The organism is Aquamicrobium terrae (assembly GCF_040545735.1).
Lineage (GTDB): Bacteria > Pseudomonadota > Alphaproteobacteria > Rhizobiales > Rhizobiaceae > Mesorhizobium > Mesorhizobium terrae_A.
In genome coordinates, this window is record NZ_JBEPML010000002.1 from 114,111 (window position 1) to 498,534 (window position 384,424).

The 384,424-nt window shown below is 64.2% G+C and carries 410 protein-coding genes, 5 tRNA genes, 5 pseudogenes and 1 riboswitch; of the genes and pseudogenes, 181 read left to right on the forward strand and 239 right to left on the reverse strand.

From position 1 onward, the window contains the following. Nucleotides 1-26 precede the first annotated feature (26 nt). Entirely contained in the window at nucleotides 27-1,064 is a 1,038-nt protein-coding gene (locus tag ABID37_RS03070; RefSeq protein ID WP_354192580.1) for an LLM class flavin-dependent oxidoreductase, read from the forward strand. A gap of 22 nt (nucleotides 1,065-1,086) precedes the next feature. Here the strand turns inward: ABID37_RS03070 and ABID37_RS03075 are convergent, their stop codons facing one another. Beyond that, the gene (locus tag ABID37_RS03075) at nucleotides 1,087-1,533 is read right to left on the reverse strand and encodes an iron-sulfur cluster assembly scaffold protein (protein ID WP_354192581.1); all 447 of its coding nucleotides are present in this window, start codon (nucleotides 1,531-1,533) and stop codon (nucleotides 1,087-1,089) included. A gap of 231 nt (nucleotides 1,534-1,764) precedes the next feature. Here ABID37_RS03075 and folE point away from each other — a divergent pair, with 231 nt between their 5' ends. From folE to ABID37_RS03090, 3 genes are all read left to right on the forward strand, one after another. Continuing rightward, nucleotides 1,765-2,403: a GTP cyclohydrolase I FolE gene (gene folE, locus ABID37_RS03080; protein ID WP_354192582.1), complete on the forward strand. Its 639-nt coding sequence runs from the start codon at nucleotides 1,765-1,767 to the stop codon at nucleotides 2,401-2,403. A 46-nt stretch (nucleotides 2,404-2,449) separates the two neighbouring features. Continuing rightward, nucleotides 2,450-2,911, forward strand: a complete 462-nt coding sequence (gene hisI, locus ABID37_RS03085) for a phosphoribosyl-AMP cyclohydrolase (RefSeq protein WP_354192583.1) — start codon at nucleotides 2,450-2,452, stop codon at nucleotides 2,909-2,911. 84 nt (nucleotides 2,912-2,995) lie between these two features. Next, complete coding sequence (locus ABID37_RS03090; protein ID WP_354192584.1) at nucleotides 2,996-3,976, forward strand: patatin family protein; 981 nt, start codon at nucleotides 2,996-2,998, stop codon at nucleotides 3,974-3,976. 2 nt (nucleotides 3,977-3,978) lie between these two features. Here the strand turns inward: ABID37_RS03090 and ABID37_RS03095 are convergent, their stop codons facing one another. Beyond that, complete coding sequence (locus tag ABID37_RS03095; protein WP_354192585.1) at nucleotides 3,979-4,512, reverse strand: hypothetical protein; 534 nt, start codon at nucleotides 4,510-4,512, stop codon at nucleotides 3,979-3,981. A gap of 378 nt (nucleotides 4,513-4,890) precedes the next feature. Between ABID37_RS03095 and ABID37_RS03100 the strand changes: the two genes are divergently transcribed. Continuing rightward, nucleotides 4,891-5,793 carry a helix-turn-helix transcriptional regulator gene (locus ABID37_RS03100; protein WP_354192586.1) on the forward strand — a complete coding sequence of 301 codons (903 nt, stop codon included), beginning with the start codon at nucleotides 4,891-4,893 and terminating at the stop codon, nucleotides 5,791-5,793. Here ABID37_RS03100 and recJ read toward each other — a convergent pair. From recJ to ABID37_RS03125, 5 genes are all read right to left on the reverse strand, one after another. Further along, nucleotides 5,790-7,571 carry a single-stranded-DNA-specific exonuclease RecJ gene (recJ, locus tag ABID37_RS03105; RefSeq protein ID WP_354192587.1) on the reverse strand — a complete coding sequence of 594 codons (1,782 nt, stop codon included), beginning with the start codon at nucleotides 7,569-7,571 and terminating at the stop codon, nucleotides 5,790-5,792. The genes ABID37_RS03100 and recJ overlap by 4 nt on opposite strands. Nucleotides 7,572-7,629: 58 nt before the next feature. Further along, the gene (gene glpX, locus ABID37_RS03110) at nucleotides 7,630-8,613 is read right to left on the reverse strand and encodes a class II fructose-bisphosphatase (protein ID WP_354193039.1); all 984 of its coding nucleotides are present in this window, start codon (nucleotides 8,611-8,613) and stop codon (nucleotides 7,630-7,632) included. 231 nt (nucleotides 8,614-8,844) lie between these two features. Then, complete coding sequence (locus ABID37_RS03115; protein WP_354192588.1) at nucleotides 8,845-10,158, reverse strand: homoserine dehydrogenase; 1,314 nt, start codon at nucleotides 10,156-10,158, stop codon at nucleotides 8,845-8,847. A gap of 47 nt (nucleotides 10,159-10,205) precedes the next feature. After that, nucleotides 10,206-11,423 (reverse strand): LL-diaminopimelate aminotransferase, encoded by a 1,218-nt coding sequence (locus ABID37_RS03120; protein ID WP_354192589.1) that lies wholly within the window; start codon nucleotides 11,421-11,423, stop codon nucleotides 10,206-10,208. A 50-nt stretch (nucleotides 11,424-11,473) separates the two neighbouring features. Further along, entirely contained in the window at nucleotides 11,474-11,887 is a 414-nt protein-coding gene (locus tag ABID37_RS03125; protein ID WP_354192590.1) for a hypothetical protein, read from the reverse strand. A 97-nt stretch (nucleotides 11,888-11,984) separates the two neighbouring features. Here ABID37_RS03125 and ABID37_RS03130 point away from each other — a divergent pair, with 97 nt between their 5' ends. The 6 genes and pseudogenes from ABID37_RS03130 to ABID37_RS03155 all read left to right on the forward strand — a co-directional run bounded on the left by ABID37_RS03130 (nucleotide 11,985) and on the right by ABID37_RS03155 (nucleotide 16,667). Then, nucleotides 11,985-13,826, forward strand: coding sequence for a PHA/PHB synthase family protein (locus tag ABID37_RS03130; protein ID WP_354192591.1), 1,842 nt, complete (start codon nucleotides 11,985-11,987; stop codon nucleotides 13,824-13,826). 221 nt (nucleotides 13,827-14,047) lie between these two features. Further along, nucleotides 14,048-15,253, forward strand: a complete 1,206-nt coding sequence (locus ABID37_RS03135; RefSeq protein WP_354192592.1) for a YcbK family protein — start codon at nucleotides 14,048-14,050, stop codon at nucleotides 15,251-15,253. 139 nt (nucleotides 15,254-15,392) lie between these two features. Beyond that, nucleotides 15,393-15,467: transfer RNA gene (locus ABID37_RS03140), tRNA-Glu, on the forward strand. 290 nt (nucleotides 15,468-15,757) lie between these two features. After that, nucleotides 15,758-16,000, forward strand: a pseudogene (locus ABID37_RS03145) (helix-turn-helix domain-containing protein); the annotation flags it as partial. 143 nt (nucleotides 16,001-16,143) lie between these two features. Next, nucleotides 16,144-16,365, forward strand: coding sequence for an alkylphosphonate utilization protein (locus ABID37_RS03150; protein ID WP_354192594.1), 222 nt, complete (start codon nucleotides 16,144-16,146; stop codon nucleotides 16,363-16,365). A 113-nt stretch (nucleotides 16,366-16,478) separates the two neighbouring features. Continuing rightward, on the forward strand, nucleotides 16,479-16,667 hold the full coding sequence (locus ABID37_RS03155; RefSeq protein WP_354192595.1) for a hypothetical protein: 189 nt from the start codon (nucleotides 16,479-16,481) through the stop codon (nucleotides 16,665-16,667). A gap of 114 nt (nucleotides 16,668-16,781) precedes the next feature. Here the strand turns inward: ABID37_RS03155 and ABID37_RS03160 are convergent, their stop codons facing one another. Next, nucleotides 16,782-17,033, reverse strand: coding sequence for a DUF6074 family protein (locus tag ABID37_RS03160; RefSeq protein WP_354192596.1), 252 nt, complete (start codon nucleotides 17,031-17,033; stop codon nucleotides 16,782-16,784). Between the two features lie 184 nt (nucleotides 17,034-17,217). Here ABID37_RS03160 and ABID37_RS03165 point away from each other — a divergent pair, with 184 nt between their 5' ends. Next, nucleotides 17,218-17,520: a DUF982 domain-containing protein gene (locus ABID37_RS03165; protein ID WP_354192597.1), complete on the forward strand. Its 303-nt coding sequence runs from the start codon at nucleotides 17,218-17,220 to the stop codon at nucleotides 17,518-17,520. A 39-nt stretch (nucleotides 17,521-17,559) separates the two neighbouring features. Here ABID37_RS03165 and ABID37_RS03170 read toward each other — a convergent pair whose 3' ends face one another. After that, complete coding sequence (locus tag ABID37_RS03170) at nucleotides 17,560-17,874, reverse strand: BrnA antitoxin family protein (protein WP_354192598.1); 315 nt, start codon at nucleotides 17,872-17,874, stop codon at nucleotides 17,560-17,562. Nucleotides 17,875-18,040: 166 nt separating this feature from the next. Next, nucleotides 18,041-18,310, reverse strand: a complete 270-nt coding sequence (locus ABID37_RS03175) for a DUF982 domain-containing protein (RefSeq protein ID WP_435521526.1) — start codon at nucleotides 18,308-18,310, stop codon at nucleotides 18,041-18,043. Nucleotides 18,311-18,601: 291 nt separating this feature from the next. Here ABID37_RS03175 and map point away from each other — a divergent pair, with 291 nt between their 5' ends. Both map and radC read left to right on the forward strand, forming a co-directional pair. Next, nucleotides 18,602-19,429 carry a type I methionyl aminopeptidase gene (map, locus tag ABID37_RS03180; protein ID WP_354192600.1) on the forward strand — a complete coding sequence of 276 codons (828 nt, stop codon included), beginning with the start codon at nucleotides 18,602-18,604 and terminating at the stop codon, nucleotides 19,427-19,429. A gap of 60 nt (nucleotides 19,430-19,489) precedes the next feature. Further along, nucleotides 19,490-20,245: a RadC family protein gene (radC, locus tag ABID37_RS03185; RefSeq protein ID WP_354192601.1), complete on the forward strand. Its 756-nt coding sequence runs from the start codon at nucleotides 19,490-19,492 to the stop codon at nucleotides 20,243-20,245. Between the two features lie 18 nt (nucleotides 20,246-20,263). Here the strand turns inward: radC and ABID37_RS03190 are convergent, their stop codons facing one another. After that, nucleotides 20,264-20,707 (reverse strand): DUF2155 domain-containing protein, encoded by a 444-nt coding sequence (locus ABID37_RS03190; RefSeq protein ID WP_354192602.1) that lies wholly within the window; start codon nucleotides 20,705-20,707, stop codon nucleotides 20,264-20,266. A gap of 115 nt (nucleotides 20,708-20,822) precedes the next feature. After that, on the reverse strand, nucleotides 20,823-21,221 hold the full coding sequence (locus tag ABID37_RS03195; protein ID WP_354192603.1) for an NADH:ubiquinone oxidoreductase subunit NDUFA12: 399 nt from the start codon (nucleotides 21,219-21,221) through the stop codon (nucleotides 20,823-20,825). A gap of 180 nt (nucleotides 21,222-21,401) precedes the next feature. On the opposite strand from ABID37_RS03195, the gene panB reads away from it, so the two are divergent. Next, a complete protein-coding gene (gene panB, locus ABID37_RS03200; protein WP_354192605.1) occupies nucleotides 21,402-22,235 on the forward strand; it encodes a 3-methyl-2-oxobutanoate hydroxymethyltransferase in 834 nt (277 codons plus the stop codon). Between the two features lies 1 nt (nucleotide 22,236). Further along, the gene (gene panC, locus ABID37_RS03205; RefSeq protein ID WP_354192607.1) at nucleotides 22,237-23,091 is read left to right on the forward strand and encodes a pantoate--beta-alanine ligase; all 855 of its coding nucleotides are present in this window, start codon (nucleotides 22,237-22,239) and stop codon (nucleotides 23,089-23,091) included. Nucleotides 23,092-23,106: 15 nt separating this feature from the next. On the opposite strand, the gene ABID37_RS03210 is transcribed toward panC, so the two are convergent. Beyond that, nucleotides 23,107-23,586, reverse strand: a complete 480-nt coding sequence (locus ABID37_RS03210) for a GNAT family N-acetyltransferase (protein WP_354192608.1) — start codon at nucleotides 23,584-23,586, stop codon at nucleotides 23,107-23,109. Between the two features lies 1 nt (nucleotide 23,587). Next, nucleotides 23,588-25,087, reverse strand: coding sequence for an Asp-tRNA(Asn)/Glu-tRNA(Gln) amidotransferase subunit GatB (gatB, locus tag ABID37_RS03215; RefSeq protein WP_354192609.1), 1,500 nt, complete (start codon nucleotides 25,085-25,087; stop codon nucleotides 23,588-23,590). A gap of 320 nt (nucleotides 25,088-25,407) precedes the next feature. Between gatB and ABID37_RS03220 the strand changes: the two genes are divergently transcribed. Further along, the gene (locus ABID37_RS03220; protein ID WP_354192610.1) at nucleotides 25,408-25,665 is read left to right on the forward strand and encodes a YjhX family toxin; all 258 of its coding nucleotides are present in this window, start codon (nucleotides 25,408-25,410) and stop codon (nucleotides 25,663-25,665) included. Between the two features lie 44 nt (nucleotides 25,666-25,709). On the opposite strand, the gene ABID37_RS03225 is transcribed toward ABID37_RS03220, so the two are convergent. Both ABID37_RS03225 and ABID37_RS03230 read right to left on the reverse strand, forming a co-directional pair. Next, entirely contained in the window at nucleotides 25,710-26,141 is a 432-nt protein-coding gene (locus ABID37_RS03225) for a CBS domain-containing protein (protein WP_354192611.1), read from the reverse strand. A gap of 103 nt (nucleotides 26,142-26,244) precedes the next feature. Continuing rightward, a complete protein-coding gene (locus tag ABID37_RS03230) occupies nucleotides 26,245-26,979 on the reverse strand; it encodes a rhomboid family intramembrane serine protease (protein ID WP_354192612.1) in 735 nt (244 codons plus the stop codon). A gap of 414 nt (nucleotides 26,980-27,393) precedes the next feature. Here ABID37_RS03230 and ABID37_RS03235 point away from each other — a divergent pair, with 414 nt between their 5' ends. From ABID37_RS03235 to ABID37_RS03245, 3 genes are all read left to right on the forward strand, one after another. Further along, complete coding sequence (locus ABID37_RS03235; RefSeq protein ID WP_354192613.1) at nucleotides 27,394-28,035, forward strand: PAS domain-containing protein; 642 nt, start codon at nucleotides 27,394-27,396, stop codon at nucleotides 28,033-28,035. A 112-nt stretch (nucleotides 28,036-28,147) separates the two neighbouring features. Further along, nucleotides 28,148-28,765 (forward strand): PilZ domain-containing protein, encoded by a 618-nt coding sequence (locus ABID37_RS03240; RefSeq protein WP_354192614.1) that lies wholly within the window; start codon nucleotides 28,148-28,150, stop codon nucleotides 28,763-28,765. A gap of 304 nt (nucleotides 28,766-29,069) precedes the next feature. Then, a complete protein-coding gene (locus tag ABID37_RS03245; RefSeq protein ID WP_354192616.1) occupies nucleotides 29,070-29,675 on the forward strand; it encodes a transglutaminase-like cysteine peptidase in 606 nt (201 codons plus the stop codon). Between the two features lie 118 nt (nucleotides 29,676-29,793). On the opposite strand, the gene ABID37_RS03250 is transcribed toward ABID37_RS03245, so the two are convergent. Next, entirely contained in the window at nucleotides 29,794-30,327 is a 534-nt protein-coding gene (locus ABID37_RS03250; protein ID WP_354192617.1) for a gamma carbonic anhydrase family protein, read from the reverse strand. Nucleotides 30,328-30,452: 125 nt separating this feature from the next. On the opposite strand from ABID37_RS03250, the gene ABID37_RS03255 reads away from it, so the two are divergent. Then, on the forward strand, nucleotides 30,453-31,190 hold the full coding sequence (locus tag ABID37_RS03255; protein ID WP_435521535.1) for a hypothetical protein: 738 nt from the start codon (nucleotides 30,453-30,455) through the stop codon (nucleotides 31,188-31,190). Nucleotides 31,191-31,210: 20 nt separating this feature from the next. Here ABID37_RS03255 and ABID37_RS03260 read toward each other — a convergent pair whose 3' ends face one another. Beyond that, on the reverse strand, nucleotides 31,211-31,414 hold the full coding sequence (locus tag ABID37_RS03260; protein ID WP_183829203.1) for a DUF3126 family protein: 204 nt from the start codon (nucleotides 31,412-31,414) through the stop codon (nucleotides 31,211-31,213). Between the two features lie 132 nt (nucleotides 31,415-31,546). Further along, nucleotides 31,547-32,392: a serine O-acetyltransferase gene (gene cysE, locus ABID37_RS03265; protein ID WP_354192620.1), complete on the reverse strand. Its 846-nt coding sequence runs from the start codon at nucleotides 32,390-32,392 to the stop codon at nucleotides 31,547-31,549. A gap of 782 nt (nucleotides 32,393-33,174) precedes the next feature. Here cysE and ABID37_RS03270 point away from each other — a divergent pair. Further along, nucleotides 33,175-36,954 (forward strand): vitamin B12-dependent ribonucleotide reductase, encoded by a 3,780-nt coding sequence (locus tag ABID37_RS03270; protein ID WP_354192621.1) that lies wholly within the window; start codon nucleotides 33,175-33,177, stop codon nucleotides 36,952-36,954. A 76-nt stretch (nucleotides 36,955-37,030) separates the two neighbouring features. Here the strand turns inward: ABID37_RS03270 and ABID37_RS03275 are convergent, their stop codons facing one another. The 4 genes from ABID37_RS03275 to ABID37_RS03290 all read right to left on the reverse strand — a co-directional run bounded on the left by ABID37_RS03275 (nucleotide 37,031) and on the right by ABID37_RS03290 (nucleotide 39,391). Next, entirely contained in the window at nucleotides 37,031-38,056 is a 1,026-nt protein-coding gene (locus ABID37_RS03275) for a glycoside hydrolase family 25 protein (protein ID WP_354192623.1), read from the reverse strand. A gap of 167 nt (nucleotides 38,057-38,223) precedes the next feature. Further along, on the reverse strand, nucleotides 38,224-38,418 hold the full coding sequence (locus ABID37_RS03280; RefSeq protein ID WP_354192624.1) for a hypothetical protein: 195 nt from the start codon (nucleotides 38,416-38,418) through the stop codon (nucleotides 38,224-38,226). A 160-nt stretch (nucleotides 38,419-38,578) separates the two neighbouring features. Continuing rightward, nucleotides 38,579-38,827 (reverse strand): ParB N-terminal domain-containing protein, encoded by a 249-nt coding sequence (locus ABID37_RS03285; protein WP_354192625.1) that lies wholly within the window; start codon nucleotides 38,825-38,827, stop codon nucleotides 38,579-38,581. A gap of 96 nt (nucleotides 38,828-38,923) precedes the next feature. Beyond that, nucleotides 38,924-39,391, reverse strand: coding sequence for a hypothetical protein (locus ABID37_RS03290; RefSeq protein ID WP_354192626.1), 468 nt, complete (start codon nucleotides 39,389-39,391; stop codon nucleotides 38,924-38,926). A gap of 467 nt (nucleotides 39,392-39,858) precedes the next feature. Here ABID37_RS03290 and ABID37_RS03295 point away from each other — a divergent pair, with 467 nt between their 5' ends. After that, nucleotides 39,859-40,920, forward strand: coding sequence for a DUF1176 domain-containing protein (locus ABID37_RS03295; RefSeq protein ID WP_354192627.1), 1,062 nt, complete (start codon nucleotides 39,859-39,861; stop codon nucleotides 40,918-40,920). Nucleotides 40,921-40,929: 9 nt separating this feature from the next. On the opposite strand, the gene ABID37_RS03300 is transcribed toward ABID37_RS03295, so the two are convergent. The 7 genes from ABID37_RS03300 to ABID37_RS03330 all read right to left on the reverse strand — a co-directional run bounded on the left by ABID37_RS03300 (nucleotide 40,930) and on the right by ABID37_RS03330 (nucleotide 47,240). Continuing rightward, a complete protein-coding gene (locus ABID37_RS03300) occupies nucleotides 40,930-41,805 on the reverse strand; it encodes an alpha/beta hydrolase family protein (protein ID WP_354193040.1) in 876 nt (291 codons plus the stop codon). A 64-nt stretch (nucleotides 41,806-41,869) separates the two neighbouring features. Continuing rightward, entirely contained in the window at nucleotides 41,870-43,483 is a 1,614-nt protein-coding gene (locus ABID37_RS03305) for an NTP transferase domain-containing protein (protein ID WP_354192628.1), read from the reverse strand. Further along, nucleotides 43,480-44,184: an XdhC family protein gene (locus ABID37_RS03310; RefSeq protein WP_354192630.1), complete on the reverse strand. Its 705-nt coding sequence runs from the start codon at nucleotides 44,182-44,184 to the stop codon at nucleotides 43,480-43,482. The genes ABID37_RS03305 and ABID37_RS03310 overlap by 4 nt, the downstream gene beginning before the upstream one ends. Before the next feature lie 24 nt (nucleotides 44,185-44,208). Further along, a complete protein-coding gene (locus ABID37_RS03315) occupies nucleotides 44,209-44,547 on the reverse strand; it encodes an XdhC family protein (protein ID WP_354192631.1) in 339 nt (112 codons plus the stop codon). A gap of 20 nt (nucleotides 44,548-44,567) precedes the next feature. Next, nucleotides 44,568-45,788 (reverse strand): vWA domain-containing protein, encoded by a 1,221-nt coding sequence (locus ABID37_RS03320; protein WP_354192632.1) that lies wholly within the window; start codon nucleotides 45,786-45,788, stop codon nucleotides 44,568-44,570. Nucleotide 45,789: 1 nt separating this feature from the next. After that, nucleotides 45,790-46,719 (reverse strand): AAA family ATPase, encoded by a 930-nt coding sequence (locus ABID37_RS03325; RefSeq protein ID WP_354192634.1) that lies wholly within the window; start codon nucleotides 46,717-46,719, stop codon nucleotides 45,790-45,792. A 23-nt stretch (nucleotides 46,720-46,742) separates the two neighbouring features. Continuing rightward, nucleotides 46,743-47,240, reverse strand: a complete 498-nt coding sequence (locus ABID37_RS03330; protein ID WP_354192635.1) for a flavin reductase — start codon at nucleotides 47,238-47,240, stop codon at nucleotides 46,743-46,745. A gap of 343 nt (nucleotides 47,241-47,583) precedes the next feature. Between ABID37_RS03330 and ABID37_RS03335 the strand changes: the two genes are divergently transcribed. Together ABID37_RS03335 and ABID37_RS03340 are read left to right on the forward strand one after the other, a co-directional pair. Further along, the gene (locus tag ABID37_RS03335; RefSeq protein ID WP_354192636.1) at nucleotides 47,584-48,654 is read left to right on the forward strand and encodes a branched-chain amino acid ABC transporter substrate-binding protein; all 1,071 of its coding nucleotides are present in this window, start codon (nucleotides 47,584-47,586) and stop codon (nucleotides 48,652-48,654) included. Next, nucleotides 48,654-49,655 carry a P1 family peptidase gene (locus ABID37_RS03340; RefSeq protein ID WP_354193042.1) on the forward strand — a complete coding sequence of 334 codons (1,002 nt, stop codon included), beginning with the start codon at nucleotides 48,654-48,656 and terminating at the stop codon, nucleotides 49,653-49,655. Before ABID37_RS03335 ends, ABID37_RS03340 begins: the two co-directional genes overlap by 1 nt. A 10-nt stretch (nucleotides 49,656-49,665) precedes the next feature. On the opposite strand, the gene ABID37_RS03345 is transcribed toward ABID37_RS03340, so the two are convergent. Continuing rightward, entirely contained in the window at nucleotides 49,666-49,923 is a 258-nt protein-coding gene (locus ABID37_RS03345) for a DUF2171 domain-containing protein (protein ID WP_354192638.1), read from the reverse strand. A gap of 79 nt (nucleotides 49,924-50,002) precedes the next feature. Between ABID37_RS03345 and ABID37_RS03350 the strand changes: the two genes are divergently transcribed. Together ABID37_RS03350 and purB are read left to right on the forward strand one after the other, a co-directional pair. Further along, nucleotides 50,003-50,743, forward strand: coding sequence for a DUF2259 domain-containing protein (locus ABID37_RS03350; protein ID WP_354192639.1), 741 nt, complete (start codon nucleotides 50,003-50,005; stop codon nucleotides 50,741-50,743). A gap of 107 nt (nucleotides 50,744-50,850) precedes the next feature. Then, a complete protein-coding gene (gene purB, locus ABID37_RS03355) occupies nucleotides 50,851-52,158 on the forward strand; it encodes an adenylosuccinate lyase (RefSeq protein ID WP_354192640.1) in 1,308 nt (435 codons plus the stop codon). A gap of 25 nt (nucleotides 52,159-52,183) precedes the next feature. Here the strand turns inward: purB and ABID37_RS03360 are convergent, their stop codons facing one another. Continuing rightward, nucleotides 52,184-52,504 (reverse strand): putative quinol monooxygenase, encoded by a 321-nt coding sequence (locus ABID37_RS03360; protein WP_354192642.1) that lies wholly within the window; start codon nucleotides 52,502-52,504, stop codon nucleotides 52,184-52,186. A 304-nt stretch (nucleotides 52,505-52,808) separates the two neighbouring features. On the opposite strand from ABID37_RS03360, the gene ABID37_RS03365 reads away from it, so the two are divergent. Next, nucleotides 52,809-53,516: a DNA helicase gene (locus ABID37_RS03365; RefSeq protein ID WP_354192643.1), complete on the forward strand. Its 708-nt coding sequence runs from the start codon at nucleotides 52,809-52,811 to the stop codon at nucleotides 53,514-53,516. A gap of 67 nt (nucleotides 53,517-53,583) precedes the next feature. Then, entirely contained in the window at nucleotides 53,584-54,216 is a 633-nt protein-coding gene (locus tag ABID37_RS03370) for a LysE family translocator (RefSeq protein ID WP_354192644.1), read from the forward strand. A gap of 51 nt (nucleotides 54,217-54,267) precedes the next feature. Here the strand turns inward: ABID37_RS03370 and ABID37_RS03375 are convergent, their stop codons facing one another. Beyond that, nucleotides 54,268-55,083 carry a VOC family protein gene (locus ABID37_RS03375; protein WP_354192645.1) on the reverse strand — a complete coding sequence of 272 codons (816 nt, stop codon included), beginning with the start codon at nucleotides 55,081-55,083 and terminating at the stop codon, nucleotides 54,268-54,270. A gap of 241 nt (nucleotides 55,084-55,324) precedes the next feature. Between ABID37_RS03375 and ABID37_RS03380 the strand changes: the two genes are divergently transcribed. Beyond that, nucleotides 55,325-55,873: an RBBP9/YdeN family alpha/beta hydrolase gene (locus ABID37_RS03380; protein WP_354192646.1), complete on the forward strand. Its 549-nt coding sequence runs from the start codon at nucleotides 55,325-55,327 to the stop codon at nucleotides 55,871-55,873. A 13-nt stretch (nucleotides 55,874-55,886) separates the two neighbouring features. On the opposite strand, the gene ABID37_RS03385 is transcribed toward ABID37_RS03380, so the two are convergent. Both ABID37_RS03385 and ABID37_RS03390 read right to left on the reverse strand, forming a co-directional pair. Beyond that, the gene (locus ABID37_RS03385) at nucleotides 55,887-56,663 is read right to left on the reverse strand and encodes an HpcH/HpaI aldolase family protein (RefSeq protein ID WP_354192647.1); all 777 of its coding nucleotides are present in this window, start codon (nucleotides 56,661-56,663) and stop codon (nucleotides 55,887-55,889) included. 253 nt (nucleotides 56,664-56,916) lie between these two features. Next, nucleotides 56,917-57,237 (reverse strand): DUF1476 domain-containing protein, encoded by a 321-nt coding sequence (locus ABID37_RS03390; RefSeq protein ID WP_354192649.1) that lies wholly within the window; start codon nucleotides 57,235-57,237, stop codon nucleotides 56,917-56,919. Nucleotides 57,238-57,515: 278 nt separating this feature from the next. Between ABID37_RS03390 and purC the strand changes: the two genes are divergently transcribed. The 7 genes from purC (at nucleotide 57,516) to ABID37_RS03425 (ending at nucleotide 62,938) form a co-directional block, all read left to right on the forward strand. Further along, complete coding sequence (gene purC, locus ABID37_RS03395; protein WP_354192650.1) at nucleotides 57,516-58,310, forward strand: phosphoribosylaminoimidazolesuccinocarboxamide synthase; 795 nt, start codon at nucleotides 57,516-57,518, stop codon at nucleotides 58,308-58,310. A 25-nt stretch (nucleotides 58,311-58,335) separates the two neighbouring features. Further along, nucleotides 58,336-58,578 (forward strand): phosphoribosylformylglycinamidine synthase subunit PurS, encoded by a 243-nt coding sequence (purS, locus tag ABID37_RS03400; RefSeq protein ID WP_354192652.1) that lies wholly within the window; start codon nucleotides 58,336-58,338, stop codon nucleotides 58,576-58,578. Nucleotide 58,579: 1 nt separating this feature from the next. Further along, the gene (gene purQ / locus ABID37_RS03405) at nucleotides 58,580-59,248 is read left to right on the forward strand and encodes a phosphoribosylformylglycinamidine synthase subunit PurQ (RefSeq protein WP_354192654.1); all 669 of its coding nucleotides are present in this window, start codon (nucleotides 58,580-58,582) and stop codon (nucleotides 59,246-59,248) included. A gap of 87 nt (nucleotides 59,249-59,335) precedes the next feature. After that, nucleotides 59,336-59,737 carry a hypothetical protein gene (locus ABID37_RS03410; protein ID WP_354192656.1) on the forward strand — a complete coding sequence of 134 codons (402 nt, stop codon included), beginning with the start codon at nucleotides 59,336-59,338 and terminating at the stop codon, nucleotides 59,735-59,737. 65 nt (nucleotides 59,738-59,802) lie between these two features. Further along, nucleotides 59,803-60,384, forward strand: coding sequence for a hypothetical protein (locus ABID37_RS03415; RefSeq protein ID WP_354192657.1), 582 nt, complete (start codon nucleotides 59,803-59,805; stop codon nucleotides 60,382-60,384). A gap of 84 nt (nucleotides 60,385-60,468) precedes the next feature. After that, nucleotides 60,469-62,691, forward strand: coding sequence for a phosphoribosylformylglycinamidine synthase subunit PurL (gene purL / locus ABID37_RS03420; RefSeq protein ID WP_354192658.1), 2,223 nt, complete (start codon nucleotides 60,469-60,471; stop codon nucleotides 62,689-62,691). Nucleotides 62,692-62,704: 13 nt separating this feature from the next. After that, entirely contained in the window at nucleotides 62,705-62,938 is a 234-nt protein-coding gene (locus tag ABID37_RS03425) for a BolA family protein (RefSeq protein WP_354192660.1), read from the forward strand. Nucleotides 62,939-62,941: 3 nt separating this feature from the next. On the opposite strand, the gene ABID37_RS03430 is transcribed toward ABID37_RS03425, so the two are convergent. Further along, nucleotides 62,942-63,643, reverse strand: a complete 702-nt coding sequence (locus ABID37_RS03430; protein WP_354192661.1) for a phosphodiester glycosidase family protein — start codon at nucleotides 63,641-63,643, stop codon at nucleotides 62,942-62,944. A 240-nt stretch (nucleotides 63,644-63,883) separates the two neighbouring features. On the opposite strand from ABID37_RS03430, the gene grxD reads away from it, so the two are divergent. Next, nucleotides 63,884-64,219 (forward strand): Grx4 family monothiol glutaredoxin, encoded by a 336-nt coding sequence (gene grxD, locus ABID37_RS03435; RefSeq protein WP_354192662.1) that lies wholly within the window; start codon nucleotides 63,884-63,886, stop codon nucleotides 64,217-64,219. 255 nt (nucleotides 64,220-64,474) lie between these two features. After that, nucleotides 64,475-65,674: a multidrug effflux MFS transporter gene (locus ABID37_RS03440; RefSeq protein ID WP_354193043.1), complete on the forward strand. Its 1,200-nt coding sequence runs from the start codon at nucleotides 64,475-64,477 to the stop codon at nucleotides 65,672-65,674. Between the two features lie 8 nt (nucleotides 65,675-65,682). Here the strand turns inward: ABID37_RS03440 and ttcA are convergent, their stop codons facing one another. The 3 genes from ttcA to ABID37_RS03455 form a co-directional block, all read right to left on the reverse strand. Next, nucleotides 65,683-66,540 (reverse strand): tRNA 2-thiocytidine(32) synthetase TtcA, encoded by an 858-nt coding sequence (gene ttcA, locus ABID37_RS03445; RefSeq protein ID WP_435521527.1) that lies wholly within the window; start codon nucleotides 66,538-66,540, stop codon nucleotides 65,683-65,685. Nucleotides 66,541-66,693: 153 nt separating this feature from the next. Continuing rightward, nucleotides 66,694-67,311 carry a 30S ribosomal protein S4 gene (rpsD, locus tag ABID37_RS03450; protein ID WP_354192664.1) on the reverse strand — a complete coding sequence of 206 codons (618 nt, stop codon included), beginning with the start codon at nucleotides 67,309-67,311 and terminating at the stop codon, nucleotides 66,694-66,696. 230 nt (nucleotides 67,312-67,541) lie between these two features. After that, the gene (locus ABID37_RS03455; RefSeq protein ID WP_354192665.1) at nucleotides 67,542-67,991 is read right to left on the reverse strand and encodes a winged helix-turn-helix transcriptional regulator; all 450 of its coding nucleotides are present in this window, start codon (nucleotides 67,989-67,991) and stop codon (nucleotides 67,542-67,544) included. 143 nt (nucleotides 67,992-68,134) lie between these two features. Here ABID37_RS03455 and ABID37_RS03460 point away from each other — a divergent pair, with 143 nt between their 5' ends. Next, nucleotides 68,135-68,773 carry an NAD(P)-dependent oxidoreductase gene (locus ABID37_RS03460; RefSeq protein WP_354192667.1) on the forward strand — a complete coding sequence of 213 codons (639 nt, stop codon included), beginning with the start codon at nucleotides 68,135-68,137 and terminating at the stop codon, nucleotides 68,771-68,773. A 3-nt stretch (nucleotides 68,774-68,776) separates the two neighbouring features. Here the strand turns inward: ABID37_RS03460 and ABID37_RS03465 are convergent, their stop codons facing one another. Genes ABID37_RS03465 through ABID37_RS03475 form a run of 3 tightly spaced genes read right to left on the reverse strand, consistent with a single transcriptional unit; the run spans nucleotide 68,777 to nucleotide 70,684 of the window. Next, nucleotides 68,777-68,965 (reverse strand): DUF3008 family protein, encoded by a 189-nt coding sequence (locus ABID37_RS03465; RefSeq protein ID WP_354192668.1) that lies wholly within the window; start codon nucleotides 68,963-68,965, stop codon nucleotides 68,777-68,779. Nucleotides 68,966-69,012: 47 nt separating this feature from the next. Beyond that, entirely contained in the window at nucleotides 69,013-69,813 is an 801-nt protein-coding gene (murI, locus tag ABID37_RS03470; protein WP_354192669.1) for a glutamate racemase, read from the reverse strand. Further along, a complete protein-coding gene (locus ABID37_RS03475) occupies nucleotides 69,806-70,684 on the reverse strand; it encodes an RNA methyltransferase (protein WP_354192671.1) in 879 nt (292 codons plus the stop codon). The genes murI and ABID37_RS03475 overlap by 8 nt, the downstream gene beginning before the upstream one ends. 150 nt (nucleotides 70,685-70,834) lie before the next feature. Here ABID37_RS03475 and ABID37_RS03480 point away from each other — a divergent pair, with 150 nt between their 5' ends. From ABID37_RS03480 to ABID37_RS03495, 4 genes are all read left to right on the forward strand, one after another. Beyond that, on the forward strand, nucleotides 70,835-71,371 hold the full coding sequence (locus tag ABID37_RS03480) for an AAA family ATPase (RefSeq protein WP_354193044.1): 537 nt from the start codon (nucleotides 70,835-70,837) through the stop codon (nucleotides 71,369-71,371). Nucleotides 71,372-71,518: 147 nt separating this feature from the next. Next, nucleotides 71,519-72,730, forward strand: a complete 1,212-nt coding sequence (locus ABID37_RS03485) for an NADP-dependent isocitrate dehydrogenase (RefSeq protein ID WP_354192672.1) — start codon at nucleotides 71,519-71,521, stop codon at nucleotides 72,728-72,730. Nucleotides 72,731-73,051: 321 nt separating this feature from the next. Beyond that, nucleotides 73,052-73,738, forward strand: a complete 687-nt coding sequence (gene aqpZ, locus ABID37_RS03490; RefSeq protein ID WP_354192673.1) for an aquaporin Z — start codon at nucleotides 73,052-73,054, stop codon at nucleotides 73,736-73,738. A gap of 193 nt (nucleotides 73,739-73,931) precedes the next feature. Beyond that, entirely contained in the window at nucleotides 73,932-74,660 is a 729-nt protein-coding gene (locus ABID37_RS03495) for a class I SAM-dependent methyltransferase (protein ID WP_354192675.1), read from the forward strand. A 327-nt stretch (nucleotides 74,661-74,987) separates the two neighbouring features. Here ABID37_RS03495 and alaS read toward each other — a convergent pair whose 3' ends face one another. The 10 genes from alaS to ABID37_RS03545 all read right to left on the reverse strand — a co-directional run bounded on the left by alaS (nucleotide 74,988) and on the right by ABID37_RS03545 (nucleotide 86,876). After that, complete coding sequence (gene alaS, locus ABID37_RS03500; protein ID WP_354192676.1) at nucleotides 74,988-77,654, reverse strand: alanine--tRNA ligase; 2,667 nt, start codon at nucleotides 77,652-77,654, stop codon at nucleotides 74,988-74,990. 261 nt (nucleotides 77,655-77,915) lie between these two features. Beyond that, nucleotides 77,916-78,992 carry a recombinase RecA gene (gene recA / locus ABID37_RS03505; RefSeq protein ID WP_354192678.1) on the reverse strand — a complete coding sequence of 359 codons (1,077 nt, stop codon included), beginning with the start codon at nucleotides 78,990-78,992 and terminating at the stop codon, nucleotides 77,916-77,918. Nucleotides 78,993-79,210: 218 nt separating this feature from the next. Continuing rightward, nucleotides 79,211-79,555 (reverse strand): TfoX/Sxy family protein, encoded by a 345-nt coding sequence (locus ABID37_RS03510; protein WP_354192679.1) that lies wholly within the window; start codon nucleotides 79,553-79,555, stop codon nucleotides 79,211-79,213. A 12-nt stretch (nucleotides 79,556-79,567) separates the two neighbouring features. Further along, the gene (sufA, locus tag ABID37_RS03515; RefSeq protein ID WP_354192680.1) at nucleotides 79,568-79,954 is read right to left on the reverse strand and encodes a Fe-S cluster assembly scaffold SufA; all 387 of its coding nucleotides are present in this window, start codon (nucleotides 79,952-79,954) and stop codon (nucleotides 79,568-79,570) included. Between the two features lie 98 nt (nucleotides 79,955-80,052). Then, entirely contained in the window at nucleotides 80,053-80,442 is a 390-nt protein-coding gene (locus ABID37_RS03520) for an SUF system Fe-S cluster assembly protein (RefSeq protein WP_354192682.1), read from the reverse strand. Nucleotides 80,443-80,447: 5 nt separating this feature from the next. Continuing rightward, nucleotides 80,448-81,689 carry a cysteine desulfurase gene (locus ABID37_RS03525; RefSeq protein ID WP_354192683.1) on the reverse strand — a complete coding sequence of 414 codons (1,242 nt, stop codon included), beginning with the start codon at nucleotides 81,687-81,689 and terminating at the stop codon, nucleotides 80,448-80,450. Nucleotides 81,690-81,863: 174 nt separating this feature from the next. After that, nucleotides 81,864-83,132, reverse strand: a complete 1,269-nt coding sequence (gene sufD / locus ABID37_RS03530; protein WP_354192684.1) for a Fe-S cluster assembly protein SufD — start codon at nucleotides 83,130-83,132, stop codon at nucleotides 81,864-81,866. 23 nt (nucleotides 83,133-83,155) lie between these two features. Continuing rightward, nucleotides 83,156-83,911 carry a Fe-S cluster assembly ATPase SufC gene (sufC, locus tag ABID37_RS03535; protein WP_354192685.1) on the reverse strand — a complete coding sequence of 252 codons (756 nt, stop codon included), beginning with the start codon at nucleotides 83,909-83,911 and terminating at the stop codon, nucleotides 83,156-83,158. Between the two features lie 132 nt (nucleotides 83,912-84,043). Then, nucleotides 84,044-85,558 (reverse strand): Fe-S cluster assembly protein SufB, encoded by a 1,515-nt coding sequence (gene sufB, locus ABID37_RS03540; RefSeq protein WP_354192686.1) that lies wholly within the window; start codon nucleotides 85,556-85,558, stop codon nucleotides 84,044-84,046. Between the two features lie 154 nt (nucleotides 85,559-85,712). After that, a complete protein-coding gene (locus ABID37_RS03545; protein WP_354192687.1) occupies nucleotides 85,713-86,876 on the reverse strand; it encodes a cysteine desulfurase family protein in 1,164 nt (387 codons plus the stop codon). 239 nt (nucleotides 86,877-87,115) lie between these two features. Here ABID37_RS03545 and ABID37_RS03550 point away from each other — a divergent pair, with 239 nt between their 5' ends. Continuing rightward, nucleotides 87,116-87,790 (forward strand): alpha/beta hydrolase, encoded by a 675-nt coding sequence (locus ABID37_RS03550; RefSeq protein WP_354192688.1) that lies wholly within the window; start codon nucleotides 87,116-87,118, stop codon nucleotides 87,788-87,790. On the opposite strand, the gene ABID37_RS03555 is transcribed toward ABID37_RS03550, so the two are convergent. Further along, a complete protein-coding gene (locus ABID37_RS03555) occupies nucleotides 87,782-88,912 on the reverse strand; it encodes an anhydro-N-acetylmuramic acid kinase (protein WP_354192689.1) in 1,131 nt (376 codons plus the stop codon). The two genes, ABID37_RS03550 and ABID37_RS03555, sit on opposite strands and share 9 nt — an antisense overlap. Nucleotides 88,913-89,013: 101 nt before the next feature. Between ABID37_RS03555 and tyrS the strand changes: the two genes are divergently transcribed. Together tyrS and ABID37_RS03565 are read left to right on the forward strand one after the other, a co-directional pair. Beyond that, a complete protein-coding gene (gene tyrS / locus ABID37_RS03560; protein WP_354192690.1) occupies nucleotides 89,014-90,267 on the forward strand; it encodes a tyrosine--tRNA ligase in 1,254 nt (417 codons plus the stop codon). Nucleotides 90,268-90,518: 251 nt separating this feature from the next. Beyond that, a complete protein-coding gene (locus ABID37_RS03565; protein ID WP_354192691.1) occupies nucleotides 90,519-90,959 on the forward strand; it encodes a glyoxalase superfamily protein in 441 nt (146 codons plus the stop codon). 48 nt (nucleotides 90,960-91,007) lie between these two features. Here ABID37_RS03565 and ABID37_RS03570 read toward each other — a convergent pair whose 3' ends face one another. Next, entirely contained in the window at nucleotides 91,008-94,409 is a 3,402-nt protein-coding gene (locus ABID37_RS03570) for a YhdP family protein (protein WP_354192692.1), read from the reverse strand. 191 nt (nucleotides 94,410-94,600) lie between these two features. Here ABID37_RS03570 and bcp point away from each other — a divergent pair, with 191 nt between their 5' ends. Together bcp and ABID37_RS03580 are read left to right on the forward strand one after the other, a co-directional pair. Next, nucleotides 94,601-95,083 carry a thioredoxin-dependent thiol peroxidase gene (gene bcp, locus ABID37_RS03575; RefSeq protein WP_354192693.1) on the forward strand — a complete coding sequence of 161 codons (483 nt, stop codon included), beginning with the start codon at nucleotides 94,601-94,603 and terminating at the stop codon, nucleotides 95,081-95,083. A 318-nt stretch (nucleotides 95,084-95,401) separates the two neighbouring features. After that, the gene (locus ABID37_RS03580) at nucleotides 95,402-96,727 is read left to right on the forward strand and encodes a M23 family metallopeptidase (protein ID WP_354193045.1); all 1,326 of its coding nucleotides are present in this window, start codon (nucleotides 95,402-95,404) and stop codon (nucleotides 96,725-96,727) included. Between the two features lie 6 nt (nucleotides 96,728-96,733). Here ABID37_RS03580 and ggt read toward each other — a convergent pair whose 3' ends face one another. The 3 genes from ggt to ABID37_RS03595 all read right to left on the reverse strand — a co-directional run bounded on the left by ggt (nucleotide 96,734) and on the right by ABID37_RS03595 (nucleotide 99,253). Further along, the gene (ggt, locus tag ABID37_RS03585) at nucleotides 96,734-98,476 is read right to left on the reverse strand and encodes a gamma-glutamyltransferase (RefSeq protein WP_354192694.1); all 1,743 of its coding nucleotides are present in this window, start codon (nucleotides 98,474-98,476) and stop codon (nucleotides 96,734-96,736) included. Nucleotides 98,477-98,640: 164 nt separating this feature from the next. Further along, nucleotides 98,641-99,048: a hypothetical protein gene (locus tag ABID37_RS03590; RefSeq protein WP_354192695.1), complete on the reverse strand. Its 408-nt coding sequence runs from the start codon at nucleotides 99,046-99,048 to the stop codon at nucleotides 98,641-98,643. Between the two features lie 129 nt (nucleotides 99,049-99,177). Then, nucleotides 99,178-99,253 (reverse strand) — tRNA-Val (locus ABID37_RS03595). A gap of 215 nt (nucleotides 99,254-99,468) precedes the next feature. Here ABID37_RS03595 and ABID37_RS03600 point away from each other — a divergent pair. Both ABID37_RS03600 and ABID37_RS03605 read left to right on the forward strand, forming a co-directional pair. Beyond that, a tRNA-Asp gene (locus ABID37_RS03600) sits at nucleotides 99,469-99,545 on the forward strand. A gap of 184 nt (nucleotides 99,546-99,729) precedes the next feature. Next, nucleotides 99,730-99,972: a hypothetical protein gene (locus tag ABID37_RS03605; RefSeq protein WP_354192696.1), complete on the forward strand. Its 243-nt coding sequence runs from the start codon at nucleotides 99,730-99,732 to the stop codon at nucleotides 99,970-99,972. A gap of 311 nt (nucleotides 99,973-100,283) precedes the next feature. On the opposite strand, the gene hupB is transcribed toward ABID37_RS03605, so the two are convergent. The 8 genes from hupB to ABID37_RS03645 all read right to left on the reverse strand — a co-directional run bounded on the left by hupB (nucleotide 100,284) and on the right by ABID37_RS03645 (nucleotide 109,753). Continuing rightward, the gene (hupB, locus tag ABID37_RS03610; protein WP_354192697.1) at nucleotides 100,284-100,556 is read right to left on the reverse strand and encodes a DNA-binding protein HupB; all 273 of its coding nucleotides are present in this window, start codon (nucleotides 100,554-100,556) and stop codon (nucleotides 100,284-100,286) included. Between the two features lie 197 nt (nucleotides 100,557-100,753). Beyond that, complete coding sequence (gene lon, locus ABID37_RS03615) at nucleotides 100,754-103,165, reverse strand: endopeptidase La (RefSeq protein WP_354192698.1); 2,412 nt, start codon at nucleotides 103,163-103,165, stop codon at nucleotides 100,754-100,756. A gap of 338 nt (nucleotides 103,166-103,503) precedes the next feature. Further along, entirely contained in the window at nucleotides 103,504-104,778 is a 1,275-nt protein-coding gene (clpX, locus tag ABID37_RS03620) for an ATP-dependent Clp protease ATP-binding subunit ClpX (RefSeq protein ID WP_354192699.1), read from the reverse strand. Between the two features lie 288 nt (nucleotides 104,779-105,066). Then, nucleotides 105,067-105,702: an ATP-dependent Clp protease proteolytic subunit gene (locus ABID37_RS03625; RefSeq protein ID WP_354192700.1), complete on the reverse strand. Its 636-nt coding sequence runs from the start codon at nucleotides 105,700-105,702 to the stop codon at nucleotides 105,067-105,069. Between the two features lie 155 nt (nucleotides 105,703-105,857). Next, on the reverse strand, nucleotides 105,858-106,961 hold the full coding sequence (locus ABID37_RS03630) for an NAD(P)/FAD-dependent oxidoreductase (RefSeq protein WP_354192701.1): 1,104 nt from the start codon (nucleotides 106,959-106,961) through the stop codon (nucleotides 105,858-105,860). 81 nt (nucleotides 106,962-107,042) lie between these two features. After that, nucleotides 107,043-107,969 carry a metallophosphoesterase gene (locus tag ABID37_RS03635; protein ID WP_354192702.1) on the reverse strand — a complete coding sequence of 309 codons (927 nt, stop codon included), beginning with the start codon at nucleotides 107,967-107,969 and terminating at the stop codon, nucleotides 107,043-107,045. A gap of 79 nt (nucleotides 107,970-108,048) precedes the next feature. After that, entirely contained in the window at nucleotides 108,049-108,399 is a 351-nt protein-coding gene (locus tag ABID37_RS03640) for a cupin domain-containing protein (RefSeq protein ID WP_354192703.1), read from the reverse strand. A 70-nt stretch (nucleotides 108,400-108,469) separates the two neighbouring features. Continuing rightward, entirely contained in the window at nucleotides 108,470-109,753 is a 1,284-nt protein-coding gene (locus ABID37_RS03645) for an O-acetylhomoserine aminocarboxypropyltransferase (protein WP_354192704.1), read from the reverse strand. A 245-nt stretch (nucleotides 109,754-109,998) separates the two neighbouring features. Here ABID37_RS03645 and ABID37_RS03650 point away from each other — a divergent pair, with 245 nt between their 5' ends. From ABID37_RS03650 to rpsI, 4 genes are all read left to right on the forward strand, one after another. Beyond that, complete coding sequence (locus ABID37_RS03650; protein WP_354192705.1) at nucleotides 109,999-110,460, forward strand: PaaI family thioesterase; 462 nt, start codon at nucleotides 109,999-110,001, stop codon at nucleotides 110,458-110,460. A gap of 17 nt (nucleotides 110,461-110,477) precedes the next feature. Further along, nucleotides 110,478-110,999 (forward strand): SHOCT domain-containing protein, encoded by a 522-nt coding sequence (locus ABID37_RS03655; protein WP_354192707.1) that lies wholly within the window; start codon nucleotides 110,478-110,480, stop codon nucleotides 110,997-110,999. Nucleotides 111,000-111,221: 222 nt separating this feature from the next. Then, nucleotides 111,222-111,686 carry a 50S ribosomal protein L13 gene (gene rplM / locus ABID37_RS03660; RefSeq protein WP_354192708.1) on the forward strand — a complete coding sequence of 155 codons (465 nt, stop codon included), beginning with the start codon at nucleotides 111,222-111,224 and terminating at the stop codon, nucleotides 111,684-111,686. Beyond that, nucleotides 111,686-112,165 carry a 30S ribosomal protein S9 gene (rpsI, locus tag ABID37_RS03665; protein ID WP_354192709.1) on the forward strand — a complete coding sequence of 160 codons (480 nt, stop codon included), beginning with the start codon at nucleotides 111,686-111,688 and terminating at the stop codon, nucleotides 112,163-112,165. The genes rplM and rpsI overlap by 1 nt, the downstream gene beginning before the upstream one ends. Before the next feature lie 75 nt (nucleotides 112,166-112,240). Here the strand turns inward: rpsI and ABID37_RS03670 are convergent, their stop codons facing one another. Further along, the gene (locus ABID37_RS03670) at nucleotides 112,241-113,296 is read right to left on the reverse strand and encodes a glycerophosphodiester phosphodiesterase family protein (protein WP_354192710.1); all 1,056 of its coding nucleotides are present in this window, start codon (nucleotides 113,294-113,296) and stop codon (nucleotides 112,241-112,243) included. Between the two features lie 141 nt (nucleotides 113,297-113,437). Further along, nucleotides 113,438-114,058, reverse strand: a complete 621-nt coding sequence (locus ABID37_RS03675; protein ID WP_354193046.1) for an invasion associated locus B family protein — start codon at nucleotides 114,056-114,058, stop codon at nucleotides 113,438-113,440. Nucleotides 114,059-114,283: 225 nt separating this feature from the next. Here ABID37_RS03675 and ABID37_RS03680 point away from each other — a divergent pair, with 225 nt between their 5' ends. Genes ABID37_RS03680 through ABID37_RS03690 form a run of 3 tightly spaced genes read left to right on the forward strand, consistent with a single transcriptional unit; the run spans nucleotide 114,284 to nucleotide 117,184 of the window. Continuing rightward, entirely contained in the window at nucleotides 114,284-116,119 is a 1,836-nt protein-coding gene (locus tag ABID37_RS03680; protein ID WP_354192712.1) for an extracellular solute-binding protein, read from the forward strand. A 22-nt stretch (nucleotides 116,120-116,141) separates the two neighbouring features. Further along, nucleotides 116,142-116,822, forward strand: coding sequence for a DsbA family oxidoreductase (locus ABID37_RS03685; protein WP_354192713.1), 681 nt, complete (start codon nucleotides 116,142-116,144; stop codon nucleotides 116,820-116,822). A 53-nt stretch (nucleotides 116,823-116,875) separates the two neighbouring features. Next, entirely contained in the window at nucleotides 116,876-117,184 is a 309-nt protein-coding gene (locus tag ABID37_RS03690) for an endonuclease domain-containing protein (protein ID WP_354192714.1), read from the forward strand. Here the strand turns inward: ABID37_RS03690 and ABID37_RS03695 are convergent. The 3 genes from ABID37_RS03695 to ABID37_RS03705 form a co-directional block, all read right to left on the reverse strand. Further along, nucleotides 117,172-117,915 (reverse strand): hypothetical protein, encoded by a 744-nt coding sequence (locus tag ABID37_RS03695; protein ID WP_354192715.1) that lies wholly within the window; start codon nucleotides 117,913-117,915, stop codon nucleotides 117,172-117,174. The genes ABID37_RS03690 and ABID37_RS03695 overlap by 13 nt on opposite strands. 84 nt (nucleotides 117,916-117,999) lie before the next feature. Further along, complete coding sequence (gene mfd, locus ABID37_RS03700; protein ID WP_354192716.1) at nucleotides 118,000-121,491, reverse strand: transcription-repair coupling factor; 3,492 nt, start codon at nucleotides 121,489-121,491, stop codon at nucleotides 118,000-118,002. A gap of 53 nt (nucleotides 121,492-121,544) precedes the next feature. Next, entirely contained in the window at nucleotides 121,545-121,841 is a 297-nt protein-coding gene (locus ABID37_RS03705; RefSeq protein WP_354192717.1) for an FAD assembly factor SdhE, read from the reverse strand. Between the two features lie 89 nt (nucleotides 121,842-121,930). Here ABID37_RS03705 and recG point away from each other — a divergent pair, with 89 nt between their 5' ends. Beyond that, complete coding sequence (recG, locus tag ABID37_RS03710) at nucleotides 121,931-124,039, forward strand: ATP-dependent DNA helicase RecG (protein WP_354192718.1); 2,109 nt, start codon at nucleotides 121,931-121,933, stop codon at nucleotides 124,037-124,039. Here the strand turns inward: recG and ABID37_RS03715 are convergent. The 5 genes from ABID37_RS03715 to ABID37_RS03735 all read right to left on the reverse strand — a co-directional run bounded on the left by ABID37_RS03715 (nucleotide 123,991) and on the right by ABID37_RS03735 (nucleotide 129,627). Continuing rightward, nucleotides 123,991-124,737 carry a DUF502 domain-containing protein gene (locus ABID37_RS03715; protein ID WP_354192719.1) on the reverse strand — a complete coding sequence of 249 codons (747 nt, stop codon included), beginning with the start codon at nucleotides 124,735-124,737 and terminating at the stop codon, nucleotides 123,991-123,993. The two genes, recG and ABID37_RS03715, sit on opposite strands and share 49 nt — an antisense overlap. 119 nt (nucleotides 124,738-124,856) lie before the next feature. Next, nucleotides 124,857-126,683 (reverse strand): glutamine--fructose-6-phosphate transaminase (isomerizing), encoded by a 1,827-nt coding sequence (gene glmS, locus ABID37_RS03720; protein ID WP_354192720.1) that lies wholly within the window; start codon nucleotides 126,681-126,683, stop codon nucleotides 124,857-124,859. 107 nt (nucleotides 126,684-126,790) lie between these two features. Continuing rightward, nucleotides 126,791-128,143, reverse strand: coding sequence for a bifunctional UDP-N-acetylglucosamine diphosphorylase/glucosamine-1-phosphate N-acetyltransferase GlmU (glmU, locus tag ABID37_RS03725; RefSeq protein ID WP_354192722.1), 1,353 nt, complete (start codon nucleotides 128,141-128,143; stop codon nucleotides 126,791-126,793). Between the two features lie 96 nt (nucleotides 128,144-128,239). Beyond that, nucleotides 128,240-128,986 (reverse strand): cytochrome c biogenesis CcdA family protein, encoded by a 747-nt coding sequence (locus tag ABID37_RS03730; RefSeq protein ID WP_354192723.1) that lies wholly within the window; start codon nucleotides 128,984-128,986, stop codon nucleotides 128,240-128,242. Nucleotides 128,987-129,417: 431 nt separating this feature from the next. Further along, on the reverse strand, nucleotides 129,418-129,627 hold the full coding sequence (locus tag ABID37_RS03735) for a hypothetical protein (RefSeq protein ID WP_354192724.1): 210 nt from the start codon (nucleotides 129,625-129,627) through the stop codon (nucleotides 129,418-129,420). A gap of 281 nt (nucleotides 129,628-129,908) precedes the next feature. Between ABID37_RS03735 and topA the strand changes: the two genes are divergently transcribed. From topA to ABID37_RS03830, 19 genes are all read left to right on the forward strand, one after another. Further along, on the forward strand, nucleotides 129,909-132,545 hold the full coding sequence (topA, locus tag ABID37_RS03740) for a type I DNA topoisomerase (RefSeq protein WP_354192725.1): 2,637 nt from the start codon (nucleotides 129,909-129,911) through the stop codon (nucleotides 132,543-132,545). 4 nt (nucleotides 132,546-132,549) lie between these two features. After that, complete coding sequence (gene rnr / locus ABID37_RS03745) at nucleotides 132,550-134,850, forward strand: ribonuclease R (RefSeq protein WP_354192726.1); 2,301 nt, start codon at nucleotides 132,550-132,552, stop codon at nucleotides 134,848-134,850. Between the two features lies 1 nt (nucleotide 134,851). Then, nucleotides 134,852-135,301 (forward strand): DUF983 domain-containing protein, encoded by a 450-nt coding sequence (locus tag ABID37_RS03750; protein WP_354192727.1) that lies wholly within the window; start codon nucleotides 134,852-134,854, stop codon nucleotides 135,299-135,301. An 89-nt stretch (nucleotides 135,302-135,390) separates the two neighbouring features. Further along, nucleotides 135,391-136,131, forward strand: a complete 741-nt coding sequence (locus ABID37_RS03755; RefSeq protein WP_354192728.1) for an NUDIX hydrolase — start codon at nucleotides 135,391-135,393, stop codon at nucleotides 136,129-136,131. Between the two features lie 82 nt (nucleotides 136,132-136,213). Next, on the forward strand, nucleotides 136,214-137,395 hold the full coding sequence (locus tag ABID37_RS03760; RefSeq protein ID WP_354193048.1) for an MFS transporter: 1,182 nt from the start codon (nucleotides 136,214-136,216) through the stop codon (nucleotides 137,393-137,395). Then, nucleotides 137,392-138,006: a nucleotidyltransferase domain-containing protein gene (locus ABID37_RS03765; protein WP_354192730.1), complete on the forward strand. Its 615-nt coding sequence runs from the start codon at nucleotides 137,392-137,394 to the stop codon at nucleotides 138,004-138,006. Before ABID37_RS03760 ends, ABID37_RS03765 begins: the two co-directional genes overlap by 4 nt. A gap of 278 nt (nucleotides 138,007-138,284) precedes the next feature. Then, complete coding sequence (gene rpsF / locus ABID37_RS03770) at nucleotides 138,285-138,737, forward strand: 30S ribosomal protein S6 (RefSeq protein WP_354192731.1); 453 nt, start codon at nucleotides 138,285-138,287, stop codon at nucleotides 138,735-138,737. A 3-nt stretch (nucleotides 138,738-138,740) separates the two neighbouring features. Next, complete coding sequence (rpsR, locus tag ABID37_RS03775) at nucleotides 138,741-138,989, forward strand: 30S ribosomal protein S18 (protein WP_035025637.1); 249 nt, start codon at nucleotides 138,741-138,743, stop codon at nucleotides 138,987-138,989. 273 nt (nucleotides 138,990-139,262) lie between these two features. Continuing rightward, nucleotides 139,263-139,847, forward strand: a complete 585-nt coding sequence (gene rplI / locus ABID37_RS03780) for a 50S ribosomal protein L9 (RefSeq protein WP_354192732.1) — start codon at nucleotides 139,263-139,265, stop codon at nucleotides 139,845-139,847. 227 nt (nucleotides 139,848-140,074) lie between these two features. Further along, complete coding sequence (locus tag ABID37_RS03785; RefSeq protein ID WP_354192734.1) at nucleotides 140,075-141,385, forward strand: cyclopropane fatty acid synthase; 1,311 nt, start codon at nucleotides 140,075-140,077, stop codon at nucleotides 141,383-141,385. A gap of 309 nt (nucleotides 141,386-141,694) precedes the next feature. Continuing rightward, nucleotides 141,695-142,018: a YnfA family protein gene (locus ABID37_RS03790; protein WP_354192735.1), complete on the forward strand. Its 324-nt coding sequence runs from the start codon at nucleotides 141,695-141,697 to the stop codon at nucleotides 142,016-142,018. 2 nt (nucleotides 142,019-142,020) lie between these two features. Next, nucleotides 142,021-142,986, forward strand: a complete 966-nt coding sequence (locus tag ABID37_RS03795) for a small ribosomal subunit Rsm22 family protein (protein WP_354192736.1) — start codon at nucleotides 142,021-142,023, stop codon at nucleotides 142,984-142,986. Between the two features lie 219 nt (nucleotides 142,987-143,205). Continuing rightward, complete coding sequence (locus ABID37_RS03800) at nucleotides 143,206-144,696, forward strand: replicative DNA helicase (protein WP_354192738.1); 1,491 nt, start codon at nucleotides 143,206-143,208, stop codon at nucleotides 144,694-144,696. Between the two features lie 228 nt (nucleotides 144,697-144,924). Further along, entirely contained in the window at nucleotides 144,925-146,343 is a 1,419-nt protein-coding gene (gene radA / locus ABID37_RS03805) for a DNA repair protein RadA (RefSeq protein ID WP_354192739.1), read from the forward strand. Between the two features lie 27 nt (nucleotides 146,344-146,370). Beyond that, entirely contained in the window at nucleotides 146,371-146,994 is a 624-nt protein-coding gene (locus ABID37_RS03810; RefSeq protein ID WP_354192740.1) for a CvpA family protein, read from the forward strand. 87 nt (nucleotides 146,995-147,081) lie between these two features. Then, nucleotides 147,082-148,566 (forward strand): amidophosphoribosyltransferase, encoded by a 1,485-nt coding sequence (purF, locus tag ABID37_RS03815; RefSeq protein ID WP_354192742.1) that lies wholly within the window; start codon nucleotides 147,082-147,084, stop codon nucleotides 148,564-148,566. A gap of 55 nt (nucleotides 148,567-148,621) precedes the next feature. Beyond that, complete coding sequence (locus tag ABID37_RS03820) at nucleotides 148,622-149,377, forward strand: SDR family NAD(P)-dependent oxidoreductase (RefSeq protein WP_354192743.1); 756 nt, start codon at nucleotides 148,622-148,624, stop codon at nucleotides 149,375-149,377. A gap of 96 nt (nucleotides 149,378-149,473) precedes the next feature. Further along, nucleotides 149,474-150,100: a hypothetical protein gene (locus ABID37_RS03825; RefSeq protein ID WP_354192744.1), complete on the forward strand. Its 627-nt coding sequence runs from the start codon at nucleotides 149,474-149,476 to the stop codon at nucleotides 150,098-150,100. A gap of 215 nt (nucleotides 150,101-150,315) precedes the next feature. Beyond that, nucleotides 150,316-152,544, forward strand: a complete 2,229-nt coding sequence (locus tag ABID37_RS03830; RefSeq protein ID WP_354192745.1) for an AMP-binding protein — start codon at nucleotides 150,316-150,318, stop codon at nucleotides 152,542-152,544. Here the strand turns inward: ABID37_RS03830 and pssA are convergent, their stop codons facing one another. The 5 genes from pssA to ABID37_RS03855 all read right to left on the reverse strand — a co-directional run bounded on the left by pssA (nucleotide 152,545) and on the right by ABID37_RS03855 (nucleotide 157,906). Next, complete coding sequence (pssA, locus tag ABID37_RS03835; protein WP_354192746.1) at nucleotides 152,545-153,369, reverse strand: CDP-diacylglycerol--serine O-phosphatidyltransferase; 825 nt, start codon at nucleotides 153,367-153,369, stop codon at nucleotides 152,545-152,547. A gap of 12 nt (nucleotides 153,370-153,381) precedes the next feature. Then, complete coding sequence (locus ABID37_RS03840) at nucleotides 153,382-154,143, reverse strand: phosphatidylserine decarboxylase (protein WP_354192747.1); 762 nt, start codon at nucleotides 154,141-154,143, stop codon at nucleotides 153,382-153,384. Between the two features lie 47 nt (nucleotides 154,144-154,190). Further along, nucleotides 154,191-156,077, reverse strand: a complete 1,887-nt coding sequence (locus tag ABID37_RS03845) for an ABCB family ABC transporter ATP-binding protein/permease (RefSeq protein ID WP_354192748.1) — start codon at nucleotides 156,075-156,077, stop codon at nucleotides 154,191-154,193. A gap of 52 nt (nucleotides 156,078-156,129) precedes the next feature. Further along, a complete protein-coding gene (locus ABID37_RS03850; RefSeq protein ID WP_354192749.1) occupies nucleotides 156,130-156,456 on the reverse strand; it encodes an ArsR/SmtB family transcription factor in 327 nt (108 codons plus the stop codon). A gap of 103 nt (nucleotides 156,457-156,559) precedes the next feature. After that, nucleotides 156,560-157,906 (reverse strand): Ig-like domain-containing protein, encoded by a 1,347-nt coding sequence (locus ABID37_RS03855; protein ID WP_354192751.1) that lies wholly within the window; start codon nucleotides 157,904-157,906, stop codon nucleotides 156,560-156,562. 212 nt (nucleotides 157,907-158,118) lie between these two features. On the opposite strand from ABID37_RS03855, the gene ABID37_RS03860 reads away from it, so the two are divergent. Next, complete coding sequence (locus ABID37_RS03860) at nucleotides 158,119-158,730, forward strand: LOG family protein (protein WP_354192752.1); 612 nt, start codon at nucleotides 158,119-158,121, stop codon at nucleotides 158,728-158,730. A gap of 77 nt (nucleotides 158,731-158,807) precedes the next feature. Here the strand turns inward: ABID37_RS03860 and rarD are convergent, their stop codons facing one another. The 6 genes from rarD to cysS all read right to left on the reverse strand — a co-directional run bounded on the left by rarD (nucleotide 158,808) and on the right by cysS (nucleotide 164,810). After that, complete coding sequence (rarD, locus tag ABID37_RS03865) at nucleotides 158,808-159,713, reverse strand: EamA family transporter RarD (RefSeq protein WP_354193049.1); 906 nt, start codon at nucleotides 159,711-159,713, stop codon at nucleotides 158,808-158,810. Between the two features lie 112 nt (nucleotides 159,714-159,825). Next, nucleotides 159,826-161,451, reverse strand: a complete 1,626-nt coding sequence (cimA, locus tag ABID37_RS03870) for a citramalate synthase (protein WP_354192753.1) — start codon at nucleotides 161,449-161,451, stop codon at nucleotides 159,826-159,828. 49 nt (nucleotides 161,452-161,500) lie between these two features. Further along, a complete protein-coding gene (pip, locus tag ABID37_RS03875; RefSeq protein WP_354192754.1) occupies nucleotides 161,501-162,460 on the reverse strand; it encodes a prolyl aminopeptidase in 960 nt (319 codons plus the stop codon). Continuing rightward, nucleotides 162,457-162,951 (reverse strand): GFA family protein, encoded by a 495-nt coding sequence (locus ABID37_RS03880; RefSeq protein ID WP_354192755.1) that lies wholly within the window; start codon nucleotides 162,949-162,951, stop codon nucleotides 162,457-162,459. The genes pip and ABID37_RS03880 overlap by 4 nt, the downstream gene beginning before the upstream one ends. Nucleotides 162,952-162,957: 6 nt before the next feature. Continuing rightward, nucleotides 162,958-163,341, reverse strand: coding sequence for a VOC family protein (locus ABID37_RS03885; RefSeq protein ID WP_354192756.1), 384 nt, complete (start codon nucleotides 163,339-163,341; stop codon nucleotides 162,958-162,960). After that, on the reverse strand, nucleotides 163,338-164,810 hold the full coding sequence (gene cysS / locus ABID37_RS03890; RefSeq protein ID WP_354192757.1) for a cysteine--tRNA ligase: 1,473 nt from the start codon (nucleotides 164,808-164,810) through the stop codon (nucleotides 163,338-163,340). Before cysS ends, ABID37_RS03885 begins: the two co-directional genes overlap by 4 nt. A 380-nt stretch (nucleotides 164,811-165,190) precedes the next feature. Between cysS and ABID37_RS03895 the strand changes: the two genes are divergently transcribed. Beyond that, nucleotides 165,191-165,343, forward strand: coding sequence for a hypothetical protein (locus tag ABID37_RS03895; RefSeq protein ID WP_354192758.1), 153 nt, complete (start codon nucleotides 165,191-165,193; stop codon nucleotides 165,341-165,343). Between the two features lie 71 nt (nucleotides 165,344-165,414). Here the strand turns inward: ABID37_RS03895 and ABID37_RS03900 are convergent, their stop codons facing one another. Then, the gene (locus tag ABID37_RS03900) at nucleotides 165,415-166,176 is read right to left on the reverse strand and encodes an SOS response-associated peptidase (RefSeq protein WP_354192760.1); all 762 of its coding nucleotides are present in this window, start codon (nucleotides 166,174-166,176) and stop codon (nucleotides 165,415-165,417) included. A gap of 105 nt (nucleotides 166,177-166,281) precedes the next feature. On the opposite strand from ABID37_RS03900, the gene ABID37_RS03905 reads away from it, so the two are divergent. The 6 genes from ABID37_RS03905 to ABID37_RS03930 all read left to right on the forward strand — a co-directional run bounded on the left by ABID37_RS03905 (nucleotide 166,282) and on the right by ABID37_RS03930 (nucleotide 170,095). Next, the gene (locus tag ABID37_RS03905) at nucleotides 166,282-166,731 is read left to right on the forward strand and encodes an NUDIX hydrolase (protein ID WP_354192761.1); all 450 of its coding nucleotides are present in this window, start codon (nucleotides 166,282-166,284) and stop codon (nucleotides 166,729-166,731) included. After that, nucleotides 166,728-167,099 carry a TIGR02301 family protein gene (locus ABID37_RS03910; RefSeq protein WP_435521528.1) on the forward strand — a complete coding sequence of 124 codons (372 nt, stop codon included), beginning with the start codon at nucleotides 166,728-166,730 and terminating at the stop codon, nucleotides 167,097-167,099. Before ABID37_RS03905 ends, ABID37_RS03910 begins: the two co-directional genes overlap by 4 nt. A 139-nt stretch (nucleotides 167,100-167,238) precedes the next feature. Continuing rightward, nucleotides 167,239-167,496: a hypothetical protein gene (locus ABID37_RS03915; protein ID WP_354192762.1), complete on the forward strand. Its 258-nt coding sequence runs from the start codon at nucleotides 167,239-167,241 to the stop codon at nucleotides 167,494-167,496. 88 nt (nucleotides 167,497-167,584) lie between these two features. Continuing rightward, nucleotides 167,585-168,397: a hypothetical protein gene (locus ABID37_RS03920; RefSeq protein ID WP_435521529.1), complete on the forward strand. Its 813-nt coding sequence runs from the start codon at nucleotides 167,585-167,587 to the stop codon at nucleotides 168,395-168,397. Between the two features lie 202 nt (nucleotides 168,398-168,599). Then, nucleotides 168,600-169,460: a CAF17-like 4Fe-4S cluster assembly/insertion protein YgfZ gene (gene ygfZ / locus ABID37_RS03925; RefSeq protein ID WP_354192765.1), complete on the forward strand. Its 861-nt coding sequence runs from the start codon at nucleotides 168,600-168,602 to the stop codon at nucleotides 169,458-169,460. After that, the gene (locus ABID37_RS03930; protein WP_354193051.1) at nucleotides 169,457-170,095 is read left to right on the forward strand and encodes an HD domain-containing protein; all 639 of its coding nucleotides are present in this window, start codon (nucleotides 169,457-169,459) and stop codon (nucleotides 170,093-170,095) included. The genes ygfZ and ABID37_RS03930 overlap by 4 nt, the downstream gene beginning before the upstream one ends. Here the strand turns inward: ABID37_RS03930 and ABID37_RS03935 are convergent. Together ABID37_RS03935 and ABID37_RS03940 are read right to left on the reverse strand one after the other, a co-directional pair. Then, on the reverse strand, nucleotides 170,072-170,731 hold the full coding sequence (locus ABID37_RS03935; protein ID WP_354192766.1) for a glutathione S-transferase family protein: 660 nt from the start codon (nucleotides 170,729-170,731) through the stop codon (nucleotides 170,072-170,074). The two genes, ABID37_RS03930 and ABID37_RS03935, sit on opposite strands and share 24 nt — an antisense overlap. Before the next feature lie 2 nt (nucleotides 170,732-170,733). Then, nucleotides 170,734-171,309, reverse strand: coding sequence for a dihydrofolate reductase family protein (locus ABID37_RS03940; RefSeq protein ID WP_354192767.1), 576 nt, complete (start codon nucleotides 171,307-171,309; stop codon nucleotides 170,734-170,736). A gap of 108 nt (nucleotides 171,310-171,417) precedes the next feature. On the opposite strand from ABID37_RS03940, the gene ABID37_RS03945 reads away from it, so the two are divergent. Together ABID37_RS03945 and ABID37_RS03950 are read left to right on the forward strand one after the other, a co-directional pair. Next, nucleotides 171,418-171,909 (forward strand): winged helix-turn-helix transcriptional regulator, encoded by a 492-nt coding sequence (locus ABID37_RS03945; protein WP_354192768.1) that lies wholly within the window; start codon nucleotides 171,418-171,420, stop codon nucleotides 171,907-171,909. Between the two features lie 149 nt (nucleotides 171,910-172,058). Continuing rightward, complete coding sequence (locus ABID37_RS03950) at nucleotides 172,059-172,676, forward strand: hypothetical protein (RefSeq protein WP_354192770.1); 618 nt, start codon at nucleotides 172,059-172,061, stop codon at nucleotides 172,674-172,676. A gap of 12 nt (nucleotides 172,677-172,688) precedes the next feature. Here the strand turns inward: ABID37_RS03950 and ABID37_RS03955 are convergent, their stop codons facing one another. The 10 genes from ABID37_RS03955 to rpoZ form a co-directional block, all read right to left on the reverse strand. Continuing rightward, the gene (locus ABID37_RS03955) at nucleotides 172,689-175,385 is read right to left on the reverse strand and encodes a DUF2339 domain-containing protein (RefSeq protein WP_354192771.1); all 2,697 of its coding nucleotides are present in this window, start codon (nucleotides 175,383-175,385) and stop codon (nucleotides 172,689-172,691) included. 46 nt (nucleotides 175,386-175,431) lie between these two features. Further along, nucleotides 175,432-176,193, reverse strand: coding sequence for a DNA repair protein RecO (gene recO, locus ABID37_RS03960; RefSeq protein WP_354192772.1), 762 nt, complete (start codon nucleotides 176,191-176,193; stop codon nucleotides 175,432-175,434). A gap of 48 nt (nucleotides 176,194-176,241) precedes the next feature. Next, nucleotides 176,242-176,853: a carboxymuconolactone decarboxylase family protein gene (locus ABID37_RS03965; protein WP_354192773.1), complete on the reverse strand. Its 612-nt coding sequence runs from the start codon at nucleotides 176,851-176,853 to the stop codon at nucleotides 176,242-176,244. A 90-nt stretch (nucleotides 176,854-176,943) separates the two neighbouring features. Then, the gene (era, locus tag ABID37_RS03970) at nucleotides 176,944-177,858 is read right to left on the reverse strand and encodes a GTPase Era (RefSeq protein WP_354192774.1); all 915 of its coding nucleotides are present in this window, start codon (nucleotides 177,856-177,858) and stop codon (nucleotides 176,944-176,946) included. After that, nucleotides 177,855-178,580 (reverse strand): ribonuclease III, encoded by a 726-nt coding sequence (gene rnc / locus ABID37_RS03975; RefSeq protein WP_354192775.1) that lies wholly within the window; start codon nucleotides 178,578-178,580, stop codon nucleotides 177,855-177,857. Before rnc ends, era begins: the two co-directional genes overlap by 4 nt. A 4-nt stretch (nucleotides 178,581-178,584) precedes the next feature. Continuing rightward, complete coding sequence (gene lepB, locus ABID37_RS03980) at nucleotides 178,585-179,334, reverse strand: signal peptidase I (protein WP_354193052.1); 750 nt, start codon at nucleotides 179,332-179,334, stop codon at nucleotides 178,585-178,587. Nucleotides 179,335-179,463: 129 nt separating this feature from the next. Then, nucleotides 179,464-179,874 (reverse strand): holo-ACP synthase, encoded by a 411-nt coding sequence (gene acpS, locus ABID37_RS03985; protein ID WP_354192776.1) that lies wholly within the window; start codon nucleotides 179,872-179,874, stop codon nucleotides 179,464-179,466. 7 nt (nucleotides 179,875-179,881) lie between these two features. Continuing rightward, complete coding sequence (pyrE, locus tag ABID37_RS03990; RefSeq protein WP_354192778.1) at nucleotides 179,882-180,460, reverse strand: orotate phosphoribosyltransferase; 579 nt, start codon at nucleotides 180,458-180,460, stop codon at nucleotides 179,882-179,884. A gap of 35 nt (nucleotides 180,461-180,495) precedes the next feature. After that, complete coding sequence (locus ABID37_RS03995) at nucleotides 180,496-182,721, reverse strand: RelA/SpoT family protein (RefSeq protein WP_354192779.1); 2,226 nt, start codon at nucleotides 182,719-182,721, stop codon at nucleotides 180,496-180,498. Between the two features lie 108 nt (nucleotides 182,722-182,829). Continuing rightward, nucleotides 182,830-183,222: a DNA-directed RNA polymerase subunit omega gene (gene rpoZ, locus ABID37_RS04000; RefSeq protein ID WP_354192780.1), complete on the reverse strand. Its 393-nt coding sequence runs from the start codon at nucleotides 183,220-183,222 to the stop codon at nucleotides 182,830-182,832. A 310-nt stretch (nucleotides 183,223-183,532) separates the two neighbouring features. Here rpoZ and ABID37_RS04005 point away from each other — a divergent pair, with 310 nt between their 5' ends. Both ABID37_RS04005 and ABID37_RS04010 read left to right on the forward strand, forming a co-directional pair. Next, complete coding sequence (locus ABID37_RS04005; protein ID WP_354192781.1) at nucleotides 183,533-184,114, forward strand: LabA-like NYN domain-containing protein; 582 nt, start codon at nucleotides 183,533-183,535, stop codon at nucleotides 184,112-184,114. Between the two features lie 11 nt (nucleotides 184,115-184,125). Then, on the forward strand, nucleotides 184,126-184,779 hold the full coding sequence (locus ABID37_RS04010; RefSeq protein WP_354192782.1) for a uracil-DNA glycosylase: 654 nt from the start codon (nucleotides 184,126-184,128) through the stop codon (nucleotides 184,777-184,779). A 171-nt stretch (nucleotides 184,780-184,950) separates the two neighbouring features. On the opposite strand, the gene smpB is transcribed toward ABID37_RS04010, so the two are convergent. After that, nucleotides 184,951-185,430: an SsrA-binding protein SmpB gene (smpB, locus tag ABID37_RS04015; protein ID WP_354192783.1), complete on the reverse strand. Its 480-nt coding sequence runs from the start codon at nucleotides 185,428-185,430 to the stop codon at nucleotides 184,951-184,953. 25 nt (nucleotides 185,431-185,455) lie between these two features. After that, complete coding sequence (gene dapA / locus ABID37_RS04020) at nucleotides 185,456-186,337, reverse strand: 4-hydroxy-tetrahydrodipicolinate synthase (protein ID WP_354192784.1); 882 nt, start codon at nucleotides 186,335-186,337, stop codon at nucleotides 185,456-185,458. 253 nt (nucleotides 186,338-186,590) lie between these two features. On the opposite strand from dapA, the gene ABID37_RS04025 reads away from it, so the two are divergent. Together ABID37_RS04025 and ABID37_RS04030 are read left to right on the forward strand one after the other, a co-directional pair. Beyond that, the gene (locus tag ABID37_RS04025) at nucleotides 186,591-187,583 is read left to right on the forward strand and encodes a diaminopimelate dehydrogenase (protein ID WP_435521530.1); all 993 of its coding nucleotides are present in this window, start codon (nucleotides 186,591-186,593) and stop codon (nucleotides 187,581-187,583) included. A 110-nt stretch (nucleotides 187,584-187,693) separates the two neighbouring features. Then, entirely contained in the window at nucleotides 187,694-188,137 is a 444-nt protein-coding gene (locus ABID37_RS04030) for an SRPBCC family protein (RefSeq protein WP_354192785.1), read from the forward strand. A gap of 130 nt (nucleotides 188,138-188,267) precedes the next feature. Here the strand turns inward: ABID37_RS04030 and ABID37_RS04035 are convergent, their stop codons facing one another. Further along, the gene (locus tag ABID37_RS04035; protein ID WP_354192786.1) at nucleotides 188,268-188,624 is read right to left on the reverse strand and encodes a hypothetical protein; all 357 of its coding nucleotides are present in this window, start codon (nucleotides 188,622-188,624) and stop codon (nucleotides 188,268-188,270) included. Between the two features lie 285 nt (nucleotides 188,625-188,909). Between ABID37_RS04035 and ABID37_RS04040 the strand changes: the two genes are divergently transcribed. After that, nucleotides 188,910-189,347: a CBS domain-containing protein gene (locus tag ABID37_RS04040; protein WP_354192787.1), complete on the forward strand. Its 438-nt coding sequence runs from the start codon at nucleotides 188,910-188,912 to the stop codon at nucleotides 189,345-189,347. Between the two features lie 150 nt (nucleotides 189,348-189,497). Here the strand turns inward: ABID37_RS04040 and ABID37_RS04045 are convergent, their stop codons facing one another. Then, a complete protein-coding gene (locus tag ABID37_RS04045) occupies nucleotides 189,498-189,683 on the reverse strand; it encodes a hypothetical protein (protein WP_354192788.1) in 186 nt (61 codons plus the stop codon). A gap of 222 nt (nucleotides 189,684-189,905) precedes the next feature. On the opposite strand from ABID37_RS04045, the gene ABID37_RS04050 reads away from it, so the two are divergent. After that, nucleotides 189,906-190,868, forward strand: coding sequence for a Dyp-type peroxidase (locus tag ABID37_RS04050; protein ID WP_354192789.1), 963 nt, complete (start codon nucleotides 189,906-189,908; stop codon nucleotides 190,866-190,868). 216 nt (nucleotides 190,869-191,084) lie between these two features. Here ABID37_RS04050 and ABID37_RS04055 read toward each other — a convergent pair whose 3' ends face one another. From ABID37_RS04055 to ABID37_RS04070, 4 genes are read right to left on the reverse strand one after another with little or no spacing between them, the layout of a single operon-like run. After that, entirely contained in the window at nucleotides 191,085-196,556 is a 5,472-nt protein-coding gene (locus ABID37_RS04055) for a sacsin N-terminal ATP-binding-like domain-containing protein (protein ID WP_354192790.1), read from the reverse strand. A 59-nt stretch (nucleotides 196,557-196,615) separates the two neighbouring features. Then, nucleotides 196,616-196,945, reverse strand: coding sequence for a DUF4357 domain-containing protein (locus ABID37_RS04060; protein ID WP_354192791.1), 330 nt, complete (start codon nucleotides 196,943-196,945; stop codon nucleotides 196,616-196,618). Next, nucleotides 196,942-197,457, reverse strand: coding sequence for an AAA domain-containing protein (locus ABID37_RS04065; RefSeq protein ID WP_354192792.1), 516 nt, complete (start codon nucleotides 197,455-197,457; stop codon nucleotides 196,942-196,944). Before ABID37_RS04065 ends, ABID37_RS04060 begins: the two co-directional genes overlap by 4 nt. Before the next feature lie 3 nt (nucleotides 197,458-197,460). Then, nucleotides 197,461-200,232 (reverse strand): TM0106 family RecB-like putative nuclease, encoded by a 2,772-nt coding sequence (locus tag ABID37_RS04070; protein ID WP_354192794.1) that lies wholly within the window; start codon nucleotides 200,230-200,232, stop codon nucleotides 197,461-197,463. A gap of 148 nt (nucleotides 200,233-200,380) precedes the next feature. On the opposite strand from ABID37_RS04070, the gene ABID37_RS04075 reads away from it, so the two are divergent. Together ABID37_RS04075 and ABID37_RS04080 are read left to right on the forward strand one after the other, a co-directional pair. After that, entirely contained in the window at nucleotides 200,381-201,322 is a 942-nt protein-coding gene (locus ABID37_RS04075) for a helix-turn-helix transcriptional regulator (protein ID WP_354192795.1), read from the forward strand. Between the two features lie 25 nt (nucleotides 201,323-201,347). Next, on the forward strand, nucleotides 201,348-202,013 hold the full coding sequence (locus ABID37_RS04080) for a hypothetical protein (RefSeq protein WP_354192796.1): 666 nt from the start codon (nucleotides 201,348-201,350) through the stop codon (nucleotides 202,011-202,013). Nucleotides 202,014-202,050: 37 nt separating this feature from the next. Here ABID37_RS04080 and ABID37_RS04085 read toward each other — a convergent pair whose 3' ends face one another. The 19 genes and pseudogenes from ABID37_RS04085 to ABID37_RS04175 form a co-directional block, all read right to left on the reverse strand. Then, a complete protein-coding gene (locus ABID37_RS04085) occupies nucleotides 202,051-202,422 on the reverse strand; it encodes a hypothetical protein (protein WP_354192797.1) in 372 nt (123 codons plus the stop codon). A gap of 47 nt (nucleotides 202,423-202,469) precedes the next feature. After that, the gene (locus ABID37_RS04090) at nucleotides 202,470-203,444 is read right to left on the reverse strand and encodes a DUF2793 domain-containing protein (RefSeq protein WP_435521536.1); all 975 of its coding nucleotides are present in this window, start codon (nucleotides 203,442-203,444) and stop codon (nucleotides 202,470-202,472) included. Continuing rightward, nucleotides 203,383-207,525 (reverse strand): baseplate multidomain protein megatron, encoded by a 4,143-nt coding sequence (locus tag ABID37_RS26230; protein ID WP_435521531.1) that lies wholly within the window; start codon nucleotides 207,523-207,525, stop codon nucleotides 203,383-203,385. The genes ABID37_RS04090 and ABID37_RS26230 overlap by 62 nt, the downstream gene beginning before the upstream one ends. Nucleotides 207,526-207,528: 3 nt before the next feature. After that, nucleotides 207,529-208,017: an NlpC/P60 family protein gene (locus ABID37_RS04100; RefSeq protein ID WP_354192799.1), complete on the reverse strand. Its 489-nt coding sequence runs from the start codon at nucleotides 208,015-208,017 to the stop codon at nucleotides 207,529-207,531. Beyond that, nucleotides 208,014-208,898, reverse strand: coding sequence for a phage/gene transfer agent baseplate hub protein (locus ABID37_RS04105; RefSeq protein ID WP_354192800.1), 885 nt, complete (start codon nucleotides 208,896-208,898; stop codon nucleotides 208,014-208,016). Before ABID37_RS04105 ends, ABID37_RS04100 begins: the two co-directional genes overlap by 4 nt. Further along, a complete protein-coding gene (locus ABID37_RS04110) occupies nucleotides 208,895-209,104 on the reverse strand; it encodes a hypothetical protein (protein ID WP_113450927.1) in 210 nt (69 codons plus the stop codon). Before ABID37_RS04110 ends, ABID37_RS04105 begins: the two co-directional genes overlap by 4 nt. After that, a complete protein-coding gene (locus tag ABID37_RS04115; RefSeq protein ID WP_354192801.1) occupies nucleotides 209,101-209,769 on the reverse strand; it encodes a lysozyme in 669 nt (222 codons plus the stop codon). Before ABID37_RS04115 ends, ABID37_RS04110 begins: the two co-directional genes overlap by 4 nt. A 4-nt stretch (nucleotides 209,770-209,773) precedes the next feature. Then, a complete protein-coding gene (locus tag ABID37_RS04120) occupies nucleotides 209,774-209,905 on the reverse strand; it encodes a hypothetical protein (protein WP_354192803.1) in 132 nt (43 codons plus the stop codon). Then, complete coding sequence (locus ABID37_RS04125) at nucleotides 209,898-210,245, reverse strand: hypothetical protein (RefSeq protein WP_354192804.1); 348 nt, start codon at nucleotides 210,243-210,245, stop codon at nucleotides 209,898-209,900. Before ABID37_RS04125 ends, ABID37_RS04120 begins: the two co-directional genes overlap by 8 nt. Next, nucleotides 210,242-210,868, reverse strand: coding sequence for a phage distal tail protein, Rcc01695 family (locus tag ABID37_RS04130; protein ID WP_354192805.1), 627 nt, complete (start codon nucleotides 210,866-210,868; stop codon nucleotides 210,242-210,244). Before ABID37_RS04130 ends, ABID37_RS04125 begins: the two co-directional genes overlap by 4 nt. A 9-nt stretch (nucleotides 210,869-210,877) precedes the next feature. After that, entirely contained in the window at nucleotides 210,878-213,028 is a 2,151-nt protein-coding gene (locus ABID37_RS04135; protein WP_354192807.1) for a tape measure protein, read from the reverse strand. A 44-nt stretch (nucleotides 213,029-213,072) separates the two neighbouring features. Further along, on the reverse strand, nucleotides 213,073-213,240 hold the full coding sequence (locus tag ABID37_RS04140) for a DUF7697 family protein (RefSeq protein WP_354192809.1): 168 nt from the start codon (nucleotides 213,238-213,240) through the stop codon (nucleotides 213,073-213,075). A 92-nt stretch (nucleotides 213,241-213,332) separates the two neighbouring features. Continuing rightward, nucleotides 213,333-213,770, reverse strand: a complete 438-nt coding sequence (locus tag ABID37_RS04145; RefSeq protein WP_354192810.1) for a phage-derived protein YdaY family protein — start codon at nucleotides 213,768-213,770, stop codon at nucleotides 213,333-213,335. Between the two features lie 2 nt (nucleotides 213,771-213,772). Next, nucleotides 213,773-214,717, reverse strand: coding sequence for a phage tail tube protein (locus ABID37_RS04150; RefSeq protein ID WP_354192811.1), 945 nt, complete (start codon nucleotides 214,715-214,717; stop codon nucleotides 213,773-213,775). 106 nt (nucleotides 214,718-214,823) lie between these two features. Further along, nucleotides 214,824-215,240: a hypothetical protein gene (locus ABID37_RS04155; protein ID WP_354192813.1), complete on the reverse strand. Its 417-nt coding sequence runs from the start codon at nucleotides 215,238-215,240 to the stop codon at nucleotides 214,824-214,826. Between the two features lie 31 nt (nucleotides 215,241-215,271). Continuing rightward, entirely contained in the window at nucleotides 215,272-215,616 is a 345-nt protein-coding gene (locus tag ABID37_RS04160) for a type II toxin-antitoxin system RelE/ParE family toxin (protein ID WP_354192814.1), read from the reverse strand. Then, entirely contained in the window at nucleotides 215,616-215,873 is a 258-nt protein-coding gene (locus ABID37_RS04165; RefSeq protein ID WP_354193054.1) for a type II toxin-antitoxin system ParD family antitoxin, read from the reverse strand. Before ABID37_RS04165 ends, ABID37_RS04160 begins: the two co-directional genes overlap by 1 nt. A 108-nt stretch (nucleotides 215,874-215,981) precedes the next feature. Further along, nucleotides 215,982-216,140 (reverse strand): annotated as a pseudogene (locus tag ABID37_RS04170) (DUF6441 family protein); the annotation flags it as partial. Nucleotides 216,141-216,215: 75 nt separating this feature from the next. Continuing rightward, nucleotides 216,216-216,306 (reverse strand) — tRNA-Ser (locus tag ABID37_RS04175). A gap of 642 nt (nucleotides 216,307-216,948) precedes the next feature. Between ABID37_RS04175 and ABID37_RS04180 the strand changes: the two genes are divergently transcribed. The 3 genes from ABID37_RS04180 to ABID37_RS04190 are packed head-to-tail and all read left to right on the forward strand — an operon-like array spanning nucleotide 216,949 to nucleotide 218,124. Beyond that, nucleotides 216,949-217,629, forward strand: a complete 681-nt coding sequence (locus ABID37_RS04180; RefSeq protein WP_354192816.1) for an SOS response-associated peptidase — start codon at nucleotides 216,949-216,951, stop codon at nucleotides 217,627-217,629. Nucleotides 217,630-217,654: 25 nt separating this feature from the next. After that, on the forward strand, nucleotides 217,655-217,927 hold the full coding sequence (locus tag ABID37_RS04185) for a hypothetical protein (protein WP_354192818.1): 273 nt from the start codon (nucleotides 217,655-217,657) through the stop codon (nucleotides 217,925-217,927). Next, nucleotides 217,924-218,124 carry a hypothetical protein gene (locus ABID37_RS04190; RefSeq protein ID WP_354192819.1) on the forward strand — a complete coding sequence of 67 codons (201 nt, stop codon included), beginning with the start codon at nucleotides 217,924-217,926 and terminating at the stop codon, nucleotides 218,122-218,124. The genes ABID37_RS04185 and ABID37_RS04190 overlap by 4 nt, the downstream gene beginning before the upstream one ends. Before the next feature lie 1,000 nt (nucleotides 218,125-219,124). On the opposite strand, the gene ABID37_RS04195 is transcribed toward ABID37_RS04190, so the two are convergent. From ABID37_RS04195 to ABID37_RS04210, 4 genes are all read right to left on the reverse strand, one after another. Next, on the reverse strand, nucleotides 219,125-219,487 hold the full coding sequence (locus ABID37_RS04195) for a hypothetical protein (RefSeq protein WP_354192820.1): 363 nt from the start codon (nucleotides 219,485-219,487) through the stop codon (nucleotides 219,125-219,127). A gap of 179 nt (nucleotides 219,488-219,666) precedes the next feature. Continuing rightward, nucleotides 219,667-219,933 (reverse strand): hypothetical protein, encoded by a 267-nt coding sequence (locus tag ABID37_RS04200; RefSeq protein ID WP_354192822.1) that lies wholly within the window; start codon nucleotides 219,931-219,933, stop codon nucleotides 219,667-219,669. After that, nucleotides 219,930-220,130: a Pam3-gp28 family putative phage holin gene (locus ABID37_RS04205; protein WP_354192823.1), complete on the reverse strand. Its 201-nt coding sequence runs from the start codon at nucleotides 220,128-220,130 to the stop codon at nucleotides 219,930-219,932. The genes ABID37_RS04200 and ABID37_RS04205 overlap by 4 nt, the downstream gene beginning before the upstream one ends. A 1-nt stretch (nucleotide 220,131) precedes the next feature. Continuing rightward, nucleotides 220,132-220,794, reverse strand: coding sequence for a glycoside hydrolase family 19 protein (locus ABID37_RS04210; RefSeq protein WP_354192824.1), 663 nt, complete (start codon nucleotides 220,792-220,794; stop codon nucleotides 220,132-220,134). Between the two features lie 167 nt (nucleotides 220,795-220,961). Between ABID37_RS04210 and ABID37_RS04215 the strand changes: the two genes are divergently transcribed. Together ABID37_RS04215 and ABID37_RS04220 are read left to right on the forward strand one after the other, a co-directional pair. Beyond that, nucleotides 220,962-221,162, forward strand: coding sequence for a hypothetical protein (locus tag ABID37_RS04215; RefSeq protein ID WP_354192825.1), 201 nt, complete (start codon nucleotides 220,962-220,964; stop codon nucleotides 221,160-221,162). A gap of 24 nt (nucleotides 221,163-221,186) precedes the next feature. Next, complete coding sequence (locus ABID37_RS04220) at nucleotides 221,187-221,540, forward strand: hypothetical protein (protein WP_354192826.1); 354 nt, start codon at nucleotides 221,187-221,189, stop codon at nucleotides 221,538-221,540. Here the strand turns inward: ABID37_RS04220 and ABID37_RS04225 are convergent, their stop codons facing one another. The 21 genes from ABID37_RS04225 to ABID37_RS04325 all read right to left on the reverse strand — a co-directional run bounded on the left by ABID37_RS04225 (nucleotide 221,541) and on the right by ABID37_RS04325 (nucleotide 240,714). Then, entirely contained in the window at nucleotides 221,541-223,448 is a 1,908-nt protein-coding gene (locus ABID37_RS04225; RefSeq protein ID WP_354192827.1) for an SGNH/GDSL hydrolase family protein, read from the reverse strand. A 62-nt stretch (nucleotides 223,449-223,510) separates the two neighbouring features. Further along, a complete protein-coding gene (locus tag ABID37_RS04230; RefSeq protein WP_354192828.1) occupies nucleotides 223,511-225,670 on the reverse strand; it encodes a phage tail protein in 2,160 nt (719 codons plus the stop codon). Next, a complete protein-coding gene (locus ABID37_RS04235) occupies nucleotides 225,663-226,070 on the reverse strand; it encodes a DUF6950 family protein (protein ID WP_354192829.1) in 408 nt (135 codons plus the stop codon). The genes ABID37_RS04230 and ABID37_RS04235 overlap by 8 nt, the downstream gene beginning before the upstream one ends. Nucleotides 226,071-226,082: 12 nt before the next feature. Further along, nucleotides 226,083-226,697, reverse strand: a complete 615-nt coding sequence (locus ABID37_RS04240) for a hypothetical protein (protein WP_354192830.1) — start codon at nucleotides 226,695-226,697, stop codon at nucleotides 226,083-226,085. Continuing rightward, on the reverse strand, nucleotides 226,679-227,368 hold the full coding sequence (locus ABID37_RS04245; RefSeq protein ID WP_354192832.1) for a hypothetical protein: 690 nt from the start codon (nucleotides 227,366-227,368) through the stop codon (nucleotides 226,679-226,681). The genes ABID37_RS04240 and ABID37_RS04245 overlap by 19 nt, the downstream gene beginning before the upstream one ends. After that, nucleotides 227,368-229,413 carry a phage tail tape measure protein gene (locus ABID37_RS04250; protein WP_354192833.1) on the reverse strand — a complete coding sequence of 682 codons (2,046 nt, stop codon included), beginning with the start codon at nucleotides 229,411-229,413 and terminating at the stop codon, nucleotides 227,368-227,370. The genes ABID37_RS04245 and ABID37_RS04250 overlap by 1 nt, the downstream gene beginning before the upstream one ends. After that, nucleotides 229,406-229,891 carry a phage tail assembly chaperone gene (locus ABID37_RS26235; protein ID WP_435521537.1) on the reverse strand — a complete coding sequence of 162 codons (486 nt, stop codon included), beginning with the start codon at nucleotides 229,889-229,891 and terminating at the stop codon, nucleotides 229,406-229,408. The genes ABID37_RS04250 and ABID37_RS26235 overlap by 8 nt, the downstream gene beginning before the upstream one ends. Continuing rightward, a complete protein-coding gene (locus tag ABID37_RS04260) occupies nucleotides 229,774-230,280 on the reverse strand; it encodes a branched-chain amino acid ABC transporter (RefSeq protein ID WP_354192835.1) in 507 nt (168 codons plus the stop codon). Before ABID37_RS04260 ends, ABID37_RS26235 begins: the two co-directional genes overlap by 118 nt. 84 nt (nucleotides 230,281-230,364) lie before the next feature. After that, a complete protein-coding gene (locus ABID37_RS04265; protein WP_354192836.1) occupies nucleotides 230,365-231,135 on the reverse strand; it encodes a hypothetical protein in 771 nt (256 codons plus the stop codon). 77 nt (nucleotides 231,136-231,212) lie between these two features. Continuing rightward, nucleotides 231,213-231,662, reverse strand: coding sequence for a phage tail terminator-like protein (locus tag ABID37_RS04270; RefSeq protein WP_354192838.1), 450 nt, complete (start codon nucleotides 231,660-231,662; stop codon nucleotides 231,213-231,215). 7 nt (nucleotides 231,663-231,669) lie between these two features. Further along, nucleotides 231,670-232,122 carry an HK97 gp10 family phage protein gene (locus tag ABID37_RS04275; RefSeq protein ID WP_354192839.1) on the reverse strand — a complete coding sequence of 151 codons (453 nt, stop codon included), beginning with the start codon at nucleotides 232,120-232,122 and terminating at the stop codon, nucleotides 231,670-231,672. Next, the gene (locus ABID37_RS04280) at nucleotides 232,115-233,182 is read right to left on the reverse strand and encodes a head morphogenesis protein (RefSeq protein ID WP_354192840.1); all 1,068 of its coding nucleotides are present in this window, start codon (nucleotides 233,180-233,182) and stop codon (nucleotides 232,115-232,117) included. The genes ABID37_RS04275 and ABID37_RS04280 overlap by 8 nt, the downstream gene beginning before the upstream one ends. A 3-nt stretch (nucleotides 233,183-233,185) precedes the next feature. Then, a complete protein-coding gene (locus tag ABID37_RS04285) occupies nucleotides 233,186-233,632 on the reverse strand; it encodes a hypothetical protein (RefSeq protein WP_354192842.1) in 447 nt (148 codons plus the stop codon). Next, nucleotides 233,629-234,138 carry a DnaT-like ssDNA-binding protein gene (locus ABID37_RS04290; RefSeq protein WP_354192844.1) on the reverse strand — a complete coding sequence of 170 codons (510 nt, stop codon included), beginning with the start codon at nucleotides 234,136-234,138 and terminating at the stop codon, nucleotides 233,629-233,631. Before ABID37_RS04290 ends, ABID37_RS04285 begins: the two co-directional genes overlap by 4 nt. A gap of 5 nt (nucleotides 234,139-234,143) precedes the next feature. Then, nucleotides 234,144-234,488 (reverse strand): hypothetical protein, encoded by a 345-nt coding sequence (locus ABID37_RS04295; protein ID WP_354192845.1) that lies wholly within the window; start codon nucleotides 234,486-234,488, stop codon nucleotides 234,144-234,146. A gap of 88 nt (nucleotides 234,489-234,576) precedes the next feature. Further along, nucleotides 234,577-235,647, reverse strand: a complete 1,071-nt coding sequence (locus ABID37_RS04300) for a major capsid protein (RefSeq protein ID WP_354192847.1) — start codon at nucleotides 235,645-235,647, stop codon at nucleotides 234,577-234,579. Between the two features lie 12 nt (nucleotides 235,648-235,659). Then, nucleotides 235,660-236,121 carry a hypothetical protein gene (locus ABID37_RS04305; protein ID WP_354192848.1) on the reverse strand — a complete coding sequence of 154 codons (462 nt, stop codon included), beginning with the start codon at nucleotides 236,119-236,121 and terminating at the stop codon, nucleotides 235,660-235,662. Nucleotides 236,122-236,125: 4 nt separating this feature from the next. Next, complete coding sequence (locus ABID37_RS04310) at nucleotides 236,126-237,283, reverse strand: hypothetical protein (RefSeq protein WP_354192849.1); 1,158 nt, start codon at nucleotides 237,281-237,283, stop codon at nucleotides 236,126-236,128. A gap of 5 nt (nucleotides 237,284-237,288) precedes the next feature. Then, a complete protein-coding gene (locus ABID37_RS04315; RefSeq protein WP_354192850.1) occupies nucleotides 237,289-238,656 on the reverse strand; it encodes an anti-CBASS protein Acb1 family protein in 1,368 nt (455 codons plus the stop codon). Then, nucleotides 238,653-240,287, reverse strand: a complete 1,635-nt coding sequence (locus tag ABID37_RS04320) for a hypothetical protein (RefSeq protein WP_354192851.1) — start codon at nucleotides 240,285-240,287, stop codon at nucleotides 238,653-238,655. The genes ABID37_RS04315 and ABID37_RS04320 overlap by 4 nt, the downstream gene beginning before the upstream one ends. Then, nucleotides 240,241-240,714, reverse strand: coding sequence for a terminase small subunit (locus ABID37_RS04325; protein ID WP_354192852.1), 474 nt, complete (start codon nucleotides 240,712-240,714; stop codon nucleotides 240,241-240,243). Before ABID37_RS04325 ends, ABID37_RS04320 begins: the two co-directional genes overlap by 47 nt. Here ABID37_RS04325 and ABID37_RS04330 point away from each other — a divergent pair. After that, nucleotides 240,713-240,994 (forward strand): hypothetical protein, encoded by a 282-nt coding sequence (locus ABID37_RS04330; protein WP_354192853.1) that lies wholly within the window; start codon nucleotides 240,713-240,715, stop codon nucleotides 240,992-240,994. The genes ABID37_RS04325 and ABID37_RS04330 overlap by 2 nt on opposite strands. Before the next feature lie 38 nt (nucleotides 240,995-241,032). Here the strand turns inward: ABID37_RS04330 and ABID37_RS04335 are convergent, their stop codons facing one another. The 19 genes from ABID37_RS04335 to ABID37_RS04420 all read right to left on the reverse strand — a co-directional run bounded on the left by ABID37_RS04335 (nucleotide 241,033) and on the right by ABID37_RS04420 (nucleotide 251,532). Beyond that, on the reverse strand, nucleotides 241,033-241,734 hold the full coding sequence (locus ABID37_RS04335; RefSeq protein WP_354192854.1) for a hypothetical protein: 702 nt from the start codon (nucleotides 241,732-241,734) through the stop codon (nucleotides 241,033-241,035). Further along, nucleotides 241,731-242,183 carry a hypothetical protein gene (locus tag ABID37_RS04340; RefSeq protein ID WP_354192855.1) on the reverse strand — a complete coding sequence of 151 codons (453 nt, stop codon included), beginning with the start codon at nucleotides 242,181-242,183 and terminating at the stop codon, nucleotides 241,731-241,733. Before ABID37_RS04340 ends, ABID37_RS04335 begins: the two co-directional genes overlap by 4 nt. After that, nucleotides 242,180-242,356, reverse strand: coding sequence for an NrdR family transcriptional regulator (locus tag ABID37_RS26240; protein ID WP_435521532.1), 177 nt, complete (start codon nucleotides 242,354-242,356; stop codon nucleotides 242,180-242,182). Before ABID37_RS26240 ends, ABID37_RS04340 begins: the two co-directional genes overlap by 4 nt. After that, nucleotides 242,353-242,985 carry a hypothetical protein gene (locus ABID37_RS04345; RefSeq protein WP_354192856.1) on the reverse strand — a complete coding sequence of 211 codons (633 nt, stop codon included), beginning with the start codon at nucleotides 242,983-242,985 and terminating at the stop codon, nucleotides 242,353-242,355. The genes ABID37_RS26240 and ABID37_RS04345 overlap by 4 nt, the downstream gene beginning before the upstream one ends. Next, nucleotides 242,982-243,374 carry a hypothetical protein gene (locus ABID37_RS04350; RefSeq protein WP_354192857.1) on the reverse strand — a complete coding sequence of 131 codons (393 nt, stop codon included), beginning with the start codon at nucleotides 243,372-243,374 and terminating at the stop codon, nucleotides 242,982-242,984. Before ABID37_RS04350 ends, ABID37_RS04345 begins: the two co-directional genes overlap by 4 nt. After that, entirely contained in the window at nucleotides 243,371-243,697 is a 327-nt protein-coding gene (locus ABID37_RS04355; RefSeq protein ID WP_354192858.1) for a hypothetical protein, read from the reverse strand. The genes ABID37_RS04350 and ABID37_RS04355 overlap by 4 nt, the downstream gene beginning before the upstream one ends. Beyond that, nucleotides 243,694-244,047 carry a hypothetical protein gene (locus ABID37_RS04360; protein ID WP_354192859.1) on the reverse strand — a complete coding sequence of 118 codons (354 nt, stop codon included), beginning with the start codon at nucleotides 244,045-244,047 and terminating at the stop codon, nucleotides 243,694-243,696. Before ABID37_RS04360 ends, ABID37_RS04355 begins: the two co-directional genes overlap by 4 nt. Then, nucleotides 244,047-245,537, reverse strand: coding sequence for a replicative DNA helicase (locus ABID37_RS04365; RefSeq protein WP_354192860.1), 1,491 nt, complete (start codon nucleotides 245,535-245,537; stop codon nucleotides 244,047-244,049). Before ABID37_RS04365 ends, ABID37_RS04360 begins: the two co-directional genes overlap by 1 nt. Then, on the reverse strand, nucleotides 245,534-246,172 hold the full coding sequence (locus tag ABID37_RS04370; RefSeq protein WP_354192861.1) for a hypothetical protein: 639 nt from the start codon (nucleotides 246,170-246,172) through the stop codon (nucleotides 245,534-245,536). Before ABID37_RS04370 ends, ABID37_RS04365 begins: the two co-directional genes overlap by 4 nt. Next, on the reverse strand, nucleotides 246,172-246,840 hold the full coding sequence (locus ABID37_RS04375) for a hypothetical protein (RefSeq protein ID WP_354192862.1): 669 nt from the start codon (nucleotides 246,838-246,840) through the stop codon (nucleotides 246,172-246,174). Before ABID37_RS04375 ends, ABID37_RS04370 begins: the two co-directional genes overlap by 1 nt. Beyond that, nucleotides 246,840-248,195 (reverse strand): DNA-methyltransferase, encoded by a 1,356-nt coding sequence (locus ABID37_RS04380; RefSeq protein WP_354192863.1) that lies wholly within the window; start codon nucleotides 248,193-248,195, stop codon nucleotides 246,840-246,842. The genes ABID37_RS04375 and ABID37_RS04380 overlap by 1 nt, the downstream gene beginning before the upstream one ends. Before the next feature lie 103 nt (nucleotides 248,196-248,298). Further along, nucleotides 248,299-248,853, reverse strand: a complete 555-nt coding sequence (locus tag ABID37_RS04385) for a hypothetical protein (RefSeq protein WP_354192864.1) — start codon at nucleotides 248,851-248,853, stop codon at nucleotides 248,299-248,301. A gap of 11 nt (nucleotides 248,854-248,864) precedes the next feature. After that, nucleotides 248,865-249,086, reverse strand: coding sequence for a hypothetical protein (locus ABID37_RS04390; protein ID WP_354192865.1), 222 nt, complete (start codon nucleotides 249,084-249,086; stop codon nucleotides 248,865-248,867). A gap of 15 nt (nucleotides 249,087-249,101) precedes the next feature. Further along, on the reverse strand, nucleotides 249,102-249,227 hold the full coding sequence (locus tag ABID37_RS04395) for a hypothetical protein (RefSeq protein ID WP_354192866.1): 126 nt from the start codon (nucleotides 249,225-249,227) through the stop codon (nucleotides 249,102-249,104). A gap of 19 nt (nucleotides 249,228-249,246) precedes the next feature. Then, nucleotides 249,247-249,672: a hypothetical protein gene (locus ABID37_RS04400; protein WP_354192867.1), complete on the reverse strand. Its 426-nt coding sequence runs from the start codon at nucleotides 249,670-249,672 to the stop codon at nucleotides 249,247-249,249. Nucleotides 249,673-249,864: 192 nt separating this feature from the next. Continuing rightward, nucleotides 249,865-250,065 (reverse strand): hypothetical protein, encoded by a 201-nt coding sequence (locus tag ABID37_RS04405; RefSeq protein WP_354192868.1) that lies wholly within the window; start codon nucleotides 250,063-250,065, stop codon nucleotides 249,865-249,867. Continuing rightward, nucleotides 250,062-250,268: a hypothetical protein gene (locus ABID37_RS04410; protein ID WP_354192870.1), complete on the reverse strand. Its 207-nt coding sequence runs from the start codon at nucleotides 250,266-250,268 to the stop codon at nucleotides 250,062-250,064. Before ABID37_RS04410 ends, ABID37_RS04405 begins: the two co-directional genes overlap by 4 nt. Next, nucleotides 250,265-251,314 carry a hypothetical protein gene (locus tag ABID37_RS04415; RefSeq protein ID WP_354192871.1) on the reverse strand — a complete coding sequence of 350 codons (1,050 nt, stop codon included), beginning with the start codon at nucleotides 251,312-251,314 and terminating at the stop codon, nucleotides 250,265-250,267. The genes ABID37_RS04410 and ABID37_RS04415 overlap by 4 nt, the downstream gene beginning before the upstream one ends. After that, nucleotides 251,311-251,532 (reverse strand): helix-turn-helix domain-containing protein, encoded by a 222-nt coding sequence (locus ABID37_RS04420; protein WP_354192872.1) that lies wholly within the window; start codon nucleotides 251,530-251,532, stop codon nucleotides 251,311-251,313. Before ABID37_RS04420 ends, ABID37_RS04415 begins: the two co-directional genes overlap by 4 nt. A 96-nt stretch (nucleotides 251,533-251,628) precedes the next feature. On the opposite strand from ABID37_RS04420, the gene ABID37_RS04425 reads away from it, so the two are divergent. The 6 genes from ABID37_RS04425 (at nucleotide 251,629) to ABID37_RS04450 (ending at nucleotide 254,019) form a co-directional block, all read left to right on the forward strand. Continuing rightward, on the forward strand, nucleotides 251,629-252,279 hold the full coding sequence (locus tag ABID37_RS04425; protein ID WP_354192873.1) for an XRE family transcriptional regulator: 651 nt from the start codon (nucleotides 251,629-251,631) through the stop codon (nucleotides 252,277-252,279). Between the two features lie 13 nt (nucleotides 252,280-252,292). Next, entirely contained in the window at nucleotides 252,293-252,676 is a 384-nt protein-coding gene (locus tag ABID37_RS04430; protein WP_354192874.1) for a hypothetical protein, read from the forward strand. A 17-nt stretch (nucleotides 252,677-252,693) separates the two neighbouring features. Next, nucleotides 252,694-252,918, forward strand: coding sequence for a hypothetical protein (locus ABID37_RS04435; protein WP_354192875.1), 225 nt, complete (start codon nucleotides 252,694-252,696; stop codon nucleotides 252,916-252,918). Beyond that, nucleotides 252,915-253,097, forward strand: a complete 183-nt coding sequence (locus ABID37_RS04440) for a hypothetical protein (protein ID WP_354192876.1) — start codon at nucleotides 252,915-252,917, stop codon at nucleotides 253,095-253,097. Before ABID37_RS04435 ends, ABID37_RS04440 begins: the two co-directional genes overlap by 4 nt. 99 nt (nucleotides 253,098-253,196) lie before the next feature. Next, on the forward strand, nucleotides 253,197-253,568 hold the full coding sequence (locus ABID37_RS04445; RefSeq protein WP_354192877.1) for a DUF4258 domain-containing protein: 372 nt from the start codon (nucleotides 253,197-253,199) through the stop codon (nucleotides 253,566-253,568). A 28-nt stretch (nucleotides 253,569-253,596) separates the two neighbouring features. Further along, nucleotides 253,597-254,019, forward strand: coding sequence for a helix-turn-helix domain-containing protein (locus ABID37_RS04450; protein ID WP_354192878.1), 423 nt, complete (start codon nucleotides 253,597-253,599; stop codon nucleotides 254,017-254,019). A 442-nt stretch (nucleotides 254,020-254,461) separates the two neighbouring features. On the opposite strand, the gene ABID37_RS04455 is transcribed toward ABID37_RS04450, so the two are convergent. Then, the gene (locus ABID37_RS04455) at nucleotides 254,462-254,809 is read right to left on the reverse strand and encodes a hypothetical protein (RefSeq protein ID WP_354192879.1); all 348 of its coding nucleotides are present in this window, start codon (nucleotides 254,807-254,809) and stop codon (nucleotides 254,462-254,464) included. A 214-nt stretch (nucleotides 254,810-255,023) separates the two neighbouring features. Here ABID37_RS04455 and ABID37_RS04460 point away from each other — a divergent pair, with 214 nt between their 5' ends. The 19 genes from ABID37_RS04460 (at nucleotide 255,024) to ABID37_RS04550 (ending at nucleotide 265,760) form a co-directional block, all read left to right on the forward strand. Beyond that, nucleotides 255,024-255,953, forward strand: a complete 930-nt coding sequence (locus ABID37_RS04460; RefSeq protein ID WP_354192880.1) for a hypothetical protein — start codon at nucleotides 255,024-255,026, stop codon at nucleotides 255,951-255,953. A 15-nt stretch (nucleotides 255,954-255,968) separates the two neighbouring features. Next, entirely contained in the window at nucleotides 255,969-256,373 is a 405-nt protein-coding gene (locus ABID37_RS04465; protein WP_354192881.1) for a hypothetical protein, read from the forward strand. Further along, nucleotides 256,373-256,630, forward strand: coding sequence for a hypothetical protein (locus tag ABID37_RS04470; protein WP_354192882.1), 258 nt, complete (start codon nucleotides 256,373-256,375; stop codon nucleotides 256,628-256,630). Before ABID37_RS04465 ends, ABID37_RS04470 begins: the two co-directional genes overlap by 1 nt. Further along, nucleotides 256,627-256,881 carry a hypothetical protein gene (locus ABID37_RS04475; protein ID WP_354192884.1) on the forward strand — a complete coding sequence of 85 codons (255 nt, stop codon included), beginning with the start codon at nucleotides 256,627-256,629 and terminating at the stop codon, nucleotides 256,879-256,881. The genes ABID37_RS04470 and ABID37_RS04475 overlap by 4 nt, the downstream gene beginning before the upstream one ends. Next, nucleotides 256,878-257,300, forward strand: coding sequence for a hypothetical protein (locus tag ABID37_RS04480; RefSeq protein WP_354192885.1), 423 nt, complete (start codon nucleotides 256,878-256,880; stop codon nucleotides 257,298-257,300). The genes ABID37_RS04475 and ABID37_RS04480 overlap by 4 nt, the downstream gene beginning before the upstream one ends. 12 nt (nucleotides 257,301-257,312) lie before the next feature. Beyond that, nucleotides 257,313-257,639 carry a hypothetical protein gene (locus ABID37_RS04485; protein WP_354192887.1) on the forward strand — a complete coding sequence of 109 codons (327 nt, stop codon included), beginning with the start codon at nucleotides 257,313-257,315 and terminating at the stop codon, nucleotides 257,637-257,639. Next, nucleotides 257,639-257,827: a hypothetical protein gene (locus ABID37_RS04490; RefSeq protein WP_354192888.1), complete on the forward strand. Its 189-nt coding sequence runs from the start codon at nucleotides 257,639-257,641 to the stop codon at nucleotides 257,825-257,827. The genes ABID37_RS04485 and ABID37_RS04490 overlap by 1 nt, the downstream gene beginning before the upstream one ends. Continuing rightward, nucleotides 257,828-258,832, forward strand: a complete 1,005-nt coding sequence (locus tag ABID37_RS04495; RefSeq protein WP_354192889.1) for a PD-(D/E)XK nuclease-like domain-containing protein — start codon at nucleotides 257,828-257,830, stop codon at nucleotides 258,830-258,832. Further along, nucleotides 258,829-259,071 carry a hypothetical protein gene (locus tag ABID37_RS04500; protein WP_354192890.1) on the forward strand — a complete coding sequence of 81 codons (243 nt, stop codon included), beginning with the start codon at nucleotides 258,829-258,831 and terminating at the stop codon, nucleotides 259,069-259,071. The genes ABID37_RS04495 and ABID37_RS04500 overlap by 4 nt, the downstream gene beginning before the upstream one ends. Next, a complete protein-coding gene (locus ABID37_RS04505; protein WP_354192891.1) occupies nucleotides 259,068-259,757 on the forward strand; it encodes an exonuclease domain-containing protein in 690 nt (229 codons plus the stop codon). The genes ABID37_RS04500 and ABID37_RS04505 overlap by 4 nt, the downstream gene beginning before the upstream one ends. A 142-nt stretch (nucleotides 259,758-259,899) precedes the next feature. Further along, complete coding sequence (locus ABID37_RS04510) at nucleotides 259,900-260,937, forward strand: recombinase RecT (RefSeq protein WP_354192892.1); 1,038 nt, start codon at nucleotides 259,900-259,902, stop codon at nucleotides 260,935-260,937. Then, nucleotides 260,937-261,608 carry a hypothetical protein gene (locus ABID37_RS04515; protein ID WP_354192893.1) on the forward strand — a complete coding sequence of 224 codons (672 nt, stop codon included), beginning with the start codon at nucleotides 260,937-260,939 and terminating at the stop codon, nucleotides 261,606-261,608. The genes ABID37_RS04510 and ABID37_RS04515 overlap by 1 nt, the downstream gene beginning before the upstream one ends. Next, a complete protein-coding gene (locus ABID37_RS04520; RefSeq protein ID WP_354192894.1) occupies nucleotides 261,605-262,030 on the forward strand; it encodes an HNH endonuclease in 426 nt (141 codons plus the stop codon). Before ABID37_RS04515 ends, ABID37_RS04520 begins: the two co-directional genes overlap by 4 nt. Continuing rightward, entirely contained in the window at nucleotides 262,020-262,607 is a 588-nt protein-coding gene (locus tag ABID37_RS04525) for a hypothetical protein (RefSeq protein ID WP_354192896.1), read from the forward strand. The genes ABID37_RS04520 and ABID37_RS04525 overlap by 11 nt, the downstream gene beginning before the upstream one ends. Beyond that, nucleotides 262,604-263,152 (forward strand): hypothetical protein, encoded by a 549-nt coding sequence (locus tag ABID37_RS04530; RefSeq protein WP_354192898.1) that lies wholly within the window; start codon nucleotides 262,604-262,606, stop codon nucleotides 263,150-263,152. Before ABID37_RS04525 ends, ABID37_RS04530 begins: the two co-directional genes overlap by 4 nt. Next, the gene (locus ABID37_RS04535) at nucleotides 263,149-263,475 is read left to right on the forward strand and encodes a hypothetical protein (protein ID WP_354192899.1); all 327 of its coding nucleotides are present in this window, start codon (nucleotides 263,149-263,151) and stop codon (nucleotides 263,473-263,475) included. The genes ABID37_RS04530 and ABID37_RS04535 overlap by 4 nt, the downstream gene beginning before the upstream one ends. After that, complete coding sequence (locus ABID37_RS04540) at nucleotides 263,468-264,307, forward strand: hypothetical protein (RefSeq protein WP_354192901.1); 840 nt, start codon at nucleotides 263,468-263,470, stop codon at nucleotides 264,305-264,307. Before ABID37_RS04535 ends, ABID37_RS04540 begins: the two co-directional genes overlap by 8 nt. Nucleotides 264,308-264,680: 373 nt before the next feature. Further along, nucleotides 264,681-264,992: a hypothetical protein gene (locus tag ABID37_RS04545; RefSeq protein WP_354192902.1), complete on the forward strand. Its 312-nt coding sequence runs from the start codon at nucleotides 264,681-264,683 to the stop codon at nucleotides 264,990-264,992. Nucleotides 264,993-265,214: 222 nt separating this feature from the next. Beyond that, nucleotides 265,215-265,760 (forward strand): HNH endonuclease, encoded by a 546-nt coding sequence (locus tag ABID37_RS04550; RefSeq protein ID WP_354192903.1) that lies wholly within the window; start codon nucleotides 265,215-265,217, stop codon nucleotides 265,758-265,760. A 7-nt stretch (nucleotides 265,761-265,767) separates the two neighbouring features. On the opposite strand, the gene ABID37_RS04555 is transcribed toward ABID37_RS04550, so the two are convergent. Further along, nucleotides 265,768-266,022 (reverse strand): DUF982 domain-containing protein, encoded by a 255-nt coding sequence (locus tag ABID37_RS04555; RefSeq protein WP_354192905.1) that lies wholly within the window; start codon nucleotides 266,020-266,022, stop codon nucleotides 265,768-265,770. 255 nt (nucleotides 266,023-266,277) lie between these two features. Here ABID37_RS04555 and ABID37_RS04560 point away from each other — a divergent pair, with 255 nt between their 5' ends. From ABID37_RS04560 to ABID37_RS04575, 4 genes and pseudogenes are all read left to right on the forward strand, one after another. Further along, nucleotides 266,278-267,321, forward strand: a complete 1,044-nt coding sequence (locus tag ABID37_RS04560) for a tyrosine-type recombinase/integrase (protein WP_354192906.1) — start codon at nucleotides 266,278-266,280, stop codon at nucleotides 267,319-267,321. A gap of 15 nt (nucleotides 267,322-267,336) precedes the next feature. Then, the gene (locus ABID37_RS04565) at nucleotides 267,337-267,858 is read left to right on the forward strand and encodes an NUMOD4 domain-containing protein (protein WP_354192908.1); all 522 of its coding nucleotides are present in this window, start codon (nucleotides 267,337-267,339) and stop codon (nucleotides 267,856-267,858) included. 256 nt (nucleotides 267,859-268,114) lie between these two features. Further along, nucleotides 268,115-268,254: pseudogene (locus ABID37_RS04570) on the forward strand (OmpW family outer membrane protein); the annotation flags it as partial. A gap of 281 nt (nucleotides 268,255-268,535) precedes the next feature. Beyond that, the gene (locus tag ABID37_RS04575) at nucleotides 268,536-269,648 is read left to right on the forward strand and encodes a pyridoxal phosphate-dependent aminotransferase (RefSeq protein ID WP_354192909.1); all 1,113 of its coding nucleotides are present in this window, start codon (nucleotides 268,536-268,538) and stop codon (nucleotides 269,646-269,648) included. A 6-nt stretch (nucleotides 269,649-269,654) separates the two neighbouring features. Here ABID37_RS04575 and ABID37_RS04580 read toward each other — a convergent pair whose 3' ends face one another. After that, a complete protein-coding gene (locus ABID37_RS04580) occupies nucleotides 269,655-270,206 on the reverse strand; it encodes a histidine phosphatase family protein (protein ID WP_354192910.1) in 552 nt (183 codons plus the stop codon). Between the two features lie 59 nt (nucleotides 270,207-270,265). Continuing rightward, nucleotides 270,266-270,346: riboswitch (adenosylcobalamin (AdoCbl) riboswitch) on the forward strand. 47 nt (nucleotides 270,347-270,393) lie between these two features. Here ABID37_RS04580 and ABID37_RS04585 point away from each other — a divergent pair. The 5 genes from ABID37_RS04585 (at nucleotide 270,394) to ABID37_RS04605 (ending at nucleotide 273,848) form a co-directional block, all read left to right on the forward strand. After that, entirely contained in the window at nucleotides 270,394-270,597 is a 204-nt protein-coding gene (locus ABID37_RS04585) for a CbtB domain-containing protein (protein ID WP_354192912.1), read from the forward strand. 12 nt (nucleotides 270,598-270,609) lie between these two features. Continuing rightward, nucleotides 270,610-271,341, forward strand: coding sequence for a CbtA family protein (locus tag ABID37_RS04590; protein ID WP_354192913.1), 732 nt, complete (start codon nucleotides 270,610-270,612; stop codon nucleotides 271,339-271,341). Between the two features lie 8 nt (nucleotides 271,342-271,349). Next, entirely contained in the window at nucleotides 271,350-271,982 is a 633-nt protein-coding gene (locus ABID37_RS04595; protein ID WP_354192914.1) for a hypothetical protein, read from the forward strand. Between the two features lie 92 nt (nucleotides 271,983-272,074). Continuing rightward, complete coding sequence (locus ABID37_RS04600; RefSeq protein ID WP_354192916.1) at nucleotides 272,075-272,716, forward strand: TetR/AcrR family transcriptional regulator; 642 nt, start codon at nucleotides 272,075-272,077, stop codon at nucleotides 272,714-272,716. Further along, on the forward strand, nucleotides 272,685-273,848 hold the full coding sequence (locus tag ABID37_RS04605; protein ID WP_354192917.1) for an isovaleryl-CoA dehydrogenase: 1,164 nt from the start codon (nucleotides 272,685-272,687) through the stop codon (nucleotides 273,846-273,848). The genes ABID37_RS04600 and ABID37_RS04605 overlap by 32 nt, the downstream gene beginning before the upstream one ends. On the opposite strand, the gene ABID37_RS04610 is transcribed toward ABID37_RS04605, so the two are convergent. Beyond that, complete coding sequence (locus tag ABID37_RS04610; protein ID WP_354192918.1) at nucleotides 273,845-274,213, reverse strand: type II toxin-antitoxin system HicB family antitoxin; 369 nt, start codon at nucleotides 274,211-274,213, stop codon at nucleotides 273,845-273,847. The two genes, ABID37_RS04605 and ABID37_RS04610, sit on opposite strands and share 4 nt — an antisense overlap. Further along, nucleotides 274,213-274,464, reverse strand: coding sequence for a type II toxin-antitoxin system HicA family toxin (locus ABID37_RS04615; protein ID WP_354192919.1), 252 nt, complete (start codon nucleotides 274,462-274,464; stop codon nucleotides 274,213-274,215). The genes ABID37_RS04610 and ABID37_RS04615 overlap by 1 nt, the downstream gene beginning before the upstream one ends. A gap of 112 nt (nucleotides 274,465-274,576) precedes the next feature. On the opposite strand from ABID37_RS04615, the gene ABID37_RS04620 reads away from it, so the two are divergent. Together ABID37_RS04620 and ABID37_RS04625 are read left to right on the forward strand one after the other, a co-directional pair. After that, nucleotides 274,577-276,184, forward strand: a complete 1,608-nt coding sequence (locus ABID37_RS04620; RefSeq protein WP_354192920.1) for a carboxyl transferase domain-containing protein — start codon at nucleotides 274,577-274,579, stop codon at nucleotides 276,182-276,184. 652 nt (nucleotides 276,185-276,836) lie between these two features. Then, entirely contained in the window at nucleotides 276,837-278,888 is a 2,052-nt protein-coding gene (locus tag ABID37_RS04625) for an ATP-binding protein (protein ID WP_354192921.1), read from the forward strand. A 334-nt stretch (nucleotides 278,889-279,222) separates the two neighbouring features. Here the strand turns inward: ABID37_RS04625 and ABID37_RS04630 are convergent, their stop codons facing one another. Then, nucleotides 279,223-279,489, reverse strand: a complete 267-nt coding sequence (locus ABID37_RS04630; RefSeq protein ID WP_354192922.1) for an SEL1-like repeat protein — start codon at nucleotides 279,487-279,489, stop codon at nucleotides 279,223-279,225. A gap of 402 nt (nucleotides 279,490-279,891) precedes the next feature. On the opposite strand from ABID37_RS04630, the gene ABID37_RS04635 reads away from it, so the two are divergent. Continuing rightward, complete coding sequence (locus ABID37_RS04635; RefSeq protein ID WP_354192923.1) at nucleotides 279,892-280,233, forward strand: DUF2147 domain-containing protein; 342 nt, start codon at nucleotides 279,892-279,894, stop codon at nucleotides 280,231-280,233. A gap of 52 nt (nucleotides 280,234-280,285) precedes the next feature. Here ABID37_RS04635 and ABID37_RS04640 read toward each other — a convergent pair whose 3' ends face one another. Further along, nucleotides 280,286-281,008, reverse strand: coding sequence for a glutathione S-transferase family protein (locus tag ABID37_RS04640; protein ID WP_354192924.1), 723 nt, complete (start codon nucleotides 281,006-281,008; stop codon nucleotides 280,286-280,288). Between the two features lie 174 nt (nucleotides 281,009-281,182). Here ABID37_RS04640 and ABID37_RS04645 point away from each other — a divergent pair, with 174 nt between their 5' ends. From ABID37_RS04645 to ABID37_RS04655, 3 genes are all read left to right on the forward strand, one after another. Then, a complete protein-coding gene (locus ABID37_RS04645) occupies nucleotides 281,183-281,341 on the forward strand; it encodes a hypothetical protein (RefSeq protein WP_354192925.1) in 159 nt (52 codons plus the stop codon). 23 nt (nucleotides 281,342-281,364) lie between these two features. Beyond that, complete coding sequence (locus tag ABID37_RS04650) at nucleotides 281,365-281,559, forward strand: hypothetical protein (protein WP_354192926.1); 195 nt, start codon at nucleotides 281,365-281,367, stop codon at nucleotides 281,557-281,559. Between the two features lie 65 nt (nucleotides 281,560-281,624). Continuing rightward, nucleotides 281,625-283,124 carry an AMP nucleosidase gene (locus tag ABID37_RS04655; RefSeq protein ID WP_354192927.1) on the forward strand — a complete coding sequence of 500 codons (1,500 nt, stop codon included), beginning with the start codon at nucleotides 281,625-281,627 and terminating at the stop codon, nucleotides 283,122-283,124. Nucleotides 283,125-283,190: 66 nt separating this feature from the next. Here ABID37_RS04655 and ABID37_RS04660 read toward each other — a convergent pair whose 3' ends face one another. After that, entirely contained in the window at nucleotides 283,191-283,793 is a 603-nt protein-coding gene (locus tag ABID37_RS04660; protein WP_354192928.1) for a DUF922 domain-containing Zn-dependent protease, read from the reverse strand. A gap of 99 nt (nucleotides 283,794-283,892) precedes the next feature. Between ABID37_RS04660 and ABID37_RS04665 the strand changes: the two genes are divergently transcribed. Then, the gene (locus ABID37_RS04665; protein WP_354192929.1) at nucleotides 283,893-284,909 is read left to right on the forward strand and encodes an endonuclease/exonuclease/phosphatase family protein; all 1,017 of its coding nucleotides are present in this window, start codon (nucleotides 283,893-283,895) and stop codon (nucleotides 284,907-284,909) included. A gap of 218 nt (nucleotides 284,910-285,127) precedes the next feature. Here the strand turns inward: ABID37_RS04665 and ABID37_RS04670 are convergent, their stop codons facing one another. Continuing rightward, nucleotides 285,128-286,807 (reverse strand): electron transfer flavoprotein-ubiquinone oxidoreductase, encoded by a 1,680-nt coding sequence (locus ABID37_RS04670; protein WP_354192930.1) that lies wholly within the window; start codon nucleotides 286,805-286,807, stop codon nucleotides 285,128-285,130. A gap of 429 nt (nucleotides 286,808-287,236) precedes the next feature. On the opposite strand from ABID37_RS04670, the gene ABID37_RS04675 reads away from it, so the two are divergent. Both ABID37_RS04675 and ABID37_RS04680 read left to right on the forward strand, forming a co-directional pair. Next, complete coding sequence (locus tag ABID37_RS04675) at nucleotides 287,237-287,749, forward strand: hypothetical protein (protein WP_354192931.1); 513 nt, start codon at nucleotides 287,237-287,239, stop codon at nucleotides 287,747-287,749. Nucleotides 287,750-287,785: 36 nt separating this feature from the next. Further along, nucleotides 287,786-288,646, forward strand: a complete 861-nt coding sequence (locus tag ABID37_RS04680) for a uracil-DNA glycosylase (RefSeq protein WP_354192932.1) — start codon at nucleotides 287,786-287,788, stop codon at nucleotides 288,644-288,646. Nucleotides 288,647-288,659: 13 nt separating this feature from the next. Here the strand turns inward: ABID37_RS04680 and ABID37_RS04685 are convergent, their stop codons facing one another. Next, entirely contained in the window at nucleotides 288,660-289,610 is a 951-nt protein-coding gene (locus ABID37_RS04685; RefSeq protein WP_354192933.1) for a DMT family transporter, read from the reverse strand. Nucleotides 289,611-289,857: 247 nt separating this feature from the next. Between ABID37_RS04685 and pepN the strand changes: the two genes are divergently transcribed. Then, nucleotides 289,858-292,491: an aminopeptidase N gene (gene pepN, locus ABID37_RS04690; protein ID WP_354192934.1), complete on the forward strand. Its 2,634-nt coding sequence runs from the start codon at nucleotides 289,858-289,860 to the stop codon at nucleotides 292,489-292,491. A gap of 135 nt (nucleotides 292,492-292,626) precedes the next feature. After that, complete coding sequence (locus ABID37_RS04695; protein ID WP_354192935.1) at nucleotides 292,627-294,936, forward strand: PAS domain-containing sensor histidine kinase; 2,310 nt, start codon at nucleotides 292,627-292,629, stop codon at nucleotides 294,934-294,936. Here the strand turns inward: ABID37_RS04695 and ABID37_RS04700 are convergent, their stop codons facing one another. The 31 genes from ABID37_RS04700 to ABID37_RS04850 form a co-directional block, all read right to left on the reverse strand. Next, nucleotides 294,937-297,900 (reverse strand): bifunctional [glutamine synthetase] adenylyltransferase/[glutamine synthetase]-adenylyl-L-tyrosine phosphorylase, encoded by a 2,964-nt coding sequence (locus ABID37_RS04700; RefSeq protein WP_354192936.1) that lies wholly within the window; start codon nucleotides 297,898-297,900, stop codon nucleotides 294,937-294,939. A gap of 3 nt (nucleotides 297,901-297,903) precedes the next feature. Next, on the reverse strand, nucleotides 297,904-299,370 hold the full coding sequence (locus ABID37_RS04705) for a sensor histidine kinase (RefSeq protein WP_354192937.1): 1,467 nt from the start codon (nucleotides 299,368-299,370) through the stop codon (nucleotides 297,904-297,906). A 6-nt stretch (nucleotides 299,371-299,376) separates the two neighbouring features. Further along, complete coding sequence (locus tag ABID37_RS04710; RefSeq protein WP_354192938.1) at nucleotides 299,377-300,051, reverse strand: response regulator transcription factor; 675 nt, start codon at nucleotides 300,049-300,051, stop codon at nucleotides 299,377-299,379. Nucleotides 300,052-300,149: 98 nt separating this feature from the next. After that, complete coding sequence (locus ABID37_RS04715; RefSeq protein WP_354192940.1) at nucleotides 300,150-301,682, reverse strand: Do family serine endopeptidase; 1,533 nt, start codon at nucleotides 301,680-301,682, stop codon at nucleotides 300,150-300,152. Between the two features lie 100 nt (nucleotides 301,683-301,782). Then, a complete protein-coding gene (locus ABID37_RS04720) occupies nucleotides 301,783-302,256 on the reverse strand; it encodes a cytochrome c-type biogenesis protein (protein ID WP_354193055.1) in 474 nt (157 codons plus the stop codon). Continuing rightward, complete coding sequence (locus ABID37_RS04725) at nucleotides 302,256-304,244, reverse strand: heme lyase CcmF/NrfE family subunit (protein ID WP_354192941.1); 1,989 nt, start codon at nucleotides 304,242-304,244, stop codon at nucleotides 302,256-302,258. Before ABID37_RS04725 ends, ABID37_RS04720 begins: the two co-directional genes overlap by 1 nt. A gap of 8 nt (nucleotides 304,245-304,252) precedes the next feature. Continuing rightward, nucleotides 304,253-304,696 carry a cytochrome c maturation protein CcmE gene (gene ccmE / locus ABID37_RS04730; protein WP_354192943.1) on the reverse strand — a complete coding sequence of 148 codons (444 nt, stop codon included), beginning with the start codon at nucleotides 304,694-304,696 and terminating at the stop codon, nucleotides 304,253-304,255. A gap of 5 nt (nucleotides 304,697-304,701) precedes the next feature. Then, entirely contained in the window at nucleotides 304,702-305,826 is a 1,125-nt protein-coding gene (gene ccmI / locus ABID37_RS04735; protein WP_354192944.1) for a c-type cytochrome biogenesis protein CcmI, read from the reverse strand. A gap of 91 nt (nucleotides 305,827-305,917) precedes the next feature. Further along, entirely contained in the window at nucleotides 305,918-306,346 is a 429-nt protein-coding gene (locus tag ABID37_RS04740) for an RT0821/Lpp0805 family surface protein (RefSeq protein ID WP_354192945.1), read from the reverse strand. A 93-nt stretch (nucleotides 306,347-306,439) separates the two neighbouring features. Beyond that, nucleotides 306,440-307,816 carry an ATP-binding protein gene (locus tag ABID37_RS04745; RefSeq protein ID WP_435521538.1) on the reverse strand — a complete coding sequence of 459 codons (1,377 nt, stop codon included), beginning with the start codon at nucleotides 307,814-307,816 and terminating at the stop codon, nucleotides 306,440-306,442. 65 nt (nucleotides 307,817-307,881) lie between these two features. Then, on the reverse strand, nucleotides 307,882-308,547 hold the full coding sequence (locus tag ABID37_RS04750; protein WP_354192946.1) for a response regulator transcription factor: 666 nt from the start codon (nucleotides 308,545-308,547) through the stop codon (nucleotides 307,882-307,884). Between the two features lie 85 nt (nucleotides 308,548-308,632). Further along, nucleotides 308,633-308,884, reverse strand: coding sequence for a hypothetical protein (locus ABID37_RS04755; protein WP_354192947.1), 252 nt, complete (start codon nucleotides 308,882-308,884; stop codon nucleotides 308,633-308,635). Between the two features lie 122 nt (nucleotides 308,885-309,006). Further along, a complete protein-coding gene (locus ABID37_RS04760) occupies nucleotides 309,007-309,213 on the reverse strand; it encodes a hypothetical protein (RefSeq protein WP_354192948.1) in 207 nt (68 codons plus the stop codon). A gap of 25 nt (nucleotides 309,214-309,238) precedes the next feature. After that, nucleotides 309,239-313,132 carry a baseplate multidomain protein megatron gene (locus tag ABID37_RS04765; RefSeq protein ID WP_354192949.1) on the reverse strand — a complete coding sequence of 1,298 codons (3,894 nt, stop codon included), beginning with the start codon at nucleotides 313,130-313,132 and terminating at the stop codon, nucleotides 309,239-309,241. Between the two features lie 18 nt (nucleotides 313,133-313,150). Then, nucleotides 313,151-313,576, reverse strand: coding sequence for an NlpC/P60 family protein (locus ABID37_RS04770; protein ID WP_354192951.1), 426 nt, complete (start codon nucleotides 313,574-313,576; stop codon nucleotides 313,151-313,153). Then, nucleotides 313,576-314,466 carry a phage/gene transfer agent baseplate hub protein gene (locus ABID37_RS04775; RefSeq protein WP_354192952.1) on the reverse strand — a complete coding sequence of 297 codons (891 nt, stop codon included), beginning with the start codon at nucleotides 314,464-314,466 and terminating at the stop codon, nucleotides 313,576-313,578. The genes ABID37_RS04770 and ABID37_RS04775 overlap by 1 nt, the downstream gene beginning before the upstream one ends. Further along, the gene (locus ABID37_RS04780) at nucleotides 314,463-315,110 is read right to left on the reverse strand and encodes a phage distal tail protein, Rcc01695 family (RefSeq protein ID WP_354192953.1); all 648 of its coding nucleotides are present in this window, start codon (nucleotides 315,108-315,110) and stop codon (nucleotides 314,463-314,465) included. The genes ABID37_RS04775 and ABID37_RS04780 overlap by 4 nt, the downstream gene beginning before the upstream one ends. Nucleotides 315,111-315,118: 8 nt before the next feature. Continuing rightward, a complete protein-coding gene (locus ABID37_RS04785; RefSeq protein WP_354192954.1) occupies nucleotides 315,119-315,682 on the reverse strand; it encodes a phage tail tape measure protein in 564 nt (187 codons plus the stop codon). Then, nucleotides 315,667-315,906, reverse strand: a complete 240-nt coding sequence (locus ABID37_RS04790; protein WP_354192955.1) for a phage tail assembly chaperone — start codon at nucleotides 315,904-315,906, stop codon at nucleotides 315,667-315,669. Before ABID37_RS04790 ends, ABID37_RS04785 begins: the two co-directional genes overlap by 16 nt. Continuing rightward, the gene (locus tag ABID37_RS04795; protein ID WP_354192956.1) at nucleotides 315,903-316,244 is read right to left on the reverse strand and encodes a gene transfer agent family protein; all 342 of its coding nucleotides are present in this window, start codon (nucleotides 316,242-316,244) and stop codon (nucleotides 315,903-315,905) included. Before ABID37_RS04795 ends, ABID37_RS04790 begins: the two co-directional genes overlap by 4 nt. Next, nucleotides 316,241-316,657 (reverse strand): phage major tail protein, TP901-1 family, encoded by a 417-nt coding sequence (locus ABID37_RS04800; RefSeq protein ID WP_354192958.1) that lies wholly within the window; start codon nucleotides 316,655-316,657, stop codon nucleotides 316,241-316,243. Before ABID37_RS04800 ends, ABID37_RS04795 begins: the two co-directional genes overlap by 4 nt. Nucleotides 316,658-316,690: 33 nt before the next feature. After that, complete coding sequence (locus ABID37_RS04805; protein WP_354192959.1) at nucleotides 316,691-317,098, reverse strand: DUF3168 domain-containing protein; 408 nt, start codon at nucleotides 317,096-317,098, stop codon at nucleotides 316,691-316,693. Beyond that, the gene (locus ABID37_RS04810; protein ID WP_354192961.1) at nucleotides 317,079-317,240 is read right to left on the reverse strand and encodes a hypothetical protein; all 162 of its coding nucleotides are present in this window, start codon (nucleotides 317,238-317,240) and stop codon (nucleotides 317,079-317,081) included. The genes ABID37_RS04805 and ABID37_RS04810 overlap by 20 nt, the downstream gene beginning before the upstream one ends. Beyond that, the gene (locus ABID37_RS04815) at nucleotides 317,237-317,572 is read right to left on the reverse strand and encodes a phage head closure protein (RefSeq protein WP_354192962.1); all 336 of its coding nucleotides are present in this window, start codon (nucleotides 317,570-317,572) and stop codon (nucleotides 317,237-317,239) included. Before ABID37_RS04815 ends, ABID37_RS04810 begins: the two co-directional genes overlap by 4 nt. Next, the gene (locus ABID37_RS04820) at nucleotides 317,573-318,142 is read right to left on the reverse strand and encodes a head-tail connector protein (RefSeq protein WP_354192963.1); all 570 of its coding nucleotides are present in this window, start codon (nucleotides 318,140-318,142) and stop codon (nucleotides 317,573-317,575) included. It abuts the gene before it with no gap. 85 nt (nucleotides 318,143-318,227) lie between these two features. Further along, the gene (locus tag ABID37_RS04825) at nucleotides 318,228-319,484 is read right to left on the reverse strand and encodes a phage major capsid protein (protein ID WP_354192964.1); all 1,257 of its coding nucleotides are present in this window, start codon (nucleotides 319,482-319,484) and stop codon (nucleotides 318,228-318,230) included. Then, entirely contained in the window at nucleotides 319,481-320,068 is a 588-nt protein-coding gene (locus ABID37_RS04830) for an HK97 family phage prohead protease (RefSeq protein WP_354192965.1), read from the reverse strand. The genes ABID37_RS04825 and ABID37_RS04830 overlap by 4 nt, the downstream gene beginning before the upstream one ends. Continuing rightward, on the reverse strand, nucleotides 320,058-320,411 hold the full coding sequence (locus ABID37_RS04835; protein WP_354192966.1) for a DUF6107 family protein: 354 nt from the start codon (nucleotides 320,409-320,411) through the stop codon (nucleotides 320,058-320,060). Before ABID37_RS04835 ends, ABID37_RS04830 begins: the two co-directional genes overlap by 11 nt. 18 nt (nucleotides 320,412-320,429) lie before the next feature. Continuing rightward, nucleotides 320,430-321,599 carry a phage portal protein gene (locus ABID37_RS04840; protein ID WP_354192968.1) on the reverse strand — a complete coding sequence of 390 codons (1,170 nt, stop codon included), beginning with the start codon at nucleotides 321,597-321,599 and terminating at the stop codon, nucleotides 320,430-320,432. A gap of 15 nt (nucleotides 321,600-321,614) precedes the next feature. Next, nucleotides 321,615-322,889, reverse strand: coding sequence for a DNA-packaging protein (locus ABID37_RS04845; protein WP_354192969.1), 1,275 nt, complete (start codon nucleotides 322,887-322,889; stop codon nucleotides 321,615-321,617). Beyond that, nucleotides 322,843-323,355, reverse strand: coding sequence for a hypothetical protein (locus tag ABID37_RS04850; RefSeq protein WP_354192970.1), 513 nt, complete (start codon nucleotides 323,353-323,355; stop codon nucleotides 322,843-322,845). Before ABID37_RS04850 ends, ABID37_RS04845 begins: the two co-directional genes overlap by 47 nt. A gap of 272 nt (nucleotides 323,356-323,627) precedes the next feature. Between ABID37_RS04850 and ABID37_RS04855 the strand changes: the two genes are divergently transcribed. The 4 genes from ABID37_RS04855 to ABID37_RS04870 all read left to right on the forward strand — a co-directional run bounded on the left by ABID37_RS04855 (nucleotide 323,628) and on the right by ABID37_RS04870 (nucleotide 328,244). Beyond that, complete coding sequence (locus ABID37_RS04855; RefSeq protein WP_354192971.1) at nucleotides 323,628-325,787, forward strand: transglycosylase domain-containing protein; 2,160 nt, start codon at nucleotides 323,628-323,630, stop codon at nucleotides 325,785-325,787. Between the two features lie 70 nt (nucleotides 325,788-325,857). Continuing rightward, nucleotides 325,858-326,442 (forward strand): DUF1214 domain-containing protein, encoded by a 585-nt coding sequence (locus ABID37_RS04860; RefSeq protein ID WP_354192972.1) that lies wholly within the window; start codon nucleotides 325,858-325,860, stop codon nucleotides 326,440-326,442. After that, nucleotides 326,435-326,983, forward strand: a complete 549-nt coding sequence (locus ABID37_RS04865) for a DUF1254 domain-containing protein (RefSeq protein WP_354192973.1) — start codon at nucleotides 326,435-326,437, stop codon at nucleotides 326,981-326,983. Before ABID37_RS04860 ends, ABID37_RS04865 begins: the two co-directional genes overlap by 8 nt. Before the next feature lie 367 nt (nucleotides 326,984-327,350). Then, entirely contained in the window at nucleotides 327,351-328,244 is an 894-nt protein-coding gene (locus tag ABID37_RS04870; protein WP_354192974.1) for a hypothetical protein, read from the forward strand. A 3-nt stretch (nucleotides 328,245-328,247) separates the two neighbouring features. Here the strand turns inward: ABID37_RS04870 and ABID37_RS04875 are convergent, their stop codons facing one another. From ABID37_RS04875 to ABID37_RS04885, 3 genes are all read right to left on the reverse strand, one after another. Then, nucleotides 328,248-328,592 (reverse strand): DUF1491 family protein, encoded by a 345-nt coding sequence (locus ABID37_RS04875; protein ID WP_354192975.1) that lies wholly within the window; start codon nucleotides 328,590-328,592, stop codon nucleotides 328,248-328,250. Between the two features lie 78 nt (nucleotides 328,593-328,670). Then, entirely contained in the window at nucleotides 328,671-329,429 is a 759-nt protein-coding gene (locus ABID37_RS04880; RefSeq protein ID WP_354192976.1) for a peptidoglycan-binding domain-containing protein, read from the reverse strand. Continuing rightward, nucleotides 329,404-331,170, reverse strand: coding sequence for a sensor histidine kinase (locus tag ABID37_RS04885; RefSeq protein ID WP_354192978.1), 1,767 nt, complete (start codon nucleotides 331,168-331,170; stop codon nucleotides 329,404-329,406). The genes ABID37_RS04880 and ABID37_RS04885 overlap by 26 nt, the downstream gene beginning before the upstream one ends. Before the next feature lie 461 nt (nucleotides 331,171-331,631). Here ABID37_RS04885 and ABID37_RS04890 point away from each other — a divergent pair, with 461 nt between their 5' ends. Next, the gene (locus tag ABID37_RS04890) at nucleotides 331,632-331,958 is read left to right on the forward strand and encodes a DUF5330 domain-containing protein (protein ID WP_354192979.1); all 327 of its coding nucleotides are present in this window, start codon (nucleotides 331,632-331,634) and stop codon (nucleotides 331,956-331,958) included. 83 nt (nucleotides 331,959-332,041) lie between these two features. Then, a complete protein-coding gene (locus tag ABID37_RS04895) occupies nucleotides 332,042-332,467 on the forward strand; it encodes a SufE family protein (protein WP_354192980.1) in 426 nt (141 codons plus the stop codon). Nucleotides 332,468-332,499: 32 nt separating this feature from the next. Here the strand turns inward: ABID37_RS04895 and ABID37_RS04900 are convergent, their stop codons facing one another. Next, on the reverse strand, nucleotides 332,500-333,309 hold the full coding sequence (locus ABID37_RS04900) for a DUF6456 domain-containing protein (protein WP_354192982.1): 810 nt from the start codon (nucleotides 333,307-333,309) through the stop codon (nucleotides 332,500-332,502). A gap of 5 nt (nucleotides 333,310-333,314) precedes the next feature. Further along, on the reverse strand, nucleotides 333,315-333,734 hold the full coding sequence (locus ABID37_RS04905) for a helix-turn-helix domain-containing protein (protein WP_354192983.1): 420 nt from the start codon (nucleotides 333,732-333,734) through the stop codon (nucleotides 333,315-333,317). 205 nt (nucleotides 333,735-333,939) lie between these two features. Between ABID37_RS04905 and ABID37_RS04910 the strand changes: the two genes are divergently transcribed. Beyond that, on the forward strand, nucleotides 333,940-334,239 hold the full coding sequence (locus ABID37_RS04910; RefSeq protein ID WP_354192984.1) for a cytoplasmic protein: 300 nt from the start codon (nucleotides 333,940-333,942) through the stop codon (nucleotides 334,237-334,239). A 58-nt stretch (nucleotides 334,240-334,297) separates the two neighbouring features. On the opposite strand, the gene ABID37_RS04915 is transcribed toward ABID37_RS04910, so the two are convergent. Further along, on the reverse strand, nucleotides 334,298-334,729 hold the full coding sequence (locus tag ABID37_RS04915) for a Ros/MucR family transcriptional regulator (protein ID WP_354192986.1): 432 nt from the start codon (nucleotides 334,727-334,729) through the stop codon (nucleotides 334,298-334,300). A gap of 353 nt (nucleotides 334,730-335,082) precedes the next feature. Between ABID37_RS04915 and ABID37_RS04920 the strand changes: the two genes are divergently transcribed. Further along, the gene (locus tag ABID37_RS04920) at nucleotides 335,083-337,188 is read left to right on the forward strand and encodes a S9 family peptidase (RefSeq protein ID WP_354192987.1); all 2,106 of its coding nucleotides are present in this window, start codon (nucleotides 335,083-335,085) and stop codon (nucleotides 337,186-337,188) included. Nucleotides 337,189-337,348: 160 nt separating this feature from the next. Here ABID37_RS04920 and ABID37_RS04925 read toward each other — a convergent pair whose 3' ends face one another. The 4 genes from ABID37_RS04925 to ABID37_RS04940 form a co-directional block, all read right to left on the reverse strand. After that, nucleotides 337,349-338,305 carry a cytochrome c gene (locus tag ABID37_RS04925; protein ID WP_354192988.1) on the reverse strand — a complete coding sequence of 319 codons (957 nt, stop codon included), beginning with the start codon at nucleotides 338,303-338,305 and terminating at the stop codon, nucleotides 337,349-337,351. Nucleotides 338,306-338,314: 9 nt separating this feature from the next. After that, on the reverse strand, nucleotides 338,315-338,752 hold the full coding sequence (locus ABID37_RS04930) for a c-type cytochrome (protein ID WP_354192989.1): 438 nt from the start codon (nucleotides 338,750-338,752) through the stop codon (nucleotides 338,315-338,317). Between the two features lie 155 nt (nucleotides 338,753-338,907). After that, the gene (locus tag ABID37_RS04935; RefSeq protein WP_354192990.1) at nucleotides 338,908-339,510 is read right to left on the reverse strand and encodes a superoxide dismutase; all 603 of its coding nucleotides are present in this window, start codon (nucleotides 339,508-339,510) and stop codon (nucleotides 338,908-338,910) included. 103 nt (nucleotides 339,511-339,613) lie between these two features. After that, nucleotides 339,614-340,492 carry a branched-chain amino acid aminotransferase gene (locus ABID37_RS04940; protein ID WP_354192992.1) on the reverse strand — a complete coding sequence of 293 codons (879 nt, stop codon included), beginning with the start codon at nucleotides 340,490-340,492 and terminating at the stop codon, nucleotides 339,614-339,616. A 308-nt stretch (nucleotides 340,493-340,800) separates the two neighbouring features. Here ABID37_RS04940 and ABID37_RS04945 point away from each other — a divergent pair, with 308 nt between their 5' ends. Then, entirely contained in the window at nucleotides 340,801-341,607 is an 807-nt protein-coding gene (locus tag ABID37_RS04945) for a L,D-transpeptidase (protein ID WP_354192993.1), read from the forward strand. A 77-nt stretch (nucleotides 341,608-341,684) separates the two neighbouring features. Here ABID37_RS04945 and ABID37_RS04950 read toward each other — a convergent pair whose 3' ends face one another. Next, on the reverse strand, nucleotides 341,685-343,229 hold the full coding sequence (locus ABID37_RS04950; RefSeq protein WP_354193058.1) for a helicase HerA-like C-terminal domain-containing protein: 1,545 nt from the start codon (nucleotides 343,227-343,229) through the stop codon (nucleotides 341,685-341,687). 198 nt (nucleotides 343,230-343,427) lie between these two features. Between ABID37_RS04950 and ABID37_RS04955 the strand changes: the two genes are divergently transcribed. The 3 genes from ABID37_RS04955 (at nucleotide 343,428) to ABID37_RS04965 (ending at nucleotide 345,414) form a co-directional block, all read left to right on the forward strand. Beyond that, nucleotides 343,428-344,732, forward strand: a complete 1,305-nt coding sequence (locus tag ABID37_RS04955; protein ID WP_354192994.1) for a methylmalonyl-CoA mutase family protein — start codon at nucleotides 343,428-343,430, stop codon at nucleotides 344,730-344,732. 74 nt (nucleotides 344,733-344,806) lie between these two features. After that, entirely contained in the window at nucleotides 344,807-345,028 is a 222-nt protein-coding gene (locus ABID37_RS04960) for an AbrB/MazE/SpoVT family DNA-binding domain-containing protein (protein WP_354192995.1), read from the forward strand. Next, the gene (locus ABID37_RS04965) at nucleotides 345,025-345,414 is read left to right on the forward strand and encodes a type II toxin-antitoxin system death-on-curing family toxin (protein WP_354192996.1); all 390 of its coding nucleotides are present in this window, start codon (nucleotides 345,025-345,027) and stop codon (nucleotides 345,412-345,414) included. The genes ABID37_RS04960 and ABID37_RS04965 overlap by 4 nt, the downstream gene beginning before the upstream one ends. 5 nt (nucleotides 345,415-345,419) lie before the next feature. Here ABID37_RS04965 and greA read toward each other — a convergent pair. The 3 genes and pseudogenes from greA to ABID37_RS04980 all read right to left on the reverse strand — a co-directional run bounded on the left by greA (nucleotide 345,420) and on the right by ABID37_RS04980 (nucleotide 348,092). After that, nucleotides 345,420-345,895, reverse strand: a pseudogene (greA, locus tag ABID37_RS04970) (transcription elongation factor GreA). 7 nt (nucleotides 345,896-345,902) lie between these two features. Further along, complete coding sequence (locus tag ABID37_RS04975) at nucleotides 345,903-346,907, reverse strand: asparaginase (protein WP_354192997.1); 1,005 nt, start codon at nucleotides 346,905-346,907, stop codon at nucleotides 345,903-345,905. Between the two features lie 21 nt (nucleotides 346,908-346,928). Further along, nucleotides 346,929-348,092, reverse strand: a complete 1,164-nt coding sequence (locus ABID37_RS04980) for an acetyl-CoA acetyltransferase (RefSeq protein ID WP_354192999.1) — start codon at nucleotides 348,090-348,092, stop codon at nucleotides 346,929-346,931. On the opposite strand from ABID37_RS04980, the gene ABID37_RS04985 reads away from it, so the two are divergent. The 6 genes from ABID37_RS04985 to betB are packed head-to-tail and all read left to right on the forward strand — an operon-like array spanning nucleotide 348,091 to nucleotide 354,189. After that, on the forward strand, nucleotides 348,091-348,222 hold the full coding sequence (locus tag ABID37_RS04985) for a hypothetical protein (protein ID WP_354193000.1): 132 nt from the start codon (nucleotides 348,091-348,093) through the stop codon (nucleotides 348,220-348,222). The genes ABID37_RS04980 and ABID37_RS04985 overlap by 2 nt on opposite strands. A gap of 43 nt (nucleotides 348,223-348,265) precedes the next feature. After that, nucleotides 348,266-348,859, forward strand: coding sequence for a choline-binding transcriptional repressor BetI (betI, locus tag ABID37_RS04990; protein ID WP_354193001.1), 594 nt, complete (start codon nucleotides 348,266-348,268; stop codon nucleotides 348,857-348,859). Further along, nucleotides 348,856-350,382, forward strand: coding sequence for a choline-sulfatase (gene betC, locus ABID37_RS04995; protein WP_354193002.1), 1,527 nt, complete (start codon nucleotides 348,856-348,858; stop codon nucleotides 350,380-350,382). The genes betI and betC overlap by 4 nt, the downstream gene beginning before the upstream one ends. 1 nt (nucleotide 350,383) lies before the next feature. After that, nucleotides 350,384-351,022, forward strand: coding sequence for a glutathione S-transferase family protein (locus ABID37_RS05000; RefSeq protein WP_354193003.1), 639 nt, complete (start codon nucleotides 350,384-350,386; stop codon nucleotides 351,020-351,022). Continuing rightward, on the forward strand, nucleotides 351,019-352,680 hold the full coding sequence (betA, locus tag ABID37_RS05005; protein WP_354193004.1) for a choline dehydrogenase: 1,662 nt from the start codon (nucleotides 351,019-351,021) through the stop codon (nucleotides 352,678-352,680). The genes ABID37_RS05000 and betA overlap by 4 nt, the downstream gene beginning before the upstream one ends. A gap of 45 nt (nucleotides 352,681-352,725) precedes the next feature. Further along, on the forward strand, nucleotides 352,726-354,189 hold the full coding sequence (gene betB / locus ABID37_RS05010) for a betaine-aldehyde dehydrogenase (RefSeq protein WP_354193005.1): 1,464 nt from the start codon (nucleotides 352,726-352,728) through the stop codon (nucleotides 354,187-354,189). Between the two features lie 27 nt (nucleotides 354,190-354,216). On the opposite strand, the gene ABID37_RS05015 is transcribed toward betB, so the two are convergent. After that, on the reverse strand, nucleotides 354,217-356,460 hold the full coding sequence (locus ABID37_RS05015; protein ID WP_354193006.1) for a mannose-1-phosphate guanylyltransferase/mannose-6-phosphate isomerase: 2,244 nt from the start codon (nucleotides 356,458-356,460) through the stop codon (nucleotides 354,217-354,219). Nucleotides 356,461-356,468: 8 nt separating this feature from the next. Next, nucleotides 356,469-357,989 carry a phosphomannomutase/phosphoglucomutase gene (locus tag ABID37_RS05020; protein WP_354193007.1) on the reverse strand — a complete coding sequence of 507 codons (1,521 nt, stop codon included), beginning with the start codon at nucleotides 357,987-357,989 and terminating at the stop codon, nucleotides 356,469-356,471. Nucleotides 357,990-358,174: 185 nt separating this feature from the next. Here ABID37_RS05020 and ABID37_RS05025 point away from each other — a divergent pair. The 10 genes from ABID37_RS05025 (at nucleotide 358,175) to ABID37_RS05070 (ending at nucleotide 364,095) form a co-directional block, all read left to right on the forward strand. After that, nucleotides 358,175-358,251 (forward strand) — tRNA-Pro (locus ABID37_RS05025). Between the two features lie 370 nt (nucleotides 358,252-358,621). Further along, nucleotides 358,622-358,828, forward strand: coding sequence for a hypothetical protein (locus ABID37_RS05030; RefSeq protein ID WP_354193060.1), 207 nt, complete (start codon nucleotides 358,622-358,624; stop codon nucleotides 358,826-358,828). Nucleotides 358,829-358,880: 52 nt separating this feature from the next. Beyond that, nucleotides 358,881-359,321 (forward strand): host attachment family protein, encoded by a 441-nt coding sequence (locus tag ABID37_RS05035; RefSeq protein WP_354193061.1) that lies wholly within the window; start codon nucleotides 358,881-358,883, stop codon nucleotides 359,319-359,321. Nucleotides 359,322-359,361: 40 nt separating this feature from the next. After that, nucleotides 359,362-359,772 (forward strand): PaaI family thioesterase, encoded by a 411-nt coding sequence (locus ABID37_RS05040; protein ID WP_354193008.1) that lies wholly within the window; start codon nucleotides 359,362-359,364, stop codon nucleotides 359,770-359,772. Between the two features lie 134 nt (nucleotides 359,773-359,906). After that, the gene (locus tag ABID37_RS05045; RefSeq protein ID WP_354193009.1) at nucleotides 359,907-360,236 is read left to right on the forward strand and encodes a DUF1236 domain-containing protein; all 330 of its coding nucleotides are present in this window, start codon (nucleotides 359,907-359,909) and stop codon (nucleotides 360,234-360,236) included. 211 nt (nucleotides 360,237-360,447) lie between these two features. Continuing rightward, nucleotides 360,448-361,014: a TetR/AcrR family transcriptional regulator gene (locus ABID37_RS05050; RefSeq protein ID WP_354193010.1), complete on the forward strand. Its 567-nt coding sequence runs from the start codon at nucleotides 360,448-360,450 to the stop codon at nucleotides 361,012-361,014. 45 nt (nucleotides 361,015-361,059) lie between these two features. Next, nucleotides 361,060-361,281 (forward strand): DUF3311 domain-containing protein, encoded by a 222-nt coding sequence (locus ABID37_RS05055; protein ID WP_354193011.1) that lies wholly within the window; start codon nucleotides 361,060-361,062, stop codon nucleotides 361,279-361,281. Beyond that, nucleotides 361,278-362,696: a sodium:solute symporter family protein gene (locus ABID37_RS05060; RefSeq protein WP_354193012.1), complete on the forward strand. Its 1,419-nt coding sequence runs from the start codon at nucleotides 361,278-361,280 to the stop codon at nucleotides 362,694-362,696. The genes ABID37_RS05055 and ABID37_RS05060 overlap by 4 nt, the downstream gene beginning before the upstream one ends. Nucleotides 362,697-362,707: 11 nt before the next feature. Continuing rightward, nucleotides 362,708-363,760 (forward strand): adenosine deaminase, encoded by a 1,053-nt coding sequence (gene add, locus ABID37_RS05065; RefSeq protein ID WP_354193013.1) that lies wholly within the window; start codon nucleotides 362,708-362,710, stop codon nucleotides 363,758-363,760. Between the two features lie 140 nt (nucleotides 363,761-363,900). After that, nucleotides 363,901-364,095, forward strand: coding sequence for a hypothetical protein (locus ABID37_RS05070; RefSeq protein ID WP_354193014.1), 195 nt, complete (start codon nucleotides 363,901-363,903; stop codon nucleotides 364,093-364,095). Nucleotides 364,096-364,214: 119 nt separating this feature from the next. On the opposite strand, the gene ABID37_RS05075 is transcribed toward ABID37_RS05070, so the two are convergent. From ABID37_RS05075 to ABID37_RS05085, 3 genes are read right to left on the reverse strand one after another with little or no spacing between them, the layout of a single operon-like run. Further along, nucleotides 364,215-365,771, reverse strand: coding sequence for a DHA2 family efflux MFS transporter permease subunit (locus tag ABID37_RS05075; protein ID WP_354193015.1), 1,557 nt, complete (start codon nucleotides 365,769-365,771; stop codon nucleotides 364,215-364,217). Further along, nucleotides 365,758-366,930 (reverse strand): HlyD family secretion protein, encoded by a 1,173-nt coding sequence (locus ABID37_RS05080; RefSeq protein ID WP_354193016.1) that lies wholly within the window; start codon nucleotides 366,928-366,930, stop codon nucleotides 365,758-365,760. The genes ABID37_RS05075 and ABID37_RS05080 overlap by 14 nt, the downstream gene beginning before the upstream one ends. Before the next feature lie 4 nt (nucleotides 366,931-366,934). Further along, nucleotides 366,935-367,369 carry a MarR family transcriptional regulator gene (locus ABID37_RS05085; RefSeq protein WP_354193017.1) on the reverse strand — a complete coding sequence of 145 codons (435 nt, stop codon included), beginning with the start codon at nucleotides 367,367-367,369 and terminating at the stop codon, nucleotides 366,935-366,937. Between the two features lie 231 nt (nucleotides 367,370-367,600). On the opposite strand from ABID37_RS05085, the gene ABID37_RS05090 reads away from it, so the two are divergent. Then, entirely contained in the window at nucleotides 367,601-369,811 is a 2,211-nt protein-coding gene (locus ABID37_RS05090; protein WP_354193019.1) for a TonB-dependent receptor plug domain-containing protein, read from the forward strand. A gap of 63 nt (nucleotides 369,812-369,874) precedes the next feature. Here the strand turns inward: ABID37_RS05090 and tsaA are convergent, their stop codons facing one another. From tsaA to ABID37_RS05115, 4 genes and pseudogenes are all read right to left on the reverse strand, one after another. Next, nucleotides 369,875-370,366, reverse strand: coding sequence for a tRNA (N6-threonylcarbamoyladenosine(37)-N6)-methyltransferase TrmO (gene tsaA, locus ABID37_RS05095; protein ID WP_354193020.1), 492 nt, complete (start codon nucleotides 370,364-370,366; stop codon nucleotides 369,875-369,877). A gap of 4 nt (nucleotides 370,367-370,370) precedes the next feature. After that, nucleotides 370,371-371,162 (reverse strand): ABC transporter ATP-binding protein, encoded by a 792-nt coding sequence (locus ABID37_RS05100; RefSeq protein ID WP_354193021.1) that lies wholly within the window; start codon nucleotides 371,160-371,162, stop codon nucleotides 370,371-370,373. Further along, nucleotides 371,159-372,202, reverse strand: coding sequence for a FecCD family ABC transporter permease (locus tag ABID37_RS05105; protein ID WP_354193022.1), 1,044 nt, complete (start codon nucleotides 372,200-372,202; stop codon nucleotides 371,159-371,161). The genes ABID37_RS05100 and ABID37_RS05105 overlap by 4 nt, the downstream gene beginning before the upstream one ends. A gap of 2 nt (nucleotides 372,203-372,204) precedes the next feature. Further along, a pseudogene (locus tag ABID37_RS05115) lies at nucleotides 372,205-373,247 on the reverse strand (iron ABC transporter substrate-binding protein). Between the two features lie 170 nt (nucleotides 373,248-373,417). Here ABID37_RS05115 and ABID37_RS05120 point away from each other — a divergent pair. Beyond that, nucleotides 373,418-373,864: a TadE/TadG family type IV pilus assembly protein gene (locus tag ABID37_RS05120; RefSeq protein WP_354193025.1), complete on the forward strand. Its 447-nt coding sequence runs from the start codon at nucleotides 373,418-373,420 to the stop codon at nucleotides 373,862-373,864. Then, nucleotides 373,864-375,633: a TadG family pilus assembly protein gene (locus tag ABID37_RS05125; protein WP_354193026.1), complete on the forward strand. Its 1,770-nt coding sequence runs from the start codon at nucleotides 373,864-373,866 to the stop codon at nucleotides 375,631-375,633. Before ABID37_RS05120 ends, ABID37_RS05125 begins: the two co-directional genes overlap by 1 nt. Nucleotides 375,634-375,638: 5 nt before the next feature. On the opposite strand, the gene ABID37_RS05130 is transcribed toward ABID37_RS05125, so the two are convergent. The 4 genes from ABID37_RS05130 to ABID37_RS05145 form a co-directional block, all read right to left on the reverse strand. Next, nucleotides 375,639-377,267, reverse strand: coding sequence for an alpha-D-glucose phosphate-specific phosphoglucomutase (locus ABID37_RS05130; protein WP_354193027.1), 1,629 nt, complete (start codon nucleotides 377,265-377,267; stop codon nucleotides 375,639-375,641). A 115-nt stretch (nucleotides 377,268-377,382) separates the two neighbouring features. Further along, entirely contained in the window at nucleotides 377,383-378,165 is a 783-nt protein-coding gene (locus ABID37_RS05135) for an ATP-binding cassette domain-containing protein (RefSeq protein ID WP_354193028.1), read from the reverse strand. Then, nucleotides 378,165-379,247, reverse strand: a complete 1,083-nt coding sequence (locus tag ABID37_RS05140) for an ABC transporter permease (protein ID WP_354193029.1) — start codon at nucleotides 379,245-379,247, stop codon at nucleotides 378,165-378,167. The genes ABID37_RS05135 and ABID37_RS05140 overlap by 1 nt, the downstream gene beginning before the upstream one ends. An 85-nt stretch (nucleotides 379,248-379,332) precedes the next feature. Then, nucleotides 379,333-380,364: a sugar ABC transporter substrate-binding protein gene (locus ABID37_RS05145; protein ID WP_354193030.1), complete on the reverse strand. Its 1,032-nt coding sequence runs from the start codon at nucleotides 380,362-380,364 to the stop codon at nucleotides 379,333-379,335. Nucleotides 380,365-380,573: 209 nt separating this feature from the next. On the opposite strand from ABID37_RS05145, the gene ABID37_RS05150 reads away from it, so the two are divergent. The 3 genes from ABID37_RS05150 to ABID37_RS05160 all read left to right on the forward strand — a co-directional run bounded on the left by ABID37_RS05150 (nucleotide 380,574) and on the right by ABID37_RS05160 (nucleotide 384,051). Then, nucleotides 380,574-381,800, forward strand: coding sequence for an ROK family transcriptional regulator (locus tag ABID37_RS05150; RefSeq protein ID WP_354193062.1), 1,227 nt, complete (start codon nucleotides 380,574-380,576; stop codon nucleotides 381,798-381,800). A gap of 45 nt (nucleotides 381,801-381,845) precedes the next feature. Continuing rightward, a complete protein-coding gene (locus ABID37_RS05155) occupies nucleotides 381,846-382,769 on the forward strand; it encodes a carbohydrate kinase family protein (protein WP_354193031.1) in 924 nt (307 codons plus the stop codon). 142 nt (nucleotides 382,770-382,911) lie between these two features. After that, nucleotides 382,912-384,051 carry a DegT/DnrJ/EryC1/StrS family aminotransferase gene (locus tag ABID37_RS05160; protein WP_354193032.1) on the forward strand — a complete coding sequence of 380 codons (1,140 nt, stop codon included), beginning with the start codon at nucleotides 382,912-382,914 and terminating at the stop codon, nucleotides 384,049-384,051. A gap of 31 nt (nucleotides 384,052-384,082) precedes the next feature. On the opposite strand, the gene ABID37_RS05165 is transcribed toward ABID37_RS05160, so the two are convergent. After that, nucleotides 384,083-384,424, reverse strand: a 342-nt coding sequence (locus ABID37_RS05165) for a transposase (protein WP_354193033.1), incomplete at its 5' end; no start/stop codon positions are given.

A 384,424-nucleotide genomic window follows, 5' to 3' on the forward strand; every position in this document is an offset into this window, starting at 1 on the left:
GGTGCGTTGCCGGACAGGAGGCTGACATGCCCGACACCATCGAACTTGGACTGGACACCTTCGGCGACGTCACGCTCGGCCCGGACGGCAAGTTGCTGCCGCAGGCGCAGGTGGTCCGCAACCTCATCGACCAGGCCGTGCTGGCGGACCAGGTAAGCGTGGATTTCATCGGCGTCGGCGAGCACCATCGCGACGATTTCGCCGTTTCGGCGCCGGAAGTGGTGCTGGCGGGCATTGCCGCGCGCACGGAGCGCATCAAGCTGGGCTCCGCCGTCACGGTGCTGAGTTCGGACGACCCGATCCGCGTGTTCCAGCGTTTCTCGACCGTCGATGCGATCTCGAACGGCCGGGCCGAGGTCATCCTCGGGCGCGGATCGTTCACCGAGTCCTTCCCGCTGTTCGGATTCAAGCTCTCCGACTACGAGACCCTGTTCACCGAAAAGCTCGACCTGTTTGCCGCCCTGCTGAAAAATGGCCCGGTGACCTGGCAGGGGTCGGTGCGCCCGCCGCTTGCCGACCAGCGCGTCTATCCGCCGATCGAGAACGGCACGCTCAAGACCTGGATCGGCGTCGGCGGCAGCCCGGAATCGGTGATCCGCGCGGCGCGCTATCACCTGCCGCTGATGCTCGCCATCATCGGCGGCGACCCTAAGCGCTTCAAGCCTTATGCGGATCTCTACCGCGACGCGCTGGCGCAACTGGGGGCTCCCACCCTGCCGATCGGCGTGCATTCGCCCGGCCATATCGCGGAGACCGACGAGCAGGCGCGCGAGGAGCTTTGGCCGAGCTACAAGAAGATGCACGACCGCATCGGCGGCGAGCGCGGCTGGGGTCCCGTCTCGATCACGGCCTTCAATTCCGAGGCGGACATGGGCTCGCTCTATGTCGGCTCGCCGGAAACCGTGGCGAAGAAGATCGCCGCCACGGTGAAGGCGCTTGATGCTGCGCGCTTCGACCTGAAATACTCGTCGGGGCCGATGGAGCATGGGAAGATGATGCGCTCGATCGAGCTCTACGGCACCCGCGTCATTCCCATGGTGCGCGACCTGCTGGCGGACAGTTGAGGGGTCTTTACGGCCGGGCCGATCACGCGGCTTTTTCGGCCTTGGTCTTCTCGATCTGGTCGATGCAATCGACCACCGCGTCGAACACCAGCATGGTTGAGGCGTGGCGGGCCTTGTAGTCGCGCACCGGCTCCAGATATTTCAGGTCGTCGAACCTGCCCTGTGGCGGCGCGCCGTTTTCCTTCAGCATCTTCAGCATGGTCTCGCGCACGTCCCGCAGTTCCTGCGCGCTGGCGCCGACGACGTGCTGCGCCATGATCGACGACGAGGCCTGCCCAAGCGCACAGGCCTTCACGTCCTGCGCGTAATCAGTGACGATACCGTCCTGCATGGCGAGATCGACGGTGACGGTGGAGCCGCACAGCTTCGAATGCGCCTTGGCGCTCGCATCGGGCTTGTCCAGCCGGCCGATCCGCTCGATATTTCCCGCGAAGGCCAGAATTTTCCTGTTGTAGACGTCGTCGATCATAATTTTCCGGTCCGTCGCCGTCTGGCGAACAGCGATTGCCGCTTCCGCACTTTCAATCGCAGCGCCCGACCAATATATAATGGTGATGTTTCGGGAACGGCAAGGCACCATTGCGCGTCTATGTCGCCGGAACCCCAGTCACGCCGCATTCGGGCCGTTTCGCGATCCCGTAATAGGCAGTGGTCCGTTCAACTCGTTCCTCCATCGAGGGGAACTACGGGAGACGCCTTTATGGACGCCGTCATCAAGAAGATCATGCCCGCCTCCGCGTATATGGAAAAGCCCGTCACCGACCGGCCGAGCCAGCAGGAGGTGGAAACCGCCGTGCGCACGCTGTTGCGCTGGACCGGCGACAATCCGGATCGCGAAGGCCTGGTCGACACGCCGAAGCGCGTCGCCAAGGCGTTCCTCGAAATGTTCAACGGCTACGACATGTGCCCGGCCGAGGAACTTGGCCGCACTTTCGAGGAAGTCGCCGGCTATGACGATCTCGTGCTGGTGCGCGACATCCAGTTCCACTCACATTGCGAGCACCACATGGTGCCGATCATCGGCAAGGCCCATGTCGGCTACCTGCCGGACGGCAAGGTCGTCGGCCTGTCCAAGATCGCCCGCGTCGTCGACATCTTCGCCCACCGCCTGCAGACGCAGGAGGCCATGACGGCGCAGATCGCCAACGTCATCCAGGACGTGCTCAATCCGCGCGGCGTGGCGGTGCTGATCGAGGCCGAGCATATGTGCATGGCCATGCGCGGCATTCGCAAGCAGGGCTCGACCACGCTGACCTCGACCTTCACAGGCACCTTCAGCGACAATGCGGACGAGCAGATCCGTTTCATGACCATGGTACGCGGCGGCCTGGTGCGCTGAGCGCGCCCCGCCGCCTTCACCGGTCCAATACCCAAGGAGAGCAGCCGTGACGGCGCTGACCTTCGCCCCTGCCCCTGCCGACAAGCAGGCCCTCGAACAGGAAGGCGCCGCCTTCACGCCACGTTTCGATGCCAATGGCCTTGTCACGGCGGTGGTCACCGATGCCGCCGACGGCATGCTTTTGATGGTGGCGCATATGAACGAGGAGGCGCTGGCGCTGACGCTCGAAACCGGCATCGCACACTACTGGTCACGCTCGCGCAAGGCGCTGTGGAAGAAGGGCGAAACCTCCGGCAACATGCAGCACGTCGTCGAACTGCGCACGGACTGCGACCAGGATGCGGTGTGGCTGCGCGTTAAGGTCGCAGGCCATGATGCAACCTGCCACACAGGCAGGCGTTCCTGTTTTTATCGAATGGTGGAGCTTCGCGACGGGAAGGCCATCCTTTCCGGTGATGGAAGTACCCCGCTGTTCGATGCAAAGGCCATCTATCTAAAGTCTGACTAACCCACTCGGAAACTTGCCCTTAAACTGATTCACCTTTTCGATACGGGACGGCTCTAGACTGAAACTGGGACAAGGGAGATCGTGATGCTCGAATGGGCGTCATTGCGCGGCAGGCCAGATGTCCGGGAAGCAAACGGGCTTTCTTCGGCAACCAGCACGGTCGAGCCCGCCCCTGCCCCGAACAAGGGCATTGCGCTTGCACTGGGCGGCGGCTGCGCCCGCGGCTGGGCTCATATCGGCGTGCTGCGCGCGCTGGACGAGGCCGGCGTCGAGATTTCCATGATCGCGGGCACCTCCATCGGGGCGCTGGTCGGCGGCTGCTATCTGGCCGGCAAGCTCGACGAGCTCGAGGATTTCGCCCGCAGCCTGACGCGGCGGCGTATCTTCGGCCTGCTCGACATCACCCTGCGCGGCAGCGGCCTGTTCGGCGGCCTCAAGCTCGATGCGCGGCTGCGCGAGCATCTCGATGGCACCCGTTTCGAGGACCTGCCCAAGCCCTTCGTCAGCGTCGCCTCCGAAATCCATACCGGGCATGAGATATGGCTCACCAAGGGCTCGCTGATCACCGCCATGCGCGCCTCCTATGCGCTGCCGGGCGTGTTCGAGCCGGTCAACTGCAACGGGCGCATGCTGGTCGACGGCGCGCTGGTCAATCCGGTTCCGGTTTCGGTATGCCGGGCGCAGGAACAGCCGGCGGTGGTCGCCGTCAATCTCAGCTCCGACAATTTCGGCCGGGCCGCCGTCATCCGCCACAGTGCGGGCGAGTCCGGGGACGATAGGTTGCAGGGCGAACAGGCCATGCTTCCTGTCCTGTCCAGGCAGCACTCGGCGCACGACGCCCGGCTCGGCATCACCGGCGTGATGGTGGAAGCGTTCAACATCATTCAGGACCGCATTTCGCGGGCGCGGCTGGCCGGCGATCCTCCGGATTTTTCGCTGCACCCCAAGCTCGGCCACATCGGCCTTACCGAATTCCACCGCGCCGGAGAGGCGATCCATCTCGGCTACGAGACCACCCTGGCCCATGCGGCGGAGCTGAAGCGGCTGCAAAGCGTGCTTGTCTGAAATCACCCGCCAAAAGGCGGAGGATTGCCGGACCCTCCGGCATTCTCACAGCCGGGATTGAAGCTGCTGATCTCGCATATGCACTTCTGGATCTGCAAACGCTCGGCTTCAGACAATTCCGAGCATTGAACATCCGTTAGGGATTTTTTTCCGTCCACATTGACGGTGGTCCTGGAACGTGACGCATAGCTGATAAGGCCGGCGGTTATTCCCGTGGCCGTACCGTTCGCGATCGCGCCGCCGACGACCGCAGTCATGCCCGGCGACGAGCCGGTGGCCTGCGACACGAGCCGACTGTCCCGGTTCTTCCCATTGCCCAGACGGAAAGTCTTGATGTCGGTGACCACCGGGCTGGCCCCCGATTTATCCGCACCGATCGTCACCACATCCTGATATCGCGAGCCGTCCGCAAGCTGATAGGGGTCGAGCACCTTGGTTTCGGGCGCAGCGCATCCGGCCGCCAGCGAGCAAACCCCGAACAAAACTATCCGCAAACGCATCAGCCCCCGCATCATGTGCTTTGACGGACGCGACATGAGCCCCCTGCCCACGACGTCCAGATGCGGCGCAATCTAGAAACGGGTGGAAAGCCCGCAACCCCCAATTGGGGACCCCAGCCGCAGGTGCGGTTTCGCGCACGGCTGCGGAGAAGGCGGTAGCATCTTCAAAATCCGCAAGAAGCGTGTAACGGTAGGCGGCGCGGAATCATCGTTCAGGGGAAAACGATGGGGGCAGATCACCAGGAGGCTCTCGGGTCGCTGCTTGAGGCGGTGCAGGCTCCGGGACAATGGTCGCAGGCCTTGCGATCTGTCGCATCCAGCTTCCGCGCCGACCATGTGTTCGCCTATCTGGTCAGCCCCGACAACACACAGCCCTATACGTCCTCCGGAAGCAGGGAAATCCTGGAAAAGGTCGTGGCCGACAACTGGCACGAGCGCAACCCACGCATGCTTCGCGGCCTGCATCACGCGCGATCCGGCCAGGTCGGCATACTGACCGACTGGCGCCTTTTTTCGCCGGATGAGATCGCGCGCGAGCCGTTCGAGCAGGAATTCGCAATCAGGTTCGACTGCGTTCACTACGCCGGTTCGTTCATTCCCATCGACAGAGATTCGTTCCTCGTTCTCAGCATGGAGCGGAGCAAACGCCGCGGAGCCTTTCTGGGAGCCGAACTCGATGACGTTGCGCGCTTCATCGAAATGACGAACACGGCCCTCAGCTATGCCATTCGCGCGCAAAAGGCGGTGACGACCGGCCTGGTGGATTCGCTGAGCACCGAGAAAACCGCCTGGGCCTGGCTCGACGGCCATGCGCGGCCTTGCCACTACTCGGCCAGTTTCAATGCCATGGTCGGCCGCTTCTTCGGCAGCAGGAACGGACGTCTTGCGCCTCTTTGCGGAGATACCGACGGGTTCGGCTTTCTGGTTGCCATGGCCGCCGTGGGTGAGCAGATCAATATGAGTCTGACCGTTGCCAATCCGGCGAACCCGGCAGACACGGCTACGGTCAGGATCGTCCCGCTTCGAACCATCGCCCGCGACATGGCCTCCCGGGGCGACGTCCTTCTCTCGATCGAGGTCAACCCGATACAGAGGCCGTCGATAGAAGACATCTTGACCCGCGATTACGGACTGACGAAAGCGGAAGTCCGGCTTGCCTTGCTGATCTGGGAAGGAAACAAACTGCGATCCGCGGCGGAAACGGAACGGATCACCTACGAGACGGCGCGGTCGCGGCTGAAGATAATCTTCAACAAGCTTTCGGTCGGCAGGCAGGCCGATCTCATCCTGAAGATGAGCGAACTTCTTAAAGGCTAGGCCGGAGCGGCGTCCACGATCCTGAACTGGGCGCTGCGATTGCCGTTCCAATAATTCGATGACAGCGAACCGGCCGCGTGGATCGTCGCGCCACGGCTCTTGAACAGGAAGTCGCCGAGCGCGGTGTCGGCCGCCCGGAAGGCGATGCCCTGGATGCGGCCGCCACTTTCCGAGCGCAGTTCGGCCCTGATGTGATTGGCCCCGACCAGACGCGCATCGACCAGGCGATGGCGCGGCAGGGCGAAGACCGGCGCGACATGGCCGGTTCCGTAGGGCCCGGCCTTCTCAAGCGTATCCAGCAGTTGCAGCGACACGCCCTCAGCTGCGAGCGCGCCGTCGATGAGCAGGCTTTCCTGATCCTGCAGACGGAACACATCGGCGGCCGCGCGCTCCTCGAAGAAGGCCCGCAGCGCGCCGAGCTTCCCCTGTTCCACGGTGATGCCGGCCGCCATGGCGTGGCCGCCGCCCTTGACCAGCAAACCTGCCTCCACCGCCTCGCGCACCATGCGGCCGAGATCGAAACCCGGAACGGAACGCCCGGAACCGCTGCCGATGCCGTTCGCGTTGAAGGCAATGGCGAAGGCCGGCCGCCGCGCATGGTCCTTCAGCCGCGAGGCGAGAAGGCCGACAATGCCCGGATGCCAGGCCGGATTGGCGGTGACCAGCACCGCCGGCCCGTTGCCGCCGGCAAGCTCGGCGTCGGCCTCGGCGCGCGCCTCGGCCAGCATCACGGTTTCCATGGCCTGCCGTTCCTGGTTGAGGCGATCGAGCGTCTCGGCGATCGCCTGCGCCTCGACCGGATCGTCGGTCGCCAGCAACCGGCTGCCCAGCGCGGCATCGCCGATGCGCCCGCCGGCATTGATGCGTGGGCCGATGAGGAAGGCGAGATGGAAGGCGTTGATCGGCTCGCCGATGCGCGCGGCCTGCGCCAGCGCGGCGAGCCCGGCATTCGACTGCCGGCGCATGACCTGCAATCCCTTCACCACGAAGGCGCGGTTGACGCCGACGAGCGGCACCACATCGCAGACCGTGGCCAGCGCCACCAGATCGAGCAAGCCGAGCAGGTCCGGCTGGCTGCTTCCCGGCATGCGGGCGCGCAACAGTTTCGCGGTCTGCACCAGCGTCAGGAACACAACGCCGGCGGCACACAGATGCCCCTGTCCCGACAGGTCGTCCTCGCGGTTCGGGTTGACGACCGCCGTGTCCGGCGGCAGCGCTCCGCCCACCTGATGATGGTCGAGCACCACCACCTCCGCGCCCGCCTCCCTCGCCGCCTCGATGGATGAGGCGGAATTGGTGCCGCAGTCCACCGTCACGATCAGCGAGGCACCGCGCGACACCAGTTCCCGCATGGCGTCGGGGTTGGGGCCGTAGCCTTCAAAAATGCGGTCGGGAATGTAGATTTCGGACTCGACCCCGAAATGGGCGAGGAAGCGCTTGAGCAGGGCCGAGGAAGCGGCGCCGTCGACATCGTAGTCGCCGAAGATCGCCACCTTCTCCTTGCGCGTGACGGCGTCGGCCATGCGGCTCGCCGCCCGCTCCATGTCGGTCAGCGAAGCCGGGTCGGGCAGCAGGTCGCGGATGGTGGGATCGAGAAAGCGCGCCGCATCCGCCGTCTGCACGCCGCGCCCGGCCAGCACGCGCGCCACGATATCGGGCACGCCGTGGCCCTGCGCGATCGCCAGCGCAATCATGTCCTGGCGATCGGTGAGCCTGTGCTCCCAGAAGATGCCAGTCGCCGAGCGCCGGACATCGAGGAAGAGACGCTTGTCGGCCATTATCGCTCGCACCCCTTGCGGGTCACGAAACCATAGGCCGACAGCTTCAGCACCGGGCTCAGAACTTGTCCAGGTCCTGATGGCGCGCCTTGATCTCGCGCACGGTACGCGAGGACGAACGCAGCACGATGGTATGCGTGGTGATGAAGTTGCGGCCGAACTTCACGCCCGACAGCATGTTGCCGTCGGTGACGCCGGTGGCGGCGAACAGCACGTCGCCGCGCGCCATCTCGTCTGCGCGATAGGCCTTGTTCGGATCGCTGACACCCATGCGCGCCGCGCGCTCGATCTTCTCCGGCGTATCGAGGATGAGGCGACCCTGCATCTGGCCGCCGGTGCAGCGCAGTGCCGCCGCCGCCAGCACGCCCTCGGGCGCGCCGCCGATGCCCATATAGATGTCGATGCCGGTTTCCTCCGGATCGGTGGTGTGGATGACGCCGGCCACGTCGCCGTCGCCGATGAGGCGGATGGCGGCGCCCGTGCCGCGCACGGCCTCGATCAGCCTGGCATGGCGCGGGCGGTCGAGGATACAGGCGGTCACCTCGCCGACCGGCACACCCTTGGCCTTGGCAAGGCGGGCGATATTCTCGGCCGGCGGCGCATCGATGTCGATGACGTCGGCGGCATAGCCGGGACCGATGGCGATTTTGTCCATGTAGACGTCCGGCGCGTTGAGCAGGCTGCCCTTCTCGGCCAGCGCCACCACGGCCAGCGCATTGGGCAGGTTCTTGGCGCAGATGGTGGTGCCTTCCAGCGGATCAAGCGCGATGTCCACCGCCGGCCCCTTGCCGGTGCCGACCTCCTCGCCGATGTACAGCATCGGCGCCTCGTCGCGCTCGCCCTCACCGATCACCACCGTGCCCTTGATGGCGAGGCGGTTCAGTTCGGTGCGCATGGCATCGACGGCGACCTGATCGGCGGCCTTCTCGTCACCGCGTCCACGCAGGCGGGCGGCTGCCACCGCCGCGCGCTCGGTAACGCGCACCAGTTCCATGGTCAGAACCCGGTCGAGGCCCGCGCTGATCTTGTCTGCCGCATTCATGATCTTGCTCAATCCCTTTTGCCGTGCTCCATCCCGGAGCGTCATCCTCTTTTGTCAAAGGCGCATGGCAACGGCAAGCCCCGCCGCGGCCCTCGACAAAAAATCAACAATATCAATCGATTGAAAGTAGATCAGAGTATTTCCGCTTTTCTTCGAATCGCGAAGACACTCTAACTATCCATTTTGACGCAATTCCGGACGCAACCGCGCCGCACATGTGCCGGAATTGCCCTATTCGGCTCGTTCGATCCGGATGACCTGCGGCTTGTCGACCAGATGGCCATCCTGCGTGATGCCTTCGACCGCCTTGCGGACCGCCGCTTCCGAGGTCTCGTGGGTCACGAGGATCACGGTCTTCTGGGTTTCAGGGTTGGCGCCATTGGCGTGCTGGACGATGGATTCCAGCGAAATCTCGCTCTCGGCCATGCGCCTGGCGACGGCGGCGAACACGCCAACGCGGTCGTGGACCGTGAGGCGGATGAAGTAGCCGCCGGCGTGGGAGCGCATGCGCGCCTTCTTGTAGGGCTGCAATTCCTTCGCCGGCCGACCGAAGACCGGCCCGTGCTGGAAACCGGGGCGGCTCTTGGCGATATCGGCGATGTCGCCGACAACCGCGGAGGCCGTCGCGTTGCCGCCGGCCCCGGGGCCGGACAGCAGCAATTCACCCAGAATGTCGGTCTCGATGGCAACCGCGTTCGTCACGCCATGCACCTGCGCGATGACGGAAGCCGTCGGCACCATCGTCGGGTGCACGCGCTGCTCGATGCCGCTTTCGGTGCGCAAGGCGACGCCCAGCAGCTTGATGCGGTAGCCCAGCTCGCTGGCGGCGCGGATGTCGGCCTGGGTGATGTTCGATATGCCTTCCAGATAGATGTCGTCGGGAGCGATGCGGCTGCCGAAGGCAAGGCTGGTAAGGATGGAGAGCTTGTGCGCCGTATCGTTGCCTTCGATGTCGAAGGTCGGGTCGGCCTCGGCATAGCCCAGCCGCTGCGCATCCTTCAGGCAGTCCTCGAAGGACAGGCCCTCGGCCTCCATGCGGGTGAGGATGTAGTTGCAGGTGCCGTTGAGGATGCCGAACACGCGGCTGATCGTATTGCCGGCCATAGCCTCGCGCATGGTCTTGATGACCGGGATGCCGCCGGCCACCGCCGCCTCGTAGTTGAGCAGGATGCCCTTCTCTTCCGCGATCTCCGCCAGCGCCACGCCATGGCGGGAAAGCAGCGCCTTGTTGGCGGTGACCACATGGCGGCCGGCTTCCAGCGCGGCGATCACGCTGGCCCGGGCCGGGCCATCCTCGCCGCCGATCAGCTCGACGAACACGTCGATGTCGGCGCTGCGCGCCAGTTCCACCGGATCGTCGAACCATTTGGCGGCGGAAAGATCGATGCCCCGGTCGCGGGTCGCATCGCGCGCCGAAACGGCGGTCACGGTAATTTCACGGCCGCACTGGCGGGTGAGTTCGGCGGCCTTTTCCGCCAGAACCCGTGCGACCGAGGCACCCACGGTGCCAAGGCCGGCTATTCCAACGCGCAATGCTTCAGCCATGAGAGGCTCAGTCCCTTCTTCAAAAAATGTAAAATGCGGCGGGGCTGTCAGCGGTTGGCCGAAAGCGGAACCACATTGTGGAGTTGCGCCGCATCCGTGGAGAGGAAGCGCTTGATGTTGCGCGCCGCCTGGCGGATGCGATGCTCGTTCTCGACCAGCGCGATGCGCACATAGTCGTCGCCATGCTCGCCGAAGCCGACGCCGGGCGCGACGGCCACGTCGGCATGCTCGATCAGCAGCTTGGAAAATTCCAGCGAGCCGAGATGGCGGAACTGCTCCGGGATCGGCGCCCAGGCGAACATGGTGGCCGCCGGGGCCGGCACGGTCCAGCCGGCGCGGGTGAAGGAATCCACCATCACGTCGCGGCGCTTGCGGTAGACCTCGCGCACTTCGGCGATGTCGGCGCCATCGCCGTTCAGCGCCGCCGTCGCCGCGACCTGGATCGGGGTGAAGGCACCATAGTCGAGATAGGACTTCACCCGCGTCAGCGCCGCGATCAGCCTCTCGTTGCCGACCGCGAAGCCCATGCGCCAGCCGGGCATGGAGAAGGTCTTCGACATGGAGGTGAACTCGACCGCGCAATCCATCGCGCCCGGCACTTCCAGCACCGAAGGCGGCGGGTTGCCGTCGAAATAGATCTCCGAATAGGCGAGGTCGGAAAGGATGATGATGTCGTTCTTCTTCGCGAAGGCGACCACGTCCTTGTAGAAGTCGAGCGAGGCGACCAGCGCCGTCGGGTTCGACGGATAGTTGAGGATCAGCGCCAGCGGCTTGGGGATCGAGTGGCGCACGCCCCGCTCCAGCGCCGGGATGAAACCGTCATCGGGCTCCACCTGCATGGAGCGGATGACGCCGCCGGACATGATGAAGCCGAAGGCGTGAATCGGATAGGTCGGATCCGGGCACAGCACCACGTCGCCGGGCGCGGTGATGGCCTGCGCCATGTTGGCGAAGCCTTCCTTGGAGCCGAGCGTGGCGACCACCTGGGTGTCGGGATCGAGCTTCACGCCGAAGCGGCGCGCATAATAATTGGCCTGTGCCCGGCGCAGGCCGGGAATGCCGCGCGAGGAGGAATAGCGATGGGTGCGCGGGTCGCGCACCACTTCGCACAGCTTGTCGACGATCGCCTTCGGCGTCGGCAGGTCCGGATTGCCCATGCCAAGGTCGACGATGTCGGCGCCACGCGCCCGGGCGGCGGCCTTCAGACGGTTGACCTGCTCGAACACGTAAGGCGGAAGGCGGCGAACCTTGTGAAACTCTTCCATGGCAATTCCAGCGATCGCAAACCGTAAAATTCAGGTGGCGCGGTATAACCCTATTTGCAGGTCGGGTCGAGGGCGGGATCGCACTTGCCTTCGATCTCCCTGAGAGCGTCCTTGGCGTGGGTGGCGCCAAGCTTGCGCAGGGCCGCGCTGTCGTTTCGAGCACCCGCCGTGCGTCCCGGATTCTGGGCTGTCCTGCGGTCGGCCTCGAGCGCCGCGAGCTTGGCTTTCGCCTCGCTATCGGTGAATTGCGGCGCCGCCTGTCCCGGCTTGATATTGAGGTTGGGGAAGGTCCCGGTATCGCGCGGACCGACCACATTGCCGGCGGCGACGGAAGACGCGGACGACTGGCTGTCGACGGCCGGCCCGCCGGCGCAGGCCGAAAGCGCCAGCAGCATCGCGGCGGCGGCCATCGTGAAGGAGAATTTTGCGCTCAAATCCGCCGCTTTTTCGATACCAGTTGTCATCTTGAATCCGTGAAATCCGGAATAGACCGTGTTGGACCCTATCCGCTCACTCATGATAGCATGTCAACCGTAAGGGCCAGGGAGGAATTGCGCGACCATGTCCGAAAAAGCGGGCCAAGGCAAAGGCGAAAGTGACGCCCACTCCTCCATCGACCAATATCTGGTGAAGGACCCGGAGCTTTTCGCCATAAATCTGGCCCGCATGATCGAGCAGGCCGGCAAGGCCGCATCCGCCTGGGTGGAGCCGCGCGAAAAAGGCGAGTTGCGCGATCATATCGCCGAGCCGATGGCCGACATGGTGAAGACCTTCTCGCGGCTCGCCGAATACTGGCTGTCCGAGCCGCAACGGGCGCTGGAAGCGCAAACGCGGCTGTTCGCCGCCTATATGAATGTGTGGACCCGAGCCATCCAGCGTCTAAACACGGCACCCGACGCCGCGCCGGTTGAAGATGCCGTGAAGCCCGAGCGCGGCGACAAGCGCTTCCAGGATCCCGAGTGGGGCCGCAACGCCTTCTTCGACTTCCTCAAGCAGACCTATCTGGTGACCTCGAAATGGGCCTCGGACCTGGTGGAGCAGACCGAGGGGCTGGACGAGCACACGAGGCAGAAGGCCAATTTCTACGTGAAGCAGGTGTCGGCGGCGATGTCGCCGTCGAATTTCCTGTTCACCAATCCCGAGCTGTTCCGCGAAACCATGGCCTCCCACGGCGAAAACCTGGTGCGGGGCATGAAGATGCTGGCCGAGGACATCGCCGCCGGCAAGGGCGAGCTGAAGCTCCGGCAGTCCGACTATACCCGCTTCTCGATCGGCGAGAACATCGCCGTGACCCCCGGCAAGGTGGTGGGCCGCAGCGACGTGGCCGAGATCATCCAGTATTCGCCCACGACGGAGAAAGTGCTGAAGCGGCCCCTGCTGATCTGCCCGCCATGGATCAACAAGTTCTACATCCTCGACCTCAACCCGGAGAAATCCTTCATCCGCTGGGCGATCGAGCAGGGTCACACCGTGTTCGTCATCTCCTGGGTGAACCCCGACGAGCGCCACGGCGCCAAGAGCTGGGAAGCCTATATCCGCGAGGGCCTGCAATACGGGCTCGACACGGTCGAGAAGGCGACGGGGGAGCGCGAGGTCAATGCCATCGGCTATTGCGTGGGCGGCACGCTGCTGGCGGCCGCGCTCGCGCTGCTGGCGCAGGAGGGCGACGATCGCGTGCGCTCGGTCACCTTCTTCACCACGCAGGTCGACTTCACCTATGCGGGCGACCTCAAGGTGTTCGTCGACGAGGACCAGGTCAGCGCGCTGGAGCGCGCCATGCGGGAAAAGGGCTATCTGGACGGCACGCGCATGGCGACGGCCTTCAACATGCTGCGCTCCAGCGACCTCATCTGGCCCTATGTCGTCAACAACTATATGCGCGGCAAGGATCCCCTGCCCTTCGACCTGCTCTACTGGAACGCCGACTCCACGCGCATGACGGCGGCCAACCACTCCTTCTATCTGCGCAACTGCTATCTGGAGAACACGCTCTCGGCCGGACGCATGGAGCTTTCGGGGCGGACAATCTCGCTCTCCGACATCACCATTCCCATCTACAATCTGGCCGCCAAGGAAGACCACATCGCCCCGGCGCGCTCGGTATTCCTGGGCTGCAGGTTCTTCGGCAGCGACGTGGAATATGTGATGGCCGGGTCCGGCCATATCGCCGGCGTGATCAACCCGCCGCATCTCAACAAGTACCAGTACTGGACCGGGGGCAAGCCGCAAGGCGAATTCGACGCCTGGTTCGCCAAGGCCAAGGAAACGCCGGGCTCTTGGTGGCCGCACTGGCAAAAATGGATCGAAAGACAGGACGGCAAGCGCGTTGCCGCCCGCGTTCCGGGAGAGCAGATTCAGCCTCTGGGTGAGGCGCCGGGTACATACGTACGGGTGCGTGTGTAACATTCTGTAATGTCTGGTGAGTTGACGACCGGCGCGAAGCGGGTGAAATGGCTCCGTCAACTCTCTGGTAATCTTATTCTGTCGATAGTCGCTGAATTCTCAGCAAGGTTGCCGATTTGACACAGGTCCCGTTTGCGAACCGGGGGACACGATCAAGTCGACGCTGACGCCACAACGCCTGCGTCGATGCGATATCGGACGGAAAGCAAGGGAGTTTTGTTTTGAAATCAGCAGGATCGCGCCTCGCAAAAGGTGAATGCCGTCTCATAACGGCTGCCCTCCTGTCCGTCCTCCTTGCTTCCTGCTCCTCGACCGGCGACCCGGCACTCTCCGTCGGCATGCCCGGCTACAATGCCGCTGAGCTTTCGTCTGCCTCGACCTCGACGCCGTCCTTCGCCGCCGATTCGGATGCTGCGGTTTCCACCGAGCCTCAGCAGCTCATGAGCGCGGAGGGCGACACCGAATTGCCCGATCAGGTGGCCTTCATGCCGGCCGCCAAGCCCGGCGCTTCCCTCACCGCGCTCGCGGCGGTGGATGAAGAGGCCCAGAACACGCTGCAGGCACAGGCCACGGCGCTGGGGCAACCGGCCCCCGCGGACGAAAGCCAGCAGGCGGCCGCCCGTGCTCCGGAAACCAAGCCTGAGGCGCCGGCCGTGCAGACGGCTTCCGCACAGGCGGACAAGCAGCAGCCGGCGGAATTCTTCGTGACCGCGACCGATCCCGCACCCCAGGCGGAAGCGCCCAAGAAGAAGGGCTTCCTGGCCTCGTTCTTCGGAGCCTCTTCGGCCTCAGCCGCGCCGGCCGCGAAGGCAAAGCCGACCGCGCAGCAGGCCAAGCCCGCCGCCAAGCCGGTGGTGACGCTCGCCTCGGCAGAGCCGGCAAAGCCGATCATCGCCTCGGCGAATGTCGACCGCAGCAAGTTTTCGGAAGATTCGCTTCCCGGCGTCCGCCAGAACGCCCTGTTCGAGATCAAGCGCAAATCCGGTGTCGACGACGACAGCGACATCGACCTCAACGAGGACGAAGGCTTCGGCTCCTATCAGGTCGCATCGGCCGCCGGCCTCGCGCGCCTCGCCCCCAACGGCCTCCTGAAGCAGACCGAAAGCGTGGACGTGGCCTGTCTCAAGCCCTCGCTGGTGCGGGTGCTCAAGACCATCGAGAACCATTACGGCAAGAAGCTGGTCGTCACCTCCGGCTATCGCGACCCGAACCGCAACAAGCGTGCGCGCGGCGCCAAGAACTCGCTGCACATGTATTGCGCGGCCGCCGATATCCAGATGCCGGGCGTCAGCAAGTGGGAACTGGCCAACTATCTGCGCTCCATGCCGGGCCGCGGCGGCGTCGGCACCTATTGTCACACCGATTCAGTGCATGTGGATGTCGGCCCCGAGCGGGACTGGAACTGGCGCTGCCGCCGGCGCAAATAGGCCCCTGTTCCGCGGTTTCCGGGGCCGAATTGACCGATCCGGTCCCCCTCGAAATCATTTCGAGAAAAAAGTTGTCGCAAGGCAGGTTGATGGGTTGCCCGTTTCGCACAACCCAACTATATACCGCCCTCATCTGAGCGCGCCCATCGTCTAGCGGTCAGGACGCCGCCCTTTCACGGCGGAAACAGGGGTTCGATTCCCCTTGGGCGTACCAGCATTTTCAGGCAGTTCTACACAATTCCTGAAGTCCGGCATCAGCATCGCTGCGTGCCCGACAATTGGCCTGCGTAACACGCTTTTGCAATTCGTCATTGGCACCCCGGCACCGGCGATGCGATTTAGTGGGGAGCGGCGAACCTTCGGGCGAGCTTGCGGGGGCGGTATCAGGCAATGCTCCTTCGGGAGCGCCGCCCTTTCATACCCCTTCCCCAAAGCGCATCGATTGATCCGGCAGGCACCCGTGCTATGGTGGCACCGGCGGGTTCCGAAAGACGGGTTGCAGAATTGAGCGGAGCGGATCAGGTCAGCGGTCGGCAGATCGCAGCCGGCAGGGTTCTGGCAGGCGTGGGGCAGGAGAAGCTCGCGAAGCTGGCCAGCATTTCCGTCACCACGCTGCGGCGCATGGAATCCAGCGAAGGGCCGGCCAGCGGCCTTCCCAACAATGTGCGGGCGGTCAGAAGCGCGCTGGAGAAGCTGGGCATCCGCTTCATTCCCGAAAACGGCGGCGGCGCGGGCGTGCGCCTGAAATTCAATTCGTCCGAGGTCCGGCGGATCGCCACGCTGGAAAGCGAAGGCGGCATCGTCGGCGAAGACGACTTCTGAGCCATCCCGACATTTTCCCCTCGCGCCGGGCATCCCCGGCTGCCATGGATATTGCAGAAGGAACAGGCATGACCGACACCGTGGTTCGCGACAGCAACGGCAATCAGCTCAACGAAGGCGACAGCGTGACCCTGATCAAGGACCTCAAGGTCAAGGGCACTTCGGAGACGATCAAGCGCGGCACTTTGGTGAAGAACATCCGCCTGAACGGCAACGCCGGGGAGATCGAGGCCAACACCAGACAGGTCAAGGGCCTGGTGCTGAAGACCGAGTTCGTCAGGAAGGCCTGACCGCGCCCGCAGCCCGACGGGAGCGGCCGGCCACTTTGTGGAACTTGTGCAAGAAGCCCGGCGACAGCCCCGGATTAACCGAACTTTGACTCTCCTGTCCCATATCGGGAAGCATGAGCCAGAGTGACGAAAAACAGGTTCCCCGCCGCTGGGAAACGCTTATCTGCCTTGCGCGCGTGGGTGTGCTTTTCGCCCCCGCCTTCGTCGGCCTGCTGGCGCTGGCCATTCTCTCGGCCCGGGAGCCTGCGAAAACCGTTCCGCATGGCATAGACCCCTTCATGACGGGCTCGACCCGCCGCTAGGGCACAAGCATTCTAACGAACGCGGCCGGCTGCTCCAACTTGGTTTCCTTGGCCGCATTTGTGCAACGCCAGACGATTCCGTCTGGCTGCAAATGCTCGAGGCCCTTCGCGGCTTCAAGCGGTGCCGTCTCGCTGGCACATGTAGCTGCCCTGAAGCTCGGCCTGGACGGCATCCTGAAGGCCGAGGATCTCGGTGCGGATCGCATCGTCGCCCAGCCCGGATCGCCGCAGTTCGGCAACGATGCCGGCGATGCGCTCGCGCCAGAACAGATTTGCAGCCGGGCCGTGCACGACCTTGAGGTCGTCCACCATGGAACGGATGAGCCGGGTGCGGGAATGAAGCGGGAAAGGAATCAAGTCAGCCATGGCGGCATGCTTGAACTGTCATGGTTTACAGTTGGTGAACGCGATGCGTTTCTTTGTCTTCAGGATCGAAACACCCGCCAATCTTGAAAGCGTCACATAGGGTTAACATATCTGTTGTAGGCGGGTGCTGCTTGGTGCCTGCCTTTTTCTTCAACCGAAAGCTCTTTGGATTCAGGAGGACCTGATGAGCACAAGGACGTTCGACAGTCCCGTTTTCGTGAAGAATGGCGACCGCCTCGTGCAGGAAATCGCATGCCTCGAGGATGCGCTCGAATTCCTGTACGACTGGCCCAGGAACAGGCGCGGACCGATCCATGCCACGGCCCTGAGGGCCTGCCAGAAGGCATTCGAGACCGACTATCCGCTCAGCGCGGCGCGCAGCGCCTTCGTCGGATTCGCCAAGTCCTGCCGTATCCTGGAGGATATCAGCACGGTCATGCCATGGGTGCATACCGCGAGTTCCTCGTCCGGCGGCATTCGCACCTGACGAGGCGACGGTTCCCCGGCCCTGCCGAATCCCGAATGATCAGAGCTTGGCGGCGCGCAGCACCTGGTTGATGCGAGACTGCCAGCCGGGGCCGGTGGCCTTGAACTTGGCGATCACTTCGGGATCGAGCAGATTTTCCATGCGTATCCCCTCGGGCGGCGGTGGCGGGCGACGCCAGCGCCGCCTTTCGTCGATGGCGTTCAGCACGTCGCTGGCCGAGCGCGCCTCGCTTTCCGAAAGGCTGCACAGCACCCTGTCGCCGAACACGGCCGGCGTTTCGTCTTCGCCATCCCACACGGTCCACAGGTTGGTGGGGTCAATGACGATACTGAATCGTTTCTCGCGAATCGACATCTTGCTGCTTCCGGTATGCGCCCCGACAGCAGGTTGTTTTCGATTCCTATCGCTGGAAGATTAATATGAACAGCGAGATTGTATTCAAATAAATATCTGTTTTTATTAAATTTTTATGCGTTCAGCCGAACCTCGGACGGATGCTTTCCGCGCGGGCTTTTCCCGCTCAGTTGAAGCGCGGCAAAGCCTCGGCCGCGCTCGTTCCCGGCATGGCCGCATCCCGGGCGAGAAGGCCGCTGACCCGGCAGAACGCCGTCAAGGCCCGGCACGCCTCCTCGGTCGGCACGACATCGACGCTGGCGCCGAAGCAGGCGTCGAACGCCGCCTGGAAAAGCGGCCCCTGCCGGCCCACCGGCCAGTTCTGAAGAAAGTCCAGCGCCTGCTCGATGCCGTAGATTTCCTCGACCGGAGCACCAGCCGACGGCGAAATGCGCACCGGTACCGCGAATTGCAGCCTGTCCATTGCATGCCTCATCGGAATAGGGCGACTGCGGAACGGTCTTCGTGCCAATGGCCGGCCCACGGGCCGCCGCAATTGCCCTGCCTTGCACTTCGATTGTGTCACCAATGCGATTCGCCGCCGGGAGGTTCCGCAAAGCGGCCCGATTTCCGCGCACGGGTTGAAGCCAAGTGAAATCGGTGCCACATGATGGTCAACCAATCTCGAAGCCAATCGTCCGAACCCAGTCGCCCCAAAACCAGTCGCCCCAAACCAGTCGCCAAAGCCATGACAACCTATCTCGACGCAGACACTGCACCGCTGCGCAATACCGGCCAGATCCGTCTTTACAACGAGGAAGGCTTTGCCGGCATGCGCAAGGCCTGCAATCTGACGGCCCAGTGCCTCGATGCGCTGGCCGACATCGTCCAGCCCGGCGTGACGACCAACACGATCGACCGCTTCGTGTTCGAGTTCGGCATGGATAACGGCGCGCTGCCCGCGACCCTCAACTATCGCGGCTACACCAAGTCGACCTGCACGTCCATCAACCATGTCGTCTGCCACGGCATCCCGGACGACAAGCCGCTGCGCGACGGCGACATCGTCAATATCGACGTTACCTACATCGTCGACGGCTGGCATGGCGACGCCAGCCGCATGTACCCCGTGGGCAACATCAAGCGCGCGGCGGAACGGCTGCTCGAAGTGACCTATGAGTGCCTGCTGCGCGGCATCGCGGCCGTGAAGCCCGGCGTGCGCACCGGCGCCATCGGCGCCGCGATCCAGAGCTACGCCGAGGGCGAGCGCTGCTCCGTGGTGCGCGATTTCTGCGGCCACGGCGTCGGGCGGCTGTTCCACGACGCGCCGAACATCCTGCACTACGGCAATGTCAGCGACGGCGTGGAGATGCGCCCCGGCATGATCTTCACCATCGAGCCGATGATCAATCTCGGCCGGCCGCATGTGAAGGTGCTGTCCGACGGCTGGACCGCGGTCACCCGCGACCGCTCCCTTTCAGCCCAGTACGAGCACACCGTCGGCGTGACCGAGAACGGCTGCGAGGTGTTCACCCTGTCACCCAGGGGGCTCGACCGGCCGGGCCTGCCAGCCTAACATCGATAGTATCGGCAGCATTGCCGGCATGCGCGATGCGTTGGGGGGCTTGGCGGGCGTATGAGCAAGAACAGCGACGAATTGCGCGGGTATCTGGCCGAGCAACCCATGCCGCCACCCCGCAAGGAAAGTGTGGCGGTGGAAAAGCCGCACTACCTCGGCCATCGCGACCGGTTGCGCGAGCGTTTCCAGTCCGCCGGCCATGGCGCCCTGCCCGACTATGAACTGCTGGAACTGCTTCTGTTCCGCCTCATCCCGCGCGCCGACACCAAGCCTGTCGCCAAGGCGCTGCTTGCCCGCTTCGGCACGCTGGCCGAGGTGCTGGGTGCGCCGACGAACCTGTTGCAGGAGGTCAAGGGCATCGGCCCGGCCGTGGCGCTCGACCTGAAAGTGATTGCCGCCGCCGCACAGCGCATGGTGCTGGGCGAGATCAAGGAACGCGAGGTGCTGACCTCGTGGACGCAGGTGCTCGACTATTGCAAGGCGGCGATGGCCTTCGAGCAGCGCGAACAGTTCCGCATCCTGTTCCTCGACAAGAAAAACGGCCTCATCGCCGACGAGGTGCAGCAGACCGGCACCGTCGACCACACGCCGGTCTATCCGCGCGAAGTGGTGAAGCGGGCGCTGGAACTGTCGGCCACCGCCATCGTGCTCGTGCACAACCATCCCTCGGGCGATCCGACGCCCTCGCGGGCCGATATCGACATGACGAAGGAGATCGTGGAGACCGGCAAGCGGCTCGGCATCATCGTCCACGACCACATCATCATCGGCAAGAAGGGCTACGCCTCGATGAAGGGGCTGCTGCTGATCTGAGGGAAGGCGGCGGCTGTTTCAGTTCGTCTTGGCCGAATCGGGCGCGGGCACGTCCGACTTCTGCTTGCAGCCCTTCAGCCACACGTCATAGACGGCATGCTCGACGGCATTGAGGCCGGGGCTTTCGGCGAACATCCAGCCGGTGAAGATGCGCCTGATCTTGCGGTCCAGCGTGATCTCGTCGACCTCGACGAAGGAATCGGTCTTCGGCGCCTCCGCGCCGGGACGCGCATAGCAGACGCGCGGCGTCACCTGCAGGGCGCCGAACTGGACGGTCTCATCGATATAGACGTCGAAGGAGATGATGCGGCCGGTGATCTTGTCGAGCCCGGCGAACTCGGCCACGGCGTTGGAGACGCGCTCGCCGGCGGCCTTGTCCTGCGCATAGGACGCGCCGGAAAGCCCACCGATCACGGCCAGAGCGGCCGCCGCGCAGGTCCAGTTACGGCCGATTACCCTCATGCAGAAACACCGATTGTTGCGCCAGCAATGATTCGAAAGGCTAGCGGGCGTTGCGGATGAGGCAACCAGCTAAACGCCAAATGTGGCAAGAAATGCCTCAGGAAGCCGGATTCGTTCAGGAACCCGGCGTCCAGGCGTCGTAGTCGCCGGTCACCTGCGGGCGATGGCCGGTGCCCAGGATCGACCCCTTGGGGCGATAGGCGGTCGGTGTGCCGGTGAGATTCGGCTGGTACGGCTTCTGCCATTCGCGCGGCTTGTAGTCTTCCCTGGTCGGCGGCACGTCGACGCGATGGTGGATCCAGCCATTCCAGCCCGGCGGAATGGCCGAGGCTTCCGAATAGCCGTTATAGATCACCCAGCGGCGCGTACGGCCTTCGGAATCGACGCCGCCCTCGTAATAGACGTTGCCGAACTCGTCCTCGCCGACCCGCGTGCCCGCACGCCAGGTGTAGAAACGCGTGTTCAGGTTCTGGCCGTTCCACCAGGTGAAAACCTGCAGGAGAAACTTCTTCATCCAATCCTCGCCGGGCAAAAACCGCCTGCCCGCTGCTTATGACCCCGCCATATGGCAATGACAAGCGTTTTGGGCAAGCCTTTTGCTAGTGCAGTGCACAATGCGCCTTGCCAAGCCGCTGTCATATTTCTAATGCTGCCTGCCGATCGGGGCCATGCGGCAAAATACCGGAGGGAGAGAATGGCACCTGTCTTGTCGGCCGAATCTCACGCCAGAACCGAAGCCATCCGTGCCCGCAAGGGCGGCGAGCCGGTCGTGTGCCTCACCGCCTACACCTATCCCATCGCCAGGCTGCTCGAACCGCATGTCGACCTGCTGCTGGTCGGCGACAGCGTCGCCATGGTGCTGCACGGGCATGACACCACGCTCGGCGCGACCATGGAGATGATGATCCTGCACGGAAAGGCCGTCATGCGCGGGGCGCGCAATGCCTGCGTGGTGGTCGACATGCCGGCCGGCAGCTACGAGGATTCGCCCCGGCAGGCGCTGGCCTCGGCCCGGCGGCTGTTCGAGGAAACCGGCTGCCACGCGGTCAAGCTGGAAGGCGGCACCGACATGGCCGACCGCATCGCGGCGATCGTCGAAGCCGGCATTCCGGTGATGGCCCATATCGGCCTCCAGCCGCAGTCGGTGGAGAAGGAAGGCGGCTACAAGATCAAGGGCAAGACCGACGAAAGTGTCGCCAAGCTGCTGGAGGATGCCCGCGCGGTGGAGCAGGCCGGCGCTTTTTCGGTGGTGATCGAGGGCACCATGGAGCCGGTCGCCGCCGAAATTACCCGCATCCTGTCGATCCCGACCATCGGCATCGGGGCAAGTGCGGCCTGCGACGGGCAGGTGCTGGTCATCGATGACGCGGTCGGGCTCACCGTCGACCGCGTGCCGAAATTCGTCAAGGAATACGCCGACCTGCGCAACGAGGTCGCCAAGGCGGCGATGAGCTACGCCGCAGAGGTTCGCGCCCGCGCCTTTCCGACGCCGGACCATGTGTTCAGCAAGCAGGACGAAAAGGGCTGACATGGGCGGACCGCATATTTCCCGCACCGTCGCCGACCTGCGTGCCCAGGTGAAGGACTGGCGCCGGCAGGGCCTCGGCATCGCCATGGTTCCGACCATGGGCGCGCTTCACGAAGGCCATCTTTCGCTGATGCGCGAGGCGCTGTCGCGCGCCGACCGCTGCATCGTCTCCATATTCGTGAACCCGACGCAATTCGCGCCGACCGAAGACCTCGACAAATACCCGCGCCAGTTGGAGCGCGATCTGGAACGCCTGGCGGAAGTCGGCGTGCAACTCGCCTTCACGCCCGCGCCGGAGGAGGTCTATCCGAAAGGCTTTGCCACCAAGGTGGTCGTCGGCGGTCCGTCCGCGGGGCTGGAAACCGACTTTCGCCCGCATTTCTTCGAAGGCGTGGCCACCGTCGTCACCAAGCTGTTTCTGCAAGCCGCGCCCGATTGCGCCGTGTTCGGCGAAAAGGACTACCAGCAGCTTTGCGTGGTGCGGCAACTGTGCCGCGACCTCGATATTCCGGTCGAGATCGTCGGCGCGCCAACCGTGCGCGATGGGCATGGCCTCGCCATGTCGTCGCGCAATGCCTATCTGGACGAGACCGGGCTCGCGGTGGCAAGGCAGTTGAACAAGGTGCTGCGCAACGCATCCGCCGCCATCGCCGGCGGGGCCGACCCCGAAACGGAGACAGCCAAGGCACGCGAGGCGCTGCTGCAAGCTGGCTTCAGGAGCGTCGACTATGTGGCGGCGCGCGAAAGCGGAACGCTCGCGCCATGGCGCGAGGAGACCGAAGGGCGGTTGCTGGCGGCCGCGTGGCTCGGCACCACCCGCCTCATCGACAATGTGGAGATCGCGGCACGGACGTGATCGGCCGGCAGGCGTTCAGGAGAGCGGCTTTTCCATCACCACAATGGAAACCTCGTCCTGCACCGCCGGGGTATCGGCGACGGCAAAACCCCTTGCCCGATAGAAGCCTGTTGCCGGGGCGTTTTCCTGCTCGATCTCGAGCTTGAGCATGCGGGCCTCGGGAAAGCACTGTTCCACCTCGTCCAGCAGCATGGTGCCGATGCCCGCGCCCTGCCTTTCCGGCAGCACATAGAGCTGGCGCAGCCACACCACCTTGCCGTCATCGGTGGCGGCGGCGAAGGCCATGCCGGCAATCGCCTTGCCGTCGTCGGCAACGAGAAATTCCGAATGCGGATGCGTCAGCCGCGCCCGGAGCGAGGCCATGGAATGCCATTCGGCGGTGATCTCGTCCACCCGTCGCGGGCCGTAGATCGCATCGTAGGTCGCGTGCCAGGTCGCGGCGAGCAGGGCCTTGATCGCTTCAAGGTCATGCTCGCCGGCCGTGCGCACGAACATGCTATTCGATGCCCAGCTTGGCCTTGACCAGATCGTTGACCGCCTGCGGGTTGGCCTTGCCGCCGGTCGCCTTCATCACCTGCCCGACGAACCAGCCGGCCAGCGTGGGCTTGGCCCGGGCCTGCTCGACCTTGTCCGGGTTGGCGGCGATCACCTCGTCCACCGCCTTCTCGATGGCACCGGTGTCGGTGACCTGCTTCATGCCGCGCTTTTCCACGATCTCGCGCGGATCGCCGCCCTCGTTCCAGACGATCTCGAACAGGTCCTTGGCGAGCTTGCCGGAGATGGTGCCTTCCTTGATGAGGTCGAGGATGGCGCCGAGCTGATCGGGCGAAACCGGAGTCTCTTCAATGTCCTTGCCGGCTTTGTTCAAGGCTCCCAGCAAGTCGTTGATAACCCAGTTGGCGGCCAGCTTGCCGTCGCGGCCCGCCGTCACCTGCTCGAAATAGTCGGCAATCGCCTTTTCCGAAACCAGGATGGAGGCGTCGTAGGCCGACAGGCCGAGCTTTTCCACGAACCGCGTCTTCTTGTCGTCCGGCAGCTCGGTCAGGTCGGCGGCCAGCGCATCGACATAGGCCTGGTCGAACTCAAGCGGCAAAAGGTCCGGGTCGGGGAAGTAGCGATAGTCATGCGCCTCTTCCTTGGAGCGCATGGAGCGCGTCTCGCCCTTGTTGGCGTCGAACAGGCGGGTTTCCTGATCGATGCTGCCGCCGTCCTCCAGAATGGCGATCTGGCGGCGCGCCTCATATTCGATGGCCTGGCCGACGAAGCGGATGGAGTTGACGTTCTTGATCTCGCAGCGCGTGCCGAAGCCCTCGCCTGGCCGGCGCACCGACACGTTGACGTCGGCGCGCATGGAGCCCTCGTCCATGTTGCCGTCGCAGGTGCCGAGATAGCGCACGATGGTGCGCAGCTTGGTGAGATAGGCCTTCGCCTCGTCCGACGAGCGCATGTCCGGCTTGGACACGATCTCCATCAGCGCCACGCCGGAGCGGTTGAGGTCGACATAGGACATGGTCGGATGCTGGTCGTGCATGGACTTGCCGGCGTCCTGCTCCAGATGCAGGCGCTCGATGCCGATCTCGATGTCCTCGAACTCGCCCTTTTTGTCGGGACCGACCGAGACGATGATCTTGCCCTCGCCCACGATGGGCTGCTTGAACTGCGAGATCTGATAGCCCTGCGGAAGGTCCGGATAGAAATAGTTCTTGCGGTCGAACACCGACTTCAGGTTGATCTGGGCCTTCAGGCCGAGACCGGTGCGGATCGCCTGCTTCACGCACTCCTCGTTGATGACCGGCAGCATGCCGGGCATGGCCGCATCGACCAGCGACACATTTGCGTTGGGCGCCGCGCCGAAGGCCGTCGAGGCCCCCGAAAACAGCTTCGACTGCGAGGTCACCTGGGCATGGACTTCCATGCCTATGACGATCTCCCAGTCTCCGGTCGCGCCGGAAATGAGGCGCTTGGGGTCGGGCGTGCGGGTATCTACGATGGTCATGTGCGGCCTGTCGTCTTTTCGGATGGACCGGAATACGTCTGCGTATCCGGCCGGTATAGAGCGTATCGCTTCGCTAGTCCAAACCGGACGTCCAAACAAGCGCAAAGCCGGCATAAAGCCGGCTCTGGCGGTTTTCATCCGCTTTGGCTATATGTGCGCCATCCGCAGGAGCCTTGATGTCTACGTCTTCTCAGTCCCGGTGAAGCCCTGACCTTCCAACCGAAGGCAGGGCGCGAAAACCACGAAGAGCCTCGCGCCGCATAGCTTGCGGCCGCGATTTTTGTGTTGGCCGAAAGGCCAGGTTTTCCCGGAATTGAAAGATGAACATACCGCGCAACGAACAGCGCATCCTGCACCTGCTCGCGCAAGGCGGGCGTATCGAACTCGAAAAAGACGAGAACAAACGGATCGAGGACCTGTGGTGTCTCACCCGCGACGGGTGGGTCTACCCGGACTTTACGCTTGAACTGTTCCGCAGCCTCAAACGCAAGAAGGCCATAGCCTCCGCCAATGGCGGCCCCTATCGCATCACGCGGCGGGGGCTCGAACTGGTGCGGTCCCGGCCGGACAACAGGTGAAATGCAGCCGCTCCGCCCATGCCGACCGGCGGAGCGGCTTTCCTTCAGGCGGTTGCGATATAGGCCTTGATCTGCTCGGCCTCGCGTTCGACATCCTCGATCCGGCGCTTCACCACGTCGCCGATCGAGATGATGCCGTGCAGCTTGCCGTCCTTCTCCACCGGCAGATGGCGGAAGCGCCCGGCCGTCATGATCTCCATGATCTCGTTGACCGTATGGTTCTCGTTGCAGATCTTGACCTTGGGCGTCATCGAATCGCGAACCGCCATGTCGAGGGCCGCCGCGCCATGCGAGGCCATCACGCGCACGATGTCGCGCTCGGAAATGATGCCGACGATCTTGCCCTCGGTATTGGTCACCACCAGTGCGCCCACCCGATGTTCGGCAAGCAGGCGGATCGCCTCGCCAAGTTTCTCGTTGGGGCCGAGCGTGAAAACGCCATAGCCCTTTTCCGCGAGAATGGCCTTAACCGTCATTGCGTCCTCCTCTGCGTTTGGCCGGCCTCGTACCGGCCATCACGTTCGCAGAGCCATGGTGCGCTCTAGCTGTCGGCTTTTCAAGCGCCGCGGCGCCGCAGATTCAGGGGCGGCGCGCCATGCCGGCCTCGAACAGACGCAGGCCGAAGAAGCCGGCGAGGAAGCCTCCGATATGGGCCTCCCAGGCGATCTGGGCTTCCTCGCCCGGCACGATGCCGACAAGGCCGGTGACAAGGTTGATCACCATCCACACGGCCAGGAAGGTGATGACCGCGCGCGAGCGCACGATCTCGCGCATGGGCAGGGGATCGCCGGCAAAGGCGCCCTTCCCGTCCGAGCGGTCGATGCGGAAGGCGAAACGCGCCGCCGCCCCCATCATGCCGGAGATGGAACCGGACGCACCGACCAGCGGCGCCTGCCCGAGCGGATGGATAAGGTAGAAGAACAATGCCGCCGCCAGGCCGGTGACCGCAAAGAAAACCGCGAAGCGCAGAGCGCCGAGGCGATTGGCAAGCGGCGAGCCGAACGCGGCCATCCACACCATGTTCACGGCAAGATGCGCGAAGCTGCCGTGCAGCAAGGCGTAGGTGAAGGGGCTGGTGAAGGCGTAGACATCCAGCACATATTCGCCGGAGTAGCGGATCGGCACGAAAGCGGTGCGGATGATGAGTTCGAAATCCTGATCCGGCGACAGCATGTAGGTCCGCACCAGATGGATGCCGATGCACAATGCCAGAAGAAGCAGCACGATGCCCGGCAGGTTGAACACCGGCTCGCGGCGCGGCACCGCTCGTCCAAGCGTGTCGTAGCGGTCGGCCGCGCGGTCAGGTTCGCTCATCGGGGATCATCCTGTTCGAAGGCTGCCATGTAGGCGAGGTCCGGCCGTTTTCCAAACGGTGAATCGCCATTGTGCGCCGAATCAGGGCGCGGAAAAGGGCGAATCGAATCAAAAAAAAGAGGCCGTTCAGGATCTTCCCCGAACGGCCGGTCGAGCCTCCCCGGCTCCTGACACTTTTGACTGAAAGACCGGCACCCTGGGCAGGCAGACCGCTTTCTGGAATGATTTCAACGTCTCACAGGAACGCGGCCGCCGCAATCTAAACCCTTTGTTAACCTTAACGGCCTCGATCCGTGCACAAGCCGCCGCAAGGCTGGCACGGTTCCTGCTCCGCACCGCATGTAGGTCGACGGAAATGTCCTCCTGTTCATCGTTGGGACAATCAGACTTCAGATTGCACGGAGCGGAGCGAACATGAAACTGGCGGGATCCATCGCACTGTTCCATTATTGGAATCGGCTGCGCGACGGACGCTCTGCGCCGAAACGCACGGAAATCGAGCCGGCCGATATCAAGAAGCTGCTGGCCGACACGTTCATCCTCGAAAAAGACACGCGGGGCGAGGCCGTCTTCCGGCTGGCCGGCACGCGGCTGTGCGCCGCCTACGGGCGCGAGCTGAAAGGGTTCAGCTTCCCTTCCCTCTGGCGCCCGAAGGACCAGCAACTCATCTCCCGCCTGCTCGACAGCGTGTTCCACAAGCATTCGGTGGCGCTCATCGCCTATGAGGCGATCAGCAGGACAGGCCGCTCCGTTCCCTTCGAATTGCTGGCCCTGCCCCTCGAGGGCGGCCCGGAAAGCCTGCGCTGCCTCGGCGTCGCCGCCCCCGCCCACAGGCCGTTCTGGCTGGGCGCCGACCCGATCGGCGATGCGGTGATCGACGCGCTGCGCACCGTCGACCCCAACGCAAAGAAGGCCGCGCCACCCGAACGGCCGGCCATCGGCGCCCCCGAACTTGCCCCGATCGAACTCGATGCCGCCAGCACGCTGGCCGGCTACGGCAGGGCCCGCAGGATCCGTCACCTTCTGGTGCTGGATGGCGGCCGCGACGAGGAATAGGCCGCCACCTTCCCCTACGTCCCCATTTGCGGCTTGTTAACCTTCCCCGGTTAACACTTGTGGCAAGAATCCGCCCGATACAGGCGGGACGGCCAACGGGGTGTAGGCGGTTATGAATTCAGCGGCGAAGATCCAGGCGCCGTCCCACGTCGAAAGACGTGCGTTCCAGCGTGTCCGGGTCAAGGTCTACGGACGCTTCATGCTGGAGGACCGCTCGGAACATCCCTGCCAGGTCATCGAAATGTCTCCCGGCAACATGGCCCTGCGCGCCGATCGCGTCGGGCAGCCCGGCGAACGGATCATCGCCTATATCGACCATATCGGCCGCATCGAGGGCGTGGTGACGCGCACCTTCCAGAACGGCTTCGCCATGACGGTGATGGCCTCCGAACGCAAACGCGAGAAACTGGCGGCGCAGTTGACCTGGCTTGCCAACAAGCACGAACTCGACCTGCCGGAAGATCGCCGCCACGAGCGCGTGACGCCGCGCAATCCCGTCACCGTCCTGCATCTGGTGGATGGGCGCCAGTATCCGTGCCGCATCATCGACCTGTCGCTTTCGGGCGCGGCCGTCGAGATCGCGGTGAAGCCCGCCGTCGGCGTGCAGATCACGCTCGGAACCATGCGCGGCCAGGTGGTGCGCCATTTCGAGGACGGCGTGGCCATCGAGTTCGCTGTCCTCCAGCGCGCCGATTCACTGGACGCCGAATTCAACCGGCCTCGCAACTAGCACGTTACGCCAGCCAAAACCTTGGTCCCGCCCTGCCGCATTCCTGCGGCAACGGGTGATACCATCTGGCTGCGCTATCCCGGTTTCCACCATCGATGATATCCGGCAGCAAAATCGCCGCTTGGCGAGCCATTGCCCGGCAATGCCGACGGCTGGAAAAAGATAAAATTTGAATCAAATTTGTATTTTATTTTATTCTTGTTTTATATTAAAACGATCTAGGTTTTACTCAATATCTTCTTCGCGATTTTGCGTCAAATAAATCCGGACCTGTCATTGTCTCCTCAAACGGGGAGACTTCATAATGACCACCAATTGGGGCGCACCGCTTTTCGCGGCTCTGACACTGCTGATCGCATCGCTGGGAAGCGCCAATGCCGGAGGCAGCTATATGCAGACCGGTGCCCGCACCACGCAACCGGTCGGCCACTACGAATTCTGCCAGGGCCAGCCGCAGGAATGCCGCCAGAAGACGAACCGGAAGTCGCCTGTCGAACTGACCCGCAAGCTGTGGGCCACCCTGATTGCCGTCAACAACGACGTCAACGCCAGCGTTCTGCCGCGCACCGACATGGAAATCTGGGGCCGTGAGGAAGTGTGGTCCTATCCGGTCAATGGCGAGGGCGATTGCGAGGACTATGTGCTGGAAAAGCGCCGCCGCCTGATGCAAGCCGGCGTGCCGGCCGGCAACCTGCTGATCACCGTGGTGCGCCAGCCCAACGGCGAAGGCCACGCGGTGCTGACCGTGCACACCAGCATGGGCGATTTCATCCTCGACAATCTGGAAGGCAAGGTCCTGCCGTGGTCGGACACCGACTATACCTACCTGAAGCGCCAGTCGGTGCAGAACTCGGGCGTGTGGATGTCGATCAATGACGGGCGCGCCGACGCCGTGGCCAGCGTGCGCTGAAGCAGGCATCCGGGCTCACAGGAAAACCCGGTCGAGTCCCCCCACTCCCCGTCCCAAGACCGGGTTTCAGGAGCCGGCCCCTCCCCGGGCCGGCTCCCACTTTTCAACGGAAGGCCGGTCAATCCGCCAGAAGCTTGAGGCCGGCCTTGAAGCGCCTGGCGTTCTCCACATAGTGGGCTGCCGACTGCCGCAGTTTCTCCACCGCCGCCTCGTCCAGCGTGCGCACGACCTTGGCGGGGGAGCCGACGATCAGAGAATTGTCGGGAAATTCCTTGCCTTCGGTCACGAGGGCACCGGCGCCTACCAGCGAGTTCCTGCCGATCCTCGCGCCGTTGAGCACCACCGCGCCCATGCCGATCAGGCTGTTGTCGCCGACGGTGCAGCCATGCAAAAGCGCGCGATGACCGATGGTGCACCCCTTGCCGATAGTGACCGGAAAACCGGGATCGGTGTGCATGACCGTGTGTTCCTGCACGTTGGAATCCTCACCGATGGTGATCGGTTCGTTGTCGCCCCGGATAACCGTGGCGAACCAGATACCGACATTGCGGCCGAGCGAGACATTGCCGATCAGGGTTGCGTCGGGCGCCAGCCAGTTGGTGTCCCTGTCGTCGAAATGCGGCTCCACTCCGTCGATTGCATAGGTCGGCATCTTGTCTCCTGAAACTGTCCTTGCGGCGCGAGCGCCTTTTACGCTCCCTTTACCATAAATCTCCACAGTCGCATGCGGCAGGCAGAAAAATGCCTCGGCCATAACGGGACCTGTCACGAAGCATGATGAAAGAGGCTGCGGCTCCACGACAATTCAGGATGGCCGATCCGCGGCTGATGACCAGGGTCTTCAAGGGCCTCGTCGTGCTGGCGCTGCTTTCGCTCGCCGTCACCGTCGCCGGAAGATGGTTCGGCGAACGCATCGCCATGGGCGGCCACACGGACGACACCGCCATCCAGGCCGTGGTCATCGGCGACAACCTGCTGGCGGTTCCGGCCAACATGATCCGGTTCGAGCAGGCAAGGCGCAGCGGCGATGCCGACCGGCTCGATCTCTATGTCCGCTATCCGCAGATGGAAGGCTACACGAACGCCAGCCGCGATGCGTTCAACCACGCCACCGGCAGTTCACCCATCCTGTTCCTCGGTTTTTCCGAACAGATGATGTCACGCGACATGAGCGGCCGCTTCGGGCCGATCTACAGTTCGCTGATCGCAAGGCCCGGCCAGCCCGGCCCCGGCGGCATCACATTCCACGAGTTTTCCGAGAAGTCGGGCTATCTGGGCGAGAAGCTCGCCGTCGGAGAGCGGCCCGGCCGCGACCCGTTCGTGGCGCGCTGCCTGACCGGCGCGGCAGCCGAAAAATCGCTCGCCCCTTGCGAGCGCGACATCCTGGTGGGCCAGCGCCTCAGCCTCACCTATCGCTTTCCGCAGCGCCTTCTCGGCGACTGGCAGGCGCTCGATGCGGCGGTCGAGGCGCTCGCCGCATCCATGCTCGGAGACACCCCCGCGCAGGCACGGTGAGGTTCCCTTCTTTCGGCAGATCAGCCGAGATCGATGTCGAGGATCGCCATCGAGAAATTGTAGTCGCCGTCGTCCTCGTCCTTGAACACGATGCCGAGGAATTCGTCGCCGACATAGACTTCAGCCGAGTCGTCCTTGCGCGGACGGGCCTTCACTTCAAGGCGCGGATTCTGGAAGACGCGCTTGAAATAGGCGTCGAGCTTTCGGATTTCGTCGGGTTTCAAGGATTCTCTCCGCTGACGGATTGCATGTGAGACGCGCTTCTTGCACGCGCTCATGGCGCTGTAAAGGCAAGGTTTCCGGCAGGGACGGCGCATGCCGCCCCCGCAGGAAACCTTCGACGGCCAGCGCCGGCCTCAGATATCGAAGCTGATCACGTGGTCCATCGCCTGCGAAGGCAGAAGCTGGTCCATCTCATGCGACGGCTGGTCGTCGCAGCTCGTTTCGCCGACGATGCGGGCCGGCACGCCGGCCACCGTCTTGTTGTGCGGCACAGGCGACAGCACCACCGAGCCGGCCGCCACCTTGGAGCAATGGCCGACCTCGATATTGCCGAGGATCTTGGCCCCTGCCCCGATCAGGACGCCGCGCCGTATCTTGGGGTGGCGGTCGCCGCCGGCCTTGCCGGTGCCGCCCAGCGTCACATTGTGCAGGATCGAGACGTCGTCCTCGATCACCGCCGTCTGGCCGACCACGAGGCCGGTTGCGTGGTCGAGGAAGACGCCCCTGCCGATGCGTGCGGCCGGGTTGATATCGGTCTGGAACACCGAGGACGACCGGCTCTGGAGATAGAGCGCGAAATCCTTGCGGCCGCGGTTCCACAGCCAGTGCGCCAGCCGGTGCGTCTGGATGGCGTGGAAGCCCTTGAAATAAAGCACGGGTTCGAGGAAGCGCTCGCAGGCCGGATCGCGGTCGTAATAGGCCTGGATGTCGACACGCACCACCGTCGACCAGTTGGCGTCATCCTCGCGCATGGCATCGAAGGTCTGGCGGATCAGGTCGGCGCCGACATCCTGGTGGGCAAGCCGCTCGGCCAGCCGGTGGATGACGGCATCCTCGAGGCTCGCCTGGTTGAGGATGGTGGAATAGAGGAATGCCGCCAGCAACGGGTCGCGGTTGACCGCCGCCATCGCCTCGTCGCGGATGGAACGCCAGATCGGATCGACGGGCTGCAGCACATTCTGGCGCAATAGGGTGTTCATCGGTTTCTCTCCGCCGCCCTGGCCTGCCGGCACCGGGCGAGTGACTGATATGGCCGGCGCATGAAGCGCCGCCGCAAACCACGACAGGCCGGAACGCCGCCCAGCCTCGTTGGAAAAAGATATAAAGCAGTTCCGGCGGGCGGTGAACTCAATTTTCCTGACAGGAGATTCAATTGGATTGCCTTGCCCCAAAGCCGGCCCGGCGGCGAAAAACCGTGCCGCCGGGCGCCTTCGCCACTGGCAAGGGGTGACATCGCTTCTCCCCGATATCCACATTTGCGACATACAAGATGTTGGGGTCATAAAACTTGCAGAAACGAACTCTTGACGACCCCCTACGAGTCGCCTTTTATTGGCCATGCGCTCCTGTTGTGGGCGCGGCCGGAAAGTTTCGAGCCCGGTCTTTTTCCCGGATAAAGCGCGTTTCGCCTGCATGTCGCCGTTCAGAACGGAAGATTGCGGATCGCATTTTTGTGCCTTGGAAACAGACAAAAGGGTCGAAATTTTTGTCGTTTAATACTATATTTAGTGTTTGCGATCACTCTTTCGGCTAGATAGTGTGATGCACTCCTCAGGCGAGGAATTGCAGCGGTTTTGGTTCCGGCAGGCGGTCGGGCTTCGGCGATCCCGCCATTGCTGGTGAAGTCGGTTTCCGGTTGCGTCGGGAAAGCGGACACAGGCCGCGTCTTCTGCCGCCATGCCGGGACAGGACGCTGCTTTTCGGGAAGCAAGTTGGGCGGACGACCCGAAAAGCGCTATATGTAGACAAAGGGACAAGCGAGATGCGCATCGAAAGGCACTTCACCAAGGCGGGCCAGTCTCCCTATGCGGAGATCGAGTTCCGCAAGGCGCTGTCGGAGATCAAGAACCCTGACGGGTCGATCGTGTTCCGGCTCGACAATATCGATGTGCCGGCGCAGTTCTCCCAGGTCGCGGCCGACATTCTCGCCCAGAAATATTTCCGCAAGGCCGGTGTGCCCGCGCGCCTGAAGAAGATCGAGGAAAACGACGTTCCTTCCTTCCTTTGGCGGTCCGTGCCCGACGAGGCGGCCCTTGCCGAACTGCCCGAGAACGAGCGCTACGGCTCCGAAACCGATGCGCGCCAGGTGTTCGACCGTCTCGCCGGCACCTGGACCTACTGGGGCTGGAAGGGCAAGTATTTCGACACGGAAGAAGACGCCCACGCCTTCAAGGACGAATTGTCCTACATGCTCGCCACCCAGCGCGTGGCGCCGAACTCGCCGCAATGGTTCAACACCGGCCTGCACTGGGCTTATGGCATCGACGGCCCCGGCCAGGGCCACTTCTATGTCGATCCCTTCACCGGCAAGATGACCCGCTCGAAGTCGGCCTACGAGCATCCGCAGCCGCATGCCTGCTTCATCCAGTCCGTGGGCGACGACCTCGTCAACGAGGGCGGCATCATGGACCTGTGGGTGCGCGAGGCGCGCCTGTTCAAATACGGCTCGGGCACCGGCTCCAACTTCTCGCATCTGCGCGGCGAAGGCGAAAAGCTTTCCGGCGGCGGCAAGTCGTCGGGCCTGATGAGCTTCCTCAAGATCGGCGACCGCGCCGCCGGCGCCATCAAGTCGGGCGGCACCACCCGCCGCGCGGCCAAGATGGTGATCGTCGATGCCGATCACCCCGACATCGAGGCATTCATCGACTGGAAGGTGAAGGAGGAGCAGAAGGTCGCCGCCCTCGTCACCGGCTCCAAGATCGTGCGCAAGCATCTCGACGCGATCATGAAGGCCTGCGTCAACTGCGAGGGCCAGGACGACGACTGCTTCGATCCCTCGATCAACACCGCGCTCAAGCGCGAGATCAAGGCGGCGAAGAAGAACGCCGTGCCGGAGAACTACATCCAGCGCGTCATCCAGTTCGCGCGGCAGGGCTATACCTCCATCGAGTTCAAGACCTACGACACCGACTGGGATTCGGAGGCCTACCTCACCGTTTCCGGCCAGAACTCGAACAACTCGGTCTCGCTGAAGGACGATTTTCTGCGCGCGGTCGAGAAGGACGGCGAGTGGAACCTGATCCGCCGCATCGATGGCAAGGTGGCGAAGACCCTCAAGGCCCGCGACCTGTGGGAGAAGATCGGCTACGCCGCCTGGGCCTCGGCGGATCCCGGCCTGCACTTCAACACCACCATGAACGACTGGCACACCTGCCCGGCCGCCGGTCCGATCCGGGCCTCCAACCCGTGCTCGGAATACATGTTCCTGGACGATACGGCCTGCAACCTCGCCTCGGTCAACCTGCTGCCCTACCGCAACGCCGACGGCACCATCGACATCGCCGCCTATGAGCACACGGTGCGGCTGTGGACCATGGTGCTGGAAGTCTCCGTCATGATGGCCCAGTTCCCATCGCGCGAGATCGCGGAGCTGTCCTACAAGTACCGCACGCTCGGCCTCGGCTACGCCAATATCGGCGGCCTGCTGATGACCGCCGGCATTCCCTACGATTCCGACGAGGGCCGCGCGCTGTGCGGCGTGCTGACCGCGCTGATGACCGGCGTCTCCTACGCCACCTCGGCCGAGATGGCGGGCGAGCTGGGCGCCTTCGCGGATTATCCGCGCAACGCCGACAACATGCTGCGGGTGATGCGCAACCATCGCCGCGCCGCCTATGGGGAGAAGGACGGCTATGAGAAGCTGGCCGTCAACCCGGTTCCGCTCGAGGCCGAACATGTGTGGCAGAAGGAACTGGTCGAGCACGCCCGTGCCGCCTGGGACCGCGCCATCGAGCTTGGCGAGGAACATGGTTACCGCAACGCGCAGGCGACCGTGATCGCGCCGACCGGCACCATCGGCCTGGTGATGGATTGCGACACCACCGGCATCGAGCCCGACTTCGCGCTGGTGAAGTTCAAGAAGCTGGCCGGCGGCGGCTATTTCAAGATCATCAACCGCGCCGTGCCGGAAGCGTTGCGCACGCTGGGCTACTCCGAAAGCCAGATCGCCGAGATCGAGGCTTACGCAGTCGGTCACGGCAACTTGAACCAGGCACCGGGCATCAACCCGTCCACGCTCAAGGCGAAGGGCTTCACCGACGAGAAGATCGAGGCGCTGAACGGCGCGCTGAAGTCGGCCTTCGACATCAAGTTCGTCTTCAACCAGTGGACGCTGGGTGCCGACTGGCTGAAGGAAACCTTCGGCTTCACCGACGAGCAGATCAACGACTTCTCCTTCGAGATGCTGCCGGCCCTCGGCTTCTCGCGCAAGGAGATCGAAGCCGCCAACATCCATGTCTGCGGTGCGATGACGCTGGAAGGGGCACCCTTCCTCAAGGACGAGCACCTGCCGGTGTTCGACTGCGCCAATCCGTGCGGCAAGATCGGCAAGCGCTACCTGTCCGTCGAAAGCCACATCCGCATGATGGCGGCGGCGCAGCCCTTCATCTCGGGCGCCATTTCCAAGACCATCAACATGCCCAACGAGGCGACGGTTGAGGACGCCAAGAACGCCTACATGCTGTCGTGGAAGCTGGCGCTGAAGGCCAACGCGCTCTACCGCGACGGCTCCAAGCTGTCGCAGCCGCTCAACGCCTCGCTGATCTCCGACGAGGAGGATGACGAGGACGACGCGGTCGAGGCGCTGGTCGCCGCCCCCGCCGCCGCAAGGGCGGTCGAGGTGACGGAAAAGATCATCGAGCGCGTCATCGAAAAGGTGGTGCGCGACCGCGAGAAGCTGCCGAACCGCCGCAAGGGCTACACCCAGAAGGCGGTCGTCGGCGGGCACAAGGTCTACCTGCGCACCGGCGAGTTCGACGACGGTCGCCTTGGCGAGATCTTCATCGACATGCACAAGGAAGGCGCCGCCTTCCGCGCCATGATGAACAATTTCGCCATCGCCATCTCGCTCGGCCTGCAATATGGCGTGCCGCTGGAGGAATATGTCGAGGCCTTCACCTTCGTGAAGTTCGAGCCGGCCGGCATGGTGCAGGGCAACGACGCCATCAAGAGCGCCACGTCGATCATCGACTATGTGTTCCGCGAACTGGCGATCTCCTATCTCGGCCGCAACGACCTCGCCCATGTCGACACCGACTTCTCCAACACCTCGCTCGGCAAGGGCATCACCGAAGGCAAGGCCCTGCCCTTCTCCAAGGGCCTGACGCGCGGCGCCTCGCCGGTGAAGCTGGTCACCGCCACCGGCGAGCCCAAGGGCATGGCCGGCGGTTCTCCGGACAAGGCCGCGCCGCAGCGTTCCACGCCCACGGCCTATGCCTCCAACGTGCATCCGATCTCGGCCGGCGCCACGGCGCTGAAGACCGAGCCGGCAACCGAGGGCGCAATCGCCTTCAAGCGCGACTATGAGGAGCGGGCCAAGGAAGTGCCGGAAGAAGTTGCGGAAACCGCTGCCGAAGCGCTGTTCACCGACGCCGCGGCCAAGGAAGCGGCCGAGGCCAAGAAGCTTGCCGCCGCCCGGCGCCAGCAGTCCCTGATGCAGGGCTACACCGGCAACGAGTGCTCGGAGTGCCACAACTTCACCATGGTGCGGAACGGCACCTGCGAGAAGTGCGACACCTGCGGCGCGACCAGCGGCTGCAGCTGAGAAAACCTCAGATCAAAAAATGGCCCGGTCAAGTGACCGGGCCATTTGCATTTCCATAGGGCTGCAGCAGGATTTCCTAATCCGCCTCGGCGACCAGTTGCCTTCCGCCCACCCAGTTGCGCCATTGGGCTTCGGTGCCGTTGAAGACGTTGAGGTCGATATTGCCTTTCACGCCGTGCGACAGGCCCGAGCCCGAATATTGCCAGAACACCCATTTGCGGCCCGGATAGACCTTGGACGGATGCTGGGCCACGGCACGCAGCCAGAATGGATAGCCTTCAAAGGCACCCTTGAGGTTGTCGGCATAGAAATCGGGTGCGGTGTAGATGATCGGGCGCTGGCCGTAATGGCGCTCCAGCCGGTCCATGAAGACCTGCATCTTCTCGCGCACCTGTGCCGGCGACGGGCGTTTGCGGCAGCGCGATTCGCCGTTCCACTCCACGTCGATCACCGGCGGCAGCGCGCCGGCTACCCTCGGCACGTTGCGGATGAACCAGTCGGCCTGCTGGCTGGCCGGGCGGCACCAGTAGAAGAAATGATAGGCGCCGCGCCGGATGCCGGCCGCCGCCGCGCCGTTCCAGTTCTTCATGAACATCGGGTCGAGATGGTCGCCGCCGTCGGTGGCCTTGATGAAGGCGAAGTTGGCGCCCTGGCTGCGCAGTTTCATCCAGTCGATTTCGCCCTGCCAGCGCGAGACGTCCACGCCATGCACCGCATAATGCTTCGGCGCGACCTTGCCGAAATTGATCGGCTTGGCATCGCGGAAGCGCTGCGGATGGATGACCGCGTCGATCGCCTTGGCGGACCGCGTCGCCGGGCGCGGGGTCGGCACCAGCGCGACCGTTTCCAGCGATGGCATGCGGAAACCGGAATCGGTCTCGGTTTCGGTCAGCGCGGCGAGTTCCTCGGGCAGGTCCTGCTGTGCCGCTTCGGCGGCGACCGGCGCGCCGGCCCCCACCTTGGCCGGGGGCGTCACCGGCCGGGCAATCGAGCTGGTCATTTCCTGCGAGGGGCGCGGCACGATATCCTCGATGCCGACGCGGGAACAGCCGGACGCCGCGAAACCAAGGACGAAAAGAGCCATGAAAGCTGAAGAACGCATCCGGGACCTGTACGCAAAACACATCGGCCGGCCCGGCAATCTGACGCCACTCCGGAACCCGGGGGCAATTATGAAGGATGAATTACCAAGAAAGTTTGAATCGAATTTTTAACACTTGCCGCGAATCACCCCACCCGGCTGGGCCGGGCGGGGCGGAACCTACGGCATCAGGCGCAAATGCCCTTCTCACGGCACTCACGCGCCACCATATAGGCAGGAGGCAGCGAAGGATCGTCGATACGGGCACGGGCACGTTCGAGCATCCAGCGCAGACCTTTGGGATTCACCTGGTCGCGTTGCATGACGAGCTGGACCATCGGGTCTTCCAGCAATTCGTCTAGTCTGCTCTTTTCCTGGCTCATAGCGTGCCTCTTTCGTCGGCCCCCGCCGATGCACCCTAAGATAGGTACCCAATCTTGACGCGCCAATGGCACTGAGGCGACTAACCTATGGCAAATGCGTGATATTTCGCATCACCTATCCGATGTGGTATTATGGTACCAATACCGGCGAGCGGGCCGATCAGTGCTTCCTTGCCTGCACCAGATAGGCGTCGATCGCCTGCTCGCCCAGCCATTTCGCGGCCTCCAGCCGGTGCAGCCCCTCGACCAGCACATAGCGCTTGCCGTCATGGCGCACCTGGATCGGCGTTTTCATGCCGTTGTCGACAATATCCTCTGCCAGATGACGCACCGTCTCGGGATGAAGCGTCTTGCGGCGGGCCGCCGGCACGTAGATGTCGTCGACAGGGACTCTCTGCACTTTCAGCATATCGGCCAGCCTTGTTCCCGAGCTGCGATACGCGGCCCTCCGCCACCTTAATGCGTTTTTCCGGCACAGTCCCCGGCAATCGCCCCGGCTTGCGTGTCAGCGCTTCTTTCTGGCGCGGCTGGCCTCGTCGATCAGCATGTTGGCGATCTGCATGCGGATCATGGCGCGCTTGCGCAGATGCGGCGGCATCCGGTCGGGGTGGTTCGACAGGGCGAAACGGCGGCGCACTTCGCGCGGATCGACGCCCGGCTGCCCGAGGCCAAGCTCGGCCGCGATCGCCTCGGCATCGATAGACGGCAATTCCTCCGGAGCGGGCTCCGGCGCAGCGTTGCCTTGGTTGAGGGCAACCCGTGCCTGGTCGAGCAAGGCGGAGAATTCCGCGCCGAGATCGGCGCCGCTGTCGCGATATTGCGCGGCCAGGGCCTCTTCCGAGACCTTGATGCGCCCCGAATGCAGCTCGTCCACCACGGAAAGATAGTCGAAGGGAATCGCCGGGCTTGCAGCGGCCGGCGTCTCCTCGCCGGAGGGAGCGAAGAGATCGTCCAGCAGGGACGCGAAATCCATTTTTGCGCCGCTGGCTATGTCAGCCTCCCCGCATCGAACCGGAAGCAAATGCTAGCGGCCGTTCGTTAAGATTGGATAGCCCAAACCCGGCGCACTTTAATTTCCCGAAGGCATGGCAGCCATGCGAATGTTGCACCGCACAATCGTCATGAAAGGTGTATAAATGGAAGTCGGGAGGACATTGCAGGAGCCCCGTCATGGGTTTTGTCACCGAACTGTTCGCCCGCCCCCGTCCGTAGGAAGAAGTGCACTATAGAGCCGCTCTGGCGCTGCTCAATGCCATGAGCAAGGCCGACCGTGCCGATATCGGCATCAAGCCGGCCGATTTCCCCCGCATCGCCCGCGAGATGTCGCTGCGCTAGAGTCTTTGGGCAGCGGTGGCGAATCGCCAGCCGATTGCATAGGCTCCTCCTCCACAGCGCCGCATTCATGCGCTACCCGGCCGGCATGGCAGGAGAGACAGCCCGATGAAAGATGTACGCGCACCCATCCTCGCAACGATCCTCGCCGGTTGCCTGATCGCGCCGGCGCTTTCCCAGAACGCTCCGGCCGGCACGGACGCGGCCTATATCGACGACCGTTCCGACCCGGCGGCGCTGATCCGTTCGCTCTACAGCGCCATCAACCGCCACGAATTTGCGCGGGCCTGGGACTATTTCGGCGACACCAAGCCGGCTGCGGATTTCGAAAGCTTCGCCAAGGGCTATGAGGGCACGACCTCGGTCGATGTCGAAACCGGCGGCGTGTCCGAAGAAGGGGCCGCCGGCAGCATCTACTACACCATCCCGGTGGCGATCCGCGCAAAGCAGCAGGACGGCGGCGAGCAAGTGTTTGCCGGCTGCTACACGCTGCGCCAGCTCAGCGCCCAGACGCAGGAACCACCGTTCAAGCCGCTGCATATCGAAAAAGGCGAGCTGGAGCCGAGCACATCGGCCTTCGAGCAGGCGCTGCCGGCAAGCTGCGGCGACGGGCCGATGCCGCCCCAGCGCGACACGGTTCTCGAAGCGGCCAGGGCGGTATTTGCCGCGAGCCATGGCGAGCGCTGCGATGCCGCCGCTGCAGCCGAGGCCGACGACGCGGCGGAACCTGCCGACTACACGATCCGCTACCGCACCAAGGCGGACGACGCCGAGAAGGAGGCGCGGCTGTTCCGTTTCCTGTGCATGCGCGGCGCCTACAACACGACCTTCGCCTTCTTCATGACCGATGACGGGGGCGGCGTGCGGCCACTCCAGTTCGCCACGCCCGAACTCGACATCCACTACGTGAACAACGACCCGGAGGCCGGGGTCGAAGCCGTCAACGTCATCGGCTTCAACAGTGTCGATGAGCTGGTCGACGCCGACTATGACGAAGCCAACCACACGATCGTTTCCCACGCCAAATGGCGCGGGGTGGGCGATGCGTCCTCGACGGGTACATGGCTGTTCAGGAACGGGCTGTTCTCACTGGTCCAGTACGACGTCGACGCCTCCTATGACGGCGAGGTCAATCCGGAAACGGTTCTGGACTACAACATCGCGCCGTGAGACGTGGCCTCAGGGGGCTGCCGAGAGCATCCAGTTGAGCGTCTCGCGCCAGTCGGTCATGCGGATGGGCGTGCCGTGCGTGCCGGTCTCGAAGCGCACGAAGCGCGCCGGATAGCCCTTCGACTTCGCCAATATGGCGCGGAAGAAGGCTTCCTGCTTCTCGACAGGGAACACCGGGTCCTTGCTGCCCTGCCCGAAAAAGACGGGAACGCGGCGCTTGAAGGCCGGGCTTGCCAGGAACCCCTCGTCCCACAGGGAGCCGAGCAGCAAGAGGCCATCGATCTCGGCACTGGTGTCCTTGCGCGCGGCCAGCTTCCAGCACAGCGCGCCGCCCATCGAACCGCAGGCGACGAAGATCCTCGCTCCGGGCGACCGCTGGACATAATGGTTTATCAGCGCCGCGATTTCGGATGCGCCCCTGTCGCCGAAATCGGAGAAGTCCGGCGACAAATAGAGCCCGCCATTGGATGCCATCAGGTTCTTGAGGCGGTTGAAGTTGCCGCCGAAGGTGAAATCGTCCATGCCCTGCCGGCGGCTGCCGCCCTGCCCGTGCAGATAGAGCACGATGATGCCGGCGCCTTCGGTGCGCCCGACGGCGAAATGCCGGACGGCACCGGCATCGGTGTTCAGCACCAGGTCCTTCTGCACCTTGCGCACGCCGGTGGACACATAGGCGCCGCGAACCCGGCGCTCGGGAATCTGGTCACGCTCGTTGATGTCGCGCATCTCGCGATAGTCCACGACGCGGTAAGCGCCGCCGGGCTCGCCGGACAGCAGGCCGGGATAGGCGAACAGGTCGTCCTTGTAGGGCTTCAGCGTGAGGGATTGCGCGCCGGCGGGCGCGGCCAGCAGCAGGATCGACAGGAACAGGGCGAGATGGCGCATCGCCTGGGCTTTCGCCGGAGCACGGGCGCTTGTCAACGTCATCTCGCCAGCCGGGTGCGCATTGTCACGTCCGCGGCACGCCGCCGGCATTGGCCAGCGCCTCGGGCGTATCGACATCGACGGCGGCACCGGGACCGATGTCGACATCGATGACGTCGACATCGCCCGCTTCGACCAGATGGCGCGCACCGGTGTCGCCGTGAAGGTCGGCGACCGCCGCGAACAGCGAGCGCGGCAGGATGACCGGATTGCCCCGCTTGCCGTCATAGGCGGCGCGCACGATGGAAGCCCCGCCGCTGGCACGGAACACGCCGATCAGGCGGTCGATATCGTCGCTGGTGACGCCGGGCATGTCGCCCAGCACGACAAGGACGCCGTCGGCCGATACGGGCACGGCGGCGATCCCCGCCTTGAGCGAGGTGGACAGGCCCTCCGCGAAGTCGGGGTTGTGAACCAGCACCAGGTCGAGGCCTTGCAGGGCCTCCTCCACCAATTCGCGCTGGTAGCCGGTGACGAGAACGGTGCCGGCCGTCCTGGCGGCCAGCACGCGCGCGGCGGTGCGACGCACCAGCGGCTCGCCGTCGAAAAGGGCAAGCAGCTTGTTGGAGCCGCCCATGCGGCTGGAGCGGCCGGCGGCCAGCAGCACCGCCTGCACCTGCGGATGCGGCGGCGCCGGCATGGGCTCGCGCGGCTGCGGCCTGGACGGGATTTCCATCAAAAGACCTCCCACACCCATCGCGGCGATGTCGCCGGACGTGACCCCGATGCCGGCGAAGATGCGGTCCAGCACCCAGTCGAAACCGTTGGGGCGCGGGCTGCGGGCACAACCCGGCGCGCCGAGCACCGGCTTGCCCTCGCGCTCGCCCAGCACGAACAGATTGCCGGGGTCGACCGGCATGCCGGAGCGCAGCACCTTGCCGCCGGATGCGCGGATCGCGGCGGGAATCACGTCGTCCTCGGGATCGCTCATGGCCGAGGCGCCGAAGACCAGCACCATGTCGCTGCGGCCGGCAAGATCGTCGATGGCATCGGCCACGGCGCCCGTCTCATGCGGAGTGCGCAGCTCGCCCGAAATGCTGCTGCCGGAGCGCAGCAAGCGGTCCTCGGTGACGCGCGTGGTCTTGTCCAGGACGCTGCCCTTCACCCCCGGAAGCACGGTCTGCACGATGCCCACCCGGTGGGGCCGGAAGGCATGCACGGCAAAGGCCGTCCGACCTGCGGCCAGCCGCACGATGGCCTCCACCGCCTCCGAACGCATGGCGAAGGGGATGATCTTGACGGTCGCGACCATCTGGTCGGCGGCGACGTGAACATGGGACGCCAGCGTGGCCACGGTGGCGTCGGGATCGACAGCGTTGACCGCATCGATCAGCGCCTTGTCCACCGTGAACAGGCCTTCGCGCCCGGCAAAGATGTTGACGCGGCCGGTGGCGGCGGGCTTGGCGACCGCCCCGTCGAACCCGAGCGCCGCGGCGATGCGGGTCGCGGCCTCGTTCTCCTCGACATCGTCGGCCTCCAGCATCGCCACGATGACCTCGGCGATGCCCGCGGCACGGAATGTCTCGACATCCTCGGCGGTCAGCACATGCGCCTTGCGCAGACGCTTGCCGCCCACCGCGATCGAATGCGCCAGCATGGTGCCTTCGGCTTGCCCGACGGGAACCGGACCGAACTTCATGCCGCATGCTCCTTCGTCTCGATGCCGCGCGTGCGGAACGTGCGTATGATTTCGGCCAGCACCGCAACGGCAATTTCCGGCGGGCTCGCCGCCGCGATGTCGAGGCCGATGGGCGAGTGGATGCGCGCGACCTGCCCGCTGCTCAAGCCGGCGGCCAGAAGCCGCTCGACCCGCTTTGCATGGGTCTTTCGGCTGCCCAGCGCCCCGACATAGAAGCAGCCGGCCGCAAGTGCTGCCTCTAGCGGCATGTCGTCGATCTTGGGATCATGGGTGAGCGCGGCAAGCGCCGTGTAGCCGTCCAGCGGCGTCTCGGCCAGAACGTCCTGGGGCCAGCGCGCCTGCAGGTGCACATCGGGGAAGCGCTCGGGGGTCGCAAAGGCCGTGCGCGGATCGATGATCTCGACCGGATAGCCGGCGATACGGGCCATCGGCGCCAGCGCCTGGCTGATATGCACCGCGCCGATGATGACAAGACGCGGCTGCGGCACATGGGCATTGAGGAACAGCGTGCGGCCTTCGACCTCGACGCTGCGAGACTTGCCGGTGCGGAACGCCTCCGCCACCGCCTCGCCCAGCGCGCCCTCCACCGCGTCTCCCTGCCGCAGCAGACGGCTTGCGCCGTCGCCCAGATCGGTGACGACGATGGCGGCCCGGCGCGCACGGCGCTCTTCATTCAGCGCTTCAAGGATATCGAGTTTCACCGGCTGCCTCCCCCGGGACCAATTCTAGCCGAGCTTCTCGACATATACACGAATGCGCCCGCCGCAGGACAGGCCGACCTGCCAGGCGGTTTCGTCGGCAACGCCGAATTCGAGCATTCTGGCCGTGCCGGAGCCGATCACGTCGAGCGCTTCGGCCACCACCGCGCCTTCCACACAACCGCCCGACACCGAGCCCTGGAAATTGCCCTCCGCATCGATGACCAGATGGCTGCCGGCCGGACGGGGGGCCGACCCCCAGGTCTCGACCACGGTGGCGAGCGCCACGTCGCGCCCCTGCCGCACCCAATTTTCCGCGATGGTGAGCGGATCGCGGGCTTCGTCAATGGCTACGGTCGCTTCCATTTTCTCCTCCTTGCCGGCCCTCACGCCGCCTCGCCGTCCACGCGCCATCGGCGCGGGTCGGCCGATGCCGGGGACCGTTCATCCAGCGAAGCGCACAAATCGGCCAGCGCATCCAGATTATGCACCGCACGGAATTCGTCCACATGCGGCAGCATCGCCCGTACGCCGCGCGCCTTCGCCTCGAAGCCCTCGAACCGCAGCAGGGGATTCAGCCAGATCAGCCGGCGGCAGGATTTGCGCAGCCGCTCCATCTCGGCCGACAGGCGATCGACCGCGTCGCGTTCCAGCCCATCGGTGATGAGCAGGACGATGGCCCCCTGCCCCAGCACGCGCCGCGACCACAGCCGGTTGAATTCGGTCAGCGCCTCGCCGATGCGGGTGCCGCCCGACCAGTCCTTGACCGCCGCCGAGCACAGCGCCAGCGCCGCATCGGGATCGCGATGGCGCAGTTGCCGGGTCAAATTGGTGAGCCGCGTGCCGAAGGCGAAGGCATGCACGCGCCGCCGCTTTTCGGAGAGCGCATGCAGGAAATGGAGGAAGATGCGGCTGTATTGGCTCATCGAGCCGGAAATATCGGCCAGCACCACCAGCGGCGGCTGAGTTTCGCGCGGCGCGCGGAATTTCGGCAGCATCAGCCGCCCGCCGGTCCGTGCGGCCGAACGCATCATGGCGCGCGGATCGACGCGGCCGCGCGAGGAAGGCCGGAAGCGGCGGGTGCGCATGCGGTCCGCAGGCAGGCGCATTTCGGCGATGGCGCGGCGCGCGGCCGCCAGTTCCGTGGCGCTCATCTGGGCGAAATCCTTGGCCCGCAGCACCTCGTCGCCGGAGCCGGTGAAGCGCGCATCGACCTCGATCTCCGGCGTCTCGCGTGCCGGCTGGCGCCTGGCATGCCCCTCGAACAGCGCATCGGCGACACGGCCTTGCGCGGCGCGCGGCCTTTCCCGCTCGCGCGTGTCCGGCGCGACCGGCGAGAACATGGCCAGCATCTTCTCGATCAGTTCGCGCGACTTCCAGAACAGCCGGAACGCCTCGTCGAATGTCTCGTGATCCTCGCGGCGCGAGACGAGAACGGCATGCAGCGTCCAGTAGAAGTCGTCGCGCGAGCCGATGCCGGCCGCCAGAACCGCCTCGATGGCATCCTTGACCGAGGCCGGCCCCACCCGCAACCCGGCCTTGCGCAGGGTACGGGCGAAATAGACGATGTTGTCGGCGATCCGGCCGTCGATGGCAGACGTGCTCATGTCACTCCGCCGCCGCCAGTTCGGCCTTCACCTCATCGAGGATACGCCGGCCCTCGCCGCTGCCGATGCGGGCGATGTCGTCCTGATACTTCAGCAAAACGCCGATGGTGTCGGACACGGTTTCGGGGTCGAGCGCCACTTTGTCCAGTTCGGTCAGCGCGCCGGCCCAGTCGATGGTCTCGGCCACGCCCGGCGCCTTGAAAAGATCGATCTGGCGCAGCTTCTGCACGAAAACCACCACTTCGGCCGACAGCCGGCTGTTGGCCTGCGGCACCTTGCGGCGCACGATCTCCAGTTCGCGTTCGGCGCTCGGATAATCCACCCAGTGGTAGAGACAGCGGCGCTTCAGGGCGTCGTGAATCTCGCGCGTGCGATTGGTGGTGATGATGACCAGCGGCGGCTCCTCGGCACGGATGGTGCCCAACTCGGGCACCGTGACCTGGAAATCCGACAGGATTTCGAGCAGGAAAGCCTCGAAGGCCTCGTCGGCGCGGTCGAGTTCGTCGATCAGGAAGACCGGCGCCGCGCCCTTGGTGCCGGTCAGCGCCTCCAGAACCGGGCGGCGGATGAGGTATTTCTCGGAAAAGACATTGCGCTCCATGTCGGAGCGGTCGACCTTGCCGGCCGCCTCCTCCATGCGGATCTCGATCATCTGGGCGGCGTAGTTCCACTCATAGACGGCGGACGCCACGTCGAGCCCCTCATAGCACTGCAGGCGGATGAGGCGGCGTCCCAGCGTCCCGGCCAGCACCTTGGCGATCTCGGTCTTGCCGACGCCCGCCTCTCCTTCCAGGAACAGCGGCCGCTTCATGCGCAGGCTGAGGAACAGCACCGTGGCCAGTGCACGGTCGGCCACATAATCGGCGCCATTGAGCAGTTCGAGCGTTTCGTCGATGGTTTGCGGCGCGGGGCGCGGGGTCGATCGTGTCATTTCGCCTCCCTGCCGTCTGCCGGTCAAAGCACCGTGTAATTGCGGTCGTAATACATCAGCGGTTCGAGGTTATCGCCGATACGCAGGCCTGTCACGCGGCCGAACAGCACCCGGTGCGTGGCGATATCCTTGGTGTCGATGAGTTCGCAATCGAACACCGCCATCGCGTCGGTAAGGGTCGGCGCACCGGTGGCGATGGTGTCCCATTCGCCGGCCTTGAACCGCTCCGCCATGGTCGGCAAACCGGTCTGGCCCGAAATGGCGGCGGCGAGCGGCTGGTGACGGGCGCCCAGCGTGTTGAGCGCGAAATTGCCGTTGACCAGGAAGACGTCGTTCTTGGGGTTCTCGCGGTTGAGGCAGACCAGTACGACAGGCGGCGTATCCGACACCGAACAGGAGGCGGTGACGGTGGCGCCACGCAACCCGCCGGGTCCGTTGGTGGTCACGATCTGGACGTGGCCGGCAAATTTGGCCATCGCATCGCGATAAGCCTGTGGTCCGATATCGTTTTTCTTGAGCACCGGCGGCAATCCAGTTGAATTCCATCGTTATATAAGGCGGTCGCCAAAAGGCCACAAGCAAAGCCGGCCCGCAAGGACAGAGGCCTGGCCAAGGAGGCCTGCATGTTGCGCAAGGCGCTCCCAGCCTCTACAGCAGGGGCGAACTGGTGGTTCGCTTCCAACATTTGCATCCCATCTGTATTGGGCGCGAGGCAAATGTTGGAAACAAAAGAATCACTGGCAAGTTTATGATTCTAGTGGAATTTTTGAATTTGACATTCGATCTGGAGGCCGACATCAAGCGGATATCGAATGTCAAATTCATTCCACTAGCACAAAAGCTGAAGGACGCGTTCAGGCACCGATGCGCACCGCCCAGGCCATAGCAACTGCCCTCACCGGCCTCTTGCTCGCCTTCGGGGCCCGCGCGGAGCCGTTGGCGATCGGCGTTGCCACACCGCTTTCCGGCCCCTCCGAATTGCTGGGCCGGCAGGTCGAAACCGGCGCCAAGCTTGCCGCAATCGCCGCCGGCACCGAACTCAGGATCGCTGACGATGCCTGCACCGCCGAGGGGGGCGCGGCGGCCGCTGCCGGCTTCGTGGAAGCCGGCGTCAAGGCTGCCATCGGCTTTCTGTGCACCGAATCGATCGAGGCGGCAGCGCCGATTCTTAAAGACGCCGGCATCCCTATCCTGACGGTGGGCGTGCGCACCGAAAATCTGACCGAGCAGCGCGCCCGGACCGGATGGCCGGTGTTCCGGTTCGGGCCGCGGGGCGACGACGAGCGCAATGCCGCCGCCGCCATACTGACCCGCCTGTGGAAGGACGAGCTTTTCGCCATCGTCGACGACGGCACCATATATGGGCGCGAACTCGCCGAGACGCTGCGGGCACAGGCCGAGCAGGCTGCGCTGAAACCGGTGTTCGTCGATACTTTCCGTCCCGGGCTCGACAACCAGATCGCACTGGTCGGCCGGCTGCGCCGGGCCGGCGCGACGCATGTGTTCGTCGGCGGCGATGCCGAGGATGTCGCCGTCATGGGCCGCGACGCGGACGAGATGGGGGCCGACATCGTGTTTGCCGGCGGCGAGGCGCTGCTCGCGGCCACGGATGTGCCGCTTGCCACAGGAACGCTGATGATCTCCCTGCCGGAATGGGCGGAAGCGGCCGACCGGCCGGTGCTGGACGCATTCCAGGCGGCCGGCGCGCTGGCGGAAGGTTATGCCCTGCCCGCCTATGCCGCGGTTCAGGTCGTAGAGACGGCGGCGGCCGAGGCCGACCGGACCGGCAAGACGCTTGGCGAGGTGTTGCCGGCACAGGAATTCTCCACCGCCATCGGCCCGATCCGTTTCGACGAAAAGGGTGACCTGACGCAAAACCCCTATCGCGCATGGCGCTTCCACGGCCAGCGCTTCGTGCCCATGGAGGGGCAATGATGTTCCGCACAGGCCCCCGCAACCTCATCACCGATGTTGCCGGCCTGCGGGTCGGCAACGCCGCCGACGCGCGCATCAGGTCCGGCGTCACCGCCGTGCTGTGCGAGGAACCGACGGTCGCGGCCGTACAGGTGCTGGGCGGTGCGCCCGGCACCCGGGAGACCGATCTTCTGGAGCCGCACAACACTGTCGAGGCCGTCAATGCCGTGGTGCTTTCCGGCGGTTCCGCCTTCGGGCTCGACGCCGCAGCCGGCACGCAGGCGTGGCTGCGCGAACAGGGCATCGGCTTTGCCGTCCAGGATCAGGTGGTGCCGATCGTGCCAGCAGCGATCCTGTTCGACCTCGCCAATGGCGGCGACAAGGACTGGGGCCGCTATCCGCCCTATCGCGAACTGGGCTACGAGGCGGCGAGTGCGGCCGCGACGGATTTCGCCATCGGCAGCGCGGGGGCAGGCACCGGCGCGCTGACCGCCGGCCTGAAGGGCGGCCTCGGCTCGGCCTCGACGGTGCTGAATAGCGGCATCACGCTCGGGGCGCTGGTGGCCGTCAATCCGCTGGGCTCGGTCACCGTGGGGCGCAGCCGGCATTTCTGGGCCGCGCCCTTCGAGATCGGCGACGAGTTCGGCGGCCTCGGCCTGCCGCATCCCCTGCCCCCGGAAGCCCGCGAGGTGATCCTGAAATTCAACGAAAAGCCGCAGGGGGCAAGCACCACCATCGCCGTCATCGCCACCGACGCGGTGCTGACCAAGGCCTCGGCCAAACGGCTGGCCATCGCCGCCCATGATGGCTTCACCCGCGCCATCTGGCCGAGCCACACCCCCTTCGACGGCGACCTCGTATTCGCGCTGGCCACCGGGCGCAGCGGCATCACGATTTCGCCCGAGCAGGCGATCGAACTGGGCGCGACCGCCGGCGCGGCCATGGCGCGGGCCATCGCGCGCGGGGTACATGCCGCCACGCCGGTGGAAGGCGATCCGTTTCCGGCATGGTCGGCGCGCTGACCGGGGCCGGTCAGGTCGGATCGTTCTTTTCTTCCTCGAACAGCTCGGCTGCGACATCGGCGTTCGCCGACAGCCAAACCTTGTCGCTGTCGACTTCCGCGATCAGACTGGTGGGAATGTAGTGGTGATGCCCCCTGTGCGAGCCCTGGCCGCTATCCTTCCTGGTGAGCTTGATGCGGTCGCCTTCGATGCGGTCGACGGTGCCGATATGCACGCCGTCGGCGCCGACCAATTCCATGTGCTCGCGAATCTTCGATGTATCGGCCATGATCGTTCTCCGTTGATTTCCGTGCCACAACGGTTGAACTGGTAATTGGATGCATCGGATTGAAGGGATAGCCACCATCATGACCCCGGCCAAAAACAGAAGCTTTCTCTTCCTTGCCGCGTTCACGGTTTTGACGGCGGCCAGCGGCGCGGCAAAGGCCGGCGACGTGGCGGAACTGGACATACTCGGCTTCAGCCAGGACGGCGGCATTTTCGCCTTCGAGGAATTCGGCGTCCAGGACGGGTCGGGCTTTCCCTACGCCAACCGCTATTACGTCGACACGGCGACCGACAGCTATGTGCAGGGCACGCCGATCCGCGTGCGTATCGATGACGAGGCCGCCGGTTTGCAGGCCGCCCGCGACAAGGCCCGCGAACAGGGCGAAGCCATCGTCAAGCAATCGGAACTCGCCGCCAATCGCGGCTACACCGCCGGCAGCAACGCGGTGACGGAGCTTTCGGCCGATCCGCTGCGCATGGCGGTCAACCCGCGCCCGGTTTTCCCGGCCATCGACAAGCCGCTCGAGTTCCGGCTGGAAATCCTGCCTTTCGGCGAGGCGGAACAATGCCACGGCATGGGTGAAGCCAGCGGCTTCCGGCTGCTGCGCATCGACGCCACCGACGGCGGCATGACGCAACTCGTGCATGAGGACAAATCCGTGCCGCAAAGCCGCGGCTGCCCGACCGGCTATTCGATCGGCGCCATCCAGACCTTTTCCAGCCAAGGCAGCCCCAGCCACTATGCCGTGCTGATCGCCGTTCGGAAGGTCGGCTTCGAGGGGCCGGACCATCGCTGGATGGCGGTGACCGGCAAATTCTGAACCCGGCCACGCAGAGGGACACATCAAAGGCCGCATCGCGCGTTGAGGATTCACGCTTGCTCTGTTAGGAGGCAGGCGACTTCCCCGATAAAGCTGAGGGCTTCAAGATGATCCCGCGTTATTCCCGGCCGGAAATGGTCGCCATCTGGTCTCCGGAGACCCGCTTCCGCATCTGGTTCGAGATCGAGGCCTATGCCTGCGACGCGCTGGCCGAACTGGGCGTGATCCCCAAGGAAGCTGCGAAAACGATCTGGGAAAAGGGCGGCGCGGCGAAGTTCGACGTCGAGCGCATCGACGAGATCGAGCGCGTCACCAAGCATGACGTCATCGCCTTCCTCACCCATCTGGCCGAGTTCGTCGGCCCGGATTCGCGCTTCATCCATCAGGGCATGACCTCCTCGGACGTGCTGGACACCTGCCTTGCCGTCCAGCTCACCCGCGCTTCCGATATCCTTCTGGCCGACATCGACGCGCTGCTGGCAGCCCTCAAGCGCCGCGCCTTCGAGCACAAGGACACCGTCACCATCGGCCGCAGCCACGGCATCCATGCCGAGCCCACCACCTTCGGCGTCAAGCTGGCCGAGGCCTACGCCGAGTTCAGCCGCTGCCGCGAGCGACTGGTGCATGCGCGCGAGGACATCGCCACCTGCGCCATTTCCGGCGCGGTCGGCACCTTCGCCAACATCGACCCCTATGTGGAAGAGCATGTGGCCAAGAAGCTCGGCCTCAAGCCCGAGCCGGTGTCCACGCAGGTCATCCCGCGCGACCGCCACGCCATGTTCTTCGCCACGCTGGCCGTCATCGCCTCCTCGATAGAGCGCCTCTCGATCGAGATCCGCCACCTTCAGCGCACGGAAGTGCTGGAGGCGGAGGAATATTTCTCGCCGGGCCAGAAGGGCTCGTCGGCCATGCCGCACAAGCGCAACCCGGTGCTGACCGAGAACCTCACCGGCCTTGCCCGCATGGTGCGTTCCTACGCCTTCCCGGCCATGGAGAACGTGGCGCTGTGGCACGAGCGCGACATCTCGCACTCCTCGGTGGAGCGCATGATCGGCCCCGACGCCACCGTGACGCTCGACTTCGCGCTGGCGCGGCTCACCGGCGTCATCGACAAGCTGCTCGTCTATCCCGAGAACATGGAGAAGAACCTCAACAAGTTCCGCGGGCTGGTGCATTCGCAGCGCGTGCTTCTGGCGCTGACGCAGGCCGGCGTGTCGCGCGAGGACGCCTACCGCCTCGTGCAGCGCAACGCCATGAAGGTGTGGGAACAGGGCAAGGACTTCCTCGAGGAGCTGCTGGCCGACCCGGAAGTGACGGCCGCCCTTTCCGAAGCCGAAATCCGCGAGAAATTCGACCTCGGCTACCACACCAAGCATGTGGACACGATCTTCAAGCGGGTGTTCGGCGAAAGCTGAGACAGGGCCGCCTCCGCCGGCAGGCTCACTCCCGGGCGGGAGTTCCCCGCTCGGCATCATGCGTGAAGGGGTCCATCAGGATAACGGTCCCCTTCCTGCGCTGGTGACGATTGATAAGAGGCACCAGGCGGGTGAAATGCCCGGTTCGGCAATGCGCATCGAGTGCGGCGCGATCCGGCCATTCTTCGATGAACACGAAGTGGCCGAGATCCTTCCGGTCTGTAAACAGATCGTAGGCGATGCACTGCGGCTCCTGCCGTGTCTTTTCCACCAGTTCCGCATAAAGCGGCATGACGATGCCGATGCATTCGGGCTTGATGAAGTCCTCGGCGATGACCTTGAGCATGGCGCAACCCCCTGCATGGAAACGGACCCGAACCTGAGTGTTCGATTCCATCCCATCTAGCAAATGCCACGTTCAGGATATGTCAGGAGTGTCGGCATCCGGCGGCACGAATTCGCCCGCATCCGCCAATGCGCTTGTCACGACTCGCCGCTGCAGCTAGTTTCCACGGAATAGGCTTGGCCCGCGCCTCCCCCCTCCAATCGGGGAAGTATCGTACATACGGGGTGACCAGATCATCGAACCATCTGTTCGGGCGTTCGCATAAGGAGGGATTGCGTTTCAGGCTCGCAATGGAGGTTCCTCGATGAGACTTTCGGCCCCTGTCCATCAACTGAAACGTCGTGCCAGGCTGGCGGCACGGAACGAGAAAATCGCCCTGCACGCGGCGTTGGACCGCATCGCGCGCGGCGAAGGCTTCGCAAGCTGGAGCCTGCTCGCCTCTCAATCCGCCGTGAACTCGCCGTCGAAAGCGGTGTTGTCGGGACTTGCCGACGGAGAGCTGTTCCTGCTGGGCGCCCGCCCCGGCCATGGCAAGACCTTGCTGGGGCTCCAGCTTCTGCTCGATGCGGCGCGGGAAGGCAGAAAAGCGGTATTCTTCACCCTGGAATATACCGAGCCGGAAACCCTGGCCCGCATCCGCTCGCTGGACGCAAACAGCCACGCCGACAAGCTGGAAATCGTGGCTTCCGACGAAATCAGCGCCGATTACGTGATCCGATATCTTTCCGGTTCGGCGCGGGGAACGGTCGCCATCGTCGACTATCTGCAAATCCTCGACCAGCAGCGAAGCAAGCCGGCGCTTGACGACCAGTTGCTCGCCCTTCGGGATTTTGCACGCGCAACCGGCGTGGTGCTGGGGTTCATCGCGCAGATCGACCGGTCGTTCGACCCGGAAGACAGGTCCGTGCCGGACCTGCGGGACATTCGCCTGCCCAATCCCGTCGATCTACGGTTCTTCACCAGAGCCTGCTTCCTGCACAATGGCGAGGTCCGGCTGCAAGATGTGGCGTGATCTATCCGCCTGCCGGAATGTGCGGTAAGCATTTCGGCAGGCACCATTCCGATGCCGGAGAACCCCGATGCCCGATCTGAACAACCTTCTGGCGTTCGCGCTGATCGCGCTCGGCATGGTACTGACGCCGGGGCCGAACATGGTCTATCTCGTGTCGCGCTCGATCTGCCAGGGGCGCGTGGCCGGGCTCATCTCGCTCGGCGGCGTGGCGCTCGGCTTCGTGTTCTACATGCTGTGCGCGGCGTTCGGCATCACCGCGCTGCTGATGGCCGTGCCCTTTGCCTATGACGCGATCCGGCTTGCCGGGGCCGTCTATCTTCTGTGGCTTGCCTGGCAAGCCGTCCGCCCCGGAGGCCGGTCTGCGTTCCAGGTCAGGGACCTGCCGCAGGACAGCCCCCGCAAGCTCTTCCTCATGGGGTTCGTGACCAACCTTCTCAATCCCAAGATCGCGGTCATGTATCTGTCGCTGCTGCCGCAGTTCATCGATCCGTCGCACGGAAACGTGCTTGCGCAGGCTCTCGTCCTCGGCACGACGCAGATCGCCATCAGCGTTTTCGTCAACGCCCTGATTGCCATATCGGCCGGGACGATCGCTCTCTTCCTCGTCCGCCGCCCATCCTTTGCCGTTCTCCAGCGCTGGGTCATGGGAACGGTGCTGGCAACGCTCGCCGTAAGGATGGCGACCGAAGCGCGGCGCTGACCTAGCTTGCGATCGCGAAGGGCCAAGCCTCGCGGCCACAAATTCTCGTGACTATGCCGCCTTGCCGGGCACGGTCCGGATGACCGTGCCCCAGGGGTCCTCGCGGCTGGTCTCGGCGGAAGCCTCGGCCGAGCGCATCTCCACCCAGGACAGGCCGCTGCGGCCGGGGTCGCGCCGGCCGGCACCGGGGCTCTGCCAGATATTGCCGGCGATGTGGTGGTGATAGCCGCCGGACGACAGGAAGACGGCCTTGTCGCCATATCGGGCAACCGTGTCGAAACCGAATTCCCGGTGCCACCAGTCTTCCGCCTGCGCCGGATCGCCGACGCGCAGATGCACATGGCCGACCACCGTGTTCTCCGGCATGCCCTGCCATCCGGCATCGCCCGCCGGCACGGAGCCGACAACGCTCTCGATGTCCATGCGCGCGGTCGCCATCTCCACCTCGCCGTCGTGCCACTTCCAGCCGTCGTGCGGGCGGTCGGCATAGATTTCGATGCCGTTGCCTTCCGGATCGGTGAGGTAGAGCGCTTCCGAAACGATGTGGTCGGACGCGCCGTCGATCCTGATCCTGTCGGCGACGGCATGGGTGATCCAGCAGCCGAGATCGGCCCGCGCCGGCAGGAGGAAGGCCGTGTGGAACAGGCCGGCCGAGCGCGGATCGTCCGGCTTGGCGGCCTTGTCCGATTCGATCACCAGCAGCGGCCGGCTGCCGGCGCCGAGCGTGATGGTTTCGCCGTCGCGCGACAATTCGGTCAGGCCGACGATGCTGCGGTAGTAGCCGGCGAGCGCCTCGGCATCGCGGGCGCGCAGACCGACGCGCGCCACGCTGGTCGGCGTCGTCGCGGCAAAGGGCAGTCCACTCATCCTGGTCTCCGTTGTGGACGTCTGCGCCCAGCCGGTGCCTGCCGCAAACGGCAGGACGCAGGCGGCGCCGACAAGGTTGCGTCGTGTTAGCTTCAAGCGAACCTCCGGCACGATCGTTCCCTGCAAATATCGGCCAATGTCTTTGTTCATACAATATTACAAACAAAGAACATATCGTTCATCAATATAAAACAATGGCCAGGCTGTTGCAGGACCGGGTCCCGCTCGCTACATGCGGGCCATGAAGGTCAAGGACGCAGACATACTCATCGTGCCCGGCTACACCAATTCGGGCCCGGATCACTGGCAGAGCCGCTGGCAGGCCAAGCTTTCGACCGCGCGCCGCGTCGAACAGGCGGAATGGTCGAAGCCGGTGCGCGAGGACTGGATCGCCACGGTCGCCAAGGCGGTGAACGAGGCGGAAAGGCCGGTCGTCATCATCGCCCATTCGCTCGGCGTGCCGAGCGTCGTGCAGGCGCTGCCGCATTTCCAGCGGCCGGTTGCCGGTGCGTTCTTCGTGGCCGCGCCGGATGTGGCCAATCCGGATATCAGGCCGAAGCACCTGATGACCTTCGGCCCCTACCCGCGCGATCCCCTGCCCTTCCCGTCGATCACGGTGGCGAGCCGCAACGACCCGTACTGCGCCTTCGAAGTGGCCGAGGACATCGCTTCGGCCTGGGGCTCGCTGTTCGTCGATGCTGGCGAATCCGGCCACATCAATTCCGAATCCGGCCACGGGCCGTGGCCGGAAGGCTCCTTCACCTTCGCCCATTTCATGAGCCGCCTGTAGGGTCGCCGGAAGCCTATTCGGCGCCGATCGAAGCCTTGAGGCTCGACACCAGTCCGGCAGCGCCCGATGCGATAAGCTGGTGCTCGGACCCGGTGGCGAGCAGCCGGTAGCCCATGCCCACGAAACGGCCTGCAATGGCGGGATCGGTGACGTAGATGCCGGCATGCTTGCCCGCCGCCCGCGCCCGCTTGGCGATCGAGGCGACAGTCTCCATCATCGCCTCCAGCGTCGAATCGACCTGCTGCCCTTCGGTCCAGGCAATCGAGAAGTCGCCCGGCCCGAGGAAAATGGCGTCGATGCCCGGCACGGCCAGGATGTCGTCAAGCGTCTCCAGGGCGGCGCGGGTCTCGATCATGGCGAAGGCCAAGGTGCGTTCGTTGCTGGTGCGCAGCCATTCCTGATGGTCGCCCTTGCCACGGCGGGGGAAGGCGTAGGTCGGACCCCATGAGCGCTGGCCGACTGGCGGATATTTCATCGCCACGGCAAAGGCCTGCGCCTCGGCCCCAGAATTGATCATCGGCGCGATGACCGCCTCGGCCCCGAAATCCAGCGCCCGGCTGGCCATGTCGAAGCGCCCGACCGGCACGCGCACCAGCGCCGGCTTGCCCCTCGCCAGCACCGGCGCGAGGCAGCGCAGGACACTGTCCTCATTGTGGCCGCCATGCTGCATGTCGAGCGTGACGGCATCGAAGCCCTGTGCCGCCAGGATCTCGACGGTGAGCGCCTCCGGCACGCCGGACCAGCACGTAAGCACCACCTCGTCAGCGGCGAGACGTTCCCTGAGCGACATGAGGCCTCCTCATCATTCGATTCCGGCAAGGACAGGAACCGATTGTATTGAAAACAAAAAAAACCGCCCGGCATTGCCGGGCGGCCGATACGGTTTCAGGCAAGTTGGCCAAGTGCGGCGACATGCTGTGCCTCGCCCATGCCGTCCGCCGCTAGAGCATTTCCACTTTTCTCCGAACCGCGGAAACGCTCTAGCTTTTTGTTTTGACGCAGTTCCGAACCCAAAACCGCTTCGCACTTTTGCTGCAATTGCTTTAGCCGTTCTTGACCTGCTCGGCGGCGGTGGCCAGCAGTTCTTCCATGGTGCGGCGGATCTGATGGTCGGACTGCTCGACGCCGGCCGTATCGAAATCCTTGCGCACCTTGCGGAACACGTCGTGGTCGCCTGCTTCCTCGAAGTCGGACTTCACCACTTCCTGGGCATAGGCTTCGGCGTCAGCCCCGCTCTTGCCGAGCTTTTCGGCGGCCCAGAGGCCGAGCAGCTTGTTGCGGCGGACAATCGCCTTGAACCTCTGTTCCTCGTCCAGCGCGAATTTGCGCTCGAAGCTCTCCTGCCGGTCCTTCATGTTGGTCATGGCGTTACCCTCCGGGTGCAAGCGATTCGAATTGCCCATGAATATGGAATGCGAACGCACAAACCAAAAGGGCAGGACACGGTCAATATGTGTTGTTGCGTGCCGCAACGACATATCGCACTCCGCAACATCCACCGAAAGCGGTGCATGGCGGCGATTCCAATTGAGGAAACGGTTCGTTTGCGCTAGAGACCCGGCTGAGCCCATGGTTGCCGCGACGAGCGGCCTGAAAAGGGACGGCCGACGGGCCTGTCCTTCGAACCAGAGAAAACACCGATATGAAGTCACGCCGCCGCATCTATGAAGGCAAGGCCAAGATCCTCTATGAAGGACCCGAGCCGGGCACCCTGATCCAGTTCTTCAAGGATGACGCCACCGCCTTCAACAAGAAGAAGCACGAAGTGGTGGACGGCAAGGGCGTGCTCAACAACCGCATTTCCGAGCACATCTTCACCCATCTCAACCGGATGGGCATTCCGACCCATTTCATCCGCCGTCTGAACATGCGCGAGCAGCTCATAAAGGAAGTGGAGATCATCCCGCTCGAGGTGGTGGTGCGCAACGTCGCCGCCGGCTCGCTGGCCAAGCGCCTCGGCATAGAGGAAGGCACCGTGCTGCCGCGCTCGATCATCGAATTCTACTACAAGGCCGACGCGCTGGACGACCCGATGGTGTCGGAAGAGCACATCACCGCCTTCGGCTGGGCGAGCCCGCAGGAAATCGACGACATCATGGCGCTGGCCATCCGCGTCAACGACTTCCTCTCCGGCCTGTTCCTCGGCGTCGGCATCCAGCTCGTCGACTTCAAGATGGAGTGCGGCCGCCTGTTCGAGGGCGACATGATGCGCATCGTCGTCGCCGACGAGATCTCACCGGACTCCTGCCGCCTGTGGGATGTCGCCACGCAGGACAAGCTCGACAAGGACCGGTTCCGCCGCGACATGGGCGGCCTCGTCGAGGCCTATCAGGAAGTGGCGCGCCGCCTCGGCATCATGAACGAGAACGAGCCGCCCCGCCCCACCGGGCCGGTGCTCGTCGCCTCCGGCCTGCCCAAGGGCTCCAAGCCGCATTGACCTTTCCCGACAGGAGCGACCCAGCGTGATCAAGGCCCGCGTTACCGTAACCCTCAAGAACGGCGTGCTCGACCCGCAGGGCAAGGCCATCGAACATGCGCTCGGCGGACTCGGCTTCGACGGCGTCGGCCAGGTGCGGCAGGGCAAGGTGTTCGACATCGAACTGGCCCATGGCGACAAGGCCAGGGCGGAAGCCGACCTCAAGGCCATGTGCGACAAGCTTCTGGCCAACACGGTGATCGAGAACTACGCAGTGGAGATCGCCTGAGGTGAAATCGGCAGTCGTCCTCCTTCCCGGCCTCAATCGCGACCGCGACATGATCGCGGCGCTGACCAAGATCTCCGGCACGCCGCCGGTGACCGTGTGGGAAACCGACACGACGATCCCCGATGTCGACCTCATCGTCATTCCCGGCGGTTTCTCCTATGGCGACTATCTGCGCTGCGGGGCCATTGCGGCGCGCATGCCCGCCCTTCGCGCCGTGGCCGAGAAGGCGGCGCAGGGCGTCATGGTCATCGGCGTGTGCAACGGCTTCCAGATCCTCGTCGAAACCGGCATGCTGCCGGGTGCCCTGATGCGCAACACCTCGCTGAAGTTCGTCTGCCGCGAGGTGAAGCTGGAGGTGGCCAACGCCAACACCGCCTTCACCCGCAACTACCGTCCCGGACAGATCATCCGCTGCCCGGTCGCGCACCACGACGGCAATTACTTCGCCGACGCCGAGACGCTGGCGCGGCTGGAGGGACAGGGCCAGGTCGTGTTCCGCTACGCCGAGGGCACCAACCCCAACGGCTCGATCAACGACATCGCCGGCATCATCAACGACAAGGGCAATGTGCTGGGCCTGATGCCGCACCCGGAAAACCTCATCGAGGCGGCCCATGGCGGCACGGACGGGCGCGCCCTGTTCGAGAGCGCGCTCGGCATAGCCGCATGATGCCAGACCGTCCCGCCCTTGCCCGGCGGGATATCCACTGACAGAGTTTGCAGCTTCGAGACAGGCAGGCGAATGACAGCTATCTCCATGAGCTTCAGGTTTGCGGCCCTTGCGGTTGCCGGTCTTGCCCTCGCCTCCTGCCAGTCCGGCTCCAAGGGCACCTCGCAGCCGGCCGGGAAAAGTGCCGCGCTGCGCACCATGGAGCAGGTGGCGGCCGCCGCGCACAAATGCTGGATCGCCAGTAAGGACCCGGCTTTCCGGCCTTACCAAATGGCCAATGAGCTGAACAATTTCGGCGGCACGCCGCGCTTCCTGCTGGTTCCGGCCAGGCACTATGGCGGCAAGCCGCTGCTGGTGGTTCAGGCAACCGGCAATTCCAGCCGCGTCGACGTGTTCGGGCCGCTGATGGGCGAGGCGCTGGGCGCGCGCATCAGTGCCGACATCACGCGCTGGCAAGGCGGCAATTCGTCCTGTGCCGCCGCGGCATAGCCGACAGGCATTTTTCGCAACGGCCCGGCAGATTTGCCGGCCCCAGAATACCGGCAGGAAGTACAGTGCAGCAGACCATCCGCTATCCCCACCCGCCAACATGGATCGGCTGGGGGATTGCCCTGTCGATCCTTGCGGCAGTGGCGGGATACTGGGCGGAATTCCATACCGATATGGATGGGTTCCTGTTCGTCGAAAACGGCCCGGTGGAGGGCAGCCAGACCGTGGTGCTTTGCCTCGTGGCCCTGGTGTTTGCCGCGCGGGCATGGCGCAGCCGGGGTCCGGTGGCTTTCATCTGCATACCGGTCGCCTATATCCTCCTGCATGCCGCGATGCGCGAGACGCCGCGCTGCGACAGTCCCTTCTATCCCGGCGGCGTGTGCATGACCGCTCCGGCCAAATATACGCTTTCCGCCATCATGACCGCGATCATGGCGGTGCTGCTGTTCATCCGGCGCAAGGACTTCATGGATGCGCTGAAGCCGCGCTGGAGCTTCGTGTTCTGGCCGCTCGGCGTGGCCTTCGTCATCATACTGGTGGCCGAGTTCGCCGAGCACCGGCGCTATGAAGGCATCGAGGAAATGCTGGAAATGCTGGCCTATTGCTACTCGCTTGCCTGTTCGATCTGGATTTACCGACGCACCTGACTTACTGCGGTGCCAATGCTTAACTGAATGCCTCGATCGCTGCCGCGCAGGCGATCCCAGCCCCGAAGCCGAGCCCAGGAACCGATGACCATTCCCAACACCGTGCAGATCACTCCCGAGCTTGTCGCCGCGCATGGGCTGAAGCCGGACGAATATCAGCGCATCCTCGACCTCATCGGGCGCGAGCCGACCTTCACCGAGCTCGGCATCTTCTCGGCCATGTGGAACGAGCATTGCTCCTACAAGTCCTCGAAGAAATGGCTGCGCACCCTGCCGACCAAGGGCGATGTCGTCATCCAGGGGCCCGGCGAGAATGCCGGCGTGGTCGACATCGGCGACGGCGATTGCGTGGTCTTCAAGATGGAGAGCCACAACCACCCCTCCTATATCGAGCCCTATCAGGGCGCGGCGACCGGAGTCGGCGGCATCTTGCGCGACGTGTTCACCATGGGCGCGCGGCCGATCGCGGCCATGAACGCGCTGCGCTTCGGGGAGCCAGACCATCCCAAGACCCGACATCTGGTGGCCGGCGTGGTCTCCGGCGTCGGCGGCTACGGCAATTCCTTCGGCGTGCCAACCGTCGGCGGCGAGGTGAATTTCGACGCCCGCTACAACGGCAACATCCTTGTCAACGCCTTCGCCGCCGGCCTCGCCAGGACGGACGGCATCTTCCTCTCCGAGGCGAAGGGCGTCGGCCTGCCGGTCGTCTATCTCGGTGCCAAGACCGGCCGCGACGGCGTCGGCGGCGCCACCATGGCCTCGGCCGAGTTCGACGATTCCATCGAGGAGAAGCGCCCCACCGTACAGGTGGGCGATCCCTTCACGGAAAAGTGTCTGCTGGAAGCCTGCCTCGAGCTGATGGCGTCGGGGGCGGTCATCGCCATCCAGGATATGGGAGCGGCCGGCCTTACCTGCTCCGCCGTCGAGATGGGCGCCAAGGGCGACCTCGGCATCGAGCTCGACCTCGACAAGGTGCCGGTGCGCGAGGAGCGTATGAGCGCCTATGAGATGATGCTGTCGGAAAGCCAGGAGCGCATGCTCATGGTGCTGCGCCCCGAAAAGGAGAAGGAAGCCGAGGCGATCTTCATCAAATGGGGGCTCGACTTCGCCATCGTCGGCCACACCACGGACGACCTGCGCTTCCGCGTCCTCCATCAGGGTGAGGAAGTCGCCAACCTGCCGATCAAGGATCTGGGCGACCAGGCGCCCGAATATGACCGCCCCTGGGTGGAGCCGGCCAAGCCAGCGCCGCTCGCCGCCAACGACGTGCCGCAGGTCGATATTGGCGACGCTCTGCTGAAGATGCTCGGCGGGCCGGACCTGTCGTCGCGCCGCTGGGTGTGGGAACAGTACGACACCATGATCCAGGGCAATTCGCTGCAACGGCCGGGCGGCGATGCCGGCGTGGTGCGCGTGGAAGGCCATGAGAGCAAGGCGCTCGCCTTCTCCTCGGACGTCACGCCGCGCTATTGCGAGGCCGACCCGTATGAAGGCGGCAAGCAGGCCGTGGCCGAATGCTGGCGCAACCTGACCGCCACCGGCGCGCTGCCGCTGGCGGCCACCGACAACCTCAATTTCGGCAATCCCGAGCGGCCGGAAATCATGGGCCAGCTCGTTCATGCCATCAAGGGCATCGGCGAGGCCTGCCGCGAACTCAACTTCCCCATCGTTTCGGGCAACGTCTCGCTCTACAACGAGACCAACGGCCAGGGCATCCTGCCCACCCCCACAATCGGCGGCGTCGGCCTGCTCGGCGACTGGCAGAAGATGGCGCGCATCGGCTTCGCGGCCGAAGGCCAGCCCATCCTGCTCATCGGCGCACCGGAGAACTGGGGCACGCATCTGGGCCAATCGATCTATCTGCGCGACGTGCATGGCCGCACCGACGGTCCGCCGCCGCCGGTCGACCTCGCCCATGAAAAGCGCGTCGGCGACCATGTGCGCGATCTGATCGCATCCGGCGTCGTCACCGCCTGCCACGACCTTTCCGACGGCGGCCTTGCCGTGGGCCTGGCCGAAATGGCGATGGCTTGCGGCATCGGCGCGACCGTGTCCGCCCCTGCCGGCGACCCGGTCCCGGCCTTCTTCGGCGAGGATCAGGGCCGCTATCTCGTCACCCTCGCGATCCAGCCCGACAGCGCCGAATGGCAGGCGCTGGCCGCCGAACAGGAAAAGCTCGGCATCGCCGTTCACCTCCTCGGCACGACCGGCGGCGCCGAATTGAAACTTGGGCAGGCGCATGCCATATCGGTTGAAGAACTGGTGGCCACGCACGAATCGTGGTTCCCGCGCTTCATGGGTACCTGACAGGGAAAACGACATGGCAATGGATGCACGCGAGATCGAGAGGCTGATCAAGGAAGGCATTCCTGACGCCCAGGTCACGATCCGCGATCTCGCCGGCGACGGCGACCACTATGCAGCCGAGGTGGTCGCCGAGAGCTTCCGTGGCAAGAGCCGCGTCCAGCAGCACCAGATGGTCTACGATGCCCTGAAGGGCAACATGGGCGGCGTGCTGCACGCGCTGGCCCTGCAGACCAGCGCGCCGGACTGAGACTTACTGCTTTCTCTCGAAGACGGTCAGAATCGGCCCGGCCGGATGCTTGCCGCCGATGACGACCTTGCCGTTGCCGGTCAGCGTCGATATGGCGCCGTCGAGGAACAGCGCGTTGCGGCATCCCAGTTCGTCGCGAAACAGCCGGGCGAAACTGCCGAGGCTGACCGGTTTGCGCGAAACGGCAAGCACGGTGCGGCCTTTGCCGTCGATGCCGACACCGTTGCGGATGTGGCGCGATGCGCCATCCGGTTCGAAACGCGGGTGGATTTCACCGTCGATGACCAGCATGGGGCCGGACTGCGTGGCATAGAGCGCGTCCTGCGCCGCCCGCTCATAGGCCGAAGCTTCCATCACGGTGCCGCGCCCGTCCCGGCCGATCATGAACACGCCGTTGGGCTTCATGAAGAAATTGCCCTCGCCGTCCTCGAGGTTGAGAGGAACCTTCTCGCGCCCGTCCTCCACCAGCAGCCCGACCGGTGTAAGGTCCTTATGGTACATGCCGCCATTCATGGACAGCAGCGTCTGACCGCCCTCCCCGGCCATCGCCGCATCGAAAGCCGCGACCCAGCCGAAGGGCCTGCCGCGCGCATCCGCGTAGGCAACACGCACCTCGTAGGCGGCCGGATCGAGCACGCACACGATATGCACCACACCCTCGAAAGCCACATCGCCGCAAGGGGCCGGCAGGGGAACGGAAGCCACCGGAGGAGGCGCCGGCGGCCTTGCCGGCCGCAACCACCACGCGACCCCCAGGCCAATGGCAAGCAAAGCGACGGTCGCTGCCGCGAGTGACATTTTTCTCATGCTTTCATCGTGTTTTCGGAGATAAGTCCTTCCGCTTCCCGACAAGGCCGGCCGAAGCGGTCTTGTTTCGAAACTCACTCGGGGCTATTTGAATAGCAGGTTTGCGGCCTGACTTCCCCAGGCCCGAAAGGAATGGCCATGAGCGGAATCAGCGATTACATCGACAACGAAGTCAAGAACAGCGACGTAGTCCTGTTCATGAAGGGCACGCCGGGCTTCCCGCAGTGCGGCTTTTCCGGGCAAGTGGTGCAGATTCTCGACTATGTCGGCGTCGACTACAAGGGCATCAACGTGCTCGATTCCAGCGAGCTGCGCCAGGGCATCAAGGACTACTCCAACTGGCCCACTATTCCCCAGCTCTACGTCAAGGGCGAGTTCGTGGGCGGCTGCGACATCGTGCGCGAGATGTTCCAGGCCGGCGAGTTGCAATCCTTCTTCGACGAGAAAGGCATCAAGGTCAAAGGCGCCGCCTGACCTGATTCTTCCTGCGCTGCCACGGTAGCGCCGCATATATCGGACAAAGGCGCTGGTGCCCCCAGCGCCTTTGCTGCTCTTTGAAGTCCCGCGATTCCGGGTGGAGATTGCTCCGTGTTATGCCGGAATCGCCCTGTTTGAAACCATGCGGTTCCCGGCGCGAAGCCACACTGCCGGCTTGCCGGAATCGCCCGTTCTTTTAAAGGTAACCCTATGGACGCCACCGTTAAAACGGTACCGCCCAGGCTGATGGGCATGGGCAAGATGGAGTTCATCGCCATGATGGCGATGCTGATGGCGCTCAATGCGCTCGCCATCGACATCATGCTGCCGGGCTTGCAGGAAATCGGTGCCAGCCTCGGTGTGGAAAGCGAAAACCACCGCCAGTATGTCATTTCCGCCTACCTGCTGGGCTTTGCCATTGCCCAGCTCGCCTACGGCCCCCTTGCCGACCGCTTCGGCCGCCGCGGCCCGATGCTGGTGGGACTGGGCATCTATATCGCGGCGGCCTTTGCCGGGGCGATCGCGCCGACATTCGCCAGCCTGCTGGCGATGCGCGTCCTGCACGGCATCGGCTCGGCAGCCACCCGCGTCATCACCGTATCCATCATCCGCGACGTGTTCGGCGGGCGGCAGATGGCGGAAGCCATGTCCCTGGTGATGATGGTGTTCATGATCGTTCCGGTCATCGCGCCGGGCACCGGACAGGTCATCATGCTGTTCGGCGAATGGCACCTGATCTTCGTGTTCATGGCGTTCGCCGGCATTGCCGTGACGGCGTGGATGGCGCTGCGCCTGCCCGAGACCCTCGATCCTGCCGACAAGCGCCCGTTCAACCTGCGCTCGATCGGCCAGGCTTTCGGCATCGTGCTCGGCAACCGGGTGGCGCTTTGCTACACGCTGGCCAGCACCTTCATCTTCGGTTCGCTGTTCGGCTTCATCAACTCGGCGCAGCAGGTCTATGTCGGCATCTACGGCCTCGGCACCATGTTCCCGGTGGCCTTCGCCGCCGTGGCGGCTTTCATGGCGCTGTCGTCCTACCTGAACTCACGTCTCGTCGGCCGCTTCGGCATGCGCCGGCTCTCGCACACCGCGCTGATCGGCTTCATGACGGTCAGCGGCATCTGGTTCGTCCTGTCGCTGTTCGGCACCATCCCGTTCCCGCTGTTCCTGCTGCTGTTCGCGCTGGCCATGTTCCAATTCGGCCTCATCGGCTCGAACTTCAACGCGCTGGCCATGGAACCGCTCGGTCACGTCGCGGGCACGGCGTCCTCGGTGCTGGGCTTCATGGGCACCGCCGGAGGCGGCACCATCGGCGCCCTGATCGGCCAGGCCTTCAACGGCACCACGACGCCGCTTGCCGCCGGCTTCGTCAGCGTCGCGGCCATGGGCCTGGTGTTCGTTCTGATCGCCGAGCGCGGCAAGCTGTTCCAGCCGCACAACAAGCCGGTCTGATCGCGGGCTTAATGCGGGGCTGAACCGCCGAGGTTCAGCCCCGCAAAGTCGAACAGGCTGCGGTCGAGCAGATGCGAGGGGCGCACATTGGCCAGTGCCCGGATCATCGTGTCCTTGCGGCCGGGCATCTTCTTCTCGACATCGTCGAGCATCGCCTTCATCAGGCTGCGCTGGAGACCGTCCTGACTGCCGCACAGGTCGCAGGGGATGATGGGGAAGCGCATGGCGGCGGCGAATTTCGCCAGATCGGCCTCCGCGCAGAAGCTCAGCGGCCGCAGCACCATCACGTCGCCCTCATCGTTGAGCAGCTTGGGCGGCATGGCGGCAAGGCGGCCGCCATGGAACAGGTTCATGAAGAAGGTCTCCAGGATATCCTCGCGGTGATGGCCCAGCACCAGCGCCGAACAGCCCTCCTCCCGCGCGATGCGGTACAGATGGCCGCGCCGCAGCCGTGAGCAAAGCGAGCAGTAGGTGCTGGTTTCCGGCAGCTTGTCGGTGACGATCGAATAGGTGTCCTGGTATTCGATGCGGTGGGCAATGCCGTTGGCATTGAGGTAATCGGGCAGGATGTGCTTGGGGAAATTCGGCTGCCCCTGGTCGAGATTGCAGGCCAGCAGATCCACCGGCAGCAGGCCGCGCCATTTCAGGTCGAGCAGCAGCGCCAGAAGCCCGTAGGAATCCTTGCCGCCCGACAGCGCCACCAGCCAGCGTTCGCCCGGCTTCACCATGGCGAAATCGTCGATTGCCTGCCGGGCCTGGCGCAGCAGGCGCTTGCGCAGCTTGTTGAACTCCACCGAGGACGGCACCGACGCGAACAGCGGATGGCAGCCGGAACCGGTTTCTGTGTCTTCGGTAAGCGTCGGCATATCCATTGGCCAGCGTGCCTTAAAGTTTTGCGGATGCCCGGATTAGACCATCGGGCGGCCAAGTGAAATCAGGTTTCCGATCCACTTCAAGATTCTTCGCAAAAGAAAAGGCCGCCTCGACGGCGGCCTTTGCATTTCGAAATCGCAGCCGGATCAGCGCGAATAGAACTCGACCACCAGGTTCGGTTCCATCTGCACCGCATAGGGCACGTCCGAGAGGCTCGGAACGCGGGCATAGGTGGCGACCATCTTGTTGTGATCGACTTCGATGTAGTCCGGCACGTCGCGCTCGGCGAGGCCGGCAGCTTCCAGGACGATGGTGAGCTGTTTGGACTTCTCGCGCACCTCGATGACGTCGCCGGCCTTGCAGCGATAGGAGCCGATGTTCACGCGGCGGCCGTTGACGTTGACATGGCCGTGGTTGACGAACTGGCGGGCGGCGAAAATCGTCGGCACGAACTTGGCGCGGTAGACGATGGCGTCGAGGCGCGACTCCAGCAGGCCGATCAGGTTCTCGGAGGTGTCGCCCTTGCGGCGGTTGGCCTCCTCGTAGGTCTTGCGGAACTGCTTCTCGGAAATGTCGCCGTAGTGGCCCTTCAGCTTCTGCTTGGCGCGGAGCTGCAGACCGAAGTCGGACAGCTTGCCCTTGCGGCGCTGGCCGTGCTGGCCGGGGCCGTATTCGCGACGGTTGACCGGGGACTTCGGGCGGCCCCAGATGTTTTCGCCAAGACGGCGGTCAATCTTGTACTTAGCGGATTCGCGCTTGCTCATCGCATTCCCTTTCAAACAAAATACCCGCGGCCCCATGGCCGTGGGGAAGGAAACGCGCCCTCCTCTGGCCTCCGTTTTCGAGACCTGACAGGATCGCCCGCGCAAAGCGGCGGACCATCCACGGGACACGTCAAACGAAACAACCGGGCTTGCGGCCCGGTGCTTCGCGGCTTCCACTAGAGGGATCGGCGCGCCCTGTCAAGCAAAAGCACCCCTTCGCCATGGCATGGTCATTTTCCGGCAGCCGGCTGGCCCCCGTCGAAAGCCGCGCGCGCCGCCCGCAGCGCGGCCCTGTTTTCGGCGGCCCAATCGCCCAGCGCGCCGATCGGCACGGCGATCGAGCGGCCGAGGGCGGTCAGCGCATATTCCACTTCCGGCGGCGTGGTCGGGCGTACGGTGCGGCTCACCAGCCCGTCGCGCTCCAGCGAACGCAGCGTCACCGTCAGCATGCGCTGCGATATGCCCTCGATGGAGCGGCGCAGCGCATTGAAGCGCATCGGGCGCGGCTGGAGATTGATGATGACCAGCAGGCTCCAGGTGTCGCCCACCCGGTCCAGAACCTCGCGGATCGGGCAGCCGCCGCCCTCCTCGGCCTCGAAGCCGGGCGAAGCCTGAAGCAGCGACGCCGGCGCCCCGCCTTCGCTATCAGATGTCGCGGCCTTACCGGCAAGGGCGTTCATGCGGTTCCTCCGAGGTAACCTGCGCACAAAATCATGCGCTCTTTTCCCGATCCTGTATTCGGGCTATCTGGTTACTTATCATAACCTGATTATCAAAAATACCTATTTCGGATTTCCGACCGGCACAGCCAGGGAGACTACTCATGAAAATCGCAATCATCGGCGCGTCCGGTTACGTCGGCAGCGCCGTGCTCAAGGAAGCGGCCTCGCGCGGGCACACGATCACCGCCATCGCCCGCAACGCGGGCAAGATCGCCAGCCAGTCCGGCGTCACGGCCGTCGCCGCGGATGCCACCGACCCCGGCAAGCTGGCCTCGCTGCTTGCCGGCCATGACGTCGCCATATCCACCTTCAACGGCGGTTGGGGCGATCCCGACATCTACGCGAAGCACCTTGCCGGCTCGAAGGCGATCGCCGATGCCGCCAAGGCCGCCGGCGTGCGTCTGATCGTGGTCGGCGGCGCGGGCAGCCTGCTGGCGCCGGACGGCAGCCAGCTCGTGGATTCGCCGCAGTTTCCGGCCGAATACAAAGAGGGCGCATTGGCCGCGCGCGACACGCTGGAAGCGCTTCGAAAGGAAACCGGCCTGCAATGGTCATTCGTGTCGCCGGCCATCAACCTCGTGCCCGGCGAGCGCACCGCCAGGTTCCGGCTCGGAGACGACCATCCTGTGGTGGACGACAAGGGTGAGAGCCGCATTTCGGTGGAGGACCTGGCCGTGGCGCTGCTCGACGAGGCGGAAACGCCGAAGCACACCGGCAAGCGCTTCACGCTGGGATATTGAAGGCTAGTCCTTCGATTTCTTTTCAGGCAGGCCTTTGCGATCGGTCTCGGCGAATTCCTCGAGCTGCTTCTCGCTCATGGATTCGTACATCTCCTTCGAGGCGCCCCGGAGCTTGCTCTTGGGCGTCTCGCCGCGCTTGGCCGAAAGGGCGGCACCGGCGGCCTTCTGCTGGGCTTTGGATTTGGCGGGCATGGGTCTTCTCCTTTGCGGAGAAACGGCCGGCAGGCCCGCATGTTCCGTCAAACCGCGACGGTGAGCCCGAAACCCTGCATCAGCCGGCGCGCGGCAAAGTCCGGCTTTCCCGAGGTGAACACCGCAATGTCCGGCTCGCCACCGTTTGCGGACTCCAACGGGCGCGGGCGGCCATCGACCAGCGACAGCGCCCGCCGTGCGATCGCCTCGGCCGGATCGAGCCAGTCCACCGGCCAGGGCGCGGTCTTGCGCATGCGGTTGGCCAGGAAGGGATAATGGGTGCAGGCCAGCACCACGATGTCGGTGCGCCTGCCCTCCTGCTCCACGAAGCACGGGGCGATCTCGGCCCTCACCTCCTCCTCGTCGACGAAGCCGTCGCGCATATAGACCTCCGCGAGCGAGGCCAGCCGCTCGGACCCGACAAGCCGCACATGGCACTTGCTGGCCCACTGACGAATGAGATCGCGCGTATACTGCCGCTTCACCGTTCCCGGCGTCGCCAGCACCGAAACCAGCCCCGAGCGGGTGCGCTCGGCGGCGGGCTTGATCGCCGGCACGGTGCCGACAAAGGGGTGACCGGGAAAGCGCCGGCGCAAATCGTCGATCACCAGCGTGGAGGCCGTGTTGCAGGCGATGACCGAGATTTCCGGCCGGTAACGCTCCAGAAGGACGGCGAACAGGTCGAGCATATGGGCCCGCAGCGCCGGCTCCTCCCATGCCCCGTAGGGAAAGGCGGCGTCGTCGGCCACATAGACGAAGCGGCGGTCCGGCATCAGCACCCGCGCCTCGCGCAGCACGGTGAGCCCGCCGACCCCGGAATCGAACATCAGGATCGGCTGTTCAGCCATCGTCGGGCTCCTTGCGCTCCTGCCCCGTCCCGGCCTCGTCGTCGCTCGCCGCATGCAGGTCGCGGTCGGCGCGCGCCTTGCGCTCGGGATAGCCGACGCCGCGCGGTTCCTTCGGCGAGAAATAGTCCAGCGAGGCGATCACCCCGCGCAGCACGCGCAGTTCCGGCGCGGCAAAGCCGGCGCGGGTGAGAACCGAGCGCAGATTGTCGACCATCTTCGGCTTCTTTTGCGCCGGACGGAAATAGCCCCGCGCCTCCAGCGCCGCCTCCAGATGGGAGAACAGGCCGAACAGCTCCGCCTTGGTGGCAGGCGGCATGTCCGGACCGGAAAAATTGGTCCGGGTTTCGTCCTCGAGGCCGGACTTCATCCACTCATAGGACATCAGAAGCACGGCCTGCGCGATGTTGAGCGAGGCGAAGCCGGGATCGACCGGGAAGGTCACGATCTCGTCGGCCATGCCCACCTCGTCATTGTTGAGGCCGAAACGTTCGCGCCCGAACAGGATGCCCGTGCGCTGGCCGGCTGCGCAGCGCGCCCGCAGCGCCCTGCCCGCCTCCACCGGCCCCGCCACCTTCTTGAAGCCGTCGCGCGCCCGCGCCGTGGTGGCGAAGACGAAATTGAGGTCGGCGATCGCGGCCGGCAGGTCGTCGAACACCCGCACCGCATCGATGACATGGTCCGCCTTGCTGGCCGCGGCCCGCGCCTTCTCGCTCGGCCAGCCGTCACGCGGATTGACCAGCCGCAATTCGCTGAGGCCGAAATTGGCCATGGCACGCGCCACCATGCCGATATTCTCGCCAAGTTGCGGCTCGACGAGGACGATGACCGGACCGACGACAGGGGAATTGGAAAGGTGCTCTGGGGACGGCATGGGCTTCAATGCATTTCGCTTTGCGGCTTTTTGCTGTCCCTGACACATCCGGCCGCGAAATTGAAGCTCCCCCATGGCCCGGCGACGGGAGATGGCGTCGCTCGGGGCGCGCTTGACCTCCTGCGGAGGCGAGGCGATCATTCCCTCATGATCGATCTTTCCGGACAGCTCCTCATCCTCACCGGCACGCCCGGCGCGGGAAAGACGACGACCGCGCGCAGCCTCGTCGAAAGCTGCGGCCAGCCGGCGGTGCATCTCCATGCCGACGATTTCTGGCACTTCATAAGAAACGGGTCCGTCCCGCCCTACCTGCCGGAAGCACACCGGCAGAACGAAGTGGTGATGAACGCCCTTTGCGCGGCTGCCGAAAGCTATGCCGATGGCGGCTATTTCGTGGTGATCGACGGCATCATAGGCCCATGGTTCCTGCCCGCATTCAACGCCGCCCGCCATCCCCTCCACTATATCGTGCTGCGTCCCGACCTCGACGAGGCGATCAGGCGCTGCCAGTTGCGCGGCGGCGAGACGCTGACCGACCCCATGCCGATCAGCGCCCTGCACAGCCAGTTCTCGCAACTGGACAGGCTGGACAGCCACCGGATCGACACCGCCGGGCTTGGCAGGCAGGAGATCCTGGAAGCCGTACGCAGGGCGCTCACGAGCGGTGAGTTTCGTCTCAATCCATAGAGCGCGGAAAGAGCGCACGCACCGAAAATCAGGCCCCATCAGGAACGCTGTGTTCGTTTGCGCACCTTCGCTTGCTTTGGTATAGGGGCGCATCCCCAACGCCCTACCGTTCCGGCAAGGCATTTTTTTCCAAGACGAGGCAGTTTCATGGCGAAGATCAAGGTGGCGAACCCGGTCGTCGAACTCGACGGCGACGAGATGACCCGCATCATCTGGCAGTTCATCAAAGACAAGCTGATCCACCCCTATCTCGACCTCGACCTCGAATATTACGATCTCGGCATCGAGCACCGCGACGCCACCAACGACCAGGTGACCATCGACGCCGCCAACGCCATCAAGAAGCACGGCGTGGGCGTGAAATGCGCCACCATCACGCCGGATGAGGCGCGCGTCGAGGAATTCAAGCTCAAGAAGATGTGGAAGTCGCCGAACGGCACGATCCGCAACATCCTCGGCGGCACCATCTTCCGCGAGCCGATCATCATGAAGAACGTGCCGCGCCTGGTGCCCGGCTGGACCCAGCCGATCGTCGTCGGCCGCCATGCCTTCGGCGACCAGTATCGCGCCACCGACTTCCGCTTCCCGGGCAAGGGCAAGCTGACCATCAAGTTCGTCGGCGAAGACGGCCAGACCATCGAGCACGAAGTGTTCGACGCGCCCGGCTCCGGCGTCGCCATGGCCATGTACAACCTCGACGAATCGATCCGCGAATTCGCCCGCGCCTCGCTGAACTACGGCCTGCTGCGCAACTATCCGGTCTATCTGTCCACCAAGAACACCATCCTCAAGGCCTATGACGGCCGCTTCAAGGACATCTTCCAGGAGGTCTACGAGCAGGAGTTCGAGGCGCAGTTCAAGGAACGCAAGATCTGGTACGAGCACCGCCTGATCGACGACATGGTCGCCTCCTCGCTTAAGTGGTCCGGCGGCTATGTATGGGCGTGCAAGAACTATGACGGCGACGTGCAGTCCGACACGGTGGCGCAGGGCTTCGGCTCGCTCGGCCTGATGACCTCGGTGCTGATGACGCCGGACGGCAAGACGGTGGAGGCGGAAGCCGCGCACGGCACGGTGACCCGCCACTACCGCCAGCACCAGAAGGGCGAGCAGACTTCGACCAACTCCATCGCCTCCATCTTCGCCTGGACGCGTGGCCTCGCCCACCGCGCCAAGCTGGACGACAACGCCGAACTGAAGCGCTTCGCCGAGACGCTGGAGCGCGTCTGCATCCAGACCGTCGAGAGCGGCTTCATGACCAAGGACCTGTCGCTGCTGATCGGTCCCGACCAGCCGTGGCTGTCGACCACCGGTTTCCTCGACAAGGTCGACGAGAACCTGCAAAAGGCGATGGCCTGACGCCATTTCCGGCCGTCCGTTCCCATGGCACGATGGCCGGCCGATAAATTTTGAGGGCAGCGGCAGCCGCCGCTCGAAAACAGTCAGGGCGGTTTTCCGATACGGAAACCGCCCTTTCTTTTTTGCTGCTCGGCAGTCCCGCGCCCACTCGCAGGGCCCGCTTTCGCCCGGGCACGACTCACGGTAGTCTAAACTCGGCCAGGTTGTGATGCGGGGGACAGCGCACGCAGCCTTGTCTTTTTCGGTGTTCGTTCGAGTATCGGTTTCCAGGTACTCGAAGAACCACCTGTGGCCGATGCTCCCAATTCATGGAGAGGGACCATGCCACAGAAATTGGCAGCCGAATTCTTCGGTACATTCTGGTTGGTGTTTTGCGGGTGCGGATCGGCTGTGATTGCCGCGGCATTTCCCGAAGTCGGCATCGGCCTGCTCGGCGTCGCGCTCGCCTTCGGCCTCACCGTCGTGACCATGGCCTATGCCGTCGGCCGCTTTTCCGGCGGCCACTTCAACCCGGCCGTTTCCGTCGGCATGGCGGTCGGCGGACGGATGCCGGCCAGCGACCTGATCGGCTACATCATCGCGCAGGTGGTCGGCGCCATCGTGGCGGGGGCGGTCCTCTACGTGATCGCCTCGGGCCAGCCGGGCTTTGCCGCGGGCGGCTTCGCCTCCAACGGCTATGGCGAGCTTTCGCCCGGAAAATATCCGCTGCTGTCGGCACTGGTGATCGAAGTGGTGCTCACCGCCTTCTTCATCTTCATCATTCTTGCCACCACCACGGCCAAAGCCTCCCCCGGCTTCGCGCCGCTGGCCATCGGCCTGACGTTGACGCTGATCCATCTGGTGTCGATCCCCGTCACCAACACCTCGGTCAATCCCGCCCGCTCGACCGGCGTTGCCCTGTTCGCCGAAACCGGCGCGCTCGGCCAGCTCTGGCTGTTCTGGGCGGCGCCGATCATCGGCGGCGCCATCGGCGCTGTGATCTGGAAGGCCATCTACGCCGACGAGTAGAAGAAGCGCTCAACGGAACAGGCGGCAGCGCGGCTGCCTGTTCCGGCCTGCACGCCACAACCGGCACCGCTCATATTGCTGATATGCCCGCACCCCCGCAAGCCGGGGATGCGGGCAATTGTGTTATACCTGCCATCAGCCGGGACAGGATCAAGCGTATCCGGATGTTTCGGGAAACCCCATGGAGAGCGGATTGGCACAAAACGTCTACGACAAGCCGGAATTCTTCAAGGGCTATAGCGGGCTGGCGCGCTCCGTCCACGGCCTCGACGGCGCGCCGGAATGGCCCGCCATCCGTGGGTTGCTTCCCGGCCTTGCCGGCAGGCATGTCGTCGATCTGGGGTGTGGCTTCGGCTGGTTCGCGCGCTGGGCGAAAGCACAGGGCGCGGCCTCGGTTCTCGGCATCGACCTGTCCGAAAACATGCTGGCCAGGGCGAGGACCGAGACGACGGACCCGGCAATCCGCTACCAGCGGGCCGATCTGGAAACACTGGACCTGCCGCACGAAGCCTTCGATCTCGCCTATTCCTCGCTGGCGTTCCACTATGTCGAGGATTTCGGGCGGCTGGCCGGGACGATCTTCCGCTCGCTGCGGCCGCAAGCGGGTTTCGTCTTCACCATCGAGCATCCGATCTACATGGCCTCCACCCGGCCGGGATGGCTCTCCGCGCCGGATGGCGGCCGCACCTGGCCGGTCGACCACTACGCCGTGGAAGGCGAGCGGCGCACCGACTGGTTTGCGAAGGACGTGCTGAAATATCACCGCAGGCTGGCGACGACCGTGAACACGCTGATCGACGCCGGCTTCGCGATCCAGCGGCTCGTCGAATGGTCGCCGACGCCAGAGGAACTGGAGAGGCAACCCGACCTTGCCGATGAGATCGAACGGCCGATGATGCTGATCGTCTCCGCCGGAAAATGACCTGAGGCTGGGGTGTTTGGTGCGCGTTGGAGACGGCCGGCAGGCTGTGCCGAATCCCATGGAACTGCGATCGAACGGAAACCGCGCCAGCCACAGAAATTCAGATTGAGATAGTCTTGCCCCTCATCTCCCTGTCGAGGCTCTTTTTCCGCAAGCAGGGTAAGGGTGAGGGCCGCTTTCGGGACTATGACAGACGTAAAGACAACGACTTCAGGCGCAAGCGGCGAACCTGAAAGATCGCGACCCGCGTAGGCCGGATGCGCCAATCTGTTCTGCCTTGCGGTGCGGCAGTTGCAAAACCGCACCGCCCGGCGAAACGCCCCGCGATCAGGCCGAGGCGAGGGCCTGCGACACAGCCTGCAATGCCGCTTCGGCCTTGGCACCGTCCGGGCCGCCGGCCTGCGCCATGTCGGGACGGCCGCCGCCACCCTGCCCGCCGAGCGCGGCAGAAGCCTTGCGCACCAGATCGACGGCAGAGAACCGGGCCGTGAGGTCGTCGGTGACCGCGACCACGACGCTGGCCTTGCTGTCCTCGCCGACCCCGACGAAGGTGACCACGCCGGAACCCACGGACTTCTTGCCGTCATCGGCCAGCGACTTGAGATCGCGCGGCGACACGCCCTCGACCACCTTGCCGAGGAACTTCGTTCCGTCGATCTCCTTGATCTCCGAACCCGCACCGGCGGCGCTGCCGCCACCGAGCGCCAGCTTGCGGCGCGCCTCGGCAAGCTCGCGCTCCAGCTTGCGGCGCTCCTCGACCAGCGCCTCGACGCGGGCCGGCACCTCGGCGGGCGAGACCTTGAGCACCGACGCGGCCGACTTCAGCCGCCGCTCCTGCTCGTCCAGATACTGGCGCGCGGCTTCCCCGGTCAGCGCCTCGATACGGCGCACGCCGGCGGCAACCGGGCTGTCCGACACGATGCGCACCAGGCCGATATCGCCGGTGGCGTTGACATGGGTGCCGCCGCACAGTTCGATCGAATAGGGCCGGTTGGCCTTTTCGCCATGCAGTGCCGTCCCCATCGAAACGACGCGCACCTCGTCGCCATATTTCTCGCCGAACAGCGCCATGGCGCCCTCGGCGCGGGCGTCGTCGACCGACATCAGCCGGGTCGTCACCGGCCCGTTCTGGACGACGATCTCATTGGCCATGCGCTCGACCTCTTCCAACTCCTCGGGCGAGATCCCCTTGTTGTGGGAAAAGTCGAAGCGCAGCCGGTCCGGCGCCACCAGCGAGCCCTTCTGGGCGACATGGGTGCCCAGCACCTCGCGCAGCGCCTCATGGATGAGGTGCGTGGCGGAATGGTTGGAGCGCAGCTTGCTGCGGCGCACATGATCGACCTTCAGCTCGACCGCCGCACCGGTCTTCACCGTGCCCTTCACGACCTTGCCGACATGCACGAAAAGGCCCTCGCCCTTCTTCAGGGTGTCCTCGACCTCGATGGAGAAACCTTCGCCGGAAATGGTGCCTGTGTCCCCCATCTGGCCGCCGGATTCGCCGTAGAAAGGCGTCTGGTTGACGACCACGGCCACCTGCTGCCCTGCCGCCGCCGCTTCGACTTCTTTGCCCTCCTGCACCAGCGCCTGGACGATGCCTTCGGCCTGCTCGGTGTCGTAGCCGAGGAATTCGGTGGCGCCGGCCTTCTCGCGGACGCCGAACCATACCGCCTCGGTCGCCGCCTCGCCGGACCCGGACCAATTGGCGCGGGCCTCGGCCTTCTGGCGCTCCATCGCCGCGTTGAAGCCGTCGAGATCGACGGCGATGTTGCGCTGGCGCAGCGCGTCCTGCGTCAGGTCGAGCGGGAAGCCATAGGTGTCATAGAGCTTGAACGCCGTCTCGCCATCCAGCCTGCCGCCGCTGCCGAGGCTTTCGGTCGCGTCGTTGAGCAGGGTAAGGCCGCGCGCCAGCGTCTTGCGGAAACGGGTTTCCTCAAGCTTGAGCGTCTCGGCGATCAGCTTTTCGCCCCGCACCAGTTCGGGATAGGCCTGCCCCATCTCGCGCACCAGCGCCGGAACGAGCCGCCACATCAACGGCTCCTTCGCGCCCAGAAGCTGCGCATGACGCATGGCGCGGCGCATGATGCGGCGCAGCACATAGCCACGGCCCTCGTTGGAGGGCAGCACGCCATCGGCGATCAGGAAGGACGAGGCGCGCAGGTGGTCGGCAATGACGCGATGGCTGGCGCGGTTCGCACCCGTGGCCGGCACGCCCGTCGCCTCCTCGGAAGCACGGATCAGCGCCTTGAACAGGTCGATATCGTAATTGTCGTGCACGCCCTGCAGCACGGCGGCGATGCGCTCCAGGCCCATGCCGGTGTCGATGGACGGACGCGGCAGATCGATGCGCTCCTCCTTCGTCACCTGCTCATACTGCATGAAGACGAGGTTCCAGATCTCGATGAAGCGGTCGCCGTCCTCGTCCGGGCTGCCGGGAGGGCCGCCGGGGATGTGATCGCCATGGTCGTAGAAGATTTCGGAGCACGGGCCGCAGGGCCCGGTATCGCCCATCGCCCAGAAATTGTCGCTGGTCGGGATGCGGATGATCTTCTCGTCCGGCAGGCCGGCGATCTTCTTCCAGAAATCCGCGGCCGCGTCATCGGTGTGGTAGACGGTGACCAGAAGACGGTCCCTGGCCAGTCCGAATTCGCGGGTGATCAGGTTCCAGGCAAGCTCGATGGCGCGCTCCTTGAAGTAGTCGCCAAAGGAGAAATTGCCCAGCATCTCGAAGAAGGTGTGGTGGCGGGCGGTGTAGCCGACATTGTCGAGGTCGTTGTGCTTGCCGCCGGCGCGCACGCATTTCTGGGAGGTGGCGGCGCGGTTGTAGGGGCGCGTCTCCAGCCCGGTAAAGACATTCTTGAACTGCACCATGCCGGCATTGGTGAACATCAGCGTCGGATCGTTGCGCGGCACCAGCGGGCTGGAGGCAACGACCTCGTGGCCCTCCTTGCGGAAGTAGTCGAGGAATGCCGACCGGATCTCGTTCACGCCACTCATGAAAGATGCCTTTGTTCAGAAAACGCCGGCGACGCCAGCGTGGAAAACACCGCCTTTTAGCGGTCGGCCAGCACCCTGTCCAGAATGAGGGACGCGCCCGATGCCTGGACGGCGGCATTGACGCCGGATCGACCCAAGACAGCACGACCGTGCCCTCAAACCGGCCCGAAAAGCAGGATCGCCGGCCCACAAGGAGCCAGCGATCCATCTTTAGCACGACTGCCTGCCGGAAGGACCGGCTTTCCCGTCAACTTCCGAAGGTCAGCCTTCGCCGGCTTCCGCCTCGAAGCCGCCATTCTCGAGGAACTTCTCCGCGATCAGGCCGGCATTCTGGCGAAGCGCCATCTCGATCTCCCGCGCCGTATCGGGATTGTCGCGCAGGAACTGCTTGGCGTTCTCGCGACCCTGGCCGAGGCGCTGGGAGTTGTAGGAGAACCACGCCCCGGACTTCTCGACCACGCCGGCCTTGACGCCGAGGTCGATCAGTTCGCCGGTCTTCGACACGCCCTCGCCATACATAATGTCGAACTCGATCACCTTGAAGGGCGGGGCAAGCTTGTTCTTGACCACCTTGACGCGGGTCTGGTTGCCGACCACCTCGTCGCGGTCCTTGACCGAGCCGATGCGACGGATGTCGAGGCGCACCGAGGCGTAGAACTTGAGCGCATTGCCGCCGGTCGTGGTTTCGGGCGAGCCGAACATGACGCCGATCTTCATGCGGATCTGGTTGATGAAGATGACCATGGTGTTGGAGCGCGAGATCGAGGCCGTCAGCTTGCGCAGCGCCTGGCTCATCAGGCGGGCCTGGAGGCCGGGCAGGGAATCGCCCATCTCCCCCTCGATTTCGGCGCGCGGCGTGAGCGCGGCGACCGAGTCCACCACCAGCACGTCGATCGCGCCGGACCGCACCAGCGTGTCGCAGATCTCCAGCGCCTGCTCGCCGGTGTCGGGCTGCGAGATCAGCAGATTCTCCAGATCGACCCCGAGCTTGCGGGCATAGACCGGATCAAGCGCGTGCTCGGCATCGACAAAGGCGCAGATGCCGCCCTTCTTCTGGGCTTCCGCCACCGTGTGAAGCGCCAGCGTCGTCTTGCCCGAGCTTTCGGGGCCGTAGACCTCGACGATGCGGCCGCGCGGCAGGCCGCCGACACCAAGTGCGATGTCGAGGCCGAGCGAGCCGGTCGATACCGTTTCGATCTCGACCGCCTGCTCGTTTGCGCCCAGGCGCATGATCGAGCCCTTGCCGAAGGCGCGCTCGATCTGCGACAGGGCAGCGTCCAGAGCCTTTGATTTGTCCACCGAATTGTCCTCTACAAGCCGTAATGAATTCTGAGCCATGATACAGCACCCTTTAGTCGTCAATGATAGACGGACAATTCGTTGACCGCTCACATTTTTGTACCTCTTTTGTTCCAATTTGGCAAGAGAGGTTAATATACTGATTTTATTCGCCTATATTATATGTGTTCTATTTTTGTCTCATACCCATGCCGACATGATGATGCGCGGCCGTGGAGCATGAGCGGGAGCTGCGGCGCGAATCGGCGCTGTGAGGTTCAGGGTGATGCCTCGCCGTCGCGCGCCGCGGCACGCAGACCGGCTTCATAGGCCTTGCGCGCCCACCCGGTCATCTCGTCGGGATCGTCGAGCGCGGCTTCCGGCACGGTCCAGTAGGGCATGGCCACCTCCCTGCCCTTCCCCCGGCCGCGATAGGTCCATTGCCGGGCACCGGCAGCCGCGAAATCGGGGGCGCTTGCCGCATCGGCCTTGAGCATCAACTCGCCGCGCAGCACGATGGCGACGATCACGCCGCGATGGTAGATGCCCTTGCCGCCGAACAGGCGGCGCACGCTGACCGGCCCGAGCCCCTCGAAGAGTTCTTCTATGCGCTCGTCATCCATGCAGGAAGCGTTTCAGGCCCCGGCGGCGGCACGGGCCTCGGCCAGCGCCTTGAGGTCGGCCGGCTTCAGTTCCACCGATTCGCCGCAGCCGCAGGCGGAAGACTGGTTCGGATTGCGGAACACGAAGCCGGTGCGCAGCTTGGTGACCTCGAAATCCATCTCGGTGCCGAGCAGGAACAGCGCCGCTTCGGGGGCAACGTAGACATTTGCCCCGCCATGCTCGACATGGTCGTCCGTCGGGCTCGGCTCCCTGACCAGGTCGACGGTGTATTCCATGCCCGCGCAGCCGCCCTTCTTGACGCCGACGCGGACGCCGTGTGCGCCTTCGCGCGTGGCAACGATCTCGCGAACGCGCTCCGCGGCCCTGTCTGTCACCGAAATGACGGCAAAGCGTGCCATGCTACTTTCTCCAAGCCATGCAGGTTAAAGGCCTGCCGGATGATTCCAACATTAAGATGGTGGAGTTTCGCCGCCGCCGCAAGGGCCGCGCCGGGGGCTCAATACCAACCGACGGCGATCTGCGCCTCTTCCGACATACGATCCGGCGTCCATGGCGGATCGAAGGTCATGTTGACCTCGACGCCCGAAACGCCCTCCACCGCGCTCACTGCGTTCTGCACCCAGCCCGGCATTTCGCCCGCCACCGGGCAGCCCGGCGCGGTCAGCGTCATGTCGATCTTGACGGTGCGGTCGTCCTCGATGTCGATGCGGTAGACCAGCCCCAGCTCGTAGATGTCGGCGGGGATTTCCGGGTCGTAGACGGTCTTCAGCGCCGAAATGATGTCGTCGGTCAGCCGTGCCAGCTCGTCGTCCGAAATGGAGGAGGGGCTTGCAGGGGTTTCGACCTGCCCTTGCCCACCGGTTTCAATCGCGGTCGTATCGTCCATATCCATCACCCGAAGAATTTCCGCGCCTTCTCCAGCGCCTCGGCCAGGACGTCGATTTCGGCCCTGGTGTTGTACATGCCGAACGATGCCCTGCATGTGGAGGTGACGCCGAAGCGTTTCAACAGCGGCTGGGCGCAATGCGTGCCGGCGCGCACGGCAACGCCCTGGCGGTCGATGACCATCGACACGTCATGCGCATGGATGCCCTGCAACTCGAAGGAGACGATGGCGCCCTTGCCCGGCGCCTCGCCGAAAAAGCGCAGCGAATTGATGCCCCGCAGCCGTTCATGGGCATAGGCGGTCAGTTCGGCCTCATGGGCGGCGATACGCTCGCGCCCGATGCCGTCCATGTAGTCGAGCGCCGCACCCAGCCCGATCGCCTGCACGATGGGCGGCGTGCCCGCTTCGAAGCGGTGCGGGGGAGCGTTGTAGGTGACCATATCCTCGGTCACCTCCTCGATCATCTCGCCGCCGCCCATGAAGGGGCGCATCGCCTCCAGCCGCTCCTTCTTGCCGTAGAGGACGCCGATGCCGGAAGGGCCATAGACCTTGTGGCCGGTGAAGACGAAGAAGTCGCAATCGAGCTCCTGCACGTCGATGGGCATATGGACCGCGCTCTGGCTGCCGTCCACCAGAACCGGAATGCCGCGCGCATGCGCAATGCGGCAGATTTCCCTGATCGGCGTGACCGTGCCGAGCGCATTGGACATGTGGGTGATGGCGACCAGCTTCGTGCGGTCGGTCAGGCTTTTCTCGAAATCTTCCAGATGCAGCGCGCCGAGATCGTCGACCGGCACCCACACCAGCCTGGCGCCCTGCCGCTCGCGGATGAAGTGCCAGGGCACGATGTTGGAGTGATGCTCGAGGATCGACAGCACGATCTCGTCGCCCTCGCCTATGTTCGGCATGCCGAAGCCATAGGCCACGGTGTTGATGGCGGCGGTCGAGTTCGAGGTGAAGACGATGTTGTCGGTGGACGGCGCGTTGAGGAAGCGGCGAACGCTCTCGCGCGCCTTCTCATAGGCATCGGTCGCCGCGTTGGAAAGGAAATGCAGGCCACGATGCACATTGGCGTATTCGTGGGAATAGGCGTGCTGGATGACGTCCAGCACCGCCTGCGGCTTCTGTGCCGATGCCCCGTTGTCCAGATAGACCAGCGGCTTGCCATGCACCTGCCGGGCAAGGATCGGGAAGTCGCGGCGGATCGCCTCGACGTCATAGGGCTTGTCGGCGACTGTCTGGTCCATGGTCAAAGTCTCGCACTCAATCGCGAAGGCCTCCCCCTCGTCATCGCGAGGGGGAAATCCAGCATGTACGGTTCCTGGAGCAGCGGAAGTTCTGACGAACGCGAGCCGCTGCTCCAGCTTGGTTTTCCAGCCGCATTATGCACGCCAGACGATTCCGTCTGGCTGCAAAATGCTCTAGCCGTGCGTGGCGAACCAGTGGTCGAGCCGGGTTTCGAGCGCCTCGACGATCTGATCGTCCTCCAGTTCCTCGATGACCTCGGCCACGAACGCCTTCACCAGCAGGCCGCGCGCCGACTTCTCGTCGATGCCGCGCGACATCAGGTAGAAGAGATGGTCGCCGTGGATCTCGGTCACCGTGGCGCCATGGCCGCAGGCCACGTCGTCGGCGAAGATCTCCAGTTCCGGCTTGGTCGAGAACTCGCCGTCGTCGGACAGCAGCAGCGTGTTGCAGGCCATGCGGGCATCGGTCTTCTGCGCATATTGATGCACATTGATGCGGCCCTGGAACACGCCATGCGCCTTGCCGGTCACCACATTGCGCACGACTTCCACCGAGCCGGTATGCGGCACGGCATGGTCGAGCACCATGGTCACGTCGGTGTGGCTGTCGCCGGCGAGCAGGTTGACGCCGCGCAACTGGAAATCCGAGCCTTCGCCCGCCACCTTGACCAGCACTTCCTGGCGCACCAGCTTGCCGCCCGCGTTCATGACGAACAGGGTGAGCTTGGCGTCCTTGCCGATGACGGCCTTGAACTGGGCCAGATACTGCGCGGTCTCGGGCTGCTCCTGTACGATCAGCCACGTGACCTCGGCGCCGTCGCCGACATCGAGCTGGCTGACCGAGGTGGCAAGCCCGGCACCCTCGCCCGACTGGCGCTCCACGATCACCGCACGGGAACCCGCGCCGACATTGACCGCCAGGCGCACATGGCTCTGGCCGCCGGCCTGCAGATTCTGCAGCTCGATGGCCTTTTCCAGCTCGGTGCCCTCGGCGATGTCGAGCGAAATGCCGTCGGCCACGAAGGCGGCATTGATCGCGCCGATGGCGTCGTCCCTGCCGTAGGTTTCCAGCGAGGCGGCGAAGGAGCCGTCAGCCAGTTGCTCGGCAAGCGGCGTGAAGGACACGCCCTCGGCCAGCGCGGGCGCGCCCGCGACCTTGCCGTCGACCAGCGTGACCAGCCCGGAACCTTTCAGGATCGGCTCAAGCGCCTTCAGGGCCGTTTGCGCCTCGAAAGCCGGGACCGAGCTCAGCAGGCGGCGCAGGTCGGTGTAGTGCCAGGTCTCGACGCGGCGGGTCGGAAGCCCGGCCTTGATCGCCTCGATGGCGTTGTCGCGCCGCACCATAACCTCGCCGTCGCCCGGCAGAAGGCCGAGCCGTTCGCCGAACGCCTCGATCAGGGCCGTCTCGGCCGGCGTGCGCTGTGGGGTTGCATGTACGTTCATTGCATTCACCTCACCTTCGCGCCTCAGGCGGCTTCGCCGATTATGCCGGCATAACCGTTGGCTTCGAGATCGAGCGCCAGCGACTTGTCGCCGGATTTCACCACCTGGCCCTTGTAGAGCACATGCACGCTGTCGGGCACGATGTGCTCCAGCAGGCGCTGGTAGTGGGTGATGACGACGAAGGCGCGGTCGGGCGAACGCAGCGAATTCACCCCATCGGCCACAATCTTCAGCGCATCGATGTCGAGGCCGGAATCGGTCTCGTCGAGCACGCACAGCTTCGGCTGCAACAGCTTCATCTGCAGGATTTCGGCGCGCTTCTTCTCGCCGCCGGAGAAGCCGACGTTGAGCGGGCGCTTCAGCATGCTCATGTCCATGTTGAGCGTGCCGGCAGCCTCCTTCACGCGGGCCAGGAATTCCGGAATCTTCAGCGGCTCCTCGCCGCGCGCCTTGCGCTGCGCGTTCATTGCCACCTTCAGGAATTCCATGGTGGCGACGCCCGGTATCTCCATCGGATACTGGAAGGCGAGGAAGATGCCGGAGGCGGCGCGCTCGGCCGGGTCCATCTCGAGGATGGATTCGCCGTTGTAGAGGATGTCGCCCTCGGTCACCTCATAGTCCTCGCGCCCGGCGAGGATGTAGGACAGCGTCGACTTGCCGGAGCCGTTCGGGCCCATGATGGCGGCGACCTCGCCGGCCTTCACCGTCAGGTTCAGCCCGCGGATGATCTCGGTGCCATCCTCGGCGATGCGGGCATGCAGGTTCTTGATCTCAAGCATTTGTTCTTCCTGAATTTCTTCCAAAGCCCGTTGCGGTCTCCGAAACCGCCTTGCGTGCTTTCAGTCCTTGTTCTTTCGCATGTCGTTGTCCCGAAACCGGTCTCCACTTTCGGGCGACATGCTTTTCGACGGTCAGCCGACCGAACCTTCAAGCGAGATGCCGATGAGCTTCTGCGCCTCGACGGCGAACTCCATCGGCAGTTCCTGGATGACGTCCTTGACGAAGCCGTTGACGATGAGCGCGATGGCTTCCTCTTCGGGAATGCCGCGCTGCATGACGTAGAACTTCTGGTCCTCGGAAATCTTCGAGGTCGTGGCTTCGTGCTCGAACTGGGCGGTCGCGTTCTTGGCTTCCATGTAGGGCACGGTGTGTGCGCCGCACTGGTCGCCGATCAGCAGCGAGTCGCAGTTGGTGAAGTTGCGCGCATTGGTGGCCTTACGGTGGGCCGAGACCTGGCCGCGATAGGTGTTCTGCGAGAAGCCGGCGGCGATGCCCTTGGAGATGATGCGGCTCCTGGTGTTCTTGCCGAGGTGGATCATCTTGGTGCCGCTGTCGATCTGCTGATAGCCGTTGGAAACGGCGATCGAGTAGAACTCGCCCTGGCTGTCGTCGCCGCGCAGGATGCAGGACGGATATTTCCAGGTGATGGCCGAGCCCGTCTCCACCTGCGTCCACGAGATCTTGGATCGCGCGCCGCGGCAATCGCCGCGCTTGGTGACGAAGTTGTAGATGCCACCCTTGCCTTCGACGTCGCCCGGATACCAGTTCTGGACGGTCGAATACTTTATCTCGGCATCGTCGAGTGCGATCAGTTCGACCACCGCCGCGTGAAGCTGGTTCTCATCGCGCTGAGGTGCGGTGCAGCCCTCGAGATAGGACACATAGGCGCCCTCCTCGGCGATGATCAGCGTGCGCTCGAACTGGCCGGTGTTCTTCTCGTTGATGCGGAAATAGGTCGACAGCTCCATCGGGCAGCGCACACCCTTGGGCACGTAGACGAACGACCCGTCGGTGAAGACGGCCGAGTTCAGCGTCGCATAGAAATTGTCGCTCACCGGCACGACGGAAGCGAGATATTTGCGCACCAGTTCCGGATGCTCGCGGATCGCTTCCGAGATCGAGCAGAAGATGACGCCGGCCTTGGCCAGCTCTTCCTTGAAGGTGGTGACGACGGAGACGGAATCGAACACCGCATCGACCGCGACGCGGCCCGAGGCATAGACATTGTCGCTCGCCTCGTCATTGTCGGCGACGGGCTTCTGCACGCCGGCGAGGATTTCCTGCTCCCGCAGCGGAATGCCGAGCTTCTCGTATGTGCGCAGCAGTTCCGGGTCCACCTCGTCGAGCGACTTCGGGCCCGCCTGATTCTTCGGCGCGGCGTAGTAGTGGATATCCTGGAAGTCGATCTTCGGATAGGAAACGCGGGCCCAGCTGGGCTCCTCCATGGTCAGCCAGCGGCGAAACGCCTCCAGCCGCCATTCGAGCATCCACTCCGGCTCCTGCTTCTTCTCCGAGATCAGACGGATGATGTCCTCGTTAAGGCCCTTGGGTGCCTTATCGGTCTCAATTTCCGTCTCGAATCCATATTTATACTGATCGACGTCGATCTCGCGGACTTGATCGATCGTCTCCTGCACTGCAGGCATAGGCGTTCTCCATCCTTATCGGGGGCAAGGCCCGACAGTTTTCAAACTATGGCATCGCCCAAGCGGGCGACGTACGTCCCATATAGTGCGTTCCGGCCGCGATTACACCCAGCCATCATGCACCGTTTGACCGGGCCAAGGCCCGCGGCCGCCCTCAGGCAGCCCTGCTTCCACCGGAACGGCGGGACGCGATGCCCGCCAGCGCCGAACGGAACAGTTCAAGGTCGTGCGTGTCCGTCGCCTGCCCGATGGACACACGCAGCGCACCCTGGATTTCATCGAAGCCCATCGCCGTAAGCACATGGCTCGCACCAACCTTGCCCGACGAGCAGGCGGAGCCGGCCGACAGCGCCACGCCGGCGAGGTCGAAGGCGATCTGGGCCGTCTCGGCCTTAAGGCCGGGAATGGCAAAGAAACTGGTATTCGCCAGACGCGGCGCGGCGCGTCCGAAGATGAGGGCATCGGGAACCAGTTCCAGCACCACGGCCTCGAACCGGTCGCGCAGGGCTCGCACGCCGGCGATGGAAGCGAGACCTTCGAGTGCCGCGGCTGCGGCCGCCCCAAGCCCAGCGATGCCGGCAAGGTTCTCGGTGCCGCCGCGATGGCCCTTCTCCTGCCCGCCCCCGGTGACCAGCGGCCTCGGCATCATCAGGTCGGCGGCCGCGACGATCGCGCCGACGCCCTTGGGGCCACCCATCTTGTGTGCGGAGAGAATCAGATAATCCGCGCAAGGCTTTGACATATCGAGCGGAATGCGTCCGGCCGCCTGCACGGCATCCAGCACCAGGACGCCGCCCGCGGCCTTCACCACGGACGCGATCTCCTCCAGCGGCTGGACCACGCCGGTTTCATTGTTGGCGGCGTGAACGGCCACAAGCGCCAGACCGGCGCCCTTGTCATGAGCGGCAAGCGCAACCGCCAGTTCGTCCAGATCCAGCAGGCCGTCACGGTCGACGCCGATGCGGACGACCTGATCGGCTGGGAAACGCCCTCCGCCCAGCAGGCAGGGGTGATCGGCCGTTGAGACATAAAGTCGCCCCATGCGCAGGGGGGCCTTGCCCATCTGCCAGTCCGGCACGAGCAGCGTCGTCGCGGCTTCGGTGGCGCCGGAGGTGAAGACAACATGCTGCGGCTGGGCATTGACCAGCGCTGCCACCTGCCGGCGCGCATCCTCGATGACCCGGCGGGCCGCGCGCCCTTCGCCATGCACGGACGAGGGATTGGCCGCAACGTCCAGCGCTGCGACCACGGCCTCGCGCGCGGCGGCGAGCAGCGGCGCGCTGGCATTGTAGTCGAGATAGGCGCGGACAGCGGCCATTTCCCTGTCAAATTCTCCCTGCATGAAGCCACGCCACAAGCTGCGGCGTTATTTCCTTGAAATGTTAAGGCCAGCCGTCCTATCTACGCATCTGCGGCGTGGGTGGGCCAACCACTCAGTTTTGAACAATTCTAATCTAGCTTCTAAGAAGGCGTTTGGCCCACGTCAAGGTCAAATCTTGTGGGAAGCGTTCAAGAATTGTTCGGCCAGCGCCGGTCAGTTTGCAGTCGGAGTTTTTGATGCCTGAGGTCATTTTCACGGGTCCGGCCGGTCGGCTGGAAGGTCGCTACCAGCCTTCCAAGGAGAAGAACGCGCCGATCGCGATCGTCCTGCACCCGCATCCGCAGTTCGGCGGGACGATGAACAACAAGATCGTCTACGACCTCTTCTATATGTTCCAGAAGCGTGGCTTCACCACGCTGCGCTTCAATTTCCGCGGCATCGGCCGCAGCCAGGGCGCCTTCGACCACGGCACCGGCGAGCTTTCCGACGCCGCCGCCGCGCTCGACTGGGTGCAGTCGCTGCATCCAGATTCCAAGAGCTGCTGGGTTGCCGGCTATTCGTTCGGCGCATGGATCGGCATGCAATTGCTGATGCGGCGGCCGGAGATCGAGGGCTTCATGTCGATCGCGCCCCAACCCAACACCTACGATTTCTCGTTCCTGGCACCGTGTCCCTCCTCCGGCCTCATCATCCATGGCGATGCCGACAAGGTGGCTCCGGCCAAGGACGTGCAAGGGCTGGTGGACAAGCTGCACACGCAAAAGGGCATCACCATCACCCAGAAGACGCTGCCCGGCGCCAACCACTTCTTCTCGAACGAGTCCGAGCTTCTGATCGAGGAATGCGCCGACTATCTCGACCGCAGGCTTGCCGGCGAACTGGCCGATCCGCGCCCCAAGCGGCTAAGGTAACGGCTTCGCCAGAACCCCGCCGCTCACCGGCTTTTCGCATCCTGTCGTGGTCGGAAAGGTGAGCGGCAGCTTTTTCAGCGAACGAACCGCCAGATAGGCCCAGGCTTCCGCCTCGGTCGCGTCGCCGTCGAGCCCGGCCTCCTCGGCGGGTATCGCTTCCGCGCCCGCCGCTGCGGCGCCCGCCTTGAGGTCGTGCATGATGTGCGGGTTCTTGCGTCCGCCTCCGCACACGATCCACAGCGTCGGCTTGTGCGGCAGATGCTCCACCGATTTCAGGATAGCGGCGGCGGAAACGGCGGCCAGCGTGCGCGCGCCATCGGCAAGCTCCAGTTCATCGGCCTCGGCCAGCGTGAAATTGCCACGGTCGAGCGATTTCGGTCCCCGCCTGTCGAAGAACGGCTTTTCCAGATAGCGGGCGACAACTTCCGCCGCCACGCCGCCCTCGCTGGCGATGGCGCCATCGGCATCGAACGGAATACCCGCCTCGCGCGCCACCCACTGGTCGATCAAGGCATTGCCGGGCCCGGTGTCGAACGCCACCGGATCGCCCTCCTGCGGCACGAAGGTGATGTTGGAAATGCCGCCTATGTTGACGAACACCACCGGAAACCGCCCGGCATGGACCTGCCGCAGCGAACGCGCCAGCGCCGCGTGATAGGCCGGCACCAGCGGGGCGCCCTGCCCGCCATGGCGCATGTCCTCGGCGCGCATGTCGAACACCACCGGCAGGCCGGTGAGGTCGGCAAGCCGCTGCCCGTCGCCAAGCTGCACGGTGAGCGCCTGCTGTGGCCGGTGCAGCACCGTCTGGCCGTGGAAGCCGACGAGTTCCGGCTTGCCCCACGACTTCGCCTCGCCGTCGAGGAAAATCTTCACCGCCTCGGCATGACGGCGGGTGATTTCCTGTTCGAGCGCGGCGAGATCGCCGGGGCGCTCGCCGCGCTGCGCAATCTCTTTCGCCGTTTCCAGTCCCTGCTCGATCCGCCGCCTGAAATCGGCCTCGTAGGGTACGAACAGGCCCGGCCCCCGCTCGACGATATCGACGCCATCGGTGCGCAGCATGGCAAGGTCGATGCCGTCCATCGACGTGCCGCTCATCAGACCGATTGCACAGATTGTCGCCATTTGGCTCGCCGTCCTTGTGATTCCTCGCCCGCAGATGCTAAACGCGCGCGGTCACACTTGCCACGCCGGCACAGCCTGCCGGTGCTTTCGGGAAAAGAAAAATGACCGCCTTCAAATCCGACTTCCTGCGCATCATGAGCGAGCGCGGTTTCATCCACCAGATTTCGGACGAAACCGGCCTCGACCAGCTCTTCGCCACGGAAACGGTGACGGCGTATATCGGCTTCGACCCGACGGCGCCCAGCCTGCACGCGGGCGGCCTGATCCAGATCATGATGCTCTACTGGATGCAGCAGACCGGCCATCGGCCCATCGCCCTGATGGGCGGCGGCACCGGCATGGTCGGCGATCCCTCGTTCAAGGACGAGGCGCGCAAGCTGATGACGCCGGAGACCATCCAGGCCAACATGGACGGCATCAAAAAGGTGTTTTCCAACTACCTGACCTTCGGGGACGGCCCGCGCGATGCGGTGATGGTCAACAATGCCGACTGGCTGCTGCCGCTGAACTATCTCGAATTCCTGCGCGATGTCGGCCGGCACTTCTCGGTCAACCGCATGCTGTCGTTCGATTCGGTGAAGCTGAGGCTCGACCGCGACCAGTCGCTGTCGTTCCTCGAATTCAACTACATGATCCTTCAGGCCTACGACTATGTCGAGCTGAACAAGCGCTACGGCGTGCGCCTGCAAATGGGCGGCTCGGACCAGTGGGGCAACATCGTCAACGGCATCGACCTCGGCCACCGCATGGGCACGCCGCAGCTCTACGCGCTGACCACGCCGCTGCTCACCACCGCCTCGGGTGCCAAGATGGGCAAGTCGCTGGGCGGCGCCATCTGGCTCAACCCGGACATGCTCAGCCCCTATGATTTCTGGCAGTACTGGCGCAACACCGAGGACGCCGACGTGGAGCGCTTCCTGAAGCTCTACACCACGCTGCCGCTGGACGAGGTGGCGAAGCTGGCGGCACTCGGCGGTGCCGAGATCAACGAGGCGAAGAAGGTGCTGGCCACGGAAATCACTTCGCTGCTGCATGGCCGCGAGGCGGCCGAGCAGGCGGCCGAGACGGCACGCAAGACCTTCGAGGAAGGCGCGCTGGCCGAAACCCTGCCGACAGTCGAGGTGGCACGGGATGCGCTTGAAGGCGGCATCGGCATCCTGTCGCTGCTGGTGAACGCCGGCCTTGCCTCCTCCAACGGCGAGGCCCGCCGGCATGTGCAGGGCGGCGCCGTACGCCTCAACGACCAGCCGGTGTCGGACGACAGGCGCATGGTGACGGTTGAGGATCTGAATCCGGAAAACGTCGCAAAGCTTTCTCTCGGCAAGAAAAAGCATATTCTGGTTCGTCCGGCCTGACCGGACGAAGGCATTTCCTTGTTCCAGGTGGGTGTGGCGAGCCGCACCCACCCGGCCGGCTCGCTCTTGACTTGTCACCACAGAGAGCCCATCTGGTGGATCGGTTGCTGGCGCCTGCCGCCCGCGGATCGCATGATCCATGGTGAAGTCCAGCCTTATCGATGATGCTTCGGTTGTTTTCTCCCAAGGCGCATCATGGCAATGCGGGCTCCCATGCAGGAAGTCGCCTCCATTTTTTGGAGAGACCCGACATGTCTTTATTCCTCGATACACCCTCTTCACAGTCGCTGAAGGCAGAGGCAAAAAACCTTCGAGAGCATCGTGTCCGCGCCGGTCAGCCGATGACCCACAGCGCAGCTCTGGAAGAAGTAGCCCGCTCCCACGGCTACCGGGACTGGAACACCGCCCGCGCAACCTTGCCGGATCGTACCGCCGTGCCTTTCCAAATCGGCATGCGCGTGCGTGGCTTCTATCTCGAACAGCCTTTTTCCGGCTTGCTGATCGGCGCGCAGCTTGTCTCCGGCATGCAGCACCTAACGGTCACCGTGCAGTTCGATGAGCCGGTCAACGTTACGCCCAACCTCATGTTCGCCGCCCACCGGAAGCGTGTCACCGCCACAGTCGATGCACGCGGGATTTCCCCGGCTCTGCGCGGCAACGGCCGGCCGCAGATGCGGCTCATGAAGGAATAGAAACTCCCTGCCCCTCCTTGCCGAAGGCGGGGCAGCCTCAATCCGGCACTATCTGTACTCGAAGATCGAACGAAAAATGCCCGGAGCTATCACCGATAGCGGGTTGATCTCCAGTTCCGGCTTCTTGACGTTGCCGCGCAGGCGGTAGGTCACGCCGATCAGGCCGCGGTCTCGGCCATTGCCGAGGATCGCGCCGACCAGCGGCAGTTCGCCGAAAATGCGGTTGAGGCCATAGGCCGGCATGAAGGTGCCGGTCATGTCCATATTGTCGTTCTGGTCGTAGAGAATGCCCTGGAAAGTGGTGCCGATCAGCGGCCCGCGCAGCACACCATTTGCGAGCCTTACATAGCCGGTGCCCTTTTCCACCTCGGTGAAGCCGCGCTCGAACTGAACGCGGGAGGCGTCGATATTGCCGCGCACCGCCTGGTTGAGGCTGCGGCTGTCACCCGCCGGCGTGGTCGAGACGATCGACGCCAGCTTGGGCTCGTTGACGACGAGGAAGTCGCGCGCGTCGACCTTGCCGCGCAGCGGGCCGTCGCCCGTGCCTTGCAGGGCGATCGAGATGCCGCCTCCCCGCACATGCCGGTAGATATCAAGGAATCGCAGGATGGCGCCAGCATCGGCGGACCGCATCGATAAGGACCGCTGCCCGCCGCTGGCGCTGCCTTGCGCCGTGACGGTCGCGCCGCTGCTCGTCGCAGCACTTGCCTCGAGGCCGTCGATGCGCGAGCCGACCGCGTCATAGCTGAGTTTCAGGCCTTTCAACACCTCGTCATGGAAGCCGGTGATCGTGCCGATGTCGGCGCTCAGCGAAATCGCATCGGTCTTGCCGCTCGCCTTGCCGGAAGCGCCGGCATCGGCGGAAAACTGCTTGATCAGCGCGCGGGCATCCAGCGATGCCCCCGACACGTCGACCTTGTAGCCCGAACCCGAGCGGCGGACGGAAACGGCGATGTCGTCCTCCCGGTTGAGCCTTATCCTGTCGAACGTCGCCGAGGAAAAGGCACCGCCCGAAAGCACCACGTCGCCTCGCGCCGAAAAGCTCTTGCCGTCGAGATAGAAGTCGGAAAGCCGGGTGGTGCCACCTTCGGTTTTCATCTGGAACGAGGCTTCGGCGGATATGCCCGTCCCCTTGCTCCATCCCGCCCATGGAATGGTGAGTTTGGCGGCGGTCAGGTCGGTGCTGACGGCGCGCGCGCCGTCAGGACGGTTTTCCAGCGCCACCTTGATCGTGCCTGCCAGCAGGCTGGACAGGCCGGGCATGAACTTCTCGCGCAGCTTGTCGTCGAGAATCAGCGCCACCTTGCGGCTGCGCTCCACGCCCGACGACTGCAACGGCTCGACCAGATTGACCTCTGCCGGAATGCCGTTGAGGCTGGCGGTCGCGGCGATGGTCGCCTTGCGCGGATCGACGACGATCGAGCCATCGGCATCGGCCACGCTCTGGCCGTCGAATTCGCGCGCCAGCGCCAGATCCTTGTAGTCGAGCGCCACCAGCCAGTTGAGCTTGCTGGTGTCGGTGCCGGCCTGAAGTGGAATATCGGCCTTGACGTTGCCGGTCACCCGGCCGGAGAAATCCTCCGGCTTCATGCCGACATAGCGCATGGCGTTGATCGGCTCGTAGGATGCGAGCTCCACGATGGCGTCGGCATCGCCCTCGACGTCGATATCCAGCTTGCCGATGACCGGGCGCACATTGGCATCGTCCACGACCAACGTGCCGTTGCTGGCTGCGGCGATGCGGCCGCTCGGCATGTACACGGTTCCGGATTCGAGCGAGATGCGCACTTGCGTGCCCTCGAACTCGACCCTGCCCACCGCATCGCGCACCGGTGGAATGCGCCCCGCCGTGTCGAAGCGGGAGCCCTCGACATCGAACCTGCCGGACACTTCCTCCGCCGTCAGCGGCAGGCCGCTGCCCAGCCGCCCCGGCGCCACGTCATAGCGCAGGCTGGCTTGCGGAACCCGGCCGCCGAACAGGTTCTTCAGCACCCATTGGCGGGCGCTGCCGGCAGCCATCCACGGCCACAATTGCTTGACGTGGGAAACCGGCATGTCGTGGACGTTGAGCGCCAGGAACAGGCCCGGCGTCGTCCCCTCCGCGAATTCGACCGTCGCCATCCCCACGGCCTCGCTGCCGGAGCCGGAACCGGAACGGACAGCGATCGTATCGGCAATGAGCTTGCGGCTCTCCACTTCGTAGACGCCCGCGATGCGGCTGAGGAAGCGCAGCGCCGGCTCCGAGGAATCGTCGGGCGCCAGCATCGAGCCGTCGCTGACGAAGTCATAGCGGTAGGCCGGCCGCTCGCCCGCCGAAGTCTCGGGCGGGCGCGGGCCGATCGAGCCCTGGAAGGCGAAGCTGGAACGCCCCGTCCTGACCAACATCCGGCCGATATCGACCTTGTTGGAGCCAGCCTCGAGCGTCGCCTGCATGGCAATGTCGGCTGCCAGCAGCCCCCGGGTGCCGAGATCGAGCGCGGTGCCTTCCATGTTCAGCGAAGCCTGCAGGCGCGAAGGGGTGTCGCCGGTACCTTCCGAACCTGTCAGGCGCAGCGTGCCGGCGCCGGGTTCATGCCCGGCGCCCGGCCAGAACGGTTCGAGCTTCGGCCCGGACAATTCGATGGTGGCGTCGAGATCGACGATCCGCAGCGTTTGCGGATCGCGCGCGGCAAGGCCGGCCAGCGTCACCGTCCGGCCATCGACCGTCGCCGTGGTGGAGAGTTCCATGCGGTCGGCGCCGGCCTGCCGCACGACGGCTTCGGCGATCTTCACCGAACGCACGCCCGCATCGGCAGGCAGCACCAGCTCGACATTGACCAGGCGGATGTTGCGCACCGATTCCAGCTTCACCGCATCAAGCGCCTCGCGCACGGCATCGAAAACCGCCACGATCACCTTGTCGGGATCGATCAGCCCCTGCCCGTTGCGCAAGGCGGCCGTCCAGTCTCCCTTGCCGGCGGGCAGCGTGGCAAGGTCGATGCGGGCATCGGAAATCCTGGCGCTGGTAAGGCGCACCTCGCCCGTCACCAGGGGCAGGGCGCGCATGCCGAAACGCACCGCGCCCGCCTGCACCATGGGCTTGCCCTCGGCCGTCGTCAGGCTGACATCCTTGACCTGAAGGGCGAGGAAGCTCGATCCGTCCAGCGTGATGCCGGCCGCGCCGCCCGTCACCCTGACGTCGGTTTCGGCGAGCCTGCGAATGGCGTTCTCCGCTTCCTGCTGGAGGCGTGCCGTTCCGACGCCCGAGGCACCGATGGCGTAGATCCCCGCAACTGCCAGCAGGACGAGCGCCAGCAGCGCCAGAGCGCCGCGTTTCAGCCAGCGGAACCTGCGCCTGAACGCCGCGCGCCCCAGCGGCGGGGCGCAGCCGGCCGAAGGCATGGCGCTCAGATCGGTGATCTCGGCACGCCGGAACCTGATCTTCTCGTGCTGTGGCAGCTCCTGATCCAAACCAAATCCCAACGCCGGGAGGCCGGAGCGCGGCGCGATCTTTCCGATTCGCATGCCGCGCCTGAGGCCCTTGCCTTCATGCACGCCTGTCCGAAAGCGGCTCTCACCCCCGCGGATACGCTCTAGAGCGAATCCCGATAGAACCTTATATCGGTGAACCCTGCCGCGTAACCTCAAACAAGGGCATTGCTATGACCGCCACCAAGGAAATCGAACTCAAGATCGGCGACGAGGCTCCGCAGTTCTCGCTGCCCAAAGACGGTGGCGATGTGATCCGGCTCGCGGACTTCACCGGCCGGCCGGTCGTCGTCTATTTCTACCCGAAGGACGACACGGCAGGCTGCACCAGCGAGGCCATCGACTTTTCGCGGCTGAAGCCGGAATTCGACAAGGCGGGCGCGGCGGTGATCGGCATCTCGCCGGACAGCGCCAGGAAGCACGACAAGTTCAAGGCGAAGCACGAGCTGAGCATCGCGCTCGCCGCCGACGAGGAGCGCAAGGCCATCGAGGCCTATGGCGTGTGGGTGGAAAAGCAGATGTACGGGCGCAGCTACATGGGCGTCGAGCGCGCCACCTTCCTGGTCGGCCGCGACGGACGCATCGCCGCCATCTGGCGCAAGGTGCGGGTCAAGGGCCATGCCGAGGTCGTGCTGGAAGCGGTCCGCTCGCTCTGACAGGAACCTTCCTCCCCCGGGCGCGTTGGGATGGCAACCAACCAAGGAGGAAATATATGCGCAGCATTCTGCTTTGGGCGATTGGCGTGCCGATCCCGATCATCATCCTGTGGTGGATATTCGGGTGACCTGAATTCGCGGCAACCAAACCTCCAGACAACCTTTGCCCACCCGCTGCCCAGCAGCGGGTTTTTCTTTGCCCAAACCGCAATCCATTCAGCGGTTTTCCCGGGGCAAGGCATCTGCGATGCCCTGCGGACAAAGCTTTGTTAACCCTAACGCCGCATAAATCGGAGGTCGGCATGGTTAACGGGGCGTATCGTGACAGCAGGTCAGTCAGCGGTATTCGGCAAGCGCAGTGAACCCCATACGGTCATCATCGCCCGCGGCGACGAGATCCGGCACTTCACCGTGCGCCCCTGGCTTGCCGCCCTGCTCGGCTCCACGGTGATCGCCATCTCGCTCGGCTATCTCGCCGCCACCTCCTATCTCGTGCTGCGCGACAACATCATCAGCGCCTCGGCAGCCCATCAAGCCCGCCTGCAGCAGGCCTATGAGGATCGCATCTCGGCGTTGCGCGCGCAGGTGGACCGGATCACCAGCCGGCAGTTGCTCGACCAGCAGCTCATGGAAACCAAGGTCACGGAACTGATCGAGCGCCAGAGCCGCCTCAGCGACCGCCACGGCCGTCTGGGTCCGCTTCTCGACCGTGCCGGACGCGAGATCGCCGGGCAATTGCCGGCAACCGCCCCCCTGCCCGCCCGGCGTGAAAAGCCGGAAATCACCGGCTCGATCGAGCCCGCCGACAAGCCCGTCAGGGCCGCGGCGGCGGATGCATCACCCTTCGCAAGCTGGGCGCCGCGCACCGGCGAAGCCGAGCCGCTTCCGGCGATGGCCTATGCCGCCGCCGAGCCGCCCGCTTCGAAAGCCGACCGTTCAGACAAGCTTTTCGTCACCATCAACCGCTCGCTCAAGGCCATCGAGGACGACCAGCTTGCGCAAATCAGCCAGTTGGCCGATGCCGCCTCGGAAAGCGCGGACGCCATTTCCAATGCGCTGGAGACGGCGGGACTGCCGGTCGACCTCGACCTGCCGCAGGACGGGACCGCCAAAAGCGATGTCGGCGGCCCGCTGATCCCCCTGGACGACACCACCATTTTCGACGCCAAGCTCAAGGAGCTGGACGAAGCCCTGCAGGTGCTGAGCTACGTCAAGCAGGAAGCACGGCGCCTGCCGCTGGCCAATCCGGCGCCCGGGCACACGGTGACCAGCACCTTCGGCGTACGCCGCGACCCGCTGATCGGCTCCGCCGCCTTCCACTCGGGCATGGATTTCCGGGCCGCCGTCGGCATGGAAGCCAGGGTCACCGCGCCCGGCACCGTGGTCAAGGCCGGCTGGAACGGCGGCTATGGGCGCATGGTCGAGGTGGACCACGGCCGTGGCCTGTCGACCCGCTATGCGCATCTCAGCGGCATCTCGGTCAAGGTCGGCCAGAAGGTCGAGACCGGAGATGTCGTCGGCCGCACCGGCAACACGGGCCGGTCCACCGGCCCGCATCTCCACTATGAGGTGCGCCACAACGGCACGGCGCTCAACCCGCTCCGCTTCCTCAAGACCGGCAAGGCCATCGCCCGGTACCTGTAGGACGGCTCAGTAGCCCTTCGCTGCTCCAGCCGTGGCGCGGCTGTCGATGGCGCCGTAATAGCGCGCGCCATCGCCCGCCTCGATCTGCTTCAGGTTCCTGCCGCCGACGAGAATGCCGGCCGCCTCGCCCCAGATCGTCCAATCGGGATCGATGCCGACGTCATAGCCCATGCCAGCGAGAATCCGCATCGTGTCGGGCGACAGCGCATAGGGCTCGACATAGACCTTGTCCGGCAGCCACTGGTGATGGATGCGCGGCGCGTCGATGGCCTCCTGCAGGTCCATGCCATGGTCGATCACATTCATGATCGCCTCGAGCGTGATGGTGATGATGCGCGAGCCGCCGGGGCTGCCGATGACCATGAATGGATTGCCGTCCCGGGACACGATGGTCGGGCTCATCGACGACAGCGGCGACTTGCGCGGCTCGATGGCGTTGGCCTCGCCCTGCACCAGCCCGTAGAGGTTCGGCACGCCCGGCTTGACGGTGAAGTCGTCCATCTCGTTGTTGAGCAGGATGCCGGTGCCTTCCGCCACCTTGCCGGTGCCGAAGGAGCCGTTGAGCGTATAGGTGACGGCGACCGCATTGCCGTCCATGTCGATGATCGAATAATGCGTCGTCTCGGTCGATTCGCCGAAGCCCGCCGGCTTCAGCGCCTCGCTGACGCCGGCCCGGTACGGGTCGATGCGGGCGCGGATCTCCTCCGCATAGGCCTTGCTGGTCAGTTTCTCGACCGGGTTCTCGACGAAATCCGGATCGCCAAGCGCCGTGTTGCGGTCGACGAAGGCGTGGCGCATGGCCTCCACCATCAGCCGGGTGGTCTCGGCCGAGCCGTAACCCAGATAGGAGATCGGGTAGCCTTCGAGCACGTTGAGGATTTCGCAGATCACCAGCCCGCCCGAGGAGGGCGGCGGCGAGGAGACGATGTCATAGCCGCGATAGCTACACTTCACCGGCTCCAGCTCGCGGACCTTGTACTGCTCGAAATCCTCCTTGGCCAGGATGCCGCCATTGACTTGGCTCGCCTTGACGATCAGGTCGGCGGTTTCGCCCTTGTAGAAGGCGTCGGTGCCACCTTTCGAGATGGCGGCCAGCGATTTGGCAAGGTCGGCCTGCACCAGCGTCGCGCCGAGTTCGTATGGCTTGCCGTCCTTGAGGAAGATCTTCGCCGCCGCCTCGTCCTTCGCCAGCATGTCGTTGCCGTCGGCGAAGGAGGCGATGTCGCCGGGCTCCAGCACGAAGCCGTCGCTGGCCAGCTTGAGCGCCGGGGCCAGAAGCTCCTCGCGCGGCTTGGTGCCGTATTTCTCACGCGCCATCTCGAACCCGGCCACGGAACCGGGAACGCCGACCGCCAGATAGGTATCGGTGCTGGCGCCGGGAACCGGATTGCCGTCGGTGTCGAGATACATGGTCTTGGTCGCGGCCAGCGGCGCGCGCTCGCGGAAATCGAGGAAGGTCGGAGTGCCGTCCTTGAGGCGGATCGTCATGAAGCCGCCGCCGCCCAGATTGCCGGCAGTCGGATAGACGACAGCCAGCGCATAACCGACGGCGACGGCAGCATCGACCGCGTTGCCGCCATTCTTGAGCACCTCGATGCCGACATCGGTCGCCAGATGCTGGGCCGTCACCACCATGCCGTTGTCGCCCTCGGCCGGCGCGGGCGAAGCCGCGTAGACCGGCACCACCCATGCGGCGCCCAGCGAGAGCGCCACGGCAAAGGAAAGCCGCTTCAATTGTATCGGCCGCATGTCCACCTCTCCTTCTGGTTGTCCCAAAACCGGAAAGGCCGATTGGAAAACAGTGCGGCAGGCTTGTCGAGCAACCAGACGCTGCAAAGTGGAAGGCCAGCACGTTATGCTGGCAACTCACTCAAGCGCCGGAGGCCGAGATATCGCAGCCGCATCGGAGCGGCTCAACGTTTGGTGCATTTTTCTGTCGCAGCAAGCATTGCGTCGCGGAATTTTGAATGATCGAACACGACGCGTCGCAGTTCCCGGTCGCAGCTATTGCCGTCCGGCCCCATTGCGGCACAAAGACGAAGGATATCGGCGCTGAGCGAAAGCACCGCCGAGGCTTCATCCACCTGGTCGTAGGCATCCAGACAATCCAGCGAGGCGGCTTGCGTGACCTTGTCCGCGGTCGGTCTGAGCACAACCAGCAATTCCTGCGCGCCGGTAGCGCCGGACAACAGCACGTAGCCGACCAGGGAGCAGGTGAACACGTTTGCCTGTAGCATGTCGTTCGTGCTCGAATATGCGATTGGGCAGAGTTTATTTTCAATCCGGGGCAGCGAACAGCGGAAGGAATTGATGAAGCCCATCGACCGATGGGAGTAATCCGTTGGATTTCGACGACTTAGTTCCGAATGTCGAAGCGCAGCATGGAGACCTGCCCCACAGGCAGCCGCCGGGTTGCCGACATGCTCTGCCAAAAAATGCCTGGGGGAAAATGGTGGGCGATGACGGGCTCGAACCGCCGACATCTTCGGTGTAAACGAAGCGCTCTACCAACTGAGCTAATCGCCCTTAGCGGGCCGGACCATTAAGCAGTTCCGGCCGGCTTCGCAAGTCCCCAGACGCGATTCAGCGGCTTGCCGGTGGTGATGAGGAAAGCCGAAATCGGGCTTTCCAGAAAAACATTCAATCTTTTCACACAACCGCCACCGGAGCGCTTGACACCTGCCAGGGAACCCCTTATCCACCCGCCCAACGACGAACACATCAACGGTGTCCGTCCAAGCGCGGGTGTAGCTCAGTCGGTTAGAGTGCCGGCCTGTCACGCCGGAGGTCGCGGGTTCGAGCCCCGTCACTCGCGCCATTTTTCAATAATTTACCAGAATTGGTTCAAGAAACTTCGAAAGCCGGAACGGCGTTCGAAGTTGCGGTGATGTCGGCCCCTCTCGCCTGAAAATAGCCGATACTTGAGCTCGCTCCACCGGCAAGCCAGGTTGCGCCCAAGCCAGTTGCGTCGATGACGGCGACGGACGACATCCTGCGGCCCCTTGCCCTACCGCGTGATCGGATGGGCCGGCGCGTGGCTGTGGGCCACGCATATGCTGGGGCCGTTCGAGGGGGACACATGGCAGGTCCTCGCCGCGCTGCTCGTTTTCATAGGCAGCCCCAGCGAACTCAGTGGCGGCATCCTGCTCGACGCCATCCGCATTGCGCCGCTGGCCGGCGTGCTGGAACACGCCGTTTCAAGCGAGGCGCAGGGAGCGACCCCGGCCCGCGCTACGGCGACCTGAACCGCAAGCCCTGAGCAGCACGACGATGACGATGACGGCGAAGGAAACGAGAGCGGCAGCCACGCCGCCAACGCTGGCGACGACAAAGGCAAGCAAGCGATACCGCATCGACGATCGCCGATCGCTGGTCAAAGGCTCCTCCTCAGCCTCGCCCCCGCCGAGCCGGAAGATAACTGAAATCCGCCACGACGACCGCCCGAGGCCCTCACATTCGGCCACAGCGTGAAACAAAGAAAAACCCCGTCGGCAACCCGACGGGGTTTTGCAATTCACGAACGAGGCAGACCCTGCCCCGATACAGCGGCAGCGGCTTAGTTGACCGCGTCCTTGAGGCCCTTGCCGGCGGTGAACTTCGGCACCGTGCGGGCCGGGATCTTCACCTCGGCACCGGTCTGCGGGTTGCGGCCGGTCGACGCGGCGCGCTTCGACACCGAGAAATTACCGAAACCGACAAGCCGGACGTCCCCACCGTTCTTCAGTTCGCCGGTGATGGCGGAGAACACCGCATCGACCGCCGACTGTGCATCAGCCTTGGACAGTTTCGCAGCATCGGCGACAGCGGACACCAGTTCGTTCTTGTTCATAAAATTTCCCTTCCATGAGAAAACCAGGACGAAAGACTCATCCGGCAGGAGCCGAACTTTAAAAAGAAGCGCGACCGCAACCAAGCGAAATTCCGGCTTCGGGGGCTGAGAATCCCCTGTTTTCCGGGCTTTTCAAGTAAAAAAGCCGGGCACAGGGCCCGGCTCCTTCGATTGATGCAGTGCAACGTGAGCGAGCGCTAATGCGCCAGCGCCTTTCCGGCGTCGTCGGTGGTGTCGACGGCAGCCGGCGTTTCGGCAGGTTCCACCCACTCGATCGGCTCCGGCATGCGCACCAGCGCATGGCGCAGAACCTCCCCGACGCGGCTGACCGGAACGATCTCCAGGCCGTTCTTCACGTTGTCCGGTATCTCGGCCAGATCCTTGGCGTTCTCTTCCGGGATCAGCACCTTCTTGATACCGCCGCGAAGCGCGGCCAGCAGCTTCTCCTTCAACCCGCCGATCGGCAGCACCCTGCCGCGCAGCGTGATCTCGCCGGTCATCGCCACATCGGCCTTCACCGGAATGCCGGTGAGCACCGAGACGATGGCGGTGGCCATGGCCACGCCGGCCGAGGGACCATCCTTCGGCGTCGCGCCTTCCGGCACGTGGACGTGGATGTCGCGCTTGTCGAAGAGCGGCGGCTCCACGCCGAAATCGATGGCCCGCGAGCGGACATAGGATGCCGCCGCCGAGATCGATTCCTTCATCACGTCCTTCAGGTTGCCGGTGACGGTCATGCGGCCCTTGCCGGGCATCATGACACCCTCGATCGTCAGCAACTCGCCGCCGACCTCGGTCCACGCCAGCCCGGTGACGACACCGACCTGATCGTCCGTCTCGGCCATGCCGAAGCGGTAGCGCTGCACACCGAGATAATCAGCCAGGTTGTCGGCGGTGATCTTCACCGACTTCTTCTTGGTTTTCAGGATCTCGGTCACGGCCTTGCGCCCAAGCTTCATCAGCTCGCGCTCAAGGCTTCGTACGCCTGCCTCGCGGGTATAGGTCTGGATGATGCCGCGAATGGCATCCTCGCTGACCGAAAACTCCTTCGGCTGCAGGGCGTGGTCACGAACCACCTTCGACATCAGGTGCCGCTTGGCGATCTCGACCTTTTCATCCTCGGTGTAGCCCGCGATACGGATGATCTCCATGCGGTCCATCAGCGGGCCCGGAATGTTCAGCGTGTTCGCCGTCGTCACGAACATCACGCTCGACAGGTCGTATTCGACCTCGAGGTAATGGTCCATGAAGGTCGCGTTCTGCTCCGGATCCAGCACCTCGAGCAGCGCCGAGGACGGATCGCCGCGGAAGTCCTGGCCCATCTTGTCGATCTCGTCGAGCAGGAAGAGCGGGTTGGACTTCTTGGCCTTCTTCATCGACTGGATGACCTTGCCGGGCATCGAGCCGATATAGGTGCGCCGGTGACCGCGGATCTCGGCCTCGTCACGCACGCCGCCGAGCGCCATGCGCACGAACTCGCGCCCCGTGGCCTTGGCGATCGACTTGCCGAGCGAGGTCTTGCCGACGCCGGGAGGGCCGACGAGGCACAGGATCGGACCCTTGAGCTTCTTCTGGCGGCTCTGCACGGCCAGATACTCGACGATGCGCTCCTTGACCTTGTCGAGGCCGTAGTGATCGGCATCGAGCACGTCCTGCGAGAAGTTGAGGTCCTGCTTGACCTTGGAGTTGCGGCCCCACGGAATGGACAGCAGCCAATCGAGATAGTTGCGCACGACCGTGGCTTCCGCCGACATCGGCGACATGGTGCGCAGCTTCTTCAGCTCGGCTTCCGCCTTTTCGCGGGCCTCCTTGGAGAGCTTGGTCTTCTTGATGCGCGCTTCCAGCTCGGCGGCCTCGTCGCGGCCGTCCTCGCCCTCGCCGAGCTCCTTCTGGATCGCCTTCATCTGCTCGTTGAGGTAGTATTCGCGCTGCGTCTTCTCCATCTGGCGCTTGACGCGCGAGCGGATGCGCTTCTCCACCTGGAGCACGGAAATCTCCGCCTCCATGAAGCCCATGGCGCGCTCCAGACGCTCCTTCACCGAAAGGGTGGAGAGCATCTCCTGCTTCTCGGGAATCTTGATGGCCAGATGCGAGGCGACCGTATCGGCGAGCTTGGAATAGTCTTCGATCTGGCTGGCCGCGCCAACCACCTCGGGCGAGATCTTCTTGTTGAGCTTTACATAGTTCTCGAAGTCCGAGACCACGGAACGGGCCAGGGCCTCGATCTCGACCTCGTCCTCCTCCGGCTCCTCGAGCGTCACTGCGCGGGCCTCGTGGAAGTCGGCGCGGTCGGTGAAGCTTTCGATGCGCGCACGCGCGGTGCCTTCGACCAGCACCTTGACGGTGCCGTCGGGCAACTTGAGAAGCTGCAGCACATTGGCGAGCGTGCCAACCTCATAGATGGCGTCGGCTTCGGGATCGTCGTCGGCGGCATTCATCTGGGTGGCGAGCAGGATCTGCTTTTCCTGACCCATCACCTCTTCCAGGGCCTTGATCGACTTTTCACGGCCGACAAAGAGCGGCACGATCATGTGCGGAAAGACCACGATGTCGCGCAGGGGAAGGACTGCGAACACACCGTTGCCTGCGGACCGGGCTGTTTTGGCCATTGTCTAACCTTTCCTTCGCGCACGCCTTTGGCCGAACGCGAATCCTATATTAACGACCGGGGATCGTTCCGCCTACCACCGTTTGCGACGGAGGCTTTGCAGCGCGGATATCAGCCCCGAACTCATCCGTTAGGTGGATGCCGGCAAAGCAAAGATCAAGTGGCGATGTGCGCCATGAACCGGACGGAGGTCTAAAAGCGGTTTCCGGCGCGCTTCACTCAAGCCCGTTTGGGCCCGATCCACGCCTGCTTGTCCGGCCTGTCTGCCTTGCGGATGAGCCCGTCATCTGCCTGCCAAACATGCCCGGAGCCGCCGCGCGGCTCCGGGGCACGCCATTGTCAGGCGCTGACGTTACCCTTCTTTTCCTTGGCGTCGGAATAGATGTAGAGCGGACGCGCATTGCCGGACACCACCTCCTCGGAGATGACGACCTCGCGCACGCCTTCCAGCGCCGGCAACTCGAACATGGAGTCCAGCAGGATCGCTTCCATGATGGAACGCAGGCCGCGCGCGCCGGTCTTGCGCTCGATGGCGCGGCGGGCGATGGCGGTGAGCGCGTTCTCGTGAAAGGTCAGCTCCACATTCTCCATCTCGAACAGGCGCTGATACTGCTTCACCAGCGCGTTCTTCGGCTCGGTCAGGATCTGCACCAGAGCGGCCTCGTCGAGGTCCTCCAGCGTCGCCAGTACCGGCAGGCGGCCGACGAATTCCGGAATCAGGCCGAACTTGAGCAGGTCCTCCGGCTCGACCTGACGGAACAGTTCACCGGTGCGGCGCTCCTCGGGCGAGGCGACGCTGGCGCCGAAGCCGATCGAGGTCTTGCGGCCGCGGTCGGAGATGATCTTGTCGAGCCCCGCGAAGGCACCGCCGCAGATGAACAGGATGTTGGCGGTGTCGACCTGCAGGAACTCCTGCTGCGGATGCTTGCGGCCGCCCTGCGGCGGCACGGAGGCGACGGTGCCCTCCATGATCTTCAGGAGCGCCTGCTGCACGCCCTCGCCCGACACGTCGCGGGTGATCGAGGGATTGTCGGACTTGCGCGAAATCTTGTCGATCTCGTCGATGTAGACGATGCCGCGCTGGGCGCGCTCGACATTGTAGTCGGCCGCCTGCAGCAGCTTCAGGATGATGTTCTCGACATCCTCGCCGACATAGCCCGCCTCGGTGAGCGTCGTGGCGTCGGCCATGGTGAAGGGAACGTCGATGATGCGGGCGAGCGTCTGGGCCAGCAGGGTCTTGCCGCAGCCGGTCGGGCCGATCAGCAGGATGTTGGACTTCGACAGCTCGACGTCGTTGCCCTTGCCGGCGTGAGCAAGGCGCTTGTAGTGGTTGTGGACGGCGACCGACAGCACGCGCTTGGCGTAGGGCTGGCCGATCACATAGTCGTCGAGAACCTTGATGATCTCCTGCGGCGTGGGCACGCCCTCGCGCGACTTCACCATCGAGGTCTTGTTCTCCTCGCGGATGATGTCCATGCACAGTTCGACGCACTCGTCGCAAATGAAGACGGTGGGCCCGGCGATCAGCTTGCGAACTTCGTGCTGGCTCTTGCCGCAGAACGAGCAATAGAGCGTGTTCTTGGAGTCACCGCCGCCGTTGCTGACCTTGCTCATCTTCCAGTCCTTTCATGACCGTCCGCCGGTGGCCTGGCCGGCGGGACGCACTCCCGGTGCTCCGAGGAAATTCGCCGCTGCCGGCTCCCCGGCTTCCCGCAACGCATTCCGTACGAAACACCAATCAGAAAACGTGGCAATGATTCCCGCAGCCCCATTTCGAAGCTAAGCCGTCGAAAATCAACATTGCCTTAACGTAGGCAATCGCGTGGGCTGTGGGAACAGCAAATTGTGGCCGAAATGCCGCAAACCTTCTCAAAAGCGTGTCATTTCCGCGCCTGGCACATATCAGGCCGAAGCAGTGTCCGCCTCGGCCGCCTCACGCGTGGAATGCACCTTGTCGATCAGCCCGAATGCCAGCGCCTCTTCCGCAGTCATGAAATGGTCGCGGTCGAGCGTTTTTTCAATGGTCTCGTAGTCCTTGCCGGTGTGCTTGACATAGACCTCGTTGAGACGGCGCTTGAGCTTGATGATGTCCTGCGCGTGGCGCTCGATGTCCGACGCCTGCCCCTGGAACCCCCCCGAAGGCTGGTGAACCATGATGCGCGCATTGGGCGTGGCGAAGCGCATGCCCGGCGCGCCGGCGCACAGGAGCAGCGAGCCCATCGAGGCGGCCTGGCCGATGCACAGCGTCGAAACGGCCGGCTTGATGAACTGCATGGTGTCGTAGATGGCCATGCCGCTCGTCACCACGCCGCCCGGCGAGTTGATGTAGAGCGAGATTTCCTTCTTCGGGTTCTCGGCCTCAAGGAACAGAAGCTGCGCGCAGACCAGCGTCGCCATGCCGTCCTCGACCGGACCGGTGATGAAAATGATGCGCTCCTTCAGGAGGCGCGAGAAGATGTCATAGGCCCGCTCGCCGCGATTGGTCTGCTCGACCACCATCGGAACGAGGTTCATGTAGGTTTCGATCGGGTCTTTCATGGATTGTCCTTGTCGAGAGGGGGACCGGGGCAAGGCCGGGATTGAATCGTTCTTCTTACTCATCCCGTAAATAGGATGGCGGCTCGCCCTTGCGCAAGGGCGAGACTGCGCCACAAGCCCGTTAAGGTTGCCGCTTAACGGGTCGGGCCGGCCAATCACCCCGCTTCGGCACGCAGCCAGCGATTCAGGCCGTCGGTATCGCCGGTTTCCACCGCGCCCGCCACGCTTCGGCCGACGGCCGCGCCGAACTTGTAGCCATGGCCCGAACATGCCGACACGATCAGGCACCGGCCCTTTTCATGGGCATAGAAGGTTTCGTCCCCGGTGAAGGTGTAGGCGCAGGTCACGACATCGGTGACGCGGTATGCGCCGATCCGGGCGATGGGCGGGGAAAACAGGCTGAGGATCGCCTCGCCCTCCCCCTCGACAGGCTCACGGTTCCAGTCGGCGTCGCTGGTTTCGACCTTGTGCAGGCCGGAGCCGAATTTCAGGCCGGCCCCGCCCGTGGGCGGGACCATGTAGCCGTCGGTGTTGCCGCCGACATCGAGGATTACCGGGGCGGCGTCCCAGGCGGCCTTGAGATCGGCGGGCGGCTCGGCATAGGCGACCGCCGTGCGGTAGGTCGTCAGGTCCGCGCCCAGTTCGGGAAACAGTTTCAGCACCCAGGCGCCGGCGGCCACGACGACGCGGTCGGCCTGCATGACGGACCCGTCCGCCAGCGTCACGCGGCCGGCATCGGCCTCCACTTCGGTCACCTTGCTGTGCTCGTAGACATTGGCGCCCTTGCGGCGCAGCCAGGCCAGCAGGTCCGCCGCGATGCGGCGGCAATGCAGCGCGCCGCCCTCCTCGGAGAAGAAGGCGAAGCGGAACGTTCCGGCCCCCAGAAACGGCCAGCGCTCGACGGCGGCGCCGGGCTGGAGCAATTCGACCGGCCAGCCGCCCTGCCTCATCCCTTCGAGATAATCGTCGGCCTCGTCGCCCGGCTCGCGCGAGACGCACAGGAAACCGCGCGGATCGAGATGGCTGCGGCCGAGATCGGCCCACATCCCGTCCCACGCATCATAGGCTTCGGAAATCAGCCGCCCGTAGCCGGACTGGCTGCCATAGGCGCGGCGGATGATGCGGTGATGATCGCCGGAAGCGGCAAGCGGATTGGGAATGGGCCCCTGCTCGATCAGGGTCACGGCATGGCCGGCCTTGACCAGCGACCAGGCGCTCGACAGGCCCGCTATGCCCGCCCCGATGACAATGACCTGCATGTGCTTACCCTTCCAACGAAACCGGCCCGCATGCCAGAACATACGGGCCGGCGTCGCTGCGGCAAGGGCGCAGGCGCGGGCTCAGATCTTCAGCGTGCGGTTTTCCTCGCGGCCGACCCCACGGACCTCGATGCGGTCGGCATATACCTCGACCACCGCATAGGCGGTGGTGTCGGGCGTATCGACCATGCCCTTGAAGTTGAGGAAATGCTTGCCGCCGGTCTCGCCGTAGTTGCCGGCATGGTTGTGGCCGTTGAAATAGGCGACGAAATTATCGTAGCCGGTCAGCATCTCCACGATGCGCTCGGAATCCCACTGATTGTGCTCATTGGCCGGGTAGACCGGATAGTGGTTGAGCACGATCACCTTCTCGCCGGCGGCCTGCGCCTTCTTCATGGTCTCCTCGGCCCAGGCGAACTGCTCGTCGCTCAGCGAACCGTTCCAGGGCTGGGCATTGTCCGCCTCCCTGGCCTTCAGCTCTTCCAGCCTTTTCGCGGCCACTTCCCGGCGCGGGTCGCCTTCCGGCGGCGCGAAGGTGCTGACGTCGTTGCCGTCCAGCACGAGGAAGCGGTAGCCGCCGCCGGTGAAGTCATAATAGGCCTTTTCCATGCCCACGGTCCGGGTGACCGAGGTCAGGTATTCCTTGGCAATGTCATAGTCGTGGTTGCCGAGCACGAAGAAATGCTCGTGCCTGAGCTTGTCGTAAAGCGGCAGGATATGGTTGAAGCTTTCCCAGTGGCGGTCGATGATGTCGCCCAGCGTGGCCACGAACTGGAGGTCTTCCTTGTTGAACGCCTCGATGGCGTCGGAGAGCTTCCAAAGGCTGTTGGAATAGTAGCGGTTCATCTTCAGGTTCGGGACGACCGGCGCATATTGCGGGTCGGCGACGATGCCGAAGCGGAACAGCGGCGCCTCCTGCGCGACGGCGCGGGTGACGGTGAAGCCCGCGAAAGGCGTGAACAACGCGGCGGCAGCGCCGGCCTTGATGAGATTTCGACGAGTGACCATGACGGCCTCCTTGGCTTGTTGGAAGGACAAGCCGGAGCTAACCGCTGGCCATGACAGGCAGGTGACGCCGCCCGCCGTTTCAGAGGCGGATCACATATTCCTTGCGAGTCGTTTCAAGGACTTCCCAGCTTCCCTTGAAGCCGGGCCTGAGGACGAAGGAATCGCCGGCGCGCACGGTGCGCGCCTCGCCGCCCTCCTCGGTGATCACCGAGACGCCGGACAGGATATGGCAGAACTCCCACTCGTCATAGGCGATGCGCCATTTGCCGGGCGTCGATTCCCAGATGCCGGCATAGAGGCCGCCATCGCGTTCCTCCACATTCCAGCTCCGGAATTGCGGATCGCCGGAAATGAGACGGTCCGGCGCGGGTGCGCCGGCCTCCGCCTCGATGCCGGCGATGTCGAGGGACAGGAACTTCGGCTCGCTCATGCCGACCGGGCTCCGGATTGCTGCGGAGCCCTGCCTGCATTTGGGCCTGTCCCTGGGCCTGCCATGAAGGTCAGGCCTTGGCCAGCGCCTGTTCGAGATCGGCGATGATGTCCTTGACGTCCTCGATGCCGACCGACAGGCGCACGACTTCGGGGCCGGCGCCGGCCGCCACCTTCTGCTCGTCGGAAAGCTGGCGGTGCGTGGTCGAGGCCGGATGGATGACCAGAGACTTGGTGTCGCCGATATTGGCCAGATGCGAGAACATCTCCAGCCCCTCGACGAATTTGACGCCGGATTCGTAGCCGCCCTTGAGGCCGAAGGTGAACACCGAGCCGGCGCCCTTGGGCGAATATCGCTGCTGAAGGGCGTGGTTCTTGTCGTCAGGCAGGCCCGGATAGGACACCCAGTCAATCTTCGGATGCTTCGACAGCCATTCCGCGACGGCCTGCGCATTGTCGCAATGCCGCTGCATGCGCAGCGGCAGCGTCTCCAGGCCGGTCAGGATCAGGAAGGCGTTGAACGGCGAGATCGCCGGGCCGAGATCGCGCAGGCCGAGCACGCGCGCGGCGATGGCGAAGGCGAAATTGCCGAAGGTCTGGTGCACGACGATGCCGCCATATTCGGGCCGCGGCTCCGACAACAGCGGATATTTGCCCGACTTCGACCAGTCGAAAGTGCCGCCGTCGACGATGATGCCGCCGATGGCGTTGCCATGGCCACCGATGAACTTGGTCAGCGAATGGACGACGATGTCGGCGCCATGCTCCAGCGGCCGCACCAGATAGGGCGAGGCCAATGTGTTGTCAACGATCAGCGGCAGGCCATGCTTGTGCGCGATATCGGCGATCGCCTGGATATCGACGAACTCGCCGCCGGGATTGGCAAGGCTCTCGATGTGGATCGCCTTGGTGCGCTCGTCGATCAGTTTCTCGAAGCTCGCCGGGTCATCGACATCCGCCCAGCGCACGTCCCAGCCGAAGCTCTGGAAGGAGGCGCCGAACTGGTTGATGGTGCCGCCGTAAAGCTTGCGGGCGGCGACGAAATTGTCACCCGATTGCAGCAGCGTGTGGAAGACGAGCAGGTGCGCGGCCTGGCCGGATGCCGTGGCAAGCGCGGCGGTGCCGCCTTCCAGCGCCGCGACGCGTTCCTCCAGAACCGCCTGGGTGGGGTTCATGATGCGAGTGTAGATGTTTCCGAACGCCTGCAAGCCGAACAGCGAGGCGGCATGGTCGGTGTTCTCGAAGACGAAAGAGGTGGTCTGGTAGATCGGAACGGCGCGCGCGCCGGTGGTCGGATCCGGCTTGGCGCCCGCATGGACGGCGAGCGTGTTGAAACCGGGGGCATTCTGCGACATTTCATTCCTCCAAGGCGGGCATATCGGAAACTCTTTGCTATCATTGTGAGCGGCAAGGCAAGTTGCAAAGCGCAAAACACCATACCCCCGAGCGCTTTGGAACGATAATCCCGATTTTCCGGAAAGTGTCGGAATAATATTCTTCATCCAGACACGGACGGGCCGATCCAGGCGTTACACGCCAGCGTTGAAAGTCCTTGCCCGAATGTGCTTCTCATAGGCGCCCATTCGAACGGAGCCGTGCCATGCCTGCCCAGACCACGCATCAACCGAGCCTGACCACGCAAGAAGCCAATGAGTTGCTGGGCTCCGTCTACCCGCAGCTCAACGAGGGCGGGCGCACATATGAGGTGCTCGATGTGTTCAGCGGCGGCTGCACGGTGCGGCTCAATGCCGACGAGCGTCATTTGCGGCCGGGCGGCACGGTGTCCGGCCCGACCCTGTTCACGCTGGCCGATATCGGCGGCTATGTGCTGGCGCTGACGCATGCCGGCGCCGACCCGCTGTCCGTCACCGTCAATCTCAACATCAACTTCATGCGCAAGGCCGGAATCGGGCCGATCGACGGCCACTGCCGCATCCTCAAGCTCGGCAGGAGCCTGATGGTGTTCGACATCGATATCGTGGCCGGTGCGGACGGACACAGCGTCTCCCATGCCACCGGCACCTATTCGATTCCGCCCAGCCGCAAAAACAACCCAGCATGAGCCGAGGCTGAACCGCCATGATATTCGACGTTCTGAACCTGATCGCCACGACCGTGCTGGCGGTCGCCGCTGTGTTCATAGCCCGCAACGCCAATTCCATTTCGCAGAACGCGAACGAGCTTGCCGACCATGCCAACGAGATTTCACGGCAGGCCGTAAAGCTGGAGGCCGACAAGCAACTCATCGAATGGGGCCAGCGCGTCTTGTGCTGCGCCTCCTCGCTCGTGGCGCTGCGGACCCTGAAAAAGGGCGAGATCGACAATGACGAATTCATCCAGAAGCGGCGGGAATTGCGGGCCACGCTGTTCGCGCTCAAGGAAGAGGGCCAGCTTTTCTTCCGCGTTTCCGGTGCGGTGGACGGCGCAGATATCCCGCCGGCCCTGAAAGCCGTCCACGAATTGACCGAACTGACGAACGGCAAGGTCTTCAGGCTCCCGTCCCAGGATTACGACGCCGACAGCGTCAGGGAACTGCGCACCGAGGTGCGGACGGTTATCGGGGACATCCAATCGCGCGTATCGGATCATTGGGTGAGGTAAAATAATACCTTAATTTCAACATACTGTTTTTGTTATAGTTTTTAAAATGGAAGGCAGTTTCGGTGGCTTGACGCCACCCTGCCCCTTCCCTATAAGCACGATGTAGACAGCGGCCTCGATCGGCCGCCGTTTTGTTATTGGCGGCCGCAGGCTTCCAATCCAAGCAACAAGAAACGCCGTGCAGGCCGCAAGGCAGGCAGGGTCCCAACTGGAAACAGAACCATGACAACCTTTTCGCAGAAGCCTGCGGACGTGGTGAAGAAGTGGGTGCTGATCGACGCCGAAGGTCTCGTCGTCGGCCGCCTCGCCTCTCTCGTCGCCAACCGTCTGCGCGGCAAGCACAAGCCCACCTTCACCCCCCATGTCGATGACGGCGACAACGTCATCATCATCAATGCCGACAAGGTGGTGTTCACGGGCAAGAAGTACACCGACAAGAAGTACTACTGGCACACCGGCCACCCCGGCGGCATCAAGGAGCGCACCGCGCGCCAGATCATCGAGGGCCGCTTCCCCGAGCGCGTCGTCGAGAAGGCTGTCGAGCGCATGATCCCGCGCGGCCCGCTCGGCCGTCGCCAGATGAAGAACCTGCGCGTCTATGCAGGCACCGAACACCCCCACACGGCCCAGCAGCCCGAGACGCTCGACGTCGGCGCGCTGAACGCCAAGAACAAGAAGGTCAAGTAATGGCTGAGCAGCTTTCCTCGCTCGCGGAACTGGGCTCCGTCGCCCAGACCTCGCAGCCCGCCGCGCCGGTCCATGTCCAGAAGCTCGACAAGTCGGGCCGCGCCTATGCCACCGGCAAGCGCAAGGACGCCATCGCCCGCGTCTGGGTCAAGCCCGGCTCCGGCAAGGTCGTCATCAACGGCAAGGAGTACGACAAGTACTTCGCGCGTCCGGTCCTGCAGATGATCCTGAACCAGCCGATCGTCGCGGCCAACCGCGTCGGCCAGTACGACGTCATCGCCACCGTTGCCGGCGGCGGCCTGTCCGGCCAGGCGGGCGCCGTGCGCCACGGCATTTCCAAGGCTCTGACCTATTACGAGCCGGAACTGCGCGGCGTGCTCAAGAAGGGCGGCTTCCTGACCCGCGACAGCCGCGTGGTCGAGCGCAAGAAGTACGGCAAGGCCAAGGCCCGTCGTTCCTTCCAGTTCTCGAAGCGCTAAGCGGCACGCTTTTCACTTCATCGAAAAGGCCGCCTTTCGGGCGGCCTTTTTGCTTTGGCGGCTCAAGCCACGCGCTCAGTTGATGCTCGCCGTTCGCCCGGCCATCTCGATGTCGCTTCCCTCATAGGGAACGCGGTAGCCGTTGGCGGCCAGCCAGTTTATGGCGGCACCCGGCTCGTCGGTCTGGATGATGGTGGCGCCCCGCTCCGCCCAGAACCCCCAGCTTTCCGCCGGCAGGCTGGCCAGCGTCGCAAGCTCGTCACCGCGCCCGCCGGCCAGGAAGCCGCCCGGCTTGTTGACGATGGCGTAGGTGTTGGCCCAGATATGCCAGTTGCCACGCACCGCGGCGGCGCGCATGCGGGTGGAAAACAGCGGCCCGCCGGTCTTCGTCAGGAACTCGGCGCCATCGCGCCAGTTGATCAGTTCCATGGCGCGCGAAGGCAAGGCGGACTGCAGGGTCTCGACGAAACCGACATCGCGCACCGCATCGTCGGCGATGATGGGCATGAAATGCACGCCATCGCCCGCCGTGCGCAGCATGTCGCGTGCGCCGGCAAGGCGCTGCTCGTTCCACAGATTCTCCTTGATGACGACCTGCCTTACCATGCCGAGATTGCGCGCGACGGCGATCATGGCGGGAAACTCATCCCTGCCGAGCTTGTTGTCGATGTTGACGAGGATGCGCCCCTTGGCGGCGGACAGGAACTCCGCCAGCGTGGGCACGAACTCGCCGGTGGCAACGCCGGTGCCTTCGACAAGGAGGCGGCATTCCTTCAGTTCCGCCAGCGTCCGGGGCGCCACCTCACCCTTGCAGGTGGTGGTGCGGTCGAGCCAGCTATCGTGCATCACCACGAGGACGCCATCGGCGCTGCGGCGCACGTCCACCTCGACCATTTCCGCGCCGTCGGCGATCGAGGCCCGCAGCGCGGCCAGCGAATTCTCGGGATAGAGCGTCTTTCCGGCCCGCAGGCCGCCTGCCCTGTGCGCGACGATCATGACGTGATCGCGCCAGCGATTGGCCTGCTCGAACCGTTCCAGTATCTGGTCGACGCGATTCTCGCCGGCCATTGCCGCGCCGCCGGGCAGCAGGCAGATACAGGCAAGCAGCAGGCGCATCCAGGACATTCGCATCAGAATCACTCCGCCGGACGTGTCGGGGTGTGATCTATGGGCTGGCCATGACGGGCGCGTGAACGAAGCCGGCTTATGCGGATATGAAAAAGGCCCCGTCGAGCGGGGCCTTCTTGCAAAATTCCGGGAATGAAACCGGGATCAGTTTCCGGCCTTGGCCTTTTCCTGCTCTTCCTTGAGCTTCTTGGCGAAGTCCTCGTTGTTCTTGGAAACGAACTCCTGGAGCTTCTTCTGGCGATCTTCCAGGTCCGACGCCTGCAGCGCCGGGCCTTCGAAGGCGCCGGTGAAGCCCTCGAGCGAAATCTTGATCGGGTTCGGCTGATTCTGGAAGTTGATCGAGGTCAGCTGAATCTCGGAGCCCTTCTTGAACGAGGCGACGAGCTGGTCGGTCATCGGCACCTCAGCCACGCAACGGTCCGGGAAGCAGATGACATAGTCGAGCTTCTGGGCCTTGCCGCCGTCAACCTGGAGGGCGATGCCCGGAGGCACGAGGCGGCCGCTGGGCACGGTGACCTGGAAGACCTTGCGATTGACCTTGCCGCGCAGGTCGATCATGCTCACGCCGGTGACGAGCTGGCCATTGCCGGCGGTGACGATGTTCTGCACATTGCAGATATCGACGTCCTCCTGCTTCGAACAGGCCTTGAACCAGCCCTGCGGAATCTGCTGGGCCGAAGCCTGCGGCAACCCGGTTGCGAGGAACCCGGCCACGCCAGCGGCCATGACCGACAGACGGTACGCTTTGGATTTCAGGCTGGACATAAGGTGCGCTTCCTCTCGACTTTGTGCCCGCGGCGCAAGCCCGACGCCGCACCGCAACGCTACCTGTTGCGTAAATGAGGCAACAGGATGGCTCGCGCGGCGTGTTACACTGCAAGCGTCGGCGAATCCAGCCCGCGGGGTGCATTTCTTGACTGTGACCACCGCATTTGCGCGCCACGTGGTAACTTCGCCACCGAATCACCACGCCGTGCACCGGAACCCGTCATGAGCCGAACCGCTTTCTGGCTGACCGCCGCCCTTTCGCTGCTGTCCATCGCACCCCAGAATGCCGCGGCGGAACCCCGCCACGCCCTCGCCATGCAGGGCGAGCCGGCGCTTTCGGCCGGTTTCACCCATTTCGGCTACGCCAACCCCGACGCACCCAAGGGGGGCGAGGTCACCTATTGCGTGGTCGGCACCTTCGACAATCTCAATCCCTTCATCCTGAAAAGCCTGCGCACCACCGCGCGCGGCGTCATCGACACGATCTTCGGCAATCTCGTCTTCGAGCCGCTCATGCAGCGCAACATGGACGAGGCCTTCAGCCTCTACGGGCTGCTGGCCGAAAGCGTGGAGATGGACGAGGACCGCAAATGGATCGAATTCCATCTCGACCCGAATGCGAAATGGTCCGACGGGCAGCCGGTGACGCCGGAAGACGTGCTGTTCACCTACGACGTCTATACCGAGAAGGGCCGCCCCCCCTATTCCGACCGCATGAAGCGGGTGGAGAAGCTGGAGAAGACCGGCGAGCACAGCGTGCGCTTCACCTTCAACGAGCATGCCGACCGCGAATTTCCGCTCATCATCGCCGCAACGCCCATCGTGCCGAAGCATTTCTTCGACAAGGAGACCTTCGACCGCGGCACACTGAAGCCGGTTATCGGCTCCGGACCCTACATCATCGACCAGGTGGTGCCGGGGCAGCGCATCGTGTTTCGCCGCAACGCCGACTACTGGGGCAAGGACATCCCCACCAAGCGCGGCTTCGACAATTTCGACAAGATCACCATCGAATATTTCCTGAACGCCACCGCCCAGTTCGAAGCGTTCAAGAAAGGCATCTGCACCGCCTATGCCGGCCCGCTCTACACCGGCATGGGGCCGTTGCAGGTGGAGCGCGAGTTCGACTTTCCCGCCGCCAAGGACGGGCGGGTCATCGTCAAGGCCTACGACCTCGGCATTCCGCCGGTGGTGACGGGTTTCCTGTTCAACACGCGGCTGTACAAATTCGCCGACCCGACCGTGCGGCGCGCGCTGGGCATGCTCTACGACTTCGAATGGGCCAACAAGAACATGTTCGGCGGCAAGCTCGCCCGCACCATGAGCTACTGGCAGGGCTCGGAGCTTTCCGCCCTCGGCCATCCGGCCAGCGAGAAGGAAAAGGCGCTGCTCGCTCCCTTTCCCGGCCGCGTGCCGCCGGATGTGATGGACGGCACCTGGCGCCCGCCGGTGAACGACGGATCGGGGCAGGATCGCGCCGCGCTGAAAGCCGCGCTCGACCTCCTCAAGAGCGTCGGCTTCAGGATCGAGAAGGGCGTGATGCTCGATCCGGACGGGCAGCCCTTCGGCTTCGAGATCCTCACCGCCTCGCAGGACGAGGAGCGGCTGGCGGCCCTCTACCAGCGCACGCTGGCCAAGCTCGGCATCGCCGTGACGATCCGGGCGCTCGACGGCGACCAGATCCAGTCGCGCAAGCAGCGCTTCGATTTCGAACTGCTGATCGGGTCGAGCGGCTTCAACAATTCACTCTCGCCCGGCATCGAGCAGATCGGACGCTGGGGATCGGAGGCCGCCGATATCGAGGGCTCGTTCAACCTCGCCGGGGTTGCCGATCCGGCCGTGGACGCCGCCATCGAGGCGATGCTCAACGCGCGCGCCAAGGACGATTTCGTCGCGGCCGTGCGGGTGCTCGACCGGCTGCTGATCTCCGGCAATTACATGGTGCCGATGCAGCACAACCCGCAGCAGTTGATCGCCTACTGGAACAAGCTGGAGCATCCGGGCAAGGACCCGCTGTTCGGTTTCCAGTTGCCGACATGGTGGGTGAAATCGAACTGACATCCCGCGAAAGGAGCAGGCCATGACAGCATCCCCTACCGTCAGCATCGACGTGGTGTCCGATGTCGTGTGCCCGTGGTGCTTCATCGGCCAGAAGCGGCTCGACAAGGCGATTGCCGCGGCCGAGGGCATAGAAGTCGAAGTCAACTGGAGGCCGTTCCAGCTCGATCCGACCATACCGGCTGGGGGGTTGGACAGGCAGGACTATATGCTGGGCAAGTTCGGCAGCGAGGATCGCATCCGCGAAATCCACGCCCGCATCGAGCCGCTGGGCGCCGCCGAAGGTATCGCCTTCGACTTCGACGCCATCAAGGTTTCGCCCAACACGCTCGACGCCCATCGTGTCATCCGCTGGGCCGGCGCGACGAGCCGGGAGGTGCAGGGCAAGCTGGTGCGGCGCCTGTTCAGCCTGTATTTCGAGCAGGGCGGGAATGTCGGCGATCCGGCGGTGCTGGTCGCCGCCGCACGGGAAGCGGGCATGGATGCCACGGTCGTGGAAGCGCTGCTGTCCACCGACGCGGATGCCGACGCCGTGCGGGCCGAAATCGCCACCGCCTCGCGCATGGGCGTCACCGGCGTGCCGTGCTTCCTGCTCGAAGGGCGCTACGCCGTGATGGGCGCGCAGGAGGCCGAAACCCTCGCCGACGCCATAAGGCAGGTCGCGACGGCAAAAGCGCGCGGGGAACTGGACAGCGCCGGGTAGTTACCCCTCCACAGATCCAGCTATCATGATCCCATGCCGCGTCGGCGCGCTCGATGCGGAAGGAGCCGACAGAGGCGGAGCACAAGCTCTGGCAGGAGCTTCGGGATCGACGGCTGGACAAGATGAAGTTCCGTCGACAGGTGCCGATCGGAAATTACATCGTCGATTTCCTGTGTCTTGAAGCAAAGCTCATTGTCGAAATCGACGGCAGCCAGCATGCGGATTCGGACTATGACCGCAAGCGCGACATCATGTTGAACCAACGCGGCTTTCGCGTGCTCCGCTTCTGGAATGATGACATCATCGCTTATGCGCGCGATCCCGGCGCTGAAACCTTGGCGGTGAATTTTCACGAGCGGTGACTGGAGCCGGGCGTATCGTCGACGCTGCCCATTCCAAGCCCCCCGCCCATGCCGCCGCCTCCCATTCCCATGCCTCCGCCCATTCCGCCGCCGCCGCGTCCGCCGGACCCCTGCCCCTGCCTGCCCTCACCCTTGCCGCGCCCGCCAGAGCCGGAGGGCCGCGTCGGGCCTTGCATGGGGATCGACAGATCGGCGGGGATCGGTCCGATGTCGAGCGCCTCGCGGATGAAATCGCGCAACGAGACGACAAGCTCATGCGTATGCACCGGGTGGCCGGCGACCAGTTCGCGCGCGGCGCGTTCGGCCAGCCTCACCTGCTGCTCGGTGCCGAGCAGGATGATATCGGAAAGTGCTGCCTCCACCGCGTCGCGGATGCGCCGGGGACGGTCGGAGCCCGGTTCGGCATTCGGAACGACGACGCCGACCGTTTCCGCCGCCTCCCCTTCCTCATCCGGTACGGGTTCGGCGGCGGGTTGCTCCCGCCTGTGCAGGTCGCGCAGATGACGGGGATCGACCGTCAGGTCGCCGGTGAAGGAACCGCCCAGCACCTTGTAGGCGGCGATCAGCGTGCGCAGGCGCTCATTGATCTGGCGGTTCATCCGCTCCCGGCGCTGCTGGATGGTGAACATCATGATGAGCCGGATGCCCATGCTAATGAGCGTGAACAGCGCCAGCCCGACCACCGTGAACAGGATGCTCTGCCAGGAGCTGAAATCGAAATTGCGCAGCATCTGCCCTCCGCCCCCGAACTGCGCCGCATAAATCGGCGTCGGTTGCAAGAACTAGGGCAATTGCGCCTGCCGATCCAGCGCCCCTCAGGCGGCTGCGAGTTTCGCCAGTTGCGTCATCACCACCGCCGAGCCGGAAAGACGCTTGTCGGCATTCGGCCAGTCGCGGATGAAGACGACGCTCTGGTCCGGCCTGATCTTGGCCAGGATGCCCTGCTCGCCGATGAATCTGACCAGCCCGGCCGGGTTGGCAAAAGTCTTGTTGCGGAACTGGATGACGACGCCCTTCGGCCCCGCATCCAGCTTCTCGACATTGGCCTTGCGGCACAGCGCCTTGATGAAGACGATCTTGAGCAGGTGCTTGACCTCGTCCGGCAGCGGGCCGAAGCGGTCGATAAGCTCGGCCCCGAAGGCGTCGATCTCCTCCGGCGTCTCCAGGTCGCCGAGGCGGCGATAGAGCGCCAGCCGCAATTGCAGGTCGGGCACATAGCTTTCGGGGATCATCACCGCCGTGCCGATGGCGATCTGCGGCGACCAGCCGGTGTCGGTCGCCTCGCCGGAGTCCTTCACCTCGGCCACCGCCTCTTCCAGCATCTGCTGGTAGAGCTCGAAGCCGACCTCCTTGATGTGGCCCGACTGCTCCTCGCCCAGAAGATTGCCGGCACCGCGGATGTCGAGGTCGTGACTGGCGAGCTGGAAGCCGGCGCCCAGCGAATCCAGCGATTGCAGGACCTTGAGGCGGCGGTCGGCGGTGTCGGTCAGCTTCTTCTTGGCCGGCAGCGTGAACAGCGCATAGGCGCGCACCTTGGAGCGGCCGACGCGGCCCCGAAGCTGGTAGAGCTGGGCGAGGCCGAACATGTCGGCGCGATGGACGATCATGGTGTTGGCGGTCGGGATGTCGAGGCCGGATTCCACGATGGTGGTGGAGAGCAGCACATCGTACTGGCCTTCGTAGAAGGCGTTCATGATGTCGTCCAGCCGGCCGGGGGGCATCTGGCCGTGGGCTATGGCCACCTTCAGCTCCGGCACGGATTCCTTAAGGAAATCCTCGATTTCCGAAAGATCGCTGATACGCGGCACGACGTAAAAGCTCTGGCCGCCGCGATAGCGCTCGCGCAGCAGCGTCTCGCGGATGACCAGCGGATCGAAGGGCGAGATGAAGGTGCGCACCGCCATGCGGTCCACCGGCGGGGTGGCGATCAGCGACAGTTCGCGCACGCCCGTCAGCGCCAGTTGCAGCGTGCGCGGGATCGGCGTCGCCGACAGCGTCAGCACATGCACGTCGGTCTTCAGCTCCTTCAGCCGCTCCTTGTGCTTGACGCCGAAATGCTGCTCCTCGTCGATGATGAGCAGGCCGAGGTTCCTGAACTTTATGGAAGAGCCGAGCAGCGCATGGGTGCCGACGACGATGTCGATGGTGCCTTCCTCCAGCCCCTTCCTGGTTTCGGCCAGCTCCTTGGCGCCGACCAGCCGCGAGGCCTGCCGCACCTTGACCGGAAGCCCGGCGAAGCGCTGCGAGAAGGTCTTGAAATGCTGGCGTGACAGAAGCGTGGTCGGCACCACCACCGCCACCTGGAAACCTTCCAGAGCGGCGATGAAGGCCGCGCGCAACGCCACTTCCGTCTTGCCGAAACCGACGTCGCCGCACACCAGCCGGTCCATCGGCCGGCCGGCGGAAAGGTCTTCCATCACCGCGTCGATGGCCGTCTGCTGGTCGTCGGTTTCCTCGTAGGGGAAGCGGGCAGAGAACTCGCCGTAGATGCCTTCGGCCGGGATCATGGTTGGGGCGGCGCGCATCTGGCGCTCGGCCGCGATGCGGATGAGGTCGCCCGCCATGTCGAGCAGGCGTTTCTTCAGCCTTGCCTTTCGGGCCTGCCATGCGCCGCCGCCGAGCTTGTCCAGCGTGGCCTCGGCCGAATCCGAGCCATAGCGCGACAGAAGCTCGATATTCTCCACCGGCAAGAACAGCCGGTCGTCGCCGGCATAGCGGATTTCGAGGCAGTCATGCGGCGCGCCGGCGGCCTGAATGGTCTTCAGGCCGACGAAACGGCCGATGCCGTGATCGGCATGGACGACAATGTCGCCGGCCGACAGCGAGGCGGCTTCGGAGATGAAATCGGCGGCGCGCTTGCGCTTCTTCGAGCGGCGCACCAGCCGGTCGCCCAGAATGTCCTGCTCGGCAACGACGACCATGCCGTCGGTCTCGAAGCCGGTTTCGAGTTGCAGCACGGCCAGCGCCGCCTGCCCTTTCTCCAGCTTCTCGGTTTCGGAGAGCGTGGCGACGCGCTTGAGATTGCCGAGATGATGCTCGGCCAGGATCTGCCCCAGCCGGTCGAGCGAGCCTTCCGTCCAGCCGGCGATGACGACGCGGCGGCCGGCGGCGCGCTGGTCGGAAATGTGATTCACCGCCTCGGTGAAGACATTGGCGTTGGGGTCGGCGCGCTCCTCGGCAAAGCTGCGGCCGGCGCGCGCGCCGGCGTGGAAAACCTTCCGGTCGCCCGCATCGGGTGCCGCGAAAGGCGTGAACTCGATAGCCTCGCGCCCGGCGGTCGCGGCGTTAATCTCGTCCGGCGAAAGATACATGAGCTGCGGCGCGACCGGCTTGTAGGGCACGGCATCCTTCAGCGCGCCGTCGGCCTGCTGCTTGCGCGCCTCGTAATGGTCGAGGATGAGCGCGTGGCGCTCGGAAAGCGCCTCATGCGCCAGATGGTCGAACACCACCGGCACATCCGGCAGGTAGTCGAAAATCGCCTCCAGCCGCTCGTAGAAGAAGGGCAGCCAATGCTCCATGCCGGCAAAACGGCGGCCTTCGCTCACCGCCGCATAGAGCGCATCGTCGCGCGAGGGTGCGCCGAAGGCCTCGATATAGGCGCGGCGGAAGCGGCTGATGCTGTCGGCGGTCAGAGCCACCTCGCTCATCGCCTGCATCACCAGTTCGGCCCGCTGGCCGGTGGTGCGCTGACTGGCGACATCGAAGGCGCGGATCGATTCCAGCGTGTCCCCGAAGAAATCGAGGCGCAGGGCTTCCTCCGCGCCGGGCGCAAAGAGGTCGAGGATGCCGCCGCGCACGGCGAACTCGCCCACCTCTCGTACGGTCGGCACGCGCTCGAAGCCGGAATTCTCCAGCCGCTTGACGAGCAGGTCCATGTCGACCTGATTGCCCGGCTTCGCCCGGAAGGTCTGCGCCTCGATCAGTTCAGCCGGCGGCACCCGCTGCAACAGCGCATTGGCGGTGGTGAGCACCACGGCGCGATGCGGTTTGGCGCGCAAGGCGACGATGGCGGCCAGCGCATCGAGGCGGCGCGCGGCCGCATCCGAGCCCGGGGAGACGCGATCGTAAGGCAGGCAGTCCCACGCCGGCAGTTCCAGAACCGGCAGGCCGGGATCGGCGAAAGCCAGCGCCTCGACGATGGCCGGCAGGCGCTGCCCGTCACGGGCCACGAAGACAAGCGGACGGTCCGGCGCGATCTCGCGCGCGGTTTCCGCCAGCGCGAAGGCCTCGTAGCCGTCGGCCACGCCATCAATGACGAAGGAGCCGGTGCCGCCCTTCGGCAGGCCGATTTTCGGAATGAGGCTCATGAAGCGTATTTCTTCGGAACGTGGCGGTTTCGGTAGGCCAGACTTCAGATAGTTCAGACGGTGGCGGACGCAACCTTGCCGCGCCATTCCAGAACGCGATGCAGGATCGGCAGGCCGAGGCCGGCGGGAACCGGGTTCTGGCCGGTGATCCACGGCAGCAGTTCGGTGTCGTTGATCTCCAGCAGCCGCTCATACTGATCGAGGTCGTCGGCGCTCATGGTTTCGATCTCCGCATCCGCGAAGCTGCCAAGGATCAGGTCCATCTCGCGCATGCCGCGATGCCAGGAGCGAAACAGAAGCTTGCGGCGGCGCGCGTCCAGTCCTTCGCTTGTTCTCGACGTTCCGGTCATGGCAGCTCCTTTTCGCTCGCCGCGCATATAGCGTGGATAGAGGGCGGTGTCAGCCTTGCAACAGCCGGCGCAGCACCTAATCTGCCGCCATGCGTCCTTCCCTGCTCGATCCTCTGTTTGCGCCAATCACCTCGCTGGCCGGGGTCGGTCCCAAGGTGGCGGCGCTGATCGAGCGCGTGCTGCCGGTCGATCTCGGCGACCGCGAGGCGCGCGCCGCCGATCTCCTGTTCGTGCTGCCGAATTCCGTGATCGACCGGCGCAGCCGGCCGGGCATCGCCAATGCGGCTCCCGGCGCCATCGTCACGCTCGACCTCACCATCGACCGTCACCAGCCCCCGCCGCGCGGCAACCGTTCGGTGCCCTATCGCATCTTCGCCCATGACGACACCGACGACATCACGCTGACCTTTTTCCACGCCCACGCCGCCTATCTGGAAAAGCAGCTTCCAGAAGGCGCGCAGGTGGTCGTCTCCGGCCGCATGGAGTGGTTCAACGGCCGGCCCTCGATGGTGCATCCGGACCATATCGCGCTGGCCGAGGAGGCGGCAAACCTGCCACTGGTAGAACCGGTCTATCCGCTCACCGCCGGCCTGTCGGGCAAGGTGCTGCGCCGCGCCATCGGGCAGGCGCTGGCGCGCGTGCCGGAACTGCCGGAATGGCAGGACGCCGCCTTCATGCGCCGCCAGTCCTTCCCCGCATTCAACGCCGCGCTGGAGCGCATCCACAACCCCGAAACGCCGATGGACGCAGCGCCGGACAGCGCCGCATGGCGCCGGCTCGCCTATGACGAGTTTCTTGCCGGGCAGGTTTCGCTGGCGCTGGTGCGGGCTCGTGTGCGCCGGCTGTCCGGCCGGCCACTGACGGGTGACGGCCGGCTTGTCGAAGCGTTGCGCGCCGCCCTTCCCTATGCGCTGACCGGCTCGCAGGAAACGGCGCTCGCCGAAATCCATGCCGACCTCGCCGAACCGGAGCGCATGCTGCGCCTCCTGCAAGGCGACGTGGGCTCGGGCAAGACGGTAGTGGCGCTGCTTGCCATGGCGCGGGCGGTCGAAGCCGGCGGACAGGCGGCGCTGATGGCGCCGACCGAAATCCTTGCCCGCCAGCATTTTGCCACCATCGCACCGCTGGCCGCACGCGTGGGGCTCAAGGCCGCGGTGCTCACTGGCCGCGAAAAGGGGCGCGAACGCAGGGAGGTATTGGAAGGGCTTGCCGACGGGTCGATCCATATCGTCATCGGCACGCACGCGCTGTTTCAGGAGAGCGTGGCCTTCCGCAACCTCGTGCTGGCGGTGGTCGACGAGCAGCACCGCTTCGGCGTGCACCAGCGGCTGGCGATGACCGCCAAGGGCGACGCGCCCGACATGCTGGTGATGACCGCAACCCCCATTCCCCGCACGCTGGTGCTGACCGCCTTCGGCGACATGGACGTTTCGCGGCTCACCGAAAAACCGGCCGGCCGCCAGCCGATCCGCACCGTGACCCTGCCGCTGGAACGCTTGCCGGAACTGGTCGGGCGCATTCGCGACGCGGTGGCGGAAGGCCAGAAAGTGTACTGGATCTGCCCGCTGGTCGAGGAATCCGAAGAGGTCAAGCTGATGTCGGCGGAAGACCGTTTCGCTTCGCTGCAGCCCGTGTTCGGCGACCGGATCGGCCTCGTCCACGGCCGCATGAAGGGCGCCGAAAAGGACGAGGCCATGCGCGCCTTCAAGGACGGCGAGACGCGGGTTCTGATCGCCACCACGGTGATCGAGGTGGGCGTCGACGTGCCGGATGCCACCATCATCGTCATCGAGCATGCCGAGCGCTTCGGCCTTGCCCAGCTTCATCAGTTGCGCGGGCGGGTGGGGCGCGGCTCCAAGCCCTCCTCCTGCGTGCTGCTCTACAAGGACCCGCTGGGCGAGACGGCCAAGCGCAGGCTTTCGGTGATGCGCGAGACGGAGGACGGCTTCCTGATCGCCGAGGAGGATTTGAAACTGCGTGGCGAGGGCGAACTGCTCGGCACCCGCCAGTCCGGCACGCCGGGCTTCCAGATTGCCCGCATCGACACCCATGCCGACCTGCTGGAAGCCGCGCGTGACGACGCAAGGCTGATACTGGCCACCGATCCGGACCTGCAAGGCGCCCGCGGCGAGGCGCTGCGGCTCCTGCTCTACTTGTTCGGCAAGGACGAGGCCGTGCGCTTGCTGCGCGCCGGCTGAAGCTCTTCCAGTTTCGGGTTGGAGATGGTGACGGCCTCCGCATCCGGGCCGCGCCTGTGCTTCACCTTGGGCGCCACGAGGCCGGCCGAGACGATGAGGCGCGCGCCCTCCTCAATGCTCATGTCGAGCAGGACGATCTCGGACTTGCGCACATACATCAGGAAGCCGGTGGTCGGGTTGGGCGTGCAGGGCATGAAGACGCCGATCAGCGGGTCGCCGCCCCGGTCCAGCTTCTGGTTGATCTCGGTCTCCTTCTCGCCCGCGAGGAAGACCAGCGACCACACGTCCTTGCGCGGATACTCGACCATGCCGACCTGCTTGAACATGTCGCCCTTGTTGGACAGCACGGTCTCGAAGATCTGCTTGAGCGAGCGGTAGATGCCCCGCACCAGCGGCATGCGGCCGAGCAGGCGCTCGCTGAAATTGACGATGGCCCGACCGACGATATTGGCCGTGAGGAAGCCGATCAGCGTGATGAGCACCAGCGCCACGATGAGGCCGAATCCCGGAACCGCGAAGGGCAGATAGGTGTCGGGGCTGTAGCGGATCGGAATATAGGGCTTCACCCAGGAATCGACCCAGCCCACGAACGACCATGTCAGGTAGGCGGTGATCGCCAGCGGCGCACAGACGATGAATCCGGTCAGGAAATAGTTCCTGAGCCGTGTCATTGCCGAGGTCTTGATGATGTCCGACATGCTCGCCCGCTTCGTTGCGCCGCAACATTAAGCGAGTGGCCGGCGCTTTGGAACACCGAAGTTGCCAGCTTGCACCGCCGCTGTCGTCTTCCATGTCGCGACGACAGAAACCGGAAGCCCTACTCCACCGTCACCGACTTGGCCAAGTTGCGCGGCTGGTCGACGTCGGTGCCCATGAACACCGCCGTGTAGTAGGCCAGAAGCTGGATCGGCAGCGCGTAGACGATGGGCGAGATGATTTCCGGCACGTCCGGCAGGATGATGGTGTCCATCGTCTCGACCGTGGCGTTGGCCGCGCCCTTCTCGTCGGTGATCAGGATGATCCTGCCGCCGCGCGCTGCCACTTCCTGCATGTTGGAGACGGTCTTTTCGAAGATGCGGTCGTGCGGGGCGATGACGATCACCGGCATGGTCTCGTCGATCAGCGCGATCGGGCCGTGCTTCAGCTCGCCCGCCGCATAGCCTTCGGCGTGGATGTAGGAGATTTCCTTGAGCTTCAGCGCCCCTTCCATGGCCAGCGGATAGTTGGTGTCGCGGCCGAGATAGAGCACGTGCTTGTAGTGCGACAGCTCGCGCGCCAGCTTCTCGATCTGGCGTTCCACCTTCTGAAGAACCTGGTTGGTGTAGCGCGGCGTTTCCGAAAGGGCACGCACCAGCGCCTTCTCCTCCTCGGCGGAAACCGTGCCGCGCGCCGAGGCGGCACGCACGGCCAGCGACGCCAGAACCGAAAGCTGGCAGGTGAAGGCCTTGGTGGAGGCGACGCCGATTTCCGGGCCCGCCAGTGTCGGCAGCACCACGTCCGACTCGCGGGCAATGGTCGATTCGCGCACATTGACGACCGCGCCGATGGTCATGCCGGCCTTGCGGCAATAGCGCAGCGAAGCCAGCGTGTCGGCCGTCTCGCCCGACTGCGAGATGAACAGCGCGGCGTCTCGCGGCGACAGCGGCATCTCGCGATAGCGGAATTCGGAAGCGATATCGATGTCCACCGGCAGGCGGGCATAGCGCTCGAACCAGTATTTACCGATCAGGCCGGCAAGATAGGCCGTGCCGCAAGCCGAGATGGCGAGGCGGTCGATGGCGGCGAAATCGAACGGCATGTCGAGCTTCTTGGTCGCGCCGCCGGCGAAGTCGAGATAGTGGGCGAGCGTGTGCGAGATGACCTCCGGCTGCTCATGGATCTCCTTCTCCATGAAGTGGCGGTGGTTGCCCTTGTCGACCAGATAGGAGGTGCCGAGCGACTGCTGGCGGCGACGCTCGACCGCATTGCCGTCGATGTCGAAGATCGACACGCCGCCATGGCGCACCACGGCCCAGTCGCCGTCCTCCAGATAGGTGATGGAGTTGGTGAAGGGGGCCAGCGCAATGGCGTCGGAGCCGAGGAACATCTCGCCCTCGCCATGGCCGACGGCCAGCGGCGGGCCGTTGCGGGCGCCGACGATCAGGCCCTCCTCATCCTTGAACATGACCGCCAGCGCAAAGGCGCCCTGCAGGCGCTTCAGCGCGGCATGGGCGGCCTCGATGGGCGCGGCGCCACGCGCCAGTTCGCGCGCGACCAGATGGGCAACCACTTCGGTGTCGGTCTGCGAGGTGAATTCATAGCCGTCGGCGGCAAGTTCGTCGCGCAGCTCGGCGAAATTCTCGATGATGCCGTTGTGGACCACGGCCACGCCGCCGGAGAAATGCGGATGGGCGTTGGTTTCGTTCGGCACGCCATGGGTGGCCCAGCGGGTGTGGCCGATGCCGATGGTGCCCGACAGCGGCTCGTGCTTCAGGCGGCTTTCCAGGTTGACCAGCTTGCCCTCGGCACGGCGACGGGCCAGCTTGCCATCCTCGATGGTGGCGACGCCGGCCGAATCATAGCCGCGATATTCCAGCCGCTTCAGCGCGTCGACGATGAGCGGCGCGACCGGCGTCCGGCCCACGATTGCCACGATTCCACACATGCCTGCCTTACCCTTGTCCTGGACGATCCCAGCCGCTGCCTAGATAGAGCGACCGCAAACCGAAAATCAAATTGCGTTTCGCCGCGTAGCACGCCGTCGGTCAACCCCTACTTCTTGCCGGCGGCGTCGGCTCGCAATGCCCGCAGCGCGCGTGCCCTTTCCGGCAGCGTCTTCTGGCGAGCCCGGCCGAAGGCCAGCGCATCGTCCGGCACGTTTTCGGTGATGACCGAGCCGGAGGCGACATAGGCGCCGTTGCCGATGGAGATCGGCGCGACCAGCGCCGAGTTGGACCCGATGAAGGCGCCCTCGCCGATTTCGGTGAGGAATTTCGAGTAGCCGTCATAGTTGCAGGTGATGGTGCCGGCACCGATATTGGCTCCGGCGCCGATATGAGCGTCGCCGATATAGGTCAGGTGATTGACCTTGGCGCCCTTCTCCACCACCGCCTTCTTCACCTCGCAGAAATTGCCGACCTTGGCCTTCTCCTTGAGGTCCGTGCCCGGCCGCAGCCGGGCGAAGGGGCCGACCTCCGCACCGCAAGCCACTTTCGCGCCTTCCAGATGGCTGAAGGCGCGGATGGTCGCGCCGGAAGCCACATGGACGCCTGGCCCGAACCAGACGTTGGGCTCGACCAGCGCATCGGCCTCGATCAAGGTGTCATGGGAGAAGAACACGGTGTCGGGCGCAATCAGCGTCACGCCGGCCATCATGAAATCGCGGCGGCGGCGCTTCTGCCAGATGGCCTCGGCTTCGGCCAGTTCGGCGCGGTTGTTGATGCCCAGCGCGTTCTCGAAGCTCGCCTCGGTGGCGACGACATCGAGCCCCTTCCTGCCGGCAATCTCGACGATGTCGGTAAGGTAGTATTCGCCCTTGGCATTGGCGTTGCCGACGGCCTCCAGCAGTTCCAGCGCATACTTGCCGGAAATCGCCATCAGGCCGCTGTTACAGAAGGTGATGCGGCGCTCCTCCTCGCTGGCATCCTTGTCCTCGCGAATGGCGACCAGCCGGCCGTCCCTTTCGATGAGGCGGCCATAGCCGGTGGGATTGTCGGTGCGGAAGCCGAGCACGACGACCGCAGCCCCTTCCGCCAGCCGGATGCGGGCCATGGTCAGCGCATCGGCATCGATCAAAGGGGTGTCGCCGAACATGACGAGCACGTCGTCATGGCCGCGCTCGATGGCCGGGCGCGCGGCCAGCACCGCATGGGCGGTGCCGAGGCGTTCCTTCTGTTCAAAGATTTCGGCCTCCGGCGCAAAGCCCTCGGCGGCGGCGCGCAGCTTTTCGCCGCCATGGCCGACCACCAGCGCCAGATCGCCGGCGCCGGCTCCCTGGGCGGCGCGCGCGACATGGGCCACCAGCGGCAGGCCGGCAATTTTGTGGAGCACTTTGGGCAGGGCGCTTTTCATCCGCGTGCCTTCGCCGGCAGCAAGGATGATCGAAAGACAGGTTCGCTGGCTCATCAAGGATATAACCACATGCTGGGTTGCAAAGGACGAGGCTATGTAGCACCGCCCTCTTGCTGAACCAATGCGGTTAAATTCAGGTATGGGCAGGAATTATCCCAGTCGCCCGAGGACCGGGAACGTCTCCAGCAGCCAGAACGCCACGGTCTGGACGCCGCCGGTGAGGAAGAAGACGCCGGCGATGACGAGCAGCCCTCCGATCACCTTTTCCACCCGGCCGAGATGCACCCGGAAACGGCCGAGAAAGCGCATGAAGGCGCCCGAAAACAGCGCCGCGATCAGGAACGGAATGCCGAGGCCGAGCGAATAGGCCCCCAGAAGCAGAGCCCCCTCGCCCACGGTCTCGCGCCCGCCGGCAAGGGTGAGGATCGGCCCCAGCACCGGGCCGATGCATGGCGTCCAGCCGAAGGCGAAGGCCAGCCCCATGACGTATGCGGCGACTGCGCTGGCCGGCTTGCCCTGGCTCTGGAAGCGCGCCTCGCGCGACAAGAGCGGGATGCGGATCAGGCCGAGGAAGTTCAGGCCCATGATGATGATGAGGATGCCGGCGGCGAAGGCCAGCGGCTCCTGCCAGACCCGGAGCAGGCGGCCGATGGTGGAAGCGCCCGCGCCGAGCGCCACGAACACGGTGGAGAAGCCCAGCACGAAGGCAAGCGACGCCGCCACCAGAGGCGCCCGCGCGCCAGTCTTGGCGGTGGCAGCGGCCTCGCCGCGAAAATCGTCGACCGACACGCCTGCCATGTAGCAGAGATAAGGCGGCACCAGCGGCAGCACGCAGGGCGACAGGAACGACAGTGCCCCTGCCCCGACCGCGCTTACATATCCGATGTCCAGTGCCATGCCTGCTTCCCTGTCCGGTGCCGCGCCTATAGCCCCCAAGGGGCAGGCCCACCAATCACCATTTCGTGGCTGGCCGCCTTGGCCGGCCGGGGACAGTCTACACACGCACGGACAAAGAAGGGTGCGACCCGATTTCGCAGGCCTAGAGCATTTCAGGTTATGCCGGAATAGCCGCTCACCCTTAACCTCTCCCCGCAAGCGGGGAGAGGGAGAACATCGGCGTTGCGGCCATATTCCTTCTCCCCGTTCACGGGAAGAAGGTCCCGACAGGGGGATGAGGGGCGATTCAGCCCGAACCTGAACGACGCTATCCTTCCGGACTTCGTTTCGGCCGATTCCGAATTCAGGATCGATTTGCCTTAAGGCCCTTCGAGAGGGCCGGCTTGCGATTCCAGCGACCTCGCCGCGTCACCCCGCGATAAGGGGGCCAGTCAGCCGTGCCGGAGATCCTTGTGCTTGGGCTGATGCGAGGTTGCCGGGCGATCACCGCGAATTATGTCGCTGACCTCCACATAGGCCATTTCGATGAGGTAGGTGAGCATGTCGCACCGCTCCGCCTCCGCCATGGCGCGCAACTGGCCGAGCATGGACTGAAGATAATCAAGGGTTTCGGTTCGACGCTTGTTGTATGTATGGCGCATCGACATTCATCCTCCCCCAGCGAGCGAGTAAATCCACAGCGCTCGCTTGCCTGCGGATTCATCGAAAATCCTGCCAGGTTGCCGAGAACCATTCTAAGCCAACTCTATTATAAAGTGCAACATTGATTTTCAATCATCTCTAGGTTGCATGAAGCCGAGGCCGCCTGTTCGCGCTGCCTCTTGACCCGGCGCGAAAGCACGGCCATTTGACGGTACCTGAAGATTTTTCGTCGCGGCCGAGAAACACCTCTCCCGCCGCAGACCCAGCATACACGGTAAATATGGACGTCGTCGTCGTCGAATCGCCTGCCAAGGCGAAGACAATCAACAAATACCTGGGGCGCAACTACAAGGTTCTGGCCTCGTTCGGCCATGTCCGCGACCTGCCGGCCAAGGACGGCTCGGTGCGTCCCGACGAGGACTTCGCCATGTCGTGGTCGGTCGACGGCGCTTCCGCCAAGCGCCTCGCCGACATCGCCAACGCCGTGAAGGACGCCGACGGGCTGATCCTCGCAACCGACCCGGATCGCGAGGGCGAAGCCATTTCCTGGCACGTGCTGGAGGTTCTGCGCGCCAAGCGGGCGCTGAAGGACAAGCCGGTCAGCCGCGTCGTCTTCAACGCCATCACCAAGCAATCGGTGCTGGACGCGATGGCCAATCCGCGCCAGATCGACGCACCGCTGGTCGACGCCTATCTGGCGCGCCGCGCGCTCGACTATCTGGTCGGCTTCACGCTGTCGCCGGTGCTGTGGCGCAAGCTGCCGGGCGCCCGCTCGGCGGGGCGCGTGCAATCGGTGGCGCTGCGCCTCGTCTGCGATCGCGAGGCCGAGATCGAGCGCTTCGTGCGCGAGGAATACTGGAACATCGCCGCCCTCCTCGGCACCCCGCGCAAGGACAGCTTCGAAGCGCGGCTGACCGCCTATGAGGGCAAGAAGCTCCAGAAGCTCGACATCAAGAACAAGGAACAGGCCGACGGCATCAGGGCGATGCTGGAAGGGGCGAGCTTCCGCGCGCTTTCGGTGGAAGCCAAGCCGACCAGGCGCAATCCGGCTCCCCCCTTCACCACCTCGACCTTGCAGCAGGCCGCCTCCTCGCGGCTCGGCTTCTCGGCCAACCGCACCATGCAGGTCGCCCAGCGCCTCTATGAGGGCATGGACATAGGCGGCGAGACGGCCGGCCTCATCACCTATATGCGAACCGACGGCGTGCAGATGGCGCCGGAAGCGATCTCGGCCGCCCGCGCCGCCATCGGCAAGGAATTCGGCGACAAGTACCTGCCGGAGAAGCCGCGCTACTACACCACCAAGGCCAAGAACGCGCAGGAAGCCCACGAGGCGATCCGCCCGACCGACTTCTTCCGCACGCCGGCCTCGGTGCGGCAATATCTGGATGCGGACCAGGCACGTCTCTACGAGCTGGTCTGGAAGCGCGCCATCGCCAGCCAGATGAACGCCGCCGAGATCGAGCGCACCACGGTGGAGATCGAGGCAGTGAACGGGGCAAGGACGGCCGGCCTGCGCGCGGTGGGTTCCGTCATCCGCTTCGACGGCTTCATCGCCGCCTATACGGACCAGAAGGAGGAAGACTCCGAGGACGAGGACAACCGCCGCCTGCCCGAAATCCGCGAGGGCGAGCAGCTTGCGCGCGAAGCCATCCAGGCCACGCAGCACACGACCGAGCCGCCGCCGCGCTATTCGGAAGCCTCGCTGATCAAGAAGCTGGAAGAACTCGGCATCGGCCGTCCCTCGACCTATGCGGCGACGCTGAAGACGCTGGAAGACCGCGAATATGTCGCCATCGACAAGCGCCGGCTGATCCCGCAGGCCAAGGGCCGGCTGGTGACGGCCTTCCTCGAAAGCTTCTTCGAGAAATATGTCGAATACGACTTCACCGCCTCGCTGGAAGAGAAGCTGGACGAGATTTCAGACGGCAAGCTCGCCTGGAAGGATGTGCTGCGTGACTTCTGGAAGGATTTTTCCGCCTCGGTCGACGACATCAAGGAGTTGCGCGTTTCCGACGTGCTCGATGCGCTGAACGAGGAACTGGCACCGCTGGTGTTCCCGGCCCGCGAGGACGGTTCCGATCCGCGTGCCTGCCCCAAATGCGGCAGCGGCCAGTTGTCGCTCAAGCTGGGCAAATACGGCGCCTTCGTCGGCTGCTCGAACTATCCCGAATGCGGCTATACGCGCCAGCTCGGCGAGAACGGCAATGGCGAGGCGGACGCCGGCGGCCTCGAGAACGGCACCAGGGTGCTGGGCAAGGACCCGTATACGGAAGAGGAAATCACCCTGCGCACCGGGCGCTTCGGCCCTTATGTGCAGCGCGGCGACGGCAAGGAGGCCAAGCGCTCCAGCCTGCCGAAGGGCTGGTCGGCGGCGTCCGTCGACCACAAAAAGGCGCTGGCGCTGCTGGCGCTGCCCCGCGATGTCGGCAAGCATCCCGAAACGGGCAAGATGATCTCCGCCGGGCTCGGCCGCTACGGGCCGTTCGTGCTGCATGACGGCACCTATGCCAATGTGGAATCCATCGAGGACGTGTTCTCCATCGGCCTCAACCGCGCCGTGACGGTGCTGGCGGAAAAACAGTCCAAGGGCCGTGGCGCACGGGGCGGCGGCACGCCGGCCGCGCTCAAGGAACTGGGCGATCATCCAGACGGCGGCGGCAAGGTCACGGTGCGCGACGGGCGCTACGGGCCCTATGTCAATTTCGGCAAGGTCAACGCCACCCTGCCCAAGGGCAAGGATCCCCAGTCGGTCACGATGGAAGAGGCGCTGGCCCTGATCGCCGAACGGGAAGCGAAGGGCGGCGGCGCCAAGAAGCCGGCTCGCAAGGCGGCGGCGAAGAAAACCACCACGGCAAAGAAAACCGCTGGCACGAAGAAAACCCCGGCGAAGAAAACCGCCGCAAAGAAGGAATAGGCCCTTGGCGCGCGGGATCTCCGGACGGCACCACGGCGATCCCCGCGCTGGCAATACGAGGCGCGGGGCGAAAGACCAGTATCGGCCCTCGCGCGACGAAATCCTGCGCTACATCGCCGAAAACCCGGATCGCTCCGGCAAGCGCGAGATCGCCAGGGCCTTTGCGCTGCGCGGCGAAGATCGCGCCTGGCTGAAGGACATGCTGCGCGACCTGCAGGACGAGGGCCTGCTGGAAAAGAAGCGCAAGAGATTGCAGCGCCCCGGCAACCTGCCGACCATCGCCGTTCTCGACATATTCGGCCGTGACGACGATGGCGGGCTGCTGGCCCGCCCGGCCGAACAGGGCGACAACGGCACGCCGCCGACCGTGGTCATCCGCGCGCCGCGCGGCGGCCCCGTGCCCGGCATCGGCGACCGTGTGTTGGCCAAGACCTTCGCCACCGGCAATGACGAGGGTCCGGCCTATACGGCTCGCGTGATCAAGATATTCGAGAAGCGCTCGCAGGCGGTGCTCGGCATCTTCCGCACGCTCTCCGACGGCACCTTCCGCATCGAGCCGGTCGAGCGGCGCCAGCCGGAACTGATCGTCGACAAGGAATTCCGCAACGGCGCCAACAATGGCGACCTGGTCGAGGTCGAGCCGTCGCGCACGCCGCGCTACGGCCTGCCCAAGGCCAAGGTGATCACGGTTCTCGGCTCGCCGCTCAACGAGAAGGCGATCTCCATGATCGCCATCCACGCCCACGACATCCCCCACATCTTCCCGCCGGAGGTGCTGGCCGAGACGCAGGCGCTCAAGCCGGTTACCCTGGAAGGGCGCGAGGACTGGCGCGACCTGCCGCTGATCACCATCGATCCGGCCGACGCCAAGGACCATGACGACGCCGTCTATGCCGAACCGGATACGGACGAGAAGAATCCCGGCGGCATGATCGTCACGGTCGCCATCGCCGACGTCGCTTCCTATGTGCGGCCGGGCACGGCGCTCGACCGCGAGGCGCTGAAGCGCGGCAATTCGGTCTATTTCCCGGACCGGGTGGTGCCGATGCTGCCGGAACGCATCTCCAACGACCTGTGCTCGCTGCGCGAAGGCGAGGACCGGCCGGCCATGGCGGTGCGCATGACGTTCTCGGTCGAGGGCCGCAAGATCCGCCACGCCTTCCACCGGGTGATGATGAAATCCGCGGCGAAGCTGGCCTATCCCCAGGCGCAGGCAGCCATCGACGGCATGCCGGACGAGAAGACCGCGCCGCTGCTCGACACGGTGTTGAAGCCGCTGTGGCAAGCCTATGCCGTGCTGAAGCGCGGCCGCGACTCGCGCCAGCCGCTGGAACTCGACCTGCCGGAACGCAAGATCCTGCTCAAGGACGACGGCACCGTCGACCGCGTCATCGTGCCGGACCGCCTCGACGCCCACAAGCTGATCGAGGAGTTCATGATCCAGGCCAATGTGGCCGCCGCCGAGACGTTGGAAGGCAGGAAACAGCCGCTGATCTACCGGCTCCACGACGGCCCGACGCTCGCCAAGCAGGAGACGCTGCGCGAATTCCTGCACAGCATCGGCCTGTCGCTGGCGCGCGGCGCGCAGATGCGGCCCTCGCAATTCAACGGCATATTGGCGCAGGTGCGCGACACCGACAGCGAAGCGCTCGTCAACGAAGTGGTTCTGCGCACCCAGAGCCAGGCCGAGTACGGGCCGGACAACATCGGCCATTTCGGCCTCAACCTGAAACGTTATGCGCATTTCACCTCGCCGATCCGGCGCTATGCCGACCTTACCGTGCACCGCGCCCTGATCGCGGCGCTCGGGCTGGGGCCGGGCGGCCTGACCCGCGACGAGGAGTCGCGGCTGGCCGAAACGGCGGCGCTCATCTCCACCGCCGAGCGGCGTGCCATGGCGGCGGAACGCGAAACCGTGGACCGGCTGATTGCTGCGCATCTGGCGGAACATATCGGCGACAGTTTCCAGGCCCGCATATCCGGTGTGGTGAAGGCGGGACTTTTTGTCCAATTGCCGCAATACGGCGCAGATGGTTTCATCCCGGTGTCATCCTTGGGTGGCGATTACTATATATATGACGAAACGGCACGATCGCTGTTTGGAGAACGAAGCGGGAAAGGCTACCAGCTCGCGGACAGCGTCGAGGTCCGTCTCGTCGAAGTGGCCCCGATGGCCGGTGCCATGCGCTTCGAAATGCTGAGCGAGCCCAAACCCCTGCCCGGTTCCACGCGGTCGTATCACAAGGCGAAAGGCCGCAACCGCGCCTTGAAGAATCGACCAGGCCCGCGTGGCAGGAGACGATGACATGACCACAGGCACCACCGAGCAACACGTATTCGGCGGCGAGCAGCAGGCGCGCCGGCCCGCCCGGCCCCTGGGCGAGGCGATCAAGCGCGGCCTGCTTGGGCGCTGCCCGAACTGTGGCGAGGGCAAGCTGTTCCGTGCCTATGTGAAATCCGTCGATGCCTGCTCCGTCTGCGGCGAGAAACTGAACCATCACCGCGCCGACGATCTGCCCGCCTATCTCGACATCGTGGTGGTGGGCCATATCGTCATCGCCGGCTTCATGGCGGTGGAAATGCGCTATGTGTGGCCGATGTGGCTCCACTTCGCCGTCTGGGTCCCCCTGACCCTCATTCTGGCCCTCATCATGCTCCAGCCGATCAAGGGCGCGGTGATCGGGCTGCAATGGGCGCTCTACATGCACGGTTTCGGCGGCGAACCCGACCATTTCGAACCGCATCCGGAGCTGTAACTCAAGCATCGCCGGAACCGCCGGTGGCGCAATGCCAAATCCGAAAACGGCCCTTCCGTCATGCGCGGCTTTCGGCTAGGTCGGTTGCCATGCAAGGGATGACCAAAGCAGAAGTCGACAAGGTCGAAGGCGCCGAGATGGAAACGAAGGCGCCGCCGCTGCGCCCCCGCGACGCGGCGACGCTTCTTCTGCTCGATCGGCAGGGCGACGAATTCCGGGTCCTTATGGGCCGGCGCCATTCCAGCCACGTGTTCATGCCGGGGAAATTCGTCTTTCCCGGCGGCCGTACCGACCCCAGCGACGGCCGCATCCCGGTGGCCGACGGCCTGCTGCCCGAGGAAGAGGCCAAGCTCACCTTGCGGGCCAGCCGCGCGACGCCGACCCGTGCCCGGGCCATCGCGCTGTCGGCGATCCGCGAGACTTATGAGGAAGCCGGCCTGCTGATCGGAAACAGGGGCGCCTTCGCCACCTCGAGGCCGGATTGGCAGGGCTTTGCCGAAAACGGCGTCATGCCCTCGCTCCGGGGCCTGCGCTTCGTGGCCCGCGCCATTACGCCGCCCGGCCGGGTGCGGCGCTTCGACACCCGCTTCCTGGCCGCGTGGCGCGACGACGTCGCCGTGGAACTGCCGCAGGGCGGGCCGACCAACGAACTGGAGGAACTGGTCTGGCTGCCGCTCGAAGAAGCCCGGCAGGCCGATGTGCCGGCCATCACGCGCACCATTTTGGGGGAGGTGCAGGAGCGTCTGGCCGACGATCCGGGGCTGCATCCCGGCGGGCCCGTGCCCTTCTATCGCATGCTCAACCACCGCTTCGTGCGCGATCTCCTCTGACCGGACCTACTGCGTTGCCACTCAACCGTTTCCTTCCGTCGACCATCCGCCGGACATTCACGTCATGCCGGACAACCGCACGATGACCGCAGAGGCGGAGGCCCGCGACGACGGGCACGTGCAATGGCTGCCGATGATCGCGGCAATCGCGGCGATCAGTGTCGTCGGCATCGCCATCGGGCTCGGCATGCCGCTGCTTTCCATAATCCTGGAAACCCGGGGCCATTCCGCGTCGATGATCGGCCTCAACACGGCCATCGCCGGCATCGCTTCCATCGTCGCCGCGCCGCTGGCCACGCCGCTCGCCACCCGCTTCGGCGTGGCATTGACGATGCTCGCCATGATCGCGATCGGGGCCCTGGCCTTTGTCGGCTTCTACTTCGCGCCGTTCTTCTGGATGTGGTTTCCGTTGCGCGCCCTGCTGCATCTGTCGCTGACGGTGTTGTTCATCCTGTCGGAGTTCTGGATCAGCACCTCGGCGCCGCCGCATCGGCGGGGCCTGGTTCTGGGCATCTACGCCACCGTGCTGTCGCTCGGGTTCGCGGCCGGCCCCTGGCTGTTCTCCAAGCTTGGAAGCGGCGGCTTTCTGCCATTCGGCACCACCGTCGCCCTGGTCGCACTCGCGGCCATCCCGATCATCGCCGCGCGCCGCGAAAGTCCGCCGATCCATGTCGACGGAGAAACCAAAACCGGCTTCCTGCGCTACATCTGGCTGGTGCCGACGGCAACCGCGGCGGTTCTGGTGTTCGGCGCGGTGGAGACGGGCGGCTTCGCGCTGTTTCCGGTCTACGGCAACCGCATCGGCTATTCGGAAGCCGACGCCGCCCTGCTGCTCACCATGATCGGCCTCGGCAACGTGCTCATGCAGATTCCGATCGGCATGATCAGCGACAAGGTTTCGGACCGCCGCTACCTGCTGCTGCTGTGCGCCAGCGTCGGCCTCGTCGGCACCGCCTTCATGCCGCTGTTCGCCCAGAACTGGCACCTGATGGCCGGCCTCCTGTTCCTGTGGGGCGGCGTGGTGGCGGCCCTCTACACCGTCGGCCTTGCCCATCTCGGCTCGCAACTGTCCGGCCATGAGCTGGCCTCGGCCAATGCCGCCTTCGTGCTGTGCTACGGCATCGGCATGGTGCTCGGCCCCCAGGCCATCGGCATCGGCATGGACCTGTTCGGCCCGCCCGGTTTCGGCTGGTCGCTGGCCCTGTTCTTCGGCGCCTATATGACGCTCGCCATCGGGCGCATGCTGCTGCGATCGCGCAGGTGACGAAGACCTTCACACTGCCGGCTGACGACGCATGGCGGCCATGGCATCCATTTGAACTCGGCCGGCATCTGCAAGATGTGCAGGAACCCTGGTGCATAGTCGGCGGTTGGGCGCTCGACCTGTGGCATGGCCGGCAAACGCGCGATCACGACGATATCGAGTTCTCCATCCTGCGCGGCGACGTGAATATCTTTCGCGACGCCCTCTCCCCTTTGCAGTTCTGCACGGCCGGGAGCGGAATGGTCGAGCACCTGCCGCCACATCAGCAACCACAGCCGCAGATCTTCCAGATATGGTGTCTGGACGCCGTCGAACGCTGCTGGCGCGCCGACATGATGCTCGAGCCGGGCGACGCTGAACTATGGGTGTACAGGCGTGACGAGCGTATCCGCCGTCCCCGTCGGGACGTCGTTGCGACCACGACGGACGGCCTGCACTATCTGAAGCCGGAAGTCGTCCTGTTGTTCAAGGCAAAGCATATGCGGGCGAAGGACGAGGCAGACTTTGCAAGCGCCCTGCCCCGGATGGAGACTTCCGAGCGGATATGGCTGAAGCAATGCCTCGACCTCGTTCATCCCGGCCATCCTTGGGCCGGAGCCCTGTCGTGCTGAATGGAGAAGGCAGCGCCCCCAATGATGGCCGTCGGGGGTTGCGTTCCGGCCGTTTTCCTATATAGACGCCCCCAATCTGCCGGTCCCGATTGGGGGCTGAACGGAGGGCCGTGGGCTTTTTGCAAGCCTTCGACAGGAAGCCTGAAGTGCTTCTGCCTCCCGTGTCTCCGCTCTCGACCGTCTCGTCCATGCTCCTTTCTTCCCCGTTTCCGGGTCAAGAGAAGTTGCAGAGGCTCTAGCCGTCGGGAACCGGGAGAGAAACGAAGAAAGGCAAGACAATGGCTCTTTACGAACATGTGTTTCTTGCCCGGCAGGATCTGTCGCAGCAGCAGGTCGATGAGCTCGTTGAACGTTTCAAGGGCATCATCTCCGAAGGCGGCGGCTCGGTTGGCCGGGTCGAGAACTGGGGACTGAAGTCCCTCACCTACCGGATCAAGAAGAACCGGAAGGCTTACTACACGCTGATGGACCTCACCTGCCCGCCCGCGGCTCTCAACGAGCTGGAGCGCCAGATGGGCCTGTCGGAAGACATCCTGCGCTTCATGACCATCAAGGTCGAGCAGCACGAGGAAGGCGCGTCGGCCATGATGCAGAAGCGCGAGGAGCGCTCCGAGCGTGGCAATTTCGGCGACCGTCCGCGCTTCGGCGACCGTGATCGTGGCGATCGCGGCGGCGACCGCGACCGTGGTGATCGGGGCCCGCGCCGTCCGCGCGAAGGCGAAGGAGAGTAATCGATGGTCGATATCAACCAGATCCCGACCCGGCGTCCGTTCCATCGCCGCCGCAAGACCTGCCCGTTCTCCGGCGCCAACGCCCCGAAGATCGACTACAAGGACGTGCGTCTGCTGCAGCGCTACATTTCCGAGCGCGGCAAGATCGTGCCTTCGCGCATCACCGCCGTCAGCCAGAAGAAGCAGCGTGAGCTCGCCAAGGCGATCAAGCGCGCCCGCTTCCTCGGCCTGCTGCCCTATCTGGTGCGCTAAAAATTTCCGGAGCGGGCGGCTTGCCGTCCGCTCCGCCCAGCCGTGACGGGCACGGTTGAGGCCACATGCAAATCCCGGGTTGGGGCCGCCTCGTCGTCCCCTAACTGCCTCGGACAGGCAGGACAGCGAACAGGGCGCACCGCGCCATCGACCTTTCCTGACTGTCCCTTTCGAATCGGCCCCATGGCCGACTGTTTGTTTTAGCCGCATTTATGCGACACCAAATGTTTCCATTTGGCTGCAAAATGCTCAAGGGTCTGAAAGGACAAGAACATGGAAGTCATCCTTCTCGAACGCATCGCGCGCCTCGGCCAGATGGGCGACACCGTCAAGGTCAAGGACGGTTTCGCGCGCAATTTCCTGCTGCCGAAGGGCAAGGCCCTGCGCGCCAACGAGGGCAACAAGAAGAAGTTCGAAGCCCAGCGCGCCCAGCTCGAGGCCCGCAACTTGGAGCGCAAGTCCGAAGCCCAGGCGATCGCCGAGAAGCTCGACGGCACCAGCTTCATCGTCGTGCGCTCCGCCGGCGAGACCGGCCAGCTCTACGGTTCGGTGTCGACCCGCGACATCGCCGACTTCCTGGCGGCCGAAGGCTTCAACGTCGCCCGCAACCAGGTCGAGCTGAACCACCCGATCAAGACCATCGGCCTCACCAACATCGCCATCGCGCTGCACCCGGAAGTCGAGGTCACCATCACCCTCAACATCGCTCGTTCGACCGACGAGGCCGAGCGTCAGGCCCGCGGCGAGACGCTGACCACCGCCGAGGCGATCTATGGCGAGGACATCAACGAGAACGCCCGTCCGGACAATTTCTTCGATCCGAACGCCGAGATCGAGGAAGGCGAGGAAGAGGCGTAAGCCTCGGCCTCAGCCTTTTCTGGACCAAGAACCCGGGCCTTGCCCGGGTTTTTTTATGCCAGATGAGAACTTTTCAAACCGGCCGCAATTTTGCAAGATTGCACTCCAGTGCTGTCTTGGACCGTTTCACCGTTCCACGGAAGCGATGAAGCCGTCCAACTCTTTGGCAAAGGACAATCCCGGATTCGCCCTCCCGGCATCCGGAATTGCGCAGGAAGAGGCTGGCGATGAACATTCTGCTGCAACGGATAATCGACAAGGTCGTCCACACCGGGAACCTGACGGTGACCGGTCCGGGCGGCGCGACACGAACCTTTGGCGACGGCACCGGCGACAAGGTGCATATCGTCATCCACACCAGACGGGCCGAACGCGCCATCGCATTGCATCCGTCGCTGGCGATTCCCGAGGCCTTCATGGAACAGGAACTCGACTTCGTCGAAGGCGACGTGCTGAGCTTCCTCTATCTCGTCTATCGCAATGTCGGCATAACCTGGACCGATTCGAACTGGGGCAAGCTGCTCAACACCGCGCGCCTCGCCTTCCGGCCCCTGCAGCAGCTCAACACCCACCGCCGGTCGAAGCGGAATGTCGAGCATCACTACGATCTGTCGGGCGAGCTCTACAAGCTCTTCCTCGACGACGACATGCAGTATTCCTGCGCCTATTTCGAACGGCCGGACATGTCGCTCGACGAGGCGCAACTGGCCAAGAAGCGGCACATCGCCGCCAAGCTGCGCATCAAGCCGGGCCAGACCGTGCTCGACATCGGCTGCGGCTGGGGCGGCCTTGGCCTCTATATCGCCAAGACCTTCGAGGCCGACGTGCTCGGCGTCACCCTCTCCAGCGAGCAGCATCAGGTGGCCACCGAGCGCGCGCAGGCCGAAGGGCTCGACAGTCACGTCCATTTCGAGATCCGCGATTATCGCGACCTGTCGGAGCGCTTCGACCGCATCGTGTCGGTCGGCATGTTCGAGCATGTCGGCATCACCCAGTACCAGACATTCTTCGACAAATGCGCCACGCTCCTGAAGCCGGACGGCGTGATGCTTTTGCACACGATCGGCCGCACCGCGCCGCCGACCACCACCAACGCCTTCATCCGCAAGCATATTTTCCCCGGCGGCTACATACCCGCCCTGTCGGAGATCATGCCGGCCATCGAGAAATCCGGGCTCGCAATCACCGATGTCGAGATCCTGCGGCTGCACTATGCCGAGACGCTCAAGCACTGGCGCGAGCGCTTCCTCGCCAACCGCGACAAGGTCAAGGCGATCTATGACGAGCGCTTCTGCCGCATGTGGGAGTTCTACCTGTCGGGCTCGGAGGCCTCGTTCCGCTGGCAGGACCTGGTGAATTTCCAGATCCAGCTCACCCGCAAGAACGACGCGCTGCCGATCACCCGCGACTACATCTCTAAATGCGAGAAGGCGCTGGAAATGCACGAAAGGGCGCATGGCAAGGAGATCGCGGCCGACAAGCCGGCGCAGAAGAAAGCTGCTCCGTCACGCAACAGGAAGATCACCGGGAAGTCGTAAGGCACCTCCGCACCGTTCGCTTCTTGGCATGGGACGGTGGCCTTTCCGGGCCCGTGAACAGGTCACGGCATGGATTCCCGACACTTTGCGCTCCCTGCGGTCGCTTCAAGGTGGGGAATGACGGATGCGCTTATACTTTTCCGTCATTCCCAGCCTTGCAATGAGCGAAGCGAATGGAGAGTGTCGGGAATCCATGCCGGAGCATGGGCAAATCTCTCGACGGTTCCAGACTGCGCCATCGGCAGATCGGACTTGCCAACCTTCCTGCAGACGGTGAATAAGGCTGCGCCCCGCCAGCAGGAACCGGATATGGCCTATGTGATCTACGCCGCTGCCGCGCTTGCCGAGATTGCCGGTTGCTTCGCCTTCTGGGCCTGGTGGCGGCTCGGCAAATCGGTGCTGTGGCTGGCGCCGGGCGTGGTCTCGCTCATCCTGTTCGCCTGGCTTCTGGCGCAGGTGGACAGCGCCGCGGCCGGGCGCACCTATGCGGCCTATGGCGGCATCTATATCGCGGCATCGCTGGGCTGGCTGTGGCTCGCCGAAGGCCTGCGGCCCGACAAGTGGGACATCACGGGCGCGCTCATCTGCCTTGCCGGCGCCTCGCTCATCCTGCTCGGCCCGCGCGGGGCCTGACGGTGCAACTGCCCCCGCCCCTGCGAACGGCCGTCGATGCGCTGCTGGAGCAGACGCCTGTTTCCGCCCTGAAACAGGCCGCACGCACGCTTTCCGACCGCTACCGGGCGGAAGTGCGCGACGGGCGCCTGCATATGAGCGAAGAGCTTGCGGTGAAAGCCTATCTCGCCACCCGCCTGCCGGCCACCTATACGGCCGTACGCGCCAGCCTCGAGGCGCTGGCCGAGGCGAGGCCGGACTGGTCGCCCCGAACCCTGCTCGACGTGGGAGCCGGCCCGGGCACCGTCCTGTGGGCGGCGGCCGATGCGTGGCCCGAGCTTGCGGAAGCCACCCTCGTGGAAGCCAGCGAGCCGGCGCGCCGTGCCGGACAGCATCTGGCCGCGCAGCTTTCCCTGCCAAGCCACTGGAAAGACGGCGACGCGACCCGGGACCTTGCCGGCCTTGCGCCGGCCGATCTCGTCACCTGCGCGTATGTGCTGGACGAACTGGAGCCGGCAGCGCTTTCCGCGCTGGTCGATCGACTATGGGCATTGGCCGCCGATACGCTCCTCTTCGTCGAGCCCGGCACGCCGGCCGGCTGGCGGCGCATCCTTGCCTGCCGCGCCCGACTGATCGAAGCCGGCGCGCATGTGATGGCGCCCTGCCCCCATGCCGCGCCCTGCCCGCTCGTCGAGCCGGACTGGTGCCATTTCTCGCGCCGTGTCGCCCGCTCGCGTCTGCATCGTCTCGCCAAGGACGCCGATGTGCCGTGGGAGGACGAGAAATTCGCCTATCTTGCCGTTTCGCGTCACCCGGTTCCCCAGTCCGCCATGCGCGTACTTGCCCCGCCAAGGGCCGGGTCCGGCAAGGTCGAGCTGAAGCTGTGCCGGCCCGATGGCAGCGCCGGCACGCGGCTGTTCACCAAGCGCGACGGCGAGGTTTTCAAGCAAGCGAAACGCGCCGGCTGGGGCGATCCGCTGTCCCAATAGTCGCCGATGTTCTTGATATGTTCGATGGCTGGTGCTAGAGTTCGGCCTTCGTTTTCGAGTCAACCCGGTCCTGCCAGAAATCGACCGCCTGCCGGCATCCTTCTGTGGATGGAGCGCATTGGCTGTGGATCATGGGCGTAGGAGGTAGATTGTCGGAGATGGGGCGACTCAGGCAACCCTTCGTCTGCTAACCACAGGCTCCTGAAATCCGAGGGAATCATGGCAGAGGCAGCACGCAAACTGGCGACGGCGGAAACGCCGCTCTACCGCGAGGCACCGAACAACATCGAGGCCGAGCAGGCGCTGCTGGGCGCCATGCTCGTCAACAACGATTCCTTCTACCGGGTCTCCGACTTCCTCAAGGCCAACCATTTCTACGAGCCCCTGCACCGCAAGATCTTCGAGGTCGCGGCGGAACTCATCCGCATGGGCAAGATGGCCAACCCGGTGACGATGAAGACCTTCCTGCCCGCCGACGAGAAGGTGGGCGACATGACGGTCGTTCAGTACCTCGCCCGGCTGGCGGCGGAGGCGGTCACCGTCATCAATGCCGCCGACTATGGCCGCGCCATCTACGACCTCGCCACGCGCCGGGCGCTGATCACGGTCGGCGAGGACATGGTCAACATCGCCTATGACGCGCCCGTCGACATGTCGCCGGCCGAGCAGATCGAGGACGCCGAGCGGCGGCTGTTCGAGCTGGCCGAGACCGGCCGCTACGACGGCGGCTTCGAGAGCTTCTCCGACGCCATCAAGACCGCCGTCGACATGGCCAACGCCGCCTATATGCGCGACGGCGGCCTTTCCGGCATCGCCACCGGGCTGCGCGACCTCGACAAGCGCATGGGCGGCCTGCAGGCATCGGACCTGATCGTGCTGGCGGGGCGTCCCGGCATGGGCAAGACCTCGCTCGCCACCAACATCGCCTTCAACATCGCCGAGGCCTACCAGCCGGCCCAGCAGGCGGACGGCTCGTTCAAGGCCGCAAACGGCGGCGTGGTCGGCTTCTTCTCGCTCGAAATGTCGTCCGAGCAGCTCGCCACCCGTATCATTTCCGAGCAGACGGAAATCTCCTCCTCCAAGATCCGGCGTGGCGAGATTTCGGAGATGGACTTCGAGAAGCTGGTGGCCTGCTCGCAGACCATGCAGAAGATACCGCTGTTCATCGACCAGACCGGCGGCATCTCCATCGCCCAGCTCGCGGCGCGCGCACGGCGGCTGAAGCGCCAGCGCGGCCTCGACGTCATCGTCATCGACTATATCCAGCTCATGCAGGGCTCTTCCGCCAAGGCCAGCCAGGGCCGCGTGCAGGAGGTGACCGAGATCACCACCGGCCTCAAGGCGCTGGCCAAGGAACTCGGCGTGCCGATCATCGCGCTGTCCCAGCTCTCGCGTCAGGTGGAAAGCCGCGACGACAAGCGCCCGCAGCTTTCGGACCTGCGCGAATCGGGCTCCATCGAGCAGGACGCCGACGTGGTGCTGTTCGTCTATCGCGAGGAATATTACCTCAAGAACAAGGAGCCCAAGCTCGGCACCGAGGACCACATCAAGTGGGAAAACGAGATGAACGAGGCGCGCGGCAAGGCCGAGGTGATCGTCGCCAAGCAGCGCCACGGACCCACGGGCACGGTGCAGCTCGGCTTCCAGGGCGAGTTCACGCGCTTCTTCGACCTGGCCGAGGACAGCCACCTGCCGGAAAGGTTCGAGTAAGGCTTTTGCTTTTCCCGCAAACTACCCCTCTCTGGCCTGCCGGCCATCTCCCCCACAAGCGGGGAGAGACGCTGTCGCCATGGCTTTCGCCAATCTCCATGGCTGCGAAGGAGAGCGGGAGGCTGAAGCTGCCGGTCTCCCCCCTTGTGGGGGAGATGGCCGGCAAGCCAGAGAGGGGTATGCTGGCGCGGCACTTCCGCACCTCCCCATCATCTCCCGCGTGCCGCCATGGCTAAAGCGCCGCGCACCCAGTTCATCTGCCAGAATTGCGGCGCCGTGCATCAGCGCTGGGCCGGCAAATGCGATTCCTGCGGCGAGTGGAACACGCTGATCGAGGAAGGCACGGCCGGCGGCATCGGCGCCGGCCCCGCATCGCTGCGCAGCGTGCGCAAGGGCCGCGCCGTCGCGCTCACCTCGCTGGACGGCGACATCGAGGACGCGCCGCGCATCATCTCCGGCATCGGCGAACTCGACCGCGCCACCGGCGGCGGATTCGTTCGCGGTTCCGCCCTGCTGGTCGGCGGCGATCCCGGCATCGGCAAGTCCACGCTGCTGACGCAGGCCGCCGCCGCGCTTGCGAAACAGGGCCACCGCATCGTCTACGTCTCGGGCGAAGAGGCGGTGGCGCAGATCAGGCTGCGCGCGCAGCGGCTGGGCGTGGCGCATACGCCCGTCGAACTCGCCGCCGAAACAAATGTCGAGGACATCCTCGCCACCATCGCCGACGGCAAGCGGCCGGACCTCGTCATCCTCGATTCGATCCAGACATTGTGGACGGACCTTGCCGATTCCGCGCCCGGCACGGTCACGCAGGTGCGCGCCTCGGCCCAGGCGCTGATCCGCTATGCCAAATCCACGGGCGCAGCCGTGGTCATGGTCGGCCACGTCACCAAGGAAGGCCAGATCGCCGGCCCGCGCGTGGTCGAGCACATGGTCGACGGCGTGCTCTATTTCGAGGGCGAAGGCGGCCACCATTACCGCATATTGCGCACGGTGAAGAACCGATTCGGACCGACCGACGAGATCGGCGTTTTCGAGATGTCCGACAAGGGTTTGCGCGAGGTTGCGAACCCCTCCGAACTGTTCCTCGGCGAACGCCACGCTAAGTCGCCGGGTGCTGCCGTGTTCGCCGGCATGGAAGGCACGCGGCCGGTTCTGGTCGAGATACAGGCGCTCGTCGCCCCCTCCCCGCTCGGTACGCCGCGCCGCGCCGTGGTCGGCTGGGACAATGCCCGTCTTTCGATGGTTCTGGCCGTTCTGGAGGCGCATTGCGGCGTCCGCTTTTCACAGCATGACGTCTATCTCAACGTCGCCGGCGGCTATCGCATTTCGGAGCCGGCGGCCGACCTTGCCGTCGCAGCCGCCCTGGTTTCCTCCCTTACCGGTCTTGCCCTGCCGGCCGATTGCGTCTATTTCGGCGAAATCAGCCTTTCGGGCGCCATCAGGCCGGTTGCGCATGCGCAGCAGCGCCTGAAGGAGGCCGAAAAGCTGGGGTTTGCGAGAGCGGTTCTGCCGCTGGCAGGGTCCAGAGGTGGTGAGGAAGTTTCCGGCGGGATGGGGGCCGGGTCTTTCCGGCCCGCCGAGCTTGCCGACCTTGTGGCACGCATAGCCGGCTCGCGCCGCAGCCGTGCCCCGGACGACGAATGATGCGGCTCATGAAGTGGGGCGAAGACCATGCCGATTACGCTGCTTGACGGAATCCTCGTCGGCTTCACCCTCGTATCCGCGATGCTCGCCATGGTGCGCGGCTTCTCGCGCGAGGTGCTGTCCATCGCCTCCTGGGCTGCCTCGGCGGCAGCGGCCTATTTCTTCTACAAGCCGGTCCTGCCCTATGTGCAGCCCTATATCGAGAACGAAAAGATCGCCATGGCGGCGGCGGCGGCCATCGTGTTCGTCATCGCGCTGATCGTGGTCACGGTCATCACCATGAAGATCGCGGATTTCATCATCGATTCCCGCATCGGCGCGCTCGATCGCACGCTGGGCTTCCTTTACGGCGCGGCCCGCGGCATCCTCGTGGTGGCCGTCGGCCTGCTGTTCTTCAACTGGCTGGCCGGGGATCGGGCACCGGCATGGGTGGCCGACGCCAAGTCGCGGCCGCTGCTGGAATCGGTCGGCGCAAAGCTCGAAAGCTTGCTGCCCGAAGACCCGGAGAACGCCATATTGAAGCGCCTCAACCGCGACGGCCAGGTGCCCGAAGGGGGGGCCGGAGCGCCGCCCGCACCGGAAGCGCCCGTTGCGCCGGAAGCCGGCCAGGACGACGGCGCAGGCGCGCCGCCCGCCGAAGACGCCAACTAACCATGTGATCCGGAAACTGCGACGAACTTCTGCGTTGCCCCGGACCGGCCGAGGTTCTATATACCGGCTTTAGCGGAGCTTGAGCTTATGGCGAATGAACTTGGCGCGCTCGCGGCTGAAGCCGACGATAAGTTGCATGAAGAATGCGGCGTGTTCGGCATTCTCGGCCATGAGGACGCCGCCGCGCTGACCGCGCTCGGCTTGCACGCCCTCCAGCATCGCGGACAGGAAGCGGCGGGCATCGTTTCCTACCACGACCGGCGCTTTCACTCCGAGCGGCATATGGGCCTCGTCGGCGACCATTTCACCGACGCCGCCACGCTGCACCGGCTGCCCGGCAACCGCGCCATCGGCCATGTGCGCTATTCCACCACGGGCGAGACGATCCTGCGCAACGTGCAGCCGCTGTTCGCGGAACTGGAAGTGGGTGGCATCGCCATCGCCCACAACGGCAATTTCACCAACGGCATCACGCTGCGCAAACAGTTGATCGCCTCGGGCGCCATCTTTCAGGCGACTTCCGACACCGAAGTCGTGCTGCACATGATCGCGCGTTCGCGCCACTCCTCCTCCTCCGACCGCTTCGTGGACGCCATCCGGCAGGTCGAAGGCGGCTACGCCATGCTGGCCCTGACGCGCACCAAGCTCATTGCCGCGCGCGATCCGATCGGCATCCGCCCGCTGGTGATGGGCGAACTCGACGGAAAGCCGATCTTCTGCTCGGAGACCTGCGCGCTCGACATCATCGGCGCGAAATATATCCGCGACGTGGAAAACGGCGAAATCGTCATCTGCGAGATCCAGAAGGACGGTTCCATCACCACCCAGGCGATCAAGCCGGAAAAGCCCCAGCCCGAGCGGCTGTGCCTGTTCGAATATGTCTATTTCGCGCGGCCGGATTCGGTGGTCGGCGGCCGCAGCGTCTATGTGGCGCGCAAGAACATGGGCATGAACCTGGCCGGGGAAGCGCCGGTCGAAGCCGACGTGGTGGTGCCGGTTCCGGACGGCGGCACGCCGGCGGCGCTCGGCTTCGCGCAGGCGAGCGGCATTCCTTTCGAATACGGCATCATCCGCAACCATTATGTCGGCCGTACCTTCATCGAGCCGACGCAGCAGATTCGCGCGCTCGGCGTGAAGCTGAAACATTCGGCCAACCGGGCGATGATCGAGGGCAAGCGTGTGGTGCTGGTGGACGATTCCATCGTGCGCGGCACGACCTCGGTCAAGATCGTGCAGATGATCCGCGACGCCGGCGCGACGGAAGTGCATCTGCGCGTGGCAAGCCCGATGATCTACCACCCGGATTTCTACGGCATCGACACGCCGCACGCCGACAAGCTGCTCGCCAACCAGCATAAGGACCTCGACTCCATGTGCCGCTATATCGGCGCGGATTCGCTGGCGTTCATTTCCATCGATGGACTTTACAAGGCGGTCGGCGGCGAGCCTCGCGACCCGCAAGCTCCCGCTTTCACCGATCATTATTTCACGGGCGAGTACCCGACCCGCCTCGTCGATCAGGATGGCGAGAGCAATGTGCATACGCTGTCGCTGCTGGCCAGCAACGGCTGACCGCTTGCGGACATTTCGGGGCGGACATTTCGGGGCAGGCAATTAGAGGACAGGCATGAGCATCGACCTTACCGGCCGGACGGCCGTGGTCACCGGCGCTTCGCGCGGCATCGGCTATTTCATCGCGAGGGACCTGGCCGCGGCGGGGGCGCATGTCGTCGCCGTGGCGCGCACGGTGGGCGGACTCGAGGAACTCGACGACGAGATCAAGGCCGAGAAAGCGCGCACCGGCAAGGGCGAAGCCACGCTGGTGCCGCTCGACCTGGCCGACATGGAGGGCATCGACCGGCTCGGCGGCGCCATCCATGAGCGCTGGGGCAAGCTCGACATACTGGTCGCCAATGCCGGCGTGCTCGGCGTCATCGCCCCGCTCGGCCATGTCGAGGCCAAGGTGTTCGAGAAGGTGATGGCCATCAACGTCACCTCCACATGGCGGCTGATCCGTTCGGTCGATCCGCTGCTGCGCCAGTCGGACGCGGGACGTGCCATCGTGCTGTCCTCGGGTGCGGCGCATTCGGCCCGCGCCTTCTGGGGACCTTACGCCGCGTCCAAGGCCGCCGTGGAGGCCATGGTGCGGTCATGGGCGGACGAGACGCGCAACTATCCGCTGCGCGTCAACGCGGTGGACCCCGGCGCGACCCGCACCGCCATGCGCGCGCTGGCCGTGCCCGGAGAGGACCCGAACACGCTGCCGCACCCTTCCGAGATCGCCGCCCGCATCGTGGGCCTGGCCAGCCCGGACCTGACCCGCACCGGCGAGATCTATCAGGCCAAGCACGATCGCTGGGTGTCCTACCGGATGCCTGAATAGCCCGTTTCCCCACACGAAGTCGTGACTGGCCGACCCTGTGGCGGCCTCATATCGTTTTCCGGCACCAATCCCGTCATCAAGCCGGAGGACACCTTCATGCGTAAATTCCTGATTGTGGCCGCCCTGACGCTCGCCGCCGGCGGCACGGCGCTGGCCCAGGACAATTCGATGAGCTTCTTCGTCACCAGCCAGGGCTCCGGCAAGGGCGCCGACCTGGGCGGCCTCGACGGAGCCGACGCGCATTGCGCCGCGCTCGCCGAAGCGGCCGGCGTCAGCGGCAAGACGTGGCGCGCCTATCTCTCGTCGGCCGACACGGATGCACGCGACCGCATCGGCGCAGGCCCATGGGTCAACGCCAAGGGCGAGAAGATCGCCGACGATGTCGCCTCCCTGCATGGCGACAGCAACAACATCACCAAGCAGACGGCGCTGAACGAGAAGGGCGAGATCATCAACGGTCGCGGCGACAGCCCCAACCGCCATGACATCCTTACCGGCTCCAATCCGGACGGCACCAGGGCCGAGGGCAAGACCTGCGGCGACTGGACGATGAGCGGGGCCGAAGGCGAGGCCATCGTCGGCCACTCCGACCGCATGGGGCTCGACGACTCGGATGCGGCGAAGTCGTGGAACTCCTCGCATGCCTCGCGCGGCGGCTGCAGCCAGGAAGCCTTGCAGGGAACCGGCGGTGACGGCCTGTTCTACTGCTTCGCGGCCAACTGAGCAGAAACCTCACCACGGGGCATGGCGGCCGCAGGCAAGGACTTCAGCCCCGCCCCCACTTTCGAAAGCCGGCGCCAGGGCCGGCTTTTTTCTTTCCCGGCCGCTTTATTCTCTTCGTGGAAACCCGACAAGCGCTGTTGACGGACACGGGCGTTCGGTTAACTTCCGGGCGTAATCGGCGCGAACCTTTGCTGAAACAAGCGGGAGCAAACCGCATGGTCCTGACCCTCGCGCTACTGGCCGCCATAGCCCTTGTCTGGTGCCTGACCGCCATAGTCGAGAAAATCCGGCACGGATTGAGCACGGCGCAAGCGGTGCTGTATGCGCCGTTCAAGCTTGCCTATCGCATCTCGGATGCCCGAATCGGCATCGCGCGGGGTGCGCAGGCGCCCGTCATCTATGTCGTCAGCCATCAGTCGCGCCTCGATCCGGCATTGACGCTCTCGCTGCTGCCGGACGACACCTTGCATATTCTGGACCCGGTTTCGGCGAAATCGGTATGGCTGGAGCCGTGGCGGGAGCTGGCCCGCACCATCGCCTTCAACGCCGAGCATGTCTTCGTCTCGCGCCGGCTGGTGCGGGTGCTGAAAGGACGCGGGCGGCTGGCCGTCTACATTCCCGAAGCGGTCGAACCGGACATCCGCTCCTTCAGGCTCTATCGGGCCGTGATCCGCATTGCCATGCAGGCGGATGCCCGCATCGTGCCGATCTTCATCGGCGGCGCACAGGCCCTGCCCTTCCAGATGGACGGCAAGGCACCGGCGCCGCGCCGCTGGTTCCCGCGATTGTCGGTCTCGGTTCTGGAGCCGATGACGGCTCCGGAACTGGTCGCGCGCAACGGCAGCCCGGCCGCCAGCAACGCCAATGCGCTGTTCGACCGCATGGCCGAGGCGCGCCTCGCCACGACCGAGCCCGACCTCACCCTGTTCCAGGCCGTCCGCGACGCAGCCGAGCTTTTCGGGCCCGGCCGTGTCGTGGTGGAGGACGCCACGGGAAGCCGGCTGAGCTACCGCACCTTGCTTGCCGGTGCGCGCATCCTCGGCACCCGCTTTGCAAAGCTCGCCAAGCCTGGCGAGGCCGTCGGCGTGATGCTGCCCAACACCAGCGGGGCCGTGCTCTCCCTGCTCGGGCTTGCCTCGGCCGGACAGGTGGCGGCGCTGGTCAACTACACATCCGGCCCGGCCAACGTCACCGCAGCCTTGCGCACAGCGGCAATCCACACCGTGATCTCGTCACGCGTCTTCGTGGAGAAGGCAGGGCTTGCAGACGTCGTGCAGGCCGTGGAGGCCGCAGGCGCGAAGCTTCTGTGGCTGGAGGACCTGCAAGCCGGCATCAGCGGGCTGGACAAGGCGGCCGCCGCGCTGTTGTGGCGATACCCCCTGCATCGGCAGAAGGCAGAAAAGCCGGCCGTCATCCTGTTCACCTCGGGTTCGGAGGGGGCACCGAAGGCGGCGGTGCTGTCGCATCGCAACCTGATCGCCAACGCCATGCAGGCCGAGGCGCGCGTCACCATCACCACCAGCGACATCGCGCTCAACGTGCTGCCGATGTTCCACTCCTTCGGCCTCACCGCCGGCACCATCCTGCCGCTGGTCACCGGCATGCGGCTGTTCCTCTACCCGTCGCCCCTGCACTACAAGCTCATTCCCGAAGTCGCCCGACGCCTCAAGCCGACGGTGATGTTCGGCACCGACACCTTCCTGGCGCAATATGCCCGCACCGCCTCCGACGGCGATTTTTCCAGCCTGCGCTTCGTTGTTGCGGGCGCCGAAGCAGTGAAGCCGGAAACGCGCCGGGTCTGGCGCGAGCGCTTCCACACCGCCATCATCGAGGGCTACGGGCTTACCGAGGCGGCGCCGGTGGCGGCGGTCAACACCGCCATCCATAACCGCGAGGGCACCGTGGGCCGGCTGCTGCCCGGCATGCGCATGCGCATCGAGCCTGTCGAGGGCGTCGCCGAGGGCGGGCGGCTGTTTCTCTCCGGCCCCAATGTCATGCTGGGCTACATGACGGCCGAGCGGCCCGGCGAGCTTCAGCCGCTGGCCGATGGCTGGCAGGACACGGGCGACATCGTGAAGGTCGACCGCGAGGGCTTCATCACCATCACCGGACGCGCGGCCCGCTTCGCCAAGATCGCCGGCGAGATGGTTTCGCTGGGCGCGATCGAGATGCTGGTGCAATCGCTGTGGCCGGAGGAGCGGCATGCCGTCGTCGCCGTTCCCGACCGCCGGCGCGGCGAACGCATCGTGCTCGTCACCACGGCGACGCAGGCCGATGCGACAAGCCTGCGCAGGCTTGGCAAGCAGGCCGGCATAGCCGAGCTTGCGGTGCCGGGCGATATCGTCAAGGTCGCGGAAATCCCGGTGCTCGGCTCCGGCAAGACCGACTATGTGGCGACCCGCGATCTCGCCGTCGAGCGCCTGAACGCCGGCAGCGCTGCCTGATCAGTCCCCGGGCCTTGCGTCCACATCCGGCGGCAGTTGGGCCTCGCCCTCGCGCTTGGCGCGGCGCGAATAGGCCAGCACGGAGAGCGGCAGGAAGATCAGATAGGCCACGACCGAAGCGGTAAGCGTGTACCAGGGGTAGCTCACCAGCAGCAGGAAGAAGAGCACGATGGCCAGGATGACCAGCAGCATGCGGTCGCCCGGTATCTTGAGGCTCTTGCCCGAATAGACCGGCAGGCGGCTGACCAGAAGGAAGGCCACCACCACGGTGAAGCCGGTGGCGAGGAAGGCGCCGTAGCGCGTCGGCTCGACGCCGATGAAGGACAGATAAAGCGGCAGCATCACCACCGCCGCCCCGGCCGGGGCCGGCACGCCGACGAAATACTCGGCCTGCCATGCCGGCCTGTCGTGGACTTCCTCGAGCACGTTGAAACGGGCCAGCCGCATGCCGCAGGCAATGGTAAACAAAAGCGCCGCGATCCAGCCGGGAGACCCGGCCCGGTCGAGCAGGAAAGCATAGAGCACGAGGGCGGGCGCGACACCGAAATTGACGATATCGGCGATGGAATCCATCTGGGCGCCGAATTTGGAGGTCGCCTTGAGCAGGCGCGCCACGCGTCCGTCGAGCCCGTCGAGGAAGGCGGCGATCAACACCATCACCACCGCCGTCTCGAAACGCCCCTCGAAGGCGAAGCGGATGCCCGACAGGCCGGCGCAGATGGCCAGCACCGTCAGCAGGTTCGGGAAAACCATGCGCAGCGGGATTTCGCGAATGCGAGGCCCCCCGGAACCGTGCGCCTCGAACTTCTTGAAGGACGGGTTCATCGGGCCGGACTTCTAGGAGACGCGGACCACGGGCGCGCTCGCCCGTCCGCCGAACTCTGCCAGCACCGTCTCGCCGCCCACCGCCGTCTGGCCGATCGCCACACGCGGCACCGCGCCTTCCGGCAGGTAGACATCGACGCGCGAGCCGAAGCGGATCAGGCCGAAGCGCTCGCCGGCGGCGATATCGGAGCCGGTCTCGGCCCAGCACAGGATGCGGCGGGCCACCAGTCCGGCGATCTGCACCGCCGCGATGGTGCCGTGCGGGCTGTCGATGACCACGCCGTTGCGCTCGTTCTCGCTGCTCGCCTTGTCCAGTTCGGCATTGAGGAACTGGCCCGGGCGATGCTCGATACGGGTGATGCGGCCACGCACCGGAGAGCGGTTCACGTGGCAGGAAAAGACGTTCATGAACACCGAGATGCGGGTCATCTCGGCGCCGCCGAAGCCCAGTTCCTGCGGCGGCACGGCCGGACCCACGGCGGTGACCACGCCATCGGCGGGGCTGATCACCAGGCTGTCGTCAACCGGCGTGACGCGTTCGGGATCGCGGAAGAAATAGATGCACCAGGCGGTGAGGATCGCGCCCACCCACAGCAGGAAGCTGGAGAAGTAGCCGACCGCCAGCGTCACCACCGCGAAGATGGCGATGAAGGGATAGCCCTCGCGATGGATCGGCACGAACGCCTTCCTGATCGTGTCGATGAGTTGCATCGTTGCTGGACGGGCTCCGTTTTCAGTGGGTGCCTCTCTAGCGGAAACCCACCCGAGCCGCAATGCAACAATGCGTCAGCGTCCCGGATGAGCCGACGCGGAACGCACCGTCAAATGACCTCCGGCGTGCGCTGCCGCACGACAACGCCCATCTCGTCCGTCTCGCGGGCGATGCGCAGCCGCTCCTCGGCCTCGGTCGCCTCGCGCTGGCGATCCCACATCGAGGCATAGAGGCCACCCCTGCGCAACAGGGCCGAATGCGTGCCGCGCTCCTCGATCCGGCCGTCCTTCAGCACGATGATCTCGTCGGCGGTGATGACGGTGGAAAGCCGGTGGGCGATGACGATGGTGGTACGGTCGCGGCTGACCAGATCGAGCGCCGACTGGATTTCCTGCTCGGTATGGCTGTCGAGCGCCGAGGTCGCCTCGTCGAGAATGAGGATCGGCGGGGCCTTCAGGATGGTGCGGGCAATCGCCACGCGCTGCTTCTCGCCGCCGGAGAGCTTCAGGCCGCGCTCGCCGACCATGGTCTTGTAGCCGTCCGGCAGACCCTCGATGAAGGGGCCGATCTGGGCCAACTCGGCGGCGCGGCGCACTTCCTCCTCGGAAGCATCGATGCGGCCATAGCGAATGTTGTAGGCGATGGTGTCGTTGAACAGAACCGTGTCCTGCGGCACCATGCCGATGGCCGCGCGCAGGCTTTCCTGAGAGACGTCGCGCACATCCTGCCCGTCGATCAGGATCGCGCCGGACTGCACGTCATAGAAGCGGAACAGCAGGCGCGAGATGGTGGACTTGCCGGCGCCGGAAGGGCCGACGATGGCCACCGTCTTGCCGGCCGGCACCTCGAAGCTGACCCCTTTCAGGATCTGGCGGTTCGGCTCGTAGGAAAACTGGACGTCGCGGAACTCGACCTTGCCGGACCCCACCGCCAGCGGCACGGCATCCGGCCGGTCGACCACTTCCGCCTGCACATCCAGCAGGTCGAACATCTGCTCGATATCGGTCAGCCCCTGCCTTATCTCGCGGTAGATGAAGCCGATGAAGTTGAGCGGCACGGAAAGCTGCATCAGCATGGCGTTGACGAAGACGAAATCGCCCACCGTCTGGGTACCGGCCTGCACCTCCAGCGCCGACATGGCCATGACCACCGTCATGCCGATGCCGAAGATCACGCCCTGGCCGAAGTTCAGCCAGCCGAGCGAGGTCCAGATGCGGGTGGCGGCGGCTTCGTAGCGCGCCATCGAGCGGTCGAAGCGCTCGGCCTCCATCCTCTCATTGCCGAAATATTTCACCGTCTCGAAGTTGAGCAGCGAATCGATCGCCTTGGTGTTGGCGTCGGTGTCGCTGTCGTTCATGTCGCGGCGGATGTCGATGCGCCAGTCGCTCGCCTTTACCGTGAACCAGGTGTAGAGCCACACGGTGATCGCCACCACGGCCACATATTTCCAGCCATAGGCGACCGCGAAGATGATCGCCGTCAGGGCGAACTCCAGCACGGTCGGCACACTGTTCAGCACCGTGAAGCGCACGATGGTCTCGATGCCCTTGGTGCCACGCTCGATGATGCGCGACAGGCCGCCGGTGCGCCGCTCCAGATGGAAGCGCAGCGACAGGCGGTGCATGTGCACGAAGGTGCGATAGGCGAGCTGGCGCACGGCGTACTGGCCGACGCGGGCGAACAGCGCGTCGCGCAACTGGTTGAAGCCGACCTGAATGACGCGGATGACGTTATAGGCGACCACCAGCATGACGGGCGCGGCAAGAACCGCCGGCAATGGCGGCGGGGTATGCGCATCGCCGGCCAGCGCATCGGTCGCCCATTTGAAGAAATAGGGAACGGCAATCAGCGTCAGCTTGGCCGCGACCAGAAGCACCGTCGCCCAAACGACGCGGGCCTTGAGATCGGCGCGGTCCGACGGCCACATATAGGGCCACAGGTTGACCAGCGTGTTGAAGGTGGAGCCGGAATCGGCAGAAACGGTTTTTTCAGTCACAAATTCAATGCCTTGTAAAAGACGGCTGCAATGCTTCGCAAGGAGTCTCGGTTCAGCAATCGGTACAGGAGGAGGCGAAACAGGCCAGTTCCGCCGCCACTGCCTTGAGCGCGGGACGGTCTATGGCGTATCGGGAGCGCTGGCCATCGGCCTCGAAACGCACGAGCCCGGCCGAGACCAGTATCTTGAGATGCTGGGAAACCGTCGATTGCGCCAGGTCTAGGCGTCCCACCACATCGCCGCAGCAGCAGGAGTTCGCCCCGGCAAGATGGCGCAGGATCTCGATGCGAGCCGGATGCGAAAGCGCGGCCAGACGCGCGGCAAGCTCGGCGTCGGCCAGCCTTTCGCGGTTGTCCTTGCAGTGCGGGGAAGATTTCATCGTATATCGACGATAAACGATGACAACGGTTCACGCAACCGCCCAAGGAAAGAAAGCGGTTCCATGACACCGCTTTCGTGGAAGGCCTGGCCTAGATGTCGGGCTATTGCGGCGGCACGGTGATGCGGTCGCCCATCGCACCGAAATCGGCCTCTTCGCCCTGCTCCGACTTTTCAGGCACCTTGAACACCTGTCCCGGCCAGATGCGGTCCGGATCGCTGATCTGCTCCTGATTGGCCAGGTAGATGGTCGAATAGCGCACGCCCTGGCCATAGACACGGCGGGAGATGTGCCACAGCGTATCGCCACGGCGGATGATGACGGAGCCGTCCGCATGTTCGAGCTTGGGCGCCACGGTGGTGGCCGGCTGACCCGGCTCCGCCTCCGTACCGCCCGCGGCGGGCGAACCGGAAGGCGCGACCGCCGCGACCGTTTCGCCCGGCTCGCGCTGGAAGGGCACCGTCGCGCGCGCCACGACCTTGTCGCCATCCGCCGCATCGAGGCCATCGACTCGGATGGTGTATTCGCCGACCGGGAGATCGCGACTGGCCTCGACGAGGAAATGGCCGTCCGGCGAAGTCAGGGCTTCGCCAAGCAGGATTTCATTGGCATAGGCGCGCACCTTGCGGCCGGCATCGGCCCGGCCGGCGACGAACACCTTGCCGCCATCGATCTCGACAGCCTCGACCACGACAGCCGGGCCGCCGGCAATATCCGCAGCCGGCGCCTTCTCATCCGCTGTCGGGGTTTCGGCGGCAGATTCGCCCGATTGCGGCGCGGCCGTGTTCGCAGCGCCCTCTGCGGCCGGCGGCGTCAGGGGCTTCGGCACGGTCAGCAATTGCGCGGCCTTGCCCGGCTCCTCGACCATGGCCAGCACCTGCCCGTCCGGCTTCTCGGGAACCGACACGACAGCGGTCTGCGTGGACATGGCCACATTGCTGTCCGGCTCGGTGGCGCGCAGCACGATCTGGTGGTCGCCGGCGTCCAGCGGGTCGTCGAGCACGATGGCGAAGGCGCCGTCCGCCCCGGCGACAGCCTTGCCGAGCACTGTCGATCCGTCGACAAGCTCGATCGTCGAGCCGGGAGCGGCCTTGCCGGCCACGACCGTGGAGCCGTCGCCCTCAACGCGCAGCAGGTCGAAGGTCGGAACCGTCACGCCCTCGGGCGCGGGCTGCGTGGCGGATGCCTCGTCGGTGCCTGCGCCGGAAGGCGTCTGCGCGCCCGTATCGGCCTGGGCGGGTTCGTTGCCGGCGGCCGGTTCCGCCTGTGGACCGGCAGCAGGCGCCGGCGTCTCGCCACCTGCCGGAGCAATGGCGGCCTGCGGCTGGGTGACCTCGGCGGGCGCCCGGCCAAGATAGGGATCGAGGGCACCTGAAAGATAGCCGACGAAACCCGCGACGACGACAGCCGCAGCGGCAAACAGAAATGCCTTCAACCCGTTGCTCTTCATTGCCCTGCCTGCCCCTCACTGCCCCAGCGTGACGAATTTCCGCGAAAATGTCATCACGCATTATCTCATTGTTGGAACATGATCTTTTCCGGACAGCGGATTCCGTTTCCGAGCACCATGTTCCCGCGCGATCTATCCTGTTTTATGGCAACGGACAAGAAAAACACCGGAGCAGGCTTGACCGCCGCCGCAACCGCTAGCACCAATCCGATATGAACACGATTCGATCCGTCTGCGTCTATTGCGGTTCTTCCCCGGGCCACGACAAGACCTATGTCGAGGCCGGGCGCACGCTCGGCCGCGCGCTTGCCCATTCGGGCCTGCGGCTCGTCTATGGCGGCGGCACGAAAGGCATCATGGGAGCCGTTTCCGAAGGCGCCATGCGCGCCGGCGGCAAGGTGCTCGGCATCATCCCGCGCTTCCTGATGAACAAGGAAGCGACCGAAAGCGGGCTGGACCGGCTGGACGAGGTCGTCATCACCGACAACATGCATGAGCGCAAGCAGCGCATGTTCGAGGAATCCGACGCCTTCGTCGCTCTGCCCGGCGGCATCGGCACGGTGGAGGAAATCGTCGAGATGATGACCTGGGCGCAGCTCGGCCATCACCGCAAGCCGATGGTGTTCGCCAATATCGGCGGTTTCTGGAATCCGATGCTGACCCTGCTGGACCACATGCGGGGCGAGGGTTTCATCCATACGGCCCACCAGGTGCAGCCGCTGGTGGTGGACGAGGTGGGGTCGATCGTGCCCGCCATCCTGTCCGCCGCCTCGGCGACGGGTACGCCGACGGAGGGCGTTCCCTCCATCATCGAGAAGATGTAGGGCTCTAAAACGCTTCAAGCTGTTGCTTTAAGCGTGTCGCTATCCCGAAACCGGTTGCCACTTTCGGGCGACATGCCTTATTTTCCGCGCAGGGTCGACCAGGTGTAGATCGCCAGCGCAGTCCATATGAGCCCGAAGGCCACGAGTTGAGCCGTCCCGAAAGGCTCGTTGAACACGAACACGGCAATCAGGAACACCATGGTCGGCGCGATGTATTGCATCAGGCCGAGCGTGGAGAGCCGCAACGCCTTGGCGCCGAAGGCGAACATAAGCAGCGGCACCGCCGTGACCGGCCCGCAGCCGAGCAGCACCGCCGTGTCGAACCCGGTGCTGGACACCAGATGGTCCGTGCCGTTGGCGATCAGCCAGACGATGTAGGCACCCGCCGGGACAGCCAGGATCATGACTTCCAGCAGGAAGCCCTGGCTCGGGCCGATGGGCAGGGTCTTGCGGAAGAAGCCGTAGGCGGCGAAGGTGACGGCCAGAGCCAGCGACACCCAAGGCAGCGTGCCGTTCTCATAGGTCAGAATGGCGACGGCTATGGCCGCCAGGGCTACCGCCGCGGTCTGGACACGGTTCAGCCGCTCACCCAGCAGCAGGGCGCCGATCATGACGTTGACCAGCGGGTTGATGTAATAGCCGAGCGCCGTCTCGATGGTGCGGTCGACGGCGATCGCCCACACATACAGGCTCCAGTTCATGGTGATGATGCAGGCCGTCAGCCCGGCCATCGCCAGCATGCGCGGCGAACGCAGCGCCGCCTTGAAATCCGCCGTGCGCCCCAGCCAGACCAGCACTATGGCGGCAAGCGGCACCGACCACAGGATACGATTGGCGATCACTTCCATCAGCGGCAGGTGGGCGACCAGCTTCATGTAGAGCGGCAGTATGCCCCACAGCAGATAGGCGCCGAATCCCAACGCGAAACCCCGCCGAACCGCAGCCTCGGTTTCTCCCGGCTTGTCGATCACACCTGTCGTCATCTCGCCCATATGGACCGGCCCGACGCGGAGAACCATTTCAAACTTCTCATGGTTCAATCGTCTTTCGTTGATGGATCAACCGCAACGGGTGCCGGTGAGGGCCGGGCGTCGCCTATTCGGCAGCGACCTGTCCCGCCAGCTCGCGGTTCTTCATCAGCTTGAAGACGATGGAATCCATCAGCGCCTGGAACGATGCGTCGATGACGTTGTCGGACACGCCGACCGTCCACCAGCGGGCGCCGCTGGCGTCCTGCGATTCGATCAGCACGCGGGTGATGGCCTCGGTGCCGCCGTTCAGGATACGCACCTTGTAATCGACCAGCTCCAGATCCTCGATCTCGCTCTGGTAGCGGCCGAGATCCTTGCGCAGCGCGATGTCGAGCGCGTTGACCGGGCCATGGCCCTCGGCCACCGACATGCGCGTCTCGCCTTCCACCACCACCTTGACGATGGCTTCCGAGACGGTCTTGATCTGGCCATTGGCGTCAAAGCGGCGCTCGACCATGCAGCGGAAGCTTTCGACGCTGAAGAAATCCGGCACGGTGCCCAGTGTGCGGCGGGCCAGAAGCTCGAAGCTGGCGTCCGCCCCTTCATAGGCATAGCCTTCGGCCTCGCGCTCCTTGACCATGGCAACGAGCGTGTCCAGTCGCGGATCGTCGCGCGAGACCTCGATGCCGCGCCGCTTCAGTTCGACAAGGAAGTTGGCCTTGCCGCCCTGGTCCGAAACCATGACCTTGCGGCGGTTGCCGACGCTTTCGGGCTCGACATGCTCGTAGGTGCTGGGCTCCTTGGCCAGCGCCGAGGCATGGATGCCGGCCTTGGTGGCGAAAGCGGACGCGCCGACATAGGGCGCCTGCGCATTGGGGGCGCGGTTCAGCAACTCGTCGAAGCCGCGCGACAGGTGCGCGATGGTGGCCAGCCGCTCCGGCGCGATGCCCGTCTCGAAGCGATCCGCATAGGTCTTCTTCAGGGCAAGCGTCGGGATCAGGGTGACGAGGTTGGCGTTGCCGCAGCGTTCGCCGATGCCGTTCAGCGTGCCCTGGATCTGGCGGGCGCCCGCCTCCACCGCCGCCAGCGAGTTGGCCACGGCCTGCCCTGTGTCGTCATGGGCGTGGATGCCGAGATGGCTGCCGGGAATGCCGGCCGCGATCGCCTTGCGCACGATCTCGCGAATCTCGGCCGGCTGGGTGCCGCCATTGGTGTCGCACAGCACCACCCAGCGCGCGCCGGCCTCATAGGCGGTGCGGGCGCAGGCCAGCGTGTAGTCCGCATTGGCCTTGAAACCGTCGAAGAAATGCTCGCAATCGACCATCGCCTCCTTGCCGGCGGTGATGGCCGCCTCGACGGACGCGCGAATGGCCTCGAGGTTTTCTTCATCGGTGCAGCCCAGCGCCACACGCACCTGATATTGCGAGCTTTTGGCGACATAGCACACGACATCCGAGCGCGACTGAAGAAGCAGCGCCAGGCCGGGATCGTTCGAGGCCGAGACGCCAACGCGCTTGGTCATGCCGAAGGCGGCGAAGCGCGAGCGCTGGGTGCGCTTCTCGGAAAAGAACGCCGTGTCGGTGGGGTTGGCGCCCGGATAGCCGCCTTCCACATAATCGACGCCGAACTCGTCCAGCATGCCGGCAATGGCGATCTTGTCCTCGACCGAGAAATCGATGCCGGGCGTCTGCTGGCCGTCCCGCAGCGTCGTGTCGTAGAGATAGATGCGCTCTTTCATTGCCTTGTCCATTGCCTGCTTCCGGCCCTGAAGAACCGGAAGTTGGTAAGAAATTCCGGTGTCAGGCCTTGCCTGCATACTGGTCGGTGGCGCGGATCAGCCGGTCGAGGATACCAGGTTCGGAATAGGCGTGCCCCGCCCCCTCGATCAGGTGGAACTCGGCCTTCGGCCATGCCTTGTGCAGCGCCCAGGCATAGTGCGCCGGGCACGGCATGTCGTAGCGGCCATGGACGATGGTGCCGGGAATGTCCTTCAGCCGGCCGGCATCGCGCAGCAACTGGCCTTCCTCCAGCCAGCCGGCATGGACGAAGTAATGGTTCTCGATGCGGGCGAAGGCGATCGCATAGTCATCCGCGCCGAACGGATCGCTGGTTTCGGGCTCGGGAAGCAGCGTGATCGTCTCGCCTTCCCAGATGCTCCACGCCCTGGCGGCCTCGATCCGGGCCTTGCGGTCATCGCCCACCAGCCGCTTGCGGTAGGCGGCGATCATGTCGCCGCGCTCCTCCTGCGGGATGGGAGCCACGAAGCGCTCCCACTTGTCGGGGAACATCTGCGAGACGCCGAACTGGTAGTACCATTCCAGTTCGGCACGGGTGAGCGTGTAGATGCCGCGCACCACCAGTTCGCTGACCCGCTCGGGATGAGTCTCGGCATAGGCAAGCGCCAGCGTCGAGCCCCACGAACCGCCGAACACCAGCCACTTTTCGAAGCCGCACATTTCGCGCAGGCGCTCGATGTCGGCGACCAGATGCCATGTGGTGTTGGCCTCCAGAGACGCGTTCGGCGTGGATTTGCCGCAGCCGCGCTGGTCGAACAGGATGACGTCGTAAAGCGCCGGATCGAACAGGCGCCGGTGCCTGGGCGAGATGGTGCCGCCCGGCCCGCCATGCAGGAACACGGCCGGCTTGGTGCCCTTCGTGCCGACCCGCTCCCAATAGATCGTGTGGCCGTCGCCGACATCGAGCATGCCGCTCTCGAACGGTTCGATCTCCGGGTACAGGCCGCGCAGTTCGGCATTCATTGTGTGCGGCCCTCCGGCGGCCAGGTGTCGGTATCGTGGTCGGGGTGCTGGTAGGAAACGAGTTGCGCCAGAAAGGCCGCCGCTTCCTCGTCCCCCATGGTGTCCTTGCCCGGAAGGGTGTGGATGGCGTCGACATAGGGCAGCTTGCCCTCGATGCCCCACTGGATGACGGGAGCGATTTCGGCCGGGCTGTCGAAGGCGCCGATGGCAAGGGCGACGCCGTCCGGAGCCTCATAGGTGAGCGGCGTGCCGCATTCGGCGCAGAAACCGCGCTGGACCAGGTTGGAGGACTGGAAGGTCTGGCGCTCACCACGCGTCCATTCGAGCTTTGCATCGCGCACCGACACAAGCGGCGCATAGAAGGCGCCGAACGCCTTCTGGCACATGCGGCAATGGCACACCGAGGCATGCCCCAGAGCGCCCTCGACACGGAACCGCACCGCACCGCACTGGCAGCCGCCGGAATAGACCGGCCTGTTGTCGAGGCTCATGGCGCTTCACTCCGGCTGATGACAGACGGCTTCGATATTGTTGCCGTCCGGATCGAGAACGAAGGCACCGTAGTAGTTCGGGTGGTAGTGGGGCCGCAGGCCCGGTGCGCCATTGTCCTTGCCGCCCGCGGCCATCGCCGCCTCGTAGAAGGCATCGACCTCGGCACGCTTGTCGGCGGTGAAGGCATAGTGGCGGCCGGGGCCAGCCTCCTTCACCTCGTGCAGCCAGAACTGCGGGCGGTCATAGCCATAACCGCCGACCTTCACCCCGCCGGTGTGTTCCTCCGGCACCATCATCACCAGCGTGGCGCCCAGCGGCGCCAGCGCCGCATCGTAGAACTTTCGTGACGCCTCGAAATCGGTCACTTCTATTCCGGTATGGTCGATCATCGCTTCACCTCCCATGTCGTGATGCGTTCGCCACTGGCGGGGTCCTTGCCGTCCTTCAATTGCACGCCCCTGGCCAGCAATTCGTCGCGAATGCGGTCGGCCTCGCCCCAGTTTTTATCCCGGATGAAGGCAAGGCGAGCGGCAATCGCTTCATCCACTGCCGCCTTGTCCACTTCGGCGCTGACGTCGAAGCCGAGGAATTCGAGCGCACCACGCAGCGAGGCGGCAGCCGCCTTGTCGCCCTCCAGCGCCTCGCCGGCGAGCTGCGTCAGCACCTGAAAGGCGGAATAGGTCGAAAGATCGTCGCACAGTTCCGCGATCACCTCGTCCGGCACAGCGGCGGAGCCTTCGGCGAGGTCGGCGGCACGCTTCCACTTGCGCAGCGTGTTCTCCGCTTCCTCCAGCTTGCGCACGGCGAAATCGATGGGCTCGCGGTAATGCGTCATCAGCATGGCCAGCCGCAGCACCTCGCCCGACCATTCGCGACCGCCGAAATTCTCCGTCTCCAGCAGCTCGTGGATGGTGAAGAAGTTACCGAGGCTTTTCGACATCTTCTGGCCTTCCACCTGCAGGAAGCCGTTGTGCAGCCAGTAATTGGCCATCACCGAGGTGCCATGGGCGCAACGGGACTGGGCGATCTCGTTCTCGTGATGCGGGAAGATGAGGTCGAGCCCGCCGCCATGGATATCGAAGACCTCACCCAGATAGGCCGCCGACATGGCCGAGCACTCGATGTGCCAGCCCGGCCGACCCTTTGGCTTCCCCGTCCAGCCTGCGGCTGTCCACGCCTCTTGGCCCCAAGGGCTGTCCCAGCCTGGCTCCTCCGGCGAGGATAGCTTCCACAGCACGAAATCCTGCGGGTTCTTCTTATGCGTGTCGACAGCGACACGGGCGCCGGCCTGCTGCTCGTCCAGCGGGCGCTTGGAGAGCTGCCCATAGTCCGGCATCGAGGCGGTGTCGAACAGGACTTCCCCTGCCGCTTCATAGGCATGGCCGCGTTCGATGAGAGATTGAATCAACGAAACCATATCCGTCTTGCCATCCGGCCGCGCGAGCACGAACTCCGTCGCGCGCGGCTCGAAGGTCGGCGGCAGGCAGCCCAGCGCCTTCACATCCTTGTGGAACTGGTCGGCGGTCTTTTCCGTCACCCGGCGGATCGCCTCGTTGAGCGTGAGCTTGCCGGCGGCGATGTCATCGCCGAAATCGCGCAGGGCGCGCGCGTTGATCTTGTCGTCGACGTCGGTGATGTTGCGCACATAGGTGACGTGGTCCGCGCCATAGAGATGACGCAGCAGCCGGTAGAGCACGTCGAAGACAATGACCGGGCGCGCATTGCCGATATGGGCGAAGTCGTAGACGGTCGGCCCGCACACATACATGCGCACGTTCGACGCATCGATGGGGAAGAAATCCTCCTTCGCGCGGGTGAGCGTGTTGGTGAGGCGCAGGCCCTTGGTTTCCCTGGTCATTCATCCCCTTCCCGGCATTGCCGGTTCAAACAGATACAGTTGCCCTTCAGCCTGCTGGCCGGGTCGTTTGTCCGATCTGGAAGGAAGATGGGCGAAAACGTCCGGGCCAGCGCGAGGCTAGCCGATAATCGAAATGCCACAAATGGCGAAGGACATCTTCATGGCCGGCTTTATCGCCTTCGCCGCTGTTGCCGTCAAGCCGCTATCGCGGCGGAAAAGATCGCCTTGGCGGCCACGGCCTCACAAAAAGAAAGATTTTATTAAACATGTATGTAGAGCGTGAAGGATATCAAAAATACTCCACCTTCGCGTCACGATTTCGACGGAATCGAATACCACTTACTGGGGTAATAAGTTGATCTGGACTCTGGGGAAGAACAATGACCAGAAAGAAACAGGAAAAGCGACCTGAAAAGCCAGTATTGGCCAACCAGTATCGCGCCATCGGGCCGGCGGCAGTGGCTGCTGCACTCATGCACATGACCAAGAAGAAGAAGCCGGTCCAGAAATTCATCTCGCCCCGCCCGGCATAAGCTGGCAAGGCGCGGCCCGACATCTTGTCGCCACCGGAACCGGGCGGTGGGCAATTGTCGCGCGGCCTCGCTCAGAACAGGGACATCTGCGTGTCTTCGGGCGTCGTCGTGGAAGGCGCCTTTTGTTTCGGCTCCGGCGGCGCCTCGAACCTTTCCTGTACTTCCGGCCCCGTATTCGCCACCTTGTTGACGAGGCTGGACACCGGGATCGCCTCGAAGAAATCCGGCTGGGCCGGTTTCAACAGGTCCGCCACGTCGCGCGGTTCCTGGCGGCGGCAATCGAGCCAACGGCCAAAATCCTTCTCCTCGATCACCACCGGCATGCGGTGGTGGATATGGGCAATCGCCGGATTGGCCGCGGTGGTGAGCAGCGCACCGGTGTCCATCTCCGATCCGCCGGGTTCGGCGTAGGTTTCCATCAGGGCGGCGAAGGCGACCAGCCCGCCATGGCGCGGCCGGATCCAGTACGCCTGCCCCTTGGCCGCGCCGCTCTGCTGCCATTCATAGAAGCCGGAGGCCGGCACCAGCGCGCGCCGATGGCGCATGGCGGTGCGGAAGGAGGCCTTGCCGGCCGCTTCCTCGGAGCGGGCGTTGAACAGCAGCGGAAAACCGCGCGTCTCCTTCACCCAGGCGGGGATCAGTCCCCAGCGCACCAGCAGCGCCTCGCGGTCCGGCAGGTTGGAGCCGGGCGGGCGCGGCGGCGCGGCCAGCGCCATCAGGATCGGCTGGGTGGGCGCGATGTTGTAGCGCGCCGGAAAGTCCTGCAATTCGCCGACGCCGAGAAAGGCGGCGGTCTGATCCGCCGTGGCCGTGAGCGCGAAACGCCCGCACATGGATACGATCCTTTTTCTGCTGCCGGACAAAGGTGGGCATGGAACAGGGCGCATGCAACCGCTAAAGCTACCCTGACCGCTCCATCCACAACCGGTCAGGAAAGCATGACGACATTGCCGGAAATCCCCGCCGTTTCGGTCGCGCTGGTGCGCGGCGACAGGGTGCTTTTGGTCGAGCGCGGCCGTGCGCCCTCGCAAGGGCTCTATGCCTTCCCCGGCGGCAAGGTGGAGCCTGGAGAGACGCTGGAGGAAGCCGCGCGGCGCGAACTGGCCGAGGAAACCACGCTTGGGGGGCGCGCCTACCGGCCGGTACGCACCCTTCTCATCGAAGGCGCGCGCACTCACTATCCCGTCGATTACAGGCTGACCGTGTTCGCGGCCGAATATACCGGGGGCGAGGCGGTGGCCGGCGACGACGCGGCGAATGCAGCCTTCTATTCGCTTGCCGAGATGCGCGGCATGGAACTGGCCGATTCGGTGCTGGAAGTGGCCGAGGAACTGCTGGGCGCCGGCGACCTTGCACGCGACAAATTGTCCGGGGAGAAGGCACCGTGAGACGCATCCTGCTTGCCGTCGCGCTTGTCCTGTCCACCGCGCTCGCCTCTGGCCCCGCCCGTTCGGCCGAGGCGCCTTTCGAGGCCGGGCTGATGCGGCTTGCCGAAATCCTGGGGTCGCTGCACTTCCTGCGCAACCTGTGCGGCGAGAACGGCGCCGAGTGGCGCGGCCAGATGGAAAAGCTGCTCGAATCGGAGAATCCCGATCCCGACCGGCGGGCCCGTTTCATCGCCTCCTTCAACAGGGGATACCGCTCCTTCGGGGAGACCTACAAAAGCTGTACCCCCTCGGCTGTCGCGGCCATCAATCGGTATATGAAGGAAGGTGAGGCGTTGACCCGGGATATCGCTTCGCGTTACGGCAATTAAGAGCCTGTTAACTTTTCCGGCAAAGCGCGCGCACAAAGCCCGCGCAGGCATGGTAGAGTCTTAATGGGACATTAAAGGGACACGTCGACTTTGATCCGCATTTTATGGATCGATGTTTGAATACGGGTGAGTGTTGCGTATGGAACACAGTATCAGCGACATCGACGCCATGGTCAGGGAAGAAAAGCGCCTGACTGCCGTCGAAAGCCACAACGAAGCCTGGGCCGAAGGCCTTTCGGCCGGGATCGAGCCCGAGATCATCGCTGAAGCCGCGCTGGAAACCGCGTTCTGCGAGATGCTGCGCACCAATGGCGAGACGGCGGCGCTGGCCCTGCTCGACCGCATGCGCGAAAAGGTGGTCGGCGGCGCATTCGAACCGCACCGACTGCGCCACTAGAACAGCGTCCGGCCGGCCCGGTCCCAACCTTGGCTTTGACGCCGCCATCCCCGTGGGGCATGATCCCGGCGCGATGGAGATGCGGACATTGAACTTTCGAAATTCCGGTGGAGCCGGCTCGCTTCGGCTCGGCGTGTGCGTGCTTGCCCTTTCAATTGCGACAGCCACGGCCCTGACGGGCATGACCGCGCCTGCGGCGGCGCTCAGCGAAATCAAGCGCGAGGAACTGCCCTCGCCCTCCACGCCCCCGGCCGCTTCCACCGACGACGTATCCCCCGGCGCCGTGCCGCTGCCGGATCCGATCCACACCTCACAGCCGCCTTCCGGCGAGACCGAATCGCCGGAGGACGAGCAGCCGCCGGAGCAGGTCGATCCCGACACCACCCCTGACGGCGATTCGACGGCGCGCCCGCACGTCTCGCCCGATGCCCCGCTGCCCGAGATCATCTACGACCTCGACAAGCTGCCGGAACCCGTGCGGCGCATGCACGGGCTGATCCTCGAAGCCTCCAAGAGCGGCGACATCAACCGGCTTAAGCCTCTCGTCGGTGCCGGCGACAGCGGCACCCAGCTTTCCCTGACAGAGATCGACGGCGATCCGATCGAGTTCCTCAAGGGGCTTTCGGGCGACACCGAAGGACAGGAAATCCTCGCCATCATGGAAGAGGTGCTGAGCGCCGGCTTCGTCCACCTCGATGCCGGAACCCCACAGGAACTCTATGTCTGGCCCTATTTCTTCGCCGTGCCGCTCGACAAGCTCGACGCGCGCCAGCGGGTGGAGCTGTTCAAGATCGTGACCGCCGGCGACTATGAGGACATGCAGCAGTTCGGCGCCTACATCTTCTACCGCCTCGGCATCACGCCGGAGGGGCGCTGGGCGTTCTTCGTGGCGGGAGACTGAACCGCCGGGATTGGCAGCAGGGATGACCTGTTCCGCTTGCGAGGGCGCAGCGGGCGGACTACCTAGAGCATGGTCCCGAAAAGTCGCAGACCTTTCGGGCAGGTTCATGTGTCAAAAGCAGAACCTGGAGCCAGATGGCGGTTCACGGAAAAGCCATCCGTTCCAGGACGCATCATTTGCAGATTCAGGCTCGCTCCCGCCCATGCCTTTCGCCCATCTCGAAGACCGCGCCATCATTCTCGTGTCCGGCCCCGAGGCCGAGCACTTCCTGCAGAACATCCTGACAGTCGACCTCGATACACTCGAGGATGGCGAGGTGAAACCCGGCGCGCTGCTTGCGCCGCAGGGCAAGATACTGTTCGATTTCCTGATCTCGCGGGCCGGGCCGGAAACGTTCCGGCTCGAATGCCGGGCAGATGTGGCGGCAGATTTCCACCGCCGCCTCCTGCTCTACAAGCTGCGCGCCAAAGCCGAGATTACCAAGCCGGAACAGGTGGTTGTGACCGTCGCCTGGCAGGCTGATTCAGCCGGTTCAGATAATGATTCAACGGCGCTGCGCGATATGCGTTTCGCGGCGGGCAACGTCACGCGTGATTATGGCGCGGCAGGCGAAGGCGGCGACATCGAGGCGTGGCAGGCCTTCCGCATCGCCCATGGCGTCGCCGAAAGCGGCCTCGACTACCAGCTCGGCGATGCGTTCCCGCATGACGTGCTTCTCGACCAGGTTGGCGGCGTCGGCTTTGCCAAGGGCTGCTATGTCGGCCAGGAAGTGGTGTCGCGCATGCAGCATCGCGGCACGGCGCGGCGGCGCGTGCTGATCGCCACCGCCGACAGCCCCCTGCCCGCGCCCGGCACGGAGCTCACCGTCGAAGGACGCGCGGTCGGCACGCTGGGCTCGGTCAGCGGCAGCCATGGCCTCGCCATCGCCCGCATCGACCGGGTGAAGAGCGCGATCGATGCGGACAAGTCCATCCTCGCGGGCGATGTCCCAGTCACCCTTGCCATTCCCGGCTGGGCGAAATTCACCTTCCCGGAGGACGCGACGTCTTCGGAGGGCGCCTGATGGCCGACCGCCCCGGCGCACCGCCGCGCGCCTGGCAGCGCATGCTGTCCGGCCGCCGGCTCGACCTGCTCGACCCCTCGCCCCTCGATATCGAGATTTCCGACATCGCCCATGGCCTTGCCCGCGTGGCGCGGTGGAACGGCCAGACCGTCGGCCCGCATGCCTTTTCCGTCGCCCAGCATTCGCTTCTGGTGGAAGCCATCTTCTGCGCACAAGCCAAGGCAGCCTCACCCGAAGCGCGGATGGCGGCGCTTCTGCACGACGCGCCGGAATATGTGATCGGCGACATGATCTCGCCGTTCAAGTCGGTGGTCGGCGGCGGCTACAAGGAATGCGAGAAGCGCCTGCAGCGGGCGATCCATCTGCGCTTCTCGCTGCCGGCCGAGCTTCCGGCCGGCCTCGTCAAGGACATCAAGCGGGCCGACCAGGTCGCCGCCTATTTCGAAGCGACGCTGCTGGCCGGCTTTTCCACGGCCGAAGCCGCCCAGTTCTTCGGCCGGCCGCGCGGCATCAGTCCCGACAGGTTCGACGTGACGCCACGCTCGGTGACGGTAGCGCAGGACGCCTTCCTCAAGCGCTTCGCCGCGCTGGAAAAGCTGCGCGGCAACGGCTCAATCGCGGTCCGGCGCGCCTAGCGGAAAAAATGCACGGTAAGGCCGCGCCTCGTCGATGGCGCGGGCGAAGGACGGGCGGCCGTTCAGGCGGCTGCGATAGGCGCGCGCATTGGCGAATTTTTCCGGTATTGGGTGCGACCAGTCGGCATAGAAAAGCGCCGGGCCTGCCGCACAATCAGCAAGACTGAAACTATCGCCGGCCGCCCATTCGCGGCCCGCCAGATGGGCATCCAGCCAGCCATAGGCTTTTTCCAGCATCCGCTTCGCATCTTCCACGCCCTTCGGATCGCGATCTTCGGGCTTGCGCAGCACGTCGAAGACAAGCTTCTGCTGCGGCGTGGAAACATAGTTGTCGAAGAAGCGGTCCATGAAACGCACCTCGACCGCGAGCTTCGGATCGTCCGGGATCAGGCGCACCTCCCCCGGATGGAAAGCCTGCAGATGCTCGATGATGATGGTGGCTTCATGAACGGGCCTCCCCTCATCCATAAGCATCGGAAACTTCGCCATCGGCCACAGCGATTGCAGCTTTTCCATCGCCGACGGATTTTCAGGCGACAGCATGACGTAGTCGAAGGGCGTGTCGTTCTCATAGAGGGCGATCAACGCCTTCTGGCAAAAGGACGAAAACGGATGCGCATAAAGCTCCAGTGCCATGGTCAGGCCTCTCCTTGACGACGATAGCGTAACAGAACCGCCCCGGTATCAAATGCCCGCGTCTCGACAAGATCGAGATCGATGGAGCGCGAGCCGTTTTCGAACAGGCGCATGCCCTTGCCTTGCAGCGCAGGCCGCACCAAAAGGCGATATTCGTCGATCAGGTCCAGCTCGACGAAACTGCGCGCCAACCTGCCGCCGCCGAACAGGAACAGGTCCTTCTCGTTCGACGCCTTCAGGCGCGCGACGGCGCCGGGCAGATCATCCTTCACCAAGGTGGTGTTCCAGCCGGGATCGCCCGACAGCGTGCGGGAAAACACGGTCTTCGGCTTGGCGTTCATCTGGCCCGCATAGGCGATGCCGGCGGCCGGGCTCTCGGGGTCGGTATCGGCCGTTTCCCAGAAGGCCTTGTTGAATTCGAAATTGACGCGGCCGTAGAGGAAATGGCCGGATTGTTCCATCGCCTCCAGCGCCCAGGCCTCCATGTCGTCGGACCATTGCGGCGGGATGAACGTCCCGTCTTCCCCGGCGAAGTAACCGTCCAGCGTCATGAACATGGACAGGACCACTTTCGACATCGTCCTTCTCCCATCATTTGATTGTGATTGCACTTCGCAACCGGTTGCTCAATAGCAAGACCAATCCTATTTTGCAATCAGTTTTGGCAAAAGGGAAATCCGGACAAAATGCAAAGCGCCCACCGATCGGGCTGTCCGATCAATCTGACATTGGAAATGCTGGGCGACCGCTGGAGCCTGATCGTCATTCGCGACATCATGTTCGGCAACCGGCGCCATTTCCGCGAGTTGCTGAACAATTCGGAGGAAGGCATCGCTTCCAACATCCTGGCCGACCGCCTGAAGCGGCTGGTGGCCAACGGGCTGCTGTGGAAACGCGCCGACCCCAGCCACAGCCAGAAAAGCATCTACAGCCTCACCGAACCGGCCATCCAGCTTGTGCCGGTGTTCGCCGCCATGGGCGCATGGGGCCGCCGGCACACGCCGGTGTCGCGGCAGCTTTCCGTGCGGGCGGAACTGCTGGAAAAAGGTGGGCCCGACCTGTGGGAGGCCTTCATGGCCGAATTGCGCAGCCTCCACCTCGACGCGCCGCAACCGGCGCGCTCGGTGTTTGCGGAACTGCAGGCGGCCTACCTGGAAGCGATGGAAAAACCCGCCTGAGCCTTCCAGCCCCTGTCCTATTGGCGTTCCTCCAAATCTGCGCAAAGATGCCGATGGGGAACGGAGTGGGGGTATCGATGTTTGAAACGGGCATCATGCTCGGAGCAATCGTGTGGTTGCTTTCGGGATTGTGGTTTGTCGTTTCAATTATGCGCCTTTTCAGGAAGCGGTGGCGCAAAAGCGCTCTCCTGCATCTGAAGCTGGCCGCCGGCCTGTTCGTCCTGTCCCTCGCCGCCGTCATCTGGTGCAACCAGTTCGTCTATCTCGACTATGGCCTCGCTTCCCGGGAAGAGCTGGAACAGGCACGGGCCGAACGCAAGGCCGCCGCACAGGCAGAACGCGCGGCAGCGGCGGCCAGAGCCGAAGCGGAAAAAGCGGCGGCGGCAAAGCTGAAAGCGGAGCGCGAGGCCGAGCAGGCAGTGCTCGATGCCAGGAAGAAAGCGGAACAGCAGGCCGCCGAGGCTGCCAGAAAGGCGGAGAAGGAAGCCGCCGAACTGGCCAGGAAATGCGGTGACACGACGATGGCCTTCGTCATGTCGCAGGAGTTCGTGACCCGCAATCTGAAGGCGCCTTCAACCGCGAAGTTTCCCTGGTACACCGACAATCAGGTCTCGGTGACGCAGAAACCCGGATGCGCTTTCCGCGTCGTCGCGTGGGTGGACGCGCAGAACGGCTTCGGAGCACAGATCCGCTCGCGCTATGTCGTCGACCTCAAATATCTTGCGGCGTCGGGCGAGTGGCTGCTGACCGACATCGAAATCCGCTGACAGTCCTGCCCCTCACTCCGCCCTGCCTGCGACGGCCGCACTGGTCAGGAGGCGCTGGTAGAACAGGCCGATGCCGATCAGCACCGCGCCGAGCCCGATGAAGGACAGCGCGCGCAGCACCCCTTCCAGCTCCGACATGTCGAACAGGAAAACCTTGAGCACGGCGATGGCGATCAGCGCGGCGGAGGCCACGCGCAGCACCTGCGAGCCGAAGCGCACACCGGCGACCAGCAAGGCCACACCCATGGCCAGCCACAACGCCGAATAGCTGTAGGTCTCCACCTGCTCCATGCCGCTCCACCAGGCGATGTATTCGCCCTTGAACAGCCGGCGCACCGACAGCGTGGCATAGGCGAAGGCCAGGAGCGCGCCCATCAGCGCCAGCATCGAGGAATACCATTTCGGCCGCTTGCCGCGCGCGTACCAGGCCAGCGCGAAGGCGGCGACGGCCGGCAACAGATAGGCGAGGAACAGGAGGTTGAAGACCGGGATGCTGCCGGTCGATTCGTCAGTGACCAGCGGGTTCAGGGCAAGGAAATGCTGGCCGCAGATGAAGAGTGCGGAAACCACGCCCGCCGCCAGCGAGCCGATGCGCAGCACCGGGCTCGGAGAACGCATGTCGAGGGCGACAAGGATGCCGCCCGCGCCGAGTGCAAGCAATGTATAGATCGCCTGTTCGGCAAGCGTCGGCGCACCGGAATCGATAACCCCGCCATGCATGGCATGGCGCACCAGCATCGCCACCGCCAGCAGCGCGAACAGCGCCGCACCGGCCTCCATGATGAGGCGCGGGCGCCCGTTGGTGGTGCGGGCGAGTTGCCAGGCGGCGAAGCCGAAGGCGAGCGCCGGAATGCCGTAGCCGGGCAACAGCCAGTTGAACACCGGCGTGCGCGACAGGAACTCGGCCCCGACGATGGTGGGGTCGAAGGCGACACGCGCAAGCACCGCCACCACCGCCGCCGCCGAGAGCCAGCCGAGCGCCGGCCAGGCGCGACGGCGCGTGGCGAGCGCCGGCACGACGGCGGAAGCGCCGAGCAGGACAGTGGTCATGCCGGAGCCGAAGGCCATGTGCAGGAAGAGCAGCCACGCCGTGGCCGCGCCGGCCAGTGCGCAGGAAACGGCCGCGCCTCCCTTCTGCGGCGGCTGTTCGGCGCGCGCCAGCCCTTCCGCGGCAACCATGAAGCCGGCGCAAAGCAGAACCGCCACCACGGCATGAACGGGATCGCGGTCGATATTGCCGAAGGTCACCCAAGACGTCAGCAGGATGACGAGGGGCACCGCCGCCGCCCAGAACGTCCACATGGCAGCCAGCCATGGGGAGGCATTCAGATGGCGGCGGGCAGACCACAGACCTGCGCCGATAAACAGCAGCGCCAGCACAAGGCCGACAGGGACGATGCTGGAACGGCTGACGGCAAACGCCATGCCGTCCAGGATCATGGTGCCCGACGACAATTCCGCATGCAGATCGAGGATCGGCATCATCTGGAGATAGGCCAGCGCCGTCACGATGCCGGCGGCATGCAGCACGGCTTGCGCGGCCGGGCGCCAGACGGCAGCGGCCACCATCATGGCGACGATGATCGCCGCCCGCGCCGGGCCGCCACTGATGGCAATGTCGGGGATGACGAACAGCGCCAGCGCTGTGGCGCCGACGAAGAAGGCGGGAACGATGGCGACGAAATCCACCCTTGGTTTCTCCGCCGCGCCGGACAGCCATACGAAGACGAGCACCGCCAGCGTGACGGCGCTGAACACCAGCAGGACCGCGAAATCCGGAAGGGTCACCCCGGCCATGTAGACCAGCGTCCACAGGCCGGTGCCGACGAAACTCGCTCCCATCAGGAAGTGCCAGCGGCGCATGCCGGCGATGACGCCGGCAGCGGCCAGCATGACGGCGAGATATCCGAACAGGCCCCATGCGCTCGGCGCCTGGCTCGCGACCAGTGCCGGCGTCGCCAGCGCGCCCAAAAGGCCGATGCCGGCGAGCGCCTGCCCATGGACGAGTGCTGCGACGATGGTGGCGATCGCGATCAGCCCCAGCAGGAAGAAGGCCGCTCCCGCGCCGATGAAGCTATAGACGCCATGCGCGGCATAGACCGCACCGAACAGGGTGAAGGCGCCGGCCGCCGTCAGGATGGCGGGAATGTAGGCGCCAGCCGCGCCCGCCACCGGCGTGCGCCAGCCAGTGCGCCGCACGAACTCCCCGGCGCCGGCGAGCAGCAGGCCGAACAGCCCCGCCATGGTCAGGCGCACGCCGGGACCGAATATGCCGGCCTCGATGGTGTAGCGCACCAGGAACAGCCCGCCGAGCGCCAGCGCGATACCGCCCACCCATACCGCCCAGCGGGTGCCGAGCGCGGTCTCGATGTCGCGCTTGCCGGGCTTCGTCCCGGGCTGGGCCGGTTTCGCCTCGGGCTCGCCCGAAACCGCGTCCTCTGGGGTAACGCTTGCGGCCGCCACCTTGCCCCACGGCCCCGGGGCGTCCTCGACCTCGTCGGCCGCGTCCGGTTCGCTTTCCGCTTGCGCGAGGGAGGCGGGCGCCTGCTCTCCGGCCTCCGCCACCTCGGCGCCTGCAACGGGAACGATGCCGCCCGCAGTCACCTTGCGGAGCGCGCCCAGTTCCGTCTCGACGCGGTTCAGCCGCTTCTGCTGCTTCGTGACGATGACGAAGAGCACGATGATGGCAATGATGGCGATCTCGTACATGAGGCCCCTCAGGATTGGCGGCTACAGGCGACGGGCCGTGTAACCTTCATGCGGCTGTGCCACCCTCCAGCGCCTGCCCGGCGGCGAAATGCCGGCGCAGCGCCAGCAGGAAGCCTGCGCGCGCATCGGGGGGCTCGATTCCACGCGGCTCATAGACATGGCGGTTGAGGAAATAAAACGAAAGGCGAAAAGCGTCTTCGAGCGCCGGCGCATCGGCGCGGCAGCCGGCGCCCCGCTCCAGAAAGGCCGGCAGGGCCAGCATCCTGTCCCGCCACGGCTCGCCCGCCATCCGCGATACGGCCCGCCCGGATTTCGGCGAGACATAGACGAGGTCGGTGCGCTGGCCGGTGGCGGCGCATTCGCCGAGGTCGAGACCGAAACCCAGTTCCTCCAGCACCATCAGCTCGAAGCGCGCCACCAGTTCGCCGGCGGCGGCGGGATCGTCCAGGTGCTCCAGCATCACCAAAAGCGTCCCGTAGAGCCCGGCATGGGCATCCCGTTCCGGCAGCAGGCGCAGATGCGCGGCCAGAAGCTGGAGCCCGTAGACGGCAACCGCGCTGTCCATCAGCCGCGCCGCATTCATCTCCAGCGCCTCGGCCTGGAAGGTGCCCAGATGCTCGTCGAGGCGCGCGCGCCAGATCAGGTCGACCCGGTTGCCGGCCTGAAGCACCGGCTGGAGCTTGCGCGAGCGGCCGCCGCGCACAAGGCCGAGATGCCGGCCATGGGTGCGCGTCATCACCTCGAGGATGGCGCTGGTTTCGCCATGCCTGCGGGTTCCAAGAATGATTCCCTCGTCTCGCCACTCCATGGCGCGACCTTGTCACCGCTTCCGTGCCGAAATCAAGCGCAACCGGCCTCAGGCGGATTGGGACAGGTCGTAGCCCGCATCGATGTCGCGGCCGACGATCAGCGCCTTCTTCAGCTTCGGATCGATCTCGTGATAGGCGCCGTCCGGCTGCACGCCGAGGGCGTCCAGCGTCTTGCTGAAGAAGCAGCGCACCGCCGCCGCGGCGACGATGTCGAAGATCTCGCCCTCGGAAAGGCCATGACGGCGCAGGCCGTCGATGTCGTCCGCATCGACCGAGGTGGCATCGCGCACCACCTTGGCGGCGAAGCGCATGATGGCGCGGTCCGCCTCGTTGAGCGGCGAGGCATCGCTGTCCTCGATGATGGCCTGAAGCTCGGCCGGGGTGAAATGGCCGTGCAGCAGCACGTTGCCATGGGCTAGCATGCAGTAGGAGCTGCGCAGTTCCCTGGCCGCCGCCAGCGTCACCAGTTCATAGCGGCGCAGATCCATGCCCTTCTTGATGCTGGCAAGCAGGCCGTTCCATGCCTCCATGACCTCCGGGCGATGGCTGAAGGCCTTCACCATATTGGGCAGGTATCCATAACCTGCCTGCGCCTTGGCGAACATCTGCGCCGTTCTGGACGCAGGATCGTTGTCGGTCACGGTACTGATGTAGGACATCGCGCGTCTCCCGAGCTGAGGGCCAAGTGTAGCGCAAATGCGCCGGCCGCGAAATCGCGGAGATCGCGAATCCTGTCCTGCGAGCCGCAATCAGGTCGGGAAATCGAGCCCCATTTCGCGGTAGCGCTCGGGGTCGTCACCCCAGTTCTCGCGCACCTTCACGAACAGGAAGAGATGCACCTTCTGTTCGAGGATAGCGCCGATTTCCTTGCGCGAAGCCTCGCCGATGGCGCGGATGGTTTCGCCCTTGTGACCGAGCACGATCTTCTTCTGGCTGTCGCGCTCGACATAGATGACCTGCTCGATGCGCACCGAGCCGTCCTTCTTCTCCTCCCACTTCTCGGTCTCGACATGGGAGGAATAGGGAAGCTCCTGATGCAGGCGCAGATAGAGCTTTTCGCGGGTGATCTCGGCGGCGAGCTGGCGCATCGGCAGGTCCGAAATCTGGTCCTCGGGATAATACCAGGGGCCGGCAGGCAGCATCTGCGCCAGATAGTCGAGCAGGTCCTCGCAGCCGGAGCCGGTGAGCGCGGAAACCATGAAGGTGCGCTCGAAGGCGACGCGTTCGTTGGCGGCGGAAGCCAAGGCCAGCAGATTCTCGCGCTTGACGCGATCGACCTTGTTGAGCACCAGCACCTTGGGCTGGCGCACATCGGCGAGCCGTTCGAGGATGGTGTCGGCGTCGCCCTTGATGCCGCGCTCGGCGTCGATCAGCACCAGCACGATATCGGCATCCCTGGCCCCGCCCCAGGCGGTGGTGACCATGGCCGTATCCAGCCGCCGGCGCGGCTTGAAGATGCCCGGCGTGTCGACGAACACGATCTGCGTCTGGCCATGGGTGGCGATGCCGCGCACCAGCGCGCGCGTCGTCTGCACCTTGTGGGTGACGATGGAAACCTTGGTTCCCACGAGCTGGTTGACCAGCGTGGACTTGCCGGCATTGGGCGCGCCGATCAGCGCCACGAAGCCGGAACGGGTGGCAGGCGTGGTTTCAGCTTCGCTCATGGCGCATTCCCTTCCTCGGCCCATACGCCTTCGCGCACCAGCATGGCGGTGGCGGCAGCCTGTTCGGCCTCGCGCTTGGAGCGCCCCCTGCCCTGCGCGGCGGCCAGCGCGCCCACCTGGACGCTGACGGTGAACACCGGATCATGATCCGGTCCCTCGCGCCCGTCCACCTTGTAGGCGGGCGTGGCGGCAGCCGCCTGATGCGCCCATTCCTGCAATTCGGTCTTGGGATCGCGCTTCGCCTTGGCCATGGCTTGCGAACGCGGCAGCCAGTAGCGGTGGATAAAGGCGCGCGCCGCCTCCAGCCCGCCGTCGAGATAGAGCACGGCGATCAGCGATTCCAGCGCGTCGGCGCGCAGGTTGACGCGTTTGCGGGCGGCAAGGTTGCGCACGTCGGAACCGGCGCGGATCAGGTCCGCCAGCCCGATCTCCTCGGCGATCCCGGACAGCGCCTCGGCATTGACCAGCGCGTTCAGGCGCAGCGAAAGCTCGCCTTCCACCGCATCGGGATAGGCGGCAAGCAGCATGTCGGCCACTACGAGCCCCAGCACCCGGTCGCCAAGGAACTCGAAGCGCTCGTAGTCGAGGCCGGCCTGGGCGCTGCGCGCACTGGCATGGGTCAGCGCGCGCTGCAAGCGCTGCTTGTCGCGGAACTCATGCCCCGTGCGCTCCCGCAACGCCTCGGCAAGCTGCTCGGCGGTCAATCGCTTTGGCGCGACCATGGGCCTAACGAATGAAGTCGAACAGACGGCCGAAGCGCACGTCGCTCGGCCATTTCCAGACCTCCAGAGGGCTGGCGCCGCCGGCAATGGAGAAGAAGATGATGTTGGCGCGGCCGACCAGATTGTCATAGGGCACGAAACCGACGCTGAAGCGGCTGTCGGCCGAATTGTCGCGGTTGTCGCCCATCATGAAATAATGGCCTTCCGGCACGATGAACTCGCGCGTGTCGTCGCCGATGCCGTTCGGGGTCAGGTCGAGCGTATCGTAGCTGACGCCGTTGGGCAGCGTCTCGCGATAGACATCGACGGGACGCGCCACCTCGGTGATGTCGGGATTGTCGATCTGGCCGATCTTTTCGCGCGGGATCGCCACATCGTTGATGAAGAGCTGGCCGCCGCGCATCTGTATCTTGTCGCCGGGCAGGCCCACGACGCGCTTGATGTAGTCGATGGACGGGTTCGGCGGGAACTTGAACACCACGACGTCGCCGCGTTCCGGCTCGCCGCCCCAGATGCGGCCCGAGAACAGGTTGGGCGAGAACGGCAGCGAATAGCGCGAGTAGCCATAAGCCCATTTGGTGACGAACAGATAGTCGCCTTCCAGAAGCGTCGGCCGCATGGACCCGGAGGGAATCGAAAAGGGCTGGAACAGCAGGGTCCGGATGACGAGAGCCAGAAGAAGCGCCTGGACGATGACACTGAAGGTTTCCCCAAGTCCGCCTGATTTCTTCCGGGATTTGTCGGCCACGCTCATGTCGTCCTCATTCATGCGTTGGTTCTATAAGGGCTGAACGCGCCGGGAGCAACGCCCGGAAACACCACAGACCGGCGGTGAGGCACGATCAATGTGGCGTTATGGCGGCGAAATTCCTGCGTCGCCGCCTCACGGCTCCTGCCTCACGGCCAGCGCCTCGATGATGACGAAGGCCTGGGCCAGCGGAAAATCGTCGGTGATGGTGAGATGGATCGCGGCCTCATGGCCGGGCGGCAGCATCTTCGCCAGCCGCGCGGCCGCCCCGCCGGTCAGCGCCATGGTCGGCTTGCCGCCGGGCAGGTTCACCACGCCCATGTCGCGCCAGAACACCCCGTAGGAAATGCCGGTGCCGAGCGCCTTGGCGCAGGCTTCCTTGGCGGCGAAGCGCTTGGCATAGGAGGCTGCCCGCTCGCGCCGGGCCTCGGAGCGCGCGCGCTCGATATCGGTATAGACACGGCTGATGAAGCGCTCCCCGAAGCGCTCCAGCGACTTTTCCACGCGGCGGATGTCGATCAGGTCGCTGCCGATACCGATAATCATGGCAAGTTCAGATGTTGCGGCTGCCGGGCTTCACCGCGGGGATCGCGGCAAGCTCGGGCGGCAGCGCGTCCGCCGGATAGGCCGGCACCTCATATTCGGCCAGCGCGATCAGCGGCACGCCGACATCGGTCTTGCCGGCCGAACGGTCGATGATGCAGGCGGCGGCCACGACCTCGGCCCCAAGGTCGCGCAGGCAGGCGATCGTTTCGCGGATCGACAGGCCGGTGGTGACGATGTCCTCCACGATGACGACGCGCGCGCCCTTCTCCAGCTCGAAGCGGCGCAGCCTGAACACGCCCTGCTCGCGCTCCACCCAGACCGCCGGCACGCCGAGATGGCGCGAGGTCTCGTAGGCGGGAATGAGCCCGCCGATGGCCGGGCCCACGACATAGTCGATCGGGCCGTCCACCTCGGCGCGGATCTTCGCTGCCAGCGCCCTGCACAGCTTCTCTGTCTTGTCGGCATGCATGAAGACACGCGCCTTCTGCAGGAAAACCGGGCTCCGGAGGCCGGAGGTGAGAATGAAATGCCCCTCCAGCACGGCGCCGGCGGAGCGGAAGACATCGAGCACTTCGGCAGTATTCATCGTTTCGCAAATTCCATTTCGACAGACGGCTGAAGTCAGCCGTTGACCCGCCGTGCGGTGCTCACGGAGGGATGTTCCTTGAGCTGCGACAGCAGCCGGTTCAGATGCTTCACGTCCCACACTTCGATGTCGATGAGCATTTCCGTGAAGTCGGGCGCGGTGCGCACCATCGACAGGGTATGGATGTTGGCGTCGTTGGATGCAACCACCTGTGCGATATCGGCCAGCGAACCGGGCGCATTGATGGCCGTCACCGAGATGCGGGCGGGGAAGCGCTCGCGGTTGTTCTCGTCGATGTCCCAGCGCACGTCGATCCAGCGTTCGGGCTGATCGTCGAAGGCGGTCAGCGACGGCGACTGGATCGGATAGATGGTGATGCCGGAGCCGGGCTGGACGATGCCGACGATGCGGTCGCCCGGCACCGCCCCTTCCGGCGCGAAGGTCACCGGCAGGTCACCACGCACGCCGCGAATGGGCAGGGCGCCGTCCTTCGGCTGGCTCTTGCCCTTGCGCGACGAGCGGCCCGGAAGCTGGAACAGCATGCCGGCCGCATTGCGGATACGCGACCAGCCTTCCTCGCGCTGCTTCGGCACCGGCGCGGTGACGCGCTCGTCCTTGTAGTCGGGGAACACGGCCTTGATGACGTCTGCCGACGACAGTTCGCCGCGCCCGACCGCCGCCAGCACGTCCTCGACATCCTTGCGCGCCAGCCGCGGCAGCACGGGCTTGAGGCTGTCCTTGGAGAAGGGCTTGCCGGTTCGCTCGAAGGCACGTTCGAGGATGCGCATGCCGAGGCCGGAATATTGCTTGCGAATGGCGTTCTTGGTCGCCCGGCGGATGGCGGAACGGGCCTTGCCGGTGACGACGATCGATTCCCACGCCGCCGGCGGCACCTGCGCCTTGGAGCGGATGATCTCGACCTCGTCGCCATTCTTCAGCTCGGTCATCAGCGGCATGATGCGGCCGTTGACCTTGGCGCCGACGCAACTGTCGCCGACATCGGTGTGCACGGCATAGGCGAAATCGATGGGCGTTGCGCCGCGCGGCAGGGCGATCACCATGCCCTTGGGCGTGAAGCAGAACACCTGGTCCTGGAACAGCTCCAGCTTGGTGTTCTCCAGAAAGTCTTCCGGATTGTCGCCCTCGGAAAGCTGCTCGATGGTGCGCCGCAGCCAGGCATAGGCGCTGGTCTCGTTGGAAAGATCGCGCCCGCCGCCGTTCTTGGAAACGCCGTCCTTGTAGATGGAATGCGCGGCGACGCCGTATTCGGCCACCTCGTTCATCTCGCGGGTGCGGATCTGCAATTCGACACGCTGGCGCGAGGGGCCGACGATGGTGGTGTGAATCGACTGGTAGCCGTTCTGCTTCGGGGTCGAGATGTAGTCCTTGAACCGGCCGGGCACCATGGACCAGGTGGTGTGGATGGCGCCGAGCGCCTGGTAGCAACCCTCCACGGTATCGACCACGACGCGGAAGCCGAAGATGTCGGAAAGCTGCTCGAAGGACAGCGCCTTGGTCTCCATCTTGCGGAACACTGACCAGGGCTTCTTCTGGCGGCTGGTGACCTCGGCGTGGATCTCGTATTTCACGAACAGCGCCGACAGCGCCTTCTCGATGTCGTTGAGTACATCCCTGGCACGCTCGGAGATTTCGGCCAGCCGCTGCGTCACCATGCGGTGCGCTTCGGGGTTGATGTAGCGGAAGGCCAGTTCCTCGAGCTCCTCGCGCATGCCCTGCATGCCCATGCGCCCGGCCAGCGGCGCATAGATTTCCATCGTCTCCTCGGCGATGCGCAGCCGCTTGTCCTCGCGCATATGGCCGAGGGTGCGCATGTTGTGCAGCCGGTCCGCCAGCTTGACCAGCAGGACGCGCACATCCTCGGAGATGGCGAGCAGCAGCTTGCGCAGGTTTTCGGCCTGCTCCGCCTTCTTGGACACCAGGTCGAGCTTCTTGAGCTTGGTCAGCCCCTCCACCAGCCTGCCCATTTCCGAGCCGAACAGTTCGTCGATCTCGGCGCGCGTGGCGGTGGTGTCCTCGATGGTGTCGTGCAGCAGCGCTACGGCGATGGTCGCCTCGTCGAGCCGCATGTCGGTGAGGATGGCCGCGACTTCGAGCGGATGCGAGAAATAGGGATCGCCCGAAGCCCGCTTCTGGTGGCCATGCTTCTGCATGGCATAGACATAGGCCTTGTTGAGCAGCGCCTCGTTGACGTCCGGCTTGTAGCGCTGGACGCGCTCGACAAGCTCATACTGACGCATCATGGGCGGGCTCTCGCAGCAGAAAACAAAACATGCGCCACTGCTTAGCGGCGCATGTCATAGATAACTGCGATTGAGTTCCGGCGGAAGAGCCGGAACTTCCCTTAAAGGTCAGAAATCGTCGCTTTTTTCCGGCGGCACGAGGCCTTCGATGCCGGCCAGAAGGTCCTCTTCCGACATGCGGTCGAACGTGATGTTCTCTTCCGGCTCGTCGACGTCGTCGGCGGCAGCGGCGCCCGGCTGGGCGGCGATGGCCTCGGCTTCCGGCTCATCGACCTCGACATGCTTCTGCAGCGAGTGGATCAGATCTTCCTTGAGATCGCCCGGCGACAGGGTCTCGTCGGCGATCTCGCGCAGCGCCACGACCGGGTTCTTGTCGTTGTCGCGCGGCACGGTGATCTGGGCGCCCTGGCTGATCAGGCGGGCGCGATGGCCGGCCAAAAGGACCAGCTCGAAGCGGTTCTCGACCTTGTCGATGCAATCTTCAACGGTGACGCGGGCCATTGGATGCCCCTTTCATGCGAAGGATTTGATGGAAAACAGACGCGCTCCATAACCCGGATGCCGGAAAAACACAAGCGACAGGCTTCGCCTCCCATCGCAACCCCCAAGCGGAAAATGAAATCCGGTTTCCGGGAGAATCCGCGGCATGATCGGCCCGACAAAATATGCAAAGGCGGGATTGGCCTGCCACGAAGCTGACGCTATTTGGGGGAATAGCTCGATTTCGGCGGGAGGGGTCCGGTCATTTCCAGGCCACGTACCGTCGCAGGTTATTTCACTGCCACGTTATACTTGCCAAGGGATATTTCCGATGTTCGACCCCCGGGAGAAGATTGCTCTCTTCATCGACGGTGCCAATCTTTATGCCACCTCGCGCTCACTCGGCTTCGACATAGACTATCGCAAGCTGCTCGCCAGCTTCCAGAAGCGCGGTTATCTTCTGCGCGCCTACTATTACACGGCGCTGGTCGAGGATCAGGAATACTCCTCCATCCGCCCGCTGATCGACTGGCTGGACTACAACGGCTACAAGGTGGTGACCAAGCCGGCCAAGGAGTTCACCGACGCGACGGGGCGCCGCAAGATCAAGGGCAACATGGACATCGAACTCACCGTCGATGCCCTCGAACTGGCCGATGTCGTCGACCACTATGTGATCTTTTCCGGCGACGGCGATTTCCGCACTCTTGTGGAGGCGCTGCAACGGCGCGGCCGCAAGGTCTCCATCGTCTCGACCATGGCCTCGCAGCCCTCCATGATCTCCGACGAACTGCGCCGCCAGGCCGATCATTTCATCGACCTCATGACGCTGAAGAACGAGGTCGGGCGCGAGCAGGCCGCGCGGCGCCCGGAACCTGCCCATAGCGGGGAGGACGAGGAGGACGACGACTGAGGGGGACGACGATGCTGCTGGCTCCGACCGATCCGGACCGTAACTGTCCCCTCTGCCCCCGGCTTCACGATTTCATCGCCGAATGGCGGGCGAAGGAGCCCGGCTGGTTCAACGCGCCCGTTCCGCCGTTCCTGCCGCCGCAGGGGCGCGAGGCGGTGCGCCTGCTCATCGTCGGGCTGGCGCCCGGCCTGCGCGGGGCCAACCGCACCGGCCGGCCCTTCACCGGCGACTATGCCGGCGACCTGCTCTATTCGACGCTGACCCGTTTCAATCTGGCGCGCGGGCGCTTCGAGGCCCGCCCGGACGACAGCCTCGAACTGATCGACACGGCCATCGTCAATGCGGTGCGTTGCGTGCCGCCGCAGAACAAGCCGACCGGCGTGGAAATTACGACCTGCCGGTCCTTCCTCATCCCGACCATCGAAAGCTTCCCGAACCTCACCGCCGTGCTGGCGCTGGGCGCCATCGCCCACCAGTCCATGGTGCGGACGCTGGGCGGGCGGGTGGCGGCGCATCCGTTCAAGCATGGCGGCCGCCACGACATCGCCGGCCTCACGCTTTTCTCCAGCTATCACTGCTCGCGCTACAACACGAACACGGGCGTGCTGACGGAGGAGATGTTCGTCAGCGTGTTCAGGGAGATAGCGGGGTTTTTAGGGCAGTAGGGCAGTAGGGCAGTAGGGCAGTAGGGCACAGTAGGGCACAGTAGGGCACAGTAGGGCACAGTAGGGCACAGTAGGGCACAGTAGGGAAAAATATCAGGGCTGTCAGACAACGAACAGCGTGATTTTCTAAAAACATACTGCCTTACTGCCCTACTGCCTTACTCCCCTGACCTAACCTCTTTCCTTAAGCAGCCGCCCCTTCTCCCGGTTCCAGTCGCGCTGCTTCTCTGTCTCGCGCTTGTCGTGCAGCTTCTTGCCGCGGGCCACGGCGAGCAGAAGCTTGGCGCGGCCGCGATCGTTGAAATAGATCTTCAGCGGCACCAGCGTCATGCCTTCGCGGTCGACGCCTTGCGCCAGCCGCGCCAGTTCGCGCTTCGAGACCAGCAGCTTGCGGCGGCGGCGCGGCTCATGGTTGAAGCGGTTGGCCTGCAGATATTCCGGCAGATAGGAGTTGATGAGCCACAGCTCGCCGCCTTCCACGGAAGCGTAGGATTCCTGGATGTTGGCCTGGCCGCCGCGCAGCGACTTCACCTCCGTTCCGGTCAGTACCAGCCCGGTCTCGAGCGTGTCGAGAACCTCATAGGAGAAGCGCGCCTTGCGGTTTTCCGCGGCGACCTTGTTGTTGGGATCGGCTTTCCGGTTCTGGCTCATGATGCGCACAGATGGCGCATCGGCCTCAGTTTATCAAGCCGGCGCTTTTCATCGCCGCGTCGATCTTCGCTTCCGTTTCCGGCTCCGCGGTGACCAGCGGGGAGCGGACGACGTTCGCGATCCGGCCAAGCCGCGACAGCGCATATTTGGCTCCGGCGACGCCGGTGTCGGTGAAGATCGCCTTGTGCAGCGGCAAAAGCCGGTCCTGCAATTCCAGCGCGCGGGCGCTGTCGCCCGACAGCGTCGCCTGCTGGAATTCGGCGCACAGGCGCGGCGCGACATTGGCAGTGACGGAAATGCAGCCGACGCCGCCATGGGCGTTGAAGCCGAGCGCCGAGGCATCCTCGCCCGAAAGCTGGATGAAATCCTTGCCGCAGGTGGCGCGCTGCTCCGAAACGCGTTCGACCTTGCCGGTCGCGTCCTTCACGCCGGCGATGTTCCTGAAGTCGTGCGCCAGGCGGCCCATCGTGTCCGGCGTCATGTCGATCACCGAACGCGGCGGAATGTTGTAGATGATGATCGGCAGCGTGGTGGCCTGGGCGACGGCGGCGAAATGCTCGTAAAGGCCGCGCTGGGTGGGCTTGTTGTAATAGGGCGTCACCACCAGCACGGCATCGGCGCCCACGCTTTCGGCGTGCTTGACCAACCCGATCGCTTCCTTGGTGTTGTTGGAACCGGCCCCGGCCACCACCGGAGCCCTGCCCTTCGCCACCTCGACGCAAACCTCGACCACCCGGCGGTGCTCCTCATGCGAGAGCGTGGGCGACTCGCCCGTGGTGCCGACCGGAACCAGCCCGGTGGTGCCTTCCTCGATCTGCCACTCGACCAGGGCGCGAAAGGCTTTCTCGTCGAAACGCCCGTCTTGGTCGAACGGCGTTACGAGCGCGGTGAGCGAGCCTCTCAGCATTATGTCCAACTCCTTGGAGCCCTGTTTGAGCGAAATGCCGGCTTCTAGCGCAAAGCCGGGCGCCGCACCATAGGACAAGTTCAGGAATTTGATGACCGCGCCCGAAATCCGTACCGGGTCTGATCGCCTGTTTCCCCAGGCGGGGACTGCCGTGGGACTTGCCTTGATATGGGCAGGCGATCTGCTATCCCCTCCCCGTCTTTCGGTTCCCCGGTGCTTCGAGGGACCATTCCCCAGCATCAGGAACACGATCATGAACATGACCGAACCCATTCGCGTTGCCATTGCCGGCCATGGAAACCTCGGGCGCGGCGTCGAGGCGGCCATGGGCCACAATCCCGACATGCAGCTCGTCGGCATCTACACGCGCCGTCCGCCCGAACAGCTTCGCCCCCGCCAGCCCGGCACGCCGGTGTTCGCCATGGAAACCCAGCCCGGACATGCCGGCCGGATCGACGTGCTGATCCTGTGTGGCGGTTCCCGGGAAGACCTCCCCCGGCAAGGGCCGGAATATGCAGCCCTCTTCAACACGGTCGACAGTTTCGACACGCATGCCCGCATTCCGGAATATTTTACCGCGGTGGACGCCCCGGCAAAGGCCAATCGCCGCACCGCGCTGATCTCGGCCGGCTGGGACCCCGGCATGTTCTCGATCAACCGCATATTGGGCGAGGCCCTGCTGCCGGACGGCGAAACCTACACCTTCTGGGGCGACGGGCTGAGCCAGGGCCATTCGGACGCCGTGCGCCGCATTCCCGGCGTGGCGGGCGCGGTGCAATATACACGCCCCGTCCCGGCTGCCATGGAGCGGGCCCGCAACGGATCGCGGCCGGCGCTGGCAACCCGCGAAAAGCACCGGCGCGAATGCTTCGTGGTGCTCCAGGACGGCGTCGAACCGGGACCGGTGCGCGAGGCGATCGTCACCATGGAGCACTATTTCGCCGACTACGACACCACCGTGAATTTCATCAGCGCTGAAGAGCTTGCCCGCAATCACGCGGCGATGATGCATGGCGGCTTCGTCATCCGCAGCGGCAAAACCTCGGCGAACACCACGCAGACGATCGAATACAGCCTCAAGCTCGACAGCAATCCGGAGTTCACGGCCAGCGTGCTGGTGGCCTATGCGCGGGCCGTGCATCGCCTGCACGCCATGGGCCAGTTCGGCGCCAAGACGGTGTTCGATGTTCCTCCCGGCCTGCTTTCCCCGAGGAGCGCGGAACAGTTGCGGGCCGGACAATTGTAGCCCGCTCCGCACCGCAGCTGCAAAAAAATCCGGGCCAATTTGTCGGATTGGCGAAACCGTGCTCGTCCTAGGAGCGTTGATCGCCAATCCAATCAGAAGGGACACATGTCATGCCCAGTACCGTCCGCCTGCATCGCGTTCTGGCAACGAGCCCGGAGAAGGTCTACCGCGCCTTCATAGAGGCCGATGCACTCGCGAAATGGCTGCCGCCCAACGGGTTCGCCTGCACCGTGCATCACCTTGAGCCGAAAACCGGAGGCACCTTCCGCATGTCGTTCCGCAACTTCACGACGGACCAAAGCCATGCCTTCGGCGGCGAATATACCGAACTCGTCCCGGGCGAGCGGGTGAGCTACACGGACAAGTTCGACGATCCCAACCTGCCCGGCGAGATGAAGGTGATCGTGACCCTGACGAAGGTCTCGGTCGGCACGGAACTGAACATCGAACAGGCAGGCATCCCCGACCTCATTCCAGCCGAGGCCTGCTATCTCGGCTGGCAGGATTCACTCCGGAACCTGGCAAGGCTAGTGGAGCCGGACATCCAGGAATAGGACAAGAAGCCGAACCGGATAGTCGCGGCCGGCGAGGAAACTTGCCGCCTGCCGAAACCAAGAACCCCGGCCGAAGCCGGGGTCATGGTCTTTAAAGCACGGCGTAACTCGTCGTAGTCGGCCACCAGCTTCAGCTGTTCTTCTTCGTGATCAGCGTCAGCGTGCCATCCGCGCCCATGCTTGTGGCCACGACCTGAGTGGACTTGGCACCCTTTTCATCGAGGGCCGACTTCGCCTCGGGCGAGGCTTCGACCATGCTGTGCAATTGCTGCATGCTCTCGCTGCTGGTTTCTTCCACGATCTTGTTGACCTGCGCCTGCGTCTCCTGTGGCAGTTCGCTCACATCGATGACGTTGACGCGCTGGATGGCCGGAGCCGTCACGGGCGGATTGGCCGGCTGCTGAGAGGGAGATGCCTCCTGCGCGAGGACAGCGCCGGCAGTTCCGAACAAGGTGACGCTGGCGAGGATCATTACTGTTTTGCGCATGGATTTGCCTTTTCCGATTGGCCCCACCGCACGCACGCGCAACTGACATGATCATTGCGACGAGAAACTGCCGCCGATGTGGCCATTTCGTGACGAATTGCCTTCTGGAACGGGCTGTTTGACCGGGGTCGCGAACCTTATGCGGTGCCCAGGACGGCTTTCGCCACGACAGGCCGCGGCCGCCGTCTCTCATTCCGTCAAGATTTGTTGGAACGATTCTCCCCGCCCCTCATTGGCCTCACTCACCCGGGGCAGCGTGGGGTGAGGAACACAGGGAGAAATCCGTTGAGAGTAAGCGAATGCATGACCAGGGACGTCCGGTTTGCCGGCCCCGAGGCAAAGCTCAGGGATGTCGCCCGGGCAATGGCAAGCCTCGATATCGGCCTGCTTCCGGTCGCCGACGACAACAGGCTCGTCGGGATGATCACCGATCGCGATATCGCCGTTCGCGGCGTGGCTTCGGGAATGGGACCGGACACGCCCGTCAAAGATGTCATGTCGACCGACGTCAAATATTGCTTCGAGGACGAGGAGGTTGCCAGCGTCCTGGACAATATGGGCGACATACAGGTGCGGCGGCTGCCGGTGCTCAACCGGGAAAAGCGGCTGGTGGGCATCGTCTCGCTGGGAGACCTCGCCACCAACGGCGACGCCACCAATGCCGGAAGGGCCCTCGGCGGCATATCGAAGCCGGGCGGCGAACATTCGCAGACCGCCCATTGAGTTCCGGCCGTCTGCGCCTGACTGAAACAAAGGCCCGCCCGGCCTCAGCCGGGCGGGTTTCCGTCTCGATCTTCGTTTCGAGGAGCTTTCCTCGGGCCTGTCGAAACAATGCCTCGATTGGTGGAGCACGACCGGCCGATGAGGTGCGGATCACATGGTGCCGGAAGGGGCGGGCGCGACCGTGTCGCTGGGTGCCATGACGCCGGCACCAGGCGGAGGAGGAGCTTCCGTCGCGCCGGGAGGCGGGACCGAACTGGTCGTCTCCGTCTGGCTGCAGGCGGTGACGGCGATCAATGTCAGGCCCAATGCGGCGAGAAGCTGGATCTTGCGGGTCATTCATGGTCCCTTCTTGTTGTCCCCGCCGGGCGCGCATCATGAAGTCCATGACCGTGAGGTCAATGCCACTGCGGTCAAAGCTTCTTTCACTCCGTAACGAGGCCGGACCGGGGAATGCGGCTTTCGGCTGAAGCGGGCGGGTTGGAAATAGCGCGCTTTCCGATATAGAAATGTTTTCGAGCGGACGGCATGTGAGCGCCGCGTCACAACGCCGGAGCGGCCATGGCGGGACATACCTGGGATCGGGTGCCAATCGACGCCCAGAGCATCGAAGCTCCGCTTTCGCGCAGTGCCATCTTCCTGGTCGTCGAAACCATGGACGGCAATGACGCGATTGCCAGCGTCCGCGCGACACTCGGCGGGCTGGACGACCTCATCAAAACCGTTGGCTTTCGCGACCTGGACGGCAAATTGTCCTGCATCGCGGCGATCGGGTCCGCCCTGTGGGACCGGCTCTCTCCTTCCAGCCGGCCGGCTGAACTCAAGCCGTTCTCTCCGATCGATGGCCCTGTTCACAAGGCCCCGTCGACGCCGGGCGACCTGCTGTTCCACATACGGGCCGAGCGCGCCGACCTGTGTTTCGAATTCGCCAGGCTGCTGCTTGACACACTCGGTGACGCGGTGCGGATCGTCGATGAGACCTGGGGCTTCCGTTATTTCGACGCGCGGGATCTTCTTGGTTTTGTCGACGGAACCGCGAACCCGGTGGGACAGGACATTCCGGAATCGGCGCTGGTCGGGGAAGAGGATCGCGAATTCGCCGGGGGAAGCTATGTGGTGACCCAGAAATACCTGCACGACCTGTCCGCATGGAAGGCGATCGGCGCCGACCGACAGGAGAAGATCATCGGCCGCACCAAGGTGGACAACATCGAGCTCGACGATCAGGCAGCAAACCAGAAATCGCACAAGAGCCTGGCCACCATCGTCGACCCGCAGGGCGTGGAGCATGATATCCTGCGGGACAATATGCCGTTCGGCAGCCCGGGGCGGCGTGAGTTCGGAACCTATTTCATAGGCTATACCCGCCGGCTTTGGGTGATCGAAAAGATGCTGCAGCGCATGTTCATCGGTGAACCGAAAGGCGCATACGACCGGCTTCTGGACTTTTCCACAGCCCGGACAGGCACCACCTTCTTCGCCCCCTCGCGGTCGACATTGGCAAAGCTGGCAAACGCGGAGTAGCCTACCCCAGAAGCCTGCGGGCGATCATTATCAGCACCCCTTCGGCCCCTGCTACCCATCGCCGCTTGTGGCCCAACACCCCGCCCAGGATCCGCACGCCCGTTGGAACGCGGCGCCGGCGGCAACATCGGATGACAGAGGGCAATCGACAGCGATGGCGGAGGGGATGGGCCTGATATCCAACCTTCTCCAGGACGAGAAGTGGTGTGCCGCCCCTCATGATTTGCTGCGACGAAAGCCGTATCGAATGCCCTCGCCGCGGAGTTCTAAGACACGCGCCCCGTCTTCAGACATAGGGTTTGGAAGCATTTCGATCATCGCTCGCGCGGGTTCAGAGACGTAGCTGACGTAGGCAATCTTATACTGGACGCCGCTTCGTGGTCGTGCTGCGGCTCGTGCAGCTGCTACCTCAGTTTCGCCCATCTCAAACGACTGAGGATCGTCAAGACTAGCTTTTACTTCGATCTGCCAGATCTGGTTGCGGTAGCTTACCTCGAAATCGTATCCCAACCCGTCTCGACCCTTGCGGCCAGTGATCAGTTCGCCGTTTTCTGAGCGCCACGCCGCATCAATATCTTGATTGGGTAGAATTTTCTTAAGCCAATGGTAGATCGTCACTTCGCCAAGCCGACCGATGAGTTCCGTTTTCTCTTCCGGAACTCGCGGTCTGCGGCCTTTGGGGGAGCGGTCGCCTGCTTCTTTTGGCTTGGATGTCGGGGACCCGTCGGGTTCTGCAAGATCGGTTATTGTTCCGAGCGACCTCCCCAACACTTTTGTCGAAAGAGTCCGACCAAGTTCTTCTGATATCTGAAACAGGTCGGCGCCGATTGGGTCGATAAAACGACCGTTGAAAGGGACGGAGCGCGCTTCTCTCTTCCGCTCCTCATTGGCCTCGCGAGCTCGTACGCTCTCCGTCGACAGGTCTCCCTCAGAGAGTCCCAGCCCCTCGAGATCGAGTGCGAGCGGCATCGCCGTTGGCCAAAGTTCAAGCACACGGAGCCATCTCAACAGCGCATTCTGGTCCAACGGCTGGAAATCTAGGACACCAACGTCGTCGAGGCGCTTGCGAACATGATTACCTTCATCATCCGCAAGCAAAGCGGATGTAGACCCGTCCGGCTCGTTCTTCGCGCACCATGCACGCACGATAGGCGCAGCCTCTAGTATAAATTCTCGAACAAACTTGTGATTGTGCGTGCGTACTTCGGACAGAGGAGAAAGGTTCTTGGCAGCATGACCAAGTGGCGGCGCCTCATGTTCCGCAAGCCATGAGTTCACAAGTGCTGCGAGAGCATGTTGCGGCGGCTCTTCGAACTCCAGCAGCCATTTAGGATCCGGCACCAAGTTTCTAAAGCTCCCCCGGAGTTCGCCATAGGTCTCTGCTGGTTGCATACTTTTCAGACGCATCGCAGTAGTCGTTCGAAGACAATTCGTTATCTCTACCTCCTTCACACGGATGAAGTTTTCGAGGCGCGATCTGTGGGTGTCAGGGTACGCTTCTGGTTCCATTCCGAGCGCTATCAAGCTCGAATTGAAGTCAGCAAAATCGAGCCGGAGCCCCTCGCGGAAATCCTTAGGGCCAAGTGCGGTCCGGGCCACTTCTACGACCTTGTCAGCAGTGATAGCCATTTCATTCAGCAGTTTCGAGAGCGCGAGTTCGAGAGCAAGTGCATCCTTAAGGACATCGGCACCCTCTTCGTCGAATTCTTGAAGTGCTTGTGGTCCTGCCACCAGGTGCAGCACTGCTCTTATCCAGGGTGCCACGCGCTCCAATCCAGCACTTATTGTGGCACGCGCGGCCTCCGCTGCAGTATGAGACAGCTGCAAGACACTCGCGAAACGCTTCAGATCATCGAACGGCGCCGACACCGCTTCTCGAAGGGTTCCTAGGTTCCGGACATGCGCCACCAACAACCTCATGTGTGGCGCGAGAGATCGATAACCTACTGCCTCGGCTATCGCAGGCATGCAGCGATCCAAGACATCCCAGGACCAGTCACCTCCAGCTCCAACCACAACCACCGATTCACCACTTGAAAGCCGGAAGTGGAAAGCGCTTGTGTCTTCGTCAGCAGACACGTCAATGCCGTCGATGTTGAAGCTTAGCTTGCCGGCTTTTTTGGCCAGCAGTCTCTCAAGTCGTGCCAGAACAAGGGTGCGGTCAGACGGAAGACGCTGTGCCTCTGTGCCGTTTAGCGCCTCCATCGCGATCGCCAGCATCGCTCGCAGCTGAGGGCATATAGTTAGGAGAGGCGTTACATCGCTAAGTTCAATATCGCGGCCGTCTGCGAGGAGCGAATATTCTACGTTCGAAAGCCGCCTCACCGCATTACCATAGAGCGCTTCCAACAGCTGGCCTATGCGTTTGGGCTCTCCTTCTTTCAGATCGAAAAATAGCCTTCCACTGGCTTCGAGCAGGCTGACATCCCCCTCACGCTCAGTATCACAAACATAAACGACTTCACCCTCTTCACCGGCCTGCTGAGGCATCGTGACAAGGTGTAGAACTTGCCCTCTTTTCGCCAGGATACGCGATGGAGCTGCCTTCCGATCGAGATCGGTGGCTTCGTTGGCAAGTAGCAACCAACTCCGATTGTATAAATTGATGAGATGGCGTTCAAAAAATCTGTCAAATCCCTCGCCAACATATTGCTGTGCAAGGAACTCCAACTGGGCCGGCAGGACCGCAGGATCATTGAAGATGCGCAGCCCTGCGTGGACTTTGAGATTTTGGATTAGCCGTTCGGATGCCCGTTCCAGTTGACGTCGGATGGAAACGACTGGTCGTCGAAGAAATGGCACAAAGCGTTCGCTGCCACCATCGAACATCCATACCTCGGATGGTCGCACAACGACTGGCTCTGCGCCAGAAGGCCCTGGATCCTCGATTGGAAACCATTTCGCTGAGACTAGAAATGCCATTGCTGGTGACGGCCAATCCCTCCGATCTGCCCATCTGGTAAAGTGGTGGTGAACCTCAACCTCTGACGGAAAATTAGAAGTCTCAGAAAGCCATCTTAGGACAAGCATTGCGTAACAAGCTGCGCACTTCGGCGAAAAGGCATCAACATCCGCTTGGCCCGGGAGCCAAGACAGGTCTCCATTAATCACGTAAGTCGTGCCGGACGGAAGATGAAGAAGCGACGGGTTCAGCGACGCAATCGCTTCGCTCCACTGACTTCCGAATTCTTTTGGGATACCGTAGTTTTCTAAAAAGGAAAAATTTGAAACTTCGTATGCGGGAAAGTTTGTTTTCTTGGCACTTCTGATTTCCGGTTTTAAGCCGGAGGCAACACCAAGCTCCGCCAAAAACTGAACCCAGTCGTCGATCCAACGTCCTCGAAATGCAGGATGGTCAGGCGCAGCCAATCGGCGATGTGCCAATCTTTCAATATCGGGAAGCCCCTGCGGGGCAGTGTCCAAGAATGACTGTAATAGCTCACCCGCAGTTTCTTTTGGCCAGCCGGCAGAGAAGATCGCCTCCCCTGCTGGGATATAATTTCCATCCAATGTTGGCACACTGAAACGATGCTGAGATTGCATCCGAAAGGCACGGCCGTAAGCCCGTGGTTGCCTCCAGAGTTGAAATGCCCATCTCAGGCCGCCTTTAAGTACCTCCTTATTTCGCTCACGCTGGAGAGTTCGGGAGAGGTGCGCCAGGATCGCGTCGCGATCAAATTCCTCGACGAGTCTGTGCTGCTCTAGATAGCTACGCGCAGGGGCCAGCTCTCCGTGCCATGGCAATGTCGGTGAGAGAAACGCGAAACGTCGCGAAAGTTTCTTGGGCGGCTCAACATCTAGGTCATCCTCACCATCGACCCTACGCGGATCGGGCGGCGAAAATACCGCTGTTTGGGGTGTGCGGCGACGGCGAGTTGTCTGGTCGCTAGCAGCTTGACGGGGTTCGCTCGCCATTGCTGCGTGGAGATCACCATCGTCACCCAAGAGTACCGGCGACCCTGCCAAGTGCCTGCCGTCCTTGCCCATGAAAGTGGGGAGTTCAGAATAGTATTGCAGCCACTTGGACTTTGTCGGCTTGCGCTCAGAGCTGATAGTCTTTGCAACGATGCTCACAAGACGCACGCGCTCATCAGCTTTGGGGAGCCCTGGGTAGCTGTGAGCATGTTCCGCAAGGAATCTGTCAAGCTGCTCCAGCCGGTCAGCCAGTTGATCCCATATCGGTCGAAACTTGATGCGGTCCGCAGCTTCCGCGGCGACCTCTGCCGAGAATACCGCGTGTCCTTCCGGCCATCGACGTGCAGATGTTGGTGGTTGCCACGTCAGCAGATGCGCTTCCGTCCTAGGTGCCAGACAAGGCACGAGAGGAGCGTCCTGGAAGTCATCAACACCAAAAAGCACGGTGAGACGGTCGGCCACTTTTGCTGGAAGGTCCTCATCAGTTTCCAGGCTTCCTACCTGAGCCCAGCACAGCAGATCGACAACTGCGGTCGCGCGCTCCTTACTTGTCAGCCACTCGGCTGTCTTGCCTGAAGGAAAATTGACTAAATGGTCAATCGCCTCAGCGGCAAGAGATGCAGCCTCCGTCAGCAAAAGGGCGTTTAGCTCGATGCGGGCGTTCAGATGCTTTCGGTTGGACGAGGGGAAGAAGCTGCCATGAAGATGGCCAGCGAACGGGGCGTTAGCTTGTTCGCCCATTGGCAAAAAGGTGTAAAGCCGTGGTGTCTGGACGACGGCGTCGAGACGAACTGCGACCGCTACTTCTCCATCGCCTGCCCACCTCTCCCAATGCTCGTTCAATTCCTTGCGGGCGATCCCCTTCTCGATGGCGTCCTTCATCTTGGACTCGGCTACAAGCCGCCGCGCCATGAAGAACGTTCCCGCGCCTCCCAAGTCAACGCGCGCAAGTTGCAAGCCTGCCAAGTTGTCAACGTCTTCCGATCGGGTAAAAGCCAATTCGGTCTCTATTTGCCCGGCCTCGGCCACGATGCGAACGGCTAGCGAAGACGCGCGCTCCAGGAAGAGCAACATCGGAACCTTTTGGTCATGCAGATCAATGATTTGCCGCCGTACCGACTCCGTGGCCACTGCATCGCGCAACGGTAACTGAATGACGGTGGAGAAGCCTTCTTCGGCAAAGTCACGAATCGATCGAGTTTGCTCGTCGATCCAGATGGGGATGTGGAATATCGGAAGATCGCGACTAGCGAGTTGAAGATGTCTGCGATTGTCAATCAGCTCCGCATAGTCGTCAGGCCCCGCAAACCTGAAACAGAACCCTGAAAAATGGTTCTCTGACGCTGTCGCTACAGACTGTGAATAGACGGAGGGTGCGTCCGTGATCTGCACCACACTGCGGAAACCGAGGCCCTTATTGCCGATTGACTCGCCCAAGGGCTTCCGCGAAAGCCCAATGTCACAGAGGTCTTTAACATTCTCTTCGGCGAAGGGCCGCCCCTTGTTTGCGACAAAGAGGGTGCCAAACTCGCCTTCTCGCATATCGAGAATGACTTTTATCTGACCATCCCGGGTTCCCACTGGATGGGCGTCGTAGGCATTCTGGATCAGCTCGATGAGAAACCGGTCACGGTAGTCGGAAGCAATATTCGCGGTGAGCCTCGCGTTGCTTTGGTATACCTCGTCAAGATATTCACCCCGTTCATCAATTGTCCCCCTGAAACCGCGGATTTTCCGCGCCGCAAGCGACTTGACGTATTCGATCTCGGCCACGCTGCCTACAACTACATCTGATTTAGAACCCGAGTCTCTGGTGTTGGTTCCGACGTTACTCACCCTAGGACGTCCTTGATCGTCTTGCCATCACTGGGCCTGCGCCAGCTTTGCGGGCCGCTGCAATTGCCGTCCTTGACGATGCCCCCAGCCACACTGGAGCTGCTGAAGAGGTGATCGCGCGAGAAACGGTACAATTCCGGGTCACTATCCGGTACGAGGACCCCTTGCCGAACCAAGCGGTCACGCTCCTCGCGATCCCGCTTCACACGAGGGGAGCCTTCCCGCATCGCCGTCGAGCCCTTGCGAACAAGGAAGCCACCAGCCTCGGGGCGGCCATAGGCCTGAGCCTTCTGCGGACGCATTACAAACCACTCGTTCTCGCTCATGCACTTCCTCTTTCGTTCTGTTTGAATACTGGCAGAGCACAGAGCGTGTTCACCAGCCGCATCTGCTCGACAGTCTCGCATTTCGCTTCGCGCAGACGCGGCGCGCCGAAGACCAGCGCCAGCCCCTTGGCGCGCGAGACAGCCACGTTGATCCGGTTGAGGGAGAACAGGAAGTCCATGCCCCGCGGCGTCTCTTCGGCCGATGACGCTGTCATCGAGACTAGGCAGACAGGCGCTTCCTGACCTTGGAACTTGTCCACGGTGCCGACGCGAATGCCGTCGGGCAGCGCGTCGCGCAGACCGTTCACTTGTGCGTTGTAGGGCGCGACCACGATGATGTCGGACTGGCGCATGGAACGCGTCGTGCCGTCCTTCTCTGTCCAGGTACCCGTCAGCAGTTGGTGGACGGCAGCCTGGATGGCCGCGACTTCCTCTGGCGCGATCTGGGCATTGCCCTCATGCGGAACCGACACCCAGAACGCACCCGCCGGGGGAAACGCGGTCCCAGCCACGACCTAGCGCGCAGTGTCAGGGTAACTGGTCAGCCGCCCCTCGTAGACTTGGTCGGAAATGAACCGGCAGACGTCCGGATGCATCCGCCGTGAAACAGGCAGGAAAATGCCGCGGTCCGGCGGCACCGTCGCATGATCGCCCAGCATCCAGTCGAGGCAGGAGAGGTTCGCCGGTTCAGGATGCGCGCCCTGTATGACCTGCGGCAACTGGCGCGGGTCGCCGACCAACACGATGTTGCGTGCCGCCCGGCCCATGGCGACCATGTTGGCCAGTCCGACCTGACCGGCCTCGTCCACAAAGAGCCAGTCGAAGGCCTGCACATTCTCATCGCGGGAGAAGAACCACGCAGTCGCTCCAACAACCTGCCGGCCACCAGCGGCCTCGGCATTGTCGGTCGTGCGACGGACGGGGCAATCATCGGGATAGCTGTCCTCGTCTCCCGAAGTCTTATGGACGAGGTCGAGAGTGATCGGCAGGTCCACATCTTCCAGAGCGGCAAGGCAACCCATCAGCACGTTGCGGATGGCCTCATGGCTGTTCGATGTCACGCCGACACGTGCGCCTTGCCGCACGAGCGACAGGATCGCCCGGGCGGTGACATAGGTTTTGCCTGTGCCTGGCGGCCCCTGGATAGGCAGGACGGTTTCATCCATGGCGCCCACGGCGGCAATGGTGCCCGCAACCGGATCGGTGACAGGTTCCAGCGTGCCGGTCGTCAGGCGGGGCGCCGTGCGGGACAGAAGGTCATCGACCGCCCGGTAGGCGCGGGAGCCACACTGATCAGCGATCACATCGTGCAGGGCGGTGGCGATGACGTCGGTATTCAGCGGCCAGTCCGGGTGCAGGGTCAGACGGTCCGTCAGAAGATGCGCCTTCGCCGCCCCGGCCTTGAGGGTGATCTCGCGCGAAGTCCGATCAAGATCGATGATGCTGATTGTGGCAGGCGGCCCGTCAAGGACCGGCACGGTCGCGTTTCTACCGCCCCGCAACTTCGTCTCCTGCTGTGGGAAGCGATAGGTGCGTGCCATCGAGCGTTTCACGGGCTCAGCCGCGCCCACAGCCTCGAGCCCGGCAAGCGCGTCGAGATCGTCGATCAGATCATCCTCATCCTTGCCAACGCTGTCGAACACCGCCCATTGCGCGGGCTTCGCCTCGCGCTTGTGGAAGAGGCCGAGGTTGAACAGCATCTCCTTCCGGTCGTCGGACAGGTCAGAGGCCGCCAGGGCCGAACGCAGCTCTTGCGTGTCGGCGTCCTCCTCCGCCTCCTTCATGCCCGCATCCTGACCGAGCGACGGCCAGGGGCTGCTGGGGCGAATGCCGACCAGCCAATCCCTCAGCTCCTCGGTCGAAATGCAGTCGACGCGGTTGTAATCCTCGATCTCGTCGAGGATCTGCTGCTCGCCAGTCTCGCGCCAGCGTTCATAGGCCACGACCGAACCGCCCGCCGTCTTCACCTCACCATCGCGCTTGCGGCCGTAGAAGGCCTCCATAGACTTGATGGAATAGTTGGCTTCGGACCCGATCAACGCGCCGCGCACGACGGCGAACAGATCCACGAACCGCCGCTCCCGCAGTAGCCGATCGAGGAAAGCCTCGCCGGTCCCATATTTCGTGGTCAATCGCCGAAGTGCCGTGATCTCATAGGGCGCGTAGTGATAGATGCGCGCGTCCGGATAAGCCGTGAGTCGCGCACGGAAGAACTCCAGCAGTTCAGCGAGAGCGCGTGCCTCGGCCGCATGATCGTGCGCCCAGAACGCACGGAACTGGCCGTCGAACCAGACGCCGTGCAGGTACTCGAGGCCGCCCTCAAAATGTGGATCGCCTTCGATGTCGTAGAACAGATCACCGGCCTGCGGTTCGGGCAAAAGGTCAAACCCCTTGCCAGGCTCCGGGGCGCGCAGTTCGAACGCTGGCGCGCCGGTCTTGCGGGCGTGTTGCAAGCGGGCCTGCGTCATCAGGCGAAGACGCGTGTTTCCCGCCATGCCGCGGATCGGATGATCGAGTTTGGCGAGGGCTTCCATAGTCCGGATGCCCGCAGCTTCCAACTTCTTCACCTGTCCACGGCTGATGTTGGCGACATTGAACAGGCTGTCCTCGGCCTGCCAGACATCGGCGCAATGGTCGCCCCAGCGGCAAAGACCACAGTCGGCACGCGGCGTAGGACGGGTCGGCTGCGGGTCGGCCACAAAGGCTTCAAGGCGCTGTCGCGCCATGCGGGCATAGGCTGCGTAGTCCGAAAGCCGGAGGGTTGCGCGAGTGCCGTCCCCCAATTCGACATGGGCGAACTCGGGCGCCACGCCCTGAACCTCGGTCAGCAAATCAGAATAGAGCACCAGTTGCAGCACATGTTTCGGGTGCGGGCGGCGTTTGAGCTTGGTGTCGGTCACCTCATAGCTGAAATCCCCAAGCGCCGAGGGACGCTCCACCCGTTCCAGGAAATCCGACCAGCCGCCCCAGTTGCCTGACAGGAAAGCGCCCTGGAAAACGACCTCCGGCCCGGCCGCCAGCGCCGCGCGCGTGGTTTCGGCGTCGGTCGCAAGGTTGCCTCGCACAATCTCCACGACACCACGACCCGCCGCGCCCAGCTTTGCCAGATGCGCGGCCTCGTGGGCGTCGCCCTGCTTCTGCAGCAGTGCAACGTCCTCGCTGTCTTCTCGCGGCTCCGGGCCGGTGCCGCGCATATGCGCCAGATCGAGGGTCGTCGCGTGCGAACATCCCATGAAGCGCATGAGGTCTGAGGCGGACAGAAGGATTTGGCTGTCGAGGTCCCTCATTACTGCTCCAATACTTGCGAGACTCGATCCCCGAGGGAATCGCCTCGACAGACCGCAAGTCCATCAATAGCTTATAATGGTGTCAATTCCTGACATAGAGGTCAAATGTCTTTCGCCAAGGCTCAGGATCTGCTCCGGCTCGCCCAGAATGGCCGCTTCCCGGCGTGGCGGCGTCAGCCTTGAGGACATCTGCGCCGAGTTCGGGGTCTCGCACCGCACGGCGCAACGGATGACCGAGGCGCTGGACACCGCATTCGCCAATGTCACGACCGTGGATGACGAAGATCGCCGACGGTATTGGCGGCTGGAAACACCGCCGCCCGAACGTCTGCAACCACGACAGGAAACGACCATTGAGGCATTGGAGATCGCTGCCCGCGACGCCCGGGCTCAGGGGCGATTTCACCACGCCCGCGCGCTCGAGGATCTGCGTGATGGGCTGCTGGCGCGGTTGAGCCCGCGCGATGCAACGCGGTCCGAAGCCGATGCCGAGGCGGTGCTGGCAGGTCTGGGTCAGGTCATGCGTCCCGGTCCGACCGTCACCCTGCACCCTGCAGTAACTGACGCCATGATCGAGGCGCTGCGAGGGCCGTTTCGCCTGCGCGTCACCTATGGATCAGCTGACGCCGCGCCCCGGGTAATCGAACCACACGGGTTGCTGTTGGGTCACCGCAGCTATCTTGTGGCCCGCCAGCCATCACGCAGCGGGACCATCCTCAACTTCCGCATGGATCGGATCCATGCCGCCGAAGTGCTGGAGGAAAGCTTTGCCTTCGCACCGGGGTTCACCCTTGAGGACTACGCCGCCAAGGCATTCGGCGTCTATCAGGATCCCGCACAGTATGGCGAGGTGGTCTGGCGTTTCGCACCCGAGGCCGCCGAGCGCGCTGCCGAATTCCGTTTTCACCCGACACAGGTGCTCGAGCCACAGGACGACGGCAGACTGATTGTCCGCTTCACGGCGGCGGGGTGGCTGGAAATGGCCTGGCATCTCTATCAATGGGGCGACAAGGTCGAGGTGCTTGCGCCAGACGGGCTGCGGGCCTTGGTCGATGGATATCGGCGGCCGGATTTCGACGCCTTGCCGTGACCGGATTTTCAGAGGGGGATTGTGAATGACGGATATTCTCGACCACGCGGCGCTGAAAACCAAGCAGCGCGCCATCCGCGATGGCTTTCCTGAAACCATGGGTCTGCGTGCCCATCGTGCCATCAGCTGGATCGGACGCGCGGAAGCCTGCGGCGAAGACGACGACGCCCGCTTCATCTTCCTCTGGATCGCGTTCAATGCCGCCTATGCGGACGAGCGGGAGTTCCAGTCGGTTGCACCCGGCGAACGGGCTGCCTTCGTCGATTATTTCGGCAGGCTGGTGGCGCGCGACGGGGGACGACGGATCTACAAGGCGTTGTGGCAGCGGTTCTCGGGTCCGGTGCGAATGCTCATGGAAAACCGCTACGTCTTCAATCCGTTCTGGCAGCACCACAACGGGATCGACGGCTTTGAGGATTGGGAGGAGAGGTTCAAGGCGTCATCCCGCAGCTTCGCGCAGGCATTCCAGGCTGGCGACAGCATCCGCGTGCTGAGCTTCGTCTTCGACCGGCTCTATGTCCTGCGCAACCAGCTGGTCCATGGCGGATCGACCTGGAACAGCGGGGTGAACAGGGCGCAGGTGCGCGACGGCGCCGCAATCCTTGCCTTCTTGATGCCGGTCTTCGTGGACCTGATGATGGATAATCCGCACGAGGATTGGGGGCGGCCGTTCTATCCGGTGGTCGCCTGAGATGCTGAGTTGCCCGCCGAGAATGCCACGCCGAAGTTCAGCTTTCGTAATTCGTGCGTCTGATCATTTGCGGATCGATTTCAGGCTCGTCCCACTTCCCCGCGGCGGCCATCCACTTTTCAATCTCGGCCTGCAGCTTTGGGTCGTCCGCGCAGAGGTGGAACGTGTAGAGCCGGTTCACGATCTGCCTCATCAGCTCACGCATGTCCTCGTCGGTGATATGCGACACCTCCGTCCACGGGATGCGCCTGCCATCGGCATCGACCACGATGACATCGCTCCAGTCCCCGGTATGGGTTACGGGCGTGAGGCCCGCATGGATGTTCTCGATATGGGTGTTGCGCACGCAAAGCATCGCCATAATTTTGGCGAGCTTGGCCGCGATCCGTTTTTCGGCGTCCGTGTTCATTGGACGAGCCTATCCCGCGCCATCCCGTCTGGTCACTACCTTCCGTGTCACCCGACCTTGCAGCCCCAGAAAGACGTATGATCGGCGGCAAAATACCCATCCGCCACGCGGAACGTGCCTTGCAACTCGACAGTGTCGCCCACACTGAGCACCATCATCGTCTGCAGCCAGAGCGCGGTTGCCTCGGAGACATGATCGCCCGAGATTTCACCGCGTGATCCCCGGATTTCGGTCGAGCCGTTCAGCACGAGCCGCCCGCGCATGCGCGCCGTGGTGCTGGAATTGACCTTGTAAAGCAGCGTGGCGCCGAAGAGGTAGGTGCCGGCGACCGGCGCGACGAAGCGGTTGTTGGCGGCCTCAAAGGCGCTCTGGTCATTGTAGTCGGTGTTGTTGATGGCGATCTTCGTCCAGATGTCAACGGCGACATAGTTGTCGTAGTTGGTGTAGCCCTTGAAGCGTGGCAGCCGGGGCTGGTCGACGATGCCGGTGGCGTTGTCGACGATCAGCCCGTCGAAGAAGGTGCTGCCGTCGGCGGAGACCGCCAGCCGGAACCTGTCCGAACCGAAGAGGCCAATCAGCGCCTTGGTGACATAGGCGGTCTGGAGGGTGAGCCCGAGGTCGCGACCGGCGGCCTCCTTGTTCATGGTGTAGAACAGATCGCCAGTGCCGCCTTCGGCGATGGCCTTCGCGGTCCAGAGCGCGGCATTGAGTTTTGCGGAGAACGGGTTGGACGCATCCGCCGTGGTGCCCAGGCCCAGCAGGGCAAGGTTCTGCAGTGCCGCCGGTGTGGTGCCAATCCAGCCCGCGCCGTTGTAGACCAGCAGCAGAGCCTCGTCCTCGATCCATGCAAGCCATCCGGCCCGCGGCGGTAGACGCAACCAGGCGCCATCGGTCAAGAGCGCGACGTTCAGGTCCCAGCCAGCCCAGTCGCCGGTGGCGCCGGAGCCGACGATGTAGCGATCACCGTCTGTGGGGCTTCCCGGCGGCGCGGTCAGGTCGCGATCCTTGACGGACAACTGCACGATGCCGTCGAGGATCCGCAACGCCTCGTTGTGGGTGACATGCTTCTGGGCTTGTGCGGCCATGATGAAGGGCAGCGCCAGGTGCGCCGTGGTGTCGGACATGGATGTCTCCGATGGTCAGAACCAGGGTGGTGGTGAGCGCAGCGCCGGCGCCGAGGAACTGCCCGATCTGGGCGATGCGGATGGTGAGCGCATCGCCGGGCTCGAGCGGCGCACCCCAATCGGCGGCCTGGTCGGCGCCAGTGTAGACGGCGCTGGTGGCAGCAGTGGTCAAGGATCGCTTGACCACTGAACCGTCGAGAATGTCGACGACATACATTTCGGATGCCTCGCTCATCGGCACTTCGGCGGCGTTCCAGCTGTCGGCGACAAGCGAGCGGTCACAGCGCGTCCAGCGAATGGTGAGATCGCCGGGCACACGCGCCCGGCGCCATGGCTGCTCGACATGGGTCGGCGCGAACGGCCGGAGCCCCTTGCCTTCGGGCGTGAAGCTCGCGGCAACATAGGTCTCGTCGCTGACCGGGCGGCTTGCCGGACCGATACGCCAGTTCCAGGGAAGCCCGAGATCGGCTTCGGCGATCGGCAGTGACGCCAGCGCAGCGTCCAGCACCACGAGCCGCGCCCCGGCCGGGACCGGATTGCTCATGGCGCCCTCGGTTCCGCGCTGCCCGCGCAGGAGTCGGGTGAGACGATAGCGCCCCGGTGCGATCAGTTCGGCCGCCCCCGCCTGCACGATTTCCCAGATGCCTGGTGCGCTCTCGACGGCGAGTGCGTTGGCGCCGCCGAACAGCGCCAGATCGGTCACGCTCTCCAGCGTGCCCGACAGCAGATCGACCACCAGCACGTTGCCGAGATCGAAGCGCGCGGTCGGTCCCGACCAGAAATCCGAAACCAGGACGCCGATCCTCGCCCGACCGCCGAAGGTGGTCAGCAGTTCGAAGCCATCGGACGAGCCGCTGCGAAACACCGCCATCTCGCCGGGCCATGGAACGGCATGGGCTGCGACGAAGGGACGATGAGCAGGCTGATCCTCGGTCAGTTGCGGCAGGTCCATCAATATCGCGTCGGGCGCACCGAACACGACCGGGCGCGTCAGCGAGGCCGCACGCGGATCGCCGGGCGGCAGATCGTAGGTCACGCGGTCCTGGCGGATCGCCTCCACTCCGCGCGCCTCGGCATCTGCGACGGAGACGAGACGGAACTCGATCTCCCGCCCGTCATGGGCGAGCCGGATCACGTCGGCGGGATCGAGCGCCAGCCGCGAGGGCGGAAGGCGGAAGGCCGCGCTCTCGCGCCCGGTCCAGGCTTCGAGCAGCGCACGACGGCAGCGGCGTTCCGCCTCTTCCGGCGGAACCGCCGTCGGGAAACTCTCCGATGCGATCCGCGCCGTGTCGACCGTGATGCGCCGTGCCTCGACGAGCGCGGCGTCGTAGTCCTCGTCGGCGCGGGCCAGTTGCCACTTCAGCGCCTGCGGCAGTTCGGTCTCCTGGCCCCGCGTCAGCTCCAGCACGTCACCCTCGCGGGTGGCCACCATCTCGTCGGGCGCGATGGTGGCGACGGAGGCCCGGCCGCGCATGATGAAACGAATGACCCCCTCGGTCTCCACCGCGTCGAAGCCGAAATGCCGCGACAGCGTGGTGATCGAGGCGCGTGGGCTTTCCAGCGCGCCGATCGCGTATCCCTCGACCGCGCCCCAGAGCCCGGTGACATCGATCCGGTCATCGGGCATCCCTGCGCGCAGGCAGAGGTGCCGGACGAGTGCTGCGAGCGACACCGCGCCGAGCCGACCGGTCAGCCAGTGTCCGAGCCGCCAGTTCGGCCCGTCGGTCCAGACGCCGGTCAGTTCCGGGAAGAAAGGATAGGGCCGTGCATCCCAGGTCCAGGCGGCGCATTCCGGGACATGGACCATCCGGCCGCCATAGACGACGGAGACCGGGTTGTTCGCGGCTTCACCCCACCAGAGATAGCTCGCCTCGAGATAGGCGCGCTGGATCGCATCGTCGCGCCAGCCCCGCGAGAAATACGGCGTGAAGCTCTCGGACGACTTCGGATCGAAGAAGACGTTGGGCTGGTTGGTGCCCCGGTCGATGGCGGGACAGCCGAGCTCGGTGAACCGGATCGGTTTCGACTGCGGCGCCCATGCCGTCGGCGTCGCGCTCTCCACCCCGCCCGGGCGGTTGTAATGCGGGTTCGACCACCAGGCGCGCAGATCCTTGTAGCGGAAGACCCACGGCTTGCCAGCGGCGCCATCGGCGATCGGAGTCCGCAGCTGCGCGGACCGATCGGCGGCCGAGGCATAGAACCAGTCGAAGCCTTCGCCGCCCGCGATGTTCGCCTGAAGATAGGCCCGGTCGTAGATCGCAGGCCAGCCTGCGGTAGCGTCGGCATGCTCGAACCCGTCCCGCCAGTCCGACAGGGGCATATAGTTGTCGATGCCGATGAAATCGATCTCCGGATCGGCCCAGAGCGGATCGAGGTGGAAGAACACGTCGCCGCTGCCGTCGCCCGGCTGATGCCCGAAATATTCCGACCAGTCGGCAGCGTAGCCGATCTTCGTTCCGGCCCCGAGAATGGACCGGACATCAGAGGCCAGATTCCGATAGGCCTGCACGGCCGGATAGGTGGATGCGCCCGAGCGGATGGTGGTGAGGCCCGGCATCTCGGTGCCGATCAGGAAGGCGTCTACCCCACCTGCGGCCGCGCAGAGATGGGCATAGTGCAGGACCATGCGGCGCAGGCCCCAGTCGCCCGATGGGCCGGTCCAGACGACCGACTGGCCCGAGACGTTGAAATTCGCTGGCGTGGCCGCGCCGAACAGCGCCGCGACCTGGCTTGCCACCGTGGCGGTCTTGTCCACGGTCCCGGCGAACCCCACTGCAGGCGAACAGGTGATCCGCCCCCGCCAGGGGAAGGCGGGCTGGCCCATCTCGGCAGCGTTGTCGGAATACGGGTTCGGCAGCGTGTTGCCGGGCGGCACGTCCATCAGGATGAAAGGATAGAAGGTCACGCGCAGCCCGCGCGCCTTCATCTCCTGGATCGCCTGCACCACGGCGAAGTCGGACGGCGTGCCGCCATAGACCGGGCGGTCCTGGTCGTCGCGGCTGACCAGGAAGGCGCTTGCGCGGCTGACGCCATTCACCGACCAGCTGGCGGGCGTGGTCGACTTGGCCGACACCTCGACGCCCGGCCGCACCTTGCACGATCCCGCCCGCAGGTCGTCGCCGAACCAGGCCACGACGAGGCTGACGCTCTCGACCGCGGGCGCCATCGCCTGCAGCCGGTCCAGCGACTCCACCATGTCGGTGGAGTCGGCCAGCGCGTTCAGGTTCTCCGCCTTTGTCGTCCCGCCATCGGTCTTGCGGATGGCCTGCGTCGCGTAGGTGAACTCCCCCGAGGTCGGGATCATGGTGACCACACGGGTCAGCCCCTCGGCGGTGTCGGGATCGGCGAGCGGCCGGAACACCTCGAAGGACAGCTGCGGCAGGCGGTTGCCGTAGGTCGAGAGCGCCAGTTCCTCGAAGACGACATAGGCCGTGCCGCGATAGGCGGGCGTGTTCGCCGCGCCCATCCTGGCCGCGATGAACGGATCGGCCGTCTGCGCCTCGTCGCCCGGATACCAGCGCCAGGTGACGCCGGAGAGGTCCATCGGCTTGCCGTCGGCCCAGATGCGGCCGATGCCGGTGATCGGCCCCTCGCAGAGCGCCACGGCGAAGCTGGCGTAGTAGAGATACTCGGTCGTCTTGACCTTGCCGCCCCCGCCGCCCTTGCCGCCGCCCTGCGTGCTGGTCTTCGTCTCCTCGCGGAAATCCGTTGCCCAGATGATGTTGCCGCCCATCCGCATCCGGCCGTAGAGCCGGGGGATCACGGCCCCTTCGGTGGACGCAGTGACTCGCAGCGTGTCGAGCCGCACGCCCTCGATGCGCTGCGTCGGCGCCAGCGACGAGATGATCCAGCTGTCGACAACCGAGCCGATGCTGGAGCCGATGAAGCCACCGATGGTGGCGGCGCTGACGCCGAGGATCGCGCCGCCGATACTGCCGCCAATGGCGGCACCAGCGACACCGAGAACGAGTGTGGCCACAGGTCAGGACTTTCTTCTGCGCCGAGCCTTCTTGCACTCGGATGCGGCCGGGCGGGGAAACAGGAAGGCGAAGGCGATGCGGCGACGCCATGTCGGCGTCAGCGCTTCTTCGATCACGCCGAGCCGCTCATAGGCGTGGATGAAGCTGTCGGGGCCGGTGAGGATCCCGACATGCTTGGCGATGGCGCGGGGCTTCATCCGGAAGAGGACCAGCGCGCTGGGACAGGCCTCGGACGGGGCGATCTCGGGCATCATGCGCCGCGCGCCCTCGGCCAGCACCTCGCGCGGGCCGGTCTCGCCCCAGTCGCGGCTGTAGGCTGGGATCGGGAACGGCTCGGGGCCGACGATCTCGCGCCAGACCCCGCGGGCGAGGCCGAGGCAGTCGCAGCCCACGCCGCGCAGGCTGGCCTGGTCGTGGTAGGGCGTGCCGAGCCATGACCGCGCGATGGCGATGACGCGCGCGGGGTCGGCCAATGCGAGGGGTTGCGTCACAGCACGCCTCCCTCGTGACCGCCGTCCTTCGTGGCGTAGCGGAGGACGGCATCCTGGCCGGGGATGTGCAGGAAGCCTCGGAAGTTGGCAGTGTTGGCGAACTTTGCGCCGCAGGTCTCCATGCGCTTGTCGCAGCCCGCGCGGATGGTGAAACCGTCACCCTCGGCGATGGAGCGCACCGGCGCTTCGAGCAGCGTCAGCACGGCGATGCCGTCGGTCAGGTCATGCGCGATGATCTCTGCCCGCCGTCCGGCATTGGCACCGCTGGTCCATTCGACCGTGCCGAAGGTGAACCAGCCGGCGGCAAACGCGCCGAGGCCGGAAGCCGTGAACGTTCGGTCACGCAGGAGATCAATGACGACGCCCGTTCCCCTGAAGGCCGATGCGTCCAGATCGACGCCGCAGCGCCCGTCCCCGAGCGCCGCGTCGCAAGTGGCCTGGAACGTCCGGCCGACCGTCTGTCCGAGGACATGTGCAAGCGAACGGACCTCTGCCACGAAGGCGAGCCGTCCCCGCCGGATCTGGCCGATCGCCCCGCGGCGCATCAGCACGCGCTGCGCCGGATCGCTCCAATTCACCCGCCAGACCTCGACCTCTGCATTGTCCCAGCGACCGTCGAGGATGTCGGTCTCGGTGATCCGGTCGGAGGTCAGCACGCCTTCGGCGTCCTGCGCGTCGACGGAGAGATCGGAACCGGAGCGGACCTCCGACGCGGTCAGCCCGCTCTCGGGCTCGAAACCGGTGCCGTCGAAGGTGAGCGTCCCGTCATGGTCGGTGAACCCGAAGGTTGTGCCATCGGCGCGCGCGATCCGCCAGCACCAGGCCAGTGTGGTCGTGCCTTCGTCGAGATGGGCCTGGAAAGCAGGCGAGAGGGACTTCACTTCCGCCCCCAGCCGCGCAGAAGCGCCACGGAAGCCAGAAGCGAAGACACCACGCCTCCGCCCGCGCCGGTCAGGGCATAGAGATTGAAGGGCCGGATATCGAGGGTGCCGGTGGCGAGGTCGAAATCCGCCAGCCCGGCCATGGCGAGGCCGGATGCGGCAAGACAGGCCAGATAGACGAGGCCGCGGGCAAGGTTCCAGTTCATGGACGTCCTCCGATCAGGGTGGTGAGGAATGCGATGAGGCGAGACAGCAGCGTGGGCGCAGCGGGCACCATCGGTATGGGGTCGCCGGCCGTCGGAGCCGGAGCCACCTTCGGGCGCAGTAGCGCGAGCGCCTCGTTCTCGGTCAGCCGCCGGATTGGTCGCGAGAAATCGACCCGGCCATTGCGGTCGACCGCCCAGACCGGGATGGTCCCGGTGGGGTAACGGCCATGGCGGAACAGATCGCGCTCGGCCTCGCGCCGGGGCCGGATCGCGGCGGGTTTGAGCCAACCCATGAAGGCCTCGGCCGCCGCCGCGCGGTTGCCTGCGTTCAGAGCCTTCGTCAGTGCGGCTCGCGCGATGCCGCCGGTGTTATAGTGAAAGCTGACCAGGGCATCGAATTCGTGCGGCTCGAGCGGCACGGTCACCGCGCGTCGCACCGCCGCCTCGTAGGCGGCCAGATCGGTTCTGAAGACCCTGAACGCCTCACGGATACCGGCATCGAGATCGGCGGGCATGCCACGGGGCATCCTGGCCGGATCGGGCGACCCAGCCGAGGCCGTGTGGCCGATGCCGAAGGTCCAGACCTGTTTCACATCGAGATAGGGTCCGGGCACGAGTCCTTCGTGCCGGACGAGGGCCAGAAGGCCCCGGTCGGTCATGTGCATGGCGTTATCCGAAAGTGGAAATCAGGAAGATCAGCGCGGCGATGGCGAGGCCGATGCGCAGGCGGTGGGCGAAAGCCTGGCGTGGGGCGGTGGGTTCGCAGCGAATGAAGCGCGCAAGTCGGAGAAGCTCATTCATCGTCCCCTCCCTTCGCGCCGCGCAGGCGGGCGAGGACGAGTTCGATGAAGGCCGGGCCGAAGACGCCGACGAGATAGGCCGCGGACCCTGCTGCCCCGCCAGCTGGGATCGCCTCAGGCGGCAAGCCGAGCCACCTGGTGACGAGTGCCATGGAAAGGCTGCCCATCCCGGCCGCGATCAACCCGCCGAGCAGGATGTGCCGCAGTGCATCGCGCAGGCGCATCCTCGTGGTCAGCGCATTGGTCGCGCCGCCGAGCGCGCCCCAGGCGGCAAGGATCACCGCTGTGGAGGCGAGAAGATCGCGCAGGACCGCAGCGATGAATCCGGGCTCGTCGTTCATCTGCGGATCTCCAGCAGCGGGATGGAAGTGATCGAACCGAGCCGTTCGAGATCGAGGGTGACGTCGATTGCATCGGTGTCGAAGCGGACGGGCACGTCGAAGGCGAAGCCCGCCGTGACGGCGATGACCGCACCGGGTGCCGTGCCGAAGGTGACGAGGCCGGTCGATGTGGTTGCCGACCAACCGGAAGCCTGAGCCGTGCCGTTCAGGGCGATGGTCACGGTCCCGGCGACAGGCTTGGTGATGGTCCGTGTCCAGGACTGCGCGCCGGAGGTGTAGCGCTTCACCAGCTGGAACTGCGTTGTCGAACCGTCGCCGGTGCCGATCACCTGGTCGGTTGCGCCCGGCACCTGCGACGGCAGGCAGGACTTGAAGTCCGCCCAGTCCTTGAAGCGGAAGCCGTGAAGGCGGCCATTTCGCGCCTCGAAGAAGGCGACCACTGCCGCGAGATCATCGGTACGACGGATGCCATAGGCCACGTCATAGCGGCGGCGCGAGTTTGCCCAGCTGGCGTTGCGCTCCTCGTCGCCCGAGGCGAGTTCGACAATCTGGGTGCGTCGCTCCGGTCCGCCGCGTGCACTACGGCTGATATCGCCCGGAAACCGGACCTCGTGGAAAGCCATGACGATGCCTCACATACCCCTTCGGCCGAGCGAGACCGCGCGGGCGATATCGGCCGCCACCTGTGTGCGGGATTGCCGGAAGCTCTCGGCGTCGCGGGCATTGATCGTGACATTGACGGTCTGGCCGGCGGTGGCGCCGTAGCCCGCTGCCTCGCGGCGCGAGAGCACGCGCTCACCGCGTTGCAGGATCGCGGGCACCTCGTCGGGCCTGAGGCCAGCCCAGCCCCCGGAATGCATGCGTGGCGCCCCGGCGAAGGCCATGGCGGGCACTATGCGGCCCGGTCCCGGCGCGCCGACCATGCCGCCTGCGTGCAGGATGTTGGCGAAGATTCCGCCGCCGAGATTGCCCAGAACGCCCGAAAGCACACCTGCGAGCGGGCCAAGGATGAAACGCCGCGCGGCGAGCTTCGCCAGATCGGCGATCAGCGAGGTGACCAGATCACTGATCTTCAGCTTGCCGGTCTTCACGAATTCGCCGATCGCGTTCTCGGCGCTGCGGAACGCCCCGACCAAGGCATTGCCGATGTCGCCGCCGATGTCGCGCGCCTTCGTTGCATAGTCGGCCAGGGTCTGGCTCACCGCCGCCCAACCGGTTGCGGCGGCCTCGGCCCCGGCGCGCGTCTGCTCGCCAGCATTGCGCCCGGCCGCGCCGGCACGACCGGCAGCGGCCGTGGTATCGTTCAGAGCCGCCGTCACTCGACCTGCCGAAGCAGCGGCATCGTCCAGCGCGCCTTCGCTGTCATCGCCACTCAGCGCATCACGCAGCGCCTGCATCGCCGCGCCCACGCCGTCGAAAGCTCCCGCCCGGGTCTCGGCCGCCCGCTGGCGATAGCGGTCGGCCATCGCGCCGGCGTTGCTGGCGGCATGGTCGAGCATCGAGGCATAGGATTGCGCCCCGAACCAGTCGATCCGCGCGTCCGCACCGATCGTGTCGGCGACCGCGTTGAAGGTCGGTCCGATGGTGCCGAGAAAGTCGGCCCATTTGTTCGACAAGAAGGCCATCAGCCGCAGCCAGATCGCCTCGATATCCGCGCGCATGGCCCGGAAGTCATCCACGAAGGAGCCGAGGGTGGTCTTGATCCCGTCCCAGACGGCGCGCGCCACGTTGCCCATCAGCTCGAGCGCCGAACCGAAGCCGCCCGCGCCCTTCACGAGCTGGCCGAACCAGTAGATCAGCTCGCCCGCGCCGACGATCAATGCGCCGATCCCGGTGCGGATGATGGCGCCGCGCAGCAGCGTCAGCGCGCCCGACAGCGTGAGCGTCGCGACGCGGGCGGCAATGAGCCCCGCGACCCAACGCCCGGCCATGAAGGCCGCGAAGGCGATGCCGATGGCCGCAAGCCTCTCCAGATTGTCGGCCAGCAGGATCAGCGCCTCGGACACCGTCGAGGAGGCGCCCGCCATCTGATCCCAGGTCCCGACCAGCTGCAGGGCGGCATTGCCGATCAGCGTGAAGGCGTCGCCGATGGTCGCCGGCATGCTGTCGGCTTCCTCACGCAGCAGCTCGAGATTGCCGATCAGCGCCGTGCGGATGACATCGCCGGTGATCGCGCCCTGCTGACCGAGGGTGCGCAGGCCCGAGACGGTGGTGCCGAGCTTGGACGCCAGCAGTTCCGCGAGCCGCCCGCCGCTCTGGATCACGGTGTTGAGGTTGTCTCCGCTGAGCCTGCCGAGGGCCATGGCCTTCGAGAGCGCGTTCTGCACCGAGGCCGCGCGCTCGGCCCGCGCACCCGAGACGACCATGGCGTTGTTCAGCGCCTCGGTGAAATCCAGCGATTCCGCCGTCGTCAGTCCCAGTTCGCGCAGGGCCGTGGCATTGGCGAGCCAGGACTCTGTGGTCTGCCCCAGGCTCGAATAGGTCCGGCGCGCCATCGACGCGAGCCGGTCCATGACGGCCGCACCAGCTTCCTGCGAGCCGGTGGCGAGATCGACACGCGAGCGCAGGTCGGTCCACTGGTCGGCATAGGCGACGAGCTGGCGCGTGCTGATCGCTGCGCCGAGGACGCCCATGACCCGGCGCACCACCGCTCCGGTGATGTCGGCCTGCCGCTCGATCCGCCTGAAATTGTTCTCGCCTGCGTCGCCGATCCCCTGAAACTCAGTCTTCACCTGCCGGCCGCCTTCAGCGACGAGGCGGACGGAGACGCGTTTCTGGGCCATGGGTCATTATTCCTGACGAACGGGACGACGCTTGCGGACCAGATTCATTGCTCCGGCCCCGGCGACCGCCGGTCACTGGACACCATCTGTTCGTTGAGCTTGCGCACCATCACCGCCTCGATCTCGGGCAGGCATTCGGCAGCGACCAGCAGATCGAGCCCGAGCGCCCGCGCCATCGCGAGCGCCGCCGTCATGTCCCAGCCGAGCACCATGGTCCCGCCCATGCCGGTCGCGATGCGAAGCTGCCCGGTAAGGCGCTGTGCCAGATCCCAGACCTGCCAACCTTCCGGAGTTTCCGGACGGTTCAGCCGCGCCGGGCAGTCCGGGCACGAGCCTTCGCAGGCCGCGCAGTAGCTTTCGCCCCCGCCGAAGTGCCAGTCTGCGAGGGCGCGGAGCCGTTTTTTTCCGCATCCAGCATCAGATGCGGCGCGAGGCAGCGGGTCTGGAAGGCCTCGAACACCGGCCAGATGTCCAGAAGCGCGTCGATCCCTTCCGGTGTGACGGGAACGGGATTGCCGTCGGCATCGCCGACACCTTCCCAGCCGGTGACCACGCGGCGGGCGACCGCCTTCGCCATCACCAACGCCTGTTCCTCCTTGCTCGCCCCCTCGGGTAGCGCTTCCACCGCCGGATCATTGCGTGCGGCGACCATGATCGCGGTGGTGACGGGCAGGACGTGCAGGCGCAGGCCAGAGCCGAGATCGAGCCATTTCGGCTCGCTGGAAAGGTCGAGACGGATCATGGTCAGTAGCTTTCGATGTCGTTGACGAGAACGGCGGTGCACATCCGTCCCAGCGCAGCGTCGCGCGCGGCCTGCCAGTCGAAGCTGGCCTGCACGCCCTGCGGTCCGGAAATCTCGATCCGCGGGCGCGGCAGATAGACCGCGTGCGCCATGAGGGTCAGGCTTTCGCCGGAGAGCAGCGTGTAGGAGAACTCGAGCTCGCAAGGCGTGCCGTTGATCGCCTGGCTGACGAGCGTGCTGTCGGCGAAACGCACCTCGGTGCGGCCGGTGAGTGCGGCGATCGAGGGATCGGCGCCATCGATCATGCCGTCGGCGCGGATGGTCTCGATCCGATCGAGATTGTTGGCATAGGTGATCTCGGTCGAGATCACGTTACCCAAGGCGGTGCCGTTGCGTTTGATCGAGCCGTTGAAATGCCCGAAACGGATCAGGTCGAGCTCCGCCGGTGTTCCCGCGCCGCTGGTCGTGGCGACCGTCTCGCCCTGTGCCACCAGCCGAGCGGTGTCGGTGAGCAGACCCGAGCGCTGCATCTGCCAGCTGAGCTGGTCCAGCACCACGCCGGAATACATGGCGTAGCGCGGCACCTCGGGCATGGCGGTCTCGATCGCCATGCTAGGCAGGGTCCAACTGCCGGACTGAAACGTATGGGTATATGGACCAGGCGAGCTTCCGGTGGTGGTCGGCGTGCCGAAGGCCGCCTTCAGCCAGAAGCCGAAGGCCTCGGCATCAATCGGCACCACCACATCGCCATCGGCGGTCACCGCGTCCTTGATGGGCGCGAGAGGATCGCGACCGTAGCCCAGAAGCTCCGAGTTCAGGAGCGGCTGTTCCGCCCCGAGCGTGGCGCTGGCAAAGGGCATCCTCGTGTAACCGCTGCCGGGCGGGGTGCCATAGGTCGTCTCGAACGCGAGCGCCATCCGCGCTCGCGCCCCTTGGGCGCGTGCCATGTCGGTCTCCTTGTCGAAGGGGTTCAGCCGAGCGGGTCGGCCGTGGAGTGAGGCGGATCAGGCGACAGTCCGGTGGACTGTCACCCCGCCGAACGCAGCACCCGCATCAGCCAAGCGGGTCCGAAGCGGAGTGTAGAATGACAGGAATGACGGCCGCCTTCAGGCTGGCCGCGCCGTCCACCGGCAGGTCGACCAGCTGCGGCGCTTCCGCCTCGACCCAGTCGCAGAGGCCGCCCAGCATGCGGTCGGCGGCGAACGCCGCGCCGATGCTGGCGCAGAGCGTGTCGAAGGCCGTGTCACGGGCGGCTCCCTGCACGACCGCCTCGACCTCGGCGCGGTGCTGGTAGTGGTAGCGCAAGGGCGAGAGCGTCACCTCGGGCTCCCCCGGCTCGCCGTCGCGCAGGATCAGCAATCCTTCGGCGGGGACGCGCTCGGGCAGCACCTCACCGCGCAGGGCGGTGGCGGGCAGCGCCGAAAGCCGCGCGTGCAGCGCGGCGAGGATGGTTTCGCGAGTGGAGGGCATGGCGATCCCGTTGTCCGGGACCCGCCCGGCTTCAGTGGTCCCTGTCGGGTTTCGGTTCCGTGATGGCAGCGAGCCGTCGCGGCAGGTCCGAGCGGGCGTGGAGGAAATCGACGATGATCACCTGCTCGGCATCCTCGACGAAGATGACGAAATGCTGGCCCGCGCGCGTGAACCGCAGATCCTCGGGCAAGTCCGGGTCGATGATCCGGCGGCAGTCCTGCGACATGGCCGTACCGGCTGCGATCTCCGCGCAGCGGGCGATCAGGTCGTCCTCATAGGCTGCGGCCTGTCGCGGGCCGAAGGTCTCGACCGTCCAGTTCGCACTGTCGACGAGCGATGCTTCGGCCTGCCGGGTCAGGCGCCACGGCTTGAGCATCAGGTTCTGGCGCGCGCACGAGCAAAGGCACGCCGGACAGCCTCCTCGCCGCTGCCCTCGGCCAGATCACCACGCCGGGCCTGCTCCAGCCCGGTCGCCAGCCGGTCACGCAACGCGCCAAGCTCGGTTTCCTCGCGTTCGAGCAGTCGCAGCCCGGCCCGCAAGGCTTCCGAGGCATTCTGATAGCGCCCGGAAGCGACCAGCCGGTCGACCAGGTCGGATTGGGTGTCGGTCAGAACGACGTTTCGCGTGGCCATGCGCGCCTCCATGCAGGTGATTGGCAATATATGCCAATCGACCCTGAATGTCGACCTCCCGTTGTTACGACCGAGGCTCCACCCATTCGCCACGATCAGCCCCGGCACCGCATCGCGCACCCGCTCGGCATCCCGCGCGAGGTCCAGCCGCTTCGGCAACCTGACCTGCGGGACCAGCAGGAAGATCGGCACGGTGGTCAATCCCCGGCCGGTCTTCGACCGTGATGCCACGGCACGGCCCTTCTTGTTCAGTCGTCCCTCCGCCACCAGCAGGCTTGATTAGCAGGCCGCTAACCGCCTAGCCGCAAACACTTTGAAAATAATGGATTTTTCAGTTGACAATGGCGGAGAGGATGGGATTCGAACCCACGAGAAGCTTTTGACCTCTACTCCCTTAGCAGGGGAGCGCCTTCGACCACTCGGCCACCTCTCCACAGCGCGCTTTCTAAGGGTTTCCGTCAGTTTGGCAAGGCTCAATCTTGCAGATAGATGCGGGAACTTGCAGAACGATGCAGGAACTTGCAGGGGGAAGTGGGGGAAAATCGGGGGAATAGGTTCATGGGCTGTTCCTCTATCCACACATTTCGCTCGCTGTGGACAATAGGGCGGCAACCCTCACCCTAAACCTGGCGCGTCGCCTCCCTTCTTCAACGTCTGGTTCGGCTCTCCTCCTCCCCCACAATGCGCTCCTCCTCCACCCATGACCTCCTGCGCTGAGAGAACGAGTACCTCGGATAGCTCGCGCATAGCTCGTTGAAGGCCGCCCGCGCGACAATCGAATTGCTAGCGAATGCCACCACCTCCTCGATGTCGCCTTTGGCATCGAGTTTGTAGATGGCACTGCCCTGCGCATGAACGTCGATCCAGGAGCGACCCCGAGGCTGGCGCGGTGATTCGAGCATGAGCGCGATGAGTCTCGCGGTTTCCGGAGAAAGGACAGTGGTGCGCTTTTCGTCGGCCCTTGTTCGTAGGGCCGCCGCGAGTTCTGCTACGCTGTTCCATTTTCTCGACATGAGAACAGAAGTGGAACAAGAACCCATTGCGGTCAAGATAAGTCGATGGCAGAATCGATCACATGTGCGGACGCTTCACCCGCTGCCATACCTGGCGCGAAATCCATGCGATGTACCGGCTGACCGTCTCGGAGGCCGGGCGGAACACCGAGGCGCGCTACAACATCGCGCCGACACAGGACGTCCTCTTCGTCACCGCCGGCGACGACGGTTACCAGCGGGTCCGCGAGGGTCGCTGGTGGCTCGTGCCGGGATGGGCCAAGGAGGTCCCAAAATATGCGATGTTCAATGCCCGCTCGGAAGAAGCGGCAGAAAAGCCAGCTTTTCGGGACAGCTTTCGGTCGAAGCGCTGCCTGATCCCTGCCGATGGTTTCTACGAATGGACCAAGGCCGATGATAGCGGGAAAGACCCGTGGTTTATCCATCTGCCGGATCAAAAGCCTTTCAGCTTCGCCGGTCTCTGGGCGTACAATCCGGCGCTGGACATCACGAGTTGCACGATCCTGACGGCAGCCGCGCAAGAGCCCATGTGCCAACTCCACAGCCGGCAACCGATCATCCTCGATCCTGCCGCCTACGATGCGTGGCTCGATCCGGCCACATCAGTCACCAACGCCAAGGATTTATTGACACAGGACCTCGACGGCGATCTGCAATTTTATCGCGTCGGACGCGAGGTTAACTCGACGAGCAAAGGCGGCGCCGACCATCCTGGCCTGATCGGCCCGCTCAACCCGCTATGAGTGACGAGATGCGAGGCACATCGCCATGACCCGACCGACAGCCGAAGAGGAATTCTTGACCGCGGATGTCGTCTACCCGATCAACGACGACGCCAAAGCGCAATGGATGATCGCCGCCAAGGATGCCAACGACGAATATGCGCACATCCGCTGGCGCAGGTGGCCCGACTCGGACGACCCTACCCCGGAGCAGCATGAGGAGTATTGGGCGCTGATGTCCACCGACGAACTCTTTGAGCCGATCGCCTGGGTTCCGACCCGCTACACCTATGACGACATGGTCAGGGTATACGGATGAGCGACGATCCGATCCGCCTCCCGGGTGAGGCACCAACAGCGCCGGCCGGCATCTATGAGCACTGGTGCGAGCATCCCGGCTGCTCGAAATGGGGCGGCTGGGGCTACAGCATCAACAAGCACACCCAGCCCCACTGGTACTGCTGGGAGCACCGGGACGATGGCGAGGCCCTGCTCAGCGGGTTTACTCGCCAGTAGCGTCCGAAACGTGAAAGCCCCGCCACCCTTTAGATGGCAGGCCTGTTGCCAAACTTGCTACCTCCCAAATCGTCAGGCGCGATGGGCGACTGGCGATTTGCCGCAGGCGCGGCTATAAGCAGAACGGAATAGCGATATCGGTCGGGGGAAATGGCTTTTCAACTTTTTTGGGGCGATGAGACATCTATCCAGTTTGAACATGCGTACAACGGAACGGAAGGGGTCGTTACGGCGCAATTGGGTTACGATGACATAACAGACGACACATATTCCCTAATGGTTTCACTCTCTCCGCCAGGAGGCGCATCTCCTGGCGAGTTTGAAATTGTTTTCTGCATCATCCAATATGACCATGGGGAAGAGTGTTCATATCAGCTATGGGATGGGCAACAGACGAAAAATCATTTCCCAAATACGGAGCACCGTGCGGCCTGCTTATGGGGAATTTGCGAATGTGTAAAAATCCTAATCGACCAACATTCGCCACAGATTGTTACTATGCATGCCTACGCGCCGAACCTCCCTATGAGGGCCTTGCGGAAATATCACGCCGTCGCTAGTGTGTTTTCGGAGGCTGGATTTACGGTCGGTCAACCGGACCCGTTTCATGGTAGGCAAATGTGGCTGATGGAACGTGTGTCATGATACCGCGTTGATAACCGATCGTCGGCATATTAAATGCAATCCAGAAACTGGGGCTTAGATTGAGATGAGACAACCAGTTAACAGAGATCGCCAGATTGAGCTGGCCACCGGATTTGAGGAACGTGTTCAAAAGCACGTGGATAAGCTTTTGCGCGTCCCAGTAATTCGCGAAACGATTTCGCGCCCGAACCCGAAGCAGGGAGAGCGGAAAGCCTTTGTCGTGCAATCCGTGCGAGCTATTCGCTGCGCATAAATCGATTCCCCCGCCCCTCCCACTCATCAAGCCGCCTTCGGGCGGCTTTTTCGTTTTTCTCAGACGAGTGCAAACTATCAACCTTAGCTCGGTCGATGTGCATTAAGGTGGCGGCCTGCCCGTCATCGCGTACCAGGCCGAAGCAGCGCCGGCCGCCGCAGCGAGGATCATTTTTCCAATCGTCCAAAGCCCCTGACCAAGCCTTCCGGCGAAGATGACGCGGTCCCGCACCCGCTCCAGTTCGACCGTGGTCGGTTTGATCCCCTCGACCGAGCGCTCAAGCCCATCGAGCCGGTGCTTCATATTGATGATCTCGATCCGTGTTTCCTCCTGCGCCTGGTAGCCACGGCGCCGACTTTCCGCTGCCTCCTTGCCTTGGTCGACGAGGGTCGCAATGGCAGCCACCAGCGCCTTGATCTGCTCTTCCAACCGCACTTGGCGCTCGGCAATTGTTTCCCTGGTCAAAGCGGCCTCCGAACAACGGCGACGAGGATTAAAGCCAGCAGGATCACGCCGGCGCACAGGACGGCATCAGCTATTTCCGGCACCACACATCCCTCGCAGCATTCGCCTGTCGAACCTCTTGCACCGTCTGGGCGGTATCCTTGCTGGCCGAATAGGTGACGACCGGCCAGACGGCGCATTCAGCGCGTGTTGTCGCGATTGTTGGGGTCTGACTGCATCCCGCCATCGTCAGGCCGCACAGCACGGCCAGCAGCGGCAGCGCGCTCGATATCCTTGATATGTTCAGCATAGCTGTCCCTTTCACTCGCTGCCTGCCTGTCACGTTCCCGCAGCGCGCCGGATGCACGGCCGCGGAGGTAGGTCGCGATGATGGTGAGGATGCCGATGCCGGCCGCGATCAGATAGCCGCCGGCATCGGATATGAGCGCGGTGAGCAGACCGGTCATGTACGCCACCCCAACCGCTTGGCGAGCAGGTAAAAGCCCTCGGTGCCCACCCACACGATGCCGCCTGCAATGATCTCGAATGCGGCATCACTGGCTGGATCGTTGAACACCTGGTCAACAGTATCGAGGCTGACCCAGCCACGGCCGATCAGGACACCCGCGGCTACACGGGCGACGATGCGAAGAAGCGGCCCCATGTCAGGCTCCTTTGCCGAAAAGCTTGGTGATGATTGCGAGGATGACGGCCCAAAAGCCGCGCGCTGGCGCCGGCTGGCGCGCGGATGCCTGCGGCGCGGGCTCGGCCGGAGGGGATTGACGATCCACGCCATACCCTTCCGCCAGCAGAAGCGCGTTGAAGGCCTTGGCGTAGCCAGCAATGAGATCGGCCCGATCCGTACCGTTCACGATCCGGCGCGCCCACGTGTAATCGCTCCTGGTCAGGGTGATGTAGTCGGACAGCTTCTTGCCGGTGAACCAGCCGTCGCGCATGCCCAGCACAAGGATTTCGGCGGCAATGGCCGGCTCCAGTGCCTTCGACGGGTTGCCGACCAGATCGATGCCCAGCTTCTGCCCTGCCTTCCGGTAATTCTCCTCATGGGTAAGCTGGACATATCCCCGGCCGAAGAACCCGCCGGACCAGTAGTTGCGCGTCACCCACTTCATCTTTCCGGCCTTCCACGCCTTGGTGAGCAGTTCCTTGGCTTTGGCGTCGGAACTCGCCAGCGTCTCGCGCACCGGTTTCATGGTGCCGGCCGTCTCGTGATAGGCCGTGGCCAGCACGTAGGCGCACTGGTTGCGCAGCAGGCCATGTTTCGTGCAGACGGCAATAATCAGCCGCCCGTCGCCGTGCGACAGGTCCATGTCAGTTCCTTTCAGATTGTCAGATGAGAGCGATCAGGATAGATGGCCGGGCGGCTTCAACCCCAGGAGCCGCCGGGTCGGCGCGCTATCCGACAGGATCGAGACGGCTCGCCAGCCCGCGCCAGCTATGCTATTCGTCAGATCTAAAACCCGCAGCGGGGCACGAGATGATCAAGCGCATCCAAATCGCTCTACACCGAGCGATCTGCTTCCTTTACGGACAATCGCCAAACGATTGGCATGAGATTCGCTCATCCAAGAACGGACCCGTCATGCGGCGGATTTCCAGAGATGGCCTCGACTGGGAATACCGCCCCATGACGGAAGAAGAAACGCGGGACTTCCTGACGGACTGGGCCATTAAATAGTTGATGGGAAGAAGGTCCTCACACATGATGCGCGTCGAGGTGACTTATCGGGGATATTGCGGAGTAGCAAATCACGACGCTGAGAGCGGCCGGATACTCATAGAAGACACTCAAGACATCGACGACCTGTCCTGCTCCGGCGCGAATTACGAAGAAGCCTTCGCTCGCTTTTGTGAGCGTGTTGATAAGTGGTACGATGCCGGCGTCCCATCATCAGATTGGGTGCCGCGCTTTGCATGGCTACCCAAACCCCTTTCAGACGGAGGCTATGCTTTTCTCGAAAAATACTGGGAGATAAAGACGGAAGCGGGTATTGCTCGACGCATTTTTCAAAGCAGGCACGACGCATACACCCACTATACCGAATCCCCAATGTGACTACGCGCCTTCGATCGCCCGGATGACGTTTTCGGCGATCATGCTGTGCCCCAAGTCGTTCGGGTGTAGACCGTCAGTGGTGTACTCCTCGAAATCCATCCCGCGAAAGATCGCATAGTTGTCGATGACGTCCACGTCCCGCTCCCGTCCGACCTGATAGATCACGTTGCGCACCTCCTGCTGGGTAAAGCTGTAGGTTGCGGGATCTTCGTTTTCGACCGGGTTGGATATCATGAGGATGACCTCCTTGCTGTCGAGGGCAGCGTTATCGAGCAGCGCGTTCAGGTTCTCATAGAATTGATTGACCCCGTTCGGCCGAACTCCCCGCCCACGGTCATTGACGCCAAGCTGGATGAACACAAAGCGGTCGCTGGCGGGGACAGCCACCCCATGGCCGTTCGGGTTCCCTGCCATGTTGTTGGCCAGATAGGAGACAGTCGTTGCACCGTTGATGCCTTGATTTCGAACGGACAGTCGACGCGGGATGCGCAGGGCGGTGACATTTAGGTATCGGTTTCCAGACAGGCCGTTCCGCTTTGTCCTGATCTTCACGACGCCATCATGGACCATCGCCGGTAGCGTGATCGGGATTTGCTGGTCGAAGTTCCCCGCATCGACGACGAGGCCGTTGTTGCCCTCCTGCGCGTTGACCGTCTGCACCACCACGTCATTGACCAGCACGTCGAAAAACATCGAGAGGTCGGCCTGAGTGATCCGAACCGAAAGAGTGAACATCGACCCGGTGAAGGGGAAGGCAATCTGGTGTCCGTAGTCCTGCCCTGGAATGTTGTGCGGCAACCCCAGCACCATGTAAGTGGGCGAGCGGGAATCCTGCTGGTTGGAAATTGGCGCGGTCGCTCCGAGATTGGAGACGGTGAATTTGCCATATCGTGGATAGACGGCGCTGATCTTCTGGTAGAGCGCATCACTTTGACCGCTCGGGGATGCCGGCCAGTTTCCGATGCTCTCGGATGAGCCCGGTCCGCTCCGATACGTCTCTTGAAGATATCTCTTGAGGAGATTTACAAAGTTCGGAGAGTCATAATTGGCTCGAGGGTCAGCCAGTGTGCCGTCACGAGGCGTTGAGGTTCCGGGATTTGACGCGCCAGATCCCCATGTGATGCTATCACCGATGGCCACGATACCCACATATTGGGTAAGCGGATCAGAGACAGCCTCCTTGAGCCTGCGCAGGGCGCGACCGGGTATCGCAACCTCTATTCCGGAGGCCAATGTCTGTGTGCCGCGCCGGGCGGTCTCGATTTCATCCGTGCTTGCCGTGACGGCATCTTCAAGGTCGGAAACCGCCCCGGCGAGCCCTTCCGGGTCACCACTCGTTTGCACAAACAACAAGTCGGTAGTTCCCACCACAATCGGCTCTTTCGTGGCCAGCCCGAAGGCAAGCCCCCCATTCACGGCGCCGCCGGTCACATAGACCATTGCCCCCAGCAACTCGGCCTCGGTGTCGGCATCCGTTGCGCGCGTCCATGCGCCCGACGAGTTGGTGACATAGATGCCGTTCTGCGCAGCGTTCGTCTGGTTCATAACCAGCCCGCGCTGGCCGTTTCCCGTACCGACGCCATCGATGGTCTGCGAGCCGCTAAGTGTGATGTTGCCGGTCGTGGCAAAGGTGACAGGCTCTTTCCGCTGCGCCCCCTGGACTGCATCTATCCGGGCCGAAAGCGCAGCATCGGCGGCCTCCAGATCGGAAACGGCCTGCTCGCGCGCCTCCCGCTCCGCTTCAACCTTGGCATCGACGTTGCCCGTACCGTCCCCGATGGCCTGCTCGATCATCTGGCCAATCGGTCGGATTTCCGATTTCGCGGGATTATTCTTCCCGCTGGCCGGCACGCCATCGGTGACGAAATCCCGGAATGCGTGCCGGAAGGCATCAGCTATCTGCCCCATGCTGTTCTCCATGCGTAATCGCCCCCCCAAGGCAGGGGCTGAATGTCAGGTTGTCGGATTGGTCAGGTGACGATGATGGAGCCGGTCGGAACGGCGCTAGCAGGCACGCCGCTCTGGTTCGCCGCAACCAGCCAGTAGTAGTAGGTGCCAGCCGAAAGGCCGCTGTCTTGCCAACTGTCCGCGGCGCTTGGCGCGCCGTACTCGGTAACCACCAACGCAGCCGACCCAAGGTCATTGACCGTGTTGCGATAGATGATGGTGGCGAAATAGTTCGGGCTGTTGGGCGCGGTCCAATCGATATCAACCACGCCGGCGCCGCCAACAGCATTGACGCCAGTGACCACGCCCGGCGGCACCGGATCGACACGAGCGGTTACGGCAATGGGCGGTTCAGGCCGCCACTCCGATGCCTTGCCGGAATTGGTCATCGCCCGGGCCTGGACATGGTAGGTCTGATTATCGAGCAAGCCGAGGATGTTTTGGTGGCTCTGGCCCACCGGAGCGTTGAGCGTGGTCCATTCACCCGGCGGCGAAGCAACACGATAGCGCACCTGATGCAGCAGGCTGTCACGGGGTGGCGCTGCCCATTCGACACGGATCGCGACAGATCCTGCATAAGGCTGGCTGACCGCCGTCACACCGGTTGGAACCGGAACCTCCGATGAGATCTCGATCGAGGTCCGCTTCGGCTTTTCTGGTTCTTCCGCGGCCGAATTGAACGCGAAGTCTGAAGCCTGCACCGAATGCGCCTCGATCGACCAGGTGATGCCGTCCTCGTTGCGCTTCAACTTGTCGACTTCAAAAACCTGATCGAGGTTACCGAACTCGGCATGACGTAGGCGGAAGAAGCGCTTACCGATCAGGCGAATGCCGTGATATTTGAGCGTGGCGCTGATCTTGTACTTGGCGCGGGAGACCAGAAGCAGGCGCTTAGAAACCCGAACAGCCTGATTGTGGTTCGGCGTCCAGTAGACGCGAAGGCTGTCTTCCTCGTAGGGTTCGTCCGGAACTTCGAGCACGTAAGGTGCACTTGCCGCCTCACGGTAGCCGATCTCGGGTTCCGTGTATTCGACCGAGAACGCATTGGCGATGTCAGTGCCGGCCTGCCCTTCCGTGTATTGGATCGACAAAATATCATCATCTGTGATCTCGACATCGGGCTGAATAAAGCGGCCGACATTGAAGCCGACAATGCCGTTGGTGTCCTCGTAGAAGAAGGCATCGCAGGCAACGCCCATCGACGCGCGCACTGTGTCACGGTCATCTGCTGATGAATACACGCCGGAAAGCTGCCATCGGGGGACAGGATTGCCGTTGCGATCAATGATAATCTCGTCCGATACATCCGCCTCAATGGCGACCTGATTCCAGTCGACCTCCCGGTCGAGGCCATCTTTCGAGGTGATCCAGTCCGCGATGATCAGCGCGGCATTGGTGGTCCATTTCGTCTGCTGGTCGCGCGGATCATAGCATAGATACCCCTCGACAACGGGCGCGATGACCGGTTCGCGACCACCGGGATAGACTTTTGAGAAGTCTTCAGCCTTAACCGTTTCCGCCACGGCAACGACATGGGCCAGCCCCGCCATGTCATGGGCTGCGGTCCACTGCGGGAAATTATCTGCCAGGAGGGCCGGAGCGATCTGTCCCGCCGCACCGAGAAAGGCAGCAACCCGCAACCTTGACCGGCCGTCAGATTGGAACCGCGCCTGCTGTGCGAGACCATTACCGTCGACAGTGAATTCCGTCTCGTCGGCAAACCACTGCCTGATCCCGTTGATCTGTCGGGCAGCCAGGATCACGTCATAGTAGCGTTTGCCGTCCTTGGCCTGCCAGAAATTGACCGGGCCTCCTTTCCTGACCAGCCCATAGGCATGTTCGAAAAAGCTGATCGGCTGGCGCATATTGACCATGCGCGCACCCGGATTGGGCGGCGCATCAGGCCGCGGTCGCAGCAATGTCGCAAGAGCCGAAATACCGACAGACAAGGCAGCATTGAGCAGCAAGCCACCCAATGCCGAGCCCGCGAATGCCCAACCGGCCGCGAATGCTCCGGCTGAAAATCCACCGAAGGCGCCCGCAATAGCACCACCAATGGCCGGAGCGCCCAACGCCGTGATGATGCCACCGATAAATCCGACGACTGGCGGCATGGCATACGCCGGCGACGGATAGAGTGCCGTCGTGCCGAGCAGGAAGGCGGCGTAGAGCGTCTTACGCACGGTCGACCTTCCACGCTGCTAGGATTTCGAGTGGCTTGCAAATGACCACGGTGTACTCGCCTTTGAGCGCCCAATTTTTGCCGAGGCAGACCGCGCCCATAAGTTTGATGCCGTCCTGGTCGCGGATGCGCACCACGCCGACATCGCCGCGGTCGGGATCGTCGGTTTTGGGGAGGCCCACGGACGCAGCTGCCTCGCCCATCACGCCGACCGGGTTTTGCAGAAACCCGCTGACGCGCTGACAGGAGAGCGCGCTGTCATACTGACTACGCCATTTGGCGGCAGCATCGGGAAAGCCGAGCGCAATGAGGTAGTCAGCCAGCACAAGCATGCAGTCCGATTTTCCCCACACGAAAGGCTCCGCCATCCACCGGTGAAGATGGGCGTAGAGGATGTCCATGATGCTGTTTGCCTAGAGTCCGAACAGACTTTGCTCGTCCACACCGTGGACCGGCATGTATTCCAACGACGGGTTTATAACGCCGGAAGGCAGCCCCAGCCGCCGCGAATGATCCGCCGTATTATAGCGGCCGCCGACCGGCTTCGCGCGCAGATTGAACGGCCCTTCCACCTGCAGCGATATCCGCCTGATCTGCGGGCCCTCGAACGAATAGCCGAGGTTCACCATCTTCCGTTTCGTCAGAAGCTGCGGCTGGTAGACGGGACGGAAGAACTCGCTGGTCGCTTCCAGGTACTGGATAAGGAACCGGGCTTCCCGATCCTTGATGACGTCATTCCCAAGCGCCCGGACCTCGGAGATTAGATCAGGTTCGTCAGGATCCTGAATGAAGGTCAGCCCCAGCTCGATGCCCGGCGCCGATCCATTGATGGAGAACTCGACCTCAGAGCAGCTTATCAGGCGCGAACCGACCCAAACGTTTCCGGACAGATCCTTGAACCAGCCGTCATCGCCCAGCAGGAACCGAAAAACGCCGACGGTGGTGTCCAGTTCGATCAGGTTGATGATGCCGACGTTCTCCGATCGAAAATCGTACTCGGACGGCATCGTCATGGTCGAGACGTCCATTCGAGCAGTTTCACGGAAGCCGTGATGAGCCGGCCTCGCTCCAACGGCATCCGGCCCTCCAGATCGGTTTCAAACACCATGAGCGCGGTTGCTTGAAGCGTGATCTCGTGTCCCTGCTGAATGTCACGGCGCAAGGGCGGTTCAAAAGCAAAGGTCGTTGCCCCACCCTCACCTTCCCACATGCCGGTGACCCGATAGGGCCAGTCGTCGTGCGAGAACCACATGCCCGGCTCCAGCACATGATTCACCGACGAGGTATCCACGGTCATTTCCTCGGCACCCGCTTCTAGGAGCGACGGCATCACGACGGTCGGCTCCTGCGCATAGTAGGTGCCATCAGAAAACGGGCTTTGATCGCTGTGCGGGATATGGCTCATCGACCATTCATCGAGACCTGGAATGCCCAGATCGACGGGGCACAGATCAATGAGGGGCACGCGCAGCACATTGATCCGGCCGCGCATGCTGCTCTGGATTGCGCTCCATGTCCGAAGTCCTTCGCATCCTATGGCCGCAAGATCGATGGTCGTTTCCCACCTGGGTTGCGCGCCGTAGGCCACCTGGCCGGTGCCGGTAACACCGTCCCCGGCAGACTTGCCACGGACGTTGATGATCCAGTCGTTCGTGATCTGGCCAAACGAACGCGGGAGATCGATGATTTTTCGCTTCATCAGATCGTCCCGCGCTTTTGGTAGTAGCCGCTGGCCCCCGGCAATCCCTTGCGGCTCATGCTGGTGCTCTGCTTGACGGACACCTGAAGCATCGGCCCAGATGCCAGTTCGATTTGCTGGTCCGCGATTTCCGCCATACGCCCACTGTCATCGCGCAGGACGATCTCGATTACCTCGCGCCCCTGCGCTACGGCGGCATTGCCATGATACTGAGGGGCCGACGCGACGTAACCGCCGACATCGTAGCCGCGAAGATTGCTGTTGGCTGGGGAATGCATTCGGGAAACGAACCCGCCCGCCATGTAGCCTTTCGCCGCCCTGTGAACCTGATCGAGGTAATTCACCCCGATCCGGTCAACCGCCTTCTTGGAAAACACGTATTCCCCGGCATGAACGACACCGGCAGGCTGAGAGGCGGAGCCTGGGCCGGTATACCCGCCCTTGGCGAACCCAAACAGTTTGCCGATCCCACCAAGCAGGGAACCTAGGAAACTACCGCCGCCACCGCCGATACCGGTCGATGCGTTGTTGACCTGGAAAATCGCGTCGAGAACGTCATTCATGAGCTTATCGGCGATCTTGTTCAGCACATTGATCGCCGCATCTCCGAACGCACGCCAGAAGCTCTTTCCCTGCTCGAGACCGGACCGAAGATCAGAAACAAAGCCTCCAACGAGATCGCGAGCAAACTTCATCGCCGCTTCGGCTGATTTGTCGACGGTCTCTCTCAGACCTTTCCACTGATCCGTAGCGCCCTTTGCCGCATCGTTGGCGGCCCTCCCCGCCTTCCCCGACGCATCCTCGACCTTGCCAAAACTCCCGGCGAGTTCACGGACCTTGTCGGCGGCAGCGGAAGCGCCTTTCGCGACGGCGTCATAGGTGGCGCCGACATAGTCGGTGCCCATTGCCGAGCCGAACGCTCCCTTTGCCGTATCGACTGCCGCGCTTGCGGCCCCGGCATAGGGGTTTCCAAGACGGCCCAGTGAAAACTCACCGATCGTCCCGATATTGATATTGTCGCCCATCCCGAAGGGCAGCGACTTCATCGCGGAATTGACCTTCCCGATGAATCCGTCGATCAGGCCGGCAACCTTGTTGATCATGCCTTCAACGCCGCCGATCACCGCATTTGCGGTGGATATGACGAGATCGCCAAGGGCAGCGGGCAAAGCTGACCAGGTGGCTTTGATGGCGTTGAAGCCTCCGACGAATGCACCGATTACCCAGTTCACCGCATTCTTGGCATCGGCGACAATATCCCGGCCGAAAATCTGTGTGAGTTCGTCCCTGAAGATGTTTGCAGCCACGATCGCCGCCGTGATGCCGAGGACAAAAGCGGCGGCCGGGTTCGCGGCTGCAAAGGCGATGGCTGCAGCGCCCAACGCCCTCACGACGCCCCATATGCCAACGGCAAGCGCGCCGACCCCTGCCAGAATTGCAGGAGCGTAGATCAGAGCGAGAGCGGCGGCGGCGCCAACCGCATATGGCGCGATGACCTCCATGGCATCAGCCAGGCCATGGAGGGCTGTAACGGCGAGAGCGCCCCAGTCGACCATCTTCGCCAATTCGGCGAGGAGAATGCCGATGCCGACCGAGATGGCATTCAAGACGATGCCGGCCAGCGCCTGTTTCACTTTCCCCAGCGCGAGCGCGAAACCTTGCGAGGCAAGAGAGGCACGTTCGGACTTGCGTCCCGCCTGATCTACGGCATTGCCGTGATTAGTGACCTTCTGTGCGGCGTCATTCGCAGCCGCGCCCTGATTGGAAATGCTCTTTGCCGCCTGATCCGCTGCCTTGGCGGAATCCTTGATTTTTATCCCAAGACGGGCCGCCGTTTCTTCGGCGGTTTCCCACTGTATCCTGGCCTTGCCAGTCGCAGTAGTGATGTTCGCCGTTGCCTTGGCGGCTTTGTCCGACGCGCCGGCAATGCCGGCTGTCGCGTCTTCCGCCTTCTTGGCCGCCGCGGTCATTCTTGTGAGCGCAACAGTCGCCTTGTCGGCATCCTGATAATCGACGGCCAAGCCGAGATGGGCAATGTCAGTCATCAGCTATTCTCCTGACACCCTGCTTGCTGGCCCGGCCCAGTCCGTCTTTCATCGCCTGTTGCCTGTCACGCTCATTCGCCTGTTCTGCCATCTTGGACAGGTAGAGGTCGTCGATGTCCTCGATGAGCTGGACATCGCCAGGATCGAGCCGCAGGCCTGTGCGGCGGATGAAGGCGTCAATCGCCTCGATTGTGATGGGACTCGGCCCATTGACCCCTGCCGGCGTCCGACGGCGTAGTCTCACCCACGCCTGCCAGAGATAGGAAAGAGCCATAGGGAACGGCGGGCATTCCAACTCCGCTTGAAGCTGCTCGGCGATGTCCTGCCGGTTCTTGCGGATGGCCCGCTCCAGGCGCGATGTCAGGCGGTCCCGGCGGGTGCGGCCTTCTTCGTTCCGGTCGAGCTCGAATGATCGCTCGGCGAAGGCTCGGAGGTTGTCGCCGAGCGCCCGGAAAAAGCCACCTCGTCTCCAAGGAATTCGAGCGCCTGAATGAGGAGATGTCCCTTACGCCGATCTTTCAGAATCAGATTGGCATTCTCGACCGAGTACGGAAACGGCGTGCCATTCAGGTTGATCGGCGACCAGCCAAGAAGCCGGTCAGTCACAAGCTTGACGTTCCGATCGAGGGCTTCGTCCGGCGTCTCATCCTCAGCCTTCCACTTTTTGCCATTCACCACGGCCTGTTCCTGCGCCTTCTCCCGGCGGAGCCGCTCCTTGGCAAGGCGGTTGGATTGCTCGACGGTCTTCGGGTGGCCGGGACCAGCGAATGTCCAGGTCCACGTCGTTTCCGTGCCATCCTTCGTCTTCACCGTCATGACGTCTTCATCGACGGTATCGAAATCGGAAAGGTCGAGTTCTTCGCTCATAGTTTCACCTATCGGGATATGTCGGGTGTCGGGGTTGGCCCGCCCTGCCCCGACGACAGGGCGGGCCGCTCTGCGCAGAAAGGATCAGGCAGGCACTTCGGCGGTCGGCGCGCTTTCGGCGGTCGCGGCGCCGGCACTATTCGTCCCCGTCACAGCAACGGAGATGGACTTGCCGACGTCTCCGGCTTGGATCGTGTAGGTCTTGGCGGTGGCGCCGGGAATATTCGCGCCATCGGCCTTCCACTGGTAGGTAAACGTCGGGCTTCCGGTCCACACGCCGTCGATGGCGGTCAGAACCTCGCCTTCATCCAGCACGCCTGCAATCGACGGCTCCAGCGTATTCGTGGGCGCAGCCAGTTCCTCGCTGGAAACCTCAAAGATCGCGGTATTGATGCCGACGGTGAAGGTGCGGCGCACCACGTTGGACACGTTGCCCAGATTGGTCGGGGCGCCCTGGACCATGCCAGCATAATAAAGCACGGAGTTGCTGTGTCCGGCCGTTCGCGCATCCGCCAATTCGATCTTGATCGGGAAATCAAACTTGGTCCGCTCGGCAGCGATAAACGCCTCCTGTCCATCATCCAGAGGATCACGGCCAACGACGATCGTCTGCGTGCCGGCGTCTCTCGGACCCTTCAGCTTCCGGACGCGGGCGTTGTTAAGCGCCGTGAATGTAATCGCTTCCGAGGTGTCTCCCAGTTCTCCGAGGTCTTCCAGCTCCTCGACCTCGACCCAGTCGTTGATACCCTCGAAGAACGCGACCGCAGAGGCGTCGTTCATCGCGTTGATCGTGTCGACGTTCACGGAAGTCGGGGAAATGAACAGCTTGCTGTCCGCATTGGTATGGATCGCCATCGCGGTTGCTCCTTTTCAATGGCATGAAAAAAGCTCCCGCGAAGGGAGCCGGGGTTACCCGGATGGCCGGGAATGGGTTAGGCGAAGGCCTGGTAGCTCACGCGCACCTGCGTTCTGAGATAGGCATCATCGCGATATGCCCCGAGGACGTCCGGGGCTTTCGTAACGCGCACTCGGACGCCGTCGAAGTCCATCGGCTGGTCGACCGGGAAGTGCGCGCCGATCTGGCCGGCGTATTCGCGGATCGCGTCCCGGTGCGTCTTGCCGGATCCTGACCCGACCTTCGATAGCGGCCAGCAGAGTGTCAGCAGCAGGAGGCCCGGCCGCTGGTGTGGATCGCTCGATCCGATGAAGTGACGGACCGTCCGGTTCGGTTCATCATGCGCCACGATGTATGGCTCTGGCTGGCCGCCTGATGCCGGTAGCGCTGCCGGCGCATCATCGGTCCACAGAACCACGAACGGTATTGGCAGGCTCGCCACGCGGGCCTGTATGGCCTGCGCGATCTTCGTCTCGACTGTCGGCATGGCGCTCCTATAGCCCGAAGCGGGCTTTCACTTCCGCGGCCTTCTGCGCCACAATCTGCTGCCACCGCTGTGCAACGAGGTCGACCCAAGGACGGGGTGCCATTTTGGAGGTGCCACGCGCGACCATCGCTCCGTATTTCGCGGTGTAGCCCAAGAAGATTGTCTGGCCCAGCTCGGCGCCGGCGATGACGAGGATCACGTCGCCGGCATCCGCATTGACCGTCACGCCCGGGTTATCGCGGATCAACTGCGGCATCGCCTCGGTCGAGGCCATCAATGAAGCTCGCAGGAAGCCGGTGCGCTTGTAGCCGGGGCTTTCTGGCGTGTCGTAGATCATCTCCGTGACCTGGTCGTTGAGCTGCTTCACCAGCTCTTGTGCTGCCTCTTTAAAGACTGCTTCCTCGGCCTCCTTCACGCGCCGGGTCCAACCCTCGATCACCGCCGAGAAGGTGTTAGCCACCGGTGCGCTCCCGATACCTGCGCAACGCCTGCCCCGTGAAGTCGATGGAAATGTCCAAAGAGCACTTGCAGCCCACGACATGCCTTGCCGGCAGGCTGGGATCATGCGGCCCGTCGCACTGGATGCCATCGGGCAGCGTGAACTTCGCGCTGAACGGGATGGCGGGCTGGGAGGCCATCGCCAGATGCTCCATCCGCGGTTCACGGCTGACCGTCCGGCGCCACTTCTTCGTCACGAGGTCAGCGTCAAGCTTGCCCTCGCTGATCTGCTGCTGGTAAGCATCGCGCTTTGAACGCGCCAGCGCCGAATGCGTCTCCAGAATGGAGATGGTATCCGCCCGGAACTTCAGTGCCTTGTTGGCATAGAGACGCGTGACCCGCTCGACTTCTTCGGGAGCAAGGCCCCTGCCCTCACGGATCGCCTTCATAACCGTGCGGTCGAGCCGCTTGTCGCGGTTGGCGAAGGTCAGGTAGTCCCTCATGTAGGCCATGTCGCCCTCGCGCATGGCGCGCTGGATTTTGGCGACGGTCTCCATCTGTGGACGAGAAAGGCCGACAAGACCGCCCTCGCGCCGGCCAGTGACGCGGTTCACGCGACCGGCGATCAGCCTGCCGGCATCATATGGCGACTGCCCGCGCGCAAGGTTCTCGGTCAGGATTGCTGCAATGCCGTCCCGCGCCTCGGTGACGATACCGGTGACCAACCGAGCGGCATGATCGCGCATGGCCTGTTCGGCAGGGAGGTTGCGGACACCCCACGAGAATACGACGCGGTTGCCCGACGGATGGCGCAGCGCAGGCATGGTGTCCACCGTCGCGATACCGCCGGCATGGTAGGCCTGCACCAGTGCCTGCTCGAACTTGGCAAAAGCCCCGTCGTCGATGCCGAGATCAGCAACCACGCCAGCCACGTCTCCGCGCTCCAGCTTCTCCACGATGCGCTTCAGGACGATGTTCGACCGGATGCGATCAATCGCCTCGATCCAGGCAAGCCGAACCTGCGGCTCGAAGTCGGCTGCGACCTGCTCGAGCAATTCACGGGCTGTCAGCCTCTTGAGCATCGGTCAGCCTCGAATAATGAATTTGTGCGCTGCCTTCACACCCGCGCCAGGTATCGGAACCCGCTGGAGCGTGGTGAACGGCAGCCCATCGATATTCACGACCTCCGGCACAACGAGATCGAACGGGACCTCCACGTTCGAAGCGACTGGATCGTCATCGCCGGTCCGCGTCGATATCAGCGCCATCCAGTCGGCGCAGATCAGCATCTGGTCGGACGCTAGGACGTTGGTGCCGTCGACCAGTTCTTTGCTCACACCAGAAACTGCGCCGCGCAGGAGATAGGTCTTGATGGTAATGGCGCCTTCCCACGGCTCCCATGTGGGCCAGTCGGACGGCATCGGCTCTTGCTCAATGCGCACCACCGTGATGGCGCCCTGCCCGAGACCTCCGGCACTCTCTGGCGCCAGCAGCTCACGGGCCATGTCGGCCATTTCACCGTAGAAGCTCATGGCCCGATCGACCAGATGCCGATGCCGATCCCGTCCATCTCAGGACAGAGGAACGGCGTGACCATGCCGGCGATACCCGCATCGACGTTACCAACGACGCCAGTGACGCCACCTTCGGCCGCCGCTGCGCTGTCGAAGAACTCGCGCTCGATTGTATCGACCTTCTGGCGCTTCACGCGACGGTTCGGATCGATTGAGCCCGAAGCCCATCCGGGATTGGTCGCCTCAAGCCAGGCAGCGCGATACGACGCGCGCACCCACGCCGTTGGGATCACGTCATCGGCAATCGTCTGACCGCTGACCCGGTGTCCAGTGCGGGGCCATGCCCGTTCCTGATCGAACCCGCCCGTAGGCGAACTGCATGTGAGCATCGGCCCGTAGGTGGCATCCACATAGTCGCTACCGCGCTGGCGCAGGGCGGCGACGGCCGGCGCGTCAGCGGGAAGAGAAAGCCCCTGCCCGCTTAGCCACACCTCGAACTCCCCATCGCTCCCATAGCCAGCCATCGCAATTAGCCCTGCTTGCTGGCTTCGACGTAGGCGCGGCGATCATCCTCGCTCATCTGGTTGAAAGCGTCGGCATCGGCCTTGGACAGGCCGGTCAGATGCACCGTCTCGCCCTCAGTGACGTTGAACCGGCCACCGCCATGATGCTCAGCCTTCAGGCTGGTATCGGCCTCCTTGCCCTTGCCCTTGGCCGGGTTGGTCACGGCCTCCTTGCCCTTGGCTTCGCCTCCGGAGATGACGCGATAGCGCCCGGCCCAGCCCTTCGGGGCTTCCTTGACCGTCAGTTCGGTCCCGACCGGGATTTCGCCCTTGGCACCGAAGATGCCGCCTGCGGTGATTTCGATCTTCATGTCAGTGTTCCTTTGCTCTCTGGCCATGACCTCACCGAACGGGCCGACACTGGGCCGGCCCGTCTCAAAGGCCATCTTCAGGGAATGATCAGTTCACCACCACCGAGTAAAACACACCCGATTTCCCGTTCCAGTCGGAGCGGATGTCGAGGCCCATCGCGCCCATGACAAGGAAGTTGTAGTCATCGACCGGGTTGGTGCGGACCATCGCCGTGGTGTTCACAGCCATCCCGATCAGCGGGCGGATGAAGTTCGCGTTCGGCACGAAGCCGAAGAACTCATTGCCGCTGAGCTTCCACGTGACGACGATCTTGTTGATGCGCCGGTTCGTAAGGACGAAGTCCATGATCCGACCGCCCTTGAACCCAGCCGATCCGGAATACTGGCGGTCCCAGTTCCGGGCGATCTCCGGCGAGATGTAGAGGTTCACCGGGCTGGTGATCAGGTTCGCGTCCAGCATGGCGCCGAACGGCCCGGTGAAGAACTCGTCGATCTCGTCGGCGGTGGTGGTCGGATCAGCCAGATCGATGTTTGCCCCACCAGCGGCGCTGCCGAGGTTGATCGACTTCGACGCAGGATGGTTGCGGATACCGTAGCCAACCGCACCCTCGAAGGTGATCGAGGTGTCCCCGTCCAGTGCATAATCCGCCATGTCCTCTCGAATCGCGGCGGTATGGTTCTCCTGATCGTCCGACAGGGCGTCGAAGTTCTCAGACTGGAAGGTGTTCCACTCGCGCCAGGACCGGCCGTAGCCAGTGTTGAATATCGGCACGAGCGTGCGGCGGTAGTCGTATTCGGTCTTGCCCATGACCTCGGGCACCTGACCGGACAGCGACCGGCGGACCGTCCCGGCATCGCTCGAAACGCGATATCCGAAGGCGATCTTGCCGATATGGACCGGGCGGGCCAGCGCCATGAGGTCGGCCATGTAGGCCTGCCCCTCGTCGTCGCGCATGACACGGCGGGTGATATCGTCCATCTCCAGCCACGCGTCACGTGGCAGGATGGCAGCCGTGTTGGTCACGAGGCCCGTACCGGACGCGAGTTCCGCCATGCTGTTTTCAACAACATGGAAGCTCTCACGCTGGGTCGAGACCTCGGCCCACCACTGAGCGTGGGGGCGGGAGTTCGCGACCAGCTGTTCATCAAAGTAGCGCATGTCGCTTTCTCCTTATGCGCCGGCCGACAGGTAGCTCTGCGATCCGGCGGGCCGGATACGGATGAGCTGGTCGGTGCCAGTGTTGTTGTTGAAGACCTCGTCGGCATAGGCGACGACAAGATCGGAGGTGGCGGCGATCCCGAGCATGCCGTTGGCCGCCGGCGTCAGCGCAGTGCCCACGGCCGGGATGTTCACGCCGGTGGCGATGCGAGCCGCATAGATGACATCGTCCTGCATCTCGATGCCCAGAACGCGGTCATCGGTGTCATAGGCAGTATCGACACCCTGCATGGAGAGGTAATTCTCCTGCGCGAGCCAGACCTTGCCGACCGTCGCGGCACCGGCGAGTGCAAATTTGCCGGCGGTCACCACGACGAGACAGCCAGGCTTGGTGGATGCTGCAGCCGGGAATTCGAGCACCTGCGGATCGTTCTTCCGCGCCGGCCCGAGGATGATCTTGGAATAGCGGCCCATCTGATCAGCCCTCCGCCTTCGGCAGCTTGAAGCCGCCCTTGTCGCCGCCAGTGGGCTTGAATGCGCCGTTCAGCGCAGCCGCCTTGCCGGGTTCGGCCTTCTTGGCGAGAGCGCGGGCCGCGTTGAGCGTAAGCTCCTTGGCCGCATCCTCATCCAGAAGGTTGGACTTCACGATCTTCTCGCGAAGTTCGGTCAGTTCGGCCTCATCTTTGGCCTTCTGGTTGGCGATGACCTCGTTCTGGGCATCGACCAGCGGCTTGATGGCGTTCGCGACGGCGGCGCCGACGGTCTCACCGATCTTGCCGAGGCTTTCCGAGAGGGCGTCAACCTTCTGGGAAAGCTCATTGAGCTCTTTCTCGCTCATGGCATCTTCCTTTTCATTGGTGGAGGTTTCCCGCTCGGAGCCGAACAGATCGACTATTGCGGTCTTCATTCGCTCGATGAACGACGCTCGCTCGCGGCGCTCCAGAGCACGGGCGATGGAATCCACCGCCCATCCAAGCTCCCGATCCGCATCGTCTTCGATGACGGAGTTGATCACCTGGATTTCCTTGCCGTCGCGGACGGCCTTGTTCACAAGCATGCCGACGCCCTGATCGGGCGTGGCGGCACCCGCCTCGCCCAAGAGGATGGCGTCATGGTCGAACTCGATGTCGGAGGCGATGAAATCGGCCTCATCATCATTGTTCGTCGCGGTCATGATTGCGTAGAGACCGGTCGACGTGTGGATCGGCTCACCCTTCTCGATGGCGTTGAGCACCGCCTTACCGCCTTCAAGCTGCATGGCGGTGGCGACGTCGATCACCTTGTCGAGGAAGACGCGGCCATTCTCACGCCGGACATTCCGGTTCCATGCGCCGATCCAGCCGCGCGCGAGCCCTTCAGGATCCTTGGCCGAAACGAACTGCCCCTCGATGTCGGGATGGCCAAGCGGTGCCGGCGTGTTTTCCAGCGAGGCAAAGCCCTTCTCGATCTCCTCGGCGGGATAGCGCACCCTGTTCATGACGATATTGTCGGGCAGCGTGGCGCTGGGCACGATGATGTAGTCGCGGCCGTTGCGGCGCTCCCTGCGGATCGACGCCGCGTTGACGGAGGTGTGCACGTTGACGCGCACCGGGTCGCCGGCAGCGTTTCCGCTCCGGTTGGCAAGCAGTTTCGGCATGTCGACTATTCCTCGGTTGGCTCTCGCGCAGGCGGCGTGATCACGTCCCGATCTTCGTCTTCGTCGCGATACTTGTCTGCGTCGCTCAGCGGCTCGTAGTCGGCGGCCGCGCGGATTTCCTCGGGCGTGAAGACGAACTCCCCACTGTCCTTCATCTTCTGGTTCACGTCCGCCATTTTGACGGTGCGCTCGATTTTCTCGCCCATCGAGGTTTCGGTCAGGTCGGTCCAGTCAAGATGCCAATCACGCTCGGGCAGGATGCCGAAGCGCTCCAGCCGGTTCACTAAGGTCATGATGTTTGGGATCACCTGCCCGGTGCGGCGTGACATGTTCGTCTGCGCCCACTCCTGCGCGTCTTCCGTGCTGGCACGCTCGCCGGTCTGCATGCCGATAAGGATCTTGATCGGGATGCGCATCGAGGCCGCGAAGGACTGAAGCGGCGCCGCCCAGAAGTGCTCCGGGCTGGGCAGCGTCACACCGAGGGTCTTAGCTTGCATGCCCTGCAGCATGAGAAGCTGGTCGAACCCCTTCTGCCAATCCGCGACCTGTTCGTTCATGCGGTCGGCGATCTCGGTCTCCGGCACGCCCATGACCTTCGCCATGTCCCGGATATTCGCCTCCTTGTCGACCTCGAGCACTGGAGCCGACTTGGCGTTCTTCCAGAAACCCTCGCCGCCCGCGCCCTTGATCTTCTCCATATCGATCAGGTCGTTGTAGCCGGGCTCCAAACTGGATCGGCCGTGAATGGTCCCGTCTCGTGACCAGATGATGACGCGATCAGGATGGACGTTGAACGCACGAGGGTTCGTCGTCTTCCCGACCGCCGCCTCGTTGAACTGGTACATCTTCGGCTGGCCATAAGCCTCAGATGTTTCGTCATTGTCCCATTCGGAAACCTGAAGTTGCCCCTCCCAGACCGGGACAAGCTCGACAACACCATCGATACCGCCCGGCACCGTGTCGACTGGCTCGGAAAACCGCTTGCCGTCTGCCAGCCGTAGGATCACGCCTGCGTAACGGCCCACCATAGAGCGGCGATCAGCTTCCGACAGGTGCATCCAGACGCGCAGATCATCGAATCGCAGCCGGATTTCCTTCTCCAGCTTCGTTTCCTTCTCGATTGTCCCTTGGCTGCCGTCCCGTTCCGCCTCCTGCAGGAATGGCTTGTCCTGCCAGGTCTTGTCGATCGTCTTCTCGACCGCAGCGTGGGCAACACCGTTGCGCAGGTAGATGCGGTAGAGATCATCGAACTTCAGGTCGGTCGGATAGCCGAAATCCCGATAATGATCATGCTTCGGCGCGTTGAAAAACGCCGGAAACATCCGGTCGAGACGGCGCTGAAACTCGTTGGTGACGAGGCGCAAAACAGTCATGATCTGTGCCTCTTCATCAGGAACATGGCGACCGATGGCGCCGCTGGCGGGTCAACGAATGTGAGCATCAGGGCGTCCGCGTGATCCGGGCTGGCAATTCCGCGCTTGGCTAGGGCTTCCTTGCGCTCGATCACGATCTTGCCCTTGTCGTTTCGGCCCCACTTCACCAGCGATAGTTGCAGGCATAGCTGGTCGCTCTCCCGGTCACCGCTGGGCAGTGCCAGAAGATCGGTCAGCGGATGCTCGCGCCCGTTCTCCTTGCCCTCGATCCACAGCACATGCTCGTGCGTACGCTGTAGGGCGGTTCGACAGAGCCACCAGATCTCAGCCTTTAGGTTGCCGAACATCTCCTCGGATGTGCGACCGTCCGGCCAAAGCCGCTCGGATGGCGAAATACCAGTATTGACAGGGACCACGGCCAGGTGAGCGAAGCGCTTTGCCCGTTCGGCATCGGCGGCAGTCTCATTGTCGTCGCGGTGCATCAGCGTGGACGAGACGCCGGCGCCAACGCCAGGCGCATCGAAGTTCAACGCGTCGCAGCCTGTCTCGACGGCCGTTTCCAGTCCCCACCATGCCGTGCCGGTCGTATCCGGGTGGCCGCGGACCTTGGGCGGAAGGACAATCGGACCCTTGCGCGGGATCGCCACAGACTTCGCTTTACCCGCGCCTACGTCGAGGCCGACGACACCAGCATTCGATGGCTTGAGCCTCGGTTCCATCGCGGCGAGCCGCTTCGCGCTCTCCACCCACAGCGCCGGGATGCAGATGCCCTCGACCGACGCGGTGTAATCGATGTCGTATTCCGACGCCCACGTCGTGGGGTCCGAGAAACTGGCCTGCTTGGCCGCAGCCCATTCTTCGGTCTTGCGCGGGTCATCGCGCCAGTGCAGGCGCATGATCTGATGCGGCTTCATGATGGAATGGCGCTTGCGGGCAAACAGGTTGCCCATGCCATTGACCGACGACACCCACATCACGCAATCAGTGTTACCCGACAGCGCCTTCTCGACCGCATCAGCGTTCGGCACGAAGGCCGCCTCGTCCACCACATAGAGCGACGAGCGGCCGCCACGGCCCATGTCCTCGCCGCCCTCGCCCGAGATCACGGATCCGGTCGCGGGGTTGACCAGGCGCATGTAATTGTCGTGCTGCGCCCAGTTGAAGCCCTCAGGCATCAGTTCGGGCGGCTGGCGGCGCGCCATGATCCGAAGCTTAGCGAAGATGCTGTCCGGGTTGTCCTTCTTGTCGACATAGTCGACCTTGCGGGAGCCGAATGTCGTCTTGAAGCCCGGCACGAAAAGCCAGCGGTGTAGCGCAAAGCCGGCCGTGAGGTATGTGGCGCCGGTGTCACGGCTCTTTTCGATCAAGCCCTCTTCGCCGGCATCTACCAATTCGCCGATCTGGAGGAGGATTTCCCGCTGCTTCGGCCAGAGGCGGAAAGGCACATACGGGCTCTTCCGCGTGCCATCCGGGTTCCGCTCGCGCGTCAGGCGCGGGTCGTATGTCCAGACGTGTCGGTCGAACCAGTAAAGAATATCGGCCGCGCACTTCTTGCGTTCGATTGCCCATCCACCGGCCTGGCGCTCAACCTCCCGCTTCGCCTTCTGCTGCTGGATCGCCGACCAGTCCAAGCTTCCGGAGAACCGGATAGGCTCTTTCAAGGAGCGCAAGTTCATCATCACTGAGTGAATCCAGCTTCTCGGCCGTGATGGTCACCTGCACCGAACCGCTCAGCCTGCGGTTCTCGACGCCGAGGCCGAACAGCTTGGCCTTGCCCATGGTGGCTTGCACCGCGGCGCTCGACTGCTTTTCCTGCAGGGCAATCGCGCGGGCCTCCTCGAGCTCTCCGGCGAGGCTCTCGACGGTCACCTCGACCTTCTTGGCGACCTTCTGCTGAAGCTCGGCGACGCGGGCGGCGATGTTACCCTTTGCTACCAGCCGCGAAGCATGGGAGCGGTTAGGCTTATACCCAGCGTCGGCATATGCCTCGGTTGCCGTCTTGCCCTTTGCAAGGGCTTGGGCAAATGCTTCATGCCTTGGGTTCGGGAGGACGGGCATGAACCGAAATCACCTTCGCAAACGAATACTGCATCAAGTTGCGCTGCTTCGGGCGATGGCAGATCGGCTTAGCGACATTGCCGAATATCTGGAGAAGACAGCGAAAACCCTATCCCAGAAGCCGATGAGAATAAGTCGAAGCGAAGTCGACAATGAGTCTGATTCTGTAGCCGCACTAGATCCAGCGGCGATCGCAACATCCCTCGCTGCGATCGCCAAGGACATGACCCCAAACATGGATCAGATTACAAATTCCAAATACAACCGGAACTACGATTGACCTGATACGCAGGACAGGGTCCGCCTGCGATCGGATGGTTATGCCGCCTCTTTCTTCCGCTTGGCAGCGAGCCGGGCAGCCTCTTCGGCCTTCCTCAGCGCTGCCTGTCGTTGCCGCTCCGCTTCCTCGCGGCGCTGCTTGTTCACCTTCTCGATGTGTTTGGCGATTTCGGCTTCCGAGCCGTGAATATGGACCGGGATAGCGTCATCCGCGCGGTGGTAAGGCGTACGCTTCACCTGTGCGCGGCTATCCGAGGCTACCTCGGTTGACACGCGTTCTGACTGATTTTGCGACACGTCGTCAACTGGCATCGTCAACCGAGTTGCATGGTTTCGGTTGAGATTGTCCGCAATCTGTTGACAGCAGCGGTTTACAGCGCGTTCGAAAGTTCGCTTTACCCAGCCGTTTCGGTCGCACCACTTGGCCAACGTAAGGCCTTTGCGGGTGGTGATGAAGCCATAATCGTAGACCAGCTTGCGGTCTTTCTCGCATAGCCAAGCGTTGATCCATGTCCATGTCTCTTCCATTCGGGAAAGAGCACCGGGCGCGGGGACACGCTTGATCCGGGTCGGCTCACCGCGGCGGTAGTCATCCAGATACTCTTCGAACAGCTCGGACATGCTGCCGAGCATCCGGGGACCAAGGGCAGCGGGCGACATCAGAAGCGTTTCGGCCGCCTCGACTATGCGGGCGCGCACGGCGTCGTACGTCCATGCCTGATATGTGACGTGAATGGTCATGCCGCTCGCCTCCAGTCGTCGGGGAACATGTCACCCTGGTCCTCGCTGTAGAAATGGTCGGCCAGAAGGTTCAGCATCGCCTCCCAGACCTGCTGATGCCGGCCCTTGACCTTCTTTGCCCTTCTCCGGAGAGCGCCGAGGTCGATCCGGTCGAACTCATCGAAGAGATCCAACCCGCGCTCGATCAGCCACGGCATTGTCAGAAGCAGTTCGGATATGGCGGTGATCGTTGCGGCCCATAGCTCGGTCGCATTGCCTTTGGTTTCTACGATAAGCCTCAGAACCATGGTCAGGTGCCCCTCTCCGTGCCGTACCACCTTCTGGAGCGTCGGCATGCAGAAACAATGCTTCGGTCGCACGGAAGTCGGGCTATGACGGCTGGCATCGAGCACCTTGACGCCAAGCGCCCGTGTAACCTTGTAGACGTTGTGGCCGCCGGATTTGCTCATTGGTGATCCTTCCGCCGCCGTGGCCGGCCCACAATCTTCTCGATGGTGGTCATTTTCTCCCCGCACGACGCGCAAATCCTGGTTCTGCGCTGGGCCTCGTGGATGGGTCGGCTATCCAACGTCCGGAGCATCCGCTTCCCGCAGGCGATGCAATGAAGGCCGACCGGCTTCACGATGACCTCCCGCCGAATGCGCGCTCAATATTCCATCCGCGATTGAGCCGTGCTTGTGCTGTATTGTAGTTGACGCCAGACATCTCGCAGGCTTCCGCGACAGTCACATCTCGGCCATTAAGGCAAACAATGCGGTTGTCCCTGCGGTTTCTATTTTGTTGGCGACCTGTGGCCCATCGGACATTTCCGGGTTCGTAGCCGCGATTATTGTCGATCCTGTCGATCGAATGCCTTTTTGATGGTCGATCGGGAATATCAGCGATGAAGCATTCGAGGCCGGACAGCTCGCTTTCGCCGATTTCCCACCTGGGGCAAACAGTAATGCCCCTCCCGCCGTATCGGTAGTAGTCCTTGTTTTCTGGATTGATGCAACGCTGCACCATACCGTACCAAGTGCGATAAAGCTCGTGCTGATGCAGGCCATGAGTGGCGGTTCTGTCGTATCTCAGACATCCGCACGATTGAATGCGACCGACGCGCAGATAGATGCCCGCGACAGTCGTATTGGTGCCACAATCGCAACGACAGAGCCAAAGCGCCTGCTTTGTCGCATTGTACCCACACATGGACACCGCCACGAGGCGCCCATATCGGTTTCCCTTCTCGTCCTTGTATCGCAGCTTGCTCATCCCGCCATCTCCCTTCCGAGTGCGCTGCGCTCAGGGATAGGATCGCCCATGATTATTCCGGTCAGGGAACGCCGATCAGGGAACCTGTCCCATATCCGGCGCCGCTCGATATGCTCGGGAGGAATGCTCACGGTACGGTCCATGCCGACCAAGGCCATGTTTTCCACGGCCTCGCGGATCATTTCCCGCAATTCGCGCGACCTTCTGCGGGCGCGCTCCGGATCCGGCTTCCGCTTCTGCTTGATCGCTTCGGCATTTCCGTCACGGTAGCGGGTATCGTATTCGAGCCTTTTCCTGCGACGGTTCTCAGCGCTGCAGGCAGGGCCACAGGTAATGGCACGGGGCTTGGCCTCGAACTCGGCGTCGCAGATCACGCATCGCTTGGTCATGACGGCTCCTCCTCCATTGCTGGAGAGAGCAGTGCCGTGAAGATGCTGATGTCGGTCTTGCGCGTCTGAATCTTCCGGAATCCAGAGTGGTGATGCCAAACCTTTCCGTGCTCGACATCAACACATCCGACAAATATGCTCGGGCCTTTATGCCTTCCCTTCGCGAACCGTTTTCGGATGCACATATCGAGGATCGCGTATTCCTCCCCTATCGCGAGGAAAGGAACGCGGTTGAGACGCTTCTTGCCACTGAAAGCCCCTATCTTTTCGGGGTATCCGACAAAGATGACGCGATCACCGATTTTCCAGTCGAGATAACTCACGACGCTCTCCCCGACATCACGATCAGCTTCTTCCGCCCCGGCCGATAAACCGTCTCGGCCTGTTTCACGTCTTCCCGCTTGGACTTCAGCCAGCTTTCCGCGTCAGCCAGCATCTTGGCCTCCATGCGGGCCTCTGCCTTCTCGGGGTCGATCTGGATCGTTGCCCTGATTGTTGGGTTCAAACGCGCCAGATAGGCGTTCTCCGCCGCGTCCACCGCCATTGACCGGCTCGGGAATATGATCGGCTCACCACCTGATTTGACGATGCGCCACGTTCTTTGCCCCGGTGGCAGGAATTCGGCCGAGTAGCCGCCTCGGAACTGCTTCGCGCGCCAAGGTTTGATGTCCATCAGAAAAACCCCAGAGGATTGTCGACAGCGGGCACAAGCTCGGGCTCGTTCTCGCTGCCTGTTTCGTAGAATGTGGTGGTGGCGCCGTCCCATCCGCAGTCGGATTCGCGGGGCCAATGGCTTTCGCGGGAAAGTGCGAGAACGATCTTGGCCTTCCGCTCCTGATCCGAGACCATCGATTCCCATTTCAGGTGAAGGTCGGAGTGCTGCGGCGGCTCGTGCTCTTTCAGGAATACCGATGGACGGAACGGGATAATGACGTGATCTGCGTCGCGCTCCATGGCGCCGATAAGGTCGGTATATCTGGGACGACGGGCGACGATCTGGTCAAGGAACTTCTCATTCAGCGGACCACGCTCTGCAAATGTGTTCTTCTTTAACTGGGCGCATCCGATCACCGGGCATTCGATCTCCCGCGCAAGCTGCTTCAGGTTCATGGTGACTTCCTGCCCGAACTCCCATTCCGACATGGCCTTTTGGCCGCGGCCGCGCTCGACCAGGCCGATATGATCAATGACGATGAGGCCCGGCCCCTTCTTGCGCACGAACAGCTTTGCCCGCTCGACAATCGCGTCGACCGTCAATCGCTTGGGCTGGATGAAGATCGGAAGGTGGATGTGGTCGGTACGAAACTGGACCAGCCGTTCAAAGTCCGCCTCGACCACCTTGCCGCGCTTCTGGCGGCTCACGGAAACCTTGGTCTCGCGACTGCTTTCGCGCATCGCCAGTTCGGCAGGAGACATTTCCCCGGAATAGAACCAGACCGGGCTCCCCTTCTCTGCTGCGCCCATTGCAAGCTGGCCTGCCAGAGCGGACTTCCCCTGCTTGGTGGCACCGCCGAGGATGATCAACTGCCCCGGTGAAAGCGGGCCGATCAGCTTTTCAAGCGGTGAGAAGCCATAGGAAATGCCCGACGTCTTTCTACCGGAGAATGCCGAGTTGGTGATTTCCAAGGCATCATCGAGGGCGTCTGCGAATGACACCGCACCGTAGATCGCATCGTCTCCGGCCATGGCGTCGGAAAGATCGACAATCGCCTTCTCCGCCAAATCGTTCGGATCGCAGTCGACCTCGATGTTCCTAGCCGACGAAAGCATTTCCTCTGCGATCGACACGAGCCGTCGGCGCTTTGCCATGTCTCTGATGAGGCCGGCATCCGTGATCAGGGATGAAGGATTTGCTGCTGTCGCTATCCGGGCCAGATAGGCTGCCACGGTAGCGGGCTGCCCCTCAATACGAAGGTTCTTGTAAGTCTCGGGCAGGAAGGTTTTCACGGTGATCGGATTTGCCACCTTCCCCGACCGCACCATGTCGGAGATCACCTCATAAACGTCCCGGTGCATGGGCTCGAAGAAGTGCTCCGGCAGGAGATAGTCCTTAATGTGAAGCAAGGCGTCATTCGCGAGGAACAGTGTTCCCAGAAGGCTTTGCTCGACCTCGATGTTGCAGATTTCGGTGGGCGCTTGAAATTCGCGTGAATAAGCGTTCATGCCGTGGCCCTCTCGAAAAGGTCACTTTGCAATGGTAATTCGCCCCACTGATCGGCCATCGCCTCTGCAATGCCGGGGAAGAACCTAGAGCGTTCTTTCCAGCGGTCAGGACCGGGCGACATATGATGGACGCGCGGTTCTCTGCCCTCGACTATATTTGTCGGGACGAGCGGCGGCAGGTTCTTGAGCCACAGGCACGTGCGCTTTGTTTCGCCATGGCCGAACTGCCACGGCTGCACCGACTGCACCGGCTCCTGATAATTGCGGATGCGAGCCTTGGCATGCTTGTGCATCACCGGGTTTTCGACTGCGATCCGTTCGACTGGCGCATTCCAGAGGTCCGAGAACAGCGCGGCGCCGGCATCGAGGTCGGCCCACATTTCATCGAGGGTGCGGCCGGCCGGCGGCGCCGAAAGCCAGCGGACACCGGAATTGCAAAGCCGGGTACACGGCGGGTGCGCCACGATCAGCATATCCCAGCCATCGTCGAGGATGCCGCGGACATCGCCGGTGATGTGCTTGTTCGACCGATCTTCCGCTGGAAGAAGGTCGCAGGACCACGCATCGTGTCCGCGGGCCGCAAATGCCCGCCTGACAATGCCGGAAAACTCACAGGCTACGAGAATGCGTCCCATTAAGCTGCCACCTGCAGGTCAAGCTTCTTCTGGGCACGCTTGGCTGCGGCCTTGGCCTTTTTCTCGTTCCGACGGCGCTCCTGCTCCTCTTTGCCACCTCGGATAAGCCAGAACATCATTCCGAGGGCATCGGCCTCGTTGTCATTCTTGGGGCGCAAGCCGCGCTTCGCGCACTCGGCCATGACAGTTCGCTTCAACCATTTGCGACGCTCTTCGAAACGTTGCGCATCGGGAAGCCCGGCACCAACTTCTTTCGGAGCTTTGGTGCAGCCGATATATGCCAAGCGCCAGTTATCCGGCGGGCAGGTTCGGGGATATGGAAGGCCCTTGCGTTCGCACATCATTTCCAGAACCGCGAGCCAGAGCGCCGCGGTGCGCCGGCCGGCCTCGCTCTTCTGGGATCCGTAGGATTCGCCTTCGAGAATGATCTCGACGTCTTCGCCTTCGATTCCATGCTTCCGCATCAGGGCATTGAAACAATGCCAGAGGTTCCAGGCATATTGGCCGCGGCGGCTGCACTTCTTACCGTCCTCATCGCGGGTAAGGTCCCATGTGCCGTAGAACAGCCGCTGGCCCACCTGCCGGCGTTCTTCCTCCGGCTTGTTGCTGTCGTCGACCAGAAGGCACCAGCCGAACTGCGTTGCAGGGTCGAGGGTGAGTTTGTGCATCACGCGGCCTCCCCGCCGAAGAGCGGCCCGAAATCTGCAGCCTTGGGCTTCTGTGGCACCCGCCACTCGGTTTCGATGCGACGCTGCGCCATCTCGGCATATTCTGGATTGAGTTCGATCAGTGCAGCGCGTCGACCGTGCCGTAGGGCGACGAGGGCGGTCGTTCCGGCGCCCCCGAATGGATCGAGAACCAGACCGCCCTTGGGACAGCCGGCGCGAATACACCGCTCGGCTAGTTCAGGCGGGAACGTGGCGAAATGAGCATCAGAGAATGCCTGCGTTGCCATAGGCCAGACAGAGAGCGGGGCCGGCTCGAAATTCCGCAGCAGCCGACCATTGGCCTGCTGTTCGGCTTTCTCCATTTGGTCCCACCGATCGTTGAAGCCCGCATGTCGGCGGGAATGACCGCGCTGCTTATCAATGGTCTTCCCCGCCTCGCGACCGTTGCGGTGGTGCGATCCATGCCCACCAGGACCAGTGTCCCAGCCGTCGGGCATCTTGATCCGCTTGTTGCCCGTTACAACGCGCGGCCCCGGCACACCCCCAACATACGATCCGCCCCTAAAGGTTGCGGCGTCCTCGTCGGACGTTCTTCCCTGCCGAACCGCCTCCGCATCATAGTAAGAACCGATACGAATCCAGCGGGCACCATCGCGTTCTGGGTCAGTTATGAGTGGGCAACGCTCCGAAAGGTCGGGGAAGAAGCTAATCTCGCCGGTATCGCGGGCGCGGTAGACTTCGCCGTCGTCCGATTTGGTCAGCAGGAAAATCTTCTCGTGCGCCGTCGATGGCCGTTGAGCGCCAGAACTATCCGGCATCGGGTTGGTCTTGCCCCAGACGATTTCGGATCGAACCCACCATCCTGCGTCCTGCAACGCTATGGCAAGCCTATTCGGGATCATGCAGAGGTCTTTTGCCTTGAGAACCCCTCCACGCCTATCGAAGTGCTGTCCTTCCCCGCCATTGCTACGAGATTGGATCGGTCCGACAGTCGAGAACGGCTTGTCGCGGAATGTCCGATCGTCATTGCCTTCCGCCTTATAGGCTGCAGCGCACCTGCCGTTCGGCGTCGTCGCATAGCAATCGCCGTAGTTGAGCCAGAGCGTGCCGGTCGGTTTCAGAACGCGCTTCACGGCCTCGAACACACGCACCATGACGTCGAGATGCTCACCCAGAGTCGGCTCCAAGCCGATCTGGCCGTCGACACCGTAGTCGCGCAGCCCCCAATATGGCGGCGATGTCACGACGCAATCCACGCTATCAGGCTCCATCGCAGCCAGAGCCTCGAAGCAGTCTGTAACCCATAGGATCACTCGCCCATCTAGGAACTGCCGATAATCGGGATGGACGCTCATCTCACCACCGTCATGAAAATCACGAAGGCATAGGCCGAGGTCACGGCCAGCCCCCAGATGCAGTTGATGAAGAACAGGCGACGGGTCTGCGGAGACACAGGACTTACTCCGCGGCTTCGGCAAAGGGGTCGTCGGCATCGTGGCCGGAGATCAGTTCGTCGCCGTCTTGCTCGGAATTCCGCTTTTCCATGGCCAAGGCGAGATCAGACAGCATCTGCTCCTGCGCCTTCTTCCATGACGCGGACCATGCCCGGCCCATAGGGCTGTTGGCATCGTATGGAGGCTCGCAGTCCTTGCCGGCAAAGCCTGCTGCCTCGCCTTCTCGCGCTGCACGATCCTCGCCGGGTTCGCGGTCCACATCACCGAACAATTCCGGCTGAGCACCGATCGGCAGAGCAAACCACTGCGCAATTTCGGCTTCCCGCTTGATGCGATCGGTCAGGATTTCCGGGTCTTCGATCTCCGCGCACTTCATCATGAAGTCGATGTCGCTGAGAACGATTCCGTCGGCCTTCGCCAGCCTGCGCAGGCGCTTGTACTCGGCCTGCTGCTCGGCAACCTTGACCTGCTGCGCGCTGATCGCCGCGAAGTGATGGAATTTGAGCGCCTTCCATTCGGCCGGCGTCAGTTCCGAGTTGTGGCCTGCTTCTGCGTTCATGTCGGGGCTCCTCAGAATGGGATTTCGTCGTCAAGGTCGCCGGGCCGCAGATCGATGAACTGGACATCGACCTTCTCAACGGCACCGACGGTTTCGAGAATGAAGAAGCGGACACCGGGGACCATTCGCGCCAGCCGCTCCGCTTCTGTACGCGCACTGTCGAAAGACTTGTGTCTGGCCGTGGGAGCACCCTGCCCCGCGCCGTAGACCATCCAGAACCGCTCGTTGTTCATGCTGATCACCTCTCGTCACCACGCCGTGGCGCGCTGGATGGATGGGCTGGGTTCACTTCCGAACTGGACCGAGGCATTGGCGATGAGCACCAGCCCGACCACGACCGCGACCGCGGCGGCGAATGCGAGGACCGGGCGCAACCGAATTCGCTCGCCAGCCTCAGCCTTGAAAATCAGCGTCGCGCCGAGCCCCTGTATCCTGCCGCCGGTCCACAAGAGGGAACGACCGGCCATAACCAGGATCGATCTGCTCAAGCCGACGCCTGAGTGCTTCTGCTTCGGTCTGGGCGATGAAGAGTTCGTGTTTTGCACGGCTCAGGGTTTCCTCGTTGTGCTTTGCCAAGGCTTCGCGGATCGCGTCGGCAAGATCGGCCGGAACGCGCTTGATCTTCCGCCAGCGAAGGCGCTCGATTGTCGTGTGAGGCAGGCGCGCCGCGCGTGCTGCCCGTGTGATCTGCTCTTTGGCAGAGCCGTCACCACCAAGGACGCGGACGGCTGACGCCATCTCTTCCTGGATTGCTTCAACTCGATACATTTCCGCCTCGCGCCGTGGATTTTCCGGTTCGCGCCGTGAGATTTCCGTCATTGAGAAGTGCTCCACGCCTAGATTGATCGGCGTGGGGGTCGGGCCTGAACGGCTCGATCTCGAAGGGAAGAAAGGGAATGATGAATGCGCTCTTTTCCGAACCGCCAAGAACAGACGAGAGCGACGCAACTGGTACTGCCGTTCCCCGATTGGGGACGGCGAAGGGCTGACAATGACGATGACCCATTCGCATCAGCGCCGAACCTCCCAGTCACGGGTGAACTCGCACTGCTCAAGATCGACATGGCTCCGAAGCTCGGCAGCAAGATCGCGCCGGGCAGCCTCACGCTTGATGATCTCGTGGCGCGCTGCGGCCCTGCCGAGCAGATAGCCAGCAAAACCGGTGACGACCGGCGATAGGGCCACGAACAGATCGAGCCAGGTCGAGATCATGACGCTCGCCTTTCCGTCTCGACCGGAAGGGCCTTTTCACGGCAGCGCTGGCAATAGACGCGCCGGGAAGCAACGGCTTCCGAAACGCCAAGTCGTTCAGCAATCTCGACCGTATCGAGGCCCATGAGAAACAGGGCATATGCCGACGGTTTGCTGCGTGGGCGCTGATCATCGCCGGCGAATTGAACGAGGGCCTGGGTCATGCTGCCCTCGCCTTCATTGCCGCATTGGAGCAGGCAGAGCACGAGGCTTGCGAATGAGCCCACTTGCACGTTTCCGGCTTCTGGCAACGCGGGTTGAGGAAATTATCGACCGCACCGGCATGGGCGGGGGGCTTGGGGGATGCCGGTGCGGCCTCGGCTGGGGTAGCCGATGGGGTGTCGGACGGCGACGGTTCAACGCCAGCGGCGTTCGCCAGTCGGGCCATGCCCTTCACTGCAACGAATGCGTTGCCGTCCGATTGGGAATTGGTGGTGACGGACGCTGCTCCACCAAAGGCTTCAACATCCCGTCCGTCACCTTCGCCGGTATTCGTCGCCGGCGTCGACCTACTCACCTCTCCCGCCATGCTGTCGGCTCGCCTCATCGTGGCCTTGCCGGTCGCACCGTTGTCCTCGGAGGCTTTCGCTTGGAATTGGAGATTGTTTCGGGCCAGGAAGAGCGCCCTGCCCTCATCGCCGGCGCGGTCAAATGGCGACTGAATGGCGTCGGCATCGCGCTCAGGGGCCGCGCGGGTGTCGACGGCCTGCGCAGCGGCATGACGTTCACCGGTTTTCAGGAGGTTGACCGATACGCGCTCGTTCTCACGCTCGACTCGCTCACGCCAGTCCGAAACAATTTCAGTGAACTCGGCTTCGGGGATCGCTGCCAGTTTACGAGCGCGGTCGGCGAGATGCTTATCGATGCCGGCATCAGCCAATGTCGGGCGATCATCCCGCGGGTCCGTTTGCGACCCACGGCGAAGCGAGCCGGTGTTGAGGCCGACAGTAGCCCTTTGATCGGCGATCATTTCGCCCAGCCGGCGCTCAGCCCTGATCCTGATCTCGGCCGCGTCGACCTCAAGCTGCTTGTTCTTCGCCTGCCTCGCGTAGGCCCGCATCGCTTCCGAGCGGTCGCGGATATCCTTCACATCATCGACGGACTTAGCTTCGGCAAGCGCACGGCAGGCGGCATCATATCGAACCAGCGACGGCTCGTTTGCCGCAGGCGGCGCAGCCTCTCCAGACTTTATGTCGCCGTAGGAGATCATGCGGCTTCTCCGGTGGCCGGGGCCTCGAAGAACCAAGCATCGTTCCAGTCGATCGACCGATCGGCGGCAGCACGGCGGATCGCCTGCATTTCGTCGAGAGACGGCGCAACACCGGCTTCCCAACGAGACACGCTCGCCTGGGTCACACCTGCCAAAGCCGCAAATTCGGCCTGTGTTACCTTGAAAATTTCTCGACGGATGTATCGGATCGCGCTCATGGCTACGCATATTATGCGCAAACGGATAGTTTGCAAGCGCAAAATTATGCGCAAGCGGATTTTCCTTTATCCGCCCTACATGGCAGCGTCCTTTTCATGACGATCGAGCAGAAAATCCGCGCCATCATGAAGGCTACTGGCTGGAAGCAGCAGAAGCTTGCTGAGCATTTCGAGGTATCGCAATCGACAGTGAACCGCTGGCTGTCCGGATCTGAACCGGAAGGCCACCGCCGCGATGCGATTAACGAAACCTATGAACGGCTGGTAGACCACGGTCCGAAAGATGGCGACGGCTCAGAGGTTCCCCTTATGGGATTTCTAGGAGCTGGCGCGGAAGTCGAGCCGGACTATGAGCAGGTCCCACCAGAAGGGCTTGACCAGATCCATATCCCTTTTCCGGTCCCAGACGATATGATTGCGTTTTCTGTCAGCGGGATCTCGATGATGCCGGTCTTCAAACCCGGCACGATTATCGTGGTTTACCGCGAACAGAAGAAGCCGATCGAATCTTTCTATGGGATGGAGGCTGCCGTTCGGACAGCGGAAGGCCGGCGCTTCATCAAGACGATCACCAAGGGCAGCAAACCCGGAACGGTCACCCTCACGTCGTGGAACGACCCCATGCCGATTGAGGATCAGAAACTGGAATGGATAGGCGAGATATTCGCGGTGCTGCCGCCGGCCGCATTGAGGAAGGTCGAAAAGCAGGGTGGCATCCAAGGTCATCTTGGTTTGAAGACAGCATAGCTCTGGAGGCTTGATGATGACAGTCGATCGCGGGGAACCCGATCTTTACGTCAAACTTCCAGAACGCCCCGATCTGGTCGGCACGATGATGCGCGGCCATACAATGGGCGCGATCAAGGATGGCTGGATCGTCTACTACTACGATTTGCGGCGCCGGCCCTCAGATGATCTCGTGGGGGAATTGTGCATTGTCATGACGGAAGGCGGGCGGAAGCTCATTCGCTATCTCCGCCGCGGCCACCTACCGGGAACGTGGGATCTTGTGACCGATTCCGGGAACCACATCCTCGACGTCGTTCTCCAGTGGGCAGAAAAGGTAGTTCTGATACAGCCCTATGTGCCCAATGGGGAAGAGTTGGCGAAGTTGGCCAAGCACAACTCGGTTAGCACCGAATAAGCGCGGAAGGGCTTGGAATGACCCCAGACCAGCTCGACGCCGCCCTGCACGACATACGCTGGACGCCCGACATCCTGGCCCGGGCGCTGGGATGCGACGTCTCGCTTGTCCATGCCTGGCTCGACGGAAACGCCGAAATCCCCATGAAGGTCGGCGTCTGGATCAAGGTCGTTGCCGACCACCACCAAGCTTTCGAGCAGACCAAGCCGGCCGGCGTGAAGGGCAAGAAGTATCTGGAATGAAAATCACCCTCACCCTCTTGACCGACGAGCGAATTGCCTTGCGTCGGTTTGCCAATGCGACGGGTAAAAGCCTGGATGACGCGGCACATCTGGCACTCCGGGAATATCTGATCAGCACCGGAGATTTGGAGATGCTGCACGAGTTAGGCGAGGATACGGAGACGGCCGGAGAGGCGTAACGCGTCATCCGCGGCATATTGTCAGTTGACGTTAACGAACTATATAGGTATCACCATGATACATAGTTCAAGCGGGAAAGCTCGCTTGCAGGGGGAGCTATGACTGCAACTCAGCCGTGGGAGCCGGGCCGTGCTACCATTGAGATTAGATCGATCGCACGCAGCAAAAAACTTAATATTAGCTACAAGCTGCATGCGCGGGACCGATTGGCCGAACGCAGCCTAATCGTCTCGGATGTTTTGCACGCGCTGAAATACGGCAACGTTTATCAGGCCCCCATACCGGCAACCAGGGCCGGCCACTACCGCTATCGAATTGAATGCCGAACGCCAAATAGCGGAAGCAGGACAATCGGGGTCGTCGTTATCCCGTCGAAAAGTGGGTGCTTGATAAAAGTTGTATCGGTCATGTGGATCGATGAGTTCGAGCGGAATGCAGGCTCGATAATTGGAGTACCAGAAGATGAATAGCTCACATCATTACACCGAATGCGGCCTCATGAATGTCTACATCGATGGCATCGCCGTGGAGATGGATGATGACGGCGATGAAATCATCACCATTCCCGCCGTGAACGAGTTGCACCACATCATTGCGCTCGGCATTGTCCAGCACGAAAAGGGCATGAGCGGCGACGAGCTAAGGTTTCTCCGGACCGAAATGGGGTTGACACAGGCTGAATTGGCGAACCTTGTCCATCGCGACAAGCAATCGATCGGCCGGTGGGAACGGGATGAGATTGACATTGATAGCACATCGGAGGCGATCATTCGTCGCATGGCTATCGAGAAACTTAAGCTTCCGGTCGAGGCAGGGATTGATGAACTGTCTCGCCGAAGTGTTCCTACTGTCGATGAGCAGCCGATCAAGATCCAAAAGGTCGATAATGACCATCGAACTTACGAGTTGCTCGCAGCATAGTCTAGACCCCGGCTCCGGCCGGGGTTTTCGTTTCAGGCGATCAATGGTGGGCAACCGAGGTGCCCCTCTACCGCCAGCTTCTCGCGTCTCGATCACGCTGATCTAGCAAGTGCTTCATCGCTTCATTCCGGCTACATCGATATTTTCTGGCCGCCCCCGCGATCAATTCCTCCTGCCGCTTAACTCCCATCATCGCGAAGACGTTGCGGAATCGTAGCTCGGTCGCGGACACAGGACGGCGCCAGATTCGGCTTATCTTTCGCCCAGAGACAACCAGCGCCAGTAGGGAAAGGGCCACAAAGGCTACCGCGGCCAGGGCGACCGTTACAACGTTGGCCCGAACTAGTTCTATGATTTCTTCAAGCCCCATGGCTTTGATGATGGCTCGAACAGATTACCGAATGGGAAATGGCTGATCGCTGGTTGGTCAGCGCCATCCTTTCTACGTTTCAGCCCGTGTCTTTTCGGCCAGATACGCGGCCGGATCGATGTGACGGACCTCCGATGCCGCGCCGAACGTGCCGAGAATGAATGGCTCGCGGCCGACCGGAGCCTTGCCGCCTTGTGCGTTCGGACAGAGCGAACGCTGGAGTTTCACCATGTACGGGAAAAGCGGCTTGGACCGATCGTTGGTGAACTTGGTTTTTTGCCGGCCGAGCGTACGCGCCATCCAGTACGCCTGCCGCTCGCTTTTTAGAGCATCGACGTCGACACCCTTGCGCCGAAGCCAATCGCGAAGCGGATAGAGTGCTTCTGGCCAGTCGTATGTCGTAATCGGACGTTTGCTCATGTGGTTTCCTTCCTGATCCCATAGGCTTCCAAAAGGAGCGTCCTTCACACATCGAAGGCCGTCCTTTCCCGTCGGCTCGAAGACCGACCAAGCATCCGTGAAACCGATATACGCCCAGCCTGGCATTTGATTTGGCAGTGCCCACCTGCCCTTCACCGGCATCCTCCCGCCTGTCCAGCGGTGCGAACGGAACGCGCCGATACGAAACTCAACTATGGCGTGTGATAAGTTGGCTGGGATTATTCCTCGCGCAGCAAGCGTTGTTCGAGGACGGGCGCTCCAAACCCCGTCGGCTTCGTCCGATGATTCCGCCACCGGCAGCGGTTGGGAAATTCATGCACCGGATGATCGGCGCGACGGGGCAAAATCCCCTGAAGACCGTCGCCTCATGCGCTTGAACCGCTACGTCTTGCCGGGAACCTCCGAGCAGACACAAGATGTTGCGACTTTCGCGCCGCGCAGGCCCGTTTGTTGTTGTCGATCCGGTCATGTTCTGATACATAAGCCGTCAGTTATCTTTGTGCTGCGCGCCCCGGTCGGATCATCCCGCCGGGGCTTTTCTTTTATCCGCGACTATCCGCCTTCGCAATTAATTTTATCCGTTTGCGCATTTTCTTTCTTGACGTTTATCCGTTTGCGCATATTATCCGCTCATACCCACCACGAAGAAGCCCCGGCCGATCTGGTGGATTTGAGAGGAAACGGAACGATGGCAGCCGATACGAAGACGATTGACCGGATCAAGTCACTGCGCCGCGAGGCTGCAGCAATTGCCGGTTTTCATGCGCTCTATTCCGAGAAGTATTCGCCCGACAGTCATTGCGACAAGAAGGGATACGGCTTCGGTGGTGACGACCGTTTTGCAGCGTTCACCATCAACTCCAAGTTCGAGAGCCATGCCGGATACTACGGCAATTCGTCCTGCTCTCGCATCCTCAATGTCTACGACCGCGAGATTGTCGAGAAGGCTTTCGTCAAGGCTCTCAACATTCACCAGAAAGAGCTTTTCGCGACCGCAGCCCGCCTCATGCGTGAGGAGGCCGCGAGCCTGACCGATCAGGCTGCGAAGGAAATCGAAGCGCTCAAATCGCTGCTCGACACGGCGCTTGCAGATGTTGCCGAAGCGCAATCCGAAGCGGCGTGACGGGAGGCCAGTCTCATGAACATCCACTCGCAGGACTACCTTGCCGATACGCCGATGAAGGTGCGCCGGGACTTGCTGGCGGCGGTCGAACTTTATCGGAACGAAGACACGATCATGCTGGAGCAGGCCATCGAGGCCATAGCTTCGGGCCGGGCCGTGTACTGGACCGCCTCGGGCTATTCCAACGCCCGCGCCTCGGACCTGCCCTACGAACTTAACCGGGGCAAGCCGATCCTTGAGGCGATCGACGCGGCATATGCGGGCCGTGAGTTCCTGCGCCAGCAAGCTCTCGACACCATTGTTCCGATCAACCGCAAGGCCGCGAATGCCCTTGTTCTGGCTTATGCCAAGTTCGGGTCTTGGGTGGACGAGGACGAGCTTTTGGAGCGCCGGGTGCGTGATGTGCGGAGGGCTGCGTGATGTCCTACGCAAGCGAGCAAGGCGTTCTGAATGCGCAATGGAATGCGGCTGAGATGGCCTTTCAGGCCGAGAGAGCAAAATGCTCTCCGCATGTCCTGATGCGCCCCAGATCGTTCCCTGACGGGAACATGTGGTGCGCCCTCTATGGGGAAAATTTGCAGGAGGGCGTAGCTGGCTTTGGCAAAACTCCAGAGCGTGCCGTCGCTGACTTCGACAAGAACTGGCGCGAACAGACTTTGGCGGGTGGGACGACATGACCCGCGCCCGCCACGAACGCCAGATCAAGCTGACGAGCTACACCCACAACGGACGCAACACGTTCGAGGCCGCGCTTTTCGAGGTCCTGTATCGACGCGGCGCACTCGACCTTTCCTGGCTCTCCGACGATCTGATCGCGGAAGTCCGACACCGCATGATTTCAAAGGAATGGTCCCGCCACAAGTTCCGCCGCGAGCAGCGGAAGCAAGCGCAAGCCATCCTCGCAAAGCAGAAGGAAGAAGCGGCATGAGCGCGCTCGGATACGCAGAAGGCGAAATGTGCAACCGGGGTGGCTGCGTTGGCGTCATCGAATTGCACCGTAGCGAAAACTGCTCGTGCCACATCACCCCACCGTGCCTTTCCTGCACATCGCCGCGTGGCTATTGCCCCGCCTGCGACTGGCAAGAGGCCGATGACCCGCTCGTCGTGATGGAAGTCACCACGATCCACCTGCCGACCGGCTTCATCGAGCGCAGGAAGCGCGTCCTCGACCCGTCGAAGATCGACTACCGCATCGAGGCGCATAGCAACTCGTCGCAAAAAGTCATCGGCGTCTACCCGGAAGGAACGGCGCGGGCAGAGGTAGAGCAGCGCGTCAAGGGCACCTTTGGTGGTCGCTTTGAGCGCTTCGGCTCCGGCCATTTCACCTACATCGCGTCCACAGACTAGGAGGCCGCATAGATGCCCGCCGATACAGTGAAGCATACGCCGGGGCCGTGGCACATCGTTGACACCTTCGACGGTAAATACACCATCGCGGCGGGAGACAGCATCGTTGCGCGCGTCGATGGCAACGAAATGGGAGCCGCGTTCTCACCCAAGCAGAACAAGGCCAACGCCGACCTGGTTGCGTTCACCAGCACCGCTTTCAGCCGAGAACGTCTCGAACCCATTCTCATCGACCTCGTCACGAAGGGCATTGAGGGATGGAAGAAGAACGACGAGGCTTTGATTGATCTGGCAATCTCAGATGCCATTGCAACCATCGCCAAAACGGAGGGCTGCTGATGTCCCCCGCCCCCGAATTCATCACCATCGAACTGGCCCGCCTTACCCGCGCTGAGGGTCAGTGGGCCCGCCGGTTTCGAGATTACGAACTGCTCCTGACCGCCGGCCTGTCCTGCGAGGAAGCGGCGCAGATCGTCACCGATCTGGCGCGAGAGGCTGAATCCCAACGCGAATTGGAGGCTGTGTAGATGGAACGCATTGAGCCCGATCGTTTCGAATCCGTCGGCGCCGTGGTCGGAAATCTGGTCAACGGCCTCTCTGGCGAACATGTCTACCGCGGCGGCCAGATCTCCGAGCCTGGCGTTTATTCCGGCGTCGATATCGAGCGCTACCACCACGATCCCAACTTGTTCGACGGCTTCTCGATTTCATCCAGCGGCGTCCGTTCCGTTCTGCGCCGGCCGCTCGAATACTGGTGGACCAGCCCGTACAATCCCAACCGGGAAGAACCGGAGAGCAAGCCTTCCCTCGACTTCGGCAAGGCAGCGCACATGCTTCTTCTGGGCGAAGATGGCTTTGCCGAGCGATATGCGCTGCGTCCGGCCAAATACGAGGACGACAAGGGCGTCTGGAAGCCGTGGAACGCCAATTCCAACCTCTGTAAGGAATGGCTGGCCAAGACCGCCGAGGCCGGCAAGACGGTAATCACCGAAATCGAAATCGGCCATATCCGCCACATGGCAGCCGCACTCCAATCCAAGGAAGCGGTTCGGCTCGGCATCCTGAACGGCAGGATCGAGCGGTCGATCTTCACCAAGCGCAACGGCATCTGGCTCAAGAGCCGGCCCGACGTAATTCCCAACTCATCGGGCGATTTCGTTGATCTGAAAACCGCTGCGTCTGTCGATGACGAAAGCCTGTCGCGGGCGATTTTCGCCCATGGCTATCACGTGCAGGCAGGGTTCACCCGCATGGTCGTTCGCGACGTGCTCGGGCCTGACGCCTTCACGTCCTTCACCTTCGCCTTTGTCGAGAAGCAGCCGCCCTACGACGTGCGGATCATGCAGTTGAAGGACAGCGACATCGACCTTGGCGAGCGTCAGGCGATGCGCGGGCTGGCAATCCTGGCTGAGTGCATCACGCGCGGAGAGTGGCCCGGCTTCGATGGGCACGACCAGCACATTTCATTCGTGGAAATGCCTGCATGGGCGCGGACGCGGATCGACACTGAATTGAATGCGGTGGCGGCATGATCATCGATCCCGACTTCCGCGAGGTCGATGAGCCGGTTGTCACGCTTCAGATGAGCCTCAGCCAAGCCGAAGCCCTCTCAAGTGGCATGTCCGACCTGCTGTGCTGGGCCAACGGTTTCATGGCCGCGAAGGGCGAGGACTTCCGCTTCGACCCCATGGGCACCCACCAAATCCGAGAACTGAACATCGCCCTGAAAAGCGCAATGGCGCGGGCCGAGAAAGAGGAAACGAGCGAATGAAGGTCCGCGTCATTGATTTTGAGACAACCGGCCTGCCCGAGGATCAAACCAAGGGCATCTGCGAAATCGGCTGGACCGACGTCACCGACGACTGGCAGGTTCATGGGCCATATTCGATACTGGTCAATCCCGGTCATTCGATCCCACCAGTCACCCGAGCCATCCATCATATTTCCGATGCTGACGTTGCCGGGGCGATCTCGCCCGACGTTGGCTGCGCCAAACTGATGGCCGGCATGGAGCCGGGAGACGTTTTCGCCGCGCACAATGCCAAGTTCGAGCGGGCATTCTTTGGCGGCGGTCAGCATGACTGGATTTGCACGCTTCAGTGCGCCCGGCATCTGTTTCCCGATGCTCCCGGTCATTCGAACCAAGTCCTTCGCTACCATCTTGGCATCGACGAAGAAGACGATTTCGACTCGGAAGCCTCCATGCCGCCGCACCGTGCCGGCCCCGATACGTTGGTCACGGCCTTCATTCTGCGCCGCCTGATCTTCGCGTCGAGCCTGGCCAAGCTGGTTGAACTGACCACCGCGCCCGTCGTCCTCCAGACCATCACCTTCGGCAAGCACCGCGGCACCAAATGGGCCGACCTGCCGCGCGATTATCTCCAATGGATCGCGTTCAAGTCCGAACTCGGCGCGGATGAGAAGCACACCGCACGTCACATTCTGGGAGCCAACTGATATGAACCAGATCGCCACTCAATCCGACAGCCGCATGTTGGCCATCGAGGAAAAGATCAATCGCGACGTGTCATCTGCAATCACCGTCGGCGTCGGCGGCATCACCTTCCAGAATGCCGGCGAGGTCATGGAGTACGCCAAGATGATGGCCGTCTCCGGTTCGGCCGTGCCAAAGCATCTTCGCGGCCAGCCCGGCGCCTGCCTCGGCATCATCGACGATGCGATCCGGTTTCGGACCAGCCCGTATGCGCTGGCCCGCAAGAGCTACTTCGTCAACGACAACCTGGCTTACGAGGCTCAGGTCATCGCCGGCGTCATTAATGCCTTTGCGCCTTTGAAGCAGCGCCCCGATATTAAATGGGAAGGCGAAGGGCCGGATCGCGTCTGCATCGTGATTGCCGAGTTCAAGGACGGCGCGGTGCGCGAGGTCAAGAGCCCGAAGCTCAAGGACATCCATCCCAAGAATTCGCCGCTGTGGAAGTCTGACCCGGATCAGCAGCAATCCTACTATACCCTGCGGTCCTTCGCCCGCCGGTGGTGCCCGGAAATCATTCTCGGCATCTACGACGTGGAGGAAATGCGCTTTGCCGAGATGCGTGACGTCTCGCCCGAACAGCCGTCGGTCATGCAGCGCCTTCAAGCCCGACAGGAAGGCTCCCAGACGCGCGAAGGCTTCGATCAGTCCTTTGTCACCCGCGAAACGGCCGCGCTCACTGGCGAGGCCGACAGCGGCCAGACCGAAGACAATTCCCAATCGTCGGTGCCCTCTCCCGACGACGGCAGCAGCGGCGGGGAAACGCCATCCTCTCAAACCGCTGCTGCCACCAATTCACAGCCCGATGATGAATCGGGCACCTCGGAGGAAGGCGACAATCCCGGTCAGGTAACCACGGAAACGGCCGCACCTTCCTCCGACCTCCATTCCGGGGACCGGGCATGGTTGCTCGAGCTTGCAAAGCAGCTTTGGGCCGCAACCGGTCTTGGCGAGCAAGAGCTTGTTTCGGCCATCGCCGCCGATCTTCGCAAGACGGCGCCCGAAGATCTGTCCCAGTTGGCCCGCGACAAGGCCCTGTCCGTCGTCAAGCAATGCAAGCTGGTCTGTTTCGGAGAGCAGGAAGCTGGCGACACGCTGCCGATCATCGCTGGTATCGTTGGTGTCGAAGTCGGGGAGATTGCTTGATGGCTGATCTCCCTATTCTCTTCTCCGCCCCCATGGTCCGCGCGATTCTGCGCGAGATCGAGCAGCCCGGCACCGGCAAGACGCAGACGCGGCGGGTGTTGGACGCGTGGTGCGATGAGCCGCCTGCGGTCGTCGATGAGGGCGTCATCACCGCCTTCGATGAGAACGACAAGCCGTATCGATGGCCGCGCACAGCAGCCGTCGGCGACCGCCTCTATGTCCGCGAGGCGTGGCATGCGGCGCGGAGCCTCGACCGAACGCCGCCGAGAGATATTCCGCGCGATGCTGATATTGAGCACGCGGCAACGGCCCGCAGCTATGCCGAGATCGGCCTGAAAGGGAAACTCCGTCCGGCGATGTTCCTGCCCCGCTGGGCCAGCCGCATCACCCTGATCGTCACCGATGTCCGCGTGCAGCGGCTGCAGGAGATCAGCCGTGACGATGCAATTTCGGAAGGTCTCATTCACAAGCCGGGCGTGATTGAGCCAGATTGGTGGGTTCTGCCGGAACCCTTCCATCAAGGTAGCTGGCTCTCTCCTGTAGCGGCCTTTCGCTTTCTCTGGGAGAGCCTCAACGCCGCGCGCGGATACGTCTGGGACACTAACCCCTGGGTTGCCGCCTACACCTTCACGCCGATCCTCGGGAATATCGATCAGATCGGGGGCGCATGATGGCCCGCCCCGTCAAAGAGTGGATAGGCGCCCACCACGGCGTCAACATCCCGCCCCGCGTCCGCCTGCGCGTCTTCGACCGAGACGGCGGCATCTGCCACCTGTGCAAGCTGCCGATCAAGACCGGCGAGACGTGGCAGGCCGATCACGTCGTCGCACTGATCAATGGCGGTGAGCACCGCGAGACGAACCTGGCGCCGGCGCACTCCCATTGCCACGTCGGCAAATCCGCTCAGGACGTAAGGGAAAAGGCCAAGGTGGCCAAGGTTCGCGGCAAGCACACCGGTGCCGTCCGCCCATCTTCCAAGCTCTCCACCCGAGACAAGCGCGCTCCCAAGCGCCTCACCAAACAACTCCCGCCGCGCGTCCGCGACGTGTACGGCAGACCTGTCGCCAAGGAGGCGCATAGCCATGCAGATTAATGAAAAGGCGCTCAAGCCCTGCCCCTTCTGCGGGACAGCGATGATGCTTCGCGGTGCGCTCTGGCCTTCAGAAGGCGACCGGGATGCCGTCATCCATGCAGAGCCTACAGACTGTCCGCTTCCTCATTTCTCGAATGACACCTTTGACGGGAGCATTGTCGAGGTCTGGAACCGTCGCGCCGAAGCCGTAACGCCGCCTGATGTGGCGGGGCTGATCGACGTACTTGTTGAGTGCGCAGAGATGGTTGAAGACGGCCGACAGGACGGCCTGACGCAATTCTGGCACGACGAAACGGCAAAGCTGACCGCAAAAACCTGCCTCGAAGCCGCCACCGCGCTCCGTCTCTCCGCAGGTGGTGGGTGGAGATCGATGGATAGCGCGCCGGAACTGGATCGAGTGATTGTAGCGGGGTGGCAAAAGCCCACCCGAAGCTGCGCCGGTTACTGGTGGATGCATGAAGACGTAATCATTAATGGCCGACCTGACGAGCGGCCAGATGCTCTCCTGTGGCATCCCTTCCCTGCTAGGCCAACTGGCCTCCCCGCATCCCCCACCGCACCGGAGGCTGTCCGATGAGCAGGATCGCCTATGCCGACCCTCCTTATATCGGATGCGCCCACCTCTACCGGGATCACCCAGATTATGCCGGGGAGGTTGACCACGCCGAATTGCTTGATCGCCTGGAGAGCGAGTTCGATGGCTGGGTGCTTCACGCGTCCGCCACACCAACCAGCATGGCAACACTCGCGCCTCTTGTCGCCAAGATCGATGGCGCGCGATGGATGTCATGGGTGAAGGGATTTGCCGCCTTCAAGCGCAACGTTCCCGTCGCCTATGCGTGGGAGCCTGTCGTAGTGAAGCCCGCCCGAAAGCCGGTCGTCAGCAAGCGACTGGTGATGCGCGACTGGATTCAGGAGAGCATTACGCTCAAGCGCGGTCTGACGGGGGCCAAGCCCGAGGCTGTTTGCCATTGGGCTTTCGAAATGGTCGCAGCTCGGCCCGATGATGAATTGCACGATCTGTTCCCCGGCACGGGCGCAGTCACCGAAGCGTGGCGGACGTGGCGGCTCAAGTTCGCATTGCCGGAAGATGGGCCGCTGTTTGAAAGGAAAGCGTCATGACTGACAAGCCCGTCTACACGATGCGCGAATGCGTAGAACTCTCTCTCATGTTGGTGACCGTGCAGATCAGAGAAGAACGCATCAACAGCATCGAAGAATTATATGGCCTGAAACGGCATTTCGAGACCGTTCTAGATGAAACTTCACCCGCCCGCATCGAAGCCTTGGAAGCCGAGAATGTGCGGCTGCGGGCGGCGCTGGAACCATTCGCGCGTCACGCCGACGGACGGAAATCAAAGGGTCTTCTTGGTGGCGTAATTTTTACACAGCCTGCGCTGCTAGCCGCCCGCTGCGCCCTTGAAGGAGGCAACGAAGATGGTTGAGCGCTACACTCTTGTCAGGGACGGTCGCCAAGGATGGGGTTTAGCCAAGCGGCCCAACGGTGTTTATGTTCACCACTCCGATTACGAAGCCCTTCGCGCCGAGCTTGAGCAGGTCAGGCGGGATCGGGATGCAAATCATAACCTCGCTATCGCGAATGGCGAACGCGCTAAGGACGAACACAGACGCGCCGAAGCCGCCGAGCGCCTTGCCGAGGCGCGGGTGGTGGTCAAGCCGCTGGAGTGGTCGGAATACGAGACAGAGGGCTGGGCCGACCGCGCCGACGCGGAAGCCGGTTCGTTTGGGGTTTTCTATAACATAGATATCCAGAGAGATGGATATCGCGTCGTGTTCGACCGCGAAGCTGTGGGCGCTATAGGAACATTTGAAACCGCAGACGAGGCCAAAGCCGCCACCCAAGCCGATTACGAGCGCCGCATCCTCTCCGCCCTTGCCGAGCCTGCCGGAGAGGTGGAGCCGGAACCTGTGGCGTATCCGAAGATCATGTATGTCTGTGAGCACTGCCACGAGCACAATCCAGAAATGTGCGGGCACGACCGTACCGACATTTATGTGACGCCAGACGGGCGGTGGCTTTGCGACGGGTGCCTAGACGAAGAAGGAGTACCACACCGCGACTGCGTGTCTCCGCCGACGCTCTACACCTCTCCCGTCGCCACCCCTCCAGCGAGCGCGATAAGGGGGGCGCTACCCGCGACGGGCCGGTATGTGGACAGACTCATCCGCATCTTCCGTGACAGGCCAGACGACGACACGAGCGCTGTAGTCTTGCAGGACTATGCCCGTGCCGCCCTCGCAGGGAGCGCAGAGTAAAGAACATGATCACGTCATTCGTCCTACAACGCGCCCCAGCCCGCTATAACATGGTCGGCCAGCGCCTACCGGACAGCCTCCACGATACCGATCAGGTCATCTCTCCCGGCCTTGTCCGTCGCTTGCAGCGATACGCCCTCGGACGGCTCCAGCAAGACGCCGGTTTCCGTGTCCGCGACTGGCGGTGCGAGGTCTACACGATGGATGGCGACACGCCGCGCAGCGAGCGGTTCTACTGCGTGGAGTTTACAAACGAGCGCGGGGGCATGCTCGGCGTGCAGGGTATTGCGATTGGACGGGGCGGACATCCGTGCTTGGACCACGGCATTTGCGTTGAAGAGGGCAGAGACGCAATAACAGGGAGCGCAGAGTGATGGGCGCGCGCGAGGTGATAGCTAAATGGTCCGCTGTCGATATCGGAGGGCCGGGAACGCGCCCGAACAAGGCAGATTTGGCAATTGCAGACCAGATCATCGACGCCTTGAAAAGCAAAGGCTACGTGATCCTGTCTCCCGACGAGGTGCGGGGGATGACGCCGGGCGCAGCGGAAGCTTTCGCGGCTCTCGATCTTGCGGATCGCCTCATTGAAAGCGCCTACGGAACCGATACCCCGCGAGAATGGAACAAGGCGTTTCGGCAGGTTGCCAAAGCCCGCTCGATGAAAGGAGGCGCAGGATGCGACTGACTGACGATGAGCGCCGGGAACTAAGGTGGCTCGCGCGCCAAGCTTTCCCTGTATGGGGCGGAGTTTATGACAGAGGCGGTGACGAGTTCACATCGAAAATGATGAGGCTTGGCTACGTGGCATCCGTCGAATGCCCCGTCAGGGTAGGCAAGTCAAAGTTCTCAGGTGGATACCGCATCACCCCCGCAGGTCGCGCCGCACTCAAAGCTCTGGAGGCGCAGGATGCGACTGACTGAGGCGCAGCGGAGCGACCGCGACGATGCGGTCGCGATTGAACTCTCCGGTGGAGAGTTTGCCATAATCGACGCTGAAGACCTTCCGAAGATTGAAGGCCGAAAGTGGTGGGTGAAGCGCAGTCGAAATACGTCATATGCCATCGGCCATGGCGGGAGAGGGTCTCCATGCCTAAGGATGCACCGGATTATCATCGGTGCTAAACCCGGAGAGATTGTCGATCATATCGACAGGAATGGCCTTAACAACAGAAAGTCAAATCTGCGGATTGTATCCCACAGCCACAATGCCGCGAATATTGCCCCCCGCAGCAAGTATGGGTATCGGGGAATAGGCTTCAACCCGAAGGGGAAGGTCCGCCCATGGCAAGCGATGGCGAAATTGGATGGGAAAATCCATCGATTTGGCTGGTTTGATTCGAAAGAGGCGGCGGCTCTTGCTCACGACATCGGCATATTTGGCCTTCGCCGCGATCTGGCTCTGCTGAATTTTCCAAGCCTGTTTTCCGCTCTCACGGAGGGGAAGGATGACTAGCACCCCATCAATCCGCCAGTATCCCGGCCTCGCGCGCGGCCTCGGCAAATGCCTCTTGGGCCTTGGCCTGCGCTTTAGCATTGTCGGGGTTGGAATAGGCCTCCAGCGCCGCTTTCCGTGCCTCCAGATAGGCAGGACCGTCGCCCGGCCAGTCGCCCAGCAGCAACTCGACGGCGCGGCCGAGGCGCGTGACGGCGACAACGCTGCTGTCGGTTACGAAAACATGCACGGGTTTGTCCCACCAGGCAGATGTGTCGGCCATGTCGGCCTCCTTTCCCTGTGGCAACGGGGGACGGGACTTGTTGTTCCGCCAGGGTGCCGCGATGGGTAGGCCAGCGACCATTCTGGATCGTGCAATCTCGCCTGCCGAGGCTGTGGACATCCTGTGGAAACGAGGCGTCGAGATTTCAGAGCGCGCTTTGAGGGAGCGAGCGCGGGAAATTGGCGCTTATCGTCAGATCGGAAGGGCGATGTTCTTCACCCCCGATGACCTTGAAAGGATAATGGAGCCGGTAGGATGCTCACCCTCACAAAGCGCCCAAAAAGCCCATACTGGATCGCGCGGGGCACGTTCAACGGTATCCGAGTTGAACGAAGCACGGGCGAGACTTCAAAGCCTGAAGCAAGGAAAAAACTTGCGGAGATAATCCAAGAACTACAGACAGCCCCAACCCGGGCAGGCTGGCAGGATATGTCGTTTGCAAAGGCCATGACGGCCTACATCGACAGCGGCAAGGATACCCGCTTCCTCGATAGGCTTCTTGAGCATTTTCAAGAAACGAGGCTTGGTGACATCGACAATGTGGCGATGACACGCGCGGCGAACGCGATTTATCCCGGCCGTGCGCCGGCCACGATCCGTCGACATCTCTATGTGCCGGTATCCGCCATTATCAATTTTGTGAAAGACGACAAACTACGGGCGCCAAAGGGCGGCGGCGCCAGGACGATGTTCGTCATGCCCGCTCTGGCCGACGCAATCATCCAGGCAGCAACAACCCAACCCAGCCCTTGGCTGCCGGCTCTGATTACATTCTGGTTTGGTCAGGGCACCCGTGCCGGTGAGACTTTCGCCATCGATGGGCGCGACGATGTCAGCCTTCAAGGACGATGGGCAATGCTTCGCGATCCCAAAAACGGACATGAGAGGAGGGTGACCTTGCAGCCGCGGGTGGTTGCAGCCCTATCGGTTCTTCCAAATATCGGTGAGCCTGGGCCACTGTTCCGTCGGTTCGATGGCAAAGCCTTCACCGAGAAGGTGGGCAGAGGAGGTCAGGTCAGAACGGCTTTCGCGCGAGCCGTTGAGAACGGCGGCGGCGATCCCAAGGTCATCACTCCTCATGTATGCCGCCATTCGTGGGCAACATGGTTCTACGCGCAGACGAAGGACACGCTGCGCCTGAAGGAGGAAGGTGGGTGGCTTTCAAACGAGCATGAGCGCTACGTGAAACTCGGAACGCCGGAGATCGGCGCCGAGGCGTTTACGAAGGGCTGGGATTTCACAACTGTGGGGGAAAATTGGGGTAAAGTCGTTCCGCTTGTAGCAAAAACAAGTGCTTAAGCGTATGTTTCTGCCATGAGCACATGGCGACAAATCCCTGATTTGCCCTCCTATGAAGCAAGCGAGGATGGCGAAATACGCCGTATCCGCCATGGGAGAGAACCTCTTATCCTGACGCAGTCCCTCAAGGAGGACGGGTATTGGCGCGTTGCGGTGTGGATCGACGGCAAAAGGCTATGGAAGCCTGTTAACCGCCTCGTATGTCTTGCCTTTCACGGGCCTGCGCCTCGGCCTGATTCCATGGCGTGCCACAACGATGGCTGCAAGGACAACAATACACATGGGAACATTTATTGGGGGACCGCCAAGTCAAACTACGATGACGCTGTTCGCCATGGCACCGCGCATATCATGCCTCTGCCTGAAATCCCCGATGGTGATCTCCGCGAATGGCTCAATCGCGACCGCGTTCTTAACCGGAAATCGCTTTCCGATTATGAGCGGGGGAAATTTGGGGGAATAAGGTCCGCCAAACAACGAACATCAATGCGAAAAGAAGCAATTTCAAGAGGTTACAACGGACTGGCTCGATGGTAATCCGGCCTTAGCAGGGGAGCGCCTTCGACCACTCGGCCACCTCTCCACAGCGCGCTTTCTAAGGGTTTCCGTCAGTTTGGCAAGGCTCAATCTCGCGGTTGAGCGCAGCTATTTGCAGAATGGCGCAGAAACCCACAAGGCAAGGAGGAGAAAATCGGGGAACAGGTTCCACACGATTCTCCTTCGCGCAATTTTTCCCCGGTACAAGAAATCTCTTCCGGTGATCCCTGCCGCTTCCCGCGCAAGCGCCGGGCCCGGTTGGGAGAGTCTCGGCAAGGTCTGGATGCTGCCTCCGACCCTTACCCTGCAGTACATTTCACCGATTTCGGCGCCTTCAAGCCTTATGTCGGCGCTGGCGTGAATTGCACGATGTTCTACAATCAGGATGCGGGAAGCGCAGGCACGACGTCCACCGGGGCTGCAACCTCGACGTCAAGAAGCTCTTTCTTGAGCGGCCGGAGGAGTCTGCCAATCCTGCAAGAACCTGCTGGCAGCCGCACGTTTCCGCGATGCCGGAATTTCACCCTGCCAAGGGTGCGCCCAACCGGGCCACGCACAAGGCCAAAGCTCCGATTCGCCTCTTCAGGAAGGGATAAGAGGCAGAGTTCAGTCAGCAGATGCTTGCGCAGCACCTGCCACTTGGCTTAGCTGCAATCCGGTTCGACAACAGGATTGCCATGCCCATCCATCCTCCTTTCACCCCTGTCATCGAGGCCCTGCCCTCCACCGTTCCCTTCGTCGGGCCGGAGGCGCAGGAGCGCGCCACCGGACATAAATTCCGTGCCCGTATAGGGGCCAACGAAAGCAGCTTCGGGCCCTCGCCGCGCGTCATAGCCTGCATGACCGAGACGGCGCCCGACATGTGGATGTATTGCGACCCCGACAATCACGACCTCAAACTCGCGGCCGCCGCCCATCACGGCGTCAAGCCGCAGAACATCGTCGTCGGGGAAGGCATAGACGGGCTGCTCAGCCTGCTGACGCGCATGTATGTTTCGCCCGGCGAGCCGGTGGTGACGTCGCTGGGCGCCTATCCGACCTTCAATTTCCATGTCGCGAACGTGGGCGGCAGGCTGGTGTCCGTTCCCTATGAGAACGACCGCGAAAACCTCGACGGGCTGCTCGATGCGGTACGCCGTGAAAATGCCCGGCTGGTTTACCTGTCCAACCCCGACAATCCGATGGGAAGCTGGTGGGAGGCGGACGACGTGACCCGCTTCATCGAGGCGCTGCCGGAAACGACGATGTTCATTCTGGACGAGGCCTATTGCGAACTCGCACCGGCTTCCGCCCTGCCCGCAATCGACGTGACACGGCCGAACGTCGTGCGGATGCGCACCTTCTCGAAGGCCTACGGGCTCGCCGGCATCCGCTGCGGCTATGCCATCGGCGAGGAGACGGTGATTGCCGCCTTCGAGAAGATCCGCAACCATTATGGCGTCAGCCGCATGGCGCAGATCGCCGGCGAGGCGGCGCTGGAGGACCAGGCCTGGCTGGCCGAGGTGGTGCGCAAGGTGGATGCCGGGCGCCGCCGCATCACGGCAATAGCCGCGGACAATGGCTTGCAGGCCCTGCCCTCCGCAACGAATTTCGTCGCCGTGGACTGCGGCCGCGACGGAGCCTTCGCGCTGAAACTGATGGAGGCGCTGCTGGCGCGCGGCGTGTTCATCCGCAAGCCGATGGTGGCGGGGCTGGACCGCTGCATTCGCATCAGCGTCGGGCTCGACCACGAACTCGATGTTCTGGCCGAGGAAATGCCGAAGGCACTGGCGGCGGCGCGGGCCGGATAAGCGGCGCTAGAGCGACGCGATCCGCAAGGCCCAGCGGCGTTCGTCGCTGGTGAACCGGGTCAGGCCAAGCGGCTCGACATCGACCGACCAGAAACCTTGCGGCGGGGCGTCAAGCACCGCACAGACAGCGGCGCGAATGACCGACGGGTGGGTGACCGCGAGCGTATGCCCGGACAGGCCGAGGCTCTCTTTCAGCAAGGCCGACACGCGATGCCTGAGGTCGTTCAGCGATTCACCGCCATGCGGCGCGGTTGCCGGGTCGGACACCCATGCCGCCAGGTCCGCCGGATCGAGTTCGGCAAGCCTGCGCCCGGCCCAGGTGCCGAAATCCTGGTCGCGAAGGGCCTCCACCGCCTCCCCGTGCAGGCCGAGGGCGGCAACGGTCTGGACGGCGCGCAGGGCGGGGCCATGCCATACGCGGTCGGCGCGAGGCAGGTTCCCGGCCAGCTTCTGCGCCTGTGCAAGGGCAGCAGGCTCCAGCGGCTCGTCACGCGGAAAAGCCCCGCGCCGGGTCGCCTCCGTCGCGCCGCAGCACACCAGCGTCAGCCGCCCTGTCATGCATCCTCCTTCGCTTGATTGACAGCCATACATGACGGCGACTAGTGTCGGCAAAGGTTACGGATCTGGAAGCTGGTGAAAATCCAGCGCGGTCGCGCCACTGTGATCGGCATAATGCCGGAAGTCAGGCCTTGGTCCGTCTCCCCAGCTTGCAATGACGGGACGCAGTATCCCAGGGAGAAGCACAATGTCTGACATCACATTCGCACCGGAAATCCGTCCGATTCCGGTGCGCGAAATCATGCCATGGGCCGTTTTCGGCGGGTTGCTCATGGTGCTGGCCATCTATTTCGTCGGCGCGGAAGAAGGGGCCACCACCCTGTTCTCGAGCCTGAGCACGCATGAATTTGTTCATGACGCGCGCCACCTCCTCGGCTTCCCCTGCCACTGAAAGCATAGCGCCATGGTTGGAAATCTTCTGCTTCGCGGGATGCTGGTCGGCATCCTCGCCGGACTTTTCGCGTTCGGATTCGCCCGTATCTACGGGGAGCCGCATATCGACAGCGCCATCGCCTATGAAGAAGCGATGGCTGCCGCCTCCGGCGAGCCCGCCGAGGAAGAGGAGGAACTGGTCAGCCGCGAGACGCAGGCGGGCCTCGGCCTGCTGACCGGCTCGGTCGTCTACGGCGCCGCCATCGGCGGATTGTTCTCCCTCGTCTTCGCCTATGTCTATGGGCGTGCGGTCACCCTGGGTCCGCGCGCCACCGCCGGGCTGCTGGCCGTCGCCGCCTTCATCGCCGTGGTGCTGGTGCCGGCGCTGAAATACCCGGCAACGCCGCCGGCTGTCGGCAACCCTGAAACGATCGGCGCGCGCACGGAACTGTTCTTCGTCATGCTGATCGTGTCCATCATCGCGGCTGTCGTCGCCGTGGTGCTGGCGCAGCGCCTGTGGAGCCAGCTCGGCGGCTGGAACGCGGGAATCGCCGGCGGCCTTGCCTTCATCGTCATCATCGCCATCGCCCAACATGCGCTGCCGACGGTGAACGAGATTCCGGAAGGCTATTCGGCCGACCTGCTCTGGCGCTTCCGCACCTCCTCGCTCGGCATGCATGCCGTGCTGTGGACGGTGATCGGCCTTGCCTTCGGCGCGGTTGCCGAGCGCGCCCTGCCCGGCGCACGCGCCCGGACGGCCTGAGAAATGCCATGACGCGGCACGCTCCCTTCTCGGCGCGTGCCGCGTTTCTTGTTGCGGTTTTCGCGACCTGCCTTGCTTCACCTGCGGCTGAGGCGCATCGGCGGATCAATCCGGCCGAAATCCAGGGCATACCGATCGCCAGCCTGTCGCACGGCCAGATGGCCGTGATCGCCGATTACCGCAGCGAGATCATGAAGCTCGCGGCGCAGGAGCGGCAGGTGGACGACACCTTCGTGCGGCTGCTGAACTACGGCAACATCCAGTACACCTACTGCCTGTGGGGTCTCGTTCCCGGCACGCTGGGCGACGAGGAAAGCCCGTTCAACGAATGCGCCCACGCCTATCTGTCGGCGGCCCACGCGCTGCTGACCCATATGCGCGAGACCTCGGCCAGCAAGACGGCGGTGGAAGACCTCATATCGCGCATCGATGCGGATATGGTGCGCAAGCAATCGTCCTTCGTGCTGTGCCAGTACAGCGGCGAAACATTCGATACGGCGAGCGTGGTGCGCCCCATATGGAGCGAGATACCGACGCATCTGCCCAGCCTCGCCGCCTTTTCCGGCCTCGGTCTTGCCCTTGCCGCCGCCGGCATGGTGCTCGGCAAGGGACGCTCCCGCCCGGCGCAGGACGACACCTGACCTTCCGCCTTTGCTGCTTGCCGCCCGGCCCGTATGGCCTCCTCTTGAATTAATTGAACGTACGTTTTATTAATGTATCCGGAGGAACACCGATGGCGCGCACGACAGGTTCGGACGGCGAACGAACGGAAGCGGCGATCCGCGAGGCGGCCGTCGACCTGATCGCGCGCCATGGCTACGAAGCCGTTTCCATGCGCCAGCTCGCCGCGCGGGTCGGCGTGCAACCGGCCGCGCTCTACCGCTACTTTCCCACCAAGGAAGAGCTGCTTTTCATCCTGATGCGCGAGCACATGGAAGCGCTGCTTTCAGCCTGGAGCGACGCCCGCCCCGCCACGGACGACGCCACCACGCGGCTCGCCGCCTTCGTCGAGAACCACATCGCCTTCCACATCGCGCGGCGCGCGCAAACCCATATCTCCAACATGGAACTGCGCAGCCTGTCGCCGGAGCGGCTGACCTTCATCCTCAAGCTGCGCGGCGCCTACGAAAAGGAACTGCGGGCCATGCTGCGCGAGGGCGCGGAAAGCGGCGCCTTCGATCTGGACGACATCGGGCTCACCGCCATGGCGATCATCCAGATGATCACCGGCGTCATCGTCTGGTTCCGGCCGGACGAGCGGCTTTCGGTGGAGGGCGTGACGCGGACCTATCTTTCCATGACAATGCGCCTCGTCGGGGCGTCAACGAACCGGGAGACCCATCATGTACACGCAGGCACTCGACTTCGGGCTTGAGGAAGACGTCGCAGCGCTGCGCGACCTCGTGCACCGCTTCGCGCAGGAGAAGGTCGCGCCGCTGGCCGCCGAGATCGACCGCAGCAACGAGTTTCCGGCCCATCTGTGGGAGGAAATGGGCGGGCTCGGCCTGCTCGGCATGACCGCCGACCCGGCCTTCGGCGGCACCGGCATGGGCTACCTCGCCCATGTCGTGGCGATGGAAGAGCTTTCCCGCGCCTCGGCCTCGGTCGCCCTCTCCTATGGCGCGCACTCCAACCTGTGCGTCAACCAGATCAACCGCTGGGGCACGCCGGCGCAGAAGGAAAAGTACCTGCCGACGCTGTGCGCGGGCAAGGCCGTCGGCGCGCTCGCCATGTCGGAGCCCGGCGCGGGATCCGACGTTGTGTCGATGCGGCTGAGGGCCGAGAAGAAGAACGACCGCTTCGTGCTCAACGGCACCAAGATGTGGATCACCAACGGGCCGGATGCCGACACGCTGGTGGTCTACGCCAAGACCGACCCGGAGCGAAAGTCGCGCGGCATTACCGCCTTCCTGATCCAGAAGGATTTCAAGGGATTCTCGGTGGCGCAGAAGCTCGACAAGCTCGGCATGCGCGGCTCCAACACCGGCGAGCTGGTGTTCGACAATGTCGAGGTGCCGTTCGAGAACGTGCTGGGCGAGGAGGGCAAGGGCGTCGAGGTGCTGATGTCCGGGCTCGACTATGAGCGCACCGTGCTGGCCGGCGGGCCGCTCGGCATCATGGCCGCCTGCCTCGACGTGGCGGTGCCCTATGCGCGCGAGCGCAAGCAGTTCGACCGGCCGATCGGCGACTTCCAGCTCGTGCAGGGCAAGCTGGCCGACATGTACACGACGCTGAACGCCTGCCGCGCCTATGTCTATGCCGTGGCATCGGCCTGCGACCGTGGCCAGACCACGCGCAAGGATGCCGCCGGCTGCATTCTCTATGCTGCGGAAAAGGCGACGCAGACGGCGCTCGACGCCATCCAGCTTCTGGGCGGCAATGGCTACATCAACGACTATCCGACCGGCCGCCTGCTGCGCGACGCCAAGCTCTACGAAATCGGCGCCGGCACGAGCGAAATCCGCCGCTGGCTGATCGGCCGCGAGATCATGAGCGAGGAGAACTAGTGCGCGCGGGTGTGCACCTTCGTGGAACCTTCGTCCACGCGCTTGCGGGCAACCTCAGCCAGCGTATCGGAAATCCACTGGTTGATGGACTTGCCGTCATAAGACGCCGCCTTGCTCAGCAAGGCATGGATTTCCGGCGTCGTTCTGAGCGCGAGCTTCCCGGAATAAGGCTTTTGCGGTTCCACGCCCCGCTCTTCACAAAATGCAAGGTAATCGTCGACGCTGTCGTGGAAGGCCTTCACCAGATTCTCGGCACTATCAGCCTCAAAAGTCACGATATCACGAAGGCCGAGGACGCGCCCATGGAAAACCATGTCTTCGTCGTCGAACTCGATCGATCCCGAATATCCCTTGTAAAGTCTCACTATCGTATCCCAACATTGACCAGGAATTGGCGGATTTCGCGTATTGCCCAGCGCTTCGTGTCCGGCGAAGGATGCGGGCGGTGGAGAAACAAGGTTTCGTCTCCTATGGTGAACCTGATCCGAGAGCCGCTTCCTTCGGACACTTGTGCTCCACAGGCGATCAGAAGTGCTTCAACCTCGCGCCATTTGATCGAGCCACTGACCGGATCGGTGAAAATAGCTTCAAGTGTGGCCCTGTGCTTGCCGCGCATGACAATCTCCACGAGAAATGACTTCGGCAGCATTGTCTGTGTTGCTGCCAGCCGTCGCACATCATGCGCAACCCTAACGCTATCAAAATATGATATCATATAGGTTCCGTCAATGGCCACGCTTCGCTCGCAAATCTCCCCCTCCTCCGACACCTTCCGCGCCAATGACGAGCGCATGCGCGCGCTCGTGGAGGACATTGCCGCAAAGGCCGCAACGGTGCAGCGCGGCGGCTCGGACGAAGCCCGCCAGCGGCATGTCTCGCGCGGCAAGCTGCTGCCGCGCGAGCGGCTGGCGCAATTGCTCGATGCCGGTTCGCCCTTTCTCGAGATCGGCCAGTTCGCCGCCTGGGACATGTATGGCGGCGACATCGCCTCGGCCGGCATGATCGCCGGCATCGGCCGCGTCGAGGGGCGCGAGGTGATGGTCGTGGTCAACGACGCCACCGTGAAAGGCGGCACCTATTATCCGATCACCGTGAAGAAGCATCTGCGGGCGCAGGAGATCGCCCGCGAGAACAACCTGCCTTGCGTCTATCTGGTCGATTCCGGTGGGGCGAACCTGCCCAATCAAGACGAGGTGTTCCCGGATCGCGAGCATTTCGGGCGCATCTTCTACAACCAGGCAACCCTGTCGGCGGCCGGCATTCCGCAGATCGCCTGCGTGATGGGCTCGTGCACCGCTGGCGGGGCCTATGTGCCGGCCATGGCCGACGAATCGATCATGGTGCGCAAGCAGGCGACGATCTTCCTCGGCGGCCCGCCGCTGGTGAAGGCCGCGACCGGCGAGGACGTGAGCGCCGAGGAACTGGGCGGCGCCGACCTGCACACGCGCGAATCCGGCGTGGCCGACCATCTGGCGGTGGACGACGAGCATGCGCTGGCGATCACGCGGCGCATCGTCAGAAACCTGAATCGAAAGAAGGAGATCGGGCTCGATCTTCGCGACCCGATTCCGCCGCTTCACGATCCGCGCGAACTCTATGGCATCGTGCCGACCGACCTGCGCCAGCCCTATGACGTGCGCGAGGTGATCGCCCGCATCGTCGACGGCTCCGACTTCGACGAGTTCAAGCAGAACTACGGCACGACGCTGGTGACCGGCTTCGCGCATATCCATGGCATGCCGGTGGGCATCATCGCCAACAATGGCGTGCTGTTCTCCGAAAGCGCGCTCAAGGGCACGCATTTCATCGAGCTGTGCTGCCAGCGCGGCATCCCGCTGGTGTTCTTGCAGAACATCACCGGCTTCATGGTCGGCAAGAAATACGAGGCCGGCGGCATCGCCAAGGACGGCGCCAAGCTGGTGACGGCGGTGGCCACGGCACGCGTGCCGAAGGTGACGATGATCATCGGCGGCTCGTTCGGCGCCGGCAATTACGGCATGTGCGGGCGCGCCTATTCGCCCCGCTTCCTGTGGATGTGGCCCAACGCCCGCATTTCGGTGATGGGCGGCGAGCAGGCGGCCATGGTGCTGGCGCTGGTCAAGCGCGAGGGCATCGAGCGCAAGGGCGGCACCTGGAGCGCCGAGGAGGAAGCCGAGTTCAAGCGCCCGACGCTGGAGAAATACGAGCGCGAGGGCCATCCGCTCTATTCCTCGGCGCGCCTGTGGGACGACGGCATCATCGACCCGGCCCGGAGCCGCGAGGTGCTGGCCCTCTCGCTGTCGGCCGCGCTCAACGCGCCCATTCCCGAGACCAAGTTCGGCCTGTTCAGGATGTAGGGATGCAAGTATTTTCGGAGATCCAGAAAGACCTTCCAGCAATCATCATTGCGACGATTGCAGCATCATCTTCATACAATTTCGGCTTCCTGCTTCCAACCGAAACAGGAATCGTGACGACACTGTCTTATAATGATTTTCTGAACGGAACGATATATCTTCTTCCATTCGTTTTGCTTCTGTATGTCGTTGGAAACGGCGTTCTTAAATTTACGAAGAACGATTTCGATTTCAGCAAAAAATCCCACCTATTCATGATCGTGTCGATGCTTATCGCAGGCGTGATATTGCTCCTGATTAGCAGGAAGGAGACAATCGATTTTCCCGTAACGATCATTCTCATATCCCTGTCTCCATTCATAATTCGCTTCCTGTATAGAATTTTCGACAAGACAGAGAAGAAAACGCTCGTTCAATTCCTTTCCATATTTTTTTGTCCTGACCGTTCTTTTCTTTCATGGATATTCGAGTTTCCATTGGAATATTTCTTCCCGCAACAACGCATATGTCACCATTGCCGGCTGCGAGAAATGCCGCCTCGTGAAAATCTACTCCGATTTCATGATTCTGTACGAGGGAGCCGACAAGCCTCTGAAATTCCTGCGAAACGACAGGGACTTTTCCATAGACCGGACGGGAGCCGACCAGTCCAATGTTCTCTAAAATCCTCATCGCCAATCGCGGCGAGATCGCCTGCCGCATCATCCGCACCGCAAGGCGCATGGGCGTGGCGACCGTCGCCGTCTATTCCGACGCCGATGCGGGCTCCATGCATGTCGCCATGGCCGACGAGGCGGTGCGCATCGGCCCGCCCCCGGTGGCAGAGAGCTATCTCGACGGCGAGCGCATTGTCGCCGCGGCCCTGATGACCGGCGCGGAAGCCATCCATCCCGGCTATGGCTTCCTGTCCGAAAATCCGGATTTCGTCGACCGGGTGGTGAATGCCGGGCTGATCTTCATCGGCCCTTCCGCCACCTCGATCCGCGCCATGGGCCTCAAGGACGCCGCCAAGCGGCTGATGGAAAAGGCCGGCGTGCCGGTGGTGCCGGGCTATCACGGCGAGGCGCAGGACATCGTGCTGCTTGCCTCCAAGGCCACCGAGATCGGCTTTCCGGTGCTGATCAAGGCCCGCGCCGGCGGCGGCGGGCGCGGCATGCGCCGCGTCGACCATGCGGACGATTTCGCGGAAGCGCTGTCCTCGGCGCGGCGCGAGGCCAAGGCCGCCTTCGGCGACGACCGGGTGCTTGTCGAAAAATATGTCGAGAAGCCGCGCCACATCGAAGTGCAGGTGTTCGGCGACAATTACGGCAACGTCGTCCATCTGTTCGAGCGCGATTGCTCGGCGCAGCGCCGCCACCAGAAGGTGATCGAGGAAGCCCCCGCCCCCGGCATGACCGACGAAATGCGGGCGGAGATGACCGAGGCCGCGGTGACGGCGGCCAAGGCCATTTCCTATTCCGGTGCCGGCACCATCGAGTTCATCGTCGATGCCTCGCAGGGACTGCGCCCCGACCGCTTCTGGTTCATGGAGATGAACACCCGCCTCCAGGTCGAGCATCCGGTGACCGAGATGATCACCGGCGTCGATCTGGTCGAATGGCAGTTGCGCGTCGCCTATGGCGAGGCGCTGCCGAAGCGTCAGGACGAGATCGAGCTGAACGGCCACGCCTTCGAGGCGCGCCTTTACGCGGAAGATGCGGCCAAGGGCTTCCTGCCCGCGACCGGTACGCTGCACCATTTGTGGTTTCCGGATGAGCCCGCGCCGGGCACATCGCTGCGGGTGGAAACCGGCGTGCGCGAGGGCGATACGATCTCGCCCTTCTACGACCCGATGATCGCCAAGCTGGTGGTGCACGGTCCCGACCGCGAAACGGCGCTCGACGCGCTCGGCGACATGCTGGCGGAGACGGAAATCGCCGGCTCGACGGTCAACACCGCCTTTCTCGCCGCCCTTGCCGCCGACCCGGATTTCGCGGCTGGCGATGTCGATACGGGCCTGATCGGCCGCAAACAGGATGCGCTGACCGCCATTCCAGAGCCTTCGGAAGGCTTTGTGACGGCTGCCGCGCTGGCCGTTTCCGGCCTTTCCGAAACGGCAAGCCCGGACGACCCGTGGTCGGCGCTCGCCGGCTACGCCCATTTCCATGCCGCGCCGAAGCGGGTGGCGCTCAGATATGGCGAGCAGGAGATCAGGGCGGCTGTGTCGGTCGTCAACGGGAAAACGGAAATCGCGTTGATACCCGCACCCCTAATCCCTCCCCACAAGGGGATGGGGGATTCCGAAGCGCCGCGCCTCAGCGAGAAGGAAACACACGAAAGCAAAAGATCCGCCTCCTCCTTGTGGGGAGGGGTCAGGGGTGGGGGTAACCCACCTCCTCGCCTTGCCAGATGGCCCGGGCACATCACCATATTCGACGGGCCGGTGAGCTATATGTTTTCGGTTCCCGATCCGCTGGAGCGGGCGGAAGAAGCCGGCGGCGGCGCGGACAGCCTGCGCGCGCCGATGCCGGGCCTGGTCAAGGTGGTGCGCGCCGCCGTGGGCGACACGGTCGCCAAGGGCCAGCCGCTGCTGGTCCTGGAAGCGATGAAGATGGAGCACACCATCGCTGCCCCGCATGACGGCGTGGTCGCGGAAATCGCCACGGAAGGCAGCCAGGTGACCGACGGCGCAACGCTGGTGCGCTTCGCCGAGGCCGGCGAATAACACGCAGCGCCAGAGCCTTTCAGGTTTGCCGGAAACGGCTCCTCACCCCGCAAACGGGGAGAGGGAAAACACCGGCGTTGCGGCCATCTTCCTTCTCCCCGTTCACGGGGAGAAGGTCCCGGCAGGGGGATGAGGGCGATTTCACCTGAACCTGCCATAAAAGCCGAAGCCGCGCCGATCTTGTTCCGATCGGTCGCGGCCCGGCTGTGCGTGAAGTTGGTATAAGCGCCCCCGCGCCGTTGTTATTTCCACGCCTTCCCTGTCGTCGCGGCCGGTTGTTGGAGCAACCGCCGCCTGGTCGTCGCCGCGTTCTGCGCGCGGCTTTTCGTTCAGATCAGTGCATCGTCATCCATTCACGCGCCTCGCGCAGGGCCCGGGCCAGATCGGCTTTCGACATGGTAGCCGAGATTTCCGAGCGCAGTTCCGCGGCGCGGGCCGAACCCTTGATGGCGGCGATGTTGAACCACTTGTGGGCGGCAACCTGGTCGACGTCGCAGTCGCGGCCCGTGGCGTACATCATGCCCAGTTCGAAAAGGATATCGGCCTGCGCCGTCGCGCCCATGGTGCCGAAACCAGCTTCGTGCATTTCAAAACGTGCCATTTCAAACCCCTGTCCCGTTTGCGAGAGCGCCTCTTTCTTGAAACCGGGAGGCTGCCCTTTCGATGCTTTCGAGAATGCCCCAGGGGCTTGAATTCGCCGTAAAAAGACGTGCTTAATTTGAAGAAAACAAAGCTAAAACAATAGGTAAACGTGACGGTTCGTTAACGATGGAAAGGCCTGGATTCGCGGGCTTTTGTTTCGAATTTTACCGAATTTTCAGACCCTGAATTCAACGCTTCGCTAACCACGGCATCGCATCGGTTTTGCGATCCCGGTTTCCGGAGGCTCCAAAAGAGCCCTCATTATTTCCGCGATCTTCCCCAGCGGTACGGCTTTCGCTTTGCACGGGACTGCACTAGCTTACGTTTGCGTAAGAGGAAACGCAGCGCTCAGGGAGGAGACATGTTTCGCATTACCGGCGTGGCGGCATTCGCCCTAATCATGACGGCCGGCACGGCTCTGGCCGATCCGATCGAAGGCACATGGAAGCGGCCCAACGGCACGCTGATCTCCTATGCCGGCAGCGGCACCAAATATTGCGGCACGGTGATGACCGGCGAATACAAGGGCAAGTCGATCGGCTGCATGAACGGCAGCGGCGGCGCCTACAAGGGCACGGTCAACAAGCTGGACGAGGGCAAGACCTACAACGGCAAGGCCAGCGTTTCCGGCAACACGCTTTCGCTTTCGGGCTGCGTTCTGGGCGGGCTGATCTGCAAGAGCGAAAAGCTCACCCGCCAGTAGGAAAGGCAATGGCCGCCGGCATCCGGCGGCCTCCGTTTCGAAATGCGGATGTTCAGGCCCGCGCCTTCTGGCCGAACAGGATTTTCTGCGCTTCCTTGTCTTCGGCCAGGTTGTTGCGGTGATCCTGCCCGACTTCAACCGCCTTCTGAACGGCCGGGCGCGCGGCAATGGTATCGAACCAGCGCTTGAGGTTCGGGAAGTCCTCCAGATCCTGTCCCTGATTGCGATAGGGTCGCACCCAAGGGAACGCCGCCATGTCGGCGATCGAATAGTCGCCGGCCAGATAGTCCCGGTCGGCAAGGCGCTTGTCCATCACGCCGTAAAGCCGGTTCACCTCGTTGGTGTAGCGGTCGATGCCGTACTGGATCTGCTCCGGCGCATATTGGCGGAAATGGTGCGCCTGCCCGGCCATGGGGCCGAGGCCGCCCATCTGCCAGAACAGCCATTGATCGACTTCGGTGCGCTGGCGCTCGTCCGCCGGGTAGAACCTGCCGAACTTGCGGCCGAGATATTGCAGGATGGCGCCGGACTCGAACACCGAGATCGGTTGCCCGCCCCATTTTCCATCCGAAGACGGACCCTCCGGATCGACGATGGCCGGCATGCGGTTGTTGGGCGCGATCTTCAGGAAGGACGGCTCGAACTGCTCGCCGCGGCCGATGTTCACATAGTGCACCTCGTAGGGGATGCCTGCTTCCTCCAGGAAGATCGTGATCTTGTGGCCATTGGGCGTGGGCCAATAGTGCAGTTCGATGGGAGCGGTCTGCGTCGTCATTCGTCTTTCTCCGGCGGTTTCGTGGCCTGTCCAAGCACATAGGCGCCCTGACGGCCGGCGCAATAACCGGGCCCGGTTAAGCAGCGTCAATAATTTTGAACCTCAGATGAACGGTCCCCTCAGAGTGAGTTCAGGCACCGGATGCGATCGTCTTTCCATATTGAGGGAAACGACATGCTCGCTCGCCGCTTCACCATCGTCTGCCTGCTGGCCACGCTGTTCGGCATCGGCTTTGCCCTGATCGTGGCAGAAGCCGGGCGCCAGCCCCGCCACTGGGACGAGGTCCGCGCCGGCAAATGCCTGCTCGGCTGCACGGGCAAGATGGGCCGCTGACGGCCAGAACACGGAACGGAACCATGAACGCGATCATCGACAACAGCCTGACCATCCTGCGGCTCATGCCCAGGGCAGCGCTCATCCTGGCCCTGCTGGCCGCCCCGGTGCTCGCCGTTCCCATGGTGCGCGGCGATATGGGCCTGACCATCGAGGCCCCCTCGCTGAAGAAGAAGGGCATGGGCTTCGTCCTGCTGGTGAGCCTGCAGCGGGTGTGAACGAACATCGGGCAGGCTGTGCCAGCCCCCTTCCCCAGCCTCCGGCCATGGCCGTATAGTGGGCCATGGAAAATCGAATCTATCCGCAAGCCATCGAGACGATCGTCACGCCCGAACCGGTGCAGCCGGAGAGCTTCGACGACCCCGCCGAAGCGGTGGCGGCGCTGCGCCGCATCTATGACCGCAACACCAGCTTCCTGCGCGATTCCTTCACCGGCCTGGCATCGGGCGGCGACATCAACCGGCGTTACCGGGCCTTCTACCCGGAAGTCGGGGTCACGACGACCTCCTTCACGCAGGTGGATTCGCGGCAGGCCTACGGCCACATGCCCCTGCCCGGGAATTTCACCACCACCATCACCCGGCCGGACCTGTTCGCAAGCTACCTGACCGAGCAATTCCGCCTGATCATGCGCAATCACGGCGTGCCGGTGACCGTGCAGGAATCGACGACGCCGATCCCGCTGCATTTCGCCTTCCTCGAAGGCAGCTATGTCGAGGGCTCGGTGGCGGAAAGGCTGCGCCGGCCCATCCGCGACCTGTTCGACGTGCCGGACCTCGACGGCACCGACGATCACATCGCCAACGGCACCTTCGAGGTGGGGCTTGGCGAGGCGCGGCCGCTGGCGCCGTTCACGGCCCAGCGCGTCGATTATTCGCTGCACCGGCTGCCGCACTACACGGCCACCAGTCCGCAGCATTTCCAGAACTATGTGCTGTTCACCAACTACCAGTTCTATATCGACGAGTTCGTGGCCCGCGCCCGCCAATTGATGGCGGAAGGCGGCGGCGGCTATTCGGAATTCGTGGAACCGGGCAATTTCGTCACCAAAGCCGGTGAAGACCGCAGCCCGGACGGGGCGCTGGTGCGCCTGCCGCAGATGCCGGCCTACCATCTGAAGAAACCCGGCCATGGGGGCATCACCATGGTCAATATCGGCATCGGCCCCTCCAACGCCAAGACCATCACCGACCATATCGCCGTGCTGCGCCCACATGCCTGGGTGATGCTCGGCCACTGCGCCGGCCTGCGCAACACGCAGGCGCTGGGCGACTATGTTCTGGCACATGCCTATGTGCGCGAGGACCACGTGCTCGACGACGACCTGCCGGTGTGGATACCGCTGCCGGCGCTGGCCGAGATCCAGGTGGCCCTGCAGGAGGCGGTCGCGGAGGTGACCGGCCTGTCCGGCTACGACCTCAAGCGCATCATGCGCACCGGCACCGTCGCCACCATCGACAACCGCAACTGGGAACTGCGCGACCAGCGTGGCCCGGTGCAGCGGCTTTCCCAGTCGCGCGCCATCGCGCTCGACATGGAATCGGCCACCATCGCCGCCAACGGCTTCCGCTTCCGCGTGCCTTACGGAACGCTGCTGTGCGTTTCCGACAAGCCGCTGCACGGCGAACTGAAGCTGCCCGGCATGGCCAGCGAGTTCTACAAGCGGCAGGTCGCGCAGCATTTGACCATCGGCATCAAGGCGATGGAGAAACTGTCGGAAATGCCGATGGAACGGCTGCATTCGCGCAAGCTGCGCAGCTTTACGGAGACGGCTTTCCAGTAGCAGCGAACTGGTCTGCACTACGCAATTCCAGACGGAAAACCGGGAACCACTTTTCCTGGAATTGCTTTATTCGCCGTTCACCAGCCCAAGAATGAGACGGTGCATGTTGGCGCCTTCGGCCATTTCCACCCGGTCGAAGTCGCGGCTGCGCTGGCGCTGGCGCTGCGAGGCCGCCGCCAGCGGCGCCTGGATGTCCTGCCTGATCTTCTTGCAGCCGGGGTCGTTCTCGGCCGTGACGCCGATGGTGTTGGCCTCGATCTCGGCCACCATCTCCTTCATGTGCACGCCATGTACCTCTTCATGGCGCTTGATGCCGTCGATGAAGACATCCCAGCGCTTCTTCGTCTCGGACGGAAGGGCCTGCGAGGGTTTCGGCAAGGTGTAGGTGATGACGAGGCGCGGAATTGCCGAAACCAGCGTGCATGAGGTGCCCTGAGGGCGATAGTCCCGGCGCCATGTCAGCTTGAAGGTGGTGTGCGCGATCGCCCGCCCGACGCCGCTTTTCGGCCCCTCTTCCCCGATCGAGCGGTAAAGCTCGATCGGGGTCTTTCCCGAGATGGAATAGGCTTGCACGCGTTCGATAACCTCGCCGCCGGCCACGGCCGGCGAGATGGCGGCGAACACAAGAGCGGCCGCCAGAAGCGGCAGGGATACGGCAGTCGCCCTCACACGGTTTTCCCTGTATCTAGAAGCTCATTTCGGGCATGCATCCTACGCAAGCACCTCGCCACCATCAATGAGCCGCAATTTGTTCCACAAGCATCGCCCATGACACGCAGCATCCGGCCCCTTCTTCTTCCCTGCATGATTGCGGCATCGCTGGGGCTGATGCTCGGCTTTTTCGGCAGCCTCCACCCCGCCTTCGATTCCTTCGCCCATTTCCGCGTGCATCTGGCCGCCGTGACAGCGGTTCTGGCGCTTGTCCTGCTGTTTTCCCCCTACAGGGTGCTGGCGCTGTCGGCGCTGGTGTTTGCGACAAGCGCCTTTTCATCGACAACGGCCGCGATGCGCCTTCCGTTCGGAATGGCCGCAACCGCCTTCCCCATCAAGCCGGCCGATCAGGCCGTCTACCGCCTGATGGAACTCAACCTGCGCTACGACAATGCGGCACCCGAAAAGGTGTTGTCGCTGATCGGCCGCGTGCAGCCGGACGTGGTGACCCTGTCCGAGGTCAGCGAGATGTGGGAGGAAAAACTGAACCTCCTGCAAAGCGCCTATCCCAACCGCATCATGTGCGAAAGCCGCGACCCCAGGTTCGGCGTGGCCGTGCTGTCGCGACGGCCGTTTGCCGATGGCGGCGAGCCGAGTTGCCACCGGCTGCTGTCGTTGACGGTCACGTCCGTGGATTTCGGAGGCGTGGCGGTCGATATCGGGTCGCTCCATCTCGGCTGGCCATGGCCCTTCCCGCAGGCCGAGCAGATCGCGGACCTGCGCCAGCCGCTGTCCACGCTGCGCGATAACGCGATCCTTGCCGGCGACCTCAATTCGACGCCGTGGAGTGCGGCCGCACACGATATCGCGGAAGCGGGCGGCTTCGCCATCGTGCCCTCGCCCGGACCGACCTGGATCGACCGGCGGCTGCCGCACGCCCTGCTGTTCGCCGGGCTGCCGATCGACAATGTATTCGCCAAGGGCGACATCACCGTGCATTCGATCGAACGGCTGGAGCCCGTCGGTTCCGACCATATGCCGCTGCTGGTCGAATTCTCATTACGCCCGCAGCCGGAAGAGCCCGAGGACGAGCGGGAAACCGCCACCGTCTCACGCGAACAGTTGCGCGGCTAGAGTATTTCAGGTTTTGCCGGAAACGGCGCCTTACCCTTGAAGTTGCCCCTCACCCTTACCCTCTCCCCGCAAGCAGGGAGAGGGGGGTCACCAGCGTTGCGGACGGCTTCCTTCTCCCCGCAAGCGGGGAGAAGGTCCCGGCAGGGGGATGAGGGGCGATTCCACCTGAACCGGAATTGCTCCGGAAAAGAAAAACGGGGCCGAAGCCCCGTAATTCCCTACATGTTTGCGTAGACCGGACCTTCGCCGCCTTGGGGCGGCACCCAGTTGATGTTCTGGTTCGGGTCCTTGATGTCGCAGGTCTTGCAGTGGACGCAGTTCTGCGCGTTGATGACGTAGCGCACGTCCTTCGCGTTCGGATCGGCCGCCGCATTGCCGTCGGCATCGACCCATTCATAGACACCGGCCGGGCAATAGCGCGTCGAGGGACCGGCAAAGACATCGTGCTCGGACCGTTCCTGCAAGGCCATGTCCTTGACCTGAAGGTGAACCGGCTGGTCTTCCTCATGGTTGGTGTTGGACAGGAAGACCGAAGACAGGCGGTCGAAGGTCAAAACGCCGTCCGGCTTGGGATAGTCGATCCTGCTGTGCTTCGACGCCGGCTCCAGCGCGGCGGCATCGGTCTTGCCGTGCCTGAGCGTGCCGAAGGGTGAAACCCCGAACAAGGTGTTCATCCACATGTCGAGGCCGCCGAGGCCGACGCCGACCAGCGTGCCGAACTTCGACCACAGCGGCTTGACGTTGCGCACCCGCCTCAGGTCCTTGCCGATGTCGGACCCGCGCCAGGCCTGCTCATAGGAGACGAGATCGTCATTGGCGCGGCCCGCGGCAATGGCCTCGGCCACATGGTCGGCAGCCATGACGCCGGACAGCACCGCATTGTGCGAACCCTTGATGCGCGGCACGTTGACGAGACCGGCCGAGCAGCCCATCAGCACGCCGCCGGGGAACGACATCTTCGGCACCGACTGCCAGCCGCCCTCGGTGATGGCGCGCGCGCCATAGCCGATACGCCTGGCGCCCTCGAAGGTGCCGCGAATGGCCGGATGCGTCTTGAAGCGCTGGAACTCCTCGAAGGGCGCCAGATACGGGTTCTTGTAGTTCAGGTGGACGACGAAACCGACGGCGACCAGATCGTCCTCCAGATGGTAGAGGAACGAGCCGCCGCCGGTCTTCATGTCGAGCGGCCAGCCGAAGGAGTGCTGCACGAGGCCCTTCCTGTGGTTCTCCGGCTTGACCTGCCACAGTTCCTTGAGGCCGATGCCGTACTTGCCGGGCTCGCGACCGGCGGCAAGGTCGTATTTCTCGATCAACTGCTTGGCGAGCGAGCCGCGCGCGCCTTCGCCGATCAGCACATATTTGCCCATCAGCGCCATGCCGGGGGCGAAATTGGGTCCATGCGAGCCGTCGCGCTCGACGCCCATGTCGCCGGTGTAGACGCCCGTGACGGCGCCCTCGTCATTGTAGATCAGCCCGGCGGCGGCGAAGCCGGGATAGATTTCGACGCCCAGCGCCTCGGCCTTGCCGGCCAGCCAGCGGCAGACATTGCCGAGCGAGACGATGTAGTTGCCGTGATTGTTCATCAGGGGCGGCATGAGGAAATTGGGCAGGCGGACCGAGCCGGCAGGACCCAGCACCAGGAAATGGTCGGCGGTCACCGGCGTCTTGAAGGGATGGTCGTCTTCCTCCCGCCAGCCGGGCAGCAGCCTGTCGATCCCGATCGGGTCGACCACGGCGCCGGAAAGGATATGCGCGCCGACCTCGCCGCCCTTTTCCAGGACGACGACGGAAAGCTCGGGGTTGACCTGCTTTAGACGGATCGCCGCGGCCAGCCCGGCCGGACCGGCGCCGACGATCACCACGTCGAACTCCATGCTCTCCCGCTCGATATCGCTCATCAATCCCTCCGCATTGGCTTGCCGATACTGTGCTGGCTCCAGCGCTCCATAGCGCATCGGTTTGCGACGGGGAACCGACAGAAACGGCATACCGGAATTTTCATTGCAGCCTAACGTCGCAGATTTTTACGTGAACGTAAACGTCAAAATACTATCGTGAGCCGGCTCGTCATATGCCTGAAGACTGCCCCGATACGCCGGCAACCCCTTGGCGCCCGCCGCTTGTGGTCATCTTGACACACGCCAACGCACAATTGAGTGTGCGCCGGCCCGCATATCGGCAATACTGCGCCAATGCGCACCTATGGATGGCCCGGCCTGCCGCAGCTGCGCCTGACGAAACCGCTCGGCAGGGTCCGGAAACTTGCGGTTTTGGCCCTTGTTCCGGTGATGCTTGGCGCTTCCCCGAGCCTCGCCGAAGAGGGCGGCATGTGGCCTGCGGGTCCCTATGCGCTCTCGGACGAACTCGGCGACTTCACCATCACGGCGGTCGGCGGGTCCGGCACGTCGGACGACCCGCTGGTGGTGATGGAAGAGTTCCGCTCCGCAACCCCGGCGACGCTGACCATCCACAACGCGATCCGGCGGATGCCTCGCCTGCCCGGCGACGGCCACCTCATGGTGCTTTACCTGCGCATCGACATCCTCAACAACAGCGGCCACCCCTGGATCGAATTCGAGTTCGAGCTGCAGGAGATGCGCGACCGGCCGAGCACCTTCGGCGACGGCCTGTCCTTCGACCAGCGCAACCGCTCGCCGGAAACCATCTTCTCCAGCGCCTTCGCCCGTTTCCACCGCGATTTCGAGCCCTATGACCGGCTGTTGTTCTCCGCTGGGCAGGTCGACCCGCTGAGCACGGTGTCTTTCCAGTTCGTGATCACCGATTTCACGCCGCGCTGGACATTCTATCTGGTGCAAGACCCGCGCATTCCCTCGTCGTGACTTGAAAATGCCGGCCGATGCGCCGAATGTGGCCCCATGAGCGCAGCCGCCCCCGACAGCAATGCCGACATCCACGCCTTGCTGGCCTTCTATGCCGAGGCCGGCGTGGACGAGGCCCTGGACGACGTGCCGGCGAACCGGTTCGAGGAGCGGGCGCCGCAACCCCGGCCGGGCGCCCAGCCGGCAGGCGAAGACCCAGGGCATCGGCCACAGGCGCAAAAACAGGCCCCGCCGCCAACGACACCACCCGCCGCACGCCCGCCGGCCCAGCCGGCCGCCGTTCCGGACGGCCAGCAGATCGCCTTTGCGCGCGAGCTTGCGGCGAGCGCCTCGACGCTCGACGAATTGCGCGAGCGTATGGCCGGATTCGACGGCTGCAATCTCAAGCTCACCGCCAAGAATCTGGTGTTCGCCGACGGGAACCCCGAGGCAAGCATCATGTTCGTGGGCGAGGCCCCGGGACGCGACGAGGACATCGAAGGCAAGCCCTTCGTCGGCCGCTCCGGCCAGCTTCTCGACCGTATGCTGAAGGCGATCGATCTGGACCGCAGCAAGGTCTACATCGCCAACGTCATCCCGTGGCGGCCGCCCGGCAACCGGGCCCCAACGCCGCAGGAAACCGAAATATGCCGCCCCTTCATCGAGCGCCAGATCGAACTGGTCGGGCCGAAGATACTCGTCCATCTCGGCGGCGCCTCCGCCAAGACGCTGCTCAACACCACCGAAGGCATATTGCGGCTGCGCGGCAACTGGAGGGTCTATTCCGGGCCGTCGGGCATCGGAATCCCGGCCATGCCGACGCTGCATCCGGCCTATCTGCTGCGCACGCCGGCGCACAAGCGGCTGGCCTGGCGCGACTTCCTCGAAGCGAAGATGAAGCTGCGGTCCCTGTCCTGAGGTCAGGACGGGGTCACCCCTGCGGCGGCGTGACCTTGCGCGCTCTCGCCCGCTCCAGCCCGAGCTGGCGCTCGCGGAAGATGATGAACATCCCCGCCCCCACCACGATCGCGCCGCCGGCCAGCATGTGAATGGTGGGCAGGTCGCCGAACACCATGTAGCCGATGATGATGGCCAGGATGATCGAGGTGTATTCGAAAGGCGCGACCACCGAGATCTCGGCGTGGCGATAGGCGGCGGTCATGAGGATCTGGGCGACGCCGCCGCAAATGCCGCCGGCAATGAGCAGGGCGACCTGCGTCGCCGTAAGCGCCTCCCAGCCGAACGGCAAGCTGCCCAGCGAAATGACGCTGGCCATCAAGGAGAACCACAGCACGATTGTGGCGGTGCGTTCGCTGTGGACGAGGTTGCGCACCAGTATGACGGCGACGGCGGAGGTCGCGGCCCCGGCAAGCGCCGCCATCACGCCCAGCACCTGCTGGTCGTCCATCGCCGACCCCGAACGCAGCAGGGTCAGTTCCGGCCAGGAGATGATGACGACCCCCACGAGGCCGATGGCCACCGCGCCCCACCTGTAGATGCGGATGGCCTCTCCCAGGAACAGCGAGCTGAACATCACCACCATCAGGGGCTGGGCGTAGTTCAGCGTGATGGCGTCGGCCAGCGGCAGGCGGGCCAGCCCGAAAAAGATCAGGCCCATGGAACAGACGCCGACGAAGCCGCGCGCCGTATGGCCGAACGGCCGCTTGGTGGCGAAGGCGGTGCGCAGTTCGCGCCGCCAGCCGAGAAACAGCAATATGGGGAAAATGGCGAAGAAGGAGCGGAAGAAGACCGCCTGCCCCGCCGGCAGCGCCCCCGCCGCCTTGATGAAGGCCGACATCGCCACGAAAACCGCGACTGACATGACTTTCAGGGCTATGCCTGTCAGGGGACTGCCCGAATGATCAAGCGCTGTCGTGCTCAACTTGGCCCTGCGTCCTCTGGTGGGTGCGAATCCGGTTCCCTGGCGTGGGGTTCCCGACGCAGGCGCCTTTCATGTAAAGAACCTTGGCCGGATTGTCTTGAGCCAAGAGCAGTCTCCTCCTATCCCTGGAGCACCGTGCGTCCTGTCGCGCACCTGAAGGGCGCTCCGGCACCTTGATTGGACGGACGACCGCTGCAGTTTTCGGTCCGATGCCCTGAAAGCCGACCGCGAAAGGAATGGAAAGCATATGCGTACAGATACCGGCCAGGTTTTCAGGCTCGAGGACTACCGGCCGAGCGACTACCTGATCCCGCAGACCCGGCTGACCGTCCGGCTCGCGCCCGACGCCACCACGGTGGTTGCCGAACTGACCATCGAACGGCGGCCGGGCGGGGACGCGGCGCCGCCGCTGGTGCTCGACGGAGACGGCCTGAAGCTGAAGCGCATCGAACTCGAAAGCGTCGCGCAGCCCGCCCATGAGGCAACGCCCGAGCGGCTTGTCCTGAACGACCTGCCCGCCACGGACCGTTTCACGCTGATCCTCGAAACCGAACTGGACCCGGACGACAACAAGGCCCTGATGGGGCTCTATCGCTCCAATGGCGTCTATTGCACGCAGTGCGAGCCGGAAGGCTTCCGCCGCATCACCTATTTCCTCGACCGGCCGGACGTGCTGTCGGTCTATCACGTGCGTATCGAGGCCCCGCATGCCGCCGCGCCGCTGCTGCTTTCCAACGGCAATCCGGTGGCGAGCGGCGAGCTTGGGAACGGCTGGCATTTCGCCGAGTGGCACGACCCCCATCCCAAGCCCTCCTACCTGTTCGCGCTGGTGGCCGGCGATCTCGGCCGGCTTGGCGACAGCTTCACCACCATGAGCGGACGCGAGGTCGAACTCGGCATTTATGTGGAGCACGGCAAGGAGAAGCTGGCCGCCTACGCCATGGACGCGCTGAAGCGCTCGATGACATGGGACGAGGAGGTGTTCGGGCGCGAATACGACCTCGACGTGTTCAACATCGTCGCCGTCTCCGACTTCAACATGGGGGCGATGGAGAACAAGGGCCTCAACATCTTCAACGACAAATATGTGCTGGCCGACGAGACCACCGCCACGGACACCGATTTCGCCAATATCGAGGCGATCATCGCGCATGAATATTTCCACAATTGGACAGGCAACAGAATCACTTGCCGGGACTGGTTCCAGCTCTGCCTGAAGGAAGGGCTGACCGTTTACCGCGACCACGAATTCTCCGCCGACCAGCGCTCGCGCGGGGTCAAACGCATCGCCGAGGTGCGCACGCTGCGCGCGCTTCAGTTTCCGGAAGACCAGGGTCCCCTCGCCCATCCGGTGCGGCCGCGCCGCTACCGCGAGATCAACAATTTCTACACGGCGACGGTCTACGAAAAGGGCTCGGAGGTGGTGCGCATGCTGCGCACCATCCTGGGCGCGGCAATGTTCCGCGCCGGCATGGACCTCTATTTCGAGCGCCATGACGGACAGGCCTGCACGATCGAGGATTTCCTCAAGGTGTTCGAGGATGTGTCGGGCCGCGACCTCTCGCAATTCGGCCTCTGGTACAACCAGTCCGGCACGCCGAACCTGACGATCAAGCCGAGCTACGAGGCCGGCACGCTGACGCTGGAAATCGAGCAGTCGGTGCCGCCCACCCCGTCCGAAAGCCGCAAGCGCGCCATGCACATCCCGCTGGCCTTCGGCCTGATCGGCAGCGATGGCAAGGAACTGGAATGGACCGAGGTCGAGGGCGCATCCGTGGAGGACGGCGTCATCCATGTGCGCAAGCGCAGCCACAAGCTACGCTTCCACGGCGTGGCGGAACGGCCCATCCTGTCGCTCAATCGCGGCTTCTCGGCTCCCATCACGCTCGCCGTCGAACAGAAGCCGGAGGATCTGATCTTCCTCGCCGGCCATGACAGCGATCCGTTCGCGCGCTGGCAGGCCTTCAACACGCTGCTGACCGACAGCCTGATTTCCGCCTACCGGTGCGTGCGCGGCGACACGAGGCTGCGCTTCCCCTCGCAGATCGCTCAACTGGCCGGCAGGATCGCTGCCGATGCCTCGCTCGAGCCCGCCTACCGGGCGCTCGCCATCACCTTGCCGTCCGAGACCGACATCGCCCGGGACATCGGCAAGGATATCGACCCCGATGCGATATTCGTCGCGCGCCGGGGGTTGAGCGATTTCATCGCCCGTTCCAACCACGAACCGTTCGCGGAGCTTTACCGGGAATTGCGGGACGACGGACCGTTCAGCCCCGACGCTGCCGGCGCCGGACGGCGGGCGCTGCGCAACGTGGTGCTGGGCTATCTGGCCCGCATCGAGGGCGGCGCCGACCTCGCCGGAACGCAGTTTAGCGCCGCCACCAACATGACCGATCTGGTGGCGGCTCTCGGCACGCTCGCCCACGACCACGCAGGCTCCCCCCAGGCCGAAGCGGCGCTTGCCGACTTCGCGGCGCGCCATGGAGCGATGCCTCTTGCCATGGACAAATGGTTCCAGATCCAGGCGACCGCGCCCGGCGAGCAGGCCCTGGATACGGTGCGCGCGCTGATGCGGCATCCCGCCTTCTCGGCCGACAATCCCAACCGGGTGCGCGCGCTGCTCGGCACCTTCTCGGGCGGCAACCAGACCGGCTTCCATCGCGCCGACGGCGCCGCATACGCCTTCTTCGCCGAAATGCTGAAGGATATCGACCAGCGCAACCCGCAGCTTTCAGCACGGCTGGCCACCGCCTTCCGCTCCTGGCGCTCGCTGGAGCCGGTGCGCCAGCAAAAGGCCAGGCAGGCGCTGGCTTCCATCGCCGGCGCAAGCGATGTTTCGGTCGATCTGCGCGACATAGTGGAGCGCTCGCTGGCCTGACAAAATGGCCGGCGCGGCGATCTTTTTTTGCCGTGCCACTGGACAAGCCGAATCACCTTTGATTCCTTAGGGACGATTCGGATGTGTGGCGTAGCCGGATCATCAAACGGGACATATTTTGGGGAGTGCCATTTCATGGCAAAGGCGGACGCGTTCAGCGCGCCCGGTGGGATGTCTGTTGACCGGCGCGGCAGCGGCCTGGCCGGCAATGCACAGCTCATCGCCCAGCCCGCCTACCAGAAGCTGGTTGCGGCCGAGCCCTTCCTGCGCCGGCTGATCCCTGTCCTGATCGTCATTTTCCTGCTCGTCGTCGCCGGCCTGCACTTCGTCTCGCTGATGAACTGGCGCGACGACGTCGAACGCAACGCCAGATCGGCGCTGGCGCTGGCGACCGGCCAGCTGATCGAGGCCGACCTCGCGGCCAGCAGCCAGCAGACCTTGCTGGAGCAGGTCGGCCGCACCGCGGCCCTTTCCGGCGACCATGTGCTGGCCTTCACCAACGAGAAATTCGTCGTTTCTGCGGTCACGCCGCGTTCCACCCGCTGGTACGGCCGCGCGCTGGACGAGATCGTCTCCGGCGGCCAGCCGCTGTTCCTGTTCGGCGAGAAGGCCGGCGTGATCCCGGTTCGGATCGGCGACGCGGACTGGTACGCGGCCGTCTCGATAGACCACGAGGCCAAGCGCGCCACGGCGGCGCTGATCCCGCAGGACGCCGTGTTCACGCAATGGCGCAAGACCGTCTCGCTCAACGTCTCCCTGTTCGTGCTGACCGCCGGCGTGCTGATCATCATCCTCTACGCCTATTTCAGCCAGGCGGCGCGGGCGGAGACGGCCGACCGCGTCTATCTGGAGGGCCAGCAGCGCATCGACATGGCGCTGGTGCGCGGCCGCTGCGGCCTGTGGGACTGGGACATGGTGCGCGGCAAGATGTACTGGTCACCCTCCATGTACGACATGCTGGGCTACGAACCCTGCGACGCCATGCTCTCATTCGGCGAGGTCGATTCCATCATCCATCCCGACGACGGGAACCTGTTCGAGATCGCCAACCGGGTGATGGCCCGCGAGATCGACCAGATCGACCGCGTGTTCCGCATGCGCCATGCCAACGGCCAGTGGGTGTGGATGCGGGTGCGCGCGCAGGTGGTGGACCCCGATGCCGCCGACATCCAGCTCATCGGCATCTCGATGGACGTGACCGAGCAGCGCCATCTTGCCCTGCGCTCCGAGGCAGCCGACCTGCGCCTGCGCACGGCGATCGAGAACATCACCGAATCCTTCGTGCTGTGGGACCCCGCCGACCGGCTGGTGATGTGCAATTCCAAGTTCCAGCAGGATAACGGCCTTTCCGACCAGGACGTGGTGCCGGGCGCGCCGCGCTCCATTCTGGAAGAGCGCATGCAGGCCTTCGCTTCCGAGCGGCGCCTCGCCAATGCCAACGGCCCGCGCGGCGGCGTCACCTATGAGCGCCAGTTGGCCGATGGTCGCTGGCTGCAGGTCAACGAATTGAAGACCCGCGACGGCGGCACCGTGGCCGTCGGCTCCGACATTACCCAGATCCGGCAGCATCAGGACAAGCTGCTGGACAGCGAACGCCGATTGATGGCGACCATCCACGATCTCAGCCTCGCGCGCCGCGCCGAGGAGGACAAGGCCCGCGAACTGGCCGAACTGAACCGCAAATACATGCGGGAGAAGGACCGCGCCGAGGCAGCCAACCAGGCCAAGTCCGAATTCCTCGCCAACATGTCGCACGAACTGCGCACGCCGCTCAACGCCATCATCGGCTTCTCTGAACTGATGACGCAGAAGCTGTTCGGCCCGATGGGCTCGGACCGCTACGACGAATACGCCAACGACATCAATTCCAGCGGCAAATACCTGCTTGGCGTCATCAACGACATCCTCGACATGTCGAAGATCGAGGCCGGCCAGTTCTCGATCGATCGCGAGGAGATCGACCTGTGCCCGCTGATCCGCGAGACGGTGCGCGTGGTCTCGCTGCAGGCGGCGGCCAAGAAGATCAATGTCGAGACCAACATCGCCGAGACGCTGAAGCTTTATGCCGACCGCCGCGCCATCAAGCAGATCGTGCTCAACCTGCTGTCGAATGCGGTGAAGTTCACCGGCGAAGGCGGCCGCATCTCGGTGCGCGCCCGCAACGCCTCGGGCGCGCTGATCCTGTCGATCGAGGACAATGGCTGCGGCATCCCCAAGCATGCGCTGAAGAAGCTCGGCCGGCCGTTCGAACAGGTGCAGAACCAGTTCTCCAAGAACCATGCCGGCTCCGGCCTAGGGCTCGCCATCTCGCGCTCGCTGGCCGAATTGCACGGCGGCGCCCTCAAGATCCGCTCCACCGAAGGCAGCGGCACCATCGTTTCCGTGCGCATTCCCGCCACCACCAAGAAGAAGCCCACCGGCCAGTTCCTGAGAGCCGCCGCCTGACTATTTCTTGCGACCGCGCAGGATGCTGTCGAAATCGCGCCGGACGGTCGCCGCCTTTTCCTTCAGCTCCGCCTCCAGCACCGAGAAATCCGGCAGGTCGGTGACGGCCAGCAGGAGGTCCGAGAGGCCGGGCGGCACGTCGTCCCTGTCGAAGGGACCGGTCAGGCACAGCCGGATGATCTGGGTGATGGCGAGATAGAAACCGTAGGCCCGCACCAGCTCCTCGCGCATGCCGGCATCGGCATAGTCCGGGGCAAGGCCCGCCAATATGTCGGCAGTCGCCGTCGTGCCGGGCTTGCCGGTGAACTTGCCGGTCAGCGCGGCGACCTGGGCGATGAATTCGAGGTCGATCAGGCCGCCCGGCACCAGCTTGATGTCCCACAGGTCGCGCGGCGGTTTCTCCTCCTCGATCAGCTTGCGCATGTCCGAAGCCTCGCGGCGGACCTTGGCGGCATCGCGCGGCTGGGCGAGGATGGCGGCAATCTCGCCGGCAAGCTCGGCGCACAACCCATCGTCGCCGGCGACCGGCCGGGCGCGGGTCAGCGCCATCTGCTCCCAGGTCCAGGCATCCTGTCGCTGATATTTGCGGAACGCCTCCATATGGGTGGCCACCGGCCCCTTATTGCCGGAGGGGCGCAGGCGCAGGTCCAGCTCGTAAAGCACGCCCTCGGCCGTGGGGGCCGACACCGCCGCAATCAGGCGCTGGGTGAGACGGCTGTAGTAATGCGCCGGCGCCAGCGGCTTGCCGCCGTTCGATTCATCCGCCTCCGGATCGTGGTCATAGAGCAGGATGAGATCGACATCGGAGCCGGCGGTGAGTTCCTGACTCCCGAGCTTGCCCATGCCGAGCAGGGCCACGCGCGCGCCGGCGATGCGGCCATGCCGGACCTCGAACTCGGCCGTCACCGCATCCAGCGCGGCGCCGATGGTGAGGTCGGCCAGATCGGAGAAGGCCCGCCCTGCCCGGCGCGCATCGATGGAGCCGGCCAAAAGCCGCACGCCGATAAGGAATTTCTGCTCGGCGGCAAAGATGCGCAACCGGTCCAGAACCTCCTCATAGGCACGATCACCCTCGAGGAAGGCGGACAGCCGCCCCGCCAGATATTTGCGATCGGGAAGCTCGCTGAGCAGGGCCGGATCGAGCAGCCCGTCGAAGACATGCGGGCGGCGCGTGATGATCGCCGCCAGCTTCGGGGCAGCACCCATGATGGTGGCCATCAGGCGCAGCAAGGCGGGGTTCGATTGCAGCAGCGAGAAGAGCTGCACGCCCGCCGGCAGGCCGGACAGGAACTCGTCGAAACGCATCAGCGCCTCGTCGGCGCGGCGGGTCTTGCCGAAGGCTTCGAGCAGCGCCGGCGTCAGCTCGGTCAGCCGCTCGCGCGCCTCGGCCGAGCGCGTCACTCGATAACGGCCGAAATGCCAGGCGCGGATGACCCGGCAGATGTCGCTCGGACGCTGGAAGCCGAGAGTGTGAAGCGTCTGCAACGTATCGGGATCGTCGACATCGCCGGTGAAGACGAGATTGCCCATGCCGGTCGAAAGCTCCGGCGCGGCCTCGAACAGCGCCGCATAGTGACGCTCCACCTCCACCAGCGACGCGCGGAACGCCCGCGAGAAGGCGTCGGCATCGGCAAAACCCAGCATATGGGCGATGCGTTCCAGTCCCTCGTCGTCCTCCGGCAGCATGTGGGTCTGCTCGTCGGCCACCATCTGCACGGCATGCTCGACGCGGCGCAGGAACCAGTACTGGCTGGCCAGCGCATCACGGGCCTCGGCCGTGATCCAGCCATTTCCGGCAAGCTGGGAAAGCATTTTTACCGTCTCGCGGCCACGCAGTTCGGGAAAGCGCCCACCGGCGATGAGTTGCTGGGTCTGGACGAAGAATTCGATCTCGCGAATACCGCCACGCCCCAGCTTGACGTTATGGCCCTTCACGGCAATCTCGCCGTGACCCTTGTGGGCATGAATCTGGCGCTTGATGGAATGGACGTCGGCGATCGCCGCATAGTCCATATATTTGCGCCAGACATAGGGACGAAGCTCCTTCAGGAACGCCTCGCCCGCTTCGATGTCGCCGGCCACCGGGCGGGCCTTGATCATCGCGGCGCGTTCCCAGTTCTGGCCGCGCCCCTCGTAATAGGTCAGCGCCGCCTCCACCGGAATGGCGAGCGGTGTCGAGCCGGGATCGGGACGCAGGCGCAGATCGGTGCGGAAGACATAACCGTGCTCGGTGCGGTCCTGCATGATGCGCACCAGCCTGCGGGCAAGGCGCGAAAAAATGTCCGTCGCCTCCATCGGGTCGCCGACCACCGCCTTGTGATCGAAAAACAGGATGAGGTCGATGTCGGAGGAAAAGTTCAGCTCATGCGCGCCGAGCTTGCCCATGCCGAGCACGATCAGGCCGCTGCCATGGGCGGGATCGGAGGGATCAGGCAGCTTCAGCTTGCCCTGCCGATGGGCATCGGCCAGCAGGAAGGCGGTGGCCGCCCGCACGCAGCCATCGGCCAGCACGCTCAGGCGCTGGACGGTCGCCTGCGTATCGGCCTCGCCCGCAAGATCGGCCAGCGCGATCAGGAAATGCGCCTCGGTCTTGAGCAGGCGCAGGCGCTTCATCAATTCGGCTTCCGAAACGCCCTCGCCTTGCCAGCATGCTTCGATCTCCGAGCCGATCGCTTCCAGCCGTTCCGGGACGGTCCGGTCGAGCAGGGCAGCGAGCATCTGCGGCCGACGGCGGGCGAGATCGCGCAGAAAGGGAGACAGGTCGAAGACGGCAGCGAGGAAGCGCTGCACCTCGCCATCCTTCGCCAGCAGGCCGGCCAGACGCGGAAGCTCGTTCTCGGCTGCACTCGCGGCCACGTCGGCAAGTGCTTCCCGCGCATGATCCGGATCGACAGGCCGCAGTTCAAGGGCGGGCTGCAGAAGCCAGCCGGTTGCGGCGCGTTCGGCCGTCACGCTCGATGCCATAGGTCAGGACCTGTCCTTTTCGGGAAACACCATGACCACGGATAATCCGGGATCGGCGGGCAGAAGATCAAGCCTGCCGCCGTGAAATTTCATCACCGCCTTGGCGAGGCTGAGCCCCAGCCCCGAACCCGGCTGCGAGCGGCTCTTTTCCAGCCGCACGAAACGTTCCGTCGCGCGCGCGCGATCCTGCTCGTCGGGAATGCCGTGGCCGTTGTCGGTCACCGACAGCCTGATCTCCGCGCCTTCGCGCTGCAACCGCACCCGCACGCGCGGCTCCTCGGTCGCATCGGCCGAATATTTGATGGCGTTGTCGACGATGTTGGACAGCGCCTGCCCGATCAGCTCGCGGTTGCCGCTGATGGTGACGGATTGCGCGGCTTCCGCCTCAAGCGCGACTCCGCTGTCCTCCGCCAGCGGCTCGTACAGCTCGACCACGTCGCGCACCGCTTCGGCCAGATCGACGCTGCTCATGCTCTCGGCGGAATAGCCGGCCTCCAGCCGGGAAATCATCAGGATGGCATTGAAGGTCTTGATGAGTTGGTCGGACTCGGCAATCGTCGCATCCAGCGCCTCACGATAGTCGGCCGTCTTGTGCTTGCCGGCCAGCGTGGCCTCGGCCCGGTTGCGGATGCGGGTAAGCGGCGTCTTGAGGTCGTGGGCGATATTGTCCGAGACCTGCTTCAACCCCTCGTTCAGCGTATCGATGCGGGCCAGCATGGCGTTGAGGTTCTCGGACAGCCGGTCGAACTCATCGCCCGCGCCCGTCGTCGGCAGGCGGCCGGAAAGGTCTCCGCCCATGATGCGGCGGCTGGCGGCGGAAATCCCATCAATGCGCTTCAGGGCGGCGCGGCCGACGAAGAACCAGATGACGATGCCGCCAAGCCCCATCATGCCGAGCGCCAGCATGAGCGAACGGCTGACCACGTCGCGGAAGCGTTGCGGCTCGCCGAGATCGCGCCCGACAAGGAGGATCATCTGGTTGGGCAGCCGCAGCACCATCGCCAGCGCATCGTGGCGGCGCAATTCCGCGCGCTGCGCCTCGGTCTGGCCGTTCTCGGTCTCGCCATTCTCGGCCCGCTGCCGCTCGGCTTCGCTCTCGCCATAGCGGCGGTAGTAAAAGGGCCGCGTCGTCCAACCCTCGATCTCCAGGACGCCCGGTTCGAGGCTCTGGACATTGCCGGTGAGAATCTGGCCGTTGGCATCGGCCAGCAGGTAGAGATTGGCGCCGGGCTGCCGCGAACGCTGCTCCACCACGCGCACCATGGTCGGCAGGCCGCCACGCTGGTAGGCCCGCGCCAGGCTCAGCACCTCGTCATTGATGGTTTCCTGCGTCTGGGTGGTCAGCATGCGCACCGACAGCGAGGTCATGTAGAAGACCAGCAGGGTGGCGCAGAGCGCGAACAGCAGCAGGTAGAGCGCCGAAAGCCGCGCCGCCGTCGTCTTCATGATCGCTGGCAGGGGAAGCGCCATGCGCCGTCAGCCGTGCTTGAGCATATAGCCGGCGCCGCGCACCGTGTGCAGGATCGGCTTGTCGAAGCCCTTCTCGATCTTGCCGCGCAGGCGCGAGACATGCACGTCGATGACGTTGGTCTGCGGATCGAAATGATAGTCCCAGACATTTTCCAGCAGCATGGTGCGGGTGACCACCTGCCCGGCATGGCGCATGAGGTATTCCAGCAGCCGGAATTCACGCGGCTGCAAGGTGATTTCCTGATTGGCGCGCTTCACCGAATGGGAAAGGCGATCGAGTTCGAGATCGCCGACGCGGTAGACGGTTTCGCTCTCGCGGCTGCCGGCGCGCCGGTTCAGCACCTCGACGCGGGCCAGAAGCTCGGTGAAGGCATAGGGCTTGGTGAGATAGTCGTCGCCGCCTGCGCGCAGACCGGTCACCCGGTCGTCGACCTCGCCCAGAGCCGAGAGGATCAGCACCGGCGTGGCGTTGCCGCGCGAGCGCAGGCCGGCGATGACCGAGAGACCGTCCCGGCGCGGCAGCATGCGGTCCACCACCATGACATCGTAGTCGCCGGCATCGGCCAGCGCGAAGCCGGTTTCGCCATCGCCGGCGATATGAGCGGTGTGGCCGGCCTCGGAAAAGGCCTTCTCCAGGTAGTCCGCCGCCTCGCGGTCATCTTCAATGACAAGAATCTTCATCGCATCACTATAAGCGATTCCGGCGGCTGTGGCGGAACATCGGCACAGCGGGAAAGATTGCCGGCCGCCGCGATATGCCACGGCGGCCGGAAGCCTGTTCAGCCCTGGCTGATCGGCAGTGCGACGAAGCGGTTGGCCGAGTCGCGGCTGATCTGTACGAGGACCGACTTGCGGCCGGCCTTGGCGGCCTTGTCCATGGCGTCGGTGACGTCCTTGACGTTGTTCACCTCGTCGGAATTGACCGCGGTGATGACATCGCCGGCCTGGATGCCGCGATCGGCGGCGTCGCTGTCGGGATCGACATCGGTGACGACAAGGCCCTTGCCATCGTCGGAGGCGGTCACGGTCAGGCCGAGATCGGCAAGCGTGTCGGCGGGGGAGGCCGACGAGCCGTCGCTATCGGTGGAGGCGGCCTTGTCGGCCCCCGGCAGCTTGCCGAGTTCGACCTTGATGCTCTCCGCCTTGCCGTTGCGCCACAGGTTGATGTCGACCGTGCTGCCCGGCGCATAGCCGGCAATGACCCGCGCCAGGTCGCGGGAGGATGCGACGTCCTTGCCATCCACCTGGGTAATAACGTCACCGGAAACGATGCCTGCCTTCCGGGCCGGGCCGTCATCCTGCGCGTTGGCGACGATGGCGCCCTTGTCCGAGTTCAGCCCGAGCGATTCGGCGATGTCCTTGGTGACCGGCTGGATTTCGACGCCGAGCCAGCCGCGGGCGACCGAGCCATTCTTCATCAGGTCGTCCACCACCTGCTTGGCGGTGGAGGCGGGAATGGCGAAGGCGATGCCGACATTGCCGCCCGAAGGCGAGAAGATGGCGGTGTTGATGCCGACGACCTGTCCGCCGAGGTTGAAGGCCGGGCCGCCCGAATTGCCGCGATTGACGGCGGCGTCGATCTGGATGAAGTCGTCATAGGGACCGGCGCCGATGTCGCGGCCACGGGCCGAGATGATGCCGGCCGTCACCGTTCCGCCGAGGCCGAACGGGTTGCCCACGGCGACCACCCAGTCGCCGACGCGGACCTGGGAGTCGTCGGCGAAATCGACATAGGTGAACTTGGTGTCGCTATCGACCTTCAGCACGGCGAGGTCGGTGCGTTCGTCGGTACCGATCAGCTTGGCATCCAGTTCCTTGCCGTCATTGGTGACGACGGTGAAGGCAGACCCATCGTTGACCACATGGTTGTTGGTGACCAGATATCCATCCTCGGAAATGAAGAAGCCGGACCCCTGCGCTACGGGACGCGGCTTGGCCGGACCACGACGCTCCGCCCGCGGACGGCCGTCACGGTCGCCGTGGCCGCGGAATTCACGGAAGAAGCGGCGCATCGGGTGGTCGGGGGGGAGATTGCCGAAGCCCTCCTCGGGAAAGCCGAAGGTGGGGCCGCGATCGGCGGTCTGGTCGACCTTGGCCTTGACGCGGACACTGACGACGGCAGGCGTCACATTGGACACCACGTCGGCGAAACTGGGAACCTGGGGAGCTTCGACACGCACGGCTTCGGCGAGCACCGGTTCGGTGCCCGCAGTGACGGCAGTAAAGCCGACCGCGCCGGCAATGGCGAGCGATGCTGCGGCGGCGGCGAGGCGCTTGCTCCTGCGGGAAACGATATGGGAGACGCTGGTCATCGATCTCTATCCTTCTTGCACTGGATGCCTCGAAAGCATCATCGCAGGCAGAGATAGGATGGTTGACCTTACTGCGCCATTTCCGGCTGATGAAACTTTGTTAATGTTGGGAGGGTGGCTCGCGACGAAGCAACTCGTCGAGCGCGGCGCGCTCCTCTGCTGTGAGGCTTTCGACCTCGACGGGGCGCTTGCGCCTTGAAGCGAAGAAAACGAAGGCCCCACCCGCCACGAGCAGCATGAAGGGCGCGGCCCACAGCAGCACCGTGCGGACATTGAAACGCGGCTTCAGCAGCACGAACTCGCCATAGCGGGAGACGATGAAATCGACCACCTGACGGTCGCTATCGCCGGCCTCCAGGCGCTCGCGCACCAGAACCCGCAGGTCGCGGGCGAGATCCGCGTCGGAATCGTCGATCGACTGGTTCTGGCAGACCAGGCAGCGCAGGCCGGCCGAGATGTCGCGCGCCCGCTGTTCCAGTGCCGGATCGGCCAGCATTTCGTCCGGCGTCACGGCACGTGCGGCCGGCGCAAGCAGCAGGCCCACGCACAGCAGGGCAAGCGCGATACGGCGCATCACGCCGTCTCCGCGGCCGGCCTGACCGCGCCCTTCCTGCCGCGGCGCGCCGGCGCGCCGACCCGCAGGCGGCGGTCGAGCAGCGACATGGTGCCGCCCGCCATCATGACGAGCCCGCCACCCCAGATAAGGGTGACGAAGGGCTTCCACCACAGGCGCACGACCAGTCCGCCCTCGGTCTGCTCGCCGATGGAAACATAGAGCTGGCTGAAGCCGAGCGTGCTGATGCCGGCCTCGGTCGTGTTCATCTGGCGCACGGGATAGAAGCGCCGAGACGACCAGATTTCCCGCCTCACCTCGCCGGCCGGACCGAGCAGCGAGAAATGCGCCCTCTCGTCAGTGTAGTTCGGCCCGCGAACCGGTGTGAGGTTGTCGAAACGCACCCGCTTGCCCGACAATTCGGTGACCTGTCCCGGCTTCATGGTCAGCACGCTTTCGGTGCCGAAGCTGGTCGCGCCCACCAGCCCGAGCACCGTCAGGCCGAGACCGAGATGGGCAAGCGCGGTTCCGAACACGGAGCGCGGCAGGCCGATGAAGCGCCTGACCATGACCGAAGGTCGCGCATGGCCGACGCCGGCCTTGATCGCCAGATCGGTCAACGCGCCCAGAACCAGCCAGACGGCCAGGCCGACACCGAATGCGGCAAACGCCGAGGAGCCGTCGATCAGGAAAGCCGTCACCAGCGCAGCGACAAGGGCCGCGCCGAAGGCGAACATCAGCCGCTGCGCGGCGGCCAGTACATCACCGCGCTTCCACGCCAGCAACGGCCCGAACGGCACCAGAAGCAGCAGCGGCACCATCAGCGGAATGAAGGTAAGGTTGAAGAAGGGAGGGCCGACCGAAATCTTGTCGCCCGCCATGGCCTCGACCAGGAGCGGATAAAGCGTGCCGATGAACACTGTCGCCGTCGCCGTGGTCAGGAACAGGTTGTTCAGCACCAGCGCACCCTCGCGCGAGATCGGCTGGAACAGGCCGCCCTGCGTCAGCGACGGCGCACGCAGGGCAAACAGCGCCAGCGATCCGCCGATGAACAGCATCAGGATACAGAGGATGAAAAAGCCGCGCGACGGATCAGTCGCGAAGGCATGGACGGATGTGAGCACGCCGGAGCGCACGAGGAAAGTGCCAAGCAGCGACAGGGAAAAGGTGATGATCGCCAACAGCAGCGTCCAGATCTTCAACGCCGACCGCTTTTCCATGACGATGGCCGAATGCAGCAGGGCGGTGCCTGCCAGCCACGGCATGAAGGAAGCGTTCTCGACCGGATCCCAGAACCAGAAGCCGCCCCAGCCAAGCTCGTAATAGGCCCAATAGGAACCCATGGCGATGCCGCCGGTGAGGAACACCCAGGCCACCAGCGTCCATGGCCGCACCCAGCGCGCCCAGGCCGCGTCGATGCGTCCCTCGATCAGCGCCGCCACGGAAAAGGCGAAGCAGATGGAGAAGCCGACATAACCGAGATAGAGCAGCGGCGGATGCACGGCGAGGCCGATGTCCTGGAGGATGGGGTTGAGGTCCCGTCCCTCGATCGGCGCCGGCGAAAGGCGGGTGAACGGGTTGGATGTGATGAGGATGAAGAGGAAGAAGGCAACCCCGATGGAGCCTTGCACGGCCAGCACCGTGGCTTTCAGGCTGGCCGGCAGATTGTTGCCGAACAGCGCCACCAGCGCGCCGAAGAAGGCCAGGATCAGAACCCAGAGCAGCATCGAGCCCTCATGGTTGCCCCACACGCCGGTGACCTTGTAGAGCATCGGTTTCAGCGAGTGGGAATTTTCCCAGACATTCTGAAGCGAAAAGTCGGACTGGGCATAGGCCAGCGTCAGAATGGCGAAAGACAGCGCCGTGAAGGCGAAGCCGGCCAGCGTGACGGGAACGGCGACGCCCATCATGCGCTCATCGTGCAGACGCGCGCCGATCAGCGGAACCGTCATCTGCACCAGTCCGAGGGTCAGTGCCAGAACCAGCGCGAAGTGCCCGATCTCAACCATGAGGCGGCCTATTCATCGGAATCCTCCTGCCACACGCCCTTTTCCTTCAGGCTGTCGGCGACTTCCTTGGGCATGTAGTTCTCGTCGTGCTTGGCCAGCACGCTGTCGGCGACGAAGCCGCCGTCGGCCCCGAACGCGCCCTCCGTGATGACCCCTTGCTCCTCGCGGAACAGGTCGGGAAGGATGCCCTTGTAGGTCACCTTCACGGTCTCATCGGTGTCGGTGACGCCGAACGTGACCATCGCATCCTGGCCGCGAACGATCGACCCCTTTTCAACGAGCCCGCCAAGACGGATGCGCTGGCCGGGCTGCACATCGGCGGTCGCAAGATCGCCCGGCATGTAGAAATAGGAGGCCTTCTGGCCCAGCGCGACGAAGGTCAGTGCGGTTGCGGCACCCAGGAAAGCCAATCCTCCGACAATGACAGCTAGCCGTTTCTGCTTGCGGGTCATGATGCCTATTCCATCATTTTCAGGCCATTCGATGAAGCGAAGGCAATGAGCGTGCGCGCCTGTTCGCTGTTCGCTCCGAATACCGAGATCGCTCGGCTCAGCGCATCGCGCGCCTTTGTCTCGTCCCCCAGAACCAGATGCGAGCGGATGAGCTGCTTCCAGCCTTCCTCGTCCTTCGGGTTCTGGCGCAACCGCTCGTCCAGCCGCTCCACCATGCCGGCGATCATCCCGGCACGGTCCTCGCTCGACATCGAGGCCGCCGCTTCCATTTCTTCCTCGCTGGGCGCCCGCGCGACCGGCGCCTGGCCAGCCTGTGCAATCGCCTGCTCGGCCGCGGCGCGCCATGGCGAATCCTCGGGCAGATCCTCGCGCATGCGCGTCCAGGCCGCCACCGCCTCATCCACGCGCCCATCCTGCGCGGAGGCCATGGCCAGGAAGAAACGGGCCTTGGGGCTGGCAGGATCCTGCTTCAAGGCGGCATCGAACGCTGCGCGCGCCTGCGCCTCGATCTTGCCGCCGGAAGCGTTCACCATGGCCTCGCCGAGCCCCTCCTGGCGAGCGGCATTCGGGCCGAGCAGCTTGATGGCGTTGTCATAGGCGCGCGCCGCATCGGCAAAGCGCTGCATGCGCATGTAGATCGGCGCCAGAACGTCCCAGCCCCTGCCGTCCGACGGATTGGCCGCCAGATGCGCTTCCGCCCGGGCAACGAGTTCGTCGACGGTGCTGTCTGCCGGGTTCTTCGCCAGTCGTTCGGCAAGTGGTTGGGAAGGCAGGTCGGGCGAGCCGAGGCGGGCATAGACACCCCAGCTGATCAACGGCACCGCCAGTACGGCGATGATGGAAACAAGGCGCAAGGTGGAAGACGAGGCGCCGCCGGCGTTCCCCTCGTCCTTTCCGCCATCGCCGAGACGCAGGATCCGGCGTCCGATCTCGGCACGCGCCTGCTCGGCTTCAGTAGGCTGGATCAGCCCGCGCGCGAGGTCGCGGTCCAGCTCCGAAAGCTGGTCGCGGTAGACCTCGAGATCGTGCGCACTGTCCGCGGTGGCGGATTTGGGTCGTGCCGCGAGAGGCAGCAGAACCGCCAGACTCGCGCCCAAAGTCAAGACAGCGGCAATCACCCAGAACAACATGCTGCCTAAATAGCCTTGGCATCGCTGGCTGCCAACATGGCGGGCCTGCGACCCTTTGACGATTCTTCGTGAAGATCCGCCCGGAGGCCGCTCAGGTCAGCGGCGTCCAGCTTCCATCCGGATTGCGGCAGGCCGTTCCACGGGCGCTGACCCCGGCGCCGCCGGCGTAGACCGTATGCGTGTATTGCCGGCAATCCTGCGACCCGACCCGATAGGGCTGCGCCGCAACGACTTCGCCGTAACGATTGGCCTGGCTGCCTTTCCAGGTCACCGGCTGGCCGCTGGCCGTATATTCAAGCGCCCTGTATTCCGCCTCGAGGCCGCTGCGCCTTTCGCTGCCGCTCAAGCCGGAGCCGATCGGGCCGCTGACGAGACCGCCGCCCATGGACGAAATCACCGTCGATGAAAGCTGTCCTCCCGGCTGGGTGGTGCTTCCTGCTGTCGCACCCCTCCCAAGACCGGTCGTGCCGCAGCCCGCAAGCATCAGAGACCCTGCCACCAGAACCAGACGAACGCTCATTTCATCCCCTGCCCGTTACCGCCGCATTTTCCGGACATTGCCAGCGCTAATGCTCCTCTTTGGCCGAAATTTGATCTGTCGGACCGACGCCCGTCATTCGATGCTCCTCAACTGGACCACGGCTTTCAAGCCGCCCAGCGCTCCACGTTCCAGGCGCAGCCTTCCGCCATATTCATTGACCAGATCGGTCACGATAGCCAGCCCAAGACCGGTGCCGGGCTTGCTTTCGTCCAGCCGCCGGCCCCGCTTCAGCGCCTCGCGCGCCTTGTCCTCGGGAATTCCCGGTCCGTCGTCCTCGATAGCGATCTCGAACACATCCGGCTCGCCCTCCACCTCCGGCAGCGGCGCCACCGATATGGCCACCCGGCCCTTGCCCCATTTCATCGCGTTTTCGAGCAGATTGCCCAGCATCTCCTCGAGGTCCTCGCGCTCGCCGGCAAATATGATCTCGTCCTCCGGCAGGGCAACCGACAGTTTCATGTTGGGGTTCAGCTTGCCGATCACCCTGGCAAGGCGCTCCACCAGCGGCTTGACGGGGGTGCGATAGACCACGCTGTCGCGCTGGGCGGCCACGCGCGCTCGTTGCAGATAGTGCTCAACCTGTTGCTGCATGGAGGCCGCCTGCTCGGTGATCAGCCTGCCTTTGGTGCCGCCCAAAGCGCGGCCCTCGTTGAGCAGCACGGCCAGCGGCGTCTTGAGCGAATGGGCGAGATTGCCGACCTGGGTACGCGAACGCTCGACGATGCGCCGGTTGTTCTCGATGAGCGCATTGGTCTCGTTGGCAAGGGGCTCGATCTCGGCCGGGAAACGGCCGTCCAGACGATGGGCGGTGCCTTCGCGCACCATGGCGAGTGCATTGCGCACACGCCGCAGCGGTTGAAGGCCATAAAGAATGGCAGCGGCGTTGATGGCGATCATGCCAAGGCCGAACAGCGACAGATAGATGAGCAGGCGGCGCTGGAATGCGCCGATCTCCTGCTCAAGCTCGCTTTCATTGCCCATCACGCGAAAGCGCGCGACGCGGTTGCGGGTATCGAGCACAAACTCACTCTCGAACACCGCCAATCGCTCGCCGGCCAGGCCGTCGGCAAAATAGCTGCGTTGGAATTCGGTGTTGAAAGGCACTTCCGTCGGGCTTGGCGAGGGAATGGCTCCCGTCATCGATGACGAGCGCAACCCGCCCGTGATCCCGGAGGAGGCCGGCTCCACCGCCCAGTACCAGCCGGATTGCGGCTCGGCGAAGCGAAGATCGCCGAGATCGGGCGCGCCTGTCAGCACCCCGTTGTCGGAAATGCCGACCGAGCCGATCAGGTTGAACAAGTGCGCCGAGAGCAGGCTGTCGAATCCGCGTTCGCTCGCCTGCCTGTAGAGGGTGGTGATCAGCGTGAAGACGACGACCTGCGCCAGTATCGCCCATATGGTCGAGAAGGCGATGACGCGGAAAGTAAGCGACCGTGGCCACAGCCGCACTCGGCCCAGCCTGCCCAGACGTCTGGCGGAGCGCGAAGACGGATTTGCGGCCAGCTTCTGCGAGTTCAAGCCTCCGGCTCACGAATACGGTAACCCATGCCACGCACGGTTTCGATGAGATCGATGCCGAGCTTCTTGCGCAGACGCCCCACGAACACTTCGATCGTATTGGAATCGCGGTCGAAATCCTGGTCGTAAAGATGCTCGACCAGCTCGGTGCGGGAAACGACTTCGCCCATATGGTGCATCAGATAGGCCAGAAGCCGGAATTCGAGCGACGTCAGTTTCAGCGGCACCCCGTCCACATCGGCCTTCGAGGACTTGGTGTCGAGGCGGAGCGGGCCACAGACCAGCTCCGAGGAGGCATGGCCGGCAGCGCGCCGGATGAGCGCGCGAAGCCGGGCCAGCACCTCTTCGATGTGAAAGGGCTTGGCCACATAGTCGTCGGCGCCGGCATCTATGCCGGCCACCTTGTCGCTCCAGCGATCGCGCGCGGTCAGCATCAGTACCGGCATCTTGCGGCCGTCGCGGCGCCAGCGCTCGACCACGCTGATGCCGTCCATCTGCGGCAGGCCGATATCGAGGACCACGGCGTCATATGGCTCCGTATCGCCGAGGAAGTGTCCTTCCTCCCCGTCATAGGCCTTGTCCACCACATAGCCGGCATCGACCAGGGCGTCGGAGATCTGCCTGTTCAGATCCTGGTCATCCTCGACGACGAGCACACGCATAAGAACGATCCTGCCGATAGCGGCCAGTCGGCCAAAGTCCTGTCAGATATAAAGCGATTCCGGTGCCATTCAAACGCGGGGCGAATCAGCCCTTCGGCACCACGACTTCGGTGCGGCGCGGCCGTTCTCCGTCCTTGCCCGGAACCAGCACGACGATGACGCACACCGCCTGCCCGCCTCGGTTGGCCTCGGACGCCCTGGCCAGCGTGCCTCCATTCTGCGCGGCGACCTGCTGCCCGATCGAATAGCAGTCGGCAGCGGCCGCCGGCGGCGCCAGCACAGCGCAGGCGCAAAGCGCCAGCATTGTCGACCTGATCGTGTTTCGTAGCTTTTCCATGTTCGCCGTTCTAACTTGCCATGGCTGAACGTGAAATGAATACTGGCCGCACTGCCTATCTCTCCCCCAATCAGGCATCGCATGTCCGGCACCCTGCCTCGACGGAGGGGCCGCGGGCGATCCTAGCCTATCCTGTCCTTTGCAGACAACCTGCCAAGAATGGCGATCAGGGCGGCAACGGCACTCACGCCCTGCAGCAAGGTATCGGTAATCAAGGCGCCGTACGCCGCATCGACCGGCAGGCCCACCATGCCGGCCGCGCCGGTCACCACCGCGACGACGGAGGCCCATATGGTGCGCGAGAGATACCAGGGTTTGGTTGCCGTCATCAGCCATTCCTTTCCTATGTAGCTGTTAAAAAAGACGCAGCAGGGCAGTTCCCGGAAGCCCCCATCCGGTCGGCCCGCCGAACTGCCGCACCGTCACATCGAGCGCCTCGGGACGTGTTCCGAAATCCGCGAACATGAGATTCCCGGAATAGAGCCAGCGCGACTCCGCTACCGTGACCGTGCGCCGTACCTGCCCATCTGCGCCGGCAATCTCAAGCCGGTACTCTTCGCGCTCTTCACCAAGCGGGATATCGGGCGCATCCCAGCCATCGGCATCGAGCCGGCCGCGGCGAATCCACGACAGCAGCACATCATTCTCGACGCGCTGCGCTTTGAAGTGCACCGGCGGCAGCGGCAATTGCGCCCGCAGGCCGCCGACATGCCGGCCGATGGCAAAATGGAGATCGGATATGTCCATCCCCGTCGGCCCGACCTGCCAGTTGAGTTCGAGCCCGATTTCACTGGCACCGAGACCGGCCGGCACCACCGCCTCGTCGAGAATGACGAAGTCCGAACCAGGCGGCGCGCCGTACGCCATGGCGTCGACGGTTCCCAATTGTCCCCGCAGCAATTCCGACAGACGCCATTTCTGCGGCTGGATCTCCTCGGCCCGCCGGAACTGGAGCACTTCCCACATGCCCGCCGCCGAACGGACGGCGGCGGCATTGGCGCCGTTGAGCATTTGCAACAGGCTCACGCTTTGCGCGTCCGCGTCGAACAGTTCGACCTCGATCGATCCGCCGCGGGAAAGCCTGGCTTCGAAACCCGGCTGAAGCGGTTCGAGCAATTGCCCCACCGATGCCGGCCGCGTCACCAGTTGCCGGGATGCAAAACCTTCCCCCTCCGGCGAGGCCAACACGATCTGGCTGCGCCACGGCTTTTGCCATACGGCCACGCGGAACTGGTCCGTCGGCTGGGTCCCGCCTGCGCCTGCCGGCAGGTCGAGGAACAGGACATGCGGCTGCCCCGCCACCAGCGAGGGCGGGCCCGCCGCCGGCAGCACCATTTCACGCCAGGGGCTCGGTGCCGTGCTGACGATCTGCCGCGCCTCGACCTTACGCGTGATTCCGTCCTCGGTGCCGGTCACCAGGAAATCGGAGGCCGAGCCGGACGAAGGCAGCCGCACCACCGCGCCGGGCACGATATCTGCGCTCGGTTGCGGCACCGCGAAGGATACGGTCTCGCGCTGATACCAGACGCGTTTCAGCCAATCCTCCAGCAACGCACCGGCATGCCCCGGTTCAAGCACACCAGGAAAATTGGTCACCTGCTGGCGCGAGCCTACCGCCCCTGCCCGTGCGCGTCGGACGGCCGCCGCCTGATAGTCGCTCGCCGGATTGATGAAATTGAGCAGGGCTTCGGCCGGCAGTTGATGATCCGGATTGCGGATCGTTTCCAGCGTGGCCGCCTCGTCTTCGACAACCAGCTCGTCCACATCGAGCACAGGTTTCCGGTTTACCCCCGCGCGCTCGATGACCAGCCGGCCGGCCTCCTCGCGAGCACTGAGATCGAACAGGTCAGCAAGCGGTTCGAGCGCCGCCCGCGCCGTCGTCGGATCGGAAATCACATAGCCATGCACGGAACCGTCGATGTCCCCGACAATGGCGTCCGCATAGCCGTGATCCTCAAGGATCGCGGCAATGAGCGCCGCCACGTCGGGGTTGGCCAGCCGTCCGTTCAGCCAATGGCCACGGCTCCAATGGCCGCCATCCGACCACAGATCGGTCCGTTGCGGAAAGGCCGGAAAAGGTCGTGTATCCCAGGCCCAAAGATAGGTCCGCTGGCAGTCCACCATGCGGCCGCCATAGACCGGCGAAAGCGGGTTTTCCGCCCCGGCGAAATCGGCGGAGGACGGGTCCCAGTGCGCCAAATGGGCTTGAAGGAAACGGCTTTGCGCCAGATCGGAGCGCCCTTCGGTCGAGAAATAGGGCGTCGAGTTTTCCGCCGACTTCGGGTCCGGAAACACGTTCGGTTGGTTCGGTCCCTTGTCCACTGCCGGGCATCCAAGCTCCGTGAACCAGATCGGCTTGCCCTTCGGCACCCAGGCTGTCGGAACCGGTTTCTCGACACCGCCCGCCCGGTCGAAATGCTGGTTGGACCACCAGTTCGCAATATCCTTGTAGCGGAATACCCAGGGCTTGCCATGCGCGCCGTCGGCAATCGGCACCCGCGCGCGTGCCTCCCGCGCCTCGGCATCGGAATAGTACCAGTCGAAGCCCTCGCCGCTGGCGATGCCAACCCGTAGGCCTCGCAAATCATAAGGGCCGGCAAATCCGTCCGGATTGCCGGCCCCATAGTCCGCATCGCGCCAGTCGGAAAGCGGCATGTAGTTGTCGATGCCGACCGCATCGATGGCCGGATGCGCCCACAGCGGATCGAGATGGAAGAACACGTCGCCGGAACCGTCGGCCGGGTGATAGCCGAAATATTCGCTCCAGTCGGCGCCGTAGCTGATGCGCGTTGCCGACCCGACGACCGCCCGCACATCCGTCGCCAGCAAGCCAAGCTGCTCCACGAAAGGAAAGGCATCGGCCTCGTCGCGCAAGGTGGTGAGGCCGCGCAACTCGCTGCCGAGCAGGAAGGCGTCCACGCCCCCGGCGCGGGCGGCCAGATGCGCATAGTGGAGAACAAAGCGCCGATAGCCCCAGTCGGCCCCGCCATTGAAAGAGATCGTGTCGCCAGCAGGAAAGAATTGCGTCCGCTGCGCCGTCCCGCAGAACGACGTGACCTGTGCCCTCGCCGCCGCCGTCCGGTCCGTGGTGCCCGGCTGAAAAGGTGCCGGATCGCAGGTGATACGCCCCCGCCATGGATAGGCAGGCTGATGTGCCTCGCCATAGGGATCGGGCAGCATGTTCCCCGCCGGGACATCCATCATCACAAAGGGATTGAGCGTCACCTTGAGTCCGCGTGCCTTGATCTCGGCAATGGCCTCCATCACGCTCCGGTCCGAGGGAGTGCCGCCATAAGCCGGCCCACCGTCATGTTGGGAGACAACCCTGGCATCCGGCCTCGAAAGGCCCGACACGCGCCAGTCAGCGGAAAACGAGCCGCCGGCGCTGGTCGTCGTCATCGGCCGGACCGTGCACGCACCGGCCCGCAGATCGTCGCCAAACCAGGCGACGACCAACGCCACATGCTTCAGGTTCGGGCAGGTCTGCTGCAATTCGTCCAGCGAGGCTTCGAGATCGGTTCCGGCAAACAGCACATTGCGGTTCACGTAGCGCTCGTCGCCCGGACGCCTGCGGCTGGTCACGGGCCTGGTCGAGAGCCCGTATTCCGTCGCGCCCGGTAGCAGCGCCACGGCCTGGACGGCCCGGTGCAGCCGGCCCACCGGCCGGATCACCTCGAATTGCAATTGCGGAATGCGATTGCCGTAGTCGCCGATATACAGGCGCTCGACCACCACATAGGCAGTGCCGCGATAGGCCGGCGCGTTGCCCGCCCCCTGCCTTGCCTCGATCAACGGGTCCGGGAACTGGGTCTCGCTGCCGTTGTAGACCCTCAACTGCACCGTTTCACGGTCGATCTCGCGCCCGTCCGCCCAGATGCGCCTGATGCCCGCGATCTCGCCCTCGCACAGCAGGAAGGTGGCATTGGCATAGTAGGAATATTCGGTGACTTTCGGGCCCATCTTGCCCTGACGCCGGGTCGAGCGGCTCTCCTCGAACCGGGTCGCCCAGATCAGCGTGCCACCCAGCCGCGCGGTCCCGTAAAGGCGCGGGATCGGCGCACCCTCTTCCGCGCCGAACGGGCGCGCGTGGGCCAGTCGCGGCCCCTCGATGCGTTGCGTGCCGTTGATCAGCGCACGGTCGAGCGCATAGCCGGCCATGGCGCCGATGGCCGAGCCGATCGCACCGCCGACGGTGCCGAGGAAGCCGCCCAGATAGGCTCCGGCCGCCTGCAACAGGATGGTCGCCATGAAATGCTCCGGCTGTGGTCACGTTTGGGGAAAAGCGAAGACGCCGGCGATCCGCCGGCGCCATTGCGGCACAAGGGCAGACAGGACCACCTGCCCGCCGCCCTCATAAGCATGCACGAACCGGTCTTCGGCCACGGCGATACCGGCATGTCTTGCCGGCAGATGCGGCCGCCAGCGGAAGATCAGCAGGCGACCAGACAAGGGCGCGTCGGCACCGCATGCCTCGAAATGGTGGCGCGCGCCCGCCAGCATCACGTCCCGCGTATCGACGCTGGCCCAATCGGGAGCATAGTCCTGCGGCGCCCCCAGTTCGCACCCGTAAAGCGCGCGCCACACCCCCTTCACCAGCCCGAGGCAATCGCAGCCGATCCCCTTGGCGCTCGCCTGGTGCCGGTAGGGTGTGCCGATCCATGACAGCGCCTCGGCCGCCACCCGCGCATCCATCACCGCACCACCGGGCCGCCGTCGAAGACGCCGCCATCGGTGACATAGGCATAGGCGGCGTCATTGCCGGGCAGATGCGGAAAGCCACGGAAGTTCAAGGCATTGGCGAATTTCGCCTTGCAGGTCGCGAAGGAATGGTCGCAGCCGGCCACGAGGGCAAACGCATCCCCGGCACCTATCGGCGGCCCGACGCCCGCCTGCAATGTCAACACGGCCGATACCTCGCCCGCTCGATGGTCGACGATGCGCTCCATGCGCCCCTGCCGCGCACCGCTCGTCCAGAGCAGCGTACCGAAGGAGAACCAGCCGGTCTCGATACCGCCAAGGCCGGAAACGCGCAGCATGTCCGGCCCTTCGACAGCTTCCACCGCACCCGCCCCGTTGAAAACAGGCTGGCCGAGATCGACCCCGCAACGCCCGTCGCCAAGCTCTGCATCGCATTTGCGCGTCACGTAGCGCCCGTTGGGCTGGTCAAGCCTGTGCACGAGGCTTTCCAGTTCGGCCACGAACCGCCCGTCAGCGCGGGTGATCTTGCCGACGGTCGCCGTCCTGACCAGGGCGAATTCCTCCGGCCTGCGCCAGTTGACGAGAAATGTCTCGACCGCTGCCCCGTCATAGAGACCGGCGGCAATGTCCTCGTCCCTTATGCGGTCGGAAGACAGCGCCCCTTCGATATCGACGGTATCCATGGACAGTCCGAGCGACTGGCGCGCCTCGCTGGCGCTCAGGCCGGTCTCGGGCTCGAACACGGTTCCATCGACAGCCAGGCTGCGGTCATGGTCGGTGAACCCGGTCACATGGTCGTCCTTGCGGCTCAGCCGCCAGCAATGGCATATGCTCGTCACATCCTGCGCGAAGTGGTCGAGCAGCGGCTGCGGACAGGCGCTCATGGCTGCACCTCGATCAATGGAATGGAAGGTATCTGTCCGGCCTTGAAGGCTTTGAGGCTTACCGACAGCCGGTCCGTGTCGAAGCGCACCGGCACGTCGAACTCGAAGCCTGCCGTCACCGGCTGTCCATCGGCCGGAGCCTTTCCGGCACCGAACAGAATCTCTCCCGTAGCGGCATCGAAGCCGAAATCCTGAACCGGCGCTTCCGTGCCGCCTGTGGCGACGCGCAAGCTTCCGGCAACCGGCCTGCCGATGGGGCGCTGGTAAGCATCCGCCCCTGCTCCATATGTCTTGACCAGCGCAAAGCGACGCGTCGCGCCGTCGCCGATGCCAAGAGCCTGATCGAGCGGCGACGGACTTTTCGTCGGCGCGCAGGATTTCATGTCGAACGGATCACGAAAGCGGAACGCATGCAGCGAACCGCGCCGCGCCTCGAAGAAGGCCAGCACCTCGTGCAGGTCTTCCAGCGACCGCAGCCCCGTGCCCGCATCGTAATGCCGGCGCGAATGGGCAAAGCGCGCATTGCGCTTTTCGCGGCCGGAGGTCAGCGCCACGATCTCGTTGCGCCGCTCCGGCCCGCCAGTCGCCCCGAAGGAGACGGCAAGCGGAAACAGCACGTCATGAAAGCTTGCGAGTTCGGACACCCAACACCTCAGAAGGTTCGTGTTCCGCGCGACACGGCACGCGCCAGCATGCCGGTGATCTGCGCTTCGGATTTGCGGAAGGAGGCGGCGTCCTGCGCCGTCACGTTGAAGACGACATTGACCGGTGCGCTTGCCCCGCCGGCGGCGACGCCGAGGCTGCCGTCAGCCCCGCGCCGCAGCGGCAGGATCGCCTCGCTGCCCGCCTCGCCCATCAAGCCGATCTGCCCGCCCAGCGGAAAATAGGTCGGCGACGACACCACGCCGCCCGATGCGAAGGGCACCACCCCGCCCTTGGCGAAAGGCAAGGCCCCTCCCAACCCACCCAGCAGACCCGAAAACAGCGATCCCGCCAGCAATTGCAGCGGTTTCAGTCCCTGCGAAAGCGCCATGCCGGCCAGGTTGAGCGCCAGCCTGCGCAGCACGTCGTCCAGTTCCTTGCCGCCGACCACCGCCTGCTTCATGGCCCCGGCCAGATTGGCGCCGAAGCCGTCGGACAGCTTTTCCAGATTGGCGAGCGCCGTCTGGAACGGCGCGACATCGGCCTTGATGGCCACCGTCACATCTTCGGCCATGTTCCACCTCCTTCGTCATGTGTGTCGGGAAATGCCCGCATCAGGTTCGCCAGGTCGGCACGCGCGGGCGCGGCCTGCCGGTGCTGCGAAAACGGCCGCGCCGCCCGCTCGAACTCGAGCGGCGTCATCGCCCAGAAATCTCTCGGGGAAAGCCGCAGCAGGCCGAGACCGGTCGCCATGACCTCGTCCCATGGAAAGGCCGGCCCGCCCGCTGCGGCGCTCAAGGGCGCGGCGCGGCATCTCCGCTCGAAGGGCCGCCGAACGTCGTCGTCAGCAGATCGCTCACGATTGCCGCGAAGCCCGCCACGCCGCCCGGCGCGCTCATGCGCCCGACATCCTCGTCGCTCATCGCCTCGCCCGCGCCGCGCAGGCCAGCGCCGATGATGCGGATCATGTCGAGCGCCGAAAGCCTGCCGCTGGCAAAACGCTCGACCAGCCTGCCGAGGTCGTCGGCGGCGAAGGCCGCCTCCAGTTCAGCCAGCGCCCCCAGCGTGAGGCACAGCCGGAACGGCCTGCCGTCGAGTTCGGCGGCGATCTCGCCGCGCCTGCGGTTGACGCTCATGGCGCCACCGCAAAGCCGATCTGGCCCGCCGATTCCAGAGCCACCTCGAAGGTGACCTCACCGTCATGCGCGCCGGTATATTCGAGCGACGTGATCTGGAACGGCCCGGAAACCACGCCGAAATCCGGCACGGCAAGCTGCCAGTCCACGATATCGCCGGCAAAGAAGCACTGCCGCATCAGTGCATCGGACTGCGCGTCCTTGAAGATGCCGGAGCCGCTCACCGCCGCGCGCTGCACGCCGCTGCTGGCCAGCAGCTCGCGCCAGCGGCCGGCCGAATCCGCATCGGTCACATCCACCGTCTCGCTGTTGAAGGCGATGCGCTTGGTGCGCAGTCCGGCGACGGTGACGAAAGCGCCCTGCCCGTCGGAATCGATCTTGAGAAGAAGGTCCTTGCCCTTCTGTGCGACCATATCGGTCTCCCTGATTGCAATGGAATGGAAGGATCAGCCGGCGTCCTCGGTCACGGCGCGCAATCGCAGCAGGCCGTGATGGACGGCAATGTCGTCGTCGAACGTCACTTCCGCGAGTTCGAAGCGGAAGTTGACCAGATGCTGGCTGTCCAGGACCAGCGGCCCCTGCAACGCGCCGCGCACGGCATCGAGGATGGCGAAGGCCTCCTTCTTGCCCTTCGCCTTCGACCAGACATGCAGCGTGACAAGATGTTCGAGACCCCGTTCGGTCGATGTGCTCCAGTCGAAGACGCTCGTCCGGCCGAAGGTCACGTAGGGAAATGTGGCATCCGTGGGCGCCCTGTCGAATATGCTGGCGCCACCCAGCAGGGCGACAAGCGCCGCATCGCCCGTCAGCGCCTCGAACATGGCCTTTCGCAGGTCAGCGCAAGCCGCGGTCATCGCGCGCCTCCTCCGTCTCCTGCCGGCCGGGATTGCGCGGCGATGCCGGCCGGCGAAGTTCGATCCGTTCGGCCAGTTCATGCGCCTTCCAGCGCAAGGCGCGCACCAGCCCATCGAGCGTCAACGCAATGCCCATATTCATGTTCCGCCCTCCTTTACCCGGCAGACCAGGTAGCGGCCGGTCTCGTCCGGGTCGTGCACAGTCACGATTTCGAAGATTCGGCCGCCACGCTTGAACCGCATGCCGCCATCGATGCCGGCGCGCTTGCGCAGGGTGATGCGATGCGTCACCGTTTCCAGCATCTTGTCGGCCCCGAAACGGCTTTGCGCCGCCAGGGGCTCGACATGCGCGAAAACCGTCGCGACCTCGCTCCACTGGTCGGAAAATCCACCCATACCGTCGGCCAGCGCCTCGGCCTTTTCGAGCGCCAGTTCGGTGCGCAGCGCGCCGGGGTTGAGGAACGAAGCCAGCATCTAGAGCCTCCGCGTCCGGAACGGCGCGATCAGCCGGTCATAACCGGCCGGATAGCCGACCGGCTGGTCCTTCGGACCAAAGGCGGTGCGGAATTCGTACCAATGCGCCACGAGAAGCAGCATCGCCCGGCGCAGGAGGTCGGGCACGTCGGTTCCCGCCTCGCCGAAGCCGGCGGTGAAATCGATCTCGATGCCGTTCATGGCCCGCAGCGCCGCAGGGGGCCGCGCAAACATCATGCGTGCCGGCCGCGACGCGGTATCGGCCTGATAGGTGGCCGGATCGATCAGCGAAGCTTCGCCATCCGGTCCATAGGCCGTCACCGAGAGGATTTCGCGCACGGGATGCAGCGGAATCGACACCGCGCCGCTGCACGGCCATGCGTCCAGCGCCAACCTCCAGCTCTGGTCGATCAGCGCAAGGCCGGTCGCCCGCTCGACCTCCTCGCGCGCGGCCCGGATGAGTCCCGCCAGCAGGTCATCCTCGCTGGAATGGTCGATGCGAAGATGGGCCTTCGCCTCGGCCGGCGTCACCGGCTCGGCGGAAGGCTCCACGGTTCTGATCAGCGTCATGCAATCGCCTTGTGATGGGGACAAAAAAGCGGCCCCGGCAGAGGAAACCGGGGCCGCGTCGGCAGTTACGTCGCGCGGGTGTGGCTTAAGCCGTGCCGAACTTGATCAGCTTGATGGCGTCAAAATCCTGCACCCCGCCGCCGACGCGCTTGGTCGTGTAGAACAGCACATAGGGCTTGGCGGAATAGGGATCGCGCAGCACGCGCACGCCGGCGCGATCGACCACCAGATAGCCGCGTCCGAAATCGCCGAACGCGATCGGCGTGGTGTCGGGGCCGATGTCCGGCATGTCCTCGGCCTCGACCAGCGGGAAGCCCATCAGCATGGCGTTCTGGCCGGGGCCGGCCGGCGGCTGCCAGATATAGTTGCCGTCGCCGTCCTTCAGCTTGCGGATCGCCGCCTGCGTCTTGCGGTTCATCACCCAGTGCGCATTCTGGCGATAACCCGCCTTCAGCGCATAGACGGTGTCGATCAGGATGTCGGATTCGTCATCGGCCGCGAAAGCGCCGTCCACGCCGGTCAACGTGTAACCGATGGAGCCCCACGCCCAGGAGGTCTCGGCAACCTTGGTGTACTCGAGAAAGCCCTTCGGCTTGTTCGTGCCGTCGCCGGATACGAACGCCGCCCCTTCCTGCTCGGCGAAGGCGGCCTCGACCTCAGCCGAGATCCATTGGTCGAGATCGACGATCGCGTCCTCCAGCAGCGTCGCGGTCGCGGCCGGCATGGCGTAAAGCTCCATGGTCGGGAACTGCAATTCCGCCAGCGTCGCCGTGTTGGTCTGCGGGCGCGCCGCCGTTTCCGCCACCCAGCCGACTGCCGGGCCGTTGACCGCGAACGGCTTCTTCAGCACGGCGGACGACACCTGCCGCACCGAGGCGATGGCCCGGATCGGCGAAATCGCGGCAAGCCGCTTGCCGATTGCGGCCTCCGTCTCCGCCGGCACCAGATAGCCGCCGTCCTGGCCCGAGCCGTAGGACATGGCCTTGGTGTCGAGCGCGCGCAGATGGCGATCGTCGCCGCTGCGCATATAGGCATCGAAGGCTTGGCTGTGCTCCGAAGCCAGCGGCCCATGTTCGCGGTCCAGCACCGGCCGTGCTCGCTTCAGGGACAACCGGTCGATGGCCCGCTTCTGTTCGTCCAGCGTCTGGGAAATGCGCTCCACCTTCTCGGTGGTCACCACATCGGCACCGAAGCGGCGTTCCATCTCGGCCAGCTTCTCGTCATTGCTTTCCTTGAAGGCCTCGAAGGTGGACATGAACTCGCCGAAGGCGTCCTTCAGGTCCAGATAGTCGCCGCTCAACGACTTGGTCTCGAGCGGCTGGGCAGTTTGCGATGCATTCATAGAGAACGTCCTTTCGGGTTGATGATGCTTATGGCGTGGCGGATCGCCTTGGTGAGGGGGCGCACGCCGCCCTCGTCGGCAGCGTGCGGCTTGCGGCGCTTCGCCTTCACGGTTTCGACACGGGCGGCCGGCTGCATGGGAAAGGTCACCACCGAGATTTCCCACAGGTCGGCCTCCAGTATGCGGCGGGTGCCGCTGGCCGCGTCGCGCCTCGTGCGCACGGCCTTGAAGCCTATGGAGAGGCCGTCCAGCGCGCCGCTGCGCAGCAGCGCCAGCACCTCATCGGCGCGCTGCACGCCAGGCGTGAGCCGGCCCCGCACGAACAGGCCGCGCCGGTCCTCCCGGATTTCGGTCCACACCCCGATCGGCTGCGCCGCGTCATGCTGGTAGAGCATGCGGATGCCGGAAACCTTCCGGCGGCGCAGCGACTTGGCGAAAGCGCCGGGCTCCACCACGTCCTTGCCGAGGTCGACCACGCCGAACAGGCTGGCATAGCCGGAGAAACTGCCGTCCGGCTCGACCTCGTCGACGGTAAGCTCGACGAATTTGCGCTCATAGCGCAGGGCAGACGCGTCAGTTTTCATCGTCGTCGCCTCCCGTTTGCCTGCGGGCCGACCGGCCGGGGCGATACTGGCCCAGAAGCTTGAGCACGAAACCCAGCGCCCACCAGGCGCACAGGCTCGTCAGCGCCGATCCCATCAGCATCATTTCGGAGGAACCGATCCGCTCCTCGATGCCGAGGTCGGTCACGACCTTCAGGCCGGCGGTGCCGCCGAACACCAGGCCGCACATCACGCCGACGATGAAGCGCGATGCCGCTTCCCGCCGCCCCTGCGGCAATATGTAGACCAGCGATGCGGCCGAACCGGCGATTGCGCCGGCCCCCTTTGCCGCCCACAGCCAGCTTCCCTGCGACATGTCGGTCATGACAGGTCTCCTTCCTCGTCATCCGCGGCGCGGCTGGTAGCCGACTGCCTCGCGTTTTTCATCGTCCGTCAGGAAGGAAGCGGCCTCCAGGCGTGCCCACAGCGCATCGCGGTCGCTGGTCAGCCCGTCGACCCGGTCGGCGTCGTACCAGAGCCTCAGGCCGTCTCCGAAGACCGGTGCTATCCACGCCGAGAGGTCCTTGGCGGTGCGCGCCACCAGCGGCAGCACGGTCAACCGGTAGAAGGCCCGGTTCGCTTCCTGATAATTCGCATAGGTGTTGTCGCCCGGAATGCCGAGCAGCATGGGCGGCACGCCGAAGGCCAGCGCGATGTCGCGACTGGCCGAATGCTTGGCCTCGACGAAGTCCATGTCGCGCGGCGTCAGCCCCATCGCCTTCCAGTCGAGCCCGCCTTCCAGCAGCAGCGGCCGGCCGGCACGGTTGGCGCCCGCATAGCCCTGCTCCAGTTCGGCCTTCAGCCGGTCGAACTGCTCATCGGTCAGGTTGCCGCCTTCCTTCGGCGCATAGACCAGCGCACCCGAAGGCCGGGCGGAATTGTCCAGCAGCGCCTTGTTCCAGCGTCCGGCCGCATTGTGCGTATCGAGCGCCATCAGCGCCGCCTCCAGCGGCGGGAAGCCGTAGTGGTCCTCCAGCGGATGGAACAGCGTCAGATGCACCGCGCCGCCGGCATCGAGCGCAACCCGCCGCGTTGCAGCACCCTCGCGATGATCCAGCGCCACAGGCCAGCCGGCGGCATCCGTCGCCACGGTCACCCGGTCGGGACGCAGGAGATGCAGTTCGCGCGCGTCCGCGCCTGCTTCCACCAGCTCGACATAGGCGTTGCCGGCAAGCAGCAGATGCCCATAGAGCGCTTCCAGAAAGGTCGCGCCGGCCTGCCGCTGGTTCGGCCGCTCCAGAAGATCCAGCAGCGGATGCGCCTCGATCTCCCTGGCCCCGGCATAAAGCAGCCAGGGGATGCTGGCCGCCGATTCGGCGATCAGCCGCACCGCGCGGTGCACGATCGGGTTGCGCATGAAGCCCTCGCGAGCCAGCGTCGCATAATCGCGCCGCGTCCAGTTCGCCTCGCCCTGCGCATGAAAGGCGATGAAGCCGGATGGTCCGGCTTCCTTGCGTTCAAGGCGCGCGCCGCCATTCCCCGCGCTTCGGGGCCAGGGCCATTTCCAAGCCATTGCTGATCCTGTCGGTTAAAGAAAATCGCGGATGCGCGGGGCCGGACCCCGGCCGGACAACAGTTCTGTGATCGCCCAGACCAGCGCATCCATGCGGTCGGGCGAGCGGCCACCGGGCAAACCGTCCGGGCCGAAATCGCACATTTCGTCTTCCAGCTCGGGAAAGCGGCCGGCATGGCGCACCCTGCCCTGCTGGTAGAGTGCCGCCACCGGCTCGGCCCGCAGCCATTTTCCACGGCTCGCCCGCACCGGCTTTACCGGCACGGCGGGGTCCACGGTATGCAGCACCGCCGTCGCCATCTCGCCGCCCTGGTTCACTTCCACCACGATGCAATCCGCCTCAAGCCGGTGAAACAGGGCAATGGCCTTCGCTGCCCATTGCCGGGGCTTGGCCGCCCGCACCGTCTCGTCGGCCAGAACAACCGCAAAACCCTGCGCATCCAGCCCCGCCGCGACGACGCCGCAGGCATCTGAGGTGCGGCGCGAGCTTGCCGGTGGGTCGACCGCCACCACGATCCGCTGCAATTCTGTGCTCGCCGCAGTCATCGCCGCCTGCTCCAGCATGGCGCGCGACCACAACGCGTCCTCGCGGTCCTCGATCAGTTCACCGCCAAGCTCCTGCCGCCCCAGCCGCGTGCCCGCATAGCGCCGCTCGATCGCCTCGATGAACCCGGGCGCCAGATTGGCGCGGTTCTCATGGGTGCCGAGCCTCGTCAGCATCATGGAAGGATCGGCCAGCAGCCGCTTCATCAGCGGCGTCGAGCGTGGGGTGGTGGTGATGAGCTGGCGTGGCCTTTCGCCCAGCCTGAGGCCGAACTGCAGCATGTCGTAGGTCGCCTCGGCATTCTTCCACTTGGCCAGTTCATCGCACCAGGCAGCCGCGAATTGCGGCCCGCGCAAGCTTTCCGGGTCTTCGGAAGAGAACGCCTGCGCCACCGCCCCGCTCGGCCACAAAAGCCGGCGCCGCGACGCCTCGTAGCGCGGCCGGTCGTCGCGCGCCACGCTGGCAATGCCGGAAGCGCCGTCGATCATCACTTCGCGCACATCGCCCAGCGTCTCGCCCACCAGCGCGATCAGCCCGTGCCGGTTGCCGGGCCGCGCGAAAGGGGGCAACCCGCGCGCCAGCGCGATCACCCATTCCGCACCCAGCCGGGTCTTGCCCGAACCGCGCCCGCCCATCACCAGCCAGCCGGCCGGGTCGTGCCCAAGCTGGAGCTGGCTGGCACGCCCGCAGATCAGCCATTCATGCGCCGCCTTCCACGCCTCCTGCGGCTGCAGATTTCTCCTCAACCATTCGAGTTGCGAGTTCGCCCGCAAGCTCGACGATGCGTTCCTCAATTCGTCGCAGCGTGTCGGCAAGGTCCTCATTGTCCCTGATCTGGTTTTCCCTGGCGGCTTCTTCCGGCCGCATGATTTCGCCGATCTTCTCCAGGCCGCGGATCATGGCGATCAAGCCGTCGATGGCGCCCTTGTCGATGCCGCCGCCGTCCTCGGCCGCGCGGCCCAGTTCCTCCACCTTGCCGAGGACCATGCCGGCCGCCTTGCGGATGCGGGCCGAAACATCCTGCGGGCCGGCCTCGGTCAGCTTCCAGCCTTCCGTGTGCGCGAGCCGCCGCAATGTTCCGGCAGATCGGCCGCTGGCCAGGGCCAGGCGCTCGATCGTCGCATGTCCGCCCTCGGCCAAGGCCCGCAGCGCATGCAAACGAGCCCGCCGCCCTGCCGTCAGCTCCGGCATGGTCCTCACCCCATTCGACATGATGGAAATCCGATCGCCCGCCGACTGGCCGGTTCGTATGGCCCGAACCGCCTGCGCCAGTCACACTTTCTTGACGATAACTGAACACTATCAGAGCAGCGTTACGGTGTCAAGAATAAATTCCTAGGAATTTTCGCCTATGGAACCGTTACACGCTGCGATTGAACGATCTCCTCTTGCTGGGCTTGCCGGTTTGGAGGAAAAAGAAATGAGCGGGGTGGTTTCGAGCGGGTTGTCGTCCGATCACCTTTGTGCAGCCGGGCAGCATGTAGATGGTCAGTCCCTTGGAGCCGAAGAAGAAACGCGGACGGATCGCCGCCTTCCTGCTGGCGATCGATGCCTGGCTCGATTCCACGCTCTATGAGGTCGGCTTCAAGGCCCATGAATTCTGGGAGGCCGCGACCGTCTTCTTCCGCCGCTTCCGCGTGAAGGGCTGGCGCCGCGGCATCATCGAGATCCTCAGCGAGGGCTTCACGCTCGGCACAGGCGGCGCGGTTGTCATGCTGGCGCTGGCCATGCCGGCCTTCCAGGAGACCGGCGGCGACTGGCGCGCCCAGGACGATTTCGCCGTCACCTTCCTCGACCGCTACGGCAACGAGATCGGCCAGCGCGGCCTGATCCAGCGCGATTCGGTGCCGGTCGACCAGATGCCCGATCATGTCATCAAGGCGGTGCTGGCGACCGAGGATCGGCGCTTCTTCGAGCACTACGGCATCGACGTGCTCGGCCTCATCCGTGCCATGACCGAGAACGTCCGCGCCAATTCGGTCGTGCAGGGCGGCTCCAGCATCACCCAGCAATTGGCCAAGAACCTGTTCCTGTCCAACGAGCGCACGCTGGAGCGCAAGATCAAGGAGGCCTTCCTCGCCCTGTGGCTGGAAGCCAACCTCTCCAAGAAGGAGATCCTCCAACTCTATCTCGACCGCTCCTATATGGGCGGCGGCACTTTCGGCATCGAGGCGGCGGCCGACTTCTATTTCGGCAAGAGCGTGCGCGACCTGACGCTGGCCGAGGCGGCCATGATCGCCGGCCTGTTCAAGGCGCCCAGCAAATACGCCCCGCATGTCAACCTGCCAGCGGCGCGCGCCCGCGCCAATGTCGTGCTGTCGAATCTCGTCGACAGCAACTTCATGACCGAGGGACAGGTCCTCCAGGCGCGCATGCATCCGGCCGATGTCGTCGATCGCGGCGACCGAAAGAGTCCCGATTACTATCTCGACTGGGCCTTCGAAGAGGTCCGCAAGATTGCCGCGCGCTCGCGCCAGCATTCGCTGGTCGCCCACACCGCCTTCGATCCCAACCTCCAGCAGGCGGCGGAAGAATCGCTGGAATTCCACCTGCGCCAATACGGCAAGGAGTATCACGCCTCGCAGGGCGCCATCGTCGTCATCGAAACCAATGGCGCGGTGCGCGCCATCGTCGGCGGGCGCGACTACGGCGCCAGCCAGTTCAACCGCGCCACCAAGGCGCTGCGCCAGCCGGGGTCGTCCTTCAAGGTCTATGTCTACGCGACGGCGGTGGAACACGGCTTCACGCCGGACACCATCGTCTCCGGTGCGCCGATAAGCTGGGGCGGCTGGCATCCCGGCAACTACAACGGCGCCTCCGCCGGCCGCATGACGCTGACCACGGCATTGGTGAAGTCGATCAACACCGTCCCGGTGCGGCTCGCCAAAGACAATCTCGGCATCAAGCCGATCAAGGAACTGGCCGAGGCCATGGGCGTCGAATCGACGCTGGAATCGCACAAGACCATGGTGCTCGGCACGTCGGGAATGACCGTCATGGACCAGGCGACCGGCTACAGCGTCTTCCCGCAGGACGGCATGGTCGGCACGCGCCACGGCGTCACCCAGCTCGTCACCCATACCGGCGAGGTCATCTACGATTTCGCCAAGGATGCGCCGCCGCCGCATCGCGTCCTGTCCGAACAGGCCGTATCGTACATGAACACCATGCTGGTTCAGGTGCCGGTCATCGGCACCGCCCGCCGCGCCGCCCTGCCCGGCATCGTCTCGGGCGGCAAGACCGGCACCAGCCAGTCCTACCGCGACGCCTGGTATGTCGGCTTCACCGGCAACTACACGGCCGCCGTCTGGATCGGCAATGACGACTACAGCCCGACCCGCAACATGACCGGCGGCTCGCTGCCGGCCATGGTCTGGCAGCGCCTGATGGCCTATGCGCACCAGAACATCGACCTCAAGCCCATTCCCGGCATCGCCCAGCCCTTCGTCGACACCGCCACCGCGGCCAAGGCCGAGGAAGCCGCCAAGGCGGCCGCGCAGGCCGAGGCCGACCGGGAAGCCGCCGAGCGCCCGCCGGTCCTGTCCAGCCGCACCACGCAGCTCCTACGCCTGATGAACCGGCAATTCCTGTCCGCGCCGGCCCTGCGGCCGGAAGCCGAGCCGGAGACGGTTTCGGCGCTGTGACCTTCCCCGCCGCTTGCCAGAAGCGCGCCCGGCGCGGTAACTCCCCTTCGACGATTCATCGGGGCCCTTGATGCTGAAAAGAGCCATGCTGGCGCTGATCGCGCTCATCATCGCCATCGGCGGCGGTGCGGCCAGCGTCTGGTATGCCCTGCATGTCCAGAAAGGGGCCGGTGCCATCACCATCGGCGCCTGGACCGCCTTTCCCGACATCGGCACGCCGGCGGCAGATCCCTACACCAGCGCACGCGTCTCGCGCGAGGGTGTGCTGGCGCTCGGCCGCGCCGAAGGGCTCGCCTTTGTCGCCCGCCACGATTCCAGCGGCCAGCCGTTGCTGCGCGAATGCACCTACCGGATCGAAGGCCATCTCCCGATTGCCCGTTTCTGGACGCTTTACGCGGCCAACCAGTCGCTCGATGTCCTGCACACTGGAAAGACCCGCCCGGCAGCCCTGCAATCCTACCAGGTGTTGCGGGAACAGGATAACTCCGTCCGCCTGACCGCCTCCGCCCGCCCTGCCCCCGGCAACTGGCTGCTGACCGAGGGCAAGGGGGCCATGTATTTCGTACTCACCTTCTACGACACCCCCATTGCCAGCAGCACCGGCCTGTCGGGCATCGACCTGCCGCGCATCGTCAGGAGCGGTTGCAATGCGTAAGCTGCTCTATGCCGTCCTGGTCGGACTCGTCGGCGCCGGTATTGTCCATATCCTGGTGCTCATGATGGTACCGGAGCTGTCGGAGCGGGACGCATGGTCGCGTCTTGCCATGGCGTCCGACCTCTATCGCATGACCCCGCTCGAAGCCGAGACCGGAGGCCAGCCGGTGGTGAAGTCGGTCGATCCGCTTTTCCTCGCCGCCGCCTGCCGCTTCGATCTGACCGACGGCATGATCCAGGTCCGGGCGCCGGGTAAGGCCCCGTTCTGGTCGGTCTCTGTCTACGACCGCAACGGCCACAACATCTACAGTTTCAACGATCACAGCGCGACCAACGCCACGCTCGACATGGTCGCCCTCACCCCGGCCCAGATGCTGGAGGTGCGGCGGCAGTTGCCGGCTGATCTCGACGGTTCCATCTTCGTGGAAACCCCGATCGCGGAAGGCATCGTCGTGGTGCGCGCCTTCGTCCCCGACGAAAGCTGGCGCCCCGCCGTCTCCCGTTTCCTCCAGCAAAGCTCCTGCGAGCTGAAGGAACTGTAGCCGCCTTCAGTGCTTCGGTACCGGTGGTAATTCCACGGGCAACAAAGGTGTTTTGCCCTGCGGTGCAGCCGCGCCGGCCTCCGCGCGTTCGTAGCGGACACCGGGGAAGATGACCACGGACCCCGTGGTTCCATAGGCTCTGGAAGGTTTCTTCATGGCCGCGCTCTGCGGCGTGAAAGACAGGACTATACCCATTTCGCGCATTCCTCTCGGTTGAACCGGAGCACAACGCAACGCCTCCTTTGTGAATAAGGCCACCGGGAGGGTTAACGGAGCGCTAACGGATCGCGGCTAATTTGAGACGAGTTCCGCCGGTCGGCCGTCGTTGGCCCGCCGGTTCATCGCGAGTCGTTCAAGGCGTATCTTCGTGTCATCCTCGGATTTCCGGCAAATCGCGATCAGGACCGAAGCCGGCAAGGCCGAGCGGCTGTTCCGTGCCGCCGTATCCGCTTTCTGCGCGCTGACCCGTCCCTCACGTCGGGAGATCGCCCAGCTCGACGATCTCACCCTGCCCCTGTTCGACGAGGTCTCGCCCGAAACCCTGCGCTTCGCCGCCGCCGCGCTTTCGGAGTGCGAAAGCGCCCCGCCCGGCCTCGTGAAGCGCCTTGCCGACATGCCGGTGGAGATTTCCGCTCCCCTGCTGATCCGCTCGCGCGCGCTGGGCGATGTCCAGATCATCGCGCTCATCGGCAGGCACGGGCTGCCGCATGCCCGCGCCATCGCACGGCGGAAGGATCTCCACCCCACCATCGCAAGCCTTGTGCGGGCGCTGGATCGTCCTGCACCACCCCCAAGGGACGATGCCGCGCCCGAGCCCGGCCAGGCTGCCGACCGGACGCGCGAGCAACTGCGGTCGATGATGGTCGACAACCGCCAATCGGCGTTCTCGGTGGCGCCGGCCACGCCGCAAACCTTCAACAGGCTGCTTGAAGCCGCGCTCGACACCAACGCCGCCTTCTTCCAGACGGCTCTTGCCGATGCCCTCGACATCGAATTCGACAAGGCGCGACGGATCGTTTCTCCCTCGGATTATTTTTCGCTGCTTATCGCGCTGCGCGCGCTGAGCCTGAAGGAACCGGAAGCCTTCCTCATCGTCAGCGCGGCCTGCCCCGGCTCGTTTCCGGATGTCGGCAGCGTGCGCCTGTTCCTCGAACGCTATCGCGGCCTCCAGCCGAAAGCCGCCGTCGCCAAGGTCGCGACATGGGCGGAACCTGGCAACACCGGGCCCCATGAAAGTTCACCCGCCCAGAAGGCCGGATGAGATTCACTCCCTGATCGAAACAAGTTCCTCGACCGGCAGCGATCCGGCCTCGATCTCCACCACCCAGATATCGGGGTCGAATCGCTTCTCCCGCTCGATCCGCGCATCCAGTTGCTCGGCCGTTTCGCCGTTCCCGACACGCACGAACAGGCGTTCGTCCGGCCGCGCCGAATCGTAGCTGGTCTGGGGAGCCGGGCCGAGCAGCCTCACCTCGCCGAACCTGTCCCTGACGAGAATGAAGGCCGCACCCGCCTCGCCGGCGCCCCGCTGGAGCACCGCGGCGAAACCGCCGGAATTGAACACGCGGCGCAGCAGGGCAGCCGCCCACAGGTCGGTCGTCACCCGCATGTCAGTTCGAGCGTGTCGTTGTGTCGATCATGCCCGCTGCATAGCAGCAGGGCCGGGCCTTGGCGAGCCGGCGCGGCCTCAATCGGTGAGGCCGACCTCGCGCATCTTGGCATAAACGTCGGCATCCGCCTCGCCGGTCACCGGCAGGCCGAAGATCGACTGGAATTCGCTGATCGCGGCCTTGGTGCGCGCGCCCACAATACCGTCAAGCTGGATGTCCGGGTTTCCGAAAGCCCGCAGGCCCGCCTGCACCTTCACGATGCGGGCGTTGTCGTCCATGCCGGCCGGGGTCACCGAGCCGGTCATGTCGTTGCGGCTGGCGGGCGTCGGCACCACCGCCGCCGGCGCGGCACCCAACTGGCCGAGCAGCGCATCGTCGATCGACCCGGTCGGGGCCAATCCCACCTTGCGCTGGTAGGCGGCAACCGCATCGCGCGTGTTCGGGCCGGTCAGGCCGTCGGGCTCGGCACTGTAGAAACCGAGATCGCGCAGGATGGACTGCACTTGCCGCACGACCGGATCCCCCCGCGGCGGCTCCGGGCGCGCTGCCGGATCCGGGCGCACGATATTGATCGTCGTCTCCGGCTCGACCGGTTCGGACACGGGGAAATTCTGCAGGTTTCTGGTCGCGAAGAAAGCGCTGGAATGCGGGAATGGCTGGTACCACAGCGCATTTGCCGAAACGTAGAACAACGTCACCAGGAAGGCGGTCGAGCCGCCGACCAGCACCGGATTGCGCGAGACCATGTCGCCGACGGCGACCGCTCCACGCTGCACCACGCCGGGACGGGTGCCCTTCGTCTTCTTCCCCTTAGCCCGTTTTGCGGAGCGAGCCATTCCAATCCCCGTTCTTCCTTGCTGCCGGCGTCGCGTCCGCCAGCTTGATCAACCTCTCTCCCTCTCCCTTCGGTCCATCGACCGGAATGCTCACCGAAACCGTGGTTCCCTCGCCCGGCATGCTGTCGATGGACAAGGTGCCCTCATGCAGGCTCACCAGCCCCTTGACCAGCGATAGCCCGAGCCCGGCCCCCTCGAAGCCGCGCGTATAGTCGTTCTGCACCTGCACGAAGGGCTGGCCGATCAGCGCGAGGTCCTCCTCGGCGATGCCGATGCCGGTGTCGGCGACCCAGAAATGCAGCCGCGAGCCGACACGCCGCGCGCCGATTGCGACCTCGCCGCCTTCCGGCGTGAACTTGATCGCGTTGGAAGCCAGGTTGATGAGGATCTGCTGGATGGCGCGGCGGTCGGCATTCACCTCGCCAGCGTCCGCGGCCACGCGCAGGTCCAGCCGGACCTTCTTGGTATCGGCCTGCAACTGCATCATGGAGCGGCACATTTCGGCGGCTTCCACGAAGCGGAACGGCTCCGGATGCGTGCGGTAGGCGCCGGCCTCGATGCGCGAAACATCGAGGATGGAGGTCACCACTTCCAGCAGGTGCTGCCCGGAATCGCGCACCAGGGTGACATATTCCTTCTGCCGGGGATCGCCGAACGGGCCGAACATCTCGTGCAGCAGCATGTCGGAAAAGCCGATGATGGCATTGAGCGGCGTGCGCAGTTCATGGCTGACGGCGGCGAGGAACCGGCTCTTGGTCACGTCCGCGCCGGCGGCCACCTCCTCGGCGCGCGCAAGCGCCCGTCGCAGTTCGGCCATCTCGGAATTGTCGCGCAGCAAAGCCAGGAAGGCGGCTCCATCGCCGTCGCCCTTGGCCATTTCGAGCAGGAACGAGCGATAGTTGCCGGACGATGCCTCGGCCGCCTTCGGCAAGCGGATGCGGAGTTCCACGCGCGCCGCCACCGCGCCGTCGCGCATGTCGGCCAGCGCGTTCAGATAGGCGATGCGGTCGGCGATGTGAATGCGATCGAACAGGGCATTGCCGAGCAGGAGATCGGGGGCCAGGCCGAGCACGGCTTGCGTGCGCGCGCCGACATCAAGCACCTCGCCCTGCCGGTTGAGGCGCAGCAGGACGACGCCGGCCAGCCCCTCGACATCGAGGTCAGGGGTCGCATCGGCCCGGCCGTCGCCTGTTTCGTGCAGGCCGGCCAGCCGCGGAACCAGCGTCGCGGCCCAGGCGAGCGGCAAGAGCCAGTGCCAAGCCGCCGGCTGGGTGAAAACAGGCAGGGCCATCTCGCCGGGAAGGAACTGCATCGCCGCGCAGCCCAGCGCCGCCGCCCCACCTGCCAGCGCCCAGCGCCGCGACCGGCTCACCCAGCAGGCCTCGACGGGAAGTGCCGCCAGCAGCAGCGCAACGGGCGACGCGAGCCCGCCGGCAAATCCGATCAGCGTCCCCAGCGCCAGCGCCGTGGCCGCAAGCACTGCGGCGCCGGCCTCCCTTGCCCGGCCGGTGGCGGACACCCAAAGCGCTGCCAGCCAGCACAGGCCGAAGATCGCCAGTATCGCTGCCAGCGTCGCCGAGGCGCCGAGATTGGCGGTCACCAGCGTCACCGCGCTGCCGGCCGCAAGGAACGGTGCGGCAAGCATGACGCCGATGAATCGGGCATGGCGGCTACGCGTCCGGCCGTCGCTCACGCGGCCATGCACGAGACGCTCGCAGCCTGTCGCAATCGCGCCAGGCAATCCAACGTATCTTGCCGCAATCGAACTCAACTCAACGCCTCGTGCGGACCTGCTTGGCAGATCGTTTGTGGTTGGCCCCGAAAGTCGCATCCAGCCTTTAAGGAATGGATAAAGCCCGGCGCGGCCGGCCCAGTTCGACGGCATTTTTTTCCTGAAACCGCCCCGGACAGGCTCCAATTCCCGCCATGGTAAATGCGGGGTTAGCCGGCCCTGCCCCTGCATTCCGGGCGCATGTCGCAGACAGGAACGAGATGTTTCGACGCCGAATCAACCGGATAGGGCAAGGAGCCCGATGGGGGTGGAACGTTTCAGGTCCCGTTCAGGTCCGACGTCCGAATACAGCCGGCGCGGGAACTATCTCAAATTTTAATAAAATTCCTGCCTTGGTTGCAATCGGTCCTTGGCTCGACCCGGCTAGGATAGGGCCAATCGAGGAAGGGACCTCAAGAAAGAAGACGGACATGGGTTTCCTGATCAGGTTTGCATTCTGGTTCTCGCTGGTGCTGCTGGCCCTGCCCTTCGACGTGGGGCCGGACGAGAACGGTCGCGAGAGCGTCAACCCCATCCAGGCGCTGCTGGCCGCGCGCGATGCCGTGGGGGACATTGCCGGCATGTGCGAACGCCAGCCCGAGGTCTGCGAAACCGGTGCCTCGGCCCTGCACACCGTGACCGAGCGCGCCAAATACGCCGCGCGGATCGCCGTGACCGTCATCGAGGACGCGCCGGCCAAATCTCCGGTCCAGCCGGAAGAGCCCGTCACCACCGGCAGCATTCCCGAGCAGGACTGACGTCCGGGCCACCACGGCCCTCGGAAGCCGCTCCGACGCTTTTTTCCGTGACGCCGCGCCGCCCGGACACTATATCGAACGTCATGGCGACGACGATCCAAAGCATACTCGAAGACTTTTCCCTGCTCGATGAGTGGGAGGAGCGCTACCGCTATGTCATCGAACTCGGCGAGGCGCTGCCCGAATTCCCCGACGACGCACGCACGCAGACCAACAAGGTGCCCGGCTGCGTCAGCCAGGTCTGGCTCACCACCAGCTATGGCGAGGGTTCCGATCCGGTCATCACCTTCAAGGGGGATTCGGACGCGCATATCGTGCGCGGTCTGGTGGCCATCCTGCTTGCGCTCTATTCCGGGCGCAAAGCCAGCGAGATCCTGGAAATCGACGCCGAAGGCACGCTGCGCAAGCTGGGGCTGGACGAGCACCTGACCCCGCAGCGCTCGAACGGATTGCGCTCCATGGTCAAGCGCATCCGCACCGATGCGGAAGGCGCCAGCCAGGCCGCATGAGGCGGCCCGGCACGTTCCCGCCAATTCTCCTCTTAAGGTCCATGCATGCGCGGGCGATAATCCTGCGTACCCCAGTGCAACATGCGGGCCGGCCTTGCTTCCGCCGATGAGGCATTCGGCCAATAGTGCCGGGCAAGGGCGGCAAGCGCGGTCTTGAGCACCACCTTGCCGGAGCGCACCGGCCAGGCGCGCTCGACCTCCACGGTTTCCATCCCCTTCAGGAAGCAGCATACATCGATGAGGACGCCGGAAAGTTCCGGTCCCACGGCCGCGATCGCCTTCTCCACCCGCATGCGCGCGGCAAGCGCTGCATCGGTCAGTTCCGCCACCCCGCCGCCGCCCGCGCGCTTTCCGGAAGCCACGCTGGCGATCCAGTTCGCGCCGAGACGCGGCATGAGTTGCCCGCGCGTATAGTCGGCGCGAAGCCGTTCGCCCGCCTCGAATTCGCGAGCGGAAAGGAAGGCGGCTCCCGTTCTGGTGCGCAGTCGCGCCAGTTGCGCAAGCGGCGATTCCGAAAGATTGGCAAGCACGGGCCGCGCGCCATCGCCCGTATCGATACAAATTGCGCCGATGTTCTGCCCCGGCCCGCCGGGCACGGACGAAGCCTCCATATCGCGCATCAATTCCCCGCCTTGCCGGGAAAGGCATATGCTTCCCCCGGAAACGCTCACGATCCCCTCGGACACCAGCCATCCGAACACGTCGCGCTGAACGGAAACCGTGCCTCGGTCCCCGGCCTCTATCAGCATCTTGTCGCCATGGGCGGCCGTGGACGTCCGTCCCGGCCCCCTGGCTAGGAACTTCAGGACGCGCAGGGGCAATTCCCGGTATGCATGCTGCATCTTGCTCATATCCCCAGGCGGTTGCGGAAGGCGGCTGCGGCGATCTGCTCGAACATGTGCACCACGCTGTCGAATTCGGGATTGTCGCGCAGGTCCTCGATGATCTGGCACGCATGCACCACCGTGGTGCGGTCACGCCCGAAGCCGCGCCCGATATCGCTCATGGTCAGCCGCAGTTCCACATTGGCGACATACATGGCGATCTGCCGCACGCGCGCCACCGGCTGCGATGTGCGGCCGGGCCGGCGCAATTCCTTCGACGACACCGAAAACAGAGCGGACGCCATGTCGATCAGGCATTCGCACACCTCCAGCGCGATCTCGTCCCTGCGTTTGGGAAGGACGTGCGAGGGAGGGTCGTCTGCCTCTGCCTCCTCGCTGAATTGAGGAGGGTCGTCGAGAAGTGGCTTCATATGGGCGTGCACGAAATTTCCTCCAGAATAGGAATACATTCCTTATAAGAGGTCTTCTCGACCTTGTGAACAAACAACGAACACTCGCACCTGTCAACATTTCTCAAATGGTTGATATTTCACGACATTCACCATTGGAAAAAGAGCGGCCCGGCCGTTTTACTCCCCGCCTCTCCACCACGGCCGATAGTGGGTGCCCCATAGAAGGAGACGGCGCATGCGATCACTGCAAAGGGACGCCCGGAATTTTGCCAGACACAAGCACGAGCAGGCCATGGAGGCCGGCCAGTTGGTGGCCGTGCGCCTGCTCTGCGGTTTCGATCTGGAAGACGCACTCCACGCCGGGGGCGAGGCACGGCTGAAACTGGTCGAGCGTATCGAACGCCTTCTGGAGCGCGAGCGCCTGAAGGGCCTGCGGCGGCACTGGAGCTACGATCTCAACCGCCATATCGCCCTGAAGCAGGCCCGCGACCGGTTGCGGGAGCCCGCAAGCAGCCTTTGTCCAGGACCGGCCTGAAAAAGGAAACGGCGCCCAAAGGCGCCGTTTTTTTGATTTTCGAACCTGAAAGGCGGGCTCAGCGACCCTTGCGCTTGCGGCCCAGGCCCATCTTCTTGGCCAGTTGGGAACGGGCTGCGGCATAGCTCGGCGCGACCATCGGGTAGTTCGCGTCCAGGCCCCACTTTTCGCGGTACTGTTCCGGCGTCAGCCCATAGTGCGTCATGAGATGGCGCTTGAGCGACTTGAACTTCTTGCCGTCCTCCAGGCAGACGATGTATTCGTCGTGCACGGACCTTTTCGGGTTCACGGCAGGCTTCTGCTTGTCCACCGGCTGCGGCTCGGGTGCAACGCTGCCGCCGACGCGGCCGAGCGCGGCATGGATGTCTGCAATCAGGTTCGGCAATTCGGAAGCCGGCACCGGATTGTTGCTCACATAAGCCGCCACGACATCAGCTGTAAGTTCAATCAGCGTGTCGCTGCTTTTCGGAGATGTTTCGGCAGTGTCCATTATGGTGAAATCCCAACGAGAAACGAGATAACGATGCCAATGAGCACTTCATGGGCATCTGCGGATTCTGATGTCATGGGCGTCGACTGCGATTCGCCCGTAGGCGAACTTCATGATCCCAGATGACTGTCAAGTCAATCACCTCTTTCGGCTGTTTCGATAGTCATGGATGATTTTTTCAGTCGAGGAATTCAATTATCAATACACAACGACAAGCTCCAAGTCACCGAGCTGGCGGCTCATCTGCCTTAAAGCGGTAGAATTATTATTATCTTCGGCCGCAGCGGCCGGCGGGACTTGAACCTGAGTGCCTGACGTGGTCATTCACCTGTAAAAGAGACGGATATCGCAAGATGACATTGAAGACGCCCTTCGAACCGGCGCAACCGCCCCACGCCCGGCAGCATCCCCTTTCCGATACCAGGCACGGCGTCACCCGCACCGACGAATATGCGTGGATGAGGGCCGAAAATTGGCAGGAGGTGTTTCGCGATCCATCGAAGCTCGATCCGGCCATCCGTGCCCATCTGGAAGCTGAAAATGCCTATCAGGCCAAGCTGATGGCCGACACCGCCGATCTCCGGAAAGCGCTGTTCGCCGAAATGAAGGGCCGCATCAAGGAAGACGATTCCTCGGTGCCGATGAAGGACGGTCCCTATGCCTACGGCTCGTCCTACCGGCTCGGCGGCCAGCATCCGCGCTATTTCCGCAAGCCTGCCGGCGGCGGCGAGGAGGAAATCCTTCTCGACGGCGACCGGGAAGCAGAGGGCAAGGCCTATTTCCAGCTCGGCGGCCTCGATCATTCGGCCGACCACAAGCGCCTTCTGTGGGCCAGCGACGACAAGGGGTCGGAATTCTACACCCTGCGCGTGCGCGACCTCACCACCGGCACGGAGCTGGCGGACGTCATCGAAAGCACGGGGGGCGGCGGCACATGGGCAGCCGACAACGAAGGCTTCTTCTACACCTTGCTGGACGACAATCACCGGCCTTCCAAGGTGTTGTTCCACAAGCTCGGCGACGATACCGCCAATGACAGGCTGATCTACGAGGAGACCGACCCCGGCTTCTTCATGAATGTCGGCGGCACCCGCCGCAACGACTGGATCATGATCAGCATCAGCGATCACGAGACTTCCGAATACCGGATCGTCAGCGCCGCCGATCCGCTCGGCACCCCGAGGCTGGTCGCCGCCCGCGAAACCGGCCTGCAATATGACCTGGAGGAAGGCGGCGACATCTTCTTCATCCTCACCAATGAAGGCGGCGCCAAGGATTTCAAGATCATGACCGCGCCGGCGGCCGATCCGGTCCGCGCCAACTGGAAGGAACTGGTCGCGCACCAGCCCGGCCGGCTCATCCTGTCGATCATGGGCTTCAAGGACTATCTCGTGCGCCTCGAACGGTTCGAGGGCCTGCCGCGCATCGTGGTGCGCGAGCGCGCCACCGGCGAGGAGCATGCCATCGCCTTCGACGAGGAAGCCTATTCGCTCGGCATGGCCGGTTCCTACGAATACGACACCGATGTGCTGCGCTTCTCCTATTCGTCCATGACGACGCCGGCGCAGGTGTTCGACTACGACATGCGCACGCGCGAGCGCACTTTGCTCAAGACGCAGGAGGTGCCTTCCGGCCACGATCCGGCCGCCTACGTCACCCGCCGCCTGATGGCCCCGGCCGAGGACGGCGAGACCGTGCCGGTCTCCCTGCTCTATCATCGCGACACACCGCTCGACGGGTCGGCGCCTTGCCTGCTCTACGGGTATGGTTCCTACGGCATCACCATCCCGGCCTCATTCAACACCAATTGCCTGTCGCTGGTGGATCGCGGCTTCGTTTACGCCATCGCCCATGTTCGTGGCGGCAAGGACAAGGGCTATGGCTGGTACGACGACGGCAAGAAGGCGCACAAGCAGAACACCTTTAAGGATTTCATCGCCGTGGCGAAGCACCTCGTCGCCGAACGCTATACGTCACCCGACCGGATCGTCGCACAGGGCGGTTCGGCCGGCGGCATGCTCATGGGCGCCGTCGCCAACATGGCCCCCGCTGCCTTCGGCGCCATCATCGCCGAGGTTCCCTTCGTCGACGTGCTGAACACGATGCTCGATGCCTCGCTGCCGCTCACCCCGCCCGAATGGCCGGAATGGGGCAACCCCATAGCCTCGGAAGAGGACTACCGGACCATCGCCGCCTACTCGCCCTATGACAATGTGGGCGCGCTCGATTATCCGCCGGTGCTGGCGCTGGCCGGTCTCACCGACCCGCGCGTCACCTATTGGGAGCCCGCGAAATGGGTCGCGCGCCTGCGCGAGCGCAAGAGCGGCCACAATCCGGTCCTGTTCAAGATCAATATGGACTCCGGCCATGCCGGCGCTTCCGGCCGCTTCTCGCGACTGGAGGAGATCGCCTACACCTATGCCTTCGCTTTGAAGGTCACCGGCAAGGCCGCCGTCTGAGCTTCACGCGCCCGAGTTTCATGAGGGATGAGGCTCATCCCTCCGTCATCCCGGCCAAGGGAGCGAAGCGAATGGAGAGTGTCGGGAATCCATGCCGGGACTTTGAAACGTAACGGCATGGTTGGCGGTACTATTTCAGGTACGGTAAGCAGGCCGGCCCTTACTGCGCGGCCGGTTCAGGCCGGCGCGCCGGATAGCCGTTCGGATGCGCCGGGATCGCCTTGAGATACGCCGCGATCGCCGCCCGGTCTTCCGGCGCCAACTGGGCCATGTTCTTCTGCACCTCGACCATCGAGCCGCCGACCGAATCAAAGTCGGGCGTGAAGCCGGTTTCCAGATAGCCGGCGATGTCGGAGGCGGACCAGTCGCCGATACCGCCCTCGCCCGAGGTGATATTGGGTACGATGCCCTCGCCTTCCGCGGCCACCGCGCCGGCCAGCCATTGGCCCTTTCTGCTGCCGCCGGCGAAATCGCGCGGCGTGTGGCATTCGCCGCAATGGCCCGGACCTTCGACCAGATACTGCCCCGCCCGCACCTGTTCCGGCGCGTCGTCCGCAAGCGCCACCACCGGCTCATCGCTGAGATAGAGCAGCTTCCACAGGCCGATGCCGCGGCGGATATTGAACGGGAAGGCGAGGTCGTGAGCCTTCGCCTGTCCGGCCACAGCCGGCAGGGTCTTCATGAAGGCGAAGAGATCGGCGATGTCCTGCGGCTTCATGCGGGCATAGGAGGCGTAGGGAAATGCAGGATAATAATGCCGGCCGCCGGGGGACACGCCCTTCAGCATTGCGGCGGCGAGATCGTCCAGCGTCCAGTTGCCGATACCGTCCTGGACATCTTGTGAAATGTTGGGGGCGACGAAGGTGCCGAACGGCGTCTTGAGTTCGACCCCGCCGGCAAGCTCGAAGCGGGCGTCGCCCTCGGCGCCCTTTACCGCATGGCAGGAAGCGCAACCGCCGGCGTGAAACATCCGCCGGCCATTGTCCACGTCGCCAGGCGCCGTGGCCGCCATGATCTGCGGATCGGGCCGCTCCGGTGCCGAAAGCAGCCACCCTGCCAGCCCGCCTGCGCCGCCCAGTACCACAAGGGCGGCTGCGATCTTTCCAAGCGTGGACATGGGCCGTGATCAGCCCTTTTTGATGCGGAAGGTCTCGTGGCAGGCGCCGCAACTCGATCCGATCGCGCCGAACTTGGCCTTGAGCGCATCGAGGTCGGCAGGCGCGTCCGTCACCGCTGCGTTCACGGCGGCCTCGAACTTTCCTTCCGCTGCCTCGAAGCCGGGCTTGTCCTCCCAGACCTTTGGAGAAGCCTCGGTGTCCCCGGTGTTGGAGCCCTCGGGGAACAGTACGTCGGCGTCGAAGCGCCCGGCATTGGCCTGCATGCCCTGCAACGTCTTGAGCACCGCCGCGGCATCGAAAGGCTGCTCGCCCTTCACCACTTTCGCGAGTTCGCCTGTCAGCTTCCCGCGCTCTTTCATCAGGGCCTGCCTGTCGGCGAGCGGATCGGCAAAGGCCGAGGCGCCGGCAAGGGCGAGGATGGAGATGGCGAGTACAAGCTTTCTCATTCTTGGCTCCGTATCTGGTGAAGAAACGTGGCTGCTCCGGGGGAATCGGAGATCGGTGCTAAGCTGGCCCAAAATGCCGCGGATTTCCCCTCACGCTTGCGTGAGGCCGGAAAAAACAAAGCCCCGGAACCTGCCGGGGCTTTGCTCCGGGAAGATCAGGCCCCGGCCTTTTCGTACATTTCCAGCACGTAGTCCCAGTTGATCAGGCTGTCCACGAAGGCTTCCAGATACTTCGGACGCGCATTGCGGTAGTCGATGTAGTAGGAGTGCTCCCACACATCGACGCCGAGGATCGGCGAAGCGCCATGGACCAGCGGGTTCTCGCCGTTCGGCGTCTTGGAAATCTCCAGCTTGCCGTCCTTGACCGAAAGCCAGGCCCAGCCCGAGCCGAACTGCGTGGTGCCGGCGTTGATGAAATCGGCCTTGAACTTGTCGTAGCCGCCGAGGTCGCTGTCCACCGCCTTCTGCAGGGCGCCCGGCAGCTTGTTGCCGCCGCCGTCCTTCTTCATCCACTTCCAGAAATGGATGTGGTTGTAGTGCTGCGCGGCGTTGTTGAAGAGACCCTGGTTCTTGCCGAACGACTGCTTGACCACTTCCTCGACCGACAGATCGCTCATTCCGGCCTCTGCCGCCAGCTTGTTGCCGTTGTCGACATAGGCCTTGTGGTGCTTGTCGTGGTGGTACTCAAGCGTCTCCTTGGACATGTAAGGCTGAAGCGCCTCGTAGTCGTAGGGGAGAGCGGGAAGTTCGAAAGCCATTGGTCTTACTCCTCAAAAAATCCGGCGGGGTTGCCGGACTAACATAGGTCTGTATCCCTCGGGAACAACTCCCGCGGCCAAGCACCGGCTCCCTTTTATGTGCTCACGCAGAGGAAGTCGAATGCGCCCATTCCCAATAGAGCTCCCGGGCCTTCTTGGCCACAGGGCCGGCCGGCAAATGCCTGTCCTCGAAGCGGATAACGGGCACGACCTTGGAATGGTTGCCGGTGGAAAAAATTTCATCCGCCTCGCGGAAATCGCGCACCGTGAGCGTCTTTTCCGTGGTGCGGAAACCGTAGTCCGCCAGCAGCTGGATCGTACGGGCGCGCGTGATTCCGGCCAGGAAGGTGCCGTTGGCGGCCGGGGTGAAGACATGCCCGTCCTTCACCATGAAGATGTTGGTGGAGCCCGTCTCCGCCACGTTGCCCAGCATGTCCAGCACCAGCGCGTTGTCGAAGCCGCGCATCCTCGCTTCCAGGATGGCGCGGGCATTGTTGGGGTAGAGGCATCCCGCCTTGGCGTTGGTCGGCATGGTTTCAAGCGTCGGACGCCGGAACGGCGAGACTGTGATCGAAAAGCCTTCCGGGGCAAGCATCGGCGATTCGTAGAGGCACAGGCAGAAGCGGGTCGACGCCGGATCGGCGGGCACGCCCATATAGCCGCCGTCCTCGGCCCAATACATGGGGCGGATATAGACCGCCGTCTTGCCGTCGAACTTCTTCAATCCCTCCCGGGTCAGGTTCACGATCTCTTCGGGGCTCACCGTCGGCTTCAGCCCCAATGCGATCGCCGAAGCGTTCACCCGCGCGGCATGGAGATCGAGATCGGGAGCCACGCCCTCGAACCAGCGCGCGCCGTCGAATACGGTCGAGCCCAGCCACATGGCATGGCTCATCGGGCCGATCAGGCCGACATTGCCCTCATGCCAGCCGCCATCCACATAGCTCCAGGTCGTCGTCTGTGTCGCTTTCGCCAATGTCATTTCACGATCCGTCCGGTTTCAGGCCTGTCCTGCCATAGGAATTCCCCTGCCGCCTTGTCGTCAATGCCGAGGACGCCATATTCGTTGAGCCAGTGCGGAATACACAACCTGTTTACCTTCCTTTCAGCCGCGCCGGATACCGTCGGCCAACCCGTTGCCGTTCGGCAACAGTGGAACCTAAGTCACATGTTCGCCTTTATTTGTCCTCCCTGCGGCCAGATTCGGCGCTACCTATCGCCCCGGTCGGGAGCGGCGACGCCAGCAGCGGCGCCGATTGAACAGTACAGGAAAGATCGAGACCACAACTCATGGCAACAGATGCACCTCCCGTCCTGCTGACAAGGCGCCGTTTCCTCAACGTCGCGGCAATGGGCGCGGCCGCGGCTACCGTATCGGCCTGCACCACCACCTCGCCGGTCCCCACGCTTCCGCCCGAGCCCCAGGCCCAGCCCGAGCTCGGCAGCTACGACATCATGTACGGGCCGGTCTTCGACGGCGGTTATGAAGTGCCGGCCGTCCCCTATCGCAAGATCGATCCCAAGTTCCTGCGCCAGATCGTGCCCGATCCGACCGGCGAGCGTCCCGGCACCATCGTCGTCGATACCTCCCAGCATTTCCTTTATCTGGTGCGTGAAGACGGTCAGGCCATCCGCTACGGCGTCGGCCTCGGCCGGGCCGGTTTCGAATGGTCCGGGCGCGCCGTCGTCCAGTACAAGCGCGAATGGCCGAAGTGGACGCCGCCGGATGAAATGGTCGCCCGCCAGCCGGAACTCGAGAAATACAGCATCCGCAACGGCGGCATGCCGCCCGGCCTGATGAACCCGCTCGGCGCGCGCGCGCTCTACATCTTCCAGAACAACGAGGATACGCTCTACCGTATCCACGGTTCACCGGAATGGCATTCGATCGGCAAGTCGATCTCGTCGGGCTGTGTGCGCCTGATGAACCAGGACATCATCGATCTCTACAGCCGCGTTCCCGGCAAGACGCCCATCCTCGTCACCAACGGGCTCGGCGCGCCGGTGGCCAATGTGGACCCGACCGGAACGCCCGTCGATGCGGGCGTGCCCGAAGGCTCGACCCTGCTTGGCCGCGTCGGACGTTCGTGGCTCTGACGCGAAGTCGATAGCTCCCGAAACGAAAAAGGCGGCACCAGCGTGCCGCCTTTTCCTTGTTAGCCGCGAAAAACGCCTCAGCGGCGGCGGGTCAGGCTGCCGAGGATACCCCGCACCAGCGCACGGCCGACCGACGAGCCGACCGAGCGCACCACCGACTTGATCGCCGCCTCGGTAACCGTCTGGCGGTTGGAGGTGCGTGGCGCGGGCGCCCTGCGGGTGCGCCCCGAAGGCGCCGGCGCATTGCCGAAATCGGGCAGGGTCCAGCCCGACCCGCCATTGCCCTGGCCCTGCGTCTGCTCCTGGGCAGCCTGGGTCTCGGCCGCACGCTTCTGCAAAATCTCGAATGCCGATTCGCGATCGACGGTCCGATCGTACTGGCCGGCCACCGGGCTTTGCCCGATGATCTTCTGCCGCTCCTGCGGCGTCACCGGCCCGAGCCGCGACGACGGCGGACGGATCAGCGTGCGCTGGACCATGGACGGCACGCCCTTGTTCTCCAGCGTCGAGACCAGCGCCTCGCCGGTGCCGAGCTGGGTGATCGCCGTCGCGCAATCGAAATCGGGATTGGGCCGGAAGGTATCGGCAGCCGTCTTCACCGCCTTCTGCTCGCGTGGCGTGTAGGCGCGCAACGCATGCTGGATGCGGTTGCCCAACTGCGCCAGCACGGTTTCGGGCACGTCGAGCGGGTTCTGGGTGACGAAATAGACGCCGACGCCCTTGGAGCGGATCAGCCGCACCACCTGCTCGACGCGGTCGACCAGCGCCTTGGGCGCGTCGTCGAACAAGAGATGCGCCTCATCGAAGAAGAACACCAGCTTCGGCTTGTCGGGGTCGCCGACTTCCGGCAGCACCTCGAACAGTTCCGACATCAGCCACAGCAGGAAGGTGGCGTAGAGGCGCGGATTCATCATCAGCTTGTCGGCGGCCAGCACATTGATGGCGCCGCGGCCGTCGCGCGTGGTGCGCATCAGGTCGCTTATGTTCAGCGCCGGCTCGCCGAAGAAGTTGTTACCCCCCTGCTGCTCCAGCACCAGCAGCGAGCGCTGGATCGCGCCCACCGACTGCTTGGTGACATTGCCGTAGCGTGCGCCGATCTCGCCCGCCCGTTCGGCGATGTTGGAAAGCAGCGCCTGCAAATCCTTCATGTCGAGCAGCAGCAGGCCTTCCTCGTCGGCGATGCGGAAGGCGATGTTCATCACCCCTTCCTGCGCCTCGGTGAGGTTCATCAGCCGGGACAGGAGCAGCGGCCCCATTTCCGAAACGGTCGCCCGGATCGGATGGCCCTGCTCGCCGAACAGGTCCCAGAAAATCACCGGAAATTCCTGGAATTCATAGGGATCGAGATGGATTTCCTGCGCCCTCTTGGTGAGGAAGTCCTTGGCCTCGCCCATCATCGAAATGCCCGAAAGGTCGCCTTTGACGTCGGCGCAGAATACCGGCACACCGGCATTGGAGAAGCCTTCCGCCAGGATCTGCAAGGTCACCGTCTTGCCGGTACCGGTCGCGCCGGTGACCAGCCCGTGGCGGTTGCCGTAGCGCAGCAGCAGCTCCTGCGGCCCCTGATAGCTGTCGTCGGGCTTGCGGCTCGCGCCAAGGAAAATGCTGTCGTCACCGGCCATCATGAGTTCTCCGCAATCCCGATCGGTCCGCCCGCACAGGCCGCACCACTGGCAGGTATAGTAAGGCAGCAGCCAAATTCAAAGATGCAACTTCTTCCCTCACCCATCTGCTGCATTGCGGTAGATGGAGAGGAACCTTACACTGGCAAGGTCCCGGCCGATGCAGCGGCCCTGGGGGTGCAGCAAAGGAATCAATTCTTGACCGATAAAGCAGCAGATCGCCACGGCCAGGAGCAGCGGTGGCGGGACCTCGCCGAGAAGGCGCTTGGCAACGAGGTTCAGGACGGGCGCGCCGACCCGGCCACGCGACGATGGACGATTTGCCAGCGCATCGACGACCCGGATGTCGAAAGGGCCCGCGCGCAGATCTCCGAAGACCTTGCCCGGGGCGCGACAGGGCTGGCGCTGATTTTCGACGGTGCCCCCAACGCCTTCGGCTATGGTCTGCCCGGCACGGCCCAGGCGCTCGAGCGGGTGCTCGACGGCGTGCCGCTGGACAAGGTTTACCTCCGCCTCGACGTTCACCCCGCCAGCCGCGCCATGGCCGACTGGCTGGTGACGCTGCTCAGCGGCGGCAAGGTCGATCCGTCCCGCCTCAACCTCTCCTTCGGCATCGATCCGGCCGCCACTTTCGCCGGCACCGGCCGGCTGCGCATGACCATCGAGGCCTTGCAGGCATCGATGCCGCAATCGCTGGCGCATTTCTTCGCCATGGACGTGCCGGGCATCCTGCTGGAGGCGGACGGGCGCGTGCTCAACAATGCCGGCGCCAGCGAGGCGCAGGAACTCGGCGCCATGCTGGCTTCGGCCGCCGCCCATCTGCGCCTGTTCCAGGAAGCGCGCCAGGCGCTGGTCTATGCCGCGCCGCATATCGGCTTCGCACTCGGGGTCGATGACGATGCGCGCCTTTCGGCCGCCAAGATCAAGGCGTTGCGGCGGCTGTGGCAACGTGTGCAGGAAGGTTTCGCAATCCCGCCGGCGCGGGCCAGCGTCCATGCCGAAACCTCAGTGCGGTTCATGGACAGGCACGACCTCGCCGGCAATGTCGCCCGCAATGCGGCCGCATGCCTGGGTGCCGCCGCCGGCGGCGCGGATTCCATCGCCGTGCTGCCGCACACAATCGCCCACGGCCTGCCCGAAGGCGATGCCCGGCGCGTCGCCCGCAACATCCAGTTCCTGGTGGCTCAGGAAGATACGACCATCGGCGACGTCGATGCGCTCATTGACAGCCTCTGCGAGCAGGCCTGGGCCGAATTCCAGCGTATCGAGCAGGAAGGCGGCATCCTGCCCAGCCTCAAGGCCGGCCACATACAGGCGCGCGTCAGGGCATCGGGCGAGGAGCGCCGGAAATCCCTTGCCGCCAACCGGGTCAGTTCCGCCGCATCCGGCGGCACCGTCCCGACCCTGCCGGCCGAGCGCCACCCCGCGCCCACCGACGGCGTCGTCTTCTGCGAGGCGCTGCTCCCCTTGAGGCTCGACGATCCGGTTGGTGTCGGTCAGTAGCGACCATTGTTATAATCCTTGTTGCAACATTTCCCACCAATGTTATAATTGGCGTTGCAACAAGGAACGCTGCCATGAACACGACCATCCGCAAGATCGGTAATTCCGAGGGCGTCATCCTGCCGAAGGAATTGCTTGAGCGCCTCAACATCAAGGCCGGCGACCAGCTTTCGATCGTCGAAACCGACAAGGGTTTTACCCTTGAACCGGTGGACGACAGTTTCGAGCGCCAGATGGAGGCTGCGCGCCGGATTATGGACAAGTACAAGGTTGCTCTTCAGAAGCTTGCGGAATGAGCTGGGAGTTTCTGGGCCGTCGCGCGGTCGAGGCCATGCATGCCGAACAGTTGCGTCGTCATGGTGGAGCACAGGGTCTTCGCGATGAAAATGCTCTTGAATCGGCTCTCGCCCGTGCCGAGCACAAGGCCGTTTATGGCACGCCATCGATCCATGAGTTGGCGGCAGCCTATGTGTTCGGGCTGGCGCGAAATCATGCTTTCGTCGACGGCAACAAGCGTACGGCCATCGTCGCGGCCGGCACATTTCTGCTGGTCAATGGGCATGCGCTGACAGCCGACAACGGCACGCTGTATGAATTCACGATGGGTGTCGCCGCCGGCGAGATCGACGAAGCCGGCGCGGCCGCCTTTTTCCGCGACCATACGGTGCCGGTCGAGGAGTGAAGCTATCAGGCTTCCGCCGACAGCCCCACGATCTCCCATTCACGGCCGTTAACGGCGACGAGTTCGCCGGTTTTCTTGCCGAACAGCGCCTGCGCCATCGGCGAGACGTGCGAGATCGAGCCTTTCGCCGGATCGGCCTCGTCCTCGCCCACGATCCGCCACCGCGCCGCCTTGCCGTCCTCGTCTTCCAGCGCCACCGTCATGCCGAAGCGCACGACATCGGAAGCGGCGTCCGGAACGGACAGTTCGGCGCTTTCGCGCCGCGCGGTCCAGTAGCGCAGGTCGCGTGCCGCCAGCGCCACGCGTTCCCGGTCGGATTCGGCCTCGGCCCGCGCCATGTCCTCACGCAAACGGCCAAGTTCGGCCTCGATCATGGCAAGGCCGGCCGCCGTCACGAGATTGCGTGCGGGCTGACCGGGCGCTCGCCCAGCACGGCCGCGGCATTCTCGGTATCCTCTTCGCGCGTGAAAGCCCTGCTCATGACCTTCTCAGTTCAACGCCTCGGAGGGTCGCACCTGTCCGACCTCGACATCGTTGCGGCTCAGGATCGGCTGCACCGCCTGCCGACGCAGTTCCCTCGCCAGTTCTTCCTCGCCGGCCATCAGCCTTGCCAGCACGCCGGCAATCATGGATTCGGCGGCGCGGACCGCGCCGTCATCGCATTTCAGCGCAATGCCGAGCCCCAGTTCCGGTATGGCGGCGCAATAGACACCTTCCGCCCCCATCTTGACGAAGATGCGGCCGGGTGCCGCTTTCATCAGGCTTTCATCGGCGCGGCCGGTTCCGGACACCAGAAACGGTTCCGCCATGCAGGCTGAAAGCAGGCGCTGCGCCGCCTTCGCCCGCACCGGCCCCAGCCCGTTGCCGGTTGCCATTCTTGCAAAGCCGGCGGCGAAACTGCGCAGCGGTACGGCATAGGTGGGAATGGAGCAGCCATCGGTGCCGCAATGGTCCACGTCATGCGCCGCACCCGTCACCGCTTCCATGGCATCGCGCACCATGCCCTGCAATTCGTGGCCGGCATTCACATAGCCGCGATGGGCGATCCCGGAGTGGCAACAGGCGCACAGAAAGCCCGCATGCTTGCCCGAACAGTTGTTGTGCAACGCATTGGGCTCGCCGCCGGCGCGCGCCAACGTCACCGTCGCCGCGTGGCTGCTCGGCCAGTGGCTGCCGCACTCCAGCGCCGCCTCGTCCAATCCGGCGCGTGCCAGCATGGAGCGCGCCGTCTCGACATGCTCCGGCTCACCGGAATGGGAGGCGCAGGCCAGCGCCAGCTCGCGGTCGCCGAAGCCATAGGCGTCGGCCGCACCGCTTTCGACCAGCGGCAGCGCCTGGATCGCCTTCACCGCCGAGCGCGGAAACACCGGCCTTGCCGTATCGCCGATTTCCCAGACGGTTTTGCCGTCGGCATCGCAGACCGCCACCACGCCGCGATGGGCGCTCTCCACCACGGCGCCGCGAAGCACCTCGACCAGAACCGGATTTGCCATGTCTGCGATCCTGCTCCCGCGTTACCGGATACGGTCGAGGATCGACACATAGTTGGCGACGGCCGCGCCCCCCATGTTGAAGATGCCGCCGAGCCTGGCATTCGGCACCTGGATGCCGCCTGCCTCGCCCGCCAGTTGCATCGACGTCAGCACGTGCATCGACACGCCGGTCGCCCCGATCGGATGGCCCTTGGCCTTCAACCCGCCGGAGGGATTGACCGGCAGCTTGCCGTCCTTGGCGGTATAGCCTTCCAGCACCAGCTTTGCCCCCTCGCCGCGCTTTGCCAGCCCCATCGCCTCATATTCGATCAGTTCGGCGATGGTGAAGCAGTCGTGCGTCTCGACGAAGGACAAGTCGTCCAGCGTCACGCCAGCCGTCTTCAAGGCTTGCGCCCAGGCCTGCTCGCAGCCCTCGAACAGCAGGATGTCGCGCTTCGACATCGGCAGGAAATCCTGCACATGCTCATTGGCCCGGAAGGCGATCGCCCTGCGCATGGAAAGCGCAGTCGTCGCATCGGTCAGCACCAGCGCCGCGGCACCGTCCGAAACCAGCGAGCAGTCGGTGCGTTTCAGCGGTCCGGCCACGAAAGGGTTTTTCTCGCTTTCCTGCCGGCAGAAGTCGTAGCCGAGATCCTTGCGCATCTGCGCATAGGGATTGTCGACGCCGTTCTTGTGGTTCTTGGCCGCGATCGCGGCCAGCGCATCGGACTGGTCGCCATAGCGCTGGAAATAGGCGTGCGCGATCTTGCCGAACACACCGGCGAAACCGGCCGGCGTATCGCCATCCTCCGGCAGGTAAGAGGCCTTGAGCAGATTGGCGCCGATCTCGGGGCCGGGCGTGGTGGTCATCTGCTCGGCGCCCACCACCAGCACGAAACGCGCGCCGCTATCGACGGCGCGAATGCCCTGCCGCACGGCGGCCGAGCCGGTGGCGCAGGCGTTCTCCACCCGCGTCGCCGGCTTGAAGCGCAGCCGGTCGTCGGTCTGCAGCACCAGGCTGGCGGTGAAATCCTGCGCCGAGAAGCCGGCGTTGAAATGGCCCAGCACGATCTCGCCGACATCTTCGGGCCCGATGCCCGCATGCTCCATCGCCTCTGCGGCAACCTTGGTGATGAGGCTTTCCAGCGTTTCGCCTTCCAGCTTGCCGAAGCGCGAATGCGCCCAGCCGACGATACATGCGGTCATGGAACTGTCCTTCCAGATGAACCAGCCCGCCCTGCGGGCTTCCTCCTTGCCCAAGATGGACATCCGCGGGCGTGCCGTAAAGGGCCGTTTTGCGTTGCAGCATCATGATTGCGAATTTTTGATTGATTGATCAGTCAATAAAAAATAATCTTGCCGGCAAGAGGATCGGAAGAATGCCCAAAATCGGAATGGAACCGCTGCGCCGCAGGGCGCTGATCGATGCCACCATCTCGACCATCGGCGAGCGTGGCACGCTCAATGTCACAGTTGCCGAGATCGCCGGGCGGGCCGGTGTCTCATCTGCCCTGGCGCATCACTATTTCGGCCCGAAGGAAGAGCTTCTGCAGGCCACGATGCGACAATTGCTGGCCGATTTGGGCCGCGACGCCGTCTCCGCCCTGGGCAGGGCCGCCACACCGCGTGAACGGATGTCGGCGATCATCGCCGTCAACTTCAATACCGGCCAGTTCCGCGAAGAAACCGTGCATGCGTGGCTCGCCTTCTATGTCGAGGCGCAGAACTCGCCGCCGCTGCGCCGCCTGCTGCGCGTCTACGCAAGGCGCCTGCATTCCAACCTGATGAGCGGTCTTTTGCCGCTCGTCCCGCGCCCGGAGGCCGAGCGCATGGCCGAGGCCATCGCCGCCATGATCGACGGGCTCTACATCCGCCGCGCCCTGCGCGACGGCCTGCCCAATCCGGCAAGCGCCACCGCGCTTGTCGAGGACTATGTCGACGCGAAGCTCAAGCAGCAGGCCAACACCCCATGACCGCTCGTCCGAACATCCTCATCCTCATGGTCGACCAGCTTGCCGGAACGCTGTTTCCGGACGGTCCGGCCGATTTCCTCCATGCGCCGCATTTGAAGGGGCTGGCGGCCCGCTCGGCCCGCTTCCGCAACAACTACACCGCCTCGCCGCTTTGCGCGCCGGCGCGCGCCTCCTTCATGAGCGGCCAGCTTCCGTCGCGCACCGGCGTCTATGACAACGCGGCCGAATTCGTCTCGTCGATCCCCACTTTCGCCCATCATCTGCGCGCCGCGGGCTACCACACCTGCCTGTCGGGCAAGATGCATTTCGTCGGGCCGGACCAGTTGCACGGCTTCGAGGAGCGGCTAACCACCGACATCTATCCGGCCGATTTCGGCTGGACGCCGGACTACCGCAAGCCCGGCGAGCGCATCGACTGGTGGTATCACAACCTCGGCTCCGTCACCGGGGCGGGCGTGGCCGAGATCACCAACCAGATGGAATATGACGACGAGGTCGCCTTCCTCGCCGGCCAGAAGCTCTACGACCTGTCGCGCCAGTCCGACGATGCCGGCCGCCGCCCCTGGTGCCTGACCGTCTCCTTCACCCACCCGCACGACCCCTATGTCGCGCGCCGCCAGTACTGGGACCTCTACGAGGGCTGCCCGCAACTGGAGCCGGAAACCGGCTTCATCCCCTATGACGCGCAGGACCCGCATTCGCAGCGCCTCTACCTCGCCAGCGACTACGCCAGCTTCGACATCACGCCGGAGCAGGTGCGCCGCTCGCGCCGCGGCTATTTCGCCAACATCTCCTACATCGACGACAAGGTCGGCGAACTGCTTGCCGTGCTCGAACGCACGCGCATGCTGGACGACACCGTCATCCTGTTCTGCTCCGACCATGGCGACATGCTGGGCGAGCGCGGCCTGTGGTTCAAGATGAGCTTCTTCGAGGGCTCCTGCCGCGTGCCGCTGATGGTTGCCGGCAAGGGTATCGAGCCTGCCCGCATCGACGCGGCGGTGTCCAACCTCGATATCTGCCCGACGCTGTGCGACCTCGCCGGCATCGACATTTCCGGCATCATGCCATGGACGGACGGGCAATCGCTCAAGCCGCTCCTGCAAGGCAGCGAGCGCGGCGAACCCGTGCTGATGGAGTATGCGGCCGAGGGCTCCTATGCCCCGCTGGTCGCCATCCGCGACGGCAGATACAAGTTCGTGCATTGCGAGATCGACCCGCCGCAACTGTTTGATCTGGAATCCGATCCGCTCGAACTGACCAATCTCGCCGCCGACCCGCAGCATGCCGATCTGGTTGCCGCCTTCATGGAAAAGGTCCGCGCCCGCTGGGACATGGCGGGCTTCGACGCGGCCGTGCGCCAGAGCCAGGCGCGGCGCTGGGTGGTCTATCCGGCGCTGCGCAACGGCGCCTATTTCCCATGGGATTTCCAGCCGCTCAGGCAGGCTTCCGAGCGCTACATGCGCAACCACATGGACCTCAATGTTCTGGAAGACCAGAAACGCTTCCCGCGAGGAGAATGAGATGATCACCGTCTGGGGCAGAGCTACATCCTCGAACGTGCAGACCGTCATGTGGGCATTGGCGGAACTCGACCTTGCTCATGAGAGGATCGACGCCGGCGGCCCGTTCGGCGGGCTCGACAGTGTGCAGTTCGCGGCCATGAACCCCAACCGGCTGGTGCCGGTGCTGCGAGACGGCGGTGAATATCTGTGGGAAAGCGCCTCGATCGTCCGCTACCTGGGCGCACGCTATGGCTCGGAGCAATTCTGGCCGGTCGACCCGCTGAAGCGGGCCAAGCTCGACCAGTGGAGCGACTGGACCAAGACGACGCTGGTGCCGGCCTTTCTCGGCAAGGTCTTCCTGCCGATCATCAGCGCCAAACCCGGCGCACGCGACGACGTCGCCATCGCCAAGGGCGTGGCCGATCTGACAAAGGTCCTGCAGGTCTTCGAAGAGAGGTTGCGCGAGGGGTCCTATCTGGGTGGAGATGCACCCTGTTTTGCCGACATCGTCGCCGGCACCCTCCTCTACCGCTACTTCACGCTCGAAATCGAACGTGCTCGCCTGCCCCACCTCGAAGCCTATTACGACCGGCTCACGCAACGGCCGGCCTACGCCCGGCACGTCATGATTTCCTATGAAAGCATGAGGGCGAAATGACCTCCCGGCTCGAGGCTGATTTCGTCATCATCGGTTCCGGCTCGGCCGGCTCGGCCATGGCCTACCGGCTGTCCGAGGACGGCAGGCATTCGGTCATCGTCATCGAATATGGCGGCACCGATATCGGGCCGCTGATCCAGATGCCGTCCGCCCTGTCGATCCCGCTCAACATGCCGCTCTACGACTGGGGCTTCGCCAGCGAGCCGGAGCCGCATCTGGGCGGGCGCGTTCTCGCCACCCCGCGCGGCAAGGTGCTTGGCGGCTCCTCCTCCATCAACGGCATGGTCTATGTGCGCGGCCACGCTCACGATTTCGACCACTGGGCCGAGGAAGGCGCTGCCGGCTGGAGCTATGCGGACGTGCTGCCCTACTTCAAGCGCATGGAGCATTCGCATGGCGGCGAGGAAGGCTGGCGCGGCACCGACGGGCCCTTGCATGTCCAGCGCGGCAAGCGCGAGAACCCGCTCTATGCCGCCTTCATCGAGGCAGGCCAGCAGGCAGGCTTCGAACTGACGCGGGACTATAACGGCTCCAAGCAGGAAGGTTTCGGGCCGATGGAGCAGACGATCCATGGCGGCCGCCGCTGGTCCACCGCCAATGCCTATCTGCGCCCTGCCCTGAAACGGAAAAACGTTAACCTGGTCAGCGGCTTCGCGCGGAAAGTCGTCATCGAGAATCAACGCGCCACCGGCGTCGAGATCGAAGTTCGCGGACAGATTCAAGTCGTTAAGGCGCGACGTGAGGTGATCGTCGCCGCCTCTTCGATCAACTCGCCGAAAATCCTGATGCTGTCGGGCATCGGCCCTGCGCAGCACCTGCAGGACAAAGGCATCGCCGTGGTCGCCGATCGGCCAGGCGTCGGGGCCAATCTCCAGGACCATCTCGAACTCTACATCCAGCAGGAATCGACCCAGCCGATCACGCTGAACTCCGTGCTCAACCCCTTCTCCAAGGCGCTGATTGGCGCGCGCTGGCTGCTGTTCAAGAGCGGGCTCGGCGCCACCAACCATTTCGAGGCGGCCGCCTTCCTGCGCTCCGCACCCGGCATCGACTATCCCGACATCCAGTATCATTTCATCCCCGCCGCCGTGCGCTATGACGGCAAGGCGGTGGCCAACACGCACGGCTTCCAGGCCCATGTCGGCCCGATGCGCTCCAAGTCGCGCGGCTCGGTCACGCTGCGTTCGCCCGATGCCTGGGACAAGCCGGTCATCCGCTTCAACTACATGTCGCACCCGGACGACTGGACCGAGTTCCGCCACTGCATCCGCCTCACCCGCGAGATCTTTTCGCAAGCCGCCTTCGACCCCTATCGCGGCAAGGAGATTTCTCCCGGCAGCCATGTGCAGACCGACGCGGAGCTCGACGCCTTCATTCGCGACCACGCCGAGAGCGCGCTGCATCCCTGCGGCACCTGCCGCATGGGCCGCGCCGACGATCCGTTGAGCGTGGTGGACCCCGAATGCCGGGTCATCGGCGTGGAAGGGCTGCGGCTGGCGGATTCCTCCATCTTCCCGCGCATCACCAACGGCAATCTCAACGGACCATCGATCATGACCGGCGAGAAGGCCGCCGACCATATTCTCGGCCGCACGCCGCTGCCGCCCTCCAATCAGGAACCGTGGATCAATCCGCGCTGGCAACAGTCGGACAGATAAGCCAAAGTCCTTTCAACCGATCCGATGCAACCACCGGAGCCTGCCATGCGCGCCCAGCCGACCGCCTCCCATTATGTCAACGGTCGCTATATCGACGACGATCGCGGCGCGGAGATTGCCGTCATCTATCCGGCCACCGGCGAGCGCATCGCCACGCTGCATGCGGCCACGCCCAACATCGTCGAACTGGCGATAGAATCGGCGCGCGCCGCGCAGGCCGAATGGGCGCGCATCAAGCCGGTCGAGCGCGGCCGCATCCTCCGCCGCGCCGCCGATATCCTGCGCGACCGCAACGAGGCGCTGGCGCGGCTCGAAACCCTCGACACCGGCAAGGCCATCCAGGAAACGCTGGTCGCCGACGCCCCTTCCGCCGCCGACTGCCTCGAATATTTCGCAGGCGCCGTCGCCAGCTTCAACGGCGAGTTCATCGACCTTGGCGGCCCCTTCGCCTATACGCGCCGCGAGCCGCTCGGCGTCTGCGTCGGCATCGGCGCGTGGAACTATCCGATCCAGATCGCCGGCTGGAAATCGGCCCCGGCGCTCGCCATGGGCAACGCCATGGTGTTCAAGCCGTCCGAGAATACGCCGCTCTCGGCACTGGCGCTGGCCGAAATCTATTCCGAGGCGGGATTGCCCGATGGCCTGTTCAACGTGGTGCAGGGCTATGGCGAAGTGGGCGCTTCGCTGGTCGGCCATCCGTCCGTCGCCAAGGTCTCCGTCACAGGCTCGGTCGCCACCGGCAAGCGCGTCCTGGCGCAGGCCGGCGCGGAGATGAAGCACGCCACCATGGAACTCGGCGGCAAGTCGCCGCTCATCGTCTTCGACGATGCGGACCTCGAAAACGCCATCGGCGGCGCGATGCTCGGCAATTTCTATTCCACCGGGCAGGTCTGCTCCAACGGCACCCGCGTCTTCGTCCAGAAAAGCGTGCACGACCGTTTCGTCGAGCGCCTTGTCGAGCGCACCAAGAAAATCCGCATCGGTGACCCGCTCGATCCCGAGACCCAGATGGGACCGCTGGTCAACAAGGCCCAGCACGAGCGCGTGCTGTCCTATATCGAGGCCGGCAAGCAGGAAGATGCTGTGCTCGCCTGCGGCGGTGGCGTCCCCGCCCTGCAAGGCTTCGACGGCGGCTTCTTCGTGGAACCCACCGTCTTCACCGGCGTGACCGACGACATGCGCATCGCCCGCGAGGAAATCTTCGGGCCGGTGATGAGCGTGCTTTCCTTCGAGGGTGAATACGAGGTGATCGACCGCGCCAACGGCACCGAATTCGGCCTCGCCGCCGGTGTCTTCACCCGCGACATGGCCCGCGCCCATCGCGTCATCGGCGACTTGCAGGCCGGCACCTGCTGGATCAACGCCTACAACCTCACCCCGGTCGAGATGCCGTTCGGCGGCTACAAGCAATCCGGCATCGGGCGCGAGAATTCACTGGCCGCCCTCCAGCACTATTCGCAGGTCAAGTCGGTCTATGTGGAGACCGGCGACGTGGACAGCCCCTACTGACACAAGACCTGCCAGACCGGCATCAGCCTATGCCGCCGAGCCCCTTTCCTCCGTGCTGTCCAGATACTGCATCAGCGCGTAGACGAGGTGGTAGAAGATCGAGGCCGGCACCTCGGCAGCCACCGAGCGGCCGCGCTCGTCGATGCGGTCGATCCACAGTCCGACAGGCGCCGGATCGATATGCCAGCGGAACAGGCGACCCACGCGCGCCTCGATCTCCGGCTTGAGGTCCGGTCCGTCCGCCCTGTCCAGCGCGATGGAAGCCTTGATCGCCTCCGTCTGCGGCCAGCTTCGCGACACGAGATCGAGCGGCATGCCCTGCTTCGACACCGCGCCATAGGCAAGCCCCGTCGCCCGGTTGAGCCCGTTGGCGACGGCCGAGGCGTAGAGCTTGCGGGCATAGGTCGTCAGGCTGGTCTGGCCGCTGCGATTGGCGAAGTCGATCAGCAGCGAGGCCCATTCGAAATGATGACCGGGTTCCGTCCAGTCGCCCTTGCCGTCCGGGGCCGCAGCCCAGCCATCCTGAAAATATTCGCCCACGGTCCATGAGTCCGCATCGAAGAAGTAGCTGCGGAACAGATCGACGATGCGCGCGGCGCGGCGCAGGTAGGTGCGGTCGCCGGTCGCCTCATGCCAGGCGAGAAACGCCTCCAGCAAGTGCATGTGCGGATTGGAGCGGCGCAGGCTGCCGCCCTCCGGCGCTTCGAGGAAGCCGGCAAGGCTGCTGTCTTCCAGATGCTCGTCGACGAAGGCAAAGGTCTCCCGGCCAAGCTGCAACGCATCCGGATTGCCGCACATATGGGCATGGGCAAGCGCCAGAAGCACGCAGGAATGGTCGTAAGCATCTTCCGTCGCATCGCTCACCGAGCCATCGACATTGAAGGTACGCACCCAGCCGCCCCGGTCGGTACGCCCGCGCGACATGAATTCGAGGCCATGGGCGATCAGCCGGTCGGCGGGACCGTCCCAGCCGCGCGCCCTGGCGACGGCAAAGCCGTAGACCTGCCGCGCCATGGTGCGCATGCGCTTCGGCCTGGCCAGCGGCACCGCGTCGAGGCCCAGCGCCTCGTGGAAGCCGCCGTGGCGCTCATCAACCCCCACGGTAGACCACAGCGGCAGCGCCTCCTCGAACAGCCAGTGCCGCACGCGGCTGCGCCATGCGCCGCTTTCCACGACGCGGTCATGCGAGGGCGTGAAGCGTGTTTCCAGCCGGCCGCTCTTTTCGAGCTGCTGCACCACCTTGCGCACATTCTGGCTGTGCGACACCGGGGCCACGAAAGTGGCATCGGCGGTGGCGACGACTGCCGTATCCTTCAGCCCGACCGCCGACAGAAGCCGTCCATGGCTGCGGATGTAGGAATTCTGGCAATCGATGGCGACGACATCGCCGATGATGACATTTCCGTTTTCATCCGAAGGCCCGACATCGAGCAGCGACTGCCAGGAGCCGAGGTCGTTCCAGCGGAATCCGGCCGGCACCATGGCGATGCCCTCGGCCCGCTCCATTACCGCATAGTCGATGGAATCGGAGGGAATCGCCGCATAGAGCTCTTCCGGCATGTAGAGGCCGGAAAGATCGCTTGTGGCCGCCGCGAAGGCCTTTTCCGTGGCAGCCCAGATGTCCGGCTGGAAGCGCAGGAAGGCATCGCGCATGACGCTTGCCCGGAACAGGAAAATGCCGGCGTTCCAGTAGTAATTGCCCGCCGCGACATATTTCCGCGCGGTTTCGAGATCGGGCTTTTCCACGAAGCGCGACACGTCGAACACGCCGCCATGTTCCGCGCCGACCTCGATATAGCCATAGCCGGTCTCGGGCTGGTCGGGGCGAATGCCGAACACCACCAGCCGCCCCTCGCCCGCCGCTGGGGCGCCCTGCTCCACCGTCTGCCAGAACTGCGCCGTGGTGAAAATCTCGTGGTCGGACGGCACCACCAGCACGAGGCTGTCGCCGAAATCGGCCAAGGTGCGCAGCGTGGCCAGCGCGACGGCGGCGGCCGTGTTGCGGCCCACCGGCTCGAACAGCACCCCGCCGCCGGCGAGGTCCATGCCGTTGACGTCGGCATGGACGCGCCCGGCATGGCGTTCGGAAGCGATCAGGAACACCGGTGCGGCGCCAGCCGTGCGCCCGGTCATGCGCCGCAGCGTCTTGGCCAGCATGGAGCCGTCGCCCGACAGGTCATGGAACTGCTTGGGATTGTCCTCGCGCGAGAGCGGCCACAGCCGCGAGCCCACGCCGCCGCTCATCACGAAACAGGCAATACGCTCGCTCATGTCTGCGCTCAGAAGGTCTGGTTGTAGGGGCCGACTTCCGGATTCCGGCGCAATAACTCGTCCAGCGCCTCGAACATTTCGCGCCGCCGCCCGGCCGAGACGGGGCTTTCCACCACCACGACCAGTTCCGGCTTGTTGGACGAGGCCCGCACCAGGCCCCAGGTGCCGTCCTCGGCCACGACGCGCACGCCATTGACCGTCACCAGATCGGCGATGGCCTGCCCGGCGAAACGCTCTCCCGCCGCCTTCATGCCCTCGAAATCGGCAAGCACCCGCTCGACGACCCCATATTTCAGTTCGTCGTCGCAGTGCGGCGACATGGTGGGCGTGCCGTAGGTCACCGGCAGGTCGCGATAGAGATCGGCCATCGACTTGCCCGGGTTGCGGTCAAGCATGCCGCACACCGCAATCGCCGTCACCAGCCCGTCGTCATAACCGCGCCCGATCGGCGGGTTGAAGAAGAAATGGCCGGATTTTTCGAAGCCGGCGATGGCCCCAAGCTCGGCCACCCGCCGCTTGATGTAGGAATGGCCGGTCTTCCAGTAATCCGTTGTCGCCCCCTGCGCCTGCAATTGCGGATCGGTCTTGAACAGGCCGGTCGACTTCACGTCCACGACGAAGGTCGAGCCCGGATGCAGCCGCGAAATGTCGCGCGCCAGCATCACGCCCACCTTGTCGGCGAAGATCTCGTTGCCCTCATTGTCGACCACGCCGCAGCGGTCGCCATCGCCGTCGAAGCCGAGGCCGACATCGGCCCCCGTTTCCAGCACCTTGTCGCGGATCGCATGCAGCATCTGCATGTCCTCGGGGTTCGGATTGTAGCGCGGGAAGCTGTGGTCCAGTTCCACGTCGAGGGGGATGACCTCGCAGCCGATTCGCTCCAGCGCTTCCGGCGCGAAAGCGCCGGCCGTGCCGTTGCCGCAGGCGGCGACCACCTTGAGCCGGCGGCCGATCTTCTTGCCGGCCACAAGATCGTCGAGATAGGTTTCGCGGAAGCCGCGCACGACCTCGTAGGAGCCGCTGCCGACGAGATCGAAATCGCCGCCGAGCACGATGTTCTTCAGCGCCGTCATCTCGTCCGGGCCGAAGGTCAGCGGCCGCTGCGCGCCCATCTTCACGCCGGTCCAGCCGTTTTCGTTGTGAGAGGCGGTGACCATGGCGACCGAAGGCGCATCGAGCGCGAACTGGGCGAAGTAGGCCATGGGCGAAAGCGCGAGGCCGATGTCCTTCACCTTCGCACCCGCCGCCATCAGCCCCGACACCAGCGCCAGCTTGATCGCCAGGGAATACTCCCGGAAATCATGCCCCGTCACGATCTCGGGACCGACGCCCATGCGCCGGATCAGCGTGGCCAGCCCCATGCCCAGCGCCTGCACGCCGATCAGGTTGAGTTCGGGCTCCTTTTCGGCGCCCGGCCGGCCGAACCACCAGCGTGCGTCATATTCGCGAAAGCCGGTCGGCTTGATCAGCGCCGCGGTCTCGAACTCGAACGTATTCGGTAGCGCCTGTTCCACAATGGTTAGCTTCACTTGAGCACGCTCCCCGCATTTTCCCACGCAATTCCGCCAGCTTGCCTAGCAGCAAAGCCTTTAAAGGGGGTTATCCTCGCACCTTCCCGGCCCTTGCACAAACAATCATCGAAAACGCGCAAATTGTCGTGTCATTGACGCTTGCAGGAACAGAATCGCGGCGCTATAAGCCCGGCGACTGGTCACGGAGTGTAGCGCAGCCTGGTAGCGCACATCGTTCGGGACGATGGGGTCGCAGGTTCAAATCCTGCCACTCCGACCAGTCGAAAATCTCCCGAAAAAGCCGATTTCCTCAATAAATTCATGGCGATAGACGATATCGGCCATGAGAACATGTGACCAAGAAAGCGCGTCACACGTCACACATGTGACTTGGGCTGTTCCAGGCGGGTCAGGAATCGGCGGCACCTCCTAGATCCTCTCGTGACGGAACCTATCTCCAGAGCCGTCATTCTCCTCTCATGACGAGTTGGAGAAGAACGATGGTTGAGAAAACCGAATATGAAAGCGGGGCTCGAAAACCGATGCCCAAACGCAACCGGGACGAGAATGACAACGTCTCGGATAAAGCCGCCGAAAACAGGCGCCCGCCAGGCGGGATCGGGAACAGCGACACCAATCCGCCCCGTGATGTGCGGGAAGCGCCGGCTCCAAACCCTCAGGGAGACGCCGGAACCTCCGATCAAAAACCCCGTTGGGAAGGCCCGCCTGAGAACCGGCCGCGAGGATACCTGCCTGCAAAGGACAATCCCGAAAAGGATCGCGACGCCGCGGGTGAGAATCTGAAAGATCCAGAAAAGCGCGACCTTGGTGACGCGCTCAAGAAAAAGGGCGGTTGAAAGGGCAGCCGACCGCCTTCGGTTCAGGGTTAAAACTAAGGAGAGCAATGCGATGATTTTGAAGCACGGTCTTTGGGTCCTGGTCGCAGATGGAGAAAAGGCCCTTTTCCTCAGAAACCATGGAGACACCGAATTCCCTGATTTCAAAGTCATGCGGGAACTGGAGCAGGCCAATCCACCGACCAGAGAACAGGGAACGGAACGGCCCGGCCGCCACAGCGACGGACCGTCGGCCCACAACAGCGCCTACGAGGAAACCGACTGGCATCGCATCGGCAAGGAACGTTTCGCCGACCAGATCGCCGACCGGCTCTACGTGCTGGCCCATGCCGTCCGTTTCGAGAAAATCGTCATCATCGCGCCTCCGCAAGTGCTGGGCGAGTTGCGGAAGCAACTGCATGAGGAGGTGACATCGCGGGTCGCCGCCGAAATCCCCAAGACGCTGACAAATCACCCGATCGCCGAGATCGAAGAGATGTTGAAGGCTGCATGAAGCATTTGATAGCCTGCTCCTCTCGCAGGAATATTTGCCGATGCCCAACCTGAAGGCGTTCGCGCAGGAAGTCTTCGCTTCGCAACCATTCACCCGCTGGATCGGAGCGAAGTTGCTTTCGGTCGGCGCGGACCATGCCGAGATCGGCCTGACCATTTCCGGCCATCACCGCCAACAGCACGGCTTTGTTCATGGAGGCGTGCTGAGTTATCTTGCGGACAACGCCCTGACATTTGCCGGCGGGCTCGCCCTCGGCGGTGACGCCTTGACCTCCGAATTCAAGATCAACTACCTGCGGCCGGCAAGGGGCGACTATCTTGTCGCCCGGGCAAGAACCGTCGGCAAAGGGAAACGCCAGGCCGTCTGCCAATGCGAAATCCTCTCCCGGGAAGACGGCGGGGAGCAGCTTTGCGCGATCGCGCAGGGAACGATCCTGCCGGTTGGGCCGTGAGGCATACCGCCTCGTCGCCGGCTGCCTGCGGCAGGACCGGCGCTAGTCGCAAAATGACCTTATTTCATTGCGGAACGGGGCCCCTTGGCCCTGCATTTCTCCTCCAGCATTGGGTGTCTGAAAGGAGAAATCCCATGAAACCGCTTCTTGCTACTTTTGCCGTTTGCGCCACCCTTGCCGGCCTCGGCGTGGCCAACGCTCAGGATACGGTGATTGTCCCCTCCCAGCCCAGCGAAACGATTGTCATCCAACCCGAGCAGCGCACCGTCATTCGCGAATATGTGACGCAGAATCCGGTCGCCTCCGTCGAAATCCTGGGGCTGGAGTTGAATCTGGGCGCCAAGGTGCCCGAAACGGTAGTGCTTCACGAGGTTCCGGAAGTCGACTACCGCTATGCCGTCGTCGAGGGGCGGACGATCGTCGTCGACCCCGCTACGAACGAGATTGTCGATATCATCGAATAGCAACTGCCCCGGCAGGGCTGGCCCGCGAATGGGCCAGCCCTGCCGTTCTCATCTCCCGAGGCAGCTTCAGCGGGCCATCGCCGGCGACGGGACCGGGCGTCTTCCTGTACCGATCGCAATCTCCGGGTTTGACATGATCAGGACTTAGTGTCATGACTATGACATGAAGTCTGAATCGAGACCAATCACACTCAGGGAAGAGCAGGCAGCCATGACCCGCGACAGGATCGTGCGCGCCTTGGTCGAGTTGCTCGAAGACGATGAAATCGATCAGATATCGATGGCTGCCCTGGCGCGGGCGGCCAATGTGGCCGAAAGAACGATATTCCGCCATTTTCCTACCCGGGCGGACCTGATCTCGGCTGCCGGCGAATGGATCAGCGCCAATATCTTCAGGCTCATCCCCTCCAGCGGACCGGAGGACCTGTCAAACGGGTTCCGCCAGGCATGCGCGCAATTCGACAAGCATCCCCGTCTGGCGCATGCCATCGCCGTCAGCCGGGTGGGGCGCACGGCCCGCAGCGAATTCCGAAAGCAATTCATCGAACTGAGCCGGGACGTTCTGGCGCCGCTGACCAGCGGCCTCAGCGAGAAAGAGCGACGCCGCGCCGAGGCTGTCGTGACATATCTGGACAACGTGCTGGCCTGGCACACGTTGCGCGAGGAATTCGGGATGTCCGGCCAGGAAGTGGCCGACACCATTCAATGGGCGATGGACCTCGTATTCGACCATCTGCGTCGTACGGCTCCAGACGCTGGCAGGACAGGTGAAAGCTAGCCTGACCTAGGAATCTCAGACCGCAACCCGAGGGAGGAGACTCGAGTGTCCAAATTACCGACCATGCTGATCGGCATGGGCGTACCGATCCTTTTGATCGTAATCGTCCCGCCTTTCCTGAACGACCCCAACCTTACCTGGCAAGGCATCCCGGTCCTGTTGCTGTGGATGTTCCTGTGCATCCCGGCAACGGCCCTGTGTCTCATCGTCTGCTGGTACTGCTTCGACCGCCAGCACTACGTCGGCGCCGAGGAAGATCAGCCATGATGATCTTCGTCTTCGTACTGGTGATGGCTCTGTCGATTGCCGCCGCGGCCGCGGCCCGCTTCGGCATCAAGAACCTCGACATTAATCACATGCTGGTAGCCGGCAGGTCCATGCCCGCCTTCCTGGTCTTCGTCCTTGCCGTGGGCGAGGTTTACTCCATCGGCTCCATCCTGGCTTTCCCGGCGGGGATATATGCCAAGGGCCTGGAAAGCGCCTATTGGTACATGGGCTATCTGCTGCTTGCCTATCCCTTCGCCTATTTTACCGCGCCCCTGATCTGGCGCGCCGCCAAGCGGCACAATGCGCTTACGGTTCCGGAAGTGTTCGGACGACACTTTGAAAGCCGCAATCTCGAAATCGTCATGTCGATCGGGGCCTTGATCGCGGTTGCGACATGGGGGCAATTCCAGTTCGTCGGTATCCAGGTGGCTCTCGGCGAACTGGGGCTTGAACTGAGCCCGGCCGGTCTCCTCGGTGCTGCCGGGTGCCTGGCCTTCGTCTACGTCGGTCTCGCCGGGGTGAAAGGCTCCGCCTTTGTCGCCTTCATCAAGGACATCGCAATGATGGTCGGCATCGTCGCCGTCGGCGTTGCTGCCTTCTGGGCGATCTGGGGTGCGCCGGCGGAGCCCATGCCGATATCGATGCCCGCGAGCCATTTGAGCATGACCGGGCCCGCCCTCACCTTCGCGATCACCACGATCCTGTTCCAGGGATTCGGGCTCTATTTGCAGCCTTCGGTCAGCCCCTTTGTCTTTACGGGAAAATCCGAGGCGGCGGTGAAGAGCGCGACCGTCTTCATGCCCCTCTATCTCATCATGTTGCCGTTTGGCGCCATCGTCGCCCTCTATGCACTCACGGCCTTTCCCAATGCCGGGAACGCAAACCGGATTTTCCTCGATGTCGCCCACGGCCTCCTGCCGCCATGGCTGGTCGGCTTCGTGATAGCGGGCGCCTGTCTTGCCGGTATCCTGGTGCTTTCCGTCAACGCGCTCAGCTGTTCCGCAATCGTCACGCGCAATCTCCTGCCAAGCGTGCCGGTGACGGCGCAGCGCCGGTGGACGCGAATCACGATCGCGGTGTTCCTCATCGTTGCCGCCTCGCTGACGCTCGTCGTGCCGAAGCTGATGATCGGCGTCCTCAACTTCAGCAACTATATCGCAATCCAGTTCGGCGCAGCGTGGCTTGCCGTCTTCTTCGGTCGCCGTGTTTCGGCAACTTCGGTTGGCAGCGGCCTGGTCGTCGGCGTGGTGGCAGCGGTCGTGCTCTATGCAACGGAAGTGAACTTCGGAGGCGCCAATGTCGGCCTCGTGGCCTTTGCCGCCAATCTCGCAATCACTTTCGGGCTGGACTGGCTGATGCCGTCGAAGACGCCATGCAAGCCAGTCGCGCTCGGCAACAACGCATCGGCTGTGTGAAAGAAGACACCATGAACCTGGACCAGTACCTGCGCCGCCTGCCGAAGGTCGATCTTCATTTCCACCTGGCCGGTACGCTCCAACCTCGAACGCTGTTCGACCTTGCCCGCAAGAATGGCGTCGATCTCCCCACCTGGGACGCCGAAAAGATCTATGATTTCCAGGATTTCTACGACTTCCTCGACGTCCTGGAACGCATAGCGGGATGCATAAAGGACAAGGGGGATTTTGCCCGGGTCTCGTACGAGGCCCTGCGCGATGCAGCCGTTGCCGGAAACCTGCGCTATGCGGAACTGTTCTTCAATCCTCAGTACCACTATCCGCAAGGCATCTCCTACACGACCATGGTGGACGGCTATATCGAAGGGCTTGAAGCCGCCGAGAAGGAGTTCGGCGTCGTCGGAAGGCTGATCCCGTCCATCAATCGGGAGCTGGGTTCCGGCTCGGCCCTGGACATGGTGCGTGACGTCGTCAATCACCCACGCGAGCGGGTGATCGGCATCGGCATGGACTGCGCGGAATACAAGGGTAAGCCTCATCTGTTTGTCGAAGCCTATGCGATGGCCAGGAAAGCCGGCCTTCGTTGCACGGCCCATGTCTGTGAAGACAACCAGACATTGGAGCAGGCGCCTCCTTCGCACGTAACGGACTGCCTCGACCTGCTCGGCTGCGACCGGCTCGACCATGGCTACAATATGCTGGCCGACCCGGCGGTGGTGCGACGCTGCCGTGACTGCGGCATCGCATGCACCGTAGGCTCCCACACCTGCATTGCGTCACGGATGAAGAAGCGCTGGGACAGCATCGGGAAGATGCGCGAGGCCGGCCTCAATCTCACCATTGCCACCGACGATCCGCCGATGTTCAAGACGGACATCGGTCAATCCTATGTCACCGCACAGGAGCGGCTTGGACTCTCCGCTACGGAAGCAGCGGCACTGGCGCTGGCCGGGATCGAGGCCACCTGGCTGAGCGACGGCGAAAAGCGCGATATGAGACGGTCCTTCGACGCGGAAATATCTGCCCTCACCCAAAAACTTCAGGTCGAGCCCATTCCCATCTGACAGGGGCTTCTTCAAAGCCCACCGCCCTTGGCCCGGCAGGGCGTTGCTGTCCGGCGCCCGGGTGCGGGAAGCAAAACGTGATTTCTTGTTTCCGGGGCGAGAGGTTACCTTTTCGCGATCGACGCAGCAGGAGAACGACGATGAAGACATTCCTCGCATTCGCCGCAGCATTTGGTCTTTCCGTGTCGGCAGCCGCCGCGGAATGCGCATGGCATTCGAACGTATCGGCCTCGGTGGACAAGCAAACGACGACAGCCAGCGTAAAGAACACCGAGACGGCATCGGCAGCGGAGGCCCAGACGACCCAGAAGAAGCTGCCCGAGAAAACTGAATAGCCGATCAATTCAGCTTTCGGCTTTTCGCCGAAGCCAGCATTCATGACGCTTGTCGGCCCGATGTGGGCCGAAGCGGGCGCATTGGTATGCAGCCCCTGAAATGCCCCGCCGTCGCGGTATCAGACGCCGTGCGGCTTGCGCTGGGCGCGATGCAGCATCCAGGTCGGCACCAGGGCGATCAGGAAGACCACGGTGACGATCAAAAAACCGTCATGGAAAGCCAGCGTGTTGGCCTGTATCGAGATCACCTGCCCGAGGAACTGGAGCGCGGCCGGAATCTGCTGATAGTCGGGCAGACCGCCGGATTTGGCGATGCCGGCCACGGTGGACAACAGATCCATGGTGGCGGGGTTGTGGCTGGTCTGCGTCGCGGTCAGCGCATCGGCATGGTAGACGGTGCGCCGCTCCAGGAACACGGACAGAAGATTGACGCCGAAGGCGCCACCGAGCTGGCGGATGAAGTTGATCGCCCCGGAGCCCTGCGCCACCAGTTCGCGCGGCAGCACCTTGAGCGAGCCGGCGGTCAGCGACGGAAACAGCAGGCCAAGCCCGATCCGCGAGATCACCGTCCACCAGGCCAGGGTCCAGAAGGCGGTGTCGACGCTGACCGAAGCCGTCAGCCACGACGACCAGGCGAAGATCAGCATGCCGATGCCGATCAGATAGCCGGCCGGAACCTTGTCCGACAGCCGCCCCGCAATCGGGAAGATCACCACCAGCACGAAGCCGGACGGCATCAGCAGCAGGCCCGCCTGCGTCGGCGTCAGGCCCTGTATGGTCTGCACGAACAGCGGCACCAGATAGGTGGAGCCGAACAGCCCGGCGCCCATGATGAAGGCGACCAGCGAGGCCGAGGAGAACGGCACGTTGGCGAACAGCCTGAGATCGAGCATGGGCTTGGCGCTCGTCGTCTCCCACCACACGAAACCGGTGATCGCGACCGCCGCCACGGCGAACTGGAGAAGAATGGGATCGGATGACCAGCCGAGCCGCTGCGCATTGGTCAGCGCGTTGAGCACGGTTGCCAGAAACAGGCTCAGCAGCACCATGCCGCCCCAGTCGAAACCGGGGCGCGGGCCTGTCTGCTTGCGCACGGGCAGGAAGAGATTGGCGAGCAGGATGCCGATGACGGCGAAGGGAATGCCGAGATAGAACACGTAGCGCCAACTGAAGGCATCGATCAGCATGCCGCCGATCCACGGCCCCAGCGCCGGGGCAAGCACGACGCCGATGCCGAATATGCCCATCGCCGCACCGCGCTGGTTCGGCGGGAAAATCTGGAACAGCAGGATCATGGCGAGCGGCTGGATCACCCCCGCCGCTGCGCCCTGGATGACGCGCGCGACCGTCAGGATGGTCTCGTTCGGGGCGAGGCCGCCGAGCACCGACCCGGCCATGAATATGGTCAGCGCCCCCACCATGGTGGTGCGCTGGCCGAAAGCGCGCTCGGCCCAGTCGGTCAGCAGCATGGTCGCGGTCATCGCGGCCAGAAATCCGGTGGAAAGCCACTGCGCCTGCACCTGGCTGATGCCGAAGGCGCCCATCACGTCGGGAATGGCGACGTTGACGATGGTCGTCGACAGCACCACCGCGATGGTCGCCACCATCACCGTGCCGGTGGCGAACCAGCGGTAGGACGGCCCGTATCGGTCGAACAGGCCTTCAATTGACGACATCGACGCTCACTTCCACCATCATGCCGGGCCGAAGCAGCCCGTCATGCTGGTCGATGGCGATGCGGATCGGCAGGCGTTGGGTGATCTTGGTGAAGTTGCCGCTCGGATTGGGGCTGGGCAGCAGCGCGAACTGGCTGGTCGCCGCCTCGCCGATGCGCGCCACCTTGCCCTCGACCTTGAGCTGCGGATAGGCATCGACCGTGATGCTGGCCGGCGCACCGAGCTTCACCCGGCCGAAGTCGGTTTCCTTGACATTGGCGTCGACCCAGATCACGCCCGGGTCGTGGTAGATGAGAAGCCGCGTGCCCGGCCCCACATATTCGCCGGCTTCGACAAAGGTGCTGTCGATGACGCCGTCGAATTGCGCCCGGATCTCGCGCCGGCCCAGATCCACCTGCTTCTGGCCGCGCTGGGCCGCAAGCGCCGCCTTCTGGCTGTCGAGAACGGCGATCTGGCGGTCGAGCACCGCGATCTGCGCCTGTTCGGCCTGCACCACGTCCAGATTGGCGCGGGCGGTGGAAATGGCGGCGGCGGCGGATTTTTCCTGTTCGGTCGCCGTCGACAGGGCGGCCTGCGCCTCCTCCAGCACCTGCTCGGACGTGACCTTGCTGGTGGCCAGACGGCTGACGCGCTCGAAGCGGCTCTTCGCGCTGGCGAGGGTCGCTTCGCTGGCGCGGTGATTGGCCTCGGCGGCGACAAGCTGCGCCTCGCCGGCCGCCAGCTTTGCCGTCACCTGGGTGCGGACCATGTCCTGCTCGGCGCGAAGCTGCGCCTGCTGGGCGCTCACGCCTTCGATCTGGGCATCGAGCGCCGCAAGTTCGAGCCGGGCATTCTCGCTGTCGATCGAGGCCAGAAGGTCGCCCTTCTTCACTTGGTCGCCGGCTATGACATCGACGGTGGTGACCCGGCCGCTGACCTCGCTGCCGACCGTCACCAGATTGGCGGCGATCCGCGAATCGTTGATGGCGACATGGCTCCAGCGGTGCGCCAGCCACGGCCACACCACCAGCGCCGCCGCCACCAGCGCGGCGACGACCAGCAGCAGCCGCAGCCTGCCCCCACCCATGCGGCCGCGCGCCCTTCGCGGTGTGGCCGGCGCATCGACGGACACTTGCGGCTCCACGGCCTCGGCCACTTCCTTTTCCTTACGCAGTTCCACTACCTTATCCACCGGTGCCCGACTCCAAACGATCTCCAATGATTTTCAGAAGCTCGCGCGCCCGGCCCAATTCCTCGGCAGCCACGTCTTCCAGCAATTCGCGCCGCAGCCCGGCGGCGATACGCGAAATCTCGGCCAGGACAGGTCCGGCGCCCTCGGCCAGCTCGACCAGCTTGACGCGCCGGTCGCCCGGGCACGCCCGGCGCAGGACAAGGCCCTGACGCTCCAGATTGTCGAGCACCCGCACCAGGGTCGGACCCTCGACACCGATGGTGTCGGCCAGTTCGCGCTGGGAAACAGGCGCAGCACGCGAAAGCTGCAACAGCACCATCCAGCGCGCCTGGGTGAGGTCGAGATGGCGCAGCCGCTCGTCGATGCGCTTGCGCCACAGCCGGCTCACACGGGAAAGCTCGACGGCGAACTGCTCGCCAGCGTCCATTTAATGCACTCCTATTTAGTAGGGTGCTATCGATATAGAGGCAAGAAGCGCCTTCTGCAAGAGCCGGCTCATGACATCCCAAACCGGTGCCCGGTCACGGAAATAGGGCTTGCTCTTGGCAGCGATATATTTTTATGAATATAACACTTTGATTCTAGTGAGAGACATCTCGCTCAGAATCCGTTTTATGGTGTGATTTTTCCGGGGGATGTCAAATTGCGATATGTCTACATGGGTGTAGCGCTTACAGCGCTGGCCACCGTCATGTCTGCCCAGCAGGCGCTGGCGCAGACCGACGAGAGCGAAATTGCAGAGGTCCAGTCCAACGAAAAGGACAAGAAGCCTCGCGCCAGGAAGGCCGATGAGGACGTGTTCGTCCTGGGGCGGATCACCGTCTATGGCGACCAGCAGGTTGGCGGAACCAGCGGTCAGGCCGTCTCGCAGAGCGTCGTTTCTTCCGAAGACGTGCGCACCCAGAACCGCAACACGCTGGACGATGCCCTGCGCACCGTGCCGGGCGTCGAGGTCTCCAACTCCGGCGGCCAGCGCAATGAACGCATGATCTATGTGCGCGGCTTCGACCGCTGGCAGGTGCCGCTGTCGATCGACGGCGTGCGCATCTACCTGCCGGCAGACAACCGGATCGACGTCGGCCGCTTCCTGACGCCGGACCTTGCCGAAATCCAGGTCCACAAGGGCTATGTCTCGGTTCTCGACGGCCCCGGCGGCATGGGCGGCGCCATCAATCTTGTCACCCGCAAGCCGACCAGGGAACTGGAAGGCGAAGTGCGCGCCGGCTTCGAACTCGGCAACACCGGCAAGCTGTCCGGCTATACGCTGTTCGGCTCCGTCGGCACGAAACAGGAGATGTTCTACCTTCAGGCCAGCGGTGCGGTCCGCGACAGTGACGGCTGGTTCCTGTCGCGCAACTACAATCCCGTACCGCCGCCGGGCGGCGGCGACCCCGTGCAGGGGCCGGGCCGCCGCGACTTCAGCCAGGTCGAGGACTGGCGCATCAATCTCAAGGCCGGTTTGACGCCCAACGCAACCGACGAATACGTCGTCAGTTACACGCACCAGGAAGGCAGCAAGGGGGCGCCCTACCACATTCGCGACAATGTGCGCGGCATCACGCCGAACGGCGGCTGGCAGAACAACTGGACCTGGCCTTACTGGAACGTTTCCAGCGCGTCGTTCAACTCTCACACAGCAATCGGCGATGCGTCCTATGTGAAGACGAAGACCTACTACAACACGTTCGACAACCTGTTGTCCGCCTTCGACGACGTGAACTTCGATTCGCAATCGGTGCGGGGCTTCGACAGCTACTACAAGGACTACGCCTACGGCTTCAGCGTGGAGGGCGGCACGGAGCTGATCCCCATGAACACGCTGAAGACCGCCCTCCACTACCGGCGCGACGCGCACCGGAACACGGATCACGAATGGCCCGGTCGCACCACTGGCGTCCCTGCCGGCTGGACCGGCTGGGAACCGACGGTGCAGAGGTCGGAGGACACCTGGTCCGTGGCAGCGGAGAACACCTTCCACGCCACCGAAACCCTCGATCTCGTCGCAGGCCTGAGCTACGACACGCAAAAGACCATACGAGCGGAGTTCTATACGCCTCCGAATCCTCCCGGCGGCGGCTCGCCCGGCGGAACCATCGACAGCGCATCGCTCACCAGCATGGACGCGTTCAACTGGCAAGGGGCGACGATCTGGCGGGCGACGCCGGACCTGGAACTTCACGCCAGCCTGTCGGCCCGTACGCGCTTCCCCAATCTCTTTGAGCGCTACAGCACCCGCTTCGGCACCAATATCCCCAATCCCGGGCTCGAGGCCGAGCGCGCCTATAACTACGAGATCGGCGGCACGGCCACCGTCCTCGACGGTGACGCGCGGATCGGCGGCGCCGTGTTCTACAGCGATGTCAGCAATGCCATCATCAGCGTATCCGGGCTCTCGTGCGCACCGATAGGCGGCGGTGGCGTCAACTGCACCCAGGCCCAGAATGTCGGCAAGGCGCAGTATTACGGGTTCGAGGTTTCCGGCGAGTGGGACGTGCTTCCCGAACTCACGCTGGGCGGCAACTACACCTTGCTGAAGAGCGAACTGAAAAATCCCGCAAGTCCGAACCTGAGGCCGGAGGGCAGGCCCGAGCACGTGGCATATCTCTATGCCCATTGGCGCCCGATCGAAAAGCTCACCATTTCGCCCGGCCTCGAACTGTCGAGCGGACGCTGGTCCAGCATAGGCGGAGGCAACTACAGGAAGCTGCCGGGCTTCGGCCTCGCCAACCTCAATGTGGAATACGCGATCAATGAGCAGACCTCGATTACCGCCGGCGTCCGCAACATGCTCGACAAGCATTACGAGATGCGTGACGGGTTCCCCGAGCCCGGCCGCACCTTCTATCTGAACTCTCGCATCACGTTCTGAAGCATCCTCCCCGACAACACCCGCCGGCAATTGCGATTGCCGGCGGGCATTTCCACTGGGGGCTTACCCTACCTCGAAATCGCCCGGCTGCGGCGGGGCGATGGGCGTGAAGCCTGTCCGTTCAGGCTTCAGGTCGATGAGCGGCGTGCCGTCGAGGCAGTCCATGCCGCGCACCAGAAGCACATTGCCCTCGCGCCCGGCCAGCGCGACGATCGAGGTGCCGATGGGATTGGGCCGCGCCGGCGAGCGGATCGAGAAGGTGCCGCGCGCCGAACCGTCATTGGCGGGGCTTTGCAGCACCAGATCGCGCCGCGACAGGTGCAGCCAGTAGAGCACCTCCAGTTCCTCGAACTCCTCGATATTGGCCAGCGCCTCGACCCATGGCTCGAAGACCTCGATGCGGCAGATGGGGCCGTCGCGGCGCCCCTGCCGCGGCGTCGCCATGCGCGATGTCCATGGCGTGTGAATGCGCCCGATGAACACCAGCCCGGCATCGGTCGCGGGCGGCGCCTCCACGGCCCGCTCGCCCTTTCGGATCTCGTTTTCCCTCACCATTTCGTCACTCCTGCTGCCGGAAACGGCCAAGCGCCGGCGCGCAGATGCTGCGCCCGGCCCCTTGCATGAACTCCACCGCGACCTCGACACCGTAAAGGCCGCGCAGCGTCTCCGGCGTGACTGCCTCCGGCGGCGTGCCCAGCCCGACGATCCGGCCCTTCTTCATCAACGCTACGCGGTCGGCGCAGGCGAAGGCATGGCCGGGGTCGTGGGTCGACAGCACGATGGCGAGACCGGAGCCGCGCAATTCGTTGATGCAATCCAGCACCCGCGCCTGGTTGCCGAAATCGAGGCTGGCGGTCGGCTCGTCCATAACGATCAGTTCCGCTTCCTGCGCCAGGGCCCGCGCGATCAGCGTCATCTGCCGCTCGCCGCCGCTGATTTCGGTGAACGACCGACCGGCGAGATGGACAAGGCCGAGCCGCTCCAGCGCGGCCATCGATATCTGCCGATCATGGGCGGATGGCGTGGCGAAGGTGCCGATGCGGCTGGCCCGCGCCATGGTCACCACCTCCATGACGCTGAACGGGAAATAGGACGAGCCGGCCTGCGGCACATAGGCGACGTGGCGGGCGAATTCCGGGCGGCTGAATTCCTGCACCGGCCGGCCATGCAGTTCCAGCCTGCCGGCCAGCGGCGGCAGCAGGCCGAGCAGCGTGCGGAACAGCGTGGTCTTGCCGCAACCGTTGGGGCCCATCAGGCACAGCACATTGCGCGCCTCGACCGCCAGCGTCACGCCCTCGCCCACCGGCGTGCCGCGATAGCCGAAGGCAAGTTCGCGCGCGCTCATCATCATTGCCAGCCGCGCCTCCCGCTCGCCAGCAGCCAGAGGAAGAACGGCGCGCCGATCACCGCCGTCAGGATGCCGAGCGGCACCTCGATCTGGGCGACGGTGCGCGCCAGCGCATCGACCCCGACCAGATAGCCGCCGCCGAGCATCAGCGAGGCCGGCAGCAGCCGTCCGAAATCCGGCCCGACGAGGCTGCGGGCGATGTGCGGCATGACCAGCCCGACCCAGCCGATGATACCCGACACGGAAACCGCGGCCGCCGTCATCAGCGTTGCCGCTGCCACCAGCAACAGGCGCAACCGGCCGGTCTCGATGCCGAGCGCGCGCGCTTCCTCCTCGTCCAGCGTCATCAGGTTCATGCGCCAGCGCAGCAGCACCATCGGCACCAGCCCGACCAGCACGGCCGGCATGATGGAGACGGCATCGGCACGGGTGATGCTGGCCAAGCTGCCGAGCAGCCAGAAGGTAATGGCGGGAAGCTGGTTGTAGGGATCGGCAAGGACCTTGAGGAGCGAGATGCAGGCGCCGAGCAGCGCCCCGATCGCCACGCCCGCCAGCACCAGCACCAGGATGGGGTCGCGGCCGCGCACCATGGAGCCGACCAGATAGACCATCGCAACCGCCACGAGCCCGCCGGCGAAGGCCATGCCCTGGATCGCCAGCACCGGCAGGGAGAAGAAGATGCCGCCGACGGCACCAAGGCTGGCCCCGGCCGATACGCCCAGAATATCGGGAGAAACCAGCGGATTGCGGAACAGGCCCTGATAGACCGCGCCGGCCGCGGCCAGCGAGGCGCCGACCAGCAGCCCGGCCAGCACGCGCGGCAGCCGCACGTTCCAGACCACCGTTTCCACGGTGGCGTCGAGGCCGCTCGGCATGCCGGTCAGGCGCGACCAGATGACCAGCGCCATGTCGGACAGCGAGACGTCATATTTGCCGGCCGAGAGGGCAAGAACCACGATGACCGCCAGCAGGGCCGGCGGCAGCAGCGGCCGCAAGCGGGAGGCGCGCCCCTGCCTGCCGATCTCCGGCAACGTTTCGCTCATCCTCACCGCCCCATGGACTCGGCCAGAAGCCGGTCAAGCTGCTCTTGCGACAGATCGACCTGATAGAAGAGACGATAGAATTCGCGCGTCCGCTCCCGCAGGTCGAACTCGCCCTTGCCCGGATAGAGTATCGCCGTCAGCCAGGTCACCGCCATCAGGCGGTTGACGCCGGGCGGGGAGTCGAACCAGCCGTAGGGCAGCGTCGGCGCCCTGTAGACCCTGCCCTCCTTCACCGCCCTGAGATTGGCCCAGGTCGGATCGGTCATGACCGATTTCTGGAAGTCGGGGTTGAGCGTCAGGATCACATCCGGGTCCCAGCCCAGCACCTGCTCGATCGAGACGTTGGAAAGGCCGCCGGAACCGGACAGCACGGCGACATTGCGCGCGCCCACACGTCGAGGATTTCCATGTTGATCGATCCGGCCGCGCCCGTTTCCAGCCCGTCCGGTCCGCGCCCGTAATAGACGCGCGGGCGCTCGGCGTCCGGGATGCCGGCCACCGCCTGCTTCTGCCAGTCCATGGTGCGCTCGGCATAGGATGCGAGTTCCTCGCCACGCGTCCCGACGCCCAGCAGGCCCGCCACCTCGCGGAGGGTTTCCGGCGTACGCGCGAATGCGCCGTCGATCAGCACATAGGGAATGCCGGTCTGCTCCTGCACCCGGTCGGCCAGCGAGGCGTAGGTGGCATCGACGCTGCCGACATCGATGATGATGTCCGGCTTCATGGACAGCACCATCTCGATATTGGCGGTATTGCCGCGCCCGGTGAGGCGTCCGGTTTCCTGCAGGTCGCGATAGGGGGCGGCGAGGAATTCCTTTTCGGCGGCCGAGGGGCTGCGCACCCAGCCCACCATCTTTTCCGGCGACAGCACATAAAGCAGCACCGAGGCCGGCGGGCCGGCAGCCAGCACGCGCTCTATCCTGTCCGGAATCTCGACCGACCTGCCGGCGGCATCGACGAAATGTCGCGCCGCCTCGGCAACGGCCGGCACCACAACCAGTTGAAGGGCGAAAAATGCAACAAGCAGCAGTCGGAAAAGAGGCATCGCAGGCGTCTCGGGATCAGCTTCGTCAATGTGGTTATATATGGTTGGACATATCGAGCAAGCGCGATCCTGAACAATTCCGCCCCGTAATCATCGGTAAACCTTTGCACTTTAAAGTTGATTATTGTCAATTTTAGACAGTCTGAGGTTGCATGATGCTGGATATGCTCATGATCAATGCTTCACCTCAAACAAGCCGCCTCGGCCGTTTTTGCCGATGTCGCCGGGCTGCCACCGCCATCGAGTTCGCCATCCTGGCCCCGATTTTCCTGATGCTTCTGCTCGGCATGATTGCCTATGGCATCTATTTCGGCGCCAGCCATTCGGTGCAGCAACTCGCCGCCGATGCGGCCCGCATCTCCATGGGCGGGCTGTCGGCACAGGAGCGCACCGACCTCGTCAACGACTTCATCACCCGCAACGGTGCCGGCTATCCGTTCCTGGATCCGCGCAAGCTCACCGTCGATGCCCGCGACAGCGCGATGGACGGTAGCCGCTTCGTGGTTTCCGTCAGCTATGACGCCACCGACCTGCCGATCTGGAACCTGTTCCACGGCATCGCCATGCCGGGCAAGACGATCCAGCGGCAATCCACCATCAGGCTGGGAGGACTGTGATGGAAAAGAACCTCGCACGCGCGCCGCGCCGCGTCAGACGGTTCCTCAAGAATTCCCGGGGCAATTTCGCGGTGATGACGGCACTGACCCTGCCCTTCGCCATCGTGCTCACCGCCTTCGCGGTGGACGAAGGCGCGCTCTACACCGAGCGCCGCCACGCCCAGGCCATCACCGACATCGCCGCCATCGCCGCGAACGCCAATATCGGCAGTGCGGAAGCGGTGGTGGCCGCCACGCTGGCCGACAACGGCCTCGGCTCCGTCCTGCTGCGCCCGGCCGGCGACACGACGCCGCCCCTTCCCGGCAGGCCGGTGGCGGAGGTGGTCAAGGGCCGCTACATCCCTAACTCCAGCGAATCCGTCGCCAGCCGCTTCAAGCCCGGCGTCCAGCCCTACAATGCGGTGCAGGTGTCATTGAAGAAGACCGGCCGCCTCTATTTCGGAAGCAGCGTCATGGCCCCGCCGGTGATCGGCACCTCGGCTATCGCCAGCAGCACCGCCGAGGCCTCCTTTTCCGTCGGCTCGCGCCTGCTCCGGCTCGACGGTGGCCTGCTCAACGCGCTGCTCGGCGGCCTGCTTGGCGGCAACATCAGTCTGAGCGTCATGGACTATGAGGCACTGGCGAAGGCCGACATCGGCGTGCTGCCCTTCCTCGACGCGCTCGCCACCCGCATCGGCATCACCGCCGGCACCTATTCCGACGTGCTGGCCTCGGATGTCCGTATCGGCCAGATCGCCGCCGCCATGGCCGACGTGCCGGGCCTCGACAGCACCACCCGCATCGCGCTGCAAACGCTGGGCGCGCGCTCGAGCGCCAACCTTCTGGTTTCGCTGCGCAGCCTGATCGATCTGGGCAACGTCGCCAGGCTGGGGATCGGCCAGCGGCCGGCGGGGCTCGACATCGCGGCCAATGTGCTGTCGATGCTGACGGCAAGCGCGGCAATCGCCAATGGCGATCATCAGGTCGCCGTCGATCTCGGCGGCACCCTGCCCGGTCTCGGCTCGCTCAAGCTCAACATCGCGATCGGCGAGCCGCCGCAAAGCTCGCCATGGCTGGCGGTCGGCGAGGAGGGAACGGTCGTGCGCACCGCCCAGACGCGCATCAGCCTCGTCGCCACCGTCAGCCCCCTTGCCGGCAATCTCGGCGGCGGTATCCACCTTCTGTCGATCAGGCTGCCGCTGCATGTCGAAATCGCCTATGCCGAGGCGCGGCTGAACTCGATCGAATGCCCGACCGGCCGGCCGGAGAGCATCCGCGTCCGGGTCGGTACGACGCCCGGCATCGCGGAACTCTATATCGCGGAGGCCTATGGCTCGGGCTTCGCCGACTTCACCCGCCGGTTGCTGTTCCGTCCGGTGGCGATTGCCGATGTCAGCCTGAAACTGCTGCTGATCTCGCTCGACCTGATCAAGGTCAAGGGCTACGCCCATGCCAGGATGGGCAATGGCGAGCCGATCGCCCTCACCTTCACGCGCGCGGACATCGATGCGAAAGCAGTCAAGACGGCGAGGACCAGCGACTATACGGCTTCGCTCACATCAAGCCTGATCGACGATCTGAAGCTGTCGGTCGAGCCGCTGGGACTGGGCATCGACCTCGGCTGGCTGCTCGGCACGGTGACGAAAGCCGTCTCCCCGGCCTTGCGCGGCGTCACCCCGGCCGTGGATGACCTGCTCGACAATGTGCTCGGCCTTCTCGGCATCAAGCTGGGGGAAGCCGATGTGCGCGTCACCGGCGCCACCTGCGGCCGCTCCGTGCTGGTGCAGTAGCTTAATCAAGTAATCACGCTCGGCCGGTCGCGGCCGGTATGGCGGCGGATGCCGGCAATCTCGTCGGCCGCCGCGATCAGGTCGGCCAGCGCCTGCTGCGTGTCGAGACCATGCCTTGCCGCGTCAGGCTCGTAGCGCTCGATATAGACGCGCAGGGTGGCGCCGCTGGTGCCGGTTCCCGAAAGGCGGAACACGACCCGCGACCCGCCCGCGAACAGGATGCGGATGCCCTGATGCTCGCTGACCGAGCCGTCGACCGGATCGTGATAGGCGAAGTCGTCGGCCGTCTCCACCGTCAGGCCGCGCACCTGCGTTCCCGGCAGGTCCGGCAGCCGGCCGCGCAACTCCTCGATCAACCCGTCGGCGCGGGTGGTCTCGACCTTTTCATAATCGTGGCGCGAATAGTAGTTGCGGCCGAACTCGGCCCAGTGCGTCTCGACGATCTCCTTCACGCTTTCGCCGCGCGCGGCAAGGATCGACAGCCACAGAAGCACCGCCCACAGCCCGTCCTTCTCGCGCACATGGCTGGAGCCGGTGCCGGCGCTTTCCTCGCCGCAGATCGTCGCCATCCCGGCATCGAGCAGATTGCCGAAGAACTTCCATCCGGTCGGCGTCTCGTAGAGGCCGATGCCGAGCTTCTGGGCCACGCGGTCGGCCGCGCCGCTGGTCGGCATGGAGCGGGCGATGCCTGCCAGCCCCGCCGCATAGGCGGGCGCCACCCGGGCGTTGGCCGCCAGCAGCGCCAGCGAGTCCGAGGGGGTGACGAAGATGCCCTTGCCGATGATCAGGTTGCGGTCGCCGTCGCCATCCGATGCGGCACCGAAATCGGGCGCGTCTGGCCCCATCATCTCGTCATAAAGATGCTTGGCGTGGACGAGGTTGGGATCGGGGTGATGACCGCCGAAATCCGGAAGCGGCCGAAAATTGCGGCAGGTGCCCTCGGCCGCGCCCAGGCGACGCTCGAATATCTCCTTCGCATAGGGTCCGGTGACGGCGTGCATGGCGTCGAAGCGCATGCGGAAACCCGAGTCAAAAAGCCTGCGCAGCGCGTTGAAGTCGAACAGGCTTTCCATCATGTCGGCATAGTCCCGAACCGGGTCGACGACTTCCACCGTCATGCCCTCGACCTCGACCTTGCCGATCGTGTCGATGTCGACCTCGTCGATATCCGCGATCCTGTATTCGCGGATTTCCTTCGAGCGCGCATAGATCGCATCGGTGATCTTTTCCGGCGCCGGCCCGCCATTTTCGGCGTTGTACTTGATGCCGAAATCCTCCTTCGGCCCGCCGGGATTGTGGCTGGCTGACAGGATGATGCCGCCGAAAGCCTTGTATTTGCGGATGAGATGCGAGGCTGCCGGCGTCGACAGGATGCCGCCCTGCCCGATCATCAGCCTGCCGAAGCCGTTGGCGGCGGCCATGGCGACGACCTTCTGGATCACCTCGCGGTTGTAGTAGCGGCCGTCGCCGCCGACCACCAGCGTCTTGCCCTCGAAACCCGAGAGCGCGTCGAAGATCGACTGGATGAAATTCTCCGCATAGTGCGCCTGCTGGAACACCGGCACCTTCTTGCGCAGCCCGGAAGTTCCCGGCTTCTGGTCGTCGAACGGGGTGGTCGCCACGGTGCGGATCATCTGTCGGTCTGCCTCTTAGGGAAACAAGCGTGCGGATGCGGATCAACGCGCAAGCATGCACTTCGATCCGCAATCCAGATACGCTTTCCGACAGTGCCGGTGAAGATGGCCCAATTCAGGCCGCGACGGCAGTTTCCGGTGGCCGCTTGGCGCCGGTCATGAAGGCCACGGCGTCCGACATGGTGTATTCCTTGGGGTCGATGACGGTGAGACGCCGGCCCAGCCGGTGGATGTGGATGCGATCCGCCACCTCGAACACATGCGGCATGTTGTGCGAGATCAGCACGATCGGCAGGCCGCGCTTCTTCACGTCGAGGATCAGTTCCAGCACGCGCCGCGATTCCTTGACGCCGAGCGCCGCCGTCGGCTCGTCCATGATGACGACCTTGGAACCGAAGGCCGCCGCCCGCGCCACCGCCACGCCCTGCCGCTGACCTCCGGAGAGCGTTTCGACCGCCTGCCCGATGTTCTGGATGGTCATCAGGCCGAGTTCGGAAAGCATGGCCCGCGCCCGCTTTTCCATCGCCGGGCGGTCGAGCATGCGCAGCCATTTGCCGAGCACGCCCGGCCGCCTGATCTCGCGGCCGAGGAACATGTTGTCGGCAATCGACAACGCCGGCGACAGCGCGAGGTTCTGGTAGACGGTCTCGATGCCGGCATCGCGCGCCTCCATGGGCGAGCGAAAGGCGACGGGCTTGCCGTCCAGCCTGATCTCGCCCTCATCGGGCGTGATGGCGCCCGAGATCGCCTTGATCAGCGAGGACTTGCCGGCGCCGTTGTCGCCGATCACCGCAAGGATCTCGCCCGGATAGAGGTCGAAGTCGGCCGCGTCGAGGGCCGTCACCCGGCCATAGCGCTTGACCAGGCCGCGCGCCGTGAGAAGAGGTTCGCTTTGCATCAGCCGGCCACCTTCCTGATCCACTGGTCCACCGTGACGGCGGCGATGATCAGCACGCCAATGAGCAGGTAGGTCCATTGCGGGTCCGTGCCGATCAGGCGCAGCGCCAGCGAGAACACGCCGACGATCAGCGCGCCGAACAGCATGCCGAGGATGGAACCGCGTCCGCCGAACAGCGATATGCCGCCGATCACCACCGCCGTGATGGATTCGATATTGGCGAACTGGCCGGAGGTCGGCGACACCGAGCCCAGCCGGCCGATCAGCGCCCAGCCTGCCAGCGCGCAGATCAGCCCGGCCAGCACATAGACCGACAAGAGCATGCGGTTAACGTTGACGCCCGAAAGCTCCGCCGCCTCCGGGTCGTCGCCCACGGCATAGACATGCCGGCCCCATGCCGTGTGGTTGAGCACGTACCAGAGCACCAGAACCAGCACGACCATGGCGATGACGCCATAGGTGAAGACGGCGTTGCCGACGCGGATATTGTTGCCGAACCATTGCAGCAGCGGCGCCTGCGCCTCGATGTCCTGCGCGCGGATGGTTTCATTGGCCGAATAGAGGAAGTTGGCGGCCAGGATGATCTGCCAGGTGCCAAGCGTGACGATGAAGGGCGGCAGCTTCACCCGCGACACCAGCCAGCCGTTGAGGAAGCCGCAGGCCGCACCGACGCCGAAGCCGCACAGGATGGCGACCGGCGCCGGCAGGCCGTAGCGGAAGGTGAACTGGCCCATCACCACGGAGGTCAGCACCATGATGGCGCCGACCGAGAGGTCGATGCCGGCGGTCAGTATCACCAGCGTCTGCGCGGCGCCGATGATGCCGACGATCGCCACCTGCTGGAGGATGAGCGTCATCGAGAACGGCGAAAAGAAACGCGAGCCGATAACGAAGGCGAAGACGGCAAGGGAAGCGATGAGCACGATCAGCGGCACCGCCGCCGGGCTCGAATGCAGGAAATGCTGGAGCCGCTCCACCGCCGTCCGGTCGTGGCTCTCGAACTGCGCCACCGCAGTGTCGCTGCCCGTCAGAACCTTCTCGAACTCCTGCGGCTGCCCGCCGCGTGCCGACGCCTCGGTCATCCGGCTCTCCTCCCCGGAGCGCTTTCACCTGAGGCGCACGGATTTTCCGCGCGCCTCGCGATAGTGTGCCCAAGCGCGGGTCAGATCAACCCCAGCACAGTTCCAGCCCCTTCTGGACATCGATGGACTCGACGCCCTCGGCCGGCTTGGCCGTGACCAGCGCCACGCCCGTATCGACGAAGTCCTTGCCTTCGGTGGCCTGCGGCTTTTCGCCGGTCTCGGCGAACTTCTTGATCGCCTCGATGCCGAGAGAGGCCATCAGCAGCGGATATTGCTGGGAGGTGGCGCCGATGACGCCGGCCTCGACGTTCTTGACGCCCGGGCAGCCGCCGTCGACCGAGACGATCAACACATTGCCTTCCATGCCGACCGCCTTCAGCGCCTCATAGGCGCCGGCCGCCGCCGGCTCGTTGATGGTGTGGACGACATTGATCGAGGGGTCCTTCTGGAGCAGGTTCTCCATGGCCTTGCGGCCGCCTTCCTCGTTGCCGTTGGTGACATCGTGGCCGACGATGCGCGGGTCGTCCTCGTCACCGATGCGGTTGATGTCCTTGGTGTCGATGCCGAAACCCTTCATGAAGCCTTGGTTGCGCAGCACGTCCACGGTCGGCTGCGACGGCGTCAGGTTGAGGAAGGCGATCTTCGCATCCTTGGCGCCCTCGCCCAGCGTCGCCGCCGCCCATTTGCCGACCAGTTCGCCGGCCAGCAGATTGTCGGTGGCAAAGGTGGCGTCGGCGGCATCCGCCGGCTCCAGCGGCGTGTCCAGCGCGATGACGAGAATGCCCGCGTCGCGCGCCTTCTTGATCGAGGGCACGATGCCGGCCGTGTCGGAGGCGGTGATGAGGATGCCCTTGGCACCGTCGGCGATGCAGCTCTCGATCGCCGCGACCTGGCTTTCGCTGTCGCCGTCGATCTTGCCGGCATAGGATTTCAGGTTGACGCCCAGTTCCTGCGCCTTGGCGGTGGCGCCTTCCTTCATCTTGACGAAGAAGGGGTTGGTGTCGGTCTTGGTGATCAGGCAGGCGCCGATTTCCTGGGCCGAGGCCGGTGCGGCCAGCGCCGCGACGCCAAAAGCGGTCGCGCAAAACAGAGCGGTCTTCAACGCGGAGATTTTCATTCCATCCTCCCAGAACGATTGCGGCGCCGAGCCTATGCCGGCGCCATGATGCGAGCGCTCGCGCTACCTTCCCAGCCGCGCCCTCCGGCAAAAAAAGCATGGCCGCCACCCGCGTGTCAATAATTAAATCACTCTTATTTATTATTGACAGCATTGCACCGATCCAACATTCTTGCCAAAGGACGGGAGGATTGGCGGGAGACCTTGCGGTGGAAACCGGCATAGCAAAGCATGGGCCGCCCGAAGCGGCGGAAAGCCGTTTCCACCGCGGCACCAACCAGAGCGGAATGCGCGATCACAACGAGCGGCTCGTGCTGTCGCTCGTGCGCCTGCACGGCAGCCTGTCCAAATCCGACATCGCCCGCATGACCGGCCTTTCGGCGCAGACCGTATCGGTCATCATGCGCGAGCTGGAGCGGGACGGCCTTCTTCTGAAACAGGCGCCGCAGCGCGGCAAGATCGGCCAGCCCTCGGTTCCCATGTCGCTCAATCCGGACGGGGCCTTCTTCATCGGCCTGAAGATCGGGCGCCGCAGCGCCGACCTGGTGCTGATCGATTTTCTCGGCACGGTGCGCGCGGCCCTGCAGCTCTCCTACCGCTATCCGGTGCCGCGCGAGACGGTCGGTTTCGTTTCGACAGGTATGGCAAAGCTGCGCGACAGCCTCAGCGCCAGCCACCAGCAGCGCATTGCCGGCCTCGGCATCGCCATGCCGTTCCAGCTCTGGAACTGGGCCGACACGGCCGGCGCCCCGCGCGAGGTGATGGACGAGTGGCGCCACCGCGACATGCGCGCCGAAATCCAGCTTCTGTGCGACTTTCCCGTCTATCTGCAAAACGACGCCACCTCCGCCTGCGGAGCCGAACTGGTGTTCGGCCAGACGGGCGCGCTGCGGGACTTCGTGTATTTCTACATCGGCGCCTTCGCCGGCGGCGGCATCGTGCTCGACGGAAGGCTCTACAGCGGCCCGACCGGCAATGCCGGCGCCCTGGGTTCGATGCTGGTGCCCTGCAACGGCAACAAGCCGACGCAGCTCATCGATATCGCCTCCATCGCCGTCCTCGAAAAGCGTCTCAACACGCAGGGCATCGAGGCGCCGCATCTGTGGACCACGCCGGAGGAGTGGGGCGACCTCGGCCCCGTTGTCGACCAGTGGATCGCCGACGCCGCGGGCGCGCTCGCCTATGCCATCGCCTCCTCCACAGCCGTCATCGACTTCGAAGCCGCCGTCATAGACGGCTGGATGCCTGCCACGGTGCGGGCACGGCTGGTCGAGGCCGTGCGCGAAGCCATCTCCGGCATAGACGCGGAAGGCCTCACTATCCCCCGCATCGAGCAAGGCACGGTCGGCGTCCATGCGCGGGCGCTGGGCGCGGCGAGCCTGCCCCTGTCGGAGCGCTTCCTGATCGGCCCGACCCTCCCCGCCCGGGCGACGTGAGCTGCAGGCAGCCGTCGCTGAAACAACACCACGGAGCGAACGCGAATGATACTCTGCTGCGGCGAGGCCCTGATCGACATGCTGCCGCGCCGTTCCACGCTTGGCGAGACCGCCTTCGCGCCCTATGCCGGCGGCGCGGTGTTCAACACGGCCATCGCGCTCGGGCGGCTCGGCGCGCGCACCGGCTTCTTCTCGGGCCTCTCCAGCGACATGTTCGGCAGCCTGCTGCGGAAGGAACTCGAAGCCAGCCAGGTAGACTGCCGCTATCTCCACATCTCTCCTCGCCCCACCACGCTCGCCTTCGTGCAACTCGACGACGGCCAGGCCAGCTACACCTTCTATGACGAGAACACGGCCGGGCGCATGCTGACCGAGGCCGACCTGCCGGCGCTCGGCGACGAGATCGAGGCCATGCTGTTCGGCGCCATCAGCCTGATTTCCGAGCCGGCCGGCGGCGCCTATGAGGCGCTCATGCGCCGTGAGCACGGCACCCGCGTGACGATGCTCGATCCCAATATCAGGCCGGGCTTCATCCCCGACCGCGAAAAGCATCTGGCCCGCATCAAGGCGATGATGGCCATGGCCGACATCGTCAAGCTCTCGGACGAGGACCTTGCCTGGTTCGGACATACCGGCGCGCCGGAGGATTTCGTGCGTGCATGGCTGGAGCGGGGGCCGCGCCTCATCGTCGTCACCCATGGCGGCAGGGGCGCCACCGGCCATACGCGCAGGGGCAGCGTGTCGGCCGTCCCGCCGCAAGTCGATGTGGTGGATACGGTGGGGGCCGGCGACACGTTCAACGGCGGCCTGCTCGCCTCCCTCTCCGAACAGGGCTTGCTGACCAAGGCCGCGATCGCCTCGCTTTCCGGCGAAGCACTGCACACCGCGCTCGATCTGGCGGCCCGGGCCGCCGCCGTCACCGTCTCGCGCGCCGGCGCCAATCCGCCCTGGCGGCGCGAGCTCGCCTGATTTCGGCGGACATCAAATTTCGGCCGCACTCGCGCAGCGAAATGTGATCTGGCCGCATCGGCCGCAGGGGCCTGCGCCTTTCCCAGTCCGGCCAAGTCTGCTACTTGCGCCCGGTTACTGGCTCATCCGCATTGGAGCACTCATGCAGTTCATCGATCTCAACGCACAGCGCGAACGCATCCGCGACCGGCTCAAAGCCGCCATCGACCGCGTCGTTGACGATGGCCGTTACATTCTGGGGCCGCAAGTCGGGGAACTGGAACAGAAACTCGCCGCCTATGTCGGCACCAAGCATGTCGTGGCCTGCGCCAACGGCACCGACGCGCTGCTCCTGCCGCTCTACGCCTCCGGCATCGGACGCGGCGACGCGGTGTTCGTGCCGAGCTTCACCTTTGCCGCGACAGCCGAAGTGGTGGCACTTGCCAAGGCCGAGCCCGTCTTCGTCGACGTTGATCCCGACACCTACAACATCGACATCGCCAGCCTCGAAGCGGCCATCGACATGGTGAAGAAGGAAGGCCGCCTGCAGCCGAAGGCGATCATCCCGGTCGACCTGTTCGGACTCTGCGCCGACTATGATGCCATCATGCAGATCGCCAAGCGCGAGAACCTGCTGGTGATCGAGGACGCCGCCCAGTCCATCGGCGGCTCTTTCGGCGACAGGATGTGCGGCGCGTTCGGCCATGTCGCCGGCACCAGCTTCTATCCGGCCAAGCCGCTCGGCTGCTATGGCGACGGCGGCGCCATGTTCACCGATGACGGCGATCTCGCCGAAAGGTTGCGGTCCTTCGCCTTCCACGGCAAGGGCGAAACGCAGTACGACAACATCCATGTCGGCATCAATTCGCGCCTCGACACGCTTCAGGCAGCGATCCTGATCGAGAAGCTCGCCATCCTCGAAGACGAGATGGAAGCCCGCCGCAAGGTGGCCGCCCGCTATGCCGACGGGCTCGGCGACGTCGTGAAAGCCGCGAACAATCCCGGCCAGGGCCGCTCGGCCTGGGCGCAATACGCCATCGAGACGCCGAAGCGCGACGGCCTCAAGGCGCACTTGCAGGAAAAGGGCATTCCGTCCGTCATCTATTACGTCAAGCCGCTGCACGCGCAGGTCGCCTATCGCGGCTTCCCGCGCACGCCCACCGGGCTTGCCGTCTCGGAAGGCCTGCCGCAGCGCATCCTGTGCCTGCCGATGCATCCCTATCTGTCGGAAGACGATCAGGACCGCATCATCGAGACGATCCGCAATTATATCGGCTCGAACTCGGCAGCCGCGGCGGAATAGTGCTGGGGTTTTCTACCTCATCACATCGTCATCAACTCTGATGGTTTTGATTGTCTCTGAGCCTTGCGTTGAGGGTTATGATGATCTTTCGCATGGTCGCTGCGATTGCGAGGATCGGTGGTTTTCCGTTGGCGATGAGGCGCGCGTAGAAGGCGGCGAACTCGCCTTGTCCGGCAGCGGCGCGCAAGGCCGGCATGAAGAGTGCGGTCCTGACCTGCGGTCTGCCGCCGCGCTGGCGTCGCCGGCCCCTTTCTGTGCCGCTCTCGTTGGGGTGCGGGGCGGTGCCGGCCAGCGCTGCGGCCTGTCGGCGCTGGAGATGGCCGAGCTCGGGCATCAGGGCGAGGATCGTCACGGCGCTGACCGTGCCGATGCC

What these genes read in the sequence shown, in the direction of transcription:
- ABID37_RS04470 (WP_354192882.1), top strand. Translation starts at nt 256,373, where the DNA reads ATGTCCTACGCAAGCGAGCAAGGCGTTCTGAATGCGCAATGGAATGCG.
- ABID37_RS04365 (WP_354192860.1), bottom strand. Translation starts at nt 245,537, where the DNA reads ATGAACGCTTATTCACGCGAATTTCAAGCGCCCACCGAAATCTGCAAC.
- ABID37_RS03090 (WP_354192584.1), top strand. Translation starts at nt 2,996, where the DNA reads ATGCTCGAATGGGCGTCATTGCGCGGCAGGCCAGATGTCCGGGAAGCA.
- ABID37_RS04775 (WP_354192952.1), bottom strand. Translation starts at nt 314,466, where the DNA reads ATGAGCGCCTGTCCGCAGCCGCTGCTCGACCACTTCGCGCAGGATGTG.
- ABID37_RS04280 (WP_354192840.1), bottom strand. Translation starts at nt 233,182, where the DNA reads ATGCTCAAGAGGCTGACAGCCCGTGAATTGCTCGAGCAGGTCGCAGCC.
- ABID37_RS04460 (WP_354192880.1), top strand. Translation starts at nt 255,024, where the DNA reads ATGGCGTGTGATAAGTTGGCTGGGATTATTCCTCGCGCAGCAAGCGTT.
- ABID37_RS04750 (WP_354192946.1), bottom strand. Translation starts at nt 308,547, where the DNA reads ATGCGTGTGCTCGTCGTCGAGGATGACCAGGATCTGAACAGGCAGATC.
- ABID37_RS03690 (WP_354192714.1), top strand. Translation starts at nt 116,876, where the DNA reads ATGCGGAAGGAGCCGACAGAGGCGGAGCACAAGCTCTGGCAGGAGCTT.
- ABID37_RS04985 (WP_354193000.1), top strand. Translation starts at nt 348,091, where the DNA reads ATGGAACTGTCCTTCCAGATGAACCAGCCCGCCCTGCGGGCTTCCTCC.
- ABID37_RS04950 (WP_354193058.1), bottom strand. Translation starts at nt 343,229, where the DNA reads ATGGCCGGTGACGACAGCATTTTCCTTGGCGCGAGCCGCAAGCCCGAC.
- ABID37_RS03165 (WP_354192597.1), top strand. Translation starts at nt 17,218, where the DNA reads ATGAGCACAAGGACGTTCGACAGTCCCGTTTTCGTGAAGAATGGCGAC.
- ABID37_RS04910 (WP_354192984.1), top strand. Translation starts at nt 333,940, where the DNA reads ATGCGATCACTGCAAAGGGACGCCCGGAATTTTGCCAGACACAAGCAC.
- ABID37_RS04185 (WP_354192818.1), top strand. Translation starts at nt 217,655, where the DNA reads ATGACCCGACCGACAGCCGAAGAGGAATTCTTGACCGCGGATGTCGTC.
- ABID37_RS05130 (WP_354193027.1), bottom strand. Translation starts at nt 377,267, where the DNA reads ATGATCCGCACCGTGGCGACCACCCCGTTCGACGACCAGAAGCCGGGA.
- ABID37_RS04850 (WP_354192970.1), bottom strand. Translation starts at nt 323,355, where the DNA reads ATGTCGAATGGGGTGAGGACCATGCCGGAGCTGACGGCAGGGCGGCGG.
- ABID37_RS03460 (WP_354192667.1), top strand. Translation starts at nt 68,135, where the DNA reads ATGAAAATCGCAATCATCGGCGCGTCCGGTTACGTCGGCAGCGCCGTG.
- ABID37_RS03225 (WP_354192611.1), bottom strand. Translation starts at nt 26,141, where the DNA reads ATGACGGTTAAGGCCATTCTCGCGGAAAAGGGCTATGGCGTTTTCACG.
- ABID37_RS04945 (WP_354192993.1), top strand. Translation starts at nt 340,801, where the DNA reads ATGGCAACAGATGCACCTCCCGTCCTGCTGACAAGGCGCCGTTTCCTC.
- tyrS (WP_354192690.1), top strand. Translation starts at nt 89,014, where the DNA reads ATGACCGCCTTCAAATCCGACTTCCTGCGCATCATGAGCGAGCGCGGT.
- ABID37_RS04940 (WP_354192992.1), bottom strand. Translation starts at nt 340,492, where the DNA reads ATGACATTGGCGAAAGCGACACAGACGACGACCTGGAGCTATGTGGAT.
- radA (WP_354192739.1), top strand. Translation starts at nt 144,925, where the DNA reads ATGGCTAAAGCGCCGCGCACCCAGTTCATCTGCCAGAATTGCGGCGCC.
- ABID37_RS05075 (WP_354193015.1), bottom strand. Translation starts at nt 365,771, where the DNA reads ATGTCGTCAATTGAAGGCCTGTTCGACCGATACGGGCCGTCCTACCGC.
- ABID37_RS03655 (WP_354192707.1), top strand. Translation starts at nt 110,478, where the DNA reads ATGATATTCGACGTTCTGAACCTGATCGCCACGACCGTGCTGGCGGTC.
- ABID37_RS03670 (WP_354192710.1), bottom strand. Translation starts at nt 113,296, where the DNA reads ATGCGAATGTCCTGGATGCGCCTGCTGCTTGCCTGTATCTGCCTGCTG.
- ABID37_RS03155 (WP_354192595.1), top strand. Translation starts at nt 16,479, where the DNA reads ATGAGCCAGAGTGACGAAAAACAGGTTCCCCGCCGCTGGGAAACGCTT.
- ABID37_RS04485 (WP_354192887.1), top strand. Translation starts at nt 257,313, where the DNA reads ATGCCCGCCGATACAGTGAAGCATACGCCGGGGCCGTGGCACATCGTT.
- pepN (WP_354192934.1), top strand. Translation starts at nt 289,858, where the DNA reads ATGCGTACAGATACCGGCCAGGTTTTCAGGCTCGAGGACTACCGGCCG.
- ABID37_RS04670 (WP_354192930.1), bottom strand. Translation starts at nt 286,807, where the DNA reads ATGAGCGATATCGAGCGGGAGAGCATGGAGTTCGACGTGGTGATCGTC.
- ABID37_RS04855 (WP_354192971.1), top strand. Translation starts at nt 323,628, where the DNA reads ATGGTCAGTCCCTTGGAGCCGAAGAAGAAACGCGGACGGATCGCCGCC.
- folE (WP_354192582.1), top strand. Translation starts at nt 1,765, where the DNA reads ATGGACGCCGTCATCAAGAAGATCATGCCCGCCTCCGCGTATATGGAA.
- ABID37_RS04600 (WP_354192916.1), top strand. Translation starts at nt 272,075, where the DNA reads ATGGCGCGCACGACAGGTTCGGACGGCGAACGAACGGAAGCGGCGATC.
- ABID37_RS03380 (WP_354192646.1), top strand. Translation starts at nt 55,325, where the DNA reads ATGAAGGTCAAGGACGCAGACATACTCATCGTGCCCGGCTACACCAAT.
- rpoZ (WP_354192780.1), bottom strand. Translation starts at nt 183,222, where the DNA reads ATGGCCCGCGTCACCGTTGAAGATTGCATCGACAAGGTCGAGAACCGC.
- ABID37_RS04930 (WP_354192989.1), bottom strand. Translation starts at nt 338,752, where the DNA reads ATGAGAAAGCTTGTACTCGCCATCTCCATCCTCGCCCTTGCCGGCGCC.
- ABID37_RS04765 (WP_354192949.1), bottom strand. Translation starts at nt 313,132, where the DNA reads ATGGCGACCATCCTGTTGCAGGCGGCCGGAGCCTATCTGGGCGGCTTC.
- dapA (WP_354192784.1), bottom strand. Translation starts at nt 186,337, where the DNA reads ATGCTGAGAGGCTCGCTCACCGCGCTCGTAACGCCGTTCGACCAAGAC.
- ABID37_RS04815 (WP_354192962.1), bottom strand. Translation starts at nt 317,572, where the DNA reads ATGCTGGCTTCGTTCCTCAACCCCGGCGCGCTGCGCACCGAACTGGCG.
- ABID37_RS04800 (WP_354192958.1), bottom strand. Translation starts at nt 316,657, where the DNA reads ATGGTCGCACAGAAGGGCAAGGACCTTCTTCTCAAGATCGATTCCGAC.
- ABID37_RS04925 (WP_354192988.1), bottom strand. Translation starts at nt 338,305, where the DNA reads ATGTCCACGCTTGGAAAGATCGCAGCCGCCCTTGTGGTACTGGGCGGC.
- ABID37_RS04035 (WP_354192786.1), bottom strand. Translation starts at nt 188,624, where the DNA reads ATGCGCAAAACAGTAATGATCCTCGCCAGCGTCACCTTGTTCGGAACT.
- ABID37_RS04565 (WP_354192908.1), top strand. Translation starts at nt 267,337, where the DNA reads ATGAGCACATGGCGACAAATCCCTGATTTGCCCTCCTATGAAGCAAGC.
- bcp (WP_354192693.1), top strand. Translation starts at nt 94,601, where the DNA reads ATGACCGCCACCAAGGAAATCGAACTCAAGATCGGCGACGAGGCTCCG.
- ABID37_RS04915 (WP_354192986.1), bottom strand. Translation starts at nt 334,729, where the DNA reads ATGGACACTGCCGAAACATCTCCGAAAAGCAGCGACACGCTGATTGAA.
- ABID37_RS03625 (WP_354192700.1), bottom strand. Translation starts at nt 105,702, where the DNA reads ATGAAAGACCCGATCGAAACCTACATGAACCTCGTTCCGATGGTGGTC.
- ABID37_RS04520 (WP_354192894.1), top strand. Translation starts at nt 261,605, where the DNA reads ATGATGGCCCGCCCCGTCAAAGAGTGGATAGGCGCCCACCACGGCGTC.
- ABID37_RS04515 (WP_354192893.1), top strand. Translation starts at nt 260,937, where the DNA reads ATGGCTGATCTCCCTATTCTCTTCTCCGCCCCCATGGTCCGCGCGATT.
- ABID37_RS05050 (WP_354193010.1), top strand. Translation starts at nt 360,448, where the DNA reads ATGACCCGCGACAGGATCGTGCGCGCCTTGGTCGAGTTGCTCGAAGAC.
- ABID37_RS03115 (WP_354192588.1), bottom strand. Translation starts at nt 10,158, where the DNA reads ATGGCTGAAGCATTGCGCGTTGGAATAGCCGGCCTTGGCACCGTGGGT.
- ABID37_RS03255 (WP_435521535.1), top strand. Translation starts at nt 30,453, where the DNA reads ATGAAAGAGGCTGCGGCTCCACGACAATTCAGGATGGCCGATCCGCGG.
- ABID37_RS04310 (WP_354192849.1), bottom strand. Translation starts at nt 237,283, where the DNA reads ATGCCGAAACTGCTTGCCAACCGGAGCGGAAACGCTGCCGGCGACCCG.
- ABID37_RS03760 (WP_354193048.1), top strand. Translation starts at nt 136,214, where the DNA reads ATGACCGCAGAGGCGGAGGCCCGCGACGACGGGCACGTGCAATGGCTG.
- ABID37_RS03950 (WP_354192770.1), top strand. Translation starts at nt 172,059, where the DNA reads ATGCGCCTTTTCAGGAAGCGGTGGCGCAAAAGCGCTCTCCTGCATCTG.
- ABID37_RS03525 (WP_354192683.1), bottom strand. Translation starts at nt 81,689, where the DNA reads ATGGACCAGACAGTCGCCGACAAGCCCTATGACGTCGAGGCGATCCGC.
- ABID37_RS04370 (WP_354192861.1), bottom strand. Translation starts at nt 246,172, where the DNA reads ATGGGACGCATTCTCGTAGCCTGTGAGTTTTCCGGCATTGTCAGGCGG.
- ABID37_RS03510 (WP_354192679.1), bottom strand. Translation starts at nt 79,555, where the DNA reads ATGGATGACGAGCGCATAGAAGAACTCTTCGAGGGGCTCGGGCCGGTC.
- ABID37_RS04820 (WP_354192963.1), bottom strand. Translation starts at nt 318,142, where the DNA reads ATGACGCTGATCAGAACCGTGGAGCCTTCCGCCGAGCCGGTGACGCCG.
- ABID37_RS03465 (WP_354192668.1), bottom strand. Translation starts at nt 68,965, where the DNA reads ATGCCCGCCAAATCCAAAGCCCAGCAGAAGGCCGCCGGTGCCGCCCTT.
- ABID37_RS05160 (WP_354193032.1), top strand. Translation starts at nt 382,912, where the DNA reads ATGCAGTTCATCGATCTCAACGCACAGCGCGAACGCATCCGCGACCGG.
- ABID37_RS04220 (WP_354192826.1), top strand. Translation starts at nt 221,187, where the DNA reads ATGATGCGCGTCGAGGTGACTTATCGGGGATATTGCGGAGTAGCAAAT.
- ABID37_RS04215 (WP_354192825.1), top strand. Translation starts at nt 220,962, where the DNA reads ATGATCAAGCGCATCCAAATCGCTCTACACCGAGCGATCTGCTTCCTT.
- ABID37_RS04785 (WP_354192954.1), bottom strand. Translation starts at nt 315,682, where the DNA reads ATGGCCGAAGATGTGACGGTGGCCATCAAGGCCGATGTCGCGCCGTTC.
- ABID37_RS04810 (WP_354192961.1), bottom strand. Translation starts at nt 317,240, where the DNA reads ATGAATATGGGCATTGCGTTGACGCTCGATGGGCTGGTGCGCGCCTTG.
- tsaA (WP_354193020.1), bottom strand. Translation starts at nt 370,366, where the DNA reads ATGGTGAGGGAAAACGAGATCCGAAAGGGCGAGCGGGCCGTGGAGGCG.
- ABID37_RS04590 (WP_354192913.1), top strand. Translation starts at nt 270,610, where the DNA reads ATGGTTGGAAATCTTCTGCTTCGCGGGATGCTGGTCGGCATCCTCGCC.
- ABID37_RS04150 (WP_354192811.1), bottom strand. Translation starts at nt 214,717, where the DNA reads ATGGCACGCGCCCAAGGGGCGCGAGCGCGGATGGCGCTCGCGTTCGAG.
- ABID37_RS04695 (WP_354192935.1), top strand. Translation starts at nt 292,627, where the DNA reads ATGGCAAAGGCGGACGCGTTCAGCGCGCCCGGTGGGATGTCTGTTGAC.
- ABID37_RS03390 (WP_354192649.1), bottom strand. Translation starts at nt 57,237, where the DNA reads ATGACCAACATGAAGGACCGGCAGGAGAGCTTCGAGCGCAAATTCGCG.
- ABID37_RS04380 (WP_354192863.1), bottom strand. Translation starts at nt 248,195, where the DNA reads ATGAGCGTCCATCCCGATTATCGGCAGTTCCTAGATGGGCGAGTGATC.
- glmU (WP_354192722.1), bottom strand. Translation starts at nt 128,143, where the DNA reads ATGAGCCAGCGAACCTGTCTTTCGATCATCCTTGCTGCCGGCGAAGGC.
- ABID37_RS04860 (WP_354192972.1), top strand. Translation starts at nt 325,858, where the DNA reads ATGCTGAAAAGAGCCATGCTGGCGCTGATCGCGCTCATCATCGCCATC.
- ABID37_RS04805 (WP_354192959.1), bottom strand. Translation starts at nt 317,098, where the DNA reads ATGACCGCGGCTTGCGCTGACCTGCGAAAGGCCATGTTCGAGGCGCTG.
- ABID37_RS04510 (WP_354192892.1), top strand. Translation starts at nt 259,900, where the DNA reads ATGATGGCCGTCTCCGGTTCGGCCGTGCCAAAGCATCTTCGCGGCCAG.
- ABID37_RS04625 (WP_354192921.1), top strand. Translation starts at nt 276,837, where the DNA reads ATGTTCTCTAAAATCCTCATCGCCAATCGCGGCGAGATCGCCTGCCGC.
- ABID37_RS05040 (WP_354193008.1), top strand. Translation starts at nt 359,362, where the DNA reads ATGCCCAACCTGAAGGCGTTCGCGCAGGAAGTCTTCGCTTCGCAACCA.
- recG (WP_354192718.1), top strand. Translation starts at nt 121,931, where the DNA reads ATGCGTCCTTCCCTGCTCGATCCTCTGTTTGCGCCAATCACCTCGCTG.
- ABID37_RS04425 (WP_354192873.1), top strand. Translation starts at nt 251,629, where the DNA reads ATGACGATCGAGCAGAAAATCCGCGCCATCATGAAGGCTACTGGCTGG.
- ccmE (WP_354192943.1), bottom strand. Translation starts at nt 304,696, where the DNA reads ATGACCCGCAAGCAGAAACGGCTAGCTGTCATTGTCGGAGGATTGGCT.
- ABID37_RS04595 (WP_354192914.1), top strand. Translation starts at nt 271,350, where the DNA reads ATGACGCGGCACGCTCCCTTCTCGGCGCGTGCCGCGTTTCTTGTTGCG.
- rplM (WP_354192708.1), top strand. Translation starts at nt 111,222, where the DNA reads ATGACAACCTTTTCGCAGAAGCCTGCGGACGTGGTGAAGAAGTGGGTG.
- ABID37_RS04760 (WP_354192948.1), bottom strand. Translation starts at nt 309,213, where the DNA reads ATGACGGCAACCAAACCCTGGTATCTCTCGCGCACCATATGGGCCTCC.
- ygfZ (WP_354192765.1), top strand. Translation starts at nt 168,600, where the DNA reads ATGCCTTTCGCCCATCTCGAAGACCGCGCCATCATTCTCGTGTCCGGC.
- purB (WP_354192640.1), top strand. Translation starts at nt 50,851, where the DNA reads ATGATCCCGCGTTATTCCCGGCCGGAAATGGTCGCCATCTGGTCTCCG.
- ABID37_RS04420 (WP_354192872.1), bottom strand. Translation starts at nt 251,532, where the DNA reads ATGAGCGCGATCCGATACATCCGTCGAGAAATTTTCAAGGTAACACAG.
- ABID37_RS03695 (WP_354192715.1), bottom strand. Translation starts at nt 117,915, where the DNA reads ATGCTGCGCAATTTCGATTTCAGCTCCTGGCAGAGCATCCTGTTCACG.
- glmS (WP_354192720.1), bottom strand. Translation starts at nt 126,683, where the DNA reads ATGTGTGGAATCGTGGCAATCGTGGGCCGGACGCCGGTCGCGCCGCTC.
- ABID37_RS03385 (WP_354192647.1), bottom strand. Translation starts at nt 56,663, where the DNA reads ATGTCGCTCAGGGAACGTCTCGCCGCTGACGAGGTGGTGCTTACGTGC.
- ABID37_RS04330 (WP_354192853.1), top strand. Translation starts at nt 240,713, where the DNA reads ATGAACCGAAATCACCTTCGCAAACGAATACTGCATCAAGTTGCGCTG.
- ABID37_RS03590 (WP_354192695.1), bottom strand. Translation starts at nt 99,048, where the DNA reads ATGGGCTTCATCAATTCCTTCCGCTGTTCGCTGCCCCGGATTGAAAAT.
- cysS (WP_354192757.1), bottom strand. Translation starts at nt 164,810, where the DNA reads ATGACCAGGGAAACCAAGGGCCTGCGCCTCACCAACACGCTCACCCGC.
- ABID37_RS05090 (WP_354193019.1), top strand. Translation starts at nt 367,601, where the DNA reads ATGGGTGTAGCGCTTACAGCGCTGGCCACCGTCATGTCTGCCCAGCAG.
- ABID37_RS03195 (WP_354192603.1), bottom strand. Translation starts at nt 21,221, where the DNA reads ATGAAGAAGTTTCTCCTGCAGGTTTTCACCTGGTGGAACGGCCAGAAC.
- ABID37_RS03755 (WP_354192728.1), top strand. Translation starts at nt 135,391, where the DNA reads ATGCAAGGGATGACCAAAGCAGAAGTCGACAAGGTCGAAGGCGCCGAG.
- map (WP_354192600.1), top strand. Translation starts at nt 18,602, where the DNA reads ATGACAACCTATCTCGACGCAGACACTGCACCGCTGCGCAATACCGGC.
- ABID37_RS03675 (WP_354193046.1), bottom strand. Translation starts at nt 114,058, where the DNA reads ATGTCCAGCCTGAAATCCAAAGCGTACCGTCTGTCGGTCATGGCCGCT.
- ccmI (WP_354192944.1), bottom strand. Translation starts at nt 305,826, where the DNA reads ATGTTGTTCTGGGTGATTGCCGCTGTCTTGACTTTGGGCGCGAGTCTG.
- ABID37_RS04880 (WP_354192976.1), bottom strand. Translation starts at nt 329,429, where the DNA reads ATGGCTCGCTCCGCAAAACGGGCTAAGGGGAAGAAGACGAAGGGCACC.
- ABID37_RS03245 (WP_354192616.1), top strand. Translation starts at nt 29,070, where the DNA reads ATGACCACCAATTGGGGCGCACCGCTTTTCGCGGCTCTGACACTGCTG.
- mfd (WP_354192716.1), bottom strand. Translation starts at nt 121,491, where the DNA reads ATGAGCCTCATTCCGAAAATCGGCCTGCCGAAGGGCGGCACCGGCTCC.
- ABID37_RS04435 (WP_354192875.1), top strand. Translation starts at nt 252,694, where the DNA reads ATGACCCCAGACCAGCTCGACGCCGCCCTGCACGACATACGCTGGACG.
- ABID37_RS04525 (WP_354192896.1), top strand. Translation starts at nt 262,020, where the DNA reads ATGCAGATTAATGAAAAGGCGCTCAAGCCCTGCCCCTTCTGCGGGACA.
- ABID37_RS03810 (WP_354192740.1), top strand. Translation starts at nt 146,371, where the DNA reads ATGCCGATTACGCTGCTTGACGGAATCCTCGTCGGCTTCACCCTCGTA.
- ABID37_RS03125 (WP_354192590.1), bottom strand. Translation starts at nt 11,887, where the DNA reads ATGACAACTGGTATCGAAAAAGCGGCGGATTTGAGCGCAAAATTCTCC.
- ABID37_RS04480 (WP_354192885.1), top strand. Translation starts at nt 256,878, where the DNA reads ATGAGCGCGCTCGGATACGCAGAAGGCGAAATGTGCAACCGGGGTGGC.
- recJ (WP_354192587.1), bottom strand. Translation starts at nt 7,571, where the DNA reads ATGGCCGACAAGCGTCTCTTCCTCGATGTCCGGCGCTCGGCGACTGGC.
- betB (WP_354193005.1), top strand. Translation starts at nt 352,726, where the DNA reads ATGCGCGCCCAGCCGACCGCCTCCCATTATGTCAACGGTCGCTATATC.
- ABID37_RS03785 (WP_354192734.1), top strand. Translation starts at nt 140,075, where the DNA reads ATGAACATTCTGCTGCAACGGATAATCGACAAGGTCGTCCACACCGGG.
- ABID37_RS03365 (WP_354192643.1), top strand. Translation starts at nt 52,809, where the DNA reads ATGAGACTTTCGGCCCCTGTCCATCAACTGAAACGTCGTGCCAGGCTG.
- ABID37_RS03715 (WP_354192719.1), bottom strand. Translation starts at nt 124,737, where the DNA reads ATGTCGGACATCATCAAGACCTCGGCAATGACACGGCTCAGGAACTAT.
- ABID37_RS04120 (WP_354192803.1), bottom strand. Translation starts at nt 209,905, where the DNA reads ATGAATGAGCTTCTCCGACTTGCGCGCTTCATTCGCTGCGAACCCACC.
- lepB (WP_354193052.1), bottom strand. Translation starts at nt 179,334, where the DNA reads ATGAGCGTGGCCGACAAATCCCGGAAGAAATCAGGCGGACTTGGGGAA.
- ABID37_RS03150 (WP_354192594.1), top strand. Translation starts at nt 16,144, where the DNA reads ATGACCGACACCGTGGTTCGCGACAGCAACGGCAATCAGCTCAACGAA.
- ABID37_RS04935 (WP_354192990.1), bottom strand. Translation starts at nt 339,510, where the DNA reads ATGGCTTTCGAACTTCCCGCTCTCCCCTACGACTACGAGGCGCTTCAG.
- rpsR (WP_035025637.1), top strand. Translation starts at nt 138,741, where the DNA reads ATGGTCGATATCAACCAGATCCCGACCCGGCGTCCGTTCCATCGCCGC.
- ABID37_RS04245 (WP_354192832.1), bottom strand. Translation starts at nt 227,368, where the DNA reads ATGAAGCGAAAAATCATCGATCTCCCGCGTTCGTTTGGCCAGATCACG.
- ABID37_RS04960 (WP_354192995.1), top strand. Translation starts at nt 344,807, where the DNA reads ATGAACACGACCATCCGCAAGATCGGTAATTCCGAGGGCGTCATCCTG.
- ABID37_RS04180 (WP_354192816.1), top strand. Translation starts at nt 216,949, where the DNA reads ATGTGCGGACGCTTCACCCGCTGCCATACCTGGCGCGAAATCCATGCG.
- ABID37_RS04300 (WP_354192847.1), bottom strand. Translation starts at nt 235,647, where the DNA reads ATGCGCTACTTTGATGAACAGCTGGTCGCGAACTCCCGCCCCCACGCT.
- ABID37_RS04075 (WP_354192795.1), top strand. Translation starts at nt 200,381, where the DNA reads ATGGCCGCTTCCCGGCGTGGCGGCGTCAGCCTTGAGGACATCTGCGCC.
- ABID37_RS04865 (WP_354192973.1), top strand. Translation starts at nt 326,435, where the DNA reads ATGCGTAAGCTGCTCTATGCCGTCCTGGTCGGACTCGTCGGCGCCGGT.
- ABID37_RS03485 (WP_354192672.1), top strand. Translation starts at nt 71,519, where the DNA reads ATGGCGAAGATCAAGGTGGCGAACCCGGTCGTCGAACTCGACGGCGAC.
- betA (WP_354193004.1), top strand. Translation starts at nt 351,019, where the DNA reads ATGACCTCCCGGCTCGAGGCTGATTTCGTCATCATCGGTTCCGGCTCG.
- ABID37_RS03915 (WP_354192762.1), top strand. Translation starts at nt 167,239, where the DNA reads ATGGAACACAGTATCAGCGACATCGACGCCATGGTCAGGGAAGAAAAG.
- ABID37_RS03335 (WP_354192636.1), top strand. Translation starts at nt 47,584, where the DNA reads ATGCGCACCGCCCAGGCCATAGCAACTGCCCTCACCGGCCTCTTGCTC.
- ABID37_RS04975 (WP_354192997.1), bottom strand. Translation starts at nt 346,907, where the DNA reads ATGGCAAATCCGGTTCTGGTCGAGGTGCTTCGCGGCGCCGTGGTGGAG.
- ABID37_RS04680 (WP_354192932.1), top strand. Translation starts at nt 287,786, where the DNA reads ATGAGCGCAGCCGCCCCCGACAGCAATGCCGACATCCACGCCTTGCTG.
- ABID37_RS04305 (WP_354192848.1), bottom strand. Translation starts at nt 236,121, where the DNA reads ATGGGCCGCTATTCCAAGATCATCCTCGGGCCGGCGCGGAAGAACGAT.
- ABID37_RS04210 (WP_354192824.1), bottom strand. Translation starts at nt 220,794, where the DNA reads ATGGACCTGTCGCACGGCGACGGGCGGCTGATTATTGCCGTCTGCACG.
- ggt (WP_354192694.1), bottom strand. Translation starts at nt 98,476, where the DNA reads ATGCGGCCGATACAATTGAAGCGGCTTTCCTTTGCCGTGGCGCTCTCG.
- ABID37_RS04560 (WP_354192906.1), top strand. Translation starts at nt 266,278, where the DNA reads ATGCTCACCCTCACAAAGCGCCCAAAAAGCCCATACTGGATCGCGCGG.
- ABID37_RS03640 (WP_354192703.1), bottom strand. Translation starts at nt 108,399, where the DNA reads ATGAGCGAGCCGAAGTTCCTGTCCCTCGACATCGCCGGCATCGAGGCG.
- ABID37_RS03425 (WP_354192660.1), top strand. Translation starts at nt 62,705, where the DNA reads ATGGCAATGGATGCACGCGAGATCGAGAGGCTGATCAAGGAAGGCATT.
- ABID37_RS04160 (WP_354192814.1), bottom strand. Translation starts at nt 215,616, where the DNA reads ATGCTCAAGCCGTGGCGCCTGACCCGGCAGGCCGAAGCATCGCTCGTC.
- ABID37_RS05035 (WP_354193061.1), top strand. Translation starts at nt 358,881, where the DNA reads ATGATTTTGAAGCACGGTCTTTGGGTCCTGGTCGCAGATGGAGAAAAG.
- ABID37_RS03070 (WP_354192580.1), top strand. Translation starts at nt 27, where the DNA reads ATGCCCGACACCATCGAACTTGGACTGGACACCTTCGGCGACGTCACG.
- hupB (WP_354192697.1), bottom strand. Translation starts at nt 100,556, where the DNA reads ATGAACAAGAACGAACTGGTGTCCGCTGTCGCCGATGCTGCGAAACTG.
- sufC (WP_354192685.1), bottom strand. Translation starts at nt 83,911, where the DNA reads ATGCTTGAGATCAAGAACCTGCATGCCCGCATCGCCGAGGATGGCACC.
- ABID37_RS04640 (WP_354192924.1), bottom strand. Translation starts at nt 281,008, where the DNA reads ATGACGACGCAGACCGCTCCCATCGAACTGCACTATTGGCCCACGCCC.
- ABID37_RS04720 (WP_354193055.1), bottom strand. Translation starts at nt 302,256, where the DNA reads ATGCGCCGTATCGCGCTTGCCCTGCTGTGCGTGGGCCTGCTGCTTGCG.
- ABID37_RS04740 (WP_354192945.1), bottom strand. Translation starts at nt 306,346, where the DNA reads ATGAGCGTTCGTCTGGTTCTGGTGGCAGGGTCTCTGATGCTTGCGGGC.
- ABID37_RS04060 (WP_354192791.1), bottom strand. Translation starts at nt 196,945, where the DNA reads ATGAGCGAGAACGAGTGGTTTGTAATGCGTCCGCAGAAGGCTCAGGCC.
- ABID37_RS03855 (WP_354192751.1), bottom strand. Translation starts at nt 157,906, where the DNA reads ATGAAGAGCAACGGGTTGAAGGCATTTCTGTTTGCCGCTGCGGCTGTC.
- ABID37_RS05145 (WP_354193030.1), bottom strand. Translation starts at nt 380,364, where the DNA reads ATGAAAATCTCCGCGTTGAAGACCGCTCTGTTTTGCGCGACCGCTTTT.
- ABID37_RS04875 (WP_354192975.1), bottom strand. Translation starts at nt 328,592, where the DNA reads ATGCGGGTGACGACCGACCTGTGGGCGGCTGCCCTGCTGCGCCGCGTG.
- ABID37_RS03350 (WP_354192639.1), top strand. Translation starts at nt 50,003, where the DNA reads ATGACCCCGGCCAAAAACAGAAGCTTTCTCTTCCTTGCCGCGTTCACG.
- ABID37_RS04620 (WP_354192920.1), top strand. Translation starts at nt 274,577, where the DNA reads ATGGCCACGCTTCGCTCGCAAATCTCCCCCTCCTCCGACACCTTCCGC.
- ABID37_RS04415 (WP_354192871.1), bottom strand. Translation starts at nt 251,314, where the DNA reads ATGATCTCCTACGGCGACATAAAGTCTGGAGAGGCTGCGCCGCCTGCG.
- purL (WP_354192658.1), top strand. Translation starts at nt 60,469, where the DNA reads ATGACCATTCCCAACACCGTGCAGATCACTCCCGAGCTTGTCGCCGCG.
- ABID37_RS04575 (WP_354192909.1), top strand. Translation starts at nt 268,536, where the DNA reads ATGCCCATCCATCCTCCTTTCACCCCTGTCATCGAGGCCCTGCCCTCC.
- ABID37_RS05070 (WP_354193014.1), top strand. Translation starts at nt 363,901, where the DNA reads ATGAAGACATTCCTCGCATTCGCCGCAGCATTTGGTCTTTCCGTGTCG.
- ABID37_RS04125 (WP_354192804.1), bottom strand. Translation starts at nt 210,245, where the DNA reads ATGAACGACGAGCCCGGATTCATCGCTGCGGTCCTGCGCGATCTTCTC.
- ABID37_RS03850 (WP_354192749.1), bottom strand. Translation starts at nt 156,456, where the DNA reads ATGAAATCTTCCCCGCACTGCAAGGACAACCGCGAAAGGCTGGCCGAC.
- ABID37_RS03230 (WP_354192612.1), bottom strand. Translation starts at nt 26,979, where the DNA reads ATGAGCGAACCTGACCGCGCGGCCGACCGCTACGACACGCTTGGACGA.
- ABID37_RS03645 (WP_354192704.1), bottom strand. Translation starts at nt 109,753, where the DNA reads ATGTCGCAGAATGCCCCCGGTTTCAACACGCTCGCCGTCCATGCGGGC.
- ABID37_RS05125 (WP_354193026.1), top strand. Translation starts at nt 373,864, where the DNA reads ATGGAAAAGAACCTCGCACGCGCGCCGCGCCGCGTCAGACGGTTCCTC.
- ABID37_RS04465 (WP_354192881.1), top strand. Translation starts at nt 255,969, where the DNA reads ATGAACATCCACTCGCAGGACTACCTTGCCGATACGCCGATGAAGGTG.
- ABID37_RS04010 (WP_354192782.1), top strand. Translation starts at nt 184,126, where the DNA reads ATGCTGCTGGCTCCGACCGATCCGGACCGTAACTGTCCCCTCTGCCCC.
- ABID37_RS05140 (WP_354193029.1), bottom strand. Translation starts at nt 379,247, where the DNA reads ATGACCGAGGCGTCGGCACGCGGCGGGCAGCCGCAGGAGTTCGAGAAG.
- ABID37_RS03680 (WP_354192712.1), top strand. Translation starts at nt 114,284, where the DNA reads ATGAGCCGAACCGCTTTCTGGCTGACCGCCGCCCTTTCGCTGCTGTCC.
- ABID37_RS04545 (WP_354192902.1), top strand. Translation starts at nt 264,681, where the DNA reads ATGGGCGCGCGCGAGGTGATAGCTAAATGGTCCGCTGTCGATATCGGA.
- ABID37_RS03945 (WP_354192768.1), top strand. Translation starts at nt 171,418, where the DNA reads ATGCAAAGCGCCCACCGATCGGGCTGTCCGATCAATCTGACATTGGAA.
- radC (WP_354192601.1), top strand. Translation starts at nt 19,490, where the DNA reads ATGAGCAAGAACAGCGACGAATTGCGCGGGTATCTGGCCGAGCAACCC.
- ABID37_RS04725 (WP_354192941.1), bottom strand. Translation starts at nt 304,244, where the DNA reads ATGGTTGAGATCGGGCACTTCGCGCTGGTTCTGGCACTGACCCTCGGA.
- ABID37_RS03650 (WP_354192705.1), top strand. Translation starts at nt 109,999, where the DNA reads ATGCCTGCCCAGACCACGCATCAACCGAGCCTGACCACGCAAGAAGCC.
- ABID37_RS03360 (WP_354192642.1), bottom strand. Translation starts at nt 52,504, where the DNA reads ATGCTCAAGGTCATCGCCGAGGACTTCATCAAGCCCGAATGCATCGGC.
- ABID37_RS03300 (WP_354193040.1), bottom strand. Translation starts at nt 41,805, where the DNA reads ATGCGCCATCTCGCCCTGTTCCTGTCGATCCTGCTGCTGGCCGCGCCC.
- ABID37_RS04025 (WP_435521530.1), top strand. Translation starts at nt 186,591, where the DNA reads ATGAACATGACCGAACCCATTCGCGTTGCCATTGCCGGCCATGGAAAC.
- ABID37_RS03545 (WP_354192687.1), bottom strand. Translation starts at nt 86,876, where the DNA reads ATGGCCGCTGTCCGCGCCTATCTCGACTACAATGCCAGCGCGCCGCTG.
- ABID37_RS04650 (WP_354192926.1), top strand. Translation starts at nt 281,365, where the DNA reads ATGAACGCGATCATCGACAACAGCCTGACCATCCTGCGGCTCATGCCC.
- ABID37_RS03160 (WP_354192596.1), bottom strand. Translation starts at nt 17,033, where the DNA reads ATGGCTGACTTGATTCCTTTCCCGCTTCATTCCCGCACCCGGCTCATC.
- ABID37_RS04580 (WP_354192910.1), bottom strand. Translation starts at nt 270,206, where the DNA reads ATGACAGGGCGGCTGACGCTGGTGTGCTGCGGCGCGACGGAGGCGACC.
- purF (WP_354192742.1), top strand. Translation starts at nt 147,082, where the DNA reads ATGGCGAATGAACTTGGCGCGCTCGCGGCTGAAGCCGACGATAAGTTG.
- ABID37_RS05000 (WP_354193003.1), top strand. Translation starts at nt 350,384, where the DNA reads ATGATCACCGTCTGGGGCAGAGCTACATCCTCGAACGTGCAGACCGTC.
- acpS (WP_354192776.1), bottom strand. Translation starts at nt 179,874, where the DNA reads ATGATTATCGGTATCGGCAGCGACCTGATCGACATCCGCCGCGTGGAA.
- purC (WP_354192650.1), top strand. Translation starts at nt 57,516, where the DNA reads ATGAAGTCACGCCGCCGCATCTATGAAGGCAAGGCCAAGATCCTCTAT.
- pip (WP_354192754.1), bottom strand. Translation starts at nt 162,460, where the DNA reads ATGAATGCCGAACTGCGCGGCCTGTACCCGGAGATCGAACCGTTCGAG.
- ABID37_RS04205 (WP_354192823.1), bottom strand. Translation starts at nt 220,130, where the DNA reads ATGGGGCCGCTTCTTCGCATCGTCGCCCGTGTAGCCGCGGGTGTCCTG.
- ABID37_RS04165 (WP_354193054.1), bottom strand. Translation starts at nt 215,873, where the DNA reads ATGGCCACGCGAAACGTCGTTCTGACCGACACCCAATCCGACCTGGTC.
- ABID37_RS04900 (WP_354192982.1), bottom strand. Translation starts at nt 333,309, where the DNA reads ATGCAGCATGCATACCGGGAATTGCCCCTGCGCGTCCTGAAGTTCCTA.
- ABID37_RS03820 (WP_354192743.1), top strand. Translation starts at nt 148,622, where the DNA reads ATGAGCATCGACCTTACCGGCCGGACGGCCGTGGTCACCGGCGCTTCG.
- ABID37_RS03285 (WP_354192625.1), bottom strand. Translation starts at nt 38,827, where the DNA reads ATGCTGAAAGTGCAGAGAGTCCCTGTCGACGACATCTACGTGCCGGCG.
- ABID37_RS04830 (WP_354192965.1), bottom strand. Translation starts at nt 320,068, where the DNA reads ATGAAAACTGACGCGTCTGCCCTGCGCTATGAGCGCAAATTCGTCGAG.
- ABID37_RS04455 (WP_354192879.1), bottom strand. Translation starts at nt 254,809, where the DNA reads ATGAGCAAACGTCCGATTACGACATACGACTGGCCAGAAGCACTCTAT.
- ABID37_RS04715 (WP_354192940.1), bottom strand. Translation starts at nt 301,682, where the DNA reads ATGACCAGCGTCTCCCATATCGTTTCCCGCAGGAGCAAGCGCCTCGCC.
- pyrE (WP_354192778.1), bottom strand. Translation starts at nt 180,460, where the DNA reads ATGAATACTGCCGAAGTGCTCGATGTCTTCCGCTCCGCCGGCGCCGTG.
- sufA (WP_354192680.1), bottom strand. Translation starts at nt 79,954, where the DNA reads ATGGCACGCTTTGCCGTCATTTCGGTGACAGACAGGGCCGCGGAGCGC.
- ABID37_RS04085 (WP_354192797.1), bottom strand. Translation starts at nt 202,422, where the DNA reads ATGAACACGGACGCCGAAAAACGGATCGCGGCCAAGCTCGCCAAAATT.
- ABID37_RS03685 (WP_354192713.1), top strand. Translation starts at nt 116,142, where the DNA reads ATGACAGCATCCCCTACCGTCAGCATCGACGTGGTGTCCGATGTCGTG.
- ABID37_RS03900 (WP_354192760.1), bottom strand. Translation starts at nt 166,176, where the DNA reads ATGTGCGGGCGTTTCGCGCTCACGGCCACGGCGGATCAGACCGCCGCC.
- ABID37_RS05155 (WP_354193031.1), top strand. Translation starts at nt 381,846, where the DNA reads ATGATACTCTGCTGCGGCGAGGCCCTGATCGACATGCTGCCGCGCCGT.
- ABID37_RS04325 (WP_354192852.1), bottom strand. Translation starts at nt 240,714, where the DNA reads ATGCCCGTCCTCCCGAACCCAAGGCATGAAGCATTTGCCCAAGCCCTT.
- ABID37_RS04710 (WP_354192938.1), bottom strand. Translation starts at nt 300,051, where the DNA reads ATGAAGATTCTTGTCATTGAAGATGACCGCGAGGCGGCGGACTACCTG.
- ABID37_RS03320 (WP_354192632.1), bottom strand. Translation starts at nt 45,788, where the DNA reads ATGAGCACGTCTGCCATCGACGGCCGGATCGCCGACAACATCGTCTAT.
- ABID37_RS05015 (WP_354193006.1), bottom strand. Translation starts at nt 356,460, where the DNA reads ATGAGCGAGCGTATTGCCTGTTTCGTGATGAGCGGCGGCGTGGGCTCG.
- ABID37_RS04080 (WP_354192796.1), top strand. Translation starts at nt 201,348, where the DNA reads ATGACGGATATTCTCGACCACGCGGCGCTGAAAACCAAGCAGCGCGCC.
- ABID37_RS04155 (WP_354192813.1), bottom strand. Translation starts at nt 215,240, where the DNA reads ATGCCCTCCACTCGCGAAACCATCCTCGCCGCGCTGCACGCGCGGCTT.
- add (WP_354193013.1), top strand. Translation starts at nt 362,708, where the DNA reads ATGAACCTGGACCAGTACCTGCGCCGCCTGCCGAAGGTCGATCTTCAT.
- ABID37_RS03290 (WP_354192626.1), bottom strand. Translation starts at nt 39,391, where the DNA reads ATGGATTTCGCGTCCCTGCTGGACGATCTCTTCGCTCCCTCCGGCGAG.
- ABID37_RS03635 (WP_354192702.1), bottom strand. Translation starts at nt 107,969, where the DNA reads ATGGTCACTCGTCGAAATCTCATCAAGGCCGGCGCTGCCGCCGCGTTG.
- ABID37_RS03315 (WP_354192631.1), bottom strand. Translation starts at nt 44,547, where the DNA reads ATGGAAGCGACCGTAGCCATTGACGAAGCCCGCGATCCGCTCACCATC.
- ABID37_RS04360 (WP_354192859.1), bottom strand. Translation starts at nt 244,047, where the DNA reads ATGGACATCAAACCTTGGCGCGCGAAGCAGTTCCGAGGCGGCTACTCG.
- ABID37_RS04135 (WP_354192807.1), bottom strand. Translation starts at nt 213,028, where the DNA reads ATGGCCCAGAAACGCGTCTCCGTCCGCCTCGTCGCTGAAGGCGGCCGG.
- era (WP_354192774.1), bottom strand. Translation starts at nt 177,858, where the DNA reads ATGAGCGAAGCTGAAACCACGCCTGCCACCCGTTCCGGCTTCGTGGCG.
- ABID37_RS04290 (WP_354192844.1), bottom strand. Translation starts at nt 234,138, where the DNA reads ATGGCTGGCTATGGGAGCGATGGGGAGTTCGAGGTGTGGCTAAGCGGG.
- ABID37_RS03295 (WP_354192627.1), top strand. Translation starts at nt 39,859, where the DNA reads ATGAAAGATGTACGCGCACCCATCCTCGCAACGATCCTCGCCGGTTGC.
- ABID37_RS03800 (WP_354192738.1), top strand. Translation starts at nt 143,206, where the DNA reads ATGGCAGAGGCAGCACGCAAACTGGCGACGGCGGAAACGCCGCTCTAC.
- panC (WP_354192607.1), top strand. Translation starts at nt 22,237, where the DNA reads ATGGGCGGACCGCATATTTCCCGCACCGTCGCCGACCTGCGTGCCCAG.
- ABID37_RS04495 (WP_354192889.1), top strand. Translation starts at nt 257,828, where the DNA reads ATGGAACGCATTGAGCCCGATCGTTTCGAATCCGTCGGCGCCGTGGTC.
- ABID37_RS04235 (WP_354192829.1), bottom strand. Translation starts at nt 226,070, where the DNA reads ATGGACATCCTCTACGCCCATCTTCACCGGTGGATGGCGGAGCCTTTC.
- ABID37_RS04285 (WP_354192842.1), bottom strand. Translation starts at nt 233,632, where the DNA reads ATGAGCTTCTACGGTGAAATGGCCGACATGGCCCGTGAGCTGCTGGCG.
- ABID37_RS03370 (WP_354192644.1), top strand. Translation starts at nt 53,584, where the DNA reads ATGCCCGATCTGAACAACCTTCTGGCGTTCGCGCTGATCGCGCTCGGC.
- ABID37_RS03075 (WP_354192581.1), bottom strand. Translation starts at nt 1,533, where the DNA reads ATGATCGACGACGTCTACAACAGGAAAATTCTGGCCTTCGCGGGAAAT.
- ABID37_RS03735 (WP_354192724.1), bottom strand. Translation starts at nt 129,627, where the DNA reads ATGCGCCATACATACAACAAGCGTCGAACCGAAACCCTTGATTATCTT.
- ABID37_RS03905 (WP_354192761.1), top strand. Translation starts at nt 166,282, where the DNA reads ATGACGACATTGCCGGAAATCCCCGCCGTTTCGGTCGCGCTGGTGCGC.
- ABID37_RS04585 (WP_354192912.1), top strand. Translation starts at nt 270,394, where the DNA reads ATGTCTGACATCACATTCGCACCGGAAATCCGTCCGATTCCGGTGCGC.
- ABID37_RS03935 (WP_354192766.1), bottom strand. Translation starts at nt 170,731, where the DNA reads ATGGCACTGGAGCTTTATGCGCATCCGTTTTCGTCCTTTTGCCAGAAG.
- ABID37_RS04050 (WP_354192789.1), top strand. Translation starts at nt 189,906, where the DNA reads ATGGCGGGACATACCTGGGATCGGGTGCCAATCGACGCCCAGAGCATC.
- ABID37_RS04555 (WP_354192905.1), bottom strand. Translation starts at nt 266,022, where the DNA reads ATGGCCGACACATCTGCCTGGTGGGACAAACCCGTGCATGTTTTCGTA.
- ABID37_RS04665 (WP_354192929.1), top strand. Translation starts at nt 283,893, where the DNA reads ATGACACGCAGCATCCGGCCCCTTCTTCTTCCCTGCATGATTGCGGCA.
- ttcA (WP_435521527.1), bottom strand. Translation starts at nt 66,540, where the DNA reads ATGCCGACGCTTACCGAAGACACAGAAACCGGTTCCGGCTGCCATCCG.
- ABID37_RS03250 (WP_354192617.1), bottom strand. Translation starts at nt 30,327, where the DNA reads ATGCCGACCTATGCAATCGACGGAGTGGAGCCGCATTTCGACGACAGG.
- murI (WP_354192669.1), bottom strand. Translation starts at nt 69,813, where the DNA reads ATGGCTGAACAGCCGATCCTGATGTTCGATTCCGGGGTCGGCGGGCTC.
- betC (WP_354193002.1), top strand. Translation starts at nt 348,856, where the DNA reads ATGACCGCTCGTCCGAACATCCTCATCCTCATGGTCGACCAGCTTGCC.
- ABID37_RS04265 (WP_354192836.1), bottom strand. Translation starts at nt 231,135, where the DNA reads ATGGCGATCCATACCAATGCGGACAGCAAGCTGTTCATTTCCCCGACT.
- ABID37_RS04110 (WP_113450927.1), bottom strand. Translation starts at nt 209,104, where the DNA reads ATGAACTGGAACCTTGCCCGCGGCCTCGTCTATCTGGCCTGTCTTGCC.
- recA (WP_354192678.1), bottom strand. Translation starts at nt 78,992, where the DNA reads ATGGCTCAGAATTCATTACGGCTTGTAGAGGACAATTCGGTGGACAAA.
- ABID37_RS04315 (WP_354192850.1), bottom strand. Translation starts at nt 238,656, where the DNA reads ATGACTGTTTTGCGCCTCGTCACCAACGAGTTTCAGCGCCGTCTCGAC.
- ABID37_RS04890 (WP_354192979.1), top strand. Translation starts at nt 331,632, where the DNA reads ATGGGTTTCCTGATCAGGTTTGCATTCTGGTTCTCGCTGGTGCTGCTG.
- ABID37_RS04070 (WP_354192794.1), bottom strand. Translation starts at nt 200,232, where the DNA reads ATGAGGGACCTCGACAGCCAAATCCTTCTGTCCGCCTCAGACCTCATG.
- recO (WP_354192772.1), bottom strand. Translation starts at nt 176,193, where the DNA reads ATGGAGTGGCGAGACGAGGGAATCATTCTTGGAACCCGCAGGCATGGC.
- sufD (WP_354192684.1), bottom strand. Translation starts at nt 83,132, where the DNA reads ATGAACGTACATGCAACCCCACAGCGCACGCCGGCCGAGACGGCCCTG.
- topA (WP_354192725.1), top strand. Translation starts at nt 129,909, where the DNA reads ATGGACGTCGTCGTCGTCGAATCGCCTGCCAAGGCGAAGACAATCAAC.
- ABID37_RS03730 (WP_354192723.1), bottom strand. Translation starts at nt 128,986, where the DNA reads ATGGCACTGGACATCGGATATGTAAGCGCGGTCGGGGCAGGGGCACTG.
- ABID37_RS04130 (WP_354192805.1), bottom strand. Translation starts at nt 210,868, where the DNA reads ATGGCTTTCCACGAGGTCCGGTTTCCGGGCGATATCAGCCGTAGTGCA.
- aqpZ (WP_354192673.1), top strand. Translation starts at nt 73,052, where the DNA reads ATGCCACAGAAATTGGCAGCCGAATTCTTCGGTACATTCTGGTTGGTG.
- ABID37_RS03210 (WP_354192608.1), bottom strand. Translation starts at nt 23,586, where the DNA reads ATGTTCGTGCGCACGGCCGGCGAGCATGACCTTGAAGCGATCAAGGCC.
- alaS (WP_354192676.1), bottom strand. Translation starts at nt 77,654, where the DNA reads ATGAGTGGCGTGAACGAGATCCGGTCGGCATTCCTCGACTACTTCCGC.
- rpsI (WP_354192709.1), top strand. Translation starts at nt 111,686, where the DNA reads ATGGCTGAGCAGCTTTCCTCGCTCGCGGAACTGGGCTCCGTCGCCCAG.
- ABID37_RS03220 (WP_354192610.1), top strand. Translation starts at nt 25,408, where the DNA reads ATGAACATACCGCGCAACGAACAGCGCATCCTGCACCTGCTCGCGCAA.
- ABID37_RS04825 (WP_354192964.1), bottom strand. Translation starts at nt 319,484, where the DNA reads ATGAATGCATCGCAAACTGCCCAGCCGCTCGAGACCAAGTCGTTGAGC.
- ABID37_RS04445 (WP_354192877.1), top strand. Translation starts at nt 253,197, where the DNA reads ATGACTGCAACTCAGCCGTGGGAGCCGGGCCGTGCTACCATTGAGATT.
- ABID37_RS03280 (WP_354192624.1), bottom strand. Translation starts at nt 38,418, where the DNA reads ATGAGCCAGGAAAAGAGCAGACTAGACGAATTGCTGGAAGACCCGATG.
- ABID37_RS03235 (WP_354192613.1), top strand. Translation starts at nt 27,394, where the DNA reads ATGAAACTGGCGGGATCCATCGCACTGTTCCATTATTGGAATCGGCTG.
- ABID37_RS04140 (WP_354192809.1), bottom strand. Translation starts at nt 213,240, where the DNA reads ATGGTGCTCGGCTGGGACATGACGGCGGCGCTCGCGATGGCGCGGGCG.
- ABID37_RS04450 (WP_354192878.1), top strand. Translation starts at nt 253,597, where the DNA reads ATGAATGTCTACATCGATGGCATCGCCGTGGAGATGGATGATGACGGC.
- ABID37_RS04980 (WP_354192999.1), bottom strand. Translation starts at nt 348,092, where the DNA reads ATGACCGCATGTATCGTCGGCTGGGCGCATTCGCGCTTCGGCAAGCTG.
- rnc (WP_354192775.1), bottom strand. Translation starts at nt 178,580, where the DNA reads ATGGTCGCGCCAAAGCGATTGACCGCCGAGCAGCTTGCCGAGGCGTTG.
- ABID37_RS04200 (WP_354192822.1), bottom strand. Translation starts at nt 219,933, where the DNA reads ATGACCGGTCTGCTCACCGCGCTCATATCCGATGCCGGCGGCTATCTG.
- ABID37_RS04400 (WP_354192867.1), bottom strand. Translation starts at nt 249,672, where the DNA reads ATGACGGAAATCTCACGGCGCGAACCGGAAAATCCACGGCGCGAGGCG.
- ABID37_RS04895 (WP_354192980.1), top strand. Translation starts at nt 332,042, where the DNA reads ATGGCGACGACGATCCAAAGCATACTCGAAGACTTTTCCCTGCTCGAT.
- rplI (WP_354192732.1), top strand. Translation starts at nt 139,263, where the DNA reads ATGGAAGTCATCCTTCTCGAACGCATCGCGCGCCTCGGCCAGATGGGC.
- ABID37_RS04655 (WP_354192927.1), top strand. Translation starts at nt 281,625, where the DNA reads ATGGAAAATCGAATCTATCCGCAAGCCATCGAGACGATCGTCACGCCC.
- clpX (WP_354192699.1), bottom strand. Translation starts at nt 104,778, where the DNA reads ATGAGCAAGGTCAGCAACGGCGGCGGTGACTCCAAGAACACGCTCTAT.
- ABID37_RS03375 (WP_354192645.1), bottom strand. Translation starts at nt 55,083, where the DNA reads ATGAGTGGACTGCCCTTTGCCGCGACGACGCCGACCAGCGTGGCGCGC.
- rarD (WP_354193049.1), bottom strand. Translation starts at nt 159,713, where the DNA reads ATGACGACAGGTGTGATCGACAAGCCGGGAGAAACCGAGGCTGCGGTT.
- lon (WP_354192698.1), bottom strand. Translation starts at nt 103,165, where the DNA reads ATGGCCAAAACAGCCCGGTCCGCAGGCAACGGTGTGTTCGCAGTCCTT.
- ABID37_RS03830 (WP_354192745.1), top strand. Translation starts at nt 150,316, where the DNA reads ATGGTCCTGACCCTCGCGCTACTGGCCGCCATAGCCCTTGTCTGGTGC.
- ABID37_RS03940 (WP_354192767.1), bottom strand. Translation starts at nt 171,309, where the DNA reads ATGTCGAAAGTGGTCCTGTCCATGTTCATGACGCTGGACGGTTACTTC.
- ABID37_RS04240 (WP_354192830.1), bottom strand. Translation starts at nt 226,697, where the DNA reads ATGGACGTCTCGACCATGACGATGCCGTCCGAGTACGATTTTCGATCG.
- ABID37_RS03520 (WP_354192682.1), bottom strand. Translation starts at nt 80,442, where the DNA reads ATGGACGATACGACCGCGATTGAAACCGGTGGGCAAGGGCAGGTCGAA.
- glpX (WP_354193039.1), bottom strand. Translation starts at nt 8,613, where the DNA reads ATGAATGCGGCAGACAAGATCAGCGCGGGCCTCGACCGGGTTCTGACC.
- ABID37_RS03440 (WP_354193043.1), top strand. Translation starts at nt 64,475, where the DNA reads ATGGGCAAGATGGAGTTCATCGCCATGATGGCGATGCTGATGGCGCTC.
- ABID37_RS05045 (WP_354193009.1), top strand. Translation starts at nt 359,907, where the DNA reads ATGAAACCGCTTCTTGCTACTTTTGCCGTTTGCGCCACCCTTGCCGGC.
- smpB (WP_354192783.1), bottom strand. Translation starts at nt 185,430, where the DNA reads ATGAGCCAGAACCGGAAAGCCGATCCCAACAACAAGGTCGCCGCGGAA.
- gatB (WP_354192609.1), bottom strand. Translation starts at nt 25,087, where the DNA reads ATGACCATCGTAGATACCCGCACGCCCGACCCCAAGCGCCTCATTTCC.
- ABID37_RS04430 (WP_354192874.1), top strand. Translation starts at nt 252,293, where the DNA reads ATGATGACAGTCGATCGCGGGGAACCCGATCTTTACGTCAAACTTCCA.
- ABID37_RS03275 (WP_354192623.1), bottom strand. Translation starts at nt 38,056, where the DNA reads ATGCGTTCTTCAGCTTTCATGGCTCTTTTCGTCCTTGGTTTCGCGGCG.
- ABID37_RS03555 (WP_354192689.1), bottom strand. Translation starts at nt 88,912, where the DNA reads ATGGCGACAATCTGTGCAATCGGTCTGATGAGCGGCACGTCGATGGAC.
- ABID37_RS04530 (WP_354192898.1), top strand. Translation starts at nt 262,604, where the DNA reads ATGAGCAGGATCGCCTATGCCGACCCTCCTTATATCGGATGCGCCCAC.
- ABID37_RS05105 (WP_354193022.1), bottom strand. Translation starts at nt 372,202, where the DNA reads ATGAGCGAAACGTTGCCGGAGATCGGCAGGCAGGGGCGCGCCTCCCGC.
- ABID37_RS04615 (WP_354192919.1), bottom strand. Translation starts at nt 274,464, where the DNA reads ATGCGCGGCAAGCACAGGGCCACACTTGAAGCTATTTTCACCGATCCG.
- ABID37_RS03095 (WP_354192585.1), bottom strand. Translation starts at nt 4,512, where the DNA reads ATGTCGCGTCCGTCAAAGCACATGATGCGGGGGCTGATGCGTTTGCGG.
- ABID37_RS04500 (WP_354192890.1), top strand. Translation starts at nt 258,829, where the DNA reads ATGATCATCGATCCCGACTTCCGCGAGGTCGATGAGCCGGTTGTCACG.
- ABID37_RS03130 (WP_354192591.1), top strand. Translation starts at nt 11,985, where the DNA reads ATGTCCGAAAAAGCGGGCCAAGGCAAAGGCGAAAGTGACGCCCACTCC.
- ABID37_RS04375 (WP_354192862.1), bottom strand. Translation starts at nt 246,840, where the DNA reads ATGCACAAACTCACCCTCGACCCTGCAACGCAGTTCGGCTGGTGCCTT.
- cimA (WP_354192753.1), bottom strand. Translation starts at nt 161,451, where the DNA reads ATGGACAAGGCAATGAAAGAGCGCATCTATCTCTACGACACGACGCTG.
- ABID37_RS03190 (WP_354192602.1), bottom strand. Translation starts at nt 20,707, where the DNA reads ATGAGGGTAATCGGCCGTAACTGGACCTGCGCGGCGGCCGCTCTGGCC.
- ABID37_RS04145 (WP_354192810.1), bottom strand. Translation starts at nt 213,770, where the DNA reads ATGATCCGTCTCGACCTTTCCAGCGAGCCGAAATGGCTCGATCTCGGC.
- ABID37_RS04410 (WP_354192870.1), bottom strand. Translation starts at nt 250,268, where the DNA reads ATGACCCAGGCCCTCGTTCAATTCGCCGGCGATGATCAGCGCCCACGC.
- ABID37_RS04225 (WP_354192827.1), bottom strand. Translation starts at nt 223,448, where the DNA reads ATGGGGCAGATAGCTGATGCCTTCCGGCACGCATTCCGGGATTTCGTC.
- ABID37_RS04350 (WP_354192857.1), bottom strand. Translation starts at nt 243,374, where the DNA reads ATGACCAAGCGATGCGTGATCTGCGACGCCGAGTTCGAGGCCAAGCCC.
- ABID37_RS04920 (WP_354192987.1), top strand. Translation starts at nt 335,083, where the DNA reads ATGACATTGAAGACGCCCTTCGAACCGGCGCAACCGCCCCACGCCCGG.
- ABID37_RS04505 (WP_354192891.1), top strand. Translation starts at nt 259,068, where the DNA reads ATGAAGGTCCGCGTCATTGATTTTGAGACAACCGGCCTGCCCGAGGAT.
- rpsD (WP_354192664.1), bottom strand. Translation starts at nt 67,311, where the DNA reads ATGAGCAAGCGCGAATCCGCTAAGTACAAGATTGACCGCCGTCTTGGC.
- ABID37_RS03120 (WP_354192589.1), bottom strand. Translation starts at nt 11,423, where the DNA reads ATGGAAGAGTTTCACAAGGTTCGCCGCCTTCCGCCTTACGTGTTCGAG.
- ABID37_RS04700 (WP_354192936.1), bottom strand. Translation starts at nt 297,900, where the DNA reads ATGGCATCGAGCGTGACGGCCGAACGCGCCGCAACCGGCTGGCTTCTG.
- ABID37_RS04250 (WP_354192833.1), bottom strand. Translation starts at nt 229,413, where the DNA reads ATGACTGACATTGCCCATCTCGGCTTGGCCGTCGATTATCAGGATGCC.
- ABID37_RS03565 (WP_354192691.1), top strand. Translation starts at nt 90,519, where the DNA reads ATGTCTTTATTCCTCGATACACCCTCTTCACAGTCGCTGAAGGCAGAG.
- ABID37_RS04675 (WP_354192931.1), top strand. Translation starts at nt 287,237, where the DNA reads ATGTGGCCTGCGGGTCCCTATGCGCTCTCGGACGAACTCGGCGACTTC.
- ABID37_RS04190 (WP_354192819.1), top strand. Translation starts at nt 217,924, where the DNA reads ATGAGCGACGATCCGATCCGCCTCCCGGGTGAGGCACCAACAGCGCCG.
- ABID37_RS04385 (WP_354192864.1), bottom strand. Translation starts at nt 248,853, where the DNA reads ATGAACGCAGAAGCAGGCCACAACTCGGAACTGACGCCGGCCGAATGG.
- ABID37_RS04045 (WP_354192788.1), bottom strand. Translation starts at nt 189,683, where the DNA reads ATGACCCGCAAGATCCAGCTTCTCGCCGCATTGGGCCTGACATTGATC.
- ABID37_RS04535 (WP_354192899.1), top strand. Translation starts at nt 263,149, where the DNA reads ATGACTGACAAGCCCGTCTACACGATGCGCGAATGCGTAGAACTCTCT.
- ABID37_RS03630 (WP_354192701.1), bottom strand. Translation starts at nt 106,961, where the DNA reads ATGCAGGTCATTGTCATCGGGGCGGGCATAGCGGGCCTGTCGAGCGCC.
- ABID37_RS04260 (WP_354192835.1), bottom strand. Translation starts at nt 230,280, where the DNA reads ATGAGCGAAGAACTCGACCTTTCCGATTTCGATACCGTCGATGAAGAC.
- ABID37_RS04705 (WP_354192937.1), bottom strand. Translation starts at nt 299,370, where the DNA reads ATGGCGCTTCCCCTGCCAGCGATCATGAAGACGACGGCGGCGCGGCTT.
- ABID37_RS04490 (WP_354192888.1), top strand. Translation starts at nt 257,639, where the DNA reads ATGTCCCCCGCCCCCGAATTCATCACCATCGAACTGGCCCGCCTTACC.
- ABID37_RS04475 (WP_354192884.1), top strand. Translation starts at nt 256,627, where the DNA reads ATGACCCGCGCCCGCCACGAACGCCAGATCAAGCTGACGAGCTACACC.
- ABID37_RS05060 (WP_354193012.1), top strand. Translation starts at nt 361,278, where the DNA reads ATGATGATCTTCGTCTTCGTACTGGTGATGGCTCTGTCGATTGCCGCC.
- ABID37_RS04605 (WP_354192917.1), top strand. Translation starts at nt 272,685, where the DNA reads ATGTACACGCAGGCACTCGACTTCGGGCTTGAGGAAGACGTCGCAGCG.
- pssA (WP_354192746.1), bottom strand. Translation starts at nt 153,369, where the DNA reads ATGAACCCGTCCTTCAAGAAGTTCGAGGCGCACGGTTCCGGGGGGCCT.
- ABID37_RS05135 (WP_354193028.1), bottom strand. Translation starts at nt 378,165, where the DNA reads ATGCAAAGCGAACCTCTTCTCACGGCGCGCGGCCTGGTCAAGCGCTAT.
- ABID37_RS03305 (WP_354192628.1), bottom strand. Translation starts at nt 43,483, where the DNA reads ATGAAGTTCGGTCCGGTTCCCGTCGGGCAAGCCGAAGGCACCATGCTG.
- ABID37_RS03880 (WP_354192755.1), bottom strand. Translation starts at nt 162,951, where the DNA reads ATGAGCCTCGACAACAGGCCGGTCTATTCCGGCGGCTGCCAGTGCGGT.
- ABID37_RS03860 (WP_354192752.1), top strand. Translation starts at nt 158,119, where the DNA reads ATGAACACGATTCGATCCGTCTGCGTCTATTGCGGTTCTTCCCCGGGC.
- ABID37_RS04340 (WP_354192855.1), bottom strand. Translation starts at nt 242,183, where the DNA reads ATGAGCAAATCCGGCGGCCACAACGTCTACAAGGTTACACGGGCGCTT.
- ABID37_RS04645 (WP_354192925.1), top strand. Translation starts at nt 281,183, where the DNA reads ATGCTCGCTCGCCGCTTCACCATCGTCTGCCTGCTGGCCACGCTGTTC.
- ABID37_RS03825 (WP_354192744.1), top strand. Translation starts at nt 149,474, where the DNA reads ATGCGTAAATTCCTGATTGTGGCCGCCCTGACGCTCGCCGCCGGCGGC.
- panB (WP_354192605.1), top strand. Translation starts at nt 21,402, where the DNA reads ATGGCACCTGTCTTGTCGGCCGAATCTCACGCCAGAACCGAAGCCATC.
- ABID37_RS03955 (WP_354192771.1), bottom strand. Translation starts at nt 175,385, where the DNA reads ATGTACGAGATCGCCATCATTGCCATCATCGTGCTCTTCGTCATCGTC.
- ABID37_RS04795 (WP_354192956.1), bottom strand. Translation starts at nt 316,244, where the DNA reads ATGAGCGTCAACCGCAGGCGCGGCGAGATCGCCGCCGAACTCGACGGC.
- rpsF (WP_354192731.1), top strand. Translation starts at nt 138,285, where the DNA reads ATGGCTCTTTACGAACATGTGTTTCTTGCCCGGCAGGATCTGTCGCAG.
- ABID37_RS03750 (WP_354192727.1), top strand. Translation starts at nt 134,852, where the DNA reads ATGACCACAGGCACCACCGAGCAACACGTATTCGGCGGCGAGCAGCAG.
- ABID37_RS05100 (WP_354193021.1), bottom strand. Translation starts at nt 371,162, where the DNA reads ATGATGATGAGCGCGCGCGAACTTGCCTTCGGCTATCGCGGCACGCCG.
- ABID37_RS05120 (WP_354193025.1), top strand. Translation starts at nt 373,418, where the DNA reads ATGATCAATGCTTCACCTCAAACAAGCCGCCTCGGCCGTTTTTGCCGA.
- ABID37_RS03340 (WP_354193042.1), top strand. Translation starts at nt 48,654, where the DNA reads ATGTTCCGCACAGGCCCCCGCAACCTCATCACCGATGTTGCCGGCCTG.
- ABID37_RS03965 (WP_354192773.1), bottom strand. Translation starts at nt 176,853, where the DNA reads ATGTCCTACATCAGTACCGTGACCGACAACGATCCTGCGTCCAGAACG.
- ABID37_RS03705 (WP_354192717.1), bottom strand. Translation starts at nt 121,841, where the DNA reads ATGACCGGAACGTCGAGAACAAGCGAAGGACTGGACGCGCGCCGCCGC.
- ABID37_RS04755 (WP_354192947.1), bottom strand. Translation starts at nt 308,884, where the DNA reads ATGGAAAAGCTACGAAACACGATCAGGTCGACAATGCTGGCGCTTTGC.
- ABID37_RS05085 (WP_354193017.1), bottom strand. Translation starts at nt 367,369, where the DNA reads ATGGACGCTGGCGAGCAGTTCGCCGTCGAGCTTTCCCGTGTGAGCCGG.
- ABID37_RS04550 (WP_354192903.1), top strand. Translation starts at nt 265,215, where the DNA reads ATGCGACTGACTGAGGCGCAGCGGAGCGACCGCGACGATGCGGTCGCG.
- ABID37_RS03170 (WP_354192598.1), bottom strand. Translation starts at nt 17,874, where the DNA reads ATGTCGATTCGCGAGAAACGATTCAGTATCGTCATTGACCCCACCAAC.
- ABID37_RS03240 (WP_354192614.1), top strand. Translation starts at nt 28,148, where the DNA reads ATGAATTCAGCGGCGAAGATCCAGGCGCCGTCCCACGTCGAAAGACGT.
- betI (WP_354193001.1), top strand. Translation starts at nt 348,266, where the DNA reads ATGCCCAAAATCGGAATGGAACCGCTGCGCCGCAGGGCGCTGATCGAT.
- ABID37_RS04840 (WP_354192968.1), bottom strand. Translation starts at nt 321,599, where the DNA reads ATGGCTTGGAAATGGCCCTGGCCCCGAAGCGCGGGGAATGGCGGCGCG.
- ABID37_RS04005 (WP_354192781.1), top strand. Translation starts at nt 183,533, where the DNA reads ATGTTCGACCCCCGGGAGAAGATTGCTCTCTTCATCGACGGTGCCAAT.
- ABID37_RS04295 (WP_354192845.1), bottom strand. Translation starts at nt 234,488, where the DNA reads ATGAAGATCGAAATCACCGCAGGCGGCATCTTCGGTGCCAAGGGCGAA.
- ABID37_RS03995 (WP_354192779.1), bottom strand. Translation starts at nt 182,721, where the DNA reads ATGATGCGTCAGTATGAGCTTGTCGAGCGCGTCCAGCGCTACAAGCCG.
- ABID37_RS03885 (WP_354192756.1), bottom strand. Translation starts at nt 163,341, where the DNA reads ATGATCGACCATACCGGAATAGAAGTGACCGATTTCGAGGCGTCACGA.
- ABID37_RS04345 (WP_354192856.1), bottom strand. Translation starts at nt 242,985, where the DNA reads ATGAGCAAGCTGCGATACAAGGACGAGAAGGGAAACCGATATGGGCGC.
- cysE (WP_354192620.1), bottom strand. Translation starts at nt 32,392, where the DNA reads ATGAACACCCTATTGCGCCAGAATGTGCTGCAGCCCGTCGATCCGATC.
- ABID37_RS03550 (WP_354192688.1), top strand. Translation starts at nt 87,116, where the DNA reads ATGCCTGAGGTCATTTTCACGGGTCCGGCCGGTCGGCTGGAAGGTCGC.
- grxD (WP_354192662.1), top strand. Translation starts at nt 63,884, where the DNA reads ATGAGCGGAATCAGCGATTACATCGACAACGAAGTCAAGAACAGCGAC.
- ABID37_RS03790 (WP_354192735.1), top strand. Translation starts at nt 141,695, where the DNA reads ATGGCCTATGTGATCTACGCCGCTGCCGCGCTTGCCGAGATTGCCGGT.
- ABID37_RS03345 (WP_354192638.1), bottom strand. Translation starts at nt 49,923, where the DNA reads ATGGCCGATACATCGAAGATTCGCGAGCACATGGAATTGGTCGGCGCC.
- ABID37_RS04405 (WP_354192868.1), bottom strand. Translation starts at nt 250,065, where the DNA reads ATGATCTCGACCTGGCTCGATCTGTTCGTGGCCCTATCGCCGGTCGTC.
- ABID37_RS04335 (WP_354192854.1), bottom strand. Translation starts at nt 241,734, where the DNA reads ATGACCATTCACGTCACATATCAGGCATGGACGTACGACGCCGTGCGC.
- sufB (WP_354192686.1), bottom strand. Translation starts at nt 85,558, where the DNA reads ATGCCTGCAGTGCAGGAGACGATCGATCAAGTCCGCGAGATCGACGTC.
- ABID37_RS03325 (WP_354192634.1), bottom strand. Translation starts at nt 46,719, where the DNA reads ATGACACGATCGACCCCGCGCCCCGCGCCGCAAACCATCGACGAAACG.
- ABID37_RS03270 (WP_354192621.1), top strand. Translation starts at nt 33,175, where the DNA reads ATGCGCATCGAAAGGCACTTCACCAAGGCGGGCCAGTCTCCCTATGCG.
- ABID37_RS03410 (WP_354192656.1), top strand. Translation starts at nt 59,336, where the DNA reads ATGAGCTTCAGGTTTGCGGCCCTTGCGGTTGCCGGTCTTGCCCTCGCC.
- ABID37_RS03455 (WP_354192665.1), bottom strand. Translation starts at nt 67,991, where the DNA reads ATGAACGCCCTTGCCGGTAAGGCCGCGACATCTGATAGCGAAGGCGGG.
- ABID37_RS04965 (WP_354192996.1), top strand. Translation starts at nt 345,025, where the DNA reads ATGAGCTGGGAGTTTCTGGGCCGTCGCGCGGTCGAGGCCATGCATGCC.
- ABID37_RS03895 (WP_354192758.1), top strand. Translation starts at nt 165,191, where the DNA reads ATGACCAGAAAGAAACAGGAAAAGCGACCTGAAAAGCCAGTATTGGCC.
- ABID37_RS04635 (WP_354192923.1), top strand. Translation starts at nt 279,892, where the DNA reads ATGTTTCGCATTACCGGCGTGGCGGCATTCGCCCTAATCATGACGGCC.
- ABID37_RS04835 (WP_354192966.1), bottom strand. Translation starts at nt 320,411, where the DNA reads ATGACCGACATGTCGCAGGGAAGCTGGCTGTGGGCGGCAAAGGGGGCC.
- ABID37_RS04630 (WP_354192922.1), bottom strand. Translation starts at nt 279,489, where the DNA reads ATGGCACGTTTTGAAATGCACGAAGCTGGTTTCGGCACCATGGGCGCG.
- ABID37_RS04270 (WP_354192838.1), bottom strand. Translation starts at nt 231,662, where the DNA reads ATGCCGACAGTCGAGACGAAGATCGCGCAGGCCATACAGGCCCGCGTG.
- ABID37_RS04540 (WP_354192901.1), top strand. Translation starts at nt 263,468, where the DNA reads ATGGTTGAGCGCTACACTCTTGTCAGGGACGGTCGCCAAGGATGGGGT.
- ABID37_RS04030 (WP_354192785.1), top strand. Translation starts at nt 187,694, where the DNA reads ATGCCCAGTACCGTCCGCCTGCATCGCGTTCTGGCAACGAGCCCGGAG.
- ABID37_RS04390 (WP_354192865.1), bottom strand. Translation starts at nt 249,086, where the DNA reads ATGAACAACGAGCGGTTCTGGATGGTCTACGGCGCGGGGCAGGGTGCT.
- ABID37_RS04115 (WP_354192801.1), bottom strand. Translation starts at nt 209,769, where the DNA reads ATGCACATGACCGACCGGGGCCTTCTGGCCCTCGTCCGGCACGAAGGA.
- ABID37_RS04440 (WP_354192876.1), top strand. Translation starts at nt 252,915, where the DNA reads ATGAAAATCACCCTCACCCTCTTGACCGACGAGCGAATTGCCTTGCGT.
- ABID37_RS03475 (WP_354192671.1), bottom strand. Translation starts at nt 70,684, where the DNA reads ATGCCGTCCCCAGAGCACCTTTCCAATTCCCCTGTCGTCGGTCCGGTC.
- ABID37_RS04770 (WP_354192951.1), bottom strand. Translation starts at nt 313,576, where the DNA reads ATGGATGCGCGGGTGGCGGCCGAGGCGCTGTCATGGATCGGCACACCC.